The organism is Helicobacter pylori (assembly GCF_001653455.1).
Classification (GTDB): Bacteria; Campylobacterota; Campylobacteria; order Campylobacterales; family Helicobacteraceae; genus Helicobacter; species Helicobacter pylori_A.
In genome coordinates this window covers 980,418-1,441,790 of record NZ_CP011486.1, presented here as the reverse complement: position 1 = coordinate 1,441,790, position 461,373 = coordinate 980,418, and the positions used below count along the sequence as shown (strand labels likewise).

General features: G+C 38.9%; 433 protein-coding genes, 16 tRNA genes and 16 pseudogenes (2 of these 465 running past the window's edge). 273 read left to right on the top strand and 192 right to left on the bottom strand.

The genetic code is table 11. The features are described from left to right. Both AA977_RS06885 and AA977_RS06880 read right to left on the bottom strand, forming a co-directional pair. Positions 1–1,229, bottom strand: partial view of a site-specific DNA-methyltransferase gene (locus AA977_RS06885; protein ID WP_064435078.1) — the 5' portion only. Its footprint begins 622 nt before the window's first position; only the first 1,229 of its 1,851 coding nucleotides appear in the window; the start codon lies at positions 1,227–1,229; its stop codon lies off the left edge, out of view. Then, positions 1,223–3,748, bottom strand: a complete 2,526-nt coding sequence (locus AA977_RS06880) for a DEAD/DEAH box helicase family protein (protein ID WP_080472382.1) — start codon at positions 3,746–3,748, stop codon at positions 1,223–1,225. Before AA977_RS06880 ends, AA977_RS06885 begins: the two co-directional genes overlap by 7 nt. Positions 3,749–4,001: 253 nt before the next feature. On the opposite strand from AA977_RS06880, the gene AA977_RS06875 reads away from it, so the two are divergent. Continuing rightward, positions 4,002–4,850 carry a biotin synthase gene (locus AA977_RS06875; RefSeq protein ID WP_064435076.1) on the top strand — a complete coding sequence of 283 codons (849 nt, stop codon included), beginning with the start codon at positions 4,002–4,004 and terminating at the stop codon, positions 4,848–4,850. Further along, a complete protein-coding gene (locus AA977_RS06870; RefSeq protein ID WP_064435075.1) occupies positions 4,850–5,716 on the top strand; it encodes a YihY family inner membrane protein in 867 nt (288 codons plus the stop codon). Before AA977_RS06875 ends, AA977_RS06870 begins: the two co-directional genes overlap by 1 nt. Before the next feature lie 29 nt (positions 5,717–5,745). Here AA977_RS06870 and AA977_RS06865 read toward each other — a convergent pair. From AA977_RS06865 to AA977_RS06850, 4 genes and pseudogenes are all read right to left on the bottom strand, one after another. Beyond that, positions 5,746–6,476 (bottom strand): annotated as a pseudogene (locus AA977_RS06865) (type II restriction endonuclease). Continuing rightward, positions 6,469–7,365 carry a hypothetical protein gene (locus tag AA977_RS06860; protein WP_064435074.1) on the bottom strand — a complete coding sequence of 299 codons (897 nt, stop codon included), beginning with the start codon at positions 7,363–7,365 and terminating at the stop codon, positions 6,469–6,471. Before AA977_RS06860 ends, AA977_RS06865 begins: the two are co-directional and overlap by 8 nt. A 14-nt stretch (positions 7,366–7,379) precedes the next feature. After that, positions 7,380–7,583 (bottom strand): hypothetical protein, encoded by a 204-nt coding sequence (locus AA977_RS06855; RefSeq protein WP_033603970.1) that lies wholly within the window; start codon positions 7,581–7,583, stop codon positions 7,380–7,382. Continuing rightward, positions 7,573–8,454, bottom strand: coding sequence for a class 1 fructose-bisphosphatase (locus AA977_RS06850; RefSeq protein ID WP_064435073.1), 882 nt, complete (start codon positions 8,452–8,454; stop codon positions 7,573–7,575). Before AA977_RS06850 ends, AA977_RS06855 begins: the two co-directional genes overlap by 11 nt. 70 nt (positions 8,455–8,524) lie before the next feature. Between AA977_RS06850 and rpe the strand changes: the two genes are divergently transcribed. After that, positions 8,525–9,178 (top strand): ribulose-phosphate 3-epimerase, encoded by a 654-nt coding sequence (gene rpe, locus AA977_RS06845; protein WP_064435072.1) that lies wholly within the window; start codon positions 8,525–8,527, stop codon positions 9,176–9,178. Beyond that, positions 9,156–10,019 carry a 3'-5' exonuclease gene (locus AA977_RS06840; RefSeq protein ID WP_064435071.1) on the top strand — a complete coding sequence of 288 codons (864 nt, stop codon included), beginning with the start codon at positions 9,156–9,158 and terminating at the stop codon, positions 10,017–10,019. Before rpe ends, AA977_RS06840 begins: the two co-directional genes overlap by 23 nt. A 38-nt stretch (positions 10,020–10,057) precedes the next feature. Here AA977_RS06840 and hcpG read toward each other — a convergent pair whose 3' ends face one another. The 5 genes from hcpG to AA977_RS06815 form a co-directional block, all read right to left on the bottom strand. Beyond that, positions 10,058–11,035 (bottom strand): Sel1-like repeat protein HcpG, encoded by a 978-nt coding sequence (gene hcpG, locus AA977_RS06835; RefSeq protein ID WP_064435070.1) that lies wholly within the window; start codon positions 11,033–11,035, stop codon positions 10,058–10,060. Positions 11,036–11,166: 131 nt separating this feature from the next. Further along, a complete protein-coding gene (locus tag AA977_RS06830) occupies positions 11,167–11,463 on the bottom strand; it encodes a hypothetical protein (protein WP_064435069.1) in 297 nt (98 codons plus the stop codon). 19 nt (positions 11,464–11,482) lie between these two features. After that, positions 11,483–12,790, bottom strand: a complete 1,308-nt coding sequence (locus AA977_RS06825) for a putative RqcH family protein (RefSeq protein ID WP_064435068.1) — start codon at positions 12,788–12,790, stop codon at positions 11,483–11,485. Further along, complete coding sequence (locus AA977_RS06820) at positions 12,787–14,376, bottom strand: DNA repair protein RecN (protein WP_064435067.1); 1,590 nt, start codon at positions 14,374–14,376, stop codon at positions 12,787–12,789. Before AA977_RS06820 ends, AA977_RS06825 begins: the two co-directional genes overlap by 4 nt. A gap of 30 nt (positions 14,377–14,406) precedes the next feature. Next, a complete protein-coding gene (locus AA977_RS06815) occupies positions 14,407–15,288 on the bottom strand; it encodes an NAD(+)/NADH kinase (RefSeq protein ID WP_172796007.1) in 882 nt (293 codons plus the stop codon). A gap of 154 nt (positions 15,289–15,442) precedes the next feature. Between AA977_RS06815 and AA977_RS06810 the strand changes: the two genes are divergently transcribed. Continuing rightward, complete coding sequence (locus tag AA977_RS06810; RefSeq protein ID WP_064435065.1) at positions 15,443–16,171, top strand: outer membrane protein; 729 nt, start codon at positions 15,443–15,445, stop codon at positions 16,169–16,171. Between the two features lie 10 nt (positions 16,172–16,181). On the opposite strand, the gene AA977_RS06805 is transcribed toward AA977_RS06810, so the two are convergent. The 3 genes from AA977_RS06805 to AA977_RS06795 form a co-directional block, all read right to left on the bottom strand. After that, the gene (locus tag AA977_RS06805) at positions 16,182–17,879 is read right to left on the bottom strand and encodes a DUF262 domain-containing protein (RefSeq protein ID WP_064435064.1); all 1,698 of its coding nucleotides are present in this window, start codon (positions 17,877–17,879) and stop codon (positions 16,182–16,184) included. Between the two features lie 136 nt (positions 17,880–18,015). Continuing rightward, complete coding sequence (locus AA977_RS06800) at positions 18,016–19,113, bottom strand: NAD(P)-dependent alcohol dehydrogenase (RefSeq protein WP_064435063.1); 1,098 nt, start codon at positions 19,111–19,113, stop codon at positions 18,016–18,018. Positions 19,114–19,382: 269 nt separating this feature from the next. Next, positions 19,383–20,525, bottom strand: a complete 1,143-nt coding sequence (locus AA977_RS06795) for an alanine dehydrogenase (RefSeq protein ID WP_064435062.1) — start codon at positions 20,523–20,525, stop codon at positions 19,383–19,385. A 209-nt stretch (positions 20,526–20,734) separates the two neighbouring features. On the opposite strand from AA977_RS06795, the gene rocF reads away from it, so the two are divergent. Together rocF and AA977_RS06785 are read left to right on the top strand one after the other, a co-directional pair. Then, on the top strand, positions 20,735–21,703 hold the full coding sequence (gene rocF / locus AA977_RS06790) for an arginase (RefSeq protein ID WP_064435061.1): 969 nt from the start codon (positions 20,735–20,737) through the stop codon (positions 21,701–21,703). 556 nt (positions 21,704–22,259) lie between these two features. Further along, on the top strand, positions 22,260–24,785 hold the full coding sequence (locus AA977_RS06785; RefSeq protein ID WP_064435060.1) for a TonB-dependent receptor family protein: 2,526 nt from the start codon (positions 22,260–22,262) through the stop codon (positions 24,783–24,785). A 902-nt stretch (positions 24,786–25,687) separates the two neighbouring features. On the opposite strand, the gene AA977_RS06780 is transcribed toward AA977_RS06785, so the two are convergent. Continuing rightward, a complete protein-coding gene (locus tag AA977_RS06780; RefSeq protein ID WP_064435059.1) occupies positions 25,688–26,395 on the bottom strand; it encodes a M48 family metallopeptidase in 708 nt (235 codons plus the stop codon). Further along, the gene (locus AA977_RS06775) at positions 26,395–29,367 is read right to left on the bottom strand and encodes a type I restriction endonuclease subunit R (protein WP_064435058.1); all 2,973 of its coding nucleotides are present in this window, start codon (positions 29,365–29,367) and stop codon (positions 26,395–26,397) included. The genes AA977_RS06780 and AA977_RS06775 overlap by 1 nt, the downstream gene beginning before the upstream one ends. A 70-nt stretch (positions 29,368–29,437) precedes the next feature. Between AA977_RS06775 and AA977_RS06770 the strand changes: the two genes are divergently transcribed. The 3 genes from AA977_RS06770 to AA977_RS06760 all read left to right on the top strand — a co-directional run bounded on the left by AA977_RS06770 (position 29,438) and on the right by AA977_RS06760 (position 33,968). Further along, positions 29,438–31,891: a type I restriction-modification system subunit M gene (locus tag AA977_RS06770; protein WP_064435057.1), complete on the top strand. Its 2,454-nt coding sequence runs from the start codon at positions 29,438–29,440 to the stop codon at positions 31,889–31,891. A gap of 86 nt (positions 31,892–31,977) precedes the next feature. After that, positions 31,978–32,754 (top strand): hypothetical protein, encoded by a 777-nt coding sequence (locus AA977_RS06765; RefSeq protein WP_064435056.1) that lies wholly within the window; start codon positions 31,978–31,980, stop codon positions 32,752–32,754. After that, the gene (locus tag AA977_RS06760; RefSeq protein WP_080472380.1) at positions 32,742–33,968 is read left to right on the top strand and encodes a restriction endonuclease subunit S; all 1,227 of its coding nucleotides are present in this window, start codon (positions 32,742–32,744) and stop codon (positions 33,966–33,968) included. Before AA977_RS06765 ends, AA977_RS06760 begins: the two co-directional genes overlap by 13 nt. 1,073 nt (positions 33,969–35,041) lie before the next feature. On the opposite strand, the gene hpnL is transcribed toward AA977_RS06760, so the two are convergent. After that, positions 35,042–35,275 (bottom strand): nickel-binding protein HpnL, encoded by a 234-nt coding sequence (gene hpnL / locus AA977_RS08260; RefSeq protein WP_000930051.1) that lies wholly within the window; start codon positions 35,273–35,275, stop codon positions 35,042–35,044. A 248-nt stretch (positions 35,276–35,523) separates the two neighbouring features. Between hpnL and rsmA the strand changes: the two genes are divergently transcribed. The 7 genes and pseudogenes from rsmA (at position 35,524) to AA977_RS06720 (ending at position 42,243) form a co-directional block, all read left to right on the top strand. Continuing rightward, on the top strand, positions 35,524–36,339 hold the full coding sequence (gene rsmA, locus AA977_RS06750) for a 16S rRNA (adenine(1518)-N(6)/adenine(1519)-N(6))-dimethyltransferase RsmA (protein ID WP_064435054.1): 816 nt from the start codon (positions 35,524–35,526) through the stop codon (positions 36,337–36,339). A gap of 36 nt (positions 36,340–36,375) precedes the next feature. After that, entirely contained in the window at positions 36,376–38,454 is a 2,079-nt protein-coding gene (locus AA977_RS06745; protein WP_064435053.1) for a ribonuclease J, read from the top strand. Then, positions 38,438–39,427, top strand: a complete 990-nt coding sequence (locus tag AA977_RS06740; RefSeq protein WP_064435052.1) for a KpsF/GutQ family sugar-phosphate isomerase — start codon at positions 38,438–38,440, stop codon at positions 39,425–39,427. The genes AA977_RS06745 and AA977_RS06740 overlap by 17 nt, the downstream gene beginning before the upstream one ends. Further along, positions 39,424–40,497 (top strand): dual-specificity RNA methyltransferase RlmN, encoded by a 1,074-nt coding sequence (gene rlmN, locus AA977_RS06735; RefSeq protein ID WP_064435051.1) that lies wholly within the window; start codon positions 39,424–39,426, stop codon positions 40,495–40,497. Before AA977_RS06740 ends, rlmN begins: the two co-directional genes overlap by 4 nt. A 151-nt stretch (positions 40,498–40,648) precedes the next feature. After that, positions 40,649–40,768: pseudogene (locus tag AA977_RS08215) on the top strand (hypothetical protein); the annotation flags it as partial. 291 nt (positions 40,769–41,059) lie between these two features. After that, positions 41,060–41,618, top strand: a pseudogene (locus AA977_RS06725) (outer membrane beta-barrel protein); the annotation flags it as partial. 40 nt (positions 41,619–41,658) lie between these two features. Beyond that, positions 41,659–42,243, top strand: coding sequence for a restriction endonuclease subunit S (locus AA977_RS06720; protein WP_253764825.1), 585 nt, complete (start codon positions 41,659–41,661; stop codon positions 42,241–42,243). 337 nt (positions 42,244–42,580) lie between these two features. Here the strand turns inward: AA977_RS06720 and AA977_RS08130 are convergent, their stop codons facing one another. The 5 genes from AA977_RS08130 to AA977_RS06700 form a co-directional block, all read right to left on the bottom strand. Then, positions 42,581–42,763 carry a hypothetical protein gene (locus tag AA977_RS08130; protein WP_080472378.1) on the bottom strand — a complete coding sequence of 61 codons (183 nt, stop codon included), beginning with the start codon at positions 42,761–42,763 and terminating at the stop codon, positions 42,581–42,583. A 74-nt stretch (positions 42,764–42,837) separates the two neighbouring features. Further along, positions 42,838–43,464: an FAD-dependent thymidylate synthase gene (gene thyX, locus AA977_RS06715; protein ID WP_064435050.1), complete on the bottom strand. Its 627-nt coding sequence runs from the start codon at positions 43,462–43,464 to the stop codon at positions 42,838–42,840. 25 nt (positions 43,465–43,489) lie between these two features. Next, positions 43,490–45,283, bottom strand: coding sequence for a glutamine--fructose-6-phosphate transaminase (isomerizing) (gene glmS, locus AA977_RS06710; RefSeq protein WP_064435049.1), 1,794 nt, complete (start codon positions 45,281–45,283; stop codon positions 43,490–43,492). Further along, positions 45,284–45,523, bottom strand: a complete 240-nt coding sequence (locus tag AA977_RS06705) for a DUF2443 family protein (protein WP_000461849.1) — start codon at positions 45,521–45,523, stop codon at positions 45,284–45,286. It abuts the gene before it with no gap. Between the two features lie 34 nt (positions 45,524–45,557). Then, the gene (locus AA977_RS06700; protein WP_064435048.1) at positions 45,558–46,100 is read right to left on the bottom strand and encodes a nucleoside phosphorylase-I family protein; all 543 of its coding nucleotides are present in this window, start codon (positions 46,098–46,100) and stop codon (positions 45,558–45,560) included. Positions 46,101–46,253: 153 nt separating this feature from the next. On the opposite strand from AA977_RS06700, the gene dnaA reads away from it, so the two are divergent. Together dnaA and AA977_RS06690 are read left to right on the top strand one after the other, a co-directional pair. Then, on the top strand, positions 46,254–47,621 hold the full coding sequence (gene dnaA / locus AA977_RS06695) for a chromosomal replication initiator protein DnaA (protein ID WP_064435047.1): 1,368 nt from the start codon (positions 46,254–46,256) through the stop codon (positions 47,619–47,621). A 175-nt stretch (positions 47,622–47,796) separates the two neighbouring features. Beyond that, the gene (locus tag AA977_RS06690) at positions 47,797–49,239 is read left to right on the top strand and encodes a hypothetical protein (protein WP_064435046.1); all 1,443 of its coding nucleotides are present in this window, start codon (positions 47,797–47,799) and stop codon (positions 49,237–49,239) included. Between the two features lies 1 nt (position 49,240). Here AA977_RS06690 and AA977_RS06685 read toward each other — a convergent pair. Then, positions 49,241–49,316: transfer RNA gene (locus AA977_RS06685), tRNA-Phe, on the bottom strand. Positions 49,317–49,416: 100 nt separating this feature from the next. Between AA977_RS06685 and AA977_RS06680 the strand changes: the two genes are divergently transcribed. Further along, the gene (locus AA977_RS06680) at positions 49,417–50,169 is read left to right on the top strand and encodes an exodeoxyribonuclease III (RefSeq protein WP_064435045.1); all 753 of its coding nucleotides are present in this window, start codon (positions 49,417–49,419) and stop codon (positions 50,167–50,169) included. On the opposite strand, the gene AA977_RS06675 is transcribed toward AA977_RS06680, so the two are convergent. Next, positions 50,166–50,801 carry an outer membrane protein gene (locus AA977_RS06675; protein WP_064435044.1) on the bottom strand — a complete coding sequence of 212 codons (636 nt, stop codon included), beginning with the start codon at positions 50,799–50,801 and terminating at the stop codon, positions 50,166–50,168. The genes AA977_RS06680 and AA977_RS06675 overlap by 4 nt on opposite strands. Before the next feature lie 3 nt (positions 50,802–50,804). Beyond that, positions 50,805–51,152 carry a hypothetical protein gene (locus AA977_RS06670; protein WP_020973070.1) on the bottom strand — a complete coding sequence of 116 codons (348 nt, stop codon included), beginning with the start codon at positions 51,150–51,152 and terminating at the stop codon, positions 50,805–50,807. Positions 51,153–51,233: 81 nt separating this feature from the next. On the opposite strand from AA977_RS06670, the gene recG reads away from it, so the two are divergent. The 7 genes from recG (at position 51,234) to AA977_RS06635 (ending at position 63,540) form a co-directional block, all read left to right on the top strand. Further along, complete coding sequence (gene recG / locus AA977_RS06665) at positions 51,234–53,099, top strand: ATP-dependent DNA helicase RecG (protein ID WP_064435043.1); 1,866 nt, start codon at positions 51,234–51,236, stop codon at positions 53,097–53,099. A 57-nt stretch (positions 53,100–53,156) separates the two neighbouring features. Next, on the top strand, positions 53,157–54,536 hold the full coding sequence (locus AA977_RS06660) for a site-specific DNA-methyltransferase (protein ID WP_064435042.1): 1,380 nt from the start codon (positions 53,157–53,159) through the stop codon (positions 54,534–54,536). Continuing rightward, positions 54,533–55,123, top strand: coding sequence for a hypothetical protein (locus tag AA977_RS06655; RefSeq protein ID WP_064435041.1), 591 nt, complete (start codon positions 54,533–54,535; stop codon positions 55,121–55,123). Before AA977_RS06660 ends, AA977_RS06655 begins: the two co-directional genes overlap by 4 nt. Positions 55,124–55,125: 2 nt before the next feature. After that, positions 55,126–58,041 carry a type III restriction-modification system endonuclease gene (locus tag AA977_RS06650; protein WP_064435040.1) on the top strand — a complete coding sequence of 972 codons (2,916 nt, stop codon included), beginning with the start codon at positions 55,126–55,128 and terminating at the stop codon, positions 58,039–58,041. A 190-nt stretch (positions 58,042–58,231) separates the two neighbouring features. Then, the gene (locus AA977_RS06645; protein ID WP_064435039.1) at positions 58,232–61,807 is read left to right on the top strand and encodes a type IIG restriction enzyme/methyltransferase; all 3,576 of its coding nucleotides are present in this window, start codon (positions 58,232–58,234) and stop codon (positions 61,805–61,807) included. A 529-nt stretch (positions 61,808–62,336) separates the two neighbouring features. After that, positions 62,337–62,774, top strand: coding sequence for a Panacea domain-containing protein (locus AA977_RS06640; protein ID WP_064435038.1), 438 nt, complete (start codon positions 62,337–62,339; stop codon positions 62,772–62,774). Next, positions 62,764–63,540, top strand: coding sequence for a hypothetical protein (locus AA977_RS06635; protein ID WP_064435037.1), 777 nt, complete (start codon positions 62,764–62,766; stop codon positions 63,538–63,540). Before AA977_RS06640 ends, AA977_RS06635 begins: the two co-directional genes overlap by 11 nt. A gap of 207 nt (positions 63,541–63,747) precedes the next feature. Here the strand turns inward: AA977_RS06635 and nusA are convergent, their stop codons facing one another. The 6 genes from nusA to plsY form a co-directional block, all read right to left on the bottom strand. Further along, the gene (gene nusA / locus AA977_RS06630) at positions 63,748–64,935 is read right to left on the bottom strand and encodes a transcription termination factor NusA (protein WP_064435036.1); all 1,188 of its coding nucleotides are present in this window, start codon (positions 64,933–64,935) and stop codon (positions 63,748–63,750) included. A gap of 95 nt (positions 64,936–65,030) precedes the next feature. Continuing rightward, positions 65,031–66,209: an L-seryl-tRNA(Sec) selenium transferase gene (gene selA / locus AA977_RS06625; RefSeq protein WP_064435035.1), complete on the bottom strand. Its 1,179-nt coding sequence runs from the start codon at positions 66,207–66,209 to the stop codon at positions 65,031–65,033. Positions 66,210–66,422: 213 nt separating this feature from the next. Further along, the gene (locus AA977_RS06620) at positions 66,423–69,059 is read right to left on the bottom strand and encodes a TonB-dependent receptor (protein WP_064435034.1); all 2,637 of its coding nucleotides are present in this window, start codon (positions 69,057–69,059) and stop codon (positions 66,423–66,425) included. A gap of 152 nt (positions 69,060–69,211) precedes the next feature. Further along, entirely contained in the window at positions 69,212–69,538 is a 327-nt protein-coding gene (locus AA977_RS06615; RefSeq protein WP_064435033.1) for a hypothetical protein, read from the bottom strand. Further along, positions 69,522–69,875, bottom strand: coding sequence for a FolB domain-containing protein (locus tag AA977_RS06610; protein ID WP_064435032.1), 354 nt, complete (start codon positions 69,873–69,875; stop codon positions 69,522–69,524). The genes AA977_RS06615 and AA977_RS06610 overlap by 17 nt, the downstream gene beginning before the upstream one ends. Then, entirely contained in the window at positions 69,872–70,534 is a 663-nt protein-coding gene (gene plsY / locus AA977_RS06605) for a glycerol-3-phosphate 1-O-acyltransferase PlsY (RefSeq protein ID WP_064435031.1), read from the bottom strand. Before plsY ends, AA977_RS06610 begins: the two co-directional genes overlap by 4 nt. Positions 70,535–70,639: 105 nt before the next feature. Here plsY and ccoG point away from each other — a divergent pair, with 105 nt between their 5' ends. Next, positions 70,640–72,016 (top strand): cytochrome c oxidase accessory protein CcoG, encoded by a 1,377-nt coding sequence (gene ccoG, locus AA977_RS06600; protein ID WP_064435030.1) that lies wholly within the window; start codon positions 70,640–70,642, stop codon positions 72,014–72,016. A gap of 8 nt (positions 72,017–72,024) precedes the next feature. Here ccoG and AA977_RS06595 read toward each other — a convergent pair whose 3' ends face one another. After that, positions 72,025–73,224 carry a saccharopine dehydrogenase family protein gene (locus tag AA977_RS06595; protein ID WP_064435029.1) on the bottom strand — a complete coding sequence of 400 codons (1,200 nt, stop codon included), beginning with the start codon at positions 73,222–73,224 and terminating at the stop codon, positions 72,025–72,027. Between the two features lie 86 nt (positions 73,225–73,310). Between AA977_RS06595 and gltS the strand changes: the two genes are divergently transcribed. The 4 genes from gltS to AA977_RS06575 are packed head-to-tail and all read left to right on the top strand — an operon-like array spanning position 73,311 to position 78,615. After that, positions 73,311–74,537, top strand: coding sequence for a sodium/glutamate symporter (gene gltS / locus AA977_RS06590; protein WP_064435028.1), 1,227 nt, complete (start codon positions 73,311–73,313; stop codon positions 74,535–74,537). Then, the gene (locus AA977_RS06585) at positions 74,534–75,568 is read left to right on the top strand and encodes a bifunctional diaminohydroxyphosphoribosylaminopyrimidine deaminase/5-amino-6-(5-phosphoribosylamino)uracil reductase RibD (RefSeq protein WP_064435027.1); all 1,035 of its coding nucleotides are present in this window, start codon (positions 74,534–74,536) and stop codon (positions 75,566–75,568) included. Before gltS ends, AA977_RS06585 begins: the two co-directional genes overlap by 4 nt. Further along, entirely contained in the window at positions 75,550–76,266 is a 717-nt protein-coding gene (locus AA977_RS06580; RefSeq protein WP_064435026.1) for a tRNA1(Val) (adenine(37)-N6)-methyltransferase, read from the top strand. Before AA977_RS06585 ends, AA977_RS06580 begins: the two co-directional genes overlap by 19 nt. 9 nt (positions 76,267–76,275) lie before the next feature. Further along, positions 76,276–78,615, top strand: a complete 2,340-nt coding sequence (locus AA977_RS06575) for a heavy metal translocating P-type ATPase (protein ID WP_064435025.1) — start codon at positions 76,276–76,278, stop codon at positions 78,613–78,615. Here the strand turns inward: AA977_RS06575 and AA977_RS06570 are convergent. Beyond that, entirely contained in the window at positions 78,612–79,049 is a 438-nt protein-coding gene (locus tag AA977_RS06570; protein WP_064435024.1) for a CopD family copper resistance protein, read from the bottom strand. The genes AA977_RS06575 and AA977_RS06570 overlap by 4 nt on opposite strands. Positions 79,050–79,228: 179 nt before the next feature. Between AA977_RS06570 and AA977_RS06565 the strand changes: the two are divergent. Next, positions 79,229–80,394: pseudogene (locus tag AA977_RS06565) on the top strand (outer membrane protein). A gap of 47 nt (positions 80,395–80,441) precedes the next feature. Here AA977_RS06565 and AA977_RS06560 read toward each other — a convergent pair. The 10 genes from AA977_RS06560 to AA977_RS06515 are packed head-to-tail and all read right to left on the bottom strand — an operon-like array spanning position 80,442 to position 89,448. After that, entirely contained in the window at positions 80,442–82,058 is a 1,617-nt protein-coding gene (locus AA977_RS06560) for an AlwI family type II restriction endonuclease (protein ID WP_064435023.1), read from the bottom strand. A 6-nt stretch (positions 82,059–82,064) separates the two neighbouring features. Further along, entirely contained in the window at positions 82,065–82,910 is an 846-nt protein-coding gene (locus tag AA977_RS06555) for a Dam family site-specific DNA-(adenine-N6)-methyltransferase (RefSeq protein WP_064435220.1), read from the bottom strand. A 50-nt stretch (positions 82,911–82,960) separates the two neighbouring features. Next, positions 82,961–83,962 carry a DNA adenine methylase gene (locus AA977_RS06550; protein ID WP_064435022.1) on the bottom strand — a complete coding sequence of 334 codons (1,002 nt, stop codon included), beginning with the start codon at positions 83,960–83,962 and terminating at the stop codon, positions 82,961–82,963. Between the two features lie 56 nt (positions 83,963–84,018). Further along, a complete protein-coding gene (locus AA977_RS06545) occupies positions 84,019–85,086 on the bottom strand; it encodes an LptF/LptG family permease (protein WP_033620174.1) in 1,068 nt (355 codons plus the stop codon). Between the two features lie 9 nt (positions 85,087–85,095). After that, a complete protein-coding gene (pth, locus tag AA977_RS06540) occupies positions 85,096–85,656 on the bottom strand; it encodes an aminoacyl-tRNA hydrolase (RefSeq protein ID WP_064435021.1) in 561 nt (186 codons plus the stop codon). A 9-nt stretch (positions 85,657–85,665) separates the two neighbouring features. Then, positions 85,666–86,202: a 50S ribosomal protein L25/general stress protein Ctc gene (locus AA977_RS06535; RefSeq protein ID WP_064435020.1), complete on the bottom strand. Its 537-nt coding sequence runs from the start codon at positions 86,200–86,202 to the stop codon at positions 85,666–85,668. Between the two features lie 54 nt (positions 86,203–86,256). Further along, positions 86,257–87,207, bottom strand: coding sequence for a transaldolase (gene tal, locus AA977_RS06530; protein WP_064435019.1), 951 nt, complete (start codon positions 87,205–87,207; stop codon positions 86,257–86,259). 3 nt (positions 87,208–87,210) lie between these two features. Then, a complete protein-coding gene (locus tag AA977_RS06525; protein WP_064435018.1) occupies positions 87,211–88,554 on the bottom strand; it encodes a UDP-N-acetylmuramoyl-L-alanyl-D-glutamate--2,6-diaminopimelate ligase in 1,344 nt (447 codons plus the stop codon). A 2-nt stretch (positions 88,555–88,556) separates the two neighbouring features. Next, entirely contained in the window at positions 88,557–89,168 is a 612-nt protein-coding gene (locus AA977_RS06520; protein WP_064435017.1) for a hypothetical protein, read from the bottom strand. Between the two features lie 10 nt (positions 89,169–89,178). Continuing rightward, positions 89,179–89,448 (bottom strand): NifU family protein, encoded by a 270-nt coding sequence (locus AA977_RS06515; protein WP_033614056.1) that lies wholly within the window; start codon positions 89,446–89,448, stop codon positions 89,179–89,181. A gap of 136 nt (positions 89,449–89,584) precedes the next feature. Between AA977_RS06515 and AA977_RS06510 the strand changes: the two genes are divergently transcribed. The 25 genes from AA977_RS06510 (at position 89,585) to ilvE (ending at position 117,224) form a co-directional block, all read left to right on the top strand. Next, positions 89,585–91,186, top strand: coding sequence for an inorganic phosphate transporter (locus AA977_RS06510; RefSeq protein ID WP_064435016.1), 1,602 nt, complete (start codon positions 89,585–89,587; stop codon positions 91,184–91,186). Positions 91,187–91,288: 102 nt separating this feature from the next. After that, positions 91,289–92,620, top strand: a complete 1,332-nt coding sequence (locus AA977_RS06505) for a hemolysin family protein (protein WP_033602051.1) — start codon at positions 91,289–91,291, stop codon at positions 92,618–92,620. A 21-nt stretch (positions 92,621–92,641) separates the two neighbouring features. After that, positions 92,642–94,189: a TolC family protein gene (locus tag AA977_RS06500; protein ID WP_064435015.1), complete on the top strand. Its 1,548-nt coding sequence runs from the start codon at positions 92,642–92,644 to the stop codon at positions 94,187–94,189. A gap of 11 nt (positions 94,190–94,200) precedes the next feature. Next, the gene (locus AA977_RS06495; RefSeq protein ID WP_000071853.1) at positions 94,201–95,190 is read left to right on the top strand and encodes an HlyD family secretion protein; all 990 of its coding nucleotides are present in this window, start codon (positions 94,201–94,203) and stop codon (positions 95,188–95,190) included. 18 nt (positions 95,191–95,208) lie between these two features. Beyond that, positions 95,209–96,297, top strand: a complete 1,089-nt coding sequence (locus AA977_RS06490; RefSeq protein WP_064435219.1) for an ABC transporter permease — start codon at positions 95,209–95,211, stop codon at positions 96,295–96,297. Then, complete coding sequence (locus AA977_RS06485; protein ID WP_064435014.1) at positions 96,294–97,424, top strand: ABC transporter permease; 1,131 nt, start codon at positions 96,294–96,296, stop codon at positions 97,422–97,424. The genes AA977_RS06490 and AA977_RS06485 overlap by 4 nt, the downstream gene beginning before the upstream one ends. Continuing rightward, positions 97,411–97,983, top strand: a complete 573-nt coding sequence (locus AA977_RS06480) for a YigZ family protein (RefSeq protein WP_064435013.1) — start codon at positions 97,411–97,413, stop codon at positions 97,981–97,983. Before AA977_RS06485 ends, AA977_RS06480 begins: the two co-directional genes overlap by 14 nt. An 11-nt stretch (positions 97,984–97,994) precedes the next feature. Beyond that, positions 97,995–98,441, top strand: coding sequence for a protoporphyrinogen oxidase HemJ (gene hemJ, locus AA977_RS06475; protein WP_064435012.1), 447 nt, complete (start codon positions 97,995–97,997; stop codon positions 98,439–98,441). 9 nt (positions 98,442–98,450) lie between these two features. Then, positions 98,451–99,191: a bifunctional demethylmenaquinone methyltransferase/2-methoxy-6-polyprenyl-1,4-benzoquinol methylase UbiE gene (ubiE, locus tag AA977_RS06470; RefSeq protein ID WP_064435011.1), complete on the top strand. Its 741-nt coding sequence runs from the start codon at positions 98,451–98,453 to the stop codon at positions 99,189–99,191. A gap of 12 nt (positions 99,192–99,203) precedes the next feature. Then, positions 99,204–99,464: an exodeoxyribonuclease VII small subunit gene (locus AA977_RS06465; protein ID WP_064435010.1), complete on the top strand. Its 261-nt coding sequence runs from the start codon at positions 99,204–99,206 to the stop codon at positions 99,462–99,464. Between the two features lie 3 nt (positions 99,465–99,467). Continuing rightward, positions 99,468–100,268, top strand: a complete 801-nt coding sequence (locus AA977_RS06460) for a carbon-nitrogen hydrolase family protein (RefSeq protein ID WP_064435009.1) — start codon at positions 99,468–99,470, stop codon at positions 100,266–100,268. Then, complete coding sequence (serS, locus tag AA977_RS06455) at positions 100,261–101,508, top strand: serine--tRNA ligase (RefSeq protein ID WP_064435008.1); 1,248 nt, start codon at positions 100,261–100,263, stop codon at positions 101,506–101,508. The genes AA977_RS06460 and serS overlap by 8 nt, the downstream gene beginning before the upstream one ends. Before the next feature lie 9 nt (positions 101,509–101,517). Then, on the top strand, positions 101,518–104,067 hold the full coding sequence (locus AA977_RS06450) for a tetratricopeptide repeat protein (RefSeq protein WP_064435007.1): 2,550 nt from the start codon (positions 101,518–101,520) through the stop codon (positions 104,065–104,067). Further along, positions 104,067–106,112 (top strand): DNA helicase UvrD, encoded by a 2,046-nt coding sequence (gene uvrD / locus AA977_RS06445; RefSeq protein WP_064435006.1) that lies wholly within the window; start codon positions 104,067–104,069, stop codon positions 106,110–106,112. Before AA977_RS06450 ends, uvrD begins: the two co-directional genes overlap by 1 nt. Beyond that, positions 106,109–106,765 (top strand): flagellar basal body P-ring formation chaperone FlgA, encoded by a 657-nt coding sequence (flgA, locus tag AA977_RS06440; RefSeq protein ID WP_064435005.1) that lies wholly within the window; start codon positions 106,109–106,111, stop codon positions 106,763–106,765. The genes uvrD and flgA overlap by 4 nt, the downstream gene beginning before the upstream one ends. Before the next feature lie 9 nt (positions 106,766–106,774). Then, complete coding sequence (locus tag AA977_RS06435; protein WP_033618345.1) at positions 106,775–107,338, top strand: UbiX family flavin prenyltransferase; 564 nt, start codon at positions 106,775–106,777, stop codon at positions 107,336–107,338. Beyond that, complete coding sequence (gene coaD, locus AA977_RS06430) at positions 107,338–107,811, top strand: pantetheine-phosphate adenylyltransferase (RefSeq protein ID WP_064435004.1); 474 nt, start codon at positions 107,338–107,340, stop codon at positions 107,809–107,811. Before AA977_RS06435 ends, coaD begins: the two co-directional genes overlap by 1 nt. A gap of 1 nt (position 107,812) precedes the next feature. Continuing rightward, the gene (gene tmk, locus AA977_RS06425) at positions 107,813–108,388 is read left to right on the top strand and encodes a dTMP kinase (protein ID WP_064435003.1); all 576 of its coding nucleotides are present in this window, start codon (positions 107,813–107,815) and stop codon (positions 108,386–108,388) included. Beyond that, positions 108,376–108,951 (top strand): ComF family protein, encoded by a 576-nt coding sequence (locus tag AA977_RS06420; RefSeq protein ID WP_064435002.1) that lies wholly within the window; start codon positions 108,376–108,378, stop codon positions 108,949–108,951. The genes tmk and AA977_RS06420 overlap by 13 nt, the downstream gene beginning before the upstream one ends. A gap of 34 nt (positions 108,952–108,985) precedes the next feature. Continuing rightward, positions 108,986–111,028, top strand: coding sequence for an N-6 DNA methylase (locus AA977_RS06415; protein ID WP_064435001.1), 2,043 nt, complete (start codon positions 108,986–108,988; stop codon positions 111,026–111,028). Then, positions 111,025–111,669, top strand: a complete 645-nt coding sequence (locus tag AA977_RS06410) for a restriction endonuclease subunit S (RefSeq protein WP_064435000.1) — start codon at positions 111,025–111,027, stop codon at positions 111,667–111,669. The genes AA977_RS06415 and AA977_RS06410 overlap by 4 nt, the downstream gene beginning before the upstream one ends. 26 nt (positions 111,670–111,695) lie before the next feature. Continuing rightward, positions 111,696–112,274, top strand: a complete 579-nt coding sequence (locus AA977_RS06405; RefSeq protein WP_064434999.1) for a restriction endonuclease subunit S — start codon at positions 111,696–111,698, stop codon at positions 112,272–112,274. 69 nt (positions 112,275–112,343) lie between these two features. Continuing rightward, complete coding sequence (gene polA / locus AA977_RS06400; RefSeq protein ID WP_064434998.1) at positions 112,344–115,043, top strand: DNA polymerase I; 2,700 nt, start codon at positions 112,344–112,346, stop codon at positions 115,041–115,043. A 114-nt stretch (positions 115,044–115,157) separates the two neighbouring features. Beyond that, positions 115,158–115,904 (top strand): outer membrane protein, encoded by a 747-nt coding sequence (locus AA977_RS06395; RefSeq protein WP_064434997.1) that lies wholly within the window; start codon positions 115,158–115,160, stop codon positions 115,902–115,904. Between the two features lie 297 nt (positions 115,905–116,201). After that, positions 116,202–117,224: a branched-chain-amino-acid transaminase gene (gene ilvE / locus AA977_RS06390; RefSeq protein WP_064434996.1), complete on the top strand. Its 1,023-nt coding sequence runs from the start codon at positions 116,202–116,204 to the stop codon at positions 117,222–117,224. A 56-nt stretch (positions 117,225–117,280) separates the two neighbouring features. Here the strand turns inward: ilvE and AA977_RS06385 are convergent, their stop codons facing one another. After that, complete coding sequence (locus AA977_RS06385) at positions 117,281–117,976, bottom strand: outer membrane protein (RefSeq protein WP_064434995.1); 696 nt, start codon at positions 117,974–117,976, stop codon at positions 117,281–117,283. A gap of 133 nt (positions 117,977–118,109) precedes the next feature. Between AA977_RS06385 and AA977_RS06380 the strand changes: the two genes are divergently transcribed. The 5 genes from AA977_RS06380 to AA977_RS06360 are packed head-to-tail and all read left to right on the top strand — an operon-like array spanning position 118,110 to position 122,112. Next, on the top strand, positions 118,110–119,243 hold the full coding sequence (locus tag AA977_RS06380) for an ABC transporter permease (protein ID WP_064434994.1): 1,134 nt from the start codon (positions 118,110–118,112) through the stop codon (positions 119,241–119,243). Then, on the top strand, positions 119,243–120,028 hold the full coding sequence (locus AA977_RS06375) for an ABC transporter ATP-binding protein (protein ID WP_064435218.1): 786 nt from the start codon (positions 119,243–119,245) through the stop codon (positions 120,026–120,028). The genes AA977_RS06380 and AA977_RS06375 overlap by 1 nt, the downstream gene beginning before the upstream one ends. Then, positions 120,013–120,828, top strand: a complete 816-nt coding sequence (locus AA977_RS06370) for an MlaD family protein (protein WP_064434993.1) — start codon at positions 120,013–120,015, stop codon at positions 120,826–120,828. The genes AA977_RS06375 and AA977_RS06370 overlap by 16 nt, the downstream gene beginning before the upstream one ends. A gap of 2 nt (positions 120,829–120,830) precedes the next feature. After that, on the top strand, positions 120,831–121,508 hold the full coding sequence (locus AA977_RS06365; RefSeq protein WP_064434992.1) for a hypothetical protein: 678 nt from the start codon (positions 120,831–120,833) through the stop codon (positions 121,506–121,508). Positions 121,509–121,524: 16 nt separating this feature from the next. After that, complete coding sequence (locus AA977_RS06360; RefSeq protein WP_064434991.1) at positions 121,525–122,112, top strand: META domain-containing protein; 588 nt, start codon at positions 121,525–121,527, stop codon at positions 122,110–122,112. Positions 122,113–122,429: 317 nt separating this feature from the next. Here AA977_RS06360 and AA977_RS06355 read toward each other — a convergent pair whose 3' ends face one another. Then, positions 122,430–123,482: a cytochrome-c peroxidase gene (locus AA977_RS06355; protein ID WP_064434990.1), complete on the bottom strand. Its 1,053-nt coding sequence runs from the start codon at positions 123,480–123,482 to the stop codon at positions 122,430–122,432. A gap of 146 nt (positions 123,483–123,628) precedes the next feature. Between AA977_RS06355 and dnaE the strand changes: the two genes are divergently transcribed. The 8 genes and pseudogenes from dnaE to AA977_RS06315 form a co-directional block, all read left to right on the top strand. After that, positions 123,629–127,264 (top strand): DNA polymerase III subunit alpha, encoded by a 3,636-nt coding sequence (gene dnaE / locus AA977_RS06350; RefSeq protein WP_064434989.1) that lies wholly within the window; start codon positions 123,629–123,631, stop codon positions 127,262–127,264. Next, entirely contained in the window at positions 127,246–128,025 is a 780-nt protein-coding gene (locus AA977_RS06345; protein WP_154811950.1) for a pseudouridine synthase, read from the top strand. The genes dnaE and AA977_RS06345 overlap by 19 nt, the downstream gene beginning before the upstream one ends. A 57-nt stretch (positions 128,026–128,082) precedes the next feature. Next, positions 128,083–128,397 carry a thioredoxin family protein gene (locus tag AA977_RS06340; RefSeq protein WP_064434988.1) on the top strand — a complete coding sequence of 105 codons (315 nt, stop codon included), beginning with the start codon at positions 128,083–128,085 and terminating at the stop codon, positions 128,395–128,397. Between the two features lie 394 nt (positions 128,398–128,791). Continuing rightward, on the top strand, positions 128,792–129,424 hold the full coding sequence (gene lpoB, locus AA977_RS06335; protein ID WP_000243392.1) for a penicillin-binding protein activator LpoB: 633 nt from the start codon (positions 128,792–128,794) through the stop codon (positions 129,422–129,424). Between the two features lie 25 nt (positions 129,425–129,449). Continuing rightward, positions 129,450–129,977: an LPP20 family lipoprotein gene (locus AA977_RS06330; protein ID WP_064434987.1), complete on the top strand. Its 528-nt coding sequence runs from the start codon at positions 129,450–129,452 to the stop codon at positions 129,975–129,977. A gap of 7 nt (positions 129,978–129,984) precedes the next feature. Beyond that, positions 129,985–130,326, top strand: a complete 342-nt coding sequence (locus AA977_RS06325) for a hypothetical protein (RefSeq protein WP_064434986.1) — start codon at positions 129,985–129,987, stop codon at positions 130,324–130,326. Positions 130,327–130,335: 9 nt separating this feature from the next. Then, positions 130,336–131,247: an LPP20 family lipoprotein gene (locus tag AA977_RS06320; protein ID WP_064434985.1), complete on the top strand. Its 912-nt coding sequence runs from the start codon at positions 130,336–130,338 to the stop codon at positions 131,245–131,247. Positions 131,248–131,375: 128 nt separating this feature from the next. Next, positions 131,376–131,740, top strand: a pseudogene (locus AA977_RS06315) (AlwI family type II restriction endonuclease); the annotation flags it as partial. A gap of 270 nt (positions 131,741–132,010) precedes the next feature. Here the strand turns inward: AA977_RS06315 and AA977_RS06310 are convergent. From AA977_RS06310 to AA977_RS06250, 14 genes are all read right to left on the bottom strand, one after another. Further along, positions 132,011–132,535, bottom strand: coding sequence for a hypothetical protein (locus tag AA977_RS06310; RefSeq protein ID WP_064434983.1), 525 nt, complete (start codon positions 132,533–132,535; stop codon positions 132,011–132,013). A 307-nt stretch (positions 132,536–132,842) separates the two neighbouring features. Then, positions 132,843–135,089: an outer membrane beta-barrel protein gene (locus AA977_RS06305; protein ID WP_064434982.1), complete on the bottom strand. Its 2,247-nt coding sequence runs from the start codon at positions 135,087–135,089 to the stop codon at positions 132,843–132,845. 203 nt (positions 135,090–135,292) lie between these two features. Further along, positions 135,293–136,645, bottom strand: a complete 1,353-nt coding sequence (gene mnmE, locus AA977_RS06300) for a tRNA uridine-5-carboxymethylaminomethyl(34) synthesis GTPase MnmE (RefSeq protein ID WP_064434981.1) — start codon at positions 136,643–136,645, stop codon at positions 135,293–135,295. Then, the gene (locus tag AA977_RS06295; RefSeq protein WP_064434980.1) at positions 136,638–137,429 is read right to left on the bottom strand and encodes a Jag N-terminal domain-containing protein; all 792 of its coding nucleotides are present in this window, start codon (positions 137,427–137,429) and stop codon (positions 136,638–136,640) included. The genes mnmE and AA977_RS06295 overlap by 8 nt, the downstream gene beginning before the upstream one ends. Beyond that, complete coding sequence (gene yidC / locus AA977_RS06290; RefSeq protein ID WP_064434979.1) at positions 137,429–139,075, bottom strand: membrane protein insertase YidC; 1,647 nt, start codon at positions 139,073–139,075, stop codon at positions 137,429–137,431. The genes AA977_RS06295 and yidC overlap by 1 nt, the downstream gene beginning before the upstream one ends. Positions 139,076–139,080: 5 nt before the next feature. Next, entirely contained in the window at positions 139,081–139,422 is a 342-nt protein-coding gene (gene yidD, locus AA977_RS06285; protein WP_021435399.1) for a membrane protein insertion efficiency factor YidD, read from the bottom strand. After that, positions 139,409–139,894 (bottom strand): ribonuclease P protein component, encoded by a 486-nt coding sequence (rnpA, locus tag AA977_RS06280; protein WP_064434978.1) that lies wholly within the window; start codon positions 139,892–139,894, stop codon positions 139,409–139,411. The genes yidD and rnpA overlap by 14 nt, the downstream gene beginning before the upstream one ends. Further along, complete coding sequence (rpmH, locus tag AA977_RS07680) at positions 139,854–139,988, bottom strand: 50S ribosomal protein L34 (protein WP_001847286.1); 135 nt, start codon at positions 139,986–139,988, stop codon at positions 139,854–139,856. The genes rnpA and rpmH overlap by 41 nt, the downstream gene beginning before the upstream one ends. Positions 139,989–140,059: 71 nt before the next feature. Next, positions 140,060–140,461, bottom strand: coding sequence for an ExbD/TolR family protein (locus tag AA977_RS06275; protein ID WP_064434977.1), 402 nt, complete (start codon positions 140,459–140,461; stop codon positions 140,060–140,062). Positions 140,462–140,471: 10 nt separating this feature from the next. Further along, positions 140,472–140,924 (bottom strand): TonB-system energizer ExbB, encoded by a 453-nt coding sequence (gene exbB, locus AA977_RS06270; protein ID WP_000661839.1) that lies wholly within the window; start codon positions 140,922–140,924, stop codon positions 140,472–140,474. A gap of 2 nt (positions 140,925–140,926) precedes the next feature. Further along, positions 140,927–141,385 (bottom strand): SsrA-binding protein, encoded by a 459-nt coding sequence (gene smpB / locus AA977_RS06265; RefSeq protein WP_000766480.1) that lies wholly within the window; start codon positions 141,383–141,385, stop codon positions 140,927–140,929. Next, positions 141,382–142,188: a 4-(cytidine 5'-diphospho)-2-C-methyl-D-erythritol kinase gene (locus tag AA977_RS06260; RefSeq protein WP_154811948.1), complete on the bottom strand. Its 807-nt coding sequence runs from the start codon at positions 142,186–142,188 to the stop codon at positions 141,382–141,384. Before AA977_RS06260 ends, smpB begins: the two co-directional genes overlap by 4 nt. Further along, complete coding sequence (locus AA977_RS06255) at positions 142,185–142,415, bottom strand: carbon storage regulator (RefSeq protein WP_014534871.1); 231 nt, start codon at positions 142,413–142,415, stop codon at positions 142,185–142,187. The genes AA977_RS06260 and AA977_RS06255 overlap by 4 nt, the downstream gene beginning before the upstream one ends. Positions 142,416–142,427: 12 nt before the next feature. Next, positions 142,428–142,916 carry a peptidylprolyl isomerase gene (locus AA977_RS06250; RefSeq protein ID WP_064434976.1) on the bottom strand — a complete coding sequence of 163 codons (489 nt, stop codon included), beginning with the start codon at positions 142,914–142,916 and terminating at the stop codon, positions 142,428–142,430. A gap of 133 nt (positions 142,917–143,049) precedes the next feature. On the opposite strand from AA977_RS06250, the gene AA977_RS06245 reads away from it, so the two are divergent. Continuing rightward, positions 143,050–143,829, top strand: coding sequence for a hypothetical protein (locus tag AA977_RS06245; RefSeq protein ID WP_064434975.1), 780 nt, complete (start codon positions 143,050–143,052; stop codon positions 143,827–143,829). Between the two features lie 509 nt (positions 143,830–144,338). On the opposite strand, the gene AA977_RS06240 is transcribed toward AA977_RS06245, so the two are convergent. The 4 genes from AA977_RS06240 to AA977_RS06225 form a co-directional block, all read right to left on the bottom strand. Further along, a complete protein-coding gene (locus tag AA977_RS06240) occupies positions 144,339–144,767 on the bottom strand; it encodes a hypothetical protein (protein WP_064434974.1) in 429 nt (142 codons plus the stop codon). Positions 144,768–144,790: 23 nt separating this feature from the next. Next, entirely contained in the window at positions 144,791–145,276 is a 486-nt protein-coding gene (locus AA977_RS06235; RefSeq protein ID WP_064434973.1) for a hypothetical protein, read from the bottom strand. Positions 145,277–145,289: 13 nt separating this feature from the next. Next, positions 145,290–145,976 carry a toll/interleukin-1 receptor domain-containing protein gene (locus tag AA977_RS06230; RefSeq protein WP_064434972.1) on the bottom strand — a complete coding sequence of 229 codons (687 nt, stop codon included), beginning with the start codon at positions 145,974–145,976 and terminating at the stop codon, positions 145,290–145,292. A gap of 246 nt (positions 145,977–146,222) precedes the next feature. Further along, on the bottom strand, positions 146,223–146,462 hold the full coding sequence (locus AA977_RS06225) for a hypothetical protein (protein ID WP_064434971.1): 240 nt from the start codon (positions 146,460–146,462) through the stop codon (positions 146,223–146,225). Positions 146,463–146,532: 70 nt separating this feature from the next. Here AA977_RS06225 and sppA point away from each other — a divergent pair, with 70 nt between their 5' ends. Both sppA and purU read left to right on the top strand, forming a co-directional pair. After that, entirely contained in the window at positions 146,533–147,411 is an 879-nt protein-coding gene (gene sppA / locus AA977_RS06220) for a signal peptide peptidase SppA (protein ID WP_064434970.1), read from the top strand. 2 nt (positions 147,412–147,413) lie between these two features. Next, positions 147,414–148,295, top strand: a complete 882-nt coding sequence (gene purU, locus AA977_RS06215) for a formyltetrahydrofolate deformylase (RefSeq protein ID WP_064434969.1) — start codon at positions 147,414–147,416, stop codon at positions 148,293–148,295. Between the two features lie 86 nt (positions 148,296–148,381). Here purU and AA977_RS07870 read toward each other — a convergent pair whose 3' ends face one another. After that, positions 148,382–148,606 carry a hypothetical protein gene (locus tag AA977_RS07870; protein ID WP_154811947.1) on the bottom strand — a complete coding sequence of 75 codons (225 nt, stop codon included), beginning with the start codon at positions 148,604–148,606 and terminating at the stop codon, positions 148,382–148,384. Positions 148,607–148,738: 132 nt separating this feature from the next. On the opposite strand from AA977_RS07870, the gene cysE reads away from it, so the two are divergent. The 4 genes from cysE to AA977_RS07975 all read left to right on the top strand — a co-directional run bounded on the left by cysE (position 148,739) and on the right by AA977_RS07975 (position 151,241). Continuing rightward, positions 148,739–149,287 carry a serine O-acetyltransferase gene (cysE, locus tag AA977_RS06205; protein ID WP_436405043.1) on the top strand — a complete coding sequence of 183 codons (549 nt, stop codon included), beginning with the start codon at positions 148,739–148,741 and terminating at the stop codon, positions 149,285–149,287. Between the two features lie 86 nt (positions 149,288–149,373). Beyond that, the gene (locus tag AA977_RS06200; protein ID WP_064434967.1) at positions 149,374–150,060 is read left to right on the top strand and encodes an HNH endonuclease; all 687 of its coding nucleotides are present in this window, start codon (positions 149,374–149,376) and stop codon (positions 150,058–150,060) included. Between the two features lie 8 nt (positions 150,061–150,068). Then, complete coding sequence (locus AA977_RS06195; protein WP_064434966.1) at positions 150,069–151,058, top strand: DNA adenine methylase; 990 nt, start codon at positions 150,069–150,071, stop codon at positions 151,056–151,058. A 27-nt stretch (positions 151,059–151,085) separates the two neighbouring features. After that, positions 151,086–151,241, top strand: coding sequence for a hypothetical protein (locus tag AA977_RS07975; RefSeq protein WP_172796006.1), 156 nt, complete (start codon positions 151,086–151,088; stop codon positions 151,239–151,241). Between the two features lie 414 nt (positions 151,242–151,655). On the opposite strand, the gene sabA is transcribed toward AA977_RS07975, so the two are convergent. From sabA to exbB (AA977_RS06175), 4 genes are all read right to left on the bottom strand, one after another. Further along, a complete protein-coding gene (gene sabA / locus AA977_RS06190; protein ID WP_064434965.1) occupies positions 151,656–153,743 on the bottom strand; it encodes a Hop family adhesin SabA/HopD in 2,088 nt (695 codons plus the stop codon). A 180-nt stretch (positions 153,744–153,923) separates the two neighbouring features. Beyond that, positions 153,924–154,778 carry an energy transducer TonB family protein gene (locus AA977_RS06185; protein ID WP_064434964.1) on the bottom strand — a complete coding sequence of 285 codons (855 nt, stop codon included), beginning with the start codon at positions 154,776–154,778 and terminating at the stop codon, positions 153,924–153,926. After that, positions 154,744–155,133, bottom strand: coding sequence for a TonB system transport protein ExbD (exbD, locus tag AA977_RS06180; protein ID WP_000836359.1), 390 nt, complete (start codon positions 155,131–155,133; stop codon positions 154,744–154,746). The genes AA977_RS06185 and exbD overlap by 35 nt, the downstream gene beginning before the upstream one ends. Then, on the bottom strand, positions 155,130–155,567 hold the full coding sequence (exbB, locus tag AA977_RS06175; protein WP_042967110.1) for a TonB-system energizer ExbB: 438 nt from the start codon (positions 155,565–155,567) through the stop codon (positions 155,130–155,132). The genes exbD and exbB (AA977_RS06175) overlap by 4 nt, the downstream gene beginning before the upstream one ends. A gap of 334 nt (positions 155,568–155,901) precedes the next feature. Here exbB (AA977_RS06175) and nikR point away from each other — a divergent pair, with 334 nt between their 5' ends. Further along, positions 155,902–156,348: a nickel-responsive transcriptional regulator NikR gene (nikR, locus tag AA977_RS06170; protein ID WP_000379501.1), complete on the top strand. Its 447-nt coding sequence runs from the start codon at positions 155,902–155,904 to the stop codon at positions 156,346–156,348. Then, complete coding sequence (gene nadD / locus AA977_RS06165; RefSeq protein ID WP_064434963.1) at positions 156,341–156,856, top strand: nicotinate (nicotinamide) nucleotide adenylyltransferase; 516 nt, start codon at positions 156,341–156,343, stop codon at positions 156,854–156,856. The genes nikR and nadD overlap by 8 nt, the downstream gene beginning before the upstream one ends. Here the strand turns inward: nadD and AA977_RS06160 are convergent. Further along, complete coding sequence (locus tag AA977_RS06160; RefSeq protein WP_064434962.1) at positions 156,853–157,614, bottom strand: J domain-containing protein; 762 nt, start codon at positions 157,612–157,614, stop codon at positions 156,853–156,855. The genes nadD and AA977_RS06160 overlap by 4 nt on opposite strands. Before the next feature lie 139 nt (positions 157,615–157,753). On the opposite strand from AA977_RS06160, the gene mnmA reads away from it, so the two are divergent. After that, entirely contained in the window at positions 157,754–158,782 is a 1,029-nt protein-coding gene (gene mnmA, locus AA977_RS06155) for a tRNA 2-thiouridine(34) synthase MnmA (protein ID WP_064434961.1), read from the top strand. A gap of 46 nt (positions 158,783–158,828) precedes the next feature. Here the strand turns inward: mnmA and AA977_RS06150 are convergent, their stop codons facing one another. Then, on the bottom strand, positions 158,829–159,917 hold the full coding sequence (locus AA977_RS06150; RefSeq protein WP_253764824.1) for a coiled-coil domain-containing protein: 1,089 nt from the start codon (positions 159,915–159,917) through the stop codon (positions 158,829–158,831). A gap of 180 nt (positions 159,918–160,097) precedes the next feature. Here AA977_RS06150 and dnaJ point away from each other — a divergent pair, with 180 nt between their 5' ends. The 3 genes from dnaJ to AA977_RS06135 are packed head-to-tail and all read left to right on the top strand — an operon-like array spanning position 160,098 to position 162,239. Next, positions 160,098–161,207 carry a molecular chaperone DnaJ gene (gene dnaJ / locus AA977_RS06145; protein WP_064434959.1) on the top strand — a complete coding sequence of 370 codons (1,110 nt, stop codon included), beginning with the start codon at positions 160,098–160,100 and terminating at the stop codon, positions 161,205–161,207. 10 nt (positions 161,208–161,217) lie between these two features. Beyond that, complete coding sequence (gene azlC, locus AA977_RS06140) at positions 161,218–161,904, top strand: azaleucine resistance protein AzlC (RefSeq protein ID WP_064434958.1); 687 nt, start codon at positions 161,218–161,220, stop codon at positions 161,902–161,904. Further along, positions 161,898–162,239, top strand: coding sequence for a branched-chain amino acid transporter permease (locus tag AA977_RS06135; RefSeq protein WP_064434957.1), 342 nt, complete (start codon positions 161,898–161,900; stop codon positions 162,237–162,239). The genes azlC and AA977_RS06135 overlap by 7 nt, the downstream gene beginning before the upstream one ends. 46 nt (positions 162,240–162,285) lie before the next feature. On the opposite strand, the gene AA977_RS06130 is transcribed toward AA977_RS06135, so the two are convergent. The 4 genes from AA977_RS06130 to crdA are packed head-to-tail and all read right to left on the bottom strand — an operon-like array spanning position 162,286 to position 167,999. Continuing rightward, positions 162,286–165,384, bottom strand: coding sequence for an efflux RND transporter permease subunit (locus tag AA977_RS06130; RefSeq protein WP_064434956.1), 3,099 nt, complete (start codon positions 165,382–165,384; stop codon positions 162,286–162,288). 2 nt (positions 165,385–165,386) lie between these two features. Next, on the bottom strand, positions 165,387–166,382 hold the full coding sequence (locus AA977_RS06125) for an efflux RND transporter periplasmic adaptor subunit (protein WP_064434955.1): 996 nt from the start codon (positions 166,380–166,382) through the stop codon (positions 165,387–165,389). After that, complete coding sequence (gene crdB, locus AA977_RS06120) at positions 166,379–167,617, bottom strand: copper resistance outer membrane protein CrdB (protein ID WP_064434954.1); 1,239 nt, start codon at positions 167,615–167,617, stop codon at positions 166,379–166,381. The genes AA977_RS06125 and crdB overlap by 4 nt, the downstream gene beginning before the upstream one ends. Before the next feature lie 4 nt (positions 167,618–167,621). After that, entirely contained in the window at positions 167,622–167,999 is a 378-nt protein-coding gene (crdA, locus tag AA977_RS06115; protein WP_033604203.1) for a copper resistance determinant CrdA, read from the bottom strand. A 185-nt stretch (positions 168,000–168,184) separates the two neighbouring features. On the opposite strand from crdA, the gene fumC reads away from it, so the two are divergent. Genes fumC through AA977_RS06100 form a run of 3 tightly spaced genes read left to right on the top strand, consistent with a single transcriptional unit; the run spans position 168,185 to position 170,478 of the window. Further along, positions 168,185–169,576, top strand: a complete 1,392-nt coding sequence (fumC, locus tag AA977_RS06110; protein WP_064434953.1) for a class II fumarate hydratase — start codon at positions 168,185–168,187, stop codon at positions 169,574–169,576. A 22-nt stretch (positions 169,577–169,598) separates the two neighbouring features. After that, a complete protein-coding gene (locus tag AA977_RS06105) occupies positions 169,599–169,850 on the top strand; it encodes a hypothetical protein (RefSeq protein WP_064434952.1) in 252 nt (83 codons plus the stop codon). A 28-nt stretch (positions 169,851–169,878) separates the two neighbouring features. Further along, positions 169,879–170,478: a ribonuclease HII gene (locus AA977_RS06100; RefSeq protein ID WP_064435215.1), complete on the top strand. Its 600-nt coding sequence runs from the start codon at positions 169,879–169,881 to the stop codon at positions 170,476–170,478. Here AA977_RS06100 and AA977_RS06095 read toward each other — a convergent pair. Further along, positions 170,464–171,045: a hypothetical protein gene (locus AA977_RS06095; protein ID WP_064434951.1), complete on the bottom strand. Its 582-nt coding sequence runs from the start codon at positions 171,043–171,045 to the stop codon at positions 170,464–170,466. The two genes, AA977_RS06100 and AA977_RS06095, sit on opposite strands and share 15 nt — an antisense overlap. Before the next feature lie 220 nt (positions 171,046–171,265). Beyond that, positions 171,266–172,354 carry an ATP-binding protein gene (locus AA977_RS06090; RefSeq protein ID WP_064434950.1) on the bottom strand — a complete coding sequence of 363 codons (1,089 nt, stop codon included), beginning with the start codon at positions 172,352–172,354 and terminating at the stop codon, positions 171,266–171,268. A gap of 208 nt (positions 172,355–172,562) precedes the next feature. Between AA977_RS06090 and rpsJ the strand changes: the two genes are divergently transcribed. From rpsJ to AA977_RS05930, 32 genes are all read left to right on the top strand, one after another. Further along, positions 172,563–172,877 carry a 30S ribosomal protein S10 gene (rpsJ, locus tag AA977_RS06085; RefSeq protein ID WP_000411561.1) on the top strand — a complete coding sequence of 105 codons (315 nt, stop codon included), beginning with the start codon at positions 172,563–172,565 and terminating at the stop codon, positions 172,875–172,877. Between the two features lie 33 nt (positions 172,878–172,910). Then, positions 172,911–173,486 (top strand): 50S ribosomal protein L3, encoded by a 576-nt coding sequence (gene rplC, locus AA977_RS06080; protein ID WP_000395312.1) that lies wholly within the window; start codon positions 172,911–172,913, stop codon positions 173,484–173,486. A 33-nt stretch (positions 173,487–173,519) separates the two neighbouring features. Further along, positions 173,520–174,167: a 50S ribosomal protein L4 gene (gene rplD, locus AA977_RS06075; protein ID WP_064434949.1), complete on the top strand. Its 648-nt coding sequence runs from the start codon at positions 173,520–173,522 to the stop codon at positions 174,165–174,167. Between the two features lie 3 nt (positions 174,168–174,170). Next, positions 174,171–174,452 carry a 50S ribosomal protein L23 gene (locus tag AA977_RS06070; RefSeq protein ID WP_000763611.1) on the top strand — a complete coding sequence of 94 codons (282 nt, stop codon included), beginning with the start codon at positions 174,171–174,173 and terminating at the stop codon, positions 174,450–174,452. A gap of 15 nt (positions 174,453–174,467) precedes the next feature. Continuing rightward, positions 174,468–175,298, top strand: a complete 831-nt coding sequence (gene rplB / locus AA977_RS06065) for a 50S ribosomal protein L2 (protein WP_020972912.1) — start codon at positions 174,468–174,470, stop codon at positions 175,296–175,298. Positions 175,299–175,309: 11 nt separating this feature from the next. Then, positions 175,310–175,591 carry a 30S ribosomal protein S19 gene (gene rpsS, locus AA977_RS06060; protein WP_000091384.1) on the top strand — a complete coding sequence of 94 codons (282 nt, stop codon included), beginning with the start codon at positions 175,310–175,312 and terminating at the stop codon, positions 175,589–175,591. A gap of 9 nt (positions 175,592–175,600) precedes the next feature. Beyond that, complete coding sequence (gene rplV / locus AA977_RS06055; RefSeq protein ID WP_000030349.1) at positions 175,601–175,969, top strand: 50S ribosomal protein L22; 369 nt, start codon at positions 175,601–175,603, stop codon at positions 175,967–175,969. Between the two features lie 3 nt (positions 175,970–175,972). Further along, entirely contained in the window at positions 175,973–176,677 is a 705-nt protein-coding gene (gene rpsC, locus AA977_RS06050) for a 30S ribosomal protein S3 (RefSeq protein WP_020972911.1), read from the top strand. Between the two features lie 2 nt (positions 176,678–176,679). Further along, complete coding sequence (gene rplP, locus AA977_RS06045) at positions 176,680–177,105, top strand: 50S ribosomal protein L16 (protein WP_000928961.1); 426 nt, start codon at positions 176,680–176,682, stop codon at positions 177,103–177,105. Continuing rightward, positions 177,092–177,292: a 50S ribosomal protein L29 gene (gene rpmC / locus AA977_RS06040; protein WP_064434948.1), complete on the top strand. Its 201-nt coding sequence runs from the start codon at positions 177,092–177,094 to the stop codon at positions 177,290–177,292. The genes rplP and rpmC overlap by 14 nt, the downstream gene beginning before the upstream one ends. 14 nt (positions 177,293–177,306) lie before the next feature. Beyond that, complete coding sequence (gene rpsQ / locus AA977_RS06035) at positions 177,307–177,567, top strand: 30S ribosomal protein S17 (protein WP_033602315.1); 261 nt, start codon at positions 177,307–177,309, stop codon at positions 177,565–177,567. A gap of 2 nt (positions 177,568–177,569) precedes the next feature. Further along, positions 177,570–177,938 carry a 50S ribosomal protein L14 gene (gene rplN, locus AA977_RS06030; RefSeq protein ID WP_000616110.1) on the top strand — a complete coding sequence of 123 codons (369 nt, stop codon included), beginning with the start codon at positions 177,570–177,572 and terminating at the stop codon, positions 177,936–177,938. Beyond that, a complete protein-coding gene (rplX, locus tag AA977_RS06025) occupies positions 177,938–178,159 on the top strand; it encodes a 50S ribosomal protein L24 (protein WP_000834238.1) in 222 nt (73 codons plus the stop codon). Before rplN ends, rplX begins: the two co-directional genes overlap by 1 nt. A gap of 11 nt (positions 178,160–178,170) precedes the next feature. Continuing rightward, positions 178,171–178,716: a 50S ribosomal protein L5 gene (rplE, locus tag AA977_RS06020; RefSeq protein ID WP_021435478.1), complete on the top strand. Its 546-nt coding sequence runs from the start codon at positions 178,171–178,173 to the stop codon at positions 178,714–178,716. Between the two features lie 9 nt (positions 178,717–178,725). After that, entirely contained in the window at positions 178,726–178,911 is a 186-nt protein-coding gene (locus AA977_RS06015) for a type Z 30S ribosomal protein S14 (RefSeq protein ID WP_001085694.1), read from the top strand. Positions 178,912–178,920: 9 nt separating this feature from the next. Further along, entirely contained in the window at positions 178,921–179,316 is a 396-nt protein-coding gene (gene rpsH / locus AA977_RS06010; RefSeq protein WP_000245802.1) for a 30S ribosomal protein S8, read from the top strand. Positions 179,317–179,326: 10 nt separating this feature from the next. After that, a complete protein-coding gene (gene rplF / locus AA977_RS06005) occupies positions 179,327–179,863 on the top strand; it encodes a 50S ribosomal protein L6 (RefSeq protein ID WP_064434947.1) in 537 nt (178 codons plus the stop codon). A 13-nt stretch (positions 179,864–179,876) separates the two neighbouring features. Continuing rightward, positions 179,877–180,233 (top strand): 50S ribosomal protein L18, encoded by a 357-nt coding sequence (gene rplR / locus AA977_RS06000; RefSeq protein WP_000991851.1) that lies wholly within the window; start codon positions 179,877–179,879, stop codon positions 180,231–180,233. A gap of 14 nt (positions 180,234–180,247) precedes the next feature. Then, the gene (gene rpsE / locus AA977_RS05995) at positions 180,248–180,691 is read left to right on the top strand and encodes a 30S ribosomal protein S5 (protein WP_001860543.1); all 444 of its coding nucleotides are present in this window, start codon (positions 180,248–180,250) and stop codon (positions 180,689–180,691) included. Between the two features lie 17 nt (positions 180,692–180,708). Further along, complete coding sequence (gene rplO / locus AA977_RS05990) at positions 180,709–181,110, top strand: 50S ribosomal protein L15 (RefSeq protein WP_020972903.1); 402 nt, start codon at positions 180,709–180,711, stop codon at positions 181,108–181,110. Between the two features lie 42 nt (positions 181,111–181,152). Beyond that, a complete protein-coding gene (gene secY / locus AA977_RS05985) occupies positions 181,153–182,415 on the top strand; it encodes a preprotein translocase subunit SecY (RefSeq protein ID WP_001030183.1) in 1,263 nt (420 codons plus the stop codon). After that, on the top strand, positions 182,415–183,176 hold the full coding sequence (map, locus tag AA977_RS05980) for a type I methionyl aminopeptidase (protein WP_064434946.1): 762 nt from the start codon (positions 182,415–182,417) through the stop codon (positions 183,174–183,176). Before secY ends, map begins: the two co-directional genes overlap by 1 nt. Next, a complete protein-coding gene (infA, locus tag AA977_RS05975; RefSeq protein ID WP_000090248.1) occupies positions 183,176–183,394 on the top strand; it encodes a translation initiation factor IF-1 in 219 nt (72 codons plus the stop codon). Before map ends, infA begins: the two co-directional genes overlap by 1 nt. A 78-nt stretch (positions 183,395–183,472) precedes the next feature. Continuing rightward, positions 183,473–183,586 (top strand): 50S ribosomal protein L36, encoded by a 114-nt coding sequence (gene rpmJ / locus AA977_RS05970; RefSeq protein WP_000868339.1) that lies wholly within the window; start codon positions 183,473–183,475, stop codon positions 183,584–183,586. Between the two features lie 3 nt (positions 183,587–183,589). Then, positions 183,590–183,952 carry a 30S ribosomal protein S13 gene (rpsM, locus tag AA977_RS05965; protein WP_000090809.1) on the top strand — a complete coding sequence of 121 codons (363 nt, stop codon included), beginning with the start codon at positions 183,590–183,592 and terminating at the stop codon, positions 183,950–183,952. Between the two features lie 22 nt (positions 183,953–183,974). Continuing rightward, the gene (gene rpsK, locus AA977_RS05960; RefSeq protein WP_020972900.1) at positions 183,975–184,370 is read left to right on the top strand and encodes a 30S ribosomal protein S11; all 396 of its coding nucleotides are present in this window, start codon (positions 183,975–183,977) and stop codon (positions 184,368–184,370) included. A gap of 9 nt (positions 184,371–184,379) precedes the next feature. Next, positions 184,380–185,006, top strand: coding sequence for a 30S ribosomal protein S4 (gene rpsD, locus AA977_RS05955; RefSeq protein WP_000135247.1), 627 nt, complete (start codon positions 184,380–184,382; stop codon positions 185,004–185,006). 11 nt (positions 185,007–185,017) lie between these two features. After that, complete coding sequence (locus tag AA977_RS05950; protein ID WP_064434945.1) at positions 185,018–186,052, top strand: DNA-directed RNA polymerase subunit alpha; 1,035 nt, start codon at positions 185,018–185,020, stop codon at positions 186,050–186,052. Then, positions 186,052–186,402 (top strand): 50S ribosomal protein L17, encoded by a 351-nt coding sequence (gene rplQ, locus AA977_RS05945; protein WP_001216119.1) that lies wholly within the window; start codon positions 186,052–186,054, stop codon positions 186,400–186,402. Before AA977_RS05950 ends, rplQ begins: the two co-directional genes overlap by 1 nt. Before the next feature lie 315 nt (positions 186,403–186,717). After that, a complete protein-coding gene (locus AA977_RS05940; protein ID WP_064434944.1) occupies positions 186,718–188,184 on the top strand; it encodes a COG3014 family protein in 1,467 nt (488 codons plus the stop codon). Between the two features lie 132 nt (positions 188,185–188,316). Continuing rightward, complete coding sequence (locus AA977_RS05935; protein ID WP_064434943.1) at positions 188,317–188,628, top strand: hypothetical protein; 312 nt, start codon at positions 188,317–188,319, stop codon at positions 188,626–188,628. Positions 188,629–188,712: 84 nt separating this feature from the next. Then, positions 188,713–189,045, top strand: coding sequence for a hypothetical protein (locus AA977_RS05930; RefSeq protein WP_172795996.1), 333 nt, complete (start codon positions 188,713–188,715; stop codon positions 189,043–189,045). An 87-nt stretch (positions 189,046–189,132) separates the two neighbouring features. Here the strand turns inward: AA977_RS05930 and AA977_RS05925 are convergent, their stop codons facing one another. From AA977_RS05925 to AA977_RS05910, 4 genes are all read right to left on the bottom strand, one after another. Continuing rightward, a complete protein-coding gene (locus tag AA977_RS05925; RefSeq protein WP_064434941.1) occupies positions 189,133–189,747 on the bottom strand; it encodes a thiamine diphosphokinase in 615 nt (204 codons plus the stop codon). Next, entirely contained in the window at positions 189,735–190,397 is a 663-nt protein-coding gene (pnuC, locus tag AA977_RS05920) for a nicotinamide riboside transporter PnuC (protein ID WP_064434940.1), read from the bottom strand. The genes AA977_RS05925 and pnuC overlap by 13 nt, the downstream gene beginning before the upstream one ends. A 174-nt stretch (positions 190,398–190,571) precedes the next feature. Beyond that, positions 190,572–191,042, bottom strand: coding sequence for a hypothetical protein (locus AA977_RS05915; protein ID WP_064434939.1), 471 nt, complete (start codon positions 191,040–191,042; stop codon positions 190,572–190,574). Between the two features lie 23 nt (positions 191,043–191,065). After that, entirely contained in the window at positions 191,066–191,416 is a 351-nt protein-coding gene (locus AA977_RS05910) for a pantothenate kinase (RefSeq protein ID WP_080013582.1), read from the bottom strand. 711 nt (positions 191,417–192,127) lie between these two features. Between AA977_RS05910 and tenA the strand changes: the two genes are divergently transcribed. After that, positions 192,128–192,781, top strand: a complete 654-nt coding sequence (tenA, locus tag AA977_RS05905; RefSeq protein WP_064434938.1) for a thiaminase II — start codon at positions 192,128–192,130, stop codon at positions 192,779–192,781. A gap of 63 nt (positions 192,782–192,844) precedes the next feature. Here tenA and AA977_RS05900 read toward each other — a convergent pair whose 3' ends face one another. Beyond that, on the bottom strand, positions 192,845–193,393 hold the full coding sequence (locus AA977_RS05900) for a YceI family protein (protein WP_064434937.1): 549 nt from the start codon (positions 193,391–193,393) through the stop codon (positions 192,845–192,847). 124 nt (positions 193,394–193,517) lie between these two features. Here AA977_RS05900 and AA977_RS05895 point away from each other — a divergent pair, with 124 nt between their 5' ends. The 8 genes from AA977_RS05895 to trpA all read left to right on the top strand — a co-directional run bounded on the left by AA977_RS05895 (position 193,518) and on the right by trpA (position 202,028). Next, positions 193,518–194,255 (top strand): 5'-nucleotidase, lipoprotein e(P4) family, encoded by a 738-nt coding sequence (locus tag AA977_RS05895; protein ID WP_064434936.1) that lies wholly within the window; start codon positions 193,518–193,520, stop codon positions 194,253–194,255. A 65-nt stretch (positions 194,256–194,320) separates the two neighbouring features. After that, a complete protein-coding gene (locus AA977_RS05890; protein ID WP_064434935.1) occupies positions 194,321–195,409 on the top strand; it encodes a glycosyltransferase family 9 protein in 1,089 nt (362 codons plus the stop codon). Between the two features lie 212 nt (positions 195,410–195,621). Beyond that, on the top strand, positions 195,622–197,124 hold the full coding sequence (gene trpE, locus AA977_RS05885) for an anthranilate synthase component I (protein ID WP_064434934.1): 1,503 nt from the start codon (positions 195,622–195,624) through the stop codon (positions 197,122–197,124). Beyond that, positions 197,121–197,705 carry an aminodeoxychorismate/anthranilate synthase component II gene (locus AA977_RS05880; protein WP_064434933.1) on the top strand — a complete coding sequence of 195 codons (585 nt, stop codon included), beginning with the start codon at positions 197,121–197,123 and terminating at the stop codon, positions 197,703–197,705. The genes trpE and AA977_RS05880 overlap by 4 nt, the downstream gene beginning before the upstream one ends. After that, complete coding sequence (trpD, locus tag AA977_RS05875; RefSeq protein WP_064434932.1) at positions 197,702–198,709, top strand: anthranilate phosphoribosyltransferase; 1,008 nt, start codon at positions 197,702–197,704, stop codon at positions 198,707–198,709. The genes AA977_RS05880 and trpD overlap by 4 nt, the downstream gene beginning before the upstream one ends. Further along, entirely contained in the window at positions 198,702–200,060 is a 1,359-nt protein-coding gene (trpCF, locus tag AA977_RS05870) for a bifunctional indole-3-glycerol-phosphate synthase TrpC/phosphoribosylanthranilate isomerase TrpF (RefSeq protein WP_064434931.1), read from the top strand. Before trpD ends, trpCF begins: the two co-directional genes overlap by 8 nt. A gap of 1 nt (position 200,061) precedes the next feature. Further along, positions 200,062–201,243 (top strand): tryptophan synthase subunit beta, encoded by a 1,182-nt coding sequence (gene trpB / locus AA977_RS05865; protein WP_064434930.1) that lies wholly within the window; start codon positions 200,062–200,064, stop codon positions 201,241–201,243. Then, positions 201,240–202,028: a tryptophan synthase subunit alpha gene (gene trpA / locus AA977_RS05860; RefSeq protein WP_064434929.1), complete on the top strand. Its 789-nt coding sequence runs from the start codon at positions 201,240–201,242 to the stop codon at positions 202,026–202,028. Before trpB ends, trpA begins: the two co-directional genes overlap by 4 nt. Positions 202,029–202,184: 156 nt before the next feature. Here the strand turns inward: trpA and AA977_RS05855 are convergent, their stop codons facing one another. The 22 genes from AA977_RS05855 to secG all read right to left on the bottom strand — a co-directional run bounded on the left by AA977_RS05855 (position 202,185) and on the right by secG (position 224,092). Beyond that, positions 202,185–202,562: a hypothetical protein gene (locus AA977_RS05855; protein WP_064434928.1), complete on the bottom strand. Its 378-nt coding sequence runs from the start codon at positions 202,560–202,562 to the stop codon at positions 202,185–202,187. Positions 202,563–203,133: 571 nt separating this feature from the next. Continuing rightward, entirely contained in the window at positions 203,134–204,510 is a 1,377-nt protein-coding gene (locus AA977_RS05850; RefSeq protein WP_064434927.1) for a phosphomannomutase/phosphoglucomutase, read from the bottom strand. A 1-nt stretch (position 204,511) separates the two neighbouring features. Further along, entirely contained in the window at positions 204,512–206,923 is a 2,412-nt protein-coding gene (locus tag AA977_RS05845; RefSeq protein WP_064434926.1) for a DUF7494 domain-containing protein, read from the bottom strand. After that, the gene (nuoN, locus tag AA977_RS05840; RefSeq protein ID WP_064434925.1) at positions 206,913–208,391 is read right to left on the bottom strand and encodes an NADH-quinone oxidoreductase subunit NuoN; all 1,479 of its coding nucleotides are present in this window, start codon (positions 208,389–208,391) and stop codon (positions 206,913–206,915) included. The genes AA977_RS05845 and nuoN overlap by 11 nt, the downstream gene beginning before the upstream one ends. Then, complete coding sequence (locus tag AA977_RS05835; RefSeq protein WP_064434924.1) at positions 208,378–209,916, bottom strand: NADH-quinone oxidoreductase subunit M; 1,539 nt, start codon at positions 209,914–209,916, stop codon at positions 208,378–208,380. Before AA977_RS05835 ends, nuoN begins: the two co-directional genes overlap by 14 nt. Positions 209,917–209,919: 3 nt before the next feature. Then, on the bottom strand, positions 209,920–211,758 hold the full coding sequence (nuoL, locus tag AA977_RS05830; protein WP_064434923.1) for an NADH-quinone oxidoreductase subunit L: 1,839 nt from the start codon (positions 211,756–211,758) through the stop codon (positions 209,920–209,922). 2 nt (positions 211,759–211,760) lie between these two features. Beyond that, the gene (gene nuoK, locus AA977_RS05825) at positions 211,761–212,063 is read right to left on the bottom strand and encodes an NADH-quinone oxidoreductase subunit NuoK (RefSeq protein WP_000579756.1); all 303 of its coding nucleotides are present in this window, start codon (positions 212,061–212,063) and stop codon (positions 211,761–211,763) included. Continuing rightward, a complete protein-coding gene (locus tag AA977_RS05820; protein WP_021435508.1) occupies positions 212,060–212,608 on the bottom strand; it encodes an NADH-quinone oxidoreductase subunit J in 549 nt (182 codons plus the stop codon). The genes nuoK and AA977_RS05820 overlap by 4 nt, the downstream gene beginning before the upstream one ends. Continuing rightward, entirely contained in the window at positions 212,601–213,263 is a 663-nt protein-coding gene (gene nuoI, locus AA977_RS05815; RefSeq protein WP_033745873.1) for an NADH-quinone oxidoreductase subunit NuoI, read from the bottom strand. The genes AA977_RS05820 and nuoI overlap by 8 nt, the downstream gene beginning before the upstream one ends. A 9-nt stretch (positions 213,264–213,272) precedes the next feature. Beyond that, the gene (gene nuoH, locus AA977_RS05810) at positions 213,273–214,262 is read right to left on the bottom strand and encodes an NADH-quinone oxidoreductase subunit NuoH (RefSeq protein WP_020972874.1); all 990 of its coding nucleotides are present in this window, start codon (positions 214,260–214,262) and stop codon (positions 213,273–213,275) included. Continuing rightward, on the bottom strand, positions 214,259–216,838 hold the full coding sequence (locus tag AA977_RS05805; protein WP_064434922.1) for an NADH-quinone oxidoreductase subunit G: 2,580 nt from the start codon (positions 216,836–216,838) through the stop codon (positions 214,259–214,261). Before AA977_RS05805 ends, nuoH begins: the two co-directional genes overlap by 4 nt. Further along, entirely contained in the window at positions 216,835–217,821 is a 987-nt protein-coding gene (locus AA977_RS05800) for a hypothetical protein (protein WP_064434921.1), read from the bottom strand. Before AA977_RS05800 ends, AA977_RS05805 begins: the two co-directional genes overlap by 4 nt. A 2-nt stretch (positions 217,822–217,823) precedes the next feature. Continuing rightward, complete coding sequence (locus AA977_RS05795) at positions 217,824–218,054, bottom strand: NADH-ubiquinone oxidoreductase subunit E family protein (RefSeq protein WP_000819169.1); 231 nt, start codon at positions 218,052–218,054, stop codon at positions 217,824–217,826. Further along, the gene (nuoD, locus tag AA977_RS05790; protein WP_064434920.1) at positions 218,051–219,280 is read right to left on the bottom strand and encodes an NADH dehydrogenase (quinone) subunit D; all 1,230 of its coding nucleotides are present in this window, start codon (positions 219,278–219,280) and stop codon (positions 218,051–218,053) included. Before nuoD ends, AA977_RS05795 begins: the two co-directional genes overlap by 4 nt. Before the next feature lies 1 nt (position 219,281). Further along, the gene (locus AA977_RS05785; RefSeq protein ID WP_064434919.1) at positions 219,282–220,079 is read right to left on the bottom strand and encodes an NADH-quinone oxidoreductase subunit C; all 798 of its coding nucleotides are present in this window, start codon (positions 220,077–220,079) and stop codon (positions 219,282–219,284) included. Further along, positions 220,079–220,558: a NuoB/complex I 20 kDa subunit family protein gene (locus tag AA977_RS05780; protein ID WP_001183507.1), complete on the bottom strand. Its 480-nt coding sequence runs from the start codon at positions 220,556–220,558 to the stop codon at positions 220,079–220,081. The genes AA977_RS05785 and AA977_RS05780 overlap by 1 nt, the downstream gene beginning before the upstream one ends. Further along, a complete protein-coding gene (locus AA977_RS05775) occupies positions 220,558–220,959 on the bottom strand; it encodes an NAD(P)H-quinone oxidoreductase subunit 3 (protein WP_021435513.1) in 402 nt (133 codons plus the stop codon). Before AA977_RS05775 ends, AA977_RS05780 begins: the two co-directional genes overlap by 1 nt. Positions 220,960–221,224: 265 nt before the next feature. Further along, complete coding sequence (locus AA977_RS05770) at positions 221,225–221,914, bottom strand: SIR2 family NAD-dependent protein deacylase (protein WP_064434918.1); 690 nt, start codon at positions 221,912–221,914, stop codon at positions 221,225–221,227. Further along, positions 221,911–222,366 (bottom strand): RDD family protein, encoded by a 456-nt coding sequence (locus AA977_RS05765; RefSeq protein WP_064434917.1) that lies wholly within the window; start codon positions 222,364–222,366, stop codon positions 221,911–221,913. Before AA977_RS05765 ends, AA977_RS05770 begins: the two co-directional genes overlap by 4 nt. Then, a complete protein-coding gene (pyrE, locus tag AA977_RS05760) occupies positions 222,356–222,961 on the bottom strand; it encodes an orotate phosphoribosyltransferase (protein WP_064434916.1) in 606 nt (201 codons plus the stop codon). The genes AA977_RS05765 and pyrE overlap by 11 nt, the downstream gene beginning before the upstream one ends. Before the next feature lie 4 nt (positions 222,962–222,965). Further along, complete coding sequence (frr, locus tag AA977_RS05755; RefSeq protein WP_033746239.1) at positions 222,966–223,523, bottom strand: ribosome recycling factor; 558 nt, start codon at positions 223,521–223,523, stop codon at positions 222,966–222,968. Continuing rightward, positions 223,523–224,092: a preprotein translocase subunit SecG gene (gene secG / locus AA977_RS05750; RefSeq protein WP_064434915.1), complete on the bottom strand. Its 570-nt coding sequence runs from the start codon at positions 224,090–224,092 to the stop codon at positions 223,523–223,525. The genes frr and secG overlap by 1 nt, the downstream gene beginning before the upstream one ends. Before the next feature lie 113 nt (positions 224,093–224,205). Here secG and AA977_RS05745 point away from each other — a divergent pair, with 113 nt between their 5' ends. From AA977_RS05745 to rpsR, 11 genes are all read left to right on the top strand, one after another. After that, the gene (locus tag AA977_RS05745) at positions 224,206–224,931 is read left to right on the top strand and encodes a methyltransferase (protein WP_080472376.1); all 726 of its coding nucleotides are present in this window, start codon (positions 224,206–224,208) and stop codon (positions 224,929–224,931) included. 71 nt (positions 224,932–225,002) lie between these two features. Beyond that, positions 225,003–225,983: a tryptophan--tRNA ligase gene (gene trpS / locus AA977_RS05740; protein ID WP_064434913.1), complete on the top strand. Its 981-nt coding sequence runs from the start codon at positions 225,003–225,005 to the stop codon at positions 225,981–225,983. Further along, complete coding sequence (locus tag AA977_RS05735; protein ID WP_064434912.1) at positions 225,980–227,770, top strand: extracellular solute-binding protein; 1,791 nt, start codon at positions 225,980–225,982, stop codon at positions 227,768–227,770. The genes trpS and AA977_RS05735 overlap by 4 nt, the downstream gene beginning before the upstream one ends. Further along, entirely contained in the window at positions 227,767–228,813 is a 1,047-nt protein-coding gene (locus AA977_RS05730) for a microcin C ABC transporter permease YejB (protein ID WP_064434911.1), read from the top strand. Before AA977_RS05735 ends, AA977_RS05730 begins: the two co-directional genes overlap by 4 nt. A gap of 8 nt (positions 228,814–228,821) precedes the next feature. Next, complete coding sequence (locus tag AA977_RS05725) at positions 228,822–229,421, top strand: SH3 domain-containing protein (RefSeq protein ID WP_080472375.1); 600 nt, start codon at positions 228,822–228,824, stop codon at positions 229,419–229,421. 7 nt (positions 229,422–229,428) lie between these two features. Further along, a complete protein-coding gene (locus tag AA977_RS05720) occupies positions 229,429–230,235 on the top strand; it encodes a shikimate dehydrogenase (RefSeq protein WP_064434909.1) in 807 nt (268 codons plus the stop codon). Beyond that, positions 230,220–232,154: an RNB domain-containing ribonuclease gene (locus AA977_RS05715; RefSeq protein ID WP_064434908.1), complete on the top strand. Its 1,935-nt coding sequence runs from the start codon at positions 230,220–230,222 to the stop codon at positions 232,152–232,154. The genes AA977_RS05720 and AA977_RS05715 overlap by 16 nt, the downstream gene beginning before the upstream one ends. Next, on the top strand, positions 232,144–233,166 hold the full coding sequence (holA, locus tag AA977_RS05710; RefSeq protein WP_064434907.1) for a DNA polymerase III subunit delta: 1,023 nt from the start codon (positions 232,144–232,146) through the stop codon (positions 233,164–233,166). Before AA977_RS05715 ends, holA begins: the two co-directional genes overlap by 11 nt. Positions 233,167–233,318: 152 nt before the next feature. Beyond that, positions 233,319–233,747 carry a 30S ribosomal protein S6 gene (gene rpsF, locus AA977_RS05705; protein WP_033750972.1) on the top strand — a complete coding sequence of 143 codons (429 nt, stop codon included), beginning with the start codon at positions 233,319–233,321 and terminating at the stop codon, positions 233,745–233,747. A 16-nt stretch (positions 233,748–233,763) separates the two neighbouring features. Further along, positions 233,764–234,309: a single-stranded DNA-binding protein gene (locus AA977_RS05700; RefSeq protein WP_064434906.1), complete on the top strand. Its 546-nt coding sequence runs from the start codon at positions 233,764–233,766 to the stop codon at positions 234,307–234,309. A gap of 23 nt (positions 234,310–234,332) precedes the next feature. Beyond that, entirely contained in the window at positions 234,333–234,590 is a 258-nt protein-coding gene (gene rpsR / locus AA977_RS05695) for a 30S ribosomal protein S18 (protein ID WP_000440196.1), read from the top strand. Between the two features lie 946 nt (positions 234,591–235,536). Here the strand turns inward: rpsR and AA977_RS05690 are convergent. After that, positions 235,537–235,767 (bottom strand): HP1242/YdcH family protein, encoded by a 231-nt coding sequence (locus tag AA977_RS05690; protein ID WP_064434905.1) that lies wholly within the window; start codon positions 235,765–235,767, stop codon positions 235,537–235,539. A 118-nt stretch (positions 235,768–235,885) separates the two neighbouring features. Here AA977_RS05690 and alaS point away from each other — a divergent pair, with 118 nt between their 5' ends. Both alaS and maf read left to right on the top strand, forming a co-directional pair. Then, positions 235,886–238,429, top strand: a complete 2,544-nt coding sequence (gene alaS, locus AA977_RS05685) for an alanine--tRNA ligase (protein ID WP_064434904.1) — start codon at positions 235,886–235,888, stop codon at positions 238,427–238,429. Between the two features lies 1 nt (position 238,430). Continuing rightward, positions 238,431–238,994: a septum formation inhibitor Maf gene (gene maf, locus AA977_RS05680; RefSeq protein WP_064434903.1), complete on the top strand. Its 564-nt coding sequence runs from the start codon at positions 238,431–238,433 to the stop codon at positions 238,992–238,994. A 597-nt stretch (positions 238,995–239,591) separates the two neighbouring features. On the opposite strand, the gene AA977_RS05675 is transcribed toward maf, so the two are convergent. From AA977_RS05675 to AA977_RS05655, 5 genes are all read right to left on the bottom strand, one after another. After that, complete coding sequence (locus tag AA977_RS05675) at positions 239,592–240,596, bottom strand: formamidase (RefSeq protein WP_064434902.1); 1,005 nt, start codon at positions 240,594–240,596, stop codon at positions 239,592–239,594. Positions 240,597–240,761: 165 nt separating this feature from the next. Next, complete coding sequence (gene carA, locus AA977_RS05670; RefSeq protein WP_064434901.1) at positions 240,762–241,889, bottom strand: glutamine-hydrolyzing carbamoyl-phosphate synthase small subunit; 1,128 nt, start codon at positions 241,887–241,889, stop codon at positions 240,762–240,764. Beyond that, the gene (locus tag AA977_RS05665; RefSeq protein ID WP_064434900.1) at positions 241,889–242,440 is read right to left on the bottom strand and encodes a DUF507 family protein; all 552 of its coding nucleotides are present in this window, start codon (positions 242,438–242,440) and stop codon (positions 241,889–241,891) included. Before AA977_RS05665 ends, carA begins: the two co-directional genes overlap by 1 nt. A 77-nt stretch (positions 242,441–242,517) precedes the next feature. Next, complete coding sequence (locus AA977_RS05660; RefSeq protein WP_064434899.1) at positions 242,518–243,762, bottom strand: glycosyltransferase family 39 protein; 1,245 nt, start codon at positions 243,760–243,762, stop codon at positions 242,518–242,520. Next, positions 243,753–244,661 carry a DMT family transporter gene (locus AA977_RS05655; RefSeq protein ID WP_064434898.1) on the bottom strand — a complete coding sequence of 303 codons (909 nt, stop codon included), beginning with the start codon at positions 244,659–244,661 and terminating at the stop codon, positions 243,753–243,755. The genes AA977_RS05660 and AA977_RS05655 overlap by 10 nt, the downstream gene beginning before the upstream one ends. A gap of 406 nt (positions 244,662–245,067) precedes the next feature. On the opposite strand from AA977_RS05655, the gene AA977_RS05650 reads away from it, so the two are divergent. Further along, the gene (locus AA977_RS05650) at positions 245,068–245,529 is read left to right on the top strand and encodes an HP1233 family protein (protein ID WP_064434897.1); all 462 of its coding nucleotides are present in this window, start codon (positions 245,068–245,070) and stop codon (positions 245,527–245,529) included. 348 nt (positions 245,530–245,877) lie between these two features. Here AA977_RS05650 and folP read toward each other — a convergent pair whose 3' ends face one another. The 6 genes from folP to AA977_RS05620 form a co-directional block, all read right to left on the bottom strand. After that, a complete protein-coding gene (gene folP, locus AA977_RS05645; RefSeq protein WP_064434896.1) occupies positions 245,878–247,020 on the bottom strand; it encodes a dihydropteroate synthase in 1,143 nt (380 codons plus the stop codon). Then, a complete protein-coding gene (locus AA977_RS05640) occupies positions 247,017–247,673 on the bottom strand; it encodes a DNA polymerase III subunit delta' (RefSeq protein ID WP_064434895.1) in 657 nt (218 codons plus the stop codon). The genes folP and AA977_RS05640 overlap by 4 nt, the downstream gene beginning before the upstream one ends. After that, the gene (gene hobA / locus AA977_RS05635) at positions 247,670–248,212 is read right to left on the bottom strand and encodes a DNA replication regulator HobA (RefSeq protein ID WP_064434894.1); all 543 of its coding nucleotides are present in this window, start codon (positions 248,210–248,212) and stop codon (positions 247,670–247,672) included. Before hobA ends, AA977_RS05640 begins: the two co-directional genes overlap by 4 nt. After that, positions 248,209–249,426 carry an aspartate kinase gene (locus AA977_RS05630; RefSeq protein ID WP_064434893.1) on the bottom strand — a complete coding sequence of 406 codons (1,218 nt, stop codon included), beginning with the start codon at positions 249,424–249,426 and terminating at the stop codon, positions 248,209–248,211. Before AA977_RS05630 ends, hobA begins: the two co-directional genes overlap by 4 nt. Beyond that, positions 249,420–249,893: an RNA pyrophosphohydrolase gene (locus tag AA977_RS05625; RefSeq protein ID WP_033602403.1), complete on the bottom strand. Its 474-nt coding sequence runs from the start codon at positions 249,891–249,893 to the stop codon at positions 249,420–249,422. The genes AA977_RS05630 and AA977_RS05625 overlap by 7 nt, the downstream gene beginning before the upstream one ends. A 161-nt stretch (positions 249,894–250,054) precedes the next feature. Beyond that, positions 250,055–250,345: a c-type cytochrome gene (locus AA977_RS05620; RefSeq protein WP_064434892.1), complete on the bottom strand. Its 291-nt coding sequence runs from the start codon at positions 250,343–250,345 to the stop codon at positions 250,055–250,057. A gap of 93 nt (positions 250,346–250,438) precedes the next feature. Between AA977_RS05620 and hemW the strand changes: the two genes are divergently transcribed. Then, positions 250,439–251,476 (top strand): radical SAM family heme chaperone HemW, encoded by a 1,038-nt coding sequence (hemW, locus tag AA977_RS05615; RefSeq protein WP_172796005.1) that lies wholly within the window; start codon positions 250,439–250,441, stop codon positions 251,474–251,476. 59 nt (positions 251,477–251,535) lie between these two features. On the opposite strand, the gene crcB is transcribed toward hemW, so the two are convergent. The 3 genes from crcB to AA977_RS05600 are packed head-to-tail and all read right to left on the bottom strand — an operon-like array spanning position 251,536 to position 252,989. After that, positions 251,536–251,928: a fluoride efflux transporter CrcB gene (gene crcB, locus AA977_RS05610; protein ID WP_064434890.1), complete on the bottom strand. Its 393-nt coding sequence runs from the start codon at positions 251,926–251,928 to the stop codon at positions 251,536–251,538. Positions 251,929–251,973: 45 nt separating this feature from the next. After that, positions 251,974–252,648: a uroporphyrinogen-III synthase gene (locus tag AA977_RS05605; protein ID WP_064434889.1), complete on the bottom strand. Its 675-nt coding sequence runs from the start codon at positions 252,646–252,648 to the stop codon at positions 251,974–251,976. Between the two features lie 2 nt (positions 252,649–252,650). Beyond that, complete coding sequence (locus tag AA977_RS05600) at positions 252,651–252,989, bottom strand: rhodanese-like domain-containing protein (RefSeq protein ID WP_064434888.1); 339 nt, start codon at positions 252,987–252,989, stop codon at positions 252,651–252,653. A gap of 71 nt (positions 252,990–253,060) precedes the next feature. Here AA977_RS05600 and AA977_RS05595 point away from each other — a divergent pair, with 71 nt between their 5' ends. The 14 genes and pseudogenes from AA977_RS05595 to AA977_RS05530 all read left to right on the top strand — a co-directional run bounded on the left by AA977_RS05595 (position 253,061) and on the right by AA977_RS05530 (position 267,414). Next, a complete protein-coding gene (locus AA977_RS05595) occupies positions 253,061–255,901 on the top strand; it encodes an FAD-binding and (Fe-S)-binding domain-containing protein (RefSeq protein WP_064434887.1) in 2,841 nt (946 codons plus the stop codon). 72 nt (positions 255,902–255,973) lie between these two features. Beyond that, a complete protein-coding gene (locus tag AA977_RS05590; RefSeq protein ID WP_064435214.1) occupies positions 255,974–256,648 on the top strand; it encodes a di-trans,poly-cis-decaprenylcistransferase in 675 nt (224 codons plus the stop codon). Further along, complete coding sequence (locus tag AA977_RS05585; RefSeq protein ID WP_033619608.1) at positions 256,642–257,328, top strand: ABC transporter ATP-binding protein; 687 nt, start codon at positions 256,642–256,644, stop codon at positions 257,326–257,328. The genes AA977_RS05590 and AA977_RS05585 overlap by 7 nt, the downstream gene beginning before the upstream one ends. 423 nt (positions 257,329–257,751) lie before the next feature. Next, a pseudogene (locus AA977_RS05580) lies at positions 257,752–258,179 on the top strand (hypothetical protein). Between the two features lie 52 nt (positions 258,180–258,231). Then, a complete protein-coding gene (locus tag AA977_RS07970) occupies positions 258,232–258,576 on the top strand; it encodes a hypothetical protein (protein ID WP_064434885.1) in 345 nt (114 codons plus the stop codon). A gap of 369 nt (positions 258,577–258,945) precedes the next feature. Further along, the gene (purD, locus tag AA977_RS05570; protein WP_064434884.1) at positions 258,946–260,220 is read left to right on the top strand and encodes a phosphoribosylamine--glycine ligase; all 1,275 of its coding nucleotides are present in this window, start codon (positions 258,946–258,948) and stop codon (positions 260,218–260,220) included. Positions 260,221–260,259: 39 nt separating this feature from the next. After that, positions 260,260–260,739, top strand: a complete 480-nt coding sequence (locus AA977_RS05565; protein ID WP_033771997.1) for an RDD family protein — start codon at positions 260,260–260,262, stop codon at positions 260,737–260,739. A gap of 2 nt (positions 260,740–260,741) precedes the next feature. Beyond that, complete coding sequence (locus AA977_RS05560) at positions 260,742–263,018, top strand: LPS-assembly protein LptD (RefSeq protein ID WP_064434883.1); 2,277 nt, start codon at positions 260,742–260,744, stop codon at positions 263,016–263,018. 13 nt (positions 263,019–263,031) lie between these two features. Further along, positions 263,032–263,736, top strand: a complete 705-nt coding sequence (locus AA977_RS05555) for a phosphoribosyltransferase (RefSeq protein ID WP_021435561.1) — start codon at positions 263,032–263,034, stop codon at positions 263,734–263,736. A 2-nt stretch (positions 263,737–263,738) separates the two neighbouring features. Further along, positions 263,739–265,805 carry a polyribonucleotide nucleotidyltransferase gene (locus tag AA977_RS05550; RefSeq protein ID WP_064434882.1) on the top strand — a complete coding sequence of 689 codons (2,067 nt, stop codon included), beginning with the start codon at positions 263,739–263,741 and terminating at the stop codon, positions 265,803–265,805. 131 nt (positions 265,806–265,936) lie between these two features. Then, complete coding sequence (locus AA977_RS05545; RefSeq protein ID WP_064434881.1) at positions 265,937–266,254, top strand: F0F1 ATP synthase subunit C; 318 nt, start codon at positions 265,937–265,939, stop codon at positions 266,252–266,254. A gap of 72 nt (positions 266,255–266,326) precedes the next feature. Next, positions 266,327–266,413, top strand: a tRNA-Leu gene (locus AA977_RS05540). 48 nt (positions 266,414–266,461) lie between these two features. Then, positions 266,462–266,548 (top strand) — tRNA-Leu (locus AA977_RS05535). 197 nt (positions 266,549–266,745) lie between these two features. Further along, complete coding sequence (locus AA977_RS05530) at positions 266,746–267,414, top strand: HAD family hydrolase (protein WP_064434880.1); 669 nt, start codon at positions 266,746–266,748, stop codon at positions 267,412–267,414. 6 nt (positions 267,415–267,420) lie between these two features. On the opposite strand, the gene AA977_RS05525 is transcribed toward AA977_RS05530, so the two are convergent. Then, positions 267,421–269,157 carry an ABC transporter ATP-binding protein/permease gene (locus AA977_RS05525; protein WP_064434879.1) on the bottom strand — a complete coding sequence of 579 codons (1,737 nt, stop codon included), beginning with the start codon at positions 269,155–269,157 and terminating at the stop codon, positions 267,421–267,423. A 182-nt stretch (positions 269,158–269,339) separates the two neighbouring features. Here AA977_RS05525 and AA977_RS05520 point away from each other — a divergent pair. The 17 genes from AA977_RS05520 to fusA all read left to right on the top strand — a co-directional run bounded on the left by AA977_RS05520 (position 269,340) and on the right by fusA (position 286,424). Next, positions 269,340–269,415: transfer RNA gene (locus tag AA977_RS05520), tRNA-Thr, on the top strand. A 27-nt stretch (positions 269,416–269,442) separates the two neighbouring features. Then, positions 269,443–269,527: transfer RNA gene (locus AA977_RS05515), tRNA-Tyr, on the top strand. Between the two features lie 16 nt (positions 269,528–269,543). Beyond that, a tRNA-Gly gene (locus AA977_RS05510) sits at positions 269,544–269,620 on the top strand. 30 nt (positions 269,621–269,650) lie between these two features. After that, positions 269,651–269,725 (top strand) — tRNA-Thr (locus tag AA977_RS05505). Between the two features lie 126 nt (positions 269,726–269,851). After that, positions 269,852–271,051: an elongation factor Tu gene (tuf, locus tag AA977_RS05500; protein WP_001040580.1), complete on the top strand. Its 1,200-nt coding sequence runs from the start codon at positions 269,852–269,854 to the stop codon at positions 271,049–271,051. A gap of 56 nt (positions 271,052–271,107) precedes the next feature. After that, complete coding sequence (rpmG, locus tag AA977_RS05495; protein ID WP_000865159.1) at positions 271,108–271,266, top strand: 50S ribosomal protein L33; 159 nt, start codon at positions 271,108–271,110, stop codon at positions 271,264–271,266. A 40-nt stretch (positions 271,267–271,306) separates the two neighbouring features. After that, positions 271,307–271,382: transfer RNA gene (locus AA977_RS05490), tRNA-Trp, on the top strand. A gap of 140 nt (positions 271,383–271,522) precedes the next feature. Continuing rightward, a complete protein-coding gene (gene secE, locus AA977_RS05485) occupies positions 271,523–271,702 on the top strand; it encodes a preprotein translocase subunit SecE (protein WP_064434878.1) in 180 nt (59 codons plus the stop codon). Positions 271,703–271,731: 29 nt separating this feature from the next. Continuing rightward, complete coding sequence (nusG, locus tag AA977_RS05480) at positions 271,732–272,259, top strand: transcription termination/antitermination protein NusG (RefSeq protein WP_080472392.1); 528 nt, start codon at positions 271,732–271,734, stop codon at positions 272,257–272,259. Between the two features lie 16 nt (positions 272,260–272,275). After that, positions 272,276–272,701: a 50S ribosomal protein L11 gene (gene rplK / locus AA977_RS05475; RefSeq protein ID WP_033618546.1), complete on the top strand. Its 426-nt coding sequence runs from the start codon at positions 272,276–272,278 to the stop codon at positions 272,699–272,701. A 48-nt stretch (positions 272,702–272,749) separates the two neighbouring features. Next, entirely contained in the window at positions 272,750–273,454 is a 705-nt protein-coding gene (rplA, locus tag AA977_RS05470) for a 50S ribosomal protein L1 (RefSeq protein ID WP_001085859.1), read from the top strand. 107 nt (positions 273,455–273,561) lie between these two features. Next, positions 273,562–274,044 carry a 50S ribosomal protein L10 gene (gene rplJ / locus AA977_RS05465; protein WP_001171661.1) on the top strand — a complete coding sequence of 161 codons (483 nt, stop codon included), beginning with the start codon at positions 273,562–273,564 and terminating at the stop codon, positions 274,042–274,044. Positions 274,045–274,086: 42 nt separating this feature from the next. Then, positions 274,087–274,464: a 50S ribosomal protein L7/L12 gene (rplL, locus tag AA977_RS05460; protein ID WP_001018228.1), complete on the top strand. Its 378-nt coding sequence runs from the start codon at positions 274,087–274,089 to the stop codon at positions 274,462–274,464. Between the two features lie 219 nt (positions 274,465–274,683). Further along, on the top strand, positions 274,684–283,356 hold the full coding sequence (locus AA977_RS05455; RefSeq protein ID WP_064434876.1) for a DNA-directed RNA polymerase subunit beta/beta': 8,673 nt from the start codon (positions 274,684–274,686) through the stop codon (positions 283,354–283,356). Between the two features lie 87 nt (positions 283,357–283,443). Next, complete coding sequence (gene rpsL / locus AA977_RS05450) at positions 283,444–283,851, top strand: 30S ribosomal protein S12 (protein WP_001142322.1); 408 nt, start codon at positions 283,444–283,446, stop codon at positions 283,849–283,851. A gap of 15 nt (positions 283,852–283,866) precedes the next feature. Then, positions 283,867–284,334, top strand: coding sequence for a 30S ribosomal protein S7 (gene rpsG / locus AA977_RS05445; protein ID WP_001254357.1), 468 nt, complete (start codon positions 283,867–283,869; stop codon positions 284,332–284,334). Between the two features lie 11 nt (positions 284,335–284,345). Next, entirely contained in the window at positions 284,346–286,424 is a 2,079-nt protein-coding gene (gene fusA, locus AA977_RS05440; protein ID WP_064434875.1) for an elongation factor G, read from the top strand. A gap of 211 nt (positions 286,425–286,635) precedes the next feature. On the opposite strand, the gene AA977_RS07860 is transcribed toward fusA, so the two are convergent. Next, positions 286,636–286,788 carry a hypothetical protein gene (locus AA977_RS07860; protein WP_154811940.1) on the bottom strand — a complete coding sequence of 51 codons (153 nt, stop codon included), beginning with the start codon at positions 286,786–286,788 and terminating at the stop codon, positions 286,636–286,638. A gap of 119 nt (positions 286,789–286,907) precedes the next feature. Beyond that, positions 286,908–287,897 carry an aldo/keto reductase gene (locus tag AA977_RS05435; RefSeq protein WP_064434874.1) on the bottom strand — a complete coding sequence of 330 codons (990 nt, stop codon included), beginning with the start codon at positions 287,895–287,897 and terminating at the stop codon, positions 286,908–286,910. Positions 287,898–288,117: 220 nt separating this feature from the next. On the opposite strand from AA977_RS05435, the gene AA977_RS05430 reads away from it, so the two are divergent. Further along, positions 288,118–288,336 carry a hypothetical protein gene (locus tag AA977_RS05430; protein ID WP_000744170.1) on the top strand — a complete coding sequence of 73 codons (219 nt, stop codon included), beginning with the start codon at positions 288,118–288,120 and terminating at the stop codon, positions 288,334–288,336. Between the two features lie 170 nt (positions 288,337–288,506). On the opposite strand, the gene waaF is transcribed toward AA977_RS05430, so the two are convergent. Next, positions 288,507–289,556: a lipopolysaccharide heptosyltransferase II gene (waaF, locus tag AA977_RS05425; RefSeq protein ID WP_064434873.1), complete on the bottom strand. Its 1,050-nt coding sequence runs from the start codon at positions 289,554–289,556 to the stop codon at positions 288,507–288,509. 61 nt (positions 289,557–289,617) lie between these two features. On the opposite strand from waaF, the gene hisS reads away from it, so the two are divergent. Both hisS and asd read left to right on the top strand, forming a co-directional pair. Then, a complete protein-coding gene (gene hisS / locus AA977_RS05420; protein WP_064434872.1) occupies positions 289,618–290,946 on the top strand; it encodes a histidine--tRNA ligase in 1,329 nt (442 codons plus the stop codon). Continuing rightward, positions 290,933–291,973: an aspartate-semialdehyde dehydrogenase gene (gene asd, locus AA977_RS05415; protein WP_064434871.1), complete on the top strand. Its 1,041-nt coding sequence runs from the start codon at positions 290,933–290,935 to the stop codon at positions 291,971–291,973. Before hisS ends, asd begins: the two co-directional genes overlap by 14 nt. A gap of 185 nt (positions 291,974–292,158) precedes the next feature. On the opposite strand, the gene AA977_RS05410 is transcribed toward asd, so the two are convergent. Continuing rightward, a complete protein-coding gene (locus tag AA977_RS05410) occupies positions 292,159–293,982 on the bottom strand; it encodes a hypothetical protein (protein WP_064434870.1) in 1,824 nt (607 codons plus the stop codon). 106 nt (positions 293,983–294,088) lie between these two features. Further along, the gene (locus AA977_RS05405; RefSeq protein WP_064434869.1) at positions 294,089–294,832 is read right to left on the bottom strand and encodes a carbonic anhydrase; all 744 of its coding nucleotides are present in this window, start codon (positions 294,830–294,832) and stop codon (positions 294,089–294,091) included. 286 nt (positions 294,833–295,118) lie between these two features. Here AA977_RS05405 and AA977_RS05400 point away from each other — a divergent pair, with 286 nt between their 5' ends. The 3 genes from AA977_RS05400 (at position 295,119) to AA977_RS05390 (ending at position 299,010) form a co-directional block, all read left to right on the top strand. Next, positions 295,119–296,294: a sugar transporter gene (locus AA977_RS05400; protein ID WP_064434868.1), complete on the top strand. Its 1,176-nt coding sequence runs from the start codon at positions 295,119–295,121 to the stop codon at positions 296,292–296,294. A gap of 160 nt (positions 296,295–296,454) precedes the next feature. Beyond that, positions 296,455–297,834, top strand: a complete 1,380-nt coding sequence (locus tag AA977_RS05395) for an HP1184 family multidrug efflux MATE transporter (protein WP_064434867.1) — start codon at positions 296,455–296,457, stop codon at positions 297,832–297,834. Positions 297,835–297,858: 24 nt separating this feature from the next. Next, entirely contained in the window at positions 297,859–299,010 is a 1,152-nt protein-coding gene (locus AA977_RS05390; RefSeq protein WP_064434866.1) for a cation:proton antiporter, read from the top strand. Positions 299,011–299,018: 8 nt separating this feature from the next. Here AA977_RS05390 and AA977_RS05385 read toward each other — a convergent pair whose 3' ends face one another. Together AA977_RS05385 and AA977_RS05380 are read right to left on the bottom strand one after the other, a co-directional pair. Then, entirely contained in the window at positions 299,019–299,780 is a 762-nt protein-coding gene (locus tag AA977_RS05385; RefSeq protein WP_064434865.1) for a tRNA 2-thiocytidine biosynthesis TtcA family protein, read from the bottom strand. Positions 299,781–299,798: 18 nt separating this feature from the next. Next, a complete protein-coding gene (locus AA977_RS05380; protein ID WP_366648817.1) occupies positions 299,799–301,091 on the bottom strand; it encodes an MFS transporter in 1,293 nt (430 codons plus the stop codon). Between the two features lie 178 nt (positions 301,092–301,269). On the opposite strand from AA977_RS05380, the gene AA977_RS05375 reads away from it, so the two are divergent. The 8 genes and pseudogenes from AA977_RS05375 (at position 301,270) to AA977_RS05345 (ending at position 310,079) form a co-directional block, all read left to right on the top strand. After that, positions 301,270–301,347 (top strand) — tRNA-Met (locus AA977_RS05375). A gap of 101 nt (positions 301,348–301,448) precedes the next feature. Beyond that, the gene (locus AA977_RS05370) at positions 301,449–302,705 is read left to right on the top strand and encodes a NupC/NupG family nucleoside CNT transporter (RefSeq protein WP_064434863.1); all 1,257 of its coding nucleotides are present in this window, start codon (positions 301,449–301,451) and stop codon (positions 302,703–302,705) included. 11 nt (positions 302,706–302,716) lie between these two features. Then, entirely contained in the window at positions 302,717–303,958 is a 1,242-nt protein-coding gene (locus AA977_RS05365; RefSeq protein ID WP_064434862.1) for a phosphopentomutase, read from the top strand. Further along, positions 303,955–304,656 (top strand): purine-nucleoside phosphorylase, encoded by a 702-nt coding sequence (gene deoD, locus AA977_RS05360; RefSeq protein ID WP_064434861.1) that lies wholly within the window; start codon positions 303,955–303,957, stop codon positions 304,654–304,656. Before AA977_RS05365 ends, deoD begins: the two co-directional genes overlap by 4 nt. 471 nt (positions 304,657–305,127) lie before the next feature. Further along, on the top strand, positions 305,128–307,014 hold the full coding sequence (locus tag AA977_RS05355) for an outer membrane protein (protein ID WP_064434860.1): 1,887 nt from the start codon (positions 305,128–305,130) through the stop codon (positions 307,012–307,014). A gap of 14 nt (positions 307,015–307,028) precedes the next feature. Next, a pseudogene (locus AA977_RS08255) lies at positions 307,029–307,216 on the top strand (hypothetical protein); the annotation flags it as partial. Positions 307,217–307,418: 202 nt separating this feature from the next. Continuing rightward, positions 307,419–308,726 (top strand): NCS2 family permease, encoded by a 1,308-nt coding sequence (locus AA977_RS05350; RefSeq protein WP_064434859.1) that lies wholly within the window; start codon positions 307,419–307,421, stop codon positions 308,724–308,726. Positions 308,727–308,855: 129 nt separating this feature from the next. Next, positions 308,856–310,079 (top strand): sugar MFS transporter, encoded by a 1,224-nt coding sequence (locus tag AA977_RS05345; protein WP_064434858.1) that lies wholly within the window; start codon positions 308,856–308,858, stop codon positions 310,077–310,079. Positions 310,080–310,485: 406 nt separating this feature from the next. Here AA977_RS05345 and AA977_RS05340 read toward each other — a convergent pair whose 3' ends face one another. The 5 genes from AA977_RS05340 to AA977_RS05320 all read right to left on the bottom strand — a co-directional run bounded on the left by AA977_RS05340 (position 310,486) and on the right by AA977_RS05320 (position 314,112). Next, positions 310,486–311,040, bottom strand: coding sequence for a hypothetical protein (locus AA977_RS05340; RefSeq protein WP_064434857.1), 555 nt, complete (start codon positions 311,038–311,040; stop codon positions 310,486–310,488). Positions 311,041–311,155: 115 nt separating this feature from the next. Further along, a complete protein-coding gene (locus AA977_RS05335; RefSeq protein WP_064434856.1) occupies positions 311,156–311,989 on the bottom strand; it encodes a transporter substrate-binding domain-containing protein in 834 nt (277 codons plus the stop codon). Between the two features lie 48 nt (positions 311,990–312,037). Continuing rightward, entirely contained in the window at positions 312,038–312,784 is a 747-nt protein-coding gene (locus AA977_RS05330) for an amino acid ABC transporter ATP-binding protein (RefSeq protein ID WP_001274153.1), read from the bottom strand. A gap of 1 nt (position 312,785) precedes the next feature. After that, positions 312,786–313,457 (bottom strand): ABC transporter permease subunit, encoded by a 672-nt coding sequence (locus AA977_RS05325; RefSeq protein ID WP_064434855.1) that lies wholly within the window; start codon positions 313,455–313,457, stop codon positions 312,786–312,788. 1 nt (position 313,458) lies between these two features. Then, the gene (locus tag AA977_RS05320; RefSeq protein ID WP_064434854.1) at positions 313,459–314,112 is read right to left on the bottom strand and encodes an amino acid ABC transporter permease; all 654 of its coding nucleotides are present in this window, start codon (positions 314,110–314,112) and stop codon (positions 313,459–313,461) included. A 179-nt stretch (positions 314,113–314,291) separates the two neighbouring features. Between AA977_RS05320 and AA977_RS05315 the strand changes: the two genes are divergently transcribed. Continuing rightward, the gene (locus AA977_RS05315; protein WP_080472373.1) at positions 314,292–316,385 is read left to right on the top strand and encodes a carbon starvation CstA family protein; all 2,094 of its coding nucleotides are present in this window, start codon (positions 314,292–314,294) and stop codon (positions 316,383–316,385) included. A 645-nt stretch (positions 316,386–317,030) separates the two neighbouring features. Here the strand turns inward: AA977_RS05315 and AA977_RS05305 are convergent. After that, a pseudogene (locus tag AA977_RS05305) lies at positions 317,031–318,394 on the bottom strand (outer membrane family protein). 317 nt (positions 318,395–318,711) lie between these two features. Further along, positions 318,712–320,349 (bottom strand): glucose-6-phosphate isomerase, encoded by a 1,638-nt coding sequence (gene pgi, locus AA977_RS05300; protein ID WP_064434851.1) that lies wholly within the window; start codon positions 320,347–320,349, stop codon positions 318,712–318,714. Between the two features lie 64 nt (positions 320,350–320,413). Here pgi and AA977_RS05295 point away from each other — a divergent pair, with 64 nt between their 5' ends. Beyond that, positions 320,414–321,580, top strand: a complete 1,167-nt coding sequence (locus AA977_RS05295; protein ID WP_064434850.1) for an HP1165 family MFS efflux transporter — start codon at positions 320,414–320,416, stop codon at positions 321,578–321,580. Between the two features lie 210 nt (positions 321,581–321,790). Here the strand turns inward: AA977_RS05295 and AA977_RS05290 are convergent, their stop codons facing one another. Further along, on the bottom strand, positions 321,791–322,762 hold the full coding sequence (locus AA977_RS05290; RefSeq protein WP_064434849.1) for an NAD(P)-binding domain-containing protein: 972 nt from the start codon (positions 322,760–322,762) through the stop codon (positions 321,791–321,793). 17 nt (positions 322,763–322,779) lie between these two features. Beyond that, positions 322,780–322,971 carry a cbb3-type cytochrome oxidase assembly protein CcoS gene (ccoS, locus tag AA977_RS05285; RefSeq protein ID WP_064434848.1) on the bottom strand — a complete coding sequence of 64 codons (192 nt, stop codon included), beginning with the start codon at positions 322,969–322,971 and terminating at the stop codon, positions 322,780–322,782. Between the two features lie 120 nt (positions 322,972–323,091). Here ccoS and AA977_RS05280 point away from each other — a divergent pair, with 120 nt between their 5' ends. From AA977_RS05280 to ybeY, 3 genes are all read left to right on the top strand, one after another. Further along, a complete protein-coding gene (locus AA977_RS05280; RefSeq protein WP_064434847.1) occupies positions 323,092–323,673 on the top strand; it encodes a DedA family protein in 582 nt (193 codons plus the stop codon). A gap of 90 nt (positions 323,674–323,763) precedes the next feature. Beyond that, complete coding sequence (locus AA977_RS05275; protein ID WP_000516030.1) at positions 323,764–324,258, top strand: flavodoxin; 495 nt, start codon at positions 323,764–323,766, stop codon at positions 324,256–324,258. Positions 324,259–324,309: 51 nt separating this feature from the next. Continuing rightward, complete coding sequence (gene ybeY, locus AA977_RS05270; RefSeq protein WP_064434846.1) at positions 324,310–324,732, top strand: rRNA maturation RNase YbeY; 423 nt, start codon at positions 324,310–324,312, stop codon at positions 324,730–324,732. A gap of 352 nt (positions 324,733–325,084) precedes the next feature. Here the strand turns inward: ybeY and fic are convergent, their stop codons facing one another. From fic to fliW, 6 genes are all read right to left on the bottom strand, one after another. Continuing rightward, complete coding sequence (gene fic / locus AA977_RS05265) at positions 325,085–325,618, bottom strand: protein adenylyltransferase Fic (protein WP_064434845.1); 534 nt, start codon at positions 325,616–325,618, stop codon at positions 325,085–325,087. A gap of 29 nt (positions 325,619–325,647) precedes the next feature. Further along, the gene (gene proC, locus AA977_RS05260) at positions 325,648–326,421 is read right to left on the bottom strand and encodes a pyrroline-5-carboxylate reductase (protein WP_064434844.1); all 774 of its coding nucleotides are present in this window, start codon (positions 326,419–326,421) and stop codon (positions 325,648–325,650) included. A 21-nt stretch (positions 326,422–326,442) separates the two neighbouring features. Then, the gene (gene hopL / locus AA977_RS05255; RefSeq protein ID WP_064434843.1) at positions 326,443–330,108 is read right to left on the bottom strand and encodes a Hop family outer membrane protein HopL; all 3,666 of its coding nucleotides are present in this window, start codon (positions 330,106–330,108) and stop codon (positions 326,443–326,445) included. 23 nt (positions 330,109–330,131) lie between these two features. Continuing rightward, a complete protein-coding gene (hopI, locus tag AA977_RS05250) occupies positions 330,132–332,222 on the bottom strand; it encodes a Hop family outer membrane protein HopI (RefSeq protein ID WP_064434842.1) in 2,091 nt (696 codons plus the stop codon). Between the two features lie 107 nt (positions 332,223–332,329). Further along, complete coding sequence (murG, locus tag AA977_RS05245) at positions 332,330–333,391, bottom strand: undecaprenyldiphospho-muramoylpentapeptide beta-N-acetylglucosaminyltransferase (RefSeq protein ID WP_064434841.1); 1,062 nt, start codon at positions 333,389–333,391, stop codon at positions 332,330–332,332. Positions 333,392–333,400: 9 nt separating this feature from the next. Continuing rightward, the gene (gene fliW / locus AA977_RS05240) at positions 333,401–333,808 is read right to left on the bottom strand and encodes a flagellar assembly protein FliW (protein WP_020972764.1); all 408 of its coding nucleotides are present in this window, start codon (positions 333,806–333,808) and stop codon (positions 333,401–333,403) included. 124 nt (positions 333,809–333,932) lie between these two features. On the opposite strand from fliW, the gene valS reads away from it, so the two are divergent. The 9 genes from valS to AA977_RS07965 all read left to right on the top strand — a co-directional run bounded on the left by valS (position 333,933) and on the right by AA977_RS07965 (position 341,772). Continuing rightward, a complete protein-coding gene (valS, locus tag AA977_RS05235; protein ID WP_064434840.1) occupies positions 333,933–336,551 on the top strand; it encodes a valine--tRNA ligase in 2,619 nt (872 codons plus the stop codon). 14 nt (positions 336,552–336,565) lie between these two features. Next, positions 336,566–337,912 carry a signal recognition particle protein gene (gene ffh / locus AA977_RS05230; RefSeq protein WP_064434839.1) on the top strand — a complete coding sequence of 449 codons (1,347 nt, stop codon included), beginning with the start codon at positions 336,566–336,568 and terminating at the stop codon, positions 337,910–337,912. Positions 337,913–337,981: 69 nt separating this feature from the next. Beyond that, positions 337,982–338,212, top strand: coding sequence for a 30S ribosomal protein S16 (rpsP, locus tag AA977_RS05225; RefSeq protein ID WP_000216137.1), 231 nt, complete (start codon positions 337,982–337,984; stop codon positions 338,210–338,212). Positions 338,213–338,227: 15 nt separating this feature from the next. Continuing rightward, positions 338,228–338,581: a KH domain-containing protein gene (locus AA977_RS05220; protein WP_020972762.1), complete on the top strand. Its 354-nt coding sequence runs from the start codon at positions 338,228–338,230 to the stop codon at positions 338,579–338,581. An 8-nt stretch (positions 338,582–338,589) separates the two neighbouring features. Next, positions 338,590–339,132 carry a ribosome maturation factor RimM gene (gene rimM / locus AA977_RS05215; RefSeq protein WP_064435213.1) on the top strand — a complete coding sequence of 181 codons (543 nt, stop codon included), beginning with the start codon at positions 338,590–338,592 and terminating at the stop codon, positions 339,130–339,132. Then, positions 339,133–339,822: a tRNA (guanosine(37)-N1)-methyltransferase TrmD gene (gene trmD / locus AA977_RS05210; RefSeq protein WP_064434838.1), complete on the top strand. Its 690-nt coding sequence runs from the start codon at positions 339,133–339,135 to the stop codon at positions 339,820–339,822. It begins immediately after the preceding gene. A 21-nt stretch (positions 339,823–339,843) separates the two neighbouring features. After that, the gene (gene rplS, locus AA977_RS05205) at positions 339,844–340,200 is read left to right on the top strand and encodes a 50S ribosomal protein L19 (protein ID WP_000797712.1); all 357 of its coding nucleotides are present in this window, start codon (positions 339,844–339,846) and stop codon (positions 340,198–340,200) included. A 564-nt stretch (positions 340,201–340,764) separates the two neighbouring features. Then, the gene (locus tag AA977_RS05200) at positions 340,765–341,556 is read left to right on the top strand and encodes an NYN domain-containing protein (RefSeq protein WP_064435212.1); all 792 of its coding nucleotides are present in this window, start codon (positions 340,765–340,767) and stop codon (positions 341,554–341,556) included. 72 nt (positions 341,557–341,628) lie between these two features. Then, positions 341,629–341,772, top strand: coding sequence for a hypothetical protein (locus AA977_RS07965; protein WP_172795995.1), 144 nt, complete (start codon positions 341,629–341,631; stop codon positions 341,770–341,772). A gap of 657 nt (positions 341,773–342,429) precedes the next feature. On the opposite strand, the gene AA977_RS05195 is transcribed toward AA977_RS07965, so the two are convergent. Then, on the bottom strand, positions 342,430–342,942 hold the full coding sequence (locus tag AA977_RS05195; RefSeq protein WP_253764823.1) for a hypothetical protein: 513 nt from the start codon (positions 342,940–342,942) through the stop codon (positions 342,430–342,432). A gap of 153 nt (positions 342,943–343,095) precedes the next feature. Between AA977_RS05195 and AA977_RS05190 the strand changes: the two genes are divergently transcribed. The 29 genes and pseudogenes from AA977_RS05190 (at position 343,096) to uvrB (ending at position 370,701) form a co-directional block, all read left to right on the top strand. After that, complete coding sequence (locus tag AA977_RS05190; protein ID WP_064434837.1) at positions 343,096–344,385, top strand: DUF2130 domain-containing protein; 1,290 nt, start codon at positions 343,096–343,098, stop codon at positions 344,383–344,385. 53 nt (positions 344,386–344,438) lie between these two features. After that, positions 344,439–346,709: an ATP-binding protein gene (locus tag AA977_RS05185; protein WP_064434836.1), complete on the top strand. Its 2,271-nt coding sequence runs from the start codon at positions 344,439–344,441 to the stop codon at positions 346,707–346,709. 21 nt (positions 346,710–346,730) lie between these two features. Further along, positions 346,731–347,648 (top strand): methionyl-tRNA formyltransferase, encoded by a 918-nt coding sequence (gene fmt, locus AA977_RS05180; RefSeq protein WP_064434835.1) that lies wholly within the window; start codon positions 346,731–346,733, stop codon positions 347,646–347,648. Then, positions 347,645–348,283 carry a biotin--[acetyl-CoA-carboxylase] ligase gene (locus AA977_RS05175; protein ID WP_064434834.1) on the top strand — a complete coding sequence of 213 codons (639 nt, stop codon included), beginning with the start codon at positions 347,645–347,647 and terminating at the stop codon, positions 348,281–348,283. Before fmt ends, AA977_RS05175 begins: the two co-directional genes overlap by 4 nt. A gap of 5 nt (positions 348,284–348,288) precedes the next feature. After that, complete coding sequence (gene soj / locus AA977_RS05170; protein WP_064435210.1) at positions 348,289–349,086, top strand: chromosome partitioning ATPase Soj; 798 nt, start codon at positions 348,289–348,291, stop codon at positions 349,084–349,086. After that, complete coding sequence (locus AA977_RS05165; RefSeq protein ID WP_064435209.1) at positions 349,086–349,958, top strand: ParB/RepB/Spo0J family partition protein; 873 nt, start codon at positions 349,086–349,088, stop codon at positions 349,956–349,958. The genes soj and AA977_RS05165 overlap by 1 nt, the downstream gene beginning before the upstream one ends. 114 nt (positions 349,959–350,072) lie before the next feature. Next, positions 350,073–350,507: a FoF1 ATP synthase subunit B' gene (locus AA977_RS05160; RefSeq protein WP_080472372.1), complete on the top strand. Its 435-nt coding sequence runs from the start codon at positions 350,073–350,075 to the stop codon at positions 350,505–350,507. 3 nt (positions 350,508–350,510) lie between these two features. Then, the gene (locus AA977_RS05155) at positions 350,511–351,026 is read left to right on the top strand and encodes a F0F1 ATP synthase subunit B (RefSeq protein ID WP_064434833.1); all 516 of its coding nucleotides are present in this window, start codon (positions 350,511–350,513) and stop codon (positions 351,024–351,026) included. Then, positions 351,027–351,569, top strand: a complete 543-nt coding sequence (locus AA977_RS05150; protein ID WP_064434832.1) for a F0F1 ATP synthase subunit delta — start codon at positions 351,027–351,029, stop codon at positions 351,567–351,569. It begins immediately after the preceding gene. Between the two features lie 22 nt (positions 351,570–351,591). After that, positions 351,592–353,103 (top strand): F0F1 ATP synthase subunit alpha, encoded by a 1,512-nt coding sequence (gene atpA / locus AA977_RS05145; RefSeq protein ID WP_033618727.1) that lies wholly within the window; start codon positions 351,592–351,594, stop codon positions 353,101–353,103. A gap of 14 nt (positions 353,104–353,117) precedes the next feature. Next, entirely contained in the window at positions 353,118–354,023 is a 906-nt protein-coding gene (gene atpG, locus AA977_RS05140; protein WP_064434831.1) for an ATP synthase F1 subunit gamma, read from the top strand. Between the two features lie 27 nt (positions 354,024–354,050). Next, complete coding sequence (atpD, locus tag AA977_RS05135) at positions 354,051–355,451, top strand: F0F1 ATP synthase subunit beta (protein ID WP_020972743.1); 1,401 nt, start codon at positions 354,051–354,053, stop codon at positions 355,449–355,451. A 9-nt stretch (positions 355,452–355,460) separates the two neighbouring features. Further along, positions 355,461–355,832: an ATP synthase F1 subunit epsilon gene (atpC, locus tag AA977_RS05130; protein ID WP_020972742.1), complete on the top strand. Its 372-nt coding sequence runs from the start codon at positions 355,461–355,463 to the stop codon at positions 355,830–355,832. Between the two features lie 10 nt (positions 355,833–355,842). Further along, the gene (locus tag AA977_RS05125; RefSeq protein WP_064434830.1) at positions 355,843–356,421 is read left to right on the top strand and encodes a MotA/TolQ/ExbB proton channel family protein; all 579 of its coding nucleotides are present in this window, start codon (positions 355,843–355,845) and stop codon (positions 356,419–356,421) included. Positions 356,422–356,459: 38 nt separating this feature from the next. Next, on the top strand, positions 356,460–356,861 hold the full coding sequence (locus AA977_RS05120) for an ExbD/TolR family protein (protein ID WP_001105104.1): 402 nt from the start codon (positions 356,460–356,462) through the stop codon (positions 356,859–356,861). Between the two features lie 13 nt (positions 356,862–356,874). Further along, a complete protein-coding gene (locus AA977_RS05115) occupies positions 356,875–357,663 on the top strand; it encodes an energy transducer TonB (RefSeq protein ID WP_064434829.1) in 789 nt (262 codons plus the stop codon). Continuing rightward, positions 357,660–358,913, top strand: a complete 1,254-nt coding sequence (gene tolB, locus AA977_RS05110) for a Tol-Pal system protein TolB (RefSeq protein WP_064434828.1) — start codon at positions 357,660–357,662, stop codon at positions 358,911–358,913. Before AA977_RS05115 ends, tolB begins: the two co-directional genes overlap by 4 nt. Positions 358,914–358,978: 65 nt before the next feature. Continuing rightward, positions 358,979–359,527, top strand: a complete 549-nt coding sequence (locus tag AA977_RS05105; protein ID WP_033602546.1) for an outer membrane protein Omp18 — start codon at positions 358,979–358,981, stop codon at positions 359,525–359,527. A 7-nt stretch (positions 359,528–359,534) separates the two neighbouring features. Then, positions 359,535–360,584 (top strand): tetratricopeptide repeat protein, encoded by a 1,050-nt coding sequence (locus tag AA977_RS05100; RefSeq protein ID WP_064434827.1) that lies wholly within the window; start codon positions 359,535–359,537, stop codon positions 360,582–360,584. After that, positions 360,571–361,119, top strand: coding sequence for an FKBP-type peptidyl-prolyl cis-trans isomerase (locus AA977_RS05095; RefSeq protein ID WP_064434826.1), 549 nt, complete (start codon positions 360,571–360,573; stop codon positions 361,117–361,119). Before AA977_RS05100 ends, AA977_RS05095 begins: the two co-directional genes overlap by 14 nt. Before the next feature lie 41 nt (positions 361,120–361,160). Then, entirely contained in the window at positions 361,161–361,367 is a 207-nt protein-coding gene (locus AA977_RS05090) for a hypothetical protein (protein WP_001088955.1), read from the top strand. Between the two features lie 68 nt (positions 361,368–361,435). After that, positions 361,436–361,648 carry a flagellar biosynthesis anti-sigma factor FlgM gene (locus AA977_RS05085; RefSeq protein ID WP_064434825.1) on the top strand — a complete coding sequence of 71 codons (213 nt, stop codon included), beginning with the start codon at positions 361,436–361,438 and terminating at the stop codon, positions 361,646–361,648. A gap of 137 nt (positions 361,649–361,785) precedes the next feature. Then, the gene (locus AA977_RS05080) at positions 361,786–362,751 is read left to right on the top strand and encodes a DNA cytosine methyltransferase (RefSeq protein WP_064434824.1); all 966 of its coding nucleotides are present in this window, start codon (positions 361,786–361,788) and stop codon (positions 362,749–362,751) included. Positions 362,752–362,834: 83 nt separating this feature from the next. Continuing rightward, on the top strand, positions 362,835–363,269 hold the full coding sequence (locus AA977_RS05075; RefSeq protein ID WP_033615346.1) for a hypothetical protein: 435 nt from the start codon (positions 362,835–362,837) through the stop codon (positions 363,267–363,269). 1 nt (position 363,270) lies between these two features. Continuing rightward, complete coding sequence (gene flgK, locus AA977_RS05070) at positions 363,271–365,091, top strand: flagellar hook-associated protein FlgK (protein WP_064434823.1); 1,821 nt, start codon at positions 363,271–363,273, stop codon at positions 365,089–365,091. Between the two features lie 334 nt (positions 365,092–365,425). Continuing rightward, positions 365,426–367,129 (top strand): gamma-glutamyltransferase, encoded by a 1,704-nt coding sequence (ggt, locus tag AA977_RS05065; protein ID WP_033760739.1) that lies wholly within the window; start codon positions 365,426–365,428, stop codon positions 367,127–367,129. Between the two features lie 273 nt (positions 367,130–367,402). Beyond that, positions 367,403–368,179: a tetratricopeptide repeat protein gene (locus AA977_RS05060; protein WP_064434822.1), complete on the top strand. Its 777-nt coding sequence runs from the start codon at positions 367,403–367,405 to the stop codon at positions 368,177–368,179. 304 nt (positions 368,180–368,483) lie between these two features. Then, positions 368,484–368,684: pseudogene (locus tag AA977_RS08125) on the top strand (hypothetical protein); the annotation flags it as partial. 40 nt (positions 368,685–368,724) lie between these two features. After that, complete coding sequence (gene uvrB / locus AA977_RS05055) at positions 368,725–370,701, top strand: excinuclease ABC subunit UvrB (protein ID WP_064434821.1); 1,977 nt, start codon at positions 368,725–368,727, stop codon at positions 370,699–370,701. Between the two features lie 23 nt (positions 370,702–370,724). Here uvrB and AA977_RS05050 read toward each other — a convergent pair whose 3' ends face one another. From AA977_RS05050 to AA977_RS05025, 6 genes are all read right to left on the bottom strand, one after another. Beyond that, entirely contained in the window at positions 370,725–371,558 is an 834-nt protein-coding gene (locus AA977_RS05050) for an outer membrane protein (protein ID WP_064434820.1), read from the bottom strand. 101 nt (positions 371,559–371,659) lie between these two features. Then, on the bottom strand, positions 371,660–372,982 hold the full coding sequence (purB, locus tag AA977_RS05045; RefSeq protein WP_064434819.1) for an adenylosuccinate lyase: 1,323 nt from the start codon (positions 372,980–372,982) through the stop codon (positions 371,660–371,662). 92 nt (positions 372,983–373,074) lie between these two features. Next, on the bottom strand, positions 373,075–374,019 hold the full coding sequence (locus AA977_RS05040) for a thiamine pyrophosphate-dependent enzyme (protein WP_000238150.1): 945 nt from the start codon (positions 374,017–374,019) through the stop codon (positions 373,075–373,077). A 12-nt stretch (positions 374,020–374,031) separates the two neighbouring features. Beyond that, positions 374,032–375,255: a 2-oxoacid:ferredoxin oxidoreductase subunit alpha gene (locus tag AA977_RS05035; protein ID WP_064434818.1), complete on the bottom strand. Its 1,224-nt coding sequence runs from the start codon at positions 375,253–375,255 to the stop codon at positions 374,032–374,034. A gap of 9 nt (positions 375,256–375,264) precedes the next feature. Then, complete coding sequence (locus AA977_RS05030; protein WP_000656174.1) at positions 375,265–375,657, bottom strand: 4Fe-4S dicluster-binding protein; 393 nt, start codon at positions 375,655–375,657, stop codon at positions 375,265–375,267. 15 nt (positions 375,658–375,672) lie between these two features. After that, positions 375,673–376,233 (bottom strand): pyruvate flavodoxin oxidoreductase subunit gamma, encoded by a 561-nt coding sequence (locus tag AA977_RS05025; protein WP_000486459.1) that lies wholly within the window; start codon positions 376,231–376,233, stop codon positions 375,673–375,675. Between the two features lie 329 nt (positions 376,234–376,562). Between AA977_RS05025 and AA977_RS05020 the strand changes: the two genes are divergently transcribed. Further along, positions 376,563–377,216 carry an outer membrane protein gene (locus tag AA977_RS05020; protein WP_064434817.1) on the top strand — a complete coding sequence of 218 codons (654 nt, stop codon included), beginning with the start codon at positions 376,563–376,565 and terminating at the stop codon, positions 377,214–377,216. 6 nt (positions 377,217–377,222) lie between these two features. Here the strand turns inward: AA977_RS05020 and AA977_RS05015 are convergent, their stop codons facing one another. After that, positions 377,223–378,530, bottom strand: a complete 1,308-nt coding sequence (locus AA977_RS05015; protein ID WP_064435207.1) for a hypothetical protein — start codon at positions 378,528–378,530, stop codon at positions 377,223–377,225. Between the two features lie 173 nt (positions 378,531–378,703). On the opposite strand from AA977_RS05015, the gene AA977_RS08250 reads away from it, so the two are divergent. From AA977_RS08250 to AA977_RS04990, 6 genes and pseudogenes are all read left to right on the top strand, one after another. Continuing rightward, positions 378,704–378,808 (top strand): glycosyltransferase family 8 protein, encoded by a 105-nt coding sequence (locus tag AA977_RS08250; RefSeq protein WP_436405042.1) that lies wholly within the window; start codon positions 378,704–378,706, stop codon positions 378,806–378,808. Then, positions 378,786–379,523: pseudogene (locus tag AA977_RS05010) on the top strand (glycosyltransferase); the annotation flags it as partial. The gene AA977_RS08250 and the pseudogene AA977_RS05010, both read left to right, overlap by 23 nt. 130 nt (positions 379,524–379,653) lie before the next feature. Further along, a pseudogene (locus AA977_RS07855) lies at positions 379,654–379,749 on the top strand (glycosyltransferase family 8 protein); the annotation flags it as partial. Positions 379,750–380,327: 578 nt separating this feature from the next. Continuing rightward, positions 380,328–382,727, top strand: a complete 2,400-nt coding sequence (locus AA977_RS05000) for a DUF3519 domain-containing protein (protein ID WP_064434814.1) — start codon at positions 380,328–380,330, stop codon at positions 382,725–382,727. A 12-nt stretch (positions 382,728–382,739) separates the two neighbouring features. Next, positions 382,740–383,258, top strand: a pseudogene (locus tag AA977_RS04995) (hypothetical protein); the annotation flags it as partial. Further along, positions 383,254–383,958, top strand: a pseudogene (locus AA977_RS04990) (glycosyltransferase); the annotation flags it as partial. The pseudogenes AA977_RS04995 and AA977_RS04990, both read left to right, overlap by 5 nt. An 11-nt stretch (positions 383,959–383,969) precedes the next feature. On the opposite strand, the gene AA977_RS04985 reads toward AA977_RS04990, so the two are convergent. The 4 genes from AA977_RS04985 to AA977_RS04970 form a co-directional block, all read right to left on the bottom strand. Next, positions 383,970–385,022 (bottom strand): NAD(P)-dependent alcohol dehydrogenase, encoded by a 1,053-nt coding sequence (locus AA977_RS04985; protein ID WP_064434813.1) that lies wholly within the window; start codon positions 385,020–385,022, stop codon positions 383,970–383,972. 164 nt (positions 385,023–385,186) lie between these two features. Then, positions 385,187–386,197, bottom strand: a complete 1,011-nt coding sequence (locus AA977_RS04980; RefSeq protein WP_064434812.1) for a glucokinase — start codon at positions 386,195–386,197, stop codon at positions 385,187–385,189. Then, entirely contained in the window at positions 386,184–386,867 is a 684-nt protein-coding gene (gene pgl, locus AA977_RS04975; RefSeq protein ID WP_064434811.1) for a 6-phosphogluconolactonase, read from the bottom strand. The genes AA977_RS04980 and pgl overlap by 14 nt, the downstream gene beginning before the upstream one ends. A gap of 10 nt (positions 386,868–386,877) precedes the next feature. Beyond that, positions 386,878–388,155 carry a glucose-6-phosphate dehydrogenase gene (locus tag AA977_RS04970; RefSeq protein WP_064434810.1) on the bottom strand — a complete coding sequence of 426 codons (1,278 nt, stop codon included), beginning with the start codon at positions 388,153–388,155 and terminating at the stop codon, positions 386,878–386,880. Between the two features lie 65 nt (positions 388,156–388,220). Here AA977_RS04970 and edd point away from each other — a divergent pair, with 65 nt between their 5' ends. From edd to hcpC, 3 genes are all read left to right on the top strand, one after another. Next, positions 388,221–390,047, top strand: coding sequence for a phosphogluconate dehydratase (gene edd / locus AA977_RS04965; protein WP_064434809.1), 1,827 nt, complete (start codon positions 388,221–388,223; stop codon positions 390,045–390,047). 29 nt (positions 390,048–390,076) lie between these two features. Next, positions 390,077–390,697 (top strand): bifunctional 4-hydroxy-2-oxoglutarate aldolase/2-dehydro-3-deoxy-phosphogluconate aldolase, encoded by a 621-nt coding sequence (locus AA977_RS04960; RefSeq protein WP_064435206.1) that lies wholly within the window; start codon positions 390,077–390,079, stop codon positions 390,695–390,697. Positions 390,698–390,788: 91 nt separating this feature from the next. Next, positions 390,789–391,661 (top strand): Sel1-like repeat protein HcpC, encoded by an 873-nt coding sequence (hcpC, locus tag AA977_RS04955; RefSeq protein ID WP_064434808.1) that lies wholly within the window; start codon positions 390,789–390,791, stop codon positions 391,659–391,661. 215 nt (positions 391,662–391,876) lie between these two features. Here hcpC and AA977_RS04950 read toward each other — a convergent pair whose 3' ends face one another. Next, positions 391,877–392,629, bottom strand: a complete 753-nt coding sequence (locus AA977_RS04950) for an SDR family oxidoreductase (RefSeq protein WP_064434807.1) — start codon at positions 392,627–392,629, stop codon at positions 391,877–391,879. 21 nt (positions 392,630–392,650) lie between these two features. Then, entirely contained in the window at positions 392,651–394,186 is a 1,536-nt protein-coding gene (locus AA977_RS04945; protein WP_064434806.1) for a hypothetical protein, read from the bottom strand. 166 nt (positions 394,187–394,352) lie between these two features. Between AA977_RS04945 and AA977_RS04940 the strand changes: the two genes are divergently transcribed. Beyond that, the gene (locus AA977_RS04940; protein WP_080472369.1) at positions 394,353–394,709 is read left to right on the top strand and encodes a DUF3519 domain-containing protein; all 357 of its coding nucleotides are present in this window, start codon (positions 394,353–394,355) and stop codon (positions 394,707–394,709) included. Positions 394,710–394,819: 110 nt separating this feature from the next. On the opposite strand, the gene AA977_RS04935 is transcribed toward AA977_RS04940, so the two are convergent. Together AA977_RS04935 and AA977_RS04930 are read right to left on the bottom strand one after the other, a co-directional pair. Next, positions 394,820–394,895, bottom strand: a tRNA-Ala gene (locus tag AA977_RS04935). A 16-nt stretch (positions 394,896–394,911) separates the two neighbouring features. Further along, positions 394,912–394,988 (bottom strand) — tRNA-Ile (locus AA977_RS04930). 116 nt (positions 394,989–395,104) lie between these two features. Here AA977_RS04930 and galE point away from each other — a divergent pair. Beyond that, the gene (gene galE / locus AA977_RS04925) at positions 395,105–396,139 is read left to right on the top strand and encodes a UDP-glucose 4-epimerase GalE (protein ID WP_064434804.1); all 1,035 of its coding nucleotides are present in this window, start codon (positions 395,105–395,107) and stop codon (positions 396,137–396,139) included. Here the strand turns inward: galE and truA are convergent. From truA to AA977_RS04905, 4 genes are read right to left on the bottom strand one after another with little or no spacing between them, the layout of a single operon-like run. Beyond that, on the bottom strand, positions 396,133–396,861 hold the full coding sequence (gene truA / locus AA977_RS04920) for a tRNA pseudouridine(38-40) synthase TruA (RefSeq protein WP_064434803.1): 729 nt from the start codon (positions 396,859–396,861) through the stop codon (positions 396,133–396,135). The two genes, galE and truA, sit on opposite strands and share 7 nt — an antisense overlap. 1 nt (position 396,862) lies before the next feature. Continuing rightward, positions 396,863–397,900: an LptF/LptG family permease gene (locus AA977_RS04915; RefSeq protein ID WP_064435205.1), complete on the bottom strand. Its 1,038-nt coding sequence runs from the start codon at positions 397,898–397,900 to the stop codon at positions 396,863–396,865. A gap of 19 nt (positions 397,901–397,919) precedes the next feature. Then, positions 397,920–398,549 (bottom strand): protein-L-isoaspartate O-methyltransferase, encoded by a 630-nt coding sequence (pcm, locus tag AA977_RS04910; protein ID WP_064434802.1) that lies wholly within the window; start codon positions 398,547–398,549, stop codon positions 397,920–397,922. Positions 398,550–398,558: 9 nt separating this feature from the next. Then, positions 398,559–399,584, bottom strand: a complete 1,026-nt coding sequence (locus tag AA977_RS04905; protein ID WP_000453990.1) for a ribonucleotide-diphosphate reductase subunit beta — start codon at positions 399,582–399,584, stop codon at positions 398,559–398,561. Between the two features lie 190 nt (positions 399,585–399,774). Here AA977_RS04905 and AA977_RS04900 point away from each other — a divergent pair. Further along, a tRNA-Leu gene (locus AA977_RS04900) sits at positions 399,775–399,859 on the top strand. Between the two features lie 26 nt (positions 399,860–399,885). On the opposite strand, the gene pseC is transcribed toward AA977_RS04900, so the two are convergent. The 6 genes from pseC to accB all read right to left on the bottom strand — a co-directional run bounded on the left by pseC (position 399,886) and on the right by accB (position 405,171). Next, positions 399,886–401,016: a UDP-4-amino-4,6-dideoxy-N-acetyl-beta-L-altrosamine transaminase gene (gene pseC, locus AA977_RS04895; protein WP_064434801.1), complete on the bottom strand. Its 1,131-nt coding sequence runs from the start codon at positions 401,014–401,016 to the stop codon at positions 399,886–399,888. Further along, the gene (locus AA977_RS04890; protein ID WP_064435204.1) at positions 401,013–401,618 is read right to left on the bottom strand and encodes a hypothetical protein; all 606 of its coding nucleotides are present in this window, start codon (positions 401,616–401,618) and stop codon (positions 401,013–401,015) included. Before AA977_RS04890 ends, pseC begins: the two co-directional genes overlap by 4 nt. A 93-nt stretch (positions 401,619–401,711) precedes the next feature. After that, entirely contained in the window at positions 401,712–402,260 is a 549-nt protein-coding gene (locus AA977_RS04885) for a hypothetical protein (protein WP_064434800.1), read from the bottom strand. After that, on the bottom strand, positions 402,260–403,222 hold the full coding sequence (locus AA977_RS04880; RefSeq protein ID WP_064434799.1) for a hypothetical protein: 963 nt from the start codon (positions 403,220–403,222) through the stop codon (positions 402,260–402,262). Before AA977_RS04880 ends, AA977_RS04885 begins: the two co-directional genes overlap by 1 nt. 90 nt (positions 403,223–403,312) lie before the next feature. Next, positions 403,313–404,680: an acetyl-CoA carboxylase biotin carboxylase subunit gene (locus AA977_RS04875; RefSeq protein WP_064434798.1), complete on the bottom strand. Its 1,368-nt coding sequence runs from the start codon at positions 404,678–404,680 to the stop codon at positions 403,313–403,315. A 5-nt stretch (positions 404,681–404,685) separates the two neighbouring features. Next, positions 404,686–405,171 carry an acetyl-CoA carboxylase biotin carboxyl carrier protein gene (gene accB / locus AA977_RS04870; protein WP_064434797.1) on the bottom strand — a complete coding sequence of 162 codons (486 nt, stop codon included), beginning with the start codon at positions 405,169–405,171 and terminating at the stop codon, positions 404,686–404,688. A gap of 124 nt (positions 405,172–405,295) precedes the next feature. On the opposite strand from accB, the gene dcd reads away from it, so the two are divergent. Beyond that, a complete protein-coding gene (gene dcd / locus AA977_RS04865) occupies positions 405,296–405,862 on the top strand; it encodes a dCTP deaminase (RefSeq protein WP_000523107.1) in 567 nt (188 codons plus the stop codon). A gap of 150 nt (positions 405,863–406,012) precedes the next feature. Continuing rightward, a pseudogene (locus AA977_RS04860) lies at positions 406,013–406,447 on the top strand (hypothetical protein); the annotation flags it as partial. Positions 406,448–406,525: 78 nt separating this feature from the next. Here AA977_RS04860 and AA977_RS04855 read toward each other — a convergent pair. After that, positions 406,526–407,206, bottom strand: a complete 681-nt coding sequence (locus AA977_RS04855) for a 16S rRNA (uracil(1498)-N(3))-methyltransferase (RefSeq protein ID WP_064434795.1) — start codon at positions 407,204–407,206, stop codon at positions 406,526–406,528. Beyond that, positions 407,207–407,638, bottom strand: coding sequence for a hypothetical protein (locus AA977_RS04850; RefSeq protein WP_064434794.1), 432 nt, complete (start codon positions 407,636–407,638; stop codon positions 407,207–407,209). A 55-nt stretch (positions 407,639–407,693) separates the two neighbouring features. On the opposite strand from AA977_RS04850, the gene hemH reads away from it, so the two are divergent. The 4 genes from hemH to AA977_RS04830 all read left to right on the top strand — a co-directional run bounded on the left by hemH (position 407,694) and on the right by AA977_RS04830 (position 413,358). Then, positions 407,694–408,701 (top strand): ferrochelatase, encoded by a 1,008-nt coding sequence (gene hemH, locus AA977_RS04845; RefSeq protein ID WP_064435203.1) that lies wholly within the window; start codon positions 407,694–407,696, stop codon positions 408,699–408,701. A gap of 73 nt (positions 408,702–408,774) precedes the next feature. Further along, positions 408,775–409,440: a SoxW family protein gene (locus tag AA977_RS04840; protein WP_064434793.1), complete on the top strand. Its 666-nt coding sequence runs from the start codon at positions 408,775–408,777 to the stop codon at positions 409,438–409,440. A 9-nt stretch (positions 409,441–409,449) separates the two neighbouring features. Next, positions 409,450–412,260 (top strand): cytochrome c biogenesis protein CcsA, encoded by a 2,811-nt coding sequence (ccsA, locus tag AA977_RS04835; protein WP_064434792.1) that lies wholly within the window; start codon positions 409,450–409,452, stop codon positions 412,258–412,260. A gap of 69 nt (positions 412,261–412,329) precedes the next feature. After that, positions 412,330–413,358: a glycosyltransferase family 10 domain-containing protein gene (locus AA977_RS04830; RefSeq protein ID WP_253764847.1), complete on the top strand. Its 1,029-nt coding sequence runs from the start codon at positions 412,330–412,332 to the stop codon at positions 413,356–413,358. A gap of 13 nt (positions 413,359–413,371) precedes the next feature. Here AA977_RS04830 and gdhA read toward each other — a convergent pair whose 3' ends face one another. From gdhA to AA977_RS04815, 3 genes are read right to left on the bottom strand one after another with little or no spacing between them, the layout of a single operon-like run. Further along, entirely contained in the window at positions 413,372–414,718 is a 1,347-nt protein-coding gene (gene gdhA, locus AA977_RS04825) for an NADP-specific glutamate dehydrogenase (RefSeq protein WP_064434791.1), read from the bottom strand. A gap of 60 nt (positions 414,719–414,778) precedes the next feature. Next, on the bottom strand, positions 414,779–415,615 hold the full coding sequence (locus tag AA977_RS04820) for a peptide chain release factor N(5)-glutamine methyltransferase (RefSeq protein ID WP_064434790.1): 837 nt from the start codon (positions 415,613–415,615) through the stop codon (positions 414,779–414,781). Continuing rightward, the gene (locus tag AA977_RS04815) at positions 415,612–416,835 is read right to left on the bottom strand and encodes a M48 family metallopeptidase (RefSeq protein ID WP_064434789.1); all 1,224 of its coding nucleotides are present in this window, start codon (positions 416,833–416,835) and stop codon (positions 415,612–415,614) included. Before AA977_RS04815 ends, AA977_RS04820 begins: the two co-directional genes overlap by 4 nt. Before the next feature lie 179 nt (positions 416,836–417,014). Here AA977_RS04815 and AA977_RS04810 point away from each other — a divergent pair, with 179 nt between their 5' ends. Beyond that, positions 417,015–417,545 (top strand): hypothetical protein, encoded by a 531-nt coding sequence (locus AA977_RS04810; RefSeq protein ID WP_064434788.1) that lies wholly within the window; start codon positions 417,015–417,017, stop codon positions 417,543–417,545. 129 nt (positions 417,546–417,674) lie between these two features. Here the strand turns inward: AA977_RS04810 and AA977_RS04805 are convergent, their stop codons facing one another. After that, positions 417,675–418,427, bottom strand: a complete 753-nt coding sequence (locus AA977_RS04805) for an SPOR domain-containing protein (RefSeq protein ID WP_064434787.1) — start codon at positions 418,425–418,427, stop codon at positions 417,675–417,677. 196 nt (positions 418,428–418,623) lie between these two features. Between AA977_RS04805 and AA977_RS04800 the strand changes: the two genes are divergently transcribed. Genes AA977_RS04800 through AA977_RS04790 form a run of 3 tightly spaced genes read left to right on the top strand, consistent with a single transcriptional unit; the run spans position 418,624 to position 420,944 of the window. Next, positions 418,624–418,851: a cell division protein ZapB gene (locus AA977_RS04800; RefSeq protein ID WP_001191188.1), complete on the top strand. Its 228-nt coding sequence runs from the start codon at positions 418,624–418,626 to the stop codon at positions 418,849–418,851. 12 nt (positions 418,852–418,863) lie between these two features. After that, entirely contained in the window at positions 418,864–419,100 is a 237-nt protein-coding gene (locus tag AA977_RS04795; protein WP_064434786.1) for a hypothetical protein, read from the top strand. Then, positions 419,085–420,944, top strand: a complete 1,860-nt coding sequence (locus AA977_RS04790) for a primosomal protein N' (protein WP_064434785.1) — start codon at positions 419,085–419,087, stop codon at positions 420,942–420,944. The genes AA977_RS04795 and AA977_RS04790 overlap by 16 nt, the downstream gene beginning before the upstream one ends. Before the next feature lie 33 nt (positions 420,945–420,977). Here AA977_RS04790 and cmoA read toward each other — a convergent pair whose 3' ends face one another. Beyond that, positions 420,978–421,697, bottom strand: coding sequence for a carboxy-S-adenosyl-L-methionine synthase CmoA (gene cmoA / locus AA977_RS04785; protein WP_064434784.1), 720 nt, complete (start codon positions 421,695–421,697; stop codon positions 420,978–420,980). A gap of 50 nt (positions 421,698–421,747) precedes the next feature. Beyond that, positions 421,748–422,389: a superoxide dismutase [Fe] gene (sodB, locus tag AA977_RS04780; RefSeq protein WP_064434783.1), complete on the bottom strand. Its 642-nt coding sequence runs from the start codon at positions 422,387–422,389 to the stop codon at positions 421,748–421,750. Positions 422,390–422,613: 224 nt separating this feature from the next. Here sodB and tpx point away from each other — a divergent pair, with 224 nt between their 5' ends. After that, on the top strand, positions 422,614–423,114 hold the full coding sequence (gene tpx / locus AA977_RS04775; protein ID WP_020972654.1) for a thiol peroxidase: 501 nt from the start codon (positions 422,614–422,616) through the stop codon (positions 423,112–423,114). 264 nt (positions 423,115–423,378) lie between these two features. Here tpx and cheW read toward each other — a convergent pair whose 3' ends face one another. The 13 genes from cheW to pheS form a co-directional block, all read right to left on the bottom strand. Then, positions 423,379–423,876 (bottom strand): chemotaxis protein CheW, encoded by a 498-nt coding sequence (gene cheW, locus AA977_RS04770; RefSeq protein ID WP_020972653.1) that lies wholly within the window; start codon positions 423,874–423,876, stop codon positions 423,379–423,381. Then, the gene (cheAY2, locus tag AA977_RS04765) at positions 423,873–426,293 is read right to left on the bottom strand and encodes a chemotaxis histidine kinase/response regulator CheAY2 (protein ID WP_064434782.1); all 2,421 of its coding nucleotides are present in this window, start codon (positions 426,291–426,293) and stop codon (positions 423,873–423,875) included. The genes cheW and cheAY2 overlap by 4 nt, the downstream gene beginning before the upstream one ends. A gap of 56 nt (positions 426,294–426,349) precedes the next feature. Then, positions 426,350–427,288: a chemotaxis protein CheV3 gene (gene cheV3, locus AA977_RS04760; protein WP_064434781.1), complete on the bottom strand. Its 939-nt coding sequence runs from the start codon at positions 427,286–427,288 to the stop codon at positions 426,350–426,352. A 3-nt stretch (positions 427,289–427,291) separates the two neighbouring features. Next, positions 427,292–428,053: a UDP-2,3-diacylglucosamine diphosphatase gene (locus AA977_RS04755; RefSeq protein WP_064434780.1), complete on the bottom strand. Its 762-nt coding sequence runs from the start codon at positions 428,051–428,053 to the stop codon at positions 427,292–427,294. A 1-nt stretch (position 428,054) separates the two neighbouring features. Beyond that, positions 428,055–428,723, bottom strand: coding sequence for a YggS family pyridoxal phosphate-dependent enzyme (locus tag AA977_RS04750; RefSeq protein WP_033619903.1), 669 nt, complete (start codon positions 428,721–428,723; stop codon positions 428,055–428,057). Between the two features lie 22 nt (positions 428,724–428,745). Continuing rightward, positions 428,746–430,596, bottom strand: a complete 1,851-nt coding sequence (locus AA977_RS04745; protein WP_064434779.1) for a menaquinone biosynthesis decarboxylase — start codon at positions 430,594–430,596, stop codon at positions 428,746–428,748. 2 nt (positions 430,597–430,598) lie between these two features. Further along, the gene (serA, locus tag AA977_RS04740) at positions 430,599–432,173 is read right to left on the bottom strand and encodes a phosphoglycerate dehydrogenase (protein ID WP_064434778.1); all 1,575 of its coding nucleotides are present in this window, start codon (positions 432,171–432,173) and stop codon (positions 430,599–430,601) included. Between the two features lie 15 nt (positions 432,174–432,188). Then, complete coding sequence (locus AA977_RS04735; RefSeq protein ID WP_064434777.1) at positions 432,189–432,701, bottom strand: hypothetical protein; 513 nt, start codon at positions 432,699–432,701, stop codon at positions 432,189–432,191. Positions 432,702–432,729: 28 nt separating this feature from the next. After that, positions 432,730–434,391, bottom strand: a complete 1,662-nt coding sequence (locus AA977_RS04730) for a 30S ribosomal protein S1 (RefSeq protein WP_064434776.1) — start codon at positions 434,389–434,391, stop codon at positions 432,730–432,732. 120 nt (positions 434,392–434,511) lie between these two features. Continuing rightward, entirely contained in the window at positions 434,512–435,336 is an 825-nt protein-coding gene (locus tag AA977_RS04725; protein ID WP_064434775.1) for a 4-hydroxy-3-methylbut-2-enyl diphosphate reductase, read from the bottom strand. Next, positions 435,326–436,615 (bottom strand): 3-phosphoshikimate 1-carboxyvinyltransferase, encoded by a 1,290-nt coding sequence (gene aroA / locus AA977_RS04720; protein ID WP_064434774.1) that lies wholly within the window; start codon positions 436,613–436,615, stop codon positions 435,326–435,328. The genes AA977_RS04725 and aroA overlap by 11 nt, the downstream gene beginning before the upstream one ends. Positions 436,616–436,639: 24 nt before the next feature. Continuing rightward, the gene (pheT, locus tag AA977_RS04715) at positions 436,640–438,931 is read right to left on the bottom strand and encodes a phenylalanine--tRNA ligase subunit beta (protein WP_064434773.1); all 2,292 of its coding nucleotides are present in this window, start codon (positions 438,929–438,931) and stop codon (positions 436,640–436,642) included. Continuing rightward, positions 438,931–439,917, bottom strand: coding sequence for a phenylalanine--tRNA ligase subunit alpha (pheS, locus tag AA977_RS04710; RefSeq protein WP_064434772.1), 987 nt, complete (start codon positions 439,915–439,917; stop codon positions 438,931–438,933). Before pheS ends, pheT begins: the two co-directional genes overlap by 1 nt. An 80-nt stretch (positions 439,918–439,997) precedes the next feature. On the opposite strand from pheS, the gene AA977_RS04705 reads away from it, so the two are divergent. From AA977_RS04705 to AA977_RS04650, 12 genes are all read left to right on the top strand, one after another. Then, positions 439,998–440,312 (top strand): histidine triad nucleotide-binding protein, encoded by a 315-nt coding sequence (locus AA977_RS04705; protein ID WP_001100330.1) that lies wholly within the window; start codon positions 439,998–440,000, stop codon positions 440,310–440,312. An 18-nt stretch (positions 440,313–440,330) separates the two neighbouring features. Continuing rightward, positions 440,331–441,653: an aminotransferase class V-fold PLP-dependent enzyme gene (locus AA977_RS04700; protein WP_064434771.1), complete on the top strand. Its 1,323-nt coding sequence runs from the start codon at positions 440,331–440,333 to the stop codon at positions 441,651–441,653. A 25-nt stretch (positions 441,654–441,678) separates the two neighbouring features. After that, a complete protein-coding gene (locus tag AA977_RS04695; protein ID WP_064434770.1) occupies positions 441,679–442,269 on the top strand; it encodes a DUF3972 domain-containing protein in 591 nt (196 codons plus the stop codon). 100 nt (positions 442,270–442,369) lie between these two features. Continuing rightward, positions 442,370–444,760 (top strand): molybdopterin guanine dinucleotide-containing S/N-oxide reductase, encoded by a 2,391-nt coding sequence (locus AA977_RS04690; protein ID WP_064434769.1) that lies wholly within the window; start codon positions 442,370–442,372, stop codon positions 444,758–444,760. Between the two features lie 167 nt (positions 444,761–444,927). Further along, complete coding sequence (locus AA977_RS04685) at positions 444,928–445,413, top strand: hypothetical protein (protein ID WP_154811936.1); 486 nt, start codon at positions 444,928–444,930, stop codon at positions 445,411–445,413. Positions 445,414–445,423: 10 nt separating this feature from the next. Next, positions 445,424–446,950: a glutamine-hydrolyzing GMP synthase gene (guaA, locus tag AA977_RS04680; protein ID WP_064434768.1), complete on the top strand. Its 1,527-nt coding sequence runs from the start codon at positions 445,424–445,426 to the stop codon at positions 446,948–446,950. A gap of 76 nt (positions 446,951–447,026) precedes the next feature. Then, positions 447,027–447,776: an HpaA2 protein gene (hpaA2, locus tag AA977_RS04675; RefSeq protein ID WP_064435202.1), complete on the top strand. Its 750-nt coding sequence runs from the start codon at positions 447,027–447,029 to the stop codon at positions 447,774–447,776. Positions 447,777–447,949: 173 nt separating this feature from the next. Beyond that, positions 447,950–448,027, top strand: a tRNA-Pro gene (locus AA977_RS04670). A gap of 63 nt (positions 448,028–448,090) precedes the next feature. Continuing rightward, positions 448,091–448,167 (top strand) — tRNA-His (locus AA977_RS04665). A 59-nt stretch (positions 448,168–448,226) separates the two neighbouring features. Beyond that, positions 448,227–448,303 (top strand) — tRNA-Arg (locus tag AA977_RS04660). A 17-nt stretch (positions 448,304–448,320) separates the two neighbouring features. Beyond that, positions 448,321–448,397, top strand: a tRNA-Arg gene (locus tag AA977_RS04655). A gap of 1,021 nt (positions 448,398–449,418) precedes the next feature. Then, positions 449,419–451,287 carry a mechanosensitive ion channel family protein gene (locus tag AA977_RS04650; protein ID WP_064434767.1) on the top strand — a complete coding sequence of 623 codons (1,869 nt, stop codon included), beginning with the start codon at positions 449,419–449,421 and terminating at the stop codon, positions 451,285–451,287. Positions 451,288–451,289: 2 nt separating this feature from the next. On the opposite strand, the gene cfaS is transcribed toward AA977_RS04650, so the two are convergent. After that, positions 451,290–452,459 carry a cyclopropane fatty acid synthase gene (gene cfaS / locus AA977_RS04645; protein WP_064434766.1) on the bottom strand — a complete coding sequence of 390 codons (1,170 nt, stop codon included), beginning with the start codon at positions 452,457–452,459 and terminating at the stop codon, positions 451,290–451,292. 181 nt (positions 452,460–452,640) lie between these two features. Between cfaS and metG the strand changes: the two genes are divergently transcribed. From metG to speA, 6 genes are read left to right on the top strand one after another with little or no spacing between them, the layout of a single operon-like run. Next, a complete protein-coding gene (gene metG, locus AA977_RS04640) occupies positions 452,641–454,590 on the top strand; it encodes a methionine--tRNA ligase (protein ID WP_064434765.1) in 1,950 nt (649 codons plus the stop codon). Then, positions 454,591–455,598, top strand: coding sequence for a hypothetical protein (locus AA977_RS04635; protein ID WP_064434764.1), 1,008 nt, complete (start codon positions 454,591–454,593; stop codon positions 455,596–455,598). A gap of 3 nt (positions 455,599–455,601) precedes the next feature. Further along, positions 455,602–456,390, top strand: coding sequence for a tRNA 5-methoxyuridine(34)/uridine 5-oxyacetic acid(34) synthase CmoB (gene cmoB, locus AA977_RS04630; RefSeq protein WP_064434763.1), 789 nt, complete (start codon positions 455,602–455,604; stop codon positions 456,388–456,390). Between the two features lie 16 nt (positions 456,391–456,406). Continuing rightward, positions 456,407–456,835, top strand: coding sequence for a hotdog domain-containing protein (locus AA977_RS04625; protein ID WP_064434762.1), 429 nt, complete (start codon positions 456,407–456,409; stop codon positions 456,833–456,835). 4 nt (positions 456,836–456,839) lie between these two features. Then, on the top strand, positions 456,840–458,009 hold the full coding sequence (locus AA977_RS04620; RefSeq protein ID WP_064434761.1) for a glycosyltransferase family 4 protein: 1,170 nt from the start codon (positions 456,840–456,842) through the stop codon (positions 458,007–458,009). 14 nt (positions 458,010–458,023) lie between these two features. Beyond that, entirely contained in the window at positions 458,024–459,871 is a 1,848-nt protein-coding gene (gene speA / locus AA977_RS04615) for an arginine decarboxylase (protein WP_033604270.1), read from the top strand. A 75-nt stretch (positions 459,872–459,946) separates the two neighbouring features. On the opposite strand, the pseudogene AA977_RS07635 reads toward speA, so the two are convergent. The 3 genes and pseudogenes from AA977_RS07635 to AA977_RS04610 form a co-directional block, all read right to left on the bottom strand. Further along, positions 459,947–460,045: pseudogene (locus tag AA977_RS07635) on the bottom strand (type II toxin-antitoxin system HicA family toxin); the annotation flags it as partial. Further along, a pseudogene (locus tag AA977_RS08120) lies at positions 460,036–460,214 on the bottom strand (type II toxin-antitoxin system HicB family antitoxin). The pseudogenes AA977_RS07635 and AA977_RS08120, both read right to left, overlap by 10 nt. 444 nt (positions 460,215–460,658) lie before the next feature. Beyond that, positions 460,659–461,373: the 3' portion of a hypothetical protein gene (locus AA977_RS04610; RefSeq protein ID WP_064434760.1), read on the bottom strand. 167 nt of this gene lie beyond the right edge of the window; only the last 715 of its 882 coding nucleotides appear in the window; the start codon falls outside the window, past its right edge; its stop codon occupies positions 460,659–460,661.

The window sequence follows — 461,373 nt, the reverse complement described above, 5'->3', positions numbered from 1 at the left end:
ACCCCACATTCTGCGTTAAAAACATTGCTTGCCTTTACTTCCCTATCGCCTTTTCTAATATATCTCATAGAAAACTCATCGCTTTTTATCACAAAAGTTGTGCCTTCTTTTATTTCGTAATCCAGCTTGTCTTGTGTCCATTTAAATTTGGCGTTAATTCTTACCATGTTTGCATTTGTTTTATTTACTATTCTTAAATCATCAATTAATTCCATTTTATTAAATTTTGTAGGCTTAATCACTCCCTTAAAAGTTTTAAAATATATGGAATTTGGTGGAAATTGTAAAGTTCTCTTTACATTTACTTCATTTAAAATAGGAAAATCTTGTCCTTCTTCAGCCATATCTCCATTGAAAATAAGCCCAAATTTAGTTTGTTCATAGCACAAAATATACTCTGTTTTTATGCGTATTCTTGATAGGCTATTACTTGTCTTTTCCCACACAAAACAAGCAATAAAATTCTCTCTCCCAAAAATCTCATCCATTAAAACTTTTAAATAAGCCTGTTCGTTGTCGTCGCATTGCACAAAAATCACGCCATCATCGCTTAAAAACTCCCTAGCCGCTTCAAGCCTGTTTTTCATAAACACTAGCCATGAGCTGTGGTTAAAATTATCGTTGTAATTAAAGCTGTCGTTACCGGTATTATAAGGGGGGTCAATGTAGATGCATTTCACTTTTTTAGCGAATTTCTTTTTTAAAGAATGAAGGGCGATCAAGTTGTTGCCTTTGATAAGGTAGTTCGTGTTTTCATCTTTTAAAGCGTTTTCTAAATCACCTTGCCCATGCATTTCAAAACGGCACAACACTTTTTTTTGTAAAAGCGTGTCAATTTTGTTTTTATGCAATATTTCATGGTAAAAAAGCTCGTTAGATTTGGTGTTGTTGTCTTTAGCGTTGCCCAGTAAAACATTGTCTTTAAAGGGGAAATTCAAGACGACTAATTCGCTGGATTTGATAGGGTGTCCTTGCGAAAATAAGCCTATTTGATTTTTAAATCGTGTGAAAGAGTTTTCTAATTTTTTCGTTTCTAAACATTCTAATAACGCCTTTTCATTAAACACGAGCGAGTTAGCGATATTTTTAAAAAAAGCGTTTTTATAGCCGTTAGCGTTTTCATTCTCAAGCATGAAAATTAAAAGCCTTTCATCATGCTCTATGATTAAGGTTTCTAAGCGTTCTTTAGTGAAATGATTGATTAAAGTGTCTAGTAGGGTTTTTAACATTCTTGGTCCTTAAAAATTTGATTGAAAGCGGTTGTAAATTTTTCTTTTACTACGCTATTATGGAGCGTGAAAAAGGGTAAGCCTTTTAAATGGAGCTTTTTGTTGTGGCTTTTAAGCGTGGCGTTTTCTAGCATTTCTAAAAATTCTTCTTTCCAAGCGTTAAAATGCTCTAAATGCTCGCCCTTAACTTCCATGTAACAAGTGAATCCTAAAAATTCATCTTCATGCGTTTGAGCGAAAAGGATAAAATCCGGCTCAAAACCTTGCGCGTAAAAGGGGCTGTTTTCTATATTGCAAAAAACTTTTAATTCAGCGAAATGATCGTTCCTTAAAACGCACCACTCTTTGAATTTCTCGTCTAAAACCTCTTTATGGTCGTTGATAAAACCTAAAAACCTCCTTTCTAAATCGCTGTCTAATTTTCGCATGTCCTTAAAAAGCAGCCATTCATAAGTGTTTTTTTCCAATTCGCTAGCGCTAAGGCTTTTGTTGCGCGTTTCAAATTCTTTTAATTCTAGTGCGCTCACATCGTATTTATCTTGCTCTTTAAAAAGCGTGTCTTTTAGGTTTTTAATGATATACGCAGCGAGTTTTAAAAGCGTTTCGTTGTTATCAAACTTTTGGCTTTTATGGAAGTTTGTTTTTAATGGCGAAATATATTGCTCTATAAATCCCACTTTATTGTTGAAGGCATGCTTTTTAAAAGCCTTTTTAAGCCTTTTAAAATCCAGTTTTTTTAAATTCAGGGCTTTTAAAAAATAGTTTAGGGGGATTTTGTCTAAGGTGTGGGGTATAAAATAAGTTTTATCGCTTTTATCTTCTTCTTTAAAATCCACCTTTTTTTCACGCACGCCAGAACCAAATAAGGGGACATGCAAACTTGTGAGTTTGGCTTCAATGGGGTCTGTATAGTCTTTATTAAATAAGTTTTTATTTTTTTCTCTTTTGTTGCTCGCATAGTAGCATTTGAAACGCTTGGTGGGCGTTAAGGGGATAGAAGGGATAGTCTGTTTTTCATCCACAAATCCTTCTAAACCTGACTCTCGTAACTTTTTGTTTAATTGAGCGATAAACTCGCTGTCATAAATGGCATGGTAGTCTAACCTCTCTAACGCGCTTAAGGGATTGGCAAGATCAAATTTGCGTTGGTAAAACTCTATGTAATTTGGCTTGAAATCGTTATAACTAAAGGGGTAATACCTAGCTCCTCGCCCTATGAGTTGGGCGTCTTTAATGGTGTCTTTTTGATTCGCTTTATTTTTAAGCCTAACAATGTCAAACAAATTCAACACATCCCAACCCTCATTGAGCTTGTCCACGCTAAAAATCACTCTTTTAGGGTTATCTCTGTCTTCTAGGGAGTTCAATAAAAGCATGCTCTTTTCTAATTCTTTTTCGTTATTGGTGTTGATCTGAACGCTTTCTTTGAATTTATTTTGCAAGAATGCGGCAAGGTTAGGGGTGTGGTTTTTTCCATCAAAAAAGTTTTTAGCGTCTTTAAAAAAAGCGTTATGGCTGTATTTGAAAAAATCTTCCAAATCTAAAGGGCTTAGATTTTCTAAAAAGGCGTTGAAACGCTTTTGATTGTCTTTACTCTCTTCAATCCTTTCGCTTTTAAACAAAATGCATGGTTTAAAATGTTCAATATTGTGGTGTTGGGCTAGTAATTCTTTGTATAAACTTGAAATGCATACCCCTAAAAAGCGCGTTTCTAAGGCTTTATTTTCATAAGAAAGGGAGTAGATGTTTTTGCAAAATTTATCTTCGCTAAATTCTTTTAAGGGGTAAGTTACCACCTTTAAGTTTTCATATTTTTCTTTAACGCTTTTTTCTTTAGGGATAGTGGCGCTAAATTCCAGCAATAAATTGTCTTTGTTTTGTTCTAGGGCTAATTTCACGACGCTTTCCCAATTGCGTTTTTCACTAAACTCGCTATCATTCAATTTCTTTTTGGTTTCTGTGTTTAAATGGTGCGCTTCATCCGCTAAAAAAACTAATTTTTGATCTTTTAAATCCTCTATGGTGATAGCGTTTTCTTTAGCCTTAGTGAATAATGAAAACAAGCCTTGAATGGTGCTAAAATAGATATTGATAGCGTTATTGTGGCTCTCGTTTAAATTATTGATGCTTTTAATTTCTATGTTTTCACTTTCTGTGTTTTCATCATTGATATTGATACTGATGTTTTCACTAAAAAGGTATTTTGATGAGGCGCTGTCTGTAAAATTCAATTTCGTTTTTTCTAAAATGCTGGTGCTGTTTACAAAAAAGATAAAGTTTTGATAGCCTTGTTTGCAGCATTCTAAAATCAAACCCGCCATCACTAAAGTCTTACCGCTACCGGTCGCCATTTCAAACATGAAATGCTTTTGAGTTGGGTTGGATTTTCGTCTTTCTAAATAATTATATATCGCTTGCTTTTGATAATCTCTAAGCTCTTGTTTTAAATTGCTTGTGATGTGGGTGGGTAGCTCTATTTCTTTATGATTAGGCGCGTTACTTAGCGCGTGATCTTTTATGGCTGATTGGGGGGGGGGGGGGTAACTTTAAACGAATGGTCTTGCATCAAATCCCTTAATGAAAAAGTGGGGAAATTATAGCGTAAAGTTTTAAAATTAGTTTTAGGGGTGCGAGCTTGCGCTTAAATTTAAAATCAAATAAAGTTTTAGTTTTAAGATTTAATGAAAATAGAGCCTTTAGATTTAAAAGCGCTTCTTTTTCTTTGCTATAATCAGTCCAAAAAAACCAACTTTTTTAGAACAAAGGATTATTATGCAAGAGATTTTTTTATGCTCCATTTCTAATGTGCGCAGTGGGGATTGCAGGGAAGATTGCGCTTATTGCACGCAAAGTTCGCACCATCAAGGAGCGATCAAGCGCTATAAATTTAAAGAGGAAAAAGTGGTTTTGCAAGAGGCTAGAGCGTTAAGGGAATTAGGGGCTTTAGGGTTTTGTTTGGTTACTTCAGGGCGCGAATTAGACGATGAAAAATGCGAATACATCGCTAAATTAGCTAAAGCCATCAACCAAGAAGAATTAGGCTTGCATTTAATCGCATGCTGCGGGCGCGCGGATTTAGACCAATTAGAGTTTTTAAGAGACGCAGGCATTCATAGCTATAACCACAATTTAGAAACTTCGCAAAATTTCTTCCCTAAAATTTGCTCCACGCACACATGGGAAGAAAGGTTTATCACATGCGAAAACGCTTTAAGAGCAGGCTTGGGGCTGTGCAGTGGGGGGATTTTTGGGCTTAATGAGAGCTGGGAAGATCGGATTGAAATGCTTAGGGCACTAGCTTCGCTCTCCCCGCACACCACGCCGATTAATTTTTTCATTAAAAACCCGGTATTGCCCGTTGATGCAGAAACTTTAAGTGCAGATGAAGCCCTAGAATGCGTGCTTTTAGCCAAAGAGTTTTTGCCTAACGCTAGGCTTATGGTGGCTGGGGGGCGTGAGGTGGTGTTTAAAGATAACGATGAACAAGAAGCCAAGCTTTTTGAATACGGCATCAATGCGGTGGTGTTAGGGGATTATTTGACCACCAAGGGCAAAGCCCCTAAAAAAGATATAGAAAAACTGCTCTCTTATGGCTTGAAAATGGCGACAAGCTGTCATTAATGAGAGAACTTTTTAAAAGCGTTAGGGGGATTTTTTTCCTTTTTAAGATGATTTTCCCCACGCGCTTACAAAACGCCTTTTTAGGGTTAAGCGAGTTGTTTTACTACGCTTCAAGCTTGAGTTTTTATACGATTTTGTCCTTATCGCCCATTTTGTTGTTTGTGTTTAGTCTTTTTGTGTCTCATTACATGCAAGCGCACAGCGGTGAAATGGAAGCCTTGATTTTCCCTAACGCTCCTAAACTCATTGGCGCGATCAAGGATTTTTTAGAAAACTTTAAAAAAACGGACATGGCCTTAGGCACGCTTGAAGAGGTTTCTATTGTGGTGGCGTTGGTGTTGTTTTGTGAAAACTACCGCTCCATTGCATCAAAAATTTTTGACGCAAAGCCTAGGGATTATGTGCATTGTAAGGGCAAAGAAATCTTTTTGTTTTGGGGGTTTGGCACGACTTTAGTGTTTTTATTCGCTTTGCCTTTGGTGGTGTTTTTTGACATTAAGATCCAAGTATTTTTTGAAGATAAAGATTCAAGCCTGTTGCATGTTTTAAGATGGATAGGCACTTACGCGTTTTTTTTAATCCTTTTTACCATTCCCACGAATAAGGTGTTTAAGCATTATTTTTGGGTGTTTTTGTGGGTGTTTTTTACGAGCATCTCTTGGCATGTGTTAAAGTGGGCTTTCACTTATTATGTGTTGTATAACCGCACTTACCATGAGCTTTATGGGAGCGTTTCTATTTTATGGTTTTTGATGAGCTGGGTGTATGTGAGCTGGCTTGTGATCTTGATTGGCATGTATGGGTGCAAGGTGTGCGACACATACGATCCTAAAGAAGTGTTTAAGAAATTTTTAAGCTTTTTTTAAAAGGAACTTGATGAAAAAGTTTTCTTATGCTAATGATTGATCGTTTTTAAAAAGTGCAAAACGCTTTGTTCTCTTAAGGTGTGGTTGTGTGAAAAAAAGCTTTCAATCTGGTGGTGGTTAGAAAATTCTTTTTTATGCTCATAAGCTTTTCTAATGTAGGGGACAAAACCAAAAGGGTTTTCTAAATTTTTTAAGGCGTTTTTCAAACTTTCTTCATCTTTATCTAAATTGTCAAAATACTTGAGCAAAACTTCTCGGGTTTCACAACTCAAAATATCTGAGCCTTTAAAAAAAGTGATGTCTGCATTAGCGACTCCATATACATAAATTGCATTGGGTTTGGGCAAATTGGAATTCCACATGGGGCGAGAAGTTTGAAGATTTTTTTCACCCTTATCGTTTTTAGAAAACTTGATTTCAATCCCTACCACATAATCAAAAATAAAAACCAAAAAATCAGGGTCATTTTGCGAGCCAAAAGGTTGGTATAAAAAATGGCTTGTAAGGTTTGAAAAAGGGTTTTTAAGGGTGTGGGGGTGGTTTTTTCTAAAACTTGCTTTTTGAGTTGGTTGAAAGTGGTTTTGATTTCCTTATTAGGCTTTTCTTCAATATGGCTTAATTCTTCTATTAAATCGCCATTGATTTCGCTAAAGTGTTTTTTTAATTCATTCCTGAATTTGTTTTCAAATTGCTCCCCTGTGCTAGAGCTTGCAAAAAATTTTCTTTTATCAATCATTTCTTGAAACACTTTTTCAAGCATGCATTTCCTTTAATTTGCAATATTCTTCCACAAAATCATAAGTAGAAAACCCTAAAACTTGCGTGTTTTTATGAGCGAGTTTGTTGAAATCAACCTGATTGATAATGGCTAAAGCCTCTTTAGAGTGGGCTTTAATGAAAAAGTATTGTCGGTTTTTGATCAACAAATTTGCATTGGTGATCTTTTCGTTGTAGTCATAAAAGCCCTGCCTAACCACCGCAAAATCCCATTGGTATTTTTCTTTGTTGAAATACTTAAGGGTGTGTGGCGTGTTATTATGGATATAAGTGATGAAATCATTATGGCGGATTTTGGGAGGTGCAATGATGCGTTCGTCTTTAAGATTTAGGGCGATATTTTTATACATATAGATTTGAAAAACGCATTTCACATCATAGGGCCGTTCATTAAAAACAAAAGCGTTTTTTTCTAAAGGGGCGTTTAAAACCAATTTTGCACGCTTATCAATGTGTTTTTGAATGGAATAGCGCTTGAATAAATTAGGCAAGATAAACGCCACGATAGGCGCTTCGTTTAAAGATTTGTTTAAAAAATTTAGCGCCAATTTCCCCCTATGCCCAAAAGGAGGGTTGCCAATAACAACGCGCTTTTGGTTAAATTCAATCAATTCCAACAAATAATCTTTCTGGTGAATGCCTTGAGCTTTAGGGGCAATATCAAGGGCTAGGCAATTTTTGATCCCTAATTCTTTTAGGGCATAAACAAAGCTCCCGCTCCCTGCACTTGGCTCTAAAAAATGGAACGCTTTTAAATCTAGCCCTAGATTTTTAACGATGAGATCTTGCAATAAATCCAAACAAAATCGCGCGATTTTGGGGTGGGTGTAAAAAGCGTCTAAATCCTTTTGCAAGATAGTATCGCTAGCCATTTTTAATCCAGCTTTTAATTGAAATCAAACCCGCCCGCTTCGCCCAAACTCATGCTCTCATAAGCGGCATCCACATAGCTGTTGCGGATCTCGCAATTCAAAACCTTTTCGCATTTCAAACAACTTGCTACTCGCTTTTCTTCTTGGCATGCTTTTAATTTCAAAAGAGCGTCATTGAAACGCTCTTCATAGGCTAATTTTTTAGCGTTATTTTGCATCTTCTCCCTTTAAATATTTTTCTAAAATGTGAGCTTCATGCTGGCTAGCCAAATAGCATTCGCTTTTTTCATGGTAACTTTCTACGCCTTGATCTAACAAACGCTTTTTAACCCCCTTATCAAAATAAAACGCTTCCCCTTTAGCTTTTTCAATGATCAAGGCTAAAGGAAAGACTTCAAAAAGCTTTCGTAATTTCTTTTGCGGGTAAGAAAACACCCCACCCTTTTTAATCAGCACATGATGGACATCAGCCACCATAGACCCTGAGTATCGTAAGCGGTAATTTTCTGCAAAAAACCCTTCTAAAGCCTTTTTCAAGTCTAAAGAAAAATCCTTTTGATTGCCCCCACTAGCGATGATTTTACCCTTATTTTCTAAAGCGATGGTTTCTATAAAATGAAACTTGTTTTGATAAAAAGCGTAACGATAAACCTTATCTAAAGCCACCACTAATTCAATCTTATGCCCAAAAACCACATAAAGGCTTGCAACTAAATTATGAGCCTTGTAATCCTTTTCATAAATCCCTATAATCGTGCCTACTAAGAAATTCGCCTCCATGACTGAACTCCCGTCTAGCGGGTCATAAGCGATCAAATACGAGCCGTTTTCTTTAGTAACAGGTTTTTCTTTTTCTTCGCTAAAAACGCTTTTCACATTCTCTAAACTTAAAAAATTTTCTTCTAAAAATTTGTCTAGGGCTAAATCCGCTTTAATAGGCGTATCCCCACTGCTATTTTCTAATTTGGTGTAACTCCCAGCGTCCGGTTTTTCTAAAATCTCTTGAGCTTTTTTAACCCCTTTTTCTAAAAGACTGATAACTTCTATAACAATGTTTGCATGCGCGCCTTTAAAATGTTTGTAATCCATGAAAAACCCTTTTATGATTTGATTAAAGATGCTAATATTTTACTTGAAAACATTGAAATAGGGAAGTATTTTGAAAGTAGCCCCAAGCCTTTTGAGTGCTGATTTTATGCATTTAGCCAAAGAAATAGAAAGCGTGAGTAACGCTGATTTTTTGCATGTGGATGTGATGGATGGGCATTATGTGCCTAATTTAACCATGGGTCCTGTGATTTTAGAAAATGTTACCCAAATTAGCAAAGTGCCTTTAGATGTGCATTTAATGGTAGAAAATGCGAGTTTTTTTGTAGAGTTATTCGCTCCCTTAAAACCAGCAATCATTAGCGTTCATGCAGAAAATGAAAAACACCCCCACAGAGTGTTGCAACTCATTAAAAGTTTAGGCATCACGCCAGGAATAGTGTTAAACCCTCACACGCATGAAGAAAGTATTAAATACTTGCTAGAAAGCGTGGGCTTAGCGCTTTTAATGAGCGTGAATCCGGGCTTTGGCGGGCAGAAGTTCTTAGATTTGGTGCTAGAAAAATGCTTGAAAGTCAAAGAGTTGATCAAACGCTACAACCCTAGCTGCCTTTTAGAAGTGGATGGGGGCGTGAACGATCAAAATATCTTTGAACTCCAACAAGCGGGCGTGGATGTCGTGGTTTCAGGAAGTTATATTTTTAAATCTAAAGATCGTAAGCTGGCTATTGAAGGCTTACAGAATGCCAATAAACCTCTTGCATAAAGATATTCAAGCCCTAATCGCTCGCTTAAAAAACCAGGATTTAAGCTTATGCATGCTAGAAAAGTCGCTCTCTCGCCTTATCTATGATGAAATCAATTTGGAATATTTAAAAGCGTGCGGACTTAATTTCATAGAAACAAGCGAAAATTTAATCACGCTCAAAAATCTTAAAACCCCCCTTAAAGATGAAGTTTTTTCCTTTATTGATCTAGAGACTACCGGATCTTGCCCCATAAAGCATGAGATTTTAGAAATTGGGGCCGTGCAAGTGAGCGGTGGCAAAATCATTAATCGTTTTGAAACCCTTGTGAAAGTCAAAAGCGTTCCTGATTATATTTCTGATCTTACAGGCATTGCTTATGAAGACACCCTAAACGCCCCAAGCGTTTATGAAGCCTTGCAAGAATTGCGGCTTTTTTTGGGCAATAGCGTGTTTGTGGCCCATAACGCTAATTTTGATTACAATTTTTTAGGGCGTTATTTTGTGGAAAAATTGCATTGCCCTTTATTGAATTTAAAGCTTTGCACTTTGGATTTATCCAGGCGCGCGATTTTGTCCATGCGCTATTCTTTGAGCTTTTTAAAAGAGCTTTTAGGGTTTGGTATAGAAGTCAGCCACAGAGCCTATGCGGACGCTTTAGCGAGTTATAAGCTCTTTGAAATATGTTTATTAAACTTGCCTAATTATGTCAAAACCACGATGGATTTGATTGACTTTTCCAAATGCGCTAACGCTCTCATCAAAAGACCCCCAAGAGCCAGACACCAAGAGATCCCATCGCCGTTCCCTCTTTTTGAAAGGACAAAAGGCTTGTTAAATACCATCAAAGCAACCAGTTAAACAAAGCCGTTTAATGGGGTTTGACTAGGGCTAGGATTTTATTGTTTTTGTTCTTTGAGAATATCGCATGCTTCTTTTAATCCTAACTCGCAACTCTTTTTAAGGTTTTCTGTCGTTTGTTTTTCATCTTTTGCTACGCCTTTACCCTCATTATAAAACGCCGCTAGAGCGTAACACCCTTTAGCATCGTTCAATTCGCAAGCCTTAGCAGAATATTCAAAAGCTTTTTTAAGATCCTTTGTTACGCCTTCACCATCACGATAAAACTCTCCTACAAGCGTGCATGTCAGAGCATCGTTCAATTCGCAAGCCTTAGAGTAATATCCAAAAGCCTTTTTAAGATCTTGCGTTACGCTTTCACCAAAAAAATAATCCCCTCCTAATTTAGAACACCCTTCACCATTATTTAATTCGCAAGCTTTAGAGTAATATTTGAAAGCTTTTTTAAAATTTTGTGTTACGCCTTCACCATTATGATAAATATCCCCTAAAATTGCACAGCCATCGCCATAGTTTAATTCGCAAGCTTTAGAGTAATATTCTAAATCTTTTTTATCTTTTTTCAAACCCTTTATCATGTCGTTATAAAAGGTTGCTGACAGCATACACCCTTCAACATTATTTAACTTACAAGCTTTAGAGTAATATTCTAAAGCATTTTTAAGATCGTTTGCATTAAAATAAAACTCCGCTAAGTCCTTGCATTTTTCAGCGTCGTTGGATTTGCAAGCTTTAGCAGTGGTCGTGTGTTCAAGAGCTTTTTCAATACTTTCTCTTGCATTTTCACTCGCTATGGCTTTAGAATAAGCCTCTCCTAAGATCACGCAACCATCAGCATCGTTGGATTTACAAGCTTTTTCAAAGTATTCCTTAGCTCTAGTGAAATTTTTATCCGCATAAATAGTGATACCTGAAAGGATAAACTCTTTAGTGTTTGGCTCTGCCATTAACCCCCCTAAACACAACGCCCCCAAACCTAAAACCCTAAAAGCCGCTTGTTTGACACCCCTTAACATGACGCATTCCCTTTGGTTAAAAATATAAATTATAATTGATATTGATAGCTAAAATCTTTTAATGTTTAAAAAATGGGGATTTGATTATTTTGTTTTAAGCTCATAAAAGAATAGGGGCTATTTGCAACACCCTACCCCACAATATCCAACAAATGCTCTTCATGCCATAATTCAATCTCTTCTTCTTCTAACCCAAACGCCTTAGCCCTTTGGCTATTTGGATAGCGGTTTTTAGAGCCTTCTTTAGGATCTTTATCGCTAACGGCTTGCATGCTTTCTAACGCCCTTGTCTCTTGGGCTAATTCAAGCTTACTTTGAAAGCTTTGCGCTAAATCCAGCATATCACTTCTTGCACCCTGTTGGATAGCAGAATTTAAAGGAGCGTTTTGGTTGATATAAGTTACATTGCCTAAAGCGGAAACACCCATGCTAACCTCCTTAGAATGTTTAAGTGTCCTTTAGACTAATAGTTCGGTATTTTGAGTAAATAACATGAGCTCCTTTGACAATTTTGACAAATTTTCGTTGCGTGTAGTCAATTTCGTAACTATTAAACACATCTTTTTGCATTTTAATCAACATTTTGGCTAACTCCATGATGACCTCATCTTTGGGCGCGTTCTTTTGGCAAAAAACGATCAGATGCGATCCAGGAATGTCTCTCACATGCATCCATAAATCATTCGCCCTTGCGTCTTGCAAAAGCTTGATATTTTCTTTTTGGTTTTTCCCTAAACCGATTTTAAAATCCTTATAATACAGCACTTCATACCCGTTCATAGGGCGTTTGATTTTGGAATTTTTTACCGGCATAAACATTTCTAAAACGCTTTCTTCTGCCGCCCCTTTAATGTAATGGATTTGACTTTCTTTAAAAGCGATTTTTTCTTTTAGGTTTTCTTCTTCTAAATACAAGAATTGCGATTTTTGTTTCTTTTTCTTGCTAAGGGTGAATTTTTTGTTGATGAAAGCGTTTAAGGGCATGCTCTTATCAATTTCAATTGCGCATTCTTTATCTTCAAAATCTTTTAAGATCACGCAACTTTCATGCTTGTTAATTAAATGCTGATAAGTGAGCAATAAAGAGGCTTGAGTTTGCAATTCTTTCGCTTCTAGTTGCAAGTTTTTAGGGTTTTCTAAGTTGTCTAATTTTTCTTTCAAGCGTTCTTTTTGGGCGTTTAAGCGTTTGATGATTTGATTTTTTTTGTGTTCTAATTCTTTATGCTGATAAAATAAAAAATCTTTTTCTAAGATTTCTAACAAATCCTTAAAATCCAAATCCTTTTCTTGATGTTCGTAAGTATTAGGGGGCAATGCCCCTAAAATATCGTTTTTAGCGACCCTGTCATTGAAACGAAAGGCCTCTATCACGCATTTTTCTTGATCTAAAATCATGAGATTAGCTTTTTTAGGGATAAGCTCTAAGCGTAAAATAAAAGTCTCGCTCTTATAAGCTAGATCTTTAGCGCCTGTGATTTCTAAAATCCGATCGTTATCAATGATATTGGCTTGTAAAATTTTGGCGTTTTTAGTGAATTTATTCAAACAAAAATCTAGCGCCAGCGTGTTTTTTAAAACGCCCTCTAGGGGTTTTTGAGACAAACCAATATAAGGCACGCTCAAATCCACAATAAAGGCGTGTTTTTCTTTAGAAAAAGTTTCTAATAAAAAACTAGATGCATTCAAGCGCTTCAGGGTGAAATTTGTTTGAGCGTTTAAAAATTCGCTGAATTTCTTTAAAAGGAAAAATTTCATTCTTGCGCCTTTAATTTTTCTTTAGCGAAAGAAATCGCGCTCTCTATGTTTTCGCTCCCCCCTATCATGCGTGCGATCTCTAACACCCTTTCTTCGTTGTTAAGGGTTTTTGCAAGGCTTTTGTGGTTTTCTTTGAAAATAAGAATATGATTTTTAGCGACGGCTGGGATATGGACTTGGTGCGAAATGGCAAAGATTTGCGAATGGCTGCTCAAAGTTTCAAGGGCTTTAGAAACCGCTAAACTCTCTTCACCGCTCAAGTTAGAATCCATTTCATCTAACACCAACACGCCCTTAAAATCCTTTAAAAACTCCATTTCTAAAAGCATGAACGCCAACCTCAAACGGCTGTATTCTCCAGAGCTTAAAGTCTCTAATTGGGAATTTTGCAAATTCAAAATGAGTTTTTGAGCGCCTTTACTATTCATGGGGGCTTCTTCTAAAACCAAACTAGGGCTTTTTAAAAGCAAATCTTTCGCTTTAGCGCTTAAAAGAGCGTTAAACCCGGCTAAATGCTCTTTCCTAAAAACGCTTATTTCTTCGCATAATTTCAAACATTCGGCTTTTAATCGTTCTATTTCTTTGTGGTGGGTTTCGCAATGGTTGTCAATTTCTTCTAAATTGTGAAGCTCGTTTTTAATATGGTTCAAACGCTCTTTAGCATGCGTAATACTCCCATAATCCTTAATAATCCCGCTAATGATGCCCAATTTTTCTAACACCTTTTCAATATCCAAACGCTCGCACTCTTCTAATTTAGCCTGCTCTTTTTCTAACAGAGCGCTCGCTTCCATTAAAGCGCTTTTTAAAAATTCAGCGCTATGCCCCACACTCTCTAAAGCATGCGTGATTTTATGGGTATTTTCTAGCACATCTAAAGCGAGAGCGATTTTATCGTTCAATTTTTCCTTGCTGGAGAGTAATTTTTTCTGCTCTAAAAGGCGTTCGTATTCGCCTTCTTCTAAATCTAGCCTCTCTAATTTCATTTTTTCAAAATTCAAACGCTCTTCTAAATCCTTTTGAAAACGCTTTTTATCTTCTAATGATCGCATTTCTTTTTCTAGTCTTTCTAAATAGGTAAACTTCTTTTCAAGCGCATCCAAAAGGGGGCTAAACGCAATATTTTCATTTTGAATATAGCCATCCAGTAAGGAGAGCATTAAAATCTCATTGAGTTCATTCTGGCTGAATCTATCGTTAGACAAGCGTTTAATAAGCCCCTTTAATAACGCTTTAAGCGTGTTTTTAGACAGGCTTGTTTGGTTTAAAAAATAGCGCGTTTTTTCTTTTTTGATCACGCTAATGACTAAAGGCTCATGGTGATCTTCTCTAAAAATGCCGTATTCTTCAGTGTCTAAAAAAGGAGCGATCAATTCCACTTCAATGTTTAAAGCGTTGCTTTCTTTAAGCCCAAACGCCCCTAAAAGGCTTGCAATAAGAACGCTTTTCCCCACGCCGCTAGCCCCACTAATCGCGCTCAAGCCGTCTTTAAATTCCAAGTCTAGCTTTTCAAAGACAGCGTTTTGAAACACTCTTAAGCGCGTGATTTGAGCGTTATTGATTTGAGCGTTATTGAAATCTTGCATGCGTTTTACCCTTTTTGTATTTTTAGTTTTTTAGCTTTTTTTGCTAGGGCTTTCCCCCCATAGCAGCTTTTCTTTAAGCACTTTAAAATAATCCCTTGAGTTTTTTTGCAAGAGTTTGGTGGTCGTGGGGCTTTTTTGAATGTATAGTTTTTGCTTGGCTTTCAAATCATAAGTGGCTTGCCCATCAATGATGACAAGAGCGTCTTTATTCGCGCAAAAACTCAAGCAAAATTCCGCCCCTAGCACTAAAGGGCGTTGCGTTAAAGAAAAATCGCACAAAGGCGTTAAAATATAGCTTTGATTCAAGGCATGCACAATAGGTCCATGAGCGCTCAAATTGTAAGCGGTTGAGCCTAGGGGCGTGGCAATGATAAGCCCATCGCCTTTATAGGTGTTAAAAGGCGTATGGCCCGCGCACGCTTTGATGTCTAAAACCCCTAAAGCTTCTTTTTTGGTGATCACGATTTCATTGATCGCATAAAAAGAGGTTTCTCCAATACGCCCCTCTAAAGCCAAATGCTCTTCTAATTTGATTTTATTATGCTTGAGATCGTGTAAAAAATCTTTCAAGCCGCTCAGTTCAATAGCGGTCAAATACCCTAAATTCCCCATTCTCACCCCAAAACATGGCTTATTGCAAGGATGCATCATTCTTAAAGCCCCTAAAATCGTGCCATCGCCTCCTAAACACAAAAACGCATAAGCTTTTTTTATCAAGCGCTCATTTTTTAACCCGCTATCATCAACCATAAAGCTTTCAAACCCTTCATCGTTTAAAAGCTTTAAAACCCATTCTTTAGCTTGTGTCAGCTCGCTAAAAAGGGGGTTTTGGTGGTGGGTGGGCCGCACAAACACGCCGATAGTTTGGTGTGAATCTTTCATGCGTATATTGTAGCTTAAAGCTTGAAACAAAATTTTAAAAAATGGGGTTTTGGCTGTTTTTTATCATGTTGTGTGAAACTCATAAAAAGTTTTTATTGTTGTTAATGTTTCATTTTTTAAACTTTTTTAATTCTTTTTTGGGTATTCTTTTTAGGAATGTAAGCATTATGTTAAGGAATCACACATGAAAAAATTTTTTTCTAAAACTTTATTAGCCTTTATTATCTCTATGAATGCGGTATCAGCAATGGATGGTAATGGCGTTTTTTTAGGGGCGGGTTATTTGCAAGGGGAAGCCCAAATGCATGCGGATATTAATTCTCAAAAACAAGCCACTAACGCTACCATCAAAGGCTTTGATGCACTCTTAGGGTATCAATTTTTCTTTGAAAAACACTTTGGCTTGCGCCTTTATGGGTTTTTTGACTACGCCCATGCCAATTCTATTAAGCTTAAAAACCCTAACTACAACAGCGAAGCAGCGCAAATAGCGGGTCAAATTCTTGGGAAGCAAGAAATCAATCGTTTAACGAACATTGCCGATCCCAAAACCTTTGAGCCCAACATGCTCACTTATGGGGGGGCTATAGATTTGATGGTTAATGTCATTAATAACGGCATCATGAGTTTGGGGGCGTTTGGTGGGGTGCAATTGGCCGGCAATTCATGGCTTATGGCGACGCCCAGTTTTGAGGGCATTTTAGTGGAGCAAGCTCTGGTGAGCAAAAAAGCCACTTCGTTCCAGTTTTTATTCAATGTGGGGGCTCGTTTGAGGATCTTAAAACATTCTAGCATTGAAGCGGGCGTGAAATTCCCCATGTTAAAGAAAAACCCTTACATTACTGCAAAAAATTTGGATATAGGGTTTAGGCGCGTGTATTCGTGGTATGTGAATTATGTGTTCACTTTCTAGGGGTGCATCCCTAGAGCGTTAGAACGCTCTCAATGATTTGAATCAGCTCTTTTTTTCTTTCTTCTAGGCTTTTGGGCGTCCATTCTGTGTAGTGGAGTGCAATGTCTTTGGTCATATTATAACAAGTCATCACCTTAAAAGTTTTCTTATTGTCTAGCGTGATGGTTTTCCCCATATAGATTTCCTTTTTCTCTTTGAAATCTTGGTTTAAAACTTGGCTTAAAGCTTTGGTGTTTTTCTTGCCCCCTAAAAGCGTGAGATTGGCTAAAGAGTGCGTGTATAATCCTCTTTCTTCTTCGCTAAAGTCTTTCACCCACTGGCTTGAAGGATCAGGGTTTTCTGGCAAGATGCGTTCAACATGCAAATCCTTATCCATTTTAATATAAGCGGGGTTGGCGTTATCGCTCATGAAGTAATTGACTAAAATGAGAATGGGTTTGAGACATGAAAGTCTTTTATTGTAGAGTTTTTTATACAAGTTGTTATCTTCTAGGTTTTCCTTAAAGCGTTGTAATACATTATAGTCATCTAAATATTTTTCCACAATAGAAGTGATGTGATCCATGCTCTTCTTTTCTTTCAAGGCCTTAATGATGTTGCAACAAGTTTGGTTAATTTGAGGTTTTGTCCGCCCTGCAACCCAATCTTGATAATAAAACTTGACTAACAATCCCTTTAAAGCCTCTATGTCTTGATCGCCATAATGGTGCAACAAACTAGTGCACAAAATAACACGCCAAGAATCATCATCTTTGTAAGAAAGCAAGTAGGCGTATCTGTCTTGCATTTCTAATACCTTACAATAAGCGTTGTAAAAATCCTCTACGCCCTTAAGGTATTCTAAAGGGGGTTTGTTAAGCTTGTTAAACCAAGTAACGAGCCTTTTATCCGTTTTTTCTTTAGAAGTTACCGGATTGAGATAGGTTAAATACCAGCTGAATAAGGTTTCTATGGTTAAATCATTATCCGAGCATTTTTGGCTTAAATCATTCCAACGAGACACAAACTCTTCTTGCTCATTTTCTTTAGCGTGTTTTAACAACTCTCCCTTAAAAATATCGGTCGCATTCAAAGGCAAACCCCTAGCGTTTAAAACATTAAAAATCCTTAACGCCTTGTCTGCATCAGGGCAAGTGATGGTGATAAAGACGACCTTAAAATAAAGCCACTCAATAAAATCGTTAATGTCTTCAATTTCTTTTTTTCTAAGATAGTTTTTTAAGAAAATTGCATTTTTTAAGTAGTTGTTTTTGTTGTTACTTATTGGGGCGTCATTGAAAGAAGTTAAGGCGTATTGAAAATCTTTTTTAGAATTAAACCCTACGGCGTTAAAATTCAACCGATCTTTTTTTCCATACTTAGTAATCAAGCTCTCTTGCAAATAGTCTTTGCTTTCTTCAGTTAAACGCTCAGAATAAAGAGCGAGTAAAACTTTTGCAAGCAAAATAAAAGTGCTTAAGCGTTGTTGGCCATCTACAATATCATAGGTTTTGGCTTTAGAATCTTCGCTGATTGTAATTAAAACCAATGAGCCGCAAAAATAATCGCTTTCTCTATCATCTTCATAATTGAAAAACAAATCGTCTAAAAGCTTTTCGCAGTTCTCTTCTGTCCATTGATAAGGGCGTTGGTAGATAGGGATTTGGTAATAGAGTTCATCTTTTAAAATATTTCTTAAGCTGAGATCGTTGCTGTCAATTTTTGCCATAAAAACCCCTTGTATGATTTAGGGTAGTATAACATTAAAAAGTGTTTTTTTTTTTTTGAAATATTTCTAAATACCAAAACGCATGGTTTTTGTCAGAACAGACAGAAAAAACCCCTAATTTAGGGGTTTTAGGGGATTATTTCTTAAAATTTTCCATGGATTTTTTCATATCAATCACGTAGCGGAAATTCCCTTGCCCGTTTAAGAGTTTGTCCCAAGTCGCATCAATTTCTTGACCGGTAACCAGCTCAATTTCAGGGTAAATGCCATGTTTGACAGAAAAATCCATCATTTCTTGGGTTTCTTTCACGCCCCCAATCCAAGAGCCATAAACCTTATGATTGCCTGAAAACAGCACCAAATCGCCAAAATCCAAATTCCTTTGCGGATCTTTTGGGGGGATACCCACAATCGCTACTTCACCGCCATATTTCAATAATTTCGTGTAAGCGAGCAAATCATATTGCGTGGGAATGCTAGAAATGATTAGATCAAATTTTTCTTTGCATTCTCCTACGCTTGTATAAAAGCTGGTCGCGCCCAGTTTTTGAGCCATTTGCTTTTTCTTGTCATTCCTTGCAAACACGCTCACTTGCGCTCCCATAGCCACGGCGTATTTTAAAGCCATATGCCCCAACCCGCCAAAACCAGCGATGCCCACTTTAGAGCCTTTAGTAACTTTAGAAAACTTCAAAGGCGAATACACGGTAATGCCCGCGCAAAGCAAGGGGGCTGCTTTATCTAATGGGGCTTCTTTAGGGATGGAAATCGCAAAGTTTTCGCTCACCACGATATTGTTAGAATACCCGCCATAAGTAGGCTCATTGTTGTGGAAAGAATCTTCCCAGCTGTAAGTATAAACGGTTTTGTTGTTTTCACACCATTGTTCTTGGTGTTCATGCTTACAAGCATGACACTCGCCGCAAGAATTTACCATGCAACCCACTCCAGCATGATCGCCTACTTTGAACTTCGTTACTTTAGAGCCAACCGCGCTCACCACCCCAGCAATCTCATGCCCAGGCACCATAGGATAAATTCCAGGCAACCAATCGCTATGAGCGAAGTGAATGTCTGTATGACAAATTCCTGAAAAATGGGTGTCAATGACAACATCGTATTCACCCATGGCATGGCGGCTATGCTCCCATTCATGGAACTTCCCGTCTTTGCTGTCTATCGCAAAACCTTTAAAAGGCACTCGTTGGCTGTTGCAATTGCAAGTATTGCCCATAAAAACTCCTTAAAACATCAAAATAACATTCAGTCTTATTTGTAGTTTTAACAACAATGAAAAAAGGGATTTTTGTGTGTTTCTGTAACCGTCAAACAGGTTCAAAAGAAGAGTGTTTGTGTGTTTCTGTAACCGTCAAAAATTTAACAAAAACTATTAAAGGCTAAATGTGAAAGGATTTTAAGGGATTTATGCTTAAAGCTTTCTTAAGCTAAAAAACCTTTTCTCTAAAACAACCTTAAACCTTTGCTCTTTTTTAAAACTTGTTTTCAAAGCTCCTTTAAAATGTCTGAAGGCGATTTGAACGCCACGCCAAAAGCCTTAGCGATGCCTTCTTGGGTGATATAGCCGTTATAAGCGCTCAAGCCTCCAAGCGTGTTCGCCACGATTTTAGTGTTAGCTTTTAAAAAGCCCTTCAAGCCATGCTCTAAATAATACAATAAATACGGCACGCTCGCATGACTATAAGCCATAGAGCTTGTTTTAGCGACAATCCCTGGCATGTTCGGCACGCCATAATGCAACAAATCTTCTTCCACATACACCGGGTTAGAATGGCTTGTCTGGTGTATGGTCTCTATGCAACCCCCTAAATCGCAAGCCACATCAATGACCACCCCTTGTTTTTGCATATGCTTCAAATGCCTTCTTAAAACCACTTTAGGGGTTTGGCTCGCTGTAACTAGCACCGCACCCACTAGCCCCACCGCCCCCTTTAAAGCGTGGGTAATATTGGCTTCATTCACGCTCAAAACTTCCAAATCATACAAATGATAATAGGGGTGGTTTTGCAATTTGGCGTAGTCTAATTCCAAAATCGTTACTTTAGCCCCCATTTGGCTTAAGACTTTCGCGCTCTCCATGCCAACCACACCGCCTCCAATTACGATGATTTTAGCCCTTTGCGCCCCCGACAAACCCCCTAGCATGACCCCCTTACCCATAAACCCCTTAACATGCTCTAAAGCCAATAAATAGTGTTGGACTAAATGCGCGGCCAACCTCCCAGCCACCACGCTCATAGGCACTAAAATAGGGTAGTCGTTTTTAGGCCCGGCAATGGTTTCGGTGCAAATAGAAGTGATTTTTTTATCTATAAACATTTCGCACAAGCTTTTTTGATACGCTAAATCCAAGTAGCTAAACAGAGTCGCTTTTTCTTTCAACAAAGGGTATTCATGCTCTAAAGGCTCTTTGCATTTGACCACCAAATCCTGCCCCCACGCTGTTTTAGAATCCACGATTTTAGCCCCCACGCTTTCATACGCTTCATTACTATAGCCGCTATTAGCGCCGGCGTTATCTTCCACTAAAACCCCAACGCCCTTTTGAGTGAGTAACGCCACATCATCAGGCACCAAAGCCACTCGTGATTCTAAATCCATGCTCTCTTTGACTAGCCCAATATCCATTTTGTATCCTTTTAAAGAATAGTGTTAATTATGATTATAGCCGCTCAATGAGACTATTGTAGTGTCTTTCTTTTAAAACCTCAAACAATCTTACTCTTTTACACAATGAAATGATTTTTGTTTGTTATTTGTTTATTTATTGATAGTTAATTGTTAATCTAATTTTAGAATGGAGAAAATATGAGTTAGGACTTTAAAGGAGTAATCAAATGATTTTAGTAGGATTAGAAGCGGAGTTAGGAGCGTCAAAAAAAGGCACCGATACAGGCGTTAGGCGTTTGAGAGAGGCTTTAAGCCTAAAATATAATGATTTAGTGGAAAACATGCAAATGATCATTCAAGAGCGTTGCGTGCTTTATAAAGAATTTAGATACGCTAAAAATTTTGAAGACTATTATGTGTTTTGCAAAGAAAATCTGATCCCTTGCATGCAAGAAGTGTTTGAAAAAAAAGATTTTCCTCTAATCTTAAGCTCAGAGCATGCGAACATGTTTGGGATTTTCCAAGCGTTTAGGAGCGTTCATAAAGACAAAAAAATAGGGATTTTGTATTTGGACGCGCATGCGGATATTCACACGGCTTATGACAGCGATTCAAAACACATTCATGGCATGCCTTTAGGCATGGTTTTAAATCGTGTCCGTAGCGGGTTTAACCACATGAATGAAAGCGAAGAAAAGGCATGGCAAAAGCTTTGCTCTTTAGGGTTAGAAAAGGGGGGCTTAGAGGTTGATCCTAAATGTTTGGTGTATTTTGGGGTAAGAAGCGTTGAACAAAGCGAAAAAGATGTGATTAAAGAATTAGAAATCCCTTTATTCAGCGTGGATACGATAAGAGAAAACATACAAGAAGTGGTAAAAAAAACCAAAGAGTTATTGAAAGCGGTGGATATTATTTATCTTAGTTTGGATTTGGACATTATGGATGGCAAGCTTTTCACTTCTACCGGCGTGCGTGAAAACCATGGGTTAAGTTTTGATGAGTTAAGACAATTACTGGGCATGCTTTTAGAAAGCTTTAAAGACAAATTAGGAGCGGTTGAGGTTACCGAATACAACCCTACGGTGAGCGTGAAACACGCTAGTGAAGAAGAAAAACAGGTTTTAGAAATACTGGATCTCATCATCAATCGCTGTAAAATTAAAGATAAAAAGCGATCTTTCAGCATTAATCGCTGATCGTTTTTAAATAAACGATAGCGGCGAATGAAAATAACAAGTTAAAAAACTTGAAAAATGAGATCTAAAACAAGAGAAAAATTAGTGCAAAAACCCTTTTGATATTTTTTGATCGTTATTAGAATTTTAAGACTGAATGTTGTAATACACGCAAACACAAAAAAATAATAATAGCATTTTGGCTCTTTGAAAGAGTTTAAAATCAAAGCTTAGATGCTTATGGGTTTTGTTTGATAGGGGGCAGTGTTTAGACAACAAGTTGAGATCGTTCAAATATTAGGCATCAAAACACCTTGCATATTTTATGCACTTCAAACCGCATGCAAGCTAGTTTGAGCGTCAAGGGTGGGTATTTTTGCGATAAAACTAAACAAATCAAAAAAAAAAAAAAGATTTTCTTGCGATTAATAAAAATTTAAGAATTTTATGATAAAATTCCGTGCGTTATTAAGTTTCTTTAGTTTTTATTACCTACGACTGCTATTTGCGTTGGCGTAATTTTACTTAGGAAATTTAAACCATTTTTAAATCTCTCAAAACACATAAGGAGTTTGCGTTGCATAAAAAAGTTCTGTTGGCTTTAACTGCCAGCTTGATTTGCCAAGAGTCTTTGTTCGCTAAGGATAAAGACTACACTTTAGGCAAGGTTTCTACCGCTGGGAAAAAGGATAGATCCGATTATTCTGGTCAGGTCAATTTGGGTTATAGCGGGATTACCGCTCCTAAGAGTTGGCAAGATGAAGAAGTGAAAAAATACACAGGAAGCCGCACGGTGATCTCTAATAAAGCGCTCACCCAACAAGCCAACCAAAGCATTGAAGAAGCCTTACAGAATGTCCCGGGTCTGCAAATCAGGAATGCCACCGGTGTAGGGGCTATGCCCACTATCCAAATCCGTGGCTTTGGAGCGGGCGGTTCAGGGCATAGCGATGCAACGCTGATGCTGGTTAATGGTATTCCTGTGTATATGGCCCCCTACGCTCATATTGAGCTAGATATTTTCCCTGTTACCTTTCAAGCTATTGATCGCATTGATGTGATCAAAGGCGGAGGTAGCGTGCAATACGGGCCTAACACTTATGGAGGTATTGTCAATATCATCACTAAGCCTATCCCTAACCAATGGGAAAACCAAGCGGCTGAAAGGATCACTTATTGGGCTAAGGCTAGAAACGCCGGGTTTGCCGCTCCCCCTGATAAAACCGGCGATCCTTCTTTTATCAAGTCTTTAGGCAACAACCTCCTCTATAACACCTATGTGAGAAGCGGAGGGATGATCAATAAGCATGTGGGTATCCAAGCGCAAGCTAATTGGGTTAGAGGACAAGGCTTTAGGGACAATAGCCCCTCTAGTATTTCAAACTATTGGCTGGATGGGATCTATGACATCAATGAAAGCAATGGGATTAAAGCCTATTACCAATACTACGATTTTGCTATCGCCCAACCGGGATCACTCAGCGAGCAAGATTACAAAATAAACCGCTTTGCTAATTTACGCCCCTTAAACCAAAAAGGCGGGCGCTCACAACGCTTTGGGGCTGTGTATGAAAACCGCTTTGGGGATTTAGACAGAGTGGGCGGGACTTTTAGCTTCACTTACTACGGGCAATTGATGACTAGGGACTTCCAAGTAAGCTCTAGCTATAATAGCGCCAACATGGTTACTTGTTTTAGCGAAGCGGCATGCAGGGCGGCGGGACTTCCGGCAGGATACAACTTGGCTGTGCCTTATTATGCCACCAACTACAATGGCTGGGCAGAAGTAGAAAACCCTGTGCGTTCCATCAATAACGCTTTTGAACCTAAAGTGAATTTGATCGTTAATACCGGGAAAGTCAAGCAAACCTTTATCATGGGCTTGCGTTTCATGACCACCACCTTTTTGCAACGCCAATACTTAAACACCAATGAATGCGCTACCAAAACGAGCGGTGAAGGGGCAGGCTTCTTGTGTGAGGGCCCTAACGTGATGAGCGGTTGGCAGCCTCACATCAAGCATGGCGTCTATAGAAACTGGAATAACTGGCGTAACAATTACACAGCGGTTTATTTGAGCGATCGCATTGAAGCTTGGGACGGGCGCTTTTTCATCGTGCCTGGCTTGCGCTACGCTTTTGTGCAATACAACAACGAAAATGCGTCTGATTGGATGCAAATCCCTGAGAAAGATTTAAGAAAAATCAAGCACATGAACAATTGGATGCCCTCAACCAATATTGGCTTTATCCCTGTGCAAGGCGATCACAATGTGCTTACTTACTTTAACTACCAACGCTCTTTCGTCCCGCCTCAATTAGACGTTTTGAGCTATGGAGGAGCGGAGTATTTCACCCAACACTTTGACACGGTGGAAGCAGGAGCGCGCTACACCTATAAAGATAAATTTAGCTTTAATGCGGATTACTTTAGGATTTGGGCGCGCGATTTTGCCACTGGGCAGTATTCTATTTATACAAGTGGCCCTATGAAAGGCAATGTGCGCCCCATTAATGGTTATTCTCAAGGCGTGGAGCTTGAATTGTATTACAGACCCATTAGAGGGTTGCAATTCCATGCCGCTTTCAACTACATTGACACTCGTGTAACCAGCCATGGCCCTTTAACAGACTTGAATGGCGATGTGCTAAAAGGGACTAGCTACAACAAACATTTCCCTTTTGTAAGCCCTTACCAATTCATTCTTGACGCTCGTTACAATTGGCATAAAACCACCATTGGTATTTCTAGCTATTTTTATAGCCGCGCTTATAGCGGGATTAGCAACAGCGCAGCAGGAGGCTATTACGGGATGCAATACTATAGTGGGGGGAATAACTATGAAAGCGTTCTTAATAGCGGTTATCAGTGCGAAGCTTGGTGTATGACCCAACATGAAGGGCTTTTGCCTTGGTATTGGGTGTGGAATATCCAAGTGAGCCAAATTTTCTGGGAAAACGGGAGACACAGAGTTACAGGAAGTTTGCAAATCAATAATATCTTCAACATGAAGTATTATTTTACTGGGATTGGTTCTAGCCCTGCAGGCTTGCAACCTGCACCTGGAAGATCGGTTACAGCGTATTTAAACTACACTTTCTAAGGCTTAAAAAAAAAAGGGGGGGGGGTTATTTGCTATGATGAGTTACTAAAAAGTTTCTCTTTATAGTGGCTAAAATTATAGCGGCTAAAATTCCAACAAACCCACCGCAAAAACCCCTATCCTTTAGGTAAAATATAAGTGCATAGCCGTTTAGGTCATTCAAGTTAAGAAATTAATTTTTTAAGATAATATCCATGCAAACAAAGCCCTTCGTGTTAGCGTTTGTTAGAACGCTTGAGAAGATCCTTTTAAGATGTGCTTTTATCATAAATATTGATGATGAGAAACAATGCTATCACAAAAGAGCGGTGCATAAAATGATTCAAGAATAAACGAACTGCAGCAGAAAGGATTCAAAAAGGTTTTAAAAACGCATGTTTTAGCGTTTGATTTAAAGATTAAGGTTTTAAAAAAGAATATAGCGAACTTTTTAAGAAAGGATAAAGACAATTAGAATGATTGGGGTTTGAAAACGCTCGCAAGAGCGTTTGTGTTAGCCGTTTTAAAAAAAAACACGCTCGCACAAATCCACAAAGCGACAACTCCCAAGCGATAACCCCATGGGGTGGTTTAATCACTCCTTAACAGAAACCCCAATCGTCTTTAGCGGTTGGGATGAATGCTACCAATTCGTGGTATAATATCTCCATACATTCGTATTTAGCGCAGGAAGTGTGCAAAGTTACGCCTTTGGAGATATGATGTGTAAGAGGGAATGCGTTGGAGCTCAAACTCTGTAAAATCCCTATCGTTAGGGACATAGAGTGAGAACCACACTCTCCCTCAACATCAGCCTAGGAAGCCCAATCGTCTTTAGCGTTTGGGCGCTTCACTCTGTTAAGGATATAGAGCGTTTGAAGTGTCAGATTTAGCGATTTTTGCTGAGATGATGAAACCTTAATTTAACAGTGCTCCAAATAAGTTTCTTTGAGGCTGGCCTTAGCCCTTTGCCAATGGGGTAAATACAAACTCAGCAAATCTCTAAAATATTCGTTATGGTGGCGCGCTTTTAAATGCAATAACTCATGCACAACCACATATTCAATGCCTTCACTAGGCGCTTTAACCAATTCCAAATTAAAAAGTAAGGTGCGTTTAAGAGCGTTGCAACTCCCCCATATCCGTTTCATTTTTTGGATTTTAAAGCCCTGTATGCTTTCGTTTAAAGCTTTTTCGTATTGGTTGATGTAAGTTTGTATTTTTTCTCTTAAAACTTGTCGGTAATAGTTTTCTAGCGCTTTTAAGCGGTTTTCTAAACTTGTATTTTGACGGACATGCAAGATTAAATGCGTGGGGCTTTGGAGGACAAAGTGGTTTTTTTGAGTGTGTTCAATCTTTAACAAATAGCGTTTCCCAAAAAGGTAATGGCTTTCTCTTTCTAGCATTTCTCTTTGGCTTTGTCTGTTTTGGTTTAAAAAATTTCGTTGCTGTTCTTTTATCCAAGGGAGCCGTTTGATCAAAGAAAGCTTAAGGCCCTCATCATTTAAAGCTAGGGGGCAAGACACATGCACAGAGCCGTTGGGCGGGCAAACGCTAATGTGCAAATGTTTAATAGCCTTTTTTTCTATAACGATATGGGTATCGCTTAAAGTCAAATGATAAACATTCATTAATGATACTCATCTATGTGTTTGGCTAAATTAAAGATGTTTTCTAACAAAACCTCATCGCCTATGATTTTTCTCAAAGCGTTTTTAAGGCTTCTTTCTTTGACAGAATGCCCCACCCAATCAGCTTTTTTATGACCCCTTATACACTCATCTATTTTTAAGGCTAAATTTTCATTTTGCCCTGAATTATCATAGAGGGTTTTTAAAGCCTTAGTGTCAATGCTTATAGGGTAGTCTTTGTCTTCTTTATGAATAACTTGTTTGGCTAAATCTTGGATTTGTCGCAAGTATTCTAAATAGTTTAATTTCTTTGCCCTAAATTGTTCGATCAAGTCGTTTAAAAGCAAAGACAATTTTTCATAATGCTTGGGATCGCTCGCTTCTTTTTCTATAATGCGTTTTTTGATGTTGTTGGCGATGGCTTCTGCCATAGAGCTTTTATTTTTAAACGCTAAAGACAACCCGTCATTAAAATCATTGATGTCTATTTGGGTTAAAACTTCGCACAACCCTTGATCTTCTATTTGGAATAGCGTCTCGCTGTCCGTGGCTTTAATATAAGCGTCTAAGATCCTATGCATCTCTTCGCTATAACTTTTTAAATCCACGCTATCCCCACTGCTCAAGCCAATCGTTTTTTGCAACTTCCTATAAAACTCCGCTTCTTGTTTGATGGTTTGCATTTCTTCTTTAGAATAGATGGGCTTTTCTAAATTATTCAACTCCACAAACATTCTTAAAAACGCGCCAACAAGCTTATAAAATAATTGCCTTTTTTGAACGCTTTCTTCTGCATTATCCCCACAAAAATAAGCGATATAATCCTCTTCATCTTTTGGCTCTTTCACGCCTTCACAAAGCGTGTTTAATTGCTCTCTAGCTTCTTGTAATTTTTTCTTAATCTTTTGGGCTTTGTCAGAGATAAGCCCTTGAATGTCTTCTTTTTCATAGTTTTCAAACGCTTTATTGGTGTAATCGCTGTGCGCTTCTTGTAGGCTATGAAACAAATCTTTATAGTCTATGATACAGCCAAAATCCTTATCTTCGCTATCCAGCCTATTCACCCTGCACACCGCTTGAAAAAGCTTATGGTCTTGCATTTTTTGATCAATGTATAAATAAGTGAGGCTTGGTGCATCAAAACCGGTCAATAGCTTATCCACCACGATCAACAGCTTCATTCTAGAAGGCTCTTTAATAAAACGCTCTTTAACTTTTTCTTCAAACTCTTTATTTTTATTAAGGGCTTTTTGCGCGTCTTTTTCATCAAAAAAGTTTTGCAGCATTTTGCAATAAGTGCGGTATTTGTAACTCTCTTCATTCTCACCGCTCCCGCAATCTTTAAGATCAGCGATGGTTGGCTCATAGCTTGTGATCACAGCCACCTTATCCTTTAAGTCTGTTTCTAAAAAGAGTTCAAAATACTGGCATGCGTTATACACGCTTTCAGCCACCAGCATGGCATTCCCCTTTTCATTTTTTAATCGTGGGAGTTTTGCCATATCTAATACAATATCTTGCACAATACGAGCCAATCTGTCTTTAGTGGAAAAAACCTTTTGCAAATTAACCCATTTCTTTTTAAGCTCTGCTTTAGCCGCCTCATTCAAGCCTTGGGTTTTGCTGTCAAAATATTCGTCTAGCTTTTTGGGGCTACTGACATATTGATCCACGCTCCTGGCTTCATAGCATAAATCTAACACCACCTTATCGCTAACGGCTTCATTGAATTTATAGCAATGGATATAATTCCCAAACACTTCTTGGCTTGTCTTTTTATCATGCTTCAATAAAGGCGTGCCGCTAAAGGCTATAAAAATCGCATTAGGGAGCAGGCTTTTCATGGCTTTATTCAATTTACCGCTTTGGGTTCTGTGGCATTCATCCACTAAAACAACCCATTCTTTTAAAACGGGTTGTTTTTTCAAGTATTCTAAGTCATTGTCGTTAAACTTATGGACAAGCGAGCAAACCAAAAACTCCTTATTTTCAAACAACACGCTCAGTAAATCCTTCTTGCTGTCTGTGCGATAAATCTCTTCGTCTACCCTGCTAAACACGCCATGGATTTGAGCGTCTAATTCCGTTCTGTCTGTAACGATTAAAATCCTTGCTTGCTGGATATTGCTTCTTAACCATTGAGCGAGCCACACCATGGTAAGGCTCTTGCCACTGCCTTGCGTGTGCCAAATGATCCCCCCTTCTTTTCTTTTGATAAATTCTTGCGTTTTTTTAATTGCAAAATATTGATGGAATCTGGCGCATTTCTTTTGCCCCTTATCAAAAATCAAAAAATCATGGATAAATTCCAAAAACCTTTCTTTTTTTAAAAAGCACTCAATCGTCTCAAACAAATTGTTTTGAACGCCCTCTTCTTTCCAAGAAAGGTAGTATTTTTCCTTAGTCTCTATGACGCCATATCTTAGCCCTTGACTTTCATTACCGGCCATAACCAACTGGATCGTTTTAAAAAAATCTCTAATAAATTCTTTCTTTTGGTTGTCTAAATTTTGCCGGATACCGCTTTCTACGCTCACGCTGGATTTTTTCAATTCCAACACCCCTAAAGCGATCCCATTAACATAAAGCACCATATCCGGCCGCTTGATATTTGGCCCTTTAACGCTCACTTCTTCAGCCACGCTAAATTCATTTTTAGAAACATCTTTCCAATCAATGAGCCAAGTCGTTTGGGTGTTTTCATTCTGGCTTTTAGTTCTCACGCCATAAATCAAAAGGTTGTAGAATGCTTGATTCGCTTCGTATAAATCGTTTTTTAAAGCGTTGTTGATCTTCTGTTCAATTTGATGCCATCTTTCAGGCTCAATTTTTTGATTTTTAACCAACCATGTTTTTAAGGTTTCTCTATTAATGTTTTCATTATCGCTCTTTGTTAAATCCCCTAAATACGCATAGCCCATGCTTTTAAAAGTTTCTATAACTTGATTTTGAACTTCTCTTTCTGTTTTCATCACAAACCCCTTAAGAACGCTTTTTGTAACGCTTTATATTATAATCCTAAAAACAAAATAAGGCGGTTAAATGGCGATCAAAAAAAGCGAATTGTATAGCTCCTTATGGGCTGGGGCGGATAGTTTAAGGGGCGGAATGGATGCAAGCGAGTATAAAAACTATGTTTTGAACTTGCTTTTTTTAAAATACATCAGCGATAAGGCCAAAAACAATCCTGATAGCGACATCATCGTCCCACAAGGGTGTTTTTATGAAGACATTCTCGCTTTAGAGGGCGATAAAGAAATAGGCGACAAGCTCAATAAAATCATTGCAAAGATTGCAGAGCAAAACGATTTATTAGAAGGTGCAATTGACAGCGTGGATTTTAACGATAACACCAAGCTTGGCGAGGGTAAGGCGATGGTGGACACCCTTTCTAATTTGGTTAAAATCTTTGCTAATTTAAGCTTAGGCACGCATGGGGCTTTAGACGATGATTTATTAGGCGACGCTTACGAATATTTAATGCGCCATTTTGCCAGCGAATCCGGTAAATCTAAAGGGCAGTTTTACACCCCTAGCGAAGTTTCGCTACTATTATCCCTTTTGCTTGGCATTGATAAAAACACCAGGCAAGATAAAACCATCTATGACCCCGCTTGTGGGAGCGGTTCGTTGTTATTAAAAGCTTCTAGTTTGGCCGGTGAAAAAGGCTTGACTATCTATGGTCAAGAAAAAGACATTTCCACGACAGCCCTTTGTAAAATGAATATGGTTTTACACAATAACGCCACTGCTGATATTGCTAAAGGAGGTTCTAGCACCCTTTCTAACCCTTATTTTCTTGAAAACGGCATGCTAAAAACCTTTGATTATGTCGTGGCTAACCCCCCTTTTAGCTTGAAAAACTGGACTGACGGGCTAAGCATAGACCCTAAAAGCAAGCAAGTCATTGATGATAATTTCAATCGCTTTGAAGACGGCACGCCCCCTGAAAAAAATGGCGATTTTGCTTTTTTGCTCCATATCATCAAATCTTTAAAAAACACAGGCAAAGGGGCGGTGATTTTGCCTCATGGGGTGCTATTTAGGGGGAATGCTGAGGGGTTGATTAGAAAAAATATTTTAACCAAAGGCTACATTAAAGGCGTGATAGGGCTAGCCCCTAATCTTTTTTATGGCACTTCCATTCCTGCATGCGTGATCGTTTTAGACAAAGAAAACGCGCACGCCAGAAAGGGCGTTTTTATGATCGATGCGAGTAAGGATTTTAAAAAAGACGGCAATAAAAACCGCTTAAGAGAGCAAGATGTCCAAAAAATGATAGACACCTTTAAAGCGAAAAAAGAAATCCCTTATTATTCCAAAATGGTGAGCCTAGAAGAAATTAGCGCTAACGACTATAACTTGAATATCCCGCGCTACATTGTTGCTGAGCAAGAATTAGAAAAAGACTTGTTCGCTTTAATCAACAGCCACAAAGCCAACTATTTACCCAAAAACGAAATTGAAGCCTACGCCCCTTATTTTAAAGTGTTTAAAGAGCTTAAAAACACGCTTTTTAAAAAGAGCGATAAAGAGGGTTATTACGCTTTAAAAACAGAATGCGAAAACATTAAAGATTTGATCATTGAAAGTTTAGAATACCAAGCGTTCCACGCTTCTGTTTTAAACGCTTTTGACCGATTGGAACTATTGACAACTTTTAATGATTTAGAGCCAGGTTTTAACCCAAAAACCCTCATAGAAAGTGTTTGTTCAAAGGTTTTACAAGAATTTGAAAAAGTGGAAATTTTAGACCAATACGGCGTGTACCAACTCTTTAAAGATTACTACAATGAAGTCTTGCAAGACGATTGGTTTCTTATCTCACTCAATGGCTTTGAAAGCGCTAAAGGATTAAGAAAATTAATCCCCCTAAAAGACAAAAACAAAAAAGCCAATTATTTAGAAGAGCCGGATTTTGTCATTCAAAAAACCTACTATAAAAGCGATCTAATCCCTAAAAGTTTGATCAAACAACGCTTTTTTAAAGAAGAAAGCAATATGTTAGAAGAATTAGAAAACGCCCTTAATGAAAGCGTGGCCAACTATGAGGAATTCATAGAAGAGCATTCCAATGAAGAAGGGCTTTTTGATGAATTGAAAGTCAATGAAAGCGTTTTGAAAAAAGAGTTAAAAAACGCCACCGACCCAGAAGATGAACAAATCCTAAAAACCGCTTTAAGAATGCTAGAAGCGAAAAATAAAGCGCAAAAAGCGAAAAATAAAGCTGATGAGGCGCTGGAATTAAAAGCGTTCCACCAATACGAAAAGCTTGAAATAGAGGCAATTAAAGATCTCATCATCAAAGACAAATGGCTCAAGCGCTTGAAAAACGCCCTAGAAGATAAGATTTTAAAACGCATCAACGCTTTTTCTAGCGCCCTTAATGCAATCATTGCAAACTACTCCAACAGTTTGTTAGAATTAGACAAAGAAGTCAAAGAGAGCGAATCAAAAGTTTTAGAGCATTTGAAAGATTTAGGGTTAATGGGGTGATATTAAAAAGTTTGGAGTGCCTTTTGACTAGCGTATCCTCGCTATGAGACCCCCAAACTAAAAACGATTATAGCACAGGAAATTTAATGGAACTTGAAAATGAAGTTTTTAATCGTATTTTAAAGCATCTAGCCCTAAAAAACCCTCACGCTTTCAAAAATAAGGGTTTAGACAAATTGAAAAAATCTATTAGCGTGTTACACTACGACTACCTCATAGGCGCTAGCAAGGAATTAGGTATCGTGTTGCAAAAATACCCTAATAAAGAAAATGAAATCAACAACCTCTTTGATTTTTTAATGCACTTTTACAACAAACGAACCAAAACGCACCACATGCTTTTTTTATGGATACATTTTTTTGAAACGGCTTTGCGCTCTAAAATGGCGGTTATTTTGGCTCAAAAACACAGCAGTAAGGATATTGACGATTGGTTTTTATCTAAAAAGCTTAGCCATAAGATCGAGCGTTTAAAACACACCCACCATTTAAAAAGCTTAGAAGGATACAATGGCTTTCAAGTCTTAAACTTATTCACTCTTGGCGCTTTAGAAACCATTATTAAAATGCATTGGAGCGATTTTAAACCCTTATTTGCAGATTACAAAACATACAACGAACATGTTTTGCCAGCCTATGGCACTTGGGATCATTTTTTAAAAGCTTTCAGCTTGATACGAAAAGCTAGGAATGACTTATTCCACAACAACCCCTCTAAAATCAAAACAAGCTCGCTAGTTAAAAACATTGAAATTTTACTATTAAGGCTGGATTTTAACCCTAAAGATGCCTTTCATAACACCCTAAAATTAGATCAAACTATGGCTTTTAAGATGATTCAGGAGAACGCATGGACGCGCTAACAACGCCCTTAAATTGGGAAAAAATAAGGCTTGGGGATATATGCGAAATTGTCGGCGGAGGCACACCTAGCACTCAAATAACATCATTTTGGAATGGTAATATTAATTGGTTCACGCCTACAGAAATAGGCATAACAAAATATGTTTATAAAAGCCAGCGAACAATCACGCCATTAGGATTAAAAAAGTCAAGCGCCAAACTTTTACCTATAGGAACAATTTTATTAACAAGTCGTGCTAGTATTGGAGATTGTGCTATTCTTAAAGTGGTAGCTACAACAAATCAAGGTTTTCAATCGCTGATACCATTAGAAAAAATCAATAACGAATTTTTATATTATTTAACTCTAACACTAAAAAATAAATTATTAAAGTTGGCAAGCGGTAGCACTTTTTTAGAAGTTAGCCCCAACAAAATTAAAAATTTACTAATATCCCTACCCCCCCTAAACGAACAGATCGCTATCGCTAATGTTTTAAGCGGTGTGGATCGTTATCTTTATGCATTAGATTCCCTCATTCTCAAAAAAGAGAGCGTTAAAAAAGCTTTAAGCTTTGAATTATTGAGCCAAAGAAAACGCTTGAAAGGTTTCAATCAAGCTTGGGAAAGAGTAAGGCTTGGGGATATAGGAATAACCATAGGTGGATTAGTAGGAAAAACAAAGCAAGATTTTATCAATGGCAATGCTAAATATATTACATTTTTGAATGTTTTAAATAATATTATAATAGATACTTCTATACTAGAAAATGTAAAAATATACCCAAACGAAAAACAAAATTCCTTTAAAAAATATGATTTATTTTTTAATACTTCTTCAGAAACTCCAAAAGAAGTAGGCATGTGTGCCGTGCTTTTAGATGATATAGACCAAGTTTTCTTGAATAGTTTTTGTTTTGGTTTTAGAATATTTGACAAGGCAGTTGATAGCTTGTTTTTATCATACTTAATTAATAGCGAAATAGGCAGAAAAGCTTTTGAGAGTTTAGCGCAAGGTTCAACACGATACAATCTATCAAAGAGTGGTTTTAATAATATTTGTCTTTTTTTACCCCCCCTAAACGAACAGATCGCTATCGCTAATGTTTTAAGCGCTTTAGACAATGAAATCATTAGCCTTAAAAACAAAAAACGCCAATTTGAAAACATCAAAAAAGCTTTAAACCACGATTTAATGAGCGCTAAAATCAGAGTCTTAAAAAATAAAACCTAAAAAATGCTAACAGCATTTTTTACAATCAAATAATAAAGAGCTTGATTTTAATCAAGCGATAGCCTCTAAAAAAAGCGGTCTTGGGGGGTTAGGGGGATACTTAAGGGGGTTAAGGGGGGGTATTATCGCAAAATACCCCCCTATCCCCTTAAGAAATGAGTTTTACAACCAAACGACTAACGCCCCAAAGTCAAGGACAAACCCACTTGTAAAGGAAACCCTTAAGCTTGAAAGCTTAAGGGAACGCTCTTGAAAACTCAGCGTTTAATGCAAAACACCATTTTAAACCAAGAAATTGAAATTTCAAGGTATAATACTTTCCAAGAGCGTTTGCCACTTTTGCGTTTCATGGCATGCTCCTTTTGACATAGGATTTGCCCCATATCGCAACTATGGGGCGTGATAAAATTTTACAACAAACCCGCTTAAATTGTTTATCATTAAATATAAAAACAAGATTAAAAATTTGAATAAAAAAGGTATAACTAACGCCCCAAAGTCAAGGACAAACCCGCTTCACAAGGAAACCCTTAAGCTTGAAAGCTTAAGGGAACTTTGGCTAGCAATCACTTTTCTATAAAAAAGACTACTTTAAACCCCTTAAAAGAGATTTTAATGTATAATACTAGCCAAGAGTTTTTATCATGTTTGACTCGCATGATAAACCCTTCTTAAATTGGAGTTTGCCCCATATCGTAACTATGGGGCGTGATAAAATTTTACAACAAACCCGCTTAAAAACGCCCACAGATTAAACATGCATCATAACCATAACGATCAATTCGCCCCCCTAATTACGCCCTTTTAACAAAATTCCAAAATAACAGCGAGTTTAAAACAACGCTCTCATTTTTGTGCTTTCATTCTAAAAACCACATCATGACCATTCATCAATAAACTTATTTTCATGCGGTAGAAAACAAAGCCATTTGAGAATAAAAAATAATAAAAAGAGCAAGTTTAAAAGTTTGAAATTTAAAATTAGACAACGCTTTAAATTAAGGGATTTACTGGATTAAAAGAAAAGTTAAAAGCTAGGAGCAACCCTAAGGCCGCCCCCACAAACGCCCCAATTAATATTGTTGGTTTTGTTGTTGCGCTTTTTGTTGTTGCTGTTGGTGTGCTTGCTGTTGTTGTTGTTGTTGAGCTTGTTGCTCTGCTTGTTGCTCTGCATGTTGTTGCGCGTTGTGATGGTGGTGTTCACCGCCGTAATAATGATGGTGGTGCGCATGGTGATGGTGGTGGTGTTGGCTGTTAGCCTGTTGTTGCTGTTGTTGTGCTTGATGTTGTTGTTCATGGTGTGCCATGAGAACTCCTTTAATTGAAATTTAATTCTAGCTCACTAGCTAGGATTTTATTTTATAGTGTAAGATCTAACCAATTATTAACGAAAAAGATTTTAATACTAATTTTTAATACAAGCGCCAATTCAAGCGCTTCTATTGTCAAAACTACCAACATCTTTGAATGAAAAAAGCTATAATAAAGAAGTTGCATTAAAAAGGAAAGACAAATCCCTTTTTTAAGGTATAATATTAGGATTAAAAGCGTGCTCATGGTAGTAGCTAAAAAGTCTTTAGGGCAGCATTTTTTAACGGACGAGTCGTTTTTAGATCGCATTGTTAGCGCTTTGCCCCCCTTAAATTCGTTAAGATTGATTGAAATTGGCGTGGGGCTAGGGGATTTGACTCTTAAATTGTTGGATCGCTACCCTTTAAAGACTTATGAGATAGACAGCAGTTTGTGCGAGAAAATGCGAGAAAGGCTCAAAAAGCAAAAAAAGCCTTTTGAGTTGGAATTAGTGGAAAAAGACGCTCTTTTTTTAAAAGAAGAAGAGCCTTATTTTTTAATCTCTAATTTGCCCTATTATATCGCTACCAGGCTTGTTTTAAACGCGCTTAAAGACCCTAAATGCAGGGGCTTATTGGTGATGACGCAAAAGGAAGTAGCGTTCAAATTTGGCGCTAAAGATTCACAGAACGCTTTAAGCGTTTTGGCTCACGCCATAGGGAATGTTAGCCTTTTATTTGATGTGCCGCCCAGCGCATTTAGCCCGCCTCCAAAGGTGTTTTCTAGCGTGTTTGAAGTGATCAAAGAGCCGTTGAAAGAAAAAGCGTTAGCGTCATTAACCCCAACGCTATCTTTTGAAGAAGCCCTACAAAAAGGGTTTGAAATGTTAGAAGATTTTTTGAAAGCTTGTTTCTCATCTCCTAGGAAGACGCTTTCAAACAATCTTAAAAAAAGCGTTTCTTATAAAGAAAAGCTTGATAAGGTGTTAGATTTTTTAGCGTTAGAAAACCAACCAACAAGCGTGAGAGCGTCTGAGATACAAGATTACCTCAAGCTCTTAAAATACCTTTTAAAAGGCTAATACCTTTTAAAAAATTGAAATGAAGGAAAGAAAGTTATGAGTGATAACAACCAAAATAATGAAAACAACAGACACAACGAGCATAATGAAAATTCAAAAGCTGACGAGGCGCGAGCCGGGGCGTTTGAGCGATTCACCAACCGCAAAAAGCGTTTCCATAAAGAAAACGCGCAAAAAAATGAAGAATCTTCGCACCATGAAGCGTCTTTGCACCATAAAAAAGAGCACCATCCCAACAAAAAACCCCATAACCACCACAAACAAAAACACGCCAAAACACGAAATTACGCCAAAGAAGAATTGGATAACAATAAAGTGGAGGGCGTTACGGAGATTTTGCATGTGAATGAGAGAGGGACTTTGGGCTTTCACAAAGAGCTAAAAAAGGGCGTTGAAGTCAATAATAAGATTCAAGTGGAGCATTTAAACCCGCACTATAAGATGAATTTAAACTCTAAAGCGAGCGTTAAAATCACGCCTTTAGGGGGCTTGGGCGAAATTGGGGGGAATATGATGGTCATTGAAACCCCAAAAAGCGCGATCGTGATTGATGCGGGCATGAGCTTCCCTAAAGAAGGGCTCTTTGGCGTGGATATTTTAATCCCTGATTTTTCCTACTTGCACCAAATCAAGGACAAGATCGCCGGTATCATCATCACCCACGCCCATGAAGATCACATAGGAGCGACGCCTTATTTGTTTAAAGAGTTGCAATTCCCCCTTTATGGCACGCCTTTGAGTTTAGGGCTGATCGGGAGTAAGTTTGATGAACATGGTTTGAAAAAATACCGCTCGTATTTTAAAATCGTAGAAAAGCGTTGCCCCATTAGCGTGGGCGAATTTATCATTGAATGGATCCACATCACGCACTCTATCATTGACAGCAGCGCTTTAGCGATCCAAACTAAAGCTGGAACCATCATTCATACCGGCGATTTTAAGATCGATCACACCCCGGTGGATAATTTGCCCACTGATTTGTATCGTTTGGCGCACTATGGCGAAAAAGGGGTGATGCTTTTATTAAGCGATTCTACCAATTCCCATAAATCCGGGACTACGCCCAGTGAAAGCACCATAGCGCCGGCTTTTGATACCCTTTTTAAAGAAGCGCAAGGGAGGGTGATCATGAGTACTTTCTCTAGCAATATCCACCGGGTCTATCAAGCCATACAATACGGCATTAAATACAACCGCAAAATCGCTGTGATCGGGCGCTCTATGGAAAAAAACCTAGACATTGCCAGAGAATTAGGCTATATCCATTTGCCTTATCAATCTTTTATTGAAGCCAATGAAGTCGCCAAATACCCGGACAATGAAGTCTTAATCGTAACGACCGGCTCACAAGGCGAAACCATGAGCGCGCTTTATCGCATGGCGACAGATGAGCACCGCCACATTTCTATCAAACCCAACGATTTGGTCATTATTTCCGCTAAAGCTATTCCTGGTAATGAAGCGAGCGTTTCAGCGGTATTGAATTTTCTAATCAAAAAAGAAGCTAAAGTGGCTTATCAAGAATTTGACAATATCCATGTGAGTGGGCATGCCGCCCAAGAAGAGCAAAAGCTCATGTTAAGACTCATTAAGCCTAAGTTTTTCCTACCCGTGCATGGGGAATACAACCATGTTGCGCGCCACAAACAAACCGCTATTTCTTGCGGGGTGCCTGAAAAAAATATTTATTTAATGGAAGATGGCGATCAAGTGGAAGTTAGCCCCACATTTATCAAAAAAGTTGGCACGATTAAAAGCGGTAAAAGCTATGTGGATAACCAAAGCAATTTGAGTATTGACACTAGCATCGTCCAACAAAGAGAAGAAGTCGCTAGCGCAGGGGTGTTTGTGGCTACGATTTTTGTGAATAAAAACAAACAAGCGCTTTTAGAAAGCTCCCAATTTTCTAGTTTAGGGCTTGTGGGCTTTAAAGATGAAAAGCATTTGGTTAAAGAAATTCAAGGGGGCTTAGAAATGTTAATCAAATCTGCTAACGCTGAGATTTTGAATAACCCTAAAAAATTAGAAGATCACACTCGTAATTTCATCAGAAAAGCGCTCTTTAAAAAGTTTAGAAAATACCCGGCTATCATTTGTCATGCCCAATCTTTTTGATTGTAACGCTATCGCTTCACAAGTCTTGCAAGATGAAGCGAGCGCGCTTTTAGAGAGCGTTCAACAATTCCAAAAACCTAACGATTTAGAAGCGATTGTCAAGCTTATTTTAGAGAGCCAAGAAAAAGGGGGTAAGCTTGTGATCGTGGGCGTGGGTAAGAGCGCTTTAGTGGCGCAAAAAATCAGCGCTTCCATGCTAAGCACCGGTAACAGGAGCGCGTTTTTACACCCCACAGAAGCTATGCATGGGGATTTGGGCATGGTGGAAAAAAACGATGTGATTTTAATGATTAGTTATGGGGGCGAGTCTTTAGAATTATTGAATTTAGTGAGCCATTTAAAACGCTTGAGTCATAAAATCATCACTTTCACTAAAAGCCCTAATAGTTCGCTCTCTAAACTTGGCGATTATTATTTAAGCTTAAAAATTAAAAAAGAAGCTTGCCCCATTAACACCGCCCCAACGACTTCCACTACCCTAACTTTAGCTTTAGGCGATGTTTTAATGGCATGCTTGATGCGAGTGAAAAACTTTAGCCAAGAAGATTTTGCTTCTTTTCATCCGGGCGGGCTTTTGGGCAAAAAACTTTTTGTCAAGGTTAAAGATTTGTTGCAAACCACCAATCTCCCTTTAATCCCTCCTGACACAAGCTTTAAAGACGCGCTCATAGAAATGAGTGAAAAACGCCTAGGCAGCGCGATTTTAGTGAATGCTAATAACGAGCTTGTGGGGGTGTTGAGCGATGGCGATGTCCGTAGGGCGTTATTAAAAGGGGTTAGTTTGGAGAGCGAAGTGAAATATTTTGCCACTTTAGAACCTAAAAGCTTTAAGAATTTAGACGCCCTTCTTTTAGAAGCGTTAGAATTTTTAGAGCGCCATAAAATCCAGCTTTTAGTGTGCGTGGATTCTCAAAATAAGGTTTTAGGGGTCTTGCACTTGCACCAACTTTTAGAATTAGGGCTTAAAGCATGAAAGCGAGCATTTATGATTTCACTTTAAAGGAATTGAGCCAACTTTTAAAACCGAGTTTTAGGGCTAAACAACTCTATTTGTGGCTCTATGCGAAGTATAAAACGAGCTTTAAAGACATGCAAAATAATTTTTCAAAAGATTTTATCGCTTCTTTGGAGCAAGAATTTACTTTGCGCACGATAGAAATCACGCATGTGAGGGAGAGCGTTGATGGCTCTAAAAAATACCTTTTTAAATCTTTGAGGGATAACCACACTTTTGAAGCGGTGTTTTTGAAAATGAAAGATAAAAAGATTGATGGAGAGACTAACGCCATTTTAGAGGGGGAAAAATACACCGTGTGCGTGTCTTGTCAAATAGGCTGTCAAGTGGGTTGTTCGTTTTGTCTCACTCAAAAAGGCGGTTTTGTAAGGGATTTAAAAGCGAGCGAGATTGTCCAACAAGCTTTACTCATTAAAGAGGACAACAACCTCCCTATTGAAAAAGCGCTCAACATTGTTTTTATGGGAATGGGCGAGCCTTTGAACAATTTAGATGAGGTGTGCAAGGCGATTGAGATTTTTAATACCGGCATGCAAATTTCCCCTAAAAGAATCACCATTTCCACTAGCGGCGTAGCGGATAAGATCCCTATTTTAGCGAGTAAGAATTTGGGCGTGCAATTAGCCATATCCTTACACGCCGTAGATGACAAAACGCGCTCATCTTTAATGCCTTTGAATAAAAAATACAATATTGAATGTGTTTTGAATGAAGTGAAAAAATGGCCCCTAGAGCAGCGAAAAAGGGTGATGTTTGAATACCTTTTGATCAAAAACTTAAACGATAGCCTGGATTGCGCTAAAAAACTTTTAAAGCTTTTAAACGGCATTAAATCCAAAGTGAATTTGATCTTATTCAACCCGCATGAAGGCTCTAAGTTTGAACGCCCTAGCTTAGAGAGCGCTAGAATGTTTGCGGATTTTTTAAACGCCAAAGGCTTATTATGCACCATTAGAGAATCCAAAGCCTTGGATATTGAAGCGGCTTGCGGGCAGTTGAGGGAGAAAAAGCTCCAGCAGAAAATTTAAAATTCTTTGCAGTAGTTTTTCAAACATTGAGCGATATGGATTAAAAATTAGCGCTAAATTTTCTTTCATTAACAATTGATTGGATTTTATATTGTAGAATGAAATCCTAGCCGGTGAGCTAGAATTTAAATTTTTAATCAAAGGAGTCATCATGGCACACCATGAAGAACAACACGGCGGACACCACCACCACCACCATCACACACACCACCACCACTATCACGGCGGTGAACACCACCATCACCATCACAGCTCTCATCACGAAGGAGGTTGTTGCAGCTCTAGCAATAGCCATCATCAAGAAGAAGGTTGCTGCCACGGGCATCACGAGTAATATCGGTGTGGCTAGGGGCAGCTTAACTAGAGTTGTCTCTGGCTTTTGATTTTAAAATACAATCATTCAATTCTCACTAATCCTGATCAAGCCCATTAAATCCAATCAAACCCCCACACGCTTAATTTGATTTTTATAACGCTCATTAATGTTAAAAATACTCATTAATGCCTGTAAAAAGTCCTTTTTATCTAATCATATCGTTAAGACTTCTTCATTTAAGTTTCAATATTTTACAACATTCAAATTATTTTTAAATCAAGGAAAAATATGCAAGTTACCACCCCCCGTTTTTTTAAAAACCAAATTTTTATTTTTGGTTCTGTGTTCTGCACTAGGGTTTAGTCTTAGCCACGCCATAGATGAGAGCGAGCTTAATGAACTCGTTGGAAAGAAGGTTCAAGAAGCTTTAGCGAAAGAAAACGTTAAGGCAGAAAAAGCTAAGGCTAAGAATCAAAGAGTGGATAAAAGCGCTCTTTTTGTAGGTCTTGGGTATAGCGGAATGTTTTCATGGAATTTAACTTATAAAGATAGTTCTGTTTTTCTACCTCACTTCTTTAGTGGAAGACTCTTAGAAAGAAAAGATCCCAGCACCATTTTAAACGGCTTTAATTTTAAAGTGGGGTATCAGTATATCGCTCCTGTTAAGATTAAAAAAATGGGTTTTGGCGTTAGGGGAGGGTTCCAATACTCCTATAAAGCGGGTAATTACATGGAAAAAGATAAATACCAACAATTATTATTTAGAGTGATACCCATAGATATAATAAGCCCTATTTCTTTTTTTCAAAATTAGAATGTTAAACCAAATTCTTGCGTCCAATGGGGTGGAGTTTAAAAAAATTGGTGAAATATGCCTTATTAAAAGAGGAAGAGTTATCGCAAAAAAAGTTTTACAAGAAAATGGAGAATATCCTGTTTATTCATCACAAACCTTAAATAATGGAATTTTAGGTTTTATTGATACTTATGATTTTGATGGTGAGTTTTTAACTTGGACAACTGATGGGGCGTATGCTGGAAGCGTATTTTATAGGAATGGGCGTTTTAGTATTACCAATGTATGCGGGTTACTTCAACCTATTCAAGACAATATACTGCATAAATATTTATATTATATTTTACAAGTTATTGCTCCCCTACATGTAAATCCTGGAATGGGTAACCCAAAACTTATGAGTGTTGCCATGCAACAAATCAAAATCCCCCTACCCCCCCTAAACGAACAAACCGCTATTGCTAACGTTTTAAGCGCTTTAGACAATGAAATCATAAGCCTTAAAAACAAAAAACGCCAATTTGAAAACATCAAAAAAGCTTTAAACCACGATTTAATGAGCGCTAAAATCAGAGTTTTAAACAATAAAACGCCCCAAAGTCAAGGACAAACCCACTCACAAGGAAACCCCTAAGCTTGAAGCTTAAGGGAACGCTCTTAGAAGAATCAGCGTTTCATACAAAACACCATTTTAAACCAAGAAATTGAAATTTCAAGGTATAATACTTTCCAAGAGCGTTTGCCACTTTTGCGTTTCATGGCATGCTCCTTACTTGGATTTGCCCCATATTGCAACTATGGGGCGTAATGGAATTTTACAACAAACCCACTTAAAATTTTTATCATTAAAATATAAAAACAAGATTAAAATTTGAATAAAAAAGATATAATTAACGCCCCAAAGTCAAGGACAAACCCACTCATAAAGGAAACCCTTAAGCTTGAAGCTTAAGGGAACGCTCTTAGAAAAATCAGCGTTTCACAGAAACGACTACTTTAAGCCCCAAAAAAGCAAACTCAAAGTATAATGATCTCCAAGAGCGTTTGTTATGTGGCTTTGACATAACATGCTCCTTTAAAGGTAGTTTGCCCCATATTGCAACTATGGGGCGTGATAAAATTGTACAACAAACCCCCTTAAAAGTTTTATCCAATCAAACGCTAAAATAGGGCGTGTAAAAATCAGCAATAAAAAACTAACATAAAATCAAGCAATAATTTCTTATGCTTAATGTTTCAAACAATCCTCAAACAAATATTGATGCTCGCCAGGCAAAGCGTCAAACAAGGCTTTGGCTAAATCTTGCATTTCTTTTAAGGCTTTATTGCTGCTCCTTAAAGCCAATAAATTTTGCAAACTCCTAGCATTAATACTATAAGCTAAATGCGTTTTATAGCTTTCAGGCATGGCGTATTTGGCTAAATCGTTTTTAATGTTATGCTCGCTCAATAAAATCCTTAGATTTTCTAAAGCCAAAACGCTCATTGTATTCACTTGCTCATTATCCACAAAAACCAAAAACTCTTTCGCCCTCTCCAAATTCGTTTCATTAAGGGGTAAAAAGCTCTCCACTTCTTTCAATTCCCTTAAAGTGTAACGGCTTGATTTCACGCTCAAGCTCGCTATTCTATGCCGGCTCAATTCTTGCAACGCCCCCCTACTCAAACCCTTGATTTCAAAATTGTAATAAAGATGCTCCAAAGTGGAAGAATGCCTAAAGATATTCCCTACCCTGTGGATTAATTCCTTATCCTTACAACCTCCACCATCGCCGTATTCAAAACTCTGCCAGCAAGTGCGGATCGCTTGGCTTGCAATGTCTAAAGGGGTGTAATGCTTACAAATCACTTCCATTATTTGACTCCTATATGCTATTAGATCATTCCACGGTCACGCTTTTAGCCAGATTTCTTGGGTGATCCACATCGTGATTTAAACGCATAGCGATTTCTAAAGCTAAAAGTTGCATCGCTAAATTCATGCGGAAAAATTCTTCCATGTAGCTTTCACTCTCTTCTAATTGGATAAAATCATCAGCGATTTCTAAAATTTCAGAGCTTAACACGCAAATCGTAGAATCCCTAGCGCTCAATTCTTCAATATTGCTTTTGGTTTTATCAAACAATAAATGTTTAGACAATAGAGCAATGGTAAAAAGGTTAGAATCCACTAGCGCAATAGGCCCATGCTTCATCTCCGCGCTCGCATACCCTTCAGCGTGCAAGTAGCTGATCTCTTTGAGTTTCAACGCCCCCTCTAAAGCGAGCGGGTAAAACACATCGCGCCCAATATAAAAAAAGCCATGCCCATGCAAGTAGCGTTTGGATAGGCGCTTGATTTTTTCATGCAATTTAGGCTCTATTTTCATTGCATTCACGCTATCTAGCATGTTTTTAGCTTGGATCTTTTCTTCTTCTTTAGAGATCGTCCCTAATTGTTTGCCCACATACACGCTCAAAAGCCATAAAAGCATCACTTGCGAAGAAAACGCCTTAGTGGATGCCACGCTCCTTTCTACCCCCGCTCTAATCAACAAAGTGTGATCGCTAATGCGGCTCATCATGCTAAAAGGGGCGTTGCACAAACTAATGGTTTTAAGCCCTTGCGCTTTGGCTAATTTTAAAGCCTCTAAAGTGTCAGCGGTTTCCCCGCTTTGAGAAATCGCTATAAAAAGCTCGTTAGGGTTGCTTTTGAAATTGGCGTAGCGGTATTCGCTCGCTAAAATGGCCCTCGCTCTTATTTTGGCTAATCTTTCAAACAAATACACGCTCGCCAAACTCGCATGGTAACTGCTCCCGCAAGAACACAGCGTGATTTCGCTCACATTTTCTAAAAATTCAGGATCGATCTCACAATACACATTCAAGGCTTCCAAACGCCCCTCTAAACACTCTAACAAACTGCTATGCTGCTCATAAATCTCTTTTTCTAAATAATTCCTGAAATCCCCTTTAGAATAATCCTTATTGTCAAAGGCGTAATCTTTCATGTTTTCAATATTTTTTAAATCTTTAAAATTCTCTAAAGAAATCTGCCCCACGCTGTTTTCTTCTAAAATGACAAATTGCTCCACTTTAGGGGCTAACACGCTCAAACTGGACGCAAAAAACACCCCCTCTTTGCCCTTACCCACGATCAAAGGCGAAGAAGATTTAGCGTAAAACAAGCTCTCTTTAGCCCTTTTATGGAGCATTAAAATCGCATAACTCCCTTTTAGAAGGCTGATGCTTTTTTCAAAGGCTTTCAATAAATCATTCTCGCTTTTAAGCGTTTCTTCTAAAAGGTGCGCAATCACTTCCGTGTCCGTTTGGCTCAAAAACGCATGCCCTTTATTTTCCAATTCTTTTTTCAAGCTCGCGTAATTTTCAATGATCCCGTTATGCACTAAAGCTAAATTTTCTGTAAAATGCGGGTGGGCGTTCACGCTGCTTGGTTTCCCATGCGTTGCCCATCTGGTGTGAGCGATACTCACGCCAAAATTCAAAAACTCCTTATCTTTAAGCTCTGTTCTAAGGTTTTCTAATTTCCCTTGAGTTTTAAACACTTCCAAACGATCAGCGCTCAATATGGCTAAACCAGCGCTATCATAACCTCTGTATTCCAATTCTTTCAAGCCCTCTAAAAGAATGGATTTTTTCTCGCTATTCCCTATATAACCGACAATCCCGCACATTTAAAACACCAATAACCCTTTTTTGATCTTGTTTAAAGCGTTGATAAGCTCCTTTAGGCGCTCCACTTCTTCGCTTAATTGCGTAAAAAACGCTTCATTCACGCTCTTTGGCATGTCCATGCTCCCTCTTTTAATTTCAATAAAATCCCCCAAACTCAAATTCGCTAATTTTAAAAGCATTTCAATTTCATTTTGCGAATCTTCAATCTCCGCTAAAATCTTGCGTATTTTTTCAAACATTCAACCGCCTTTAATTTAGAATGCTCCATGATAGCTAAACTATTAAACTATCAATGATGTTTTCTAAAACTTGCTTGACTTTGGCATGATTTTCTTTAAATTCCTTATGCGCATCAAGCCCCACATGATTACTCACGCAAAAAATCCCTTTGGCTTTTAAAGAAAACGCCTTAGCCACGCTCAAAACGCTAAAAAACTCCATGTTTTCTAATAAAACGCCCTTTTGAACCATTTTTTTAGCAAACATTCCGTTGGTGTGGATGTAGTTACTGCTATTCACGCGCACCCTTTTAAAAAGCGCTTGTTCTTTGGTTTCTATGTGAATAAAATTATCCAAAGGCGTGTAGCTGTTTAAATGGCTAAAACTCTCTTCAATTTGATAGCCTTGAATGCTTTCAAACACGCTTAAAAGCTCAATTTCCGCACTATAACTCCCCGCGCTCCCTATAAAAATAAGGCTTTCTATACTAGGGTTTTTTAAACATATCCTCGTTAAATTGATCGCGCTTTCTATCAAGCCCACACCAACAGGCGTTGCCCCTTTTAAAGTTTCATTCCTTCCAGCGCAAAGCAGCATGAAAATCCTTTTTTCGCATCCATTCGCTTATGATTGAAGCAAGCATTATAGACAAACCCTTAAAAGAAACGCCTTAATTTTAAGGCTTCATTCACATTTCATTCACATGCCATTCCTTTTTCATTCACAACTTATTCACGCTATAATAACGCCATGGATACCAACAACAATATTGAAAAAGAAATCTTGGCGCTAGTCAAACAAAAAGTTAGCCCCATAGAGTATGAAAATTGCTTAAGCCAGCTCAAATACAACCCTAATGCGAGCAAGAGCGATATTGCCTTTTTTTACGCCCCTAACATGCTCTTATGCAATTGGATTACGGCTAAACACGGCGTATTACTCAAAGAAATTTTAAGCCAGAATAAAGTCGGCATGCATTTAGCCCATAGCGTGGACGTGCGTATTGAAGTGGCTCCTAAAATTCAGGCTAGCGATCATTCTAACATCAATTACAAAGCAGTAAAATCCAGCGTCAAAGACTCTTACACTTTTGAAAATTTTGTCGTAGGCTCATGCAATAACACCGTTTATGAAATCGCTAAAAAAGTCGCCCAAAGCGACACTCCCCCTTATAACCCAGTGCTTTTTTATGGTGGCACAGGGTTAGGCAAAACGCACATTTTAAACGCTATCGGCAACCATGCCCTAGAAAAGCATAAAAAAGTCGTGCTGGTTACTTCTGAAGACTTTTTGACAGACTTTTTAAAGCATTTAGACAATAAAACCATGGATTCTTTTAAAGCAAAATACCGCCATTGCGATTTTTTCCTACTAGATGACGCCCAATTTTTGCAAGGAAAACCCAAACTAGAAGAAGAGTTTTTCCACACTTTCAACGAATTGCACGCTAATAACAAACAAATCGTATTAATCTCAGACCGATCGCCTAAAAACATCGCCGGTTTAGAAGATCGCCTAAAATCGCGCTTTGAATGGGGGATAACCGCTAAAATCATGCCCCCTGATTTAGAAACCAAGCTTTCTATTGTCAAACAAAAATGCCAGCTCAATCAAATCATTTTACCCGAAGAAGTGATGGAATACATCGCCCAACACATCAGCGACAATATCCGCCAAATGGAAGGAGCGATCATTAAAATCAGCGTGAATGCAAACCTAATGAACGCCTCCATTAATTTAAACCTCGCTAAAACCGTTTTAGAAGATTTGCAAAAAGATCATGCTGAAGGCTCAAGCTTAGAAAATATCTTGCTCGCTGTCGCGCAAAGCCTGAACCTCAAATCCAGTGAAATCAAAAAATCTTCACGCCAAAAAAATGTCGCTTTAGCCAGAAAATTAGTCGTGTATTTTGCAAGGCTCTACACCCCAAACCCCACGCTCTCGCTCGCTCAATTTTTGGATTTAAAAGATCATTCAAGCATTTCTAAAATGTATTCTAGCGTTAAAAAAATGCTTGAAGAAGAAAAAAACCCTTTTATCTTAAGCCTTAGAGAAGAGATTAAAAACCGCTTGAATGAATTGAACGATAAAAAAACGGCGTTGAATTTGAGTGAATGAAAAAAGGCTTATCACAAAGCGTTTCATTCACTTTTTTTAAAATCTCACAACCCCCTTAAAAACCCTACTACTGTTACTAAATATTATTTTCTAAAATGTTACCTATCTATAACTTATTGATAACTTTTACTAAACCTTTTTTTAAGCTATAATCCAAATTAAAAAAGGAGTATGCATGAAAAAATCCCTATGTTTGTCTTTTTTCCTCGCTTTTTCTAACCCCCTTCAAGCTCTTGTCATCGAGCTTTTAGAAGAAATCAAAACTTCGCCGCATAAAGGCACATTTAAAGCTAAAGTCCTTGATTCTAAAGAGCCAAGACAGGTTTTAGGAGTTTATAATATCTCCCCACACAAAAAACTCACGCTCACTATCACTCATATATCCACTGCAATCGTCTATCAACCCCTTGATGAAAAACTTTCCTTAGAAACGACCTTAAACCCTGATCGCTCTATCATTCCTAGAAACACGCAAATTATCTTTTCTTCAGAATTGAAAGAACCACGCCCCAACCAAATACCCTCTTTAAACGCGCCCATGCAAAAACCGCAAAATAAACCCAGTTCATCGCAACAACTTCCTCAAAACTTTTCTTATCCAGAATCCAAACTAGGCCCTAAAAACTCTAAAAACAGCCTTTTACAGCCTTTAACAACCCCTAGCAAAATAAGCTCTGCTAATGAAACTAAAACGCCAACAAACGACACTAAACCCCCTTTAAAACATTCTTCAGAAGATCAAGAAAACAACCTTTTTATAACGCCGCCCACTGAAAAAACGCCCCCCAATAACAACGCTTCTCATGCTGATACTCATGAAAACAATGAAAGCAACGAAGATAGTAAGGATAATGCGGAAAAACAAGCCGTTAGAGATCCTAATGTCAAGGAATTTGCGTGCGGGAAGTGGGTTTATGATGATGAAAATTTGCAAGCCTATCGCCCAAGCATTTTAAAGCGCGTTGATGAAAACAAACAGACCACCACAGACATTACCCCTTGCGATTACAGCATGGCTGAAAATAAAAGCGGTAAAATCATTACCCCTTACACTAAAATCTCCGTTCAAAAAACAGAGCCTTTAGAAGAGCCTCAAACTTTTGAAGCTAAAAACAATTTCGCCATTCTTCAAGCCAGAAGCACCACAGAAAAATGCAAAAGGGCTAGAGCGCGAAAAGACGGCACCATTAGGCAATGCTATTTGATAGAAGAGCCTTTAAAACAAGCGTGGGAAAGTGAGTATGAAATCACCACGCAATTAGTCAAAGCCATTTATGAGCGCCCCAAACAAGACGACCAAGTAGAGCCGACTTTTTATGAAACCAGCGAATTGGCTTATTCTTCCACGCGAAAAAGCGAAATAACGCACAATGAGTTGAATTTGAATGAAAAGTTTATGGAATTTGTGGAAGTGTATGAGGGGCATTATTTAAACGATATAATCAAAGAAAGCAGTGAATACAAAGAATGGGTTAAAAACCATGTGCGGTTTAAAGAGGGGGTGTGTGTTGCTTTAGAAATAGAAGAGCAACCACGAGCCAAAAGCACGCCTTTAAGTATTGAAAACTCTCGTGTTGTTTGTGTCAAAAAAGGGAATTATTTATTCAATGAAGTTTGAATGGTGGCTTGAGGCGGAATCGAACCACCGACACGAAGATTTTCAGTCTTCTGCTCTACCGACTGAGCTATCAAGCCAAGCGAAAGTTAATTATTACATAAAAAAGGTAAAATAAAGCTTAATTTTTAAAAAAATGACTAAAAAGATAGAATTAACTCAAATTGAACAAGGATTAAAATGAAATTGATCTCATGGAATGTGAATGGCTTGAGGGCTTGCATGACTAAGGGCTTTATGGATTTTTTCAATAGCGTGGATGCGGATATTTTTTGCATTCAAGAATCTAAAATGCAACAAGAGCAAAACACCTTTGAATTTAAAGGGTATTTTGATTTTTGGAATTGCGCGATTAAAAAAGGCTATTCTGGGGTGGTAACTTTCACTAAAAAAGAGCCTTTGAGCGTGAGCTATGGTATCAATATTGAAGAGCATGATAAAGAGGGGCGTGTAGTAACTTGCGAGTTTGAATCGTTTTATTTAGTGAACGTTTATACCCCTAATTCCCAACAAGCCCTATCCAGGCTCAATTACCGCATGAGCTGGGAGGTGGAGTTTAGGAAATTTTTAAAAGCTTTAGAATTGAAAAAACCGGTCATTGTGTGCGGGGATTTGAATGTGGCCCACAATGAAATTGATTTAGAAAACCCTAAAACAAACCGAAAAAATGCAGGCTTTAGCGATGAAGAAAGGGAAAAATTCAACGAGCTTTTGAATGCCGGTTTCATTGACACTTTCCGTTATTTTTACCCTAACAAAGAAAAGGCTTACACCTGGTGGAGTTATATGCAACAAGCAAGGGACAAAGACATTGGTTGGCGCATTGATTATTTTCTATGCTCTAACCCTTTAAAAACGCGCTTAAAAGACGCTTTAATCTATAAAGATATTCTGGGGAGCGATCACTGCCCGGTGGGGTTGGAATTGGTTTAAAGGTAGAAAGTGTGCGAAATGAAGACAGAAAAAAGCCTTACAAAAGGCGAGTCGTATTCAAAAGCAAAGGGCCATTTGATCCCCACTTCAATACTAGCGTCATGGTGGAATAGCACGGTTTGGAATTTAAACCCCACCAAGCCCAGCATCCTAAAATTTGAAGTTTTGAGTGAAAACCCTTGAATGCTGCGCCAATCGTCAATAATGAAATTCGCGCTGTGTTTGGAAATCGTCCATGTGTTTTCAGCAACTTGCATGCCATAAAAAAGAGAAAAAACATACAAGGGGTTTTTATTGTATTCCACGATCAAATCCCCCCCAAAGCCGTAAGTGAACATGTTCGCTTGAGCGCCCGTTCTTTTATTGAGTATGACATTGCCATAGTCCATAAAAAAATAGTAGCGGGAATAAAACCAGTAATTAGTGGGGTTAATTTCCCAGCCTAAAGAAAAGCTCGCCCCTTCAATCGTGCGTTTGAGATCGTTGTATTTTTTCATGATCATTTTCCCCACCTGATACTGAGAAGCCACATAAAAACGGCTTTTGGCTTGCACAATAGTAGGGTTTAAAAAATAAACGCTTAAAAATAAAGGGGTTACTTTTTTGAATAAATCCTTTGAAAAAAATTTCACACTTTAATATTTCCTGTTGAGTGGGGAGTTGAGATTGTCTTGGTGGTTAGTGGCTCGTTGCAAAACATTGTTCGTTCTTTTTTGCGAAGGATCAGCGTTTTCTTCATTACTGATTTCATCAATTTTATTTTCGTTATTGATCAAGTCATTCACTTCTTTAGTGGCTTTTTCATCTTCTTCTTCATGTTCAATTTTTCTTATATCGTTATTGGCTTGATTGATTTGATTGTTTTTAGTGGTTTTAGTGTTGTTTTGGTGCGATTGGGACGATTTTTTAACTTCATCTTTGCACGCGCTAAACAGGCTTAAAACAAAAGAGATAGCGATAAAATGGGTGATTTTAGATTTCATCAATTAAATTTCCTTAAGTCAATGTATAATTTGATTATCTTATCATAAAAATGATTAAGGATTGGCTAGGGTAAGGATAAATTGCAAGAAATAAACCATCTATTAAAAACATTGAATGTGAAATCGCTTTTAGAGGCCTTGCTTAGCTATACGCCTAAAGGTTATAAAGATTTAAGCCTGTTAGAGCGTTTTGAAACGGGTTTGAGTGGCGTTTTAGAAGTGCATGTTTTAGATAAAAAAAACTACGCCAAAGTTTTAAAGATTTTTGCTTATTCCAAACGATTTTGCAAAAATTTAGAGCTTGTTTTTTTCAATTACAGCGCGTTTTATTACAACCAATTTAAAACCGGCGAGAGTTTATTTATTTATGGTAAATTAGAGCAAAGCTCTTTTAATCAAGCTTATATTATTAACACGCCTAAAATCCTTAAAGAATTTGGCGGCATTTCTTTACTTTTTAAAAAAGTTAAAAACCATAAAAAAATCCAAGAAAATTTGCAAAAACTCCTTTCTTTAGAAAGTCTAAAAAAGGAAGGCGTTAAAGAAAGTATCGCGCATTTATTATTAGAAATTTTTTTCCCCACGCCGCATTTTCTCAAGGATTTTGAAACGAATAAAACTTTCCCTTCACAGCATTTAAATGCATTAAAATACATTGAAATGCTTTTTTATATGAAAAATTTAGAGCGTAAAAAATTGCAATTTAGCGCTAAAATCGTATGCCCCAATAACAGCGAGCGCTTGAAAGCGTTCATCGCTTCTTTACCCTTTCAACTCACTAATGACCAACAAAACGCCATTAAAGAAATCCAAAACGATCTCACTAGCCCCATAGCGTGCAAGCGTTTGATCGTGGGCGATGTGGGGTGCGGGAAAACGATGGTGATTTTAGCGAGCATGATCTTAGCCTACCCCAATAAAACCCTTTTAATGGCGCCCACTTCCATTCTCGCTAAACAGCTTTATAACGAAGCCTTAAAATTTTTACCCTCTTATTTTGAAGTGGAATTACTGCTCGGCGGGAGCCATAAAAAAAATTATTTGTTTGAAAAAATCACGCATGTTGTTATCGGCACGCAAGCGTTGTTATTTGATAAGCGCGATTTGAATGAATTTGCTCTAGTGATCACTGATGAACAGCACCGATTTGGCACCAAACAGCGCTACCAATTAGAAAAAATGGCGAGCAGCAAGGGCAACAAACCTCATTCCTTGCAATTTTCCGCAACCCCCATTCCTCGCACTTTAGCTCTAGCCAAAAGCGCGTTTGTTCAAACGACCATGATTAGAGAAACCCCCTACCCGAAAGAGATTGAAACTCTAGTCTTGCATAAAAGAGATTTTAAAATAGTGATGGAGAAAATTAGCGAAGAAATCGCTAAAAACCATCAAGTCATTGTCGTCTACCCGCTTGTGAATGAGAGCGAAAAAATCCCTTATTTATCGCTGAGTGAGGGGGCAAGCTTTTGGCAAAAACGCTTTAAAAAGGTTTATACCACTTCAGGGCAAGATAAAAATAAAGAAGAGGTGATTGAAGAATTTAGAGAGTGTGGGAGCATTCTTTTAGCGACCACGCTCATTGAAGTGGGCATTTCTTTACCACGATTGAGCGTGATGGTGATCTTAGCGCCTGAAAGGTTAGGCTTAGCGACCTTGCACCAGTTAAGAGGGCGCGTTTCTCGTAACGGCTTGAAAGGCTATTGTTTTTTATGCACGATCCAAGAAGAAAACGAACGATTAGAAAAGTTTGCTGATGAATTGGACGGCTTTAAAATCGCTGAATTGGATTTAGAATACAGAAAAAGCGGGGATTTACTTCAGGGCGGAGAGCAGAGCGGGAATAGTTTTGAATACATTGACTTAGCCAGAGATGGAAGTATTATCGCTGAAGTGAAACAAGATTTTTTAAAAAACGCTAGCGTTTCACATGGAACATTTGAAAATTGAAAATTGAAAATTAAGGCAGAATTGGGTAATTTAAATCATTTAAAATAAAGGATAGAGATGCAAAATAAAGAAATTTGTGAAGAAAAAAGCGTTAATGAAAAAAAATTAGAAATTTTTAATCGCTATTTTCCCGGTTGCTTGAGCATGGAAAATGGTAATCAACTCACGCTAGACACAGAAAAATTAAAAGCGTTATTAGGGGATTTTAGCGGGATAAAAGAAGAGGGCTATGGGTTGAACTTTGTGGGTAAAAAAATCGCTTTAACTCAAGCTTTTAAGAAAAACGATAAGATTTTAAAACCCTTAAACAAATCCACTAGCAAGCACATTCTCATCAAGGGCGATAATTTGGACGCTCTCAAAATCTTAAGACAAAGTTATAGCGAAAAAATCAAAATGATTTACATTGACCCTCCTTACAACACCAAAAACGATGAATTTATTTATAGCGATGATTTTTCACAATCTAACGAAGCGCTTTTAAAACAATTGGACTATTCTAAAGAAAAATTGGATTATATCAACAATCTTTTTGGGTCAAAATGCCATAGCGGGTGGCTTAGCTTCATGTATCCTAGATTGTTGCTCGCTAAAGATTTGCTTAAAAAAGACGGCGTCATTTTCATTTCTATTGACGATAACGAAGCCGCCCAACTCAAACTTTTATGCGATGAAATTTTTGGGGAGGGGAATTTTGTGGCTGAAATGCCAAGATTAGTTAAAAGAGCAGGAAAATCCACTAATCAAATCGCTAAAAACCATGATTATGTTTTATGCTATCAAAAGAATAGTATCAGCTTTAAACAGATTGATATTGATGAAAACGATTACTCTTTTAAAGATGAATTTTACAATGAAAGAGGTGGGTATAGATTAAATCAAGCTCTTGACTCAAATACTCTAGGGTATGTCAAAAGTTTAGATTATATTATAGAAATTAATGGAAAAAAATATATAGCTGGAGGACTTACAGAAGAGCAAAGATTACAAAAAATCAATGGTAAATTGGCTGATAATTTTCGTTGGCGTTGGGGTAAGGCAAAATTTGACTTTGGATTGGCTAATGGTTTTGTAGAAGTTAAAAACAATAGAATTTATACAAAAACTTACACAAAGGCTAAAATATCCGATAGCAAGCCTTATAAAATAGAATATTTTAACCGCACTAAAAATATTTTAAGTGTAGATTTTATAGATCATAAATATTCTAACGATATGGCTACAAGAGGGTTACAAAAGCTTTTTAATGAAAGAAATATTTTTGATTATTCTAAACCTGTTGAATTGATAAGCTTTCTTATAGAGCAAACTACCGAAAAAGGCGACATCATCTTAGATTTTTTCGCTGGGAGCGGGACAACCGCGCATGCCGTGCTAGAGAGTAATAAGAGCGATTATCAAAAATTAAGTGAGGGGGGGGGTTATTTAATGGCTTGAACGCCGCATTTAAAGAAAGGCGCTTCATTCTCGTCCAGTTAGACGAAAAAATTGATCCCAAGAAAAACAAAAGCACGCATGATTTTTGTTTAAACACCCTAAAATCCACTTCCCCAAGTATTTTTGACATCACCGAAGAAAGGATTAAAAGGGCGGGGGCTAAAATCCAAGAAACTTGCCCGCATTTGGATACGCATTTTCAAGCGTTTGAAATTATTGATAATGAAATGAGCGTTATTTATCATAAAAATCTGGGCGAAGTGGGGCAAGAGGATTTATTCGCTTATTCTAACCCTAAAAAAAGAGAAACCCAAACGATTTTAATCAATCTTTTATGGTGCGAGGGTTTGGAGCTTACTACCCCTATAACTTGCTTGATTGAAAACGCCTTGTATCTGGCTGAAAATACGGCTTTCATTGTGGGGGATATAGAAATGAATGCAGTTTTAGAAAACTTGAAAGATAAGGGGGTAGAAAAAATTAGCATGTATATGCCCGCTATCAGTAACGATAATTTGTATTTGGAATTGAGCAGTAATTTGAATGAATTGCATTTAGAGATTAACGATTTAAAAAGTAGGGGGTAGAGGTGAAAATCAAATTCAAACGATTGAATTATCAAGAAAAATGCTTGCAACAAATTTTAGGGGTGTTTAAGGGGGTCTATTTTGAAAAGTCAGAAAAGGACATTCAAAGGATTTTTAACCCTTTTTTTGAAACAGAAAAAGTCAAAGATCTTTTATTAGAAAATATTCAAAATTTGCAATCAGAGCAAAAAATAACCCAGGGAAGCGTGGGGATTGAGAAGTCGTTAAATTGCGATATTTTAATGGAAACAGGCACAGGGAAAACCTTTTGCTTTTTGGAATGCATTTATGCCTTGCACAAAGAATATGGTTTGTCAAAATTTATCGTTTTAGCGCCAAGCAACGCCATTAAATTAGGGGTTTTAAAGAGTATTGAAATCACAAGAGAATTTTTTAAAAGCGAGTATTCTAACACGCATTTAGAAAGCTATGAAGATATTGAAAGCTTTATTTTAGCGAGCCATCACAAAGGCTGTGTGTTGGTGATGACTTTTTCTGCTTTCAATAAAGAGGGTAACATTATCAATAAATCATGTTTAGAAAACACGAATCTGTTCAATGGCGCAAAAAGTTACATGCAAGCTTTGGCCAGTATCCGCCCCATCGTCATCATGGACGAACCGCACCGATTTTTAGGCGATAAAACAAAGAATTATTTGGAAAAATTAAACGCTTTAGTCACGCTCAGGTTTGGGGCGACTTTTAGAGATGATTATAATAATTTGATTTATGCATTAGATAGCAAAAAAGCGTTTGATGACGGGCTAGTGAAAAGCATTAGCGTGGCGTCTGTGGGGGAGAGTGATGAGTATTTTTTAGAGCTTAAAGAGGTTAAAAAAATACAAAATGAATACGAAGCCATTATCAATTACACGAATTTAGAAAATAAAATCAAAAGCGTCAAAGTCAAAACGCATGATAATCTAGGGGAGCTAACCCGTATCAGCGCTTTAAAAGATTACATTGTAGAAAACATCGTTAAGAAGGAAGTGCGTTTTTTGAATGGCGTTAATTTATTATTGGATCAAAAAGAGCCATTTTCTCATCTTTTAGAGGGCGAGCAAGAAATAATGCTAAAAATAGCGATAGAAAGCCATTTTGAAAGAGAAGAAGAGCTTTATAAAAAAGGGGTTAAAGCCTTGTGCATGGTGTTTATTAGCGGGGTGAATAGCTATTTAAGCGAAAATGAACAGCCGGCTAAATTAGCCCTTTTGTTTGAAAAACTTTACCAACAAGAGCTTGAAAAAGTCTTAAAAAAGCCTTTAGATGAAAATTATAGGGCGTATTTAGAGCGCGCTAGAGAAGATATTAAAAAAGTGCATGGAGGGTATTTTGCTAAAAGCAATAAAGAGGGCGATGAAGCTAAAGCGATTGAACTCATTTTAAAAGAAAAAGAAAAATTGCTGAGCTTTGATTCCAATCTCAGGTTTATTTTTTCGCAATGGGCGTTGCAAGAGGGGTGGGATAACCCTAATGTGATGACGATTTGCAAATTAGCCCCTAGCCATTCCAATATCACTAAATTGCAACAAATTGGCAGAGGCTTAAGGCTCGCTGTGAATCAAAGGGGCGAACGCATCACTAAAGAGCATGCGGATTTTGATTGTGTCAATGAATTAGTCGTGATCGTGCCGCAAGTGGAGGGGGATTTTGTGGGAGCGATCCAGCAAGAGATAAGCGAACACAGCTTGATTAAAAAGGAATTTAGTGGGGGAGAATTGGAAGAAAAAAAAGTGATTAAAAAAGGGTTTTATGGGGCTTTATTTGTCAAATTAGAGGGTTTGGGTTTTGGGGAAATGACAGATGATGGGAATTTTAAACTCACCCTCAGTCAAAACGAATTTTTAGAAAAGGAAAAAGAATTAGAAAAATTAAAAAATGAAACATACTTGGATTTTGAAAAATTAAAAGATTTTTTAAAAGATCGTTTGATGGGCCATTCTAGGGTGAAAAATAAAAACGAGCGAAAAACTGAAAAAATCAAAATCAATCAAGAAAATTTTAAAAAATTTGAAGCCTTATGGGAGAGCTTGAACTATAAAGCCCGGATCACTTATGCTATGGATAGCGAGAGTTTGATTGAAGAGATTGTCAAAAAAATCAATTCTTCTTTTGAAGTCAGTTCAAAAAGCGTTGCGGTTACAAAATACAAAAAAGTAGAAACCATGGGAAATAACGCTACTACAGAGAGTTTTGAGCTAAAAAGCGCGTGTTCATGGAGCTTGCATGAATTTATCAGCGCCTTGTCTAATAAGGTAAAATTGAGTTTTAAAAGCGTGGCTAAAGTGTTAGAAAAAATGGATGAAAACAAGTTTAATGAAATTAAAAAAAACGAACAAGAGGGCTTAAGGCGTTTAGAAGGGCTGTTTTTGGAAATTATTTATCAAAATATTGAAGACAAAATTTCCTATCAAATGCGCGAAACGGCTGTTAAAAACAAGAAAAACGATGCGTTTTATGACGAAAAGGGAGAGGTTAGAGAATTTTTAGAGGGAAGTTTGGGGGCGAATAAATATGAAATTAAAAATGCAAGCACGCAAGAAAAATGCCTGTATGAAAATTTCATGCAAGTGGATAGTGAGATTGAAAAAGACACGATTGAAGAATCTAACGACACTAAAATCATTGTTTTTGGCAAGCTCCCTAAGGTTAAAATCCCGGTAGGGTTAAATCAAACTTATAGCCCTGATTTTGGGTATGTGGTTGAAAATAACGATAAAAAAGTGTTGTTAGTGGTGGAAACTAAGGGGGTTGATAAAAAAAGCGAATTGCGCCCTGAAGAAGAGCGGAAAATTTCAACCGCTAAGAAATTTTTTGAAGCTTTAAAAAAGCAAGTCGTGAATATTGAATACCAAACCAAGTTGAGTAATGATCAATTGAGCGCGTTGATCAATGAAGTTTTAAAACGTAAAAATTAGAGTTAATAAGTTCAATTACCCTAATGTTTCACATGAAACAATTTTGACTTTTTAACTTTATCTAAAATCCTATTTTATAGCTTGCGTTTGAATAATAAAAAGCGCGGTTTAAAGAAAAGCGTTTTCTTTGGATTTCACAGCCATTCTGCTATAATTTAATCGCATTTTTATTAGATCTCAAAGGCATTTTATGATTAATTTTAATTTCAAACCGCTTGAATATTTCATTAAAAAGTATAGTCCCCAAACACCCACGACAGAAACTATAGAAAACTTTGAAAAAGAAATAAACAGCTTATTAGAAAACACGCTAAGACAAGATGATGAAGAATTTCAAAAAAATGAAATTAATAAGTTTTTAAACAATGTCTATAACTATGAATGCAACACCAGTAAAAAAGTGGATAGCGCGATCTATGTGGGTGGGGAAGTTCAAGTGCTTATTGAAGTCAAAAGACTGAGCAATAAAAACGAATTCCCCAAAGACAAAGAAAACCCACTCAGTAAAGCCTTTTGTCAAATGGTTTTGTATTTTTTAGATAAAATAGAAAAAGAAAAAAACAATTCCCTAAAACACACCATTATTTGCAACGCGCATGAATATTTTCTTTTTGATTGCAAAGATTTGTTTTTTTTAAAAGACGATAAACAAATCAAAAAACTCTATGACCATTACGCTAAAAAAGCAGGCACAGACTCTTCAAAAAGAAAATTTTACGATGATTTGGAATCGCACTTGCAAGGAGATTTTCAGGGCGAACTCCCCTACACTTATTTTAATTTGAACGATTGGAATGATGAACAACTCCCTTGTATCTATCAAATTTTAAGCGAAGAAGTCCTTTTAAAACAAAAAAGAACCCTTGACGCTAACACGCTTAACAAAGATTTTTATGAAGAGCTTCTTTATATTTTAGGGTTAGAAGAGCAAAAAGAGCAAAAAGGGGGGAAAATTTTAATCAAGCCTAGCGATACCAAAAACTCCCTAAGTTATGCCCTAAAAGAGCAATACAACAATTTAGATGATGAAGAAGTCATGGCGTTACTGATTGCTTGGAATAACCGCATTTTGTTTTTACGGCTTTTAGAAAGCCTTTTAATTTCTTTCCAGCATTTTGAAAAACCTTTTTTAACCACAGAAAACTTTAAGGATTTCAACGTCCTAAACACCCTCTTTTTTGAAGTCCTAGCCAAGAAAAACAGCGAGCGCTCCCAAGCCATTAAAGAACACAAGATTTTCGGAAAAATCCCTTATTTGAACTCCAGTTTGTTTGATAAAACGCCTTTGGAATTGAATGGGCATGAAATCAAATTACTCAACAACAAGCCTTTAGAGATTTATCCCAAGTCCATTCTCAAAAAAGACAACCCAAAACAAGAGCCTTTGCCCTTGCTGGAATACCTTTTTGAATTTTTGCGCCTTTATAAATTCACCACTACTCCTGAAGACATTAAAAATAATACCGATACCAGCGAAAGCCGTTTGATTAACCCTAGCGTTTTGGGGCTTGTTTTTGAAAAACTCAACGGCTATAAAGAGGGGAGTTTTTATACCCCAAGCTTCATCACAAGCTACATGTGCAAAGAGAGCATCACGAAAATCGTGTTGGATAAATTCAACGCCATTTATCAGTGGGACTGCGAAAATCTAAAAGCGTTGCGAGAAAAAATAGACAGAAATTTTTCAAATGAAAAAGCTAAAGAATACTTGCAAGTCCTTCTCACTTTACGCATTTGCGATCCGGCGGTGGGGAGCGGGCATTTTTTAGTCTCTGCACTCAATGAAATGGTGCGGGTTGCTTACGATCTAGGGCTTATCGCTTCCTTGTATCGTTGCGATCTCATGTTGGAAAACGATGAAATCATCATTTACACGCCACCAAAAGATGAAGTCTTTAAATATACCATGACAGAGATTGAAAACGACCCCCACCACCAAATCCAAAAAGAACTTTTTAATCTTAAAAAATCCATCATTGAAAACTGCCTTTTTGGCGTGGACATTAACCCCAATTCTTGCGAAATCACCAAGCTCAGGCTATGGATAGAGCTTTTAAAATACAGCTATTATATTTTTGAAGAGGGCAAGAACACTCACGATCTTGAAACCCTCCCCAACATTGATATTAATATCAAGTGCGGTAATAGTTTGATTTCACGCTTTAATTTGAATGATGATCTCAAAAAGATTTCCAATATCAAGAAAAAAATCCAAGAATACAAAGATCTAGTCGCCCAATACAAAGACCCAAACCCTCTCTATTCCTTAAATAAAACTGATCTTATCAATAAAATCCAAGAGTTAAAAAACACTTTTTCCCTCACGCTCAAAGACCCTAAAACTAAAGCAGAGCTTGAAAAGGCTATTGAAAAACACATTAAAAATTACAATGATTTTGCCCTAGACGATAAGAGTTTGCTAGATGGTTTAAATTACTTTATCCCAAGCCTTTTTGGTACGCCCAAGCTAAGCCCTAAAGAAGAAGAGGAGGCTTTTGCTTCTTATGGGCGCATTAGAGCTTTGAGAAAAAAGCTTGATGACGCCTTAAGTGGTGGGGAGTATCAAAATGCGTTTGAATGGCGCTTTGAATTTCCTGAAGTGCTAGATGATGAAGGGAATTTTTTAGGCTTTGATTGCATTATAGGCAATCCGCCTTATATGCAAGTTAAAAAAGGATTGTATTCATCTATTTTTTATCCATTTAGTGAAGCGAAAGATGTTGGAAAACAAAATACCTACAAGGTTTTTATTGAGCTTGGTTTTAATCTAGTAAGACAAAAAGGGTTAATATCTCTTATCACACAAAGTTCAATCATGTGTGATAAATCTGCACAATTTACAAGAGAGTTATTGTTAAAATATTGCCAAATGCATTATTTTGTGGAGTTTAATAAAAAACAAAAATTATTCAGCAATGTGATTCAAGGGGTGTGTATATTAGAATTTTTAAAAAATGAACCCCATAAAGAACATGCCTTCAAAATTGCTATCAATAACACTCAAACCCAAATGAACCAAATTCAATATAAACAAATCAAACAAGATGAGATTTTAAAATTTTTCCCACTTTATGAAATACCGCTAATTAAAAGTGGGGAAATGGAAATTGTTAGAAAGATCAAAACAGACAAGATTTTATTTAGAGATTTATTGGAAAAATCTCTACAAGGCAACATTAATACTATACATTTAAAAGATATTCAAGATGAAAAAGAAACTAATGGTCGTATTTACAAGGGTGCAAATTGCCACAGGTATTTTTTAGACACACAATATTTATTCGCAAAAGATAATCAGATCACTCAACAAATTTTTGAAAAAAATTACTATCAAAATATCATCGTAACACAAAATATTACAGGGACTTCAGACGCTTATCGCATTCATGCCAATCTCATAGAGGTAAAGAATCAAAAAATGCTTTTTTTGGATACTTGTAACCTTTCATATTGTAAAGAGCGAGAGCATGCAAAATTTCTTGTTGGGTTGCTAAATTCTAGACTTCTTGATTGGTTATTTAGAAAAACAAGCACTAATAACCATGTTAATTTATATGAACTTGAAACTCTCCCCATTCCTAAAATCACCACTAAAAACCAAGAATTAGCCCAAAAAATCACCGATTGCGCAGAGCGGATCTTAAAAGCAAAAGAAAAAGACCCCAAAGCCAACACCCAAGAATTAGAACAAAAAATTGACGCTTTAGTCTATCAGCTCTATAACCTCACCGATGAAGAGATTAAAATCATTGAAGACGCACAATAAAAAGCTGATTTCCACTTAAGGATAACCCCCTAATTTAGGGGGCAACTCTTTTTAAGAATTAGCGTTTAACCACTAGATCAAACTTTAAACCCAAAAAACTGATTTTTAGGTATAATTCTCTGAGAAGAGTGTTTACTACGATGATTTTTCATAGTAAGCTCCTAAAAGTGGATTTTACCCCCTAATCTCTAGCAAAAAAACTAGGGGGTGAGCGTGATTTTATCCTAACTTCAAAAAAACGATTTTTAAAACTACAAATTACTAATTTAAAGTCGCATTAAAAAACTTTTCTTTCAAATTTTTGAAATTCCATTAAATATTTGTTCAACACTGCAAATTTTTAACTTAAAGCTTGTTTTTAGAGCTTAAGTTATTGACCTTACTTTTTCTTGACAAATATCTTTATTTTGTATATTCAAACTCCCCACAATCTCACAAATAAAGAGATCAAAATCATTGAAAAAGAAAATGGTTTGAAATATTTAGTTAAAATTAGGAAAAACTGAGAAAAACTAACTAGGAGGTATTAGTGGTCAATACTTTGGAACTAGCAAAATATATTCTTAAGCATTCAAACAAAGAATTAAGCAACTTAGAATTGCAAAAAACTTTGTATTTTACAGAGCTTGATTATATTAAAAAGTTTGACAAACACCTAGTTTCTGATGATTTTGAAGCTTGGAAATACGGGCCTGTTGCAAGAGAAGTGTATTATGAATACCGCAATTATGGTGCTAATTCTATTGATAAGCCTAAAGAAGAAACGCTCTCGCAAAATCTTAGAAAAGATGAACTTGAAACCATCAACCACTCTATTGAAAAATGCAATAAAAAGTCCTATTGGGATTTAGTGAAAGAGAGTCATAAAGAAGATGGTGCATGGCATAAAAGCTTCAAAGAAAATAGAAAAGAAATCATTAACAAAGATTGGATCAAACAAGAAGCCAAACAGATAGATGGAAACTAAAGAAAAAGAAAAAGATGAAAAGTTAGAAAAAATTATCGCATTGTTGTGTAAAGAGGGGGATTTGTCTAGCCAAAAAGATCGAATCATCAAAGAATTCAAAGAAATCTATCAAGGAGAGTATAGGCATAAATATTCAAAAATTACAACTATTATTTTAAGCTCCACAAGGGATAAAGAGCAAGCCTTTATGACGCTCACACAAAATATAAGAATACTTAAAGAAGCTAAAGATGATAAGGAAATTGAAGCCATTAAACCAAAACTAGAAAAGCTTTATGATCACATGAATTTAGAGTGTATCAGACTGCAAGATTTTGATGAGAAAATGAGTAGAGTTAAAGATGTTTCTAATAAGTTAGATGATCTAAATAAAAACTATAAAAAATTAAGCGAAGAATTGAATAAGCAACAAACACAATACATAACCATTTTAGGTATTTTTGCCTCTATTGTTTTAACATTTGTTGTGGGATTGGCGTTTTCCACTTCTGTATTATCAAATATTGACAAAGCGAACGCCTATCGCTTGGTTTTTGTTATGGCTTTTATAGCTCTATTTTTTGGGAATATTTTGTATCTGCTTTTTTCTTTTTTATCAAGAATATCCTTATCAAAAGAGAGAAAAGACACACAAGAAAATTTTTGCAAAAAATCTATGTTTTGTTTTAATCTAATAGTTATAATTCTGTTTGTGATTGGTTTTTGTGGAGAATTGCATATAATACAGAGATTAGTTTCTATCTATAATATAAAGCTTAGTTTCTAAATATCTTTAAATTCAATCCAACCCATTTTTTGCGTCATTCCAATAAAATTTGATGCAAATTTTTCTTAATTGAGTGTTTTTTTTGCAATTTTGAAAATTTCAATACTCATTAAAAAACCTAAACCATTTCTTTCAAATTTAGCCTTAAGAAATTCAATCACGCGCTCATTTAACAAGTTTTTCAACTTAAAACTCTTTTTAGAGTTTTTAATTTCTAAACAAAGACTCTAAAGCTTCTACCCCTACTTTTGTCGTTTCTTTTTCGCTTTCATTTTCTGTATTTTCTTTGACGCTAGGAATGGTTTCAAACTCTATGTGATAGCCTGTAAGCATGGACGCTAGGCACACATTCACCCCGCCCTTACCGATGGCCTTAGATTTTTCGGTGTCTAACAAACGCACTTTAGCCTTTTGCAAATGGTCATTGACAATAAAACGCTCTTGAATGGATTCTTTTTCTTCAGCACTCAATTCTTCTATGGGGATTTTTTTAATCTCAACGCTTAAAATTTTAGCTGGAGCGAGCGCTAAAGTGATATAAATTTCAGGAACATTAGAATATTCTATGCAATCAATGTTTTCTTTATTCAATTCATTACTTATCGCATTAATGCGCACGCCCTTAACCCCCACAGCCGCGCCTATAGGATCAATCCTAGCGTTATTAGAAAAAAAGCTCACTTTCGCTCTGTTACCTGGGATGCGCGCGCAATGGATGATTTCAATTTCTTTATCTTTAATCTCAGGGACTTCCAATTCCAACAAAGCTTCAAGCATTTTAGGGGTGGTGCGGCTCAGCTCTAATAGTAGGCCCTTTTTCGTGCGTTTGACTTGCGTTAAAACCGCCTTGATGCTATCGCCTATTTTAAAACTCTCGCCCTTAATGCGATGGCGCATGGAAAGAACGCCCTGGAATTGCTGCTCGATTTCAATAAAAGTGTTTTGATTGTGATCCACTAAAATCACTTGCCCCATTAAAACGCTGTTAAGGCGCTTTTGGAACGCTTCAAAATGGCTGTCTTCTAACGCCTTTTCTAGCTGGTATTGCAAATCTTTAAAAAGGCGGTTGATCGCTCCTTGTTTCATGCTCTCCAAACTCAAACTATAGGACAATTCGTCTTTAATCTTAACGCTTGGATCCATTTCTTTGGCTTTAGACAGACTGATGTATTTAGAAGGGTCGTTAACCAACCTTTCATCATCATCTTCTAAAACTTCTACCAACTGGATAAGCTGGAGCTGCTTGTTTTCTTCAACCACCGAGTAACACGCTAGGGGGTCCAATTCGTTTTGCGCCATTTTTAACAAACAGCCTTGAATCACTTTTGAAATCATCTCTTTAGGCAAATTTTTTTCATACGCAATGCATTCTATAAGGTCGCTGATTTTTTCCATTCTTGAGTTCCTTTAAATTGATGTTCTATCGTTTTCTATCATTCTCTATTGTGGGGGAGCGGCGCGTTTAAAAGAAATTTTATTATAGCGAATTTTTAAGCCTTGTTAAGGATTTCTTTTAAAACCAGAGCGATTTTTTCTAAATCTTCTCCATTCAAGCTAAAGACTTCAAGACACACAAATGCGCATGAGATTCTTGAAATAACGCCTTTTTGAAAAAGCTTTAAATAAAGTTTCTCACAATCTAAATTCTGGGTGTTTTTGGGCTGGATTTTCACGCAAAAGGATTCTAATTCTTTGTCGGTTAAATTCCCTATTTTAGAAAAGCTAGAGGCTATGCTCACATTTAATGTTAAAGGCTTTAAAAGGGCGTAGAGTTTCAAGGCTTTTTGCAACAATTCGTCTTTAGTTTGGCGGAGTAATTCATAAATTTTAACCTCTTCTTTATGGCTTACCCATGCTTTTAGGCTATGAAAAAGCAGAGTGAGCGTGATTTTATCCGCTCTCAAAGCTCTATAAAGGGGGTGGTTTTTTAGGTTTTCAATTAATTCTTTTTGCCCCATAATAATGCCGGCTTGAACGCCATTAAAAAGTTTATCTGCACTAAAGCTTAAAAGCGATGGTTTTAGGGCTAAAATTTCTTCCAAAGCCGTTTTATTGGATAGATCCACATCCCCTAAATTGTAATAATCTATCAAACCATGCTCTTTAGCTAGGGCTTGCAAATCTTTAAAAGGCGTGTCTTTTTTAAAAAGGGGGTTATGGATTTTAAGCAGCATTTTACTCTCTTCATTCAAGGCTAAGCGGTAATCCCTTAAATAAGCGCGGTTGGTATTCCCCACTAAATGCAACCTAGCCCCGCTGCTTAACAAAATGTCTTTAATCTTAAAATTCCCCCCTATGCCCACTAATTCGCCATAAGAAACAATGATTTCTTGTTGCAAGGCTAAAGCGTTAGCGGTGAGGAATAAAGCGCTAGTGTTGTTATTGACAATCAAAATTTCTTCAGCGTCAAAACACGCTTTAAAAAGCTTTTTTAAGGGGGTTAAGCGGTTCTTTTTTTTAGCGGTGTTGAGATCGCATTCTAAATCAATGGGGTGGGTTAAGATTTCTTTTAAATGAGGTTCAATCCTTTCATAAAATTTGGGGCTAAAAAACGATCGCCCATGGTTTTCATCAAAAACGCTCGCGCTCGCATTGATGATTTTTTGGTAAGGGTTTTTCAAAAGATCGGGAGTTATTTCGGGCATTTCTTTAGTTGCGATGTTAGCCATGATGAAAGCGCGTTTATTTTTCCTTTTTGAGTTAATCAAGCGTGATTTTAATCCAAACTCGCTAAATTTTTGATAAAACTACTTTTTTAAAATCCTTAAAAGCGTTTTAATGAGTCTGTTGAGCGAGCGGAATTTTTTCCATAGGGTTTGGTAATTTTTGTAAGGTTTTTTCATGTTCAACATTCAAAAAGAAATCCTGAGATTTCTTTCATTTTAGAATTGATAGGACACTTCAAAGCGCGCATTAAACCCAGGAGCCGGTAGCGCCATGCGCTTGCCTTTAGGGATCATATCGCTTGCTGGAGCGTCCGCGCTCGCTTGAAACACAGAAGTTTGATCCACATATTGCTTGTTTAAGATATTGTTAAACACGGCTGAAATCCTTAACCCTTGCCATTTTTTATAAGGCGGAGTCCAGTTGATAAAGATATTATGCACGCCATAGCCGGGTTTATGGATTTTGATCAAGCCGTATTGTGGGTAGTAAATAGAATAGCCCTCATAATACATGTTAGTTACAAAGCGCGAGAGCCAAGTCAAGGTGAGACCCCACCTGCGAACATCGTAATCGGCTTTTAAAATAAACACATTCCCGGTCGTTGCAGCTAAAGCGTAAGTATCGGCTAATAAATGCCCTCTAGCCGTCGGCCAAGAGCGAGCCACTGAGAAAGTCCCTAAGAAATTCTTATATCTCACATTCCCTGAAACTTCATAACCATAGATATTAATGGTTTCAGGTAAATTCCCTGACATGTTTTTTGCCGTCGCATTGCCCCCACCATTTTTAGAAGTGTCTTGCCCATAACTATTAATGAAGTTATTGATCACTTGATAGAACGCTGCCCCACGCACATTGAAATACTTGCTGTTATAATCCACATTAAATTCCACATTTTGACCGATCGCAGGGCGTAAATTCCTTTGATAAATCACCGTAGGATCGCGCATCAAAACGCCATCGCCCGGTAAAGCCCCCTTAGTTACATACGCATAGCTCACTTTCAAGCCGATGCTTTCAATGGGGTTATAAAGCACGGTTGCAGAAGGGGAAAAGCCAGAAGTTACATGCGTGCGGCCGTTTTTATCTAGCAAGGTGTAAATATCATAACGAGTTCCCGCACCCACGATCACATTGCTTAAAAGATTATAGTTCGCTTGCATAAACCCTCCGATGATATTGCCGATTGCATGCGAATTTTGGGGCATGTTACGATAGAGCGGGTTAGGCGTGTTCAAGTTTTGGGGGTATTGGGAGCTTTGATCGGTGTAGTAGTGGCGATAAGGCAAGCCCAAGCCATTAGGGTCGTTAGGATCAATATTGTTTTTATAATAGCCGTTTTTTCCTTTATCCAAGCCAGAGAAAACGCTCAAATTTTGATAGATCACGCCGTATTCAAACACATTCCCATAATCTTCGCTAATGGGGTGGGTGAATTTAAGATTAACGCCTGAGTTGATTAAAAAAATCCTTCTCGCTAAAGTCCCCTCAGCGTCCGCATTCCCTAAAGTCCAATCGTTTGCAGTAGGGTTTTGAGCGTTAGGGGGGGTCATGTCATAATCAGGGTTTTTAGGCACAAGCCCATGATAGACATTCGCGCTTGCAGAAAGCATGCTAGCATTAAGTTGCCCGTATCCTGCTTGAGCCCCTCCACTAGAATCGCTAGTCCCTTGCCAATGGATAGAGTTAGGCGCGCCATAGCCTATTTGATAGCCTCCATTATAAGGCCTGATAGCCCCTTGCGTGCATTGGCTGATATTGTCAGGGTTATTACACCAATCCTTAACTTCAGGGATGTAATCCGGGTTGGCTGGCTCATTAGAATTGTAAGCGAAAGGATTCACCACAGGGGTGTAATTCCCTCCCCTTACTCCTAAAAAGGCGGTCGATTCAATGCGTGGCTGGTTAAAATTAGTCCCGCCTTCATGCTTGTATTTCAAGCTCAAATTGTGGTTGAAGTTGATCGTATGGGATAATTCTTTCCCAAAGTCAATCACAAAAGGTGCCGGCTGGCTCCCTGGATCGTTGGCTTTAGAAAGAGCTGAGGTGGTGTTAGGGCGTAAAAGCCTTGTAGAATTGTCCCGTGTGAGGTTGTAGCTCACGCTAATGCTATCGGTTTCGTTGATATAGCCATTGATTTTAGCTAAAACGCTATTGGTTTCACTAGGAGTCCCTACGCTCATATCGCTATTGCTCGGATCTTGCAAGTCAAAATTAGGGTGGAAGAGATTCCTAAAAGCGTTGTTCCCATCTCTGTAATAGAAAATATTTTGGTGGTTGTAATACGCAAGAATGTCCCAATTTTTCCCCCGATAAGCCGCGGTAGCGTTCATGCGGTATCCAAAGTTAGTGTAAAAGGCTCCTTCTGCTTTAGCGCCATAAGTTTGATTTTTCCTTAAAAAGTCGTTAGCGTCAATCGTAGTGAAAGACAATTTACCAGCCACTGCACCCGGCCCCGCTGAAGCGTTCGCTGCACCTTTAATCACTTCCACTTCTTTAATCATGTTGGGATCGATCACGGTGTTAGCGTCATGGTGGAAAATATTACCATTTTGAGCGACGCCATCAATCGTTACCCTTAAAAGATGGCTTTCAATCCCCCTAACATAGATTTTTTGCGCCATCAAGCCCCCACTGGCCACATTCACATCGGCCCTAGTTCTAAAAATATCACGGATCTGGTTGCTTTGGCGTTGCTGGAGCTCTTTTCTGTCAATATACATTTTATTGTTATATTCAAAAGTCCTTTCACCCTTGGTGGTTACCTTACCCAAAGTATGTTCTTCCTTAGCTTGCAAACTGCTAGCGACAATACAAGAGACAAACACAATACGAAATTGATTTCTAAGCATTTCTTTTGCCTTTTTATTTACTTTTTTCTAAAAATTTAGTTAAGTTTTAAACCTAAGGTTATTATTACATTATTCTATTTAATAATACCTTAAATTTGTTTTAGGATTAAGAAAAAATGAAGAAAAGTATGATTAAAAAACGCTTTAGTATTTTACTGAGCGGCTGAATCAATCATTACTCGTGAAGAAGCGCTGCTAATGCCCCTTAAAAAAGTTTGAGAAGATACATTGATTTCAGCGTTTTGGTGGAAAATATCGCTTGGCTGGTTGCTTTGGCGTTCTTCTAAGTCATGGCGTTTGATAATAATGGTATTCCCCCATTGAAAGGGTTTATAAGATCGCTTTTTTTTGATGACAAAATGGGGTCTTAAATCCAAGAATTGCGTGTAACTTGGGAAATATAAAGGCTCTAGTAGGGGGTTTATGGGGTGCGCTTTTAAAACAATAAGGAGTAAAAAGAGGTTAAGGATTATTTTCATAGCTAATTCTCACGCTCGCCCCCACTTGAGAATTTTTAGAAACCTCTAACTTATTGATCTTTAAAAAAAGCTCAGTGATCTCATTATAGCGTGTTTTTAAGATGCGGCTCAAATCTTTAAGGGCGTCTTCAATGAGGAAGTATTGTTTTTCTTGCATCGTGTTTTGAATGATTTTTTGGATTTCCACATAATCTAAATAGACCTTGTTGGGTAATTTTGTGTAGAAAAGATCCAAATCCACGCTTATTTTTTGAGGTTTTAGGCGTTCAAACTCCAAAATCCCCAAAATCGTTTCAAACACCAAATGATGGATGTGAACGGCTTGCTTGATTTTCATAAGACTTTCTTTTCCTTACCAGCGAGCAAGTTAAAAATATTGCCCGCATGCTTGATAAGGGTAAAAATAAAGATTAACACCATCGGCGTTTGCGTGCCGACTTCTTTAAGGATATTGACGCTATCTGGGATGTGCATATAGGGGACAAAAAAGATAAGAATTGTCGCTGTGCCTACCCCTAGAATGCTAGCGAGTGAAGAGATTTTAAGCACCTTACCCACAAAAAACCACACCATTAAACCGATCAAGCTTTCAATAGGGATAAGCAACACCACAGATCCCATGATCGTAGAAACGCCCTTGCCTCCATTGAAATTTAAAAAAGGCGAATAACAATGCCCTAAAATGCTAGCGATAGCGACCATCCATTGCAAGCTATACTCTAGCCCAAACAATTTGCTTAAAAAAACAGCGAACATGCCTTTGAAGAGATCCAAGATTAAGACTAATAGCGCCATTTGTTTAGCGTTACTCACGCCCCTACTTTGCAAAGCGCGCAAGACATTCGTCGCGCCAATGCCCCCCGATCCAATCTTAGTAATATCCATGCCGTAAAAGATTTTCATTAACGCATAGCCAAAAGGAATCCCCCCAATAAGATAGCCCAAAAGGGTGAAAATAATATTGATATTGGTTAGGAAGTTTAAAACGCCATCCATGAAATACCCTTTCAAATAAAATAGCTGTCATTATAACATGTTGCTTTTTAAGTGAAAGCGTTAAGTTGTTAGGGTATAGTGGATTAAAAATTTTAGGATATGAGAATGCTTGAATCTTCTAGCCATTTTTTAAAATCGTTTCGCTTGAAGCGTTACATAGGGTTTGTATTGATTTCTTTAGCGCTATTAATCACGCCCTTTATCCGTATTGATGGGGCACATTTGTTTTTGATTTCTTTTGAGCATAAACAATTGCATTTTTTAGGCAAGATCTTTAGTGCTGAAGAATTGCAAATTTTGCCTTTTATGGTTATTTTGCTTTTTATAGGGATTTTTTTTATCACCACTAGCCTTGGGCGTGTGTGGTGCGGGTGGGCTTGCCCGCAAACCTTTTTAAGGGTGCTTTATAGAGATGTGATTGAAACCAAGATTTTCAAACTCCATAAAAAGATCAGCAACAAGCAAGAAAGCCCTAAAAACACCCCAAGCTATAAGATCCGTAAGGTATTGAGCGTTTTGTTATTCGCTCCTGTTGTGGCGGGGCTTATGATGTTGTTTTTCTTTTATTTCATCGCCCCAGAAGATTTTTTTTCCTATCTTAAAAACCCTAGCGAGCACCCTGTCGCTATGGGTTTTTGGCTTTTTAGCGCGGCTGTGGTGTTGTTTGATATAGTGGTGGTTGCGGAGCGTTTTTGCATCTATTTATGCCCTTATGCTAGGGTGCAATCGGTGTTGTATGACAATGATACCTTAAACCCCATTTACGATGAAAAGCGTGGCGGAGCGCTTTATGATAATCAAGGCAACCTTTACCCTCTATCCCCTAAAAAGCGCAGCGCGGAAAATGAATGCGTGAATTGTTTGCATTGCGTGCAGGTTTGCCCCACGCATATTGATATTAGAAAGGGCTTGCAATTAGAATGCATCAATTGTTTGGAATGCGTGGATGCATGCACCATCACCATGTCTAAATACAACCGCCCTTCACTCATCCAATGGTCTTCAACCAACGCCACAAACACGCGCCAAAAAGTGCGGTTAGTGCGTTTGAAAACGATCGCTTACATGGGGGTTATCGCTATCGTTATCGCGCTTTTAGTCATCACTTCGTTTAAAAAAGAACGCATGCTTTTAGACATTAACCGCAACAGCGATTTGTATGAAACGCGCCTGCAAGGGTATGTGGATAACGATTATGTGTTTTTATTCCACAACACGGACAATAAGGATCATGAGTTTTATTTCAAAATTTTAGGGCAAAAGGACATCCACATCAAAAAACCTTTAACCCCCATTATGGTTAAAGCCGGGCAAAAGATCAAAGCGGTAGTGATTTTAAGAAAACCTTTAAAGAATAACGCCACAGAATACAAACGCGCTAAAGACACTTTAACCCCCATTACAATACAAGCTTACAGCACAGATGATAAGAATATTATGGTAGAAAGAGAATCGGTATTTATCGCACCTAGTGAAGATTGAAGCCTAAACTAGCGCTCAATCACTTCATAAGGCAAGCCTTGTTTAATCAATTCTTCCATGAAAGGATCGGTGTTTAATTCTTCTATGTTAAACACGCCGGCTTTAAAATGCTCCACGCTCCAAGTGTCGTTGCAAATCATTTTAGCCGCGCACATCGCTGGCACGCCGGTGGTGTAGCTTATGGCTTGCGAGCCTACCTCTTCGTAGCATTTCTTGTGATCGCACACATTGTAAATGTAGAGCGTTTTGTCCTGGTTGTTTTTAATGCCGGTCATATAGCACCCAATGTTGGTTTTACCGGTAGTGTCTTTAGCTAAGGCCGCTGGATCAGGAAGTAAGGTTTTTAAAAATTGTATCGGCACGATTTTTACGCCTTGATGCTCTATTTCTTTAATGCCTAGCATGCCGACATTTTCCAAGCATTTCATGTGCGTTAAATAATTATGAGAGAAAGTCATAAAAAACCTCGCCCTCCTTAAACCTCTAATGTTTTTGACTAACGATTCCAATTCTTCATGGTATAAAAGATACGAATCCATTTCGCCAATTTGAGGGTAAGCCCACACTTGTTTGATTTCTAAGGGTTTGGTTTCAATCCATTTGCCATTTTCATAATAACGCCCTTTAGAGCTAACCTCTCTTAAGTTGATTTCAGGGTTAAAATTGGTAGCAAAAGGGCGTTTGTGATCCCCAGCGTTGCAATCTAAAATGTCTAAAGTGTGGATGGTGTCAAAATGGTGTTTTTGAGCGTGAGCGACATAAGCGTTCGTTACGCCCGGATCAAACCCCGATCCTAAAATCCCTAAAATCCCTGCTTCTTTGTAAGCTTTATCAAACGCCCATTGCTCTTTGTATTCAAACTTCGCTAAATCCGGATGCTCGTAATTAGCGGTATCAATGTAGTGCGTTTTAGTTTCTAAACATGCTTGCATGATGGTTAAATCTTGATAGGGTAAAGCCACATTAACAACGACTTTAGGCTTGTATTTTTGGATTAAAGTTATTAAGGCTTGCGTATCGTCAGCATCCACTTGTTCAACGCTAATTTCCCCCAAACCTTTTTTGAGCATGCTTTCTTTAATCGCATAGCATTTGTCCAAACTCCTGCTCGCTAAAACGATATTTTTAAACACATCTCTGTTCATGCCCATTTTGTGCGCTACGACACTGCCTACGCCACCAGCTCCAATTTGTAATACTGTATGCAAGGAACACCTACTTTCTAACTAATCTCGTTCTTTTAGGGGGGTATTATATTATAATAAGATAAATTTGATTAATTAAGGATGCAAGCTTGCAAGAAATTAAGTTAGATATTTATGCCACTTTGGTGTGCATGGTTTTAGTGTTACTCTTGGGGCGTTATGTGATTTCTAAAGTCAAGTTTTTACGAGATTATGATATTCCAGAGCCTGTTGTGGGTGGGGTTTTAGTCGCTTTTTCTATCATGTTGGCGCGCCAATTTTATAATTTTGGTTTGCAATTTGATTCTTCTTTAAAAGACCCTTTGATGCTGACTTTCTTTATCACCATTGGTTTGAGCGCGGATTTCAAATCTTTACAAAAAGGCGGGAAAATGCTTGCGGTTTTTTTGCTGGCTGTGGTGGGGTTTGTGGTGTGTCAAAATGTGGTAGGGATTTCTATCGCTAGTCTTTTAGGGGTCAATCCTTTAATGGGGCTTTTAGGCGGATCTATCGCTTTAGTGGGAGGGCATGGCACTAGCGCGGCATGGGCTAATTTTTTCACGCAACCTCCTTATAATTTTAGCTCTAGTTTGGAAGTGGGCATGGCGTGCGCGACTTTTGGCTTGGTGAGCGGGGGGATTATTGGAGGGCCTGTCGCTAAATATTTGATTTCTAAATACAAATTAGAGCCTAAAGACACTAAAGAAAAAGACGCCTTAGAGGGCGTGGTGTCTAAAGGTTTTGAAACCCCTAAAGAGCAGCGCCTAATCACTGCATCCAGTTTTGTAGAAACTTTAGCCTTAATTGCGATCGCTCTATTGGTGGGGACTTTTTTAGCGCATTTGATGCCTAAAAGTTTCACCTTGCCCACTTTTGTGTGGTGCTTGTTTGTAGGGGTTCTTTTAAGGAACGCTTTATCGTTTTTTAAAATCCATAGCGTGTTTGATAGGGAAGTTTCAGTCATTGGGAATGTGAGTTTGAGCTTGTTTTTGGCTTACGCTTTAATGAGTGTAAATTTGTTGGAATTGTTAAAACTCGCTGTGCCATTAGCGGTTATTTTGAGCGTTCAAGTGGTGGTTATGATCCTTTATGTGGTGTTTGTAACCTTTAGGATTTGCGGGAAAGATTATGATGCGGCGGTGTTGTGCGCGGGGCATTGCGGTTTTGGGCTTGGTGCGACCCCAACGGCTATGGTGAATATGCAAACCATCACCAACCACTATGGGCCATCGCATGTGGCGTTTATCGTCGTGCCTTTAGTGGGAGCGTTTTTTGTTGATATTATTAACGCTTTAGCGATTAAAGGCTTTTTGCTCTTGCCTTTTTTCCCATCATGAAGCTTTATGAAAGTTTATTAGAAATTTGTTTGAATAAGGCGTGGGAGTGTCAAACCCTAGCCTTAGAAAACCCAAGCGTGGCGTGCATGGTGTTAGACAAAAATCATGAGATCTTAAGCTTAGAAGTGCATAAAAAAGCCAAAACCCCGCATGCAGAAGTTTTAGCCGCTAAATCAGCCTTAAAGATTTTACGCCCTAATTTAAAAAGCGATTTAGACCAACTAGAAGATCCTAAAATTTTAAGCGGCTTTTTAAAAACACACCACAACAACGCCTTTAAAGACTGCGTTTTTTTAATCACCCTAGAGCCATGCAATTCTTATGGCAAAACCCCTGCATGCAGTGAATTATTAGAAATCTTAAAACCTAAAAGAGTGGTCATTGCTACAGAAGAAAATGAGGCTAAAAAAGGGGGTTTAGAAAGGCTCAAAAAAGCCCATGTTGAAGCGATCATTTGCCAAAATTTAGAAAACAAGGCTAAAGATTTGCTCTTGCCTTTTAGGATAATGGAAAAAAAGGGGCGTTTTAATTTGTTCAAACTCGCTTTAAGAATGAACGGGGATTATAAACATGGCAAGATCACCGGTCAAAAAAGCGCTATTTTCACGCACAACCAGCGAGCAACATGCGACACCCTTATTGTCTCTGGAAAAACCATAAGAACCGATGATCCCTTATTGGATGCACGCTTTTGCGATGGCTTTTATCAAAATAAAAACCCCAATATCGCTATTTTATCCAAGCGTTTAACCAACCCTAACTCAAGGGTTTTTTCTGCGCCTAATCGTTTGGTTAATACTTTCTGCAACCCTAAAGATTTGCCCCTAGAGAAGGGGTTTAATTTCATTGAAGGGGGGTGGGAATTGTTTGAGAGTTTGAGGGACAAAACAGACATGTTGCTTTTGCATGCCCATGCGTCTGTGATTGGCGAATCTTTTAATCCGTTCACTCTAAAAACCCCTTTTAAAGGGCGTTTGTTGCACACGCAAATCTTAGAAAATGAAGCCCTTTTATGGATAGAAAACTCTTAAGATTGTACCAGCCTTTAAACGCTTATGCTTACAATAGCGATTCGCTCTTTTTATACGATTTTTCACGCCCTTTTTTTAAAAATAGCGGCGCGATTTTAGACATAGGCTCAGGGTGTGGGATTTTAGGCTTGCTTTGCGCCAGAGACAACCCGCTAGCGAGCGTTCATTTAGTGGAAAAGGATAGCAAAATGGCGTTTTGCTCTCAAAAAAACGCCCTTAAATTCCCTAACGCTCAAGTGTTTGAAAGCGATTTTTTAGATTTCAACCCTCCGATTTTGTATGATGTGGTTGTGTGCAACCCTCCTTTTTATGCGTTAGGCTCTATTAAATCCAAACACAAAGGGCATGCGAGGCACCAGAGTGCATTGAATTTTCCCTCTTTGGTGGCTAAAGTGAAAAAATGCCTAAAGCCTAAAGGGTATTTTATTTTTTGCTATGAGGCTTTGTCGCTTTGCTTAGTCATAGAGAGTTTAAAAAGCGTTAAGCTCACGCTAGAGACTTTAAGGTTTGTCCAAAGTTTTAAAGACAAGAACGCCCATTTGATGCTTGGGGCGAGCAGGAATAATTCCAAAAGCGCTTTAAAAGTTCTGCCCCCTTTAATCACGCACAATTCCAAAAACCAAAGCGACAACACCAAGGAAGTTTTAAGTATCTATCAAACTTGTAACACTTATTCTATCAAAGCGCTTTTAGACTAAGGATTAAAAATGAAATGTGCGCATTGCCAATTAGAATTTAAAGAAAGCGAGCTTTTTAAAGAGACTATCAACCATAAAGAATTGCATTTTTGTTGCACAGGGTGCGCTAGGGTGTATGCGTTGTTATTGGATTTGAATTTAGAGAGCTTTTATGACAAATTAGGCGATTTTACTTTAGCCCCTGTAGTGCATCATAATCCAATGCATGCTTTGGAATTAGAACAAGCTCTTGAAGAAAACGATAAGGGCGAATTTATTCTTAATCTTTTGTTGGAAAAAACGCATTGCAACGCTTGCTTGTGGCTCAATCAAAAGGTTTTAGAGCGCTTAAAGGGGGTTAAAAAAGTGAGCGTGAATTTCACCACCCACCATTTGCAAATCGTGTTTGACAAATCCTTAAACCCAAAAGAAATCATTCAAAAAATTGAGAATTTGGGCTATGGGGCTAAAATCTATAACGCTAAAAATTACACCCTAAAAGCACAAAAAGAACAACGATCTTACTTGCTCACTTTAAGCGTGGGGTTTTTTGCCACCATGAATTTGATGTTTATTGCAATTGCAAAATACGCAAGCTATGGTGGTAATGGCATGGATAAGCTCATGCAAAGGAATTTGGATCTCGTATCGCTTTTTTTAAGCTTGTTGGTGTTGGTGGTTGTGGGGCGCTTTTTTATTAAGGGGGCGTTTTATGGGCTAAAAAACGGGGTTTTTGGCATGGATTTGAGCGTGTCTTTTGGGGCGTTGTCGGCGTTTGTTTATTCCGTTTATGCCATGTTGGTGTCTCAAGAGACTTATTTTGAAGCGAGCAGCACCATTTTAACGCTTGTTTTTGGATCTAAGTTTTTGGAATTGAAGGCCAGGCTGTTTGCGAATGAAAAATGTTTAGCCCTAGAATCGCATGAAATCCATAGCGTGATCGTTTTAGAAAATAACAAACAGGTGGAAAAACACCCCAAAGATGTGGCGATAGGCTCTATTATTTGGGTGCCAAGTGGGGCTAAAATCGCGCTAGATGGCGCGCTTTTAAATAGCGCGAGCGTGGATGCGTCTTTGATTAGCGGGGAGTTTAAACCTTTAGAATTGGGGGTTAATGATAAAATTTTAGGGGGTTATGTGAATGTGGGCGTGCCTTTTAGCTATCAAGTGAGCGCTGATTTTCAAAACTCACGCCTTTCTAGTTTGCTAGAAATCTTAAAAAAGAGTTTTTTAGAAAAGCCCTTAATTGAGAGCAGCGCGAACAAAATTGCAGATATTTTTTCTAAAGCGGTATTACTTTTAGCCTTTGTGAGCCTAATTTTATGGCAATTTGGTTTAGGGGCTCATTTTGAAAAAGCCTTAATGGTATGCATTAGCGTGTTAGTCATAAGCTGCCCTTGCGCGTTCGCTCTAGCTACGCCTATTGCATTAGTGATAGGGGTGTTTAAAAACCCTTTGATCGTGTTTAAAGAAGCGTTGTTTTTAGAAACTTTAGCCAAAGTGAAAAAAATCTTTATAGACAAAACCGGCACTCTCACGCAAAAAGAAGTCCTTTTAAAAGAAAAAATCGTTTATGAACATTTTGATGAAAGGCTTTTAAAGAGCCTTTTAAAAGCAAGAGAGCATTTAGCCCATAGCGCGATCCTTAAATCATTAGATGGCGATGAGGTTATTTTAGAAAAGATAGAATTTTTTGCTCATGGCTTGAAAGCGAGCTATCAAAATGAAACCTTGCTAGTGGGGAGTTTGAAATTTTTAAACGCTATGGGGGTTAGCACAGAAGTGAAAGAGAGCGCCAATATCATGGTAGGTTTTGCGAAAAATACAACTTTATGCGCGTTATTCATTTTAGAAGAGCGTTTGAAAAATAACGCTAAAGAAGTCATTCAAGCCTTACAACTTAAAGGCTTGGAATTAGAAATTTTAAGCGGGGATAATGAAAGCTCGGTTAAAGAGTGTGCGAAAAAATTAGGGATTTCTAAATATTCTGCGAATTTGACCCCTGAAGATAAGGCGCAAATCATTAGCTCTTATCAAGGCGTGTGCGCGATGATAGGCGATGGCAATAACGACGCGCTAGCCTTAAAACAAGCGAGCGTTTCTTTGGGGTTTGAAAAAAGCGCTTTGAGTAAAAGTGCATGCGATATTTTGCTTTTAGAAGAAGATTTGAGTTTGTTAGAAAAAGCGCTTCATAACGCTCAAAAAGTCTATCAAGTGGTGTTGCAAAACATTGCTTTGAGCTTGATTTATAACGCTATTTTAATCCCGGTCGCTATACTAGGCTACATTAACCCCTTAATAGCGAGTTTGAGCATGAGTGCTAGTTCTTTGTTGGTGGTCTTAAATTCTTTAAGGTTGAAACGCTCCTAAACAAACCACATTGTTTTGGCTAAAATGGCGATCAAAAAACCAAAAGTTAGAGCGATAGGGTGGATATAGTTACCAATAGGGTTTTTCTTCCCCAAAAACTTACACAATAAAGAAAAAAGCACTAAAAGAAAAACGCTTAACGCTAAGATCACCTTCACCATCAGTATTTTTTGAAAAGGGGTTTCACACCAGCCTTTATCGCCCCCCATATACCGACTAAGCATTATTCCCCCTGTTAAAACAAGCCCTAAAACGCATAAAGGCATGATTTTAACCGCTCTTTGAGTGATCCCTGTATTTGCTTTATTGGCAAAATCTTCGCCAAACATTTTCTTCACATTAGGGAAAATCACCCCATCAAAAAACAAGTAGCCAATAAAAATAATAGCGCACAATAAATGAACAACCAACGCATAAGGATAAATCGCATCCATTTAAAATCCTTTATTCATGGGAAAATTAAAGAGTTTCTAATCTACTATAAAAGGATTTTATTGTCAAGTATCCCACTATTATGGGAATTTTAAGGGTGGTTTTTGTTTGACTTTTAAGACTGCAATTAGCTATAATAAAATAATTAAAAAAGTAATACTTAAGCGGAGCACCCTAGAGAGTGGTGATCAATTTTATGACAAAGAAGAAAATAGAATGCAAGATTGCAAGATGGTTTGTAAAAATTTTAATCGTAAGGAATCTGTTTTGATAGCTCAATCTTTAAATATTTCTAAAAAAGGCTCGGTAGTTTTAGGCGCTCTTTTGAGTTCGTTATGGCTGACAAGCCCCTTAAACGCTTATGAAAAAAATGGTGCGTTTGTGGGGATTAGCTTGGAAGTGGGTAGGGCTGATCAAAAAACCAACGCTTATAAAAATGGCGAATTGTTTCAAGTGCCTTTTGGCGATGTTTCGGCTAATGATGATGGCAAAGTGCCTGATGGGCAGACCGGTGGCTGTCAGCCCGCTTCAGGGACACCAGGAACGCCAGGCTATACCAAGGCTAACTGCGTGGTCAATTGGACTTCTCGCACCATGCTTAGCACCAATAAAAACATTCCTGGCCGTAACCAGCCGATGTATGGGCTAGGCGTGATCACAGGCTATAAACATTTTATGGGTAAAAAAAGGTGGTTTGGGCTGCGCTATTATGGTTTCTTTGATTATGGGCATTCCAATTTTTCTAATTCTAGAGCCGCTAACGCCATATCGCCTTTTTATTTGAGCGATCAAAAAGCCGACATGTATACTTATGGTTTTGGCACAGACATGCTTTTTAATATTATAGATAAGCCTAAAGCCACGGCTGGGTTTTTTGTGGGCGTGAATTTTGCGGGTAACACTTGGACCAATAATCGTGTGGGGTATTTTAAGGATGGGTATGTTTATGGTGTCAACACTGACGCTGACGCTTACATGACTAACGCTGATGGCACGATCACATGCGGGGACACGACGCCGGCGAGTTGTAATGTGGGGATCAACTCTAACAGCGTCTATGCCACAGGAAAATTGAACGCTAAAGTGAATAACACGATTTTCCAATTTTTGGTGAATGTAGGCATTAGAACTAATATTTTTGAACACCATGGCATTGAGTTTGGTATCAAAATCCCCACGCTCCCTAACCATTTTTTCAAAGGCTCTACCACTATAAAAGCGAAAAAACAAGGTCCGCTAGAGAATGGGAATCCGACCACTATCACAGGAGCAGAAACCAATTTCAGCTTAACCCAAACCTTACGCCGTCAGTATTCCATGTATTTACGCTATGTCTATACTTTTTAAATTCAGTAGGGTTTTTAGGTAAGGCTTAGACATGAAAGTTTTGCGTTTCAAGCTTTCAAGCCATCATTGAGTTGCAACAACTCTGCGCTGTTTTCTACTTTTTTGATAAAATCATTGATAGCATAACAGCGTATATTAATATTGTCTTTGAAATGGGCAAATCCCGCATATTCTTTGGCGTCATCATGGATATTTGGAGCCACAAAAACACTAAATTTCTCTCTAATATCAGCGCTATTTTTAATCAATTCTTTTAAATGTCTGGCAATAGGTATCATTTCCAAGGCGCTCTGACTTCTATCTCTAATCAAGCTCACTTCTATATAACTTTGGGCTTTTGTGTCCATAGCTACAATATCAGGTTTATTACCGCTTGCTGTGTATACGGGCAAGCCTTCATCATCGCTTTTATAATTGGGCATCACGCTTAAATTTTCAAAATGTTGTTTCAAGAAAATAGCACTTAAAAATTCTAAGCGTAAAGGTTTATCAATGAGTCTTAAAAAATTATCTTTTGATTCTTGCTTGTTGCAAGTAATGAGTAATTCTTGCTTGATAAAATCTTTAGTATAAGTGGTTGCTAGTTCATTCAATTTACTTGATTTAACGCTCTCATTATCGCTGATTGGAGTAACGCTAACAAGAAAGCTATCCACGATCGCCATGTAGTTAAAAAAGGCGAGTCTGTTAGCTTGAGTGTCGTTTAAATAATCCTCTTTAAAAGCCTTATGGGTTTGTAAAATATAATCTATTTTATTACTTTCATTAGTATTAATATCAATAAACCTACCATTACCACGCAATGAAATAAGTCCTGTAATACGCATTTTTCTAATGTATTCATCAACGGCTTCGTTAGTGATTTGGCTCATTTTGAATCGTGTTTTATTAACACTTTCTAAAAGTTTTAGGCATTTTTCATAGATAAATTCATCTGAGTAGCTGAATTCTGTTTTATTGATAGTAACAATTTCTTGTCTTAAATGAATAATGTAGTCATAAAGCCCATTAGCGTTATCATCTTTCCAACAAAGTAAGATAGGGATTTCTTTGACAGAGAGAGGAGTTAGATGGGCATTTTTGAGCCGTTTTAAAAGCGAGAGCAATAATTTGAAAGGGTTGTTATGGTTTAAGTTCTTTTTGTAAGGGTTTCCCACTTCATATTTAGACAGAGCGTTTAAAAATATAGCCCCAACTACGCTTTCATCAACGCTTTCTTTAAAAGTATCGTTTTCTTTGTTATAGTAAGCAAGAATAAGCATTTTAGCGCTATCGCTGATGAGTATTTTCTCATCTTTTGCATAGTAGCAAAACCCAAACTCACACATAAGCTTATACCAAGTGTCAAACCGACTTTCCCATCCATGCTCAAAACCCATCTCTTTATGATTTTGTGGGGATATTTCTATAATGCGTTCTAACTCTTCATCGCTAAAGACATATTCATTGGAGTCAAATTTTTCTTTCAATTCTTTATTTTGATTGAGAGAAGTAGGTCTATAAAGCCTATGAGCCAAAACGGATTTGACAATTTGCATAATCGTTGAAGATTCAAGAATTTGATTTTCAAACTTTTCTAAAACAGCTAAAAATTGTCCTATTCTTTTAGGGTTTCGCATAGTGGTTGAAAAGCTTAAAATTTTTCGTGCCGGTTTTTTAGTCATAATCAATCACCTATAATTAGTTACAAAGATTTCTTTGCTATCTTTTTTAATGGTGTTGTCATTATAGCTGATATAGTTACTTTTGATATTAAAAATATAATATTTTTTAGCCCATTCTTTTAAAATAAAATTAGTCTCTCCCTTATGGTAAATAAGATTAGTTATACCAAATAAAACTCCCTTTTTATCTAAGCTATCTAAAATGCCATATAAGGCTATCTCATTATTGCTATCCCATAACTTGTTGTATTCACTATTGGAGATTAAATAAGGGGGGTCAAAATAAACATAATCATCTTTTAAATAAGTGGTGTGGTTAAGAAAATCAATATAATCATTATTATGAAAAATAATGGTGTTTTGTTGCACAAAATCTAGGTAGTTTTTTAGGGCATTATAAACATTTTCGTTAAAATCTACATTACCTACGGGTAAATTAAAAAGCCCTTTAGAATTAAATCTAATCATGTGATTAAACCCATAAATTAAAAGCAAATACAAATAAAGCATGTTGTTTTGATTGGAGTTAAAATCAGCCCTTAGTTTTTCATAAGCTATTTTATTGTATTTAGCGTAGTAAGTTTTTATATATTGTTTTTTTAATTCATCAGGAGCTGTAATCCCCTTAAAAGAGAAAGACAAGCCATAATGAATGATGATTTTAGACAATTCATCAAAAAGCTCATAAGCATTGAACTTGCTTAAAGTTTTATGTAAATTGATAATATTAGTATCTATGTCATTAGCTAAGTATCTTTTAGCCTTAGTGTTTAAAAACACGCTACCTCCACCCACAAAAGGCTCAATAAATTGATTAATGTTATTTGGGAATAGCTTATTGAGCTGTGGCATGAGTTTATATTTATCCCCTACATAGAAAAAGGGAGAACGAATACTTTTTTTCAAGGTTTCGCTTCCACTATAAATAAAAATTCTTTATGCTCTTTAAAATCAGTCTTTCCTGAATTAAAAAAACTATGAGCCTTTTCTTTAACGCTTAATTTTCCTTTTTGACTCAAAATTCCCACTAAATCTTTAAAGTCTATTTTATTTTGCGAAGAGCTAGACTTAGAATTATAGGTATTATTATAAGTTAAAGCAATCCTTTTACAATCTAGTTTTTCAATTAAATCGCTCAATTCTTTCTTGGCATTAGAGCGACAATATTCGCTCATGTTCTCGCATGATGGCTTTAAAGCTGTTCCATAGAGTTTGGGTTTTTTCCACTGCACTAAGTTTTCATAGAGATGATAAAACCGGCTGTATTGCCTTGAATTGTATGGAGGGTCAATAAAAACTAAGTCTATTTTTAAGGTTTTAGCCAATTCGTTAGCGTCTTTTCTCTCTATCATGATATTTTTATCATGCTTTATAGGGCTAATAAGTTCAAAAATAAATCTATCTTGCAAGATCTCTTTTTTCCTATAAGCTTCATAATGCCCCACCGTGTTAGCTATCTTATCCATTGAATAAATCAAGCTTGTTAATAAAATATCTTTATTTAATTTATCTAAATTCAAGCTTTCTATATGCTCTCTAATGCTACCGATTTTGACACAATCTTTATAGCTGAAAAATTTGCCGCTAAAATGTTGGCTAAAATAATTTTCTTCTAGCTTTAAAGCTTGAGTATAATATTCTTTCAGTTCTTCAAGCACCTTAAAATCAGCGTCTTGCCCCCTAAAAAAAGCATGATAAATGATTTCATTAGAAAATAAAATATCATTTATAATAATATTTTTAATGTTAGGAATAGTGGCAAATTGACCAGCCACTACCCCACTTCCGGCAAAAATATCGCACACGCTTTTGATATTATTTAATTTTAAATTCCCAAATACCCACTCTATGAGTTTGGTTTTTGAGCCGATATACCGGCGATTTTTTAGATTAAATCTTTCCACTAGCCACCTTTAAACTAAGAGGATAAAACCACTTAGTAACATATAAGATTAAAACCTCACAATCTCTTATTAAGCTTTTTAAAATACCAAAGACTGAGGGCTAAGAATACGAAAAAGGGTGAGAGCACGCCTATTTCAGGAATGAGTATCCCTGAAATGCTAAACTTCCCCAATGCAAAGAATAGCCCCCAAACAACGAGCGTGATAATGATGAATTTTAGCCCCAAAAGAGCCAGGTTTTCATAGCGCGCAAGGCTTGGCGAAAAATAAGCGATTAAAACGCTTAAAAACGGCACAAAAAAGGGCAAGATTGCAAAAACATATAAAAACGAGCGCACTTTTTTGGTGTCTGCGTTTTGGCGCACTAGAGCATGCAAGGAAAAAAGAGCGTCTGTGATAGAAACTGCAGGCTTATTTTGATAAATGGTGTCTAAAACTTTAGGGCGGAAATTTTTGAGCGTTTTAAAGGTTTCTAAACGCATCGCGCTCAAAGCGTTTGCGCCCAGTTCAAAATTTGAAGGCAGGCTATAAATGGTAGCGTCATGCAAGATCCAATGCTTGTCTTCAAAAAAGGCCTCATTGGCTTCAGCATAAGATTCTAAAGTCTTGTCTTTCAGGCGAAAAACCTTGATATTTTGGGCTTTTTGCAATAACGGATTGATCTTATCAAAATACACATAATCATCGTTGTATTTCACTAACAAATGCTCTGAGACGCTCAAAGAATTGTCTTTATAGATCAAATTTTGCGTTTTTTCTTCCATGTACACAAAAGGAGTCGCATTCAACCCCACATAAATCGCCGTGAAAAACAAACTGATGAAAAAAATGGGTTTTAAAATCTGGCGTTTAGAAAAGCCAATGGAGAGCAGGGCGGTGTATTGGTTGGATTTAATGAAGGTGATGTAAAATAAAACCATCGCTAAAAGCAAGGAAATAGGCAAGGTGTAATTGAGAGCGAATAAAATATCATAGGTGAAAAATAAGATAATCATGTTCGCAGAATCGGGCATTTTGTCGGCGTATTTCAGGCTGTCAATACCGACGAAAAACAATTCTAAAGCTAAAAGCACGATTAAAAAATATTTGAAATAATACCACCCTACAAATCTAAACAAACGCATTTTAACCCCTTAAGCCTCTATTGCTAAAGGTTTTTTAAGCGTGAAACGATTTTGTGTGGCGTTAAAATCATGGCTTTCTATAAAAAATTTTAGGGCGTTTTTGGCATGTTCAAACACGGCGTTTTTTAAAGGCTCTTCGTTTTTGTTAAATTGAGAAAGCACATGCTCAGTAACATTAACCCCTTTAGAAATCCCCACCCTCAAGCGATAATAAGCGTTAGAGCACAGAGCGTCAATGGACTTTAAGCCGTTATGCCCTCCATTCCCTCCGCCCTTTTTAAACTTCACAACGCCTAAAGGCAAATCCAAGTCGTCATGGACAATCAAGAGCTCTTTGGGTTTGTAAAAATTTTTAGTGCTCAAAACGCTTTCGCCGCTTAAATTCATGTAAGTTTGGGGTTTGAGCAAGATAAAATCTTTATAAATGCATAAATGAGCGTTGTGTTTGGGGGAAAAAGTGAAAGAAAGATCCAACTCGCCAACGAGCAAATCCAAAATATCAAAACCAGCGTTGTGTCTGGTGTGAGCGTAACGCAAAGTAGGGTTGCCTAAACCCACTAAAAGCGTCATAACTTCAAATCACTTCGCTTTAATCACACCGATCACAGCGATAGAATCATGATCTAAGATCTTCACATTTTCGTGTTTTTCTAAATCGCGCACCAAAATAGACTCATTCACGTCTAAAGGGGTTACATTCACTAAATAGTGGTTGGGCAAATGCTCTGGAGCGCATTCCACGCTAATACGCTTTTTAGAGAGCATCAAAATCCCTTTATTTTTCAAACCCACTGGAGTGCCTTGGTATTTAACAGGGACTTTAAATTTAGACTTCACGCCTTTAGTAACAGCGAGTAAATCCACATGGATAAGCTCGTTAGTGACAGGGTTTTTTTGGTATTCTTGAATCACGACTTCAAAAGTCTTATCCCCTAATTTCACCGGAAAAATCAAATGTTTTTTTTCCTTAAGGTATTTAATGAAAGGGTTTAATTTGAACGCGCAGCTCACATTCTCAACGCCCTTACCATAAACATTTGCGATTAGATAGCCATCTTTTTTTAAAGCTTTAGCATTAGCTTTAGTAATACTCTCTCTAATAACGCCTTCTAACATGTCAATCCTTTAAAATAAAATAAGGGCTTATTCTATCCAAAAAACCCTTAAAAATCAAAAACTCTTTAAAAGCTTTTCAAAGGATTGTTTGAAAGCGATCAAGCCTTCTTTAAGGAGTTTTTGAGCGGTGTTTTCTAAATCAATGTTGTGCGTTTTTAATTCTTTTTTAAACGCTTCAATTTCTGGGCTTTTTAAAGGGGTTTGGCATTCTGCGTTTGGATTGAGCAAATAAGCGTTTAAAGCGTCTATGGGGGCTGTGTTGATAGAGTTCTTAAAGCCTAGCGCTTTGATGTAGTAATCTTTAGCTAAAGCGTTAGATTTAACGCCTGTGGATGCAAAAAGGGTGCTTGTGAATTTGTTGGCATGCTTATTGATTTGATAGTAGCATTCTGTGGCGTTAATGATCCCGCTTTTAGCTTGCAAGTTTTGAGCCACTAAGGGGTCTATTTCTTTATCAAATCGTGAGACAAACACGCTAATGACCGCTCTTTTTTGCGCTTCTTTGGCTAGTATTTGAGCGATTTCACCGGCAATTTTAGGCGAAAAGACTAAAGTTACATTAATGGGAATAGAGGCTTTAGCCAAAGCGCTGATGACTTCAAACCCGCTTCCGCTCGCCGGGACTTTGATCATCACATTAGGGCGGTTTAATGTTTTAAATAACCGCTTGGCTTCATCAATGCTTTTAATTGCATCATCTTCTAAAAAAGGGTCAATTTCTAGGCTAATGTAGCCGTTGTTAGGGTCTTTTTCATATAAAGGCATTAACGCGCTAGAAGCTTGTAAAATATCCTTTAACGCCAGAATCTCATAAATTTCTTTAGCTTTTTTACCTTTGAGTTTAGCGATTTCATCTTTATAAAATGCGCTTTTGGTGATCGCTTCACAAAACAAGCTAGGGTTACTCGTCGCCCCACAAATAGCCCCCTTATTGATGAGCTTTAAAAAATCGTTTTCTAAAAAATCCCTTTCTATAAAATCGCACCACAAACTGAATTCTTGCATGTTTCATCCTTGTTTTAAATTGAGGTAATAATTTTTAACGATTTCTTGGTCGCTAAAAAAAATCGTTTTGTCTTTAAAGATTTGAGTGTTTTCATCGCCCTTGCCCAAAATCAATAACACCTCATCGTCTTTTAAATTTTCTAAAGCGTTCAAAATGGCTTTTTTTCGGTCTTTTTCTGTGATCACTTTAGAAAGATCGTTGATGCCTTTTAAAATATCCTTAATAATGTCTTCTTCGTTCTCGCTTCTAGGATTGTCTGAAGTTAAGATGATTTGATGAGCATAATAGCTCGCTACCTCTCCCATTTTAGGGCGCTTGGTCTTATCCCTATCGCCCCCTGCTCCAAAAAGAGCGGTGATTTTTTGATTTTTAAAGCTTTCAAAGACTTGTTGCATGCCGTCTGCTGTGTGCGCGAAATCCACAACCACTAAAGGTTTAGAATGCACGATTTCTAAACGCCCTTTCACCCCATAAAAGTTTTCTAATAACGGCGTGATTGTTTCTAGCGGTAATTGGGTGAGTAATTTGACCCCCAAAACGCCCGCTAAAATATTATAAAGATTGTAACGCCCTAAAAGGGGGGAATGCATGAGCGCGATTTCTTTAACATTAGGGTTTCTCAAATCTTGCTGGTAGCATAAAGATGCGCTAATGGAAGGGTTGAGCGAAAAGGCTTGAATGTTTAAATGCGCTTTTTTATCCAGGGCGTAAGTGTGCGCGTTAATGGGGTTAAAAAGGGCGTTTGTTTCATCTCTGTTAATGACTTTCAAGCCCTCATCTTTAAAAAAGCTGTTTTTAGCGTCTCTGTAATTTTCTAGGCTTTTGTGGAAATCCAAATGATCGCTTGTGATGTTGGTGAGAATTTTAAGAGCGAAATCAAGCCCGGCGATGCGCTCTTGGACAATCGCATGGGAGCTCACTTCCATGATAAAGTATTCGCATTCTAGACGCATCGCTTCTTCCAAATCGCCATAAAGCTCTAAAAGGGTGGGCGTGGTTAAGCCCTTTTCTTTAATGCGTTTATCGTTGATAAAAAAGCCTCTTGTGCCTAAAAGAGCGGCCTTTTTATTCAAATCCAAAAGTAAGGAATACATCAAGCTCGCCGTGGTCGTTTTACCATTAGTGCCAGTAATCCCTATGATCTTAATCTTAAAATCAAAATAGTTTTTAAGTTCGTTAAAATCCAAAATATCTAGGTTTTTTGCTTCCATTAAGGGGGCGTATTTTTCATTTAAAGGCGTTTTGACAAAAAGAATTTCTTCAGGGTTTTCTAAAACTTCGTTAGTGTTATCGCTTAAAAAAGAATAATGATGGTTGCGATAAGTCAGGGATTTTTTAAGTTTCATTTTTAAGCCTTATGGGATTTGAGGGCGTCTTCTAAAAGGGAACGCAAAAATTCATCGTAAATGAAAGACCCTTCATGCATGTTTTCAATGTAATTGATCGCTAATTCATAATAGCCATAATGGTTCAATTCTTTTAAAAATTCATAAAAATCCTCTTTGTTGTCAAAAATCACCCTAGAACTGAACATCAAATCTTCAAACGCTTCCTTAAAACCGCGCTCCAAACTCAAGCGTTTGAAATCCGCATACAAAATGCCATTCAATTCCTCGCCTTTTTGAGAAATTTGTGCATCAATCTTTTCAGCCATTTGGTTTAGCCCCTCATCAAAAGAAGCGATTAAAGTCATGATTTGATCTTCAGCTTGGTGTTTTTGGCTGCGTTTTTGCATAGCCATCAAGCTTTGATACAATTCATAAAAGCTGTGGGCTTCTTTAGGGAAATCTTTAGCTATATCGCTCAATAACGCTCCCACTTTGGCCTTTTGGTTGTCTTTATCCAAAAACAAAACTTCAGAAAAAAGGCGCAACGCTTCAGCGTAATGGGCTTGTTTGAACGCTAAAAATCCCTCTTTAATCAATGCGCGCTTTTTAAACTCATAATCAAACTTTTGCATGCCTAAACCCTTAAAGTTTGTGAAACTCCTTAGCGTTTTCTAAACACACTACTTCTAAATTAGGGTGAATATCCATTTTAAGCTGCCTTTCAATGACATTTTTTAGAGTGATTTTACTGCTAGAACAAGTCTTGCACGCCCCTTCTAAGACAACATAAATTTTCATGCTTTTCACCCCTAACACTTCAATGTTCCCGCCATCTCTGAGCAAGTAAGGGCGGATTTTTTCTATCACAATACGCACCGGTTTTTGCAAATCTTCATCGCTAAATTCTATCATTTTAAAACTCTCTTTGAAATTTTACTTTAAGATACCATATAATGAGCCATTTTTATCAAACAACGCTTTTTAAGAGTGGTTCAAGGGCTAATTGGATAGAATGCAACCATTATTAGAATAAGGTTTTGATGACGGTATGGAAATTAAAAACATCAAAGAATTTGAAAAAGCTTCCAAAAAACTCCAAAAAGACACTTTAAAGATCGCTCTCGCTCTTTTGTTCCTCATTGGCACTGCTTTGCTCGCTCTTATTTTTGGGCAAGCTAATTCTAAGGGCTTGTTGCTCATTTTTGCGGCTGTGATTGGGGGCTATATGGCGATGAACATTGGCGCTAATGATGTGTCTAATAATGTCGGCCCTGCTGTAGGCTCTAAAGCCATTAGCATGGGAGGGGCGATTTTGATCGCTGGGGTTTGTGAAATGCTTGGAGCGATTATTGCTGGGGGGGAAGTGGTTTCTACGATTAAGGGCCGTATCGTTTCGCCTGAATCTATTAATGATGCACACATTTTCATTAATGTCATGCTAGCAAGCCTTTTGAGTGGGGCGTTGTGGTTGCATGTGGCCACTTTAATTGGCGCGCCCGTTTCTACTTCACACTCTGTAGTGGGGGGGATTATGGGGGCTGGAATGGCAGCCGCTGGAATGTCTGCAATCAATTGGCATTTTTTATCAGGCATTGTGGCTAGTTGGGTGGTTTCGCCTTTAATGGGGGCTTTAATAGCCATGTTTTTTTTGATGCTCATTAAAAAGACTATCGCTTATAAAGAAGATAAAAAGAGCGCGGCTTTAAAGGTCGTGCCTTACTTGGTAGCGTTGATGAGCTTATCCTTTAGCTGGTATTTGATCGTTAAAGTTCTAAAACGCCTCTACACAGTGGGTTTTGAAATCCAATTGGCTTGCGGCTGTATCCTTGCGCTTTTAATCTTTATTCTTTTCAAAAGATTTGTATTGAAAAAAGCCCCAGAATTAGAAAATAGCCATGAAAGCATTAATGAGCTTTTTAATGTCCCGTTGATTTTCGCCGCTGCGCTTTTAAGCTTTGCGCATGGGGCTAATGATGTGGCTAATGCGATTGGCCCCTTAGCAGCGATCAGCCAAACTTTAGAAGAAGCGAGTAGCCCTATAGGAAACACTCTAAACTCTGTGCCGTTGTGGATTATGGTAGTGGGGGCGGCTGGGATTGCTTTGGGCTTGAGTTTGTATGGGCCAAAGCTCATTAAAACGGTGGGGTCTGAAATCACAGAGCTAGACAAAATGCAAGCTTTTTGCATCGCGCTCTCTGCGGTTATCACCGTGCTTTTAGCCTCTCAACTAGGCTTACCGGTAAGCTCTACGCACATCGTGGTGGGGGCGGTGTTTGGAGTGGGCTTTTTAAGGGAGCGTTTAAGAGAGCAATCAAGAAGGCGTTTTGCTAAGATTAGAGATAGCATCGTAGCGGCGCACTTTGGGGAAGATTTAGAAGAAATTGAAGGCTTTTTAGAGCGCTTTGATAAAGCCAGTCTGAAAGAAAAATCGCTCATGTTAGAGAGCTTGAAAAAGAGCAAGAACACCGCTATTGCTTTGGAATTGAAAAAGAAAGAAAAAAAGTCGCTCAAAAAAGTGTATAAAGAAGAAGTGATCAAGCGTTCCATTTTAAAAAAGATTGTTACCGCTTGGTTGGTAACGGTGCCGGTTTCTGCGTTGTTAGGGGCGCTTCTTTTTGTGGCTCTTGGCGTTGTAGAAAAGTATTTCTAGGGTTTTAAAGGCTTGATTGTTTAAAGTTAGGCTTAATCTTTTATGTTAAAATTCTAAGATTTTATCTTTATTATATTCATCGTTAGGTTTTAGGTTTAAATCATGGGGAGGAATCAAGGAGCTTATTTGGATCCGTCTGAATCAATTTTGATGTTGATGGTTGCTTTTTTATTGGTGTTGTTGAACGCTTTTTTTGTGCTTTCAGAGTTTGCCCTTGTGAAAGTGCGTAAAACCCGCTTAGAAGAGTTGGTTAAAATCGGTAATTCCAACGCTAAACTCGCTTTAGAGATGAGTCAAAGGCTAGACACTTATTTGAGTGCAACTCAGCTAGGCATAACCCTTTCTTCATTGGCTTTAGGCTGGGTGGGTGAGCCTGCTATCGCAAAGTTGTTAGCCGCATTGTTTGAGTCTATGGATTTAAAAGATAATCCTATTTTTATCCACTCAATGAGCGTGGTGATAGCGTTTTTAAGCATCACTTTTTTGCATGTCGTGCTAGGCGAAATTGTGCCAAAGTCTTTAGCGATCGCTAAATCTGAAAAAGCCGCTCTTTTTGCTGCACGCCCTTTGCATGTGTTTTGGGTGTTGTTTTACCCGGTGGTGCGCTTGTTTGATGTGATCGCTCATTTCTTTTTAAAAAAAGTGGGCATCAACCCTAAAGAGCATGATGGCACGCATTCTGAAGAAGAGTTAAAAATCATTGTGGGCGAGAGTTTGAGGGAGGGCATTATTGATTCAGTGGAGGGCGAAATCATTAAAAATGCGGTGGATTTTTCTGACACGAGCGCTAAAGAAATCATGACCCCACGAAAAGACATGGTGTGTTTGGATGAAGAAAACAGCTATGAAGAAAATATAGACATTGTTTTAAAAAGCCGCTTCACGCGCTACCCTTATTGCAAGGGGTCTAAAGACAATATTATCGGCATGGTGCATATTAGAGATTTGCTTTCTCGCTCCCTTTTTACCCCTAAAATGCATGATTTCAAGCAAATCGTCAGGAAAATGATCATTGTCCCAGAAAGCGCGTCTATTTCTCAAATCCTTATCAAAATGAAAAAAGAACAAATCCATACCGCTTTAGTGATTGATGAATACGGCGGCACAGCCGGGTTGCTCACTATGGAAGATATTATTGAAGAAATCATGGGGGAGATTAGCGATGAATACGATTTGAAACAAGAGGGCGTGAACAAGCTTGAAGAAGGCGTGTTTGAATTAGAGGGCATGTTGGATTTGGAGAGCGTAGAAGAAGTGCTTCATATCCAATTTGACAAAGAATGCGAGCAGGTAACGCTTGGGGGCTATGTCTTTAGTTTGTTAGAGCGCATGCCTATGGAAGGGGATACCATCATTTCGCATGGGTATGCATTTGAAGTCTTAAGCGTGGATGGCGCTAGGATAAAACGCTTGAGAGCCACCAAAGAAAATTAAGGATAGAATAAAGGAATGGACATGAAAAAAACAACCCTTTTTGTATTGAGCTTGTTGTTCAGTAGCTCTTTAAGTGCTATTGATGAAAACCCTCAAAATATCCAAGAAAAAACTAAGCCTTCTTCTTTGAGCTTGGCTGAAAATAACACGCCTTTTAACAACCCTAATATTCAAAAACTCTCTTTAAAAAACGCATGGGCTAGGGTGTTGTCTAGCCATGAGGGCTTGCATGCACAAGAATACGCTATTAAACGAGCGAGCAAAATGAAACTAGCGGCCAAGCTTTCTTTTTTGCCCCAAATTGATTTGAGCGCTTTTTACGTGTATCTTTCTAACCCTATTAAAATGGATTTCGCCAGCCAAAAACAACCGGGCGTTCAAAAAGCCACCAACCAGATCCATCAAGGCCTACAAAACATCCAGCAAAATATCCCCCCTCAAGTGCTAACCCCTCAAATCCAAGCGGGCATGCAAGGGGTGATGCAAGGTTTTGGGGCTTTGAGCAGCACTTTAGAAGCCCCCTTGTTGTTTTCTAAGCAAAATGTGGTGCTTGGGGCTTTGAGCATTATTTATCCCCTTTACATGGGCGGGGCGAGATTCACGATGGTGCGCATTGCGGATTTGATGCAAAAAGACGCTAACGAAGTGTATCGTTTGAAAAAGCTTTCCACTTTTCAAGAGCTTGTTAAAGTGTATTACGGCATGGTGTTAAACGCTGAAGTGGCTGAAACTTTAGAAGAAGTGGAAAAAGGTCATTACAAGCATTTCCAAAACGCTTTGAAAATGCAAAAAGTAGGGCAAATCGCTAGGGTAGAAACCTTGGGCGCTCAAGTGGCTTACGATAAGGCCCATATCGCTAGCATCAAGGCTAAAGACGTGTTAGAGATTTCGCAACTCTCGTTTAATTCTATTTTGTCTAGCAAAGACGATCTAGCGCCCTCTAATAAACTAGAGATCCACACGGAAAAAGATTTACCCGATTTGAGCTTTTTTGTTTCTTCTACGCTCAATTCTTACCCGGCTTTAAGGACTTTAGAAAATCAAGTTCAAATCTCCAAAGAAAACACGAAACTACAGATCGCTAAATTCTTACCCCAAGTGAGTTTTTTTGGCTCTTACATCATGAAGCAAAACAATTCGGTGTTTGAAGACATGATCCCTAGCTGGTTTGTGGGCGTGGCCGGACGCATGCCTATCCTTTCCCCCACAGGGCGCATCCAAAAATACCAAGCGAGCAAATTAGCCGAATTGCAAGTCAATAGCGAGCAAATCCAGGCTAAAAAAAACATGGAATTGTTGGTGAGCAAAACCTATAAAGAGACGCTTTCTTTTTTGAAAGAATACAAGAGTTTGATTTCTAGCGTGGAATTAGCTAAGGAAAACCTGAAACTCCAAGAGCAGGCTTTTTTACAAGGCTTAAGCACGAACGCACAAGTCATTGACGCTAGGAACACGCTTTCTTCTATTATCGTGGAGCAAAAGAGCGTGGCTTATAAATACATTGTTTCATTAGCGAATTTAATGGCGTTGAGCGATCACATTGATTTATTTTATGAATTTGTTTATTAAAGGAAAAAATCATGTCAAACAGCATGTTGGATAAAAATAAAGCGATTCTTACAGGGGGGGTGGCTTTATTACTAGGGCTAATCGTGCTTTTTTATTTGGCTTATCGCCCTAAGGCTGAAGTGTTGCAAGGGTTTTTGGAAGCGCGAGAATACAGCGTGAGCTCTAAAGTCCCTGGACGCATTGAAAAGGTGTTTGTTAAAAAAGGCGATCAAGTCAAAAAGGGCGATTTAGTTTTTAGCATTTCTAGCCCTGAATTAGAAGCCAAGCTCGCTCAAGCCGAAGCCGGGCATAAAGCCGCTAAAGCGCTTAGCGATGAGGTTAAAAGAGGCTCTAGAGATGAGACGATCAATTCGGCTAGAGATATTTGGCAAGCGGCAAAATCCCAAGCGACTCTAGCTAAAGAGACTTACAAGCGCGTTCAAGATTTATACGATAATGGCGTGGCGAGCTTGCAAAAGCGCGATGAAGCTTATGCGGCTTATGAAAGCACCAAATACAACGAAAGCGCGGCTTATCAAAAGTATAAAATGGCTTTAGGGGGAGCGAGCTCTGAAAGTAAGATTGCCGCTAAAGCCAAAGAGAGCGCGGCGTTAGGGCAGGTGAATGAAGTGGAGTCCTATTTAAAAGATGTCAAAGCGACAGCCCCTATTGATGGGGAAGTGAGCAATGTGCTTTTAAGCGGTGGCGAGCTTAGCCCTAAAGGTTTTCCTGTGGTGTTAATGATAGATTTAAAGGATAGTTGGCTAAAAATCAGCGTGCCTGAAAAGTATTTGAGCGATTTTAAAGTGGGCAAGGAATTTGAAGGCTATATCCCAGCGTTGAAAAAAAGCGCGAGATTTAGAGTGAAATATTTGAGCGTGATGGGGGATTTTGCGACATGGAAAGCGACGAATAATTCCAACACTTACGACATGAAAAGCTATGAAGTGGAGGCCATACCCTTAGAAAAGCTGGAAAATTTTAGGGTAGGAATGAGCGTGCTAGTTACCATTAAGCCTTAAAGGATTGTTTTGTTCAAATTGATAAGTGCATGGGTTTTGCAAGACAAGTTCTTGTTTACCGTGTGTTTTATATTGCCTTTTTTCTTAGGGGTTTTAGGCAAGCAAATCTTTGATCAAGAAATCCCAAGACAACTCCCTATCGTAGTGGTGGATTTGGATAAAACCACTACAAGCCATCAAGTGGCGTTTGAATTAGGCGCTACAAGTGCGGTTGAAATCAAACACCAAGTAACTAGTCTTTCAGAAGCCAAACGCTTTTTAAATTCCGCTGAAGTGTATGGGGCGTTGGTTTTACCTAAAGATTTAGAGAGAAAAATCAAAATGGGGCGAAAGATTGATCTGCCGTTTTATTATAATGCAGAATACGTTTTGGTGGGGAAAACGCTCAAAAACGCCTTTTTGCAAACCGCTTTGACCTTAGACGCTAAAACCTTAGCCACTAAAGCCTTAGTGCGAGATTCTAACTTGATTTCTGCTAAAGCCCAAGCGATGCCCATCATTCTCCAATTGCATGCCCTATACAATGAAGAAAACAATTACACGCAATACCTTTTAAGCGTGATGCTGCCTTGCATGTGGCTTATTTTTATTGCAATTGGCATGCTCAATTTCATTCAAAAAATCTCTAACATGCACGAGCTTTTCATAAGCATTATAGCGAATGTGTGTGTGTTTAGTTTTTGGGGAATGGGCATGGCGTTTTATTTTAATCTGATTGGCATGGAGGGGAATTATACGCATTTGCCATTAGTCTTTTTAGCGATAATTTTAATGGCGCTCATTATGAGCGGGTTTGTGGTGCTAGTTTATGGCATTTCAAAAAGCGCTATTGAAACCGCTGGCGCGATTGGGGTCTATACCGCTCCAAGCTTTGCATTTGCTGGGGTAACTTACCCTCAAAACAACATGGAAATTTTTGGGGATTTTTGGAGCCATTGCTTGCCTATTAGCCATTTTATGAAGTTCTTTTTGCAAGAGGCTTATTATAAAACGGATCTTACCGAGTCCTTGCATTCGTTAATGCCGCTTTTGTTTTTTTTAATTTTCTTAGCCTTAGGGCTTTTGATTTTTTATTTTTCTTTTAAAAAAGACAAGGTTAAAGCATGAATTTTTTTAAAATCCTTTTAATGGAATTAAAGGCTATTTTTTCTCATAAGGGCGTTTTATTGATCCTTATAGGCGCTCCTTTAATTTATGGCTTGTTATACCCTTTGCCTTATTTAAAAGATGTTGTCACGCAGCAGAAAATCGCCCTTGTGGATGAAGACAATTCCTTTCTTTCCAGGCAATTAGCTTTCATGGCGCAAAGCTCCAACGAATTAGAGATCGCTTTTTTTAGTCCCTCTATGCTAGAAGCCAAAAAGCTTTTGAAAGAAGAAAAAATTTATGGGATCTTGCACATCCCTTCGCATTTTGAAGCCAATATCCACAAACAAGTGCCTGTAACAATCGATTTTTATGCGAATTCCAATTATTTTTTGATTTATGGCGCATTAGCCAGCGCGATCGTGGAGAGCGTTAACGCTTTAAACGATGAAATCAGGTTTAAACGCAACGCCCAAATAGAAGAAGCCGAATTAGGGACAGACGGGATTAAGATCAAGCCCATTGCCTTGTATAACCCTAGTGAAGGGTATTTGAATTACGCCCTCTCTAGCGTGTTTATTTTCATTTTGCACCAGGTGATGCTCATTGCAAGCAGCATGTTTGCTAGCTCCAGGCGTTTGGAATTAATCTCTTTAGACAAAAAGCAAATCGCTTTGAGGCTGTGTGCAAGGCTCTTCATTTTTGCGGGAGCGTTTAGCGTTTTTATTTTATGGTATTTTGGGGTGCTGTTTTCTCTCCATGGGATCGAACGGCATGCGAGCGCGTTGGCGGTGTTTTTCAATAGCGTGGTTTTCATGCTTGCAACTTTGAGTTTAGGATCGTTTTTAGGCGCATGGATTAAAAATGAAGCCCACACCACGCAAATCGTTTTGATCTCTTCTTTGCCCTTGATCTTTATGATGGGTTTTGTGTGGCCTTTTGAATCCTTGCCCTCTTATTTGCAAGCTTTCGTTCAAATCGTGCCAGCCTACCATGGGATTAGTTTGTTAGGGCGCTTGAATCAAATGCATGCCGAATTTATAGATGTGTCTGTCCATTTTTACGCGCTTATGGTGATTTTTATCGTGAGTTTTATAGGGAGCGTGTTCAAATTCAGCTCTTTAAAGAAAGCTTGTGAAAACGCTTAAGAGTTTGATCACTTCCAAGCACCAGACTAAAGCGTCTCGTTTTTTAGGGTATCTCATGCCTTTTAATGATTTTGAAAAAACCCTTTTAGCGTTGAAAAAAGAGCATTTTAAGGCCGCGCATTTTGTAACGGCGTTCCGCTATTCTTTAGAGGGAAAAATCACGGAAGGTTTTAGCGATGATGGCGAGCCTAAGGGGAGTTCAGGCATGCCTGTGCTTAGCGTTTTGAGGCGAGAGGATTTGATCAATATAGGCTTAGTGAGCGTGCGCTATTTTGGAGGCACGCTTTTAGGGGTGGGGGGCTTGATGAAAGCTTATGCCACTAGTGTGCTATTGTGCGTAGAAAACGCTCAAAAAGAGGGTGCTTTTAAGGATTTTGTGGAGTTAGAGAGCTGGAGCGCTCATTATTCTTACAAAGAATTAGACCATCTTCAGCGTGAAATTAAGAAATTTAGCTTACAATTAAACAAAAAGAATTTTTCAAACCAAAGCGTGGAAGTGGAAATCACCGGCACAAGGGAAAATTTGCAAGCGTTTTTAAAACAAATTAAGGCTTATTAAGGAGAATATCAGTGGAATTTTTGAGCGGGTATTTTATGTGGATCAAGGCTTTTCATGTGATAGCGGTTATTTCGTGGATGGCAGCGTTGTTTTATTTGCCGCGCCTTTTTGTCTATCATGTAGAAAACGCCTATAAAAAAGAATTTGTGGAAGTGGTGAGAATCCAAGAAAAAAAGCTCTATTCGTTTATCGCTTCACCGGCAATGGGTTTTACGCTCATTACAGGGATTTTAATGCTATTAATCGCCCCTGAGATGTTTAAAAGTGGGGGGTGGTTGCATGCGAAATTATCCTTAGTGATCTTGCTTTTAGCCTATCATTTTTATTGCAAAAAATGCATGCGCGAGTTGGAAAAAGACCCTACAAGAAGAAACGCAAGGTTTTATCGTGTGTTTAATGAAATCCCCACGATTTTAATGATACTCATTGTGATTTTAGTGGTTGTCAAGCCTTTTTAAAGACCAGTTATGAAAAAAGAAAAGCACCTCAAGCAAGAAAAAATCATCAACATGTTTGATGATATAGCCAGCTCTTACGATCAGGCGAATCGCTTGATGAGTTTTGGCTTAGATGTTAAATGGCGCCAAAGGGCTTGCGAGCATGCGTTTTTGTTTTTAGAAAATAAAAAAGCTTTAAGGCTTGTGGATGTGGCATGCGGTACAGGGGATATGCTTATAGCTTGGCAAAAAAGCGCCCTTTATTGCAATATAGAGTTTAAGGAATGTTTGGGGATTGACCCATCAAACAACATGCTAGAATTAGCTATCAAAAAATGCGAAGAGCTTGAAAACAAAATTTCTTTTATCCAGGCTCAAGCCAAAGATTTGAAAGGCGTTGGGAGTAACAGCGTGGATATCCTCTCCATTGCGTATGGCTTGCGTAATATCGTGGAAAGACAAGAGGCTTTAAAAGAGTTTTTTAGGGTGTTAAAGCCTAGGGGCGTTTTAGTGATTTTGGAATTTTTAAAAAAAGACAACCCCACATGGTTGGATAAAATTTCAGGGTTTTACACGAATAAGGTTTTGCCTTTAGTGGGAGGGGCTATCAGTAAAAATTATGGTGCTTATTCTTATTTGCCGCAATCCATTGAAGGGTTTTTGAGTTTAGAGGGTTTGAAAAGCGAATTAAAAAACGCAGGGTTTGAGATTTTAAGGACCGAAGATTCTATCGCTCAAATTTCAACGACCATGCTTGTGAAAAAAAGCTAAAGGAATGCCCCCATGCAAGACGATTTATTTGAAGCTGAAAAAGCCCCCCCAAAAAATACTAAAAGTGCTAAAAACGCTCCTAAAAAAAGTTTTGAAGAGCATGTTCATTCTTTAGAGCAAGCCATAGAGCGCTTGAATGATCCTAGTTTGTCTTTAAAAGACGGGATGGATTTGTATAAAACGGCCATGCAAGAATTGTTTTTGGCGCAAAAACTTTTAGAAAACGCTTATTTAGAGTATGAAAAACTCCAAACGCCAGATAAAAAGGCTTAAAGCATGCAAGTGTTTGCCTTACAGCTAGAGTCTTTTAAAGAAACCCTCATGCAATCCTTATTTAACTCCATACCCAAGCAAAGCGTGGTCGTGTTGCCTGAATATGTGATCAACCCCTTTTTCCACCATAACATGGAATTGGATGTGAATGCAATCAGCGATCAATCCAAACGAGCGATTGACTTCCTTTCTCAAAAATGCCAAGAGTTAGACTTAATCATTTCAGCCCCGGTGCTTTTAGAAGAAAATTCTAAAATCTATAAAAAAATCGCCCTCATTTCTAAAGAAAACATTCAATATTACACGCAACAACGCCTGATCCCCTATCCTCACTGGGATGAAGAGAGCTTTTTTGACAATGAAAAAAGCGGTTTTAAAGAATTGCTAGTCTTTGAAAGAGACGGCTTGAAATTCGCCCCTTTGTTTGGCTTTGAAGTGCATTTTGATGAAATATGGGTTCAGGCTAAAAATCAGGGCGTGGATGTGGTGCTTTTGAGCAGCGTGGCGTCGTTTGAATCCAATGAAAGGTGGCGGCTTTTGTGCCAGATGCGCGCTTTTTGCGCTTCTTGTGTGGTGGTAAGGGCCAATAGGATCGGAGCGTATCGCCAAATCATTGTAGAAGAAGATCAAAAAAACGAATTTTTGTGGAAATTCTATGGGGATAGTTTTGCGGCCTTGCCTAATGGCGTTATTGAAAATTCTTTGGAGGGTAAAATGGGGGCTTTGAGCGTCCAAATTGATAAAAACGATATAGATGAATGGGTTAAATTGTGGCATTTTAGAACGAGAGGGTTGAATGATTGATAAAAAACTTTTATTGCAAGATTTTGATAAGGTGGCTCATTCTTTAAAAAAGCGTAACAGCGCGATGGATGATGGGTTGGAGCGTTTGCGCGAGATCATCACGCATTATAAAAAACAACTCATTGAATTAGAAAGCTTGCAAGCCTTCCAAAACAAGGTCTCTAAAGAATTTGGTATCAAAATGGCTCAAAAAGTGGGTGCAAGCGATCTCAAAAAAGAGCTAGAAAACAATAAAATCAAACTGAATGAGCTTTCCAAAAGCGTGAGCGAGTTGGAGCAAGAAATGGATTTAAAGCTTTCCATAATCCCTAATCTAGTGGATGAAAAAACCCCTTTAGGTGCAAGCGAAGAAGATAATGTAGAAATTAAAAAAATCTTAACCCCAAGAGTTTTCACTTTCACGCCTAAAGAGCATTTTGAACTCGCTCAAAAAAATGGCTGGATTGATTTTGAAAGTGGCGTGAAACTCGCTAAAAGCCGTTTTTCAGTCATTAAGGGTTTTGGGGCTAAAGTTTATCGCGCGCTCATTCATTTAATGCTGGATTTTAATGAAAAAAACGGCTTTGAAATCGTCTACACGCCGGCTTTAGTGAATGAAAAAATGCTTTTTGGGACCGGGCAATTACCCAAATTCAAAGAAGACGTTTTTAAAATAGAAAATGAAAACTTGTATTTGATCCCCACTTCTGAAGTAACGCTCACCAATCTATACAACGACACGATCATTAGCGTTGAAAAACTCCCCATTAAAATGACCGCGCACACGCCTTGTTTCAGGAGCGAAGCAGGGAGTGCGGGCAAGGACACAAGAGGAATGATAAGACAGCACCAATTTGATAAGGTGGAATTAGTGGCTATCACGCACCCTAAAGAAAGCGATGCCATGCAAGAATATATGCTAGAGAGCGCGAGCGCGATTTTAAAGGCGTTGGAATTGCCTCACCGGTTCGTGCAATTATGCAGTGGGGATTTGGGCTTTAGCGCGAGTAATACGATAGATATTGAAGTGTGGTTGCCCGGGCAAAATTGTTACAGAGAAATCAGCTCCGTGTCTAACACGAGGGATTTTCAAGCCAGGCGCGCCAAAATCCGCTTCAAGGAAAATCAAAAAAACCAATTAGCACACACCCTGAATGGCTCTTCTTTAGCGGTAGGCAGGACGATGGTCGCTTTAATGGAAAACCACCAGCAAGCGGATGGGAGCATTCATATTCCTAAGGCGTTAGAAAAATACCTTTAAGGCTAGTTTGTGCTGAATGAAGAGCAAAACCCTCAAAAATTAGAAGAATCAGAGCAAAAAGGGAGTGAAAACAAGACTGAAAAAGAAACCCCCCTAAAGGGCATTCATTCTAAAATCCCCTCTTTGAAGCAGGCTTTAGAACAAACCCTTAACAAAATCAAAGGCTCTAAAGGGTTTTTCAAACAACTTTTGCACCATAAAAAAAGGCTTTATATCGCGCTTGGGGTTTTAGTGTTACTCCTTGCGCTCATTGTAATTTTGAGCTTGTTGCTAGGGCATAAAAAAGAAACCCAACCCACTTCCTTGCAAGCCACTACCCCTAACGCCGTTAATGAAACGCCCAATAACACCAATAACGCTAACAATGCAGAAGCCGAGGGGCAAATAGAGAATTTGGATTTGCCTGATTTAATCGGTAAAGACTCCCTTAAAAGAAGCGATGAAAATCAAGTGGATGCGATGATACAAAAAGCGAGTATTTTGTATGAGCAAGGGCAAAAAGATGAAGCCTTGCATTTGTTTGATAAAATCGCTTCTTTTTCGCAAGGGATTGCAAGCCACAATCTAGGGGTGATCAAGTTTAAAGAAAAGGATTTTAACGGGGCGTTGGATTTGTTTGATTCCAGTATCGCTTCTAAAGAAAACGCGAGCGTGAGCGCGATTGATGCGTTAGTGAGCGCGTATTATTTGCAAGATGCGGATTTGTATTATCATTATTTAAAGATTGCCAGAGACACTTTGTATAAAGATTACAAAAAGTCCTTTTATTCCTACGCTTACGCACTCAAATCCTATTACGCTGAAGAGTATTTTGAAGCACTCTCGCCCTTAATGCACCCTAATTCCAACGCTTTTTTAAAGCCTAACGCGCGCTTAGCGTCTAAATTGTTTTTGATGTTTAAGGATGAAGCTAACGCTTATAAACAATTGCAAAAAAGCGCAGACATTCAAGATGAGCTTTCTTTAGGGCTTTTGCAGGCTCGTTTGGGCAATTACAAGCAGGCTTTGGAGCATTTGCAGCATTATTTGCACAACTACCCTAAAGATTTAAACGCTTTAATGGCTTTGGAGTTAGTGGGTTTGAAAATGGGCGATATTCTTAAAGCGAGCGAAGCCTTAAAACTAGCCAGCCACACCAAAGAAGATAGCGAATTAGCCAACTCTTTTTACCCCATCAAGCCTACCATCAACCCTATTTTTTTAGACAAAGAAAAAGCCAAAGAGCGTTTTTGGAACACGCAATATTTTGAAGGCAAAAGGGATTTTATCTATCGTTTGTTATTTTATTACGCCCCTTTTAAGGTTTTGGACTCTAAAGAAACCTTAGGCGTGATTGAAGAGGGGCTGTTTCTTTTGGATTCTGACACGCAAAAGGATTTAGAAGGGGCTAGCCTTGCTTTTAAAAGGGGGCGTTTGATGGCGATAGCGGATAAAAACGCGCTCAAAGGGTTGAAAGAATTAGAAAAGAAACGCTTAAAAAAAGCCCTTTCTTTTTTCAATTTATCTTTAAAAAATAGCCCCAATAACGCGCTGCTTCATTATAATGCGGGCTTGATTTATGCGCAATTAGAGGATTATCATAAGGCCTATTTCCATTTTTTAAGGGCTTTTCATTTGAATTCTGCGGATTATTTGAGCGCGATTTTTGCCATTTTGGCCTCGCATTTCACCCACGAAGACACCACGGAGTTTTTAAGAGAAATCACTGAGAGTTTTTATAGCCAGGATTTTTCTAGCCCCACGCAAAAAGCTTTACTATCTTCACTCATCGCTTATTTGAATTACCGCACGAATTGGGATATGGACTGGCTTAAAAACGCCCCTAAAAAACTCCCTTTTTATTACGCTCTAGAAGCGGTTTTTGCTAAAGAGAGCAAGGATAAAAAATTGATGGTCCAATCTTTTGGGAATTTAAAAAAAATGCTCCCTAAAGATCTCATCTCTAATATTTTTTATGAAATCGTCTCGTATTACGATGCGAGCATTCGGCACACCTTGAGTATTTACACCCTTTTAGATTCGCATAAAATCAGCTGGGATCAAACCATGTTAGGGCCTATTTTGGGGCGTAATTTCTACGCTTACATGGGGTTTATGGTCAATGATTTAGATCATCAAGAAAAATTACTGGAGCAAAAAATCGCCAGTTTAGAAGAGGGCGAAGCCCCTAACGATTGGCTGGACAATTTAGCACTAGTGAGTTTGTTTCAAGGCAAGTATGAAAAAGCGAGCGCGTTGTATCAAAATCTCATTGATGGGCTTAAGGATAATGAAGCACGTTTAAAAATCTTGGCTAGTTTAACTTATATCGCGCAAAAGAATTACGATAGCGCGGCTTTATGGCTAGAGCTTGGGAAGTTAGATGAGCCCAATAATGAAAATATCCGTTACGCTTTAGGGTTGTTGTATCAAAGAAAAGGGGATCTGAAATCAGCGTTAAACCATTTTCTAGCCATTAAAACCTCTGATTTTTTTTCGCCTTATTTTGATTTTGAAATTGATACCAACCTTTTAAAAGAGCGTTTGAACCAAGAACAAAAGAGCGAGTTTTTAGAATAATGGATTTTGCAAAAAGTGTTTTAGACCATTTGAACGAAGTGCAAAAAATCGCTGCATGCCACATTCAAGGGCCATTGTTGATTTTAGCGGGAGCTGGGAGCGGTAAGACTAAGACTTTAACGAGCCGTTTAGCGTATTTGATTGGGGTTTGTGGTGTGCCTAGCGAGAACACTTTGACGCTCACTTTCACCAATAAAGCGAGCAAGGAAATGCAAGAAAAGGCTTTGAAATTATTGAACAATCAAGCGTTTATCCCCCCTTTGCTTTGCACTTTCCATCGTTTTGGTTTGTTGTTTTTAAGACAACACATGAGCCTTTTAAAAAGGGCGTGCGATTTTTCGGTACTAGATAGCGATGAGGTGAAAACGCTGTGCAAACAGCTCAAAATTTCAGGTTTTAGAGCCAATATTTCTCAAATCAAAAACGGCATGATGGATTTAAACACGCAAGATAGCGAATGCTATAAAGCGTATGATCTCTATCAAAACGCTCTCAAAAAAGACAATTTAGTGGATTTTGACGATTTGCTTTTTTTAAGCCTTAAGATTTTGCAAGACAATGAAAAACTCGCCAAAGAGATCAGCGAGCGCTACCATTACATTATGGTAGATGAGTATCAAGACACCAACGCCTTGCAACTAGAGTTTTTAAAGAGATTGAGTTTCACGCACCATAATTTGTGCGTGGTGGGCGATGACGATCAGAGCATTTATGGTTTTAGGGGGGCGGATATTTCTAACATTTTAAATTTTTCCAAGCATTTCAAGGGGGCTAAAGTGGTGAAATTAGAAACCAACTACCGCTCTAGCGCTGAAATTTTAGCGTGCGCTAATTCCCTTATCAGCCATAACCAACACCGCCACAAAAAAACGCTCCAAAGTTTTAAAGGCCCGCATAAAAGCGTCGTTTGCAAAGAGTATTTGACGCAAAAAGAAGAGAGCTTAGATGTGGCTTATCAAATCAAAGCCCTTTTAAAGAAGGGCGAAAATTTAGAAAATATCGCTATTTTGTATCGCTTAAACGGGCTTAGCCGTAGCATTGAAGAGAGCTTAAACGCTTTGAATATCCCTTATAGGCTTATTGGGGCGGTGAGTTTCTATGAAAGAGCGGAGGTTAAAGACGCTTTGGCGTTCATGCATGCAGTGGCTAAAAAAGACGATCGCTTTTTTATTAGGCGCGTTTTAAACAAGCCCCCAAGAGGCCTTGGCAAGATCACTCAAGAATTGATTTTTTCTCTTTTAGATGAGGAGGATTTGAATCTAGAAGAAGCGCTAAAACTTGGGGTATTTAAAGACAAACTAAACCCTAAAAACGAATACGCTTTAAAGAAATTCATGGCCATGATAGAGCGATTGAGGGAGGCTTTTGGAATTTCAGTAGAGAAGTTTTGCGAGCGTTTTTTAGAAGAGACTAACCTGTTAAAAAGCTATGAAAAAGAAGACAATTACGAAGAAAGGGAGGGCTTTGTCAAAGAGCTTTTAAGTTTAATGAAAGAGCATTTTAAAACTAACCCCACGCATTCCTTACTGGATTTTTTGAATGAAAGCGTGCTGAATGTCCATAATACAGAAAACGCGCAAAAAGTGAGTTGCATGAGCGTGCATATGAGTAAGGGCTTGGAATTTAAGCATGTGTTTGTGATTGGTTTAGAAGAAGGGTTTTTCCCGCATAGGGGGTTTAATCAAGAAAGCGATCTAGAAGAAGAAAGGCGCTTGGCTTACGTGGCGATCACTAGGGCTAAAGAAGGATTGCAACTTTCTTATGTCAAAGAGCGTTCGTATTTTGGGAGGAAAATCGCCTGTTTGCCCTCTGTATTTTTAGAAGAAGCCAAGTTGCTCCAACAAAATAAACCCCCCAAACAAGATCACCCAAAAAACACGCCCATTAAAGTGGGGGATTTGATCAAGCATAAGATTTTTGGCACCGGGAGGGTTTTAAGCGTAGAAAAAGGCTTGAGCGGTTGGTGTTTTAAAATCAATTGCGGAGGGAATGTCTATGATAAAATTTCAGAAAAATTTGTAGAAAAAGTGGATAGCGGGTTTTGAAAATTTTCATTCTTTTTTTCATGGTTTTAAATGCGCTATTGGCCATGGATATTAATACGCTTAAAACAGAAATTAAAGCGATTTATCTTAAAGAATACAAAGATTTAAAACTAGAAATTGAAACAATTAATTTAGAAATCCCGGAGCGTTTTTCTCATTCTTTAATCATCAGCTATGAATTAAACCCCACTAACAAGCTTAAAAAAGATGGAGTCGTGTTTTTAAAATTGGAAAATGAGCCTAATTTACGCCTACCGGTGCGTTATAGCGTGATAGGCAGCATGCAAGCTTTTAAAAGCATTAGCGCGATTAAAAAAGATGAAAACATCACCGCTCACAACACTAAAAAAGAGCGCGTTGCTTTTGGCGCGCTTTCTAACCCCTTGTTAGAGGGCGCGATTGATAAAGTGAGCGCGAAAAATTTTATCCCCCCTGACACGCTTTTAAATGCGGACAAAACCCAAGATTTGATCATCGTGCGTAAAAACGACATCATCACCGGGGTGTATGAAGAGGGGCAAATCAGCATAGAAATAAGCCTAAAAGCCCTAGAAAATGGCTCGCTCAATCAAATCATTCAAGCCAAAAATGTAGAAAGCAATAAAATTTTAAAAGCCAAAGTGTTGAGCAGCTCTAAAGTGCAAATCTTATAAAGGATCATCATGAAATTAGTTTTAGGCATCAGCGGGGCGAGCGGGATCCCTCTAGCCTTGCGGTTTTTGGAAAAATTACCAAAAGAAATTGAAGCGTTTGTCGTGGCGTCTAAAAACGCGCACATCGTGGCTTTAGAAGAAACCAATATCAACCTTAAAAACGCCATGAAAGACTTACGGCCTGGCGCTACTTTTTTTAACGAGCAAGACATTCATGCAAGCATCGCCTCAGGGAGCTATGGTATCCATAAAATGGCGATCATTCCAGCGAGCATGGACATGGTGGCTAAGATCGCGCATGGCTTTGGGGGGGATTTGATTTCTAGGTGCGCGTCTGTGATGCTTAAAGAAAAGCGCCCCCTACTCATTGCCCCTAGAGAAATGCCTTTAAGCGATATTATGTTAGAAAACTTGCTCAAACTCGCGCGCTCTAATGCAATCATTGCACCGCCCATGATGACTTATTACACCCAAAGCAAGACTTTAGAAGCGATGCAAGATTTTTTAGTGGGGAAGTGGTTTGACAGCCTAGGGATAGACAATGACTTATACCCACGCTGGGGAATGAACTGATGCAAAAAATTGGCATTTACCCCGGCACTTTTGATCCGGTCACTAACGGGCATATAGACATTATCCACCGCTCTAGCGAATTGTTTGAAAAACTCATTGTCGCTGTGGCGCGCTCAAGCGCTAAAAACCCTATGTTCAGTTTAAAAGAGCGTTTAGAAATGATACAGCTCGCCACTAAAAGTTTTAAAAATGTAGAATGCATCGCCTTTGAAGGGCTATTAGCCAACTTGGCTAAAGAGCATCATTGTAAAGTGTTGGTTAGGGGTTTAAGGGTGGTGAGCGATTTTGAATACGAGTTGCAAATGGGCTATGCGAACAAATCCTTAAACCACGAATTAGAGACCTTGTATTTCATGCCCACTTTACAAAATGCATTCATCAGCTCTTCTATTGTGCGATCCATTATTGTGCATAAGGGCGATGCGAGCCATTTAGTGCCTAAAGAAATCTATCCTTTTATCTCAAAGGCTTGAAATGTATGTGGTGTTAGAAGGCGTTGATGGCGCGGGCAAAAGCACTCAAATAGAATTGTTAAAAGGCGCGTTTCAAAACGCCCTTTTTACCAAAGAGCCAGGGGGGACAACAATAGGCGAAACTTTAAGGCGTATCGCTTTAAATGAAAACATGAGCGAGTTAGCTAGAGCGTTTTTATTCTTAAGCGATAGGGCTGAGCATGCAGAAAGCGTGATCAAACCGGCTTTAAAGGAAAAGAGACTCATCATTAGCGATAGGAGTTTGATTTCTGGCATGGCTTATAGCCAATTTTCAAGTTTGGAATTAAACCTGCTTGCCACTCAAAACATCTTACCTGAAAAAATCATTCTTTTACTCATAGACAAAGAGGGCTTAAAAGAGCGCTTAAGCCTTAAAAGTTTGGACAAAATAGAAAACCAAGGTGCAGAAAAATTACTCCAAATCCAAAAAAAACTCAAAACGCATGCTTATATTTTAAAAGAAAAATTCGGGTGCGAGGTTTTGGAACTAAACGCTAAAGAAAACGCCAAAAATTTGCACGAGAAAATCACCGCCTTTATTGAATGCGTTGTTTAACTTGTTTAAGGCTTTCTTTCAAGCCTCTTTGTCAGCGCTGTTTGAACGATTTGCCCTTAAGCTTAAAAGTAAGGGTTTTAGAGGGCGTGAGCGTGTATAGTTTTTACGCTTATAGCGAAATAGAAGAACTCATTAAAAGCAAATACGCATTGATTGGCTCTCGCATTTTGCCCTTGCTTTCTCAAAAAGCGGGTGCAGAGTTTGTGAAAATCTTGCAAGAACAAGGCTTGAATATCCCCCTTTATGGCATCGCTATTGATGATAAAATCAAATCCTTTTACTCGCATTCAGCCGCGCTTTTAAAAGGCTTTTGTCAAGGCCATTTAAAGCCCACTTATGGGAATTTAAGGGCGACTAACGCTGTTTCGTATGCCGGGAAAAGTTTGGATTTTCGCATCAATAACCCACGAAATTTCACTTTCAAGGGCGATAAAAATTTAGATTATTTCTTGCTAGATGATATTATCACCACCGGCACCACCCTAAAAGAAGCCTTAAAATATCTTAAATCCTTAAACATTAAAGCGCATTTTGCGATCGCGCTTTGTGATGCGGATGAATGAGTTATAATTAACGCTTTAAAAAAAAAGGAAATTTATGAGTAAGACCAAAACCCCATCCATTGAACCCTTAATCGTTGAGAAATTCAATAACGAATTAAAAAGTTATCAACTAGACTATAAATTAGAGCAAGGAAGCTTGAATAGTGAAATTGATGAAGCTTTAAAAAATTACGCTTCTAAAAATGGGGGTTTAGGGGGTAACCGCCCTGATGTGAAACTCTTATTAAAGACACAAGATCCTAGCAGAAAGCTACCTATTTTAATAGAATACAAAGGGCTAAAAGACAAGCTCATTAAATTAGACAAAAACAAACTGGTAGAAAACTCTAAAAACCATGAGCCTCATTATAAAAACATTAGAGAATATGCCCTAAATGGGGCCCTACATTACGCTAATGCGATTTTACACCACACGAGCTACACTGAATGCATCGCCATAGGCATCACAGGCTATAAAGATGATAAGGGCGGTATACGCTCTCAAATCGCTGTCTATTATGTGAATAAAAGCAATTTAGGCATGGGGGTAGATGTTTCAAAAGGCGAGCAAGGTTATAGCGATCTCTCCTTTTTAAGCCCTAAACATTTTAATGACTTCGTTAAACGATTAGACACCCTCTCTTTAAGCGATGAAGATTTAGAGCGCATCAAAGAACAAAAAAACCAAGAAATAGAAGACTGCTTGACTCGTATCCACAACAATATTTATGAAAAAGAAAAGATTTATTTCGGCGAAAAAGATCGCATGTGCTTAGTTGTTGCGAGCATTATCGCTAATTTAGGCATCCCTAATTGTGTAACCCCCCTAAACAAAGAAGATTTAAAATCTAGCGATGAGATCCATCAAAGAGATGGCGACATCATGCTCACAAAAATCAAATCCTTTTTAGTGCATAAGCAGTTGTCTGAAGAAAAAAGGCAAAACATTATTTCTTTATTAGAGCCTTTATTAAGAAACGAAAACAACAACAAAGCCGTCAATGGCGAAAGCCGTTTGAAGCACTGTTTTAGTGAAATCGTGGATAGTTTGGGCTTTTATTATAAAATCGGTCTTAGTACGGATTTTACCGGTAAATTGTTCAATGAAATGTATCGCTGGCTACCTTTCTCACAAGACAAATTAAACGATGTGGTACTCACACCCCCTTATGTCGCCACGCTTTTAGCTAGACTTTCTAAAGTCAATAAGGATAGTTTCGTGTGGGATTTTGCTACCGGAAGCGCCGGGCTATTAGTCGCAAGCATGAATTTAATGATAGAAGACGCTAAAAAGTGTATCACTAGCCCAGAGGAATTAGAACAAAAAATCGCCCACATTAAAGCCAAGCAACTTTTAGGGATAGAAAGCTTACCGGAAATCCATATTTTAGCGGTGTTAAACATGATTTTAATGGGCGATGGGAGCAGTCAAATTTTAAACCAAAACAGCTTGAGCGATTTTGATGTCAAAGTCAATAACGAAGAATTTAAAGCCAACGCTTTTGTTTTAAACCCGCCTTATTCTGCTAGTGGTAATGGTATGGTGTTTGTGGAGCAGGCTTTAGCAAAAATGCAAAGCGGTTATGCAAGCGTGATCATCCAATCAAGTACAGGCAGTGGTCAAGCCAAAGAATACAATGTAAGGATTTTGGAAAAACACACGCTTTTAGCGAGCATTAAAATGCCCCTAGATTTATTCATCGGCAAGAGCAGCGTTCAAACCCATATTTATGTTTTTAGGGTCAATGAAAAGCATGACGCTAAGCAAAGGGTGAAATTCATCAATTTTAGTAACGACGGCTACGCTAGAGCAAATCGCAAAAAAGCCAAAGCCAGCCACAATTTAAAAGACATGCACAACGCCAAAGAGCGCTACAACGAAGTCGTGGATTTAGTCCATATTGGCAAATCGTGTTTGAAATTTTTAAGCGAGGATGACTATTATGAAAGCACTATAGACCCCAAAAACGGGAGCGATTGGAACCAAAACAAACCCACCGAGACCAAACCCGAATTAGAGGATTTTAAAAGAACGATAGCCGATTACCTTTCTTATGAAGTGGGCTTGATTTTAAAAAACCAAACGCCCCCAAAGTGATTGACCCCCTTAGTAGCCAACTCAACGCTATTAAGTGGGGCGAGTTTAGATTAGGGGATTTGTTTGAAGCGAGTAATGGCGATTTTGACATCCAAAAACGCCACATTAATCATAGGGGCGAATTTGTCATTACTGCAGGGCTTAGCAATAATGGCGTTTTAGGGCAAAGCGATATAAAAGCAAAAGTTTTTGAAAGCCATACCATTACTATAGACATGTTTGGTTGTGCATTTTATCGCAGTTTTCCTTATAAAATGGTAACACACGCTAGGGTATTTTCTCTCAAACCTAAATTTGAGATTAACCATAAAATCGGCTTGTTTTTATCCACGCTATTTTTTGGTTACCCTAAAAAATTCGGCTATGAAAACATGTGTTCATGGGCAAAAATTAAAAACGATAAAGTCATTCTACCCCTAAAACCCACCGCTAACACTCAAACCTTTGAGGATATAGATTTTGATTTCATGGAAAAATTCATAGCCGAACTTGAGCAGTGTCGGCTCGCCGAACTTGAGGCTTACTTAAAGGCTGCAGGGCTAGAAAACACCACCCTTTCTAGCGAAGAAGAAAACGCCCTTAACCTTTTCAATGACAACAATTCTGGGGGGGGGGGGGGGGTAATACCCCATGCGGCTTAAAATGGCAAAACTTCAAACTAGGGGATTTGTTTGAAAAAATTATTATAAAGCCATTACCTTATCAAACTGCACAATTACCAAAGGAAAAAACTCCAACGCACGAATTACCAGCCCTAACCGCAGGAATTTTAAATCAAGGGTTAAATAATTTTGTGCCAAAAGAAAATGCTACGATTTTAAAAAATGTTATTTCAATTTCTGCTAATGGGGCTAACACCGGTGCTACATTTTACCAACCCCATGAATTTTGCGTATTACAAGACGCTTACGCTATTGAATTTATTGGCGATAAAAAGCTTAACGATAAAGAATATTTATTTTTTGTATGTGCTATTTCAAAAGTTATTTATAATAATAGTAAATACGAATGGACCAATAAGGCGAGTTGGAATAAAGTTAAAAACGAGTTAATTTCTCTCCCCCTAAAACCCACCGCTAACACTCAAACCCTTGAGGATGTAGATTTTCATTTCATGCACACTCTCATCAACGCTTTAATGAAGCAAACCATTCAAGGCGTGGTTGAATACTGTAGCGCTAAAATTCAGGCCACAAAAAAAGCCATCAGCCAAGAAACGCCGATTCAAAAAGACTCGTTGTTTTAAAAGGGGTTTTAGGGGCGTTGCTTGTGTTACAATTGGGTTTAAAATTTGCTTGATTGAAGAAGGGGTTAAATGGAACAGCCAATCACTAAAGAAGGGACTTTAGCTTTAATTGACACTTTTGCGTATTTGTTTAGAAGCTATTACATGAGCGCTAAAAATAAGCCTTTAACCAACGATAAGGGCTTTCCTACAGGGCTTTTAACGGGGCTTGTGGGCATGGTTAAAAAATTTTATAAAGATAAAAAAAACATGCCTTTTATCGTGTTTGCCCTAGAAAGCCAGACTAAAACCAAAAGAGCTGAAAAACTAGGCGAATACAAACAAAATCGTAAAGACGCCCCTGAAGAAATGCTTTTGCAAATCCCTATCGCCTTAGAATGGTTGCAAAAAATGGGTTTTGTTTGCGTGGGAGTGAGCGGGTTTGAAGCCGATGATGTGATTGCAAGCCTGGCCACGCTAAGCCCTTACAAAACGCACATTTATTCTAAAGACAAGGATTTTAACCAGCTTTTGAGCGATAAAATCGCGCTTTTTGATGGCAAAACGGAGTTTTTAGCGAAGGATTGCGTGGAAAAATACGGGATTTTGCCGAGTCAATTCACGGATTATCAAGGCATTGTAGGGGATAGCAGCGATAATTATAAGGGGATTAAGGGTATTGGGAGCAAGAACGCTAAAGAATTGTTGCAACAATTAGGGAGTTTGGAAAAAATCTATAATCATTTAGAGTTGGCGAAAAATTTACTCAGCCCTAAAATGTATCAAGCTCTGATACACGATAAAGAGAGCGCGTTTTTAAGCAAAGAATTAGCCACTTTAGAGAGGGAATGCATTAAAGAATTTGATTTTTTAAGTTGCGCTTTTCCTAGCGAAAACCCTTTATTGAAAATCAAAGATGAATTGAAAGAATATGGTTTCATTTCCACTTTAAGGGATTTAGAAAACGCCCCTACGACTTTGATTTTAGAAAACGCCCCAATATTAGACAGCACGCCCATATTAGACAACGCCTCCGCATCAGACAACGCCCATACAAAATCAAGCATGATTGTTTTAGAAAATACTGCATCATTGAGCATGTTTTTAGAAAAATTAGAAAATCCTAATGCAAGGGTTTTTGTGCGTTTGGTGTTCAATAAAGAAAAAGAAATTCTAGCCCTAGCGTTTTTATTGCAAGATCAAGGCTATTTTTTACCTTTAGAAGAGGCGTTATTTTCGCCCTTTTCTTTGGAGTTTTTACAAAACGCTTTTTCTCAAATGTTACAGCATGCACGCATCATTGGGCATGATTTAAAACCCTTGTTAAGCTTTTTAAAAGCCAAATATCAGGTTTCTTTAGAAAACATTCGCATCCAAGACACTCAAATTTTAGCGTTTTTAAAAAATCCGGAAAAAGTGGGGTTTGATGAGGTTTTAAAGGAATATTTACAAGAAGATTTAATTTCGCATGAAAAAATCAAAGATTTTAAAACAAAAAACAAGGCGGAAAAATTAGAGCGTTTAAATTTGGAATTAAACGCTTTAAAGCGTTTGCACGAGTATTTTGAAAAAGGGGGGCTAGAAGAAAATTTGCTTGCTTTGGCTAGAGGAATTGAAATGCCGTTCATGAAAGTTTTAATCAATATGGAATTTCAAGGCTTTAAAATTGATGCGCCTTATTTCAAGCGTTTAGAACAGGAATTTAAAGATGAATTGAAAGTTTTAGAGCGCCAAATCTTGGATCTAATCGGCATGGATTTTAACCTCAATTCGCCCAAGCAACTTAGCGAAGTCTTGTATGAAAAATTAGGGCTTCCTAAAAATAAAAGCCATTCTACCGATGAAAAAAACTTGTTAAAAATCCTAGACAAGCACCCAAGCATCCCTTTGATTTTGGAATACAGGGAATTGAATAAGCTTTTTAACACTTACACCACCCCCTTGTTGCGCCTAAAAGACAAAGACGATAAAATCCATACCACTTTCATTCAAACCGGCACAGCTACCGGGCGTTTAAGCTCGCATTCGCCTAATTTGCAAAATATCCCGGTGCGATCGCCTAAAGGCTTACTCATTCGTAAGGGCTTTATTTCTAGCTCCAAAGAATATTGTTTGTTGGGGGTGGATTATTCGCAGATTGAATTGCGCTTGTTGGCTCATTTTAGCCAGGATAAGGATTTGATGGAAGCGTTTTTAAAGGGGCGAGACATCCATTTAGAAACTTCTAGGGCGTTGTTTGGCGAAGATTTAGCCAAAGAAAAACGATCGATCGCTAAAAGCATTAATTTTGGGCTGGTGTATGGCATGGGGAGTAAGAAATTGAGCGAAACTTTAAACATCCCTTTAAGTGAGGCTAAAAGCTATATAGAAGCGTATTTCAAACGATTCCCTAGCATCAAAGATTATTTAAACCGCATGCAAGAAGAGATTTTAAAGACTTCTAAAGCTTTCACTTTGCTTGGGCGTTATCGGGTGTTTGACTTTAACGGCGTTAATGATTATGTCAAGGGCAATTATTTGCGAGAGGGCGTGAATGCGATTTTTCAAGGGAGTGCAAGCGATTTATTGAAATTAGGCATGCTCAAAGTGAGCGAGCGCTTTAAAAATGATTCTTCAGTGAGGTTGCTTTTGCAAGTGCATGACGAATTGATTTTTGAAATTGAAGAAAAAAACGCCCTAAAGTTGCAACAAGAAATCCAGGGCATTCTCAATCATGAGGTTTATGCTTTAAGAGTGCCGCTAGAAACGAGCGCGTTTATTGCAAAGCGTTGGAATGAATTAAAAGGTTAGTTTTTAATTGAGTTTAAGAAAAAATATATTATTATTTCTTTATAAGTAATACTTAACCATGTTAAGCTAATATTAATGTCAAGCGATTATAAAAGAATAAAGGGAAAAGACTGAATGTTGAAAAGAATGATATTATTAGGGGCTTTGGGCGTTGTAGCAAATGCTGAAGAGAGCGCTACTTTTGTGGGAGTCAATTACCAGGTGAGCATGATACAAAACCAAACGAAAATGGTGAATGAAAATGGCCTTCAAAAGCCTTTGATAAAGTTCCCGCCTTATGCAGGAGCGGGCGTTGAAGTGGGTTACAAACAATTTTTGGGTAAGAAAAAATGGTTTGGCATGCGTTATTATGGGTTTTTTGACTACGCGCACAACCGCTTTGGCGTGATGAAAAAGGGTATTCCGGTGGGCGATAGCGGGTTTATTTACAATAGTTTTAGTTTTGGGGGGAATACTTTAACCGAAAGGGAGTCTTATCAAGGGCAATACTATATCAATTTATTCACTTATGGCGTAGCGTTGGATACGCTGTGGAATTTTGTGAATAAAGAAAACATGGTTTTTGGTTTTGTGGTGGGGATCCAATTAGCGGGGGATAGTTGGGCCACGAGCATCAGTAAAGAAATCGCTAGTTATGCAAAACACCATAGCAATTCCAGCTATAGCCCGGCTAATTTCCAGTTTTTATGGAAGTTTGGGGTCCGCACCCATATCGCTAAACACAATAGCTTAGAGTTAGGGATTAAAGTGCCTACGATCACGCACCAGCTTTTTTCTCTTACCAATGAAAAGGGAGACACCTTGCAAGCTAATATTCGCCGGGTGTATGCATTCCAAATCAGCTATTTAAGGGATTTTTAAGGGGCTTTATTTGCATGGAATGTTGATTGTAAAAATGCTTTTTAGCGTTTTTGACAATCTCATCACAAAAAGCTCACCTAAAGCGAGCGGTAATTTTTAGAAAAGCTTTAGGGGGTTTTAGAGGTTGAGAGAGGGATATTTCACAATGCCCCCTATTCTTTTAAGCGAATGGATTTAAAATGAGGCGACTAAAACCCCATTTTTAATTCAATGAAGTCTTTGAGCGTTAATCTTTGAGGGATTTTTAGCCCCTTTTAGATACAATCGCATCTAAACTACTAATTTAAAAGGTGCAAAATGGCAAATTTAGAAAATTTAGACTGGAAAAATCTAGGCTTTAGCTACATTAAAACGGATTTTCGCTTCATCGCTACTTATCAAAACGGCTCTTGGTCGCAAGGCGGATTGGTTAGCGAAAATGTGTTGCAACTCAGCGAAGGCTCACCGGTCTTGCATTATGGGCAGGCTTGTTTTGAAGGCTTGAAGGCTTACCGCTCTCAAAAGGGGAAGGCTTTACTCTTCCGCCCTTTAGAAAACGCCAAACGCTTGCAAACTTCATGCGAAAGACTGCTCATGCCCAAAGTGAGCGAAGAGCTGTTTTTAAGGGCATGCGCTGAAGTAGTCAAAGCGAATCAAAAATGGCTCGCTCCTTACAAAAGCGGGGCGAGTTTGTATTTGCGCCCTTTTGTCATAGGCGTAGGGGATAATTTGGGGGTAAAGCCGGCCAGTGAATACCTTTTTATCGTGTTTTGCGCGCCGGTGGGGGCGTATTTTAAGGGGGGTATAGAAAAAGGGGGGGCTAGGTTTATCACCACAGCGTTTGATAGAGCCGCGCCTAAAGGCACCGGTGGGGTGAAAGTGGGGGGGAATTATGCTGCAAGCCTGTTAGCCCACAAAATGGCCACAGAGCAAGGCTATGATGATTGCATTTATTTAGATCCTACCACGCACACTAAAATTGAAGAAGTGGGGGCAGCGAATTTTTTTGGTATCACGCATGAGAATGCTTTTATCACCCCGCATTCGCCAAGCATTCTGCCAAGCATTACCAGAAAAAGCCTGATGTTTTTGGCTGAAGAGTATTTGGGTTTGAAAGTGGAAGAGAAGGAAATCTCAGTAGATGAGTTGGGTGCATTTAAAGAAGCTGGAGCGTGCGGGACAGCCGCAATCATCACGCCCATTAAAGAAATCATGCATAATAACAAATCTTATTTTTTTGAAACGCCAGGCCATGTTACTAAACAACTCTATGATTTGCTTTTATCCATCCAGCAAGGCGAACAAAAAGCCCCCAAAGATTGGATTTTTGAAGTTGATTAAAATTAATCAAAAAGGTTTTTTTAGGGCTTTTTGAAACTTTTTAGCTCTTTTAAATATTAGAATTTATAGCTGTATGCCGCATAAAATAAGGGCGAAGTCTCAAAGCGTTTGGAGCTAGAAAGCAATCTTGCAGTGGGTAAGATTTTAAACCCCAATTCAATGCGGTGTCTTAAAAAAAGCGTGAGCATAACCCCTCCATTGATCGCTAAGCCCCCTGAAACCACAGATTTTTTAAAAAACTTGAAATTTTGCTTGTCTGTATAAACGACTAAAGCCCCCCTAGCCCCTCCAAACGCCCCTAAATAATGCTTATAACTCCCTAAAGGAAATTCCATGATCACATCCAAACCCACCGCAAGCATGGTAAAAAAAGAATTGGTAGGATCTTTATGGCTTTGGTAATTCACTTTTCCTGATCCAAGATCCCAAGCAAAAACCCCTCTAATCCCAATGTATTTTTTAAAAAAACTTTGCACGCCGGTTTTTAAATCAAGCGTGGCGATCCAATCTTTCATTTCCTTGCCTTGATAGTCTTTAGTGGCCTCTACAGCGCCAAACCCCCCTAAAAAATACCACCCGCTTTTGTGGCGTGTGAGTTTTTGGCGGTTAATGATGCTTCTATAGAGCTTTTCATGGGCTTCTTGGTAATTTTTTTTAGGGGTTTTATCGTGCAAAATAGGCATCGCATCAAGGGGTGAAACAGCAACCCCCCCTATCAAGAAAACACAAAAAAACATGATTTTTTTAAACATTTTAAAAATAGTTAATCCTTTATTCAATAGAATGCTGTTTAATTTTTTCGCTTATCATTGTGTTAAAATAGTCGCTTTAAAAAACAAAATTTTGTTAATAGATTTTATCTAATCTAAGAGAGAATATATTCTAATGAAGACAGAGAAACAAAAATTTTTAGAGATGCGTAAAGATGGATCGGACTCTGTGCTGATTTTAAGAGGGGATTGGGATTTTAAAACGAGCGTGTTTCGTTTAGATGAGTTGAAAAAAATCTTATTAGATCATCAAGGGTCTTTAAAAATGGATTTTTCAGGATGCCAAAAAGTGGATTTTGTTTTTGGCATGTTTTTATTTGATTTAGTTAAGGGGCGTTCTTTAAACATCGAATTGTGCAATGTGAGCGAGAATAACGCATGCGCTTTGAAAGTGGTTAAAGACTGGCTTGAAAAAGAAGAAGATTTAGAGTCTAAAAAAGCGCACAAAAAATACGAACTTCTGATCACTAAATTAGGCAAGAGTATCGTAGAAACTTACAACACCTTTTTAAACGCGTTCAATTTTTGCGGCATGATTTTGTTTTATTTTATTAAGAGCGTTTTTAACCCCAAACGCTTTTGCATCACCCCCTTGCTCTATCATATCAATGAATCCGGTTTTAAAGTTTTGCCGGTGAGTATTTTAACGGTGTTTATCGTGGGGTTTGCCGTTGCTTTGCAAGGGGCTTTGCAGTTGCAAGAAATGGGTGCGCCTTTAATGTCGGTTGAAATGACGGCCAAACTCGCTTTGAGAGAGATTGGCCCTTTTATTTTGACTCTTGTGGTGGCCGGGAGGAGCGCGAGCAGTTTTACCGCGCAAATTGGGGTGATGAAAATCACTGAAGAATTAGATGCGATGAAAACCATGGGCTTTAACCCTTTTGAATTTTTAGTGTTACCCAGGGTGTTAGCCTTAGTGATTGTGTTGCCTTTGTTGGTGTTTATTGCCGATGCGTTCGCTATTCTTGGGGGCATGTTTGCGATTAAATACCAATTGGATTTGGGCTTTCCAAGCTATATAGACAGATTGCATGACACAGTGGGTTGGAACCATTTTTTAGTAGGGATTGTCAAAGCCCCTTTTTGGGGGTTTGCGATTGCAATGGTGGGGTGCATGCGCGGATTTGAAGTCAAGGGGGATACCGAGAGCATTGGGCGCTTGACCACCATTAGCGTGGTGAACGCTTTGTTTTGGATCATTTTCTTAGACGCTATTTTTTCTATCGTCTTTTCTAAGTTGAATATATGATGAACGCTACCAACAACCAAGTCTTAATTGAAGTGAAAGATCTCCATAGCGCTTTTGGAAGCACCATTATCCACAGGGGCGTGAGTTTTAGCGTGCATAAGGGCGAAGTGATGGCGATTTTAGGGGGGTCAGGGAGCGGTAAAAGCACGCTTTTAAGGTGCATGATTTTACTCAATCGCCCCACAAAGGGGGAAGTGTTGCTTTTTGGGGAAAATATATGGAAACTCAAAGAAGAAGAACAGCAAAAGATTTTTAACCGCTGCGGCATTTGTTTCCAGTTTGGTGCGCTCTATAGCTCTTTAACGGTTTTAGAAAATGTGGGCATCATGCTAGAGCAATACGGCGCTTATTCCAAAAAAATTGTTGAAGAAATTTCTAAAATGTGGATTGAAAAAGTGGGTTTGCCTCCTAGGGCTTATCACCTTTACCCCTATGAATTGAGTGGGGGGATGAAAAAGCGCGTGGGTATCGCAAGGGCTATGGCGACTAATCCGGAGATTTTGTTTTTAGATGAGCCAACAAGCGGGCTAGATCCTTATAGTGCAGGTAAATTTGATGAATTGATTATGACGCTCAAAGAGAGCTTGCAGCTTACGGTGGTGATGATTACGCATGATTTGGATTCTGTGCATGATTGCGTGGATCGGTTTATCATGCTCAAAGACGGGTTATTAGATTTTAACGGGGATTTAAAAGATTTTATTAAAAAAGCCCAAACTCAAGGGCTAGATGAAGGCAATTTATTCAATTCAACACGAGGAGAGAAATTTTGGAAAGGCATGTGAATTACACTTTAATCGGCGGGCTCTTCTTTTTATGCTTAGTTTGCATGGTAGGTTTCATTTTATGGCTAGGCCATTTGGGTTTAGATGATGGGAAGTATTATGAATATGTGGTCTATACGGACAAAGACTTGGGAGGCATTGCAACCAACTCGCCCGTTAATTACAAAGGGATTCAAGTGGGCAATGTCATCAAGGTGGGCTTTGCAAAGGATAAAGTGGGGGTGGTCCGTTTGGATTTGATGATTAAATCCAGCGTTAAGATCCGTAAAGATTCTAAAGTGGCGGTTTCTTCTAGAGGGTTTATGGGGTTAAAATTTTTAGCCTTAGAGCAAAGCCACAATGAAGAATTTTATGGCAGTAGCGATAAAGGGGAGCGGGTTTTAATTTTTAAAGAAGGGCTTATGGATCGCTTGAGCGGAGACGCTAACCAAGTGATGCAAGAAGTGATGAAAGCGATTAAAAACGTGAACAGGATTTTAGACGATCAAAATGTAGAAAAATTCAAGCACATTCTCGCTTCAGTGGATGATCTCATCGCTAATTTGGATTCAAGAAAGACTCAATTTGATTCACTGATCAGCAACGCTAACCATCTCGTTTCTAATGTCAATAACGTGGCTTTAGATGTGGATAAGCGCCTAAAACAAGGGCAATACGACTTTAAGGCGATGTTCACCCCACTAATCATGCAAGCGCAATTGAGCTTAACAAACATTGATAATTTTGTGGAAAAAGGCTCTGCTTTGATAGACAAATTTGACGCCAACCCTTATAAAACGATTTTTGGAGAAAGGAAATAATCATGAGGGCTACAGCCATAAAAATCTTTTCACTCTCATCAGCGTTAGCCCTATTGCTTCAGGGTTGCTTGAGTATTAATTTAAAACAAATGCTCCCAGAAATTAGAACTTATGATTTGAACGCAAGCTCTTTTGAAATCACGCAATGCGCCAAACCTTTGACTGAAGTAAGGCTCATTAGCATTTTGAGCGCGGATTTATTCAACACTAAAGAAATCGTGTTTAAAGCCAAAGACGGGCAGATCACGCATGGGAAACACCAAAAATGGATAGACTTGCCTCGCAACATGCTCAAAACGATGTTCATGCAAGAAGCGCAAAAAGCGTGCTTGGGCGTGGCCTTGCCCCCTTATGGCGCAGGCGCACCCACTTATGCGGTTCGTTTTACGATTTTATCGTTTTCTCTTTTAGAAAAAGAAAATTCTACTTATAGGGCAGAATTTGCACTCGGGTATGACATTAGCGTGAAAGGCGCTTCGCATTCTGGAGTGATCATTAAGCATGAAAACATTTCTAGCTTAGAAAATAAAACGACTAAAACGAGCAAAAATGACAATCAAGATTTTCAAGAAAGCGCGATACAATCCCTCCAACATGTCAGCACACAAGCGATGCAAGAAGCGATTTCTTTGATTAAGAAAGCCATTGAAGCGCAAAGCGTAAGCCCGTTAAAAAATTAAAATAAGGAGGAACTATTTGAATTTACGATTGGCTGGAGCAAGCGTTTTAACGGCTTGCGTCTTTTCGGGGTGTTTTTTCTTAAAAATGTTTGATAAAAAACTTTCTAGCAACGATTGGCATATCCAAAAAGTAGAGATAAACCATCAAGTCTATGACATTGAAACCATGTTGGCCGATAGCGCTTTTAGAGAGCATGAAGAAGAGCAAGACGCTTCTTTAAATACCGCTCTACCTGAAGATAAAGCAGCGATTGAAGCCAAAGAGCAAGAGCGGAAAGAAAAAAGAAAACACTGGTATGAGCTTTTTAAAAAGAAACCCAAGCCTAAAAGCTCTATGGGGGAGTTTGTGTTTGACCAAAAAGAAAATCGTATTTATGGGAAAGGCTATTGCAACCGGTATTTTGCCAGCTATGCATGGCAGGGTGATAGGCACATTGAAATTGAAGACAGCGGGATTTCAAGGAAAGTGTGTAGAGATGAGCATTTGATGGCGTTTGAATTGGCGTTCATGGAGAATTTTAAGGGTAATTTTATGGTAACTAAAGGTAAGGACACGCTTATTTTAGACAACCAAAAAATGAAAATCTATTTGAAAACGCCTTGAGTGGGTTGTTGATTTCAAAACAGTCTAAAATCACTAAATTAGGGATTAAAAAGAAATTTTTAAGTGCTTTTTAAGAGATTACCGCTTGGCTTTTTGCAAGCTCTTTTATAAACTAACTTAAAGAATGTTTTGAATGTTTTTTATCATCAACAATAAAAGAGTTTGTCAAAATTAAAGAATATTAAGTTCAATAAGGCTTATTGGTATTTGATGCAAACAGAGCCAAAAAGTTTTTAAATCCTTTTAGCTTTTATTATTAGCACTTTTATCAATAATAGATCAAAAAACACCAATCCCCCTTAAAAGGGACTTTAAAGTTAAAAAGAGGGTTTAGGGGTTTTGTCTGTCATTATAGGGAGTTCTGGATAAATGATTTTAGGTTTTTTACCTTTTAAGGCTTCAAAGAAAGTTTCAATCTTTTTCGCTTCCTCATCGCTGATTTCAATACCTAACTGGATAGATCCCATTTCTTTGATCGCATCTTTGACATCCCAAAATTGCCCGTTATGGAAATAAGGCATCGTTTCGGTGATATTCCTTAAAGTAGGCACTTTCACAAGCCCGTTTTTATCGCCCTTGAAATCGCCCACATTAGCGAATTTATAAGGTTTGACTACCCCAAAAGGCTGCATTGTTCCACCAAGATTGATCCCATTATGGCAAGCCACACAGCCCTTAGAAATGAACAAATCCAGCCCTTCTTTTTCGGCTTTGCTGAGCGCTTTAGGATTGCCTCTTAAAAAATCATCATAGCGGCTTGGAGTAATGAGCGTGGCTTCAAACATAGCGATACTATCAGCGATCAATTTAAAATCAATTTTAACTTTAGAGCCATAAGCCTTTCTGAAGAGTTTGACATAGCCTGGCATGGAATTGATTTTTTCTACCACGACTTTTGGGTCAGCCCCCATTTCAAAAGAAGACTGGATTGGCCCTTGCGCCTGCTCGTTTAAATGCGTAACCCTACCATCCCAAAACTGCACATCGTTAAAGACGGAGTTATACACCGTTGGGGAGCTTAAAAGGTGGGGGTTTTTCTTCCATTGAGAGCCTACTGCACTTGGGACTAAATCCACCCCGCCTAAGCCTAGATTATGGCATGTGTTGCAAGACACAAGATAGGAAGTGGAAATCCTAGGATCAAAATAGAGCATTTTGCCTAATTCCACTTGAGCTGGGGTCATGATCTCGCTGTTTTTAGTGCCAATACCCACATCTCTGGTTTTTTTAATCTGGTATTCTTTGAGCGCTTTGCCTGTAGGCATGGGTTCTAATTGGCTTTCTCTGGCTTTTTTGATCAATTCTAAATCGTTCAAGGCATGAGCGCAAGAAAAAGCCAGGCAAGCACCTAATAAAATGGATTTTTTCATGATAAACTCCTAAAATAGCATTATAATAAGAAAAACTTTCTTATTATAACCACCATTTTAAAATAATTTACCACTAAACAATCCAATAAAGAGTTTTTTAAAGAGCTATTAGTATAATGGCATTAAATCCAAATAGGGGTTAGACAATGAAAGAAACTAAAGCTTTTACGCATTTGCACTTGCACACAGAATATTCGCTTTTAGATGGGGCCAATAAGATTAAGATTTTAGCCAAACGCATTAAAGAATTGGGCATGAAAAGCGTGAGCGTAACCGACCATGGGAACATGTTTGGGGCGATTGATTTTTACACGAGCATGAAAAAAGAAGGCATCAAGCCTATCATCGGCATGGAAGCGTATATCCATAATGACGACAATCTCGCTAGTAAAGAAACCAAACAACGCTTCCATTTGTGTTTGTTCGCTAAAAACCAAGAGGGCTATGAAAATTTGATGTATTTAAGCTCTATGGCGTATTTAGAGGGGTTTTATTATTTCCCGCGCATCAATAAAAAACTTTTAAGGGAGCATTCTAAAGGGATTATCGCCTCTAGCGCATGCTTGCAAGGGGAAGTCAATTACCATTTGAATACCAATAATGAGAGAAATCGCAGGTATGGGGCTAAGGGCTATGATGAAGCCAAAAGAGTCGCTTGCGAATACCAAGAGATTTTTGAAGACGATTTTTATTTAGAAATCATGCGCCATGGCATTTTAGATCAGCGCTTCATTGATGAGCAAGTCATTAAAATGTCTTTAGAAACGGGGTTAAAAATCATTGCCACAAACGACACCCACTACACCATGCCTAATGACGCTAAAGCCCAAGAAGTGGCGATGTGCGTAGCGATGGGTAAAACCCTAAACGATAAGGGGCGCTTGAAACACTCCGTGCATGAGTTTTACATCAAATCCCCTGAAGAAATGGCGAAGTTGTTTGCAGACATTCCAGAAGCGTTAGAAAACACCCAAGAAATTGCGGATAAATGCGTTTTAGAGATTGATTTAAAAGACGATAAAAAGAACCCCCCAACCCCCCCAAGCTTTAAATTCACCAAAGCTTACGCTCAAAACGAGGGGCTAGATTTTGAAGATGACGCTTCTTATTTTGCCCATAAGGCTAGAGAGGGTCTGAAAGAACGCTTGATTTTAGTGCCAAAAGAAAAGCATGATCAATACAAAGAGCGCTTAGAAAAAGAAATTGGAGTCATTACGAACATGAAATTCCCAGGTTACATGCTAATTGTGTGGGATTTTATCCGTTACGCTAAAGAAATGGGCATTCCTGTAGGGCCTGGTAGGGGGAGCGCGGCCGGGAGCTTGGTGGCTTTTGCGCTAAAGATCACGGATATTGACCCCTTGAAATACGATTTGCTTTTTGAAAGGTTTTTAAACCCTGAAAGAATCAGCATGCCTGATATTGATACGGATTTTTGTCAGCGCCGGCGCAAAGAAATCATAGAATACATGATTGAAAAATACGGCAAATACAATGTGGCTCAAGTCATCACTTTTAATAAAATGTTGGCTAAAGGCGTGATCAGAGATGTTGCAAGGGTTTTGGACATGCCTTATAAAGAGGCTGACGATTTTGCCAAACTCATTCCTAACCGCTTGGGCATCACGCTTAAAGGCTATGAAAAAAATGGCGAGTTCATAGAGGGGGCGTGGGAATTAGAGCCTAAAATCAAGGAATTAGTGGAAAGCAATGACATAGCCAGACAGGTGTGGGAGTATTCGCTCAATTTAGAGAATTTGAATCGCAACGCAGGCGTGCATGCCGCAGCGTTAGTGGTGGATAGCCAAAAAGAATTGTGGCACAAAACTCCTTTATTTGCCTCTGAAAAAACCGGCGGTATCGTTACGCAATATTCCATGAAATATTTAGAGCCGGTGGATTTGATCAAGTTTGACTTTTTGGGGCTTAAAACCTTGACCGTGATTGATGATGCACTCAAAATCATTAAAACCCAACACCAAATTAGCGTGGATTTTTTATCGTTAGATATGGACGATCCGAAAGTGTATAAAACGATCCAAAGCGGCGATACGGTGGGGATATTCCAGATTGAATCCGGGATGTTTCAAGGGCTTAACAAGCGCTTAAGGCCTTCAAGCTTTGAAGACATTATCGCTATCATTGCACTAGGGAGGCCAGGGCCCATGGAATCAGGCATGGTAGATGATTTTGTCAACAGAAAGCATGGCATTGAGCCTATCACTTATGCGTTTAAAGAATTAGAGCCGATTTTAAAGCCCACTTACGGCACGATCGTCTATCAAGAGCAAGTGATGCAAATCGTGCAAACTATCGGCGGGTTTAGTTTGGGCGAAGCGGATTTGATCCGCCGCGCGATGGGGAAAAAAGACGCTCAAATCATGGCGGACAATAAGGCTAAATTCGTAGAAGGGGCTAAAAATTTAGGGCATGATGGTCAAAAAGCGGCTAATTTGTGGGATTTGATCGTTAAATTTGCCGGCTATGGTTTCAACAAATCCCATTCCGCCGCCTATGCGATGATCACTTTCCAAACAGCGTATTTAAAAACTTACTACAAGCATGAGTTCATGGCAGCGATGCTCACTAGCGAATCCAATAAAATTGAATCCGTGGCGCGCTATATTGATGAGGTTAGGGCTTTAGAAATTGAAGTGATGCCTCCGCACATTAATTCTTCTATGCAAGATTTCAGCGTGGCGGAGTTTAAAAATCAAAAGGGCGAACTAGAAAAGAAAATCGTGTTCGGTTTGGGCGCGATTAAAGGGGTGGGGAGCGAGCCGATTAAAAACATCATTGAAGAAAGGACTAGAGGGGATTATAAGAATTTAGAAGATTTTATTTCACGAGTGGATTTTTCCAAACTCACTAAAAAATCTTTAGAGCCATTAGTGAAATCTGGGAGTTTGGACAATCTGGGCTACACCCGAAAAACCATGCTCGCTAACTTGGATTTGATTTGTGATGCAGGGCGCACTAAAGACAAGGCTAATGAAATGATGCAAGGGGGCAATTCTCTTTTTGGGGCCATGGAAAGCGAAACAAGAGAGCAGGTCGTTTTGGATATGGTTGATTTGGGCGAACATGACGCTAAGGTGCTTTTAGAATACGAGTATGAAACTCTAGGTATCCATGTTTCAGGCAACCCTTTAGATGAGTTTAAAGAAGAGGTTAAGGGCTTTAAAAATTTAGTCAAAAGCATTGACATTGAAGAGTTGGAAATCGGCTCGCAAGCTTACTTGCTGGGTAAAATCATGGAAGTTAAAAAGAAAATTGGCAAACGAAGCGGTAAGCCTTATGGCACAGCGGACATTTTGGACAGATACGGCAAGTTTGAACTCATGCTCTTTGAAAAGCAATTAAACGCTTTAGAAGAGTTGGATATTAACAAGCCTTTAGTGTTTAAATGCAAGATTGAAGAGCAAGAAGAGGTGGCGCGATTAAGGCTTTTTGAAATCTTGGATCTAGAAAGCGCTAGAGAGGTTAAAATCCCTAAAGCCCGCTATAAAGACCCTAACAAGCAAAAAGAAGATGTGCGCGAAATCCCCCCCATGGAAATGCTCGCTTCTAGTTCTTGCTCTTTGGCGATCGTGTTAGAAAACGACGTGAAAAAAGAGTTTTTAAGACAAATCAAAGAGAGCGCTTTAAAACACCAGGGCAAACGCCCCTTGTATTTGATCATCAAAGATAAGGGCAAGCAATGCAAAATCCAAAGCGCTCTATTGGTCAATGAAAAGATTAAGGACGATTTTAAAGAGTTGGAGTGGAGGGATTTAGCTTGAGGATCAACCAGTTTTTAGCCCATTACACCAAACACTCAAGAAGAGAGGCTGAAAAATTGGTTTTAGAGGGGCGCGTGAAAATCAACCATGAGCATGCCAAACTCGCTAGCGTGGTTAAAGAAAACGACAAGGTGTTTTTGGATAAACGGCTCATTAAGCCCTTAAAGAATAAAAAATTCAGCGTGCTGGTCTATCACAAGCCAAAGGGCGAGTTGGTGAGCAAAAACGATCCTTTAAAGCGGCGCGTGATTTATGAAAGCTTGGAAAAAAAATATGCGCATTTTGCACCGGTGGGCCGTTTGGATTTTGCGAGTGAAGGGGTGTTATTATTAAGCGATAGTAAGGCGGTGGTGAGCGCTTTGATGCATGCGAATTTGGAAAGAGAGTATCTGATTAAAATTCAAGGTTTTGTAACAAGAGAGATGGAAAACGCTATGCAAGAGGGCTTGAAATTAGAAAACGCCACTAAAGGAGCGCACCAAAAAACCCCAATTAAAAGCATGGAATTTGCCCCCTTTATTGGTTATGAAATCATCAAAAACCATGCCAAATACTCTAAACTGAGAGTCATTATCAATGAGGGGAAAAACAGAGAGTTGAGGCGTTTTTTTGCGTTTTTTAACGCTGGAGTGTTGGATTTAAGGCGCGTTCGTTATGGTTTTGTGAATTTGAACGCTTTGCCGGTAGGGAAAATGCGTTTTTTAAACCGCCAAGAATACAACGAGTTGCATGCGTTTATGGCCAATGTTAAAGGGGATTAGCTTGTGAGTTATGCTATACTTTAAGGGTTGGGGGAAATATAAAAATTAAGGATTATCATGTTAGAAGTGATTAACGGAAAAAATTATGCAGAAAAAATCGCTCACCAAGCGGTGGTGGTGAATATTGGGGCGAGTTGGTGTCCGGATTGCAGAAAAATTGAGCCGATTATGGACAATTTAGCCAAAACTTACAAAGGCAAGGTGCATTTTTTTAAGGTTTCTTTTGATGAGAGCCAGGATTTAAAAGAAAGTTTAGGCATCCGCAGAATCCCCACTTTGATTTTTTACAAAAACGCCAAAGAAGTGGGTGAAAGGCTTGTAGAGCCCGGCTCTCAAAAACCGATTGAAGACGCTATAAAAGCGTTATTGTAAGGGGTATTATAAGGGGTATTATTAAAGATCCTTATTGTAAAAATAAGGGCTTAAAAATCTTTTTTAACCCCCTTTTTAGTCTCTTTTCTATAATCCCTTTTTGGGGGGCTAACTTCAAAGAACTTTTATATGATTTCTTTATCTTAAAAAATCGTTTTTATCGTTTTTAATAAACATGTTTGCTAAAAAAGTTCCTCTAATTAAGCTAAAAATGAGCGAATGTGTGGTATTAATGCTTACATTGTGAAATTTGTAGGGCTAAAACTTGTAAAATGTGAAAAAAAAGACACATAAAATGCTAAAATCCGCAAAAACACTGTGTGTTTAGATTAGAAGTTTAAAATTAGAAACAGATGTATCTGTTTTAAATTTTGAATAGGGAGTTTCTATCATTATGGTATTGAAAACAAAATTAAAAATTATAAGCTCGGTGATTTTGAGTGCTTTATTGTGGGTGGGTTGCTCGAGCGAAATGGCAACTTATCAAAATGTGAATGATGCCACTAAAAATACAACTGCAAGCATTAATAGCACGGATTTATTGCTAACCGCTAATGCGATGCTAGATTCCATGTTTAGCGACCCTAATTTTGAGCAACTCAAGGGCAAGCATTTGATTGAAGTTTCAGATGTGATTAACGACACCACTCAACCCAATTTGGACATGAATCTTCTCACGACTGAAATCGCACGGCAATTGCGGTTGCGATCTAATGGGAGGTTCAATATCACAAGGGCGAGTGGAGGCAGTGGCATTGCAGCGGATAGCCGAATGGTGAAACAGCGCGAAAAAGAAAGAGAAAGCGAAGAGTATAATCAAGATACCACTGTAGAAAAAGGCACTTTAAAAGCCGCTGATTTATCTTTAAGTGGTAAAGTATCCAGTATCGCAGCCTCTATTAGTAGTTCTAGGCAACGCTTAGACTATGACTTCACCCTAAGCCTTACCAACAGGAAAACGGGTGAAGAGGTATGGAGCGATGTTAAGCCTATTGTGAAAAATGCTAGCAATAAGCGTATGTTTTGAATTTATATTTTTGAAAGGATGAGCGATGAAAAGTCAAGTTAAAAAAATTTTAGGAATGAGCGTGATAGCAACGATGGTGATCGTAGGTTGTAGCCATGCCCCAAAATCAGGAATCAGTAAAAGCAATAAGGCTTACAAAGAAGCGACTAAAGGCGCTCCTGATTGGGTTGTAGGGGATTTAGAAAAAGTGGCGAAGTATGAAAAATATTCAGGCGTGTTTTTAGGAAGGGCTGAAGATTTGATCACTAATAATGATGTGGATTATTCCACTAACCAAGCTACAGCGAAAGCTAGGGCTAATTTAGCGGCGAATTTAAAATCCACTTTACAAAAAGATTTGGAAAATGAAAAAACTAGGACTGTAGACGCTTCTGGTAAAAGGTCCATAACCGGCACTGACACGGAAAAAATTTCTCAATTAGTGGATAAAGAGTTGATCGCTTCTAAAATGCTTGCCCGTTATGTCGGTAAAGACAGGGTTTTTGTTTTAGTCGGTTTGGATAAGCAAATTGTGGATAAGGTACGCGAAGAACTAGGCATGGTTAAAAAGTAGGGCTTTAATGAAACGCCTTGCTATCGTGCTTATTTTGGTGTTGGGGGTTATGTGGGGGAAATCCTTGCCTAAATGGGCAAAAGATTGCTCAAAAGAGGTGCAGATTGAAAAGACCCAAACCAAAGATGAAAAAATTTTGGTGTGTGGGATGAGCGATATATTGCTTTCAGACATGGATTATAGCTTGTCCTCAGCTAGACAAAATGCCTTAGAGAAAGTGATGGAAGCTTTCAAGGGGGATAAGATAGAGATTAAGGCTAGTGAGCTAAAAGCCACTTTCATTGATACGGATAAAGTTTATGTGCTTCTAAGAATCACTAAGAAGCACATCGCTTTAATGAATGAGTAAGGATTAATGATGAAAAAGATTATTCTTGCATGCCTAGTGACTTTTTTAAGCGCAAATTTAAGTGCAGAGCCTAAGTGGTATAGCAAGGCTTATAACAAAACAAATACTCAAAAAGGCTATCTTTATGGGAGTGGTTCAGCCACCTCTAAAGAAGCTTCTAAGCAAAAAGCGTTGGCGGATTTGGTGGCGTCTATTAGCGTGGTGGTCAATTCACAAATCCATATTCAAAAAAGTCGTGTGGATAACAAGTTAAAATCCAGCGATTCACAAACGATTAACTTAAAAACCGATGACTTGGAATTGGATAATGTAGAAATTGTCAATCAAGAAGCGCAAAAAGGGATCTACTACACTAGAGTAAGGATTAATCAAAACTTGTTTTTGCAAGGCTTGAGCGATAAATATAACGCTCTTTATGGGCAATTCGCCACCTTGATGCCTAAAACTTGCAAAGGGGTTTTTTTACAACAATCCAAGAGCATGGGGGATTTACTAGCCAAAGCGATGCCTATGGAAAGGATTTTAAAAGCGTATTCTATTCCTGTGAGATCGCTAGAATCTTATGAAAAAATATATTACCAAAACGCTTTCAAACCTAAAGTGCAAATTGTTTTTAATGACAATAGCGATACAGAAATTAAAGACGCTCTCTTAGGCGCTTACGCTAGAGTATTGACCCCTAGCGATGAAGAAAAACTCTATCAAATCAAAAATGAAGTTTTCACAGAAAACAACAATGGCACCACACGCATTAGAGTGGTTGTTAGTGCAAGCGATTGTCAAGGCACGCCTGTATTGAATAGAAGCCTTGAAGTGGATGAAAAAAATAAGAATTTTGCTATTACGCGCTTGCAATCTTTGCTTTATAAAGAATTGAAAAATTACGCTAACAAGGAAGGGCAAGGCAATACAGGGCTATAAGTAGGATTTAATCCCGCTTTGTGCCTTGTTTTTATAGCGTGTTTTGTTGGATGTGGCATTTTTAAAATAATTCTCTAAAGATTTTTGGCTCTTGTTTCCTACCAAATAGACTAAACAAACTAAAACCTTTTAAATGTTTAAGCGTGATACCCCATTATAAAAGCGAAGGCTTGCCCGTATACACAGCAAGCGGTAATAAACCTTGTAGCTATAGACAGCCCAAAGTTATATAGAAGTGAGCTTGATCAGAGACAGAAGTCAAAGCAAAATGATACCCAAACATTTAAAAGAATTGATTAAAAATAGCACCGATATTAGGGAGAAATTCAGTGTTTTTGTAGCTCCAAATACCCATGATGATGCCAAAGAATATGCAAAATTCGCCCAATTCAAAGACAATATTAATATATGTTGTTATGCTATCAATGATTTTATCAAAAAAGTAGAAAACAGCGCAGAGTTGTTGCAACTCAATGACCATTGGAAAGCTTGAAACGCAAAGCTTTCAAATCTAAGCCTTGCCTAAAAACCCTACTGAATTTAAAAAGTATAGACATAAGGCGAATTAAATGAAAAACCCATTGAAGAATACCCCAAAGACACCGCGCTAAACAACGATCCAAGAGAAAGTCGCTAGAAGCTTTCAAACAAGATTTGGAAAAAGTCCCTGCATTAGAATGAAATAATATAAAGATAGACGCATTAAATCGCTCTTTAATGGTTAGCATTGTTGTTTTTGGTGCGCTTGATGCAAGCTCTTTTGTTAGTTCCTAAACAAAGCCTTTATTTTTCTTGCCAACCCCCCCATTAAAGTATAACTGAGTTCAATATTGTTTAAATTATAGGGGAGAAAGTTTTGTATCACAACCACGCTATCATTGCCATAACCTTCAAACTCGGCATTGTCTTTGTTGTATGCCATCACATACACAGGGTTTTGAGAATAAAAGGTTAAGCCGTTGCCATCAATATTAGCCGTGGTGAATAGTTCGGTCGCTTTTTCTAAAATGGTGCTTTGGAGTATGTAATACCTCCCATAGACGCTTTGTGGGGTGGCTGTATCGCCTTTGTCTTGCTCTTTAGTTTGTGGGTGGGTTAGGGGGTTTTCATAGGGATTTTGGGTGTTTTGGGTTATTGTTTGTTCTTTGGTTTGTGTGCCTTCTAATAGCCCGGTTTCAAACCCGGCTTCTATAAAAAAGCCGTCTTTTTGGTTTTTTTGAAAGGCTTCTAAAGGATTGAACAGGCCAATTAAAGACAAACAAATCGTTTTGCTAACGAGTTTTAGCATGATTTTCCTTGATTATTTTTAGTATTTTGTCATAAAATAAGATGATAACTTATGCAGACTGATATTTTTCATTATACTATCTTTTTTAAAATATTTAAATACTATTTGGGATAAATATCTAAACTTGTCATTTTATTCAAGCACTATTAAAACGCTCGCAGATAAAAGCCTTAAAAGTAGCGTTAAGAAAGGGATTTTAAACCACCATTGACGCTAAAATACATTAACGCTAAAATAAGACAAAAAGAGTTTGCACTAATTCATGCAATAACTTCTAAAAGCGTGGGTAGAAGCGGATCTTTAAAGTTTAAAAGATCCACCCGTAATTGAAAAACACTTTAAAATGACTGCCCCCTTCATTAAGGGTGATAGAATTGGTATAAGTGCCATCGCTAGAAACGACTCTGGATTTTAACTGGACCAAAGGAACGCTAATGCCTACAGAATATTTAGAATGCTTGTAGCGGTAATTCAACCCGCCGGTCACATTTAAATTACCGCTCCCTTTGTATTGGTTCAACAAATAATAGCTATTGTATAAGCCCCTTAACCCCCCAAACACCCCAAGAGATGAAGTGAAAACTTTTTTAGTGAGGTTGTTTTTAGGGTTCTTTTCGTTAGTGTAATTGGTGATGAAATCAAACAATACATCCATTCCCACCCCATAGCTTAATTGCTGGATTTTTTCGTTATTGGCTTGAGCGTAGTTGTATTTGATGATGCCATAAGAAGATAACCCTATATAGTCATTAAAATACTTTTGATAGCCCATTTTAAGATTAACGCCTAATAGGGGGGCTCCAAAGGGTCGTGAGGTTTTTGAAGTGCGGTAAGTAGTGGTGCTAGATCTAGAAGATGAAAGGCTTTGACTGATCGCGCTAAGCATAGTGGTAGCGAAATCTTGCGTGTTCAAACTAGCGTTTAAATAGTTGGGTTGACTGCTCAAATTCGTAAAATCCACCGGTAGGGCGTTTTGATCGATGAGCTGCTGCCAAACAGCGCTGGTAACGCCTATAAGTCCAGCGGGGACTTGAGAGCAATCAGTATAAATGGAGTTAGGATAGCTGCTAGGGAAAGCGGGCTGGCCTTGACCGCCAAAACGAGAGCACACATCATAAGTAGAGCCATCGGTGTCTCGCACTTCTTTCCCATTGTCAAACACTTGCACTTCTTGCCCGTTCACTTGCTCTATCTTCCCGCCTTCACACCGCTCCTCTGGCCCGCTCCCCTCTTGGCACATGCGCACCCTTTGATAGGTCATGTTCCCGTTATGCGTATAGCCTAAAGTGTGGCCGTATTCATGGATAATGTCTCTTAATTGCATGATGGCGACTTTATTCAATTCTTTACCAAACAATATTTCAGGGTCTAAGAAAGGAGACAAAATCCCTAAAGCGCCATAATTGGTGCCATCATCGCCCGGGCCATTGGGACCACCATATTCAGATCCTAGCCCCAAATCCCCTCCTCTTGGCGGCAAGAGATTCACATAAATATTATTCGTAACTCTATAACTATAGATAACATCTTGTGGCGTTAATATCACTGAGCCTACTTGCCCGTTTTCTATATTGTATTCACCTTGAGCGTATTTAGCGATCAATTTAGGATCAACAAGCCCATCGTTGTAAGGATTCACGCATTTAGCGTAATCAGAAAAACATGGCGCTGATAAGTTGTTGTCGCTAAACTGGAAAGGGGCGTTTTTAACGGCATCTTCCCACGATTTAGAATCAAACACCGCCATCATATTGAGCATTAAATTCGTCAAATTTTTAGCGTCTTGAGAGGTGAAAGGCGGCACTTTAGCCACACAATTTGCTTGGTTTTCGTATGCAGGGCATGGAGGTTTAGAACCAGTGCCGTTACCGCTAGAAAATTGGTTGTAATTGATATAAGTCATTTGAAGATTGGTTGTAACCTTACTGAGCTTATCAAACAAATTCTGCGTGCTGGCATCAGAAAATTGCGTAGTGGTGGTTTGGAGTTGTTGGAATCCATCAGCGTTAAGTTGCGGGTCGTTAAACAAGCTTGCCGGCAGAACGATTTGAGATTGTTTAGGGATCGTCTCTATCACGCCCAAACTGACTACATTGCCTTGATCGTCCGTATAGCTAAGCTCAATGTTGTTTAAATTATAAGGCAGGAAGTTTTGTATCATAATCAAACTGCTATCCCCATAGCCTGCTTCTTCAGCGCTTTCTTGATTATAGGCGGTTACATACACAGGGGTTAAAGAATAAAAGGTTAAGTTGGTGATATTATCCTCTGCAAATAACTCGGTCGCATTTTTTAAAATGGTGCTTTGGGAGATGTAGTATTTCCCATAAGTGCTTTGTGGGGTAATGGGTTTTGGTTTTGGTCTGGGTTTAGGCTGTTCTTTATTTGGGGTTTGGGCTATGGTTTGTTCTTGCGTTTGTGTGCCTTGCAACAGCCCGGTTTCAAACCCAGCTTCTATAAAAAAGCCGTCTTTTTGGTGTTTTGGGTAGGCTTCTAAAGCGGTGAATGAGCTGATTAGGGATAAACAAATCGTTTTACTAGCGAGTTTTAACATGCGGTCTCCTTATTGTCTTTTTTAACATTTTTACTCAAAAGTAGTTGATAGTGTGTATATATTTTAAACTAGCCTATTTTACCCCTTTTTGAAAAATTGCAGCATGGTTTTTTGTAAATGCAGGTATTAAACAGCGCTAATGGGTAAAAAAGTCTTAAAAAGTAGCGCTAAAGAGAGGTTTTTTAATCCCTTGTTAAAGCGTTTCATTTCCCCAAACAAAATTCGCTGAACATGCTATCAAGCATTTGGCTGGTTTCATAAGGGCGGGTGAGCAAGTTTAAATTTTCTATCGCGCTTAAAATGTGGTAAGAAAAAAGCTCTAAAGTTTCTAAATGGTTTTTAGCGTTTTGCAATTCAATAATGGCGTTTTCTAGGGCGTTTTTTTGGGCTAGGGAAGTGAGTAAAAGCTTGTTTTGAGTGTCTAATTTGGGGAAAAAAGCGCTGATTTGTTGGCTCAAATCTTTTAAGCAGGCTTTGGAATTTAGGGTGTTTGTCTCTAGTAAAGAATAAGGGATTTGAAGATGGGATTTTAAAATTTCAAGCTCTAGCTTGGGCGATAAATCGTTTTTATTCAAAACAACAATGCAAGGCTTTTTAGCGCGATTAAGGGCATCAATGATAGTAAAATCTTCTTTTTCTAAGGGTTTAGAAAGATCAAACACGCCTAAAATGATGTCGCAATTTTCTAAACTTTTAAGGCTTTTTTCAATCCCTAGCCGCTCTATTTTATCCATGCTCTCTCTAATACCGGCGGTGTCAATCAAGCGCACCTTATGCCCTTGTAGTTCGATGACTTCTTCTATGGTGTCTCTTGTCGTGCCTTTAATGTCGCTCACCAAAGCCCTTTCTTCTAAAAGCATGGCGTTTAATAGGGAGCTTTTGCCCGCATTAGGTTTGCCAATAATGCTTAAAGCATGCCCTTTGTTTTTTTGTTTTTGCATGTTAGAAAAATCCAATAAGTCTTTAAAAGAGGCGATTTGTTTTTCTAAATTTTGAGACACTTCGTTTAAAAAATCGCTAGGAATGTCCTCTTCGCTATAGTCAATCAAAACTTCTGAACTCGCTAGAAGCTTTAAAAGATTGTTTCTAGCTTCTTCAATAAAGATTTTCAATTCGCCTTTAAGTTGCCTGGCTAGGGCGTTTAAAACGCTTTCATCTTCACAAAGGATGAGCTGGACACTCGCTTCAATCTCGCTCAAATCCATTTTGTGGTTTAAAAAGGCTTTTTTACTAAATTCCCCGGCTTTAGCAAGCCTGGCTCCTAAATTCAAACAAGCTTGAAGGATGTTTTGGGTTAAAAGGGGGCTTCCGTGGCATTGGATTTCGCACACATCTTCACCGGTGAAACTATAAGGGGCTTTGAAATAAATGACTAACGCTTTGTCCAATAAAATGTTATTAGAAAAAATATCGCACACATAAGCGTATCTGGGGGTGAAATCTTGTTTTTGGGTGAGTTGTTTGAGGATGTTTAGGGCGTTATTGCCGCTGATTTTAACAATGCTAATCGCTCCTTTGCCTAAAGGGGTAGCGATAGATGCAATGGTGTCATTCATTGTTAAAGTCGTTGATGACGATGTATTTTTCATCGTTTAAGTTGGTTTTGATGGAGACATATTTGTTGGGGAACGCTTTTCGTAATTTTTTTAAAGCGATATAGGTTAAAACGCCATCAGGGGCTTTCATTTGCCCTTTGCCCACTTCATGCACGGTCATGATCACGCTTTGGAGTTGGGTGTCCATCACCTTTTCTTGGTTTTGCAAAAAAGTGGAGATTTCTAAGCGGATACTATAGCCATAAGCAGGGTGGATCCAATTAAAAAGCAAGTAAGAAAGGGCTTTGTAACGATAGCCTTTCTCGCCAATTAAAAGAGCGGAGTCTTCGCCATCAATATTAATCAATAACACCCCCGGCTCATAAAGGCTGACTTCCACTTTGTTGATTTTATAGGGCAAATGAGAGAAGAGTTCTTTTAACTCTTGCTTGATCGCATGGAGTTTGTCTTCATGATAAGGCTCTTCTTTAGGGGTTTTTTTAGGGGGTTTAGGGGTGATTTTTTCTTCTTGCGGTGTTTCTAATTGTTTTTTTTCTTCTATATTGTGATTTTGATTATGATTTTGATGATCTTCTTTAGCGCTGGTTTCTTTAAGGCTATTTTCTTTAGTTTCTTTAACGCCTACTAAAATGATGGCTTCTTTTTTACCGATATTTAAAAAACCTTTAGAGGGCATTTGAATGACTTCGTATTGCAAATTAATGATGGGGCAATTCAAGCTTATAGAAGCCTGGATAAGGGCTTCTTCTAAGGTTTTGGCTTTGATTTCAATAGGATTTTGCATCAATGTTCCTTTTTGTTTTGCACATGCGCTCGTTTTTTATTCTCTAAGACTTTATTGATGATGAGTTGTTGCAACACCGAAAGGATGTTGTTCGTGGTCCAATACAAGACTAATCCTGCAGGGAAAGTGATCAAAAAGATTGTGAATAATAGGGGTAAGAGTTTAAAAATCTTTGCTTGCATGGGATCAGTCATGGTGTTTGGCGTAACGCTTTGGTGCCAATACATAGACGCTCCCATAAGAAGCGGTAAAATAAAATACGGATCCATGATGGATAGATCGTGAATCCATAAAATCCACTCTGAGCTTTTCAATTCCACAGCGTTATAAAGCACTCTATAAATCGCAAAAAATACCGGGATTTGCAAGATCAAGGGCAGACAGCCGCCTAAGGGGTTAGCCCCATGTTTTTTGTAAAGCTGCATCATGTGGGCTTGCAACTTTTGGGGTTCGCCTTTGTATTTTTCTTGGAGTTCTTTCATTTTGGGGGCTAATTCTTTGAGCTTTTGCATGCTCACCATGCCCTTATAACTTAAAGGATAGAGGATAATGCGCACAATAATCGTTAAAAGAATGATAGCCCAACCCCAGTTGCCCACAAATTGATACAAATAATCCAGTAAAACAAACACGCCTTTAGCGAAGAAAGTGATCAAGCCATACTCTATCGCATCAGTGAGCATGGGTGAAATCGCTTTCAAAGAGCGGTAGTCTTTAGGGCCAATATAGCCATGCAAAGCCGCTTCGTTTTTAAGAGAAATGAATCCTAAGGGGTTTTTAGTACCGGTTTCTGGATTGATTAAGACTTCAAAACCTTGAGGGTCATCGGTAAAAAGCAAGGTGGTGAAATACCTATCCACGCTGGATAAAAAGAGGATATTAGAAAAGCGTTTGATTTCTTTAGCGTCTTTATCTTCAATTTTTTCAATTTTTTTGTCGTTGTTTTCTAAAAGCACGCCCGAAAAGGTGTAGCTGTCCAAATCAGCCACCGGTCTGTAACCATTGGTGATCACATAGCTAGGGATAATGTTGTTAGGCGATTTGAATGCAATTTGCAAATCATAATGCAAATCATCATAAAAAGTTAGAGTTTTAATGATAACCAGATCGCCTAAATCTTGGGTTAAAACAAGCTGTTCGTTAGGCCCAAGAGTGGTTTTTGAAGCGCTATAAGGGGTGTTGAACGCTTTATTATTGAGCGTAGGGTCTAAAAAGCGCACTTCTAAAGGCTTTAAATTATCGCCTAAAAGGGGGAGTTCTTTCAGGGGGGGTTGCGCGTTTTCTTTGGAGCTAAAAAGATGGCTCACATGCTCAAAAAAGCCCTTTTGTTTGGGGGTTAGGTATTTTTTATCTTTGAGATAAACCTGTTTGATACGCCCTAAAAAATCAATTTCAATCCTGGCATGTTCAAAAGAAATGGCGCTTAACAAATTCTCTTGGGGAATGGTTTGAGTAGCGCTAAAATTTTGGGTGGCGGTGGGTGCGTTGGGGTTTAAAGCTGTGTTGTTATGCGTTACTTCTTGCTTGGTGGTTTCGGTTGTTGTTTTGTTGGGTTTTTGGAAAAAATAGCTATAAAGAGTGATAAACAAAAAAGACAAAGCGACCGCTAAAATCAAGCGTAAATTAGTGTTATTGTTTTTATCCATTGTGATTAAACCTTAATGATGTAGTAAGTTGTGCGGCTTTTGGTGGGGATAAGCCAAAAAGTGATGGTTTTAAAATTCCTGTTAAATTGGAGCAAACTAGGGCGTTTCAAGCGAGTGGTAGGGTAAGCAATGCCCCCAGAGCAAAAAGGGTTGCATGAGAGTATCCTTAAAATGATCTTGCCCATAGCGATCAAAGGGTTTTCAAAAGAGAGCAACCATAGAGCGTAGTTGGAGCAAGTGGGGTAAAACCGGCAGCTTGAAAAAGTGAAAGCCGAAAAAAAACGCTGATAGCCCTTAACTAACGCTATAAAAATCGCATTCAAAAAAGGCGTTTTATGGTTTCGCATAGGTATGAGTCGTTCCTTTTTTCAAGTCTTTTAGGGCTTTGTTCATATAGCCTTTAATGGAAGTTAGCGTTTCTAAAAAATGTTTTTCTAAAGCCCAAAAATCCAAATGATAACAATCGCCTCTAGGCACAAACACCAAAGCAAGTCCTTGACAAAGAGCGGCATGCCTTGATGCAAGCGATCGCAAACGGCGTTTAATAAGGTTGCGTTTTGCGGCGTTACCGACTTTTTTGGACACGCTTAAACCTAACAAAAAAAGTGCTTCTTTGTCTTTAAGCCTACAAGAGAGCGGATCTTTAAGGCCCTCTTTTTCTTTTGGTGGCTCTTTTGATAAATCCAAAACAAAGAGTGAAAAAAAAGGGTTGTGTTTTTTAAAACCCTTTCTATAAACCCTATCAAACTCGCTCTTATTTTTTAAAGAGTCATAGGGTTTAGACGGAAAGCTTTTTTCTGCCCTTAGCTCGTCTGGCATTAATCACCTTGCGCCCGTTTTTGGTTTTCATTCTCACAAGAAAGCCATGGGTTCGCTTTCTTGGTGTGTTGTGTGGTTGGTAAGTGCGTTTCATTTAAAACTCCCTTGATAAAAATTAAACATAAGCTTATATTATAGCTAAAGAATGCTAAAAATTCACTAAAACTACTTGTTTTGATTCTTTTTATCTTCAACAAGAATGTAAAGTTGCTTCAGATCGTTAGTTTGCAACAAATCCACCACTTTGATAAAGTTGTCCAAATTGCTTTGCTTATCGCCTTGCAAGACAATAGGGGTATCTTTAGCCAGAGTGGAAACCTTGTGTTTTAAATTTTCAAAGCTGATTTCTTTATCGTCAAAATAAAAAGAACCCTTATTAGAAATAGCGATGGTTACTTGTTTTTTGTCCAACACATCTTTAGAATCAGTGCTGTCTTTATCCACTTGGGGAATGCTAATAGGGAGCTTTGAAGTTTGCACAAAAGATGCGGTTGTGAGCACAATCACCAACAAAACAAGCATGATGTCAATGAAAGGCACCACATTCATGGATTCTACTTTTTTCACCGCTTAATCCTTAGACCTTGTTATAAATCTCATGCGATTGCGTGTCAACCGGATGGTGGAAAATATCCCATTTGGTCACTAAAATCTCGCTTTTTCTCACGAGCAAGTTATAAATCACAATCGCAGGGATCGCAACCAATAACCCCATGCCAGTCGCTTTTAAAGCAAGGGCCAAATTAGTCATGATCGCCTTAGTGTCAATGCCAGAAGCGGAGCCTAAATCCATAAAGGTGAGCATGATCCCCATAACCGTTCCTAAAAGACCGATATAAGGGGCGTTTGAGCCAATCGTGGCCACTAGAGTCAAGCGTTTGTGCAAGGCTAGTTCTAACTTGCGCCTGTCTGTGTAGTCATCTACACGAAGAGTGGCAAAAAACCACAACCTTTCTATAGCGATCGCTATAACGATGACGGATAAGAAGATTAAAAACCCTATAATCCCATAATCTACCATTTCTTTCATTGTTATCCTTTAAAGTGGTGTTTTAAATCAGCAAGAATTTCTTTATTGAGCGCTTTTTCTTTGAGACTTTGTCTTTTGTCGTGCAATCTTTTTCCTTTCACTAAAGCAATTTGGATTTTAGCTCTATTCCTTTGGTTAAAATACAATTTCAATCCTACAATACTCAAGCGTTCTTTAGACGCTTCAATCTGCCATTTCAATAATTGCTTTTTATGTAAAAGCAACTTACGCTCTCGCCTTTCATTGGGCTTGTAATACGCATGGATTGTATCTAAATAGGATATATGAACACCAAATAAAAAAGCTTCTCCTTTGATTATTTTAACAAAATTATCTTTTAAATTCACCCTAGTTTGTCTCAAAGCCTTCACTTCAGAGCCTAAAAGCGCTAATCCTGCTTCTAAAGTCTCCAAAATTTCATAATCAAAATAGGCTTTTTTGTTGCTGGCAATGAGTTTCATGCAACCCCTTTTGGAGTGGGCTTTAGCCTAAAAAACGCACTCCCACTCCCGCTAAAAAACCATTCCTTACCTAATTGGCTTTCTGTATCCTTTAAGGCTTGGTTAGTGAGTAAGGCCGGCTTTAAAAGATCGTTTAGTTCGCTTCTATCATAAGTTTTTAAACATTCTAAACTCGGTTTTTTAAGCCATTCTTTAGCTTGAGAAAAACAAGTTTTGGGCTTATAAGCTTGATAAACGACTTTGGTGCTGCAAAAAACATTATCCGGCACATAGATTTCTAGGCGATTTTCTAAAGGCTCTTCTTCAAAATTTTCAATGACTTCGCCATAAGAAGTAGCGTTAGCGCTCTTGTGTTGCGAGATGAAAAAATTAGTGTCCGCGCCCACTAAAGAGCCGATAGTATAAAGCTCTTCTAAATTCAAGTGCAAATCAAAAATTTGATTTAAATGATGCAATAGCCCCCCAGCATCAGCACTCCCACCGCCTAACCCGGCTTGAGTGGGGATGTTTTTTTCCACTTCAACCGCTAGGGTGTCTAGGGATTTGATGATAGGATTTGGGGGATTTTTTGATTTTAAAAAATTTTTTAAAATTTGGAGGGCTTTAAAAAGCGAGTTTTCTTCTAAAGGGCAGTCAAAATTCCCTTTTAATGAGAAAGATGAGGCGTTTTTAACGCTAATAATGTCTTTGAGCTGGCCTTTGACTAAACACATGCGAGAAATGAGCTTGTGATAAGCCCCTTCTTTGTGAAGGATTTTTAAAAAAATATTGACTTTAGGATAAACTTCAAAAGCATGCGTCAAGGCTTAATAACCTTTTTGATGTTTTCTAACAAGCTTTCATCTACGGAAGCAGAAGCTTTTTGGTTTTCGCTCACAATGGCCTCTTTAAGCTCAGCGCGCAAGATAAGGGTTTTTTCAGGTGCTTCAAATCCTAAACGCACGCTCCCTCTATCTATGGAAATGACTTTAATATGAATGTGATCGTCAATGACAATCCCTTCATTAACTTTGCGGCTGAGTATGAGCATCTTTAATCTTTTTTACAGAGAAGCGCTAAATGCAACGCTCTCTATAATATCGCCTTGTTTGATTTTATCCAAAACGCTAAGGCCTTCTGCGTTAGCGATCTTGCCAAACACGGTATGCTCGCCATCTAAATGGGGCAAATCCACAAAACACAAGAAAAATTGACTCCCCCCTGTGTCTCTTCCGGCATGCGCCATAGAAATAGAGCCTCTTTGGTGCTTGTTGGGGTTATGAGCCACTTCGCATTTAATGCGATGCCCTGGTCCGCCTGTGCCTGTGCCATAAGGGCAACCTCCTTGAGCCACAAAGCCGGCAATCACACGATGGAAATTAAGCCCATCATAAAAACCCTTTTTAGCTAGAGCTACAAAATTACTCACCGCTTGGGGCGCGTCTTTGTAAAAAAGCTCTAGGGTGATATTGCCTTTACTGGTTTTAATCGTAGCGTAAGCGTTTTTTGCAAGCTCTTCCTCTTTAATTTCATAAGTTTTAATGGGATCCATGATAAACCTTTGCGATAAACTTTTGTTATTCAAATTTTTTATTATAGCAATAAATTAAAACAAATGGTATTTTAGCCGATGATACTTTGGGATAATTTTGAAATTTAAGCGGTAAGTTGATGCAAGTTTAGTCATGGCGTGTTGGTGTAAAAAATTGGCGGTTGGTTGTTGTATCTTTTTATTGTCATGCGTGATGAACGCTCATAATATTAAGCTTGTTAGAAACGATCCGCCCCTAGATCTAGAACTCCCCACATGGGTTTATTCTGTTGCGTTATTGAAAGTGTATTTTAGCGATGGGACTTATAAAGAAGGCTATGCGACTTTGTTAGAAAACGGGCGTTATATCGCTTCTTCTGAAACGCTCTATTCCAATGGTTTATACCCTAAAATGATTTTAGCCAAGATGCAAGACAGCAGCGCTAAAGAGTTGATTTGTATAGCCAGCTTGCACCTTGAAGCGATGGATAGGGATCAAGGGCTTTCGCTTTTAAAAACCGCCGATTTTAGAGACGATTATTGCCATAAAAGAGAAGAGAGCTACTATCATGCAAGGATTTACACCAAATACGCTCAAACTTTTTATTTAAGCTCTTACATAAATAAAAAAACACCCAATTCCGAGCTTTACTACCCTGCACTGAATGGTGAAAATTCTTTTTCTATACAGACGATGGACATTTCTGTGGCTGAACTTTTAAAGTCTAAAAAGTTTCTTTCGCTGGATAGCTCTTTTAAAAAAGGGAGCGTGTTGTGGGGAGGGAGGCCTTATTTTAGCGAGATGGGGGAGTTTATGGGAATGGCTAGCAACGCCTTAGGGGATCAAGAAAATCTGGTAATTATCCCTAGAGAAAAGATCGTGCAATTTTTGAACGCTCTAAAAAATCAAAACATTTTTCCAAACATTCCCTAGACACTTATTTTTAAATCTTTTTGCTTGTTTTTAATTTAAAGTTTTTTAATCTTGCTTGGTTTTAATTTGTTAAGTCTTATTTTTTCTTGTGTTTAGGTTTTAGTTTTGGTTGGGGTGGTCTGATCTGATTGTGATTGAATGCGTTTGGATTTTAGTTTTTTAAATCTTATATTTTGGTGATTTTGTTTTTTGTTTGTGCTTTGTTTTTCTTAAGTCTTATTTTATCTTATGTTGGCATTTCTTGTTTGTTTTGCTTCTTGTTTCTTAATGTTTAAGTTTTGCTTTTGGTGGTCTGATCTGATTGTGATTGAATGCGTTTGGATTTGAAAAAAGCTTTTTTCATCAAGTATTGATGCTTAAAGCCTTATTTTAAAGTTTTAAGTTTTATTTATAGTGAAACTTATAAGAAAACAGGGGATTATTTTACGATACCCTGATTCCATAACGCTTTAAAAATTATCGTTTGATTGAAATCAAGCTTTTTGTAACCAACGCTCAATAAAACAGAATTAAAAACAAAAACCATAGCCCACTAAGCAAAGAGCCAACGCCAGATAAGGGAAAAGGCTAACCGAAAACATGGCGGATAAGAGTTGCGTTAACTGGCAAGTCTTTTGAACAGGAAGCGCTTCAAACAGCCTTTCATCGGTTTTAAGCCTGTTTTTTATCAGCCATTGGTATTGCTCCCTAAATAGCCTTTCTTGTTTGAGGTAATACGCATCTAAGAACCAAAAACATAGAAGTAGCACCCCTAAAACGCATAACCCATAAAAATTAGAGATCGCTTCTATTTTAAGGGATAAAACCCCAACAGAAAGAGCGAGAGTCCATTTTTTGCATTCCAAAGAGTTTTGCGCCATTTGGTTGATAATGCCTTGCAAGATTTTAAGCTCTTCTACAAGGATTTTTGCTCTGTCTTTTGGGTTATGATTGTCCATGTTTATCTCCATATTCGCCTGATTTATCTGTTAAAATTAAAAGTCCAAGCACCTTTGTCGGTTTGTATTTCTGCTTCTATAATATCGCACCCTTGAGAAATACCCTCTATTTTTTCTCCAAACTTAAGGGTTTGAGATTCCATCATCACACCCTTTTGCTCTAATTGAGAAATTTTATTTTCTATGTTTGCCAACCTTTCCTTTTGATTATCTTCAAATGTCTTATAAACGCTTTCCATATCTTTAAAATCTTGTATAGAGATTGGAGTAACTTGACTTAAAACACCCATTTGAAGTGCCTCTCTTACTGGAACAAAATTGACAGCACAATTACCCCGATTAAGCTTCACGCCTTGAATAGTAACGCTATCCACTTTAGAGTTGATCTGAAACTCTCCTTTGCTATTCACGCTCATCTCAATTGGCGATTCACCGCTACCACTATTCCCACAGCCCACTAAATACAACGCCAAACAGCTTGCACTCAGTAATTTTTGATAAGTTTTCATTTTGTATCCTTTGTTATAGATTAGGAGAAATTTTTTTGCACAAACTATCAAGAGAGATAAGTTTAAACATCCTTAATAAGTTTGTGGCATCGTAAGAAACGTGCATGGCTTTAATGCGTGACTCTTTTAGAGTGGTGCTAGCTATAAGAGTGTTAGCGATTTTTAATTCTTCATAGATCCATGCGAAATAAGTGATTTGCGATAGCCCTTGATTAGAAACGCTGTTTTCGCTCTGTAAAAACACGAAATAAGGGCATTTTTCAATCATATCTTGTAAAGACTCCCTGAGAATGAGCGTGAAAGCGTCTTCAATCTCGCTTATATCATCGTATTTTTCCAATTCGTTTAAGACATCGTTTTTATAATCCCAAAAGAGAGAGTCTATAAACACTTTGCATTTTGTTTGGATTTCTAAATAGTTTTTAACCTCTAAAGCCTTATTTCTGTCTACATGCGAATGCGATAGGAACACTTGAGCGGTTTTTAGCTGCGGTTTGAACGGGCTAAAAAAGGCTTCTTTAATTTCATTGTGGTTTAAAATGATATTGTCGTTAGAATATTTGGCGTTTTTAATGAGTTCGTAAATTTTTCTAGCTACTTCACTAGCTTGATGGGTTTGGTTAGAAAGAGAATAGCGTGTGCTGGGTTTTAAAATGCTTTGATTTTCACTACTGCTTAAATCAACCTTAAAAGCTTTCATGATATAATATATTTTCCTTTAATATTTTTATCAAATTCTCAAATATAAATACAATTTAAGTTTCCCTTAAAATCTTTTGATTATAGTAGACTTAGACTTAGCTTAAGAGTGCCTAAATTTTGGGGTTATAGGGGAGTTTGGAGGTTAAAAAATCATCATGAATGAAAGCTTTTTGACACGCCAAAAGAGTGCGTTAAAACACTTAATAAGCAAAATTACCTTAAAGGTAAAAAACAATAAAAGTCATTAAAAAATCTCTTCGCATGCCTTTTTGTCTTTATGCAATAAGCATGCTTTTTGCAGCTCTATAAAACGCTTTTTCCTTTCTTCTTCGGCGCTAGGCTTTTGAACAGAATGCGGGGTTTTTGAAGTAGGGGTGAATTTGGGCACATACCCTAGCTTATTGGCTAAATAAAAACCCAAAGCCGCCACTAAAATAAAAATCCAATCCGTTTTCCTTATCTTAGGGCAAAATTTACACGCCATGATTTAATCCTTAAAACATTTAAAGTATAATACACTCTTATGGTCAAATTTTAAGTTCAGGAAAAATTGCATGTGGAGTTTCATTCAAAAAATCTTTAAGGCTTTAGTGATTATGCCTTTAGATTTTATCACGAAGTATTTCAAGTCGTTTGTGCTATTACTCATTGTGTTAGTCTTTTTTAGCGCTAAAGAAAGCGCGCCAAGCAACCCACCCAACCTCGCCAAACTCTATTTGAATGGGGCGATTTTTAGCGCAGAAGATTTTGACAAAGAAGTGGATAAGATTTTAAAAACCCCTAGCATTAAGGGCGTTTTATTGTTGATTGACTCTCCTGGTGGAGCTGTGTCAGCGAGCGTGGAATTGAGCGAAAAAATCGCTGATTTGAAGCAAAAAATGCCCGTTTTAGCGTATGCTAGGGGGGTTATGGCGAGCGGGAGTTATTATGCGGGCATGCAAGCGAGTGAAGTTTATGCCTCTAAAGCGAGCTTGATCGGCTCTATTGGGGTGATTTTTTCCGGCGCGAATGTGGAAGATTTGCTCAATAAAGTCGGCGTAGCCACTCAAGGCGTGCATGCGGGCGAGTATAAAGAAATAGGCACTTTCACTAGGGCGTGGAAACCGAACGAAAAGGATTTTTTGCAAAATTTAGTCAATGAGCAATACCAAATGTTTGTGAATGATGTCGCTAAGGCCAGAAAACTAGACGCTAAGGATTATAAAAATTTTGCTGAAGGGAAAGTTTTTAGCGCCCAAAACGCTCTAAAATTAAAGCTCATTGATAAAATCAGCACGATTAAGCAAGCCCAAAATCGTTTGATGGAATTGAGCAAGGTTAAAAAAGCTTATTGGCTAGAAAAAAGCCCTATGGAGCGTTTTATTGAAAAAGCCACGCAATCAGCGAGTCATATCATCACGCAAGCGCTTGGCTATCAATTATTAATGAGATAAAAATGTTAGAATTTATTTTAAAGATTCAAGCCAAAGACGCTAAAGGTCTGGTGAGTGCGATTAGTAGCGTTATCGCTAACAAGGGCTATAATATCGTTAAAAACGATGAATTTGTTGATCCTTTAAAACAACGCTTCTTCATGCGGCTAAAAATCCAAAAAGAAATTACACCCTTGAATGTTGGAATCAAAGAACAAGAAGAGCGATCCTTAAAAACCGCCCTTTTTAAAGCTTTAGAAAATTTTAAAGAGCTATCCATTGAAGTCATTTTAACGCGCAAAAAAAACATTGTTTTACTCGCTACTAAAGAGAGCCATTGTTTAGGGGATTTGCTTCTTAGAGTGTATGGGGGGGAATTAGACGCTCAAGTTTTAGGCGTTATCGCTAATTATGAGATTTTACGCCCTTTAGTGGAAAAATTTGACATCCCTTATTTTTATGCGCCTTGCACTAACCAAACTTTGCATGAAAAAAAAATTTTAGAAATCATCAAAGACTTGGAATTAAAGCATAAAGTCAGCGCAGACTTGCTCGTTTTAGCCAAATACATGCGCATTTTAAGCCATGATTTTACAAAGCGCTATGAAAACCAGATCCTAAATATCCATCATAGTTTCTTGCCCGCATTCATTGGGGCTAACCCTTACCAGCAAGCGTTTGAAAGGGGCGTGAAGGTCATTGGGGCCACGGCGCATTTTGTGAATGAAAGCCTTGATGCAGGGCCAATTATCATACAAGACACTCTGCCCATTAACCACAATTACAGCGTGGAAAAAATGCGCCTAGCGGGTAAGGATATAGAAAAACTGGTTTTGGCTAGGGCGTTAAAACTCGTTTTAGAAGACAGAGTCTTTGTGCATGAAAACAAAACGGTGGTGTTTTGAATGCTTCCATTAGCGTGCTTTAGGATTATTGGGAAGAATTCTCTTGATATTTTGTTTTAGTGGCGATAGGCTTTGGTTGGGTTGTTTTAGTTTTTAACTTTTTTTGGGTTTGGATTGGGTTGTTGTTGGGTTGTTGTTATGGGGGTTTGTGTTTTTTTAGCGATTTTATAGCGTGCATTGGTGTGTTTTATTGGTTCTTGTATCGTTATTTCTTGGTTTCTTTTATCTCTATAATAATTAGTGTAAGATACCAATACAATAAACAATTTGAAAGGATAGCCAATGTCTAGTGGTTTGAGAAATGTTTTCATCAGTGCCGATAACAATAAAAGCGCATATAACCAATTCTTGAACAATAATTTAGAAAGGATTGTTGATCTAATATTTTATTGGATGCAAAAATTCCTAGCAATCGCTGTTCTTTTTATGGGAGAGGAACTTAAATGAAGGGGAAAAATACACAAACAAACTCTATCATAAAGGATTTATCTTATAGCTTGGAGCGCGTTTTGCAAGAAGATCCGGCGGCTAGGAATAAGTGGGAGGTTTTCTTGCTTTATCCAGGTATTCATGCGCTGCTTTGCCACCGATTAGCGCATGCGTTGCACAAGCGTGGGTTTTATTTTATTGCACGCGCGCTTTCTCAGCTGGCGCGCTTGATTACTGGGATAGAAATCCATCCGGGTGCTAAGATTGGGCGAGGGCTTTTTATCGATCATGGCATGGGCGTGGTGATTGGCGAGACCACAGAGATTGGAGATGATGTTACCATTTATCATGGCGTAACTCTAGGGGGCACGGGAAAATTTAAGGGTAAGCGCCACCCTACTTTGGGTAATCGTGTGGTAGTGGGGGCGGGGGCTAAGGTTTTGGGCGCGATTTGTATAGGCGATGGCGCAAAGATTGGGGCTAATGCCGTGGTGCTTTCAGATTTGCCCACAGGCTCTACGGCTGTGAGCGCTAAAGCTAAAATCATTATAAAGGATTGTTAGGTTTTAGATAAGTAGTTGATCTCATTTGTGCTATGGTTGGTGGGTTATTTTGACCCTAAAATTTATAAAGAAGAGGTTTTTTAAAGATGAATAAAAGTAAAAAAGAGTTATTTTTAGAACTTGCTCAACCTGATAACAATGGGGTGAGTCGTTGGGTAAGCGTTACAGAATTTGTAGGAAAATATCAAGGATTACAGCTAGGTAATGGGGGGAGTTGGTGCAGAAAGAACTCATCTATAGCTAAAGAATTTAACTTAGAATTTGATAAGGAGCAAACTCTAGGAAATTCTATTGATAGAATGCGTTTGAATGGCTATAATACCGAATGTGTTTTTAACCAAAGTATCCGTCAAGACATTAAAAATTACTATAGCCAACAATGTTGTGCGATGTGCGGTGTGCGTGGCAACTCTGAAAACACTAAGATAGAGGTAGATCATAAAGATGGTTGCAAGGATGATCCAAGAGTTTCTAATTTAAGCATGCAGGCTTTTGATGATTTTCAAGCTTTATGTAAGGCTTGTAATGACAAGAAACGCCAAATTTGTAAAGAATGTAAAGAAACTGGCTATAGATTTGATGCAACAAAAATTCCTGGCAATCGTTATCCTTTCTACGAGGGGGAGGCTGAATATGATGGCTGTGTGGGTTGTTACCAGTATGACCCCATACAATACAAGAAAATTTGTAATGACAAGATATATAATGAAGGGTATCAAAAAGGCTATCATGAGGGGTATCAAATTGGATACCATCAAAAAACCACTCTATAGTTGTTGCAATGAACTACATCGGCTCTAAATACAAGCTCATTCCCTTTATTAAAGAAAATATCCATGCGGTTGTGGGCAATGATCTCTCTGGCGCGGTTTTTTGCGATCTATTCGCTGGGACAGGCATTGTGGGGCGCGCGTTTAAGGGCGTTGCAAAAAAGATTGTTTCTAATGATTTGGAGTATTATAGCTTTGTTTTGAATCAAAATTATATTGCAAACATTCAAGAGATCCCTAACAAACAAGAGCTTATTGATAGGCTCAATAGCGTTGCTTTAAAAAAGGGCTTTATTTATTCGCATTATTCTTTAGGGGGGAGTTCAAGGCAGTATTTTAGCGAAACAAACGCTCAAAAAATTGATGCGATGCGCTTGAAAATTGAAGAGCTTAAGCGTTCTCAAAATATTGATAGCCATGCGTATTATTTTTTGCTCGCATCGTTATTGGAGAGCGCGGACAAGGTGGCTAACACCGCTTCAGTGTATGGGGCTTTTTTAAAACACCTTAAAAAAAGCGCTCAAAAAGAACTCATCTTAGAAGGCGCTCATTTTGATTTGAGTTTAAACGCTAACGAAGTGTATCAGCAGGATTCTAGCGATTTGATTGAAAAGATTTCGGGGGATATTTTGTATTTAGACCCCCCTTACAATGCGAGACAATACGGGGCGAATTACCATTTGTTAAACACGATTGCTGCTTATACGCCCTTTATCCCAAAAGGTAAAACCGGCTTGCCCCATTACCAGAAATCATCGTTTTGCTCTCGTGCTAAAATCTTAAACGCCTTTGAAAACTTGATCAAAAAAGCACGATTCAAATACATTTTTTTAAGTTATAACAATGAAGGGCTTATGAATGAAATAGAGATTAGAAATATCTTAAAAAAATACGGCGCTTACTCTTTAGCCACCAAAACTTACATGCGTTTTAAAGCGGACAACGCGCGCGCCCACAAAGCCACGCACACCAAAGAATTTTTACATGTTTTGATTAAGTGATTTTAAAATAGTTGAATTTATAAGGGATTGTGTTTTGAAAAAGGGGGAATACAAAATATTGAAAAGATTTTGCAAAAAGACAGCGCACCCACAAAGGCATTAAACAAAGCTAAAATTCCCATTTTATCCCGACAGCACGAAAAACTCCGTCCTTTAGGGCGAGAAGATGCAAGTAGTGCATAGCCGTTAGGCTATATTTAAACTAAAAGATAGCAAAGTATCTCTAGTCTTTTTGGGGCAGGGAATGTCCATGCAGACTTTAAAGAACAAAGCCTTTCATGTTAGTGTCCGTTGGTTAGTGTCCGTTGGGACGCTTTAGTTAGGAAGCCTCTTGCTTTAGGAAGGGGCGGTTTCACAAAAACTAAGCCGACTAAAGACAAGAATAATATCCAATAAGTTGCCATGCTTGTAATAGAGAGAAAACTAAAGCCCCATTCTTTGTTTTGATGTGAGCATGCAGGTTTTGGCTATCTTTACAGGATTTCTTATTTTCTGTATTTTTCTTTAGCGAATGCCTTTGATCTTAATCAAATTGTTGGCTTTAGATTTAGTGTTGAACTATGTGTCAATTCTCTCTTAAAGAGAGAATTGCACCACCTAGTAAGCGAACACATAGTTTAAGAAAAGGCTATAGAGCCTTCTGTATTTGAGCTCAGCCCCCATGAAAGAATAGTAATTGGTGTTAATGGTAGGGATTTTCACGCCTAATTCAATGCCATGCTGAGCGCTATGATCGCTGTCTTTTTTCTTGGGTCTGGCGAGATTCATCCTCAAGCCCAAATTGAATAAAAATTGGAAATTAGCCACATTCATCTTAGCGCTATAGATATTACCCATCATGTTCAAATTCACATACTCAGAATTGAGCCACGAAGTCCCGGCTAACGCAAAGCCTCCAAAAAGCCCCACAGAAAGCTTGTTGTTCTTGCCTAAAAAGTTGGTGTTTTTGTCGTTGATGAAGTTATAAAGAGCGTCCATGCCCACGCCATAAGTCCACACATCAGAAGCGGAGTTGAAAAAGTTAGATTTGATAAAGGCGTGGTTGTAATCAAAAAAGCCGTAGTATCTTAACCCCCAATTCCTTTTTTTACCAAAGAATTGTTTGTAGCCCACTTGCACGCCAATGCCGTTCATCGCGCCGTTGTTGGTTTGAGAGCTGACGATGCCCACTTTCCTAAAGGGGTTTTTACCTAATTCTTGCCTAATGGTTTGGAGCTGGTCGTATTTGTTGGTATCCAAAGAATAAGTGAGCAAACCTTCTGGGGAATTAGGGTTTTGAACTGCATGCGTCATGTTTTGGAGAGACTTAGCGTTAGGCAAATGAGAGAGATTGCTGTTGATCGTTTTTGAGTCCTTGTTTAGAGCACTAAGGGCTTCTTTAAAATTCAAAATGGTTTGAGCCAAAGCTTTTTCTTGATTGACCTGGTTGCCATAATAAGCGGTGTGTTGCTCCAAAGAATTGAGAGTCTCTTTCACAAACGCGCAACCTGAACCATAAGTGTTGTCGTTAATCACGCCAGCCGATCCTGCGGTGCATTCTTCTAAATCGCCTTGGATAGGCCCTTGAATGCTGTGGAAATTGTTCGCTACTTGTTGGGCTAGGCTTAAAATCTCTGCTTGAGCGTTCGCTCTGTTGAGCATTTCTTGAGCGAATTGTGTGTCTTTAGAAGTGTAGGGGTTGAAATTATCTGGTTGCGTGATTTGGGTGTTTTCATTAGCGTTGAGTTGTTGGGTTTTTTCTAGGGCGGTTTGAGCGTTTTTAATCATCTCGTTAATAGCGTTAAAACTATCGCCAAAAATATCCATCACAGTCCCGGTCTTGCCGCCAAAACCCCATGCCCCACCGCCACCATTCACATGCGGGTTTTGAGTGGTAAGGACATTGATGATGGTAGCGGCTTGTTGCAAAAGGTTTTCAGCGTCATTGACACTGCTAATTCTTAGTTGAATTGGGATTGAAGATCCGCCTGAATAATAATTGCCGCTTCCATTTGCATAAGTGTATTCTGTTGTGGGGTTTCTTGTGAAAGTTTGATTGATGCTGACTACCATTTTTTTAGATCCGTTCAAGGCAGGCATACCGCCCCCTTGATTTTGGTTTAGAGCGGTTTGGATAGTTTGATAAGCGGTGTTGAGAACTTGGTATTCGCTGCTAGATAGAATGCCATTAGGCCCTACATTACTCGCTCCATTGCAATTGGTGGTGGTCGTCCCGCTACCGGTGTTGTAGCTGTAGTTTGGCGTGTTATCAAACGTTCGAACGCCTCCATTCTCTAAATGTTCTGGGCCAAGATTAGGGCCAGGGCCACAGCTAATGCCAAAGGCTATGACTTGCCACATGCCCACAGCGGCATTGAGCGCTAAAGCCACAGCTTGATAGGCCGGGGAAGTGGTGGTACCGCTAGTGAGATTAATGGCACTAGAGCTTAAATTGTTGATCGCACCGGTGATCGCGCTGGGCGTGCTGGCTAGATTGACTAAGGAGTTTAAGTAATTGTATTGGTTTAAAAGGTTGTTTAGTTGTTCAACTCTATTCTCAAGGCTTTGTATCGCTCCGGTGTTTTTAACCATTTGAGCGGCTTCACCGATTTGATAGCCCACGCTTGTATAAAAGCCATCGTCTTCAGCCCTTGATAGCGAAGCTATGAGAGAAAGGGAGAGTAAGAGAGCCTTTTTGATTTTCATGTTTTCTCCTTTTGATAGATTTTTCTTTTAAAAAAAGAAACTTTGTATTGTAAGCAATAAATGGAAATTTATGGCTAATTTTAGCTCTAAATTTTAGAGATTTTGTTTTTTTTTTTTTTTTTGTAAATTGCGGAAAATGGGGGGTTCTAAGGCTTCAATCGCCTTTAAAAGAAAGACTAATCAGTCTTCTTTCAAGCTATAAGCGATAGGGATTTTCAAATGCACGGTTTCTTCTGGTTTAGGGAATAAATGCGCCGCGCTTTTAATAGCTTCTAAAGCCGCATGGTTTAAAATGTCAGTCGTGTTGCTTTTGACAACCTTAATGTCTGTAACGCTCCCATCAGGATTGATGACAAAACTCACCAACACTTCGCCCTCAATGCCTCTAATCTGCGCCATTTTGGGGTAGCGGTTCTTAGAAGAAATAGCGGTTTGGATCTTCATTAAAAATTCGTTGCTCACCCCTGGGTTATAGGCTTGCGCTTCAGAAGTGGCCCCATCAGAAGTCTTGTTAGACTCTTCTTGTTTGTCTTTTTCTTTGACAATGTCTTTAGTCGTTACTTGCTTAGGAGCGCTTTTTTCTTTAGCTTCTTCCTTGGCTTCTTCTTTTTTGGGTTCTTCTTTTGGCTCTTCTTTCTTAACCTCTTCTATTTTAGGCTCAGGCTTAGGCTCGGGTTTTGGCTTAGGCTCAGGTTTGGGTTTCGGTTTTGGCTCAGGCTTTGGTTTGGGCTTGGGCTTGGGCTTGGGCTTAGGTTTAGGCTTTGCTACCTCTTTTTTAGGCTCTTCTTTTTTGGGTTCTTCTTTAGGCTCTTCTTTGGGTTTAGCCGATTCAGCGTTGGTTTTGGTTTTGGAATTGGTGTTAATGCTGGCTAAACTCATGGTAACCTTAGTGGTACCCGCTTGCGCTAAAGGCGCTGGGGCGTCTTCATGCAATAAAAAATAGCCAAACCCTAGAGCGTATAGAGTAAAAGAGATTAAAAAGCTAACGCTCGTTGAAACTTTACTGAGCTTGCGTGGAGATGGAGAAATTTTCATGATTATGCTCTTTTAAAATATCCATAATGCTGATAAAAGTTTCAAAACGAGAGCTTTTGTCGCTTTTTAGATCTATAAGGGTTTTAGGATCTGTTTGTTTGACTACAGCGCTCAAAGCTTCCAAATTCGTCGGTTTGTCATCTACGAAAATGTTGTCATGCTCATCTACAGAGATAACCACCACTTTTTGATCGTTTGACTGCGTTTTTTCGGCATTTTTAGCGTTAGGGAGACTGACCTTAATCTTACCTTGCGCGATAAAAGTAGAAATACTCAACACGATCGCTAGTAAAACGAGCATAATATCAATGAAAGGGACAACATTCAGCCCATCGCCTCTTCTAATGCTTTTCATTTTTTCATGATCCTAAATTTTTCACTCAAAACATCGGATTTTCTCAACAAGCTATTATAAGCGATCAAAGTAGGAATCGCCACAGCAAGCCCTAGAGCGGTCGCTTTTAAAGCCAAAGACAAACCTACCATGATCGTTTTAGCGTCCATCCCGCCGCTCACGCCCATGTCATAGAAAATCACCATGATCCCTAAAACCGTTCCTAACAAGCCCACATAAGGCGCGTTAGAATAAATCACATAAAGAATGGTCAAGTTCTTGGTTAAATCCAAATTTAGGGCGTCTATATCATCATAAGCCTTCAAATTGACTTTGGAATAAAAAATAATTCTTTCAATCACAAACCACAAAGCTAAAAAACTAGCCACGCCAAGCACCGCAAACACAAATATATCCACATAATCTTTCAACATCGCCATTGAAAAACCGCCCATAAAAACTCCTTGTTACGATAAAATAATCCCCTTAAACTAAAGCCGCATGCCATACAGCTACATTCTAAGAGCATGCACTCTTAAGAAGCGCTTTTTCGCATAAACGCTCCAAAATGATAAAGGAATATTGGATTGTTGATTATATTGTTTTAATAATAACAAGTCAATAATAATTAACCTAGTAATTGTAATCAAATTCAAACGCTAAAACTACCTTATAACCAACCATTCCAATACCAAGCGAGTTTATACTATAATCGTTAATTTTAAATTAACTCACAGATAGTAGCATGAGCGACTTCTAATAGACTCATGCCAAAAAGGATTTTCTCAAATGGATACACACAATAAAGACGATTCAATCATCCGCTTTTCGGTTTCTTTGCAACAAAATTTGTTGGACGAATTAGACAACCGCATCATTAAAAACGGCTATTCTTCTCGCTCAGAGTTGGTGCGCGACATGATCAGGGAAAAATTAGTAGAAGACAATTGGGCAGAAGATAACCCTAGCAATGAAAGCAAGATCGCCGTGTTGGTAGTGATTTATGACCACCACCAAAGGGAATTAAACCAGCGCATGATAGACATTCAGCATGCCAGTGGGACGCATGTTTTATGCACCACGCACATTCATATGGATGCACATAATTGCTTAGAGACGATTATTTTGCAAGGCAATTCGCATGAAATCCAACGCTTGCAATTAGAAATCGGGGGGCTTAGGGGGGTTAAATTCGCTAAATTGACTAAGGCGTCTAGCTTTGAATACAATGAATAGCGCATTAGAATGCCAAGAATTAGCGCTCTATGGAGGGAGTTTTGATCCCTTGCACAAGGCTCATTTAGCCATTATTGAGCAAACTTTAGAATTATTGCCATTCGCCGAGCTGATTGTCTTGCCCGCTTATCAAAACCCTTTCAAAAAGCCATGTTTTTTGGACGCACAAACCCGTTTTAAAGAATTAGAATTGGCTTTAAAAGGCATGCCTAGGGTGTTGTTGAGCGATTTTGAAATCAAGCAAGAAAAAGCCGTGCCTACGATAGAAAGCGTTTTGCATTTTCAAAAACTCTATGGCCCTAAAACGCTGTATTTAGTCATAGGGGCGGATTGTTTGAGGCATCTTTCTTCTTGGACAAACGCCACAGAGCTTTTAAAAAGGGTGGAATTAGTGGTTTTTGAAAGGATTGGCTATGAAGAGATCCAATTTAAGGGGCGTTATTTCCCTTTAAAAGGCATTGATGCACCGATTTCTTCTAGTGCGATTAGGGCTAGTTTAGGGATTTAAGCGTGTTTTTTGATGTGGCGGTAAGCCTCTTGAATGATCGCAAAACGCTTGGCATAAAGAGCCTTTTTTTCTTTGAGATCGCACAAATCAGGGTGGTAGGTTTTAGCCAATTCCAAATAGCGCTTTTTGACTTCGCTAAAATTTTCATGCTTGATAAACCCTAGCGTTTTATAGCATTCTCTTAATTTTCGTTCGGCTATGGTGGTGTAGCTGTTGTTATCAAAGCCATTAGGGTAGATGAAATCTAAGCATGCGTTATGGACGATCTTATTTTCATGGAGCGTTAAAATGAGTTCCCAAAAACGCTCTGAATCGCCCCTTATATGCAATTCATCTTGGGTTTCTAAAAACACATAGCCGTTAAATTTTTGGCGTAAAAAGCGCTTGGCGATGGGGTGCTTGGTGATAAAAAGCGCGTATTCTGCACTAAAGGTTAAAACTTTCACTTCTATTTTTTCTAAAAGCGTGTTTTGAGCCATGATTTTAATGCGTATGGGCAAGTGGCTTTTTTGCAAAATTTCTTCTAAAGAATGCACGCTAATATCCCTTTCATGCGTGCATTCAAGGGCATGATAAACCCAGTTAAGCAAGTAATTTTTTTTAAAACATTCCGTGTCGTTTAAGATGAGTAATGACGAAGAGAGCATGTGGCACTGGCTGAAATGCTTTTTAGCGTAGTTTAAAACTTTTTTCAATAAAGGGTGGCTGTTAGGGAGCGCGATTTGCGTGAATTTGGCTAACAATTCAATTTTGGCCATTACCCTTTATTCTCCGTGCGTTTTGATGCGATTTTAAAAATCTTAGGCGTATTTTAGCATGCCAATGGTTAAAAAAGGGCAGTTATGAATGGTTTTTGCGCTAGACTACGAACCATAATAATTGAATGAAAGAATAACAATGAAAATAGCGGTATTACTCAGTGGGGGGGTGGATAGTTCTTATAGTGCCTATAGCTTAAAAGAGCAAGGGCATGAATTAGTGGGGATTTATTTAAAGCTCCATGCGAGTGAAAAAAAACACGATTTATACATTAAAAACGCTCAAAAAGCGTGCGAGTTTTTAGGCATTCCTTTAGAGATTTTGGACTTTCAAAAGGATTTTAAAAGCGCAGTTTATGATGCATTCATTGCAGCGTATGAAGAAGGGCAAACCCCTAACCCATGCGCGTTGTGCAACCCTTTAATGAAGTTTGGGCTGGCTTTAGATCATGCTTTAAAATTAGGGTGTGAAAAAATCGCTACCGGGCATTATGCGAGGATTAAAGAAATTGATCAGGTGAGCTACATCAGAGAAGCTTTGGATAAAACTAAAGATCAGAGCTATTTTTTATACGCTTTAGAGCATGAAGTCATCGCTAAATTGGTGTTCCCTTTAGGGGATTTATTGAAAAAAGACATTAAGCCTTTAGCCTTGAATGCGATGCCTTTTTTAGGCACTTTAGAGACTTATAAGGAATCTCAAGAAATTTGCTTTGTGGAAAAAAGCTACATTGACACTTTAAAAAAACATGTTGAAGTGGAAAAAGAGGGCGTGGTGAAAAATTTACAAGGCGAAATCATTGGCACGCATAAGGGCTATATGCAATACACGATTGGCAAACGCAAAGGCTTTAGTGTTAAGGGAGCGTTAGAACCGCATTTTGTGGTTCAAATTGACGCTAAAAAGAACGAGCTAGTCGTGGGTAAAAAAGAAGATCTAGCCACACATTTTCTCAAAGCTCAAAACAAATCTTTGATGAAAGATTTTAAAAGCGGCGAATATTTCATCAAGGCCCGTTACAGAAGCGTTCCTACTAAAGCGTTTGTAAGCTTGAAAGATGGAATGATTGAAGTGGAGTTTAAAGAACCTTTTTATGGCGTGGCTAAAGGGCAAGCCTTGGTGGTCTATGAAGACGATATTGTGCTAGGTGGGGGCGTGATCGTTTAAGGCTTTTATGCTTGTATCCTATAAAAAGGTTTTAAAAACTTAAGCCCTATTCTTGCTTAAAATTTTTAAAGCTAGGGAATCCATGCGGATCTAAGCGGATATTTTTAATAAGGGCTTTTTCAGTGCCAGAATGCCCCTTAAAATCATTGTTAAAATTTAAGGATTTTTTAGTGTGCTGTTTGGCTAGAAGGGCTAAAACTTGGGCGTTTAATGCCATGGTTTCATTTAAAAACGCCATTTGTTTATTCAATTCGCTTAAAAATTCTATATTCAAGGTTTTTAAAGCATGCTCGTAATTGGCTAAAATCAAGGCTTGCTTTTCTTTATTGTTTTTAGCGTTTTTCAATTCCTTGTCCCGCTCTATTAAAGCGTTTTGGTAGCGTTGGTGCAATTGGTTAGCGCATGATTTGAGGTTTTCTTTATCGCATAAAAAATGCGTTTTTAAAGTTTCTAGGCGTTTTTCTAGGGGCAAAAAGGTTTTTAGGGCGTCTTCTTGGGCTTGGATTTGATTTTGAAGCTTGTTTTGGACTTTTTTCAAACGCATGGCTTTATAGGCTTGAAAGTCATGGTTGATGAGGGCGTTGTATTCTAAGGTTTTGTTATGGGCTTGTTGATCTTGGGCTTGGTTTTCTAAAACTTGATCGCACAAGGCGTTTAAAGCGCTCATCAAATCTAGTTTTGAGAACAAATGAGCGAGTTTAGGCTCTTTAAGTAAAAAAAGGGCGTTGTTTTGCTCTTGGACTTCTAAAGCGTTTGAAGCCTCTTCTAAATTCTTAACGCCGCTCAAATAAGGGCAATGCTCTTGCAAAAAAATCATTTGAGATTCTTTGATCAAGCGTTCTTGCTCCACGCTTTCTTTTAGGCTTTTCTCTAAAGCTTGCAATTTTTCTAATTCCAAAGCGCTTTGTTTCAATAACGCATCAGCGTCCATAAGGCGGATCTGACTGGCGTTTAAAAAACGCCTTTGACTATTTAGCGTGCTGTTAGCTTTTTTGATTTCTTTGAGTTGATCCTGGTTGTTAGAAAGCACATTTTGATAGATTTTTAAACTTTCATTGAGTTTATAGAGCATGTCAGCAAGTTGTTCGTTAGAGCGCGAAAGTTTGGCGTTGGTTTGAGAATCAAAGGTCATCATTATCTGCGCGTTTGAAAAAGTTAGAAAAAATACTAAAAAGCGAAAAAATCTCATAAGGTTATCTTTATTACTATAGTTTCATCGTGTTATTTTATCTAAGTTTTTTAGTGCATACAAAACACGCAAACTTATCGCTTTTAAGGTAAAATAAGCGTTTTTGATGCCATTTTTGGAGCGATCGTGGAATTAAGTTATTATGAAATTTTAGAAGTGGAAAAACACAGCAACCAAGAGACGATTAAAAAGTCTTACAGAAAGCTTGCGTTAAAATACCACCCAGACAGAAACGCCGGCGATAAAGAAGCTGAAGAAAAATTCAAGCTCATCAATGAAGCCTATGGGGTGTTAAGCGATGAAAAGAAACGGGCCTTATACGATAGGTATGGCAAGCAGGGCTTAAATCAAGCCGGCACAAGCCAAAGCGATTTTTCTGATTTTTTTGAAGATTTAGGCTCGTTTTTTGAAGACGCTTTTGGGTTTGGCGCTAGGGGGAATAAAAGGCAAAAAAGCGCTATTGCACCGGATTATTTGCAAACCATTAAATTGAGTTTTAAAGAAGCGGTTTTTGGCTGTAAAAAGACGATTAAAGTCCAATACCAAAGCGTTTGTGAAGTCTGCGATGGCACGGGCGCTAAAGATAAAGCCCTAGAAACTTGCAAGCAATGTAATGGGCAAGGGCAAGTGTTTATGCGTCAAGGTTTTATGAGTTTTGCACAAACTTGTGGGGCGTGTAAAGGCAAGGGCAAGATCATTAAAACCCCATGCCAAGCGTGTAAGGGTAAAACCTACATTCTTAAAGATGAAGAAATTGATGCAATAATCCCTGAAGGCATTGATGATCAAAACCGCATGGTGCTTAAAAACAAGGGTAATGAATACGAGAAGGGCAAAAGAGGGGATTTGTATTTAGAAGCGCAAGTCAAAGAAGATGAGCATTTCAAGCGCGAGGGCTGTGATTTATTCATTGAAGCGCCGGTATTTTTCACCACTATCGCTTTAGGGCATACGATCAAAGTGCCGTCTTTAAGAGGAGACGAATTGGAATTAAAAATCCCTAGAAACGCCAGAGACAAACAAACTTTTGTGTTTAGAAATGAGGGCGTGAAACACCCTGAAAGCTCTTATAGGGGGAGTTTGATCGTGGAATTGCAAGTGATTTATCCAAAAAGTTTGAACAAAGAACAGCAAGGGTTATTGGAAAAATTGCATGCGAGTTTTGGCTATGAAGGCGAACCGCATAAAAGCGTTTTAGAAACTTGCATTTCTAAAATTAAAGACTGGTTTAAATGAAAGGTTGTTGATGCATGAGTTTCTAAAAGCCTTTAAAGACGCTCTCCCTCACACCATTTCTATCTTTTTAGGGTATTTGCTTATGGGAATGACCTTTGGGGTGCTTTTAGTCCAGCATGGCTATGATTATAAAGTAGCCCTATTCATGTCGTTATTCATCTATGCTGGGGCGGTCCAATTTGTAGCGATCACGCTTTTAAGCACGCATGCGAGTTTGATGAATGTGCTTGTTGTGAGCTTGTTAGTGAATGCGAGACAGACTTGTTACGCACTCTCCATGCTAGATAGATTTAAAGACGCCAAATGGCGTTTGCCGTATTTAGCGCATGCACTCACGGATGAAACCTTTGCCTTATTGAATTTGTATGCCCCTAAAGAGGGGGTTAGTGAAAAAGACTTTATTTTTAGCATTTCCTTACTCAACCATTCTTATTGGATTTTTGGCTCGTTGGTGGGTTCGTTAGTGGGGTCGCATTTTTCTTTTGACACTCAAGGCATGGAATTTGTAATGACAGCGATTTTTATCGTGTTGTTTATGGAGCAATACAAACGAAACACGAATCATAAAAACGCATGGCTTGGGATCGTTATTGCGATTATTTGTTTAGCGCTTTTTGGGACTGAATACTTTTTGCTCATCGCTTTAGTTTTAATGGTGCTTGCCCTCATTGTTTTTAGGAAGCAGTTGGAATGTTAATGCATTCTATACTCATTATTTTAGTTATCATACTAACGACTTATTTCACGCGCGTTTGGCCTTTTATGGTGTTTAATGCGAAAAACCCGCCCAATGATTTTGTGCGCTATTTGGGCAGGGCTTTATCATGCTCAGTGATAGGCATGCTCGTGGTCTATTGTTTCAAAGACATTCACATTTTAAAACCCCCTTATGGGCTTAATGAAATCATCGCTTTTTTAGCCGTTATTTTTTTGCACCGGATTTTTAAGGCGTTTATTTTAAGCATCACGCTCCCTACCATTCTTTATATGGTTTTAGTCCAAAGCCATGCGCTAGAAAAGATTTTTTTTTAATACGATTGTTATTTGAGGTTAAACCCTAAAAAGATTAAGAATAATTTTAACCCTTAATTTTAGCGTTCTTGATCACAAAATACGCCGTAGGGATAATAAAAAGCGTCAATATAACGCTGCTTATCATGCCCCCTAGCATGGGTGCGGCAATGGATTTCATGATCTCGCTACCCGTGCCATGGCTATACATGATAGGAATGAGTGAAGCTAGAATGCTGAAAAAAGTCATAAGCTTGGGCCTTACCCTAAGCACCGCCCCATGCATGATGGCTTCTTTTAAAGCGGCGCTGTTTTGCTCTTTTAAAGGGGTTTTAATGAATTTTTGAAATGCATCTTCTAAATAGATGATCATCACAATAGCCGTTTCGCTCGCTACCCCTAAAAGGGCTAAAAAGCCCACTAACGCCGCTACGCTCATGTTAAAGCCCATGAGATTCATGAATATCAACCCTCCCAAAAACGCAAACGGCAGAGTGAAAAAGCATAGCAAGGAATTAGTGAAATTCTTTAAAGCAAAGACGATTAAAATAAAAATGATAAACACGCTCACCGGCACGATGTATTGTAAGGTTTTAAACGCCTCTTCTAAATAATGGCTTTCGCCGCTAAATTCATAATAATACCCGCTAGGCAATTGGATTTTTTCTAGCGCTTTTGTGGCGAGTTGTCTGTAAGTATCAGAACTTATACCATTTTGAGGCACAATATAAATAAAATTCACGTTCAAACCCTTTTCGCTTTTCAACACCGCCGGCGAATTGTCGTAATACGCATGGGCCAATTCTCTTAAGGGCAAGTAATTGTAAGCGGTTTTGATGTAGAGGTTTTTTAATTTTTCAATGCTATCTCTTTCTGTATCTTCTAAGCGTAAAGAGATAGGGTAGCTTTCTACGCCCTTAATCATGGTAGTGAGCGTGGCCCCGCCTAAAGCGAATTTAATCGTATCTAACACAGCGTTTTTATTGATGCCATAACGGGCTAGATTTTCATCATTCAAATCCAGCGTGATGTAGTAGCCATTATTAGAACGCTCTGCAAAAACGGACAAACTCTCTTTTAGGGTTTTGAGCTGTTGCTCCATAAGGATCGCTAATTCTTGCAATTTATCCGTATCATTGCCATAGAGCTTGATGCCTAAGGGCGTTCTAATGCCCGTTAAGAGCATGTCTGTCCTCCCACGAATGGGGTAAGTCCATGAGTTGGTCAAGCCTTTTAATTGCAAGGTTTTTTCTAATTTATCCCTAACTTCTTTGTAACTGAGCTTTTCTTTCCATTCGTTTTGTGGCTTTAATTCAATGTAGGTTTCTATCATGGCTAAACCGGCCGCATCGGTGCTGGTGTTAGCGCGCCCCACTTTACCAAAAACCTGTTTGACAAAATCCAATTGCTTGATAGCGCTATTGCTTTTTTTCAAATATTCTAAAGCGGTATCAATGCCCACGCCATTAAGCGTTACGGGCATATACATGATTACCCCTTCATTGATTTGGGGGATAAATTCCCAGTTAAGTTTTTGATACGATACATACAAGCCCCCTAAACCCACAACGCTCGCTATTAAAAAAGCGTATCTAAACTTAAGCACAACCTTCAAGCTCGCGCCATAAATTTTAATGAAAAAAGCGTTAATGGGGTTTTTAGACTCTTCTAAGATCCGCCCTTTAATGAGCCATACCATTAAAATAGGGACTATGGTGATAGAGAGTAGCGCTCCTACTAGCATGGCAAAGGTTTTGGTGTAAGCTAAAGGGGCAAAAAGCTTTTCTTCTTGACCGGTGAGTGCAAAAATTGGCAAGAAAGAAACCACGATAATCATTAAAGCAAAAAATATCGCCCCTCCCACATGCTTAACCCCTTCTATAATGCCATTAACCCTTTGAATATCGTCTTTCATGTCAATGTGTTGCAAATGCTTGTGAGCGTTTTCTACCATCACAATCGCTGCATCCACCATCGCCCCTATAGCGATCGCAATGCCCCCTAAACTCATGATGCTCGCTTCAATATTGAAATAACGCATGAGCAAGAAACTAATGCACACGCTTAAAGGCAGAGTGATAATGACCACTAACGCGCTCCTGAAATGCAACAAAAAAATCGCAATGATGACTAACACGATTGCACTTTCTTCTATGAGCGTGTGGATCAAATTGTCAATGCCTTTTTCAATCAATTCGCTCCTGTCATACACGCTTGTGATTTTCACATCAGGGTTGCTCGCTTGTAAGGTGGCGATTTTTTCTTTAATGGCTTTAAGGACTTTATAAGTGTCAGCGTGATAGCGCACCATCACAATCCCCCCCACCACTTCCTTATTGCCATTAAGATTAGCAGCTCCTCTGCGTGGTTTTGGAACTAGCCTAACGCTGGCTATATCTTTGATTTTTAAAGGGATAGCCCCTTCTTTTTTAAGCACAATTTCTTCTAGATCTTTCAAAGATTGGATATACCCATGCGATCGCACAATTTTTTCAAACCCGTTTTCTAAAATAATACCCCCACCGGTATCGTTATTGGAATTTTTAATCGCGTTAGCGACTTGCTCCAAACTCAAGTTATAGCGGATTAGAGAATCGTTGTTAAGCGTGATTTCATAATCTTTCACAAAGCCCCCCACGCTCGCAACCTCACTCACCCCATCAACCCCTAAAAGCGCATAGCGGTAATAAAAATCTTGCAAGACTTTCAAATCGCTTAAATTCTTGCTATCGCTAGACAGAGCGTATTGATACGCCCAACCAATAGAAGTGGAATCGCTCCCTATTTCCACTTTAGCGTCTTTGGGGAGGTTATTCACTCGGTTTAATTGTTCTAAAACCCTGTCTCTAGCCCAATACAAATTGACGCCGTCTTTAAAAATGATGTAAATCAAACCGCTTTCATAGCTAGAAATCCCCCTAACCGTGTCAATATCAGCGATACTCATAAAAGTAGAAACTAGCGGATAAGTAACCTGCTCTTGCACGATTTTAGGGCTTTGATTGGGGTAAGTGATTTGCACGACCACTTGAGCCGGGCTTAAATCCGGCAAAGCGTCCAAACGAACGCTTTTTATCGCCCACAAAGAGGCTAAAAAAATAAGCAGAGTGATTAAAGCGGTAATGAGCTTGTTTTTAACGCTTAAATCAATGATTTTTTCTATCATTTTTAATAATCCCCATTGTTTTGAGCGTCAGCGTCTAGCACGAATAAAGCGTTATTAGCGACTTCTTCACCCACCTCTAAACCCTCTAAAATTTCATAACTCCCATCGCTCAAGCGAACGGCTTTAATTTCTAGGGGGATTAAACCAAAATCATCTTTTTTAAACACGATAGCTTTCCCCCCCTTAATCAAAACCGCTTCTTTAGGTAAGATCTTCATTTTTTGGGGTTTTTGAAAGATTTCTACTTGAGCGAACATATTAGGGTAATAAAGCCATTTAAGATTAGGCACAGTGAAGCGCGCTTCTAGCATTTTGTCTTGGGGGTTTATGATAGGGTTAATGTTTTCAAGTGCGATTTCTTGCTTTCCTTTAATCCCTTCTACAAACAAGATCGCTTTATGCGTGTTTTTTAAAAACTCTAAATCTTCTTGATTGACTTTAGCCACCGCCCACAATTGGCTTAAATCTATGATCTGAAAAAGTTCCTGCCCTTTTTTAATAAAGCTCCCTTCATTTAAATCCGGGCTTTTTTTAAAAATAACGCCATTGAAACGAGAATGAATGTCTATGGTGTTTTGGACTTTATGGGCGCTGATGATTTTTTCAATGCTAGAGTTTTCTAACCCTAGTAGTTTTAATTTTTCTTTGATCGCTCCCACTTGTTGGTTGAATTTCAATGACGATAATAGCTCGCTTTGGACGCTCACTAATTCAGGGGAATACACGCTCAATAATCTATCGCCCTTTTTAATGGGGGTATAGGTTTTATTTGCATAAAGCTTTTCTACATAGCCATCAAAACGCAGGGTTTGAGAAAAAATCAGCGCTTCATTGGGCTCTAAAAGCGCATAATAGCGTCGGCTTTGAGCGAATTCTTTTTCTATGACTTTAGTGGTGGAAAAATGAAAACGGGTTTGGCTTTTAACTTCTTTTGTCTTTTGAGTATTAGCGCATAAGGGGCTAAAAAGAATCAATCCTAAAAATAAAAGCCGTTTCATTCCAATCCTTTAAGGTTTTGTAAGGACAAATAAGCGCTATTGAGAGCGCTTAAGGTTTCAAGTTGGGTGATTTGAATGTTGATTTTGTCGTTAAAGGCGTTGTAATAAGCGTTGTAATCGCCGCTAGATTTCAAATCAAGCGCATAAATTTGCGCGATTTTTTCATTTTGCCCTACAATTTTATTAAGGGCTTCTAGGTTTTTTTGCAAGGTTTCTAACTTTTTAAGGAGTTTTAGGGCCAGGTGGTGCGTTTTGTTTTTGGTGTTTTTTACTTCGCTTTTAAACGCTAAACTTTCTTTTTTCTTTTGTTCCACTAATTTGGCTTGCTTGCCATAAATAGGCAAGGGGATAGACAAAGCGATGCTAAACATGTCATAGTTATAATATTGTTTGGAGCGGAAATAATACACCCCAGTAACATTCACGTCTTCTAAAAAGCTTTTTTTGGCTAGGGTGATGTCTTTTTGCGATTTTTCTTCATCAAGCCTAGCGATTGCAATATCGTAATTGGTGGCGCTAATTTGATGGAGCTCTTGCTCTTTGTTTAATTCAACATTTTTTGGGGCAATGCTCAAAAGCTCGTTTTCTTTAAAAGTCAATTCACCCATAGAATAATGGCTGCTAGATAGGGCCTCTTCTAAATTGTTTTTTTTGATTTCTAATTGCGATTTTAAAATTTCTAATTTAGCGATCGCTATCAAGTTGGGTGAACTGGAATGGTTGGCTGTATAAAGGGTGTTTTCTAAATTTTTAATCGCTGCGTTTAAAAGCTCTATTTCTTTTTGATTTTTATAATTTTCAATGCCGCTTATCATTAAATTGATCGCTAATTGCTGCTTGGTTTTTTTAAGTTCTAAGATCTTTTTTTGTTTTTCTAAGTCAATCATTTTAGATTGCGTGAGTCTTTTACCATTTAAATCCACTTTTTGAGACAGGCCCAAGCTCATGTTTTGCATTAAGGTGCTATCCAGCCTGAAAAAGTCGCTCACATTAGCGTTGTTATAGCCTAAATACAAAATAGGGTTATCCCATTTGCTGACCACTTTAGCTTGAGAACTTAAAGCGTCAATTTGCTCTTGCAAGGCTTGTATTTTTTGATTTTTAGAAAGGTATTTAGCTACAAAAGATTGGATCTCTAAATCTTTAGCCAAACCCAAACCAACAAGCAGTAACAAAGCTGTTAAAAGGCGTATTGAAACGCCCCTTTTATAGAATGCACTTATAAAAGATAGCATGCCCTTATAAATCCAGGCTAGTTTTAGCGCGATAAACTTGACCCTCTTTAGATTTAATATCCACCCTAACCTGCCATGTCCCGTTCATAGAAAGATTGGTTTTGGCTTCATAAATGCCGTTTTTTTCATTCACTTGCGCCATTTCTTTCATCGCTGGCATGCCAGGCATTTCAGGCATCATAAACTGCACCCTAACGATAGCTTTTTCTAAAGCTTTACCCTTTAGGGTAGGGCTAAGAATAAAAGTATTATCGCCTTTAATGGGGTTACCCACGGATTTGATTTTCACTTCCAAATCATTGGCTTTTAGGGTTTGCTCCCATGCGTTTAAACTCATAACCCCCAACATGCCCGCTAACAATAAAGCGCCTAATTTTTTCATCGTTTTGACCTTTACAATAAGATAACAAGAAAATCCTTGTTGCGAAAGAATGATAACCCTCTTTTGTGTAAAAATTGTGGAAATGGTTTTTTTAAAGAAATGAAAAAATTAGCGTTTTTAAGTAGAAGGTATAGGAGTTTATGCTATTTTTTTAAGGTTTTAAAATCAAATTTCAAAGGATTAATATGCAATTTAGAATCGAACATGACACGATGGGCGAAATTCAAGTAGATGACAGCAAATACTGGGGGGCTCAAACGCAACGCAGTTTTGAAAACTTTAAAATCGGCACTGAAAAAATGCCTAAAGAACTCATTGGCGCGTTTGCAAAGCTTAAAAGAAGTTTAGCGGTTGTCAACCACAAGTTAGGGAAATTGAGCCTAGAAAAATCGCAAGCCATTATCAAGGCGTGCGATTGCATTTTAAAAGGCGAGTTGTGCGGTGAGTTTCCGTTGGCAATATGGCAAACAGGGAGCGGGACTCAAACAAACATGAACCTCAATGAAGTCATTGCCAATAAGGCCACCGAAATTTTAGGGGGCAATTTTAGAGAGAAAAAACTCATCCACCCTAACGATGATGTGAACATGTCTCAAAGCTCTAACGACACTTTCCCTACTGCAATGCACATTGTGAGCGCGTTAGAAATCACGCGCAAATTGCTCCCTAGTTTGGAAAATCTGTTAAAAACCTTTAAAGAAAAAAGCCAACAATTTAAAGAGATTGTCAAAATCGGGCGCACGCATTTGCAAGACGCCACGCCTTTAACTTTGGGGCAAGAATTTAGCGGCTATGCAAGCATGCTAGAGCATTCCAAACAACAAATTTTAGAGAGTTTGGAGCATTTAAGGGAATTAGCCATAGGCGGGACTGCCGTAGGCACCGGGCTAAACGCTCATAAAGAACTAGGCGAAAAAGTGGCTGAAGAATTGAGCCAGTTGAGTGGGGTGAAATTCATTTCTGCGCCTAATAAATTCCATGCACTCACTAGCCATGACGCTATCGCTTATGCGCATGGGGCTTTTAAAGCTTTAGCGGCGAATTTGATGAAAATCGCTAACGATATTAGATGGCTTGCGAGTGGGCCGCGCTGTGGTTTGGGCGAGCTGAATATCCCTGAAAACGAGCCGGGTAGTTCTATTATGCCCGGTAAAGTCAACCCCACGCAATGCGAAGCGATGACAATGGTAGCCGTGCAAGTGATGGGGAATGATACCGCTATTGGCATAGCGGCCAGTCAGGGTAATTTTGAATTGAATGTGTTCAAGCCGGTGATTATTTATAATTTCTTGCAAAGTTTAAGGCTGTTGAGCGATAGCATGGAAAGCTTTAATGCCCATTGCGCGAGCGGCATTGAACCCAACAGAGAAAAAATTGATTATTACTTGCACCATTCTTTAATGCTAGTAACCGCTCTCAACCCGCATGTAGGCTATGAAAACGCCGCTAAAATCGCTAAAAACGCCCACAAAAAAGGCATTTCTTTAAAAGAAAGCGCGGTGGAATTGAAGCTGTTGAGCGCTGAAGATTTTGACAAATTCGTAGTGCCTGAAAAAATGATTGGGCCTAAGGTTTGAAAACCTTGGGTGGGTGCGTGAGATGAATCCTGAAAAAGCCACTAACTGCAAAGAGATTCGTAAGATCTTAAAAGAGGCATTGCATGACAATAAAGATTTGAATCTTTATTTGGAATCTGGAGGTAAGCATGCCAAGCTAATTGGTAGGGGGTATTTTTTGACTATCCCCTCATCACCAAGCGATAGAAAAAGCGTGAAAAACTTTGAAAAAGAATTGACAGAGTTTATTAAGAAACTAAGAGAAAACAGGATAGTGCATGAGGCACATGGATAGAAATTTATATGGGTTTGATTGCGCATCAATGACTTTAGGCATTGATGAAGCGGGTAGGGGGTGTTTGGCCGGTTCGCTTTTTGTGGCTGGGGTGGTGTGTAATGAAAAAACAGCCTTAGATTTTCTAAAAATGGGCCTTAAGGATAGCAAAAAGCTCAGCCCAAATAAGCGTTTTTTCTTGGAAGATAAAATCAAATCGCATGGTGAGGTGGAATTTTGCATCATTAAAAAAAGCGCAGATACAATTGATCGCTTGAGCTTGGGGGTGTGTTTGAAACTCGCTGTGCAAGAAATTTTAGAAACGCTAAGCCCTTTAGCTAATGGAATAAAGATAGATGGCAACACGGCGTTTGGCTTCAACAAACGCTATCCTGATCTGCAAACGATCATTAAGGGCGATGAGAAAATCGCTCAAATCGCTATGGCGTCTGTTTTGGCAAAAACTTCCAAAGATAAAGAAATGCTAGGATTGCACGCCTTGTTTAAGGAATACGGCTGGGATAAGAATTGCGGGTACGGGACTAAAAAACACATGGAAGCGATTAACAAATTGGGGGCTACGCCCTTTCACAGGCATAGCTTCACGCTTAAAAACCGCTCGCTTTTTAAACCATTAGATATGGAATAACGCCTTGTTGAGAATGGCGCTGAGATTAGTGGCGCTCGTTGGAGTGAGATTAACATTTTTCCTTTTAAAGTAAGTGACCAATTCTTCAGGCTGAATGAAAGGGAATTGCACCATAACATACACACGATGGTTGATTTGATCCACATACCTTTTGGCTAAAATGGATTTAGACACTAAAAAATTAAGAAGCCTGAACAAATGGTTGATAGCGTTACTTTTAACTTGCATGGCTCTATAGATGCGTTTTCGCATTTTTTTATTGATGAGAACGCTTTCTAAAGTGCTGTAAGCGTTCATTTTAGCCCTTAAAAGAGCGATTTTTTCAGCGTTTTTTTCAGGGGGCAAGTTGTCATCGTAGAGGATGTAATTGGAGTAAAAATCGTTTTTTTCTTTGACGATAATAGCTGAACCAATGTATTGATTGAGGTAGTTATCATGCTTAAAAAGATTGATTTTAAGCCAACTAGGATAGTCTGCGATGTCTTGAAAACTCTCGGCATGCGCTGTTTGAGCGAAAAGGCTTAGGGACAAAAAGGCGCAGAAACTTAATTTCTTCAATGCGTTCATTATAGCTTCCTTTCTACAAAAGAATATTAAAAATGCCCTACGCTTTTAGGGTAGGTTGGTATTTCTCAAAAAAACGAAATACTAGGATAGCTTATAGTGGGTTAGCTTAAGAAAAAATAAAAAATATAATAATAATTCGCAAAAATGAGTAATAATAAGTATATAAGTATATAAGTATATAAGTATATAAGTATATAAGTATATAAGTATATAATAATTATTATACCAAAATAGATTGAATATCCAAAGAAAAATCAATAAAATTGAGGTGTTTGTAAGAAGAATTATCCGCTAAAATGGGGGCGTTGATGGAAACGACGATAATATTAAAAAACCCATGTTCATTGCACCATGAAAGCTGTTTTTCTAAAAAATGGGGCGTGGGGAAAGCGTGGGCGATGAGGGCGAACTGATTAGCGTTGTTTTTGTGCAAAATGAAAATCCCGTTATCATGAGAGTAAAGCTTGTGGTTGGGGAATTGCTTGTAAAGCTCTAAAAAAACCATGTTTTCAAAAATATTTAAAAGCGATGGGCTAGAAGTTAGGCTATAGGGCAAAGCGAAATCGCACAAATACAATTTGGTTTTATGGTTTTCAAAACTGGGGACTAAAAAAAGGACTCGTTGTTGCTCTAGCGTGTGTAAAAGTTTATAGAGGGTGTCTTTAGAAATTTTAAGCTCTTTTTTGAGTTGCGTATAAAGGTAAAAAACGCTCATGAATTTAGATTGATACGCGCAGATTTTAGCCATTAAAGGGGCGTAAGCTTGAAAGATCAATTTGATATTTTCTTGTTTTTTTAGGATTTTTTCTGGTTCATTTCCGATAAAAAGTGCATCTAAAGCGTTGCCCTCTTTTAAAAAGCGGTTAAACAGAGTGCTTTTAGGGGTGTTGGGCTTGAAAAAGCGGCTGTATTCTTTAAAACTCAACCCTAACGCATAGCACAGGCTAAAATCGGGCGGTATGATAGGGTTTAAAAGGCTAGGGATAAGAATGATTTGAGAAAGCTTTGGCAGGCTAAAATCCAAACGATCCACATTGTCTAAAATGAGTGAGTCCATTTTCTTTTCTAAATGCCATTTTAAAAGCCAAGAACTTAAGATATTTTTATTCAAACGCATGTCGTTGCAATTGATATACACAGGGTTTTTAAAATTTTTTGCTAGTTTGAGCGCGAAAGTGGTTTTACCGGATTTCATCGGGCCTAAAAGGCAGATTTTATCGCTTGAAGGGGGATCTAAAAGAGGGTTGTTTAAATCCGGTTTGTTAGGGGTTTCAAAAGGGCCAAAAGGGTGCAAGCAAGAAAGGGGCATGAACTTCCTTTTAAGGGAATGGAATGGGATAATCGTAGCGCATTTTCTTTATATTTCCTTATAAAAAGGAAGTAAAAATCCCTAAAAAGCGCCTAAAAAGGGTAAAATCTATTGACTAAAGGGTGCATTTTGAGTAGTATTTCAGTTTTTATTTTATTGTTTTATTCTGTTTTAGCAATGAATGAAACGAGTTCTTTTAGGAGAGTTTATGGAAAAAATCAGGTTGAAGCTCAAAGCTTATGACCATAGAGTGTTGGATCGCTCCGTTGTGGCTATCGTGGAAGCCGTGAAGCGTTCGGGTTCTGAAATTAGAGGGCCTATCCCTTTACCGACTAAGAATAAGCGTTACACCGTTTTACGCTCCCCGCATGTCAATAAGGATTCAAGAGAGCAGTTTGAAATTAGGGTTTATAGCCGATTGATTGATATTATTTCGGCCACCCCAGAAACTGTGGATAGCTTGATGAAGTTAGATTTAGCTCCTGAAGTGGATGTAGAAGTAACTTCTATGGAAACGAAGTAGTCCTAACGCAGATAAATAAATTAAGGGTTAGATATGGAATTTTTAGTTCAAAAGATAGGCATGAGCCGCACCATTGATGCTAACAGCACGCCTGTAACCTTGCTTAAAGTCTTGCAAGCGAAAGTGTGCCAGCTAGAAAATGGGAAAGCTTTAGTGGCCTATGCGATGCATAAAAAACACAATAAGGCGATTGAAGGCCAGCAAAAGAAATACCAACTCAGCAAAGAGTTTAACCATTTCGCTACTTTAAAAGCTTCCCAACAAAAAGAGCTTGGCGATTTGGATTTGAGCGCTTTAGAAACGCTTAAAAGGGTTAAAGCGAGCTTTAAAACTAAGGGAAGAGGCTTTGCGGGGGTGATGAAGCGTTGGAATTTCCAAGGCGGGCCTGCAGCTCATGGGAGCCGATTCCACCGCCGTCCTGGTTCTATTGGTAACAGAGAATGGCCAGGAAGGGTGCAAAAAGGTAGGAAAATGGCAGGGCATTATGGCAATGAGCTAGTTACTTGTCAAAACGAGGTGCTCTCTTTTGATAAAGAAAGTATGGTGTTAGTGCTAAAGGGTTCAGTAGCCGGTTTTTCTGGGGCTTATGGGCGCATTAGGGCGTTATAAAACCATCATTGAATATAATATAAAGGGTTTGATATGAGTAAGGCCATCGTTTTAGACAGCCATTTGAAAGAAAAGGGTAGCGTGGAGTTACCCAAAAGATATGAGGGCATTAACAGCCATAACCTCTATCTTTATGTGAAGCACTATTTATCTTCTGTGCGCGCTAATACCGCTAAGAGTAAAAACCGCGCTGAAGTGAGTGGGGGCGGTAGGAAGCCTTGGGCGCAAAAAGGGGGCGGAAGAGCCAGAGCAGGGAGCATCACTTCGCCTGTGTTTGTCGGTGGGGGTGTTTCTCATGGGGCTACGAACAACCGTAACTACAACCTTAAAATCAATAAAAAACAAAAACGCTTGGCTTTAGAATACGCTTTAGAAGAAAAAGCGCAAGCGAATAAGCTTTTTGTGGTGGAAAAAATCGCTATACAAGGCGTGGTTGAAGACAATAAAAGGAAGCATTTGACTAAAGAAGCCAACCAAATGTTCCAGGCTTTAGAGCAACGAGACACTTTGTTTGTGTGCATGAACATGGATGAATACACTGAGTTAGCCTTTAGCAACCTTAAAAAATGCCTTGTTATTGATGCGAGCGAATTGAACGCTTATCTTTTAGCGGCGTTTAGCTCTGTAGTGATGGAAGAAGCAGCGTTTCAGCATGTGGTGCAAGATAAGACAGAGGAGTAAAAAATGGCAGACATCATGGATATAAAGTCAATTCTTTACACTGAAAAGTCATTGGGATTGCAAGAAAAAGGCGTTTTAGTGGTCCAAACGGCTCAACATGTAACCAAAAACCAACTTAAAGAAGTGTTTAAAACTTACTTTGGCTTTGAGCCTTTGAAAATCAATTCTTTGAAACAAGAGGGTAAGGTGAAACGCTTTAGAGGGAAGCTTGGACAAAGAAAGTCGTTTAAGAAATTTTATGTGAAAGTTCCAGAGGGCGCTAGCATTGCCGCCCTTGGCGCGTAGAAAGGAGAAAGCGTTATGGCGATTAAAACTTATAAGCCCTACACCCCAAGCAGACGCTTCATGTCGGTGTTGGATTCTAAAGACATTACCGCAAAAAGCAGTGTCAAAGGCTTACTCACTAAGCTTAAAGCGACAGCAGGGAGGAACAATAATGGGCGCATCACCAGCCGCCACAAAGAAAGAGGGGCTAAAAAACTCTATCGTATTATTGATTTCAAACGCAATAAATACAATATTGAAGGGAAAGTGGCTGCGATTGAGTATGATCCTTACAGAAATGCGCGCATCGCTCTTATTGTCTATCCTGATGGGGATAAACGCTACATCTTACAGCCAAGCGGTTTGAAAGTAGGGGATAGCGTTATCGCTGCTGAAGGCGGGTTGGATATTAAAGCGGGCTTTGCGATGAAGTTGAAAAATATCCCCATAGGAACGGTGGTGCATAACATTGAAATGCATCCGGGGGCTGGCGGGCAATTAGCCAGAAGTGCAGGAATGAGTGCTCAAATCATGGGTAGGGAAAATAAATACACTATCCTTAGAATGCCAAGCTCTGAAATGCGCTACATTTTAAGCGAATGCATGGCGAGCATTGGCGTGGTAGGGAATGAGGATTTTATCAATGTCTCTATCGGTAAGGCAGGGCGTAACCGCCACAGAGGGATTCGCCCACAAACTCGTGGAAGCGCGATGAACCCAGTGGATCACCCGCATGGTGGGGGTGAGGGTAAAACAGGGACAAGCGGTCATCCTGTATCGCCTTGGGGTACTCCAGCTAAGGGCTATAAAACTAGAAAGAAAAAAGCTAGCGATAAGCTCATCATTTCCAGAAAGAAACACAAATAAAGGGTTAAAGAATGTCTAGGTCAATTAAAAAGGGTCCTTTTATAGACGACCACTTGATGAAGAAAACGCTCAAGGCAAAAGAGGGTAAGGATAACCGCCCCATTAAAACATGGTCTAGAAGAAGCACCATTTTGCCTGAAATGATTGGTTTTACTTATAATGTGCATAATGGGAGGGTTTTTATCCCTGTGTATATCACAGAAAACCATGTGGGTTATAAGTTGGGGGAATTCGCTCCTACAAGAACTTTTAAAGGGCACAAAGGCAGTGTCCAAAAAAAGATTGGTAAGTAAGGAGGCAGAATGAGCAAAGCGTTATTAAAATTTGTGCGGTTATCTCCTACTAAAGCCAGATTGATTGCAAGACAAATTCAAGGCATGAACGCTGAATTAGCGATCGCTAGTTTGGAATTTACGCCCAATAAAGCCGCTAGAGTGCTTTCAAAGGTCGTCGCTTCTGCAGTCGCTAATGGCTCTTTAGACGCTAAAAGCGCTCTGATTGTTTCTTGCAGAGTGGATGCTGGCCCTGTGCTTAGGCGCTCCATTCCAAGGGCTAAAGGTAGAGCCACAGCCATTAGAAAACCAACATCTCATGTATTCGTAGAAGTAGCAGAAGGGAAAGAAATGAAATCTTCTAAAAGCCATAAAAAAAATCAAGCAGAGGGTAAGTAGGGCATGGGACAAAAAGTTAATCCGGTAGGTTTAAGATTAGGTATTAATAGGAATTGGACTTCTAGATGGTTCCCTAGCGCTCGCACCGCTCCAAGCAATATTGATGAAGATAATAAGATCAGAAAGTTTCTTAAAAAAGAGCTTTATTATGCAGGCGTGAGCGAAATCGTGATTGAAAGAGCGGCTAAAAAACTGCGCGTTACGGTTGTAGCGGCTCGCCCAGGGCTTATCATTGGTAAGAAAGGCGTGGATATTGAAAAAGTCAAAGAAGGTCTAAAAACGCTCATCAAAAAAGAAGTTTCTATTAATATTAAAGAAGTCAAACGCCCCCAAGCTGACGCGCAATTAGCCGCAGAAAATGTAGCCACCCAACTAGAAAAAAGGGTCGCTTTCCGCCGCGCGATGAAAAAGGTCATGCAAGCGGCGTTAAAATCTGGTGCTAAAGGGGTTAAGGTGCGCGTTTCTGGCCGTTTAGCAGGGGCTGAAATCGCCCGCACTGAATGGTATATGGAAGGGCGCGTGCCTTTACACACTTTAAGGGCTAAGATTGATTATGGCTTTGCTGAAGCGATGACGGTCTATGGTATTATTGGCGTGAAAGTGTGGATTTTCAAAGGGGAAGTTTTGCAAAAAGGTATCCAATTTGAAAAGAAAGAAGAGGCTAAAGAAGAAAGAGAGCCTAGAAGAAGCAGAAGAGGGAGGCAATAATTATGTTAATGCCAAAAAGAACAAAATACAGAAAGCAAATGAAAGGGCGCAATCGTGGGAAAGCCCATCGTGGTAATTCCATTGCGTTTGGGGATATTGCGATTAAAGCCATAGAGCATGGGAGGATTGATTCACGCCAGATTGAATCCGCAAGGGTGGCTATGACAAGGCATATTAAAAGAGCGGGTAAGGTGTGGATTAGAGTGTTTCCGGATAAGCCTTTAACCGCTAAACCTTTAGAAACCAGGATGGGTAAAGGTAAAGGCTCTGTGGAAAAATGGGTGATGAATATCAAGCCTGGCAGGATCGTTTATGAAATGTTGGGCATTGAAGAAGGATTAGCAAGAGAGGCTTTAGCGCTAGCTCAAAGCAAACTTCCTTTTAAAACCAAAATTGTAACTTGTGAGAGCGAAAATGAAATATACTGAATTGAAAGATAAAAGTATCAAGGAATTAGAAGAGTTGTTGCATGCTAAAAAGGCGGAGCTTTTTGAGTTGCGCGTTAAATTAAAAGCCATGCAATTGAGTAATCCTAACGAGATTAAGAAAGCCAGAAGAAATATCGCTCGCATTAACACGGCCATTAACGCGCATCATTCTTCTAGCGTTGAATAAAAAAAGGGTAAGCAATGAATACGAAAGAGCCGCATAAAAGGGTGGTGCAAGGCAAGGTGATCAGCAAGTTTGCTGAAAAAAGTGCTGTGATTCTTGTGGAAAGAAAAGTGGTGCATGAAAAATACCGAAAGATTGTTAAAAAGTTTAAAAAATACACTATCCATGACCAAGACAATCAAGTGAAAGTAGGGGATTTTGTGAGCGCGATTGAGTGCAAGCCACTTTCTAAAACCAAGTCTTTCACGCTTAAAGAAATTTTAGTAGTGGGAGTATAAGCATGATACAGAGTTTTACAAGATTGAATGTCGCTGATAATAGTGGCGCTAAAGAAATCATGTGCATTAAGGTGTTAGGAGGCAGCCATAAACGCTACGCGAGCGTGGGTAGCGTGATCGTGGCTTCTGTGAAAAAGGCTATCCCTAATGGCAAGGTGAAACGAGGCCAGGTGGTGAAAGCCGTTGTGGTGCGAACGAAGAAAGAAATTCAAAGAAAAAATGGTTCTTTGGTGCGTTTTGATGACAATGCAGCGGTGATTTTGGACGCTAAAAAAGACCCTGTTGGCACAAGGATTTTTGGGCCAGTGAGCCGGGAAGTCCGTTACGCTAATTTTATGAAAATCATTTCTCTAGCGCCGGAGGTTGTATAATGAAAAGCGAAATCAAGAAAAATGACATGGTGAAAGTCATTGCAGGAGATGATAAGGGTAAAGTCGCTAAGGTTTTAGCGGTGTTGCCTAAGACTTCTCAAGTGGTTGTTGAAGGGTGCAAAGTGGTGAAAAAAGCGATTAAACCCACTGATGATAACCCTAAAGGGGGCTTTATCCATAAAGAAAAGCCCATGCACATTTCTAATGTGAAAAAAGCTTAAGGAGTTAGGTAGTGTTTGGTTTGAAACAATTTTATCAAAATGAAGTGAAAGCGAAACTCGCTCAAGAATTAGACATCAAAAACCCCATGCTTTTACCCAAGCTAGAAAAAATCGTTATCAGCGTGGGCGCTGGGGCTCATGCAAAAGACATGAAAATCATGCAAAATATCGCGCAAACGATTTCTTTGATCGCAGGGCAAAAAGCCGTTATCACTAAAGCGAAAAAATCCGTTGCAGGCTTTAAGATCAGAGAAGGCATGGCAGTGGGAGCGAAAGTTACTTTAAGAAATAAACGCATGTATAATTTCTTGGAAAAGTTGATTGTGATTTCATTACCCAGAGTGAAGGACTTTAGAGGGATTTCACGAAACGGGTTTGACGGGCGTGGGAATTACACCTTTGGTATCAATGAGCAGTTGATTTTCCCAGAAGTGGTTTATGATGATATTATGGTCAGTCATGGCATGAACATCACGATGGTAACTTCTACAAATAACGATAAAGAAGCGTTCAAGTTATTAGAATTGCTTGGATTGCCTTTTGCAAAAGTGAGATAAGGGGTTAATATGGCTAAAAAATCAATGATAGCAAAGGCTCAAAGGAAACCAAAATTCCAAGTAAGGGCTTATACCAGATGCCGCATTTGCGGGAGACCTCATTCGGTTTATAGGGATTTTGGACTTTGTAGGGTATGCCTTAGAAAAATGGGCAGTGAGGGACTCATCCCAGGCTTAAGAAAAGCTAGTTGGTAAGGATAAGATATGGTAAATGATATAATCGCAGATTCATTAACTCGTTTGAGAAACGCTTCCATGCGTCGCTTGGAATTCACGCAGCTCTATTATGCAAAGATTGTGGTTTCTATCTTGGAGATTTTTAAGGAAAAAGGTTTCATTAAAGATTTCAATATCAAAGATAAAGACAAAAAACAATCGGTTTATGTGCAATTGGCTTATGACGAAAAAGGGCATTCAAAAATCAGCGAAGTGAAGCGCTTAAGCAAGCCCGGTCGTCGTGTGTATAAGCAAAAAAACGAGTTGAAGCGCTTTAAAAATGGCTATGGCGTGATTGTGGTAAGCACTTCTAAAGGGGTGATCACTAACGAAGAAGCTTACAGACAAAATGTCGGTGGCGAAGTGCTTTGCAGCATTTGGTAAAGGATTAGAAATGTCAAGAATCGGGAAAAGAATCATTGAAATTCCAAACTCTGTGCAAGCGAGCGTTGAAGGGAGCAAGCTTCTTTTTAAAAACAATAAAGAAAAGCATGAGTTAGAAACTCACAACCGAGTGAAAATCACGCTTGAAAACAACCAATTGAGCTTCCAACCTGTGGGCGAAGATGCGCAGTCTAGGGCTTATTGGGGGACTTATGGGGCGTTAGCCAATAATATTGTGGTGGGGTTAAGCACCGGTTTTAGTAAGACTTTAGAAGTCAATGGCGTGGGCTATAAAGTGGCTTTAGGCAATAAGACTTTGGATTTGAGTTTGGGCTTTAGCCATCCGGTGAAATACCCCATTCCAGCAGGGATTGAAATGGTGGTGGAAAAAAATACGATCACTATCAAGGGGAGCGATAAGCAAAAAGTAGGGCAAGTCGCCGCTGAGATTAGAAGCTTCAGACCCCCAGAGCCATACAAAGGCAAGGGTGTGAAATACAGCGATGAAGTCATTATCAGAAAAGCTGGTAAAACGGCTAAAAAATAAATAAGGTGGATTGATGAACGCAAAAGCATTATACAAAAAGAAAGCCTTAAGAGATCGCAGGAAATTAAGGATTAAAAGCAAGCTCTTAGGCGATGCATTAAGGCCTAGGGTGAGCGTTTTTCGTTCCAACCGCTATTTCTATGCGCAAGCGATTGATGATGTGAAACAAAACACCATAACGCATATTGATGGCAGGAAAATGGGCTTTAAAAACACGCAAGAAGACGCTAAAAAATTAGGCGCTCTCTTTGCTGAAGAATTGAAAAAAGCAGGGATTGAGCGGGTGGTTTATGACAGGAATGGTTACCTCTATCATGGCGTGGTGGCAGCGTTTGCTGAAAGCTTGAGAGAGAACGGGATCGCTCTATGACAGAAAGGAAAGGTATGGAAGAGATTAACAGAGAAGAGTTTCAAGAAGTCGTTGTGAATATTGGTCGTGTAACCAAAGTGGTTAAGGGTGGTAGGCGCTTCCGCTTTAACGCTTTAGTGGTTGTGGGCAATAAAAATGGGCTTGTAGGCTTTGGTTTAGGCAAGGCTAAAGAAGTCCCTGATGCGATCAAAAAAGCGGTAGATGATGCGTTTAAAAATTTGATTCATGTAACGATTAAAGGCACGACTATCGCTCATGATATTGAGCATAAATACAATGCGAGTCGCATTTTATTGAAACCGGCAAGTGAGGGGACAGGAGTGATTGCTGGGGGTTCAACACGCCCTATCGTGGAATTGGCAGGCATTAAGGATATTTTAACCAAATCTTTAGGCTCTAATAACCCTTATAATGTGGTGCGCGCGACTTTTGACGCTTTAGCTAAAATCAAAGCGTAGTTGAAAAGGATATTACAATGGGATTAGAAAATTTAAAACCCGCTAAAGGTAGCGTTAAAAAAATCAAGCGAGTGGGTCGTGGTCAAGGCAGCGGCATGGGAAAGACGGCCACTAGAGGCGGTAAAGGCCAAACCGCAAGGACAGGTTATAAGGCTAAAAGAGGCTTTGAAGGAGGGCAACAACCCTTGCAACGCCGTTTGCCTAAAATAGGTTTTAGGACTAAAGATTCTCATATCTATTCTATCAATGTGGATAAAAATGAAGCGATCAAGCATTTAGAAGAAATCACTTTTTCAAGCTTGCGTTCTTTGCACCATTTCCCCCTTTATATTGAAGGCGTGAAATTGATCGGTAAAGACGCTAAAACTTTGGCTTCTAAAATTAAAGATGAGAGAATTAAAACAAGCGGGCAGAAATAATGCCTTTGTTTTATCAGCTTGATTGGAGAGGAATAAGTTATTATGAATAAAGCCATTGCTAGTAAGATACTCATCACTTTGGGTTTTTTATTTCTCTACAGAGTATTAGCTTATATCCCCATTCCTGGCGTGGATTTAGCAGCGATCAAGGCTTTTTTTGACAGCAATTCCAACAACGCTTTGGGTCTGTTTAACATGTTTAGTGGGAATGCGGTTTCTCGCTTGAGCATCATTTCTTTGGGTATCATGCCCTATATCACTTCTTCTATTATCATGGAGCTTTTGAGTGCGACTTTCCCTAACCTGGCTAAAATGAAAAAAGAGCGAGACGGCATGCAAAAATACATGCAAATCGTACGCTATTTGACTATTTTAATCACCCTGATCCAAGCGGTGAGCGTTTCAGTAGGGTTAAGGAGCATTAGCGGTGGAGCGAATGGGGCGATCATGATTGATATGCAAGTCTTTATGATCGTTTCGGCGTTTTCTATGCTTACAGGAACGATGCTGCTCATGTGGATAGGGGAGCAAATCACGCAAAGGGGCGTGGGGAATGGGATTAGCCTTATTATTTTTGCTGGGATTGTTTCAGGGATCCCATCGGCTATTTCAGGCACATTCAATTTAGTCAATACGGGCGTGATTAATATTTTAATGCTCATTGGTATTGTTTTGATTGTTTTGGCGACTATTTTTGCGATTATTTATGTGGAATTGGCCGAGCGCAGGATCCCTATTTCTTATGCGCGTAAAGTGGTGATGCAAAACCAAAACAAGCGCATCATGAATTACATTCCCATTAAGTTGAATTTGAGCGGGGTGATTCCGCCTATTTTCGCTTCAGCCTTGCTCGTATTCCCTTCCACGATCTTGCAGCAAGCCACAAGCAACAAAACCTTGCAAGCGATTGCGGATTTTTTAAGCCCGCAAGGGTATGCGTATAATATTTTGATGTTCTTGCTCATCATCTTCTTTGCCTATTTTTATTCTTCTATTGTGTTCAATTCTAAGGATATTGCAGACAATTTGAGGCGTAATGGCGGGTATATTCCAGGGCTTAGGCCTGGAGAGGGGACTTCATCGTTTTTAAATTCTGTAGCGAGCAAGCTCACTTTGTGGGGTTCGTTGTATTTAGCGCTCATTTCTACCGTGCCTTGGATTTTGGTTAAGGCTATGGGCGTGCCTTTTTATTTTGGAGGCACGGCGGTGCTGATTGTGGTTCAAGTCGCTATTGATACCATGAAAAAGATTGAAGCGCAGATTTATATGAGCAAGTATAAGACTTTAAGCGCGGTGGGCTTTTAATGGCGATCTCTATCAAAAGCCCGAAAGAAATCAAAGCGTTAAGAAAAGCTGGGGAAATGACGGCTCAAGCGTTAGCTCTTTTGGAGCGAGAAGTAAGACCTGGCATTTCACTTTTGGAGCTGGATAAAATGGCTGAAGACTTTATCCAATCTCTTGGGGCTAGGCCTGCTTTTAAGGGGCTTTATGGTTTCCCTAATTCTGTGTGCATGTCCTTAAATGAAGTGGTCATTCATGGCATTCCTACGGATTATGTTTTGCAAGAGGGGGATATTATAGGCTTGGATTTGGGGGTGGAGGCGGATGGCTATTATGGCGATTCGGCCCTCACGCTCCCTATAGGTGCGATAAGCCCGCAAGATGAAAAATTGCTCGCTTGCTCTAAAGAGAGTTTGATGCATGCTATTGATTCAATTAAAGTGGGCATGCATTTTAAAGAATTGAGCCAGATTTTAGAGAGTGCTATTACAGAAAGGGGCTTTGTGCCTTTGAAGGGATTTTGCGGGCATGGCATTGGTAAAAAACCCCATGAAGAACCAGAGATCCCCAACTACCTAGAAAAAGGCGTCAAAGCTAATAGCGGTCCTAAAATCAAAGAGGGCATGGTATTTTGTTTAGAGCCTATGGTGTGTCAAAAACAAGGCGAACCTAAAATACTAGCGGATAAGTGGAGCGTGGTTTCAGTGGATGGGCTTAACACAAGCCACCATGAGCATACTATCGCCATAGTTGGCAATAAAGCAGTGATTCTTACGGAGCGTTAATGGCAAGAGATGATGTTATAGAAGTGGATGGGAAAGTGATTGAGGCGTTGCCTAACGCTACCTTTAAGGTGGAGTTAGACAATAAGCATGTGGTGTTGTGCCGCATTTCTGGAAAGATGCGCATGCACTACATTAGGATTGCTTTAGGCGATAGGGTTAAGCTAGAGCTTACGCCCTATAGCTTAGACAAGGGTCGGATAACTTTTAGATACAAATGAATTTAAGGGTTATTTCAATAAAAATATGTTAGTATAAAAGTTTTTAGTAGTGCCTAATTTTTTCAAAGGAGAAAAATCATGAAAGTCAGGCCATCAGTGAAAAAGATGTGCGATAAGTGCAAGATTATTAAAAGAAGGGGCGTTATTAGAGTGATCTGTGCTACCCCTAAACACAAACAAAGACAAGGATAAAGCATGGCAAGGATTGCTGGTGTAGATTTACCAAAAAAGAAGAGAGTAGAGTATGCCCTTACCTATATTTATGGGATTGGGCTTAAGAGTTCTAGAGAGATTTTAGAAGCGGTGGGCATTTCTTTTGACAAGCGTGTGCATGAATTGAGCGAAGATGAAGTGTCTAGTATCGCTAAAAAAATCCAGCAAAGCTACTTAGTAGAGGGCGATTTGCGTAAAAAAGTTCAAATGGATATTAAATCCTTAATGGACTTAGGGAATTATCGTGGGATCAGGCATCGTAAGGGTCTTCCTGTAAGAGGCCAAACCACTAAAAATAACGCTAGGACTCGTAAGGGTAAGAAAAAAACCGTGGGTAGCAAGTAGCAAATAAGGAGATGATGATTTAATGGCTAAGAGAAATGCAGCGACTAAAAAGAAAGTAGTCAAAAAGAATATTGCTAGGGGGGTTGTTTATATTTCAGCGACTTTCAATAACACCAACATCACTATCACTGATGAAATGGGCAATGTGATTTGCTGGAGCACGGCGGGCGGTTTAGGGTTTAAAGGCTCTAAAAAATCCACCCCTTATGCAGCCCAACAAGCCGTAGAAAGCGCTTTAAGCAAGGCTAAAGAGCATGGCGTTAAAGAAGTGGGCATTAAGGTTCAAGGGCCAGGTAGTGGGCGTGAGACCGCTATTAAAAGCGTGGGTGCGACTGAGGGCGTTAAAGTGCTTTGGATTAAAGACATCACTCCGCTCCCTCATAATGGTTGCAGACCCCCTAAAAGAAGAAGAGTGTAAGGAGGCTTTATGGCAAGGTATAGAGGTGCAGTAGAAAGACTAGAAAGGCGTTTTGGGGTTTCTCTAGCTTTAAAGGGTGAAAGGCGATTGAGCGGTAAGAGCGCGCTAGATAAAAGGGCTTATGGGCCAGGTCAGCATGGGCAAAGGCGTGCTAAGACTTCTGATTACGGGTTGCAATTGAAAGAAAAGCAAAAAGCCAAAATGATGTATGGCATTTCTGAAAAGCAATTCAGGAGTATTTTTGTGGAGGCCAATCGTTTGGATGGCAATACGGGTGAAAACCTTATCCGCTTGATTGAAAGGAGATTGGATAATGTCGTTTATCGCATGGGGTTTGCGACCACTAGAAGTTCTGCTAGGCAATTAGTAACGCATGGGCATGTGCTTGTAGATGGTAAGCGTTTGGATATTCCCTCTTATTTCGTGCGTTCAGGGCAAAAAATTGAGATCAAAGAAAAAACTAAGAGCAACCCGCAAGTGGTGCGCGCGATGGAATTGACGGCTCAAACAGGGATTGTGCCATGGATTGATGTGGAAAAAGATAAAAAATACGGCATCTTCACCCGCTACCCTGAAAGAGAAGAAGTGGTTGTCCCTATTGAAGAAAGACTCATTGTAGAATTGTATTCTAAGTAAGGGGTTAGAGCATGAAAGTTATCAAAACAGCACCTTTGATCCCATCAGAAATCAAGGTGCTAGAGAAAGAGGGTAATCGGGTTAAGATTTCTCTGGCTCCATTTGAGTTTGGTTACGCTGTTACGCTCGCTCATCCTATTAGAAGGCTCTTGCTTTTAAGCTCGGTGGGGTATGCTCCTATAGGTTTAAAAATTGAAGGCGTTCATCATGAGTTTGATTCATTAAGAGGCGTTACTGAAGACGTGTCGCTTTTTATCATGAATTTAAAGAATATCCGTTTTATAGCCAAGGCGCTAGTGGGGCAGGATAGCTCTTTAGAAAACCAATCGGTTGTGGTGGATTATTCTTTTAAAGGGCCTATGGAGCTTAGGGCTAGGGATTTAAATTCTGAGCATATAGAAATCGTCAATCCTGAAATGCCCCTAGCCACGATCAACGAAGACGCTCAATTGAATTTTTCGCTCATCATTTATAAAGGAATGGGGTATGTCCCAAGCGAAATCACAAGAGAGTTGATGCCTGAGGGCTACATGCCGCTAGATGGCTCTTTCACGCCGATTAAGAATGTCGTTTATGAGATTGAAAATGTTTTGGTTGAGGGCGATCCTAACTATGAAAAAATCATTTTTGATATTGAAACAGACGGGCAAATTGACCCTTACAAAGCGTTTTTATCAGCGGTGAAAGTGATGAGCAAACAACTAGGCGTTTTTGGTGAAAAACCCATTGCTAACACGGAATATTCAGGCGATTACGCCCAAAGAGATGACGCTAAAGATTTGAGCGCTAAGATTGAAAGCATGAATTTGAGCGCCAGATGCTTTAATTGCTTGGATAAAATCGGCATCAAGTATGTGGGCGAACTCGTTTTAATGAGCGAAGAAGAGCTTAAGGGCGTGAAAAACATGGGTAAAAAATCCTATGATGAAATCGCTGAAAAATTGAATGATTTGGGCTATCCTGTAGGCACAGAATTAAGCCCTGAACAAAGAGAGAGTTTGAAAAAAAGATTAGAAAAATTAGAAGATAAAGGAGGTAATGACTGATGAGACACAAACACGGATACCGCAAGCTTGGGAGAACCAGCTCGCACAGGAAGGCATTATTAAAGAATTTAGCGATCGCTTTGATTGAGCATAACAAAATTGAAACAGGGATTTATAAAGCTAAGGAATTGCGCAGCTACATTGAGAAATTAACGACAGCGGCTCGTGTGGGCGATTTTAACGCGCACCGCCATGTTTTTGCGTATTTGCAAAACAAAGAAGCCACCCATAAGCTTGTTACTGAAATCGCACCCAAATACGCGCAAAGGAATGGTGGATACACTAGGATCCAGCGCACCACCTTTAGAAGAGGGGACGCTTCCACTCTAGCCACCATTGAATTTGTGTGAAATGCGATGAACCCATTGACTGAGTTTTATCTTGGTTGGTGGTTATCGCCTTTTATACCGCTTTAAAAATTGGCTAAACCGCCAACCATCAAAATTAAAACAACAATCCGATCACTGCTTGCAATTAAAACATCCTAACTGACAATCTTTACCACCATTTTTATGAATTTTTGCAACTCATGTTTAAATAGCTTTTATCTTTATTTATTTCAAAAAATCGTTTTTTTTTTTTTATAATTTTCAAATGATTAAGATGCGTTTTAATTTTGTTGTTATATGATCAAGCTCAAATTTTAATTTCAAGGAGTTTTTAGCATGAATTGGCTAAAAGGTTGTAGTGTGAGTGTGTGCGCGTTAATGCTTATTGTAGGGTGTGCGAATAATCCTAGTCATAGCGGATCTTCTGGGTCGTCTAAGGTAAAAGTTAAAAAAATTGAAGATGGTTTTAACAAGTTTGAGCAAGCTTACTATAATAAAGATTTTAAGAGCGCTTCTGAAATTTCACAAAATTTGATCGAGGCTGACAAGCACCAGCATGATACCCTTTTGTGGAAATTGCAAAATGGGGTGAATGCATTTACAATGAATGACTACAAGCAATCTATCACCAGTTTGACAGATGTGAATACGAGCTTTGATAATAAATTCAAAGAGGGGGCGACTGCGGGTGGCAAGGTATTGGCTTCTACGCTAGGCAATGAAAAGAATATCCCTTATAAGGGGAATGTGTATGAATGGGTGTTGGCCAACTACTATTTAGCGCTAGATTACGCGTTTTTAAATGACATGGATAAGGCTAGGGTGTTCTTTAATCAAACGGCTGAACGCCAAAGAAGAGCCAAAGACTATTTTGCTAAAGAGATCGCAAAAGAGCAAGAAAATATCAAAAAACAAGAAGAAGCTAAAGCTAAGTCTAAAGGCAAAAAGGAAGTTTCTGCTCAATTTTTAGGCTCTCTTAATAGTTTAACAGACAAATACAAAAGCTTGGAATTGATGCAAGGCTATGAGAATTTTTCTAACCCTTTAGTGAATTATGTTTCAGGGATATTCTATCTTTTAAACAATGACAAAGGTAAGGCTGAAGGGTATTTGAAAGAAGCCTTTGCGATAAGTCATGCTAAAGTCGTGGGCGAAGATTTAGCAGGCGTGAATAAAGCAAGGAATGCAAAAACCACTTGGGTGATCGTTGAAGATGGCGAACAGCCTCTATTAGAAGAAGTGGCTGATAAGGACTTGTATTTTGCGATGCCTTATTTAAAAGATGGAGGCAAGGGGACTGATTTCAAGCAAAAATATAGCCTTAATGGTAAAGATTTAGAAGTTTTGAGTAACTTTAATGAAGTCATCAAAGCCGAATTCAACCACAAGCTCCCTAGCATCACGGCGAGAGCGGTTAGTGCGGCTGTGACTAAAAACCTTTTATCAAGAGGGGTTGAAGCGGCAGGTAAGGCTACTGAGATGGCTTCAGGTAGCGCTGCAGGTCAGATGGTTGGCATGGGGTTAAAAATGTCTGGTAAAGCTATGAAAATGGTTAATGCTAGCACCACCCAAGCAGACACCAGAAGTTCAAGCGTGTTCCCTAATAAAATTTATGCCGCTAAATTAAAAGCGAGCGATTCTGGGGTCTTGAACGCTGATGGCATGAAATTATTGGATCTAAATCCTACAAAATGTGAAAAAACAGACGTGCAAAATGGTAAAATTTGCAGTAACACTAATAACATCGTGTTTATTAGGACTTTGAAAACAGGAATGAGCGTCTCTGTTTTAAATTTAAAGTAGGAGTTTTATTTTTTATTAAGAGACATGGGGTTAGTAGAGTTAGAAGCTAGAATTGGCAATAAGTATTATTTTTATACAGCCAAAATAACAGAGCAAAATAAGAATATCATTAACATTTTTTAAGGAGCAACAATGAAAATTAAAGCGGTAATGTTAGCGTTAGCAGTGAGTGGCTTACTAGGGTTTGCTAAAGCAGACTATATAAGCGATACAGAAAGTAAAATTGACAACATGGTAGTTAACACCGATGACCCAAAAAATCTAAAAGAAATACTGAAAGCAATGGTTAGGTTTGATTACCACCAAAAAGAAATAACAGCGCTATTGAATACGCACGATGATATTATAAAAAAATTAGCAAAGATGCTTATGGAACAAAAAGAAACCATAGAAAAACTAAAAAAAGAAGTTGCTACTGTGAAAGCAAAGATTAAAACAAAGTAGAAACAAAAAGCCCCTATTGACTAGGGATTATTTTGCTTTATTCTTTTATTTTTGTTATATAATCATAGTATGAGCATGAAAGATTTGACTACAGATGAAGTAAATGTAATACGAGAGTATAAAAAAATCTATGATGAATGCGAAGTCCAAGATAAAATAAAGATACTCGGCAACATACAAAAACACCAAATAGACATGTTAAAAATAAAGACCATGCTACAACTAGAACAGATAAGAGACAACGCTAAAAACTACATACAGACAGAGATAAACGATAAGGGCGAGGTGGTTGAAACAAGACAAAAACAGCCTAGCAAACTGCTTTGGATTTTAGCCGATGTGGGTAGTGGGTTGGTTTGGTGGCTTTGTGGTGGTTTTGTTAAAAGTATTATAGTTGAAACCTCCTATCTTGTTTAGCCATACAAGGTTCAATAAGATTTTTTACCCCTAACAAGACCGCACAAAGCAAGACTGAATCAATCTTTTTGCTCCAACAAAACCCACTCACAAAAACTTTTGATACACCAGCACCACAGACTTAGGAATAGAGCTAAGGCTAAAAAAATGATCGGTGGCTTCATTGAGCGATCCCGAAAAGAGCGTTTTTAAACGCAAGTCTTTTAAGGGGTATTTGAGGTTTTTAGAAGTGAATTGGGCTTCAAAATCCAGGCTAAAAAGCGAGATTTGCTCCCCTTTAAAACTCGGCAAAATAAAAGGGGTTTCTAGAACCCTAAAACAACCATAATCGCTTATAGCTTGGAGTTTTTGGCAAAACTTAAAATACTCAAACAATAAAAAAGTGTTCGCTAAAGCGTGGTCTTCTCGCTTGCCATTCAGCCCTAAAAAAATAAAATCATCATAGCCTTTATTTAAAGCGTAAAAAAAGGCTTTGGATAAATCGTTGCTGTTTTGCTCGCTCACGCATATGGGGCGATACAAGGCTTTCAAATGCGAATCAATGCTATCCAAGTCGCCTATAACCACGCTGGGTTTGAAATGGAATGCATGCAAAGATGCAACAGCCCCATCGCATGCGATTAAAAAGGGGGCGTTTTTTAAAAGATCTAAGCATCTTTTGGATTTAGGAAATTCCCCATTGGCTAAAATCACTGCTTGCATGACTGGTTCCAGCGGTTAAAATAATACAAGCCAATAAAAAGGTATAGAATTGTTGTGAAGAGTTGCACCAAACTCTCTGTGGAGATTTGAAAAATACAAAACCACACGACAATAGACACGATATTGCCTAAAGTTACCAGAATATAACTCTCCGTGTAGCGCAAAACCTGTAAAATAAAAGCAATAATAAAGATGACGAAATTAAAACTCTCTGCCCATAAAAAATTCGTTTTGATTTCTTTAAAAAACAAAGCGCTCACATAAGTTAAAACCCCTACGCCTAAAATGAGTATCAAACGCCACTTTTTAGAAAGCTTTTGAGCCTTGATAGCGCCGCTTTGCTGCTCTGTTTTTTTCCATGCAAACAGCCCATAAATCGTTACCGGCATATACAAAAAAAGGCATAAAATCACATCAGCGTTTAATCTCCATTGGTAAGCGACATAAGCGTAACTCAAATTATAAATAAAGCCAAACACAAAGCAAATAATTTGCCTCTCCCCAGCAAAAAACGCATACAAAACCCCGCTAAGCCCTGCTAGTAGGTTGATAAACGAGCCTTTGACAAGGATGTTAGTGATGGTTAAAAACACGCAAGCGAGAGCGAGTGTGAGATAAAATCGTTTGGATAATGGAGCGGATATTAACATGTTATTCCTTACGCAAGAATTACCTTGACAAGTTCTACGGGTTTGATCTCAGCCTTTTAAAAACTTGAGCGTTTTAAAAAGCACCCCTTAAATGCTCCTTATTGTAACACAAATCAGTGAGAATGCACTTTAAAGTTTTTATATTCCCCTCCATTTAATGCTATTTGAGTTAAATCACCACCCTAATTTAGCGCAAAGCCTAGAACAAATCCCAAAAACACACACAAAGCCAAGCATAACCAAACCCTCTATAAGGAGATTGCTAGGATGCCCACAATACGCCGAAATTTCATGGATAGCGGCAATAAAGGGCATCGTTAAAAGCATCACATAAAAATCCCTTAGTCTTGATCCTAACACAGCGTTATAAAACGCGCCAAAAAACCTAGCCTTAAAAATGGCTTTCAAAAACTTGGGGTATCCTACTTGTAAGGATTTATAACAATCCCTACCTCGAGGGTCAAACAAAAGGTTAGACAATAGAGCCGCTATTAAGATTGTTAGCCACGCGTAATAGCTGTCTTTAGGGTTAAAAAGTGGATCGACAGCGCCTTGGCTATAACGCAATGTGGATATACATCCCGCATAGACTATAGCCACTGCCCATTGATATTCCCAGTCGCTCAAACGCTTTTTGATATTCATGCTCTCTCCTTTCTCCCCCAAAACTACCTATCATACACGAAATGACGATCATAGGTGGGTTCTCTTGGAGCTTGCGGCTCTCTATCAACGCCACGGATATAATCTTCTACCCTATCGCCTATTTCACGACCAAATTCTCTCCCTATTTCATGACCAAAACTTCTACCTATGGCACTACCCACTGGACCTCCAGGAGCCCCAATTGCTCCGCCCATTACACCACCCATTGCACCCCCAAAAATTCCCCCTACAAATCTGCCTAATTCACCCCTTGCCTCTATTTTAGGACTAGCTATAGCTACATTAGCCATTGCACCGCATAAAACCACTACACAACTGAATGTTCTTAATCCACTCATAACAAATCCTTTCATAAATTGAGATTCAAGGCATGTTTAACACACCTTGATAAGAATATTTATACCACAACCCTATTAAAAGCGTTGTTACAAATCAGCCAAATATCACAAGAAGCTCAATAAGTGTTTTATTTCTATACAAATTACAGGATTAAGGTAAATGATTGGTTTTTAGCATTTTTTAAGCACTTTGGAATGCCAAGTTTCAAGCATCAAAGCCTTTGATAGCGTTTTTACACCAACCGCTTAAAAATTGAACGCCTATTTTGAATATATTAAACATTTTTCTATTTTGCTAAACTACTTTAGATTTCAGCCGATATGGCTTAATACAGAGATTAAACCAATCACAAACAATAAGGTTGATTCCATCTCGCTCTGTAATAGGTTTGAAACCATGCATCTGAGATTGACTCCTATCTTGTAAGTGCCATACTACAAGTTCCCATAATAAAACTTCTAAAAATCACAACCTACAGAGCGAGATGAAACCAACCTTTTTACTACCACAAACAATAGCCAGTCTCAAACAATGCAAGGATAATATAAGCCTTGCAATACCATTAATCGCTACTCAAAATTACAGATATTTTAATATAGCGTTCAATTTTTGAATATCGTTTTAAATATAGGGCTTTCTTGCAAATCTTTTCAAAACAAATTTTTATACCATGTTATGAGCTTTCGTGTTAAAATGTGCATGAAATTGAATTTAGGAGTGTAAAAATGCAAGTTTCGCAATATTTGTATAAAAGCGCGCAATCTATTTGGGGGGATTGCATCTCCCATCCGTTTGTTCAAGGCATAGGGCATGGGACTTTAGAAAAAGATAAATTTCGTTTTTATATCATTCAAGATTATTTGTTTCTTTTAGAATACGCTAAGGTGTTTGCTCTAGGCGTCATTAAAGCTTCTGATGAAATAGCGATGAGGGAGTTTTCTAACGCTATACAAGATATTTTGAATAATGAAATGAGTATCCATAACCATTACATTAAAGAACTTCAAATCACTCCAAAAGAATTAAAAACCGCGCGCCCCACTCTAGCTAACCAATCCTATACAAGCTACATGCTCGCTGAAGGGTTTAAAGGATCTGTCAAAGAAGTTACCGTGGCTGTTTTGGCTTGCGCTTGGAGCTATTTAGTGATCGCGCAAAATTTGAGCCAAATCCCAAACGCTTTAGAACATGCCTTTTATGGGCATTGGATTAAGGGCTATAGCTCCAAAGAATTTCAAGCGTGTGTAACTTGGAATATCAATTTGCTCGATTCCCTCACTCTCGCTTCTTCCAAACAAGAAATTGAAAAATTAAAGGATATTTTTACCACTACAAGCGAATACGAATACCTGTTTTGGGATATGGCGTATCAAAGTTAAATAAAAGTTTTTGTGCCGTTAGAAAAACGCAAGAGAAGAAAATATCTATCTCTTGCAAAACGATTATTGAGCGTAAGCTTCTAGTTTGATTTCAATCTTTACTTCATCCCCAACGACGGAATCACTATATGTCTTACCGATACCAAAATCCTTGCGGTTGATTTTGCCTTCAGCTTGCAACACCATGAATTCTTTTTTATTCATGGGGTTTTGTAAAGGGGCTTGGATTTTAGCTTCCAATACGACAGGCTTGGTTACGCCACGAAGAGTCAAATCCCCATAGATTTTACCATCTTCATATTTGGTCATTTTAAAGCTCCCTTTGGGGTATTTCATGGCATCAAAAAAATCCGCTGTCTTCAAGTGGTTATCTCTTTTTTTGTCCCTAGTATTGACGCTTTTAACATCAATATTACCTTCAAAAACACTGAGTGTTTTAGTACTAGGCTCTAGATCAATTTTGCCATCAAAATTATCAAACGCGCCTCTTGTTTCATTGAATGTGAAGTGCTTGACTTCAAACCACACACTAGAGTTTGCCTTATCAATCATATAAGGTTTTGCAAACATCAAACTAACACCAAAAAGGGTGAACGCTAACGCTTTTTTCATTATTTCCTCGCTTCATTTCAAATTAAAAACGCCAACTATACAACAATTCGGTTAATAATTAGAAAAATAATCTCAATCGCCTATTTTAAGATATAATTACAAAAATCTCTATTTAGGTGCTACTATGATAAAAAAGACCCTTGCATTAGTTTTATTAGGATTGAGTTTGATGAGTGTGTCAAATGCCAAAGAATGCGTTTCGCCCCTAACAATAAGCGCTAAGTATCACCAGCAAAGTGCTGAAATTAGGGCTTTGCAATTGCAAGCTTACAAAATGGCAAAAATGGCACTAGACAATAACCTTAAGCTCGTTAAAGACAAAAAGCCAGCCATCATTTTGGATTTAGATGAAACCGTTTTAAACACTTCTGATTATGCGGGGTATTTGATCAAAAATTGCATTAAATACACCCCAGAAACTTGGGATAAATTTGAAAAAGAAGGCTCTCTTTCACTCATTCCTGGAGCGTTAGACTTTTTAGAATACGCTAATTCTAAAGGCGTTAAGATTTTTTACATTTCTAACCGCACTCAAAAAAACAAGGCCTTCACCTTGAAAACGCTCAAAAGCTTTAAACTCCCCCAAGTGAGCGAAGAATCCGTTTTACTCAAAGAAAAAGGCAAGTCTAAAGCCGTAAGGCGGGAATTAGTCGCTAAAAATTATGAGATCATCTTGCAAGTGGGCGATACTTTGCATGATTTTGACGCCATTTTTGCTAAAGACGCTAAAAACACTAAAGAACAACGAACTAAAGTCTTGCAAAACGCTCAAAAATTTGGCACTGAGTGGATCATTTTGCCCAATTCTCTCTATGGCACATGGGAAGATGAACCTTTAAAAGCATGGCGCAATAAAAAATAATTTATCCATCGCATAAGAACAATTTTTGCTAACATGACAAAAAAATTGATCTCTTAGGCAAAACCATGGATTTTGTAGGGTTTGAAGATTTAAAATGTAAAGATAAAGAAAACTCTCAAAAAGTTTTTGTGATCCGTAACGATAAGTTAGGCGATTTTATTTTAGCGATTCCCGCTTTAATCGCCCTAAAGCGTGCTTTTTTAGAAAAGGGAAAAGAAGTGTATTTGGGCGTGGTTGTGCCTAACTATACCACCCCAATCGCTTTAGAATTCCCTTTCATTGATGAAGTCATCATAGAAGACAACCATTTAGCCACCACTCTCAAAAACCGTTCCATTGACGCTCTTATCTTTTTATTTTCTAATTTTAAAAACGCTACATTTGCCTTTAGTTTGAGGAAATCCATTCCTTACATCCTAGCCCCTAAGACCAAAATTTATTCTTGGTTCTATAAAAAGAGCGTGCGCCAAAACCGCTCTTTATGCCTAAAAACCGAATACGAATACAATTTGGATCTCATTCATGCGTTTTGTAAAGATCGCAATCTCCCTAACGCTCAACTTGAAAAAATCGCATGGAAGCTTAAAGATAAATCCAAAGAGCGCTCCCTCATCGCTTCAAAATTTAACGCTCACTTTGATTTATCATGGATTGGCGTGCATATGCATAGCGGGGGCAGCTCACCGGTATTGCCTGCCTCACATTTTATTGAATTGATTAAATTTTTACACAAAAATTTAAATTGTGAGATTATTCTTATTTGCGGGCCAGGCGAAAGGAATGCCACAGAAGAACTTCTCAAAGAAGTCCCTTTCGCCCACCTTTATGATACGAGCCATAGTTTAGTGGATTTAGCCAAATTGTGCGCGAATTTATCCGTCTATATCGGGAACGCTTCAGGCCCTTTGCATGTGAACGCTTTATTTGACAACCAATCTATTGGGTTTTATCCTAACGAACTCACCGCTTCTATCGCCAGGTGGCGGCCTTTTAACGAACGATTTTTAGGCATCACTCCGCCTGATAGTTCAAACGATATGAATTTGATTGACATTAAAAAAGAAAGCCAAAGAATCCTTGAATTTATCACGCCAAATCTTTTTTCTCACACGCAAGAAAAACAGCCGCAACAAACACCGCATAAACAACCTTAAAACGTGCAAAAACTTAAAATATGATTAAAGCGGTTTTTGCATTCTTATTAAAATTTCTAATTTTTCTAAAATTAGCCTTGAGGAATCCAACTTGATGAGAGTTTGAGTCATTGGCTTTTATGCCAACGAAACTTTATAATGGTCATTAATTTAATCGCTCATTTATCTATTTTCTTGTAGAATGCAAGTTTATTTTTAATTTAAAGCAAGCGATGATTAGTCTCATAGAAAAAGCCCCTTACATTCCCTACCCCTTAGCTCTTTATGAAAAATTAGAGCAACAGCACACCTTGCTTTTTGAAAGCGCTGAGATTGAGAGCAAAGCGCACACCAAATCCCTGCTAATGGCTAAAGCTTGTTTGAAGCTAATTTGCAACCACAATATCGTAACTATCACTAGCTTGACGCCTAATGGTGGGGCGTTTTTGCAAAAATTGAGTGCATTTTTTAAAACGCCCATACAAGACAATGCCCTAACTTTAATTTATGCGCAAGATAAAAAAGCCAAAGATGAGTTTTCTAAACTCTTTGAGCCTAGCCCTTTTGACGCTTTAAGGGGGCTTTTTAAAAGCGTTAAGATAAATTCTAAACACCCCTTTACGCTTTTAAGCGCGGGCGTGTTTTCTTTTGAAATGCTCAATTTCTTTGAAGATTTGCCCCATTTAAAAGCAAAAGACAACACAGCGCATGATTTTATTTTTTATGTCGCGCAAAATTTGATCATTATAGACCACAAAGAAAAAAGCGCTGAAATTTTGGGGGCGTGTTTTGATGAGCGTTTTAAAACAGAGGTAGTTAAAGAATTGCAAGATTTAAAAGAATTGGCTAAAAACATTCAAAGCGACTTTATCCCTAAAAAATCCAAGCAAAATAGAGAAGTTAGCGTTAGTTGTGATGATAGCGAGTTTGAAAAAAAGGTGTTATCCTTGCAAGAAAAAATTAAAAAGGGCGAGATCTTTCAAGCGGTATTGTCGCGCAGTTTTTATATGGAGTGCTTGGAGGGTTTGAGCGCGTATTATCATTTAAAACTCTCTAATCCTAGCCCCTATATGTTTTATATCAAAGACAGCGATTTTATCCTTTTTGGGGCAAGCCCTGAGAGCGCTTTAAAATACAACGCTTTAACCAATATGGCTGAAATTTACCCCATTGCTGGCACTCGTTTAAGGGGTAAGGATAAAGAAGGGAATATTGATTACGATTTAGATAGTAAAATGGAATTTGATTTGCAACACGACTTTAAAGAAAGGGCTGAACACATCATGCTAGTGGATTTAGCCAGAAACGACATGGCTAGAGTTTCAAAAAAACGCTATTGCGACAAGCTTTTAAAAGTGGATAAATATTCTAATGTCATGCATTTGGTTTCAAGGGTTGTGGGGGAATTGAAAAAAGGGTGCGATAGTTTGCATGCTTACAGGAGTTTCATGAACGCCGGCACGCTCAGCGGGGCGCCTAAAATCTCTGCAATCAAGCTCATTTACCAGTTAGAAAACCAAAGAAGAGGCTCTTATGGGGGGAGTGTGGGGTATTTAAATAGCGAAGGGTCTATGGATTCTTGCATCACTATCCGTTCATGTTTTGTCAAAAACAATCAAGCCGTGATCCAAGCAGGAGCCGGTATCGTTTTAGACAGCGTGCCACAAAACGAAGCGAATGAAACAAGAGCCAAAGCGCAAGCCCTTATTGATGCGATCAGGAAAACAAGCTTATGAAAATCTTCTTTATAGACAATTTTGATTCTTTCTCTTACAACTTGGTGTATGAATTGGAGTGCTTGGGCTATGAAGTGGCTGTTTATCAAAACGATATTGATCCGAGTTATCTTATGGGCTTAATGAATGAAGAATCAACAACGCCCTTATTGTTTATTTCGCCCGGGCCTGGTAACCCTAATAGTTCAGGCAATCTTTTAGAAATCATTGCAATGGCTAAAAAGAAATTCCCCATTTTGGGGGTTTGTTTGGGGTTGCAAGCTTTAGCACAAAGCTATGGGGCTAAAATCATAAGGAGTCAAGAAATCGTGCATGGCAAAGCCACGACCATCGCGCTCAAAAAGCATGCCGTTTTTAAAGGCTTGGGGGAGAGCATGGTGGTGGGGCGTTACCATTCTTTAATGGCGAGCGAGTTGCCTAAAAATTTAGAAGTGATCGCAGAATATGAGAATATCCCCATGGCTATTATTGATGAAAAGGATAAAATCTTAGCCTATCAATTCCACCCTGAAAGCATCATGACTTTGCAAGGGAGGGCGTTATTAGAGCAAAGCGTGGGGTTTTTAAAAGAGCTGTCATGAAAGAGATTTTAAACGCTTTGTATCATCAAAAAGACTTGAATGATAAAGAAGTCAAAAGATTATTCACTCTCATTATTAACGAAGAAGTAAGCCCCGTGCAACTTGGAGCGATTTTGTGCGCTTTGAAAATCAAGGGCGAGAGTTTTAATGAGATCAGCACCGCTGCAGCCACGCTTTTAGAGCATGCCCCTAAACCTTTTAGTAGCGGATTGGATTTGATAGACAATTGCGGCACAGGGGGCGATGGGCTAAAAACGATCAATATTAGCACCATTGCTGCGCTCATTGCCAGCTCTATGGGGTTATCTATGGCTAAACACGGATCAAGAAGCGTGTCCAGTCATAGCGGGAGCGCGGATTTGTTGGAAAATCTGGGCGTGAATATTGAAATGGATCGCGCGCAATTAGAAAATTGTCTCAAAGAATTGCATTTTGGGTTTTTATTTGCGCCCTTATACCACCAAAGTTTTAGAAAATCTGCCCCTTTAAGAAAGGAGCTTTTCGCTAAAACGATTTTTAATTGTTTGGGGCCTTTAATCAACCCTTTAAGACCAAAAATCCAGCTTTTAGGCGTGTATGACAAATCCTTGTGCAAGACTATGGCGCTAGCGTTGAAGGCTTTAGGCGTTAAAAGGGCGATGGTGGTTCATGGAGGGGGGACAGATGAAATCGTGTTGCATGCAATTACGCATGCGTGTGAATTGAAAAATAACGAGATTTTAGAGTATGACTTGAATGCTAAAGATTTTGATTTGCCCCCCTATGATTTGAAAGAATTGCAGATTGAAAGCACACAAGAAAGTGCTCAAGCGTGTTTGGATATTTTAGAAAATAAGGGAAAGGATTCGCACACGATGGTGGTTGTAGCGAATGTGGCGAGTTTGTTGTATTTGAGCAACAGGGCTAAAGATTTAAAAGAGGGCGTGAGCATGACTTTAGAGCATTTAAAAACCAAAGCGCCTTATACGCATTTGCAAAAAATCATAAGATTAAGCCATGCCTAGCGTGTTAGAAAATATCCTTAAAGACAAACTTTTAGAAGTTTCTGCACTCAAAAAAAACCACCCTTTGCCCGCAAACATAAACCCAAGCGATAGGGATTTTAAAAAAGCGTTACTGGAAAAAAAGACAAGCTTTATTTTAGAGTGCAAAAAAGCATCGCCCTCTAAAGGCTTGATCAGAAAAGATTTTGATCTGTTAAAAATAGCGAAGGTTTATGAAAAATTTGCCTCTTGCATTTCGGTTTTAGCCGATTCTAAATATTTTTTAGGCTCTTATGAAAACATTAAGATTGTCTCACAACATTCCACCAAGCCCATTCTGTGCAAAGATTTTATCCTTGATAGTTTCCAGGTCAAACTCGCTAGGGTTATGGGGGCTAATGCGGTGCTTTTAATGTTGAGCGCGCTAGATGACAAAAACTATTTAGAGCTTTTTGAACTCGCCAAGTCCTTAAACATGAGCGTGTTAACGGAAGTTTCTAACAAGCAAGAAATTGAGCGCTTGCTCAAACTCAAATACGACATTATAGGCATCAATAATAGGGATTTGCACACCTTAAAAACCGATACGCTCCACACGCTAGAATTACGGCCCTTATTGCCTAAAGACGCGCTCATCATCAGCGAGTCCGGTATCCATTCGCATGCGCAAATCAAAGCCCTAGCCCCTTATGTGAATGGTTTTTTAGTGGGAAGCTCTTTAATGAAAGAAAAGGATTTGAAAAAAGCGTGCATTAAATTGATTTTAGGCGAAAATAAAGTGTGCGGCCTTACAAGAATCAAAGACGCTAAAGCCGTCTATAAAAACCATTTTATTTATGGGGGTTTGATTTTTGAAAAATCTTCGCCTAGGTACATTAAACCCAAAGAAGCTCTAAAAATCACAAAAGCGGTTAAAAAATTGGATTTTGTGGGCGTGTTTGTGAAAGATAAAATTAAAAAAATCGCAAAAATCGCTCAAAAGCTTGATTTAAAAGCGGTGCAACTTTATAACTATTCGCCTAAAGAAATGGCTCAATTAAAAAAAGCGCTCCCTAAAACTTGCACGATCTGGCAAGTAGTGAATGTGATGAGCGCTAAAGATTTAACGCCCAAAACTAAAGAAGCCTCTTTAATCTTATACGACGCTAAAGGGGATAAAATGGGAGGCAATGGCGTGAGTTTTGATTGGGATATTTTAGAAAATGTCAAAACGCCTTTCATGTTAGCCGGTGGGCTTAATTTGAACAACGCTCAAAAAGCCTTGAATATTAAAGCGTTGGGTTTGGATTTCAATTCCGGTTTAGAAATAAGCCCTGGGATTAAAAATAAGGGTAAAATCAAGCGGTTAGCCCGCATTTTAAGAGAGTATTAAAATGAATAAAAAAGCGTATTTTGGGGAATTTGGGGGGAGTTTTGTTTCCGAATTGTTAGTGCCTGCGTTAAGGGAGTTAGAACAGGCGTTTGATGCGTGTTTGAAAGACAATCAATTCCAACAAGAGTATTTTAACCTTTTAAAGGATTTTGTGGGCCGTCCTAGCCCTTTAACTTTGTGTCAAAATATCGTTTCTAACCCTAAAGTTAAGCTTTATCTAAAACGAGAGGATTTAATCCATGGCGGGGCGCATAAGACTAACCAGGCGTTAGGGCAAGCCCTTTTGGCGAAAAAAATGGGGAAAACTAGGATCATTGCTGAAACGGGTGCTGGGCAGCATGGCGTTGCAACGGCTATCGCTTGCGCGTTATTGAATTTAAAATGCGTGATTTTTATGGGAGGCAAAGACATCAAGCGCCAAGAAATGAATGTTTTTAGAATGCGTTTGTTGGGCGCTGAAGTGAGAGAAGTCAATTCAGGGAGCGCGACGCTTAAAGACGCTGTGAATGAGGCCTTAAGAGATTGGGCGAGCAGCTACAAAGACACGCACTATTTGCTAGGCACAGCCGCTGGGCCGCACCCTTACCCCACAATGGTTAAAACCTTTCAGAAAATGATAGGCGATGAGGTCAAACAACAAATTTTAGAAAAAGAAAACCGCTTGCCTGATTGTGTTATTGCATGCGTTGGAGGAGGGTCTAACGCCATAGGGATATTCAGCGCGTTTTTAAACGATAAAGAAGTCAAACTCATAGGCGTAGAGCCGGCAGGCTTGGGGCTAGAAACCAATAAGCATGGAGCGACTTTGAATAAGGGGCGAGTGGGGATTTTGCATGGGAATAAAACCTATCTTTTGCAAGATGATGAGGGTCAAATTACAGAAAGTCATAGCATTAGCGCCGGGCTTGATTATCCGGGAGTGGGGCCAGAGCACAGCTTTTTAAAAGAAAGCGGGCGTGCGATTTATGAAAGTGCAAGCGATAATGAAGCGCTAGAAGCTTTCAGGTTGTTATGCCAAAAAGAAGGCATTATCCCGGCGTTAGAAAGCTCACACGCCTTAGCGTATGCTTTAAAACTCGCTCAAAAATGCACGCAAGAAAGCGTTATGGTAGTGAATTTGAGCGGTAGGGGGGATAAGGATTTAAATACCGTTTATAGCGCTTTAAAAGGGGGTTTAAAATGAGGTATCAAAACATGTTTGAAACTTTAAAAAAACAAGAAAAAATGGCGTTTATCCCGTTTGTAACCTTGGGCGATCCTGATTATGAACTGAGTTTTGAAATCATTAAAACTTTAATGGCTAGCGGTGCGAGCGCTTTAGAGTTAGGTTTTGCTTTCTCAGATCCTGTAGCGGATGGCACAACCATACAAGCGAGCCATTTAAGGGCGTTAAAACACGCTTCTATGGCTAAAAATTTCCAACTTTTAAAAAAAATTAGGGATTATAATCCTCATATCCCCATAGGGCTTTTAGCGTATGCGAATTTAATTTTTTCTTATGGCGTTGATGGCTTTTACGCTCAAGCTAAAGAATGCGGTATAGACAGCGTTTTAATAGCGGACATGCCCTTGATAGAAAAGGAATTAGTCATCAAATCCGCTCAAAAATACCAAATCAAGTCAATTTTTATCGCTAGCCCTAATGCGAGCGTTAAGGATTTAGAACAAGTCGCTATGCATTCGCAAGGCTATATTTACACTTTAGCCAGGAGTGGGGTTACTGGGGCGAGTCATGCTTTAGAAAATGATGCAAGCGCTATCATTAAAACCTTAAAAACTTTTAGCTCTACCCCTGCGTTACTGGGCTTTGGCATTTCTCAAAAAGAACACATCAAAAACGCTAAAGGCATGGGCGCTGATGGCGTGATTTGCGGCTCAGCACTAGTCAAAATCATAGAAGAAAATTTGAATAATGAAAACGCCATGCTAGAAAAAATTAAGAGGTTTGTAGGAGAAATGGTTTCTTGAAAGCTTTTTTAAAGCTTTTATCGCACCAAAAGGTTAAAAATCATCAAGCCTTACAACATGCGTTATGGCGTTATTGTAGAAAATACCGCCTAATAAACCTAACACAATAGCCTTGTAGCGTGGATAGTGGCTTAAAGTCGCAGAACTATTGATCGTTTAGTCCTTTTCGTCTTCGGGTTCTATGTCTATTGTGTCGCTATCATTAGGCAATTGTTGCATGTTTTTCAATTGGTGTCCCAACTCTTTCAATCTTTCCATAATTTGAATTTCTTTATCTCGCTCTTGTTGTTCTTCTTCCATAGCTTGCTTTTCTTTTTCCATATTTTGAATAATTGTTTTTTGGGCATCAATTCTCTTATTTTTTGCATTAATTACCCCTTGTTTTGCATTAGCTAACTTCCATAGTTCTTCTGTTACTATTGATAAAATGGGTTGTTCATTAGCTCTTTTGTTTGCTTCTGCAAGACCCCCATGTTCCTTTTTCATTTCGTGAGTGAGATGAGAAGCGTTTTTATTTTTATTATTTGTGTTCATAAAAATCCTTTACGATTAATTTAAAACTTTTCATTATAATAGGCTTAGGCTTAGCTTAAATAGTGTCCAATTTTAGATAACTAGGGGCTTACTCACAAATCTTTTAGAAGAATGAGTCTTTATATTAGCTTTAAATTATCTTGAATTTTTTAAAAATTAAAGCGTTTATTAAAGTTAAATAAAGTTTTAGTCATGTTTGATTAAAATAGAGCCATGATTTTTAACGATCCAGCCAAAAGACACTATGTAAGATTTTAAAAATGATATTACGATTATGTTATCCAAAGACAGATTTTATGGGTAAGGGGTAATGACAAGATAAAGCATTGAGCCTAATAAAATTGTCTTGTTTTTAGATGATTTGATTAAAAGCAATAAAGATTTGGAAAATTTAAGCAATTTGTAAAAAAAAGATGGGCTTCGGTTAGCCCATTGAATGTGAACGCATTATAACTCAAAAATTAAAATAAACCACCAAAACATTATGAAAGTCGGTTGCATTGGAATAAACCTTAATCCTAAAAGGACATTAAACTAAATAAGGTTTATTATGTTTGATTGGATTAGAGCCTTACTTCTCTAATAAATTGAGCAACGCCATTTTATATTCTAACGCCGTTTTTTCATCTTTGCCTTCAAAGCGAGTGACTAAATAGGGGGTGGTGTTGCTTGCACGAATAAGCCCAAAACCATGTTCAAAAACCACTCTCACGCCATCAATGTTAATCATTTCTTTGATTTTAGGGAAATGGCTTGGCGGGTTTTTAAGCGCTTCTTGCAAGTTATGAATGATTTCAAATTTTTCTTCTTCGCTCACGGCGATTTTTTCTTCAGGCGTGGTGTAGGAATAGGGGAGGTTTTTAATGGTGTTTTCCAAATCGCTTGGACTTTGTTCAAGCAATAATTCTAAAGCCCTTAAACATGCATAAAGAGCGTCATCATAGCCAAAATAGCGTTCTTTGAAAAAGATATGCCCACTCATCTCAGCCGCAAAATGTGCATTAGTTTCTTTGAGCTTGATTTTTAAATTGCTATGCCCGGTTTTATACATGAGCGTCTTACCAAAAGCGTTAATCGTGTTATACATCACTTGGGAGCATTTGACCTCGCCTATCACAAAAGGGGTGATGCCTTGAGCATGCAAGCGTTTAGCAAATAATATCGCTAATTCATCGCCCGCATAGTTGTGGTTAGAGCTTAGCATCGCAATCCTGTCTGCATCGCCATCAAAAGCGAAGCCTATAGGAATAGCGTTTTTTTGCATGTGTTTTTCTAAATCCTGTAAGTTTTTCGCTTCGCTAGGGTCTGGGTGGTGGTTAGGGAAATTGCCATCAGGATCGTTATAAAGGCTGCTAAATTCAATGTTTAAAGCCTTTAAAATCGGCTCTAGCCCTAACGCTCCCACGCCATTACCAAAATCTAAAGCGATCTTGTATTGAAGTTTTTCTAAATGCTTAAAATCCTTGATCAAGTAGCGCTGATACGCTTCTAGGGCATTGATTTTTTCTGGCGTTTCTTTTAGGGGTTGGATTTCGTGCTTAACGCTTAAAAGCGTGTCTTTTAAAGCTTGAATCTCCTTACCATAAAACGGGTTTTGATTGAGCGTGATTTTAAAGCCGTTGTATTCTTTGGGGTTGTGAGAGCCAGTGATCATGATAGAATTAGGGCATTGGATACCATTGATTGCATTAAAAGCCGCAAAATACGCTACCGGTGTGGGGATTAGCCCCAAATCATACACTTTCAAGTCGCTTGATTGCAGCCCCGCGCTCAAAGCTTCAAACAAAAAACGCCCATGCACCCTTGCATCATGCCCTACAAACACGCTTTTATCGTATTCTCGCATGATTTTCCCTAACTCCACGCCGATACTAAAGGCACTCTTTTCGTCTAAAGTGGTGGGGTAAATGCCTCTAATATCGTATTCTCTAAAAATGCTAATGTCCATGTCAAGACTCCTTGTTTTTGAATAAATTTAAACCCTGTTCGCATAGATTTTGCCATGCGTTTGTTGGGTTTTGTTTTAACTGAACGCATTTTTCTAAACTTTCTTTAGATTTTGCTTTTTGATTGGTTAAATCCAGTAGGCTGGATTGCAAATACAAGGCTTTTTGGTGATCTTCTAAAGAAAGCCTACGCCTTAAAAGCCTCTCTAGCACTTCTAAGGCTTGCGAGTAGTCTTTGGTGGTTTTGTAAGCGTCAATGAGGGCGAATTCACTAAAAGGCGTGTAAGAATAGTCCTTGTAAGCGTCTTGGAGTTTGAGCAAGCTTGTGGCATAAATTTTAACGCTTTTAGGATCTTTTTCATTCTCTAACAATTTAAAATAAACCAACGCCATGCGCCTATCGTTTTTGAAATGCTTTTCTAAAAATGCATACAAATTGAGCGCCAATTCCTTTTCATTATTTTGTATGTAATCTGAAAATAAAACAAAAGCAATGTCATAAAATTCTTTTTTATCCAAATTTTGAGCGAGGATCAAAGCGTCTTTAGAGGCCAGAGTGGAATTTTTAAAATCCCCTAAGCGGTAATAATTACGCCCTAAACGATAAAGCCATAGCATTTTTTCGCTAGGGGTTTTAGCCGCTTTTAAAGCGTTTAAAGCAATAGTTTGTGCTTTTTGATTGAGCGATGCGAAATACAAGCAATCAAAGGCCTGGATTTCTTCTTTCGGAGTGAATGCAAAGGCGGTGATTTTAGACAAGTATTTTAAGGCTTCTTCACAACGATGGTTTTCTAATGGGGTTTTAGCAAGGACATTGAGCGTTTTTTGGATCAAAGGAGAATCTTTGGGCAAATTTTTTTGCATGCTTAAAACTTCAGTGTAGCGCTTAGATTCAAACAATAGCTGGGCTTTCAATTCCAAAGCCTTCAAGGCTTCATTGGTGTTAGGGAAATTTTGAATGATTTTATCATAGTGGGCGATTTTTTCTTGCGTGTTCCCCTCCATGGAAAAAAGAGCCTCTTCATCGCGCGCTCTAACGACAGAAGCTCTATCCAATCCTGCATGATCTTGCAAATACTGCACATTATAAAAATGGGCGTTTTTAAAATCCTTAATCCTTGCATACAACGCCCCTAAATCATAGAGCGCTTGCTCTTTAGCTTTCAAATCATCATCTTGATTGAGGAGCAAGTGAGCGATTTGAATGGCGTTTTCATTCATCTGGGTTTTTTTCAATAACTTGAGCAAATCTAGGGCTAATGCGCTGTGTTGAGAAAGATAATTAGGGTTGGATTGGACCACCTTATCAATGAGGTACTTAGCGTTGTTAAAGTTTTGGTAGTTTATTTCTGCTTCAGCCCAATTGAGAGCGATTTCACTCGCGCTCTCTTTGTCTTTGGCGTTAGAAAAAGCTTCCTTAAAAAGCATGTTAGCGTTACTCAAATTAGAGGCCTCAGCCGCTTCAATGGCTAAATGCATTTGGGCTAAGGGAGCGTAGCGGGAGTTTTTGTATTCTAAAAGGATGCGTTTGTAAAAACGCATAGCTTGTTTGTAATTGTTGTTTTCGTTTAAAGCTTTGGCGACATAGTATAACGCTTCAGGGATATTGGGATCGGCTGGATAATTTTTAATCCACTTAGTGCCAATATCTATGAGTAAGGTTTTTTTAATGCCTAATTTGCCTAATGCGATAATTTCTAATAAATACAAATCCTTTTTAAAAATCGTTTGAGGGTAATTTTTAAACGCGCGGCTGATGGTGCGCAAAGCGTCAAAATAGGCTTGCGAATCCATTTGTTTTTTGGCTTCTAAATAAGCGTTTAAATCATAGCCCTTTGTGGTGAGTAGGGGTTTGTTATTGACATCTAATTCTTGAATGATAGGGGTTTGAGCGTCCTTAATGACAATGGGGAAATTCAAACCTTTTTGAGTGTTTTGGGACTTTTCACTCAAAAAAGGGATATTTTGATCATAGCCTATGATTTGCCACATTTTGGCTTTAGGATCGTTTTCCACAAAAAGGGGGGTCGCCTTTTTATAATCTCTATCAAAAGAAAAAAGGGTGAGTCTTCGCATCACTTTGGGTTTGATGTGCAAAATGAATTGTTGTTGGCGCATAGAATAGGTGATATTGAAAAAAGCGTTTTCTAAAGGGGTAAAGCCCTCTTTAGGGATGGAGTCTATCACGCATTCTATGGGGCGTTTAGCATGTATAATAGATAAAGACGCTTCAATCCCGCTCGGTGGTTTTTCATTAGTGTAAAAGCAAGAAAACGCCTTATTGTGCCGTAAGGTTAAAACCGAAAAATCCTCCCCCCCTTCTTTGCCTTGCGTGAGCGTCAAGCTTAAGGCATTAAGCGAATGCGCAAACAAACTCACGCCCACTAAAAGAAAGATTTTTGCTTTAAACCACAAACTCTAAAAGCCCTCGCATCATAAAAACAGAAAATAGGCACGCTAACGCCATAGCGATGATGACCGCATAAATGGGCATGGTAGCGTTTTGGGTGTAAATATCGTTTTGAGCGTAGCCTTGGGTTTGCAAGGGCTTATTGAAAAACATCGCCACAAGCCAGCGGAAATAATAAAATGCAGCCACCGCACTATTAGCTAACATCACCACCGCTAAAAGAATATGATTGCTCTCTAGCGCGCTTTCAACGGCTAAAAATTTCCCCCAAAACACGCTAAAAGGCGGGATTCCTGCAAGCCCAAAAACAAAAACAGCGCCTAAAATGGCCACTAAGGGGTGGGTTTTAATAAGGCCGTTGAATTTAGAATAGGGGTGATCGTAGCGTTCATCCCATGTTTTTTCACGACTTTTCAAAAGCCATAAAAGGCCAAAAGCCCCAATGTAAGTGAATGCAAACATGAACCAATAAACAAACATCGCTTGTTGGCTATCTTGAGTGTGGATAAACACGCACGCTAAAGCAAACCCAGAATGCGAAATGGAGCTATAAGCGAGCATTCTTTTGACATCTTCTTGCCATAAAGCGATCAAATTAGGAATGGTGATAGTCATAAGGATCAAAACATAAAAGATGTTTTCTACCCAAGCGATACGAGTGTCTATAAACGCTCCAAAAAGGCGAGTCGCTACCACAAAGCCAGCGATTTTAGGCACGATGGAAATATAGCTTGCAAAGACCGGGTTATTGCCCTCATACACATCAGGCATCCAGGTATGGAAAGGCACTAAAGAGACCTTAAAGCCGATCGCTCCAATCAAAAAGATAGCACCCATTGCAAAGAGCATGGGGTTTGTGATGCCTTCTGTGTGCAAGTATAGGGTGATGACTTCAAGATTCAAGCTCCCTGTAAGCAAATAAAAAGCCATCGCCCCCATAGCAAAAAACGCGCTCGCCATCGCCCCCATGGTGAAATACTTGATCCCTGCTTCTAAGCCGTAGCGTTTATCGCTCAACGCCATTAACACACAAAGAGGCAAGGACGCTGTCTCTAACCCAATAAGGATCAATAATAAATGGTTGCTTGAAACCATGAATTGAAAACCAGCGATAATAAACAAATAGAGAGAATAAAATTCAGCGGTTTGAAATTCGTTGAAGCGTTCTTTTGAAAGGGCTAAAAAAATGAGCAAAAAGGCTGAAATCAAAACAATGCTTTGAGAAACGAGCGAGAGTGCATCTAGGCTCAAAAACCCAAAAAAGGCGTTTTCTTGCTGTTCTAACCCTAAAACCACTAAAAAATCCAACACCAAAAAGAGCATGCATAAAAACACATTCAAATTGCGTGAAAACCTAGAAGTGAAAGCGTTGATTAAGAGCGTGAAAATCCCCCCACACACCAACACCAGCATGGGTAAAATGCTCTCAAAACTAAAACTATCAAAAGAGATATGGAGACTATCTATTAACATAAGAAACCTCTTTTCCATGAGTGTCCAATGAGCCTAAGAAAGGGAGCGAGCGGATTTCTATGATCTCTAAAAGCTGTTTAGAGCCTTGCTCAATCGGTTTTAAAAGGATTTTGGGGTAAATCCCTAAGGCTAAAATCAACGCTAAAATCACGCTTAAAACCCCTACCTCACGAGCGTTCAAGTCTTCAAACACGCTGATTTGATTGTTCCCGGATTTGAGATTACCAAAAAACACATTTTTATACGAAGTGAGCATGTAAATCGCTGATAAAATGATGCTTGTCCCGGCAATAATGGCGAAAAGAGGGTAGGTGGCAAAAAACCCTAACAAACTTAAAAACTCCCCTACAAAACCAATGCTTAAAGGCATGCCCACATTCGCCATTAAAACGATCATAAAAAAGGCTGCAAAAATAGGGGCACTTTTAGCGATGGATCCAAAGCGAGCGATTTCTAAACTGCTGGCGCGATCTTCTAAAATACCGGCAAGTAAGAATAATCCCATGACGATAATGCCATGCGCAAACATCATAAACACCGCTCCTGAAATCCCCTCAACATTGAAAGCAAAAATCCCAAGCACCACCACGCCCATGTGCGAGAGCGAGCTATAAGCGATGAGGGTTTTTAGATCTTTTTGAGTGTAAGCTAAAAAACCTCCATAAATGATCATGCACAGCGCTAAAACGGCTATGGGGGTTAAATAAATCTCTGAAAGATCAGGAAAAAGCGGGAGCAAGAAGCGTAATAAAGCGTAAGTCCCCATTTTAGAAAGCAAGGCTGAAAGCATGACAGAGCCTAAAGTAGGAGCGTTAGAATACGCATAAGGCAACCATGTGTGTAAAGGGAAGAGCGGGATTTTAACCGCAATCCCTATTAAGAAAGCCAAAAAGAGCCAGGTTTTAACCTCGCTAGAAAAGTTTAATTGATACCAATCTAAAATATCAAAACTCATCATGCCGTAATTGCTGGCGTAGTAATACCCAATGTATAAAATGCCTAAAAGCATGCACAATGACGCTAAAAAGGTGTAGAGAAAAAACTTCATGCCGGAATAGATTTTGTTATTGCGCCCAAAACGACCGATGAGGTATAACACCGGCAAGAGCGAGATTTCCCAAAAAGCATAGAAAAAGATCATGTTAAGAGAAGAAAACACGCCCATTAAGATCCCTTCTAACAATAAAAGGCAAATGGCGAAGTCCTTACGATGCTCTTTGACATAGATCACGGATAAAAGCACCACAATAGCGTTTAAGAGCAATAAAAAGAGCGTGATGCCATCAATACCCACATGGTAATTCACGCCTATTTGATAGACTAATTCCTTTATTTCTTCAAACTGCATGCCGGTAACTTGAGCGTCAAACCCATGCCATAACAACAAAACCAATAACAATTCAATCAAAGCGATAACAATCGCATACGCCCTGCTCGCTTGAGCACTCATAAAGAACGCCAATATCGCGCTTAACATGGGGAAAAAGATCACCACGCTTAAAAGATGTGCATGTAAATACTGCATTGTTTATCTCCAAAAAACAGCCACAAACGCTAATAAGATTAAAACCCCAGCCGCCATGAAGCGCAGCATGGAGGTTAAATTCCCATCTTGACTGGCTCTAAACACACGCCCTATAACAAAAACGCTTCTCCCTATGGTATCCACGATCGCATCAATGATTTTTAACTCCACGACTTGGTGCAAGAATGAAGCGATGGCGCTAAAAATTTTTGCAATCCCTTGATAAAGTTGCGGGATATAGTATTGGTTGAGTAAGAGCTTGTATAAAAAGCCTCCCTCTTTTTTGGAAGTGATACCATTTTTATATTTAAAGATAGCATAAGCAATGCTCAATAACACCACGATGGTGGTAACGCTGATCAAAAGAGCGAGCGGGACGGGATATTCTCCAACGCTTGGGATCACTTGAGAAATGAAATGGAAAAACGGCTCTTCAAAAAACCCGGCAATGACCGCTAAAATCCCCAAAGGCAGCATGCTTAAAAGCATGAAATTTTTAGCCTCATGGGGGTGGTTGATTTCGTGTTGTTTAGGGGCAAAGAATACTAACATGATTAACCTAAAGCTATAAAAAGCGGTAAAGATCGCCCCAATTAAAAGCGCAAACCATAAAATGTGGTGGTGCATCCCAAAAGCCGCTTCTAAAATTTTGTCTTTAGAAAAGTATCCAGCAAAAGGATAAATCCCGCACAAGGCGACTGAGCCTATAATCATAAAAATAGCCGTAACTTTCATAGGCTTGTATAAAGCGCCCATTTTAGTAATATCCAAATTGTCTTCCATTGCATGCATCACATTCCCTGAACCTAAGAAAAGGAGCGATTTGAAAAACGCATGCGTAAAGAGGTGGAAAAGCGCGATCGCATAAGCCCCAAGACCGGCCGCTACAAACATATAACCCAATTGAGAAAGCGTGGAATAGGCCACAATGCGCTTCAAGTCTTTATTGACTAAAGCCATGCTCGCTCCAAAAAGAGCCACAAACGCCCCTAAACATGCGATAAAATAACCCACTTCAAAAACCGCACTATACAAAGGGTTGGCTCTAATGACCAGATACACCCCAGCGGTTACCATCGTGGCTGCATGGATTAAGGCAGATACAGGGGTAGGCCCTTCCATAGCGTTGGCTAGCCATGTGTGCATAGGGAATTGAGCGCTCTTACCCATAGCGCCAATGAAAAGAAACACGCTGATGTAAAAGAGCATGGTGTAATCAGTGCTATTAAGAGCGCTAAAGACTTCCTTATATTGGAGCGTGCCAAAATTCCAATAAATCAAAATAATCCCCATGAGCATGCCTAAATCCGTGATCCGATTCATCACAAAGGCTTCAATGGAGGCGTTGTTCGCGCTTTCTTTATGATACCAAAAGCCAATGAGCAAGTAAGAGCATAGCCCCACCCCTTCCCAGCCAATGAAAAGCCCTAAGAAATTATCGCTCAACACCAACACCAGCATGGAAAACACAAAGCCGCTGAGATAAGAAAAATAGCGGTTAAACCCTTCATCATGTTCCATGTAACCTATGGAATACACATGCACTAAGAAAGAAACTAAAGTGACCACGACGATCATGACGGCATTGACATTATCCAGCATGAGAGAAAAGCCCGCTTTAAAATTCCCCACCACGATCCAATCAAATAAATATTTTTCATAGCTTTGATGATGCCATGCTTGAACAAAAAGGATCAGTGCGCCAATTAAAGAGACTAACACGCACAAAGAATTGAAAACACCTACATGCAACGCTTTCGCTTTAGCCCCAAACAACCCTGCATAAACCGCACCGATTAAAGGCAAAAACAACACCACAGACAGCCAAGAAGAATACTGCATGCTTAACCTTTCATAGCGTTTAAAGAATCAATATCTAGGCTTTTGAATTTCTTAAACCATAAAATCACCAAGCCCAAACCAATAGCCACCTCACTAGCGGCAATAGCGATAATAAAGAGCGCAAACATCTGCCCGTCCAAATTGTGCATGTATTTAGAAATCGCTACAAAACCGATATTGATCGCATTGAGCATGATTTCTGTAGAAAAAAAGAGCAAGAGAATGTTTTTGCGCTTCAGCATGCCCGCTAAACCGATGCAAAAGAGCAACCCTGAAACAATTAAATAGTGGTTTAACCCTATCATAGAGATTCCTTTATAAATTGTGCATGGCTTTTCCCATGGATTTTCTGAATCCCTGTAGCAATGCCTCCAACCATAGCGACTAAAAGCATTAGAGCTGCCGCTTCAAAAGGGATGAGATAATCTGTAAATAGCACATAGCCAATCGCTTTAATGTTAGGGATTTGCGCATCAATAGCGTTAGGATTGACTTGTTTAGAAAGGTTTTCGCCAATACTGGGTGCGCTTAAAATCAAAGTGAGCAATAGCGCGACTCCAAACGAAAGGATGCATAAGATTTTAGGGCTTTGTTTGCGTTCAACCACTTCTGCAGCAGAGTTGAAAAACATCATGCCAAAAGCATACATCACAATGACCGCGCCCACATACACCGTGATTTGCACCACGCCCAAAAACTCAGCGTCTAGTAAAAAGAAAAAAGCGGAAATAAAAACCATGCTGCTAGCGAGCGCAGTAATGGCGTAGAGGATATTCGTGGTCGTGATCACCACTAACGCCATGCTCAAAGTAAGGATCGCAAAGAAATAAAAGGCAATGGTTTCAAACATTTTCATCTCCCTTATTGGCCTTTGGGCTTGCTGGAGTTTCTTCTTGTGCTTCTTCTTTTGAAGGCTCTTGGACATAATCTAAAGGGGTGGCTTGCATGCGTTCGTTATAATTAGGGCTTACAGAGCCAAAACCTAAAAATTCGGCATGCGAGCAATCTTTAGCGTCTTGTTCGCTCGTTAAAAATTCGCTTTTAGATCCGTATTGGGAGCGTTGGGTGCTGGCGTTTTCAAAACGATTCCCCATCACGATCGCTAATTCAGGGCAAACTTCCGCGCACAACCCGCAATAAATGCAACGCCCCAAATTGATCGTGTAAGAATCGATCTTTTTGCGGTTGTCTTCGCCCTTATGCGTGATGATCCTTATGCAATTGCTCGTGCAAATCTTTTCGCACAACCCGCAACCAATACACCTTTCAGAGCCTGAGTCCAAAAGCCGTTGCAGATTATGCACTGCACGATAGCGTGGGCTTAAAGGGAGTTGCTCCATAGGGTAATGGATGGTTACGCTAGGGCTAAAAAATTCCTTGATCGTAAGGCCTAGCCCTTTGAATAGATCCAAACCCAAGCTTGTTTTAATGGTGTCTTTAAACTGCTCGGTTGCACTATGGATTTCGGCTCGTTTAGGAAGTTGCTTGTATTCTTGTTTGGCCATAAAACCTCCTTAAATTAAAATGATAACGCCTGTTAGCACGATATTCAATAGCGCTAAAGGCAGCATGATTTTCCAGCACATGTTCATCAATTGGTCTGGGCGCACATGCGGGTAAGTTGCTCTAACCCACATGGACAAAAAGACAAAAAAGCCCGCTTTAATCAAAATCGCTATGCCTCCAGGGATAAATCCCCATGCGTTAAACCCGCCAAAAAACACGATAGAAATCACAAAAGAAAAAGCGAATAAATGCGCGTATTCCGCTAAAAAGAACATGCCCCATTTCAAGCCGCTGTATTCGGTGCAATACCCGGCCACGATCTCGGCTTCATGCTCTAATAAGTCAAAGGGCGTCCGATTCAATTCGGCATAGCTTGCGATCAAAAACAAAATAAACGCTAAAGGTTGCTTGAAAACAAGCCAGTCTAAAAACCCGCCGCTTTGGTAATTGTTGATCTCTACTAAAGAAAGCGATCCCACCACCATTAAAGGGGCTAGAATGGTTAAGGTGCTTACCACTTCAAAGCTGAGCAGTTGGATCGTCGCTCTTGCAGAGCCAATTAAAGAGTATTTATTATTAGAAGCAAGCCCGGCTAAAATGGGCGCATAAATCCCTGCTGCACCCACGGCTAAGAAAAACAAAAAGCCAATGTTAATGTCAGAAATAAGGGGCTTGATCTCATAGCCAAACAGAGTGAAATTGGGAAAAAAGGGGATAGGCGCCATGGATACAAACGCGCTCACCATCGCAATAATGGGTGCTAGCGTGAAAATCAATTTATTTGCACCTTGGGGGATAATGTCTTCTTTAGTGAAAAGCTTAATGCCATCTGCTGCGACTTGCAAAAGCCCAAAAGGCCCCACATAAGAAGGCCCTAAACGGCGTTGGAAATAGGCTAACACTTTCCTTTCAATATAGGTGGCAAAACCCCCTAAAGCCGAAAAAACAGCGACTAAAATCAAAATTTTAATCAAAGTTTCAATGATATAAGCGCTCATGCTTGCTCCTTTAGATCCACGCTATCAAACACGCTCTCTTTAAAAAAGTTAGAACCATTGCCTAAAAGAGAGGGCGAAATGACAAACACCTCTTGATCCAAACTTTCATCAAGATACAAAATGCCCGCCAATTCCTCTTCTTCTTTAATTAAAGTGATATGTTGCCCCACTTCTTTATTCAATTTTTTTAAGAAAGCTTTAGACACATAAATACCGGTTTTTAATTGCAAATTCTCGCTTTTATGGGTAGCGCTATTGAATTGCGTTTCTGGGTATTTTAAATACGCATTGAAAGCGATCTTTTCTTTTAAAGGTTTGATCGGCTCGCATTCTGTTTCTTCGCATTCTTTAGCGCTCTTTTCAAAATGGCTTGTTTCTAGCTCATAGCCCCTGTGATTGGCCCTGTCGTTAGTGAAATAGTTGGTTAAACGATCAAACTCTATGGCTTTAAAACCCGCTTCTTTGGGGAGTTTGTGGGTGCATTCTATGAGATTTTCTTCCACAAAGCCAAAGCCTTGCATAATATCGCTCAAGTCATAGCCTTCAAATCTTAAAGCCGGTTTTAAGGGCAACACACGCCCTTCAATATTAGTGATCGTGCCTTCTAGCTGGTTGAGACTGGGCAGAATGAAATCCACTGCACTCACAGCGTCTTTTCCAAAAACCTTTTCATCGCTATTGATGGTGAAATCCCCTTGAGCGCGAATGCCTACGATTTTTTCATGTTCAAAAATTTCTTCATTCAATTCACAAAGCGAAACGATGCCTAAAGCGTTTGCGCTTGGGGGGATAAGAATAAGCTTAACCGCACTTTTTTGGGCTAATAAACGCAACATTTTAGCGATATTGCGGGCTTGTTGGTGGCGATAAATTTCTTCGCCTACAATCAACAAGGTGTTGTTTGATTTTTGCAAAAGAGCTAGGATTTTTTCATAAGTTTCTAAATTAATGCCTGCTTCTTCAAGCAGCAAGTAAGTGGTTTTGGTAGGGAGTTTTTCTGTATTTTCTGTTTTGTTTTCTTCTTTGCTTTCTGCATTCTCTGCTTTATTTTCTTCTTTTGGAGCGGCTGTTTTTACTTGATCCTCTTCTTTGTTTTCTGCTTTGTCTTCAGTGGCTGTTTCTTCATTTTCTGCCTTATTTTCTTCAAGACTGCACCCTTGATTGGCTTGTTCTAAAGCTTTTTTTCGTTCTTCTTCTAAAGCTTTAAGAGCCGCTTCATCCACAATATCTTGCTTGGAATCTTCTAAACTTTTTAGAGCCGCGCTTTCAATGTTAAGCATCTTTAAAAGCATGCCCAAAAGGATTTCTTCAGCCCCCACTTCATGGGTGATACAAAAAGAGCTTCGGCACAAATTCGCTAAAGCGATATCCTTGATAGGGTGCATAGCGATTAAAGAAGCTTTATTGAGTTTGAGGGCGTTATTGATGGCATAGCGCACGAGCGGGTTTTCTGTTTTGATAGAAGAGCCTATTGTGATGACTAAATTAGAAGTTTTAATTTCTTCAATGCTAGGGCGTTTAATTTCGCCCAATATCTTTAAAAATTGTTGGAAAGGGTATAAATCTTTATTATAGATTTTAAAATTCAATTCTTTCCTCAAACGCTCTATTAAAAACGCCTCTTCATTAGTAATATCTCCTCCTATTCGCACTGCATCGCATTCCTTGAGAGCGTTTTGGGCTTCTTTAAGATTAGCGCTGCCTTTAGGGCTAGAGCTCACATCAAAAGCGAAACGGCCTGCCCCACAAATAGGGTTATGGTAAAAATCATTAAGCACCCTAAAAATCTTAGATTCTTCGCCTAGAGTGTCAAAATGGCGCACATCATAAGAAATCAAACACCCAGCTGAACAATGCGAGCATGTAGAATGGATCTTTTTTAGTTCCCATGCATTAGCCGTGTAAGCGAAATCTTTGTAACTCAAAGCGCCCACAGGGCATACCGCAATGCATTCCCCACAATCATAACAAGGCACACTGCCCACAAAAGAAATAATGCCTTTTTGCTTACGGCTCCACACGCTAAAAGCGTCTTTAGACATGCTGTCTTTGAATTTATCCGGAGCGTGCAAGTCGGCTTTGGTGGCTTTCAGGTTGTTTTCCCCCACATTGTCCTTGCAAGTGGTTACACACCTTTCACACATGATGCACAAATTAGGGTCATACAAGGCCTTTGCCCATGAATCTAGGGCTTTAAAATCATCAGCCACTGCATAGGGTTGGTGTTCTACGCCGGTTAAATGCGTCATGTCTTGCAATTCGCATTCCCCACTCTTATCGCACACGCCGCATTCTAGGGGGTGGTTGACATCATAGGTTTGCATGATGCTTTTCCTTTCGTCCATGAGCGTGGGGGTGTTCGTAAGGATGACGGCGTTGTTTTTGGCTTTTGTGTTGCAACTATAAACGCGTTTGCCATCCATTTCAACCATGCACATTTTGCATGCGACCGTGGGCGAGCAACCGCTCAAATAACAAATGGTAGGGATGTAAATCCCGGCACTCCTAGCGGCTTCTAAAACGCTTTGTCCCTCTTGGCATTCAATTATTTTGCCATTGATATTCATTGTGATCATGAAATTCCTTGAGAGTGGGATAAAATAGGGATATAGGGGTAAGTGTCAAAAAACGCCCCTTCTAAAATCGCAACCAAGCCTTTCAAATAAGGGCTTTCTTCTAATTCGCATTCTATCGTTTTGCCTGAGATTTGAAAAGGGGCTTTGGAATGCTGGATCTTGTTAGCGATCTTAAATTGTTTGGAAAAATATAGTTTGGGGGTTTCAAGGCTTTTATTGGAAACATAGACAAACGAGCCGTTAGCTTCACTAACTTGTTCTAAAAGCTCTAAATCTTTTGATTGGAGTTGCGCCTTAAAAGGTGGAATGCCCTCTTTTAGGGCTGTTTCTAGCAACAATTCTTCATCTTTTGAATGGTAAAAAACAGGCGTTGCATTCAAATCATTGCAAGGAATGTGTAAAATTTCCAGGTAGTTTTGCAACCCACTTAAAAGGGTGTATAAAAACGCGCTATTTGCATGTTTAATGATTTCTCTATTGATCGCAAGCACCCCTTTTTTCGCTTTAACAATGAGCGCGATAAGCTCTTGCAATTCTTCTTCGCTCATGTTGGCTTCAGAGCTTAAATACCCCACATCAAGGTTTTCTAAAACATGCCCTTTTAATTGGGAAGTTTTTTCTAAAATACCCCTTAAAATTAAAGCCAAAACCGCCGCTTCCGTGTTGATTTCATAAGAAATAAAAAGGCAAGTTTCTTGCAAATCTCTTGTATCTTGTAAGGGTCTTAATAAGGCGTAAGGGAGTTTTGATGGGTTGATATTTTCTAAAATCAATCGTTCATTTGCATTCAAACAAGCGTTTGAAAACCCCCCAAACAAAACGCACAAATCGCTTTTTTTTAAAAGATTTAAATCGTTTTCAGTCATCTTGTAATTAATCTTAAACCCTTTTTTAAGGGATAATTTTCCCAAATAATAGGCCTCTTTCAAACTAAGAGAAGAGCTGATGATTAAGGGAGAATTTAAGGGGTTAAAGCCACTCAAAATCAAGCCTTTTTTCTCACGACAATCGTCCAATCCGCTTGATTGAAACGCAAAGAATTGAGGAGCTCATGCCCTTTAGTTTGGATAAATTCAGCGCTTTTAGGGATATTGGAAAAATCCCCCACTTCAAACATGAAAATAGCGACTTCATTAGGTTGCATTTCTTTTTCAATCAGTTCTTCTAAGCGTTCAAAAATACCCGCTTTTAAGGGGCGTAAATCAAAGCGTTTCATCTATCCACCTCGCCAAATACCGCATTGGTTGAGCCAATCACGGTTACTGCATCCGCTAAATACTGCCCCACTAAAATATCGCTTAAAGCCCCAATGTGATAAAAGCTAGGGGCTCTGATCTTTAATCTGTGAGGGTAAGGCTCGCCCTCTGAATGGATAAAAAACCCTAATTCCCCTTTAGGGCTTTCTGTGGGGGCATACACTTCCCCAATGGGCGGGCACATGCCTTGAGCGACCAAGACAAAATGCTGCATCAAGGCGTAGTTTTGCGTCATTATATCTTCTTTAGGGGCAGAAATGTAATGCGGGTTTTGAGCCATAATAGGCGTATCGGTTTTAGCATACATAGGAATGAGTTGCTCAATGATGCGAATGCTTTCATCAATTTCTAGCATATACAAACAATACCTGTCATAGCTATCGCCATAATTGCCCACCGGCACATCAAAATCAAGCTCTTTATAAAGCTCGTAAGGCTCTTCTTTTCTAATATCATAGGCGATCCCAGTCCCCCTTAACATGATACCGCTCAAGCCCCAACTTTGCGCCATTTTTGGCGTTACAACGCCCACATTTTCCAAACGCATCCGCCAGATGCGGTTTTTATCCAATAAGCCTTGAATGAGCTTTTTGCACTCCCTCATTTCGTTTAAGAATTTTTTCAAGCCTTCTAGCCAATTAGGGGGTAAATCCAAAGGCACACCCCCAATCCTTATAGCGTTATGCGTGAGCCTAGCCCCGCAATAATCCTCCATCAAATCCAGCCCGTATTCTCTCGTTTTAAACGCATACAAAAACACGCTCATCGCCCCCACATCTAAAGCATGCACGCTGATGAAAAAGATGTGTGAAATCATGCGGTTAAGCTCTAGTAAAATCGTGCGGATCACTTGCGCTCGGCGTGGGATTTCTAAATTGAGCAAGGTCTCTACCGCATAAGCGTAAGCGTAATTATTGCTGGTAGAAGAAGTGTAATCCAATCTGTCAGTAGTGGGCATGTATTCGTTATAGGTCATGTTTTCGCCCAACTTCTCACAACCCCTGTGCAAGTAGCCAATTTCAGGGGTAGCCTTAATGATTTTTTCGCCCTCTAATTCCAAGATCAAGCGCAATTGCCCATGGCTAGAGGGGTGCTGGGGGCCAAAGTTAAGCACCATTTGGTTATCGTCATGTTCAAAAATGATGTTTTCAAACTGGGGGTTGAGTTTCGTGAAATTTTGAGCCATTTTATAATCTCTTTTTTAGGATAGTGGGGGCCATTTTGTGCAAATCTTTGACAAAAGGGATTTTTTTAAACGCATGCTTTTCTTCTGTTTCTTTCAATTCTTCGCCCTTGCCCTGCTCATAGCCAATTTTTGCAAAATTGAAAGTGTCTTTTTCATCCACTCTCGCGCTGTCTCGTTGCTCTTTGCCCACCACTTCTCGGTATTCTTTACCAAAAATCTTATCCACTTCATACCACTGGGCAAATTCATCGCCCTTAAGCGGGTAAGAGCGCAACAAGGGGTGTCCTACCCAATCATGCGGCATGATAAGGCGTTTCAAATAGGGGTGTTTGTCAAACACAATGCCAAGCATATCATAGGCTTCCCTTTCGCTCCAATTGGCCGATCGGTATAAAAAACTCAAAGAATCCACGCTCTCATTAGGCAATAGAGTGCATTTCACGCGCACCCTACGGCGGTTTTTGCAACTATCGCTAAAACCCACAAATTGATAAAACAATTCAAAATGCCCTTTTTTAGCGCACAAATCTATCGCGCTCATCTCGCTCAAAGATTCATAGCCTAAATGCCGTAAAATCGTAGCGACAGAAAAAATATCTTCTTTTTTGATCCAAAACACAGCTGTGTTGGTTTCTATATATTTGTCTAAAATTTCATGCTTGTAGGAAAGGTGGTTATAGATGACTTCATAAGCGCTGCCCTCTAAATATTTTTTAGGGGTAGGCTCTATGATTTTATAGGGGTCATGTTGGCGCGATTGTTTTTGCACATCTTCATAAGGGGATTGTTTTCTTACCATCACACCAACCTTTTTGGGGCGTCTTGTTTGATCGCTTTAGAACGCCTGATTTTATCTTGCAAAACCATAAGAGCGTATTGCAAAGTCTCTGGGCGTGGCGCGCAACCGGGCAAATAAATATCCACAGGAATGATCCTATCGGCTCCTTGAACGGTCGCATAAGTGTTGAACATTCCACCCGTATTAGCGCAACTCCCCATAGAAATCACCCATTTAGGCTCAGGCATTTGATCATAAAGCCTGCGCATAAACTCGGCATGTTTTTTAGTGAGCGTGCCAGCGATGATCATCACATCAGACTGCCTGGGACTCGCTCTAAAAATCGTGCCAAACCTATCAAAATCAAACCTTGAACCCCCTGTTGCCATCATCTCAATCGCGCAACATGCCAAGCCATAGGTTAAGGGCCAAAGCGAATTAGAACGCCCCCAATTCAATAATTTATCCAAAGTGCTTAGAACAACCGGTGCTTGTTGCATTATTTCACCTCTAAATTTTGCCAACTCAAAGCGTTTCGCTTCAAAGCATAAATAAAACCAATCGTTAAAAAGAAAACAAAGCCTAGCATTTCAATTAGCCCAAACAAGCCTAACTTCTTAAAATCAATCGCCCAAGGGAACATGAAAACGATCTCTACGTCAAATAAAATAAAAAGCATGGCCATGATATAGAAATGGTGCGACACTCTATTAGGCTGCTTGAGAGCCACAGGCCCGCATTCATAGGGAGCGAGCTTGAGCTTTTCGCCCTTTTTTTGAGCCATTTTTCGGCTTAAAAACCTTTGGATCCTTAAGGTTAAGTTAAACACCCAAAAAGTGAACACCAACAAAACAAAAACGCCAAAATAGGGGTGATTCAATGCTTCTGTGGCTTGTTGCATCAAGGCTAAAACTCCTTTATTATTACTTTCAGCAAACGATGAAGTCAATTAAACCATGTTTTTGCTAATCGTTAGCTGAAAAAATAAAATTAGACGCTTAAAACCTTATTTTTAATCTTTTAAAAAATGGAGGTTGAATTGCTTTAGTTTTAAACCCATTCGCCTAAGAGAATAGGGGGGTATTTTGAAATCATTCCCCTACAACCCCCAAGCACCGCTTTTTAATAGAGTTTGCTTGATTAAAATCAAGCTCTTTGACTATTTATTAAGAGGCCATCTCTATGAGTTTAGGCATTAAATTGTGCATGGCATTCACCGCGCTTTCATTGATGCATTGGATATTTTGAGGCAAATGGGCGTTTTTAGCTTTAGGGTCAATGTAATAAATGAGGGCGTCTTTATGTGCATGCGTGTAGAGGCTAGCTGCTGGATAGACTTGCAAAGAAGTGCCAATGATGATTAAGAGGTGCGCTTGTTTGACTAAAGAAATCGCTTCTTCAAGCAAAGGCACAGCTTCGCCAAACCACACAATATCAGGCCGTAATTGCGCTTTATCTTGGGCTAAATCGCCTAAATGCAAATCCTTTTCCCACCTATAAACCAAATGAGGATCTTTCTCGCTGCGAACGCTCAACAATTCCCCATGCAAGTGCAAAATGCAAGAAGAGCCCGCCCTTTCATGCAAATCATCTACATTTTGGGTGATGATATTAACTTGGTAGTGTTTTTCCAATTCCGCTAGAGCCTTGTGGGCTTTGTTAGGATAGACTTCAAAAAGCTGTCGGCGCCTTTGATTGTAAAAATCCAACACTTTTTGTGGGTTCTTTTTCCAGCCATAAGGCGAAGCGACCTCCATGATGTCATGCCCTTCCCACAAGCCATTGGCGTCTCTAAAGGTTTTAATCCCGCTTTCTGCTGAAATGCCAGCCCCGCTCAAGATCACTAAATTTTTCATGTTTCCTCCTTGATGGTTTCAATATGAGTGCCGCTGAGTTTGTCATGCAAAAAAAACTTAAAAATAAAAGGCGCAACAAACCCCACGAGTAACCCCATGCTCAATACCCACAAAACAAAACGCCACAACGCCAGAAAAAAGCCCACTTCTTCGCCATTATTTTTAACCAATCTAAAACGGGCGTAACGCATGCCAGGGCTTTGGGATTTAAAAGCGATAAAAAAGCTGTGCGTTAGAGCGTAAAAAAGCAGACACAAAAAAATCGCGCTTTGATTTTCCCTAAAATCCTTCGCGCTCCCTAAAATCATGTAAGTCATGATATAAAGCATGGGGGTATAAATCATAAAAATATCGGTGATAAAGGCCTTTAAGCGTAAAGAGAGATGCAACCCTTTTAAGGGGCTTTTTAACGCTTGTTTTTTTTCTGGGGTTTTCTTTTTTTTAGTTGCCACGACTTCCTGGTTTGATAGCAGTGCTAGTGGCGCATAAAGGGCAAGAATTAGGCTCATGCATGTCAAAAACAAAATCTTCTAAAGCAAAAAGAGGCAGTTCGCTAGGCAAACACGCACCCTTTTGAGCCTTTAAAGGAGAATGGGCGCGTTTGCAAATGCCCCGATTCGCTAGAGCGGCAAAAGCCACGATGCGAGCATGCTTTTCTTCTAAAACTTTAGCGCATTCCATGGCGGATTTTCCTGTGGTGATAATGTCTTCACACACTAAAATTTTTTCGTTTGGCTTGACTTCAAAACCACGCCTTAACGCCATGACGCCATTCACTCTTTCGGTAAAAATAAAACGCACGCCCAAAGCCCTTGCAAGCTCATACCCGGCCAAAATCCCCCCAATAGCAGGCGAGCACACGCATTCAATGTTTAAACGGGCGTTTTGGATTTGTTTGGCTAACTCTAGCGCTAATTGTTCGGCTAGTTTAGGATCTTCTAAGACTTTAGCAGATTGCAAATAGTAGTTGGAATGAAACCCACTGCTGAGCAAGAAATGCCCCTCTAATAGCGCTTGAGCGTTTTGATAACATGCTTTAACATCCATTGTTTTAGACCTTTAAGATGGCGTCTTCTTTGTTTTTCACGCTCTCATCAATTTTTTTAATGGCTTCATCGGTGATTTTTTGGATCTGTTCTTGGGCTTTCTTGCTTTCATCTTCGCTGATTTCTTTGTCTTTTTCCAATTTTTTCACTTGATTGTTAGCGTCTTGGCGGATATTCCTCACAGCCACTTTAGCCTTTTCGCCCATCGCTTTGGCGTCTTTTGCGATGAGTTTTCTTTGCTCGGTTGTCATGGGCGGGAAAAAAAGCTTAATGGTTTCGCCATCGTTATTAGGATTGACGCCGATATTAGCTTCTTGAATGGCTCTTTCAATTTCTTTGAGCAGGTTTTTTTCCCAAGGGCTGATTTGAAGAGTGGTCGCATCCAAGCTCATCACGGAGCCGACTTGATTTAAAGCCGTGGGCGTGCCGTAATAATCCACTTTAATGTGATCTAAAATATTGACTGAAACTTTTGCACTCCTTAAAGTGGAAAACTCTCTGCTTAAAGCTTGAATACTCTTTTGCATCAAATCTTTGGTTTCGTTATAAATGGTTTGTAACATTATTTTTCATCCTTGCTTGGTTGTTTTTTATTGGTTTGAGCGGGTGGGGTCTTAGGCTTTTGGTGGGTGGTTGGGGGCGTTTTTGTATCTTCTTTGGCTTTTTCAACACCCTTTATATCATTTTTTTTAGTATCATTTTTTTCATTTTGTTTAGGGCTTTCAGCAGAAGGCGTATTGAATGGTTCTTTAGGGGCTTCTTTTGGCATTAAAGGGTTAGTGGGGGCTGGCTCTAAAGGGTTAAGCGTTGGGTTTAATGTGGGATTAAGCGTTGGGTTAAGCGTGCCGGCGGCTGGGACTAAGGGCGAAAGCTTAGTTTTAGTTTCATCTAAAATGCTTTTGCCGTATTCTTTGTTATAAAAATAGCCCAAAGCGATGGTGTTGGTGACAAATAAAAGGCCTAAAAACATGGTTAATTTCGCCATAAAGCTTGCCGGTCCTTTAGCGCCAAATAAAGATTCGTTGCTCCCGCTATAAGCCCCTAAACCGATGCTAGAACTTTTTTGCAACAAAACCACCACCACAATCAATACCGCTAAAACAATTTGTAAGCCTAACAGAACGCTTGTCATAAACACTGATTCCTTAAATCCCTAAAATTTAGAAAAAATTAGGCTTAATCTTATCTAAAATTTGCTAAGAATACACTAAAATTTAGTTTTAATTAGCGTGGCGCGTTAAGGCGGTGGTGTTGGACTCTTTATATTCAAACAAGCATGCATTCAACAGGCATGCAAAAACTTATCATCTTTTTGCCCATATCCAGCAACAAATCGCTATCTATCTCATGCAATTTTTAAAACAAAAATATTATGCTAAAGTGTTGGATTTAGGATCAGGGAGTGGGGCCGTTTTTAACGCTTTAGAGCAACAAAATATTGTTATTGAAGACTTTATCGCGCTAGATAATTCTGTTAACATGCTCAAATTGCACCCCACGCATTCTAATAACATTCAAAAAATCTCTCTAGAGCATGCGGATTTTGAAGAATATGTTTTCCAAACTTATGATTTGATACTATCTTCTTCATCGTTGCAATGGGCTAGGGATTTAAAAAGCGTTTTAGAAAAAATGGCTCTTTCCAGTAAGGAAGTCGCGCTAGCGATCCATACAGATTTTAGCTTGCATGAAGTGCATGAATTTTTAGGCACGCCTTCGCCTTTAAGGGATCTTAAAACGCTCAAATCCTTAATCAAAAACGCTTTTAAAAATTTTCAAATGGAATTGGAAAACAAGCGCTTCGTTCTTTATTTTAACCGCAAACAAGATTGCTTGAATTACCTTAAAAAATGCGGTCTTTTAGGGGGTTCAACGCTGAGTTTCAAGCAAAAAAAACATTTTTTTCAAAACATGGCGTTTGAAAAGTTGAGCTATGAAGTGTTGCTCTTTTCAGGGATTAGGCGCTCTTAAAAACTAAAATCCATTAAAATATTAAAATTAGGTGGTTACAATAAGCGCTAAACTAATGAGCGAGAAACAACATGCAAAAAAAACGAGTCTTTTCAGGCATCCAACCGACCGGGCAAATCCATTTGGGCAACTATCTAGGAGCGATCAAGCATTGGGTGGAAATGCAAGATGAATATGAAAATCTTTTTTGTGTCGTCAATTCGCATGCGATCACTCTGCCTATAGACCCTAAGTTTTTAAAATCTCAAAGCTATGAGTTGGTTAAATTGCTTTTAGCTTGCGGGATTAGTCCCAAGCAATCTGGGCTATTCATTCAAAGTGAAGTGGATGAGCACCCGGCTTTAGCATGGCTATTAGATTGTCAAGTGTCTATGGGGGAAATGCAAAGAATGACGCAATTTAAAGACAAGTCTTTAAAAAACCCTAAAAGCGTGAATGTGGGGCTTTTCAATTACCCTATTTTAATGGCGTCAGACATTCTATTATACCAGAGCGATTTAGTGCCGGTGGGCGAAGATCAAAAACAGCACTTAGAGCTCACACGAAATGTTGCAGAAAAATTTAACAGGGATTTTGGAGAGTGCTTTAAAATCCCTGAACCTTTGATCGCTAAAGTGGGGGCAAGGGTTATGGGGCTAGACGAACCGCAAGTGAAGATGAGTAAATCGCATAAAGGAGCTAACCATGCGATCTTTCTTTTAGATGAGCCGGATGTGATTGTAAGAAAAATCAAAAAAGCGACCACGGATTCCATAGGCACTATCCAATTTGATGCAACAAGAGAGGGGATTTTTAACCTTTTAAATATCTACATGCTTTTAAGCGGTGAAAGCCCAGAAAGCATAGAAGAGCGTTTTAAAAATAAGGGCTATGGGGATTTTAAAAAAGAATTGGCTGAAGTGATCATTCAGGCTTTAAAACCCATCCAAGAAAGATACAAAGAAATCAGCGGCGATGAAGTGAAAGCCACTTTAAATTATGGTGCAGAAAAAGCCAGGCCTTTAGCGAGGGCGACTTACCAAAAGGCTAAAGAATTGATGGGGTTAGTTTGAGCGTCTTTAAAATTTTAGGCTTATGGTTAGGGGTGTTTTGTTTTCTCAAGGCCACGCCTTATTTATACTTGGGCGAAGAGCCTAAATACAAAGACAATTTCACGCATTTTGAATACGCTAACCCTGATGCCAGAAAAGGCGGTGTTTTAAGAAATGATGCTATAGGGACTTTTGATAGCCTTAACCCTTTCGCGCTCAAAGGCACTAAAGCCGAAGGTTTGGATCTCATTTATGACACTTTAATGGTGCAAAGTTTAGACGAGCCTTATGCAGAATACCCCTTGATCGCTAAAGATGCACAAGTGGCTAAGGACAATAGCTATGTGGTTTTTACTTTAGACAAAAGAGCGAGGTTTAGCAATAACGCCCCCATTTTAGCGAGCGATGTGAAATTTAGTTTTGATACGATAATGAAATTAGGATCGCCCCTTTATCGGCAGTATTACCAAGATGTTAAAAAGGCGGTGGTTTTAGACAAACACCATGTTAAATTCATTTTCAAAACCACTGAAAATAAAGAATTACCTCTCATTTTAGGGCAGTTGCAAATCTTTTCTAAAAAAGCGTTCCAAAAGGATTATTTTGAAAAAAACCCTTTGCTCATTCCTGTTTCTAGCGGCCCTTATGTGATCGCTTCTTTTGATGTGGGGAAGAAAATCACCTACCAAAGAAACCCTAATTATTGGGCGAAGAATTTGCCTAGCAGGAAAGGGCAATTCAATTTTGATCAAGTTAAATTTGAATATTACAAAGATGAAACCGTCGCCTTGCAGGCTTTTTTGAGCGGGGCGTATGATTGGCGCATTGAAAGCACGGCTAAAGTTTGGGCTAGGGGCTATGTGGGGAAAGCCATAGACAATAAAAAAATCACTAAGTATTTAATCGCTCATAAAATGCCAAGCGGCATGCAAGGGTTTTTTTTCAACACACGAAGAGAAATTTTTAAGGATAAAAGGGTGCGTGAAGCCTTATTTTATGCGTTTGATTTTGAATGGGCGAATAAAAACTTATTCTTTTCGCAATACAAACGAACCACCAGTTTTTTTAGTAACTCTGTCTATGCGTCCCCTCCACTTCCAAGCCCTGAAGAAAAGGCTTTGTTAGCCCCTTATGAAAAGAGTTTAGATGAAAGGGTTTTTAAAGAGCCTTATGTCGTGCCTAGAACCGATGGGGCTGATGTTTTAGGCTATAATTTAAGGGAAAATCTAAAATACGCTCAAAAACTTCTGCAAAGCGCGGGCTTTTCTTATCAAAACATGCGTTTGGTGGATAAGAATAATAAGCCCTTTAGTTTCACTTTGCTTTTGAATAGCCCGGCGTTTGAAAGATTGGCTCTGGCTTTCGCTAAAAATTTAAGGGTGTTAGGGATTGACATGAAGATCCAAAGAGTGGATTTAAGCCAGTATGTCAATCGGGTAAAAAGCTATGATTTTGACATGATCGTAGGGGTGATAGGCCAATCGTCTTTCCCGGGCAATGAACAGCGCTTTTATTTTGGCTCTTTGAGCGCGAAAGAAAAAGGTGCAAGGAATTATGCAGGAATCTCTAGCAAGGTGGTAGATGATTTGATTGAAAAAATCATTAACGCTAAAGACTACAAGGAGCAATTAGCCGCAATCCAAGCGATGGATAGGGTGCTATTGTGGGGGTTTTATGTGATACCGCATTTTTATTTACCCAATTACAGGATCGCAGCGTATAATTACATCGGCATGCCTGAAATCAGCCCTAGTTATGGGTTTTCGCCGTATTTATGGTGGATCAAAAAAGAAAGGGGTCTTCAATGATCACTTATATCCTTAAACGCTTGCTTTTGATTATCCCTACTTTATTAGCCATCATGACGATCAATTTCTTTTTGATCCAATCTGCCCCTGGAGGGCCTATAGAGCAGATGATGGCTAAAATCAATAACACGCAATCCAAAGAAACCCAAGGCGTTCTTAAGGATCGCACCTATAAGGGGGCTCAAGGGCTAGAGAGCGATTTAGTGGAGAGTTTGAAAAAGCTCTATGGTTTTGATAAGCCTATAGGGGAGCGCTACCTTCTCATGCTCAAAAAATACTTGCAATTTGATTTTGGGGAGAGTTTTTATCGCCAGATTAAAGTGATAGACTTGATTAAGGAAAAATTGCCGGTATCCATTTCGTTAGGGCTTTTTAGCACGCTTTTGATTTACCTCATCTCCATCCCTTTAGGGATTTTTAAAGCCAAACGCAATAACGAGCCTTTAGATGTGTTAAGCAGTGTGGTGATTATCGTTGCTAACGCTATCCCGGCCTTTTTGTTTGCGGTGGTGCTGATCGTGTTTTTTGCCGGGGGGAATTATTGGCACTGGTTCCCTTTAAAGGGGTTGGTGAGCGATAATTTTGAAAGTTTGAGTGCATTAGGTAAAATCAAGGATTATTTATGGCATATCACTTTGCCCGTTCTTTGCATTTCTTTAGGAGGGTTTGCAAGCCTTACGCTTTTAGTGAAAAACTCTTTTTTAGATGAAATGGGTAAGCTTTATGTGCTGAGCGCTAAAGCTAAAGGCTGTTCAGTGGGGCGTATTTTTTATGCACATGTGTTTCGCAATGCGATTTTATTGGTGGTGGCGGGTTTTCCGCAAGCTTTTTTGGGCATGTTTTTTAGCTCAAGTTTATTGATAGAGATTGTTTTTAGCCTGGATGGGTTAGGGCTTTTAGGGTATGAAAGCATTGTGAGTAGGGATTATCCCGTTGTATTTGGATCGCTTTATATTTTCACGCTTTTAGGTTTGGTAGCGAGCTTGATAAGCGATTTGCTCTGCGTGGCGATTGATCCTAGGATTGATTTTGAAAAGCGTTGAGGGTAGGAATGAAAACTGAGATGAAATCTTCTTTAAAACTTTTTGTGCGGCCATCGTTGGTGGTTTTAGGGTTTATGTTGTTGTATGGTTTAGTGCATGCCGCGCTTGGCTTGTCTGTGAAAAAAAATCACATTGAAATGAGCCAAAATGCAGAAACAAGCGAGATAGAATACCAAAACAGCGCGACTTCGCATAAACAAGAAGCCGATGCCCCCACAACCATTACAGAAGAAAGCCCTACAAATAACACCCTTTTACCTTTAAAAACAGCTTCGCAAGAAAAAGAAGCCAAACAAGAAATTAAACAAGAGATCAATCAAGAGCAAGCAATCCAAAACGAGACTAAACAAAACAACGCGCCTTCCGTTCAAAAGAATCAAAAAAACCCCACAATCTCTACAATTGAAAAAAAACCTTTAGAGTATAAAGTCATCGTCAGTAGCGTGAATGTGCGAGCTTTTCCTAGCACAAAAGGTAAAATCATTGGCTCACTCACAAAAGATGCAAGCGTGAAAGTTTTAGAAATCCAAAAAGATTGGGCTAAAATTGAATTTTCTAAAGAAACAAAGGGCTATGTGTTTTTAAAACTTTTAAAAAAGGTTGAATGAAAGAATAATGAGTTTAAAATCTTTTGGGGTTTTGGGAAACCCTATCAAGCATTCCAAATCGCCCCTAATCCATAACGCTTGTTTTTTGACTTTTCAAAAGGAATTGGGGTTTTTGGGGCATTACCACCCCATATTACTCCCTTTAGAGAGCCATATCAAAAACGAGTTTTTAAATTTAGGGCTTAGTGGGGCTAATGTAACCTTGCCTTTTAAAGAAAAGGCGTTTCAAGTTTGCGATAAAATCAAGGGCATCGCGCTTGAATGCGGGGCGGTCAATACGCTTGTTTTAGAAAATGATGAGCTTGTGGGTTACAATACCGACGCTTTAGGGTTTTATCTTTCTTTAAAACGCCAAAACTATCAAAACGCTTTGATCTTAGGCTCTGGAGGGAGCGCTAAAGCCCTAGCGTGCGAGTTAAAAAAACGAGGCTTGAAAGTGAGCGTGTTGAACCGCTCCACTAGGGGCTTGGATTTTTTCCAAAACTTGGGTTGTGCATGTTTTACTAACGCTCCTAAGGCCGCTTTTGATTTAATCATTAACGCCACTTCAGCGAGTTTGAATCACGAATTGCCTTTGGATAGAGAGGTTTTGAAAGGGTATTTTAAAGAGGGTAAGCTCGCTTATGATTTGGCGTATGGGTTTTTAACGCCCTTTTTGGCTCTGGCTAAAGAATTAAAACTCCCCTTTCAAGACGGGAAAGACATGCTCATTTATCAAGCCTCTTTAAGTTTTGAAAAATTCAGCTCTTTTAAAATCTCTTATTCAAAAGCGTTTGAAATCATGCAAAGTGTTTTTGGATGCAAGGGTTTTTAAGAAGCCTGTTTTTTGGGGTTAAAAAGATCCCTAAACGATTCGCCCCCTTAATAGAAAAAGGCGTTTTAAAAGAAGCAATTGAGTTCAAAAAGGAACGCTATATTCTAAAAGAAGGCTTTGATATAGGCAGGATTGAACGGGTAAAAAATAAGGCGTTTTTGATTTCTTTAGCGAGGAATTACCCTAAAGACCCTTTAATCAAAAACTTACCCCCATCTTTTAAAACAGACGCGCTAATTTTATGTGAAATAGAATATTTTAAAAAACGCCCCACAGCCTTTTTTAAAGCCGCTTTTTTAAACGAAGACCATACGATAATCGCCTACTTGGCAAAAGAAAACAACCAAATTGTGGCTATCCCTTTTAAAGAGCCTTTTAAAAAAGCCCTTATCTTAAAACACAGCCAAAAATCCTTATTGGAATTGCCCAGGCATTGCGTAGTGAAAGTGGATCTTAAAAAGCGTGAGATCAGCGAGGTTTTAGGGGCTTTAGAAGATCCTTTGATAGATGAAAACCTTTCTTTAAGCCTTTTTGACAGAGTGAAAGAGTTTTCAAAAGATTGCTTGGATTTAGCCAAACGCTACGCGCAACTTAAAGCGAGCGATTTTAAAAATAGGGTGGATTATTCTCATATCCCTTTTATCACCATTGACCCCAAAGACGCTAAAGATTTTGACGATGCGATTTTTTATGATCCAGAAAAAAGGGTTTTGTTTGTGGCGGTTGCTGATGTGAGCGAATTGGTGCCGAAATATTCCAGTTTGGATAAAGAAGCTAGGCTTAGGGGCTTTAGCGTGTATTTCCCTAATAGCGTCTATCCCATGCTGCCTTTGAGTTTGTCTCAAGGGGCATGCTCATTAAAGGCGTTTGAAAAACGCTTGGCTTTGGTGTATGAAATCCCTTTAGACGATGTGAAAAACGCTCAATTATCTCAAGGCGTTATTGAAGTTAGGGCTAATTGCACTTATGAAGAGATCAATCATTTTTTAAGCGCTAATCAAAGCGCTTTAGATAAAGATTTGCAACAAAGCCTTTTAGGGTTTTTAGAAATGGCTTTGAAGTTAAAAAAGGAGCGTTTGAAAAAAGGGTTTAATTTCAATTCGTTTGAAAACAAGCTGTATTTAAACCAAGAAGGGCGTATAGAAAAGATTGAAACGCAACAAGAAAGCGATGCACACACCCTTATAGAAGAAGCCATGCTTTTAGCCAACCAGTCTAGCGCGAGATTATTAGATAAATACTTTCACAATAGGGGGATATACCGCACCCATAAAGAGCCAAGTTTAGAGCAGCAAAAACGCCTCTACGGCAAGCTTTTTGATTATGAAATCATGCGCCCTAAAGGCATGGGTTTTTTTCCTTTTTTAGAGCATGCCTTAAAAATAGCCCAAGAAAAGAATGCAGAAAGAGAAATTTCGCGCTTAATGATTAAATCTCAAAATTTAGCCCTTTATAGCCCCATGCAAGAAAGCCATTTTGGTTTGGGGTTTGCTAGCTATACGCATTTCACTTCGCCCATTAGACGATACAGCGATCTAGCCTTGCACAGGCTTTTAAAAGAATTGTTGTTTTATCAAGCTAAAGGCTGCTCGTATTTGTTAGAAGAAATGCCTGAATTATGCTCTGAGTTGAACGCTTTACAAAAAAAAGTTGCTTTGATTGAAAGGGATTTTGTCAAACGCAAATTCGCCCGCTTAGCCTTAGAGCATTTAGAAAAAGAGTTTTTGGGCGTTGTTTTAGAAATTAAAGATTGGGTGATCGTGGGGCTAAAAGAGTGGGTGGGGCTTAAGGTTTTAGTGAAAACGAACAAGATTTTTAAACCCTTAGAAAAGGTGCGCGTTAAAATCACGCATGCTAATTTGATTTTAGGGCAAGTTAGGGGCGAAATCACAGAAAGGATTAAAGAGCATGTATCGTAAAGATTTGGATCAGTATTTAAAACAACGTCTCCCTAAAGCGGTGTTTTTGTATGGGGAGTTTGATTTTTTCATCCATTATTACGCTCAAGCGATTGGCTCACTCATTAAACTCAATAACCCTAACATAGAAACTTCGCTTTTTTATGCGAGCGATTATGAAAAAAACCAGATTGCGACCCTTTTAGAGCAAAATTCTTTATTTGGCGAGAGCAGTTTGGTTGTTTTAAAACTAGACTTTGCATTGCATAAGAAATTTAAAGAAAATGATATTAATCTTTTTTTAAAAGCCCTAGAGCGGCCTAGCCATAACAGGCTTATCATAGGGCTTTATAACGCTAAAAGCGACACCACCAAATACAAATACAGCAGTGAAGCTATCGTTAAATTTTTCCAAAAAAGCCCCTTGAGAGATGAAGCGGTTTGCGCGCGCTTTTTTACCCCTAAAACTTGGGAGAGTTTGAAATTCTTGCAAGAAAGGGCTAATTTTTTACATTTAGACATCAGCAGCCATCTTTTAAACGCTCTTTTTGAAATCAATAACGAAGATTTAGGCGTTGCGTTTAACGATTTAGACAAACTAGCGATTTTAAATGCGCCCATCACTTTAGAAGACATTCAAGAACTAAGCTCCAATGCGGGGGATATGGATTTGCAAAAGCTCATTTTAGGGCTTTTTCTTAAAAAAAGCGTTCTTGATATTTATGATTATTTATTAAAAGAGGGCAAGAGGGATGCGGATATTTTAAGGGGTTTGGAAAGGTATTTTTACCAGCTTTTTTTATTTTTCGCTCGCATTAAAACGACCGGTTCAATGGACGCTAAAGAGGTTTTAGGCTACGCTCCCCCTAAAGAAATTGCTGAAAATTACGCTAAAAACGCCCTGCGTTTGAAAGAGGCCGGCTATAAAAGGGTTTTTGAAATTTTTAGATTGTGGCACATTCAAAGCATGCAAGGGCAAAAGGAACTAGGCTTTTTGTATTTGACCCAAATTCAAAAGATTATTAATCCTTGAAAATACTGAAAGGTGTTTTTAGATTTTAGGTTCAATATTTCAATAAAACCAAATTTAATCCAAAAACAAGCGAAAGAAAGGTATAATCAAAAGTTTTTTAGACCTTGCTCTTTTTTAGTAAAAAAAGGGCTATACAACCACAAGGAGAATGGATGAGGCATTATGAAACGATGTTTATTCTCAAACCTACTTTAGTAGAAGAAGAGATTAAATCAAAGATTGAGTTTTATAAAGAAGTGATCACTAAGCATCACGGCGTGATTGAAACGAGCCTGGATATGGGCATGCGTAATCTAGCTTATGAAATCAAAAAGCATAAAAGAGGCTATTATTATGTGATGTATTTCAAGGCAGAGCCGTCAATGATTTTGGAGCTTGAAAGATTGTATCGCATTAATGAAGATGTGTTGCGTTTCATTGTGATCAAATACGAAAGCAAGAAAGAAGTAGAGGCGTGGCATGCGTTAGTGGATAGGGCGAATAAAAAGCCATCACACGCTAAAGAAAAACACGAAAAAACCGAACACACGCACTCTCATCACACAGAGGAAGCAGGAAGTAAAGAATCTCATAGCGAGTGAAAAATAGGGGCTTATCATGTTTAATAAAGTGATTATGGTAGGGCGTTTGACTAGGAATGTGGAGTTGAAATATTTGCCTAGCGGTTCGGCTGCAGCTACAATAGGTTTAGCGACAAGCAGGCGTTTTAAAAAACAAGATGGCACGCTGGGCGAAGAAGTGTGCTTTATAGACGTGCGTCTGTTTGGGCGAACGGCTGAAATCGCTAACCAGTATTTGAGCAAGGGGTCAAGCGTTTTGATAGAAGGGCGTTTGACTTATGAGAGTTGGATGGATCAAACGGGCAAAAAAAATTCCCGCCACACTATCACAGCGGACTCGTTGCAATTTATGGATAAAAAGTCAGACAATCCCCAAGCGAACGCCATGCAAGATAGCATGATGCATGAGAATTCCAACAACGCTTATCCTACCAATTATAACGCTCCTAGCCAGGATCCTTTTAACCAAGCCCCTAGTTATCCACAAAACGCTTACGCTAAAGAGAATTTGCAGGCACAGCCGTCTAAATACCAAAACAGCGTGCCTGAAATCAACATTGATGAAGAAGAAATCCCCTTTTAAGGGTGAAAATTTAAGGAGACATTATGGAAAGAAAACGCTATTCAAAACGCTATTGCAAATACACTGAAGCTAAAATCAGCTTTATTGACTATAAAGATTTGGACATGCTCAAGCACACACTATCAGAGCGCTATAAAATCATGCCCAGGAGATTGACGGGTAATAGCAAAAAGTGGCAAGAAAGGGTGGAAGTAGCGATTAAAAGAGCCCGCCACATGGCCTTAATCCCCTACATTGTGGACAGGAAAAAAGTCGTGGATAGCCCTTTTAAACAGCATTAAGCGTTTGATTAGAACTAATAAGGGGGCATGCCCCCTTTGGTTTTAATCGTGTTTGGCTTTTGTTAAACATTAAATTATTAAAAAGCGTTAAAAATCATTTTTAAGGCAAGATCAAAAAGCTTGATTTTAGTCAAGCGGTAGTTTTCAACCCCACCGATGCCACCCCAACAAAAGCGCAAAAAACATAAAAAAGTGCAAAAATTCTAAAATTTTCTCCAAATTACAAAAAAAAAAAACGCTTTTACGCTATAATACACCCCATGCATGTCCAATGCATCAAATTTCAAACCCATTTTAAAAAGGAGAATGTTATGAAAAAAACCAGTTTCAAAATCCACCCTATTCTTTAAGAAAATAAGTTTTTCACTATTTTAAATAAAACTTAAGAAAATAAGTTTTACAACAAAATAAGATCTAAAACGATTGTTTTTTGCTCATAAAGTTTTTTCTCACTGACAAAGTTTTTATTTTTTTAAACTTTTTCTTTTACTAACAGAGCTTTTATCTTTCTAATTCTTTTTATTTTTTTGCAAAACAATGTTTTTATTTTCAAACGCTAATCACAAAAAACACTCAAAGGCGTTTTTTATAACCAACAATAAAAAGTTTGTGTAATCAAGCAACAATCTCTTTAAAAGCGCTCTTTTTAGGGGTTTTTGGTTGGGGTTTGTAGGGGGGAATGGTTTCAAAATACTCTCTATTCTTTAAGAAAATGCGTTTTTAAATATTTTAAATAAAACTTAAGAAAATGATTTTTACAACAAAATCAGATCTAAAACGATAAAACAAAATTTTAAAACCCATTTTTTAAAAATAGAAAAACATTGAAGTTAAAAGCAACTTAACGCTTTAATTTGAAATCAAGGGGTTAAGTTTAGCAGATCTAATAAAATCGCAAGCCAAACGCCTTCAAAAGCGTTTGAGCGTGTTTTAAAAAGATGAATGTTTAAGCATGCTCAAATTTTTGCTTTTCTCTATACTCTATGATCATGCTGTGGATTTCATCTTTTAGTTTCAATTTTTGTTTTTTCATGTGGCTGATTTCTGCATCGCTAGCGTTTTGTTGCTCGGCGGTTTTAATGTCATCATCAAGCTGGTTGTGTTTCTCAAAAATCTTATCAAAATGCGGATTATTCGCTTTTAACACGCTGATTTCGTCTCTAAATTCATGGAACATGGTTTTCTCCTTTATTTTGGATGTTTAAAGTATAATAAACTATCTTTTTAAAAAAACAACTTAAAAGCGCTATAAAATAGCCTTAAAAAGCGCGATAAAACGACAAAAAGGAATACCCATGGACATTCGCAACGAATTTTTACAATTTTTTCAAAATAAAGGGCATGCAATTTATCCTAGCATGCCTTTAGTGCCTAATGATGCTACCTTGCTTTTTACTAACGCTGGCATGGTGCAATTTAAAGATATTTTTACTGGGATTGTGCCACGCCCTAGCATTCCTAGAGCGACAAGCTCGCAACTATGCATGCGCGCAGGAGGCAAGCATAACGATTTAGAAAATGTCGGTTACACCGCAAGACACCACACGCTTTTTGAAATGTTAGGGAATTTCTCTTTTGGGGATTATTTCAAAGAAGAAGCGATTTTGTTTGCGTGGGAATTTGTAACCAAAAATTTGGGGTTTAAGCCTAAAGATTTGCATATCAGCGTGCATGAGAAAGACGATGAAGCCGTTAAATTGTGGGAAAAGTTTGTGCCTTTTGACAGGATTAAAAAAATGGGCGATAAAGATAATTTCTGGCAAATGGGCGATAGCGGGCCTTGTGGGCCTTGCAGTGAAATTTATATTGATCAAGGCGAAAAACACTTTAAGGGGAGTGAGGATTATTTTGGGGGCGAGGGCGATAGGTTTTTAGAAATTTGGAATTTAGTGTTCATGCAATACGAACGCTCTAATGATGGCGTTTTATCCCCCTTGCCAAAGCCTAGCATTGATACGGGCATGGGGTTAGAAAGGGTGCAAGCGCTTTTAGAACATAAGCTCAATAATTTTGATTCTTCATTATTTGCACCCTTAATGAAAGAAATCAGCGAGCTTACAAGCTTGGATTATGCGAGCGAATTTCAGCCAAGCTTTAGAGTGGTAGCCGATCATGCAAGGGCGGTGGCGTTTTTGCTCGCTCAAGGGGTGCATTTTAATAAGGAAGGCCGTGGCTATGTTTTAAGGCGTATTTTAAGGCGCGCTTTAAGGCATGGGTATTTAATGGGCTTGAAAGAAGCGTTTTTATACAAAGTCGTGGGCGTGGTGTGCGAACAATTTGCCAACACGCATGCGTATTTGAAAGAGTCTAAAGACATGGTGATGAAAGAGTGCTTTGAAGAAGAAGAGCGCTTTTTAGAGACTTTGGAATCTGGCATGGAATTATTCAATTTGTCTTTAAAGCATTTGAATGATAATAAAATCTTTGATGGCAAGATCGCTTTCAAGCTGTATGACACTTTTGGTTTCCCTTTGGATTTGACAAACGACATGCTAAGAAGCCATGGGGCGTGCGTGGATATGCAAGGTTTTGAAAGTTGCATGCAAGAGCAGGTGAAACGCTCTAAAGCCTCATGGAAAGGCAAGCAAAACAACGCCGATTTTAGCGCCATTTTAAACGCTTATGCACCTAATATCTTCGTGGGGTATGAAACGACAGAATGTTCTAGCCAAGCTTTAGGGTTTTTTGATAGCGATTTTAAAGAAATAACAGAAGCAAATCCTAATCAAGAAGTTTGGGTGTTGTTAGAAAAAACCCCTTTTTACGCAGAAGGTGGGGGGGCTATAGGCGATAGGGGCGCACTTTTAAAGGGCAATGAAGAAGCGGCTTTAGTGTTGGATACAAAAAACTTTTTTGGGCTTAATTTTTCGCTCCTTCAAATCAAAAAAGTGCTAAAAAAAGGCGAACAAGTGATCGCGCAAGTGAGCGATGAACGCTTAGAAATTGCCAAACACCATAGCGCGACGCATTTATTGCAAAGCGCCTTAAGAGAAGTGTTAGGCTCGCATGTGAGTCAAGCGGGGAGTTTGGTGGAGTCCAAACGATTGCGCTTTGACTTTTCGCATCCTAAAGCGCTCAATGATGAAGAGTTAGAACAAGTAGAAGATTTAGTCAACGCTCAAATTTTCAAGCATTTAAATAGCCAAGTGGAGCATATGCCTTTAAATCAAGCCAAAGATAAGGGGGCGTTAGCGTTGTTTAGTGAAAAATACGCTGAAAATGTGCGGGTGGTGAGCTTTAAGGAAGCGTCCATTGAATTGTGTGGGGGCATTCATGTGGAAAATACCGGGCTTATTGGGGGGTTTAGGATCCTTAAAGAAAGCGGAGTGAGCAGTGGGGTCAGGCGTATTGAAGCGGTGTGCGGGAAAGCCTTTTACCAACTGGCTAAAGAAGAGAATAAAGAGCTTAAAAACGCTAGGATTTTATTGAAAAATAACGATGTGATAGCCGGCATTAACAAGCTCAAAGAGAGCGTGAAAAACAGCCAAAAAACGCCCGCCCCTATGGATTTACCCATTGAAACCATTAATGGCACAAGCGTGGTGGTGGGCGTAGTGGATCAAGGCGATGTGAAAGAAATGATTGACCGGTTAAAAAACAAGCATGAAAAATTGCTCGCTATGGTGTTCAAACAAGAAAATGAACGCATCAGCCTAGCATGCGGGGTGAAAAATGCCCCTATAAAAGCGCATGCGTGGGCTAATGAAGTGGCGCAAATTTTAGGGGGTAAAGGGGGCGGAAGAGACGATTTTGCGAGCGCTGGAGGTAAGGATATTGAAAAATTGCAAGCCGCGCTTAATGCAGCGAAAAATACCGCTTTAAAAGCTTTAGAAAAATAGCATGGAATTGATTTTAGGCTCTCAGTCTAGCGCTAGATCCAATCTTTTAAAAGAGCATGGGATTTCATTCAAACAAAAAGCGCTAGATTTTGATGAAGAAAGCTTGAAAGTTGCAGATCCTAGGGAGTTTGTTTATTGGGCGTGCAAGGGGAAATTAGAAAAAGCTAAAACGCTAGTTGCCAATCATTGCGCTATCGTGGTCGCTGATAGCGTGGTGAGCGTGAATGGCCAAATGCAACGAAAAGCCAAAAACAAACAAGAAGCCCTTGAATTTTTAAAACTCCAAAATGGCAATGAAATAGAAATTTTAACCTGCTCTGCCTTGATTTCTCCTAAATTAGAATGGCTGGATTTATCGGTTTTTAGAGCGCGTTTAGGGGCGTTTGATTGGAGCGAAGTAGAAAGGTATTTAGAAAGCGGTTTGTGGCAAGAAAGCGCGGGCTGTGTGCGTTTGGAAGACTTTCATAAGCCCTATATTATAAGCTCAAGCAAGAATTTAAGCGTGGGGTTGGGGTTGAATGTGGAAGGCTTGTTAGGGGCGCTAAAATTAGGGGCTAAACTTTAATCATTATCAATACTATCATTTTATTCTATAAAACATTCAATCGTATTTTTTTTAACCACCACCCCTTGACAAACAAAAAAACGATACACTCCAACATTTGGCGTTTAAAGGGTTTGCTGCATGATTATTAAGTTTTTTAAATGGGTTGGAGGTTGTCTTGGTGCTGTGCTTTACATTGGGCTTTGTTTTGTTTTCCCTCCACTCATTATTCTTTTTCTTTTATATGTGATAGTGTCTATTTTTAGCGACGATGACGATGATGATGTTGATAGTTTTTTTAACTAACGATGATTTTTAGCGTTTGTTCCATGTTTTCAAATCGTATAAAATCGTATAAAAAAATGCATAAGGAATGCGTGAAATCGTTTTTCACTTCTTTGTTGGCAAATGTATGGATAGTTAGCATGTTAGATGACTGATAGTTGATTATAAAAATTCTTTTGGGATTGAAAAATAAGAGATGAGAATAATTTCTTATTGATTTGACTTTGCCTTTATCCAATAGGGATAAATCTTTTCAATATTCTCTCATTGTTTAAAAAATGGGGAAACTAGAACCTTTTAAGGTAGGTTCTAGCAAAAATATAAGGTTAGGGGTTATTTCCCAAAACGCCCACCGGTGGTAGGATAGCCATAGATAGAGCCGTCTTTGATTTTCATGTGATCTTCCCAAGGCAATTTGTATTTACCGGCGGCCAAGTCTTTGATGTAGGTTAAGCCTGCGTCATGTTCTCCGCCCGGTTTAGCCACATACCCTCTATGGCCTAAGTTGTAAATGTTGTTTTCTAATCCCCAGCTTAAGCGGGCGTTGTCTGCCATTCTAGGATAGATTTCCCCAGTTACAATTTCCCAAGGGTTGCGGTGCCCTTGAACAAGGGTCGTGCCATCAAAGTTACAGATTTGCCCTTCGCCAAAGTAATAAAAGACATTATCATAGCCGGCCAAATTCACGCTCACGGTATACATCAAATTGTGCCATGCGTTAGAGCGGTTAGTTAAAATCCATTGATCATTGACTTGAGTGCTATAGCCTGAAATGCGGATATACACATTGCACCCTTTATAAGCCGCTTCTCTAGCGAGCTCTGGAATCATGCCATCATGGCAAATGCACACGGCCAATTTTGATCCACCAGGCCCCTCGCACACAGGCATTCCTAAATCCCCAGGATACCATGGTTCAATAGGATTCCATGGGAATAGCTTGCGGTATTTTAGAATGATTTTACCTTGCGGATCAATGATGATGGCGGTGTTGTAGGGGTTTTTGTTAGAATCAGGATTGCGTTCCATGATTGAAAAAACACCATAAACTTTCGCCTCTTTACACGCTTGAGCGTATCGCTCTGTCTCTTTACCGGGGACATCTAGCAAAAATTCTTCGCTGAGCCACTTAGCGGTATTCAAACCTTGCGTGCTATACTCAGGGAAAATGATAAGCTCCACTCCCGGATACCCCGCCTTAGTCGCATGCAAGGTTCTAATAATGCTTTCAATGTTGTTTTCAATATCCTTACGGCTATTGACAATTGGCACAGGAAACTGAATGGCTGCCACTAAAAACCCTTCAATAGGTTTGCCCATACTACCGATACTTCCCATAATAACTCCTTCTAAAAAGTTTTGTCGCAATAACAATAATAATTATTGCGAGAGAATAGTATTGCATCAAAACCAATTTAGGGTAAATGCGAGATTTTTTAATAAAAAGATTTAAATCTATTTTTAAAGCGCTTTCAATCTCTATGGGCGTTGCTTTAAAAACCCTTAAAAACCCTCTAACAATTTCACAAATTCTTTAAAAATATAATGGCTTTCTTTAGGGCCGGGGCTGCTTTCTGGGTGGTGCTGGACGGAGATGATGGGGGCGTTTTTATAGCGCACGCCTTCAATGGTGTTGTCAAAAAGGTTTCGGTGCGTGATAATAGCGATGTTTTCAATGGCTTCAGGGACGCAGTAGTTGTGGTTTTGTGCGGTGATTTCAACGGCGTTTGTTTCTAGGTTTTTAACGGGGTGGTTGCTCCCATGGTGACCAAATTTGAGCTTATAGGTGGGGTAGCCTTGCGCGATAGAGAGCAATTGATGCCCCAAACAAATGCCAAACATAGGGATTTTAGCGCCAATGAGTTGTTTGATTTCTCCAATTTCTTGTTGCAAACTCAAAGGATCGCCTGGCCCGTTAGAGAGGAAAATCCCATGGATTTCTTTTTTTTCATAAGCTTTAATCAGCTCGTTAGCTTTGGTGTGGTGCGGGTAAATAAGGGCTTTTAACCCCACATTTTGAAGCTCATTTAAGATATTGCCCTTAGCCCCAAAGTCTAGCACAGCGATAGTTTTATGAGAGGTTTTTTTATCAAAAGGCTTGTAATCTAAGGTTTTGAAATCAAAAGTCGCGCGTTCGTGGGTTATTATTTTTTGTGTGGAAACGCTAGACACTAAGGGAGAGTGAGAAATTCTAGGGGCGTTTTTTAGAATCTCTTCAAGCGTGTTTTTATCATGCTCTATCGTGGAAGCCACCATCATCAAGCACCCATGATGGCGTAAAATTTTAATCAAACTCCTAGTATCAACCCCACAAATCCCTAAAACGCCGCGCTCTTTCAAGTAAGCGCTCAAGCTAAAATCCGCCCTTGAGTTAGAAAAAAATTCGTTGTAATGGCGCGCTAAAATCCCTACACATGAAAAAAAGGATTCATCGTCTTTAGAATTGGTGCCCACGACCCCAATTTCTGGCATGCTAAAAACCACAAATTGCCCCTTATAGCTAGGATCACTAATGACTTCTTGATAGCCGCTCATGGAAGTGTTAAAAACAAGCTCGCCCACTTGCGTGCCACTAGCCCCAAAACTTTGCGCTTGCAAAAAAAGCCCGTTTTCTAAATAGAGAGAGACCATTACAAAAAGCCTTTGCGTCTTAATTCTTCTTCATAGAGCCTTTCAAACACAAGCTCGTATTCATCGCTCCCTACGGGCAATTTGCGTTTGTAATGCTTGATTTTTTCATGCACTTCGTTTTCAATGCTTTCATACGCTTTAGAATAGGTGTCAATGGATTTGTAAATCAAGTTTCTTATCAAATTCTCCGACACGCTAAACATGATCAAATCTTCATCTAAGATTTTATTCAAAATCTGGTGCGATAAATCGTTGCACCTTTCTTCCCAGAACAAATGAAAGCCTTCTTTTTGAGCGATTTGTCTTTTAATCATCCAAAAAAGTTGCCTTTCGTCCATGCGCATGAATTCTATTTCGTCCGTGTTTTCTTCTAAAAGCTCTCTGGCTTGCTCATCTATGGCGTTTTCTTTTTTAACGCTTTTTTCCAAAATTTCTTCTATCAAGGTGCACAACAATTCCCTAGGGGCTTTTAATTCTAATAGTTTTGAATGGGTAAAGTCGTTGGCAATCTTATGGCTTATATGGTTTATATGGGTTAGTTTGAGTCTCATGATTTTTCTCGCGTATTTTATTTATTTTTAGAGTGTATTTTATCATTCTTTAGATAAAATGCTTTTTAAAGAATGGGTTAATGGTGCACCAAACTATAGGATTGTAGAATTTTATCAGCGTAGATGATTTTAATATCCGGGCGTTTTTTAGAAATCTTGGTGTTCATCAGTCTCAATCTCCCCCCTTCTTTAATGCCATAGAATTGAAGCCTTAAAGCGAGTTGTTTGTCATTGGTGCGGATTTGATGGATGCCTCTTAATTGCAAAGCTATAGCGACTTCTTTGGCTAAAAAATGCCGGTTTAATAATTTTTCATTAGCGCCAGAAATTTTACTCCCCCACAAAAAGAGCGTTTCAGTGAGCATTAAAAGATACAGGCTAAAAACGCGCAAATAATACTGCCCCCTAAATTCCTTCAAACGCACCCTAAGGCTATTTAAAGCGCTTTTAATGAATAAGGGCAAACCGATTAAAGCTAGGGGGGCGAAAGTTTTCAAATCTATTTCTTGGCGCATGCTCAAAAGCAAAGGGAAAAGCCAACCGCTCGTGCTCATAAACGCTAATAACGATGGCTTTTTATCAAAAAGGGCTTTATAGAGCGTATAAGGGTAGTAGAGAAAAAATAAGGGCGAATACAAAAGCATGAGTTCCAAGCAAGTGTCTATAAAATACCCACTGGGCAAGCCCTTAAAATTGTCATTGAAAAGAGCGGTGTTCACACCCAAACAAACCAAAGCAAAGATCGCGCTTTTAAAGTAGCGCCTTTTTAAAGCGTAGATAACAACCCCTAGTAAAAGGGGAACGAACGCACCGTCTAAAAACGAGCAAGCGCCAATGGCTAAATAGGGGATTTTTTGGGTTTTGACATGCAAATAGCTAATTAAAAGCCCAAGATTTAACACTAACACGCTTTTAGATAACAAGATTGCAAAGAGATTCACTCCAGGCAATAAAGCGTAAGTTAAGACCACATAAAGGGCGTCTTTAGGCTTTTTTAAAAGGTTTCGCCCTATGAGATAGAATAAAAACATGTTGGTGATGTGAGAGAGTAAAAAAGGCAATCTTAACGCTAAATCGTTTTGACCCAAGATTTCCGTGCTTTTTTGAGCGATTTGAACAAACCAAGCGTTGCTATAAAAAAAGTCTTTCGCTTCATTGTAACTGATAGAAATTTCTTCGCTCATCCATAACCCTAAAGCCAGGACTAAAAAAGCCATGACAATAAAAATCAAATCGTTTAAATCAAAGCTCCTTGTTTTTTTCGCCGGATAAATAAAGAAATTAAAATATAACAGCGCGCTTTGTAAGGGGTTCAGTTGCATGATTTATAATTTTTTAATTCTTTTAAAAGAGCGGGCAAGGCGATGAGTAAGCCTGAAAATAAAATCAAAGCCACCCCTAAAGAGCTTTTAAGATCCAAAAATTTATCGCCTAAATACAGCCCAAACAAAAGCCCCCAAACAATGCGGGTGTATTCAATGGGGGCAATGATCCCAGCAGGAGCGTTCATGTAAGCATAGGTTAAGAAATACTGCCCTAAAGTCCCGCTAATCCCTATTAAAGAAATCCACAAAATATCTTCTTTTCTGGGCATGTGAATGCCTGTGGATAAAAAAGGAATGTCAATGAACATGCCCGCTAACCCAAGAATACTCATGCCAAAGGCGAACGCTAAAATCACGGCTTGCTTGTCGTAATACTCTCTCAAATCCCTTAAAGTGATATACGCCAAAGACACAAAGACCCCACTCAATAGACCCATAATAATTTCAATTAGCCCTACATTTTCCACGCTAGGATCTGAAATGAGCACCACGCCCACTAGCCCAATGCATGCGGAAATTAATGCGCTTTTTTTGAGCTTTTCTTTCAAAAGCAAAGGAGAAAGAAGCACCGTATAAATAGGCGCGCATTGCGAGAAAGCCGTTGCGGTGGCGAGCGAAATTTTTTCAATATTATAAAAAAACGCTAGCATCGCTAAACCCCCCACAACAACCCTAAAAGCGAGTTTTTTAAAACCGCCTTGCTTGTAACTCCTTATGCGGTAGGGCTTGAAAGGATAGACGAGCAAAAGTAAAAGCGTCATGGTAATGGAGCGGTAAAACACATTTTCCATAGGGGAAAAATAATCCGCTGTGATTTTAACAAACGCGCTCATGATCCCAAAGCATAAATTCGCCAAGAGTATCATTGAAACGCCAAATAAAATGGTATTACGCATGCCTTTTACTCATCAATAAAGATTTTAGGGGTAGTTTAACCTAAAATCTCTAATTAAGACTTAAAGTTTTTCAGCTCTAAATGCATAAAAGTTGCATTAATTTATCAAATCATGTTATAACAATGTTCTAGGAGTTTTTGCCTTTGTTTTTATCTAGAATTTATTCTAGAAAGCTTCAGCATTTCAAGACTCCTTAATAGAAATATGAAAACATAAAAACACGAATCCTTTTTGAAAATAAACTCCTAGACCCTTTTTTAAGGGTTTAAACGCTGGAGACAATTAGAAAACTCTTTTAATCTGGCGCTTTTTAAGTCTTTTGTTGGAAAATATTTGCAGTAACTTCGTCTCATTATGGAATGGATTTTGCTTAAATCATCGTAAAATTCAATTCTAGGAAATTCGCATGGCCGTTTCTTCTATCAACCAATTTGATTCTAACCTCTATGGGCTTTTAAATTCAAAAAGCGCTCCTAAAGAGGATTTAGCCCCTGTTGAAGGCGTAGAAAAAGCAGAGCGAGAAAAAAAAGACGCTCTTACAGAAAACCTCCCCTTTAACCCTGACAAGCGAGAGACTTATGGCTTTTTGGTTTTAGAATTGATGAGCGATAGGGAGTATGAGGCTTTTTTAAGGGCGACGGCAGGAATGGATGAGAGCCAAAAACGCCTTGCGGCCCAATCGCTTTATAGCTTGACGGATTTTTATAACGGGAAATTCTCTAAAGAAGTGGAAAGCGCTCCCAAACAACCGGTGAATGGCTTGCACAAGAAAGCCCTACAAACTTTTAACGCTACCAACCATAACGATTTTTTGCAACGCTATCAAAACGCTTATAATAACGCTTCAACGATGGATGTGGTTCTTTAAACCACCCAAGCAGAAATCCCCAAACATCTTTAGTGTTTGGGTTTAAAAGATTAAAGATCTATCATCTTAAACATTAGGATTAAAAACAAAAATTAATCCGTTTCTGTTTTTAATTAAATATAGATAACTAGATTTTATTTTATGATAAAACTCTTAAGGGGATAGAGGGTATTTTAAAATAATTCTCCCCTTAATCCCCAACTAAAACCCGCCTAACCCTAAAAGATCGCTTTTTTAACGAGGCTATCGCTTGATTAAAATCAAGCTCTTTATTATTTAATCTTAAAAATACTTTTAGCATTTTTCATAATAACTAACATTCATTAAAATCAAAGCCAAAAATTTTATTTAATCCGTTTCTTCCAAGCTCTTAAACACTTTGATTAAATCAATATGCTCATCAATGTCATGCGCTCTTAAAACGCTCGCTCCATTTTGCAACGCCATTAAATGCAAGCTTAAAGTGCCAGCGAGTCGGTTTTGAACTTCACGCCCAGTGATAAGCCCGATGGTGTTTTTACGGCTCGCTCCCACCAGTAAGGGTTTTTTGAATTTGAGGAAGTGGCTTAAATGCTTGATTAAGGCCAAATTATGCTCTTTTAATTTAGCGAATCCAAACCCAATATCCAAAACAATATCTTGAAGCGCGTATTTTTCTAAAACCTCTAGCTTGTCTTTAAAAAAGCGATCCATTTCATCAAATAAATTATGGTAAAACACATTTTCTTGCATGTCTTTGGGGGTTTTTTGAGAGTGCATTAAAATGCAAGTAGGCTTGTAATCCCTTGCGACTTCTAGCATTTCAACGCTACTAAAACCGCTCACATCATTAAGGATGGAAAAATGATGCTCCAAAGCCATTCGGGCGGTTTTGGCATGGTAGGTGTCTATGCTAAAATGGGCACATTGGTAGAGTTTTTGGGATTTGATTTCTAGTAAAACTTCTTTCAAGCGCTCTTGCTCTATTTTTGGATCAATGATTTCACTCTGTGGTCTTGAACTGGCCGCGCCTATATCAATGAGCGTGATGCCTTTTTCCAATAATTGATAAATCTCTTCAAGCGCTTTTTTGCTATTAAAACGGCTCTTTTCGTAGAAACTATCCGGCGTGAGGTTTAAAATTGCCATGATCTGTGGGGCGTTAGGTTTAGGGGCTTTGAGGTGGCTTTTTAATTCTTGCGCTAAACGTTTAAGCCCAAAGGGTTGGGAATAACACTTCACAATCAAGCGCTCTAATTGGTTAGCGCTCACAATCAACACCCCATCATAAAAAGGCTCTTTAGCCAAAATGCAATCTTTTGGCGTGGCAAAATCGCCTCCAACGCTGATGGCTTCTTGCTTTAAAATCAATGCAGCGCTTAAGGGCAAATGCTGGATTTCAAAGATCAAGCTAACGCCTTTTTGGTGCATGCGATCTTTTGCGATCTTTTCTGGGCCTATTTTTTGGAGGGCGTTTTTTAACGCATCAGGGTTAAGGCGTTTTAAAGTCATGGCGATCTCTTTTTAGGCAAAAGGCTTAGAAGCAAGGGCAAAAGATTGTAGCTCAGCTTGTAATAAGAGCTATTAGCCTTGATCGCTAAATCAAAGGCTTGCAATTCTTGCTCGTTTAAACAGATTTGACATCTGTTGATGCTCTCTAACAGGCTTTCAATTTTTTCCCTTTGATTTTCTCTAGAATCAAAATTTTCTTTGTCTAATTCCTTTAAAAACGCATAAATATCTTTCAAATCCAACCTAGATAAATCCAAATTTAAAGGTTTTAGAGGGATTTTTTGGCGTCTGTCTTCTTTGATTAGGCGGGATTTAATGGTGGCTAAAACATGGTTTGGGCTTTTAGCAAACATGATAAAACAAACATTATTCGGAGGCTCTTCTAAGATTTTTAAGAGCGCGTTTTGGGCTTCTATCCCGTAACTAGGGGCAGCGATTAAAAAGGCGTTCAATGCGCTGTGTTTGAGGTGGGCCTTTGAAATCACTTCTTTGGCATGCTCTATTTTAAAATCCTTGTTAAAAGTTTTGATCACCTTTTTGTCTTTTTCAATAATCTCGGTGTAGAATTTAGTGTGGCGCTCAAAAAGGCTTGCAACTTCTTCTAAACTCTCTTCAAGATTGTCCGTATAAATAAGGCGGTTGGAATTTTTCACAAAGTAACCTTATTGTATAGCACGCTAAAAAGCGCGTTTTCAAAGAGTTTGAAGAGTTGCAATAATTTATAATCTAGCAAACTATCATGCTCTTTTAAAAGCAAGCAGTCTTCTTTAAGCTCTTCAAAAAGCCATAAAAAACTAGGGATTTTACTTAATAGTATTGTTTTTAAGCCTTCGTTTTCAATTTTGCCAACATGCCAAAACATGGGGCTTTGATAAGTGAGCTCTATGGTGGCTAGAGAAAGGTTTGCGTCATTTTTGGGGTAGAAAGAAGAAGCGTTGAAATCAATGACAGACAATAAAGGGCGCTCTTTTAAATCTTTAGGGTTGAGATTGGAAAGAATGTAGTTTAAAAACCAGTGTCTAGAAGAATCCACGCTCACTAACAGCGAACCGCCATTAAGCACATGCGAAATGGTTTGCGCGATGAGTTTTGCATAGCTTGAACGCTCTAATTCTAACCACCCGCTTTGTTGAGCGATAAACTCACCCTGATCGCGCACAAATTCCCTGATCCAATCATAGAAATTTTTCATTGATCTAATTGATACACCGCATGCAAAGTTCTAACGGCTAATTCCGCGTATTTAATATCAATCAAAACCGAAATTTTAATCTCGCTTGTAGAAATCATCATGATATTGATGTTGTCTTTGGCTAGGGCCTTAAAAGCGATGCTCGCCACCCCAGAATGCGATTTCATGCCCACGCCCACTATAGAAACTTTAGCGATATTTTCATCATAATCAATGGAATCCATTTGCGCTAAAAAAGGCTTTAAGGCTTGCTTGGTTTCTTCTATTTGGGTTTTAACGATCGTGAAATCCAAATCCGTTTTGCCGTCTCTGCCGATCGTTTGGACTATCATATCCACATTGATGCGATACTCCGCTAAAGCGCCAAAGATTTCAGCGGCAATGCCAGGCCGATCTTCCACGCCCTCCATGCTCACACGAGCTTGATTTTTATCCAATGCGATCCCGCTCACAATAGGGGTTTCCATGCGTTCTCCTTTAAAGTCTTTTTCAGCCACAATGAGCGTGCCTTCGCTATGATTAAACGAGTTGCGAGTTACCAATTTCACGCTGAGTTTTTTAGCCAATTCTACCGAGCGGTTTAACAACACTTTAGCCCCCATAGAGGCTAGTTCAAGCATTTCATCATAGCTGATTTGCGCGATTTTTTGAGCCTTTTCTTCAATGCGAGGATCGGTGGTATAAACGCCATCCACATCGGTATAAATTTCACACAAATCCGCCTTTAAAGCCCCGGCTAAAGCGACCGCACTCAAATCGCTCCCCCCACGCCCTAAAGTTGTCGTTTCGCCATGAATATCAGCGCCTTGAAACCCAGCGATCACCACAATGTAGTTTTTTTCTAAAAGATCTTTAATGCGTTTGTTGTCAATGGATTGGATCACAGCGTTTTGAAAATGCGAGCTGGTTAAAATACCCGCTTCTTTCCCGCTCAAGGAAATAGCCCTATGCCCATACCTCTCTAACGCCATGCTCAAAGCCGCGCTTGAAATCAATTCCCCCACGCTCACGATCCTATCCATTTCTCGCTTGTTAGGGTTATGGCTAAAATTCTTGCCAAATTCTAAAAGCCGATCCGTTTCGCCGCTCATCGCCGAAACCACCACCACGACTTGATGCCCTAATTTGACGCTTTCTAAAACCCTTTGGGCGACATTGTGGATCCTTTCTATACTACCCATGCTCGTGCCGCCGTATTTTTGAACGATTAACACCCCAAATACCCCTCTCTTCTAAAATAAGCGATGACTTGGCGGTACACTTGACGCTTAAAGGGAACGACTTTTTTAAGCAAATCCTTTAAATGAATGAATTGATAAGCCCTAAATTCTGGCGTGTGTTTGTTTAAATCAATGTTGTTCGCACGCTTTAGGCGCACTAAAAAATAGCGCTGTTTTTGCCCATCAAAGGAATAGAATTTATGTTCCATGTTGCTTGGGAAATCATAAGCGATCCATCTGGGGTATTGCGCTAAAATCTCTATCTCATTCGTGCCAATTTCTTCTAACAATTCCCTATGGAGCGCTTCTAAAGGGGTCTCGCCCTCATCAATGCCCCCTTGGGGGAATTGCCAAGCTCCTTCAATATCCACGCGCTCAGCGATAAAAATTTCGCATGTATTAGGGTAGTCTGGCGACACAATAATAGCCGCAACATTAGGACGATACTTTTTATGTGGCATAGGTCTTTATTCTAGCTCTTTCTTGTTTGATGTAAGATCGTATTATAGTGTATGCTGGCTTTAAATAGGGTTAAGAATGCCATTAAAATCAAAAATTAAGAAAAAAGGGTTTGAAACTAATCTTAATAGCGCCAAAATAGCACTATTAAGATTAAGAGAGTTTATTTGAGAGTGGGGATGTATTTAGCTAAAGCCTTGATGTCTTCATCGCTCAATTTCTTAGCTTGCGCGGTCATGACAGGATTTTTATTGGTGCCGTTTTTAAAATCCATAAGAGTTTTTTCAATTTCCGCTTCACTCATCATGTTAACGATTTTGCTTTTACCTAAGGCTTTCTTTTCAAACTTAACCCCATGGCAAGCGGCACAACTTTTAGCAAGCACTTTAACATCAGCTGCCATTAACGCGTTGGCGAACGCTAAAACGCCTAAAGCCACAATAACCTTTTTCATAGTTCATCTCCTTATTTATCAAAATGATCTTAAAATGATACAATTCCAAGTTTAAGCTTTGCTTAAAATAAAGTAAAAATGAGTGAAATAAATATGATTTTATATATTCATATCCCTTTTTGTGAAAATAAATGCGGTTATTGCGCTTTCAATTCCTATGAAAACAAGAGCGAATTGAAAGAAGAATACACGCAAGCGTTATGCTTGGATTTAAAACATGCCCTAAACCAAACCCATGAAAAAATTGAGAGTGTCTTTATTGGCGGCGGCACGCCCAACACTTTAAGCGTGGAGTCTTTTGAAAAGATTTTTGAAAGCATCCATCAAAATGCGAGTTTGAGTTTAGATTGCGAGATCACCACTGAAGCTAACCCTGAACTCATCTCTAAAAACTGGTGTCAAGGCTTAAAAGATTTAGGGGTCAACCGCTTGAGTTTAGGGGTGCAAAGTTTTAGGGAGGATAAATTATTGTTTTTAGAGCGCCAGCATTCCAAAAATATCGCTCCTGTGATAGAAACTATTTTTAAAAGCGGGATTGAAAATATCAGCATTGATTTGATTTATAACACCCCATTAGATAATGAAAACTCTTTAAAAGAAGAATTGAAACTCGCCAAAGAACTCCCCATCAACCATTTGAGTGCTTATTCTTTGAGTATTGAAAAAAACACGAATTTAGAAAAAAACGCTAAAAAACCCTCAAGCGTGGATTTTGACAATGTAGTGAAAGAAACTTTAGAGGGCTTTTCTTTCAAGCAATACGAAGTGTCCAATTACGCTAGGAATTACCAAGTCAAACACAATCTAGCTTACTGGGGGGCTAAAGATTATTTAGGGTGTGGGGCTGGCGCTGTGGGCTGCGTGGAAAATGAGCGTTTTTATGCAAAAAAACTCATAGAAAGTTATATTAAAGACCCCCTACAACGCCAAGTTGAGACGCTTAGCGAACAAGACAAGCGATTAGAAAAGCTGTTTTTGGGCTTAAGGTGCATTTTAGGGGTTGAGATTAACCTGTTAGATGCTCACAAAGTGGAGCTTTTAACTAAAGAAAATAAGGCTTTCATTAAAAACAACCGCTTGGTAGCGAGCGATTTTTTCATGGCCGATGAAATGGCTTTGTGGCTGCTATGATTTTTAGGCTTTGTTCTATAAAATATTAAGTCTAAAATTAAAAACACTAGAAAGCGTTTTTAATTAATGCCTACAAAATTTTTAGCCAAAAACCAGCCGATAGCCACCCCAACAAGCCCTAAAATATTAGTGCCTAAAACGTAAGAAAGGGCTTCCATGTATTGGGATTTTTGCAAGAGCTTTAAAGTGTCTAACCCGTAAGAAGAAAAGGTCGTAAAACCCCCTAAAACCCCGGTAACAAAAAAGATCCCAAAATCATCGCCAAAAACTTTTTTAACGGCCAAATGCCCCATAAAGCCGATGACAAAACACCCTATGAGATTCACGCTAAAAGTCCCTAAAGGAAAACTTTCAAACATTAAAAATTTGCTAGGCATCATTTTGCCCACAAAATACCTTAACGAACTCCCTATCGCTCCCCCTAAAGCGGCCCATAAAAAAACAAAATTCATGCATCATCCTTTAAAAATAATTGAAAGCATTATAATGAGATGTTTTTAATCAACTTTCAAACTTAAAGCTAAATTCAAACACGCCTCTAAAGAGGGTTTTTGAGCAACATAGCTTTGAATGCCTTGATCTTTTAAATAAGAAGCGGTCGTGTTGCCAATGCTGATGGCGGTGTAATTTTTTAAAAATTCAAAATAGTGCAAAAAGGCTTTTGCATGGCTTATGGCGGTAAAAATAAGAATGCTATTTTCTTGGGGTTTTAGGGCGTTTTGTTCGCTTAAAGTCAAATGTTTGAGCTTGTTTTCATAAATAACGGCTTGCTTAAGATTGATCCCATGCTCTAAAAGGATAGCGTCTAAAGAAGAAACAATGTCTTTTGCCCTGAGATACAAAACGCTTTTTTTTTCCAATAAAGGAATGATTTCTTTGGCAAACTCTTTGCCATGAGCTTTTTTCCCTATAAAGGCGGTTTTAAAATAATGATCTTGTAGGGTTTTGGCGGTGGGTTCGCTCAAAGCGTAAGCGGGGATATTTTGTAACATTTTGAGTTTAGGGCTATTGTTTAAAGTTTCTAGCAAGGAAAACACTGCATTTTTAGAGGTGAAAATCAGGGCGTTAAAAGGGGTTAAGTCTAATTCTAAAGGATAGTAGCATAATTCATTTAAGATGAGAGTTTTATAAGGGGCAATCCTTTGAGAATGCACCCATACAATCTCCCTCATGCCTAGTTTTTTTTACCGCTCAAAGAAGTGTCGTTATAGATCATTCTAAAGCCGTATTTTTCAAAGTCATAGACATTGCCCTCTAAATAATAGGGCGTATAGCCTAATGCATGCATGCTTTTAGCCGCATTTAAAGCCCTAGCCCCAGACCTGCAATGGAGCAATACTTTTTTATCTTTGTGTTGAGATAAAAAATCAGCGAGCTTTTCTTCATCATTGACGCTAATGAGCGTAGAATTAGGCAAATGCAATTCTTCATATTCGTCCAATTCGCGTACATCCACCACGATAAAATCATTAAAATTGACTTCTTCTAAACTGATTGCATAATCTTCAAGCATGTTTATCCTTAATTTTTAAAGTAAGGTTATGTTACAATGATTTGATAAATAGGAATGTTTAGGGAGCGGTTGTGGAAGAAAATTACCAAGCTTTTTTTAGGGAAGCGAGCAAATTTTTAAACGAGCGGGTTTTTAAGGATTACTTACGCCGTTTGGCTTATGGCATTGATGCGTCATGCTATCGTTATATCCCTAAAATAGTCGTTTGGGTGAAAAATGAAGAAGAAGTTCAAAAGCTTTGCATTTTAGCTCAAAAACACAGCGTTTCATTGACTTTTAGAGCGGCTGGGAGTTCCTTATCAGGGCAGGCGAGTTGCGATGGGGTGCTGGTTATGGCTACGCATTTTTTTAAAGACGCTCGCGTTTTAGATAACGCTCAAAGCATCAAGCTTGCATGCGGAGTCATAGGGAGTCATGCGAACGCTTTATTAAAACCTTACCATAAGAAAATAGGCCCGGATCCCGCTACGATAAACACCGCTATGATAGGGGGGATTGTTGCTAATAACGCTAGCGGGATGTGTTGCGGGGTGGAACAAAATAGCTATAAAACCTTAAAATCCTTAAGAGTCATTTTAGCTGATGGCACGCTTTTAGACACAGCCAATCAAGAGAGCGTTGAGAGTTTTAAAAACATGCGCAAAGATTTGATTGAAGGGGTTTTAAACTTAAGAAACGAAATTTTAAAAGACCAAGCGTTGCACGCTCTCATTAAGAAAAAATACGAGATCAAAAACACCACCGGCTATAGCTTGAACGCTCTCATTGATTTTGAAGATCCTATGGAAATCATTAGCCATTTATTCATAGGTTCTGAGGGGACTTTGGGCTTTATTTCAAGCGTGGAATTAGAATGCGTGAAAGACTACGCTTATAAAACTTGCGCGTTATTGTTTTATGAAAATTTAGAACAATGCGCCAAAGCCGCTCAAATCTTAGCCGCCTTAAAAGCCAAATATCCTGAAATGATTTCTTCAGCAGAGCTTATGGATTATGCGTCCTTAAAAAGCGTGAAAAATTTAGAGGGCATGCCTAGCGTGATCTTAGAAATCAAAGAGCCTAACGCATGCTTACTCATTCAAAGCGAAAGCGATGAAAGAGCCATTTTAGAAAACAACATGCAAACGATTTTAGACGCTTTGAATGCGATACCGGTCGTTTTAGACACTCAAATCAGCAGCGATCCTAGTATCTATCAATCGTGGTGGAAAATCAGAAAAGGCATTTTCCCTATCGCAGCGTCAAAAAGAAAAAGCCAAAGCTCTGTGATCATTGAAGACGTGTGCTTTAGTAAAGAGGATTTTGTAGAAGGGGCAAAAGCGATTGAAGGGCTTTTAAAAAAACATGGCTTTAAGGATGATAGCATTATTTTTGGGCATGCGTTAAGCGGGAATTTGCATTTTGTCGTAACGCCGATTTTAGAAAATGAAGCTGAAAGGAAGGCGTTTGAAAATCTGGCTTATGAGATGTTTTTAATGGTGAGTAAAAGTTCTGGCTCTATCAAAGCCGAACATGGCACAGGCAGGATGGTAGCCCCTTTTGTGGAAATGGAGTGGGGAGAAAAAGCTTATCAAATCCACAAGCAAATCAAAGCGTTGTTTGATCCTAACGGCCTTTTAAACCCTGATGTGATCATCACTGATGATAAAGAAATCCACACTAAAAATTTAAAAAGCATTTACCCTATTGAAGAATATTTGGACATGTGCATGGAATGCGGGTTTTGTGAAAGGATTTGCCCAAGTAAAGACTTGTCTTTAACGCCACGACAACGCATCGTCATTCACAGAGAAATAGAGCGCTTGAAAGAAAGGGTAAGTCATGGTCATAATGAAGATCAGGTTTTATTAGATGAGCTTTTAAAAGAGTCTGAATATTTAGCGCACGCTACTTGCGCGGTGTGCCACATGTGCTCTACTTTATGCCCTTTAGAAATTGATACTGGGAGCATCGCCCTAAATCATTACCAAACAAACCCTAAAGGCAAAAAGTTCGCTTCAAAAATCCTTAATAATATGCAAACAACCACAAGCATGGCTCGTTTTTCTTTAAAAAGCGCTGTCGTGGTTCAAAACCTCATAGGCTCTAACAATTTAGTGAGCCTGACTAAAAAGATTAAAAAATTCATCAAGCCTTTCCCTAAAGCCTTCCATTACATGCCTAAAAACAACGCCTATGCTTTAGAAAATAAAATACTCAAGAGTGAAGAAAAAGTCATTTATTTCAGCACTTGCATCAACCGCTCGTTTTCTCCATCAACAAAAATGGCAGATAGAAGAAGCGTTCAAGAAGCGTTTGAATCCTTATGCCAAAAAGCCAAGGTTTCTGTAATGTATCCTGATGGATTGAATGCGCTTTGTTGCGGGAAAGCCTTTATCAATTACACCGACTTAACCAAACAAAACAACGAAAAAAACCATGCGATTTTTTTAAAATTAAGCGATAATGGCAAAATACCGATCGTCTTAGACCATAGTGCATGTTCGACGCATTTTTTCAAACAAATGAAAGCTTATAAGGATTTGAAAGTCTATGATTTGAGCGTCTATATTGAAGAGATTTTAAGCCCAAAATTAAAATTTAACCCCATTAACGAAGACATAGGCTTATACACGATGTGCGCTTTGAAATTAGAAAATAAAGAAGAGGTGTTATTGAATCTGGCTAAAAAATGCACTTTGGGTGAGATTGTTATCCATAAAGAGACGGGTTGTTGCGGCTTTGCAGGGAATAAGGGCTTTTTTACCCCTGAATTAAACGAGAGTGCTTTGGATGGCTTTCAAACATTTTATCAATCTTATAATCTTAAAAGGGGCTTTTCCACTTCTAGCACTTGCGAGATTGGCTTGAGTGAAAAAACCCGATTTTCTTGGCAGCATATCGCTTATTTAGTGGATGCTTGCACGCTTTAATGGTGTATAATTAAAGACTTTCTTTAAAGGGTAAAGGCATTGGATAACACTCTCAAACATCTTGCCATTATTATGGATGGTAATGGCAGGTGGGCTAGATTAAAGAATAAAGCTAGGGCTTATGGGCATAAAAAGGGTGTGAAAACCCTTAAAGACATTACAATATGGTGCGCTAACCATCAATTAGAATGCTTGACTCTTTACGCTTTTTCTACGGAAAATTGGAAACGCCCTAAAAGTGAAGTGGATTTTTTAATGAAAATGCTTAAAAAATACCTTAAAGATGAGCGATCCACTTATTTGAATAATCACATACGCTTCAGGGCGATAGGGGATTTAGAGGGCTTTTCTAAAGAACTGAGGGACACGATTTTACGGCTTGAAAACGATACCAGGCATTTTAAGGATTTTACGCAAGTTTTAGCCCTTAATTACGGATCTAAAAACGAGCTTTCAAGGGCTTTTAAAAGTTTGTTAGAGAACCCGCCCAATAATAATATAGAGCTTTTAGAAAACCTAGAAAATGAAATCTCCAATCGTTTGGACACGCATGATTTACCGGAAGTGGATTTATTGTTACGAACGGGGGGGGAAATGCGCTTGTCTAATTTTTTGTTGTGGCAGTCTAGCTATGCGGAATTGTTTTTCACGCCGATTTTATGGCCTGATTTCACCCCTAAAGATTTAGAAAACATCATCAACGATTTTTATAAAAGAGTGCGCAAATTCGGGGAATTAAAATGCTAGTAGAAATAGAGAATTTGACTAAAACTTATGGGAGCTTGAAAGCGTTAGACAATATCCATTTGAAACTGCCCAAACAGCAATTTATAGGGCTTTTAGGCCCTAATGGAGCCGGCAAAACCACTTTATTAAAAATTTTAGCCGGATTGAATTTAAACTATCAGGGAAAAGTGAAAATTTTAGGGAAAAATATTGGCATAGAGACGAAAAAAAGCGTGGCGTTTTTAAGCGATGGCGATTTTTTAGACCCTAAAATAACGCCCTTAAAAGCGATCGCTTTTTACAAGGATTTTTTTAGCGATTTTGACGAGTTAAAAGCGTTGAATTTGCTAAAACGCTTCAGCGTGCCTTTAAAAAGAGAATTCAAAGCCCTTTCAAAAGGCATGAGGGAAAAGTTACAGCTGATTTTAACCCTATCACGAAACGCCTCTTTGTATCTTTTTGATGAGCCGGTGGCTGGGATTGACCCTATTGCAAGAGAAGAAATTTTTGAATTAATCGCTAAGGAATTTAGCCAAAACGCAAGCTTGTTAGTCTCTACGCATTTGGTGGTGGATGTGGAAAAGTATTTAGATAGCGCGATTTTTTTAAAAGAAGCCAAAGTGGTGGCTTTTGGGAATGTGGGGGAATTAAAAAAAGGGTATAGCAGTTTGGAAGCGGCGTATAAAGAAAAATTGAAATAAATGAGTAAGGATTTTCCTATTGAGCGGTAACATTTTTAAGAAATGCTAAAAGTATTTTTTATCATAAAAGAGTTTGACGCTAGTTAAAGGATAACTTCTTAAAAAGCGCTCTTTAGGGTTAGGGGGTTTTTGGTTGGGGGAATTATTCCAAAATACCCCAATTCCTTTAAGAAAATGAGTTTTACTATCATCTAAAACCATGTCTAATCATGACAGATGGCTTGATTGCTAAAGATTGTATTGTTGCAGATGAAGCCTAAGATTTTAATTGCGGGTTATCGCTTTGTTGGTGGTGAGAACTTTAGAAAAAATTTTTTGGGAAATGTTTATGTTGAGTTTAATTGGGTATTAAAATTATAAATGGCTATAATTTTTGTCTTATTGTTTGGATAGAATACAATCAATTTTTTCAAGGAGTTGCATATGAGTAACGCTGATATTTGGTTTCAGTATAAAATTGGCAAGCAACTGAGTGAATTAGAAATGGAAGACTCTTTATGTCTTTCTTTGTTTAAATCTCTTAAAAATTGTATTAAATTTAAAAAATTTAGTGGTATTGGATTAAAAGAAGCAGAAGTTAAAAGAGACGCTGAAATCTCAAGGTGGCATACAGAAATTTTAAGAGAAAACAATCTTAAAGAAGAGTGCAGGCAAAAAGAAGAGCAAGAAAAAAATTTCAAGAAAATTTTCAAAAGTTTTTAGAATTTTGCAAACAACAAAATCGTGTTCTTAAAAAATTTGATAATACCAATTTTTTGTTTGAGTGCGATGAGCCAGCTACAAAAAAGCCATTAGAAAACTCTACAAATAACAACATTCTTAACTCCAATCATCAAAATACACAGCCATAAAACAATACTAAAATGTTTGATTATTTTGATAATCCTGTGTTTAGGTATTGAAGTGAAAAAAGCATTAGTCATAGCTCGCAAAATAACTCTTTGGTTATTGGCGCTTCTAGGTGTTTATGCTTTAGCGATCTTTGTTGCACTTAAAACCTATCTTAAAGATAAAGGCTATAGGATTTTAACATTTGGAGTAACTATAATGACAGAAGAAACCTATGAAGCCTATCTTGATACGGATATTAAACAATTGGAAGAGATAAGAAATCAAAAGTTTAACAAAGCATTGGAATTGTGCAAACAATCAGGTCTTGTCCTTAGAGCGTTTGACGGCAAAAATTTTTCATTTAAATGCGATAAAACCAATCGCTCCAATAACCCTAATGAAAAGATAAATCCTTAGAATTTGAATTTTATCTAAAAGATCAAGATCAAAAAATTAGAAATTTGAACGCAATTGAAACCTTAACGCTCATAACTCCTTTCATTGCCTGTCTCTTGATTGTGTTTTTTATGCTGTATCGTTTTGCATGGAATTTCTTTAAAATTTAAGTATAATTGTTAAACATCGCCTGGATGATTCGTGTTTCTTATTGATGGCAAGTTCGTTGAAAAAATAAGTTAGGCTAAGGTAGTGGTTTTTGTGTGATGGCATTTTTTAAATCTGCCCCTAAGAGAATCCTCCTAGCCTTATTAGTGTAGGTTATTGAACTTATGCACATGTAAAAGTAGCGGTCATCTGGGTTTAAAACAACCACATTTTAGGAAAGACATGAAAGATAACAACAGCTATAATGTTTTAATTGTGGGGAATAAGGGGCGAGAGTATGCTTTGGCTCAAAGGCTTCAGCAAGACGAACGAGTGAATGCTTTGTATTTTTGTTTGGGTAATGGTGGCACTCAAGATTTAGGCGAGAATCTGGAATGCGAACATTACGAGCATATCGTGGAATTAGCTCTTAAAAAACAAATCCATCTAGCCATCATTTCAGAAGAAGAGCTTTTAGCTTTAGGGCTTACAGAAATGCTAGAAAAAGCGGGCATTTTAGTGTTTGGGGCTTCTAAAGAAGCGGCTAAATTAGAGACTTCTAAAAGCTATATGAAAGGTTTTGTTAAAGAGTGCGGCATTAAAAGCGTGTCTTACTTTGAAACAAACGATCTCAAAGAAGCTTTGAATTATCTCCAAAACGCTTCTTTCCCCTTAGTGATTAAAGCGTTGAATAAAAATACAAGCATTGTCCACCATCAAGAAGAAGCGCTAAAAATCCTTGAAGACGCTTTCAAACACAGCAATGAATCTGTGATCATAGAGCCTTTTTTAGAAGGCTTTGAGCTTTCTGTTACAGCGCTCATAGCTAATGATGATTTTATCTTGTTGCCCTTTTGCCAAAACTACAAGCGCTTATTAGAGGGGGATCATGGGGTTAATACAGGGGGTATGGGGGCCATTGCTCCTGCAAACTTTTTCTCTAATGAATTGGAAGAGAAAATAAAAAATCACATCTTCAAACCCACTTTAGAGAAACTTCAAGCTAATAACACGCCTTTTAAAGGGGTTTTATTGGCTGAAATTGTGGTTATAGAAGAAAAGGGCGTTTTAGAGCCGTATTTATTGGATTTTGGCGTGCGTTTTAAAGATATTGAATGCCAGACGATTTTACCCCTTTTAGAAAGCTCGCTTTTGGATCTATGTTTGGCTACAGCCAAAGGGGAATTAAACTCTCTTGAATTGGTGTTTTCTAAAGAATTTGTGATGAGTGTCGCGCTTGTTTCTAGGAATTACCCCACTAGCTCTTCGCCCAAACAAACCCTTTATATTGATCCGGTTGATGAAAAAAAGGGCCATTTGATTTTAGGGGAAGTGGAACAGGATAATGGCGTGTTTGAAAGCAGTGGGGGGAGGGTGATCTTTGCCATTGGTAAAGGGAAATCCTTACTGGAAGCCAGAAATAATGCCTATGAAATCGCTCAAAAAGTGCATTTTGAAGGCATGTTTTATCGCAAGGATATTGGTTTTAAGGCGTTGGATTTAAAAGAATATTCTTAAAAGTTTAAGACAAATGAAAATTTGTCTTGTTTGTTTTGAATGCGATCCCCAAATTTAGAAAAAGAAGAAACAGAAATCATAGAAACACTCCTTATGCATGAAAAAATGCGTCTATGCCCCTTTTATTGGCGCATCTTAGCGTTTTTAACCGATAGTTTGTTAGTGGCGTTTTTATTGAGCGATCTTTTAAGCGCGTGCGATTTTTTGCATTCTTTGTATTGGCTGACTAACCCTATTTATTACGGCGTGTTTGTGGCACTTGGTTTTATTATCTTGTATGGCGTTTATGAAATCTTTTTTGTGTGTTTGTGCAAGATGAGCTTGGCTAAACTGGTTTTTAGGATTAAAATCATTGATATTTATTTGGCGGATTGCCCTAGTAGGGCCATGTTATGCAAGCGTTTAGGGTTAAAAATCGTGGTTTTTTTATGCCCTTTTTTATGGTTTGTGGTGTTTAAAAATCCCTATCATAGGGCATGGCATGAAGAAAAAAGCAAAAGTCTTTTGGTGTTGTTTTAATCATGATTCGTTTGTTTTGTATTCGTTGGTTTTATGCGGTGGTGTTTTTTTTATTGAGCGTTTTAGAGGCTAAAGAAATCGCTATGCAACGATTTGACAAACAAAACCATAAGATTTTTGAAATCCTTGCGGATAAAGTGAGCGCTAAAGACAATGTGATAACCGCTTCAGGGAATGCGATCTTATTGAATTATGATGTGTATATTTTAGCGGACAAGGTGAGCTATGACACTAAGACTAAAGAAGCGTTGTTAGAGGGCAATATTAGGGTTTATAGGGGCGAGGGTTTGCTCGTTAAAACCGATTATGTGAAATTGAGCTTGAATGAAAAATATGAAATCATTTTCCCCTTTTATGTTCAAGATAGCGTGAGCGGGATTTGGGTGAGCGCGGATATTGCTAGCGGGAAGGATCAAAAATATAAGGTTAAAAACATGAGCGCTTCAGGGTGTAGCATTGATAACCCTATTTGGCATGTCAATGCGACTTCTGGCTCATTCAACATGCAAAAATCGCATCTGTCTATGTGGAACCCTAAAATTTATGTCGGCGATATTCCTATATTGTATTTGCCTTATATTTTCATGTCCACGAGCAATAAAAGAACTACCGGGTTTTTATACCCTGAGTTTGGCACTTCCAACTTGGACGGGTTTATTTATTTGCAACCCTTTTATTTAGCCCCCAAAAACTCATGGGATATGACCTTTACCCCACAAATCCGCTATAAAAGGGGTTTTGGCTTGAACTTTGAAGCGCGCTACATTAACTCTAAAGACGATAGGTTTTTATTCAACGCTCGTTATTTTAGGAATTACACTTCATATGTCAAACGCTACGATTTGAGGAATCAAAACATCTATGGTTTTGAATTTTTAAGCTCTAGTAGGGACACTTTACAGAAATATTTTCATCTTAAGTCTAATATTGACAACGGGCATTACATTGACTTTTTATACATGAACGATTTGGACTATGTGCGTTTTGAAAAGGTCAATAAGCGTATCACTGACGCCACGCACATGTCTAGGGCGAATTATTATTTGCAAACAGAAAACAATTACTACGGCTTGAATATCAAGTATTTTTTAAACTTAAACAAAATCAACAACAACCGCACTTTCCAATCTGTCCCTAATTTGCAATACCATAAATATTTAAATTCTTTGTATTTTAGAAATTTATTGTATTCAGTGGATTATCAATTTAGAAACACCGCAAGAGAGATTGGCTATGGCTATGTGCAAAACGCTTTGAATGTCCCGGTGGGTTTGCAATTTTCTTTGTTTAAAAAGTATTTGTCCTTAGGGCTTTGGAATGATCTCCAATTGTCTAATGTGGCTTTAATGCAATCTAAAAGATCTTATGTGCCAAGCATTCCTAATGAATCAAGGGAATTTGGGAATTTTGTGTCGTCAAATTTTTCCATGTATGTCAATACGGATTTGGCTAGAGAATACAACAAACTTTTCCACACGATCCAATTGGAAGCGATTTTTAACATCCCTTACTACACTTTTAAAAATGGCTTATTTTCTCAAGACATGTATGCTTTGAGCGCGCAAGCCTTAAACAGCTACACTTCGCCTTTATTAAGGGATTATGATTATCAAGGGCGTTTGTATGACTCCGTGTGGAATCCTAACAGCATTTTACCTATCAATGCGAGCAATAAGACAGTGGATTTAACCCTAACGCAATACCTTTATGGTTTAGGGGGGCAGGAGTTGTTGTATTTTAAAATATCGCAACTCATCAATCTTGATGATAAAGTTTCGCCCTTTAGAATGCCTTTAGAAAGCAAGATCGGGTTTTCGCCCTTAACAGGATTGAATATCTTTGGGAATGTCTTTTATTCATTTTATCAAAACCGCTTAGAAGAAATCTCTGTGAACGCTAATTACCAACGCAAATTTTTAAGCTTTAACCTCTCTTATTTTTTAAAAAACAATTTTAGCAGTGGGATTAATAGCATCGTAGAAAATCCTGCGGATTATTTGAAAGCGGGTTTTAGCAACGACTTTGGTTATTTTTCCATGAGTGCAGATGTGGGTTATGATATTAGAAATAATGTGGTGTTAAACTGGAATGTAGGGATTTACAAAAAAATCCGTTGTTTTGGGATTGGCTTTAAATTTGTCAACCAACGACGCCCTATTCTCACCGGCGATCCTAACCAACCTATAAGAGTGTTTGAAAATAACTATGTTAAGCTAGAATTAGATTTTTCACCGATCACTAAAACCAATGTAACTTACCGCTCCTTACAGCGTAAGTAAAAAAGGAATAGATTTGAATACGGATTTTAGCCATATCACTGATATTGAAAGCATGCATTTTATCAATGAAGAAGACGCTTTGAACAAATTGATCAATGAAATCCACACGCGCCACATTGATTTAAAAGACTCTATCATGCTCGCTTTGAGTTTTAACGCTTTGTATTTAGCCCACGCTTTGGCGCAAAAATTTGGAGCGACTTATGATATACTTTTTTTAGAACCTATCCTAGCTCCCTTAAACTCAAAATGCGAGATCGCTTTAGTGAGTGAAAGCATGGATATAGTGATGAATGAAAGTTTGATTAATTCCTTTGACATCACTTTAGACTATGTTTATGGGGAAGCCAAGCGGGCTTATGAAGAAGATATTTTGTCTCACATTTACCAGTATCGCAAAGGCAATGCGATTAAAAGCTTAAAAGATAAAAATATTTTTATCGTAGATAGGGGGATTGAAACCGGGTTTAGAGCAGGGTTAGGCGTGCAAACTTGCTTGAAAAAAGAATGCCAAGACATTTATATTTTAACCCCCATTCTTGCGCAAAATGTCGCTCAAGGCTTAGAAAGTTTGTGCGATGGGGTGATTAGCGTGTATCGCCCTGAATGTTTTGTCTCTGTGGAGCATCATTATAAAGAACTCAAGCGATTGAGCAATGAAGAAATTGAAAAATACTTGGGCGCTAACAATGCGCCCAATTTAAAAAAGGAACATTAAATATGGATTTTATCACCATCAATTCTGTTAACAAAACCGAAGAATTCGCCCTCAAACAAGTGGCCAAGCAAGCCACTAGCTCTCTTTTATACCGCTTAGGAAAAACCATCATTTTAGCGAGCGTGTGTGTAGAGAGAGAGCCTGTGAGCGAAGATTTTTTGCCTTTAGTGGTGCAGTTTTTAGAAAAATCTTATGCGGCCGGTAAGATTCCTGGCGGTTTTGTCAAACGAGAAGGCAGAGCGCAAGATTTTGAAATCTTAACTTCTAGGATCATAGATAGGACTTTACGCCCTTTATTCCCTAAAGACTACCGCTACCCTACGCAAATCACTTTAATGGTTTTAAGCCATGATATTGAAAATGATTTGCAAGTTTCTGCCTTGAACGCCGCTTCAGCCGCTCTTTTTTTATCCCATGTGGCTTCTTTTAAAAGCGTGAGCGCTTGCAGGATCGCTAGGGTTGATAACGCATTTATCATTAACCCTAGTGCAAGCCTTTTGAATCAATCCAGTTTGGATTTGTTCGTGTCCGGCACTAAAGAGAGTTTGAACATGATAGAAATGCGCTCTTTGGGGCAACAATTAAACGCTTTAGAAGAGCCTCTAATGTTGGAAGCTTTAGAATTAGCCCAAAAAAGTTTGAAAGAAACTTGCACGCTTTATGAAGAAACTTTTACGCCTTATCAAAACGAACTCCTTTTTAAAGAGAGTCAAGGGATAGTTTTTAATGAAAGGCTGTTAGATTTATTAAAAAATCAGTATTTTAATGAAATCATTAAAGGCATTGAAAGCTCTGCTTTGAGCGAGCGAGAAAATGTTTTCAATGAAATTGCCAGAAAAATCAGTGAAGCCCACTCAGAATTTGGTTTAGAAGAAATTGAATGGTCTTTAGAAAAAGTGAAAAAAACTGAGATCAGGCGCATGATCATTAAGGATAAAATCCGCCCGGACAAGCGCGCGTTAGAAGAAGTGCGACCCATTTCTATAGAGAGTGATTTGCTCCCTATGGCGCATAGCTCTATTTTATTCACTAGGGGGCAAACTCAAAGCCTGGTCGTGGGGGTTTTAGGCACGGATAATGACGCTCAAACCCATGAAAGTTTGGAGCATAAAACCCCTATAAAAGAACGATTCATGTTCCATTACAATTTCCCTCCTTTTTGCGTGGGCGAAGCGAATTCTATTGGCGCGACTTCAAGGCGTGAATTAGGGCATGGGAATTTAGCCAAAAGAGCCTTAGAAACAAGCATTAAAAATAAAGAGCAGGTGATACGATTGGTTTCTGAGATTTTAGAAAGCAATGGTTCAAGCTCAATGGCGAGCGTGTGCGCAGGCTCTTTAGCCCTTTATGCAAGCGGTGTGGAGATCTATGGTTTAGTCGCTGGGGTGGCTATGGGCATGGTGAGTGAAGGGCAAGATCACGCCATTTTAAGCGATATTAGCGGTTTAGAAGACGCAGAAGGCGATATGGACTTTAAGATTGCTGGGAATTTAGAAGGCATTACGGCCATGCAAATGGATACCAAAATGAGCGGTATCCAATTAGAAATCTTATACCAGGCCTTACTCCAAGCCAAAAGAGCGCGAGAACATATTTTAAAAATCATGCATGAAGCGAAAGAAAAGATTGTGATCAATTTTTCTCATTTGCCCATGACTGAAACTTTTAATGTCGCGCCGGATAAAATTATAGAAATTATTGGTCAAGGGGGGCGTGTGATTAGAGAGATAGTGGAAAAGTTTGAAGTTAAAATTGATTTGAATAAACCGAGCGGTGAAGTGAAAATCATGGGGAATAAAGAGCGCGTTTTAAAAACTAAAGAATTTATTTTAAATTATTTGCATTCTTTAGATCAAGAATTGGAGCAATACGCTATTGATGAGGTGTTAGAGGCTCAAGTGAAACGAATCGTGGATTTTGGGGCGTTTTTAAGCTTGCCTAAGGGGGGTGAAGGCTTGTTAAGAAAGCAACACATGGAGAGGTGCCAAGTGGCTTTAAAAGAAGGCGATAGCATTCGGTGCAGGGTCATTAGCTTCAATAAGGGTAAAATCGCCTTGGATTTGGCTTAAAATTTAAAAGAGCGTTTTTAAAAGAGATTTTAAGCTAGTTTGTATTAAAATAAGTCCTTGCTTGTGTTTTTGAAAGTAGAGGAACGATTCGAAATAAAAATCAAGCTTAATCTTTGAAACGGAGTGCGAAAATGAAATTTTTAGCGTTATTTTTTCTGGCTTTAGTGGGCGTTGCTTTCGCTCATGATGGTGGAATGGGTGGGATAAGTATGGTTCAATCTTATTCTATCTTAGGAGCGATGATCGGTCTAGGGATTGCCGCTTTTGGTGGGGCGATCGGTATGGGGAATGCAGCCGCAGCGACCATTACAGGCACAGCGAGAAACCCAGGAGTGGGCGGTAAATTGCTCACAACCATGTTCGTGGCTATGGCGATGATTGAAGCGCAAGTGATTTATACTCTAGTGTTTGCTATTATCGCTATTTATAGTAACCCGTTCTTGAGTTAAGGGTTTTGGTGGGCTAAATCATTGCTTAAAAAGCATGATTTAGCTATAATATTGTCTTATTTTGAATTTTTAGCACTGGTGGTGGAATTGGTAGACACGCCATCTTGAGGGGGTGGTGGGAGCAATCTCGTGCGAGTTCGAGTCTCGCCCAGTGCACCATTAAGTTTTTTTAAGGAATAAGTAGGTATAATCCCAACTTTATGATACGCCGAAGTGGTGGAATTGGTAGACACGCTAGACTCAAAATCTGGTGGGAGCAATCTCGTGTCGGTTCGAGTCCGACCTTCGGCACCATTACCGATAATCTTTTTTAATCCGCTTCTTCTTTTTTTTAAGTTTTGTTCCAATAGAGTGTTATCAAATTTAAAATACCTTTGATCATTTTTTATTACCTATATCCAAAACCAATCCAAACACTCCAACGATGATAAAAATAATCGCTTAAATAAGGTAAAATGAAACCAAATAAACCTATAAGAAAGGGGAAGTCAATGGCGCTTGAAGTGGTTCTATGGGATTTTGATGGCGTGATTTTTGATAGCATGCATTTAAAAAGTGAAGGGTTTAAGGCGTTGTTCCAAAAGCATGGAAACGACAATAAAGAGAGTTTGAATCAATTTGAAGTTTATCATTATCAAAGCGGAGGGATTTCAAGGAATGAAAAGATCCAATACTTTTATAACGAGATTTTAAAAACCCCCATCGCTCAAGAAGAAGTGGAGCGATTGGCTTTGGAGTTTGGCACTATTATAGAGCAAAAGCTTTTTGATAGGGGGCATTTGAATAGTGAAGTGATGGCATTTATTGATAAACATTATCAAAATCATGCTTTTCATATCGCTTCAGCGGCCTTGCATAGCGAATTGCAAGTGTTGTGCGAGTTTTTAGGGATCGTCAAGTATTTTAAGAGCGTTGAAGGGAGCCCGCCCAATAAACCTAAAATCATTGCTAATATCATTCAAAAATACGCCTATAACCCAAGCCGCATGCTAATGATAGGCGATAGCATCAATGACTATGAAAGCGCTAAAGCTAATGAAGTAGCGTTTTTAGGCTATAACAGCGAGGTTTTGAAAAATTTAGTGGGTCAAAACGGCTACCAAGGGAAGTATTTAGAGAGCTTTAAGGGGTTTGATTTGCAAAGCTTTACTAAAGAGTGAAGCCAATCAGCCGAGTCGCTCTTTGTGTTTGCTCATATCAATGATGACTTCACAGCGTTCAATCGTGCTTAAGCGGTGGGCGATGACGATTAGGGTTTTATTTTTGGCGATTTGATAGATTTCATCCATGATTTTACGCTCAGTTTCATTGTCTAGGGCCGAAGTGGCTTCATCTAAAACCAGAATTTCAGGGTTATCGTATAAGGCTCTTGCGATGCCTATGCGTTGTTTTTGACCGCCGCTAAGCTTAGCACCCCCTTCGCCCACTTGGGTTTTAAGCCCCTCATGCTCGCATAAAAAATCATAAATGTGGGCCATTTTACACACTTTAATCAAGCGTTTTTCATCTATAGCACTCCCAAAAGCGATATTATCCCCCACAGTGCCATCAAAAAGGTAAATATTTTGGGGGATATAGCCTATTTTTTTACGCCATGATCGTATATTTTCTTTGGTTAAAAGGGTGTTGTCAATGAAAATTTCCCCACTTTTAGGGTAGGTAAGCCCCATAATAATATCCGCTAGCGTGGATTTCCCGCACCCGCTATGGCCTATAAGAGCGACTTTTTGGCCTTTTTGAATGGTGAGGTTAAAACCCTCTAAAACCGGGTGTTTTGATTTGTAAGCGAAAGAAATGTTTTTAAGAGTGATTTTTTTATGAAAGTCTAAAGGGGCTAAATCCTCTTGCTCAATGGTTTTAGAAAGGCTTTTAAAAACAATGTTGGTCGCAAGCTGGTTGTAAGCGATTTCATTGTATTGATTCAAAACGCCAGTTACAGAAGGGAGCGTGCGATAAAGCGCTAGAGCATACATAGAAATGGTAGGAAGCACCATTTTAGCTTCGCCGTATTTAAACAAAATGTAAGCGACCGCTAAAATCAACAAGCTAAAACCCACCGTTTCTAATGAATACCTAGGAACTACTTGCAAAGTGGAATAAATGATCTCAGTGTCATGGGCTTTACGGCTATTTTCGCCAAAGAGCTTGTGGGCTTCTTCGTGGTTGTCTTTGAGTTTAGTGATTTTGAAATTGCTGAAAAATTTGGAAAAAACTTTAAGCGTTTGCGCTCTAGATTTTGCCGCTATTTCACCCTTTTTTTGGATAAGAACGGTGATTTTTTTAGTGATAATAAAAATTTGTATAGAGATGATTAGAGTGAATACAAGCGTTAGCTTCCAGTTAGTGATTAATAGCGTGGAATAGAAAAAAACGATCACGGTCAATTCAGTGAGTAAATTCAAAAAAGCGTTAAAGCTCGCAAACATGCTTTCTGCTTTATTGTTGATAATGTCTCTTAAAGAGTCTAAATTATGGTTAAGGTGGGAGAGGTAGTTGCTTTTGATGTGCTGTAAAAAAAGTTGTTGCTTGATGCGATAAGCTTTTTTGTGTGAAAAACGCCCTTTTAAATAGGTGAAAGACACCCCATAAAACATCCTGAACAAATAAATCCCCACCAAGCAAAAACTAAAGAAATACATCAGACGAACGGGAGATGAAAAATGGAAAAAATCATAGACCATTTTCCAATCTTTATCATCTAAAGCCCTGTTAGGATCAGAAGCGAGAGTGATAAAAGGCATAAGGAGCGTAAGGGACATCACTTCCACAAAAGAAGAGAAAACGGCCATCAACACAAGCAGGAAAAAAACCATTTTTTCCTTGAAAGTGATGAGCATATAGATTTGCTTTAAAGAACGCAAAAAATATTTTAAAGTAGGAATTTTATGTTTTTTTCTTGCCATAATTTAAGTGTCCGTAAATTCTAATAAGCTTGAGCTATGTTAAGCCAAATTGAGCTAGATTATAGCTAAAATTTAACCATGCTCTAGCGTTGTGTGAGAGTGATTGAGCCTTTTAGTGCTATTTCTTGACAAGTTAAGCATAAAACTGCTATAATCCCAAGTCTTTGATTTATTTAATTTGTGCTGGCTTAGCTCAGTTGGTAGAGCAGCTGCCTTGTAAGCAGCAGGTCGGGGGTTCAAGTCCCTTAGCCAGCTCCAGTTAAAATGTTATTTTGCAAAATTTTTGGTGAGATACTCAAGTGGCCAACGAGGGCAGACTGTAAATCTGCTGACTATGTCTTCCGTGGTTCGAATCCACGTCTCACCACCATGTTTGTTTTATAGATGCGGGAATAGCTCAGTTGGCTAGAGCATCAGCCTTCCAAGCTGAGGGTCGCGGGTTCGAGTCCCGTTTCCCGCTCCATTTTTAGGATAATATTTTAGTTTTTGAGACGCCTATATAGCTCAGAGGCAGAGCACTTCCTTGGTAAGGAAGAGGTCGGCGGTTCAATTCCGCTTATAGGCTCCAGTTTATAATCTCTTGAATGGCGATAAGACAGAAATGTCTTAAATTTTGTGGTAGCATTTAGGAATACTTAGGGTTTTGTTTAGTATAATTCAAAAATCCATTTCAAAAAATTAAGGAGAAATACAAATGGCAAAAGAAAAGTTTAATAGAACTAAGCCGCATGTTAATATTGGAACCATTGGGCATGTAGACCATGGTAAAACGACTTTGAGTGCAGCGATTTCAGCGGTGCTTTCTTTGAAAGGTCTTGCAGAAATGAAAGACTATGACAATATTGATAACGCCCCTGAAGAAAAAGAAAGAGGGATCACTATCGCTACTTCTCACATTGAATATGAGACTGAAAACAGACACTATGCGCATGTGGATTGCCCAGGACACGCTGACTATGTGAAAAACATGATCACCGGTGCAGCGCAAATGGACGGAGCAATTTTGGTTGTTTCTGCAGCTGATGGCCCTATGCCTCAAACCAGAGAGCATATCTTATTGTCTCGTCAAGTGGGCGTGCCTCACATCGTTGTTTTCTTAAACAAACAAGACATGGTAGATGACCAAGAGTTGTTAGAGCTTGTGGAAATGGAAGTGCGCGAGTTGTTGAGCGCGTATGAATTCCCTGGTGATGACACTCCTATCGTGGCCGGTTCAGCTTTAAGAGCTTTAGAAGAAGCAAAAGCTGGCAATGTGGGTGAATGGGGTGAAAAAGTGCTTAAACTCATGGCTGAAGTGGATGGTTATATCCCTACTCCAAAAAGAGACACTGAAAAAACTTTCTTAATGCCGGTTGAAGATGTGTTCTCCATTGCGGGTAGGGGAACTGTGGTAACAGGCAGGATTGAAAGAGGCGTGGTGAAAGTGGGCGATGAAGTGGAAATCGTTGGTATCAGAGCTACGCAAAAAACCACTGTAACTGGTGTAGAAATGTTTAGAAAAGAGCTAGAAAAAGGTGAAGCCGGCGATAATGTGGGCGTGCTTTTGAGAGGAACTAAAAAAGAAGAAGTAGAGCGCGGTATGGTTTTGTGTAAGCCAGGTTCTATCACTCCGCACAAGAAATTTGAGGGAGAAATTTATGTGCTTTCTAAAGAAGAAGGCGGGAGACACACCCCATTCTTCACTAACTATCGCCCGCAATTCTATGTGCGCACGACTGATGTGACCGGCTCTATCACTCTTCCTGAAGGCGTAGAAATGGTTATGCCTGGCGATAATGTGAAAATCACTGTAGAGTTGATTAGCCCTGTCGCATTAGAGTTAGGGACAAAATTTGCGATCCGTGAAGGCGGTAGGACTGTTGGTGCTGGCGTTGTGAGCAATATTATTGAATAATATTGCTCAATAGAAGTAAAAGAGTTACCATAAAAGGTCGCTAATAAAGGGTCATTATGAAAGTTAAAATAGGGTTGAAGTGTTCTGATTGTGAAGATATCAATTACAGCACAACCAAGAACGCTAAAACTAACACTGAAAAACTGGAGCTTAAGAAGTTCTGCCCAAGAGAAAATAAGCACACTCTTCATAAAGAAATCAAATTGAAGAGTTAGCTCTTTCTTGGGTGTTGCGATTTTAAAAGGAGGGGAGGTTAGGTCAGTAGCTCCAATGGTAGAGCGTCGGTCTCCAAAACCGGTTGTTGGGGGTTCGAGTCCCTCCTGACCTGCCATCTGCTTTTATTCTATCAATTTTTATTTCAATTGGATTGTTTTTGAATTTTTTAATTTTAGTTTAAGCTATTTTGGATAGAATTGAAAATTCTTTTAATGTATAAATGTATTAAGTTTAAGTGAGGGCGAAAAAGAAACTATGGATAAATGGTTCATACAATATAAATTGGCTAGAGAAGAGCTTTCTAAAGTGATATTTCCTATTAAAGAGCAGATACGCAATGCGCTTATTTCTGTTTTAGTGGTGGTGAGCGCTATCACGCTATTTTTAGCTTTGTTGGATTTTTCTCTAGGGGCTTTTGTCTCTAGTGTTCTGTAGGTTGGTGGCTTTAAATAAGGAGAATGATGATGGATTGGTATGCCATACAAACTTATTCAGGGAGCGAGCAGTCCGTTAAGAAAGCGATTGAAAATTTAGCAAGCGACCACGATCTAAAAGATAGGATACAAGAGATTATTGTGCCTACTGAAGATATTATAGAAGTTTCTAAAAAAAGCAAGACAAAGGTAACGGAACGCAGTCTTTATCCTGGGTATGTTTTTATTAAAGTGGATTTAGATACGGTTTTGTGGCATAAGATACAATCTTTGCCAAGAGTGAGCCGTTTTATTGGAGAAAACAAAAAGCCAACCCCATTGAGTGAAGCAGACATTGGGCATATTTTAGAAAAAATGAACAACCGTGCAGCCCCCAAGCCAAAAATCTTTTTTGAGCAAGGGGAAGTGGTGCGCGTGGTGGAAGGTCCTTTTGCGAACTTCACCGCTACAGTGGAAGAGTATGATGTGGAGCACCGCAAGCTCAAACTCAATGTTTCTATTTTTGGTAGGAACACTCCAATAGAGATTTTGCATTCGCAAGTAGAAAAAATTATATAACTTTTAAGGAGACAATATGGCTAAAAAAGTAGTCGGAGAAATCAAACTTCAAATCCCTGCCGGTAAGGCAAACCCTTCACCTCCCGTAGGGCCAGCACTAGGTCAAAGAGGGGTTAATATCATGGAATTTTGCAAGGCTTTCAATGAAAGAACTAAAGACATGGGGAGCTTTAATATTCCGGTGATTATCACGGTTTATCAGGATAAGAGTTTCACTTTTATCACTAAAAAACCTCCTGTAACGGATTTGATCAAAAAAGCTTCTGGGGTTGAAAAAGGTTCTGACAACCCGCTTAAAAATAAGATTGCAAAGCTCACCCACAAGCAAGTGGAAGAAATCGCGCAATTAAAAATGGAAGATTTAAACACAAACACCATGGAAGCGGCTAAAAAAATCGTTATGGGTAGCGCTAGGAGCATGGGCGTAGAGGTTGTGGATTAATCTGATTGGTTTTATGAGGATTGAAAGAAATTTTTAAGGATTAAAATCGTGGCAAAAAAAGTATTTAAAAGATTGGAAAAGCTTTTTTCCAAAATCCAAAACGATAAAGTGTATGGCGTAGAGCATGGTGTAGAGGTGGTTAAATCCCTTGCTTCAGCGAAATTTGATGAAACCGTTGAAGTGGCGTTAAGACTAGGGGTTGATCCAAGGCATGCGGATCAAATGGTGCGCGGTGCGGTGGTGCTTCCTCATGGGACTGGGAAAAAAGTGAGAGTGGCTGTTTTTGCAAAAGACATTAAGCAAGATGAAGCCAAAAACGCCGGGGCTGATGTCGTTGGCGGAGACGATTTGGCTGAAGAAATCAAAAACGGCCGCATTGATTTTGACATGGTGATTGCAACGCCGGATATGATGGCGGTTGTTGGTAAAGTGGGTAGGATTTTAGGCCCTAAAGGTTTGATGCCAAACCCCAAAACCGGAACCGTTACGATGGATATTGCTAAAGCGGTTACTAACGCTAAAAGCGGTCAAGTGAATTTTAGGGTGGATAAAAAAGGCAATGTCCATGCCCCTATTGGCAAGGCGAGTTTTCCTGAAGAAAAAATCAAAGAAAACATGCTTGAGTTGGTAAAAACGATCAACCGCCTAAAACCCAGTAGCGCGAAAGGCAAGTATATTAGAAACGCCGCTCTTTCACTCACCATGTCGCCTTCAGTGAGTTTGGACGCTCAGGAACTGATGGATATTAAATAGCTTTAGGAGTTTTAATCTTAGGCTGAAGATCGTAAGAGCTAAAAGGCTTAAAATTTCTTTTTTAAAAAGATAATCTTGCAGAGGTCTAGTCTAGAAAGGAGGAAAAGATGCAAAAACAGCATAAAGTAGAGCTAGTCGCTAGCTTGAAATCGCAATTTGATGGTGCTAAAGCCCTTTTAATTTGCGATTATAAAGGTCTTAGCGTGAGCAAGTTAGAAGCTTTAAGGAATAAGGCTCGCACTCAAGGCATTAAGGTGCAAGTGATTAAAAACACGCTCGCTCATATTGCAATGAAAGAAGCGGGCTATTCTGATTTGGATTTGAAAGAAACCAATGTGTTTTTGTGGGGCGATGATCAAATCGCTCTTTCTAAGCTCGTGTTTGACTTCCAAAAAGAACATAAAGATCACTTTGTGTTAAAAGCGGGCTTGTTTGACAAAGAAAGCGTTAGCGTAGCTCATGTGGAAGCGGTTTCAAAACTCCCGAGCAAAGAAGAGCTTATGGGAATGTTGCTTTCTGTTTGGACGGCTCCGGCACGCTATTTTGTGACCGGTTTAGACAATTTGCGTAAAGCAAAAGAAGAAAACTAAAAGCCTTTCGTGGCTTTAATTAAAAAATTGAAGGATTGAATTATGGCAATTTCAAAAGAAGAAGTGTTAGAGTATATTGGTTCATTGAGCGTTTTAGAGCTTTCTGAATTGGTTAAAATGTTTGAGGAAAAATTTGGCGTGAGCGCGACTCCAACGGTTGTAGCTGGTGCGGCTGTAGCCGGTGGTGCAGCGGCTGAGAGCGAAGAAAAAACCGAATTTAATGTGATCTTGGCTGATAGCGGCGCTGAAAAAATTAAGGTGATTAAAGTGGTTCGTGAAATCACTGGACTTGGTTTGAAAGAAGCTAAAGACGCTACCGAAAAAACCCCTCATGTGCTTAAAGAGGGCGTGAATAAAGAAGAAGCTGAAACCATCAAGAAAAAACTTGAAGAAGTAGGCGCTAAGGTTGAAGTCAAGTAAGACTTAACAATAGAAAGGCTTTTATGCCTTTCTTTGCCTTGGTATGGCAGATTTTGCTCCATGATTTTGTTTGTGAGCGTGTGGCCTAGAGTGGTTAGTATTGCAGGTGGTTTTTAGTATTTTTATCATGGATAGTTATAAAGTTTAAAGATCCTTTTGCAATGCTTACTTGAATTAATGCATTAAATAACTCAAAATTTTTGATCAAAGGCTTGAAATATGTCAAAAAAAATTCCCCTAAAAAACCGCTTGAGAGCTGATTTTACAAAAACCCCAACAGATTTAGAAGTTCCTAATTTATTATTATTGCAACGAGACAGCTACGATTCTTTCTTGTATTCCAAAGATGGCAAAGAAAGTGGGATTGAAAAGGTGTTTAAATCCATTTTTCCTATCCAAGATGAGCATAACCGCATCACTTTAGAGTATGCAGGTTGCGAGTTTGGCAAGTCTAAATACACCGTTAGAGAAGCGATGGAGAGAGGCATTACCTACTCTATCCCGCTCAAAATTAAAGTGCGCTTGATTTTGTGGGAAAAAGACACTAAGAGCGGCGAAAAGAACGGCATTAAGGACATTAAAGAACAAAGCATCTTTATCCGTGAAATCCCTTTAATGACAGAACGCACTTCATTTATTATTAATGGAGTGGAGCGCGTGGTGGTCAATCAGCTCCACAGAAGTCCCGGTGTGATTTTTAAAGAAGAAGAATCCAGCACTTCTTCAAACAAACTCATTTACACAGGGCAAATCATTCCTGATAGGGGTTCGTGGCTGTATTTTGAATACGATTCTAAAGATGTTTTATACGCTCGTATCAACAAACGCCGTAAAGTGCCTGTTACCATTTTGTTTAGAGCGATGGATTATCAAAAACAAGACATTATCAAAATGTTCTACCCGCTTGTCAAAGTGCGTTATGAAAACGATAAATATTTGATCCCGTTCGCTTCATTAGACGCCAATCAAAGGATGGAATTTGACTTGAAAGATCCTCAAGGCAAGGTTATCCTTTTAGCGGGTAAAAAGCTCACTTCAAGAAAGATCAAAGAGCTTAAAGAAAACCATTTAGAATGGGTGGAATACCCCATAGATATTTTGCTCAATCGTCATTTGGCTGAGCCTGTTATGGTGGGAGAAGAAGTCTTATTGGACATGCTCGCCCAGCTAGATAAGAATAAATTAGAAAAAATCCACGATTTAGGCGTGCAAGAATTTGTGATCATCAATGATTTGGCTTTAGGCCATGACGCTTCCATTATCCATTCTTTCACAGCCGATTATGAGTCTTTGAAATTGCTCAAGCAAACTGAAAAAATTGATGATGAAAACGCCCTAGCGGCGATTCGTATCCATAAGGTTATGAAGCCAGGCGATCCCGTTACGACTGAAGTGGCTAAGCAGTTTGTCAAAAAACTCTTCTTTGATCCAGAGCGCTATGATTTGACCATGGTAGGCCGCATGAAAATGAATCATAAATTAGGCTTGCATGTGCCTGATTACATCACGACTTTAACGCATGAAGATATTATCACCACCGTTAAATACCTTATGAAGATTAAAAACAATCAGGGCAAGATTGATGACAGGGATCACTTAGGCAATCGTAGGATCAGAGCCGTTGGGGAATTGTTGGCTAATGAATTGCATTCAGGTTTAGTGAAAATGCAAAAAACCATTAAGGACAAGCTCACTACCATGAGCGGGGCTTTTGATTCGCTCATGCCCCATGACTTGGTCAATTCTAAAATGATCACTAGCACGATCATGGAATTTTTCATGGGCGGTCAGCTTTCACAATTCATGGATCAAACTAACCCCTTGAGTGAAGTTACGCACAAGCGCCGCCTTTCAGCACTCGGTGAAGGGGGGTTAGTCAAAGACAGGGTAGGGTTTGAAGCCAGAGATGTGCACCCCACGCATTATGGCAGAATTTGCCCTATTGAAACCCCAGAAGGTCAAAATATCGGTTTGATCAACACCCTTTCCACTTTCACAAGAGTGAATGATCTAGGCTTTATTGAAGCCCCTTATAAAAAGGTTGTAGATGGCAAAGTGATGGGCGAGACGATTTATTTAACGGCTATTCAAGAAGACAGCCATGTGATCGCTCCTGCAAGCACCCCCATTGATGAAGAAGGCAATATTTTAGGCGATTTGATTGAAACGCGCGTAGAAGGCGAGATCGTTTTAAACGAAAAAAGTAAAGTAACCTTAATGGATTTAAGCTCCAGCATGCTAGTAGGGGTGGCCGCATCGCTCATTCCTTTCTTAGAGCATGATGACGCCAACCGCGCTTTGATGGGGACTAACATGCAACGCCAAGCCGTGCCTTTGTTAAGAAGCGACGCTCCCATTGTAGGCACAGGGATTGAAAAAATCATCGCTAGGGATTCTTGGGGAGCGATCAAAGCCAATCGTGCAGGTGTCGTAGAAAAAATTGATGCTAAAAATATTTATATTTTAGGCGAAGGCAAAGAAGAAGCCTATATTGATGCGTATTCTTTGCAAAAAAACTTGCGCACCAACCAAAACACGAGCTTCAATCAAGTCCCTATCGTTAAAGTGGGCGATAAAGTAGAAGCCGGGCAAATCATCGCTGATGGCCCTAGCATGGATAGGGGCGAGTTAGCGTTAGGGAAAAATGTGCGCGTGGCGTTCATGCCTTGGAATGGCTATAACTTTGAAGACGCGATCGTGGTGAGTGAGCGCATCACTAAAGACGATATTTTCACTTCCACGCACATTTATGAAAAAGAAGTGGATGCCAGAGAGCTTAAGCATGGCGTAGAAGAATTTACCGCTGATATTCCTGATGTGAAAGAAGAAGCGCTCGCGCATCTTGATGAAAGCGGGATCGTTAAAGTAGGCACTTATGTGAGCGCTGGCATGATTTTAGTGGGCAAGACTTCCCCTAAAGGCGAGATCAAAAGCACGCCTGAAGAAAGACTTTTAAGGGCTATTTTTGGGGATAAAGCCGGGCATGTGGTCAATAAGAGCTTGTATTGCCCCCCTAGTTTGGAAGGCACGGTGATTGATGTGAAAGTCTTCACTAAAAAAGGCTATGAAAAAGATGCGCGAGTTTTGAGCGCGTATGAAGAAGAAAAAGCCAAGCTTGACATGGAGCATTTTGACCGCTTGACCATGCTCAATAGAGAAGAATTGTTGCGCGTCAGCTCGCTCCTTTCTCAAGCGATTTTAGAAGAGCCTTTCAGCCATAATGGTAAGGATTATAAAGAAGGTGATCAAATCCCTAAAGAAGAGATCGCTTCAATCAACCGCTTCGCTCTGGCTAGTTTGGTGAAAAAATATTCTAAAGAAGTGCAAAACCAGTATGAAATCACTAAAAACAATTTCTTAGAGCAAAAGAAAGTCTTGGGTGAAGAGCATGAAGAAAAACTTTCTATTTTAGAAAAAGACGATATTTTGCCTAATGGCGTGATCAAAAAAGTCAAGCTCTATATCGCTACAAAACGAAAGCTTAAAGTGGGCGATAAAATGGCAGGAAGGCATGGGAATAAAGGCATTGTGTCTAATATCGTGCCGGTTGCGGACATGCCTTATACCGCTGATGGCGAGCCTGTGGATATTGTCTTAAACCCTTTAGGCGTGCCAAGCCGTATGAATATTGGGCAGATTTTAGAAATGCATTTAGGTTTAGTGGGTAAAGAGTTTGGCAAACAAATCGCTAGCATGCTAGAAAATCAAACCAAGGATTTTGTCAAAGCATTGCGTGCTAAAATGCTAGAAATCGCTAACGCTATCAATGAAAAAGATCCCTTAACTATCCATGCGCTTGAAAGCTGTTCTGATGAAGAGCTTTTGGAATACGCAAAAGATTGGAGTAAAGGCGTTAAGCTCGCTATCCCTGTGTTTGAAGGCATTTCGCAAGAAAAATTTTATAAGCTGTTTGAATTAGCCAAAATTGCTATGGATGGCAAAATGGATTTGTATGATGGGCGCACAGGCGAAAAGATGAGGGAGCGCGTGAATGTGGGCTATATGTATATGATCAAACTCCACCACTTGGTGGATGAAAAAGTCCATGCCCGAAGCACAGGCCCTTATAGTTTAGTCACACACCAGCCCGTAGGCGGTAAAGCGCTCTTTGGAGGCCAAAGGTTTGGGGAAATGGAAGTGTGGGCGTTGGAAGCTTATGGTGCAGCGCACACTCTAAAAGAAATGCTCACCATTAAATCCGATGATATTAGGGGTAGGGAGAACGCTTATAGGGCTATCGCTAAAGGCGAGCAAGTGGGTGAGAGCGAAATCCCTGAGACTTTCTATGTTTTGACTAAAGAATTGCAATCGCTCGCTTTAGACATTAATATCTTTGGAGATGAAATGGATGAAGACGGGATGCCTAAACCTATTGTCATTAAAGAAGATGACAGGCCTAAAGACTTTAGCGCTTTCCAGCTCACTCTAGCCAGCCCTGAAAAAATCCATTCGTGGAGCTATGGGGAAGTTAAAAAACCAGAAACGATCAATTATCGCACCCTAAAACCCGAACGAGACGGCTTGTTTTGCATGAAAATCTTTGGCCCTACTAAAGATTATGAATGCTTGTGCGGTAAATACAAAAAGCCTCGCTTCAAAGATATTGGCACATGCGAAAAATGCGGTGTAGCGATCACGCATTCTAAAGTTAGGCGTTTTAGAATGGGGCATATTGAATTGGCCACTCCTATAGCGCATATCTGGTATGTTAATTCCTTGCCTAGCCGTATCGGCACGCTTTTAGGCGTTAAAATGAAAGACTTGGAGCGCGTGCTTTATTATGAAGCTTATATCGTTAAAGAGCCAGGCGAAGCCGCTTATGACAATGAAGGCGCTAAACTTGTAATGAAGTATGATATTTTGAACGAAGAGCAGTATCAAAATATCTCACGAAGATACGAAGACAGGGGCTTTGTGGCACAAATGGGCGGCGAAGCGATCAAGGATTTACTAGAAGAAATTGATTTGATCGCTTTATTGCAAAGTTTGAAAGAAGAAGTGAAAGACACTAATTCGGACGCCAAAAAGAAAAAACTCATCAAGCGTTTGAAAGTGGTAGAAAGCTTTTTGAATTCTGGTAACAGACCTGAATGGATGATGCTCACGGTTTTACCGGTATTGCCACCGGATTTAAGGCCGTTAGTCGCGCTAGATGGGGGGAAATTTGCAGTCAGCGATGTGAATGAATTGTATCGTCGTGTCATCAATCGCAACCAACGCTTGAAACGCTTGATGGAGCTTGGGGCGCCAGAAATCATTGTGCGCAATGAAAAAAGGATGTTGCAAGAAGCCGTGGATGTGCTTTTTGATAACGGCCGCAGCACCAATGCGGTTAAAGGAGCTAACAAACGCCCTTTAAAATCGCTCAGCGAGATCATTAAAGGCAAGCAAGGGCGTTTCAGGCAAAACCTTTTAGGTAAGCGCGTGGATTTTTCAGGCAGGAGCGTGATTGTCGTTGGGCCTAATCTTAAAATGGATGAATGCGGGTTGCCTAAAAACATGGCGTTGGAACTCTTCAAACCGCATTTGTTATCCAAGCTTGAAGAAAGAGGCTATGCCACCACGCTCAAGCAGGCTAAACGCATGATTGAGCAAAAAAGCAATGAAGTGTGGGAGTGTTTGCAAGAAATCACAGAGGGGTATCCGGTGTTGCTCAACCGCGCGCCCACTTTGCACAAGCAATCCATTCAAGCGTTCCACCCAAAACTCATTGACGGCAAAGCGATCCAATTGCACCCGTTGGTGTGTTCAGCGTTTAATGCGGATTTTGACGGGGATCAAATGGCGGTGCATGTGCCTTTAAGCCAGGAAGCGATCGCTGAATGCAAGGTGCTCATGCTAAGCTCTATGAATATCCTTCTACCCGCTAGCGGTAAAGCCGTAGCCATTCCTAGCCAGGATATGGTTTTAGGGCTATATTACCTTTCTTTAGAAAAGAGTGGGGTCAAGGGCGAGCATAAGCTTTTCTCTAGCGTGAATGAAATCATTACCGCTATTGACACCAAAGAATTAGACATCCATGCAAAGATTAGGGTTTTGGATAAAGGCAATATTATCGCTACGAGCGCGGGGCGCATGATCATTAAATCCATTTTGCCTGATTTTATCCCTACGGATTTGTGGAATAAACCCATGAAGAAAAAAGATATTGGCGTGCTTGTGGATTATGTGCATAAAGTCGGCGGTATCGGCATTACTGCAACCTTTTTGGATAATTTAAAAACGCTTGGCTTTAGGTATGCTACTAAGGCTGGTATTTCTATCTCTATGGAAGATATTATCACGCCCAAAGACAAGCAAAAAATGGTGGAAAAAGCCAAAGTAGAGGTGAAAAAAATCCAACAACAATACGATCAAGGGTTGCTCACTGACCAAGAGCGTTACAATAAAATCATTGACACTTGGACTGAAGTCAATGACAAAATGAGTAAAGAAATGATGATCGCTATCGCGCAAGATAAAGAGGGCTTTAACTCCATTTATATGATGGCAGATAGCGGTGCAAGGGGAAGCGCGGCGCAAATCCGTCAGCTTTCAGCGATGAGAGGTCTTATGACTAAACCAGATGGCAGTATCATTGAAACGCCCATTATTTCTAACTTCAAAGAGGGGTTGAATGTTTTAGAATACTTTAACTCCACGCATGGCGCTAGAAAGGGCTTAGCGGATACGGCGCTAAAAACCGCCAATGCGGGGTATTTGACAAGAAAACTCATTGATGTTTCCCAAAATGTCAAGGTGGTGTCTGATGATTGTGGCACACATGAAGGGATTGAAATCACGGATATTGCGGTGGGGAGTGAGTTGATTGAGCCTTTAGAAGAGCGTATTTTTGGGCGCGTTTTATTAGAAGATGTGATCGATCCCATTACCAATGAAATCTTGCTTTATGCGGACACTTTGATTGATGAAGAGGGCGCTAAAAAGGTGGTGGAAGCCGGGATTAAATCCATTACGATCCGCACCCCAGTAACTTGTAAAGCGCCAAAGGGCGTGTGCGCGAAATGCTATGGCTTGAATTTAGGCGAAGGCAAGATGAGCTATCCTGGGGAAGCGGTAGGCGTGGTAGCTGCACAATCTATCGGAGAGCCTGGAACGCAACTCACTTTAAGGACTTTCCATGTGGGTGGGACAGCGAGCAGGAGCCAAGATGAGCGTGAAATTGTAGCGAGCAAAGAAGGTTTTGTGCGTTTCTACAACCTCAGAACTTACACGAATAAAGAGGGTAAAAACATTATCGCTAACCGCCGTAACGCTTCTATTTTAGTGGTAGAACCTAAGATTAAAGCGCCTTTTGATGGGGAATTAAGCATTGAAACGGTCTATGAAGAAGTGGTTGTGAGCGTGAAAAATGGCGAGCAAGAAGCTAAATTTGTTTTAAGAAGAAGCGACATCGTTAAACCAAGCGAATTGGCTGGCGTTGGCGGCAAGATTGAAGGCAAGGTGTATTTGCCTTATGCTAATGGGCATAAGGTGCATAAAGGGGGGAGCATCGCTGATATTATCCAAGAGGGCTGGAATGTGCCTAATCGCATCCCTTATGCGAGCGAATTGTTGGTTAAGGATAATGACCCCATCACTCAAGATGTGTATGCGAAAGAAAAAGGCACAATCAAATACTATGTTTTAGAGGCCAACCATTTAGAGCGCACCCATGGGATCAAAAAGGGCGATATGGTGAGCGAAAAAGGCTTGTTTGCGGTTATCGCTGATGATAATGGTAGGGAAGCCGCTCGCCATTATATCGCTAGAGGTTCTGAAATCTTAATTGATGATAATAGCGAAGTGAGCGCGAATAGCCTTATTTCTAAGCCCACTACAAACGCATTAAGCACGATTGCGACATGGGATCCTTACAATACCCCCATTATTGCAGACTTTAAGGGTAAAGTGAGTTTTGTGGATATTATTGCAGGGGTTACGGTCGCTGAAAAAGAGGACGAAAATACCGGTATCACCAGTTTGGTGGTGAATGATTACATTCCAAGCGGGTACAAACCAAGCTTGTTTTTAGAGGGGGTTAATGGCGAAGAAGTGCGTTATTTCTTAGAGCCAAAAACTTCTATCGCTATTAGCGATGGCTCTAGCGTGGAGCAGGCTGAAGTGTTAGCGAAGATCCCTAAAGCGACCGTTAAGTCTAAAGACATTACCGGAGGTCTCCCAAGGGTTTCAGAGTTGTTTGAAGCGCGAAAACCCAAACCTAAAGATGTGGCGATCCTTTCTGAGGTTGATGGGATTGTCAGCTTTGGTAAAGCGATCCGCAATAAAGAACACATCATTGTAACCTCTAAAGATGGCCGCTCCATGGATTATTTTGTGGATAAAGGCAAGCAAATTTTAGTGCATGCAGACGAGTTTGTGCATGCAGGGGAAGCGATGACGGATGGGGTAATCTCAAGCCATGATATTTTAAGGATCAGCGGCGAAAAAGAGCTTTACAAATACATTGTGAGCGAAGTTCAGCAAGTGTATCGCAGGCAGGGGGTAAGCATTGCGGACAAACACATTGAAATCATTGTGTCTCAAATGTTAAGGCAAGTGCGCATCTTAGACAGCGGGGATAGCAAGTTTATTGAAGGGGATTTGGTTAGTAAAAAACTCTTCAAAGAAGAAAACGCTCGTGTGATCGCTTTAAAAGGCGAGCCAGCGATTGCTGAACCGGTGCTTTTAGGGATCACTAGAGCGGCTATTGGGAGCGATAGCATCATTTCAGCGGCCTCTTTCCAAGAAACGACTAAAGTTTTAACAGAAGCCAGTATCGCTATGAAAAAAGACTTTTTGGAAGACTTGAAAGAAAATGTGGTGTTAGGGAGGATGATCCCTGTGGGAACGGGTATGTATAAGAACAAGAAAATCGTGTTAAGAACGCTTGAAGAGGACCCTAAAAATTGACAAAAAAATCGGTTAAGATTTTTAAAAGAAAAATTAGGGTAAAATGGAAAGACTTATAGTTTTAAATTTTTAGAATAAGGAAAAATAGTGCCTACTATCAATCAGTTGATTAGAAAAGAAAGGAAAAAGGTGGTTAAAAAAACCAAATCACCTGCATTAGTGGAATGCCCTCAAAGGAGAGGGGTTTGTACTAGGGTTTATACAACTACCCCTAAAAAGCCTAACTCGGCTTTAAGAAAGGTTGCTAAGGTTCGTTTGACCAGCAAATTTGAAGTGATCAGTTATATCCCTGGTGAGGGGCATAACTTGCAAGAGCACTCCATTGTGTTAGTGCGTGGGGGTAGGGTTAAGGACTTACCCGGTGTGAAATACCATATTGTTCGTGGTGCTTTAGACACTGCAGGGGTGAATAAAAGAACGGTTTCACGCTCTAAATATGGGACTAAAAAAGCTAAAGCAACCGACAAGAAAGCAACAGACAGCAAGAAAAAATAAGAGGAAAACAAACACATGAGAAGAAGAAAAGCACCCGTTAGGGAGGTTTTAGGCGATCCCGTTTATGGGAATAAGGTGGTTACCAAGTTTATCAATAAGATGATGTTCGATGGCAAGAAAAGCGTAGCGGAAAAAATCATCTACAAAGCTTTTAATAAGATTGAAGAAAAAAGCGGTGAAAAGGGCATTGAAGTGTTTGAAAAAGCCCTAGAGAGGGTGCGTCCTTTAGTGGAAGTGCGCAGCAGAAGAGTGGGCGGGGCCACTTATCAAGTGCCGGTAGAAGTGCGAGCGAGCCGCCAGCAGTCGCTATCAATCCGTTGGATTTTAGAAGCCACCAGAAAGCGCAACGAAAGAATGATGGTGGATAGATTGGCTAATGAACTTATGGATGCAGCTAGCGATAAAGGTGCAGCGTTTAAGAAAAAAGAAGATGTGCATAAAATGGCAGAAGCGAATAAAGCGTTCGCGCATTACCGCTGGTAATTGGAGTTAGAATGGCTAGAAAAACCCCATTAAACAGGATCAGAAATATCGGTATCGCCGCTCACATTGATGCCGGGAAAACCACCACTTCTGAAAGGATTTTATTCTATACAGGCGTGAGCCATAAGATTGGCGAAGTGCATGATGGCGCAGCGACAATGGACTGGATGGAGCAAGAAAAAGAAAGAGGGATCACCATCACTTCTGCGGCAACGACTTGCTTTTGGAAGGATCACCAAATCAATTTGATTGACACTCCAGGGCATGTGGATTTTACCATTGAAGTGGAACGATCCATGCGCGTGCTAGATGGCGCGGTTTCGGTGTTTTGCTCGGTGGGGGGCGTGCAACCTCAAAGCGAGACCGTGTGGCGTCAAGCGAATAAATACGGCGTGCCTAGGATTGTTTTTGTCAATAAAATGGATAGGATTGGGGCGAATTTCTACAATGTAGAAAATCAGATCAAACAACGCTTGAAAGCGAATCCTGTGCCTATCAATATCCCTATTGGGGCTGAAGACACTTTTATTGGCGTGATTGATTTAGTCCAAATGAAAGCGATCGTTTGGAATAATGAAACCATGGGAGCCAAATACGATGTGGAAGAAATCCCTAGCGACTTATTAGAAAGGGCTAAAGAATACCGAGAAAAGCTTGTAGAAGCTGTAGCTGAGCAAGATGAAGCCTTGATGGAAAAGTATTTGGGCGGTGAAGAATTGAGCGTTGAAGAGATCAAAAAAGGCATTAAAACAGGGTGTTTGAACATGAGCCTTGTCCCTATGCTTTGTGGTTCGTCTTTTAAAAATAAAGGCGTGCAGACTTTATTGGATGCGGTGATTGATTACTTGCCAGCACCTACAGAGGTGGTGGATATTAAGGGGATTGATCCAAAAACTGAAGAAGAAGTTTTTGTGAAGTCTAGCGATGATGGCGAATTTGCCGGCTTGGCGTTTAAAATCATGACGGATCCTTTTGTGGGCCAGCTCACTTTTGTGCGCGTGTATCGTGGCAAGCTAGAGTCCGGTAGCTATGTGTATAACTCCACCAAAGACAAAAAAGAGCGCGTGGGAAGGCTTCTTAAAATGCACTCTAACAAGAGGGAAGACATTAAAGAAGTTTATGCGGGCGAGATTTGCGCGTTTGTGGGCTTAAAAGACACGCTAACTGGGGACACGCTTTGCGATGAAAAAAATGCAGTCGTTTTAGAGAGAATGGAATTCCCTGAGCCGGTCATTCACATCGCTGTAGAGCCTAAAACCAAAGCAGACCAGGAAAAAATGGGCGTAGCGTTAGGCAAGCTTGCTGAAGAAGATCCAAGCTTTAGGGTGATGACTCAAGAAGAAACCGGGCAGACTCTCATTGGTGGTATGGGTGAATTGCACCTAGAGATCATCGTGGATAGGCTAAAAAGAGAGTTTAAGGTGGAAGCTGAGATTGGTCAGCCCCAAGTTGCCTTTAGAGAGACTATCCGTTCAAGCGTGAGCAAAGAGCATAAATACGCCAAACAAAGCGGTGGTCGTGGGCAATACGGGCATGTGTTTATCAAGCTTGAGCCTAAAGAGCCAGGCAGTGGGTATGAATTTGTGAATGAAATTTCTGGCGGTGTGATCCCTAAAGAGTATATCCCTGCGGTGGATAAGGGTATCCAAGAAGCGATGCAAAATGGCGTTTTGGCAGGCTATCCGGTGGTGGATTTTAAAGTTACCCTTTATGATGGGAGCTACCATGATGTGGATTCTTCGGAAATGGCGTTTAAAATCGCAGGTTCTATGGCGTTTAAAGAAGCGAGCCGTGCGGCTAACCCGGTTTTACTAGAGCCTATGATGAAAGTGGAAGTGGAAGTCCCTGAAGAATACATGGGCGATGTGATTGGCGATCTCAATAGAAGAAGAGGGCAAATCAATTCTATGGACGACCGATTAGGCTTGAAAATCGTGAATGCCTTTGTGCCACTAGTGGAAATGTTTGGTTATTCTACAGATTTGCGTTCAGCTACCCAAGGGCGTGGGACTTACTCTATGGAGTTTGACCATTATGGCGAAGTGCCTAGCAATATCGCCAAGGAAATTGTAGAAAAACGCAAAGGCTGATTTGATTATAACACTCTCTTAAAAAAGGGTGTTGTGCTATTTAAACTTTCTCCTTTTTAAAAAGGCTTTTTATGGGTTATCCTTTAATGAGTCTTTCTTTTAATTTGTTTGTAAAATTGCTTTTTGGCTTTGTTTTCATCAAGTAGGGGTAATTAAAACTTTTTTAATTTTTTAAAAATGGGGTTTTTGGTTTAATCGTTTAGATTTTATTTCATGATAAAACTCGTTTTCTTAAAGGGTAGGGGGTGTTTTTGCGGCAATGCCCTTTAAAAATCCCCCTAACCCATAGACTGCCTACAAGAAATTCCGCTTGATGAGCGACAAAATCTTTTGTATTTAAAAAACGCTTTTTGGCATTTTTCACAAACAAAGCCTTGCTAAAATGCCTTAAAAAGTTTGTTAGAGAAAAAACACACTAACAAACAGAAAAGAACGCTTCAATCTCTTTTGAAAGATCCAACGCAATGTAAATACTCAATACTTTTATTGATCCACCATTTTATTGATTCTTTCAGGGTAGCGAGCTCCCTCTATTTTGATTGCAGCCAATTCTTTTTGGAAAACCTCCAATTCTTTTTGACTCCAAGAAACTTGCAAAGCCCCTACATTTTCTATGAGCCTAGATTCTTTGGTGGTGCCAAAGAGAGGGACAATGATTTTTTGGGTGTGCAAAATCCATGAAAGGGCCAGTTGGGCTGGTGTAACGCCTTTAGCATGTGCATGATCTTGGATCAATTCCACTAAAGCGTAATTTTTGGCTAGATTTTCTTGATTAAATCTGGGAGAAACGCTTCTAAAATCTTCACTGGCAAAGGTGGCATTTTTTTCAAATTTCGCGCCTAAAAACCCCTTACCCAAAGGCGAAAAGGCGACAAAGCCAATTTTTTCTTTTTCTAAAAATCCTAAGATCTCTTTTTCAGGTTCGCGCCACCACAAGGAATATTCGCTTTGCAACGCGCTTAAAGGACAAATTTGATGGGCTTTTTGGATGCTAGATAACCCTGCTTCACTCATCCCCCAAGCCTTAATTTTTCCCTCTTTAATAAGAGCTTGCATAACTTCTGCCACTTCTTCTATAGGCGTGTTAGTATCCACACGGTGCTGGTAGTATAAATCAATGCATTCTACTTTTAAGCGTTTCAAACTCCCTTCAATAGCGCTCTTAATACGGCTAGGACTGGAATCTAAAAACATAGTTGCGTATTTGTCATTAGGATTTGCGTAGTAAATCCCAAACTTGCTCGCTACCACAACCTTGTCTCTAAAAGGCTTGATCGCTTCGCCTAAAAGTTCTTCATTATCTTCCCCATAAGCCTCTGCAGTGTCAAAAAAGTTGATACCCAATTCCAAAGCCTTATGGATAAGTTTAACCATCTGCTTTTTATCATGGACTTCCCCATACCCATAAGTCATGCCCATGCACCCTAAAGCTAGAGCACTCACTTTTAAAGGGCCTAAATGACGCTGTTGCATACAAACTCCTTGATTTCATATTGGTTTTTCAGTATAACCGCAATCTTAATTTTTGTCAAATTTTCTAAAACCAGAGATAATTATATCAAGTTTCTTTAATTGTTGTATTTTTTAAGGTAGCAAAACCACCAAATCAATCAAAAATTTGATTGGTTTCTATTCATTTACTTTTGAAAAATATAATTCTCTCGCTTTTAAAATCATCACAAGGAGTTTTCGTATGAAAAAGCAAATCTTGACAGGCGTTTTGTTATCAGTTTTAGCGGTGAGTTCTGCATACGCTCACAAAGACAAAAAAGACGCTAAAAAACCTGAGTTAAGCTCTCAATTAGTGGCTCACAAAGACAAAAAAGACGCTAAAAAACCTGAGTTAAGCTCTCAATTAGTGGCTCACAAAGACAAAAAAGACGCTAAAAAACCTAAAAACTCAGTAGCTTAAGGGCTTTAGCCTTAAAGGGGGCGTTTAAAAACGCTTTCTTTAAACCCACTCTATCCATTCTATCAATTTTTATCACTTTTTACCACTTTTTAAATTTTTGCATACAGACTTTTCAATTTTTGTCAATATGGTCGTGTTTTTAAAAACATTAAAAAATAGATAAAGGGCGTTTAACCCTCTTCTAAAAGCGTGGAAGCGGCTTGAAGGACTTCAAGGGGCGTGATGGATTTCATGCACAAATGGTTTCTTTCATTCTTTAAGGGGCAGACTCGTTTTTTGCAAGGCGAACAGCTTAAATGATGGTTTAATACAATGGCTTTTTGGGCTTTATAGGGGCTAGTTTCTTTTTCATCAGTGGGGCCAAAAAGAGCGATTAAGGGGGTTTGTGTGCCAGCAGCCACATGCATAGGACCGCTATCGTTAGTGATGAATAGATCTAAAATAGCGATGCGCTCTATCAATTCTTCAATGCTGGTTTTTCCGCACAGATTATAAGCGTTATGGAATAATAAGGGGTTTTTCAACAAGCCTTTAACGGATTTTAAAATTCCTTCAGAAACGATAGCGTCTTCTTTAGCCCCAAAAAAATAAATTTCATACCCTTTTTCTAACAAAGTAGTGGCGACTTCAGCGTAATAAGAAGCCAACCACCTTTTAGCGCTCCCATAGCTTGCACTAGGGTTAAAGCCGATTTTTTTAGGGGTGTTTGGGGTGTGAGCGGGGAGGTTAAAGGCTAGTTTTAAGGGTAAAACGCTTTTTTGATCCAATTCTTTTTTTAAAAATTGCGAAAACAAAAAGCAATATTTTTCCACTTGATGATACTCTTTGGGGGCAGCAGTTATTGCGTGGCTAAGGAAAAAAGAGCGAAAAAATTGAGCAAAACCGATGCGAACGGGCGTTTTTGTTGCATAGAGCAAAAAAGCGGAATAAAAATGGTTGTTTAAAGCGATAGCCATATCGCAACGCCCTATTTTTTGAGCGAGCTTGTAAGTGGCTAGCAGCCTGAAAAAGGATTTTTTGGTGTCATCTATGAAAACGGCTTCTATTTTTTCATCTTTTTTGAAAAGTTCGCAAGTAATGGTTGGGCCCACTAAGATAAAATACGCGTTAGGGTAGTGGTTTTTAAGGGTGTAAAAAAGCGAGCTTGCCATCACCCCATCGCCTAGCCAATTAGGCAAACGCAATAAAATACGCATGCGTTTGGGCGCATTTACGCTCATCAATAGCCCTTTTTTAAAGATTTTAAGCTAAAATTTTAGCATACAAATACAAGGAAATGGAATGATTACCCCTAAAGTGTTGAGCGGGTTTAAAGACCGCTTGCCTAAAGATGCGATACAAAAAGCCCAGTTGCTCGCTAAAGTTTCAGTTGTTTTTCAAAGTTTTGGTTTTGTGCCGATTGAAACCCCCCATTTGGAATACGCTGAAACGCTACTGCCTGATGCGAGCAGTGATATTCAAAAAGAGATTTATCGTTTTAAAGATCATGGAGATAGAGATGTGGCGTTAAGGTTTGATTTGACCGTGCCATTAGCGCGCTTTGTTTCTTTGCACCACCAAACGCTAGGCATGCCCTTTAAACGCTACGCTATAGGCAATGTCTTTAGGGGTGAAAGGGCGCAAAAAGGGCGTTATAGGGAATTTACGCAATGCGATTTTGATTTTATAGGGAGCGAGAGCTTGGTGTGCGATGCTGAGATCATTCAAGTGATCATCGCTTCTTTAAAAGCTTTGGATTTAGAAGATTTTTGCGTCTCTATTAATCATAGGAAAATTTTGAACGGAATATGCGAATATTTTGGGATTTCTCAAGTGAATGCGGTGCTGCGCATTGTGGATAAATTAGAAAAGATTGGCTTAAATGGGGTTGAAGAAGAATTAAAAAAAGAGTGCGATCTAAATCTAAACACCATTAAAGAGCTTTTAGAAATGGTTCAAATCAAACAAAACGATTCAAGCCATGCGGAATTTTTTGAAAAAATTGCTTATTTGAAAGACTATAATGAAAATCTAAAACAGGGCATAAAGGATTTAGAAAAGCTATACCAGTGGCTAGGGGATTTGCAAATTTCTCAAAACCTGTATAAGATTGATTTTTCTATCGCTAGGGGCTTGGGGTATTATACAGGGATTGTGTATGAAACCACGCTCAATGACATGAAATCTTTAGGGAGCGTGTGTTCAGGGGGTCGTTACGATCATTTGACTAAAAATTTTTCTAAAGAAAATTTGCAAGGGGTGGGGGCTTCTATTGGGATTGACCGATTGATTGTGGCTTTAAGTGAAATGCAATTATTAGATGAGCGCTCCACCCAGGCTAAAGTGCTAATCGCTTGCATGCATGAAGAATATTTTTCTTATGCAAACCGCTTGGCCGAGTCTTTAAGGCAAAGCGGGATTTTTAGCGAAGTCTATCCAGAAGCCCAAAAAATCAAAAAACCCTTTTCTTACGCCAACCATAAAGGGCATGAGTTTGTGGCTATCATTGGCGAAGAAGAATTTAAAAGCGAAACTTTAAGCTTGAAAAACATGCATTCAGGCATGCAACTGAATTGTTTGAGCTTTTTAAAAGCCCTTGAAATCATTGGAGAAAACGATGAAGACTTATAATGTCGCCATTGTTGGGGCTAGTGGGGCGGTAGGGCAAGAGTTGATTAAGGGTTTAGAACATTCTTCTTTCCCTATTAAAAAGTTTGTCCCGCTCGCTAGCGTTAGAAGCGCCGGTAAAAAGATCAAAGCGTTCAATAAAGATCATGAAATTTTAGAAACCACGCATGAGGTTTTTGAAAAAGAAAAGATAGACATCGCCTTTTTTAGCGCTGGGGGGAGCGTGAGCGAAGAGTTCGCTACAAGCGCTTCAAAAACTTCTTTAGTGATTGATAACACGAGTTTTTTTAGACTGGATAAAAAAGTGCCTTTAGTCGTGCCTGAAATCAACGCCAAAGAAATTTTTAACGCTCCCTTAAACATTATCGCTAACCCCAATTGTTCTACCATTCAAATGACGCAAATCTTAAACCCTTTACACCTTTATTTTAAGATAAAAAGCGTGGTGGTTAGCACCTATCAAGCCGTAAGCGGGGCAGGGAATAAGGGGATAGAGAGCTTGAAAAGAGAATTAAAAACCGCTTTAGAATGCTTGGAAAAAGACCCTAATACTGATCTAAACCAAGTCTTGCAAGCGGGGGCTTTCGCTTACCCGATCGCTTTCAATGCGATCGCTCATATTGATGTTTTTAAGGAGAATGGCTACACGAAAGAAGAGCTAAAAATGGTGCATGAAACCCATAAGATCATGGGTGTGGATTTCCCTATTAGCGCAACTTGCGTGCGCGTGCCGGTATTAAGGAGTCATAGCGAGAGTTTGAGTATCGCTTTTGAAAAAGAATTCGATCTCAAAGAAGTCTATGAAGTCTTAAAAAACGCCCCTAGCGTGGTTGTTTGCGATGATTTTAGCCACAATCTTTACCCCACGCCCCTAAAAGCGAGCCACACTGATAATACTTATATAGGGCGCTTGAGGAAGGATTTGTTTGACAAGAAAACTTTGCACGGCTTTTGCGTGGCGGATCAATTAAGAGTGGGGGCAGCCACCAACGCGCTCAAAATCGCTTTGCATTACATTAAAAACGCTTGAGTTTGATTGAGCGATCATTCTTAAAAAAGCGTTATGGTTAAAGGGGATTGTTTCAAAACCCCCTTTTCTTAAAAAAAGCTGCATTAAAAAGCAAAATAGTCTTAACGCTGATAAATAAAAAAGCGTGTTTTTAGAAATAGCATTAGTTGCTATTTCTATTGAAATAATGAAATCGCGCTATCGTCTTATTCCAACATGTCCAATAATTCGGGTGATGTCTGGTATTGGTATTTATAGTCATCGCCTCTAAAATGGTAAGCCCCATCAAAGATTTGAGCGGTCAATACATTTTTAACTTGTGGTAACTTCACATTTTTTAGTGCTTCTTTGGGGACTTCAATTACTAGTTGATTAAACGATTGGTCGCTTAAGGGGTTATCAATATCAAAAATGAAATTTAAGATATTGTGGAGCGAGTTATACGAAATCTTGTCAATCAAAGCGTAAGTTAGTCTTACTCCCTCTGCTTGGTCAATAGCGGTAACGATGCTTTTAGATAGTCTAGGGCTGATACTATCAAGCTGTGTCGCTAAATCTGTCGGTGAGATGAAACAATAACCTGCATCGGTGTCGGTGGTGTTAGCAAGGACGCTCGCTATTAGTCTTTTACTCGCTTTTCTGCCTTGCTTCATCGCTTTGACAAGGTTATTGACCTTAATGTTGTGGTTGTAACTTTGTCTGTAATCATCGCTTACCGCACATTTTTGTCCCTCTATGTATTTAATCGCTTTTAGCTCTTTTTCTTTCATTGCTTCCATAGTGAAAACTTTAGGGTGTCCATACGCACGAGTGAGTTGCTGTTGTGCTTTAATATTGCTTCTAATATGCTCCGCAATAGTCCTTATACCTAATGTGGAGTAATCAATAGGCATATAAGTCGCTTTTAACTTTGTCTTAACGATTTTAGCAATACTGATACCTTTACTCCTAGAGAGAAAAGTATAAACGCTGTCTTGTATGCGTGTGAGAGCTTGTGGTAAGTCGCTTGGTGTAGAAAATTTAATCCCTGTGAAGCTAGTCCATACCTTGCCAAAAGTATTAGGTTCTGTGCTTATCAAATCTATCCTATAAGTCTTATTCTTATTTACCATAACTTGTGAGCCATAGCAAATCGCTTGTTGGTTGAATTGTTCGCCCCATAATAGTAAGTGGTTTTTTAAATCAAATGTGCTACTAGGTTCGTTTGTGAATACAAAAAAGCTAGTCTCTTTATCGGGTAAAACATTGTCTTTAGGGTTGTCTTTCCAATACCCCAACACTTGAATATAACCGATGAAATCTCGCTTTTGGTCTAGGAGAGATTTTAATTCTCTTGTCCTTTGCATATTGTCTTTTTGAGTGTAGCGGTATTTTTTAAGAAATTTAGGACTAGACATAAAGTCTCTCATTGTGGCTTTGCCGTCTATGAACTTATCCACAAAAGACCTACCTAATGCTCTACAAAGTGTGAGATAAATTTTATCAATCATCTCTTTATAGTCTTTAAATTTTTTATCAGTCGCCTTTTTACCTTTTTCAGGTTGTGGGTTAAAGAAGTCGCTAACTTTTATAGGATTGAATGCGTAGCCACCAACTAAATGGTCTAACCAATATTTAGTTATCTTGTCCGCATCTTTAGGGTCAAAACCGCTTTTGTAAGCATAGATTAGTGCTTTTCGTTCCTCTTCTGTAAATTCCTCTTCAAAGGAAGGTCTAAAAGGTCTAAACGCCGAAATAGTCCCAAAAGGTAGCCCGCTCGCAATCTTTTTATAAATACTGATAAGATTAGAGCTTTCAATTGTAGAGCCTTTAATAGTCTTGTGGCTTGTGTCGTATTTAAGTCGTGAGAGTTCATCGCCAACCGCATCTAAAAACTTGCTTAAGGGCATACTTTTATCCAACACCCTAAATTCAGGTTTAGTCGCTTTCATTAGACTTTTGTTTTCCATAGCCTTGTCAATCGCCTCTGTCAAAGAGAGTGTCTTTCTAGGCTCATCAACCATTTCTAAAAAATCGTAATTCAACATAATTGTCCTTTTCGTTTTAAATTGATTTTAAACGCTTGTGCAGTTACAATTTTAGCGTTTTAGAAAGAATGATTTTAACCTCTCTCTTTAAAAAGAGAGGGTTTTAAATTTAGCGGGTTTCAGCTGAGCTTTTGATGATTACGGTGTTGTAGTCAGGCTGGACGGGGCGTTGGTTGGGCGAATTTTTCATGCGTTTTTTGATTTCAGCTAATTGTTTGGCAGAGACTTCCAGAGGCTCTTCTATCACAAACCATGCCACTCCTTCTGTGCAAGGGGGAGCGGTGAGAGAGCCGTTAAAATGGTAGTAATTGATGGTTTTAGGCAAGAAAGCTTCTAAAGCCACGGCTTTAAGATCCTGTTTCTTTTGAATGCCTTCTAAAATCGGATCAAGGTTTGGGTTTTCTTTCCCTTCTTCAAAACCAATCGCTAACACTAACAAACGCCCTTTAGCGTCTTTATGCACGAAATGCGCGCTCAAAGGCCTGGTTTTACCATTAATTAAAAACTCCATAGGGGCGTGGAAATGCACATTATCCAGCACATAGTCATGCTCTCTATAATTGATATGATTAGTCGGCTCAAACGAAGCTTTTAAGGTATGATGAGTGAAAAAGACCGCTTTAGGTTTGGAAGCGGCGTATTTGAATTGCAAATCGGCTTTATCTTGCGTGTGGTAATAATGCTCAATGTTGATAGGAGACTGGCTCTTACCGCTTTTGCACACTTCAAAATCTTTGTGCAATTTGTCCCAGCGGTGCGGGCCATTTTCTTTATTTTTATAATCCCAATGGGTTTTTTCAGCGCCTATAAGAGAAGTTGCAAGCGTTAAAGCGATCAAAAAAGTTTTTTTCATTTTAATTATCCTTTGTTTTAAAATTCTAAAATATTAAAAAGCAATGATCTAATTTTAGCGCTTAATCAATAACGATTGCAGTTATAAAAAATAGATTGGTTAAAAGTTGAAAATGATTTTAAATTTTGTTTTACATGGTAACAATTCTATGAAATTAATGCGCCTACAATAGCGAATATAAAATATTAGCTTCCATTAGCCCACAATTTACAAGCGATTAAAATTTTTGTCTTATACTCCAAGCTTCCAAATTGAATGAAAAATTTAACCCCTTATTAAGATTTAAATGATGATGACTAAACAATCGTATCAAAGATTCGCTTTAATGCGGGTTTTTGTGTTTTCGCTTTCGGCGTTTATTTTTAACACCACGGAGTTTGTCCCTGTCGCATTGTTATCAGATATTGCGAAAAGTTTTGAAATGGAGAGCGCAACAGTGGGGCTTATGATCACTGCTTATGCATGGGTGGTATCTCTTGGATCATTGCCCTTGATGCTGCTTAGTGCTAAAGTTGAAAGGAAACGCTTACTGCTCTTTCTTTTTGCCCTTTTTATTCTCAGCCATATCCTTTCAGCGCTAGCGTGGAATTTTTGGGTGTTACTCATTTCTCGTATGGGTATCGCTTTTGCCCACTCTATTTTTTGGTCCATTACGGCTTCTTTAGTCATTCGTGTCGCGCCAAGAAATAAAAAACAACAAGCTTTAGGCTTATTAGCGCTAGGGAGTTCGTTAGCGATGATTTTGGGGTTACCGCTTGGGAGGATCATCGGGCAAATCCTGGATTGGCGCTCCACTTTTGGCGTGATTGGGGGCGTTGCTTTGTTGATCATGCTGCTTATGTGGAGGCTGCTCCCGTCTTTACCGAGCAGGAACGCCGGCACGCTCGCAAGTGTCCCTATACTAATGAAACGCCCGCTTTTAGTGGGGATTTATTTGCTTGTGATCATGGTTATTTCTGGGCATTTCACCACTTATAGCTATATTGAGCCTTTTATCATTCAAATCAGCCAATTTTCTCCTGACATTACGACGCTAATGCTGTTTGTTTTTGGGTTAGCAGGCGTGGCAGGGAGTTTTTTATTCGGCCGTTTGTATGCGAAAAATTCAAGAAAATTTATCGCTTTTGCAATGGTTTTAGTCATTTGCCCGCAACTCTTGCTGTTTGTGTTTAAAAACTTAGAATGGGTGGTCTTTTTACAGATTTTTTTATGGGGGGTGGGGATCACTTCGCTCACTATTGCGTTACAAATGAGGGTGTTGCAATTAGCGCCTGATGCTACGGATGTTGCTAGCGCGATTTTTTCAGGGAGTTATAATGTGGGGATTGGGGCTGGAGCGTTGTTTGGCAGTATTGTGATCCACCAATTAGGGCTAGGGTATATTGGCTTTGTGGGTGGGGCGTTAGGTTTGTTGGCGCTCTTTTGGCTTAGGTTTATTACGATAAAGTTTAAAAAAACATGAAAGGCGGATTGGCTAGAAAAAATCCTTTTTTGCGTTAAAAGATAATTTTTAAAATTTAACGATGCTGCTTAAAGCCAAATGTGCAAGCCGATAAATTGTCTCTTTCTTTATGTTAAAATAACAAAATTTGTCTCAAATTTTTAAGCGGTGTGTGGTTTAAATGCTCAAAAAAAAGATTGATTTGCATAAAGATTCTATCAGGAAGCTCTTTTTTTATTACTTTATCCCTTTAGCTTTTTCTATGATTTCACTTTCCACTTATTCTATGATAGACGGCATGTTTGTGGGCAAGAAACTGGGTAAAGAAGCTATTGCAGCAGTCAATATCGCATGGCCTATTTTCCCGGCTTTAATAGCGTATGAATTGCTTTTTGGTTTTGGGGCAACGAGCATTGTGGGGTATTTTTTAGGCCAAAATAAAACCCATAGAGCCAGGCTTGTGTTTAGCAGCGTGTTTTATTTTGTCGCTATAAGCGCCTTTATTTTGAGCATGGCGTTATTGCCTTTTAGTGAAAATATTGCGCGCTTTTTTGGGAGCAATGACGCTTTATTAGGCATGTCCAAACGCTACATTGAAATCATTTTAATGGGTGCGGTTTTTATGGTCTTACACCCTTTAGCGGATGTTTTTGTGGTGAATGACAAACGGCCCATTTTAGCGATGGTGGCGATGTTGGTTGGCTCGTTAGCGAATATCTTTTTCAATTACTTGTTTATTTTTGTTTTGGAAATGGGGGTTCAAGGCAGCGCAATAGCCACGGTGATAGGGCATGCGATAGGGGTTTTAGTTTTGATGCAGCACTTTTGGTTTAAAAAAGGGCAGTTGTATTTCATCAAACGATTTTCTTTGTCTTCGGTCATTTCTTCAGCTAAAAGCGGTGTGCCTCAAAGCACGGCAGAATTTAGCGCCTCTATTATGATTTTATTGTTTAATACTGCTATCATGCACACGGCAGGGGAAAGGTTTGTGAGCATGTATGGGATCGTTATGTATAATGCGATTATCTTTTTTACGACTTTGTTTGCGATTTCCCAAGGCATCCAACCCATTGCGAGCTTTAGCTATGGGGCTAAGAGTTTAAAGCGCGTCAAAGAGGTGTTTGTTTTTGGCTTGAAGGTGGCGTTTTGCGTGGGGGTTTTTTTCTATGGCGTTTATTATTTTTTAGATGAATTTTTAATCAAGCTTTATTTGCAGCCAAGCGAACAAGACGCGCTCTTTATGCAAGAGACTAAAAGAGCGATGAATATTTATTATGTGGGCTATGTTTTTTTGGGCATGACTTTATTGTGTGCGGTGTTTTTCCAATCTATCCAGCGCACTAGAAGTTCGTTTATCATCACCCTTTCGCACACGCTAGGGTTTATCGTTGTTTTATTACCGATTTTAAACCATTTCTATGGGATTAATGGCATTTGGGTAACTTACCCTATCGCACAATTTTTAGCGTTTTTAGTAGCGTTAGGGGTAACTTATTATGAAATCAAAAAAGGGGTTTTCATTACTTACAAAGAGAAAAACCCTATCGCTGTGAAAACTTAACCAATATTAGGGTAAAATTAAGCCATGCATGCAGAATTTTTCACTTTTGCGCTCATCATGCTTTTAATCGTGATGGCCCCCTATATGTCCAGAATCTCTCGTTTGCCCATCACGGTCGTGGAGATTTTATTTGGGTCTATTGGGGCGTATGTGGGTTTTATTGAGCCTACTAAGGGCTTTGAAATCATGTCCGAAATTGGCTTTTTATTTTTAATGTTTTTGTGCGGTTTGGAAGTAGAGATTTATTTGTTTAAAAAATTAGGGGTTTCTCTTTTAAAACGCATTTTTGCTTATTTATTGATTTTATACACGCTTTCGTTCATCCTTACTTTTAGCCTTAATTTAGAGCCTATTTTTATGGTGATTTTCCCTATTATCAGTTTGGGCATGATCATGACTTTAGTCAAGGATTATCGCAAAGAAATTTTGTGGCTTGATCTGGTTTTAAAAGTGGGCGTTATTGGGGAATTATTAAGCATTTTTGGTTTAGTGGTAGTAGATGGGGTGTATTCGCATGGTTTGGGCATGGAATTGGTTAAAGATTTAGGCATTCTTATTGTCTTTTTAATCTTAATCATCGTGGCGTTTCAAATCTTTAAGACTTTGTTCTGGTGGTTCCCGCATTTAAGGCTTTTTGTGATGCCTAAGAGCAGTCAGTTTAACCAAGATGTGCGCTTTTCGCTCATGCTCTTTTTTTCATTAGTGGCGATCGTGGTGTGGCTCAAAATAGAAATGGTTTTAGGGGCGTTTTTAGCGGGGTTAGTCGTTTCTACTTTTTTCCCCCATAAATCAGAGTTATTCCATAAGCTTAATGATGTGGGTTTTGGGTTTTTTGTGCCTTTGTTTTTCATCCATGTAGGCTCTACTTTAGACTTAAAATTAGTGTTTTTAAACCCGCATTTGATTCTTCAAGGGATATTGATCGTCATAGCCATGTTAAGTTTGCATTTAATCACTTCAACTTTATTGTGGCGCAAATATTTTAAAGAAGCTAAGCATTTATTTTCATTTGCATTAGGGGCTTCTATGCCTTTAACTTTTTTAGTTACCACGGCTGCAGTCGGTTTAAAAGCGCAAGCGATCTCGCAAAACACCTACTACGCACTGCTCATGGCAGCTATCTTTGAAGGGGTGCTATTCACGATTGCGATTAAAATCCTCAACAAAAAAGCTTAGATAAAAGCTTAAGCGTCTAAATATCTAGCGTCGCTAAAACTGCTCGCTTGGACATTACTGAACGCATTTTCTAAGCTGTCAAAGAAGCGAGGGTGTAAGTTTTGCATTTCTTTTAAGAAATTTTTGGTGGCTAATCGCGCGATAGGGGGTTTATCAGAGGTGGGCTGTTTGGCTGGGCAATTGCAATCAGGGGCGACAGGGATATTTTGAGAAGTAACAAAATGAATACTGCTAGCTTCGCGCACTTTAATCAAAGGGCGGATCACCAACAAGCCGTTTTCAGCCCTATAAATAGGGGGCATGCTCCTTAAACTCCCGTTATAAGTGAAATTCATAAAAAAGCTTTCCACCGCATCGTCTAAATGGTGCGCGATAGCGACTTTATTATAGCCTTCTTCTAAAGCCTTAGAATACAAAGTCCCTCTTCTCAAACGGGAGCAAAACGAACAAAACGAGCTTTTTTCACGGCGTTTTTCATTGATAGTGGCAGCGATTTGTGTGTAAATGATCTCATGCTCAATGCCTTGCTCTTTACACAAATCGCTCAACCATTTCAAATCTTCGCCCAAACCATAATGCACGGTAACCGCTTTAAAGTCAAATTTGAAAGGGGCATGTTTTTGCATTCTGGCTAAAATGCAAGCGAGCATGATAGAATCTTTGCCCCCACTCAATCCTAATAGGATTTTATCGCCTTCTTCTATGAGTTTGTAGGTGGCGTTTGTCTTGCCCACAATGTGCAAGACTTTTTTAGAAATTTCATAGGTCATTTTTGATCCTTGATGGTTTTATTTTCTAAAGTTTTGCGCTAAGTGAATGATTTCTTCTTCGCTAATGTGATCGGAATTATATTTCACAATAATGATTTCTTCGCTAATATTGACATACCATTCAATAATTTTATCCCCTAAAGTTTCAAATTGTTCCTCATTGTAGGCGTCTAAGGGGAAATAAACATTTTTTTGCTTGGAAGGGTTATGGAGCAAAAAGAGCGATAAACCCCAAATAAGCCCTAAAGCTACAACGATTAAACTTGTGTTAGAAACGCCTAAACGATGGTAGCTCAACCCCCCGCTCACGCCCCCAACAAAGCTCCCTAAATAGCCAAAAGTAGTGAATTGCCCTAAAACCTTGCCTTTTTCATGCACTTTAGCGAACTTAGACGCTAAAGATTGCATGATAGGCTCTAAGGTGGCAAAGCCAATAAAGAAAAACGCCACCCCAACAATAAAAAGCCATAAATATTTACCCAAAAAGCTAGAGTCCGCTAAAAACAAACACAAATAACTCACAATAAACAACAATACGCCAGAAAGCATCACCCCCTTAGGCTTATTGTATTTTTCAGCCATAACGCTCGCTACTCCCATGCTTAAAACCCCTAGCAAGGCTCCAGGCACATACACCAAGATTAAAAAGCTTTCATCTTTATGGAATTCATTCACTAAGGCTAAAGGGATCAGCACAAAAATAAGCGTCATGAACGCTTTTTCAAAAAAAGAGCTTAGATACAAGAGATACAAGGCTTTGGAGTTGGGTTGGTAAGCTGTTTTATTGTTGATTTGATAAGAAATTTTAGGGGCGTCTTTGACTTTTAAAAGCATCAATAAACTCAATAGAGTTAAGATCGCTGTGAGCAAAAAGAGCCATTTCGCGTCCCCAAAAAACGCCACAACTCCCGGACCAATCGCCATGCTTATGGTAAAGCTAATGAAAATAAACGCCCCCATGATGGCCATGGCTTTGGTGCGCTCTTCTTCTTTCACTTCATCAGCCACCATCGCGCTAACGACCCCCCCTAAAGCCCCCATGCCTTGAATGAAGCGCCCGATAACGAGCCAAACAATATCGTTCGCTATAAAGCACACTAATGAGCCTATTAAAAACAATAACAAGCACACCACCACCACCACTTTACGGCCTATCTTATCGCTAAGAATGCCCATGGGGGTTTGAAAGATAATCTGCGTAAGATACGCTCCGCCCACCGCTAAACCCACGAGTAGGGGACTGCTTGAATGGAAACTATCCGCATACAAGCTAATAACAGGCAAGACAATAAAAAGCCCTAAAAACCGCAACGACGACACTAACGCCAATGGAAAAATTTTCTTAAACATGTGCAGTATTTTACAAGAAAATATCCAATTTTTATTATTAATTTAGGAAAGTAGGATTAATAATAAAATTTTAATGGATTTTTAAGAAAATTTTTTGTATAATCTATTCTTTATTTTTTATCATTTTATATTTGCTTGTGTCAAGGTAGCTCAGCTGGTTTAGAGCGCTGGTCTCATAAGCCGGAGGTCGGGGGTTCAAGTCCCCCTCTTGACACCATGATTTTGATTTAATATTCGTTTAAACTCCATTTAATCTTTTTTTTAGAAAATCTAAACTACAATAGCGTTGCATCTTTTAAATTTCTTAGGGATTTGACGATGATTTCTAGCTCTCTTTTTAGTGTTGTAGGGATGGCGGTGCTTTTTCTTATTGCTTGGGTTTTTTCTGGCAATAAAAGGGCTATTAATTATCGCACGATTATCATTGCGTTTGTGATCCAGGTGGCTTTAGGAGCGTTTGCTTTATATGTGCCTTTAGGTAGGGAAATACTCCAAAGTTTAGCTAGTGGCATACAAAGCGTAATTTCTTACGGCTATGAGGGGGTGCGCTTCTTATTTGGCAATCTCGCTCCAAACGCCAAAGGCGATCAAGGGATAGGGGGGTTTATTTTTGCGATCAATGTTTTAGCGATAATTATCTTTTTTGCTAGCTTGATTTCGCTTTTATATTATTTAAAAATCATGCCTTTAGTGATCAATCTCATTGGTGGGGCGTTGCGAAAATGTTTAGGCACTTCTAAAGCAGAAAGCATGAGTGCAGCGGCTAATATTTTTGTCGCGCACACCGAAGCACCCCTAGTCATTAAGCCTTATTTGAAAAGCATGAGCGATTCAGAGATTTTTGCGGTCATGTGCGTGGGCATGGCGAGCGTTGCAGGGCCTGTGTTGGCCGGGTATGCGAGCATGGGCATTCCTTTGCCTTATTTGATCGCTGCTTCATTTATGTCCGCTCCCGGGGGTTTGTTGTTCGCTAAAATCATCTATCCGCAAAATGAAAAAATCTCTAACCGCATGGATGTTTCCGTAGAAAAGCATGTCAATGCTATAGAAGCTATCGCTAATGGGGCAAGCACAGGGCTTCATTTAGCCTTGCATGTGGGAGCGATGCTTTTAGCCTTTGTGGGAATGCTTGCACTCATTAACGGGCTTTTAGGGGTTGTAGGGGGATTTTTAGGCATGGAGAATTTGTCTTTAGGATTAATTTTAGGCGCTCTTTTAAAGCCTTTAGCCTTTATGTTAGGCATTCCTTGGAGTCAAGCCGGGATTGCCGGGGAAATCATAGGCATTAAAATCGCTCTCAATGAATTTGTGGGCTATATGCAATTATTGCCTTATTTGGGCGATAACCCTCCTTTAATTTTAAGCGAAAAAACTAAAGCGATCATCACTTTTGCGTTGTGCGGTTTTGCGAATTTAAGTTCAGTCGCTATGCTCATTGGTGGGCTTGGTAATTTAGTGCCTAATAAGAAAGATCTCATTGCAAGGCTCGCTTTAAAAGCGGTGCTTGCAGGCACGCTTTCTAATTTCATGAGTGCGACTATCGCCGGGCTATTCATAGGGCTAAACGCTCATTAAAAGGACAAGAGATGCAAAAAAGAGTGGTGGTTTTATTACTGGATTCTTTTGGTATAGGGGCTAGTGAAGACGCTAAAGATTTTGGCGATTTGGGGGCGAACACTTTAGGCAATATCGCTAAGGCTTGTTTTAACAACTTGGCTGATTCTAATGATCGCAAGGGGGCTTTGAAACTGCCTAACTTAGAGGGTTTGGGTTTAGGCTTGAGCGCTTTAAAAGCTGCACATGAATTGCCTTTGGGTTTTGATTCCCAACCCAAATTAATAGGGGCTTACGCTTACGCCAAAGAACTCTCTAGCGCCAAGGATACGATTTCTGGGCATTGGGAGATGATGGGCGCGCCCGTTCTTTTTGAATGGGGGTATTTTAAAGACAAAAACAATTCTTTCCCTAAAGAAATTTTAGATGAAATCATGAATAAAACCAAGATTAAGGGTTATTTAGGGAATTGCCATGCATCAGGGACTGAAATCATTAAAGACTTAGGCGAAAAGCATTTAGAAACTTTATACCCCATTTTTTACACTTCAGCGGATTCAGTGTTTCAAATCGCTGCACATGAAGAAAAGTTTGGGCTTGATAATTTATACAAGCTTTGTGAAGAAGTGTTTGAAATTTTAGAGCCTTTAAAGATCGCTAGAGTGATCGCACGCCCCTTTATTGGTGCAAATAAAGACAATTTCAAACGCACTGCTAACCGCAAAGACTATGCAATAAAGCCTCATAAAAAATTGCTTTTTGAAACATTCATTGAAGAAAAGCAAGGCGAAGTCATTAGCATTGGAAAAATCGCTGACATTTACGCTCATGTGGGGATCACTCAAAAATTCAAAGCCGGTAGTTTGATGGAGTTGTGCGATGTAACTTTAGAGCAGGTTAAAAACGCCCCAGACAATAGCCTGATTTTTACGAATTTTGTGCATTTTGATAGCGATTATGGGCATAGGCGCGATGTGAGTGGGTATGCTAGCGCTTTAGAATATTTTGATGCGCGTTTAAAAGAGATTTTAGAAAATTTAAAAGAAAATGACTTGCTCATTCTTTGCGCCGATCATGGGTGCGATCCCAGCTTTAAAGGCACCGATCACACACGAGAATACATTCCTGTTTTGTTCTATCACAAAGATTTGCAACCCGCCTTTTTAGGCAAGAGCGAGACTTTTGCGGATATTGGGCAGAGTATCGCTTATTTTTTGGGATTAAGCCCCCTAGATTATGGCAAAAATTTATTGAACTTTAAAGGACAATCATGACCCCTCACATTAACGCCAAAATCGGCGACTTTCACCCCCAATGCATTTTATGCGGCGATCCTTTAAGGGTGAGCTATATTGCAAAAAATTTTTTACAAGACGCTAGAGAGATCACCAATGTGCGCAACATGCTAGGGTTTAGCGGGAAGTATAAGGGGAAGGGAATTTCTTTAATGGGGCATGGCATGGGCATTGCGTCATGCACGATTTATGTTACAGAATTGATTAAAACCTATCAAGTTAAAGAGCTTTTAAGGATTGGCACTTGCGGGGCGATCAGCCCAAGAGTCGGCTTGAGAGACATTATCATGGCTACTGGAGCTTCAACGGATTCTAAAACCAATCGGGTGCGTTTCTTAAACCACGATTTGAGCGCAACGCCTGATTTTGAATTGAGCTTAAGGGCGTATCAAACGGCAAAGCGTTTGGGTATTGATTTGAAAGTGGGTAATATTTTTACGAGCGATTTTTTCTATTCTTTTGAAACGCATGCCTTTGATTTGTTAGCCCAATACAACCACTTGGCCATTGAAATGGAAGCGGCAGGGTTATACGCCACGGCGATGGAGCTAAACGCTAAAGCTTTATGCTTATGCTCTGTGTCTGATCACTTGATCACTAAAGAAGCCTTAAGCCCTAAAGAAAGGATAGAAAGTTTTAATAACATGATCATTTTGGCTTTAGAGATGATGGGCTAACGATCTTTAAGCTTTATTTTTTGCCCCCATAAGTTAAGGATAAACTTTTAAGGAAAACCCTTAAAGCTAAAGCCTTAAGGGAACTCTTAAAAAACTAAAAGCTATCGTTTTACAGAAACTTCGTTTTACAAAACTATCGCTTCAATAAAACAACAACTTTACACCCCAAAAACGAAATTTCAAGGTATAATGTTCTCCAAGAGTTTTTGCCATGTTTGGTAGCCATGACAAACTCCTTATGGAAATTTATCCCCATAATTGCACTTATGGGGGTGTTTATTTTACAACAATCTCTCTAAAAACTAAATCCTATTAAGTTAAAAACACTCTTAAAAGCTTGATTGAGTGCATCAAAACACCCTAGAACTTTTTTTGAAATCCAACAAATTTATAGTAAAATTAAACGCATTGTAAATATATTATCATTTTAGAATATTTTTGCAACAAAAAAATTACTTTAAGGAACATTTTATGAAAAAACACAAAAAAACGATTCTACTTTCTCTAACTCTTGCAGCGTCATTGCTCCGTGCTGAGGACAACGGCGTTTTTTTAAGCGTGGGCTATCAAATCGGTGAAGCGGTTCAAAAAGTGAAAAATGCCGACAAGGTACAAAAACTTTCAGACGCTTATGAAAACTTAAACAAGCTTTTGACTAATCATAATAACTCCAATCAAGAAGCGATTAATGTAAACAGCGCTTCGGCCATTAATCAAGCGATTGACCATTTAAATAAAAGCGCGCAAAATTTAGTTGATACAACAACCAATTCCCCTGCCTATCAAGCCACGCTTTTAGCACTCCAATCCACGATAGGGCTATGGAATAGCATAGGCTATGCAATCGTGTGCGGAGGCTATACGGATAAACCCAATCACAACATCACAGAAACTTTTTACAACCAGCCAGGACAAAATTCAAATTCAATCACTTGCGGTAGTAATGGTTTAGGGACTCTTCCAGCGGGCAAAAATTCTCATCTATCCATTGAACAATTCGCAGCGATCAATAAAGCGTATCAAATTATCCAAACCGCTTTGAAAGAAGGTCTCCCTACCTTAAACAATACGACAAAAACAATGGAAGTAACCATCAAAACAGGAACCAACGCTAAAAACATCAATGTTGATAATGACAATAATAATGCTGCTGATACTACAATTAGTGTTACTAATACCGTTATTAATGATGCACAAAATCTTTTGACTCAAGCGCAAACAATCATTAACACCCTTCAAGACAATTGCCCGATGTTGAAAGGGAAAAGTAGTGATGGCAATAACGCAAACACCCCTTCGTGGCAAACAAGCGCTAACCAAAACTCATGCAGCGTTTTTGGCACGGAGTTTAGCGCTATTTCAGAGATGGTTGATAACGCGCAAAAAATTGTAAAAGAAACCCAACAACTTAATACCATAAAAAATATCGTGCAACCCAACAACTTCAACCTTAACTCCCCTGATAGCATTGCTTTGGCTCAAAGCATGCTCAAAAACGCTCAATCCCAAACAGAGGTTTTAAAACTGGCCAATCAAGTTGGGAGCGATTTTAATAAAATTTCTACAGGATCGCTTAAAAACTCTTTAGAAGAATGCAGCGCGAATGCTTCAAGCGAAAGCGTTTCTAGTAACACTTGGGGGAAAGGTTGTGCGGGCGTGAAAAACACTCTAGCTTCGCTAGAAAGCAGCACTACTTCTTTTTCTAGCCAAACGCCTCAAATCAATCAAGCTGAAACCCTCGCTAACACTATTGTTCAAGAACTGGGCAACAACCCTTTCAAACGAGTGGGCATTATTGGCTCTCAAACCAACAACGGCGCGATGAACGGCCTTGGCGTGCAAGTGGGCTATAAGCAATTTTTTGGGGAAAAGAAAAGGTGGGGGCTAAGGTATTATGGCTTCTTTGATTACAACCATGCTTATATCAAATCCAGCTTTTTTAACTCGGCTTCTGATGTTTGGACTTATGGGGTGGGGACAGATGTCCTTTATAATTTCATCAACGACAAAAACACCAACTTTTTAGGCAAAAACAACAAGCTTTCTTTCGGGCTTTTTGGAGGTATTGCGTTAGCGGGGACTTCATGGCTTAATTCTCAATTCGTGAATTTAAAAACCATCAGTAATGTTTATAACGCTAAAGTGAATACGGCTAATTTCCAATTTTTATTCAATTTAGGCTTAAGAACCAATCTCGCTAGACCTAAGAAAAAAGATGGTCATCATGCAGCCCAACATGGCATGGAATTAGGCGTGAAAATCCCTACCATTAACACCAATTACTATTCTTTTTTAGGCACTAAACTAGAATACCGAAGGCTTTATAGCGTGTATCTCAATTATGTGTTTGCGTATTAGACGCTCTCTTAGGAGGGGGTTTAAATCTAAGAAAACCTCTAAAACTAAAGGTTTTCAAAAACAACAACTTAAAAACGAAATTTTAAGGTATAATGCATTCGCTTTTGCCATTTTTAGTTTCCATGGCAAGCTCCTTTTTAAAATTTATCCCCATAAATTCCACTTATGGGGGTTTTGCAACGATCTCTTTTTAAGCCAATAAAAATCCATCTAAAAAATTATTACTCAAAAACACTTTTAAAAGAATCGTTAAAGTTTTTTAAAAAAAGGATTTTTTACTCACTCCTCTTAATTTAAACAAAACAAATAAATACCTTAAGGCAATTTAAAATAAAGTAGTGGTAAGATAACCCCAAAGCCCCTTATTAAATTAATCTATACCAAATAGTAAGGAGTTATCTAACATGGGGTTTTTCAAGCTTAAAGAACACAACACGAACATTGCCACCGAGTTTAGAGCGGGTTTAACGACTTTTATCACCATGATTTACATCGTGCCACTAAACGCTCTTATCCTTTCTCACGCCAACATGCCTTATGAAGCCCTTTTAAGTGCAACAGCCATTATCACTATCTTAGCGAGTATTTTTAACGGATTGTGGGCGAACACCCCCATCGCCATGAGCGTGGGCTTAGGGTTGTCAGCTTATTTTAGCTTTGGGCTAGTTCAAGGGCTAAAACTCCCTTGGCAGAGTGCTTTAGGCATCGTAGCGCTCTCTGGAGTGATTTTTGTAATCTTGTCTTTCACTAAGTTTAGAAGTTGGGTCATGCGAAGCATTCCTAGCGATTTAAGGCGTGCGGTGAGTGCAGGGATAGGTGCATTTATTGCATTTATTGGCCTTAAAGAAATGCATATTGTCGTTACCCATAAAGCCACGCTTGTAACCTTAGGTGACTTTAGCGATCCGCATGTGTTATTAGGGGTTTTTGGGATCATTATAACTTTTGCGCTCTACACGCTCAAAATCAAGGGTTCTTTTATCCTAGCGGTCTTAATCACTTCCATTCTCGCATGGGTTTTTAAGCTAGCCCCTTACCCTAGCGAATTCTTTTCCATGCCCGCAAGTATTAGCCCTATCGCTTTTCAACTAGACTTTAAAGGCATTTTTTTTGACGCGAGCGGGGCTTTCACTTTGGCGTTAGTGCCGGTTATCATCACTTTTTTTGTAACCGATTTGTTTGATTCTTTAGGCACGCTTGCAGGGATTGGCCACAAGACTGATTTTTTTGATGATGAAGAAAAAAACAAGGAATTAGAAAGGACTTTAGAAGCGGATGCGGTGGCTTCTTTAGGGAGTGCGGTGGTGGGCGTTTCTACCACGACAGCTTTTATAGAAAGCGCAAGCGGGGTTGAAGAGGGTGGGCGTACAGGGCTTACGGCGGTTTTTACCGGGCTATTTTTTGTTTTAACGCTCTTTTGCTTACCCCTTTTAAAAGCCATTCCTGGCAATGCGATTTATCCGGTGCTAGTGATAGTGGGGGTTTTGATGTTTAGCGTGTTAGAGGGGGTGAATTTTAAGGACATGGCCATTAGCGTTTCCACTTTTTTAACCGTGGTGATGATGCCTTTAACTTTTTCCATTACCGACGGCTTGGCCTTTGGCTTTTTATCTTATGGTATTATCAAATTAGTCCAAAAAGACTTCAAAGCCATCAATTCCGGCATTATCATTCTCTGCATCATTTCTGTTTCTGTATTTATCTTTCGTTAAGCTCTTTTTAAAGAGCTTGGCATTTTTTACCCATTTTGTGGCTCTTTTCCTTGATTTGAATCGTTTATTATCTCAAAACAATTACAATAACATTATTATTATTGTATCAATTCAATAAAAGGAAATGGTATGCAAAAAACTTCTAACACTTTGGCGCTGGGGAGTTTAACAGCGTTATTCTTCTTAATGGGTTTCATCACGGTTTTAAACGACATTTTAATCCCGCATTTAAAACCCATTTTTGACTTGACTTATTTTGAAGCTTCTCTCATTCAATTTTGCTTTTTTGGGGCGTATTTCATCATGGGAGGAGTTTTTGGGAATGTGATCAGTAAAATCGGCTACCCTTTTGGCGTGGTGCTTGGCTTTGTGATCACAGCGAGCGGGTGCGCGTTGTTTTATCCAGCGGCGCATTTTGGTTCTTACGGGTTTTTTTTAGGAGCGTTGTTTGTTTTAGCGAGTGGGATCGTGTGCTTGCAAACCGCCGGTAACCCTTTTGTAACCTTGCTTTCAAAGGGTAAAGAAGCCAGAAACTTGGTTTTAGTCCAGGCGTTCAATTCGCTTGGCACGACTTTAGGGCCTATTTTTGGGAGCTTGTTTATTTTTAGCACGACTAAAATGGGCGATAATTTAAGTTTGGTGGATAAATTAGCGGACGCTAAAAGCGTTCAAATGCCTTATTTGGGCTTGGCGGCGTTTTCGCTCCTTTTAGCGTTCATCATGTATCTTTTGAAATTGCCTGATGTGGAAAAAGAAATGCCCAAAGAAACGACGCAAAAAAGCCTCTTTTCGCACAAACACTTTGTTTTTGGGGCTTTAGGGATCTTTTTCTATGTGGGAGGCGAGGTTGCAATTGGTTCATTCTTGGTGTTAAGCTTTGAAAAACTTTTGAATTTAGACCATCAAGCAAGCGCGCATTACCTGGTGTATTATTGGGGAGGCGCGATGGTAGGGCGCTTTTTAGGCAGTGCGTTGATGAATAAAATCGCTCCTAATAAATATTTGGCTTTCAACGCCTTAAGCTCTATTATTCTCATCGCTTTAGCCATTCTCATTGGAGGCAAGATCGCTCTATTCGCTTTGACTTTTGTAGGCTTTTTCAACTCTATCATGTTCCCTACCATCTTTTCTTTGGCCACGCTCAATTTAGGGCATCTCACTTCTAAGGCTTCTGGAGTGATTAGCATGGCGATTGTGGGAGGAGCGTTAATCCCCCCCATTCAAGGCGTGGTTACAGACATGCTAACAGCAACCGAATCAAATTTGCTCTACGCTTATATCGTGCCGTTGTTGTGCTATTTTTATATCCTCTTCTTTGCTCTTAAAGGGTATAAACAAGAAGAAAACTCCTAAAAAAAGGGAGGGGGGGTTCTTTTATTTTCTTTGCTTATTTTTGAAAAATTCCCTATAAGATAACTTAGCGCTGATAATTATTTAGAGAGAACGATCGTAAAATACCCCCTATATCCTTATGGGTTTTACAGCACCATAAAATCTCAAACAATACAATAAGGTTAAAAACCCCATTTTTTAAAAATTAAAGAATATTAAGTTTTATTTGCCAGCATTTGATGGAAATAGAAATTTTTAACGCTTGAGACAAAAGCGCAAACAAGGTTTTTAAAAATTTTAAGACATGCTCACAAATGCCACTAATAAATAAGAAAAACCTCCTAACCACAAAAAGCTAAGAGATCTATAAAACAGCCCATCGTAAAAAGACGAGTGGGATTTTGCTATAGAAGTTTAAAAATAAAGACTAATAAATGGGTTTAGCGTCTTTGAATTTATACTCTGTGAGAAACCCGGTGCCATCAAAATTACCCACTAAAGAGATCTTTGCAATATCGCCCACTTGGCAATCTGTTTCTAAAATAAGATAAGGCACTTCATCTTTTCCGATTAAAGTGATCACTTGACCCTTTTTCTCACGGCTTTGCTTAGGGAATTCTTTAGGATCAAGGCCTGTGGTGTCGCCGGTTTGGAGCATTCTAAAAGCATAGCACATGCCGTCATTGATTTGAGCGCTATAAATTTTGCCTTTTTTAACTTCTTTTTTAACCCCCGGCTTAAGCGCGATGCGTATTTCTGAATGGATTTCAGCTTCTTGCATTTTGCCTTTATAATTGCGCACTTGCACCTTATGGACGCCGTTAGGGTCTCCTTTTTTGAGCAAAGAATCTTCATAGCTGAATTTTTGAATGTCTAAATCCCCATCAATAAAGCTCCTAGCGTTAAGCTGAGCGTTCAAAAACCCCATGCCCAATAACCCCACTAACGAAAACTTCAAACAACGCTTATAAAAATAATTCATTAACAATCCTTTCAAATAAAATCAAACAAATGTATCTCAAAATTAAAAACAAAAAGATGACCAAAGCGTTAATTTAGCAACAAAAACGCATTTCTGTCAAGCAAAGCCTGAAAAATCATTCAAAAATGATTTCTTCCGGTTTGATTTCATCCCCATAAATGGGCGCTAAAGTCTCTTGATAAGCTTCTTTTAAAAAGTCGCTAGAAATGAGGGAATCAATTTCATTGTTCAACCATTCTAAAAGCTTAGGGTTGCCTTTTTTAATCGCTGGAGCGATCACATCCTTATCGCCAAGGCTTGTAATGCCTAATTTAAACTCAGGGTGTTGTTTCGCCCAAGCGAGTAAGAGGGTGTTATCATGGGATAATGCGATAGCCTTGTTGTTTAAAAGGGCTAGAAAAGTCTCTGTGTTTTGTTCAAATTTTAAAAGTTTGATATTAGGGTAATTTTTAGTGAAATAAAAATCCGCTGTCGTGCCTTTATTCACAATCAGTTCTTTATCTTTCAACTCTTTTATATTTTTAATCACCCCATCTTTAGAGATCACCCCTAAAGCGACTTTCATATACGGCTTAGCGAAATCCACAACCGCTTCTCTTTCTTTAGTGCGCGTGAAATTAGCCATGATAATATCCACTTTATTGGCCTTTAAAAATTCCACCCTAGCTGAAGCTTCTACAGGAATAAATTCAATCTTATTTTCATCGCCCAATAAATCAAGAGCCATGCGTTTAGCGATGACCACATCATAACCCTGATATTGCCCTTTAGAATCCACAGAGCCAAAAGGAGGTTTATCGCTAAAAACCCCCACTTTTAAAACCCCCCTTTGTTTAATGACTTCTAAAGCGTCCTTTTTTTCTTTATGGCTATCAGAGCATGCATTAAAGACTAAAGCGATCAAAACTAAAAATAGCCCCCATGCCTTAAAAAGCTTATTGTTTTTCATGAAACCACCTTTTTTTGAAATTAAAATTATCCTTTTATCAAAACTTATTTAACAACTCCCTAAAAAATGGAAAGTTTCTAAAAATTTTTGCGCTCTTTGGGATTTAGGGTGGTTAAAAAATTCTTTAGCGCTGTTTTCTTCAGCGATCTTACCGCTATCAAAAAACACGATCTTGCTAGCGATTTTTTGGGCGAATTTCATTTCATGCGTTACAATCACCATGCTCATGCCCGTTTTGGCTAATTCCAAAATCACTTCTAACACTTCTTTAACCATTTCAGGGTCTAAAGAGGCGGTTACTTCATCAAAAAGCATGATTTTGGGCTGCATGCATAAAGAACGCACAATGGCTACTCGCTGTTTTTGCCCGCCGCTCAACTCTTTAGGGTAAGCTTTTTGTTTATGCTCCAAACCCACTCGTTTTAAAAGCTCTATGGCTTGAGAAATGACCTCATCTTTGGATCGTTTTTGCACTTTTAAAGGAGCGAGCAAGATATTATCCAGCACGTTTAAATGCGGGAACAATTCATAATTTTGAAACACCATGCCTATTTTTTGGCGCATTTGATTCCAGTTAGTGCTTGGCGCATTAAGGTTAGTGTTTTCAAAAAGGATTTCACCTTCATCAATCTTTTCAAGCCCATTTAGGCATTTTAAAAAAGTGCTTTTCCCGCACCCGCTAGGCCCTAAAATCACTGCCACTTCACCCTTATTCAAAGTGAAATTGATGCCGTCTAAAACCAAATGGTTTTGATAGGTTTTTTTTAACCCTTTGGTTTCTAAAATCGCGCTCATTTTACCCTCTAATGTGTTGGAATTTTTTTTCTAAATAGGAACTATACAGGCTCAAACTATAACATAAACTAAAATAAAACATTAAGATGACGCCATAAACCACAAAGCTTGCATTAGGCATGCGCAAGAGGTTAAGCTCTATGATTTGTTGGCCCACTTTTAGTAAATCAATCGCTCCAATGAGAGAGACTAAGGCCGTGGTTTTAATCATGCGCGTGAATAAATTAAGGCTTGAGGGCAATAAAGACAAAAAGCTTTGAGGGAAAATAATATTAAAAATCACCTTTTTTGAATCTAAGCCTAAGGCTAGAGCGCTTTCTACTTGGTGTTTGCTCACGGAAGTTAAAACCCCTCTAGTCAAATCCATCATTTCAGCGCCCCCCCACAAGCTAAAAACAATAATGCTCGCTAAAACAGTGCTGATATGCAAATCAAACCAGCTCGCTAACCCAAAATACACGATAAAAAGCCATGCTAAAAGCGGGATGATGCGAACGCTTTCTAAATACACACGACACGCCAAAACCATTATTTTAGAGCCAAACGCCATCAAACTCCCCAAAAGCATTCCAACAACGATTGAAATAACCGCAGAGCTAAGAGCGATCAAAAGGGTGATCTCAAACCCTTCTAACAAACGCTTAAGGTTGTCTAACTCTAGTAAAACTCCCATTTTAAGCCCCTTTCTTTTTAAAGGAACGCTCTAAAATCACAAACAAAACGCTCAAAGGGAGTAAAGCGATCAAATAAGTGAGGCTTAACATCAAAAGGCTTTCAGTCGTTTTGTAATAAATGCCAATAAAATCTTTCGCCACAAACATAATATCGGTTAGGGCTATCGCGCCCACCACCGAAGTTTCTTTGAGTAAAAAAATCACATTCGCCCCTATGGAAGGCATGGAAACGCTTAAACTTTGAGGCAGAATAATATAATACATCATTTTCAAAGGGCTAAACCCTAAACTCAAAGCGCTTTCTCTTTGAATGGAAGCTAGGCTCTTAAACCCAAGCAAAAAACTTTGACTCATATACCCCCCACCCAAAAACCCTAACGCTAAAATCGCGCATTCTAAAGCGCTCAAACCGATTTCATTCAACCCGTAATACAAAAAGAAAAGCTGGATGAGTAGGGGCGTGTTCCTAGCGATTTCGCCATAGATATAGGCAACAGGAGAGAGAAAACGCGTTTTAAAATACAAAATGATCGCGCACAAAAACCCCACCAAAAGAGAGAGCAAAATCCCCAAGAAAGAAATATAAAGCGTGAGTTCTAATCCCTTCAAAAACGCAGGGATGGAGTGAAACATAAAATCCCAATCTAATGCCATAACGCTAAACCTTAAAATTAATGACACCTTAAAGCATCATGTTTAAAAACGGCTCTTATTTACCCCAATTGTTAGAAGTTTGGAAACCCAAGCCTTTATGCGGGAAGTTTATGAGCTATTTTGCCACTATTCAAAGAAAATTTGGATTATAATAAAAAAACTGGCTGAAATTAACAACAATGATTAAACAATCATTAAATGGAGAGGACATGCAAAAAAGTTTAGTTTCTTTGGCTTGGGTTTTTGTCGCTATTTTAGGGGCGATCTGTTTAGGGGTGTTAGCCTTACACAAGGGCGAGAGCATTAACACGCTATGGCTTGTAGTAGCGAGCGCTTGCATTTATAGCATAGGCTATCGTTTTTATAGCCATTTTATCGCTTATCGGGTGTTAAAGCTAGACGACAGCAGAGCCACGCCCGCATGCGTAAGGAATGACGGAAAGGATTTTGTGCCTACGGATAAAGCGATCACCTTTGGGCATCATTTCGCCGCTATTGCTGGGGCTGGCCCTTTAGTAGGCCCAATACTAGCCGCTCAAATGGGTTACTTGCCCTCTATTCTATGGATTTTGATAGGCTCGGTTTTAGGGGGTTGCGTGCATGATTTTGTGGTGCTTTTTGCTTCCATTAGGCGCGATGGCAAGTCTTTAGGCGAAATGATCAAGCTTGAAATGGGTAAATTTGTAGGTATGATCGCAAGTCTTGGCATTTTAGGGATCATGCTCATTATCATTGCGATTTTGGCGATGGTGGTGGTGAAGGCTTTAGCGCATTCGCCTTGGGGCTTTTTTACGATCGCTATGACCATTCCCATTGCGATTCTTATGGGGCTTTACATGCGGTTTTTCAGGCTGCATAAGATTTTAGAAGTTTCTGTTATTGGCTTTGCGCTGTTGCTTGTAGCGATTTATGCGGGTAAATATGTTTCTTTAGATCCCAAATTAGCGTCAATCTTCACTTTTGAGGCCAGCTCTTTAGCGTGGATGATCATGGGCTATGGTTTTGTGGCTTCTATTTTGCCGGTATGGTTTTTACTCGCTCCACGAGATTATTTAAGCACTTTTTTAAAAATTGGCGTTATAGGGGTGTTGGTGGTGGCGATTATTTTTGTCGCTCCGCCTTTACAAATCCCTAAAATCACTTCTTTTGTAGATGGCAGCGGGCCTGTGTTTGCAGGGAGCGTGTTCCCTTTCTTGTTTATCACGGTGGCTTGCGGGACGATTAGCGGCTTTCATGCTTTAATTTCTTCAGGCACAACCCCTAAAATACTCGCTAAAGAAAGCGATGCAAGGCTAGTGGGCTATGGCTCTATGGTGATGGAAAGCATTGTGGCTCTTATGGCGTTGGTGTGTGCAGGGATTTTACACCCTGGACTTTATTTCGCTATCAATTCGCCAGAAGTGAGCATTGGTAAAGATATAGCTGATGCGGCTTCGGTGATTAGCTCATGGGGTTTTAGTATCAGCGCTGAAGAAATCAATGAGATGACCAAAAACATCGGCGAAAGCTCCATTTTGAGCCGCACCGGTGGGGCGCCCACTTTTGCAATTGGTTTAGCGATGATCGTGTATCACATTTTAGGGGATCCAAGCGTGATGGCGTTTTGGTATCATTTTGCGATTTTGTTTGAAGCTCTGTTTATTTTAACCGCTGTGGATGCAGGCACACGAACCGCTCGCTTTATGATCCAAGATTTGCTCGGTAATGTTTATAAGCCTTTGGGCGATCTTAGCTCTTATAAGGCTGGGATTTTTGCTACTCTTTTGTGCGTGGCAGGGTGGGGGTATTTCTTGTATCAAGGCACGATTGACCCTAAAGGGGGGATTTATACGCTATGGCCTTTATTTGGCGTGAGCAATCAGATGTTAGCGGGCATGGCGTTGTTGTTGGTTACGGTGGTGTTGTTTAAAATGGGGCGTTTTAAAGGGGCGATGATAAGTGCTTTGCCGGCAGTTTTGATTCTAGCGATCACTTTTTATAGCGGTGTGTTAAAAGTGATGCCAAAGAGCGATGATAGCGTGCTTAATAATGTTTCTCATGTGGCTCAAATGCAAATCATTAAAGAAAAAATCGCGCTCACTACCGATGAAAAAGCGCTCAAAACGCTCCAAAAATCCTTTTTTAACCACATGATTGATGCGATTTTGTGCGTGTTTTTCATGTTTGTGGCGTTGTTGGTTTTAATCGTGAGCGTTAGGATTTGCTCAAACGCTTATTTTAAAAATAAAATCTACCCGCCGCTGGCTGAAACCCCTTACATTAAAGCTGCTTGAATAAAGGGGGCTTAAACCCCCTTATTGCAAACCCATAAAATCCTATAATAGGATAAAAAAAGTGAGAGGATAAAAAAGACTAGTGCTAGAGCTTGATTGGGGGAAAGTAAAAGCAACTTAAGACCTTAAAATTTTTCAAAAAAAAAAACAGAGAGAAAAACAATCATCAAAAATTGAACCCCAATCAGTAGCAAAGGTGTTATGGCATCGCCTAAACCATCAAAATGAACAAAATTACAGAGAACTATACAATCATTTAAACTTATATTTGTAACCTTTTATGTAAAACCCTTAAGGGGATAGGGGGTTTTTGAAATCATTCTCTCCTTAACCCCTTAAGATCTCGCTAATCAAAGATCGCTTTTTAAAGAGGCTATCGCTTGGTTAAAATCAAGCTTTATTAGATTATAAAAATGCTAAAAACATGTGATTTTAAAGATGATGGATTTTTGTTTGCACGATTTACAAAAAGAATTTTTGCTTGAGTTTTGCAGGATAGAGGTTAGAGAGATAGCGTTAAAAACGCCCACCACAGAGATAAGCGTTAAAAAGACCATGCCATATTTTGTTATCGTAGCATCTAAAAGACGCTTACCATATTTTCATAGCATCTTAAAAAGACGCTTACCATATTTTCATAGCATCTTAAAAAGACGCTATTAAGGCTGTGTATAAAGCACTCCTGTCAGAATAAAGGGCGGGGAAGTTTTTAGGCACAGGCCCGTTTTCACCCGGTTTAAAGCCTTTGTTGGTATGCACCCCATAATATGAAAGATCAATGCTGCCGCTCAAATATTCAGAGAATTTATACCCTAAAGAAAGCATCGCTCTCGCTTCCCAAGAGACCACAGAGGCGGAATATTGCGTGGCGAATTTCCATGTGAATTTTTTAGCAAAATGAGTGCCGCCGCAAGAAAGGAAAATAGTAGCGGCATCTCTTTTAAGGGCTGTGCCTGTGAAACCGGCATACACGCTGTTACCTGACATCATCACACCGCTTGGATTCCCCATGTTGCCTATCCAACCATTAGCGTTTTGAAAGACTTTATAAAAGGCGATTGAAACATTGTAATTATTGATGTCAAAGCGTTGGCGGATAATGAGATTTTGCCCGTTTTGAGTGGCTGGCGTGTCGTATTTATAGACTGGGCTTCCATTGGATTTAACGATCATCCAAGGGTAGTAAATGGGGAAAAACCCTATGATAGCCGTATCCGAGCGAAAGCCTGTGCCGCTGAAATTAGGGTTGGAATCCCAGCCAATCTTAACGCCTGGAGCGTTGAAAATTTGCGGCGAAAGGTAATAAAGCCTTCTATGAGAAAACGATGAGGTTTATAGGTGAGCTGCACCGCATGCGTGCCATAAAGCACCTTATGCCCATGGCTATCATAACCCCCTTTATCGTTTTTGGTAAAGCCCCCGCTATAAGTGGTCCTAGCGGCAAACCAATCCATCAAAAACGAGCCGTAAGCGAACGCCCTCCCAAAAGAGCTAAACCAAGTCAAGCGTGCATGCTTGTATTGCCCAGAAACTTGAAAACCTTGTGTTTGACCGCTTCTAAAAGGCATGGTGGAGAGATAACGCCCGCCTTTTATTTCAAAATAATTCTTATAAGCATATTCTAAATACGCATCGCTAAAGACATAATCACGAACATTTTTATTGTGTTTCATGTTTTGTGTTTCAAGGCTATCGGTTTGTAAGATATTCGTATAGCCCCCCATAAACCCATCGTAATAACCAAAGAGGTTGTAAGCCACAGAGCCGTCTTCAAATTTCTTTGTGCCGTCATAGAAAATAGACCCTACCATGCCTCCTATTTTGCCTTTTAGAACATGATCTGAAACCTTTTTGGGGAGTAGGTTAAAACCAAGCCCTAAATAGCCTGCAATCGTTGCGAATTGCTGCATAGGGTAGATGCCTCTTTCTTTGTTGATTTTATGTTGGTTAAAACCGATAGTGCTGGATTGATTCACAAAGCCATCGAGCTTGGCTTCAAAACCTTGCAAAGAAGAGCTTAAAAATGCTCCAAAGAATAAAACCTGACTTGCCTTTTTCTAAAATAAGATTAGTAAATGCAAATATTTTTAAAGATAAATCTATTCTTTGATTTTTATTATTCTTAGCTTTGAAGTAATTATAATATGTAAAATAATGCATATGATGAGAAAATCAAGCTTTTAAAAGCTAAAAACGATCAATTTGTAGAAATTTTACTCTCTTTAAATTCAAATAGCTAACACATGGCGCTAAAATCCGTTATTCTTAACGGATCATTATGGAAAGATCCATTAAAAATGAGATTATATTCTGTCGTAAAACAAACCTATTGGTTATAATTTTTATACAATTCTATTAAATGCTTGGTGGAGCTGTCAAAAAAAGCGTTGCTTTTATGCCCTTCTAATTCTTGCAAAATCGGCACGGCTAATTCTTTCCCAAGCTCCACGCCCCATTGATCAAAGCTGTTAATATCCCAAATAACCCCTTGCACAAAGACTTTATGTTCATAAAGAGCCACCAACGCCCCCATATTGCTTGGCGAAATCTTTTCTAATAAAAGGATATTAGAGGGGCGGTTGCCAAAAAACACCCTGTGGTGGGCTAAATCTTTGGCTTCATCTTTGTCTAAGCCTTTAGAAAGCAGTTCGCCAAACGCTTCTTCATAACTTTTGCCTTTCATGAAAGCTTGCGCTTGCGCTAAAACATTGCTGAATAAAATCTCATGATGGCCTTTAGCGTTAGGCTTTTTGTCTAAAGAGGCGATAAAATCAATGGGGATTAAATGCGTGCCTTGATGCAAGAGCTGGAAAAAAGCGTGCTGAGCGTTAATGCCCATATCGCCCCAAACAACAGGGCAGGTGTCATAGGGGATTGTTTCGCCTTTTTTGCTGATGCGTTTGCCATTACTTTCCATGTCCAATTGCTGGATGAATTTAGGGAAATGCCTTAGATATTGATCATAAGGAGCGATCAAGTGGCTTTTGGATTGGAAAAAATTGATATACCACACGCCAATCAATCCCATTAAAACGGGCAAATTGCTTTCAAAAGGGGCGTTCCTAAAATGCTCATCCATCAAATACGCTCCTTTCAAAAGAGCGTTAAAATTTTTCTTCCCTAAATAGATCATAATGGATAAACCAATGGCTGACCACAAGCTATAACGCCCCCCTACAAAATCCCAAAATTCAAACATGTTATGCTCATCAATGCCAAACTGTTGCACCGCTTCTTTATTGGTGGATACCGCTACAAAATGCTTAGCGATATGTTTTTCATCGCCGCTCCTTTCTACAAACCATTTTCTAGCGGTTAGGGCGTTAGTTAAGGTTTCTTGAGTGGAAAAAGTCTTAGAAGCCACGATAAAAAGCGTGCTGGCTGGATTGAGTTTTTCTAAAACATCTAAAATCTGTGTGCCATCCACATTAGACACAAAATGCATTTTTAATCTCGGGTGGGCGTAGCGTTTTAGAGCCGTGCAAACCATTAAAGCGCCCAAATCTGACCCCCCAATACCAATATTGACAATGTCGGTGATCACTTGGTTGGTATAGCCTAGTCTTTTACCGCTCCTCACGCTATCGCTAAAGGCTCGCATGCGTTTTAAGACGCTCCGAACGCTTTTTAACACTTCCATGTTGTCTAGTAAAATTTCAGTGTCGTTCAAGCTCCTTAAAGCGGTGTGTAAAACGGCTCTTTTTTCGGTGGTGTTGATCTTTTCGCCTTTAAACATCGCTTCAATCTTTTCTTTCAAAGAGCAATCCTTCGCCAATTCAAAAAGGAGTTTTAAAGTGGTGTCATTCAAGCGGTTTTTGGAATAATCCAAGCTCAAGCTTTCAAATTGCACAAAATAACGGCTCGCTCGCTCTTTGTCTTTAGAAAACCAGTCGCGCATGTGCATTTCTTTAATTTCTTCATAATGTTTGAGTAATTTTGGATAAGTTTTTAATTGGGTTAGCATCAATACCCCTTCAATTAAAAGATATAACGCTCTATTATAAGATAGTTTTAATTACAATTTTCAAATGGAAACTTTAAGAAAAAACATTTTAGCTTACTATGGGGCGAACTTTCTCTTAATGATTGCGCAAAGTTTGCCCCATGCGATTTTGACCCCCTTGTTGCTTTCTAAAGGGCTTAGTTTGAGCGAAATCTTGCTCGTGCAAACCTTTTTTAGCTTTTGCGTGCTGGTGGCTGAATACCCAAGCGGTGTTTTAGCGGATTTGATGAGTAGGAAAAATTTATTCCTTGTTTCTAATGCCTTTTTAATCGCTAGTTTTTCATTTGTGCTTTTTTTTGATAGCTTTATTTTCATGCTTTTAGCATGGGGGTTGTATGGTTTGTATAGCGCATGCTCTAGCGGCACGATTGAAGCTTCGCTGATTACAGACATTAAAGAAAATAAAAAAGATTTGTCTAAATTTTTAGCCAGAAACAATCAAATCGCTTATTTGAGCATGATTATAGGGAGTTCTTTAGGATCGTTTTTATACACAAAAATCCATGCGATGCTGTATATCGTGGGGATTTTTTTAATCATGCTCTGCACGCTAACGATCATTTTTTATTTTAAAGAAAAAGAAGGGGATTTTAAAAGCCAAAAAAGTTTGAAACTCCTTAAAGAGCAAGTCAAGGGCAGTCTTAAAGAGCTTAAAGACAACCCTAAGCTTAAAATCTTGTTAGTGGGGCATTTGATTGTGCCCATCTTTTTTATGAGCCATTTTCAAATGTGGCAAGCGTATTTTTTGAATCAAGGCATTAAAGAGCAATACCTTTTTATATTTTATATCGCTTTTCAAGTGATTTCTATCCTCATTCATTTTTTAAAAGCCTCCAGTTACAGCCAAAAAATCGCCTTGAGTTTGCTTGCGGTGTTGCTAGGCGTTAGCCCACTATTACTTACGAATATCCCTTATTGTTTCATAGGGGTGTATGCACTCATGGTGGCGTTTTTCACTTACATGAGCTATTGTTTGGGGTATCAATTTTCCAAATTTGTTTCTAAAAACAACATTTCATCGCTTTCATCGCTTTCATCAAGCTGTGTGCGTGTGGTTTCTGTGCTGGTTCTATCCTTAAGCAGTTTGGAATTGCACTATTTTTCGCCCTTGAGTGTTATCACCATGCATTTTGCCCTTACGCTTATCATTCTCTTTTTCTTTTTGTATAAGTCTAAGCCGTTTGATGCATGATGAATGCAGAATTTTAAAAAATGCTTTTAGCGTTTTTACAATTTAATACCAAAGCTTGATTTTAATCAAGCGGTCTTCTCGGGTTAGGGGGTTTTAGTTGGGGGTTAAGGGAGAGTTATTTCAAAATACCCCCTATCCCCTTAAGGGAATGAGTTTTATTTCAAAATAAGTTTTACAGCAAAATGAAACCCAAAACCTTAAAACAAAGTTTTAAGACTGCAACCTTTTAGCGATTTCTACAGCGACATCATAGCCATGATTTAATGCAGTAGCGATGCTCGCCCCTGATTTGAATAAAATATCGCCCACGATGAACAAATTAGGGATATTGTTGCTCTCTAAATTTGCTTTCACCACAGGGATATTGGTGCTAGGATCTAATTCTAAAGAACAGCGTTTGAAAAACTCTAAAGGGGTGGATCCGCCAATTGCATACAGCAAGCGATCAAAACTCTCGCTCGTGTTGTCAGTGAAATTGACCTTAATTTGAGCACCATCTTCTTCTAGGCTTTCAATATCCACCCCAAGCTTGCTTTTAAGCGTGTTGTTATCCAAGACTTCTTGCAAGCTTTTAGCGTTATCTTCATTGATGCGGCTGAATTCTTTTTTGCGGTAATTGAGGGTGGTGGGGGTGGTTTTGCACAAAGCAATAGCGTATTCCACCGCTGAATTGCCTCCTCCGATCACAAGGGTTTTTTCATTTTCCTTGCAATCATTGATGCTAAAAACCACTTGTTTGGAGAGTGCAACAGGGATTTTATAAGTAGGGCGGTTTGGCTGGCCCATTTTCCCAATCGCAACCACCACGAATTTAGCTTGATAGGTTGTATTAGAAGTGGTGGTGATTTTAAACAGATCGCCTTCTTTTTTCACGCTTTCAATATCGGTTTTATAACTTGGTGCAATATGATGTTCTTTTAAAAGATTGGTGAAATTCTCTAAAGTCTCTTCTTTAAAGCTGTCTTTAAAAGGGATATGCCCTTTAAGCTCTACGATTTGTTTTTTATAGTCTTTATCAATCTTTTTACCGGCTTTGTAAAACTTTTCCATCATGCCTGAATGGCTTTCGGTTTTTTCGCATAAAAGCGCTTTTTTAACGCCGGCTATTTCGCATTCTACGGCTGTGGCAATGCCTCCAGGCCCTGCACCCACAATCAACACATCTAAAATTTCTTGGTTCATTCTCTATCCTTTTTATTTTAATCCTTTTGGCGTTTTTCTTGCAAAATGGCTTCGTTCAAATCGCTTGCACTATCATACAACACGCTTTCAAGCATGCGTTTTTCATCGTCAAACTGACCGCTTTTAACCCCCCATAAAAACGCTATTAGGCCTATCAATCCCATAAGCACTGAGACAACTAACATGATGGTTAAAATTTCTGTATTCATCTCTATATCTTTTAGATTATTAGGATCACTTTGCCATTATACTAAAAGATAGCGTTTAAATCACCAATAGGTTGAATAAGTTTGGATAACATGAAAATAAAAACTAAAAAGAGAGTTTGGATGCAAGAAGCGTTGCTGCGTTTTCAAGAGGGTTTTAAAGAGTGGGGTTATCTTATTTTGTTTTTGTATTCTTTAGGGGGTGGGTTTGTAGGCATTGTCATCGCTTCTATTTTGAGTGCTACCACGCATGCTTTGGATATAAAAATAACGATTGTGGTCGCTTTTTTAGGAAACATGGTAGGGAGTGGGGCTCTTGTGGTCTTTGCCCGCTATCAAAAAAGAGAGTTTTTAAAGTATTTTCATAAGCACAGAAGAAAGCTTGCTTTGGCGAGTGTGTGGGTGAAACGCTACGCTTTTTTAATGATTTTTGTCAATAAATATTTGTATGGGATTAAAAGCGTTGTGCCTTTGGCGATCGGCTTTAGCAAGTACCCTTTAAAAAAGTTTTTATGGCTTAATGTTTTATCCAGTTTTTTGTGGGCGTTAATCGTGGGGGGCGTTTCTTTTAAAGCGAGCGATTGGGTGAAAACGATGTATGAAAGGCTTTCTCATTACACTTCGTTTTTTGTGATAGGTTTTGCTCTTATAGCGTTTTTAATATGGTTTTTATTGAAACGATATTCGCGCAAAATGGGTTTTTAAGCAAGATTTTTAATTAAACATGCTAGACTACGCTCACAAGCATTCGCATAAAGTGGGTGCGTTAATATCTTAAAAATAAGGATTGAGAACATGGGAAAAATTGGTATCTTTTTTGGGACAGATAGTGGGAACGCTGAAGCTATCGCTGAAAAAATCAGTGGCGTTATTGGTAATGCGGAAGTGATTGATGTGGCTAAAGCTTCTAAAGAGCAATTCAATGGCTTTAAAAATGTTATTCTAGTCGCTCCAACAGCCGGTGCGGGCGATTTGCAAACAGATTGGGAAGACTTTTTAGGCACGCTAGAAGCGAGCGATTTTGCGAATAAAACCATTGGGCTTGTAGGCTTGGGCGATCAAGACACTTACAGCGAAACTTTTGCAGAAGGCATTTTCCACATTTATGAAAAAGCTAAAGCCGGAAAAGTAGTAGGACACACTTCCACTGATGGCTATCATTTTGAAGCGTCTAAAGCGGTAGAAGGCGGTAAATTCGTGGGTCTAGTGATTGATGAAGACAATCAAGACGATTTGACTGATGGGAGGATTGCAAAATGGGTAGAACAAATTAAAGGTTCTTTCGCTTAATCTTTTAAGCCCTAAATTTTAGGGCTTTTTAACTTCTTTTATATCTTATTGATGCTAGAAATAGACAACCAAACCCCGCTTAAATTAGACTTTTTGTTGTTAGGAAAAATTGCAGATTTTTTAGCCCCCATTCAAATGGTTGAACTTGTTTTAGTGAGCAATGAAACCATGCGAGGAATCAACAGGGATTTAAGGAATTGCGATTACGCCACTGATGTTTTGAGCTTCCCTTTAGAAGCGATCCCTCACACCCCTTTAGGGAGCGTGGTGATTAATGCGCCGCTAGCCCAAGCCAACGCTCTAAAATTAGGGCATAGTTTAGAAAACGAGATCGCTTTATTATTCATTCATGGAATGTTGCATTTACTAGGCTATGACCATGAAAAAGACCAAGGCGAGCAACGCCAAAAGGAGAGCGAACTCATCAAAGCTTTTAACCTGCCTTTGAGTTTGATTGAGCGGGTGCAAGATTGATTTTTAGCTTTGTTCCATCAAATGCTGATAAATAAAGCTTTTAATTTCTTTTAAAATGGGGTTTTAATTACTTTGTTTTATATTTTAACCCTAATGCCCTCTAAAGGCGCTTCTTGATACAAATCGCTAGATTTTTTGCTTTTACCGGAAAAACCAAAATGTTTGGTGATTTCATTGAGCATGACTTTGTTTTTTAAATTTTATTTTATGGTAAAGGGGGGATAGGAGGTAAAACATTTCCTCTTGCAACCCCCCAACGAAATCCCGTTAACCCCCTAAGATTGCATTATAAAAAACTATCCTAGCGTCAAGCTCTTTTGTGTTGGATTATAAAAAATGATTTTAGTATTTTTTAAAGCCCCTCATAATAATAGGACTGCGTGATGCCTTTAATGAAAGTTAAAGGATCGTTGATGTTAGAACTCAAATGCTTTTTTAAAAGCGTTTTGATTTCCAAATCATTCACAGGGCTTCTCTCCATCGCGCTCAAATAAGCGGCTTTATCAATCCTATCCCAAAGAACGATTTTTTTCAATTCCTTTTTAAGCAACAAATCAAGCCATATCCTTGTGGCTCTGCCATTACCCTCTAAAAAAGGGTGGGCGATATTCATTTCCACATATTTTTCTATGATTTGATTGAAATTACTTTGCGGCATGCTCTCAATTCTGGGTAAAATCAAATCCAAATACAAGCAATTAGCGAACCTGAAATTCCCTTTAGAGATATTTTTATCCCTGATTTTCCCGGCAAATTCATACAGCCCTTCAAACAAACAACGATGGATTTCTTGCAAGCCTTTGATCGTGCCTACTTCTATGGTGTCAATATAACCGCTTTGGACTAAATGCTTGGCTTTTTCTAAACTTTTTCTGTCTAAATGCATATCGCGCTTCTTTTAAAGAGTGTAATTCTTTAGGGGCGCATTTTTTTCACGCTTTCATGGCATGCTTCTATAAACGCTCCCCTAACCCCCCTTTTTTCTAAAACGCTCAAGCCTTCAATCGTTACGCCTTTAGGGGTGCAAATTTGCTCTGTAATCATCTCAGGGCGTTCTTGTTCTAAAAGCTTGGCAAAGCCTTTAAAACTCATTTTCACTAATTCTAAAGAATCTCTAGCGTTCAAGCCCTCTCTAATGCCGGCGTCTTTCAAACTGCTCGCTACTAAGCTTAAAAAAGCGAGCGCGCTCCCATTGGTGGCGACGCTAGAATCCACCTGCTCTTCACTGCCCACTCGCACGCAACTCCCAAAGCTTTCAATGATACTCAAAGCCTTTTGGCTTATCAAAGGTGCAACTGATTTTTCGCACACCGCCGTAGAAGAAAGGGCGAATTTGCTTGCAATATTGGGCATGCATTTGAGGTAATGTGAAGAATCAATCGCGTCCTTTAAGGCTTCAAAATTCACCCCGGCTAATGCGCTCAAAACGCTTTTGGCTTGCCCTTGATAGTTAAAATCCTTAAGGTTATAAGGCTTAAAAAGTAAAAATACGAATTTTTCATGCACATTAATAGCGTTTTTGTAATGCACAATTTGAGCTTGAATGTTTTTTTCTTGTAAAAAGGGGGCGATTTTTTCAGGGTTTCTCCCGGTGATTTCTAAAATAAAACGCTTGGACAAAATTTCATGCGAGCCTTCTAAAATCGCTTGAGCCATATTCCCATAGCCAATGAATTGCAAAGTTTCCATGACGCCCCTTTTTTGAAATTTTTAAAACCCCATGATGTAATTGATATAAAAGGTATAAAGCCTTCTGTAGCTCACATCAGCCCCAGCGCTGCTCAAATACGCTTGATTGATGAGAGGCACTTTAATCCCAAATTCCACGCTCTTTTGGCTGATAACCCCTTGATTGTGGAATTTTTGAGCAAAACGCTTAAACTCCGCAAAGTTGGTGCGCACCCCAAAATTCAGCATCACTTGAAAATTCGTTGAATGGATGTCATTAGCGTTCCCCCAATTGTCAATGATTTGTTGCTTTAAAGAGCTAAGCCATGTCGTGCCGCCTAGTTGGACCCCAGCAAATAGCCCAAAATTCAACGCTTTCGTGTTGTAAGTCCTCCTGAATAAATTCCATAAAAAATCCGTGCCTACCCCATAAGCAAAGATATTCGCTTTCACGCTTTGATTAGCCACGCCGATCTCACTAAAGCCGTAATCAAAGAAAAAATAATGCCTAAGACCCAATTTCCTAGCCTTACCAAAGAAGTATTTATAGCCTATGCCAACCCCTAAGCCATTACTCATGCCATGTTGGGTGCTTTTAGCGGGTGCATACTGGCTTAAAATGGGTTGAGCGCCGTAGCTATTGGCTTGATTTTGCGCGTTTTGAACCTGATTCCTGGCGTTAATCATCGCATCAATGAGTTTTTGTTGCACCATAAAGAAGGTTTTATCCCCTAAAAGCTGCCGTAAGGTTTGAGAGAATGACTGAATGGTGGTCGTGTTAGAAGTGATTTCTTGAAGCAAGGTTAAAATCGCATTAGGGCTAATGTCGTTTTGTAAGGCTTGAAACCCTTGAGAAACGGCGCTCGTAATGGCTTGAAAAGCGCTTTTAAGGCTCTCATTACTAGCGTTATTGTCATTATTTTGGATAAACCCGGCGGTTTTAATAAATTCGGTGAGCAAATTAATTAAATTATTCGTATCGCTCACCCCGTTCGTTGGGATTGCCCCTAAAAGGTTGATAAGCCCACCGGAGCAACTGCCACTATTACCACCGCTACCATTACCGCACAAACTGCTGAGGCTGTTGCTATTGCTTTTTAGCGCTTCAAAGAATTGTTTTAAGCCGTTTTCAACGCCCTTGTTATTCCCTGAACTGGCGATGATGTTGGCTATTTTTTGAGCGTCGCTATAGACTTTTTGCAAGCTGCTGTCGGTTGTGGTTGCGGTAGTTGCTGTGGCGCTTTGTTGTTTGTTGGGTTCATAACAATTGCTCTTATTCGTTCCATTCGTGCATGTTTGATAAGCGTTATTAGTATAAGTCCCTAATTTCCCATCGCTGGCGTCTGTGAGCATTTGATAAGCTGTAGTGATTTGATTAGTGCCATTTCCACTGCTTCCACCACTCGCACCATTGCCCCCATTAACGCCCTTAAGATTTGTGATGATTTGATTGAGCAACCCACCGCTAGTGAGCGTGATTTGTTGGACATTGTAGGTGATGCTGTTCCCACCGTTGCTCCCGCTTTGAGTTGTTGCTTGTGTTTGATACCCTAAAGCGCTTTGCAACCCGCTGTAATAAGCCTTAGAATCGGACCATTGCTGATAGCACCAGTTAGCGTTTCCATTCGTTCCATTCGCGCATGTGCTGTTATTGGTTGTTGCACCACTTGTTTGTTGGTTTTGCTGGCTTTGAGCGATTAAAGCGTTCATGTCTGTAGGCACTTGCTGGTTAATCGTATTGATGAGCTGGTAGAAATTCGCCCTTAATTGGATGCGTAAATCTTGGTTATTAGTGGTCATATCTTGCGATTGATTCCCGGTAGTGTTGTAAATCGCATTCGCCCAAGCTTGGATATTATTGTCTTGGTTTTGAAAAGCGCTTTGAACGCTTTGTTGGAAATTGCTGACATTTTGCAACACGGTGTTTAAAGCCCCCATTACCGTGCTGTTAGGGGATTGTGTGGTTGCCCCACTGCTTTGAGCTAAGTTAGTCGTTTTAGTTTCTTCTTCATTGTTCACAACCACCATCGCTTTTAGTTTAGAAGCGTTGCTTTTAGTTTGAGTGCTAGCACTAGTCCCATTAGAGCTTAAAATATTTTGCAATTGGGAGTTCCCGCTGAGACTCAAACCACTAGAAGAGCTGGTATTATTGCATGAGCTTGTCCCGGATTGCGTCCCATTGTTGCATAATATTTTGGCGTTGTTTTGCAAATTTTGTTCTGAAGTTTTTAAAGAGTTATAAACGCTCCACACTTGAGAAACAAGGTTGAAAGAATTCACGCCGATTTGCTCTTTGCCATTAATGGTTTGGACTTTGGAGGTAGCGACTAAAGAATTGTCAAAGCTATTTGCGTTACTTGTGGAGCTTGTTGCTGAGCATGAAATCCCGTTAGAAGCATTGCTAGAAAGACTTCCGGTGGCAGTCATGCAATCATACGCGCTGATATTTTGCCCTTGAGCGTTGGTAACGGTGCCAATTTGGTAATTATTAGAAGTGTTTTTGAGCAGGTTTTTAGGCTCACTAAAACTGATCCAATTAATTTGTTTTAAAGCGTTGTTGTATTGTTCTATCGTGCTTTCATAGGCTTGAAAATTCAAGGCGTTGTGCAAATTGTTTAAATTGTAAGTGGTGTTATTGATCGCATTGTTGTCTAAAGTGTTGATAGCGACGCTTTGGAGTTTTTGGGCAATGGCTTGGACTTGCTGGTTAGCTTGGTTGTTTGAAGTGGGGGTTGCGGCTAAAGGGGCTAATTCTTGGATAAATTGTTCTAAACATTGGACTTGGCTAGTGCAACCGTTATTTTGGGATCCGTTTGCACTATTACTCAATGTCCCTTGTAAAGTGTTCATTAAAAGGGTGTTGTTGTATTGTTGTTGGTTGTTGCTGTTTGAAGAAGTAGAGCCTAAAATGGAATTGGTTGGATAGAACACGACTTGTCCTGGCGGGTTTAACACCACATGCGTTGTGGTCGTGGTGGGGAAATATCCTACCCCTAAAGTGGTTAGAGCGTTGATAAGAGCGCTCACATAAGCGGTATTGTCGCTGGAAGCGTTCACTGCACTGGTTAGGTTGGTGATTAAGGATTGCACATAAGTGGTGGTCGTGGTTTTAGTGATGCTGTTTTCAATTTCTTGCAACAATTCTGTCATGGATTGCGCGGTGTTTTGGAGCTGGGCTTTGACTTCTTGGGTGTTATTGCTAGGATTAAGGCTATTCACAGAGCTAATGATGCTAGAGCTTAGTGCAATGCCTTCGTTAAAAGCGCCTTGAGTGTTGGAAAGGAGTTTGGCTGTGATTTGTGAAGAGTGGGCTTTTAAGGGGTCAGAGCTTCCTTTAAGCCCTATGATTTGTTGGGAAATGTTAGAGATTTGACGGCTAGAATAAAAATCTTTTCTTTTGCCAATTTGGTTTAAGATATTAGAAATGCCTTCTAGTTGGTTGCCTACGGTATTGCTCACCCCATAGCCTAAGGCGTCAATGACGCTTTGAGAGCTTAAAGTAATCAAACCGGTGGTAGGGCCTGCAACATTAATCGCGCTTTGAGTAACGCTATTGATGATGCTTTCATTTTCTAAGAGTTGTTTGTTATTGATAAATTGCTGCGTGCCACCGATTTGATAGCCTACAGACATATACCAGCCATTATCTTCAGCTAAGAGGGAGCTGATTAAAAGGAGCGGTATGAGTTTTTTAGCTTTTTTTATCATCTATTTTCCCTTATTGTATTCAATTAAAAACCTATGTTGTAGCCCACATAAAAACTAAAAGCTCTTCTATACTTCGCTGTAACGCCTTCTGATTGGTAATAGGTGTGATAAAGTACCGGTATTTTAAGGCCAAATTCCACCCCTTGAGAAAAACGAGACCTTCTTTGCTTGGCGATCTTGGAAAAATTAGTCCTTATACCTAGATCAAAAAGGAGTTGGAAAGAAGTGTCTTTAGGCTTGAGGTGGTTGCCATCCACTTGATCTAAAAAATTCGTTTTCCAGGTTTGCCCTGCAAATTGAATGCCGGCAAAAAAACCTATATCTATCGCTTCAGTCCCCCTTTTTCGGGTGAAAACATTATAAAGGAAGTCCGTGCCTGCACCATAGCTAGAGAGCGTGGCTTTCACTAAAGAGGGGTTTGAGCCAAATTGCGCGTAACCAAAATCATAAAAGCCATAATACCTAAGCCCAAACATGCGCTTTTTGCCAAAGAATTGCTTATAGCCCATTTTCACGCCAAAGCCGTTCATGTTGTTAGAATTAGAATTATGCTCTAAGAAATTCCTAGCAAAGCCCATTTGATAAACTTGATTCACTTTAGTTTGCATTTCATTAATCACCCCACCAATCACCTCTTTAGAGCGATAAAGCCCATAAGCCATTAAAGTTTTTGCTGTGGGGGAATAGGGGTTGGCTAAGATCTTGTCAATTTGCGCGGTGGTTGGGGCGTTTGTGGCTTGCTCTAGTTGGTTTATGATCACTTTTTGTTCTTGTTGGGCTTGTTGTGGGGTTAAACTATTTTGTGGGGTTGAATTATTGTTATTAACTTTCCCTCCATAGCTAGGTAAAAAATTCAAACCCTTGTTGTTCAAATCCAAGTAGGGAGCGACCCAATTGGTGATGAAATTCCCATACGCTTGGGTGTTATTGAGCAAGCTTTCCCCATAGTTGATAGCGTCTTGCATTTGCTTATAATCTGAAGTGCCTGTGAGTTTAGCGGCCTTGTTGGCAAAAACTTGCATGCCTGAAAAAATCATAGAAGCGGTGATGCCATTAGCGATGATGCTATCAGCTAAATAATAGACTGCAGAGCTAGGGTGGTAGGTGTATTGGCCATTGCCTGATCCTACCGTCGCTCCAGCGGGCAAGGTTTTTAAGGGGGCTTGGTTGCCGTTATTGCCGTTTTTGGTGTAATAGCCCGGACCGCTAAAACTTTGATAGCCTTGTTGGGAATCGCTGCCATTAGGGGCTTTGTTGTAAGTGAAGCCAAATTGCTTTTCATTCGCTAAGCCCCCTAAAATCCCTGCTTGCATCAAAGCTTGGAAGATGTTTTGGGCGTTTTGGGCGATGGATTTGGCTTCGTTAGTAGCGGTGCATTGGTTTTGGCTGCTGCAGATGTTTTGACCATTATTTGCGGTGGCTAAGCCGTCTTGCAAAAGGTGTTGCAACACTTCAGGGCTAAAATTCACTGAACCATTGCTATTAAAAGATTTATTCGTTAGAGTTTGGTTATACCAAAGCGTGGTTAAAGCGGTGGTAATGTCATTGTTTAAAGCGTCCATGACAGTGGCTAAACCTTCAGGTAAAGCAATAACGGTGCTTTGATTGCCAAATTTGACATTAAAAACTTTGGTGTTAGCAAGATTTTCAGGGTTACGGATTAAAGTCTCGCCGATGAGTTGGGTGAGTTTGTCTAAATTATTGACTAAAGATTGCATATCAAAAGTAGCATTGACATTGCCTCTGGGGGGGTTGTTGCCTGTATCGCCATTTTGGGCGTTTGGTTGATAACCCCCCGCATAAAGCAAACATCTTTTGGAAGGATCAGGGCAGAGCATTTGCATTAAAACTCTCGTTTGTTGGCCCATCGCTTCTAAATAATAGGCTAAAGGCACCGCCGCAGATTCTAGAGCGATAGCGTTTTGGCGGATATAAGTGGATGCGTCTTGACTGGCTTTAAGTCCTGAGTTATCCACCCTTTGAACGGCTAAAGAAGTTTGATAACTCACCCCCATAAAAAACCCATCATCTTCTGCCGCTAAAGGGTTAAGAAAAAATAAGGGGAGTAGGCTAGAAGAGATAAGCCATTTTTTATTAAAGATAAAGTTTTGCAAAGGGTTATCCTTTTTTGTTTTTAAAAGATTTGAGTTATCCTAGTTTTATTTTATTTATCATTTAGTTTAGTGATTAGTCGCTTAATTATTGATTAAAATGGGCTGTTTTAAGCGCTTAAAATCTTTTCAATAATGGTTTTGGCGCCATCTTTGGCGATTTTTTGTTGCAATTTGTCGCTGATAAGGGTTAGGTTTTTCTTGTCTTGATCGTCTTTTTGGTTGAGTTTTCTAATGACTTCAAAGAGTTTTCTGGGCAATAGTTCGTTTTGAGGCACAATATAGCACAGGTTTTCTTTTTCAAATTCTAAGACATTGTAGTATTGGTGGTTGTTGCTCGCAAAAGGATAAGGGATAAAAATCGTGGGTAAGCCATTAGCGCACAATTCCCACACGCTGCTCGCACCCGCTCTGCTCACGCACAAATCCGCTTTTTGCATGACTTCTATAATATTATTATGGAATGCAAAGAGCGCTATCTTATCTAATAGCCCTAATTCTTGGTAGTAGATACGCATTCTTTCATAAGAGTTTGATCCGCAAATATGCGTGATTTTAATCCCTTGTTTGGTGAGTTTAGGAGCGTTAAGCAGTGCAAATTCATTGATCGCTCTTGCCCCTTGCGAACCGCCTAAAAATAAAATATGCTTGATTTCAGTGCGAGTCCTAGCGTGATCAAAAAAAACATTTTGCACGGGATAGGAGGTTACAACATGATTACCCTTATCTTTAAACGCATAGCTTGAAAACACGGCTTTAGCTTTAGGGGAAAGGTAGCGATTGAGAGAGCCTTTGATCGCATTTTGCTCATGGATATAAAGGGGTATTTTATTGAGTAAGCTTGCAAAACTCGCAGGCCCCGCACTAAACCCCCCCACGCTAATGGTGTGCGTGATCTGGTGTTTTTTTAAAATTTCTTTGGCTTTGAAAGTGGCTTTAGCTTGCAAGAACAAAGAGCCTATTTTTTTAAAAAAGCTTTTATTGACCACGCCTTGCGTGTTGAAAAAATAGCGTTCACTAAACAGGGGGCTATTTTCAAACCATTCTTTATCCTGCCCGTAAGTTGAGCCTAGATAAATCGCTTCTATGCCTTGTTTTTCTAATTCTATGGCTAAGGCTTTAGCGATAGAGAGATGTCCGCCTGTGCCTCCCCCTGTAAGAGCGACTTTCATGCTTAAACCTTAAGCTCGTTCTTTTTCTTTAATCACAAAGCTTTTTAAAGGATCTCTAAAGCCAAAATCCGGATAATCCATCATAGAAAGCGCCACTTGAGCGCCAAAGCCATTTTTGGAATTAAACACTAACGGGGCTAAGAAATTAACCATAGAATCTTCTAAATTTTTTTGCAACACGACCACACAATACACCTCTACTTTAGAATGAGAATCTAATTCTAGCAGTAATTCTATGTATTTGGGTATCACAAAACTATATTCTCTCAAACAATAAGGATTCACTAAGACCATATCCAACGCCATGGGGGAGTTTGTTTGACTGACTAACCGGCTAAAGAGGGAGTCAATCTTTTCCAAACGCACTTCGCTGATATGCTCAAATCCTAAAATGGGGGCTTTTAAAAAGTAATTCACTAGACTATCCTTTTTAATTTAATGCTTTGTTGTATAATTTTAAAAAAATACGCAACAATTAAAAGCGTAAAAGCAAAAGGCGTTCCAAAATTAAGGATCGTTTTATTTTAGGATAAAAATAATAATGAAACAAGAACCCACCACTTACCAACCCCAAGAGATAGAAAAAAAGATTTATGAAATTTGCTCTCATAGGGGGTATTTTGAAATTGATGGCAATGAAGAAATCCAAGAAAAAGGCAAACGATTTTGCTTGATGATGCCTCCTCCTAATGTGACCGGTGTCTTGCATATTGGGCATGCTTTGACTTTAAGCTTGCAAGACATTTTAGCGCGTTATAAACGCATGGACGGGTATAAGACTTTGTATCAGCCAGGGTTGGATCACGCTGGGATTGCTACGCAAAATGTTGTAGAAAAGCAACTTTTAAGTCAAGGGATTAAAAAAGAAGATTTAGGGCGCGAAGAGTTTATTCAAAAAGTGTGGGAGTGGAAAGAAAAAAGCGGGGGAGCGATTTTAGAGCAAATGAAGCATTTAGGCGTGAGCGCGGCTTTTTCTAGGACTCGTTTCACGATGGATAAGGGCTTGCAAAGAGCGGTTAAATTGGCGTTTTTAAAATGGTATGAGCAAGGCTTGATCGTTCAAGACCATTACATGGTGAATTGGTGCACGAAAGACGGGGCGTTGAGCGATATTGAAGTGGAGTATGAAGAGCGTAAGGGGGCGTTGTATTATATTAGATATTATTTGGAAAATCAAAAAGATTATTTGGTGGTGGCTACCACGCGTCCTGAAACTTTGTTTGGCGATAGCGCGCTGATGGTCAATCCTAATGATGAAAGATACCAGCATTTAGTGGGGCAAAAAGTGATCTTGCCTTTAATCAATCGCACAATCCCTATCATCGCTGATTTGCAGGTGGAAATGGAGTTTGGCACAGGGTGTGTGAAAGTAACCCCTGGGCATGATTTTAACGATTATGAAGTGGGGAAACGCCACCATTTGGAAATGATTAAAATCTTTGATGAAAAGGGGATTTTAAACGCGCATTGCGGGGAGTTTGAAAATTTGGAGCGTTTAGAAGCCAGAGACAAGGTCGTAGAAAAATTAAAAGAAAACGCCTTATTAGAAAAGATAGAAGAGCATGTGCATCAAGTGGGGCATTGCTATCGTTGCCATAATGTGGTAGAGCCTTATGTGTCTAAGCAATGGTTTGTGAAGCCTGAAATCGCTCAAAATTCCATTGAAAAAATCCAACAAGGTTTAGCGCAATTCTACCCCCCTAATTGGATCAATAATTATAACGCTTGGATGAGGGAATTACGCCCTTGGTGCATCAGCAGGCAATTGTTTTGGGGGCATCAAATACCGGTGTTTACTTGCGAAAATAACCACCAATTCGCAAGCCTAGATACCCCCTTAAATTGCCCTACTTGCAAGAGTGAAAAACTAGAGCAAGATAAAGATGTGCTAGACACTTGGTTTAGTTCAGGGCTGTGGGCGTTTTCCACGCTAGGGTGGGGGCAAGAAAAAAGCGATTTGTTTAATGAAAACGATTTGAAAGATTTCTACCCGAACACCACGCTCATTACCGGGTTTGACATCCTCTTTTTTTGGGTGGCTAGAATGCTTTTTTGCAGCGAGTCGCTTTTGGGCGAATTGCCTTTTAAAGACATTTACTTGCACGCCTTGGTTAGGGACGAAAAGGGCGAAAAAATGAGCAAATCTAAAGGCAATGCGATAGATCCTTTAGAGGTGATAGAAAAATACGGCGCGGATAGTTTGCGTTTCACTTTAGCCAATTTGTGCGCCACAGGCAGAGACATTAAGCTTTCTACCACGCATTTAGAAAACAACAAGAATTTCGCTAACAAGCTTTTTAACGCAGTGAGTTATTTGAAACTCAAACAAGAATCTTTTAAAGACAAAGAGCGCTTGAGTGAATACCAAACGCCTTTAGGGCGTTATGCGAAATCGCGCTTAAATTTAGCAACTAAAGAGGTGCGCAACGCTTTGGATAATTATCGTTTTAACGATGCGACGACTTTACTATACCGCTTTTTGTGGGGGGAATTTTGCGATTGGTTCATTGAATTTTCTAAAGTGGAAAATGAAGCGATAGACGAATTGGGGAGCGTGTTAAAAGAGGCTTTAAAACTCTTGCACCCTTTCATGCCCTTTATTAGCGAGTCTTTATACCACAAGCTCAGCAACACAGAGCTAGAAAATGCACGCTCTATTATGGTGATGCCTTACCCTAAAGAAATGGTGCGAGATGAAAAATTAGAGCATGAATTTGAAGTGATTAAGGATAGCATTGTGTCTTTAAGGCGTTTAAAGATCATGCTAGAAACCCCACCGATTGTTTTAAAAGAAGCGAGCGTGGGATTGAGAGAAGCCATAGAAAACACAGAGCGTTTGCAAACTTACGCTCAAAAATTAGCGAAATTAGAAAAAGTCAGTATGACCGCTTCTAAGCCTTTAAAAAGCGCAAGCGATGTGGGGGAATTTTGCCAAACTTATGCGAATTTAGAAAATCTTGACATTAGCCCCTTGGTTATGCGCCTAAAAAAGCAGTTAGAAAAACTGGAAAAAGAAAAACTAAAACTCAATTTGCACAATGAAAATTTTGTCAAAAACGCTCCTAAAAGCGTGCTAGAAAAAGCGCAAGAGAATTTAAAAACGCTTTTAGAAAAAGAGAGTAAAATCCAGCAAGAATTGGACTTATTAGAACAACCATAATCAAAGGATAGAACATGTTTCAAGCATTAAGCGATGGGTTTAAAAACGCGCTCAATAAAATCCGCTTTCAAGATGATGAAAAGGCGTTAGACAGGGCGTTAGATGAATTGAAAAAAACGCTTTTAAAAAACGATGTGCATCATAAGGTCGCTAGAGAATTGTTAAAAAAAGTGGAAACGCAAACTAAAGCGAATGGCATTGGCAAGCAACAATTTTTAGACGCTTTAGAAAAGAGTCTGTTAGAAATTTTAAGCGCTAAAGGGAGCAGTGGTTTTACTTTCGCTCAAACGCCCCCAACCGTGGTGTTAATGGCAGGTTTGCAAGGGAGCGGGAAGACAACCACCACCGCTAAACTCGCCCACTATTTAAAAACCAAAAATAAAAAAGTGCTTTTATGTGCATGCGATTTGCAACGCTTAGCGGCGGTGGAGCAATTAAAGGTTTTGGGCGAACAAGTGGGCGTGGAAGTCTTTCATGAAGAAAATAAAAGCGTGCAAGAAATCGCTAATAACGCTTTAAAAAGAGCCAAAGAAGCGCAATTTGATGTGTTGATCGTGGATAGCGCAGGGCGTTTAGCGATTGATAAAGAGCTTATGAAAGAATTAAAAGAAGTTAAAGCAATCTTAAACCCCCATGAAGTGCTGTATGTCGCAGACGCGTTGAGCGGGCAAGATGGGGTCAAAAGCGCGAACACCTTTAATGAAGAAATAGGCGTGAGCGGGGTGGTGTTAAGCAAATTTGATAGCGATTCTAAAGGGGGTATCGCTTTAGGCATCACTTATCAATTGGGCTTACCCTTGCGTTTTATTGGGAGCGGGGAAAAAATCCCTGATTTAGACATGTTTGTGCCTGAAAGGATTGTGGGGCGTTTGATGGGGGCTGGAGATATTATCTCGCTCGCTGAAAAAACCGCCAGCGTTTTAAACCCTAATGAAGCCAAAGATTTAAGCAAAAAGCTCAAAAAAGGGCAATTCACTTTCAACGATTTTTTAAACCAAATTGAAAAGGTGAAAAAATTAGGCTCTATGAGTTCTCTAATTTCTATGATTCCAGGTTTAGGGAATATGGCAAGCGCCTTAAAAGACACGGATTTAGAAAATTCTTTGGAAGTGAAAAAAATCAAGGCCATGGTCAATTCCATGACCAAAAAAGAGCAAGAAAACCCCGAGATTTTAAACGGCAGCCGAAGAAAAAGGATCGCATTAGGGAGCGGTTTAGAAGTGTCTGAAATCAATCGCATCATCAAACGCTTTGATCAAGCGAGCAAAATGGCCAAACGCTTAACCAATAAAAAGGGCATTAGCGATTTGATGAATTTAATGAGTCAGGCTAAAAATCAAACACCCCCTAAAATGCGTTAAATTTAAGCATTTTTTGGGTGCTTTTGTTGTATAATCCCAAATTTAATATGAATATTTTAGGAGATTTTTATGACAGTCATTAGACTCACTCGTGTTGGCAGAAAGAAAAAGCCTTTTTACAGAGTGGTGGTAACCGATTCTAGGAAAAGAAGAGATGGGGGTTGGATTGAATCCATTGGGTATTACAATCCCTTAAGCGAGCCTAAAGATATTAAGATTGATAAAGAGCGCTTGAATTATTGGAAAGGCGTGGGGGCTAAAATGAGCGAGAGAGTGGAAAAACTTTCTCAAAAAGCTTAAGGTTTTACGGGCTAAATGCACGAATTGGATTCTTTGGACACGCCTTTTTCTCAAGATGAATGTAAGGACTATTCGCATTGCGTGGCGACTTTTTTAGAGAAATATTTGAAAAAGGTTGTGTCTTTCCCGCAAGCTTTGAGCGTAGAGTACACGCTTTTAGAAGATAAAATCAAGCAAATCACGATCTATACCCACCCATCAGACATGGGGCATGTGATTGGTAAAGAGGGCAAGATGGTGAGCGCGATTAAGGCGTTTGTTTCAGGCGTGAAAGCCAAAGACGGGTTTTCTTATAAAATTGTTGTTTTTGCTAATAACGATAAAAATAGCGATAAAAATCCCCATGTTTTAGGCGATAAAACGCCTTGAATTTTTCCATGCTTTTAGTGGGTAGAATTGGTAAAAGCGTGGGGCTTAATGGGGGCTTAAAGCTTCATTTAGAGAGCGATTTTCCGGAGTGCTTAAAAAAAGGGGTTAAGGTGAGCGTCGCTCCGATAAATGCTTTCTCTCACGCTTCGTTTAAAGACTATGTGATCCATTCTTATGAACATGCCAAAAACTTGTTATTTTTAGAAACTATCCACACGCCTGAAAGGGCTAGAGAGCTGACTAATTTAGGGCTTTTTATGAGCGAAACAGAGAGTAAAAAACTCTGCGTTTTAAAAGAAGGGGAGTTTTTTTATTGCGATTTAATAGGGCTTAGCGTGGTGGAAGAAAACGAGATTTTAGGTAAAATTATAGAGATCCAAAGGATTTCTCACACAGATTATTTCATGGTTGAAACCACGCCGAGCTTGGTTGAAAAAGGTTTGGCTAAGATTTTTTTAATCCCTTACAGGGATTTTTATGTTAAAGAAATCCTTTTGCAAGATAAAAAAATTACCACCAACAACGCTAAAACGCTTTTAGAGAATAGTTGAGTGAAATTCAGCGTTTTAACCCTTTTTCCGCAACTCGTATGGCCTTATTTTCAAGATTCCATTTTAAAAAGAGCGTTAGAAAAAAATCTTTTTGCATTAGAGGTGTTAAACCTTAGGGATTTTAGCGCCAATAAATATCAAAAAGCGGATCACACGCTCATTGGTGGGGGTGCAGGGCAAATTTTAGACCCTGAGATGATAGAAAATGCGCTCCAATCTATCAAAAACCCTAAACACACGATTTTTTTAAGCGCGGTGGGCAAGCCTTTCAAACAAATAGATGCGATGCGTTTGGCTCAAAAAAAGCATGTCGTTTTGGTGTGCGGTCGTTATGAGGGCTTTGATGAACGCTCTATTGAATTGAGTGCTGATGAGGTTTTTTGTATAGGCGATTTTATTTTGACAGGGGGCGAGCTTGGGGCGTTGTGCTTGATAGATAGCATCGCTCGCCACATTCAAGGGGTTTTAGGTAACGCCCAATCTTTAGAAAATGAGAGCTTTGAAAATGAATATTTGGAAGCCCCTAATTTCGCTAACGCTGTTTTTAAATCCAAAGAAATCAATAAAATCCCTGCACCTTTAGAATATTCTAAAGGAAATCATGCTAAAATCAAGCAACTAAAATTTGATTTGTCAAAATTAAGGACAAAATTTTACCGCCTTGATTTATTCAAGCAACACAAATCATGAAATTGACATTAAGGAAAACACATGAAAAACCGCTATATTCAGCAATTTGAAGACGCTCAATTAAAAGATAAGACCATGCCGCAATTTAAAGCTGGCGATACTTTAAGATTGGGTATTACCATTAAAGAAGGCGAAAAAACACGAACGCAGTATTTTGAAGGCGTGTGCATTGCAATTAGAGGCAATGGCGTGGATAAGACTTTTTGCGTGCGCAAAATGGGGGCTAACAACATCGGCGTGGAGAAAATTTTCCCTTTTTATAGCGAAAGTTTGGCGAGCGTTGAAGTGTTGCGCGTGGGTAGGGTACGCCGCGCGAAGCTCTACTATTTGCGCGATAGGAGAGGTAAGGCAGCAAGGATTAAAGAAATCCGCCATTAATTTTTTAAGGCTCTTTTTTAAAAGATTGACTAGAAAAACATTTCTAGTTTTTAAGGGTTAGAATAGGTTTTTAATCCTTTTTAAGAATAGTTTTTCTTTTAAGTCCTACTACCAAACTTTTAAAGCTTTCCTTGAGGTTTCAGCATTCTCAAGGTAGGGTTTTATCATTTCTTTTCTGGCTTGCTATCTGTTAAACTGAATTTTTGGCTCTGTTTTTAGTGGATCGTTGGTTGTCACATTTTAAAAAGATCAAAAGCGTTTTTTACCATCAAAATGCAAAAAGCTTGACGCAAGTTGGATAATAACTCCTTGAAAAAGCGATCAAGTTAGGGGGTTTTAAGGATTTGAGGGAAGATTAAAGTGCAAAATATCCCCCTTTATTCTCAATTATAAAGCAAAGTTTTTAAAAAATGAAAGAAATTAATTAAGGCTTTGAGTGTCTGTATTTGATGAGAACAGAACCTTTATTTTTTTTAAAAACAAGGCGCTTGTTTGGATTACCATGCTACACTTATTTTTAATGAGAAGCGCTTATTGTGGCAAAATTCATATTTTAGGAAAAACATGGAAAAAACAGAAACCACGATTTTTGTGGATTGGGAAAATCTATTATCCGACTTAGTGGCAATCCAAAGACTCCCTAATATGGATTTTATACCGTCTCATTTTGATTACAACAACCATGAGCAGCTCTTAGTGCTAATCCGTTCGTTTTTAGAGTCTGAAGAGGAATTGACCCGGATCTACTTTTATGTGTCTGAACCTTTCACAGAAAACGATCCCAGAATCACCGGCAAAGACAAGAAAAACTTAGAGAATTTTAAAACGCAGTTTCCCCAAGAATATGAGAAAAAATTGCGCAATTCAAGCAAGCGCCAAACCTTCAATAACGAAATCGCCCAACAAAATCAAGTGAAATTACGAGTCGGGCGGGTAATGGTTAGGTTTGAATATGTGTTTGAAGACGAAAGAGTCTGTGGCGTGGAAGCCAAAACTTCCCGACCGCGCTTAGAGTTTCGTCAAAAACAAGTTGATGTGCTGTTGGCACACGATATTACCAAGCTATGCTACACCAAATTACCAGGGTGTATTTTGCTGTTCAGTAAGGATACCGATTTTGTGCCTGTGATAAAAACCGCTGATGATAAAGACTTCAAAGTCTTCATCGCCAACATTAAAGAAAGCCCCACTCTTGTCCCTTCAGACTTGAAGAAGTCTTGCGATGTGAGAGAGCGTAGTGTTGCTGAAATTGTAGCCAAGCTGCCAAAAAGTCAGCACACCCCCAAGAAAAAGAACTATCACTCCAACGAACCTTTTAACAACCCGTTTAAAGACCAACTCTCTAAGAAGAACTAATGCGCTTTTCCCACCAAGGGGACAAAAAGCACCCAATTTAAAAGGGTTAGCTTAGGCGTATTTTTCTAATCCATGGTTTCACTTTTTGCTCTTTATTATGGAGCGATTTTTGAAAACGGAGGCAAATTAGCGCTTAGGTTTTATGGAGAATGCATGCATGTTTTGGCGGTGGCGGTGGTGGCGGTATTGAAATTTTTCAAAACCCAATTGTTTTAAAATTTTAACCTACTTAGTCAAAAACTTTTAGCCGCTTTTAATCTTATTTTAGTTTTGGTTGTTTGTTTTTTTAATCTTGCTTGCTTTTGTTTAAAGTTTTTAAGTCTTATTTTTTCTTGTGTTTGGGTTTTTGTTTTGTTTGGAGTGGTTGGTGGATAAGGTGGTTGTTTTATTCTTTAATTCCCTATATCCCTAAAGCTTTAAGCACTCAAGAATTTGGGTTTTAATTTCTTTTGGATTTGTTTTATTTGAGTTTTAGTTTTTTTAATCTTGCTTGTTTAATGTTTTTAAAGTTTTAATTTTGTGTTTTCATTGTTAGTTACCGGTTTGGTTTCTTGCTTTTAAATTTTTTCTTATTCCTTGTATTTATCTTATTATTTAGGTTTTTAGTTTTGATGGTTTTGTTGTTGCTTGTTGTAGTTTTTCTTACTTCCTACTTCTTGCTTGTTTTTTAATTCTTGCTTCTTACTTTGTGTTTGTTGTTCCTTAATGTTTTTAAAGTTTTGGTTTTGTTTGGGGTGGTTGGTGGATAAGGTGGTTGTTTTATTCTCTAATTCCCTATATCCCTAAAGCTTTAAGCGCTCAAGAATTTGGGTTTTAATTTCTTTTGGATTTAATTGAACAGATTGTTGGCGTTCAAAATTGCACGTTTGAAAATCAATGCAATAGCTCAAAAATAATAGAATTGTTTTTATAGGGGGCAACCAAGCACATGCTAGAATTATGAAATTGAGTGCAAGAGAGTGCAATAAATGCGTTATAAGGTTTTAATAGGGGATTTTTATTGTGTGGATTGAATTTAATAACATTTCCAAAAACAATAGATTTTTTATATTGTTGTTTTTTATAAGATTGGCTTTGTAAAATAACTTGTTCTAAAAAATGATTGATAAGAGCGTTTCTATGCACTGATACGAGTTTAGGGATAGATGCCTTTTGTAATGCGATGCTGAGACTTGTTTCCATTATATTGCCTTTTAAAGCTTGTGTTTTTGAAATAACTTGCAATTGATCGATCATTATTTCAATCTTTTCATCATCATTTATAGTGTAGTTTTTGTGCGAAGGATATTCTTTGCCTTGTTTATCTTTTGTTGTTTGTGGGAACGCTAAGAAAAAGTCCTTGCTCTCATAGATGACAAAGTAGGGGGCGTCTTTTTTGCTGTTCATGCCCTTTACTATATTTGTTTTGATAATGGATAGTCATGTTAATATCTCCTTATAAAAGCCCCATTTTACTGAACTTATTAGGAAAAATCTGCTTAAGTTAAATTGATTTCATTTTATTATAAAATACAAAAAACCAAATCTTAAAGGAAAATCATGCAAGAAAATTCCATTCAATGCCCCAAGTGTCAAACGCCCATCAATGTGAGCGATGCGTTATACAAACAGGTTGAATCAGAAAATCACAATAAGTTTTTAGCCCAGCAAAAAGAGTTTGAAAAAGAAGTGAATGAAAAAAGAGCGCAGTATCAAAGCCATTTTAAAATTTTAGAGCAAAAAGAAGAGGCTCTAAAACAGCAAGAAAAAGAGCAAAAAGCTAGGTTTGATGATGCAGTCAAACAAGCGAGTGCATTAGCTTTGCAAGATGAAAGGGCTAAAATCATTGAAGAAGCTAGAAAAAACGCTTTTTTAGAGCAGCAAAAGGGCTTGGAATTGTTGCAAAAAGAATTAGACGAGAAGTCTAAACAAGTCCAAGAGTTGCACCAAAAAGAAGCGGAAATTGAAAGGCTAAAAAGAGAAAATAACGAAGTGGAGAGCAAATTAAAGGCTGAAAATGAAAAAAAGCTGAATGAAAAATTGGTTTTAGAAAGGGAAAAAATAGAAAAAGCCTTGCATGAAAAAAACGAATTGAAATTCAAGCAGCAAGAAGAGCAGTTAGAAATATTAAGAAATGAGTTGAAAAACGCTCAAAGAAAGGCTGAATTAGGCTCGCAACAACTCCAAGGCGAGGTGCAAGAATTGGCGATTGAAGAGTTTTTGACCCAAAAATTCCCCCTAGATTGCATTGAAGAAATCAAAAAAGGGCAAAGAGGGGGCGATTGGATTCAAGTGGTGCACACTAGGGAGTTTCAAAATTGCGGGAAAATCTATTATGAGAGCAAACGCACTAAAGAATTTCAAAAAGCTTGGGTGGAAAAGCTTAAAAGCGACATGCGAGAGGTTGGGGCTGATGTGGGGGTCATTGTGAGTGAGGCATTGCCTAAAGAGATGGAAAGGATGGGGCTATTTGAGGGGGTGTGGGTGTGTTCGTTTGAAGAGTTTAAGGGGTTGAGTGCGGCGTTAAGAGAGGGGGTTATTCAAGTGAGTTTGGCTAAAAGAAGTCAAGAAAATAAGGGCGATAAAATGGGTTTGCTCTATCATTATTTGACAAGCTCTGAATTTTCTATGCAAGTGAATGCGATTATAGAGGCGTTTAGGCAGCTCAAAGCGGATTTGGAAAGCGAAAAACGCGCGATGGCTAGGATTTGGAAAAGCAGGGAAAAACAAATTGACAAAGTGTTTGAGGGCACGGTTAACATGTATGGCTCTATCAAGGGCATTGCAGGTAATGCGATAGGGCAAGTGAAAGCGTTAGAGCTTGGGTATGATGGGGATTTAGAAGATTAGTTTTAGTCTTTGTGGCATGCTTTTAGGGTGGATATTATCAATTAGGAGAAAATGTGGATAAGAATAACCAACAGCAGAATATAAGTAGTGGGATTTCTCAAATCATATTAAAAAATGTGGCAACTTTTGATGAAAATGGGGCGAGTTTTGAAAATTTAAAGTCTATCAACTTTATTTATGGGGCTAATGGGAGTGGCAAGACAACCACTTCTAGTTTTTTAAAAAATCTAGCTGAAAATGGGAGTGAAGACAAAGAAAGCAAGTTTGCTGACAGCAGGATAGAGTGGTATCACAATAAAAATTTAAAGATTGAAGTTTATAATAAGCAATTTAAAGAAGAACAATTTAGAAACTCTCAAGTTAAGGGCATTTTTACGCTCGGTAAAAAAACAAATGAGAATTTAGAAAAAATTAAAAGCAATAAAGAATTAATAAAGGAAAAAGAGGAAAAAAATAAAAAAATTGAAACAAGCTTGCAAAAATTGAAACAAGACAAGGAAAAGGAAGAAGAAAGTTTTACTGATCGTTGTTGGGAAAAACTTTATAAGAAATTTGAAAATGATTTTAATTTTAAAGAGACGCTAGAGCATTTTAAGAAAAAGGAGAAGTTTAAAACAACAATTCTTGAAAAATTTAAACACAATAAAAGTGAAATAGTTGGGCTAGGAAAATTAAAGGAAAGAATTGGGATTGTTTTTGGTAAAAATAAGACAGAATTGGAACGACTAGAATTAAATTTAACAGATTTTAATTCTATTGAAAACCATTCTATTTGGGAACAAAAAATTGTGGGGCGTAGTGATGTAGCCATTGCAGATTTAATAGAAAAATTGAATAATGGGGATTGGGTCTCTCAAGGTAGAGAATATCTTTCAAAAGATAATAGTGTATGCCCTTTCTGTCAAGAAAAAACCATTACTGAAAAGTTTAGAAAACAATTAGAATCTTATTTTGATACAAGTTATCAAGAATCTACCTACACAATCAAAAAAGAGATAGAAAACTACAAAAATCTAACCACTGAAGCGTTAGATCAGCTTGGTAAAATTATTGAAACAGAGCAGAATAATCAGCAAACTAAACTAGATATAGAAAATTTGAAAAAAAATATTGAAACATTGAAAAGTAAAATCAATGGAAATCAGCTAACAATGTCTGATAAGAGTAAAGAAATGAGCAGGAGTTTTGAGCTTGTTGGCACTAAACAAGAAATAGATGCGATTAAAGATTTGATTGAAAAGGCTAATAAAGAAATAACTAATCATAACGAGATAATAAAGGATATTAAAAAACAGCGAGAGATTTGTAAGGAACAAATTTGGAAATTTCTAGTCAATGATTTTGAAAGCACTATAAAAGAATATAACAAAAAGTCTAGCGGTTTGGAGAGAGAGATAAACAACTTAAAGAAAAAAATTAGTGAAAATCAAAAAGACATAGAGAGTTTAGAAAATGAAATTGAGGAATTAGAAAAAAGCATGGTAAGCATAAAGCCCATTGTTAATAAAATCAATACGCTTTTAAAAAAATATGGATTTACGAATTTTGGTTTTGCATGCACTGAAGATGAAAAATCTTATTGTATTCAAAGAGAAGATGGTCAATTAGTAGGAGAAACACTGAGTGAGGGTGAAGTTACTTTTATTACTTTTTTATATTATTATCATTTGACAAAAGGCTCTTTGAATGAGAATGATATATCAAAAGATAAGGTTTTAGTGATTGATGATCCCATTTCAAGCTTGGATAGTAATATATTGTTTATGGTGAGTGTTTTAATTAAGAACCTTGTGAAAGAAGCCATGGAAGGAAAAACAAACATCAAGCAAGTTATTATATTAACCCACAACACATATTTTTACAAGGAAATTACATTAGAATACGATTTAAAATGTTATAAGAAAAAATATTCTTTTTGGATAATTAAAAAGGACAAAAATGTTTCAGAAATTAAAAGTTATGAAGAAAATCCCATTAAAAATTCCTATGAATTATTATGGCAAGAAGTAAAACAAGCAAAAGAGAATAATATTTCTTGGGCGTCTTTACAAAATGTCATGCGAAGAATTGTTGAGTATTACTTTAGGATTTTAGGCGGTTTTAAACATAATAGTGATTTGAGTGAACGTTTTGAAAATATTGAAGAGCGACAAGTGTGCGATTCTTTTATTTTGTGGTTTAATGATGGTTCTCATGAGATTTCAGATGATTTGTTTGTGCAAAATCAAAATACAAGTATCGAGATATATTTAAAAGTCTTTGAAAGAATATTTGAAATAACCGGTCATGAAGCTCATTATAAGATGATGATGGGGATAAAATAGCTGGATTAAACAAGGAATAACATGCGCATCGTATTTATGGGAACGCCTGGTTTTGCTGAAGTGATCTTAAAAGCATTAATAGAAAATAAAGATAATGATATGGAAGTGGTGGGGCTATTCACTCAAAAAGACAAACCTTTTGGGCGTAAAAAAGAATTGAAAGCCCCAGAGACTAAAACATACATTTTAGAAAACCATTCAAATATCCCCATTTTCCAGCCGCAAAGTTTGAAAGAACCTGAAGTTCAAATTTTAAAAGGTTTAAAGCCTGATTTTATCGTGGTGGTGGCTTATGGTAAGATTTTGCCCAAAGAGGTTTTAAAAATCGCTCCTTGCATCAATGTGCATGCGTCGTTATTGCCCAAATACAGGGGGGCTTCGCCCATTCATGAGATGATACTCAATGACGATAGGATTTATGGTATAAGCACGATGCTTATGGATTTGGAATTGGATAGCGGAGATATTTTAGAAAGCGCTTCTTTTTTAAGAGAAAGTTATTTGGATTTAGAAACTTTAAGCTTGAAATTAGCGCACATGGGGGCAACTTTACTCCTTTCAACGCTCAAAAATTTCCATTCCATCACAAGAAAACCTCAAGATCACACGAGCGCGACTTTTTGTAAAAAAATCACTAAAGCTGATGGTTTAGTGGGTTTTAAAGACGCTAAAAGCTTGTTTTTAAAATCGCTTGCGTTTAAAAGTTGGCCAGAAATCTTTTTAGAAAATAACCTCAAGCTTTTAGAAGTGGAATTAGTGGAAAATGAAAAAAGCCATAAAGAGGGCGAGATTTTAAAAATTGATGAAAAAGGCGTTCTTGTGGGTTGCTTAAAAGGTAGCGTGCGTATAGAAGGGTTGCAAGCGGTGGGTAAAAAGCCCTTAAAAGCGAAAGATTATTTGAATGGCAAGCGTTTGAAAGCGGGCGATATTTTGGCATGAGAAAATGTGAAAAAAGGGTTTTTGAAAGCTTGCCTTCTACGCAAACCTATCTTTTAGAAAAACTTAAAAACGATGAACTTAAAGCCCCTATTTTAGTTGTGGCTAAAAACCAAAGCGCTGCGATAGGCAGTAGGGGGAATATGTGGGAGAGCGTAAAAAGCGCTTTGACTTTTTCACTCGCTTTAAATGCAAGCGATTTGCCTAAAGATTTACCCATGCAAGCGAACGCTTTGTATTTGGGGTTTTTATTCAAAGAAGTTTTAAAAGAGCTAGGCTCTCAAACCTGGCTCAAATGGCCTAATGATTTGTATTTAGGGAATCAAAAAATAGGGGGCGTGCTGGTTAATGTTTATAAAAACATGCGGGTGTGCGGCATTGGAGTGAATAGGGTTTCTGCAAAATGGGCATGTTTAGATATTGGCGCGAGCGATGATTTGATTATGGAGGGCTTTTTAAAAAAAATAGAAGAAAATCTTTTTTGGGGGGAAGTTTTAAGTAAGTATGCGTTAGAATTTCACAGAAACGACTCTTTTAGTTTCCATAATGATTGGGGCGAATTGGTGAGTTTGAAAGATGCGCAATTGTTAGAAGACGGTCGCATTTTGATTGAAGATAAGATCTATAATAGGATATGAATATGATGAATGAAATCATTGCAGTGGCTAATCAAAAAGGGGGCGTGGGCAAAACAACAACAGCGGTTAATTTAGCGGCTTCCTTAGCGGTGCTTGAAAAAAAAATCTTGTTGATTGACTTTGACCCTCAAGCTAACGCCACTTCAAGTTTGGGTTTTAGGCGCGATAAAATTGATTACGATATTTATCATGTGTTGATTGGTCGTAAGCAAATTTCTCAAGTGATCTTAAAAACCCAAATGCCTTTTTTGGATTTAGTGCCTTCTAATTTGGGTTTAGCCGGGTTTGAAAAGACTTTTTATGATAGCGTTCAAGATGAGAATAAACGAGGCGAACTCATGCTTAAAAACGCTTTAGAGAGCGTGGTAAAGCTTTATGATTACATCATTATTGACTCCCCGCCAGCTCTAGGGCCTCTCACGATCAATTCGCTTTCAGCCGCACATTCGGTGATCATTCCTATCCAGTGTGAGTTTTTTGCCCTTGAAGGCACTAAATTATTGCTCAACACCATTAGAATGCTGCAAAAAAGCACTAACCCTAAGCTCAAAATCAGGGGGTTTTTACCCACAATGCATGTCCCCCAACTCAATTTGACAAAAGGGGTTTTAGCGGAATTGTTTAAGTATTTTGACTCAGAATTTTTTAGAGATTCTATTACAGGAGAATATATTATGATCCCTAAAAGCGTGAAATTGGCGGAATCGCCTAGCTTTGGTAAGCCCATTTTGCTTTATGATATTAAATCTAATGGCAGTATCGCTTATCAAAAATTGGCTCAAAGCATTCTTCAGGGGCAATGATGGCAAAAAATAAAGTGTTGGGTAGGGGTTTAGCGGATATTTTCCCTGAAATCAATGAGGTGTATGAGCAGGGGCTGTATGAAAGAGCCAATCGGGTTGTAGAGCTTGGTATTGATGAGGTGATGCCTAATCCTTACCAACCCAGGAAAGTCTTTAGCGAAGATTCTTTAGAAGAATTGGCACAATCCATCAAAGAACATGGTTTGTTGCAGCCGGTTTTAGTGGTGAGCGAGAACGGGCGTTACCACTTGATTGCAGGCGAAAGGCGCTTAAGAGCGAGCAAATTGGCCAAAATGCAAACGATTAAAGCGATTGTTGTGGATATTGAGCAAGAAAAAATGCGCGAAGTCGCCTTGATTGAAAACATCCAGCGAGAGGATTTGAACCCTTTGGAGTTGGCTAAATCGTATAGAGAATTGCTGGAAAGCTATCAAATGACCCAAGAAGAGCTTTCTAAAATCGTTAAAAAATCTAGAGCCCATGTGGCCAATATCATGCGTTTATTAACCCTTTCTTCTAAAGTGCAAAACGCTCTTTTAGAAGAAAAAATCACTTCAGGGCATGCAAAAGTCTTGGTGGGTTTAGATGAAGAAAAACAAGAATTGATTCTAAATTCAATCATAGGGCAAAAACTCAGCGTGCGCCAGACAGAAGATTTGGCGCGTGATTTTAAAACAAACACAAACCTTGAAAATAAAAAACCTAATTTTAAAGAAACTCAAGCGCTCATTACTGAAGATGAATTGAAACGCTTCAATCAAAGTTTGTGGGAGCATTACAAGCTTAAAGCGGCTTTGAAAGGGAATAAAATAGTTTTACGATGTTATAAAAATTCTCTTTTAGAGGCTTTTATGAAAAAAATGATGTCTTAATGCTTAGATATTCTCAATTTTTAAGCGATTTTTTGTTAAGATAGAGTTAATGTTTTTACAACAAATGCGAGTTTTCAAATATTTATTTTTAGGATTTTAGGAAAGAAATAGATCATGAATATATCGGTTAACCCCTATTTAATGGCGGTCGTTTTTATAGTATTTGTGTTATTGTTGTGGGCGATGAATGTTTGGGTGTATAGGCCTTTATTGGCTTTTATGGATAACAGACAGGCAGAGATAAAGGATAGCTTGGCTAAAATTAAAACGGATAACACCCAAAGCGTGGAGATTGGCCATCAAATTGAGACTCTCCTTAAAGAAGCCGCTGAAAAGCGTAGGGAAATACTAGCAGAGGCGATTCAAAAAGCTACAGAGTCTTATGATGCGGTGATCAAGCAAAAAGAGAATGAACTCAATCAAGAATTTGATGCATTTGCAAAACAATTGCAAAATGAAAAACAAGTCTTAAAAGAGCAGTTGCAAGCGCAAATGCCGGTATTTGAAGACGAGTTGAACAAGCGTGTGGCGATGGGTTTAGGGAGTTGATAGATGGTGTTAGTTAAAATGGCGTTAGGGTTTTTGATCCTTTTAAGCCCTTTGGGCGCTACTGGATTGGATATTTCACAAACAGATATTATAGAGCGTTCTTTAAACTTCCTCTTGTTTGTGGGGATTTTGTGGTATTTTCTAGCTAAAAAATTGCGTTCATTCTTGCACGCTAAAAGCCTTGAAATTTCTAAACGATTAGAAGAGATCCAAGCCCAACTCAAAGTGAGTAAAGAGAATAAGAAAAAACTCTTAAAAGAATTAGAGCAAGCCAAAGAAAAGGCTGAATCGATCGTTTCTGATGCGAATAAAGAAGCCTACACGATCACGCAAAAATACGAATTGCAAACCAAAATGGATGTGGAAAATTTGATCAAAAATTCTAAGGCGTTGATGGATTTAGAAGTTAAAAAGATCAAAAGAGAGTTGGTTGAAAGCGTTTTTAAAGATTTAAGAGAGAGTAAAAAAGTCTCTTTCAGTTCGCAAGATTGCGTGAATATTTTGAAACAAAGGCTTTAAATGCAAGATTTAAAAGTGATCTCTAAGCATTATGTCAAGGCGTTGAAAAACCACACTAAAGATGATTTAGCGTTATTAGAAGAAATCGTTGTGGGGCTTAAACATTTAGCAGAAGCGATAAAATTGCACAAACTCAATCAAGTGTTAATGCATGTTTCTTGGAAAGTGAAAAAAGAGATTGTGTTTGAAATATTGGAAAAAACAACTCCAAAAAAAGCATGCTCGGTTTTAAAACCTGTAATGGAAATCGTGTTAAAAAATAACCGGCTTGAGATATTGGAATCAATCGCTGAAGAGCTTTCTTGTGATTCTAAAAAAACTTTAGAAGCTACGCTTTTAGTCCCGCAAAAGCTTGAAAGTAAGGAGCTAGAAGAAGTGCAACAAAAATTGCAAGTGCGTTTTAACGCTTCTGTAGAAATCGCTCAAGACACCTGGTCTAAAAAAGGGGTTTCTTTAAGCGTTTCAAGCTTGGATTTAGAAATAGGCTTTTCTAAAGAAGAGATTTTAAAGAAAATAGAAAAACAGGTTATTCAATCTATTTAATCAATCTAAGGAGATAAAGATAATGTCCCAACTAAAATTGGAAGAAATCAGCTCGGTTATTGAAGAAAAGATCAAGAATTTTGAACTTGATTGCGACATGGCTGAAGTCGGCAAGGTCGTTTCATACGCTGATGGTGTGGCTAAGGTTTATGGCTTAAATGGTGTGATGTCGTATGAAGTGCTAGAGTTTGAAACAGGAGATAAAGGCGTTGCGGCTAACTTAGAAGAAGATAGCGTTGGCGTGATTGTGTTTGGTTTTGGCAACAATATTAAAGAAGGGACTAGCGTTAAACGCACAAAGAGTTTGATGAAAGTCCCTGTTGGCGATGCGGTTGTAGGGCGCGTGTTGAACGCTTTAGGTGAGCCTATTGATGGCAAGGGCGAGATAGAAACGAATGAATTTAGCCTTATAGAGCAAAAGGCTCCGGGCATTATGGACAGAAAATCCGTGCATGAGCCTTTGCAAACCGGGATTAAAGCCATTGATGCGTTAGTGCCTATTGGGCGCGGGCAAAGGGAATTGATCATTGGGGATAAACAAACCGGTAAAACCACTGTAGCCATAGATACCATTATCAACCAAAAAGGGCAAAATGTGATCTGCATTTATGTGGCTATTGGTCAAAAAGAATCCACTGTCGCGCAAGTGGTCCGCAAACTAGAAGAATACGGAGCGATGGAATACAGCGTTGTGATCAACGCTTCGGCTTCTGATTCGGCTGCGATGCAATATTTAGCCCCTTATGCGGGTGTGGCTATGGGGGAATACTTTAGAGATCATGCCCGCCATGCCCTAATCATTTATGATGATTTGAGTAAGCATGCCGTCGCTTATAGGGAGATTTCTTTGATTTTAAGAAGGCCTCCAGGTAGGGAGGCTTTTCCTGGCGATGTGTTTTATATCCACTCACGGCTTTTAGAAAGAGCGGCTAAAGTTTGCGATGAAAAAGGTGCAGGATCTCTGACTGCGCTCCCTATTGTGGAAACTCAAGCGGGCGATGTGTCAGCTTATATCCCTACGAATATTATTTCCATTACCGACGGGCAAATTTTCTTAGAAACGGATTTGTTTTATTCAGGGATCCGCCCTGCTATTAATGTGGGCTTGTCGGTTTCAAGGGTTGGAGGGGCCGCTCAAATCAAAGCCACTAAGCAAGTTTCAGGGACTTTGCGCTTAGATTTAGCGCAATACAGAGAGTTGCAAGCCTTCACGCAATTCGCTTCTGATTTGGATGAAGCGAGTAAAAAGCAACTAGAAAGAGGCCAACGCATGGTAGAAGTGCTTAAGCAAGCCCCTTATTCGCCCTTGCCTATTGAAAAGCAAGTGGTCATTATTTACGCTGGAGCTAAAGGCTTTTTGGATAGCGTGAGCGTGAAAAAAGTCGTGGATTTTGAAGAGCAATTGCACCCTTTCTTGGAAGCAAAATACCCTCAAGTGTTAGAAGAAATCCACACTAAGAAAGCCCTAGATAAGGATTTAGAAGCCATGCTAAGGAAAGTCTTAGAGGAATTCAAGCTCACTTATAGCGAGTAGGAGACGGCTAGAATATGGCGAATTTAAGAGACATTAGAAAGAAAATTGGAAGCGTTAAAAACACGCAAAAGATTACGCATGCGATGAAGCTCGTTTCCACTTCCAAGCTGAGAAAAGCCGAAGAAGTTGCAAGAAATTCTAGAGCGTATGCATTGAAATTAGACGCCGTGTTTGATGATGTGCTATCCAAAATGAAAAATCAAGGGATTGAAGATATTCAAAGCAAGTATTTTAGGGAATTAGAAAGACTTGAAATCAAAAAAGTGGATATTATTTTTATCACAGCCGATAAAGGGCTTTGTGGGGGCTTTAACACCAATACCATTAAAAAAGTTTTAGCATGCACGAATGAATACAAAGAAAAAGACATTAAAGTACGTTTGCGCGGTATTGGTAAAAAGGGTAATGAGTATTTTAGCTTTAATGGGATAGAGGTTTTAGACAAGATCAATAATTTAAGCTCTATGCCCAATTATGAACGAGCGCAAGAATTCATGCAAAAAGTGGTAGAAGACTATTTGAACGGGAAAACCGATAAGGTGATTATCATTCACAATGGCTTTAAAAACATGATCAGCCAAGAAATAAGAGTGAAAACGATTCTGCCTATTGGGTATCACATTATCCATCAAAACTCTCAGCCTAGCGAGACGCAAGAGACCATTATGAGCGAGCCTAGCGGGAGCGAAGATGAAATTTTAGACTCTTTAGCAAAAAAATATGTAGAGTATAGTTTATACTATGCTTTGATTGATTCTTTAGCCGCAGAGCATAGCGCTAGAATGCAAGCGATGGATACAGCGACAAATAACGCTAAAGATTTGGTTAAAACTTTAACCATTTCTTATAATAAAGCCAGACAAGAGGCGATTACGACCGAGCTAGTAGAAATCAATGCCGGCGTAGAAGCCTTAAAATAAAAATTACATTAATCAAGGAGCAAAGCGATGGAAGGTAAAATCATTCAGGTTCTAGGCCCTGTGGTAGATGTGGAATTTGAATCCTATCTACCGGCGATTTTTGAAGCGTTGGATATTAACTTTGAAGTTAATGGCGTTCAAAAATCTTTAGTTTTAGAGGTAGCGGCCCATTTGGGCGGTAATCGTGTGCGAGCGATTGCGATGGATATGACAGAAGGTTTGGTGCGTAACCAAGTGGTGAAGGCTCGTGGCAAGATGATTGAAGTGCCTGTGGGCGAAGAAGTGTTGGGGCGTATTTTTAATGTCGTGGGCGAGAGCATTGATAATTTAGAGCCTATTAAGCCGTCCTTAACTTGGCCTATTCACAGAAAAGCCCCTAGTTTTGAACAACAAAGCACTAAAACAGAAATGTTTGAAACCGGCATTAAAGTCATTGACTTGCTTGCGCCTTATTCTAAAGGCGGTAAAGTGGGCTTGTTTGGTGGGGCTGGCGTAGGCAAAACGGTGATCATTATGGAGCTTATCCACAATGTGGCTTACAAGCATAACGGGTATTCAGTGTTTGCGGGCGTGGGCGAACGCACTAGAGAGGGGAATGATCTGTATTTTGAGATGAAAGAAGGGGGCGTTTTAGACAAAGTCGCGCTGTGCTATGGGCAAATGAATGAGCCACCGGGCGCTAGGAATCGCATTGCATTCACCGGTTTGACGATGGCGGAGTATTTTCGTGATGAAAAGGGCTTAGATGTGTTGATGTTTATTGACAACATTTTTAGATACGCTCAAAGCGGCGCGGAAATGAGCGCGCTATTAGGCCGTATCCCTTCAGCGGTGGGGTATCAGCCCACGCTAGCTGGGGAAATGGGGAAACTTCAAGAACGCATCGCTTCCACTAAAAATGGCTCTATCACTTCCGTTCAAGCGGTGTATGTGCCAGCCGATGACTTGACTGACCCAGCCCCTGCTTCGGTGTTTGCGCATTTAGATGCGACGACGGTATTGAACAGAAAGATCGCTGAAAAAGGGATTTATCCAGCGGTTGATCCCCTAGATTCCACTTCAAGGATCTTAAGCCCTCAAATGATAGGTGAGAAACACTATGAAATCGCTACCGGTATCCAACAAGTTTTGCAAAAATACAAGGATTTGCAAGACATTATTGCGATTTTAGGTTTAGACGAATTGAGCGAAGAAGATAAAAAAACGGTTGAAAGGGCTAGAAAAATTGAGAAATTTTTATCCCAGCCGTTTTTTGTGGCTGAAGTGTTTACAGGAAGTCCGGGTAAATATGTAACTCTTCAAGAGACTTTAGAGGGCTTTGGGGGGATTTTAGAGGGTAAATACGATCATATCCCTGAAAATGCATTTTACATGGTGGGCAGCATTCAAGAGGTTTTAGAAAAAGCTAAAAACATGAAAAATTCCTAAGGGTTTGTCATGGCTTTATTGAAAATTAGTGTGGTCGTTCCTGAGGGGGAAGTTTATACAGGAGAGGTTAAAAGCGTTGTGTTGCCAGGAGTGGAAGGGGAATTTGGGGTGCTTTATGGGCATAGCAACATGATCACTTTGCTCCAAGCGGGAGTGATTGAGATTGAAACCGAGAGCCAAAAAGAACACATTGCGATTAGTTGGGGTTATGCAGAAGTAACTGGTGAGCATGTGGATATTTTAGCCGATGGGGCGGTCTTTATCAAAAAAGAATCAGATGACAGAGACGATGCGATTTCTAGGGCTAAAAGGCTTTTAGAGGACGCAAGCTCTGACAGGTTAGCGGTTTCTAGCGTGCTGGCTAAGATTGAGTCTCTTTAAGGGGATAGTCATGTTCGATTCAATCATTTATTTTTTTAATAAGAGTGGGTTTATTACGGCGCTGGTTTTAGTTTGGATTTCACTTTATTTGGTGATGACCTTATGGGTTTTTTTGTATAAAAGCATTGTGTTAAAAATTTATCTCAGGCGTGAGATGCAATCTTTGTCTAACATTCTTAATGGGGCTCAAGACGCTCCAGAGCATTTTATGTTTAATAAAAAAAGAAATAATGAGACCAAAAAGTATTCTAAAGAATTGTTGCAGGCTTGGAAACATCAAGTTCTTAAGCAAAGCACGACCGGTTTAGTGGTATTAAGCATTATCTCTTCTACAGCCCCTTTTATTGGCTTGTTTGGCACGGTGGTTGAGATTTTAGAAGCGTTTAACAATTTGGGTGCGTTAGGTCAAGCGTCTTTTGGGGTGATCGCACCCATTATTTCTAAGGCTCTTATCGCTACTGCTGCAGGGATTTTAGCGGCCATTCCAGCCTATTCTTTTTACTTGATTTTAAAACGCAAGGTGTATGACTTGTCCGTTTATGTGCAGATGCAAGTGGATATTTTATCTTCTAAAGAAGAAAACTCTTAAGAGGGATTTTATAAATATCTTAAATAGGGAGAGGTTTTATGAATTATGATAACTATTGGGACGAAGACAAACCAGAACTCAATATCACGCCTTTAGTGGATGTGATGCTTGTTTTATTGGCTATTCTTATGGTAACTACGCCCACTCTCACTTATAAAGAAGAGATCGCTTTGCCTTCTGGTTCAAAAACTGCTAGAGCCACTCAAGATAAAATGATTGAGATCCGCATGGATAAAGACGCAAAAATCTATATAGACAGCCAAACCTATGAATACAATTCTTTTCCGGATACTTTTAACTTGCTTTCTAAAAAATACGATAAAGACACTAAGGTGAGTATCCGTGCGGACAAACGATTGACCTATGATAAAGTGATTTATTTGTTAAAAACGATTAAAGAAGCGGGGTTTTTAAAAGTTTCTTTGATCACAAACCCTTGAGTAGGGCTAGTGCATGAGTAAGAATGCGCTCTTAGTCCTTTCTGGTTTTTTAGCGTTCTTGCTCTATGCTTTATTATTGTATGGTTTGTTGTTAGAAAGGCATAATGAAGAAGCAGAGAAAATCCTTTTGGATTTGGGTAAAAAAGACGAACAAGTCATTGATTTGAATTTAGAAGATTTGCCTAGCGATGATAGAAAAGAAGAAAAAGTAGTTGAAAAAAATACAACTGATAAAGAAGGCGATTTGATTGATCCTAAAGAACAAGAAGAAAGCCTTGAAAATATTTTTTCTTCACTCAACGATTTTCAAGAAAAGACAGACAAAAACGCTCAAAAAGAAGAGCAAAAAAATGAGCAAGAAGAAGAGCAAAGGCGTTTAAAAGAACAGCAACGCTTGAGAAAAAATCAAAAAAATCAAGAGATGTTGAAAGGTTTGCAACAAAATTTAGACCAATTTGCACAAAAACTAGAGAGCGTTAAAAATAAGACTTTAGATTTGCAAGTCCCTAAACAAGATGGGGTTGATGACAAGGCTTATCAAGAATGGTATGCTCAAATCTATCAAATGTTATATAAGGGTTGGAGAGGCGTTTTTTATCACAAGGCTTCAGTGAGCGCGCTGATTATGATCACTAAAGATGGAGAATTTGATTACACCATTCTTAGTTACTCCGATTTTAAGGACTATAACAACAGCGTGATAACCCTTCTAAATGATTTAAAGAAAGTGGATTTCCCTCCATACCCAGGAGGAAACATGATTTCTATTAAAGTTAATTTCACCACTAAGGAAGAACAATGAGGTATTTATGGCTTTTTCTAATACACACTATAGGGCTTTTTGCGACAGATAAAACACTAGATATTATTAAAACCATTCAAAAACTTCCTAAAATTGAAGTGCGCTACTCTATGGACAACGATGCCAATTACGCTTTAAAATTGCATGAAGTCTTAGCGAATGATTTAAAGACCAGCCAGCATTTTGATGTTTCTCCAAACAAGGAGCAAGGCACTATCAATTACGCAGAACTCAAAGATAAAAAATTCGAACTTGTAGCGCTTGTGAGCGTGGCGGTAGAAAATGGCAATAAAATTTCACGATTAAAACTTTATGATGTCAATACAAGCGCTCTTGTTAAAACTTTTGACTACCCCATTTTAAGCGCTGATCTATACCCTTTTGCAGCGCACAACATGGCTATTGTGGTGAATGATCATTTAAAAGCCCCTTCTATCGCTTGGATGAAGCGCCTTATTGTTTTTTCTAAATATATTGGACCAGGAATCACAAACATTGCTTTAGCGGATTACACAATGCGCTATCAAAAAGAAATCATCAAAAACAACCGACTCAATATTTTCCCTAGATGGGCGAACGCTGAGCAAACAGAGTTTTATTACACGCAATATGGCGAAAGAAAGCCCATGATTTTAAAATACAACATTCAAAAAGCCACCCATGAGAAGATCACTAGCTCTCAAGGAATGGCGGTGGTTTCTAGCGTGAGTTCTGATGGCTCTAAAATTTTAATGTCTTTAGCCCCTGATGGCCAACCGGATGTTTATTTATACGATACGCATAAAAAAACAAGCACTAAAATAACGCGCTACCCGGGGATAGATGTTTCAGGAGTGTTTTTAGAAGATGACAAGTCCATGGCTTTTGTTTCGGATAGATCAGGTTATCCTAACATCTATATGAAGAAATTAGGGCTAAAAGAGAGTGCAGAGCAGCTTCTTTATGAAGGGAGGAGCAATGAATCCATTGACGCCTATAAAGATAGTATTGTGTATGTGAGCAGGGAAAATCTTAACGAATTTGGCAAAACGGTGTTTAATTTGAATTTGATCACTTTAAATAGCAAGTATATCCGCAGGCTTACCGTGAATGGCTCTAATCAAATGCCTCGTTTTTCTATGGATGGGAAGAATATCATGTATATCAAAAAGACACCCCAAGAATACGCTATGGGGCTTATTTTGCTAGACTATAATCAAAGTTTTTTATTCCCTTTAAAAAATGTGAAAATACAGGCCTTTGATTGGTAAGGTTAAATTAAGCGAATATGAGTTAATATTTACACTTATTAAAATTTTATTCTTGGAGAATGATGATGAAGAGATTTTCTGTATTTAGCTTCGTGGTAGCTTTTTTATTAATAGCTGGTTGTAAACACAACATGGACAAAGAAACTGTGGCTGGCGATGTGAGCGCTAAAACGGTTCAGACTGCACCCGTTACTACAGAACCCGCTCCAGAGAAAGAAGAGCCTAAAGAAGAGCCAGCCCCGGTGGTTGAAGAAAAGCCAGCTAAACCAGCTATTGAAAGCGGGACTATTATCGCTTCTATCTATTTTGATTTTGACAAGTATGAAATCAAAGACTCCGATCAAGAAACTTTAGATGAAATCGTGCAAAAAGCTAAAGAAAATCACATGCAAGTGCTTTTAGAAGGCAATACCGATGAATTTGGTTCTAGCGAGTACAACCAAGCGCTTGGCGTTAAAAGGACTTTGAGCGTGAAAAACGCTTTAGTCATTAAAGGGGTAGAAAAAGACATGATTAAAACCATTAGTTTTGGTGAAGCCAAACCCAAATGCACCCAAAAAACTAGGGAATGTTACAAAGAAAACAGGAGAGTGGATGTCAAATTAGTGAAGTAACTTGGGAATGAAGAGGCTTTTTATCCCTTTTATCGCTCCCTTTTTTCTCAATGGGGAGCCTTCAGCGTTTGATTTGCAAAGCGGAGCGACCAAAAAAGAACTCAAGCAGTTGCAGATCAATAGCAAGAACTTTTCTAATATTTTGACCAAAATCCATTCGCAAGTGGAATCCAACACTCAAGCTCAAGAGGGCTTGAAGAGCGTTTACGAAGGGCAATCTAACAAGATCAAACACCTTAATGACGCTATCCTTTCTCAAGAAGAATCCTTACGAGCCTTAAAAGCCTCTCAAGAAGTGCATGCTAACACGCTCAAGCAGCAATCAGAAATTTTAGAGGATTTAAGGAATGAGATTCGCGCTAACCAGCAAGCTATCCAACAGCTAGACAAACAAAATAAAGAGATGAGCGAGTTATTGACCAAGTTAAGCCAGGATTTGGTTGCACAAATCGCCTTAATCCAAAAAACGCTCAAAGAACAAGAAAAACAAGAAAAAGCTGAAAAACAATACAAACAAAGCGTTCCAACCAATGAAAAATCCAAGCAGTCTTTAGCAACAGACGCACTAGAACAAGATAAAGAAAACCAACCAAAACACCAACAGTTGCCTAAAGAAGAAAAAAATCAAGAAAAAGAAAAAACGCCAAAAGTTAAGTTTCATAAAGATTTATCCAAACAAAAGGAGATTTTTGAAGAAGCTCTGTCTTTTTTTAGAAATAAATCCTATGCAGAAGCTAAAGAGCGTTTGTTGTGGTTAGAAGCCAATAGTTACAGACTCTCTTATGTGCGTTATGTTCTTGGGGAAGTGGCTTATGGAGAAAAAAAGTATAGAGAAGCGATCAAGTATTACAAAGAGAGCGCTCTTTTAAATAAAAAAGCGTCTTATATGCCTGTTCTTTTGTGGCATACGGCATGGTCGTTTAAAAAAATCAAAGACGATCAAAACTATTATAAATTTTTAAACACTTTGCAACACTTGTATCCTTCAAGCGAACAAGCTAAAATGGCAAAAAAAATCTTAGAAAACAAGGAGAAACACCAACATGCAAAACCATGATTTAGAACCAACCAAACAAGCCGCTTTGATTGAATATGAAGTGAGAGAGCATGGCTCTAGCGAAGTTTTAGATAGCAATATCGCTAAAGAGCCTTTAGAGTTTATCATAGGCGCTCATCAAATTATAGCAGGGTTAGAAAAAGCGGTATTGAAGGCTCAAATTGGCGAGTGGGAAGATGTCGTTATCGCCCCAGAGGAAGCTTATGGGGTTTATGAGAGTGGCTATTTGCAAGAAGTCCCTAGAGAGCAATTTGAAGGCATTGAATTAGAAAAAGGCATGAGCGTTTTTGGGCAAACCGAAGATAATCAAACCATTCAAGCCACCATCAAAGACTTTAGCGACACGCATGTGATGGTGGATTACAACCACCCTTTAGCCGGAAAAACTTTAGCGTTTCGTTTCAAGGTTTTAGGGTTTAGGGAAGTGAGCGAAGAAGAAATTTTAGCTTCACACCATGGCGGTGGAGGAGGCTGTTGTGGCGGTCATGGCGGAAATAAAAATGGAGGCTGTGGTTGTTCATGTTCGCATGGGTAATGAGATAGGGTAAATAGGGGAATGTTTAAAAGGGCAAAGCCATGAATAGTTCTAACCTTAAAAATTGGCTATTCCCCACCATTTGCTTTTTTTTGTTTTGTTATATTTTAATTTTTTTAATGTTTTTTATGTTTAAAAGTTTGCAATCGCAATCTTTTGGTTCTGTCGCAGAAACCGGAAAAAAACCCATCACCACCACGAAGAAATTTGGTAAGGAATTGCAAAAACAGATTTCAAAAATCCATTAACTTTTTTTCTTTTTTGCCGATACTTGTTGTAATCAAATAAATTAAATATCAAATCAAAGGATTTTAAGATGATTAATGCCGTTTCTTCTCTCACTCCGGTGCAATCTTTGGGGAATTACAAGCGTGTGGAAAAAGTGGAAAAAAATGAAGAAGTCCAAAACAATGAAGCCGCCCTTGATAAAGCGGCTCAAATCAAGCATGCTATTGAAAATAACCAGTATAAAATCAGCTTGCGTGAAACTTCTCATAAAATGGCACAGGATTTGTTGGGGATAAGCTAGGGGGTTTAAGGGCTTCATTTCTAAGGAGGGTTTTTTCTTGCTGTCATTTTTCATTAAATTTTAGTTTCTTGTGTTTTGAATGCGTTTGCTATTCTTTTAATGGGGCGTGTTTTTATTTGCGCATTAGGGATAATTGATTGGGAATTTTAACTTTTATGGATTTTTGCTCTGGTATTGGCGGAGGCCGTTTGGGCTTGGAGCGATGCCATTTAAAATGCGTAGGGCATGCAGAAATCAATGATGAAGCCCTTAGAACTTATGAATTATTTTTTAAAGATACTCATAATTTTGGGGATTTGATGCGAATCAACCCTAATGATTTACCCGATTTTGATGTCTTAATTAGCGGGTTTCCTTGTCAATCCTTTTCTATCAATGGTAAAAGAAAGGGGCTTGATGATGAAAGGGGGACGATTATTTATGGGCTTGTTCATATTTTAAAAATCAAGCAACCCAAATGTTTCTTGCTTGAAAATGTTAAGGGCTTAATCCATCATAAGCAACAAGAAACTTTTAAAATCATCATTAAAGCCTTGCAAGAAGTGGGCTATACAACTTATCATCAAATTTTAAATAGCGCTGATTTCCAATTAGCTCAAAAAAGGGAGCGCCTTTATATCGTGGGGTTTAGAAAGGATTTAAAACGCCCGTTTCATTTTCCTTTGGGTTTAGCCAATGATTATTGTTTTAAGGATTTTTTAGATGCGGATAATGAATGCTATTTAGATGTGAGTAACGCTGCATTTCAAAGATACTTGCACAACCCATACAACCATAACCGGGTCTTTTTAGAGGATATTTTAACTTTAGAAAACGCTGTTTTAGATACAAGACAATCTGATTTAAGATTGTATTTTAATGTTTTTCCTACTTTAAGGACTTCTCGGCATGGTTTGTTTTATATCCAAAAAGGTAAAATCAAAAGATTAAACGCTGTTGAAAGCCTGCTTTTGCAAGGGTTTCCTAGAGATTTGATCGCTACAATTAAAGACAATCCTCATTTTAAAGAAAGCCATTTGTTATCCCAAGCAGGGAATGCCATGAGCGTGAATGTGATTGCTGCTATCGCTAAGCAAATGTTAAAGGCGATCAATAATGAATAATCATACAAGCCCTTTTGGTTCGTTTAAAAAAATGGCATAGTATTTGCTTGATTACGGCTGAAACAAGAGCCAAAGGATTTGTCATGGTCGTTTTACATTCTCATTTAGAAAACGCACTAAAGCAATTAAAAGAATTGATTGATTTAACCGAGTGCGATATAAGAGACATCAAGCTCGCTAAACACACCGAAATTTTTGAAAGAAACACCCAAAAACAATTGGTGATTCAAGCTTTTGAAAACGAAAAAGCGGGTATAGATGCGCAAATGTTATCCTTAAAAAAACAATTCCCTAATAAGGAGATGAGTGAATTATTGGACGAAAAAACAAGCGATTTTTTAAACCAAATGCGAGAATCCTTGCTTTTTTTAAAAGAACAAAACTTGATTTATTCGCGCATGGCGTTTGCAGTTTCGGAGTTTTATTCTTCACTCATTCAGCAAATCATTCCCCATGACACTTGCGATTATAAAGGCTCTAGGCATGTGGGGAGCCATTTTTTAAGAGTGCAGGCATAAAATGGGCGGAATCTTATCTTCACTCAACACTTCTTACACCGGCTTGCAAGCCCACCAAAGCATGGTGGATGTTACCGGGAATAATATTTCTAACGCCAGCGATGAATTTTATAGCCGCCAGCGCGTGATTGCAAAGCCCCAAGCGGCTTACATGTATGGCACTAAAAATGTCAATATGGGCGTGGATGTAGAAGCCATTGAAAGGGTGCATGATGAGTTTGTTTTTTCTCGCTACACGAAGGCTAATTACGAAAACACTTATTACGATACCGAGTTTTCGCATTTAAAAGAAGCGAGCGCGTATTTTCCGGATATTGATGAAGCGAGCCTTTTTACGGATTTGCAAGATTATTTTAACTCATGGAAAGAATTGTCTAAAAACGCCAAAGACTCCGCTCAAAAACAAGCCCTCGCTCAAAAAACAGAAGCTTTAACGCACAACATTAAAGACACCAGAGAAAGATTAACGACCTTACAGCATAAAGCGAGCGAAGAATTAAAAAGCGTTATTAAAGAAGTCAATAGCTTGGGTTCTCAAATCGCTGATATCAACAAGCGCATCAAAGAAGTGGAAAACAACAAAAGTTTAAAGCATGCCAATGAATCAAGGGATAAGCGAGACGAATTGGAATTTCATTTGCGAGAGCTTTTAGGGGGGAATGTTTTTAAAAGCAGTATTAAAACCCATTCGCTTACAGATAAAGACTCAGCGGACTTTGATGAAAGCTATAATCTTAATATCGGGCATGGGTTCAATATCATTGATGGTTCTATTTTCCACCCTTTAGTGGTTAAAGAATCCGAAAATAAAGGAGGGTTGAATCAAATTTATTTCCAAAGCGATGATTTTAAAGTAATTAATATTACTGACAAGCTCAATCAGGGAAAAGTGGGAGCGTTATTGAATGTGTATAATGATGGCTCTAACGGGACTTTAAAAGGCAAGTTGCAAGATTATATTGATTTATTGGATTCTTTTGCTAGGGGTTTGATAGAATCCACTAATGCGATTTACGCTCAAAGCGCGAGTCATCATATTGAGGGCGAGCCTGTGGAGTTTAATAGCGATGAAGCCTTTAAAGACACGAACTACAATATCAAAAACGGCTCGTTTGATTTAATCGCTTACAACACCGATGGTAAAGAAATCGCCAGAAAAACCATTGCCATCACGCCTATTACAACCATGAACGATATTATCCAAGCGGTTAACGCTAATACCGATGACAATAAAGACAATAATACCGAAAACGATTTTGATGATTATTTCACAGCGAGTTTTAATAATGAGACTAAAAAGTTTGTTATCCAGCCTAAAAACGCTTCGCAAGGGTTGTTTGTCTCTATGAAAGATAACGGCACGAATTTTATGGGAGCGTTAAAACTCAACCCTTTTTTTCAAGGCGATGACGCTTCCAATATTAGCTTGAATAAAGAATACAAAAAAGAGCCAACCACCATTCGCCCATGGCTTGCCCCCATTAATGGGAATTTTGATGTGGCTAACATGATGCAACAATTGCAATACGATAGCGTGGATTTCTATAACGATAAGTTTGACATCAAACCCATGAAAATCAGCGAGTTTTATCAATTTTTAACCGGTAAAATCAACACGGACGCTGAAAAATCCGGGCGCATTTTGGACACTAAAAAGAGCATGTTAGAAACCATTAAAAAAGAGCAACTCTCTATTTCGCAAGTGAGCGTGGATGAAGAAATGGTGAATTTGATCAAATTTCAAAGTGGCTATGCGGCTAACGCTAAAGTCATCACTGCAATTGATCGGATGATAGACACTTTGTTGGGGATTAAGCAATAGGGTTTCTACCAATAGCGTTTTGATCGAATAAGCCTTTTAACTTATTTTTTAAACTCTATTGATTTTAAAATTCATTTTTTAAGGGGATAGGGGGGTATTTTAAAATAATTCCCCCCTTAAACCCCTAACCCAAGAAGACCTCTTTAAGGAATTATCACTTGATTGGCGTCAAGCTCTTTATATGATTTATTTTAAAAATATTATTGAGTGTTTTTTAACCAACACTCAAACAATAATCGTTCATAACATTAAGCTACAAGCGAGAGAGCGTTTTATAAAGCTTGTGTTATAATAACAAAGAAATTTTAAGCGTAACTGATTGAAAGGAAAAGAGATGAGACGGAGTTTTTTGAAAACGATTGGCTTGGGCGTGATAGCGCTCTCTTTGGGTTTGTTAAACCCTTTGAGTTCAGCGAGCTACCCGCCTATTAAAAACACTAAAGTAGGGTTAGCCCTTTCTAGCCACCCCTTGGCTAGTGAGATCGGGCAAAAGGTTTTAGAAGAGGGAGGCAATGCGATTGATGCGGCTGTAGCGATGGGATTTGCTTTAGCGGTTGTCCATCCTGCAGCAGGCAATATTGGTGGTGGGGGTTTTGCGGTTATCCATTTGGCTAATGGTGAAAATGTTGCTTTGGATTTTAGAGAGAAAGCCCCTTTAAAAGCCACTAGAGATATGTTTTTAGACAAGCAAGGCAATGTAGTCCCTAAACTCAGCGAAGATGGCTATTTGGCGGCTGGAGTCCCTGGAACGGTGGCGGGCATGGAAGCGATGTTGAAAAAATACGGCACCAAAAAACTATCGCAACTCATTGATCCTGCCATTAAATTGGCTGAAAATGGTTATGTGATTTCACAAAGACAAGCAGAAACTTTAAAAGAAGCAAGGGAGCGGTTTTTAAAATACAGCTCTAGCAAAAAGTATTTTTTTAAAAAAGGGCATCTTGATTATCAAGAAGGGGATTTGTTTGTCCAAAAAGATCTAGCCAAAACTTTAACTCAAATCAAAACGCTAGGCGCTAAAGGCTTTTATCAAGGGCAAGTCGCTGAGCTTATTGAGAAAGACATGAAAAAAAATGGGGGGATTATCACTAAAGAAGATTTAGCCAGTTACAATGTGAAATGGCGCAAACCCGTGATGGGGAGTTATCGTGGGTATAAGATCATTTCCATGTCGCCACCAAGTTCAGGAGGCACGCATTTGATTCAAATTCTCAATGTCATGGAGAATGCGGATTTGAGTGCTCTTGGGTATGGGGCTTCTAAAAATATCCATATCGCTGCAGAAGCGATGCGTCAAGCTTATGCGGACCGATCGGTTTATATGGGAGACGCTGATTTTGTTGCAGTACCGGTGGATAAACTCATCAATAAAGCGTATGCCAAAAAGATTTTTGATGCTATCCAACCGGATACGGTTACGCCAAGCTCTCAAATCAAACCAGGAATGGGGCAGTTGCATGAGGGGAGTAATACCACGCATTATTCTGTAGCGGATAGGTGGGGGAATGCGGTGAGCGTTACTTACACCATTAACGCTTCTTATGGGAGCGCTGCTAGCATTGATGGGGCAGGGTTTTTGTTGAATAATGAAATGGATGATTTTTCCATTAAGCCAGGCAACCCTAATCTCTATGGTTTAGTAGGGGGCGATGCGAATGCGATTGAAGCCAATAAGCGCCCTTTAAGCTCCATGTCGCCTACAATCGTGTTGAAAAACAATAAGGTTTTCTTGGTGGTGGGGAGTCCTGGAGGTTCTAGGATTATCACTACCGTGTTGCAAGTGATTTCTAATGTCATTGATTACAACATGAATATTTCTGAAGCGGTTTCAGCCCCTAGGTTTCACATGCAATGGCTTCCTGATGAATTAAGGATTGAAAAATTTGGCATGCCCGCTGATGTGAAAGACAACCTCACTAAAATGGGCTATCAAATTGTTACTAAGCCAGTGATGGGCGATGTGAATGCGATCCATATTTTACCTAAAGCTAAGGGGAGCGTCTTTTATGGGGCAACGGATCCAAGGAAAGAATTTTAATTCTTTGTGGTATGCGGGGTGATATACAAACTTTTAATCCCATTTAGCCCTATTTTTTGGGGTGGGGGGATTTTTTAATGAGAAAATCTTAAATTTAATTTTAAAATCCATAAAAATAGTGTAAAATTTCTCATTACAAGAGATGATATTAGATCCAATTGTGTATGCAGAATATGGGTTTGAGAATGTTTGAATTAAACGCATGCAATTTCTTTTTGAGATTGGTAGTTATTGGCATTGTGTTTGATTCTTATTAAGAGTAGAGGAGTAGCGATGAGGAGCACGAGCAAATTGGCTTTGAAGATTTGTTTGGTAGGTTTGTGTTTATTTAGCACCCTTGGTGCAGAAGACCTTGAACAAAAAAGGAATTATATTTATATTTATAAAGGGAAGGAGGCCTATAACAATAAGGAGTATGAGCGAGCGGCTTCTTTCTATAAGAGCGCGATTAAAAATGGCGAGCCGCTTGCTTATGTTCTTTTGGGGATCATGTATGAAAATGGTAGGGGCGTTCCTAAAGATTACAAGAAAGCGGTGGAGTATTTTCAAAAAGCTGTTAATAATGATATACCTAGAGGGTATAACAATTTGGGCGTGATGTATAAAGAGGGTAGGGGCGTTCCTAAAGATGAAAAAAAAGCGGTGGAGTATTTTCAAATAGCTGCAGATAAAGGCTATACTAACGCCTATATCAACCTAGGTATCATGTATATGGAAGGCAGGGGCGTTCCTAGCAACTATGCGAAAGCGACAGAGTTTTTTAGAAAAGCGATGCATAAGGGTAATGTGGAAGCTTATATTCTCCTAGGGGATATTTATTATAGCGGGAATGATCAATTGGGTATTGAGCCAGACAAAGATAAGGCTATTGTGTATTATAAAATGGCGGCTGATGTGAGTTCTTCTAGAGCTTATGAGGGATTAGCAGAGTCTTATCGGTATGGGTTAGGTGTAGAAAAAGATAAACACAAGGCTGAAGAATACATGCAAAAAGCATGCGATTTTGACATTGATAAGAATTGCAGGAAAAAGAACACTTCAAGCCGATAACCTTTAGGGTTTGCTTCAAGGATTTTTTGTTTTTATGCCAAGTGGCATTCTTTAAACAATTGGTTTGAAGCAATAGATTAAGAATATTGCGTTTTTCATGGCTAAGTGGTCTCATGCAAAAACTTTAGCCTACCGCTTGCTCTAATTTTTTAGCTGCAGTAAAACACCGCTTTTAAACTCGTTTAATTGATTCAAAAAATGCACACCATCAAATACCTTTAAAACTTTCATCTTGCTGTTGCATGCTGTTGCATTATAATAAATACTCCCCCTATCTAAAACAAACCTTTAAATTTACAAACCCCAAACAATAGCGAAGAATACGCAAGCCAAAGAGAACGCTACAACGCAAATAAATGCTAATAAGACCGAAAGCCTTGAAGCCATCACGCAAGAAAAAGCTAACGCTACAACGCAAATAAGCAACAATAAGCAAGAAGTTTTAAACAATAAAACAATTATTATCAAAACATTGATTTTTTTGAGTTTGAATAAGGCGTGTTAAAAACCACTATAATACCCCTAAAAAATGCGAGTTTAAAAAGATGCCCTTATTTGATTTAAAAAGCCCTTATCCACCAGCTGGTGATCAGCCCCAAGCCATAGACGCCTTAACGAAGAGCTTGAAAAATAACAACCATTACCAAACTCTAGTGGGCGTTACAGGGAGTGGTAAGACCTACACGATGGCTAATATCATCGCTAAAACCAATAAACCCACTTTGATCATGAGCCATAATAAAACCTTATGCGCGCAGCTTTATAGCGAGTTTAAGGCGTTTTTCCCGCACAATAGAGTGGAGTATTTTATCTCCCACTTTGATTACTATCAGCCTGAGAGCTATATCCCTAGAAGGGATTTATTCATTGAAAAAGACAGCTCTATTAATGACGATTTGGAGCGTTTGAGATTGAGCGCGACCACTTCACTTTTAGGTTATGATGATGTGATCGTGATAGCGAGCGTTTCGGCTAATTATGGTTTGGGTAACCCTGAAGAATATTTAAAAGTCATGGAAAAAATCAAAGCGGGCGAGAAGCGTGCTTACAAGAATTTTTTACTCAAGCTAGTAGAAATGGGGTATAGCCGTAATGAAGTGGTGTTTGATAGGGGGAGCTTTAGAGCGACGGGCGAGTGCGTGGATATTTTCCCCGCTTATAATGATGCTGAATTTATTAGGATTGAATTTTTTGGCGATGAGATAGAAAGGATTGCGGTTTTTGACGCTTTAGAAAAAAATGAAATCAAGCGCTTAGATTCTGTCATGCTTTATGCGGCCAGTCAATTTGCCGTAGGGAGTGAGAGGTTGAATTTAGCCATTAAAAGCATTGAAGATGAGCTTGCTTTAAGATTGAATTTTTTTAAAGAGCAGGACAAAATGCTTGAATACAACCGTCTCAAACAACGCACCGAGCATGATTTAGAAATGATTAGTGCTACCGGTGTGTGCAAGGGCATTGAAAATTACGCGCGCCATTTTACCGGTAAAGCCCCTAACGAAACGCCTTTTTGTTTGTTTGATTATTTGGGGATATTTGAGCGGGAGTTTTTAGTCATTGTAGATGAAAGCCATGTGAGTTTGCCGCAATTTGGGGGGATGTATGCAGGGGATATGAGTAGGAAAAGCGTTTTAGTGGAATATGGCTTTAGACTGCCTAGCGCTTTAGACAACCGCCCTTTAAAATTTGATGAATTTATCCATAAAAATTGCCAATTCCTTTTTGTGTCCGCTACGCCTAACAAGTTAGAATTAGAGCTTTCTCAAAAGAATGTCGCTGAGCAAATCATTCGCCCAACTGGGCTTTTAGACCCTAAATTTGAAGTGCGAGACAGCGATAAACAAGTCCAAGATTTGTTTGATGAAATCAAGTTAGTGGTGGCTAGAGATGAAAGGGTGCTAATCACCACGCTCACTAAAAAAATGGCAGAAGAATTGTGCAAATACTATGCTGAATGGGGCTTGAAGGTGCGTTACATGCATAGCGAAATTGATGCGATTGAAAGAAACCACATTATCCGCTCTTTAAGGCTTAAAGAATTTGATGTTTTAATAGGGATCAACCTTTTAAGAGAAGGGTTGGATTTGCCTGAAGTGTCTTTAGTAGCGATCATGGATGCGGATAAAGAAGGGTTTTTAAGGAGTGAAACAAGCCTCATTCAAACCATGGGGCGGGTCGCTAGAAACGCTAACGGGAAGGTTTTGTTATACGCTAAAAAAATCACTCAAAGCATGCAAAAAGCCTTTGAGACTACGACTTACAGACGTGCCAAGCAAGAAGAATTCAACAAACTCCATAATATCACCCCTAAAACCGTTACACGCGCTTTAGAAGAGGAATTGAAATTAAGAGATGATGAGGCTAAAATCGCTAAAGCTTTAAAAAAGGACAAAATCCCTAAAAGCGAAAGAGAAAAAATCATTAAAGAGTTGGATAAAAAAATGCGAGAATGCGCGAAAAATTTGGATTTTGAAGAAGCGATGCGTTTGAGAGATGAGATTGCCAAATTAAGAACGCTCTAAAAACTACCGCTTCAAAACTGCACTTAAAAACTATAAGTGTAGTTGAAATAAATTGCATAATTGCGTCTGAAATCAACCCGATACAGCACGCTATTGATCCCGTATTCTAAAAATCGTAAAACCTTTAAGACATCTTCATTATTATTACTAATGTTATTCATAGAATAATAATGGTTAAAATAATAAGTGGGGATTTTAATCCCAAAACCAAACTGGTTGTGTTTATTCCCTAAACGAACCCCTAGATTCACTAAAAACTGGAAGCCATTTGGATTTACTTTCCCGCCAAAAGTGTCTAAAAGAAGCGCTTGATACAATAATGCATCACTCACTCTGTCATACACCCCAGCAAATGCAATCCCCAGATTGAATCCGGCAAAAAACTTATCCCCATTATAAGCGTTGAGCAATAAATCCGTATAAGTGCCGTAAGTGGAAATGATAATGGACTGCGATTCTTTAGAGCCATAAAGAGAAGCGCTCAAGTCATAAAATAGCCCCCACCTAAAGCCAAACCACTTCGTTTCTTCATGCTTACCCACCCATTTATAGCCTACCTGGACGCCAAGACCATTAGACACATACGAATTTTTAAAAACAGGGCTTAGACTATCGCTAAAAATGATCTGACTCTTGTTAAATTGCTGGAATAAATTCAAATTGCTAGAGTTGTGCTGAACGCTCCCCAATTGATACCCAAGCCCCAAATAAAACGCCGATTGATCCGCATAGCGTTTGATGGGTGAGATCACTTTTTTATTGCCAAAAATATAATCCCCTTTAGTCAAAACATCTTTAAAACTATCCGCATGCAAGGAACAAGAAAGTCCCAAAATCAAACACAATACTCGCTTCAAAAATCCCCTTTGCCCCCTTTGATTGAAATTTTAATTTTAAAAAATAGATTTAAACTTTATCGCTCAATGAATAAAGCCAAAATTTTTTATAAAATTGCACCTTATTCAAACACTCTTTTAAAAATCGCCCCCACATTTTTAGTGTAGTAGCTATAATCAAAACACGCTTTGATTTCATCCTCGCTCAAATATTTTTTCAATCGTTCATCATCAAGCAAGGCGTTTAAAAACAAATTCCCATCAGCGCTTTTAAAAGTGCCTTGTTGCAAAACTTCCCATACTTTCATCGCATTTTCTTGCACGATTTTATAGCTTTCTTCTCTACTCAAACCTTTTTTAGGCAATTCCAATAACACCCGTTGGGAAAAAACTAACCCTCCGCTCAAAGCTAAATTTTTAAGCATGTTTTTAGGATAGATTACTAAATTTTCAACCACGCCATTCAAGCGGCTGAGCATGAAATCGCTGGTGATAAACAGATCGGGTAAGGCGAAACGCTCCACAGAGCTATGACTCATGTCTCTTTCATGCCATAGGGCGACATTTTCTAGCATAGGGGTAACAAAAGAGCGAATCACCCTGCAAAGCCCGGTGATATTCTCGCTCAATATGGGGTTTCTTTTATGAGGCATCGCAGAGCTTCCTTTTTGCCCTGTTGAAAAGTATTCTTCCACTTCATAAACTTCACTGCGTTGCAAATGGCGGATATTGATAGCGATTTTTTCACAACTGCTCGCTAAAAGAGCCAAATCGCATGCAAGCCTGGCGTAGCGATCCCTTTGAATGACTTGATTGCTGATATTGGCGGTTTTTAAGCCTAAAAAGTTGCACGCTAATTCTTCTAATTCTAAGGGGGCGTGCGCGAAATTCCCCATAGCCCCACTGATCGCCCCCACGCTGATAAATTCCATCGTCAAATCCAGGGCTTTTAAATGCCGTTTGATTTCATCAGCAAAAAGGGCTAAAACCAAGCCAAAAGTGATGGGTTCGCCAAACACCCCATGGCTTCTGCCCACCATTAGCGTGTCTTTATGCTCTAAAGCCCTGTTTTTAAGCGTTTCATAGAGGTTTTTAACGCCTTTTTGAATGAGCTTTAAACTTTTTGTCATCAATAACGCCATAGCCGTGTCAATGCAATCGCTAGAAGTGATGCCGTAATGAAAAAAGCGGGATTCTTCGCCCAAGCTTTCAGCCACGCAAGTAGTGAAAGCGATTAAATCATGTTTAGTGGTTTTTTCAATTTCTTTGATGCGTTTTAGGTTAAACTGCGCTTGAGAGCAGATCTTTTCACAATCGCTGTCATTGATTTGCCCAAGCTTATTCCACGCCCTAACGACAGCTTTTTCCACTTCTAAATAGGTTTCAAACTTGGTTTGTTCATTCCATAGGGCTTTCATTTCTTCATTCGCATAGCGTTCTAGCACCAACAATCCTTAAAATCTAGAATTTATTCAAAAGGGGTAAAATCAAGGGGATAAAAGATGCACCTAAAAAGCCCCTTGACTTGATTAGAGGGTTATACTTTAGCTTCTTCTCTGCGTTGCAAGTATTCCCAACGCTCATTCACATCTTTTTGCAATTCTTCAATAACATGCTCGTTTTCCTTTTTGAAAAGGTGTTTGAAGCGTTTTTGCGCCCCTAAATAATCCCTTACAGGAATGATATTTCTTGGGCGGTAAGTGATTTTTAATTCTCTGCCATTAAAAATTTCAAATAAGGGGAACATCAAGCTATCCACAGCCATATCCGCTAATTCAATGGTTTTATTGGATTCAAATTTCCATTCAGTCGTGCATGGGCTAAGAGCGTTGATAAAGCAAGGCCCTTCAGTGTCTAGCGCGGTTTTAATTTTTTTGTTCATGTCTTTCCATTTGTTAGGCGAGAGTTGTGCCACATAAGGAACCCCATGGCTTGCCATGATATTGACAATGTCTTTTTTCTTTTCTTTTTTACCAAAGCTAACTGAACCTGCTGGCGTGGTGGAAGTGCTTGCCCCTAATGGTGTGGAGCCGCTTCTTTGGCCACCGGTATTGGCGTAGTTTTCATTATCCAAGCAAATATAAGTCATGTCATGCCCTCTCTCCATGCAACCGCTGATAAATTGAAAACCAATATCATAACTGGCCCCATCGCCTCCAAACGCCACGAATTTGGGCTTTTGACCTTGATAACGACCCTTATTCACTAGCGCCTTATACATAGCCTCCACCCCTGAAATCGCCGTAGAGCCATTTTCAAAACCAATGTGGATCCAAGGCACATCCCATGAAGTGTGCGGATACACCGCCGAACATACCTCTAAACAACCGGTAGAATTACCTAAAACGATAGGCCCATCTACAGCGTTTAGAACTTCACGCACGATAATGCCATGCCCACAACCTGGGCAAAGCAAGTGCGAGCCTTGGAATTTTTCAGCGCTTTGACTAAAACCTTTGAGTGTTTTGACTTCTTTTACCATGATATTTCCTTTTTAAAAAAAGCTCATTTTAGGACCGCGCAAGCCTACGAATTGTTGGGTAGGGTGCGTGAGCGTGCCTTTAAGAGCGTCTTCATTGATTTCTTCAAAAATCTCGCATAAATGCGCGATCGTCATATCCCTTTCGCCTAAACCATAGATATAGTTAGACACTACCGGGTGTTTAGTCCCTTGGGTTTGATACACCGCGCTTGTAACTTCATTAAACATCGCCCCCATAGCACCGGCTGGAGAGCTTTTATCTAAAATCGCTAAAGCTTTAAGATTTTTCAAATCCTGCCCTAATTTTTCATAAGGGAAAGGGCGCAAAGAATGGATGGTCGCCACGCCGGCCTTAATGCCTTTTTTACGCATTTCTTTAGCCGCTACGATAGCGGATTCATAAGTAGTCCCTAACGCAAAAATAGCGATTTCAGCGTCTTCTAGCTGGAAAGTTTTGGTTAAATGGTATTGCCTACCTGTCAGTTTAGCGAAATCATTAAACACTTCTTCAATCACAGAAGGCGCATTCATGATCGCATGGTGGAGTTGGGCTTTATGCTCATAATGCCATTCTTCTTCAGCTTGTGCGCCATAGCTTACCGGTTTATCAAAATCCAAAAGGGAATGTTTGGTTTGGTATTCGCCCACGAATTGATAAGCCACTGCATCGCTCAAAGGGCGGACATTTTGCACGGTGTGTGAGCATAAAAAACCATCTTGATTGACAATAGTAGGCACACGCACCTTTTGATGCTCTGCGATCCTGAACGCCATTAAAGTGAAATCATAGGCTTCTTGAGGGTTGCATGTGCATAAACTTATCCAGCCAGAATCCCTACTCAAATACATATCAGAATGATCGCCATGGATATTTAAAGGGGCTGCTAAAGCGCGATTGACTAAGTTTAAAACAATAGGTAAACGCATGCCAGAGGCTTGGTATAAAACTTCTACCATTAACGCCAAACCTTGAGAGCTAGTCGCAGTGCTGACCCTCCCACCTGCAGCCGCCGCTCCTACGCACGCGCTCATAGCGGCATGCTCAGATTCCACTAAAACAAATTCGCCATCAATATAGCCATTGTCTTTAAACGAGCCATAATTTTGCACAATGGGCGTTGATGGGGTGATAGGATAAGCTGCGATGACATCAATTTGAGCCTGTCTTAAAGCGTTAGAGCTAGCGGTATTGCCATCCCACACTTCTATTTCTTGCAATTCAATACTTCTTGCCATATTTTTTCCTTATGATTTTTTCTTTTCTTGTTTTTGCGGCCATTGAGTGAGTGCGGTGGCAGGTTCAATTTGCTCTTCAAACATCCATAGCGATTTAGGGTTGGTGGGGCAGACATCCACGCACACGCCACAGCCCTTACAATGAGAATAATCCACGCCCTTTAACTTGCCCTCTCTTGAAAGAATAGCCGCATCTGGGCAATAAACCCAACAATTAAAGCAATTGATGCAAATGTTATTGTTATGCACAGGCTTAGCCACACGCCAATGAGCCACCGAAGTGGTGAAGTAGCTCTGCTCAGTGTAATGGCGCTCATCGTTGTGTTTTTCCATTTCGCTTTGCGCGTTTTTTTCAAAAGGGAAGAGCACCGCTCCCATTTCAAATTCATTCCAATCTTTCATCTTTATTCCTTAATGTTATTGAACTTCTTCATAAGCTCTTTGGATAGCGAGCATGTTAGCGTCAATGACTTCTTGAGTGAGTTTTTTGCCTAAAACTTTCTTAAAAGCTTCTTTAAAAGCCCCAATTTCAAGCATGCCAGACACTTTCATCAACGCCCCTAACATAGGCGTGTTAGGGATGGGGCGTTTCAAGGTTTCCATAGAGATTTTTAAACAATCTACCAAAAACACCTTACGGGTTTTTAATTCAGGTTTTTTTTCAAACAACTCTTCTTTGCTGAGGTAACTGGTGATAATGTAAGTGGTGTCTTCTTTTTCATTAGCGAAAATATTTTCAATGAAAACCAAACCGGGGTCAATCACTAGCACATAATCAGGCTGCATGAAGCGCTCATGGTTTAAAATCGGCTCATCATCAATGCGGTTATAAGCCATCATAGCCGCCCCCCTTTTGGCTGAACCATAGGAAGCGAACGCTTGCACTTCCTTACCTGTTTTTGAAATCACATCAGCTAGCCCTTTAGCGCCGGTGATAGCACCCTGACCAGCTCGTGCATGCCATCTAATTTGAAACATGGTAATATGTCTCCTTAATATCGTATAAAATAAATTGAATTTAGCTTGGATTATACAAGAAAAACTATTAATATGTCTTATAACAACACTTTTTTAAGAATTTTACTAAAAAAATGGGGGCATACCCACAAGAATGGAGGCTATTTTTATGGGTATTTGGTGGGATATTTTATTTATTTATGGCTATTTTATAGCTATTTATTCTAAAAAGACAGGCGTTCTTAATCAAAATCACTAATATTTATTTTAAACTTTGTTATTATTTAGGGTGTGATTTGATCTTAATATATGGGGTGAGTGTGGGGCAGGATAACAAAAGGAATTGGGTTATGGATAAAACAATGATTAAAGTATTGATGAGCGTGGCGTTATTATCATCGCTTCAAGCCGAAGAGCTTGATGAAACAAAAAAACCTAAATTTGCGGACAGGAATGCGTTTTATTTAGGGGTTGGGTATCAGCTTAGCGCGATTAACACATCTTTTAGCACCAGTTCTATAGATAAATCGTATTTCATGACCGGCAATGGTTTTGGTGTGGTGTTAGGAGGGAAATTTGTGGCTAAAACGCAAGCTGTAGAGCATGTGGGTTTTCGTTATGGGTTGTTTTACGATCAGACCTTTTCTTCTCACAAATCCTATATTTCTACTTATGGTTTGGAGTTTAGCGGCTTGTGGGACGCTTTCAATTCGCCAAAAATGTTTCTAGGGTTAGAGTTTGGCTTAGGCATTGCTGGGGCGACTTACATGCCAGGAGGGGCTATGCATGGGATTATCGCTCAAAATTTAGGCAAGGAAAATTCGCTTTTCCAATTGCTTGTGAAAGTGGGTTTTCGTTATGGTTTTTTCCACAATGAAATCACTTTTGGGTTGAAATTCCCTGTCATTCCTAACAAAAAAACAGAAATCGTTGATGGCTTGAGTGCAACCACTTTATGGCAACGCTTACCGGTCGCTTATTTCAATTATATCTATAATTTTTAGATATAGTTATTTAGATGTTTTGGATTTGACAAAATCAATCAGCTCTCGTGTGTCTATGGTTAGGGTTAAGAATTGCTGATAGGTGGTGATCCACTTACCCCCCTTGCCATACAAATGATACCCATCGCCTCCACCTAAAAAGTTAAAAAACGCATCCACTTGCACGCTCACCCATTTATTTTTATAAACATAATAAAGCCCTATCATGTCAAAATTAGGGGCTCTATACCATGGCAACCCGGCATAAAGGGATTGGCCATAAGTGGCATAAAAGTGCATTTGGGGTTTGTTGGAAAAATAATATCTGTTAAAGATTCCAAAGCCTTTGTATTGTGCTTGGGCGTAAAATTCCCCCCCAAAGCTGTTATAAAATTGAGCGTTTTTACACTCGCTAGCGTAACGCACGCAATAATGGGTTTGAGACGATTGCGTGCCAAAAGTCATAAAAATATTATCCATATAAGGCATGAGGTTTTTAAAATCCGCTTTAAGATAAGCGTGGTAATAAACCCTATCCAAAATGGTAGGGTTAGAGTATTTCCCTATTTCGCCGCCCTGTGGGTTGTTTTTTTGACTGAAATAAGGGTAGCCATTAGGCCATTGTGGGGTTGCATCGCCCGGTTTAAAGTAGGAATTCCCGCCATAAGGGTAATTATCTCCCATGCTATGAGAACTAGCGTTATGAAAGATCACAAGTTGTCCCCCTAAACCTAAATACCCTTTAAAAAACTGAAATTCTGAAGAAACAAAATACAAAAACTGGCTGAAGTCGTAATTTTTCTTTTTGGGCTGGTTATTCCAATTACGCCCCCCATACCAATCAACAACGCCCTCAAACCACCCATTCCACCAGCGATTAGGATCATAAGCCGGTTTGAATTGGAACGCTCCTCCCCTAAAAGTAGGATCAATAAACCAAAAAAGTTTTTTAAAAGCGCTCAAAGGGTAATGCCCTATTTGATAGCTTCGTGGCACAATCCCTAAAAAAAATCTCAAATTTTTCCCTATGTATTGGTAATACATCGTAACCCCCCAAGAATAAGGGAAGTAGCTATAATGCGTGTGCAAGTTTTGAATGAACCACGCTCCAAACATTAAAGCCTGTCTTTTGTCTAACTGGACGCCAATTTGAGGCATGAGGCGCGCTTGCATTTTGGTTAGGCTATTCCAATAAGGGTTGTTGTTTGGGGCAACCAAGTTGAAATTAAAGCTCATGAACTTCAAGTCATAGACAAAACTAGCCGCTTTCATTAAAGGCACTATTAAAAAACTTGAAAACAACAATGCGCCAAGAGATTTTTTTAAGAAAATCAAGTTAAACACAGCCCCTTTCATCATCTTTTAAAATTGTAGCATTTAAAGATAAAATGCAAAGAGTGAATTTTAGATTAATTTCCATTAAATGGCATAAAAATAAGAGCTAGAGCCTTTCAAATGCGGTTTTTTTTTGGATAAAATAGCTTCAAAAAAGGGGTGTTTCATTTTCCATGACTTCAGATTCAAATCATTCTTTTAAAGAACAAGATTTTCATATTCCTATCGCTTTTGCATTTGATAAAAATTACCTCATTCCTGCGGGCGCGGGAAGTTGAAAAGAACCACTTGATGGAAGGGTTTTTGTTTTGCAATTTAGATTACCAACGCAAGAAAGATTTTACCTTAAAAATGCATGGGCTTTTAAAGGGGAATAAGGCTAAAGAGGAATTGGATTTTACGAAATGGTGTTGGCCTAACATGAAAGCTTTAGGGATTGAGTATTGCGTTTTCCCTTGGTATTACACGATTAAAGATTTTTCTAATGCATACTTGAACGAGAATTATAAAAAAACCATTTTAGAGGCGCGAAAGAACCCTGTCATTATCCACTATGACGCTTGGTGGGGGGCGGTGAAGCCTTGGGATTACCCTTTTGGTTTGAAAGCGGATTTATGGCTGAACGCTTTGGCTAAAACCCCTTTTATGAGCGATTACACCAAACAAATACATATTAATGAGAGCTTTTACACCACAAAAATGGCCCAACAACATTATTTTTCTCCAACAAAGTCTTCAAAAGACATTCTGTTTAAAACGCCGTATTTGTTTTTCAAATCGTATCTGTTTGTTGTGTTTAAGGAAAGAAAAATCCATCTAAGGATTTTTAATGTAACCTGTGGTTTAGTGAAAAGATCTTTCAAAAAGCTTATTTATTGGGTGTTTTTGATGCCTAAAGCGTTAGCTAAAAGGGTGGTTAGCAAGATCCTTAGGATTTTAGGGCTTCATGGGATTGTGAAAAAAATCTTAATCAAGCTTTTTAAAAAGGGCTAGGATAAAAGATTTAACATCTTTTTTTAAATTAATTTCCATTAAAAACAACATAAAAACCAAAAACAAAACCCTTTCAAATGCGGTTTTTTTTTGGATAAAATAGCTTCAAAAAAGGGGTGTTTCATTTTCCATGACTTCAGATTCAAATCATTCTTTTAAAGAACAAGATTTTCATATTCCTATCGCTTTTGCATTTGATAAAAATTACCTCATTCCTGCGGGTGCAAAAGCTAAAGAATACATTGACATAGCGAGCGGGTTTCATAAGCTTTTTAAAAACGATGCAAAGATCGCGCAAAGCCTAAAGCCCGCCATTACAAAGAACTTAAGCCAAGGGTTAGCGACCTCGTTAAGCGGGGCGTTAAAATACCAATGGACTAAATTCACTTTAGGGACTTTATACAGGAATGCACCCGATCGCATTTTAGGGATCAAGTTACCGAAAGCCTTGAACGAAGCGACCGCAGGAGCGGCTTTAAAGTATCACATTAAAAGAGCGTTAGAGAGAAGCCACACTATAAGCGATTTTAGCAAGCGATTAGAATTAAGCGCTAAAAAATCCTACTTTAGCAACAACACGCTTAAACTCATTGAAGAGCTTAATAACGGCGTGAAAGAAGCGAGCGAAGAGATCTTACAAAAAACAAAAGATTTTGCAAACGCTTTTACCCCCTTAAAAGAGTTTGGGAAGAATTACCCCGAGTTTGCACTAAAGCCTAAGGAAGCGTTAGAGAAGCTACTACAAGAGCGAAACGGGAAAGTCGCTGGTGCAGTGTATAGGGACGATTTAGGGGGATCGATTTTGTGTGGGGCAATAAAGATTACGGGTTAGAACACATTTTAAAACGCCGAGAAGATCAAGCCATAGGTAAAGGTTTAAACGAAGCAGAAGCTAAAGAAAGGACTGATGAACTACTTAAGGAAATCCCTAACATTCTACAAAAAGGCTTTAAAGAAGAAGACAGGCCAGGTTATGCGGCTATTATTTTAAATAATTCAAAAGTTATTTTAAGTAAGTTTAGGGGAGATAACGAACTAAAAAATCATTATATGATTATAAGTTTTGAAGTAGATGATAAGATTTTAAGGGAGTTAGAAACCATTGCACCACTTTCTAACGATTACAGAGATGGCGGTAGCATCTCAAACCTTAATGAAAATATACTATCTCAAAAAGATTTAACAAGTCAAGGGGATTTATTAAAAAATACAGAAAATTTAAACGAAACCACACCAGAAGCTAAAATTTTATCCCCCCTAGAGCAAGCGAACGCTGAAAAGCTTGCGAAAATAGAAAGCGAAAGAATAGCGAGCGAACAAGAATTTTTAAAAGCTAAAGAGCAAGAAACAAAGCGTAAAGAAGCGTTAAAAAGAAAATTAGAACACGAGAGGGGTAATGCGGGCAATATTGAAAGCAACACTAAAATAGAAGTAGGATCTGATATACCCACTCAAATACAAGAGCATTTACCCAAGAGCCGAGTGAGGTTGAACGAACGAGAGATTTACGATCTAGATTACGCGATCGTGAATGCAAAAGACTTGAAACCGAGCTTTACGACTGGAGGCACACAGAAACGAACGGACATGAACCAAGAGCAGATTAAAAGCATTGCTGAGAATTTTGACCCTAAAAAGATTTTTGGGAGCGGAGGGTTTGAATATTTACCCATCATCTTGCACGACGGGCAAGTGATCGCAGGCAATCATAGGATACAAGGCATGCTGAATTTCACGCCTAAAAGCAGAGAAACTTACGAGAAAGCGATAAAAGAATACTATAACATAGACTTGAAACCTAACGAGCTTTTAGTAAGAGTCCCGCATGAACGATTGAATAATACCGAGATCAACAATTTAGCGGCTGGGAGCAATCAAGGGCGCTTTAATAGCGAAAGCGATAAGGCGATCGCCGTTTTAAGCCATTACGAACCGAAATTAAAAGAATTAGACAAGAAATTAGACGCTGATAGCGTTTATCAATTAAAAAGCGTTGTGGCTAAAAACCTTAATTTTGATAAAGCCACTCACCATAATATAGGGGATAGTAATTTAGCGCTTTTAATGTTTAACATGCCAAGGACTAAAACGCAAGGGATAGAGTTACTCAATCGTTGGCAGAAAGAATTTTTTAACGATATTAAAAGCTATGAAAAAGTTAAAAAAATGTTTGTAGATAATGCAGGGAGCTTTCACAATTTAATCCATGACATGAATTTTCCTAATGTGAGCCTGAACGCTTATTTAAGCGATATTATGGATCGCAGTTTTGCGAATTTAAAGAATTATCCAACTACAACGGACAGCTTAAGGGATTTGAGCGAGAAATTTTATAAGACGAGTTCTTTAGATATGTTTGAAAAGAGCGATCAAATCACGAGCGATATAAGCGAAATTTTAGGGGCAAGCGTAGCAAGATTTGCGAGGTTTGATGATCCCAGTAAGGCGTTATTTGAAGCTTTAAAGAGCGATAATATTAAAAAAGGTTTGAAAGAGTTTAAGATCGCAGATATTACTAAGGACATGTTCGATCCTAAAAGCAAGGAATTTAAGGATATTGATATTTACGATTTCACGCGTTACCTTTTAATGGTGGATAGAGTGCCAAGCGAGCATAACCCTACCTTAAACCGCTTGATAGAAGCCGTAAAAGACATGCAAAAAGAAAGCGAGAAAGGGGTAAAACAAAAATTTGACACGCCTAGCGAATGGGGGCATAATTATAGCGAGTTTAAGGGCGATGGCTTAGGAGCGATTAACAAGCTATTAGAAACTAAAAAAGGTTTTGTAGAGGGAGCGTTTTATAAAGAAGGTTTAGGGGATATTGATTTAGTTTGGGGTAATAAAGATTATGGGTTAGAACACATTTTAAAACGCCGAGAGAAGCAAGCAAAAAATCAAGGACTAAACGAACAACAAGCGAAAGAATACGCCCTAAATATAGCTAAAACGATACCGGAAGCTATAGAGAAAGGTAATGCTATAACAGATAATTACGGCAGAATGGCTATTGAATATAAAAATATAAGAGTAGGACTTAATGATGATTGGTATAGCGAAAAGCTACCTAATAAGTGGGTAATAAGCAGTTATGAAATCTATAATAGCGAGAATGAGCCACCGAGTCTCCTTATGGCTCAATTACAAGGGGTAGGTTTGGGAACCCCTAAACTCACCGAACCTAATTCTACCACAAAAAAATAAATAAGGAATAAAATGAACTACCCTAACTTACCTAATAGTCATTTAGAGATAAGCGAGCAACCACAAGTCAAAGAAATCACTAACGAGTTATTAAAAACCTTACAAAACGCTTTAAAGGGTAATGCGCTTTTTACGGAGCAAGTGGAACTAAGCCTTAAAGGGATCGTTAGGATTTTAGAGGTGCTTTTAAGTTTGGATTTTTTTAAGAACGCTAACGAGATCGATAGCAGTTTAAGGAATTCTATTGAATGGCTTACTAACGCAGGCGAGCGCTTGAAAGCGAAAATGAAAGAATACGAGGGCTTTTTTAGCGAGTTTAATGCGAGCATGCACGCTAATGAGCAAGAGGTAACCGATACCTTAAACGCTAACGCTGAAACCATTAAGAGCGAGATTAAAAAGCTAGAAAATCAACTTATAGAAACCGCTACGAGGTTATTAACGAGCTATCAAATCTTTTTGAACCGAGCTAAAGAGAACGCTAACAATGAAATCACTACCAATAAGACCGAAAGCCTTAAAGCGATTACATGACAAAATATATCCCTATGAAGGCTTTTTTTATTGCAACTTAACTTGCCAGCGAAAAAATCAATTTTGTAAAAAAATATTAGAAATCATACGCGCGCAAAAGATCAATAAAGAACCGCAATTAACAGAATTTTGTCGATCAAAGATCGCGCCATTAAAAATAGAGTATTGCATTTTCCCACACTACTATAGTCTTTCTGAAGAGCATTTAAAGGGTGTGGTCAATGAGATCTATCACAACACCATTAAACAAGCCCTAAGAGAACCTATCGTTATACAATATGACTCTCATCCTTATTTTCAAATAAAACCTTGGACATATCCTTTTGGTTTGAAAGCGGATTTATGGCTGAACGCTTTGGCTAAAACCCCTTTTATGAGCGATTGGTCTTATTTGATCACAGGGGGTGGGGAGATAGGCGGAGAAAAATGGCACTACTACCATAGCGTTGTTGCCTACCATTACTACTTCCCTTTGTGGAAAGTAGAAGAGCAGATTGCCCACGACGCTCTTAAAACATTTTTAAAACATTATTTTTTGCACATTCATGAGATTCCTAAAAACGCAAAGCGAAGACTATTCAAATATTGTATTTCAATACCACTCAAGAGCCTTATTAGTAAAACCCTCAAAATTCTAAAACTCCATGCACTAGCAAAAAATACCCTAATCAAGCTCAAGCTCTTAAAAAAGAGCTAAAATAAAAGCCTTTAATCAAACGATTTTTTCATATCAATCACATAGCGGAATTTCGCTTTCCCATGGGTTAGGTTATGATAAGCCGTATCAATATCCTTGCCTAAAATCAAATCTATTTCAGGGTAAATATTGTGTTTAATGGAGAAATCCATCATCTCTTGGGTTTCTTTAATGCCCCCAATCAATGAGCCATAAACCTTGCGGTTACCCAAACTGATAAAATCAAAAACGCTAAGCACTGGAGCGACTTCTATAGGGGGGAGTCCCACAAGGGCTAGATCGCCATTATAAGTTAAGAGCTTGAGATAGTCTTTTAAATCGTAGTGGGTAGGAATGGTTGAAATGATAAAATCCAATTCTTCCTTACAATTTTTAGGGTCCGTGTAGAAATGTTTAGCCCCCATGTTTAAAGCGTCTTGTTTTTTGTGTTCGTTTCTTGCAAAAACGCTCACTTCAGCCCCCATAGCCGCAGCGTATTTAACCGCCATGCTTCCTAGTCCGCCAAACCCAGCGACGCCGACTTTTGTGCCTTTAGTAACCTTAGAAAATTTTAAGGGCGAATAAGTGGTGATGCCTGCACAAAGCAAGGGGGCTACTTTTTCTAAAGGAGCGTTTTTATCCACGCTAATCACATAATTTTCATCCACCACAATGTTATTAGAGTACCCGCCCATGTGGGGTTCATTGTCATGGAAATAATCCAAACAATCATAAGTGAATACCGTTTTATGGTTAGCGCAAAATTGCTCTTGGTGTTCTTTGCATGGCTTACAGGTTTTGCATGAATTGACAAAACAGCCAACCCCCACCACATCACCCACTTTAAATTTTTTAACTTCCTTACCTATTTCTTTGATGACCCCAGCAATCTCATGCCCAGGGATCATAGGGTAGATGCCTTCTTTCCATTCGCTATAAGCGCTATGAATGTCGCTATGACAAATCCCTGCATAAAGAATGTCAATCAACACATCTTTAGGGCCTACGGCATGGCGGCTAAAATCATGGGGCTTGAAATGCCCATCTTTAGAAAAAATAGCAAAACCTTTAGATGGAACTCTCATAAAAACTCCTTGTTTCATTAAAATACAGCTATTGTATCGTTTTTATGGTTTGCTTATGTTTCTATAGATTTAACTATTTTTATGATTATTGGTTATATGGTATCGTTGTTTGGTGGGATTAAAAGAAGCACCCCCTATGCCCAGTCTTTTTCATTTGAACGGCACTATATTTTATCATGCAGTAAATAATTCTCTAACGCAATGCCTGCCCCATCAAGCCCGGGAGTTTTTTTCAACACGACATGCACAGGGATGGAAGCGAGAAACGCTCCCATGCGCCCTTTTGTTTCAAAACGCACTCTAAAGGGTGAGGTTTTAAAATAATCAATGAATCGTGGGATAATCCCCCCACACAAATACACCCCACCTCTAGCGCCCAAAGTGAGAGCCACATCAGCAGCGAGCGTGCCAAGCATGGAACAAAAAGTGTCCAAAGTCAATCGGCATATAGGGTAATCCCCATTCAAAGCGCGTTCGCTAATGATTTGTGGGGTCAATTCAGCCTTGCTCAATTTCGCCACTTTTTCTAAGCCTTTTCGTTTGGATAAAGCTTCATAAATCAGCACCAAGCCACTCCCACTCAAAAACCTTTCCGCGCTCACATGGTTGAATTTAGAGCGGGCGTATTGCCACACTAAAATTTCTAAATCATCAAAAGGGGCAAAACTCACATGCCCCCCTTCGCCGGGCAAGACTTTCAAAGAGCCATCGCTGTTTTGGATAAGAGTGCTTACCCCAAGCCCGGTTCCTGGCCCTAAAATCGCTTTAGGGGCGTTAATTTCGCACTTGATCCCGCCTACTTGAGCCAGATCGTTTTCTTGCATCGCGCTAATGGCATAGGCTTGCGCGACAAAATCATTGATGACAAGCAACCTCTCTAATCCCAAACATTGCCGTGTCGTTTCAATAGAAAAAGTCCAATGGTTGTTCGTCATTTGGACAAAATCCCCCATGATGGGCGTAGCCACAGCAAAAGAGCCGTAAATAGGGCGTAATTTAAGGCTTTCTTTGCATTTAGAAAGATAAAACCGCACCGCATCGCTCAAGCTTTCAAAATCTTTACATGGTAAAACTTCAATGCATTCAATTTGTCGTGGGGCGACTTCCAAACCAAAGCGCGCGTTTGTGCCGCCAATATCGGCTAAGAGTCTTGGGTAAGTTTCAGTTTTTGGCATAAAAAACCTCCGTGGTAACTTTTTTAGAGTGTAAAATCCGAGCAATCGGCAGAGAATAGGGGGCGTTTTCTTTCAAAGCTTTTTCTAAAACCTCCCTTTTTTGCTCTCCGCTAACGCTTAAAAAAAGTTTTTCGCAATTTTCTAAGGCGTGAATAGACATGCTTAAGCGTTCATACGGAGCGTTAACGGGTTTAGTGAAAACGATATTTTCCTTTTCTTCGTTTAAAAAAGCGCTCGTTTCAGGAAAAAGGCTAGCCGTATGCCCATCAGTCCCCATGCCCAGAATGGCTAAATGGGGCTGTTTGAAATGCTGGTTAGCAAATTTTAAAAGCGCGTTTTGATTGCAAGAAACCTCTTTGGGTAAAAGCGGAATGAAAGAAGCTTTTAGGGCGTTATTTTGCAACAAATAATCGTGCAATAATTTGGTGTTGCTATCCTTATGGCTTGTATCTATAATGCGTTCATCTACTAAACTGACTGCACATTCATGCCATGCGAGATCTAAAACGCTCAATTTTTGCAACAAGCTAATGGGCGAACGGCCCCCAGAAAAAGCGATAGAAACTTGATGGCGCTTTTTTAAGGCAGCGTTAAAAAATTCTTTAAAACGCTCTGTTAAAGCCTTATTGCAATCTTCTAAACTTTCAAACTCAAACAATTGATAACCCATGAAATTCCTTTTATTGGTAGAGTGGTTTTAAAAATTCTAACTCGTTTAGGTTATGGCTTTCATAGAAATGTAAGGGCGTAGCGTTATTGATAAAACCCTCTATCAGCGTGTCAATAAACACCCATGACGCTTCCAATTCCAGCTGGTGGGCGAAATTATTGTGGTTATTTTCTATCGCATCATAGAGCAATTTAGCGTAGGGTTGTAAAAATTCTTGTTGGTTGTGGCTTTCTAAAATAAGGGGGGTTTGATTGTCTTTTAGGGTGAGGGTGATTTTGTCTTGTGAAAGGAAAAATTCTAGCGTGTTAACCGAATTAAAATGGATTTTCACGCTCGCTTGATTGTGGGGCATTTTTTTAGCGTGCTTAATATAGAAAGGCACGCCTTTGAATTTAGGTGCATCTAAAAAGGCTTTAATAGCGACAAAAGTCTCTGTCTGGCTTTCTTTATGAACCTTATTTTCATTCCTATAACCTTGATATTGGGCGCGAATAACCTGTTTTTTAAAATCTTTAGGGGGTTGTAAGGTTTTTAAAACTTTGATTTTTTCTTGCCTCAAATCTTTCAAATCGTTGGGTAAATCTGTAGCGATAAGGGATAAAACTTGCAAGAGATGGTTTTGAACCATATCCCTTAAAGCCCCGATTTTATCGTAAAATTCGCCCCTTTCTTCCACCCCCAAGGTCTCATACACGCAGATTTCAACCGTGCTGATTTGCTCCCATAGGGTGTTTAAAATAGGGTTATTTAGGCGTAATTCAAGGATATTTTGAACGCCTTTTTTCCCCAAATAATGATCGATTCTAAAAATTTGTTCTTCTTTAAAAAAAGCGCTGATGCTTTGGAAAATCTCTTTACAAGTCTTTAAATCATGCCCTAAAGGTTTTTCTAAAATCAAGCGGGTGTTGGCGTGATTGAGCGCGTTTTTGGCTAAATTTTGAGCGGTCGTTGCAAAAAAACTAGGGGAGATAGAAAAGTAGAAAATCAAGGGCTTGTTTTTTGTAGCGATTTTACTCAATTCTTCAAAGTCTTTAGGGTTATCCAAACGGACGCACAAATAACTGATATGGGCTAAAAATTCCTTACCCTTTTCTCTTGAGTGCAGTTGTGTTTTCTCGCAAAGAAGCGTTAAAAACTCTTCATTAGATAGTTCTTTACGCCCCGATGCGATAATCTTAGAACCCTCTTTAAAACCATAATGGATATAAATTTCATAGAGCGAAATGAAGAGCTTTCGCATGGCTAAATCCCCAGTCGCGCCAAAAAGAACCAGATCAAAATCTAACATCAATAACCCTTTTAGAGTGTTTTTGAGCTATTATTATAATCAATCTTAATTAAAAAGGAGTGTGCATGCCTAAGCATTCTTTAGAACAAATCAAAGAAAAAATTACAGAGCGTAGCAAAAAAACCAGAGAGCTTTATTTAGAAAATATCTTTAACCCTAAAAACCAGCCCAAGATTGAGAGTTTGGGTTGCGCGAATATCGCGCATGTTACTGCGAGCATGCCAGAGCATTTAAAAATGCCTTTAGGTTCGCATAAAAGAAAGCATTTTGCCATTATCACCGCTTATAATGACATGCTTTCAGCCCACCAGCCTTTTAAAAATTACCCTGACTGGATTAAAAAGGAGTTGCAAGAGCATAACGCCTATGCGAGCGTCGCTAGCGGGGTGCCAGCGATGTGTGATGGTATCACGCAAGGTTATGAGGGCATGGAATTGAGCCTGTTTAGTAGAGATGTGATCGCATTAAGCACCGCCGTAGGGTTAAGTCATAATGTTTTTGATGGGGCGTTTTTTTTAGGCGTGTGCGATAAAATTGTGCCGGGCTTACTCATAGGAGCGTTAAGCTTTGGGAATTTAGCGAGCGTGTTTGTGCCAAGCGGGCCTATGGTGAGCGGGATAGAAAACTTTAAAAAAGCCAAAGCGCGCCAAGATTTTGCAATGGGAAAAATCAACAGAGAAGAGCTTTTAAAAGTGGAAATGCAAAGCTATCATGATGTGGGGACTTGCACTTTTTATGGCACGGCTAATTCCAATCAAATGATGATGGAATTTATGGGATTGCATGTGGCTAATTCTAGTTTTATCAACCCTAACAACCCCTTACGAAAGGTTTTAGTAGAAGAGAGTGCCAAAAGATTAGCGAGCGGGAAAGTTTTGCCTTTAGCCAAACTCATTGATGAAAAAAGCATTCTTAATGCGCTTATAGGCTTGATGGCAACAGGGGGTTCTACTAATCATACTTTGCATTTGATCGCTATCGCTAGATCTTGTGGGGTCATTCTCAATTGGGATGATTTTGACGCAATTTCTAACCTCATACCCCTTTTAGCTAAAGTCTATCCTAACGGATCGGCTGATGTGAACGCTTTTGAAGCGTGTGGGGGGTTAGCGTTTGTGATCAAGGAATTGTTAAAAGAGGGGCTTTTATTTGAAGACACTCATACGATCATGGATACCGAAACGCAAAAAGGCATGCAAAATTACACCAAAACCCCCTTTTTAGAAAACAACCAATTGGTATATAAAGACGCTGTCAATCATAGCCTGAATACTGATATTCTACGGCCCGTGAGCGAGCCTTTTGCCGCTAATGGGGGGCTTAAAATCTTAAAGGGTAATTTGGGGCGAGCGGTGATTAAAATCTCAGCCATTAAAGATGAGCACAGGAAAGTTAAGGCTAGAGCGATTGTTTTTAAAACCCAAAGCGAATTTTTAGAGCGCTTTAAAAATAAAGAATTAGAAAGGGATTTTGTGGCGGTTTTACCTTTCCAAGGGCCTAAGTCTAATGGCATGCCTGAATTGCACAAACTCACCACGAATTTAGGGGCTTTGCAAGATATGGGTTATAAGGTTGCACTCGTTACAGATGGGCGCATGAGCGGGGCGAGCGGGAAAGTGCCTAGCGCGATCCATTTAAGCCCTGAGGGGGCGTTGAATGGGGCGATCATTAAGATTAAAGACGGCGATTTGATAGAATTAGACGCTCCTAATAACGCTTTAAATGTGCTTGAAAAGGATTTTGAAAATAGGGAAATCAACCCCTTGTTTTTAGAAATCTTAAAAGATTTAGAAAAGCCGAGTTTTGGGCTGGGTAGGGAATTATTCACGAGTTTAAGGTTGAATGCCAATACCGCTGAAGAGGGTGCCATGAGTTTTGGCATAAAAATATAAAAAGATAAAGGAAAAAAATGCAAAATAAAATACAAGATAAAGTCCTAGAGGTTTTACAAATTAGCCCCATTGTCCCTGTGGTGGTGGTTGAAGATTTAAAAGACGCTGTGCCTTTAGCGCAAAGCCTAGTAGAGGGGGGTATTCCAATCATAGAGGTAACTCTTCGTTCAAACTGCGCTTTAGAAGCCATAGAGCTTATCGCTAAAAATGTGCCAAAAATGCGCGTGGGTGCTGGTACGATTTTAAACTCCAATCAATTAGAGCAAGCTCAAAACAGGGGGGCTGAGTTTTTGATTAGCCCGGGCCTTACGCCTAGCCTTTTAGAATATGCAAAGAAAAAAGACATGCCCTTAATACCCGGGGTTTCTAGCAGCAGTGAAGTCATGCAAGCTTTAGAGTTGGGCTATAACGCTTTAAAATTTTTCCCAGCAGAATATTGCGGAGGCGCTAAACTTTTAAACGCTTTTAATGGCCCTTTTAAAGGGGTGAAATTTTGCCCCACCGGGGGCATTAGCGTGGATAACATGCATGTTTATTTGAAATTAGAAAATGTTTTGTGCGTGGGAGGGAGCTGGCTTACCCCTAAAAATTTAGTGCAAAATAAAGAATGGGATAAAATCGTAGAAATTTGCAAACGAGTGCTAGCTTAGGTTTAAGATAACAATAAGACAACAAAGAGATCATGGCATTTTGTATTTGCTTAATAATACTATAATAAAATTTTTAATAAGGAGATACTTTATGTTAGGAAATGTCAAAAAAGCCTTTTTTGGAGTTTTGTGTTTGGGCGCGTTGTGTTTAGGGGGCTTGATGGCAGAGCAAGATCCTAAAGAGCTTGTGGGTTTGGGGGCAAAGAGTTATAAGGAGCAAGATTTTTCTCAAGCCAAGAAATATTTTGAAAAAGCTTGCGATTTGAAAGAAAGTAGCGGGTGTTTTAATTTAGGGGTGCTTTATTATCAAGGGCAGGGGGTGGAAAAAAACTTGAAAAAAGCCGCTTCATTTTACACGAAAGCTTGCGATTTAAATTACAGCAATGGGTGCCATTTGCTAGGCAATTTGTATTATAGCGGGCAAGGCGTATCCCAAAATACCAATAAAGCCTTGCAATACTACTCTAAAGCGTGCGATTTGAAATACGCTGAAGGGTGCGCGAGTTTAGGGGGGATTTATCATGATGGTAAAGTGGTTACTAGGGATTTTACAAAATCGGTGGAGTATTTCACGAAAGCGTGCGATTTAAACGATGGCGATGGTTGCACGATATTAGGAAGTCTGTATGATGCAGGCAGAGGCGCACCTAAAGATTTGAAAAAAGCGCTCGCTTCGTATAATAAGGCTTGCGATTTAAAAGACAGCCCAGGGTGCTTTAACGCAGGGAATATGTATCATCATGGCGATGGCGTGGCGAAGAATTTTAAAGAGGCTCTCGCTCGTTATTCTAAGGCATGCGAGTTGGAAAATGGCGGAGGGTGTTTTAATTTAGGGGCGATGCAATACAATGGCGAAGGCGCAGCAAGGAATGAAAAGCAAGCCATAGAAAACTTTAAAAAGGGTTGTAAATTGGGCGCTAAAGGGGCATGCGATATTCTCAAACAGCTCAAAATCAAAGTTTAGTTTGAAGAAAGCTTGATTGAACGGCTTTCGTTTGATTGGCTTTAATTTTTCTTGTTATTTTATTGTTTTAGGTTTCATTCTAAAATAAAACTTAAAGAGATGATCGCTTATTCTTCAAGCTCTTTTATTGTTTGTTAAAAACGCTTTTTAGCATTTTTTAGATTTTAGGATCGATGTTTAATAAAAAACAAAAAGCCCTTATTTTTAAAAACCCTTTAAGAGTTTTTATGGGTGAATAGGGGGGCGAAAGTTTGGCTTGTGGGCATGATTTCTATGCGGTTGATATTGACATGCAAGGGTTGTTCATAAATCCATAGCACGATGTTAGCAATATCTTGTGGTTTAAGGTAAGTGGTGTTTTCATAAACGGATTGGGCTTTGATTTTATCGCCCTTAAAACGCACCATACTGAATTCTGTTTCGCCACACAAACCAGGCTCAACATTGCTCACTCTAATGTTAGTGCCAGCCAAATCCGCTCGCAAATTTAAAGAAAATTGTTTCACAAACGCCTTGCTCGCTCCATAAACATTCCCTCCAGGATAGGCGTAAGTGCCAGCGATAGAGCCAAGGTTGATGATAGTCCCTCGGTTATGCTCTATCATAGAGGGCAAGATCAAACGAGTGAGGTATAATAACCCCCTGATATTCGTGTCTATCATGATCTCCCAATCGCCCCACTCGCATTCATAAGCCTTGTTTAAGCCTAGAGCCAAACCGGCGTTATTGATTAAAGCGTCAATACGATCCGTCATGGAAAAAATAGTCTCTACCGCTTGCTTAGTTTCAAGCTTGTTTTTAAGATCAAAACACAGGGGAATGAAACGCTTAGGGTAAGCAAGCTGTAATTCTTGCAAATTCTTTTGCCGCCTCCCTGTGCCAAAAACCACATGGTTTTTTTGTAAAAACGCCTTAGCGATTTCTAGTCCAAACCCTGAAGTCGCCCCGCTAACTAAAATGTGCGCCATAGCCATTCCTTAAAAACAAGTTTAAAAAAGCCCCTTAAGCCCTTTTTCAAGCTTTTCTTTGAGCTTATCGTCTTTAAGCAAATGGTCTAAACCTTTTTTAAGGGTGTCGTTTTTTAAGATTTCTTTCAAGCCTTGTTGCAGGTTTTGTTGGATAGCTTTTTCATTCAAAATGAGGGAAAATTTAGGCTGGTGTATGTTGCCTTGAAGCTTCATTTTAAAAATAAATTTAGCAATTTCTACATCCATGAGCATGTCCATGCGCTTGGTGTTTAAATCCAACAAACCATTATGGATTTTTAATTGGGTTGAAGGGCTTTTTAAGTTCAAATCAGAGAGCAGGCGTTGCTGATTGATTTGGCTTGTCAGGCTGACATCGTTATAGATTTCTTTAGTAATATCAAATTTGGAAATGGAATAGAGGAAATCGCTGAATGCATTTTTGAGGAATTTTGCATTTTTTAAGTGGGCTTTCAATACGCCTTGCTTGGTGATAAGGTCATAATCTAAGTTAGCGTCTGCACTGGATTGGAAAAACTTAGGATATTGGAGTAAATCTAAGGCTTTTAAGGTGGAAATATTGGAAAAACGAGCTTTCAAATCTTTATTTAAAAGCGTGAAATCCAGTGCGCCGTCTAGTAAATTTGAATGGCCGCTGACTTTTAAAAGTTTAGGGCTTTGCTCTATATCGCCCTTTAAAGTCAAACTCCCTTTTAAGGGGTGGTTGGTAATGTTTTGGAGCTTGGCTAGATTAGGGATTTCTAAAGTGTAGGGGGCGTTGAGTTTTAAAGTGGGAAAAGAATATTCGCTTTTTAGGGCTTTGAAATTAACTAAAGGGCTAGTGATGGTGGTGTCGCTGATGGCTTGTTGGCCTTTAAAATCGCTTGAATGCGAGAGGTTGAAAACAAGCGTGTCTTTAAGGTTTAAATCAAAAATTTGATTGATTAGGGCGTTATTGATTAAAGCGTTATTGGTTGTTAGCGCTAAATGCCCTTCTAAAGGCTTTAGAGAGTTGAAATCCGCTTGCAAGGACACTTTTGCGTTCGCATAAGCGGGGCGGTTGAATAAATAAAGCAAATCTTTTAAATTGGCGTCTTGTGCGTTCAAATTCAAGCGAGAGAGTTTGAAATCATTTAAAAGGGCGTTGTAGGAAGTGTTAGATTGAGCCACATGAGAGACGCCTTGAATCACAAGGGCTTTTCTATGCCCCTTAATGCTCCCAGAAGTAGCGATAGCCCCCCTTAAAGAATAGCGCATCAAGTCCTTAAAAGAGCGTAAATCCTTAATGTCTATATGGTAATTCAAATCCACGCTTTGCTTTAAAAGCGAGAAATTCCCCTTAAGAATGATCGTAGAATTATCGTTGGCTTGGGCTTTAAAATCTAAAGAGTTGAATCTTAAGGTGAAAGCTTTAACGCTCAAGTAGCGCTCGTTCGGGTTGATTTTTTTCTCTATGTATGAAGCGATGATTTTATTCCCCCATTCTGTAAAAAGAATGAGATAGGCCGCTAAAAAAATGATTGAAAAAAGCGCGAGTAGGGTAGAAAGGAGTTTTTTCATGTTGGTTTGTCCTTGAAGTGAATTGAATAGAATATATTAGCTTGTTTTGTAAGGGTTTCTAATGTTTTTTGATGCATTCTAAGACTTGATTACCCCGAGTTTGCCCTAAAGCCTAAGGAAGCGTTAGAGAAGTTATTACAAGAGAGGAACGGATCATTTAGGGTGCGTGTTTGTGGATTATGGCAATAAGAGAGTAGGGTTACATAACGAGTGGGAAAATGAAAAGTTAGGTAATCACTGGGTAGTAAGTGGCTATGAATTAAAGAATACAACAGAGAAGCCAACGATTTTTTCTACTCCGCAAGCAATCACAAAAGAAAAGGACATTCATTCTTTAAACTCCGTAGGACCTAATCCTACCACAAACGCGCTTAAAACGCAAGAGCTTTTATCCCCCCTAGAGCAAGCGAACGCTGAAAAGCTTCTTAAGTTAGAAAGCGAAAGGTTAGCGAGCGAACAAGAATTTTTAAAAGCTAAAGAGCAAGAAAGCAAAAAACTCAATTTAATCTTTGAATTAATTTAAAAGATTATAGTGTGGAACAAGGGGATCGGATCGCTTAAGAATTTTTCAATCAAACATGATTAAACATGATTGATAAAAAGAGTCACACCAAAAAATTCAAGGAGAAAACATGGTGGAGAATAGCGGGATCGAACCGCTGACCTCCTGCGTGCAAAGCAGGCGCTCTCCCAGCTGAGCTAATTCCCCACAGATTGTGAAAGAATGGTGGGCTTAGGAGGAGTTGAACCTCCGACCTCACCCTTATCAGGGGTGCGCTCTAACCACCTGAGCTATAAGCCCTTAATAATCAAAACTAAAGACAAAATTATAGATTAAACTTCCTTAAAAAATCCTTAAAAAATAAATGAGATTAAAATGTTATAATACTAGTTATTTTTTCATTTTAAAGGGGTTTTATGGCGTTATTATTCACAGGGGCATGCGGATACATAGGCTCGCATACCGCAAGGGCGTTTTTAGAAAATACCACAGAAAACATCGTTATTGTAGATGATTTAAGCACCGGTTTTTTAGCGCATGTCAAAACACTAGAGCATTACTACCCTAATAGGGTCATGTTTATTCAAGCGAATTTGAATGAAACGCAAAAATTAGACGCATTTTTGGATAAGCAACAACTAAAAGACCCTATTAATGCTATCTTGCACTTTGGGGCTAAAATCTCTGTAGAAGAATCAACGCGCTTGCCGTTAGAATACTACACCAACAACACGCTCAACACTTTAGAGCTTGTCAAACTTTGCTTGAAACACCACATCAAGCGTTTTATTTTTTCTTCCACAGCCGTGGTTTATGGCGAGTCTGATTCAAGCCTGAATGAAGAAAGCCCCCTAAACCCTATTAATCCTTATGGAGCGTCTAAAATGATGAGTGAAAGGATTTTATTAGACGCTTCTAAAGTGGCGGATTTTAACTGCGTTATTTTGCGCTATTTCAATGTGGCTGGGGCATGCATGCACAATGATTATACCACGCCCTACACTTTGGGTCAGCGCACCCTAAACGCCACGCATTTGATCAAAATTGCATGCGAATGCGCGGTGGGGAAAAGGAAAAAAATGGGGATTTTTGGCACCGATTACCCCACAAGGGATGGCACATGCATTAGGGATTATATCCATGTAGATGATTTGGCTAACGCGCATTTAGCGAGCTATCAAACCCTTTTAGAACAAAATAAGAGCGAAATTTATAATGTCGGCTACAATCAAGGCCATAGCGTGAAAGAAGTGATTAACAAGGTTAAAGAGATCTCAAACAACGATTTTTTAGTGGAAATTTTAGACAAACGACAGGGCGATCCAGCAAGCCTTATTGCCAATAACGCTAAAATCTTGCAAAACACCCCTTTCAAACCCCTTTATAACAACCTAGACACCATCATCAAAAGCGCTCTATCTTGGGAAGAACACCTTTTAAAATTTCAATAATACACCCTGTGCAAATACAAGCCATTAGCCATTATGGGCGTTCTTATGGTGGCTTGAATGTTATGGATTTGCATTTCAATTGCAGCGAGCGTGATTTTTTCTAGTGAATATTGAACGCATGCTTGAATGATCAAGCGCACGCTAGAGCGTAAAAATGCATCGCCAACGATGTTAAACACCACGCACTCATGCCCCATGATAGAAGCTTTATAAGCAAAAGCGTTAAAAATAGTGCGTTTAGGATTAGTTGCCGCCCCACCTTCTTTTTTAAACATGGAAAAATCATGCTTGCCTATAAATTGCTTTAAAGCGGTGTTTAACAAATCTAATGATCCAAAATCCTCGCAAGCGATATAAGGCGCTAAAAAAGGCGTTTTTAAACTTTTAGTCAAAAGGTAGCGATACGCTCTTTTTTGAGCGTCAAAACGAGCATGGAAATTTTTTTCTTCTAATTTTTTTAAGACAATATGCGGGGCGAGTTTAGGGGCTAGATAAGAGAATAACCTATCAGCATTCCAGTGTTTTGGAGCGTGAAAAGACAGCACTTGATTGTTCGCATGCACGCCTTTATCCGTGCACCCGGCCGCAACCACTGCACTTTTAATCCCTAGCAAATTGAGAGCGCTTTCAATTTTATCTTGCACGCCGAGTTTGTTAGGCTGTTTGGCATAGCCTGAAAAATACGCCCCATCATAAGCGATAGTAGCCTTAAAACAACGCATTTTAATAACGCTTTAAAATGAATTTTCTAAACAATAAATAAGAGGCAAACGCCCAAATAAAAGGGAAGAAAAAGGTCATCAAAAACAAATCCGTAGAAATCACATGCACCATTAAAAAATAAATCCCAACCGCCCCAAGGACATAGAAATAACTCCAATTCGTTTTGAATCGTGGGTTAGCGATACCAAATAAAGGGATTAAAAACACGCTCGCTAAAGGGAATAAGGAAACCAAAATCGCTTGAGAAAAACGGCGTTTTTGATTTTTATTAGCATTTTTGCCAAAGGCTTTTTCCCAATAGCCTAAATAATCCGTGCCTTGCAAATAAGCCGCATCATTAGAATTGAAAGATTTGAGCTTGTTGCGCAAATGCAATTCTTCAAAATCAATTTTACGCATTTTATCGCCTTGAGTGAAATACGCATGGCCGCTGTATAAATTCAATTCAAACACGCCGTTTTTATTGTTGATGTTGCCTTTTTGAGCCAGAATAAAGCTTTCTTGAGAGAGGCTTTTATTGGAAAAAAGCACTAAGTTATCATAAGAATTGTTTTCAGCTTTATCCACATACACGAGCCAATCGCCTAATTTTTGCCCAAATTCACCGGCTCTTATGTTAATATCAATCTTGTCTTTTTTTTGACGCAAAAACCCGTAATAAGCGCTCTTGGAAGTGGGGATTAAAATGAGCGAAAATACCAATAAAATCGCGCTCACCAAAATACTCAATGGCACAAACGCTTTAGCCATTTTTTTAGGCGAAACCCCTAAAGAAAAAAAGACTAATAGTTCATGATCATAGCTAAGCCTTGAAAGCCCCAAAGCGCAAGCCGCAAAAAAAGTGATCGGCAAAATAAAAAAAATCGTTCCTGGCAAAGAATACAAAAAGAGTTGCACTAAATCCAAAAAGCTCACTTTAATCACGAGCGTTACGCTTGCAATACTGATTAAAAGCACGATAGAAGAGATGAAAAACAGCACTAAAAAGAAAGAAAAAAAGACTTGCGAAACCGCCATGAAAAGATAGTGCTTAACCATTTTAATCTTTTCCCACTCTTTATTGCACCCCATCTACAACAGGCACAAATGAGCATTTTTCTAGCACTTTTTGGATGCGCAAGGCGTTATTTTGCTTCACAAAGCGTTTGATCACTTGCTCGTTATTTTCTTGAATGGGCGCAACTAAAATCCCGCCTTCTTCAAGCTGATCAACAAGCGCTTGCGGGATATTTTTAGCGCAAGCAGAGAATAAAATCCTATCATAGGGGGCGTATTGCTCCCAGCCCTTGTTCCCGTCAGCAAATTTGACATGAACATTATCTAAACCTAACGCTTTAAGGCGCGAACGCGCTTCTATATATAGGCTTTCAATCCTTTCAACGCTAAAAACGCGCCTAAAGATTTGAGAAAGCACCGCCGCTTGATAGCCGCTCCCGCAGCCAATTTCTAGCACGCTATCCACATGATCAATTTCTAAATATTGCGTCATTTTGGCCACGGTTAGGGGCGAAGAAATGTATTGTTGCGCTTGCATGGAAAGGGCGTTCAAAGTGTAGGCAAAATGCTTGAAAGGGGCTGGCACAAAAACCTCTCTTTCAATGTTCTCCATGGCCTCTCTCACTTTGGGGTGCAAATGAAAACGCTTATTGATTTCTTCGCACATCAAATGGTTTTTGATACTATTCAAACAAACCCCTTAAAAATCATCAAAACTCACGCTCCCTTTAGCGTAATTGCTCACCCTAGCTTCAAAGAAATTGGATCGTTGCTCATTGAAACTTGAAAAGCTCTCTACCCATTTAATGGGGTGTTGGACGCCATAAATTTTAGCGATACCCACCTTACTCAAACGGCTATCCGCTAAAAACTGGATGTATTGCTCAATCAAGCTTGAAGTAAGCCCTAAAATCTTGCCTTGCGTGATATAATCCCCCCATGAGGCTTCAATTTCTACCGCTTTTTTAAACATTTCTATGACTTCATCAATCAATTGCGGCGTGAATAAATCCGCTCTTTCATTCCTTAAAGCGTTGATCATGTTTTGGAATAAAATCAAGTGCGTTACCTCATCTCTTTGGATAAAACGAATCATTTGCGCCGATCCGAGCATTTTACCGCTCCTAGCTAAAGTGTAAAAATAGCTAAACCCGCTATAAAAATAAATCCCCTCTAAAATTTGATTTGCAAAAAGCGCTTTGAGGATGTTTTTTTCTGTGGGGTTTTTGGCTAATTCCATATACACCTGCGCGATATAATCGTTCTTGCTTTTTAATTGCATGTCATTACGCCACATGTCATAAATCTCTTCGGTATTAGCGCTTATGCTTTCTACCATCACCGCATACGCATGGCTGTGCAAGGCTTCTTCATAAGCTTGACGCACCAAACACAAATTGATTTCGGGACTGGTGATAAAGGGATTGACATTGTCAATTAAATTATTGGTTTGCAAGCTATCCATAAAGATGAGTTGCGCTAAAGCTCTGTCATAGCCGATCTTTTCTTCTGCGCTTAATTTTAAATAATCCCTTTTATCATCATTCATGCTCACTTCTTCAGCAAACCAAGTGTTAGCGAGCATCGTTTTCCATAAATGATCCGCCCATTGATATTTGATCTTGTTCAAATCAAACATGCTTGTAGGATTGCCCCCAAAAATCTTTCTTTCATTCACACTTTCTGTAGAATCGGGGTTGTAAATTTTCTTGCGTGAAACTTCCATTTGGTTCCTTAATTTTCCTTAAAACTATCTAATGATATAGTCTCGTTAGAATACCTTAAAAGAATTTAAAACTCCCTAAAGCCGGCAAAAACTCCAAATTTTAAAAAACTCCAATTTTTTCAGTATTTTTAAAGGATTAAAAGACTAGAATATCGCTTCTTTATTGTCTGTTCTTGCATGTAATGGTTGCGCGGAAGTGGCGAAATTGGTAGACGCACTAGACTTAGGATCTAGCGCCGCAAGGCATGAAGGTTCGATTCCTTTCTTCCGCACCATTATTATCTGCTGTTTTATTGCTTATTTAATCTGGTTTATTAAAACCCTCAAATGTCTTTAAAACGCCATGAGCGATGTTTTTTGCGTTCTCTAAATTTAAATTCGCATGGCAAGGCAAGGAAATTTCAGCGCCATAAAAATCCTCTGCACTTTTTAAAGGAGCGGTGTTAAAAAGCTGTTGGTATAACTGGTATTGATAAATGGGCTTGTAATGCACTTGGGCTAAAATACCAAGCTTGTGCAAATGTTCTAAAATGGCTCTTTTATTGGTAAAAAATTTTTGATGGATTAAAATAGGATAAAGGTGGTTGGAGCTTTTATGTTTTAAAGAAAGGTGCAAGGGGGTGAAATAAGGGTTGTCTTTAAAAATCCTGTCATAAACTAGAGCGATTTCTTCTCTTTTTTGCATCAAAAGAGAGGCTTTTTTAAGCTGGCTCAAACCCAAAGCGCTCTGGATTTCATTCAAACGGAAATTATACCCCACGCTCTTGACTTCGCCTTCAAAAAAATCTTTTTTAAGCATGCCATGAGAGCGAAACAATTTCATTTTTTCATATAATTCGCTATCGTTAGTAACGACCGCTCCCCCTTCAGCCGTGGTGATAGGCTTAATGGCATGGAAACTAAACACGCTCGCTAACGCAAAATTCCCTACTTTTTTATTGCAATACTCGCTCCCTAAAGCATGCGAGCTGTCAGAAAGGAAACTCAAAGAATGCTTTTTGCAAAGTTTTTGAATGCTTTCTACTTCCACGCTTTTACCGGCATAATCCACGCTCACAATGGCTTTAGTTTTTTTAGTGATAAGCTTTTCTAAAGCCATTTCATCTATATTGCCATCGTTTTTGACTCCAGCAAATATAGGTGTATAACCGCTCTCTAAAAGCATGTTCGCCGTCGCTACAAAGCTTATAGGGGTGGTGATTATTTCATTATAGTCAGCACTAAAATCGCTAAAATTCCTATAAAGAGCTAAAAGGGCTGAAGTCGCGCTATTAAACGCTAACGCATGCCTAACGCCCAAAAACTCGCACAAAGCCTCTTCAAATAAAAGAGAATACTTGCCTTGCGTGAGCTGCTTAGAATTTAGAACTTCTAAAACAGCCTTTTTATCTTCTTCATCTAAACAAGGCTCGCTATAAGCAAATGGTTTCAAGCGAGCAAATCTTGCAAGCGAGATGGCGTGATCTTGCTTGTGTCATGGACATCTTGGAATTTTTGAGCGTTCAATCTTGTCCTGTCTAGGGTGTTGTATTCCTTGTTCAAGTGGTTGGTTTCAGCGAGCTGTTTTTTCCACTGGTGCAAAGAATTTTGGATGTTTTCTTTCTCACTTTCTAACGATTTTGAAAATTTTTCCAAAGCCTTAGGGTCGTCAATATCAATATTGCTAGGGAGTTTCAAGCTGGCCGCATCATTGCCTAAATTTTGATTGAAAGCATCAATCGCCTTATCCAAACGATTTTTAAAATGCTTGAAATCGTTTTGATCTTTTTCATTGTTATGAGCGTAAGCCTTAGAAATACTCATCAGTTCTTTAGCGTCTTTATCCATGCTTTTTAAGCTTTTAAGACGGCTTTCTAAATTCCCTATAGCTAGGTTGTCCTGCTTAGCTTGTTTGGCTAATTTGATTTTTTCATCATTCTCTGAAAGGTTTTGAATTTCCTTATTTTCTTCTTTTCTTGTGTGCGAACTAACCCTTTGGGTATGGTAATCTTTCATCATCAAAGACGGGTTATAATTATTTGAAATCTTAGGCATCCTATCCTCCACTTCATTTGATTTTCTTAAAGATAAGACAAGCAAACTCTATTCCTATAAACATTATAATTTACTTAATCTTATCTAAAAATATTAATCTAACTCTAAAATCCTTTCTAATTCTTTGATGAGATTTGCAATTTCTTCCAATTCTTTAAGATGGAGAGTGAGCTTATAATTGACTTGATTATCAGGATTCATTGACACTAATTGCTTTTTAAATTCATTTTGTTTCATGAAGTATTTTCTTTCTTTATGAATGTAATGGATTTCATCTTTTTTAAAAACTCTATAAAGCAATTTGTTCTCGCACACTCCTAAGCCAATCAAAAAATCATAATTGTATCGTGGGTTTATGCCATTGAATTGAAAAGTGTTGTTAGCTCTGCCTTTTCGTGCGGTTTTAACTTCAAAAGACACGCCGCTTTTTGTCGTAATATCGTATTCATCATGAATAATGCCATCATTGATCACTTCGTCTATAGCGTTAAGCACGCTTTTTAAAAATTCTTCGCCAATCTGCCCTATAGCGTTGGCTTCAAAATCTCTAATTTTTGAAAAAATAGCGTTGTAATCTTGCCCTAAATTCAATTCTTTATGTTTTTTTTCAATAATTTTTAAAAAAGTTTGTTCTAAGTCCATCAATTATCCTTTAAATTATCCAAATGATCGTGTAGGGCTTGAAAAATATGGCTTTTGCCTAAATGATAGCAAGAATTAGTCGCTAAACTCGCGTATTTTGTCCAATCAATTTCTTGGAATAGTTTTTTTAACTTAGCGTTTAAAATCTCGTTAGCGCTAGTAAATACCACAGCAATACCAGATTGATACTTAACTTCTTCAAAGTTCTCTACAATTTGCGTGCTTTTATAAAAAGTTGATGAAATGTAAAAAGACGCTTTTTGATTAAAAATCCACTCTTTACCGCATTCTCTGTTTTTAGCCAATGAAACCGTGAAAACTTTGATATATTCGCTAAAGGGTTCTTTATGGCGATTCTTATACCAAGAAAATTCACTTTTTTTATTTTGATATTTTTTGCTCCAAATTTGAAACACGCAATGCACATCCACTTCTTTATTTTTAAAATCTATAAATGCATTTTTTTCTAAGCGTTCGCTATAAAGCAGATTCAAGCTTTTCACACGATACTTAATAGAGCCTTTTCCTTGACTTTCAAAAAACATGGGCAGGATAAAACACACAAAATCACAATTTCTAGCATGGTTGATAAATTCTAATGCCATAACCCCACGATGCCCAAAAGGAGGGTTGCCCAAGCAAATTATTTTTTGATGCGCGGGCAATTCATAATTTAAAAAATCGCATTGAATAAATCCATCTCTTTTAGGTTCAATATCTATACCAATGCGTCTATTTTTAGGGAACAAGTCATAAAACACCCCATCGCCTGCACTGGGCTCTAGAAAAATAAAGTCATCTAGCTTTTCGTATTTTTTAATAACTTCACAAGCTTTTTGAAAGCATTTTGAAGCCACGCTAGGTTTGGTGAAATATTGATCTAGAACATTGCTAGAATTTTCTTTCATTTCATTGCCATTGGCATAGCGTTTAGGGGTAATTTCTTTAAACAAGGTTTGCATGAAAAAATTTTACTACAAAACTACAAAACTTAACGCCGATTTTCTGATCGTTTAAAACCCTCAAACCATGCTTAAGAAAATCCTTAAAACTTAAAAATTTTCTTCTAAATACTTCGTGTGGATTTTTGCTTGCCTGAAATCTGCATTTTCAAGCATTTCAATATGAAAAGGAATGGTCGTTTTAATGCCTTCTACTTTAAATTCTTTCAAAGCCCTTTTCATTTTAGCGATCGCTCTTTCTCTGTTTTCACCCCACACAATGAGCTTGCCAATCATAGAATCATAATGCGTAGGCACGACATAATTGGCATGAGCATGCGAATCAAGGCGCACATTCACCCCACCAGGAGCGATCCATTCAGTGATTTTACCCGGGCTTGGGTAGAATTTTTTAGGATCTTCTGCAGTGATGCGGCATTCTATCGCATGCCCTTTGAGAGAAAAGCTTTCTTGCTTGGGCAATTCTTCGCCTTGAGCGATTCTAATCATCCACTCAATGAGGTTTAACCCGCTCACCATTTCACTAATGGTGTGTTCCACTTGCAAGCGGGTGTTCATCTCCATGAAATAAAAATCTTTCATGTTAGAATCAAGCAAAAATTCAAAAGTCCCAGCCCCCACATAGCCGATGTGTTTAGCGGCCTTGATCGCTGTTTCTAGCAAACGCTTACGGACGCTTTCTTCTAAAACCACCGCCGGGGTTTCTTCAATGAGCTTTTGTTGGCGTCTTTGCACGGAGCAATCCCTTTCACCCACATGAATGACATTGCCATGCTTATCGGCTAAAATTTGGACTTCAATGTGCTTGGGCTTGTTGATGAATTTTTCTAAATACACGCTCCCATCGCCAAATGCGCTCAAAGCTTCTGTTTCTGCGGCCAAATAGAGATTTTTTAACTTGGATTTATTTTCCACGACACGCATGCCTCTCCCACCCCCACCAGCGGCTGCTTTAATGATGACAGGATAGCCGATTTTATCAGCGATTTCTTCGGCTTCTTGATAGCTTTTAAGCAGCCCATCACTGCCCTCAATCACAGGCATGCCGGCTTCTTTCATCACGCTTTTGGCTTTAGATTTATCGCTCATTAAAGCCATCACTTTTGCGCTCGGGCCAATAAATTCCAAAGAATGGTGCGAGCAAATCTCTACAAAATTCTGATTTTCACTCAAAAACCCATACCCAGGGAAAATCGCATCCGCTTCAAACAATTCCGCCGCGCTAATAATGGCCGGGATATTCAAATAACTTTCACTGGATTTTGCCCCCCCTATGCACACTTTAGCGTTAGCCGTATTGAGATAGTGGGCGTCCTTATCAGCGATTGAATAAATCGCTATGGATTCTTTCCCCATTTCTTGAATGGTTTGGATCGCTCTTAAAGCGATCTCGCCTCTGTTAGCGATCAAAATGCGTGAAAGCTCTTTTTTTTCCACCTTTTTATGTTCTTTAGCCATGGATTTTAAAGCTTTTCTACTTTGATGAGTTTTGTGCCGTATTCTACCGGCTGAGCGTCTCCCACTTCAACAGAAACGACCTTGCAAGGGTATTCCACTTCAATTTCATTCATGATTTTCATCGCTTCTACAATGCCCACAACCTGCCCTTTTTTGAGCGTATCGCCCGCCTTGACATAAGGCTCAGCCCCAGGAGAGGGTGCATGGTAAAAAGTACCTACCATAGGCGAAAGCACAAAATCTTCTTTTTTATCCATAATAGGGGTGCATACCATAGGCACAGGGGCTTGAGCACTTGGCATGCTCGCTTCTACCATAATGGGGGTTGGAATGGGGGCTGAAGAATGAGTGGGATTTAGCGCGTTTTTATGTTTCACATAAGCGGATTCTTTATCTAAAACCAATTCAAAATGCTCTTGCTTTAATTTCAAATGCCCTAAATCAGAAGCTTTAAATTCTTTGATCAGTTCTTCAATTTCAGAAAGGTTCATAACAATTTATTCCTTATTTTAAAATACGCCACAAACACATAATCTTACCAACTATAAGCGTTTTTAGCAAAAAATTATTGTTATAATAACATAATTATTAACAAACTTTAAAGGCTTTATGCGTATGGGATTGAAAGCGGATTCTTGGATTAAAAAAATGAGTTTAGAGCATGGCATGATTAGCCCTTTTTGCGAAAAACAAGTCGGTAAAAATGTGATTAGCTATGGTTTGAGCAGTTATGGGTATGATATTAGAGTGGGGAGTGAGTTCATGCTCTTTGACAATAAAAACGCTTTGATTGACCCTAAAAACTTTGATCCTAACAATGCAACTAAAATTGATGCGAGCAAAGAAGGTTATTTTATTTTACCGGCTAACGCGTTCGCCCTAGCCCATACGATAGAGTATTTTAAAATGCCTAAAGACACTTTAGCGATTTGTTTAGGGAAAAGCACTTACGCCAGATGCGGAATTATTGTGAATGTTACGCCTTTTGAGCCAGAATTTGAAGGCTATATCACGATTGAAATTTCTAACACCACCAATTTACCCGCTAAAGTCTATGCAAATGAAGGGATCGCACAAGTGGTGTTTTTGCAAGGCGATGAGGTGTGCGAGCAAAGTTATAAGGACAGAGGCGGTAAGTATCAAGGGCAAGTGGGTATCACTTTGCCTAAGATCTTAAAGTGATTTTAAAAAAAGATGAAAGCCTTTACCCGTTGGCGTTTTTGCTTTTGATATAAACGATACTGCAATTTCTCAAAAATGTATTATAATAAGAAAATTCAGTCTTTATTAAGTTACAGACTCTTTTAGAGTAAAACACTAAAGGAAAATATTATGCTAAAACTCGTTAGTAAAACGATTTGTTTGTCTTTAATTGGCCTATTCAATCCTTTAGAAGCCTTTCAAAAAAATCAAAAAGACGGCTTTTTTATAGAAGCCGGGTTTGAAACCGGGCTATTAGAAGGCACACAAACCAAAGAACAAACAATAACCCAAAACACCCAAAATCCCTATGAAAGCCCCCTAACCCACCCACAAACTAAAGAGCAAACTAAAGGCGATACAGCCACCCCACAAAGCGCTTACGGAAAATACTACATACCCCAAAGCACGATTTTAAAAAACGCCACGGCTCTATTCACCACGGACAATATAGAAAATGGCTTAACTTTTTATTCTCAAAACCCTGTGTATGCGAATATGGTTAATGGGAGCGTAACTATACAAAACTTTCTGCCTTACAATTTAAACAATGTTGAACTGAGTTTTAATTAGTGGGGGGGTTATAGCAAAAGGTTAGGATCTTAAGGTTTTAAAATCTTGTTTTTAAAACTTTTGCGATACCCCCTAAACTTGCGCGATGCTCGCTACAAACACGCATGCACTCTCAGATTTTAGCACCATATCTAACGGGATACGATAAATTTCACGCTCTTTAAATTGCTCTCTTTCTGGCTCGCTAAAGCCCCCTTCAGGCCCTATGATAACGCCCTTTTCAGCATTAAAATTGGTTTGTAATGTTTTGCCGTTAAAATCCAAAACGCTCGCTTTAGGGTAGGCTTTTAGCATTTCTTTGGTGTTGGAAAACACTTCCAATTCCATTAAAGCGCTACGGCCGCATTGCTCGCAAGAATTGATCAAAATCTTTTGAAAGTGCTCTAACTTGGCGCTGTCTATTTTTTCATTACGCTGGCTAAAATCCGCATAAAATAAACTCAATTTACTCACGCCTAATTGGTTAAGAAAGGGCAACATTTTTTCAATGCTTTTGATTTCAATCACGCTTAAAATCAAATGCGTTTTTTTGCTAGCCATGACTTCTAATTCTTGTTGGCTCACTAACCTTAAAAGGGCGTGTTTTTTAGTGATTTCTGTATGCTCATAGGTGTATAAAAAATTGTCGTTTAAGTTTCTTAAATCCAAACCACTCGCGCTTTTGATGCGCCTTGATCGGTATAAATGCGTATAACTTTCGCCCTCTATTTTTAAAGCAGGCTCTTTGGCTAAAGGATGATAGACAAAACGCATTCAAAGACCCATTAACACGATGATCAGAATTGTTTCTAAAAAATACAGGATTTTAGCTTTTTTGATATACGCTTCCATCCGCTCTTTTTTAGTGATGGCGAATTTCACGCTTTTATGGCGTTTGATTTCTGCTATCAGCATTAACAATAACCCCAAAAGCATGACAACAGCGCTAAAAGAAAATTCAAATTGCTGCATCGCCCAAATAAAAATCCCGCTCAAAAGAGCGATGCTTAAAAGGATGTAAATTGCGGGCATGACAAGATAGATTTTTCGGTTTAATTGGATAAAATTCTTTTCTTTAAAAAGGGTGTAAAGATTGATCATAAAGGCTAGGGCGAGCATGGCTGCAAAAAAAGCATGGATAAGCAAGGATTGAGCCATCACAGAAGAATCTTGTGTATTTAATGCCTGCAAACTCATCTCCAACATTAACTTCTTTCTAATGATTTATTTTTTATTAATCGTTTTATTCTATCATGTGCTAATGGATTTAGTAGATGAAAAGCTTAATAATTTAGAAAATAACGCTGTAAAATTCCCTAAAGAAGCAGTTATTCTTTTGAATATGGGAGGGCCTAACAGCCTTTATGAAGTGGGGGTGTTTTTAAAAAACATGTTTGATGACCCCCTTATCCTTACCATTAAAAATAATTTCATGCGTAAAATGGTGGGTAAAATGATCGTCAATAGCCGCATAGAAAAATCCAAAAAGATCTATGAAAAATTAGGAGGCAAATCCCCTTTAACGCCTATCACATTCGCCCTTACAGAGCGTTTGAACCAATTAGATCCTTCTCGTTTTTACACTTATGCAATGCGTTATACCCCCCCTTATGCGTCCATGGTGTTGCAAGATTTAGCTTTAAAAGAGGTAGAAAGCCTGGTGTTTTTTTCCATGTATCCTCAATATTCTAGCACCACCACGCTTTCTAGTTTCAATGACGCTTTTAACGCCCTAAAATCTTTAGAAACTTTCCGCCCTAAAGTGCGAGTGATAGAGCGCTTTTATGCGAGCGAAAAACTTAATGAAATCATTTTAAACACGATTCTAAGCGCCCTAAACAACCACAAAAGCCAGGATTTTGTCCTAATTTTTTCCGTCCATGGCTTGCCTAAAAGCATTATTGATGCCGGCGATACTTACCAACAAGAATGCGAGCATCATGTGAGTTTGTTAAAAGATTTGATGCAACAAAAAAATATCCCTTTTAAAGAGGTTTTACTCTCTTACCAATCCAAGCTAGGGCCTATGAAATGGCTAGAGCCAAGCACTGAGGAATTGATAGAAAAGCACCGCAAGTCTAACATCATCATCTACCCTTTGGCTTTCACGATTGACAATTCTGAAACGCTCTATGAATTAGAAATACAATACCGCTTGATGGCAGAGCGCTTAGCGATTAAAGAGTATTTAGTTTGCCCGTGTTTAAACGATTCTATAGAGTTTGCAAAGTTCATTATTGAACGGGTTAAAAACCTCAAAGACGGATAAAATATGCATCAAAAAGCGATTATTGTAGTAAGATACTGAGTTTTCAAACCCATTAAAAGATAAAGGTTATTGCATGTTTTCATTCTCTTATGTTTCCAAGAAATTTTTAAGCGTTTTGCTATTGATTTCGCTAGTTTTAAGCGCTTGCAAGTCCAACAACAAGGACAAATTAGACGAAAATCTTTTAAGCTCTGGCTCTCAAAGCTCCAAAGAATTAAACGATGAGCGAGACAATATAGACAAAAAGAGTTACGCCGGTTTAGAAGATGTTTTTCTAAACAATAAGTCCATTAGCCCTAATAATAAATACATGCTGTTAGTTTTTGGCCGTAATGGTTGCGCTTATTGTGAAAGGCTGAAAAACGATCTTAAAAATGTCAAAGAATTGCGCGACTATATTAAAGAGCGTTTTAGCGCTTACTATGTCAATATCAGCTACTCTAAAGAGCATAATTTTAAGGTCGGCGATAAAAGTAATGAAAAAGAAATCAAAATGTCTACTGAAGAATTAGAGCAAATTTATGCCGTCCAATCCACCCCTACGATTGTTTTATCTGACAAAACCGGTAAAACCATCTATGAATTGCCCGGTTACATGCCCTCTACACAATTTTTAGCCGTGCTAGAATTTATCGGCGATGGGAAGTATCAAGACACGAAAAACGATGAGGATCTCACTAAAAAATTAAAGGCTTACATCAAGTATAAAACCAACCTTTCTAAAAGCAAGTCTAACTAGGAAAGTCTAATGAAAAATCTCAAAAGCCTGCTTTCTTTTTTGCTGGCTTCTTTTTGGGTCGCTATCCCTTTAATCGCTCTTTACGCTTTGGCATGCGCGATAGCCACTTTTATAGAAAACGACTACGGCACGAGCGCGAGTAAGGCTATTGTGTATAACACCCCATGGTTTAATTTTTTGCATGGGTATTTGCTGGTGGTTTTAATAGGCGCATTCATCAAATCTAAAGCTTTGGAGCGCAAAAGGTATGCGAGCCTTTTTTTCCACAGCTCCTTGATTTTAATCATTTTAGGGGCAGCGATCACGCGTTTTTTTGGCGTGGAAGGTCTTATGCATGTGCGAGAAAATAGCGTTCAAAGCTCTTTTGAAAGCGCAGACACTTACCTTAATATCGCTTTGAATGACACCACTAAACTTTCTTTAAAAACGCCTTTAACTTTTTATCATTCCAAACGATTAAGGCCCATTCATGCCACTTTAGATCACAAGCCTTTAATTCTAGAACCTTTAGAGATCTATAAGCAAAACGCCATTAAAAAAGATGACGCTACTATTTTAGTGCTAAAAGCGACTTATAATGGCGTGAGCCGCAAATTCAACCTCATTAAAACCAACAGGAATGAAGGCATAGAAGAGAGCGAAATGTTTAAAGACGACAAGCTTTCTTTAAGTTTTGGATCGGCTGATATTGAATTGCCTTTCCAAATCAAATTGAAGCGTTTTGAATTAGAACGCTACGCTGGCTCTATGAGCCCTTCATCTTACGCTTCAGAAGTGGAAGTTTTGAAATTGGATAATACCTTAATCAAACCTTATAGGATTTTTATGAACCATGTCTTAGACTATGAAGGCTATCGCTTTTTCCAATCTTCCTATGACATGGATGAAAAAGGCACGATCCTTTCTGTCAATAAAGACCCGGGTAAAATCCCCACTTATTTAGGGTATGCGATGCTTATTTTAGGGGCTTTGTGGTTGCTTTTGGATAAAAACGGGCGTTTTTTAAAGCTTTCACGCTTTTTAAAATCCCAACAAATGGCTAGTTTCTTACTCGCTTTTATTATGATCAGCCCCTTAACCCATTCATTCGCCAATGAGAGCCAAATTGATATGCATGGGGGCAAAAGCGCTTCAATTGAGCGACAAAGCGTAGAAAATTCCGCTAACAAAGAAGATTCTAAAAGCGTTATTTTAGAGCGTTTGAAGCATTTGAGAGAGTATTCCAAAGACCATTTGAAAGCCTTTCAAAGGCTTCAAGTCCAGGATTTTGACGGGCGTATCAAGCCCCTTGACACCATTAGCATTGAATATATTCATAAAATTTTAAGAAAAGATGATTTTCAAGGGCTAAACGCTATGCAAGTGCTTTTAGGGATCATGTTTTTCCCTGATGATTGGCGCAGCGTTAAGATGATTTACACTTCCACTAAAGCCTTAAGAAAACTTATTGGCACGCCTTTAGATGAAAGCCGTATCGCTTTTAGAGATGTGTTTGATAGCCGTGGGTATAAATTGAAAAATTTAGTTGAAGAAGTCAATCAAAAATCCCCCAACGAGCGCAACGAGTTGGATAAAGATGTCTTAAAAGTGGATGAACGCATCAACTTAGTTTATACGCTTTTTAGCGCCCAATTTTTACGCATTTTCCCTAGCGATAAAACCAGCGCTTGGCTCTCGCCCATTGAAGCGATCAACAGCCCTAACAAAGAAATTTCAAGCGTGGCGCAAGATTTTTTAAAAAATATGTTTAGCGGGTTTGATGACGCTTTAAAAGCCAATCAATGGGATAAAGTAGAAAAAACCCTACAAGATTTAAGCGCCTATCAGCAAGAGCATGCCAAAAACCTCTATTTGCCCTCTTCTAAAGTTGATTCTGAAATTTTCTTAAACCACACGAATTTTTTTAACAGCCTGACCTTGCCTTATATTTTTCTTGGGCTGTTGCTTTTCATCGTTGTGATCAGTTCCCTCATTAAAAACACCCCCCCTAATATTTGGCTTATTAGAATCCTTTATACCGCTATCTTGCTTTGCACTCTCGCTCATTCTATGGGGCTATTTTTGCGCTGGTATGTGAGCGGGCATTCGCCTTGGAGTAACGCTTATGAATCCATGCTCTATATCGCATGGGCTTCTGTGATCGCAGGGTTTATTTTACGCTCCAAACTCGCCTTATCCGCTTCTAGTTTTCTAGCCGGTATCGCGCTCTTTGTGGCTCATTTAGGCTTTATGGACCCGCAAATTGGTCATTTAGTGCCGGTGTTAAAATCTTATTGGCTCAATATCCATGTTTCTGTCATTACCGCTAGTTATGGCTTTTTAGGCTTGTGTTTTGTGCTAGGGATTTTGAGTTTGGTTTTGTTTATTTTGCGCAAACAAGGGCGTTCCAATTTGGATAAAACCATTCTTTCCATTAGCGCTATCAATGAAATGAGCATGATTTTAGGCCTGTTCATGCTCACGGCCGGGAATTTTTTAGGCGGAGTATGGGCGAATGAATCTTGGGGGCGCTATTGGGGGTGGGACCCTAAAGAAACTTGGGCGTTGATTTCTATTTGCGTCTATGCTTTGATCTTGCATTTGCGTTTTTTAGGCTCTCAAAATTGGCCCTTTATGTTAGCGAGCAGCAGCGTGCTAGGGTTTTACTCGGTTTTGATGACTTATTTTGGCGTGAATTACTACCTTTCTGGCTTGCACAGCTATGCCGCAGGCGATCCCTTGCCGATCCCTACTTTCTTGTATTTTTTGGTAGCGATACCTTTTATGCTCGTGGTTTTGGCGTATTTCAAACGCCATTTGAGTTTGCCGAAATTGGTTTAAGGGATAAAATGTTCCAACCTTTATTAGATGCTTTTGTAGAAAGCGCTTCAATTAAAAAAAAAATTGCATATAAGTTCCCCCCCCCTAAAAATCGCTGTGGCGAATTGGTGGGGAGGCGCTAAAGAATTTAAAAAGAGCGTTCTTTATTTTATTCTCAGTCGGTGCTATAAAATCGCTATTCATGAAAACCCCAACAAACCCGCAGACCTAGTCTTTGGCAGTCCTGTTGGGGAGGCTAGAAAAATCCTCTCCTACCAAAACGCTAAACGAGTGTTTTATACGGGTGAAAATGAAGTCCCTAATTTCAACCTCTTTGATTACGCCATAGGCTTTGATGAATTGGATTTTAAAGAGCGTTATTTGAGAATGCCTTTATATTATGCAAGTTTGCATTATAAGGCTCAAAGCGTGAATGACACCACCGCACCCTACAAACTCAAATCTGATAGCCTTTATACTTTAAAAAAGCCCTCCCATAAATTTAAAGAAAACCACCCCAATTTATGCGCTGTAGTGAAAGGCGAGAGCGATCCTTTCAAAAGAGGGTTTGCAAGTTTTGTCGCCAGCAATCCTAACGCCCCTAAAAGGAACGCTTTCTATGAGGCTTTAAACGCTATTGAGCCGGTCACTGGGGGAGGAGCAGTGAAAAACACTTTAGGCTATCATGTCAAAAACAAGAGCGAGTTTTTAAGCCAATACAAGTTCAATCTGTGTTTTGAAAACACTTTAGGCTATGGCTATGTTACTGAAAAAATCATTGACGCTTATTTCAGCCACACTATCCCTATTTATTGGGGGAGTCCTAGCGTGGCAAAAGATTTTAACCCTAAAAGTTTTGTGAATGTGCATGATTTTAAAGATTTTGATGAAGCGATTGATTATATAAGATACTTGCACACGCACCCAAACGCTTATTTAGACATGCTTTATGAAAACCCTTTAAATGAAATTGATGGGAAAGCTTATTTTTACCAAAATTTGAGTTTTAAAAAAATCTTAGATTTTTTTAAAACCATTTTAGAAAACGACACGATTTATCATAATAACCCTTTCACTCTTTATCGTGATTTGCATGAGCCGCTAATATCCATTGAGTAAAATTGGGGGTAAATCAAACCCCTTGGGCTATCATCGCAGATGCTACCTTTCTAAACCCAGCGATATTAGCCCCTAAAACGAAATTAGTAGGGTCTTTAAACTCTTTAGCGGTTTGAGAGACATTTTTATAAATCTCTTTCATAATATGGTGCAATTTCGCATCCACCACTTCAAAACTCCACGGGTGCATGCTCGCATTTTGCGCCATTTCCAAACCGCTCACGCTCACCCCTCCAGCATTAGCTGCCTTGCCCAAACCATAAGAAATTTTAGCCTGCAAAAACAATTCAACCGCTTCATTGCTTGAGGGCATGTTCGCCCCTTCAACCACGCATTTACACCCGTTAGAAAGGAGAATTTTGGCGTCTAAAACGCTCAATTCATTTTCTGTCGCGCTAGGAAAAGCCGCAAAACAAGGCACATGCCATATCGCATTCCCCCCTTTGGGGTAGTTTTCTGTGGGCGTGTATTTCGCGCTCTTTTTTTCTAAAGCGTATTCTTCAATCCTCCCACGACGAACCTCTTTAATCTCTTTTAAAAGATCTAAATCAATGCCCTCTTTATCATAAATCATGCCATTAGAATCGCTTGCAGTTACCGGTTTAGCGCCTATTTGAAGCAATTTTTCAATGGTATAAATAGCGACATTACCGCTCCCAGAAACGCTGCAAACCTTACCCTCTAAAGAGCTGTTTCTTTCTTGCAACATTTCTTCAGCAAAATACACGCACCCATAACCGGTAGCTTCTTTTCGGCACAAACTCCCCCCATAAGTAAGCCCCTTACCGGTCAATACGCCCTCAAAACGATTGACTAATTTTTTGTATTGCCCAAACAAATAGCCAATCTCTCTTTCACCCACTCCAATATCCCCAGCTGGCACATCGGTTGTGGCTCCAATATGGCGGTATAATTCATTCATGAACGCCTGGCAAAAACGCATGATCTCATGCTCGCTCTTCCCTTTAGGGTCAAAATCGCTCCCCCCCTTAGCGCCCCCCATAGCCAAAGTGGTGAGCGAATTTTTCAACACTTGCTCAAAGCCTAAGAATTTGATCACGCTTTCATTCACGCTAGGGTGGAACCTCAATCCCCCTTTATAAGGGCCAATAGCCGAATTGAATTCAACTCTACACCCCCGATTGACTTGGATTTGATTGTTGTCATCTAGCCAACACACCCTAAAAAAAATCTCTCTTTCAGGCTCAACCAAACGCTCTAAAATCGCATGCTTTTCATAACTTTTATCGCTGTCTAAAAGGGGTTTTAACGAAGTGATAGCCTCATAGACAGCCTGGTGGAACTCTTTTTGATAAGGGTATTTTTTTTGTAAAGACTGGAGGATTTTTTCAATATACATGAGCGACATCCTTTATTGTTTTTAGTGTTTTTATTGTAACACTAAAAGGGTAATTAAGTTTTAATTTGATCTTAAAAAACTTTTTAAAATGCCCACAAACCCTCTATCAAAGTCGCTCAAATCCTTGTAAAACTCTGCATCATAACCGCAAAATTCCAAGCATTCTTTCAAGCTTTCCAACTGATCATGCCCCATTTCACAAACCAAAAAAGGGATTTTTAATCCAGCGGCTAAAAAAATGATTTCTTTTAAGATTTCATCGCCTTTAACCCCCCCAAAAAGGGCTTTGTGCGGTTCTTTTAAAACGGATTTATCCAAAGGATAATTTTTAGCGATATAGGGCGGGTTAGAAACAAGCATGGGTGTTGTTGGCATGTGATCCCAAAGATGCGTTTGTTTTAAAAAAATACGCTCCTTTAAATCAAAGCGTTCAATATTTTTTGACGCCACTTCTAAAGCGTTGGGTGAAATATCGCTCGCATGAATAGAGAGATTAGGGTTTTCTAAAGCCAAACTCACCGAAACACAAGCGCTCCCTATGCCGATTTCGCCCACCTCTTTTAAATGGTATTGAGCGATAATATCCAACGCTTTTTGGACTAAAATCTCCGTTTCAGGCCGTGGGATTAAAACATGCTCATTCACAAAAAAAGAACGCCCATAAAAATCACAGCTTTCTAATAAATACTCTATGGGGTAGTCGTTCAAGCACTTTTCCACCAATTCAAAAAAGCGCATTTCTTCTTTGTGGCTTAATTCCAAATAGGCATGCGTGTGCAAAAAAACCCTTTCTTTTTGCAAAACAAAGCCCAGTAAAATTTCAGACTCTAACCCCCCCCTAAAACCTTTTTGGGATAATTCTTTTTTGGCTTTGTTTAGGGCTTGTGAAAGGGTCATTCAATTTCGTAATCCAAAGCTTTCAAGCGTTCTAAAAGCGGTGGGTGCGTGAAATGCAAGAAAACATAAAAGGGGTGCGAATAGGGGAAAGCCTTATTTTCATTGACAATGGACACTAAAGCTTTAGCTAGAGTCTCTTTAGAGCTTAAGCTCGCCCCAAATTTGTCGGCGTTGTATTCATTTTTGCGGCTAAAAAACCCGATCAAAGGCATGGCGTAAAAGGAAAATACCGGCAAAAACAAGAGTAAAATCGCAATCAAACTCGCTGGCGTTTGCGAGACATTAAAGCCTTCAAAAACCAATGGCGGCAAATGAGCGATCAGAGCAAAAACCAAAGCGAGCAAGCCCCCCATAATCCCTAAACTTTTTAACAAATCGTTATTTTTAAAATGCCCCAACTCATGCCCTAAAATCGCTAAAAGCCCCTCTGTCCCAACTTTAGAAAGCAAAGTGTCAAACAACACCACTCGTTTATTCTTGCCCAAGCCCCCAAAATACGCATTCAAACGCCCATCTCTCTTGCTAGCGTCCATCACAAAAATGCCTTCGGATTTAAAACCCACTTTATCCATCATGCTTTCAATTTGCTTTTCTAAATCCCTATTGTTTAAGGGGGTGAATTGGTTGAAAAGCTGCGCGATTTTAGGGTAAAAAAGGTTAGCCAAAATCATGAAAACAAACACGACAAAAAACGAGCTGATCTCCCAATGCTCTACATGTTCAATGATCATAATGAGGGTGTAAATCAACAACAACCCCACGCCTAAAGTGAGTAAAAAGCCTTTGAAAAAATCCTTAAAAAACAACGACAAGCTCACCTTAGAAAAGCCAAATTCCTTATCCAAATGCATGGTGGTGTAGTAATTAATGGGCAAGGATAAAACGCTTTGAATCGCTAAAAACAACAACGCAAACACCAAGTAACCGAGCGTTTCAGGAAGATTCAAATAATGCATTAAATCTTCTAAATGCGTCAAGCCAAAAAAGACCCAGCCAGCAAAGATGATGCCGTCTAAAATTTGAGAAATGATGGATAATTGCATTTTCCTAATCGCATAATGACCCGCTTCTTCATAATCCTTTTGAGAAAGTAAAATAGGCCTCTCGCAGAGCTTTTGGCGGATGCATTTCAATTGCAAAATATCGCCCACAATGTAAGGAGTCGTAAAAAAGAGCAAGTAGAAAATACAAATTATCATATCTATCCATACATCAAGCATGTTCTAAACTCCTTTTTCATTAAATTTACCAATAAAAGTGCAGGAATTATAACAATTTTTCAAAAATTTGCTATAAAATTAAATAAATATGGTAAAAAAAAGGGGGTACTTTTGAGTGTTTTTAATTCAAGTGGATAGTAAAAAGCCGTGTTATCCAACCCACTATAAAAAGGTTTGTCATGCCCTATGCTTTTAAAAAGCGTTTTTTGATGGTTTATCTTTTTTCTACCTTGCTTTTAGTGGGGGTTTTGTTAGCGTCATTTTTCTTTTATGCAAAAAACAACCTCTTAGAAAACACCCAAATACGCATGCAATACACCGCTGATGTTATCGCTAAAAGCCTTTTAGAACTCAATAATACCTCTTCTTTAGAGCCTTTAAAAATCCTAGAAGAGCGATTCAAAAACACCCCCTTTGTCTTATTGGATACAGACAATAAGGTCAAGTTTTCCAATGTTGGGGCGTTTGTGATTTCTTTTAAAAAGGAAGCCTTAATCAAAACCCCCTATTTTGTGCTTAAAAAACAGGGTTTTTACCTCATAGATGACGCTCCAAATAACCGCTTAGGGGTTTCTAAAATCATTATTATAGAAGAAGAAATTCAAAAAACCTTTATCCCCCTTTATAAAATGATAGGCTATGCGTTTTTGGGTGCGAGTTTGTTTGTCGCATTGATAGCCAGATGGCTTTATCAAATGAAAATCCAATAAGATCGCTTTTTAAGAGATGATCGCTTGATTAAAACAAGCTCTTTGACTATTTAAAAAATGCTTTTGAGTTTTATTTTTTATCGCCAATGCTCCGTTAAAAAAAGCTATTAAGAATTGGAATTAAAACAATCATTTTTCCACCAACACAGGCTTATTTTTAAAGCTTTTAGCCGCATTTTCAAGCTGTTTTAGGGCTTCTTCTTTGATTTTGTAAGGGCCAATAAAATAATGCGTGAGGGAGTCTTTTTTCTCTATTTTATAAGGGAAATTTTTGAGCGTTTGCAAAAAATCCTTACTGGGCGCGTTCAAAAAAGCCCCCACTTGCAAGTAATACCCTTTAGGGATACTCGCATCTGTTAAGCTCGGTTTTGTCAAGTTTTTTTGACGCTCATTTTTAGGCGGTTCTTTTTTTGCGGATTGGGATTGATTGGTAGCAACCTCTTGCTTACGGGCTTTTTTGATCTTTCTTTTCACCTTTTTGCTCTCTATATAAAAATCATATAAATCATGGATTCTTTGCTTCACATAAGCTTCATAGCAATTTTTATAAATGGGGCTATGTTCAATAGAAGCTTTTGGGCTTACTAACATGACTAACGCTATGCATTCTTCATGGGCGACTTTGAGCCATTCTTCTTCGCTTTGCTCTAGGATTTCTTTAATTTTAGGGAACTCATACTGCGTGCTTTTTCCCATGTTGTCTAACATTTTAATAAGATCTTCATGGGCTTGATCAAGCTTTAATTGGATGGGGGGTAAATTTTTAGGCGTATTTTGAGGGCTTTTGGGCTGGGTAGTCGCTTCTTTATCCTCTAAACCAACAGCGTTTCCTAAAAAGAGAAAAACCAACAACAGCGTCATTTTTAATATATTCTTTTGCATTTATCATTCCCAAGTAAGGCTCTCTATTTTGTTATGGTAATCAAAAATACCCAACACCACCATAAGAATTGTTTAAAAATGGGGTTTTAGTTACCTTATTTTATGATAAAAGTCGTTACCTTAATAAAATAGGGGTATTTTGCGATAATCAAATAGCTTTGATATAATAACTTTTAAAAACCATGAAAGGCTTATTATGCAATCTCTAAGTTTGTTAAACCAGTTGGGCGCTAAAATTGATGAGTTGATTGAAAAAATCAAAAAACAAGAAGAAGAATTAAACGCTTTACGCCAAGCAAACACCACGCTAAATGCGCAAAATGAAGAAAAAGACATTCAAATCGCTATTTTATACGATGAATTGAGTGCTAAAGATAAGGGCATTCAAGGTCTTTATGACAAAATCTCTGATTTATTGTCATAAACCATTAAAAACATGTCTTTAGAAAACGATAGCTTAGAAATCACTTATTTAGGCAAACGCTATAAAATCTCTCTCAATAACACCTTTAGCGATGAGATGAAACGCACCCTAAAGGAGCGTTTCCACAACCAAGAATTAAACGCTTTAGAGCTTTTAAAGGATTATTTGCATGAAAGTTGCCAGAACGAGTATTTGCACAATGAACTCAAAAAGCTTTTAGAAAAAATCTCATCATGTTCTACTACTTAATCGCTCCCTTAAAAAATAAAACCCCCCCTTTAACCTATTTTTCTAACGAACAACACCCAAAAGGAGCGTTAGTCAATATTAATTTAAGGAATAAAACGCTTTTAGGCGTCGTTCTTGAAGAAGTTTCAAAACCCTCTTTTGAATGCCTAGAACTGGAAAAAACCCCTTATTTTTTACTCCCCTTTCAAATAGAGCTTGCTGAATTTATCGCTCAATATTACTCGGCTAGTCCCTCTTTAGTTTTAAGCCTTTTTACCCCCTTTAAAAAATGCGATATTGCAAAATTAGAAAAAATCAAGTCCGATCTTAGCGCGTTAAGCCAAACGCAAACCAACGCCTTAAACGCATTGCAAAAACATTCAATAAGCTTGCTCTTTGGCGATACGGGTAGCGGTAAAACCGAAATTTATATGCATTTAATCGCTCAAATGTTAGAGCAAAAAAAAAGCGCTTTATTATTGGTGCCAGAAATCGCCCTCACCCCTCAAATGCAACAACGCCTTAAAAAAGTCTTTAAAGAAAATCTAGGCTTATGGCATAGCAAACTCTCTCAAAATCAAAAAAAACAATTTTTAGAAAAGCTTTATTCACAAGAAATAAGGCTAGTGGTAGGCACACGAAGCGCGTTATTCTTGCCCCTTAAAGAGCTGGGCTTAGTTATTGTAGATGAAGAGCATGACTTTTCTTATAAATCCCAGCAAAGCCCCATGTATAACGCTAGGGATTTATGCTTGTATTTATCCCATAAATTCTCTATTCAAGTGGTTTTAGGCTCTGCTACGCCAAGCTTGAGTAGTTACAAGCGCTTTAAAAATAAGGCTTTAGTGCGCCTAAAGGGGCGCTACACCCCCACGCAAAAAAACATTATTTTTGAAAAAACTCCAAATTTTATCACGCCCAAACTCCTAGAAGCGCTAAAACAAGTTATAGACAAAAACGAGCAAGCCATTATTTTTGTGCCTACAAGGGCTAATTTCAAAACCTTGTTGTGTCAAAATTGTTACAAAAGCGTTCAATGCCCCTTTTGTAGCGTGAATATGAGTTTGCACTTAAAAACCAACAAACTCATGTGCCATTATTGCCATTATTCAAGCCCTATCCCTAAAATTTGCAGCGCGTGTCAAAGCGAAGTCTTAGTGGGTAAAAGGATAGGCACTATGCAAGTGTTAAAGGAATTAGAAAGCCTTTTAAAGGGGGCTAAAATAGCGATTTTAGACAAAGATCACACCAGCACGCCAAAAAAACTCCATAGTATTTTGAATGATTTCAACGCCCAAAAAACTAATATTTTAATCGGCACGCAAATGATAAGCAAAGGGCATGATTACGCTAAAGTGAGTTTGGCGGTTGTTTTAGGCATAGACAATATCATTAAATCCAATAGTTATAGGGCTTTAGAAGAAGGCGTATCGTTATTGCATCAAATCGCCGGAAGGAGTGCAAGACAAATTTCTGGCCAAGTGTTCATTCAAAGCACCGAAACAGATCTATTAAAAAATTTTTTAGAAGATTATGAAGATTTTTTACAATACGAATTGCAAGAACGATGCGAACTCTACCCGCCTTTTTCAAGGCTGTGTTTGTTGGAATTTAAGCATAAAAACGAAGAAAAAGCCCAACAATTAAGCCTAAAAGCCGCTCAAATCCTTTCTTTGTGCTTGGAAAAGGGCGTAACGCTCTCTAGCTTTAAAGCCCCCATTGAAAAAATCGCTTCCTCTTATCGCTACCTTATTTTATTGCGTTCTAAAAACCCTTTAAGCCTAGTCAAAAGCGTGCATGCGTTTTTAAAAGCCGCCCAAAATATCCCTTGCAGCGTGAATATGGATCCTGTGGATATTTTTTAAAAATTTCAGTTTTTCTATATTTTTAAAAAATAATCAGGTTTTCCTAGCGACTAACAGCGTGAAATTCACCCATTTAAACAGCGCTTCCACATGCTTAAACCCCACGCTTTCTAAAAGAGCGATATTTTCTTTCAAGCTATAAGGCACAAGCACATTTTCTAACGCTTCTCTTTTGAAAGCGATTTCATTGTGGCTATAACCTTGATTTTGTTTATAAAGGTAGTATAGCTCTATCATTTGCTTGTCTAATATCCTGTCTTCACTCATGATCTTTTCGCCCACCAATAAAACCCCATTCAACGCAAGGCTATTATAAATCTTTTTGAGCAGCACTTCTCTTTGCATAGGGCGGACAAATTGCAACACAAAAAGCAATGAAAACGCATTCGCTTCTTTAAAGTCAACCTCTAAAAAATCCATGCATTCAAAACGGGTATTTTTAAAATCTTTTAATTTTTCTTGCGCTTTTTTGAGCATGGGCATGGAATTGTCAATCCCTACAAGCTCAATATCTTGTTGGATTTGTTGGTTGAGTGCGATAAAAAAGTTTCCGGTAGAACAACCCAAATCATAGATCAAGGGTTTAGGATTGATGCTTTCTTTCAAATTTTGAGCGATAAAATACGCCCCTAAATTTAACATTTCATGGTAATAAGGGATAGAACGCTTTAGCATGTCATCAAAAACATGAGCGACTTTTTCATCAAAACAAAAGCGTTTGTTTAAGGCTTTGTTAAAAAGAGTGTCTTTCATCAACAAAAAGCGTGGTTTAAAAGCTTTAAACCACCCTATTAAAATAACGCTTAAGCCTTTTTATGCACCAATTCATTGATGTAGTAATCCACTGAGCCTAAGCCTTCTTTTTTCGCCCATTCATAGCATTGAGAGACAAAATGCCAATTAATATGCCCATAGAATTTTTCCAAATACACAGGGCGCGCGTTTTTATGGTCAATATAATAAGCATGCTCCCACACATCCACCACTAAAAGCGGCACTTTTTTATCCGTTACTGGGGTTTGAGCGTTGCTCGTTTGAATGATTTCAATTTTTTGAGTGTCTGAATTATACGCCGCCCAATTCCAACCAGAGCCAAACAAAGTGGTCGCGCTCTTAATAAATTCTTCTTTAAATTTCTCTAGTGAGCCAAAATCTTTTTCTAAAGCCCCTTTCAATTCATCGCTCAATGCAGTCGCTTTAGGGCTTAAGCAATCCCAATAAAAATCGTGGTTATAGATTTGAGCGGCGTTATTGAACACGCCTCCGCTAGACTTCGTCAAAATGGTGTATAGGCAACTTTCTTCAAACTCCGTGCCTTTGATTAAATTATTCAAATTATTCACATAAGTTTGGTGGTGTTTTCCATAGTGGAAATCAAACGCTACAGGGCTTAAAAAATCTCCCATGCTGTCTTTAGCAAAAGGTAATTCTCGTAATGTAAACATGTTTTCTCCTTGTGATTAGATAGCCGTATTGTAATCATTTTTTAATACTTTTTGGTAAATCTTTTCTTAAAAATGGATCGTTATGCAAATTTTGTGGATTTTATGGGGTTTTTAAAAAATTAAAACGATTTTTTTAACAAATCTTTCTTAAATTTTTTAATAGTTAATCTTAATAGACTATTATTCTAACGCAATATAGCAATTCAATGAGAAAGGATTTAACAATGCAAAAAGTTACTTTTAAAGAAGAAACATACCAATTAGAAGGGAAAACCCTAAAAGTGGGCGATAAAGCTCCTGATGTGAAATTAGTGAATGGCGATTTGCAAGAAGTCAATTTATTAAAACAAGGCGTGCGTTTTCAAGTCATTAGCGCGCTCCCTAGTTTAACCGGATCGGTTTGCTTGCTCCAAGCCAAACATTTCAACGAACAAGCCGGCAAACTGCCTTCTGTGAGTTTTAGCGTTATTTCTATGGACTTGCCTTTTTCTCAAGGACAAATTTGCGGCACTGAAGGCATTAAGGATCTAAGAATTTTAAGCGATTTTAGGTATAAGGCTTTTGGGGAAAATTACGGCGTGCTGTTGGGCAAAGGCTCTTTGCAAGGCTTACTCGCTCGATCCGTGTTTGTTTTGGACGCTCAAGGGGTACTCATCTATAAAGAAATCGTTCAAAACATTTTAGAAGAGCCCAATTATGAAGCGCTTTTAAAAGTGTTGAAATAAAAATCCCTAAAAGGAGGGGGCTATAATCTAATAAATCTCAACGCAAAAACTTCGTTTATTAAAATATTGGCAACAAAAATAAAAAGTTCTTGTGAAATCCGTTTGAAAAATTTCACGCTATTTTAAAAAAATATTAAAAAGAAAATATTAAAAAGGCTTTGTTTTGAACCAAACGCTAACATGAGATTATCGCTTGATCAAGCTTTTTAATGGGATAAGCCTTAAGCCCATGATAGGGGGCTTATTTTGATAAGTTAAAAAGTTTTAAAAGTCTTTTTTTAGGATTTCTTCCACCCTTAAAATGGTTACCAACCGATCGTTTTGCTTCCCAATGCCATAAGTTAGATTATTGTTATCGCTCAAAGTCTCTGGCACCGGATCAATATCCGTTTGTTTGATGCGAATGGCTTCAGTCAAGCGATCTATGAAAAACCCAGCGATCTGGTCGTTATGGCGCACCACTAGATAACGAGTGTCTTTATTTTGTTTTTCCGCTTTCAAGCCAAATTTCAAGCGCAAGCTAATCAAAGGGAAGACATTACCCCTTAAATTGAACACGCCAAGCACATAGTTGGGCGTCTCAGGGACTCGTGTGTAGCCGATGGGTTTGACGATCTCTAAAATATTCAAAATGGGAATGGCATACTCTTCATCGCCGATAATAAAGCCAATGAATTGCAAAATTTCTTCACTATCTTCTGGTTTAGAACCCGCATTGGCTTCTTTTTGTTTTTCAAATAAATCTTTTAATTGGTTACTCATGACTCACTTCCTTCTAATTTAATACTGCGCTTCACTACGGTAGCTAAATACTCACCGCTATAAGGTTTGGTGATGTATTCGGTCATGCCGGATTCAACGCCGCGCATCCTGTCGGTTTTAGTCACCCGACTAGTGACTGCAATCAAAGGCAAGTTTTTGAACTTATTGTATTTACGCACTTCAGAAGCGAAAGTGTAGCCGTCCATTTTAGGCATTTCAATATCCACTAAAATAGCGTCTGGGATTTTATCGCCATTTTTAAGCATTTCTAAGCCCTCCAACCCATTAGTGGCCTCTAAAAGCGTGATGCCTAATGGTTTTAAACATTTGCGGATAATCGCCCTATCTGTGCTGCTGTCATCAATCGCTAAAACAATATAATCGCTAGGAGAACTTTTGCTTTTCGTGTTTTCTGATTCATTCATCAAATTAGTGATATTGACCTTGATGCTTTTTGCCATATCCATCATCGCTCCCACATCCACAATGAGAGTGATTTTCCCATCGCCTCTCACCGTAGCCCCAGCAATGCCTCTAGTGTTTTTAAGGTAATAGCCTAAAGATTTGATGACCACTTCTTCTTGACCGATCAAATAATCCACGATCACGCCAATTTTTTGATCAGCCAAGCCAATGATGACCACATACACATCAGAGTTGGATTCTAAAATAGCATCCACTTTAAAAATATCAGAAAGGCGCACCAAAGAAAGCACCTCATCTCTCAAACGCAACACGCTCTTGCCATCAACGGTGTAAATTTCATCATGGCTGATGCGCACGGTTTCTAAAACCGAAGAAAGCGGGATAGCGTAATATTCTTCTTGAACGCCCACGAGTAAAGCTTGAATGATGGCCAGAGTGAGAGGGATTTTAAGCTTTTGAGTCGTGCCTACCCCCACTTCTGAATCAATTTCAATGATCCCGTTAAGCTTTTCAATATTGGTTTTCACCACATCCATGCCCACGCCTCTGCCTGAGACATTAGAAACGGTTTTTGCGGTAGAAAAACCTGGCTTGAAAATAAGGTTAAACGCTTCCCTATCGCTCATGCTTTCAGCGTCTCTTTCGCTAATCACCCCTTTTTCAACGGCTTTTTCTTTAAGCATTGCAGGATCTAAGCCCTTACCATCATCAGAGATTTTAATCACAATGTGGTTACCCTCATTATACGCGCTCAATTGCACTTTACCGGTTTCAGGTTTGTTAAGCCTTTTTCTTTCTTCCAACGGCTCAATCCCATGATCGCATGAGTTGCGGATAATGTGGATGAGCGGATCGCCAATTTCTTCCACAATGGATTTGTCTAGTTCGGTTTCTTCGCCTTCAATGATCAATTCAATGCTCTTGCCTAACTCTCGGCTCAAATCCCTTACCATGCGAGGGAATTTGTTAAACACCTTGCCCACCGGTTGCATTCGGGTTTTCATCACCGCAAGCTGCAAGTCTGTCGTTACCGCTGAAATAGAAGAAACCACCTGGTTTAATTCCTCTAAAAATTTCTCCCCATCATAGCGTTCTTCCACATCGCTATAAATCCTAATCAAGCGGTTTTTGCCTAAAACAAGCTCACCGATTAAATTCATCAAGTGATCCAAGCGGCGTACATCCACCCTAACGGTTTGCTCCACGCCAATAGAGGGGGCTTTATTTTCTTCGCTATCGGTTTTGGCTTTGGCTTTAGTTTCTGTTTTTGGGGCTTTGGGAGTTTCTGTTTTTTGGGGTTCTTTTGTGGGTGCAACTTCTGGTTTAGCTTCTTGTTTTTTTTGGGCTCTTCGTTCTTTATCGGCCTCTTGGCGCTTGTTCAGCAATCGTTCAATTTCGGCTTCCACTTCTTCAGCGCTCATGTTAGTATAATCCAAATCCGGCTCATCGGCCAGCGGATTATCGCTTGCTAGGTTTTGTGCAGTAGGGGCTTTATTTTCTTTGGTTTCTTCTTTAGCTTCTTGTTTAATTTCTTGCTTATTTTCTTGTTGGGGAGTTTCTTTAGCCCCTGAAGTTTCTTGAACGCCCTCTAAATTCTGGCTCGTAATGGCTTGAAGTTGTTTGACCGCTTCTTCAATTTCATTTTCTTTGCCGTTATTAGTATCAGAGCCGGTATCTCTAATCGTTACGAGCAAGGTCTTCATCAAATCAATGGAGCGCAACACGACATCCATAATATCAGGCGTGATCTTGATTTCGCCTTTTCTGGCGCGATTTAAGACATCTTCCATGTTGTGCGTGAGGTGCGTGAGAATGTTAAGATTCAAAAACGAGCTAGAGCCTTTAATGGTGTGAGCGACTCTAAAAATGCGATTGAGCAAGTCTAAATCTTCAGGATTATGCTCTAATTCCACCAGATCCTGATCCAACTGCTCGTTCATTTCAAAGGCTTCAATCAAGAAGTCTTCCATTATTTCTTGCAAATCATCCATTTAAACCCCTTTTTAGCGTTTGAGATAAGAGTATTTTACAATTTTATCAATAAAAATTACGCATTCTTGTCTAAAATCTTAGAAATTTCTTCGGTGAATTTTTCTGCGTCAAACTTGACTAAATACGCCACAGCCCCCATTTCTTTAGCCCTTTCAGCGCTATAATTATCGCAAATAGAAGAATTAAAAATCACCGGGATATAAGCAAACCTTGGGTCTTTTTGGAGCTTGAATAAGAAATGATAGCCATCCATTTTAGGCATTTCAACATCTGAAATAATGAATTTCAAATGCTTCCTCAAATCGTCCCCGTATTTTTTGAATAGCATTTCTAATTTGTTCAGTCCGTCTTCCCCATCCACAGCTTCCGTGATGCTAAAACCCAATTTGCTCAAATGGTTTTTTAAGGTTTTTCTTGCGGTCTTGCTATCGTCTAAAAACAACACTTCGCCCTCAAAACGCTCTTTAGGGGTGTCTTCCTTAGCGCTTTTAGCGTCTTCATTAAGCTTTAAATCGTCTAAAATGCTTTCTAAATCCAAAATGAGCAGGGTTTTGTCGTTTTCAATGCGCGTGGTGCCGGTGATATTTTCTTTATGGATATTATTGGATGCGCTAAAGGACGCAGGCTCCACATCTTTCCAACTAATGCGCCTGATACGCCTAGCGGAATGGACTAAAAAGCCCATTTTAACGTTGTTAAATTCAGTGATGATGACGATTCTTTCATTTTCCTTGCTTTTATCCGGGACAATCCCTATCCATTTGGCCAAGTCTATAAGCGGAATGATCGTGGAGCGCAAATCAAACACGCCGATGATGTAGTCCAAATTTGTGGGGTATTCAAAAAGGGTAGGCATGGGGATGATTTCTTGGACTTTAGCTACATTAATGCCATAAATCCCCTCATAAGGGACACTCTCTTGCATGCCATAAATACGAAAATCCACGAGTTCTATTTCGCTTAACTTTAAAGCGTTAGCCATTTTTTCTGCCATGATTTAGGCGTCCTTATTGTGAGATGATTCTAAAATGTTTGATGATACCTTAAAAAGGCTTTGTTCGTAATAAAAAGAGGGGAGTGGGCAATAAATGGGTGCATTCAAGGGGGTTTTTATAGCGCTTTTGAGATGGAAATGCCCCTCTATAATGCCGTCAATGCCATCAATCCCTTTAAGGTTTTTAATATAGTTTTGATAGGCTTTTAAGCGCTTTTCAATAAAGGCTTTTAATTCTTTTGATTCTAATTCCCAAAGGCGGACGGGTTTTTGATAGATGAGTTTTTTAAAAAGGGGGTATAAGGTTTTAAAACTCATTAGATTTAAAAAAGTTAGAAAAAATCTCGCCCAAGTGGAAGTGAGTTGCGTGATGTAAAATTCATACGCTCTAGTGGTGAATAAATCCCCATGTGCTAGTAAAAAGCGTTTGTTATGGTATTGGAATAATGCGGGCTGGTTGTGGCGCTCAAAAATGACCACTTTAGGGCTGAGGACAAAACGCATGGAAAAATCATGGTTGCCTTCAAAGTAAAAAACTTGCACAATTTCGCTTAAAGCGTTGATGAGATCAACGATGGTTTGTTGCTCTTCATCTAAAGGCAAATAGCCCACAAGGACATGGAAAATATCGCCCATGAAAAAAACTTGTGGGGGTTTAATGCATAAAAGTTCTTTAAGCGTATTGATTAAATAGGGGCTTTTAGGTAAAAAATGCGCATCAGAGATAAAAACAGCCCCATTCTCAAGCGTAAAAGTTTCTAGCATCTCACTCTTTAAACAAAAAAGAGCCAATCCTTAAAAGATTCGCCCCGCAAGCAATCGCTAATTCAAAATCATAACTCATGCCCATTGAAAGGATGCTCGCATTTTTTAGTTGATCAAAAAGTTTTTTCGTGGTAATAAAGGATTTTTCAATTTTTGTTTCATCATCGGTGTGTGCTCCTATACACATAAGCCCTTTAAGTTGGATGCGTTTGCAAGTTTCACTGATTTGAGAATAAATTTCTAGCGTTTCTTCAGGTTTCACCCCACTTTTACTTTTTTCATACGCGCTATTAACCTGTAAAAGAGCGTTTAAATTGACGCCCAAAGTTTCGCAACGCTTTTCTATTTTTAAAGCGAGTTCTAAAGAGTCTAAAGAATGCAAAAGGGCGGGTTTTAAACTTAAAAGCGTATTGATCTTATTTTCTTGCAAAGAGCCTACCATGTGCCATTCAAGGGGTAAATGCTCTAAAGAGTGCATTTTAGTTTTTAAATCTTGAACTTTATTTTCTCCAAAAGCCCTTTGAGAGCAGTTGTAGTAATGCTGGATGGCTTCTAGGGAAGCGTTTTTTGAGATAGCCACGATTTTTACAATATGGTGTCTTGAATAGGCGATGCGCGCTTTTTCTATTTTTGCAATGAGGGAATCAATTTTTTGGCGATAATCTATCATAGTTATTCTTTATAGCTCTTCTTCATAGATCTTCTTTGTGGGTGCTAAAAGAATGCGTGAGATGGAATTTTTGATTCAACTTTTCAAAATCTTTTAAAAACCCTTTCTTTCTTAAATTCTCTATGACTTCCATGGAGCAATTCGTTTCTGCGGGCCATTCTCTAAAATGTTTGTCCATGACGCCCTTATTGGTAGCGTCTATAAAAAAGCAATGTTTAGAGGTGAGAATATCGCGCTGCGCGTCAATATTATTGACAACGCGCCACAATAGCATGTAGGGGTTGTTCAAATCGTTGCTGGTATGCTCTACAAACACCACAATGCGTAAATACTCTTCAAAACCCAACAAATTTTTCGCCGATTCAATGATGCTTTTATCTTTCTTTTCCACGCTAATCACACAAATAGGGTTACGAGTGTGTGGGTAGTATTGCTTCAAAAGAATGATATTTTGCATTTTATCTTGTAAAAGCGCTAATAGGGCGTTATCGTCTAAAAGCGTGGGGTAGGGGGTATTGCTTTTAGAGGTCGCATCAATACCGAGTTTCCCCCCCATAGCGTATTCAGGGCTTGCATGATCTAATGCGTCGCACACGCCTTGAGAAATGAGCGCGCTTTCTTTAGAAAAATTTTCTAATATATATTCAATGATAGCGTTAGTGTCCCTCAAACTAGGAGCGTCTTCATTGACAAAAATCGCATGTTTGACAAAACTCATTTGCCCCACACCCCAAAAAGCATGCATGACTTGCTTGGCATGAGCGTTGTAGCGCGTGTGTATTTGGGCTAAAATCAAATTGTGAAACACCCCATTTTCTGGCATGCAATAGTCTATAAGATTGGGGGCGTTGGTTTTTAGCAAGGGCAAGAATAAGCGTTCAGTCAAATACCCCATGTATTTGTCTTCTAAAGGGGGTTTACCCACCACAGTGGCTAAATAAATGGAATCTTTTTTGTAGCTAATGGTTTTGACTTCCAAAACAGGGTAAGGCTCAATGGGGGTATAATAGCCAGTATGATCCCCAAAAGGCCCTTCAAGCTCTAGCTTTTCGCAATCCACAAACCCCTCTATCACAATATCGCAATCTTTTGGCACGCTCAAAGGGTTACTCAAGCAAGGCATCACTTGCACTTTTTTCCCTCTTATAAACCCATAAAGCATGAGCTCATAAATCCCATAAGGTAGGGGGGCAGTAGCGCACCATGTATAGAGCAAGTCCCCACCAATCGCAATGCTTACAGGCATTTTGACTTTAGCTTTAGCGTATTCGTGGAAAAAAAGTTGGGAGTCTTTATGGATTTGCCAGTGCAAGCCTAAATGGTTTTTATCATAAACTTGCAAACGATACATGCCTAAATTCTTTTTTTTATGATCCAGGCTTTGGGTATAGACTTGCCCCATAGTGATGAAAGCCCCGCCATCTTTTTCCCAAGTTTTTAAAACGGGTAGATCCCATAGATTAACCTCTTCGTTTTGCTTAATGATGAGGTTTTTAGGGCGAGCGGTTTTTTTAGGGAAAATGTGTCTTAAAGCCCATAAATCCTTTAAGACTTTCAAACTTTCAGCGAAATTTTTAGGAGCGTTAAAGTGCAAGAAAGTTTGCATGCGTTGTTGCAAAACCTCTATGGGGGTTTTTAATAAAAGATCTAAGCGTTTGAATGAGCCAAAAGCGTTCATTAAAACAGGCATGTCAAAGGTTTTGACTTGATTATTCTCTTTTCTTATGGGGCGCGTGAATAAGAGGGCTTTGCCTCCATTAGGTTTTTTCGCTTCTATATAGGCTAAATGAGCGATTTCTAAATCCACTTCAAGGGGAGCGTCAATGATTTCTAATTCACCATGCTCTTTTAAAAGCTTTACAAAATCTCGCATGTTTAAATAACCACATAATGGACGCTTAAACACGCAGGAATGCTTTTAAGCTCTTCTAAAACTTCCAAAGAAACCTCTTCATCTACAATAATGAGCGCTAGGGCTTCTTTTTGCGTGTTGCGCCCCAAACGAAAATCTGCGATATTAATGCCATGCCTAGCAAAAACATTCCCCACGCTCCCGATAACGCCTGGAATATCCGTATTCCTGAATAAAAGCATTTTGCCCTTTGGCTCTATATCGATATGAAACCCATCAATCTCAGTGAGTTTTAAAATATCTTCTTCAAACACCGTGCCGCTCACGCTGATTGCACCATTAGTTGCATTTAGGGTTAAAGAGAGCATGTTTTTATAAGGCAAAGCGCTTTCTTTAAGGCTAACCTTGATTTCAATGCCCCTTTCTTTAGCCACAAAGGGGGCGTTAATGTAATTGATTTTATCCCCTACAACGGGTTTTAACACCCCCACTAGCATGAAAGCGACAAGAGCGTCTTTAAATTGGTTGATCTCCCCGCAAAGACTAAACTCAATTTTTTGGCACACGCCCTTATGGATTTGACTGGAAAAATAACCCAATTTTTGCGCTAAATTCAAGTAGGCTTTGGTGCTGGCATCAAAAGCTTGCATGGGTAAATTTAGGGCATGCGGGTGGCTTGAACCTCTTAAAGACTCCATAACCCCTTGAGCGGCTTGTTTGGAAATTTCTTCTTGGGACTCTAAGGTGTTTGCGCCAATATGGGGGGTCGCATAAACATTAGGCAAGTCTAAAAGCTTGTTATGAATGCCTGGCTCTTTAGAAAAAACATCAATGCCAAGCCAACGCACTTTTTTGGTTTCTAAAGCTTCATAAAGGGCGTCTTCATTATAAAGCCCTCCTCTAGCGCAATTGATCAAAATAACCCCTTTTTTCATGCGTTCAATCTCTTTAGCGCCTATCATGTTAATGGTTTCTTTATTTTTAGGGGTGTGGATAGTGATCATGTCGCATTGCAAAATATCTTCAAAATTTTTGGTGTAAATGACCCCTAAATCAGTGGCTTTTGAAGAAGGGATATAAGGGTCATAGGCTAGAACTTCCATTTCAAAAGCTTTTGCCCTAATGCCCACCCTAGAGCCAATATTCCCAAAACCAATAATGCCTAGCTTTTTATTTTTCAATTCCGTGCCATACCAATCTTCTCTCTTCCATAGTCTTTGGTGTTTGATCTGATCGTTCGCACAAGGAAACGATCGCACTGCATTGATCAAATGCGCCATGGTCAATTCCACAGCAGCGATCGTGTTAGCGGTAGGGATATTCATCACTACAATGCCTTTTTGAGAGCAACTTTCTAAATCAATATTATCCACTCCCACACCTGCTCTTACAATGGATTTTAAATGGGTTAGGGGCTTTAAAAAATCGCTTGTGATAGGGGTCATGCTGCGAGTGATGAGCGCATCCATAGGAATGAGTTTTTCTAAAAGCTCATTTTTGGGGCATTTGGAATAATCATGCAAGATAATATCTTTTTGAGCTTCTAAAATTTGGATGCCTTTGGCATGAATGGGGTCGCAAATGGCTACTTGATACATTTTTATCCTTTGAATTTAAAAAACAGCATGATAGCGTATTTTATAGTAGTCTAAATCAGCTAAAAAGCGTTCTTTTTTATTTTCATCTAAATAGATGATGAGATTAGATTGGTTGTTGGTGTTGTCATAAGCGTAATCAATTTGTTCTTTTTTGAGGATTTCTTTCAAGCACAAGAATTGATAACCCTTTAAATCTTTAATGATAAGCTTTGAATATTCCCTTTTTTTCTCTTCAAAAGCAACTTCAAAATGATGCTCTATGACAGGGTAATTGATGGAATCTTGTGCATCAAGGTTTTGAGAAAGGGTGTTGTTATGGGTTTCTTCGTTAGGGGGGTTGTTAGCGCTTTCATTAGGGTTATTAGGGCTTTCTTCTAGGTTAATGTCATGGCTTTTTTCTGTTTGAGATGGGTTTTGATGGGTAAAAGAGACAGCAGGGATTTCTTTTTTAACGCTCAAAAACAAATAGGCTAAAACGCCAAGAGCGACAGCTAAAGAGATAAAAGCAACAACACTCTTAAATCTCATGCCATTCTCGTGTTTTTAAATCAAACTTTTAGAGTTTTTCTTTAAGAATATCCCCTAAAGTCATTTTGTCATCGCTCGTGTTAAAGGCTTGCAATTCTTCTTTTTCTTTTTTACGCTCTAGCCTATGCACGGAAGCGCGCACTTTGTTGTTGGACTTTTCAATTGCAACAACCACGCAAGTGATTTCTTGCCCCATTTTAATTTCATCTTTTTTTAAGGGGTTTAAATCTTCATTTTTGATCAACACATCAATGCCATCAGCATGGATAAAGACGCCAAAATCCTTGATGCTCACCACTTTACCTTGGATCACGCTGTCTATCTTATGCTTTTGAGCGAATTCTTCTGTAGGGGAAGCAACCAAGTGTTTCGCACTCAAAGAAATCTTTTTATCTTTTTTGTTGATTTTAAGGATTTTCACTTTGATCGCATCGCCAATTTTATAGTGGTCTTTGCATTTTTTATCTTTATCCCAAAAAGCGTCGTGGTTGTGGAGCAAACCATCCACCCCACCCAGATTTAAAAACGCCCCAAAATCCGTTAGAGTCGCTACCTTGCCCTCTATAACATCGCCCACTTGGTATTTAGTCTCAAAAACATCAAAGGGTCTGTTGGTGAGTTGTTTTAAAGAAACTCTCAAGCGGCGGTTTTTAGGATCAATATCAATGATTTTGACATCAATCTCTTGCCCCACTTTCAAGTAGTTGCTAGGGTGGCTGACATTCTTATCCCAAGAGATTTCAGAAACATGCAAAAAGCCTTCAATATCATTCCCAATATCCACAAACACCCCATAATTTTCAATATTGCTCACCACGACCTTAATGGCGTATCCGGGTTTTAATTTGTCTTGAATCTCTTCCCATGGGTCTTCTATGGTCGCTTTTATGGAGAGTGAAAGACGCCTTTTTTCCTCATCATAAGCGATAGCTTTGACATAGACTTCATCGCCCTCTTTGTAGTATTTCTCAGGATTGACCGGACCCTTATGGCTGATTTCAGAATAATGGACTAAGCCCTCAATCCCTTTAACTTCTACAAAAATACCAAATGGGGTGATCTGGCGCACAACCCCTAACACCGGCTCTGTAGCTTCTAATAACTCTTTAGAAATCTCAAGCTGTCGTTTGTCATTGACTTCAAAGAATCGTTTGCGAGAAATATTGATAGAGTGGTTTTCTTTATCCACACGAATGATGCATGCTTTAATGCGTTTGCCGATGTGGTTTGCGTCATTCTTTAAAGAAGAGTGCGAGCGGGAGAGAAAATACTCCACGCCTTGGGACTCCACGATATAACCCCCTTTATTCTTGCCTACAATCTTGCCCTCAATAATGGCGTTTTCGTAATTTTCGCCTAATTCTTCAATTTTGGCTTGAACTTTTTGTTGGGAGATGGCCTTTTTATAAGAAACGCTAGGGCGTTCGCCTTTTTCAGAGACATGCACCTTAATAAAATCATTTTTGTGATACAACAACTGCCCTTTTTCATCTTTGATTTCGCTCAAAGCCAAACGGCCTTCTGTCTTACCGCCCACGCTCACCATGGCATAACCCTCATCTTCATTGATGGAAACGATTAACCCTTCTTTGATAGTGCCTTTTTCTAGGGCTTCTTCTTCTTTTTCTAAAAGTTTTGCGAAGTCTTCCTCCTCGTCATTAAAGTTCTGATGATCTGTTACCTTACTCATTGACTGCCTTACTATAAAATAAATATAAAATCCTTAAGGGCATTGTATCCTTTTTTAGCTTACAAAATCGTTTAAAAACTAATAATAAGCGGTTTTTTTAAAGAAAATTTTCAAAATGTGTTAAATCGTGCTAATTTTTTGCTTGACATTTTCTATAATCCAATCCGGCGTGGAAGCCCCAGCGGTAATCCCGCACAATTTTTTATCCTTAAACCACGCTATTTCCAATTCGTTTTCATCTTCCACTAGGTAGCTGTCCTTGCAATGCTGTTTGGCGATGCTTAAGAGCTGTTTGGTGTTTGAAGAAGTTTTACCGCCTACGACTATCATAATATCCACTTCCTTACTCAAATCCAAAGCGGCTTTTTGGTTGTAGGAGGTGGCGTTGCAAATCGTGTTAAAAATACGCACTTCAGTGCATCTTTCAATCAAATAAGAAGCGATCTGCAAGAGTTTGGGGGTTTGTTTGGTGGTTTGAGAGACTAGCGCCACTTTTCGTTGGAGCTTTTTTTCTTGCAATTCTTCTAAAGAATTGATCACTAAAGCCTGGTTAGTCGCATAGCTGATCACGCCCTTGACTTCAGGGTGGTTAATGTCCCCAAAAAGCACGATTTGATACCCTTCTTTACTCATGGATTCTACGATTTGTTGGGGTTTGATCACATACGGGCAAGTCGCATCAGTGATTTTGACCCCCTTATTTTTCAAATATTCTAAATCTTGTTTGGGAATGCCATGGGTTCTTATGATCACGCTCTTGTCTTTAGGGATTTTTTTGGGATCTTCTTCAATTTTCACATTGAAGTTTTTTTCCAAACGATTGATTTCTTTAGCGTTATGGATGAGCGATCCAAAAATCAAGCTGTTTTGATTTTTTTCAGCGATTTGTATCGCTCTTTTGACGCCAAAACAAAAACCATAATCCTTAGCCATTTTAATTTCCATGAAAACTCCCTTTTTTGAATAGGTTAAGTAAATGTTTGAATTGCGGAAAAGAAATGTTTGCGCATTCTAAATTATCAATTTCTAAAGGCAACATTAAAGTTAAAATAGCAAAACTCATGGCGATCCTGTGGTCATTAAAGCTTTTGATAATAGGGGGTTTTTTTTGAGAAAAGCGTTGTTTTAACTGGCTTATATCTTCTAAACCCTCTATATAGAACCCGTCTTCAAACTCTTCGCATTCAATTTCTAAAGCTTTCAAGTTAGAAATAAGCGCTTTGATCCTATCGCTTTCTTTAGATCGTAAATCTTTAGCGTTTTTAACCATGCTTTGACCTTTTGCAAAAAGCATAGCGATACCTAAAGCAGGGATTTCATCAATAAGGCTGGCGATATTTTGATCAATAGTGATCGCTTTTAAAGGGGCATGTTCTATATAAATATCGCCTGTAATTTCTAAATCTTTGGATTGGATAACATACTCTATATGAGCGCCCATTTTTTTTAAAACTTCAAAAGCTTCTATGCGAGTGGGGTTGAGCAGGACATTTTTTAAAAGAAGGCGGCTTTTTGGCACAATAGTGCAAGCGAGAGCGAAAAAAAACGCGCTAGACGGGTCATTGGCTATCGTAAAATCAAAAGCTTCTAGGGGTTTTTCTAGGGGCGAAATTTTTAAAATGCCGTCTTGATCTTTAATATTAGCCCCCAAACTTTTAAGCATGATTTCTGTGTGGTTACGGCTAAGCTCGCTTTCTTTATAGGTGCTTATACCTTGAGCTTGTAAGGCGCTTAAAATAAAAGCGCTTTTGACTTGGGCTGAAGCGATAGGGCTTTCATAGTTGCAAGCTTTTAAAGGGCTCCCTAAGATCGCTAAAGGGGCGAAATGGTTATCCTCTCTCCCTAAAATCTTTGCCCCAAAAGCCTTTAAAGGCTCAATGATTCTTTTCATGGGGCGTGCGTTTAAGGAATTGTCCCCGCTTAAAACAAAAAGCCCTTTTTGAGCGCTTAAAAGCCCGCTGTATAAACGCATGCTGGTGCCAGAATTGTTGCAATTTAAAATCTTGTTAGGCTCTTTTAAAGCCGGTGGGGGCGTGATTTTAAAAGAATTTTTGGCGGTATTTTCCACTCTAGCCCCTAAATTTTGAGCGATTTCTAAAGAACTTAAGCAATCTTCTCCCATTAAAAAATTCCGCACAACACAAGGCTTTTTAGCGAGCAGGCTAAAAATGACGGCTCTGTGCGAGAGCGATTTGTCGCTAGCGTTAATATCAAGTTCTATCAAATGCTATCCTTTATCTTATCCTTATTATCCTTTGAGGCGGGCGTTAAAATTTTTTTCTAAAATTTCTAGCGCTCTTTGCACGGCCAAATTGACTTCTTCATCATTTAGGGTTTTTTCTAAAGAATGGATCACGCAACGCACGCTTAAAGCTATGGCGTTATTGTTTTCTTTAAAAATATCAAGGGGTAAAATTTCGCTTAAATTAAGGATTTGAGCGTCTTTTAGAGCTTTTTTAATCTCGCTAAAAGCGGTATTCTCATCAATGATTAAAGTTAAATCCCTAACACTGCTAGGGTAAATGCTAAAGGGCTTTAATAACATGGTAGGGCGCTTGAGTTTAGAAGCGTCTATTTCAGCATAATAGCTTTCAAACAGATCCATTTCTTGGATCACTTTAGGGTGGATTTTGGCGATTACGCCTATAATTTCATTATTTTGAATGATTTTAGCGCTCTGGTAAGGGTGGTTAATGGGGGTTTTGGTGTCTAGTTTTTCCAAGCTAAAATCCCCTATAATTTTTGAAACGCATTCGGCAAAAGAGTAAAAATCCCACGCCTTGCCTTTAGCGTAAGGGTAGCTTTCTTTAGTTTGCAAGCCACTCGCTAAAAAGCCTAATTTTTGGATTTCGTCTCTTTTAGAGTTATACACGCTTCCTTTTTCATACAAAGCTATGCTTTTAAACCCTAAATTTTTATTCCTTAAGCTTGCGTCTAAAAGCCCGCAAACAAGGCTTGTTCTAAGGGTGTTGAGATCCGTTGTGATAGGGTTTTGCAATTCTAGGGGATCTTCTAAAACTTCAAAGCCCAGTTTTTGTTGTTTTTCTTTAGAATAGAACACATAATGGACTACTTCTTTAAATCCGCAAGCGAGAGCCTTGTGTTTAAGGTTTTCAAAAAAGCGGTGCGTTTCGTAATGGGGGTTTGAATTTTTACTGCTGACACAATGAAGGGGTTTAGAAATCAAATGATCAATCCCTAAAAAGCGTAAGATTTCTTCAGCAATATCTTGGATCGTTTTAATATCATGCCTGAAGTTGGGCGTTATAACTTCTATATTTGACCCTTTGATGGTAACTTCAAAGCCTAAATTTTTTAAAATGTTTTGAATTTTTTCTGCCTCTACAACAAGCCCTAAAATTTCGGTAATATCTTCAACTGTGAATGTGAGGGCGTGGTTTTTTAAAGGGTGCTGGGTTTGTTTGCTTTCTAAAATAGCAGCTTTTAAACGGACGCTTAAAAAATTCAAGCCGTCTAATAAATTAGGGTTGCTCCCCCTAGCGCTTCTATAAACAAGGGCGTTGTCTTTTTGGAGCGTTTTGTCTTTTAGGGCGTGCAATTTTAAAGACAAGCTGATAGGATCGGTATAACTCGCTTCTAAAAGCAAATACTCGCTTAAATGGTTTTGATTTTGATGCTTGATAGCGATAGTGGAGAGTTTTTGTTGGTTAATATACACGCTTTCAAGGTGATTTTCATCGTTTTTGACGCTTAAATCAATAGGGGTATTTAGGCTATAAGCGTTCAAATGATAAGCGTTCATTATCACCCCACTAAAATGCATGCCAAATTCTATGAAATTGTTTAGATCGTTCTCGCTTAAGGCGTTATTGTGAGCGAGTGAAAGCTTGATGCTTAAAGGGGTTTTTAAAGAATGGTTGCAAATCAAATAATAAGCCAAATGCGACTGGATATTTTTATCAATATCAAGCGCAATTGAATCGCTTTTTGGCGTAAAATTTAAAGCTTTAATCGGTTTTAGGGGCGTGTTGTAAAATGCACTAATTTCTCTAGCAACGCCTAAAACGCTCAAACAATCCCCACGATTGGGGGTCAATGAAATTTCTAAAACATGCGTGTTAAAAAGGGTGTATTCATTCAATTCTTTCCCTAAAACTAACTCCCCAACGCTCTCATCTAATTCCAAAATACCATCATTGATTTTAGGAAAGCCTAATTCAGTGCTAGAACAAATCATCCCATAGCTTTCAACCCCCCTAAGCTCAGTTTTAGCGATTGTTGTTGAGCCTATTATCGCCCCTTTCAAAGCGACCGGCACGAATTGATCTTTTACAACATTTTTAGCCCCGCACACGATTTGCAACACTTCCTTACCAATATCCACTTGACACACGCTGAGTTTTTCGGCGTTTTTATGGGGGGCTTTTTCTAAAACCTTGCCCACAACCACATTTTTAGGAGCGGCACAAAAAACACAACTTTCCACTTCTAAACCCAAGCAACTCAAATTTTCACAGAGTTTGGCTATATCTTTAGGCGTATTGACAAAAACATTCAAATCATTAACGCTTAACTTCATTAAAAACCCTCCAACACTCTCAAATCCGTTTCAAAGAAACTGCGCAAATCATTGATTTGACAAGTCAGCATGGCTAACCTTTCAATCCCCATGCCAAAGGCAAACCCGCTCACGCCTTTATACCCTATGGCTTCAAACACCGCATTATTGACCATGCCACAGCCTAACACTTCCAGCCAGCCTGTATGCGAGCAAACCCTACAGCCTTCTTGCTTGCAAAACACGCAACTAATATCCACTTCAGCGCTAGGCTCTGTGAAAGGGAAAAAGCTAGAGCGCCACCTTAATTTCACGCCGCCAAAGAAATAATGCAAAAAGTCTTCTATCACGCCCTTTAAATGCGTGAAATGGATATTCCCTTTTTGATCCACGACAAGCCCTTCAATTTGATGGAACATGGGCGTGTGGGTCAAATCATAATCGCGCCTAAAGGTTTCGCCCAAACAAATCATTTTAATGGGGGGGGTTTGTTCTTGCATGGTGTGGATTTGCACAGGCGAAGTGTGAGTCCTTAAAAGTTTGTGATCTTTAAAGTAGAAAGTGTCTTGCATATCTCTTGCTGGATGGTAAGGGGGCAAGTTTAAAGCGCTGAAATTATGGAAATCATCTTCCACTAAAGAGCCGATTTCAAGCTTGTATCCTAAAGGGGTAAAAAATTCAATGATTTTATTTTTAGTGTAGTTTAAAGGGTGAGAAGAGCTTGTTTTAATAGCGTTAAACAAACTCACATCAATTTTTTCTTTTTTCAAGCGTTCTTCTAATTCAAGCTCTACAATGGCCTTTTTTTTCAATTCAAAGGCTTTTTCAAACGCTTGTTTATAATGGTGGATTTCTTTAGCAAAGGCGTTTTTTTCTTCGCCGATTAGATTTTTGAGCTGGTTGAATTTATCCGCAAAAACCCCTTTTTTACCCAAAGCGTTCAAGCGCATTTCTTCTAATTCTTTGCTATTAGTAACCTTTTTTAATCGCTCTATTAAGGTGTGCAATCCCTATCCTTATATTTTATTTTAAAAAGCTATAATACAACTTTAATAAAAGAAAAACCTTAAAAGGGAGCAAAAAGAGCATGAATGTGTTTGAAAAGATAATTAAGGGCGAAATCCCTTGTTCTAAAATTTTAGAAAACGAGCATTTTTTGTCCTTTTATGACATCAACCCTAAAGCCAAAGTGCATGCATTAGTGATCCCTAAAAAAAGCATTCAAGATTTTAATGGCATCACTCCAGAGCTTATGGCGCAAATGACGAGTTTTATTTTTGAAGTGGTGGAAAAATTGGGCATCAAAGAGAATGGTTACAAGCTTTTAACGAATGTGGGTAAAAACGCAGGGCAAGAGGTGATGCATTTGCATTTTCATATCTTAAGCGGAGATAAACATTAAAAGCGTTGGTGGTATTTCGTGCAAGCGTTTTTAAATAGGAGTTTCGCTCCCTTACTCAACCCTAACGAAAGCCCTTTAGAGCAGGTTAAATCCAGTATTATTTTAAAAAAAGGGGTGTCTTATTTTGACTGGGGGGCTTCAGGTTTAGCGAGTGCTTTAGTGGAAAAGCGCGTGAAATCTTTACTGCCTTATTATGCGAACGCTCATTCTATCGCTTCTAAACATGCGATTTTAATGGGCATGCTTTTAAAGGAATGTCAAGAAAAGTTAAAACGCTCTTTAAATTTAAGCGAAAATCATTGCGTTTTGAGTGCAGGGTATGGGGCGAGTTCAGCGATTAAGAAGTTTCAAGAAATTTTAGGGGTGTGCATCCCTTCAAAAACGAAGAAAAATTTAGAGCCGTATTTGAAAGATATGGCTTTGAAGCGTGTGATTGTAGGGCCTTATGAGCATCATTCTAATGAAATTAGCTGGCGTGAGGGTTTGTGTGAGGTGGTGCGTATCCCTTTAAATGAGCATGGCTTATTGGATTTAGAAATTTTAGAGCAGCATTTAAAAAAATCTCCTGATAGTTTGGTTTCTATAAGCGCGGCTTCTAATGTAACGGGGCTTCTTACGCCCTTAAAAGAAGTTTCATCATTGTGCAAGAAATATCAGGCCACTTTGGCTTTGGATTTAGCGAATTTTAGCGCGCATGCTAACCCTAAAGATTGCGAATACCAAACCGGTTTTTATGCCCCCCATAAGCTTTTAGGGGGTGTTGGAGGGTGCGGTCTTTTGGGGATTTCTAAAGATTTGATTGACACTCAAATCGCCCCAAGTTTTAGTGCAGGGGGCGTGATTAAATACGCTAACCACACAAGGCATGAATTTATTGATGAATTGCCTTTGAGGGAAGAGTTTGGCACGCCAGGGTTGTTGCAATTTTATAGGAGCGCTTTGGCGTATCAATTGAGAGATGAATGCGGTTTGGATTTTATCCATAAGAAAGAAAACAACCTTTTAAGAGTGCTTATGCATGGCTTAAAAGATTTGCCCGCCATTAATATTTATGGGAATTTAACAGCACATCGTGTGGGGGTGGTGGCTTTTAATATTGGAGGGATTTCGCCTTATGATTTAGCGAGAGTCTTAAGCTATGAATACGCTATTGAAACTCGGGCAGGTTGCTCTTGTGCGGGGCCTTATGGGCATGATTTATTGAATCTTAACGCTCAAAAGTCAAGCGATTTTAACGCTAAACCCGGATGGCTTAGAGTGAGCTTGCACTTCACGCATTCCATAAATGATATTGATTATTTGCTAGACAGCTTGAAAAAAGCGGTTAAAAAATTGCGTTAAGCTAAAACTATTTTTAAGGAAAAATTTGGATATTTTAGATTTAAACAAAGCGCAAGCGGCACAACAAAATAAGCAAGAGATAGAAATTAAAGAAAAAGAGTCTCAAGAGCCGGTGGTTTTAGAAGATTTGAGCGCTTTAGCGTGGCTTGAATTAGAGGAGTTTAGCCATCTTTCAGGGCTTCCTAAAGAAAGGATCTTAGAGCTAGTGAATATTGGCAAAATTAAAAGCAAAATCAGCAACAACAAGCTTTTGATTGATGCGAGCAGCGGGACAAACGCTTTGATTAAAAAAGTGGAAAACAATTTGATTTCTATGGACATGAACGGGCGTTCTTTAGAGCCTGTGTTTGTAGAAAAGACCATTAACACGATTTTAAATTTGCATGATAAAGTCATTAGCGCTAAAGATGAAACGATTTCAGCCTTTAAAAATGAAAACATGTTTTTAAAAGACGCTCTAATCTCTATGCAAGAAGTCTATGAAGAAGATAAAAAGACTATTGATGTCATGCGAGATGAACTCAATAAAGCCAGGGAAGAAATTGAATTTATGAAAAGGAAATACCGCTTGATGTGGGGGAAAGTCGCTGACATGAGCAGCGTGAATAAAAAGTAGTAAATCAATATTAGCCATGAGATTTTATTAACGATAATTTTCAATGAATACATGTTAGAATTTTAGGCGTTTTGACAGAATGCAAGCTTGAAGGAGAATCATGTCCATTTCACGCAGAAGTATCCTAAAAGGAGTCCCAGTCGCGCTAGCTAGCGCTAATCCTTTAAAAGCTGTTGGTGTTTTTGAAAAAGTGGAATCCATTCCGCATGCAACGCATTTTGGCCCTTTTATTGCAAAGGTTCAAAATGGAGTGATTAAGGATATTGTCCCCCAAAAGAGCGATTATAACCCTACCATGATGTTAAAAGCGATGGCAGATAGGGTGTATTCAGATAGCAGAGTGAAGTATCCTTGTGTGCGTAAGAGTTTCTTAGAAAACAAAAAAAACCATAAAGAATTGCGCGGGAGGGAAGAATTTGTGCGCGTGAGTTGGGATGTGGCTTTGGAATTAGTGGCTAAAAAGCTTAAAGAAATCCCTAAAGAAAATATCTATAACGCTAGTTATGGTGGCTGGGGGCATGCGGGTAGCTTGCATCGTTGCAATCATTTAGCGAGGCGTTTTTTTAACATGGCTTTAGGGGGGGTTATTGACACTGATGGGGGGTATAGCAATGGTGCAGCCGCAAGGATAAACCCTATGATTGTGGGGGATATGGAAGTTTATTCGCAACAAACCACGCATGAAGAGATGATTAAAAATTGTAAGGTGTATGTCATGTGGGGGGCGGATTTATTCAAATGCAACCGCATTGATTATTTTGTGTCAAACCATGTCAATGACAGCTACTACCCTAAATATAAAAGAGCTGGTATTAAATTCATTAGTATTGATCCTATTTATACCGAAACCGCTCAAGCCTTTGATGCTGAATGGATACCCATTCGCCCTAACACTGATGTAGCGTTAATGTTAGGCATGATGTATTATCTTTATACAAGCAATCAATACGATAAAGAGTTTATCGCTAAATACACCGATGGTTTTGATAAATTTTTACCTTATTTGCTAGGGGAGGGCGATAATATACCTAAGACTTTAGAATGGGCGTCTCAAATCACTGGAGTGAATGCAGAAAAAATCAAAGAATTAGCGGATCTGTTTGTTTCTAAACGCACTTTTTTAGCGGGTAATTGGGCCATGCAAAGAGCTCAATATGGCGAGCAACCGGATTGGGCGTTAATTGTTTTGGCTAGCATGATTGGTCAAGTGGGCTTATCGGGTGGGGGCTTTGGCTTTTCTATGCATTATGGAGGGAACGCTCAAGCGAGTTCAGGAGCGAGAATTGTTCCTATGATTTCACAAGGGGATAATCCTATAAAAAGCGCTATTCCAGCATCGAGAGTTTCTGAAGCGATTTTAAATCCGGGTAAAGAAATTGACTTTATGGGTAAAAAACTCCAATTGCCTAAAATCAAAATGATCTATAGTTGTGGGGCGAATTTATTAGGGCATGAAGCTAACACAAACGAACTCATTAACGCTTTAAGAACCTTAGATTGTGTGATCGTGCATGAGCCTTGGTGGACGCCTACAGCAAAATTCGCTGATATTGTCCTTGCTTCTACTAGCACTATGGAGAGGGATGATATTACTTTTGGGGGGAGTTACTCTAAGAATGTGATTTATGCCATGCGTAAGGTGATAGAGCCTGTTTATGAATCTAAAGATGATTATGAGATTTTCAGGCAGCTTGCTTTGCGTATTGGGGGCAATGAAACAGAGCAACGATTCACTGAATCTAAGAGTTACATGGAATGGATTAAGGGCTTTTATGAAAAAAGCGATGGCCCTACTTTGAAATCGTTTGATCAATTTTGGAGGGATGGCTTTGTGGAGTTTGAAATCCCTGAAAATGCAAGAAAGTTTGTGCGCCATGCGAAATTCAGACAAGACCCTATCGCTAACAAGCTTGATACAGAGAGTGGGAAAATTCAAATTTTTTCTCAAAAATGCGCGGATTTTAAACTGGCTGATTTTAAAGGGCATCCTACTTGGTTTGAGCCAGCTGAGTGGCTAGGTTCTAAAATGGCTGAGACTTATCCGTTCCATTTAATTTCCCCACACCCAAAATACCGTGTCAATTCACAGCTTGATAACACTTGGGTTAGGAATGTGTATAAGATTCAAGGCAGAGAGCCTGTGATGATTAACGAACTAGACGCTAACAGATTAGGCATTAGGCATGGTGAAATCGTAGAAGTGTTTAACGCTAGAGGGAGGTTGTTAGCAGGGGCGTTTGTAACTAAGAATATCCGTCAAGGGGTTTTGAGTATCCAAGAAGGGGCGTGGTATGATCCAGAAGAAATGAGAGCTAGAAACCCACGGTGCAATGCAGGGCATGTGAACGCGCTCACTTCTTCGCGTCCTACTAGCAGCATGACGCAAGCGACTTCAGTCAATACCGCTTTAGTCAATATTAGAAGACTTAGAAGGTATGAATTAGTCAAGTCCTATCATTCCATTTCAACCCCAAGCATCATTGGAGCTTAAAAAGGAATGAAAACAGATACCGCTATGAAAGCGTCTTTGTTTAAGAAAGATTTGACAACTCGCCACACTAAAGCGTGGGCTAATTCTCAATCTTTATATTATAATACTTTCTTAATGCGTCATGCAGTCTGTAATGATATATTGATAATGAGTAAGGATGATAAAAAATGAGTGTGTTTCAAACGAGCTTGTGTGTGGGATTGCTTTTTTTTGGAGGGGTGTTATTGGGGGGTTCGTCCAAAGATTTTAAGGTTAAAGTGGATAAAAGTTTGGGCATGCCATTTTTAAATGTGCTTTCATTGGCTTTTAAACAAGACATGAAAGAAGAAATTGTTTTTGTGATCACCAAAAGCAACAAATTGAGTAAAAAAGCACTTTGTGGGTTTGACGCTTTTTTATCATCGGAGTCTTCAATGAATAGCTTGCCCGCAAAAGCGCTCTTTCATAAAGAGTTTTTATTCCAATCTAAAGAAAATAAAACGCTCTATGTTTTTTCGCTGATTGATTCTCAGTATTGCTCAAAAGGTGGGAATTCTTACAAGCACAAATTAGAAAGATTGGAGCGTTGGTTTGTCCAAAAAGTGCCTGAGTTGGCTGAAAGCCATAGAGTGGATTATAAAAGCCAGTATGATAAAACGCAAAAACAAAAATAAAGAATGAGAGATGATTGTAGTATTAGATTTTGGGAGCCAATACACACAGCTGATTGCTAGAAGATTGAGAGAGAGCGGGATTTATACTGAAATAGTCCCCTTTTTTGAAAGCGCAGAAAACATTCAAAAAAAAGCCCCTAAAGGCTTGATTTTGAGCGGGGGGCCAGCGAGCGTGTACGCTAAAGACGCTTACAAGCCCAGTGAAAAGATCTTTGATTTGAATCTACCGATTTTAGGGATTTGCTATGGCATGCAGTATTTGGTGGATTTTTTTGGGGGGGTAGTGGCCGCTGCAAATGAGCAAGAATTTGGCAAGGCTACTTTAGAGATCATTCACGATTCTGTGATTTTTAAAGGCGTGAAAGCAAAAAGCCTTGTGTGGATGAGCCATATGGATAAGGTCATAACATTGCCAAAAGGTTTCACTACCATTGCAAAAAGCCCTAATTCGCCCCATTGCGCGATTGAAAGCGCAAAGGTTTTTGGCTTGCAATTCCACCCAGAAGTCATTCAAAGCGAAGAGGGGGGGAAGATTTTAGAAAATTTCGCCCTTTTGGTTTGCGGTTGCGAAAAAACTTGGGGGATGCAACATTTCGCTCAAAAAGAGATCGCACGATTGAAAGAAAAAATTTCTAACGCTAAGGTTTTGTGTGCGGTGAGTGGGGGCGTGGATTCTACGGTGGTCGCTACGCTATTACACAGAGCCATTAAGGATAATCTGATCGCTGTTTTTGTGGATCATGGCTTGTTGCGTAAAAATGAAAAAGAAAGAGTCCAAGCGATGTTTAAGGATTTGCAAATCCCTTTAAACACCATAGACGCTAAAGAAATCTTTTTGTCTAAATTAAAGGGCGTGAGCGAGCCTGAATTGAAGCGGAAAATCATCGGCGAGACTTTTATTGAAGCGTTTGAAAAAGAAGCCAAAAAGCACCATTTGAAAGGCAAAATTGAATTTTTAGCCCAAGGCACTTTATACCCTGATGTGATTGAATCCGTGAGCGTTAAAGGGCCTTCAAAAGTGATAAAAACCCACCATAATGTGGGCGGACTGCCTGAATGGATGGACTTTAAACTCATAGAGCCTTTAAGGGAGTTGTTTAAAGATGAGGTGCGATCGTTAGGTAAAGAACTAGGCGTTAGCCAAGATTTTTTAATGCGCCACCCTTTCCCTGGGCCTGGACTTGCGGTAAGGATTTTAGGCGAGGTTAGCGAGAGTAAAATCAAACGCTTGCAAGAGGCGGATTTTATTTTTATAGAAGAGCTTAAAAAAGCGAATTTGTATGACAAGGTTTGGCAAGCCTTTTGCGTGCTATTGAATGTCCATTCTGTGGGGGTGATGGGGGATAATCGCACTTATGAAAACGCCATTTGCTTAAGAGCGGTGAATGCGAGCGATGGCATGACGGCGAGCTTTTCATTTTTAGAGCATTCTTTTTTAGAAAAAGTTTCTAACCGCATCACTAATGAAGTGAGCGGAATCAATAGGGTGGTGTATGATATTACCTCTAAACCACCAGGAACGATTGAATGGGAATGATTATCTTAAAAATAGCGCTAAAAGTGGGATTTTTTGGGTAAGATTAGAATTTGATTTTAAAAAAGAAAGGAAGTTAATGAAAAAAGGTAGTTTAGCAGTAGTTTTAGGATCGTTATTAGTGAGTGGGGCGTTTTATACGGCTCTAGCTGATGGAATGCCCGCAAAGCAACAGCACAACAATATGGGCGAGTCTGTGGATTTGCATTTCCACTATCCTATTAAAGGCAAGCAAGAGCCTAAAAATAACCATCTAGTTGTCTTAATTGATCCTAAGATAGAGGCCAATAAGGTTATCCCTGAAAATTATCAAAAAGAGTTTGAGAAGTCTTTATTCCTCCAATTGAGTAGTTTCTTAGAGAGGAAGGGCTATAGCGTTTCGCAGTATAAAGATGCTAGCGAAATCCCTCAAGACATTAAAGAAAAAGCGTTGCTCGTTTTGAACATGGATGGGAATGTGGCTATCTTGGAAGATATTGTAGAAGAAAGCGATGCACTTAGTGAAGAAAGAGTGATAGACATGTCTTCAGGGTCTTTGAAATTGAATTTCGTTGAACCCAAAAGTGAAGATATTATCCATAGCTTTGTTATTGATGTTTCAAAGATTAAGGCTGTGATTGAAAGGGTGGAGTTGCGACGCACCAATTCTGGAGGTTTTGTCCCCAAAACTTTTGTGCATAGGATTAAAGAAACCGATCATGATCAAGCCATTAGAAAAATCATGAATCAAGCCTACCACAAAGTGATGGTGCATATCACCAAAGAGTTAAGCAAAAAACACATGGATCACTATGAAAAAGTTTCTAGTGAAATGAAAAAACGAAAGTAGTTTTTAAGAAAAAGCTTAAAAACATTTAGAGCCGCTTTTGAATGGTGGCTTTTTAAAAGGGTGGGGGAGTTGGATTATTTTTTGAGCGTTGTTTTTGGTTTTAGCGGCATTTTTGAAAAATTACGCTCAAAAATCAAAAAATTTAGTTATAATAACGCTTCATGTGAAAATTTCGGGGCGTAGCGCAGTCTGGTTAGCGCACTTGGTTTGGGACCAAGGGGTCGAAGGTTCGAATCCTTTCGCCCCGACCACTTTTTTACATAATTTGTTGTTCTGTTTAAAATTCTTTGGTAAAATATCGCTTCCTTTCAATGGTGGGAGTAGCTCAGTTGGTTAGAGCATCAGATTGTGGTCCTGAGGGTCGTGGGTTCAATTCCCATCTTCCACCCCATCTTATTAAATAAGTGTTTTGCCAAGTTTATATTAGTCGTTTCTTTATTTGAATTGTAAGCGTTCGTAGCTCAATTGGATAGAGCACCAGACTTCGGATCTGGGGGTTAGGGGTTCGACTCCCTTCGGGCGTACCACCTAACGCTAGTATCATGCGCTTGTAGCTCAGCTGGATAGAGCAACAGCCTTCTAAGCCGTAGGTCGCAGGTTCGAGTCCTGCCAAGCGCACCACTTTTAACATTCTTTAAAGAGGAATTATGGATTCTTTAGAGTGGGGATTGCTCATTTTTTTAATTCTTGTTTTTCTTGTAGGCATAGGATACTATGTTTTTATGGTTTTTTCTTCCAAAGATTGATGATAAATCCCTTTTAATATTTTTTAAGCCTTTTGAAGCCTAAAAGCGTTTTAAAAACGATTAGTTAGACAATACAAAGTGAGAACGGGCCACCATTTTCGCCCTATAGCCCAATTACAAGAGATAGGGTTGGAACTCTCTAAACTCACCATTTAAATCTTACACGAAGAACATTAACAAAAGCGATTATGAGAATTTAAAAATGAGAAACGCACAAGAATAAAAGATATGCACATTATCCGTGACTTTATTGCACCGGACAGGGAAAGCTTTTTGACTACGACCTATCCTTGAAATCCTACTATAAAAAGATGAATCAAGCAAGAGTGTTTTAAAATCAAGGCTTTGTTTTCATTGGGTTTTAATCGTAAAATTTAAAAATACTCAAAGCTATAATGATACAGCGATCTAAAAAGAGCCTTTATTAAAACAGCACGAAAAACTCTGCACTTTAAAGTTGCAAGATGCAAGTGCATAGCCGTTAGACTATATTTAAACTAAAAGACAGCAAAATACCTCTAGCCTTTTTGGGGCAGGGAATGTCCATGCAGACTTTAAAGAACAAAGCCTTTCATGTTAGTGTCCGTTGGTTAGTGTCCGTTGGGACGCTTTAGTTAGGAAGTCCCTTGCTTTAGAAAGGGGTGGGTTCACTAAAACACACTAACAGAGAAAACCACACCATAAAATTAAACTTTAAGCCCTTGACCAACAACATTAAATTCCATTTAAAAAAGGCTTGCAAACATTTAGGATAAGATCTAATCCTTAGGGCTAGAATTAGAGATAAAAAGCGTTTTTTGGATTATGGTTTTAGGGGGTAAAAGCGTTTCTAAATTTTGGTATAATTGAAAAGAATAATGAGAGGAATTTTATCTTGTTTTTAGTGGGGTTTTTGCATGCGTTTATTATTGTGGTGGGTATTGGTATTATCATTGTTTTTGAATCCTTTGAGGGCCGAAGAGCACGAGACAGATGCGGTGGATTTGTTTTTGATTTTCAATCAAATCAACCAACTCAATCAAGTCATTGAAACTTACAAGAAAAACCCTGAAAGGAGCGCTGAGATTTCTCTATACAACACCCAAAAGAATGACTTGATTAAAAGTTTGACTTCTAAAGTGTTGAATGAAAGGGATAAGATAGGGATTGATATTAATAAAAATCTAAAAGAGCAAGAGAAAATCAAAAAGCGTTTGTCTAGAAGCATTAAGGGCGATGATTTCTACACTTTCATGAAAGACCGGTTGTCTTTAGATATTTTGTTGATAGATGAAATTTTATATCGTTTTATAGATAAGATTAGGAGCAGTATTGATATTTTTAGCGAACAAAAAGATGTGGAAAGTATCAGCGATTCTTTCCTTTTGCGTTTAGGGCAATTCAAACTCTACACTTTCCCCAAAAATTTAGACAATGTCAAAATGCATGAATTAGAGCAGATGTTTAGCGATTATGAATTGCGTTTGAACACCTATACCGAAGTCTTGCGCTACATTAAAAACCACCCTAAAGAAGTGCTTCCTAAAAACTTGATCATGGAAGTGAATATGGATTTTGTGTTAAACAAAATCAGCAGTGTTTTACCTTTCACCAACCATAGCTTGCAAGTGAGTAAAGTTGCGCTTTCTTTAACGATTTTAGCCGCATTGCTAGGTTTAAGGAAACTAATCACCTGGCTTTTAGCCTTATTATTGGATCGTATTTTTGAAATCATGCAGCGCAATAAAAAAATGCATGTCAATGTCCAAAGCAGCATTGTTTTGCCGGTTTCTGTCTTTTTAGCCCTATTTAGTTGCGATGTGGCTTTAGATATTTTTTACTACCCTAACGCATCGCCCCCTAAAGTTTCTATGTGGGTGGGTGCGGTGTATATCATGCTTTTAGCATGGTTAGTGATAGCGCTTTTTAAAGGCTATGGGGAAGCGTTAGTTACGAATATGGCTACCAAAAGCACGCACAATTTTAGAAAAGAAGTGATCAACTTGATTTTAAAAGTCGTGTATTTTTTGATTTTTATTGTTGCGCTTTTAGGGGTTTTGAAACAATTAGGGTTTAATGTTTCAGCCATCATCGCTTCTTTAGGGATTGGTGGGTTAGCGGTGGCTTTAGCGGTTAAAGATGTGTTGGCGAATTTTTTTGCTTCTGTCATTTTGTTGCTAGACAATTCGTTTTCTCAAGGGGATTGGATCGTGTGCGGTGAAGTGGAAGGCACGGTGGTGGAAATGGGGCTAAGACGCACCACGATCAGAGCCTTTGATAACGCTCTTTTGTCCGTGCCTAACTCAGAATTAGCCGGAAAACCCATCAGAAATTGGAGCCGTCGTAAAGTGGGAAGGCGTATTAAAATGGAAATAGGCTTAACCTATAGCTCCAGTCAAAGCGCTTTACAACTTTGCGTGAAAGACATTAGAGAAATGTTAGAAAACCACCCTAAAATCGCTAATGGAGGCGATAGCGCTTTGCAAAATGTGAGCGATTACCGCTACATGTTTAAAAAAGATATTGTTTCTATTGACGATTTTTTAGGGTATAAAAACAATTTGTTCGTCTTTTTGGATCAATTTGCGGACAGCTCCATTAATATTTTGGTGTATTGCTTTTCTAAAACGGTGATTTGGGAAGAGTGGCTAGAAGTCAAAGAAGATGTGATGTTAAAAATCATGGGGATTGTAGAAAAGCACCATTTGAGTTTTGCTTTCCCATCACAGAGTTTGTATGTGGAGAGTTTTCCAGAAGTTAGCCTGAAAGAAGGGGCTAAAATCTAAAATTATTGATAAATATATTCTTTGGTTAAAGGGAAGGTGTTATCCACGCTGTTAGTTAAAAGCAGTTGGAATAAATCCGCACTCCCTACCCTAAAGGCGGATGCACAAGTCCTTAAATACAAATCCCACATGCGGATAAACCTTTCATCATAGCCAAGTCTTTTCACCTTGTCTAAATTGTGGTTAAAGTTGTCCCGCCAAATGTCTAGAGTTTTAGCGTAATGGATGCGTAAGCTTTCAGCCATGAGCAAGTGGAAATCGCATTCGCTCATCACGCTCATCACTTCTCTTAAAGAGGGCAAGTAGCCGCCCGGGAAAATGTATTTATCCACCCATGCGTTAGTCTTGCCTTCAAAACAGCATAAAATGGAGTGGAGCAAAAACATTCCGCCCGTTTTTAACACTTCTTTAACTTTTTTGAAATAAAAAGGTAGATTATCCTTACCCACATGCTCAAACATGCCCACGCTCACCACCTTATCAAAGCGATACAACCGTCCGTCTAAATCCTGGTAATTCAATAATTTGATCGTTACTCTATCTTCTAAACCTAATTCTTGGACTCGTTTGTTAGCCTGTTTGTATTGCTCGTTAGAAATGGTGATCCCCATCACTTCTGCCCCATATTCTTGCGCGGCTTTGATAGAGAGATAGCCCCAGCCACAGCCTATATCCAGTAGTTTTTCGCCTTGTTTTAAATGGAGCTTTTTTAAAGTGTGATCTAATTTTTGGAGTTGAGCGGTATGGAGAGCGTCATCGTCCTTTTTAAAATAAGCACATGAATAGCTTAAGGTTTCATCTAGCCAGATAGAATAAAAGTCATTCCCTAAATCGTAGTGTTTAGAAATGTTAGAGCTTTCTTTAAGGGGTTTTTGAATGGCTTTAGCGCCATCATGTTTATGCAAATGCTCGTAATTGGTTTGCAAATACAGAGAATGCATCACCTCATCCATAGAGCCTTCAATATCAATCACGCCGTCCATATAAGCTTCAGCAATCGTTAAAGACATGTCTTTTTTAATGTCGCTAAATTTCAGGGGGCGATGGATTTTAAGGGTGAATTTAGGCGAATGCTCGCCATTCCTATAAACGCTATTGTCCCAAAAAACGACTTGATAATCGCCGTTTTTCCACTGCTTAAACATGCTTTTGAGCAAAAATTTTGAAATCATGGGTGTGTTCCTTAATTCTAATTCTTCAATTTTTTAAGCGTTAATTATAATGCATTTTAAGCCAAAAACACCCTAAAAACATTCTATGAGTGAGCATAAATTCAACCTCTATTCTCTAATTTTTTAAAAGCATGTTAAAATTAAGAGATTTAAACAAATTTAAGGTTATACGATTATAAAAATGCAAAAATCACTGATCACAACCCCCATTTACTATGTGAATGATATTCCCCATATTGGTCATGCTTATACGACTTTGATTGCGGATACTTTAAAGAAGTATTACACGCTTCAAGGCGAAGAAGTCTTTTTTTTAACCGGCACCGATGAGCATGGGCAAAAGATTGAACAAAGCGCGAGACTAAGGAATCAAAGCCCTAAAGCTTACGCTGATAGCATTAGCGCAATTTTTAAAAGCCAATGGGATTTTTTCAATTTAGATTATGATGGTTTTATCCGCACCACAGACAACGAGCATCAAAAATGCGTGCAAAACGCCTTTGAAATCATGTTTGAAAAAGGGGATATTTATAAAGGCACTTATAGCGGGTATTATTGCGTGAGCTGTGAGAGTTATTGCGCGATTTCTAAAACGGATAATACAGAAGGTAAAGTCTTATGCCCTGATTGCTTGAGAGAGACCACGCTTTTAGAAGAAGAGAGTTATTTTTTTAGATTGAGTGCGTATGAAAAACCTTTATTAGAGTTTTATGCCAAAAACCCTGAAGCGATCTTGCCTATTTATCGTAAAAATGAGGTTACTTCTTTCATTGAACAAGGCTTATTGGATCTATCCATCACGCGCACGAGCTTTGAATGGGGCATTCCTTTACCTAAAAAAATGAATGATCCTAAGCATGTGGTGTATGTTTGGCTAGACGCTTTATTGAATTACGCGAGCGCGTTAGGGTATTTGAATGGTTTGGAAAATAAAATGGCGCATTTTGAGCGCGCTAGGCATATTGTGGGTAAGGATATTTTGCGTTTCCATGCCATTTATTGGCCAGCCTTTTTGATGAGTTTGAATCTGCCCTTATTCAAACAGCTTTGCGTGCATGGGTGGTGGACGATAGAGGGCGTGAAAATGAGTAAAAGCTTGGGTAATGTTTTAGACGCTCAAAAGCTCGCTATGGAGTATGGGGTTGAAGAATTGCGCTATTTTTTGTTGCGTGAAGTGCCTTTTGGGCAAGATGGGGATTTTTCTAAAAAAGCGTTAGTAGAAAGGATCAACGCGAATTTGAACAACGATTTGGGGAATTTGTTGAATCGTTTGTTGGGCATGGCTAAAAAATATTTTAACCATTCTTTAAAAAGTGCAAAAATCACTGCGTATTATCCTAAAGAGCTAGAAAAAGTGCATCAAATTTTAGATAATGCTAACTCTTTTGTGCCTAAAATGCAATTGCATAAAGCGTTAGAGGAATTGTTTAGCGTTTATGATTTTTTAAACAAACTCATCGCTAAAGAAGAGCCATGGGTTTTATATAAAAATAATGAATTGGAAAAATTAGAAGCCTTATTGAGTTTGATTGCAAACGCGCTGTTGCAATCAAGCTTTTTGCTTTATGCGTTCATGCCAAAGAGCGCTATGAAATTAGCGAGCGCTTTTAAGACAGAAATCACGCCCAATCATTACGAACGCTTTTTTAAGTCTAAAAATTTACAAGACATGATCTTGCAAGACACCGAGCCTTTATTTTCCAAAATGGAGAAAATTGAAAAGACTGAAAAAGTGGAGGAAACAACCTCAGCTAAAAAAGAAGAAGAAAAAAAGCTAGAAGAAAAAATCTCGCAAAAGCAAGAAAACTATATCAGTATTGAGGATTTCAAAAAGATAGAAATTAAAGTAGGGCTTATCAAAGAAGCCCAAAGGGTTGAAAAATCCAATAAATTACTGCGCTTAAAAGTGGATTTAGGCGAAAATCGTTTGAGGCAGATTATTTCAGGGATCGCTTTGGATTATGAGCCTGAAAATTTAATCGGTCAAATGGTGTGCGTGGTGGCCAATTTAAAACCTGCAAAGCTCATGGGCGAAATGAGTGAGGGCATGATTTTAGCGGTGCGAGATAGCGATAATCTGGCTTTAATTAGCCCCACCAAAGAAAAAATCGCAGGAAGTTTGATCAGCTAAATGCGATTAGGGGTGAATGAAGCCGTAGAATTGAGTTTGGGCGAATTGCAAAACACGCCCTCAATCAGCTATTTTAATTCTATTGTTTTGTCTTTAAACAAGGTGCAAAAAGGCTCTTTGTTTGTGGCTAAAGATCATGCGTTCATTCCTAAAGCTTTAGAGTTGGGGGCTTATGGGATTTTATACGCAGGAGAGTATCCTTTAAGCGATAGAGATGTGGCATGGATCAAACTTAAAGATATAGAGCATTCTTTGAACCATTTGTTTAAATTTTGTTTGTTGAATGAGCGCGTGGTCGGGGCACTGTTAAGCCCCATAGAATTAGAGATCGCTTCTAAAATCATAGTGAGCGAATTTGCGTGGTGCTTGAAAGAGAGTCTTGAAGATTTATTCATTTTAGAGGGGTGTAAAATAGCGTTTTTTGATAAATTGGAGTGGCTCCATTTGTTTTATAAGCAGGAGCGTTTAGAAGAAAACTTGAAAGAAAGCGATTTGATCATTCTCAACCAATCCTTTTTTTGCAGCGCTTTAGTCTATGGAAAACAAGAGCATGAATTAAAAATGCCATGCATCTTTTTAGAGCCTTTAAAAAGGGTGATCCAATTGTGCGAGAAATTAAAAATTGAATTTGACTTGAATCTTTTAGCTAAAAAAGAATATTCTTTAGATCATTGCAAACCCTTTTTTGTGAATAAAAATTTAGAAATCGCTCCTTATGGGACAACAGCAAGGGTGGTTGTCGCTGAGGGTTCAAAAGAATTGTTTGAAAGGCTGCTTCAAAAAGCCCTTGAAACTTTATCGTGGGGGAAAATTGTCGTGTTTTATCGTAAAAACAGCGTGGTTTTTTTTGAAAAAGCCAACAATTATTTTTACACCACTCAAAACAATTTGAAAGAGCAATTAAAAAATTTAGCGTTTAATTTCGCTTTTATTCATGGGATTAGCTCCCATCATTTAGAATCCCTTCTAAACCCCCCTCTTTTTAAAAAAACCCCCACGCTATGGTAAATCATGCTCATTTGTAACGAGAATCTCAATCAAAAAACCCTTTTAGAAGAAATCATGGCGTTAAGGCCATGGCGCAAAGGCCCTTTTGAAATTTCTAAAATTAAGATTGAGAGCGAGTGGGATAGCTCTATTAAATGGGATTTAGTTAAAAACGCCGCTGTTTTAAAAGACAAAATCGTCGCTGATGTGGGTTGCAATAATGGCTATTATTTGTTTAAGATGCTAGAGTTTGAGCCTAAAAGTTTGGTGGGGTTTGATCCGGGCGTTTTAGTCAAAAAACAATTTGAATTTTTAGCCCCCTTTTTTGATAAAGAAAAAAAGATCGTTTATGAGTCTTTAGGGGTAGAGGATTTGCCTGAAAAATACCCTAACGCTTTTGATGTGATTTTTTGTTTAGGGGTGCTATACCACAGAAAAAGCCCGCTAGAAACTTTAAAAGCCTTGTATCATGCTTTAAAAATAGGGGGGGAGTTGGTGCTAGACACGCTCATTATTGACTCACCCCTAGACATTGCCCTTTGCCCTAAAAAAACTTATGCTAAAATGAAAAATGTTTATTTTATCCCTAGTATTAGCGCACTAAAAGGGTGGTGCGAAAGGGTAGGGTTTGGAGGTTTTGAGATCATTAGCGTTTTAAAGACCACGCCTAAAGAACAGCGTAAAACGGATTTTATTTTGGGGCAAAGTTTGGAAGATTTTTTGGATAAAACAGATCATTCTAAAACTTTAGAGGGGTATGACGCTCCTTTGAGGGGGTATTTTAAAATGCTTAAATTATCAAACAAGCGTTAAATAAAGGATTAAGATCATGCAAGAAATAATCGCTCATGTGGATTATGACTCTTTACAAACTTGTAAGAATTTCCATTCAAGCGTGAGTGGGGAATTGATTGTTTTAGAAAAAGATATAGCCCATGTGCGTTTTAAAGGTAATGAAAGCATGGTGTATGAAGAAAATTTTGTGCATGCCGGCTTTGTGCTAACTGCATGCAATTATGCGGCCTTGTGCGCATTGAATAAAAAATACAGCGTGGTGGTTTCTAATAACATCAATTTTTATGCCCCCCTAGAATTGAATCAAGAAGCGCTCATTAAAGCGCAAGTGGTTCAAGATGGCGTGAAAAAAGCGGAAATAAGAATAGAGGCGTTTGTGTTAGACATTCAGGTTTTAGAGGGAATGATAGAAGTGGTGGTGTTTGATAAAAAGCCTTTTAAATTTAATTTTAAAGAAGAGTAGTTGAATGGTTATTGTGTTAGTTGTGGACAGCTTTAAAGATACCAGTAATGGCACTTCTATGACAGCGTTTCGTTTTTTTGAAGCGTTGAAAAAAAGAGGGCATGCAATGAGAGTGGTCGCCCCTCATGTGGATAATTTAGGGAGTGAAGAAGAGGGGTATTACAACCTTAAAGAGCGCTACATTCCTTTAGTTACAGAAGTTTCACACAGACAGCACATTCTTTTTGCCAAACCGGATGAAAAAATTCTAAGAAAGGCTTTTAAAGGAGCGGATATGATCCACACTTATTTGCCTTTTTTGTTAGAAAAAACAGCCGTAAAAATCGCGCGAGAAATGCAAGTGCCTTACATTGGCTCTTTCCATTTGCAGCCAGAGCATATTTCTTATAACATGAAATTAGGGCAATTTTCTTGGATCAATAAAACGCTTTTTTCGTGGTTTAAGTCTTCGCATTACCGCTATATCCACCACATCCATTGCCCCTCAAAATTCATTGTAGAAGAATTAGAAAGATACAATTATGGAGGGAAAAAATACGCTATCTCTAACGGCTTTGATCCCATGTTTAAATGCGAACACCCGCAAAAAAGCCTTTTTGACACCACACCCTTTAAAATCGCTATGGTAGGGCGCTATTCTAGTGAAAAAAATCAAAGCGTTTTAATCAAAGCGATCGCTTTAAGCCGATACAAACAAGATATTGTATTGTTACTCAAAGGCAAAGGGCCTGATGAGAAAAAAATCAAACTCCTAGCCCAAAGATTAGGCGTAAAAACGGAATTTGGGTTTGTCAATTCTAATGAGTTATTAGAGATTTTAAAAACTTGCACCCTTTATGTGCATACCGCCAATGTGGAAAGCGAAGCGATTGCATGTTTAGAGGCTATTAGCGTGGGGATTGTGCCTGTTATTGCTAATAGCCCTTTAAGCGCGACCAGGCAATTTGCGCTAGATGAGCGATCGTTATTTGAGCCTAACAACGCTAAAGATTTGAGCGCTAAAATAGACTGGTGGCTAGAAAACAAGCTTGAAAGAGAAACAATGCAAAACGAATACGCTAAAAGCGCTTTAAACTACACTTTAGAAAATTCAGTCATTCAAATTGAAAAAGTTTATGAAGAAGCGATCAGAGATTTTAAAAACAACCCCAACCTCTTTAAAACTCTAGCGTGATAAAAGGATAAAAGATGCAAGAAGTCCATGATTATGGGATTGAATTTTGGAGCAATAACGAATTTAAGATAGAAAAAGGGCTAGTCAAGGTTTGTCATGGCAAAAACCCTGCACTTTTAGAAATCGTTCAAAGCGTGCGCGATAAGGGCTATAGAGGGCCTTTATTGGTGCGCTTCCCCCATTTGGTGCAAAAACAAATCAAAAGCTTGTTTGATGCGTTTTCTTTGGCGATTAAAGAGTATCAATACAGCGGGGCCTTTAAGGCGGTTTTCCCTTTAAAGGTCAATCAAATGCCCTCGTTTGTTTTGCCTTTAGTGCAAGGGGCTAAAGGTTTAAACTATGGCTTAGAAGCCGGGAGTAAATCCGAACTCATCATTGCGATGAGTTATACTAACCCTAAAGCCCCCATTACCGTGAATGGCTTTAAAGACAAAGAAATGATTGAGCTTGGCTTTATCGCTAAAAGCATGCAGCATGAGATCACTTTAACGATTGAAGGCTTGAATGAACTAAAAACCATTATCGCCGTGGCTAAACAAAACGAGTTTTTAGCCTGCCCTAAAATTGGCATTCGCATCCGTTTGCACAGCACCGGTACTGGCGTTTGGGCAAAGAGCGGGGGGATCAATTCTAAATTTGGGCTTAGCAGTACAGAAGTGTTAGAAGCGATGCGCCTTTTAGAAGAAAATGATTTGTTAGAGCATTTCCACATGATCCATTTCCACATAGGCTCTCAAATCAGCGACATTTCGCCCTTAAAAAAGGCTTTAAGAGAGGCGGGTAACTTGTATGCAGAGTTGCGTAAAATGGGCGCTAAAAACCTTAATAGCGTGAATATTGGAGGGGGGTTAGCCGTAGAATACACCCAACACAAGCACCATCAAGATAAAAACTACACTTTAGAGGAATTTAGCGCTGATGTGGTGTTTTTACTAAGGGAAATTGTGAAAAATAAGCAAGAAATAGAGCCGGATATTTTCATTGAATCAGGCCGTTATATTTCGGCTAACCACGCCGTTTTAGTGGCCCCGGTTTTAGAATTGTTTTCGCATGAATACAATGAAAAATCCCTAAAAATCAAAGAAAGCAATAACCCCCCCTTGATTGATGAAATGTTAGACTTGCTCGCCAATATCAACGAAAAAAACGCCATTGAATACTTGCATGATAGCTTTGATCACACCGAGTCGTTATTCACGCTTTTTGATTTGGGCTATATTGATTTGATTGACAGGAGCAATACCGAAGTTTTAGCCCATTTGATCGTGAAAAAAGCGGTGCAATTGCTTTATTTTAAAGATCACAATGATATTTTACGCATTCAAGAGCAAGTCCAAGAGCGCTATTTATTGAATTGTTCGTTTTTCCAAAGCTTGCCGGATTATTGGGGTTTGAGGCAGAGTTTCCCGGTCATGCCCTTGAACAAATTAGATGAAAAGCCCACCAGGAGCGCGAGCTTGTGGGATATTACTTGCGATAGCGATGGGGAAATCGCTTTTGACTCCACCAAACCCTTGTTTTTGCATGACATAGATGTAGATGAGGAAGAATACTTTTTGGCGTTCTTTTTAGTGGGAGCGTATCAAGAAGTTTTGGGCATGAAACACAATTTATTCACGCACCCTACGGAATTGAGCGTGGTTTTTGATGAAAAAGGCGATTATGAAGTGGAAGACATTTGCGAAGCCCAAACGATTTTAGATGTGCTAGACGATTTAGACTATGACACCAAAGAGATTGAACGCCTTTTAAAACAAAAAATTGAAGACAACAACAATTTAGACATGGAAGAAAAGAAAGAAATCATGGGGCGCTTGTATGTCATGCTGAGTGAAAACGGGTATTTGCGCACGATTTCTTAAACGCACAAACCCACTCAAAACGCTTTTATTGGGTTTTATATTATTTAAGATTTTTAAGACTTCTTGGAGAGTTCGTTTAAGGGCATTTTCCATGATTTCTTTCACTATTTTAGGGTGCAAGATTGCGCCAGAATGAAAAGGCAAAACCTGCCTGATTTTATCTTTCACATAAATTCTATGGCTGCCTTTCTGTCTAGAAAAGCTAACTCATCGGCTTCTAAAGCTTCCAAATAAAGCTCTATGGCTTCTTTAAACTTTTCCTTTGCGATATACAGCCTTTTAGAATAAGGACAAAAGCAAAATACCCATTCTCATCTTTTTCTATGACAGCGTTTATCAGCATGGCATTACCTTTGCTTAAATTTCTTATGATTATACACAAATTAAATGGACAGCATAAAGGGCAGTTGAAAAGAGAAAAATAAGAGATTAAAAAAGAGAGATTAAAAAAGAGAGATTAAAAAAGAGAGATTAAAAAAGAGAGATTAAAAAAGAGAGATTAAAAAAGGAGACCCCACCCCCTTGCTTATTTTTTGATTTAAACGACTTTACTTCGCTAATCAATAGAAACCATTACCTAACGATTAAAAACGCTTATAAGCTAAAATAACGATTAAAAAACGCTATAAATCAAAAATAACGATTAAAAAACGCTAATCAATAGAAAACCTTACCTACTGATTAAAAAACGCTATAAATCAAAAATAACGATACAAGAAAAGAGATTTAAAGAATGAGACAAAAAAAACCGCCCCCAAAGAATAGGGAGCGGTTAGGGGCGGTTAGGTTAGTTTTGAGAATTTTCAGCCTCCTCGTTTTCTAAAATCTCATCAATCTCACCAGCGGTCATCAATCCAATGTTAGGGATAATGTCTTTTAACAAATTATCGCCAAGACCCGCACATGAGAGATTATACTTATTAATACCGCCATCGCATAAGAGTTGCGCTATAAACAAAGCCTCCTCCTCGTTAGTAGGTAACATCTCCGCCCAAACACCATTCAAGTCTTGAGACCTCTCCTCGCCTTTAGAATACAATTCTATCAATTGGCAGAAAAGAGTAAGACCGCTTAAATCCATATTATCAAAAGTGTCGTAATAACAATTTTCAAGGTTACGACTTTTAATCATATTATACCACTCCGCATCGCTATGCTTATTCAAATCTTTAGCACAAGATAAAGCAGTAAGAATGATAGCGGACGCTTGATTACCTTTACCCCCATAAAACATGGGAGTGATTAAAGCACCGAGCCTACTTTTTCTCTCACTCATAAAATAATCTTTAGCGACAACCGAGAAGCTAGTCTCACTTTTTTCTTTAAATCCAAAAGAGAGTTTATACTTATCCTCTTTTTCTTTAGGAGTAGCAGTCCTTTGTTTCACAGAAGGTCCGCTAGTTACGATTTTAATCCCTTTCAACAAATCATCGGCATCATCTTGCTTATTTTCAGCGTTAGTTTTAAGCGCCTCTGTTAAGGGAACTTTATTGAACCATTTT

Bases quoted from the DNA above. Each gene is read 5' to 3' on its own strand.
- yidC (WP_064434979.1), bottom strand. From the start codon at position 139,075: ATGGATAAAAACAATAACACTAATTTACGCTTGATTTTAGCGGTCGCT.
- AA977_RS06105 (WP_064434952.1), top strand. From the start codon at position 169,599: ATGAATCCTGAAAAAGCCACTAACTGCAAAGAGATTCGTAAGATCTTA.
- rplR (WP_000991851.1), top strand. From the start codon at position 179,877: ATGAACGCAAAAGCATTATACAAAAAGAAAGCCTTAAGAGATCGCAGG.
- AA977_RS07965 (WP_172795995.1), top strand. From the start codon at position 341,629: ATGGTTTCACTTTTTGCTCTTTATTATGGAGCGATTTTTGAAAACGGA.
- rimM (WP_064435213.1), top strand. From the start codon at position 338,590: ATGCTTTTAGTGGGTAGAATTGGTAAAAGCGTGGGGCTTAATGGGGGC.
- trpB (WP_064434930.1), top strand. From the start codon at position 200,062: ATGAATAAAAAAGCGTATTTTGGGGAATTTGGGGGGAGTTTTGTTTCC.
- AA977_RS05820 (WP_021435508.1), bottom strand. From the start codon at position 212,608: ATGTTTGAAACCATTGCCTTTTATTTCTTTGCGATCCTTACTTTGAGC.
- AA977_RS05590 (WP_064435214.1), top strand. From the start codon at position 255,974: ATGGATGGTAATGGCAGGTGGGCTAGATTAAAGAATAAAGCTAGGGCT.
- AA977_RS05585 (WP_033619608.1), top strand. From the start codon at position 256,642: ATGCTAGTAGAAATAGAGAATTTGACTAAAACTTATGGGAGCTTGAAA.
- ccsA (WP_064434792.1), top strand. From the start codon at position 409,450: ATGAAAAATCTCAAAAGCCTGCTTTCTTTTTTGCTGGCTTCTTTTTGG.
- AA977_RS06015 (WP_001085694.1), top strand. From the start codon at position 178,726: ATGGCTAAAAAATCAATGATAGCAAAGGCTCAAAGGAAACCAAAATTC.
- hemW (WP_172796005.1), top strand. From the start codon at position 250,439: ATGATTTTATATATTCATATCCCTTTTTGTGAAAATAAATGCGGTTAT.
- AA977_RS05770 (WP_064434918.1), bottom strand. From the start codon at position 221,914: ATGAAAAATTTAGTGATCTTGAGCGGGGCTGGCATTTCAGCAGAAAGC.
- dnaA (WP_064435047.1), top strand. From the start codon at position 46,254: ATGGATACCAACAACAATATTGAAAAAGAAATCTTGGCGCTAGTCAAA.
- nuoK (WP_000579756.1), bottom strand. From the start codon at position 212,063: ATGATAGGGTTAAACCACTATTTAATTGTTTCAGGGTTGCTCTTTTGC.
- AA977_RS05095 (WP_064434826.1), top strand. From the start codon at position 360,571: ATGCAAAACCATGATTTAGAACCAACCAAACAAGCCGCTTTGATTGAA.
- polA (WP_064434998.1), top strand. From the start codon at position 112,344: ATGGAACAGCCAATCACTAAAGAAGGGACTTTAGCTTTAATTGACACT.
- nuoI (WP_033745873.1), bottom strand. From the start codon at position 213,263: ATGGCCAAACAAGAATACAAGCAACTTCCTAAACGAGCCGAAATCCAT.
- trpA (WP_064434929.1), top strand. From the start codon at position 201,240: ATGAGGTATCAAAACATGTTTGAAACTTTAAAAAAACAAGAAAAAATG.
- ggt (WP_033760739.1), top strand. From the start codon at position 365,426: ATGAGACGGAGTTTTTTGAAAACGATTGGCTTGGGCGTGATAGCGCTC.
- AA977_RS06770 (WP_064435057.1), top strand. From the start codon at position 29,438: ATGGCGATCAAAAAAAGCGAATTGTATAGCTCCTTATGGGCTGGGGCG.
- AA977_RS06660 (WP_064435042.1), top strand. From the start codon at position 53,157: ATGCAAAATAAAGAAATTTGTGAAGAAAAAAGCGTTAATGAAAAAAAA.
- metG (WP_064434765.1), top strand. From the start codon at position 452,641: ATGCAAAAATCACTGATCACAACCCCCATTTACTATGTGAATGATATT.
- gdhA (WP_064434791.1), bottom strand. From the start codon at position 414,718: ATGTATATTGAAAAAATCCTCCAGTCTTTACAAAAAAAATACCCTTAT.
- AA977_RS06780 (WP_064435059.1), bottom strand. From the start codon at position 26,395: ATGAATGTTTATCATTTGACTTTAAGCGATACCCATATCGTTATAGAA.
- AA977_RS04750 (WP_033619903.1), bottom strand. From the start codon at position 428,723: ATGATAGATTATCGCCAAAAAATTGATTCCCTCATTGCAAAAATAGAA.
- AA977_RS06545 (WP_033620174.1), bottom strand. From the start codon at position 85,086: ATGCGTTTGTTTAGATTTGTAGGGTGGTATTATTTCAAATATTTTTTA.
- AA977_RS05795 (WP_000819169.1), bottom strand. From the start codon at position 218,054: ATGAAACGCTTTGATTTACGCCCCTTAAAAGCGGGTATTTTTGAACGC.
- AA977_RS05805 (WP_064434922.1), bottom strand. From the start codon at position 216,838: ATGATCACAATGAATATCAATGGCAAAATAATTGAATGCCAAGAGGGA.
- AA977_RS05280 (WP_064434847.1), top strand. From the start codon at position 323,092: ATGCAAGAAGCGTTGCTGCGTTTTCAAGAGGGTTTTAAAGAGTGGGGT.
- rpsK (WP_020972900.1), top strand. From the start codon at position 183,975: ATGGCTAAGAGAAATGCAGCGACTAAAAAGAAAGTAGTCAAAAAGAAT.
- AA977_RS06820 (WP_064435067.1), bottom strand. From the start codon at position 14,376: ATGCAAGATTTCAATAACGCTCAAATCAATAACGCTCAAATCACGCGC.
- AA977_RS06505 (WP_033602051.1), top strand. From the start codon at position 91,289: ATGGGGAGGAATCAAGGAGCTTATTTGGATCCGTCTGAATCAATTTTG.
- AA977_RS06700 (WP_064435048.1), bottom strand. From the start codon at position 46,100: ATGCTGCTTTGCGCTGGAAGGAATGAAACTTTAAAAGGGGCAACGCCT.
- AA977_RS04985 (WP_064434813.1), bottom strand. From the start codon at position 385,022: ATGAGAGTTCCATCTAAAGGTTTTGCTATTTTTTCTAAAGATGGGCAT.
- AA977_RS05890 (WP_064434935.1), top strand. From the start codon at position 194,321: ATGGATTTTGTAGGGTTTGAAGATTTAAAATGTAAAGATAAAGAAAAC.
- AA977_RS06850 (WP_064435073.1), bottom strand. From the start codon at position 8,454: ATGGATTACAAACATTTTAAAGGCGCGCATGCAAACATTGTTATAGAA.
- AA977_RS05325 (WP_064434855.1), bottom strand. From the start codon at position 313,457: ATGGGAGTTTTACTAGAGTTAGACAACCTTAAGCGTTTGTTAGAAGGG.
- cfaS (WP_064434766.1), bottom strand. From the start codon at position 452,459: ATGATTTCAAAATTTTTGCTCAAAAGCATGTTTAAGCAGTGGAAAAAC.
- trpCF (WP_064434931.1), top strand. From the start codon at position 198,702: ATGCCTAGCGTGTTAGAAAATATCCTTAAAGACAAACTTTTAGAAGTT.
- rpsF (WP_033750972.1), top strand. From the start codon at position 233,319: ATGAGGCATTATGAAACGATGTTTATTCTCAAACCTACTTTAGTAGAA.
- selA (WP_064435035.1), bottom strand. From the start codon at position 66,209: ATGGCTAACATCGCAACTAAAGAAATGCCCGAAATAACTCCCGATCTT.
- rplK (WP_033618546.1), top strand. From the start codon at position 272,276: ATGGCTAAAAAAGTAGTCGGAGAAATCAAACTTCAAATCCCTGCCGGT.
- AA977_RS04690 (WP_064434769.1), top strand. From the start codon at position 442,370: ATGTCCATTTCACGCAGAAGTATCCTAAAAGGAGTCCCAGTCGCGCTA.
- rplL (WP_001018228.1), top strand. From the start codon at position 274,087: ATGGCAATTTCAAAAGAAGAAGTGTTAGAGTATATTGGTTCATTGAGC.
- AA977_RS06635 (WP_064435037.1), top strand. From the start codon at position 62,764: ATGGAAACTAAAGAAAAAGAAAAAGATGAAAAGTTAGAAAAAATTATC.
- AA977_RS06560 (WP_064435023.1), bottom strand. From the start codon at position 82,058: ATGACTAAAAAACCGGCACGAAAAATTTTAAGCTTTTCAACCACTATG.
- AA977_RS06235 (WP_064434973.1), bottom strand. From the start codon at position 145,276: ATGAAAACTTATCAAAAATTACTGAGTGCAAGCTGTTTGGCGTTGTAT.
- AA977_RS05320 (WP_064434854.1), bottom strand. From the start codon at position 314,112: ATGGCATTAGATTGGGATTTTATGTTTCACTCCATCCCTGCGTTTTTG.
- rpmH (WP_001847286.1), bottom strand. From the start codon at position 139,988: ATGAAACGCACTTACCAACCACACAACACACCAAGAAAGCGAACCCAT.
- AA977_RS06100 (WP_064435215.1), top strand. From the start codon at position 169,879: ATGACTTTAGGCATTGATGAAGCGGGTAGGGGGTGTTTGGCCGGTTCG.
- pgl (WP_064434811.1), bottom strand. From the start codon at position 386,867: ATGGGTTATCAATTGTTTGAGTTTGAAAGTTTAGAAGATTGCAATAAG.
- AA977_RS06670 (WP_020973070.1), bottom strand. From the start codon at position 51,152: ATGAAATCTAAAATCACCCATTTTATCGCTATCTCTTTTGTTTTAAGC.
- hcpC (WP_064434808.1), top strand. From the start codon at position 390,789: ATGTTAGGAAATGTCAAAAAAGCCTTTTTTGGAGTTTTGTGTTTGGGC.
- AA977_RS06825 (WP_064435068.1), bottom strand. From the start codon at position 12,790: ATGAAATTTTTCCTTTTAAAGAAATTCAGCGAATTTTTAAACGCTCAA.
- AA977_RS05085 (WP_064434825.1), top strand. From the start codon at position 361,436: ATGATTAATGCCGTTTCTTCTCTCACTCCGGTGCAATCTTTGGGGAAT.
- AA977_RS05915 (WP_064434939.1), bottom strand. From the start codon at position 191,042: ATGAATATCAAAAAGCGTTTGAGCGACTGGGAATATCAATGGGCAGTG.
- AA977_RS06225 (WP_064434971.1), bottom strand. From the start codon at position 146,462: ATGGCGTGTAAATTTTGCCCTAAGATAAGGAAAACGGATTGGATTTTT.
- AA977_RS05020 (WP_064434817.1), top strand. From the start codon at position 376,563: ATGGATAAAACAATGATTAAAGTATTGATGAGCGTGGCGTTATTATCA.
- flgK (WP_064434823.1), top strand. From the start codon at position 363,271: ATGGGCGGAATCTTATCTTCACTCAACACTTCTTACACCGGCTTGCAA.
- AA977_RS05525 (WP_064434879.1), bottom strand. From the start codon at position 269,157: ATGGCAAGAAAAAAACATAAAATTCCTACTTTAAAATATTTTTTGCGT.
- AA977_RS06160 (WP_064434962.1), bottom strand. From the start codon at position 157,614: ATGGCCAAAATTGAATTGTTAGCCAAATTCACGCAAATCGCGCTCCCT.
- exbB (WP_042967110.1), bottom strand. From the start codon at position 155,567: ATGGGCGGTTTTTCAATGGCGATGTTGAAAGATTATGTGGATATATTT.
- AA977_RS05715 (WP_064434908.1), top strand. From the start codon at position 230,220: ATGCAAGGGTTTTTAAGAAGCCTGTTTTTTGGGGTTAAAAAGATCCCT.
- AA977_RS04795 (WP_064434786.1), top strand. From the start codon at position 418,864: ATGTCTTTAGAAAACGATAGCTTAGAAATCACTTATTTAGGCAAACGC.
- AA977_RS06195 (WP_064434966.1), top strand. From the start codon at position 150,069: ATGAACTACATCGGCTCTAAATACAAGCTCATTCCCTTTATTAAAGAA.
- AA977_RS04950 (WP_064434807.1), bottom strand. From the start codon at position 392,629: ATGGCGCACATTTTAGTTAGCGGGGCGACTTCAGGGTTTGGACTAGAA.
- AA977_RS06745 (WP_064435053.1), top strand. From the start codon at position 36,376: ATGAGTGATAACAACCAAAATAATGAAAACAACAGACACAACGAGCAT.
- serS (WP_064435008.1), top strand. From the start codon at position 100,261: ATGATTGATAAAAAACTTTTATTGCAAGATTTTGATAAGGTGGCTCAT.
- rpmJ (WP_000868339.1), top strand. From the start codon at position 183,473: ATGAAAGTCAGGCCATCAGTGAAAAAGATGTGCGATAAGTGCAAGATT.
- AA977_RS06070 (WP_000763611.1), top strand. From the start codon at position 174,171: ATGGCAGACATCATGGATATAAAGTCAATTCTTTACACTGAAAAGTCA.
- AA977_RS05690 (WP_064434905.1), bottom strand. From the start codon at position 235,767: ATGTTCCATGAATTTAGAGACGAAATCAGCGTGTTAAAAGCGAATAAT.
- AA977_RS04755 (WP_064434780.1), bottom strand. From the start codon at position 428,053: ATGCTAGAAACTTTTACGCTTGAGAATGGGGCTGTTTTTATCTCTGAT.
- AA977_RS05390 (WP_064434866.1), top strand. From the start codon at position 297,859: ATGCATGCAGAATTTTTCACTTTTGCGCTCATCATGCTTTTAATCGTG.
- AA977_RS05530 (WP_064434880.1), top strand. From the start codon at position 266,746: ATGGCGCTTGAAGTGGTTCTATGGGATTTTGATGGCGTGATTTTTGAT.
- AA977_RS04970 (WP_064434810.1), bottom strand. From the start codon at position 388,155: ATGTTAGATTTTGATCTGGTTCTTTTTGGCGCGACTGGGGATTTAGCC.
- AA977_RS04915 (WP_064435205.1), bottom strand. From the start codon at position 397,900: ATGGTTAAGCACTATCTTTTCATGGCGGTTTCGCAAGTCTTTTTTTCT.
- AA977_RS05850 (WP_064434927.1), bottom strand. From the start codon at position 204,510: ATGGACATTAGCATTTTTAGAGAATACGATATTAGAGGCATTTACCCC.
- AA977_RS05275 (WP_000516030.1), top strand. From the start codon at position 323,764: ATGGGAAAAATTGGTATCTTTTTTGGGACAGATAGTGGGAACGCTGAA.
- AA977_RS06150 (WP_253764824.1), bottom strand. From the start codon at position 159,917: ATGATGACCTTTGATTCTCAAACCAACGCCAAACTTTCGCGCTCTAAC.
- AA977_RS05780 (WP_001183507.1), bottom strand. From the start codon at position 220,558: ATGCAACAAGCACCGGTTGTTCTAAGCACTTTGGATAAATTATTGAAT.
- AA977_RS05350 (WP_064434859.1), top strand. From the start codon at position 307,419: ATGGGGTTTTTCAAGCTTAAAGAACACAACACGAACATTGCCACCGAG.
- trpS (WP_064434913.1), top strand. From the start codon at position 225,003: ATGCAAAAAAAACGAGTCTTTTCAGGCATCCAACCGACCGGGCAAATC.
- AA977_RS06250 (WP_064434976.1), bottom strand. From the start codon at position 142,916: ATGGATCCCATTAAAACTTATGAAATTAAAGAGGAAGAGCTTGCAAAA.
- crdB (WP_064434954.1), bottom strand. From the start codon at position 167,617: ATGCTATCTTTTATAAGTGCATTCTATAAAAGGGGCGTTTCAATACGC.
- nusA (WP_064435036.1), bottom strand. From the start codon at position 64,935: ATGGAAAAAATCAGCGACCTTATAGAATGCATTGCGTATGAAAAAAAT.
- rpsP (WP_000216137.1), top strand. From the start codon at position 337,982: ATGACAGTCATTAGACTCACTCGTGTTGGCAGAAAGAAAAAGCCTTTT.
- AA977_RS05880 (WP_064434933.1), top strand. From the start codon at position 197,121: ATGAAAATCTTCTTTATAGACAATTTTGATTCTTTCTCTTACAACTTG.
- trpE (WP_064434934.1), top strand. From the start codon at position 195,622: ATGATTAGTCTCATAGAAAAAGCCCCTTACATTCCCTACCCCTTAGCT.
- AA977_RS06570 (WP_064435024.1), bottom strand. From the start codon at position 79,049: ATGGATGCGATTTATCCTTATGCGTTGGTTGTTCATTTATTGTGCGCT.
- AA977_RS06130 (WP_064434956.1), bottom strand. From the start codon at position 165,384: ATGATAGAAAAAATCATTGATTTAAGCGTTAAAAACAAGCTCATTACC.
- fumC (WP_064434953.1), top strand. From the start codon at position 168,185: ATGCAATTTAGAATCGAACATGACACGATGGGCGAAATTCAAGTAGAT.
- pgi (WP_064434851.1), bottom strand. From the start codon at position 320,349: ATGCTAACCCAATTAAAAACTTATCCAAAATTACTCAAACATTATGAA.
- AA977_RS06805 (WP_064435064.1), bottom strand. From the start codon at position 17,879: ATGGCAAAAATTGACAGCAACGATCTCAGCTTAAGAAATATTTTAAAA.
- AA977_RS05105 (WP_033602546.1), top strand. From the start codon at position 358,979: ATGAAGAGATTTTCTGTATTTAGCTTCGTGGTAGCTTTTTTATTAATA.
- AA977_RS05125 (WP_064434830.1), top strand. From the start codon at position 355,843: ATGTTCGATTCAATCATTTATTTTTTTAATAAGAGTGGGTTTATTACG.
- AA977_RS05895 (WP_064434936.1), top strand. From the start codon at position 193,518: ATGATAAAAAAGACCCTTGCATTAGTTTTATTAGGATTGAGTTTGATG.
- AA977_RS06500 (WP_064435015.1), top strand. From the start codon at position 92,642: ATGAAAAAAACAACCCTTTTTGTATTGAGCTTGTTGTTCAGTAGCTCT.
- AA977_RS05925 (WP_064434941.1), bottom strand. From the start codon at position 189,747: ATGCAAGCAGTGATTTTAGCCAATGGGGAATTTCCTAAATCCAAAAGA.
- AA977_RS05370 (WP_064434863.1), top strand. From the start codon at position 301,449: ATGATTTCTAGCTCTCTTTTTAGTGTTGTAGGGATGGCGGTGCTTTTT.
- AA977_RS06580 (WP_064435026.1), top strand. From the start codon at position 75,550: ATGGATAGAAAACTCTTAAGATTGTACCAGCCTTTAAACGCTTATGCT.
- tenA (WP_064434938.1), top strand. From the start codon at position 192,128: ATGCAAGTTTCGCAATATTTGTATAAAAGCGCGCAATCTATTTGGGGG.
- AA977_RS05165 (WP_064435209.1), top strand. From the start codon at position 349,086: ATGGCAAAAAATAAAGTGTTGGGTAGGGGTTTAGCGGATATTTTCCCT.
- AA977_RS05355 (WP_064434860.1), top strand. From the start codon at position 305,128: ATGAAAAAACACAAAAAAACGATTCTACTTTCTCTAACTCTTGCAGCG.
- tal (WP_064435019.1), bottom strand. From the start codon at position 87,207: ATGCAAGAATTCAGTTTGTGGTGCGATTTTATAGAAAGGGATTTTTTA.
- rlmN (WP_064435051.1), top strand. From the start codon at position 39,424: ATGAAAGCGAGCATTTATGATTTCACTTTAAAGGAATTGAGCCAACTT.
- AA977_RS06305 (WP_064434982.1), bottom strand. From the start codon at position 135,089: ATGTTAAAACTCGCTAGTAAAACGATTTGTTTATCCCTAATCAGCTCA.
- waaF (WP_064434873.1), bottom strand. From the start codon at position 289,556: ATGAGCGTAAATGCGCCCAAACGCATGCGTATTTTATTGCGTTTGCCT.
- atpG (WP_064434831.1), top strand. From the start codon at position 353,118: ATGGCGAATTTAAGAGACATTAGAAAGAAAATTGGAAGCGTTAAAAAC.
- nusG (WP_080472392.1), top strand. From the start codon at position 271,732: ATGGATTGGTATGCCATACAAACTTATTCAGGGAGCGAGCAGTCCGTT.
- AA977_RS06415 (WP_064435001.1), top strand. From the start codon at position 108,986: ATGAGTAAGACCAAAACCCCATCCATTGAACCCTTAATCGTTGAGAAA.
- AA977_RS05720 (WP_064434909.1), top strand. From the start codon at position 229,429: ATGAGTTTAAAATCTTTTGGGGTTTTGGGAAACCCTATCAAGCATTCC.
- AA977_RS06520 (WP_064435017.1), bottom strand. From the start codon at position 89,168: ATGCAAAAGTTTGATTATGAGTTTAAAAAGCGCGCATTGATTAAAGAG.
- AA977_RS06620 (WP_064435034.1), bottom strand. From the start codon at position 69,059: ATGCTTAGAAATCAATTTCGTATTGTGTTTGTCTCTTGTATTGTCGCT.
- AA977_RS06460 (WP_064435009.1), top strand. From the start codon at position 99,468: ATGCAAGTGTTTGCCTTACAGCTAGAGTCTTTTAAAGAAACCCTCATG.
- AA977_RS04885 (WP_064434800.1), bottom strand. From the start codon at position 402,260: ATGGACTTAGAACAAACTTTTTTAAAAATTATTGAAAAAAAACATAAA.
- AA977_RS06760 (WP_080472380.1), top strand. From the start codon at position 32,742: ATGGACGCGCTAACAACGCCCTTAAATTGGGAAAAAATAAGGCTTGGG.
- carA (WP_064434901.1), bottom strand. From the start codon at position 241,889: ATGGTCTCTCTCTATTTAGAAAACGGGCTTTTTTTGCAAGCGCAAAGT.
- AA977_RS06765 (WP_064435056.1), top strand. From the start codon at position 31,978: ATGGAACTTGAAAATGAAGTTTTTAATCGTATTTTAAAGCATCTAGCC.
- AA977_RS04725 (WP_064434775.1), bottom strand. From the start codon at position 435,336: ATGGAAATTAAAATGGCTAAGGATTATGGTTTTTGTTTTGGCGTCAAA.
- hpnL (WP_000930051.1), bottom strand. From the start codon at position 35,275: ATGGCACACCATGAACAACAACATCAAGCACAACAACAGCAACAACAG.
- rpsG (WP_001254357.1), top strand. From the start codon at position 283,867: ATGAGAAGAAGAAAAGCACCCGTTAGGGAGGTTTTAGGCGATCCCGTT.
- AA977_RS05430 (WP_000744170.1), top strand. From the start codon at position 288,118: ATGAAAAAGCAAATCTTGACAGGCGTTTTGTTATCAGTTTTAGCGGTG.
- ybeY (WP_064434846.1), top strand. From the start codon at position 324,310: ATGCTAGAAATAGACAACCAAACCCCGCTTAAATTAGACTTTTTGTTG.
- thyX (WP_064435050.1), bottom strand. From the start codon at position 43,464: ATGGAAGTGATTTGTAAGCATTACACCCCTTTAGACATTGCAAGCCAA.
- AA977_RS05150 (WP_064434832.1), top strand. From the start codon at position 351,027: ATGCAAGATTTAAAAGTGATCTCTAAGCATTATGTCAAGGCGTTGAAA.
- AA977_RS05950 (WP_064434945.1), top strand. From the start codon at position 185,018: ATGAAAGTTATCAAAACAGCACCTTTGATCCCATCAGAAATCAAGGTG.
- purD (WP_064434884.1), top strand. From the start codon at position 258,946: ATGAAAGATAACAACAGCTATAATGTTTTAATTGTGGGGAATAAGGGG.
- rplD (WP_064434949.1), top strand. From the start codon at position 173,520: ATGAGTAAGGCCATCGTTTTAGACAGCCATTTGAAAGAAAAGGGTAGC.
- nuoH (WP_020972874.1), bottom strand. From the start codon at position 214,262: ATGAGCGCTTATATCATTGAAACTTTGATTAAAATTTTGATTTTAGTC.
- tuf (WP_001040580.1), top strand. From the start codon at position 269,852: ATGGCAAAAGAAAAGTTTAATAGAACTAAGCCGCATGTTAATATTGGA.
- secE (WP_064434878.1), top strand. From the start codon at position 271,523: ATGGATAAATGGTTCATACAATATAAATTGGCTAGAGAAGAGCTTTCT.
- hpaA2 (WP_064435202.1), top strand. From the start codon at position 447,027: ATGAAAAAAGGTAGTTTAGCAGTAGTTTTAGGATCGTTATTAGTGAGT.
- AA977_RS05910 (WP_080013582.1), bottom strand. From the start codon at position 191,416: ATGAAAGGATTTGTTATGAGTGGATTAAGAACATTCAGTTGTGTAGTG.
- AA977_RS05290 (WP_064434849.1), bottom strand. From the start codon at position 322,762: ATGAACCAAGAAATTTTAGATGTGTTGATTGTGGGTGCAGGGCCTGGA.
- fic (WP_064434845.1), bottom strand. From the start codon at position 325,618: ATGCATTTAGACAGAAAAAGTTTAGAAAAAGCCAAGCATTTAGTCCAA.
- AA977_RS05405 (WP_064434869.1), bottom strand. From the start codon at position 294,832: ATGAAAAAAACTTTTTTGATCGCTTTAACGCTTGCAACTTCTCTTATA.
- rpsQ (WP_033602315.1), top strand. From the start codon at position 177,307: ATGAATACGAAAGAGCCGCATAAAAGGGTGGTGCAAGGCAAGGTGATC.
- AA977_RS05675 (WP_064434902.1), bottom strand. From the start codon at position 240,596: ATGGGAAGTATCGGTAGTATGGGCAAACCTATTGAAGGGTTTTTAGTG.
- speA (WP_033604270.1), top strand. From the start codon at position 458,024: ATGCAAGAAGTCCATGATTATGGGATTGAATTTTGGAGCAATAACGAA.
- AA977_RS06325 (WP_064434986.1), top strand. From the start codon at position 129,985: ATGAAACGCCTTGCTATCGTGCTTATTTTGGTGTTGGGGGTTATGTGG.
- rpsH (WP_000245802.1), top strand. From the start codon at position 178,921: ATGGTAAATGATATAATCGCAGATTCATTAACTCGTTTGAGAAACGCT.
- AA977_RS04735 (WP_064434777.1), bottom strand. From the start codon at position 432,701: ATGAGATTTAAGAGTGTTGTTGCTTTTATCTCTTTAGCTGTCGCTCTT.
- AA977_RS04620 (WP_064434761.1), top strand. From the start codon at position 456,840: ATGGTTATTGTGTTAGTTGTGGACAGCTTTAAAGATACCAGTAATGGC.
- AA977_RS05625 (WP_033602403.1), bottom strand. From the start codon at position 249,893: ATGCCACATAAAAAGTATCGTCCTAATGTTGCGGCTATTATTGTGTCG.
- fmt (WP_064434835.1), top strand. From the start codon at position 346,731: ATGCGCATCGTATTTATGGGAACGCCTGGTTTTGCTGAAGTGATCTTA.
- AA977_RS06330 (WP_064434987.1), top strand. From the start codon at position 129,450: ATGAAAAGTCAAGTTAAAAAAATTTTAGGAATGAGCGTGATAGCAACG.
- guaA (WP_064434768.1), top strand. From the start codon at position 445,424: ATGATTGTAGTATTAGATTTTGGGAGCCAATACACACAGCTGATTGCT.
- AA977_RS05120 (WP_001105104.1), top strand. From the start codon at position 356,460: ATGAATTATGATAACTATTGGGACGAAGACAAACCAGAACTCAATATC.
- alaS (WP_064434904.1), top strand. From the start codon at position 235,886: ATGGACATTCGCAACGAATTTTTACAATTTTTTCAAAATAAAGGGCAT.
- AA977_RS05385 (WP_064434865.1), bottom strand. From the start codon at position 299,780: ATGACCTATGAAATTTCTAAAAAAGTCTTGCACATTGTGGGCAAGACA.
- AA977_RS05155 (WP_064434833.1), top strand. From the start codon at position 350,511: ATGGTGTTAGTTAAAATGGCGTTAGGGTTTTTGATCCTTTTAAGCCCT.
- AA977_RS06680 (WP_064435045.1), top strand. From the start codon at position 49,417: ATGAAATTGATCTCATGGAATGTGAATGGCTTGAGGGCTTGCATGACT.
- AA977_RS06365 (WP_064434992.1), top strand. From the start codon at position 120,831: ATGAGGGCTACAGCCATAAAAATCTTTTCACTCTCATCAGCGTTAGCC.
- AA977_RS05100 (WP_064434827.1), top strand. From the start codon at position 359,535: ATGAAGAGGCTTTTTATCCCTTTTATCGCTCCCTTTTTTCTCAATGGG.
- AA977_RS06125 (WP_064434955.1), bottom strand. From the start codon at position 166,382: ATGAAACGGCTTTTATTTTTAGGATTGATTCTTTTTAGCCCCTTATGC.
- nuoD (WP_064434920.1), bottom strand. From the start codon at position 219,280: ATGGCTCAAAATTTCACGAAACTCAACCCCCAGTTTGAAAACATCATT.
- AA977_RS05560 (WP_064434883.1), top strand. From the start codon at position 260,742: ATGATTCGTTTGTTTTGTATTCGTTGGTTTTATGCGGTGGTGTTTTTT.
- AA977_RS06310 (WP_064434983.1), bottom strand. From the start codon at position 132,535: ATGCTAAAACTCGTTAGCAAAACGATTTGTTTGTCTTTAATTGGCCTG.
- tmk (WP_064435003.1), top strand. From the start codon at position 107,813: ATGTATGTGGTGTTAGAAGGCGTTGATGGCGCGGGCAAAAGCACTCAA.
- AA977_RS06340 (WP_064434988.1), top strand. From the start codon at position 128,083: ATGTTAGAAGTGATTAACGGAAAAAATTATGCAGAAAAAATCGCTCAC.
- AA977_RS05655 (WP_064434898.1), bottom strand. From the start codon at position 244,661: ATGCGTAATACCATTTTATTTGGCGTTTCAATGATACTCTTGGCGAAT.
- AA977_RS06230 (WP_064434972.1), bottom strand. From the start codon at position 145,976: ATGAAAGCTTTTAAGGTTGATTTAAGCAGTAGTGAAAATCAAAGCATT.
- AA977_RS06830 (WP_064435069.1), bottom strand. From the start codon at position 11,463: ATGGGTGTTTCCGCTTTAGGCAATGTAACTTATATCAACCAAAACGCT.
- AA977_RS04890 (WP_064435204.1), bottom strand. From the start codon at position 401,618: ATGCCTAAGATTTCAAATAATTATAACCCGTCTTTGATGATGAAAGAT.
- AA977_RS06870 (WP_064435075.1), top strand. From the start codon at position 4,850: ATGAGAGAACTTTTTAAAAGCGTTAGGGGGATTTTTTTCCTTTTTAAG.
- cysE (WP_436405043.1), top strand. From the start codon at position 148,739: ATGAAGGGGAAAAATACACAAACAAACTCTATCATAAAGGATTTATCT.
- AA977_RS05395 (WP_064434867.1), top strand. From the start codon at position 296,455: ATGCTCAAAAAAAAGATTGATTTGCATAAAGATTCTATCAGGAAGCTC.
- sabA (WP_064434965.1), bottom strand. From the start codon at position 153,743: ATGAAAATCAAAAAGGCTCTCTTACTCTCCCTTTCTCTCATAGCTTCG.
- rpsR (WP_000440196.1), top strand. From the start codon at position 234,333: ATGGAAAGAAAACGCTATTCAAAACGCTATTGCAAATACACTGAAGCT.
- AA977_RS06800 (WP_064435063.1), bottom strand. From the start codon at position 19,113: ATGGGCAATACTTGCAATTGCAACAGCCAACGAGTGCCTTTTAAAGGT.
- AA977_RS04840 (WP_064434793.1), top strand. From the start codon at position 408,775: ATGTTTTCATTCTCTTATGTTTCCAAGAAATTTTTAAGCGTTTTGCTA.
- AA977_RS05835 (WP_064434924.1), bottom strand. From the start codon at position 209,916: ATGCAGTATTTACATGCACATCTTTTAAGCGTGGTGATCTTTTTCCCC.
- nadD (WP_064434963.1), top strand. From the start codon at position 156,341: ATGAATAGCGCATTAGAATGCCAAGAATTAGCGCTCTATGGAGGGAGT.
- rplO (WP_020972903.1), top strand. From the start codon at position 180,709: ATGGGATTAGAAAATTTAAAACCCGCTAAAGGTAGCGTTAAAAAAATC.
- galE (WP_064434804.1), top strand. From the start codon at position 395,105: ATGGCGTTATTATTCACAGGGGCATGCGGATACATAGGCTCGCATACC.
- AA977_RS05665 (WP_064434900.1), bottom strand. From the start codon at position 242,440: ATGAGACTCAAACTAACCCATATAAACCATATAAGCCATAAGATTGCC.
- uvrB (WP_064434821.1), top strand. From the start codon at position 368,725: ATGCCCTTATTTGATTTAAAAAGCCCTTATCCACCAGCTGGTGATCAG.
- crdA (WP_033604203.1), bottom strand. From the start codon at position 167,999: ATGAAAAAATTAGGCGCTTTATTGTTAGCGGGCATGTTGGGGGTTATG.
- rplB (WP_020972912.1), top strand. From the start codon at position 174,468: ATGGCGATTAAAACTTATAAGCCCTACACCCCAAGCAGACGCTTCATG.
- AA977_RS06575 (WP_064435025.1), top strand. From the start codon at position 76,276: ATGAAATGTGCGCATTGCCAATTAGAATTTAAAGAAAGCGAGCTTTTT.
- pheT (WP_064434773.1), bottom strand. From the start codon at position 438,931: ATGAAGTTAAGCGTTAATGATTTGAATGTTTTTGTCAATACGCCTAAA.
- AA977_RS05660 (WP_064434899.1), bottom strand. From the start codon at position 243,762: ATGCAACTGAACCCCTTACAAAGCGCGCTGTTATATTTTAATTTCTTT.
- coaD (WP_064435004.1), top strand. From the start codon at position 107,338: ATGCAAAAAATTGGCATTTACCCCGGCACTTTTGATCCGGTCACTAAC.
- rplC (WP_000395312.1), top strand. From the start codon at position 172,911: ATGGAATTTTTAGTTCAAAAGATAGGCATGAGCCGCACCATTGATGCT.
- ccoG (WP_064435030.1), top strand. From the start codon at position 70,640: ATGCTTGAATCTTCTAGCCATTTTTTAAAATCGTTTCGCTTGAAGCGT.
- AA977_RS04800 (WP_001191188.1), top strand. From the start codon at position 418,624: ATGCAATCTCTAAGTTTGTTAAACCAGTTGGGCGCTAAAATTGATGAG.
- rsmA (WP_064435054.1), top strand. From the start codon at position 35,524: ATGGTAGTAGCTAAAAAGTCTTTAGGGCAGCATTTTTTAACGGACGAG.
- AA977_RS06485 (WP_064435014.1), top strand. From the start codon at position 96,294: ATGAATTTTTTTAAAATCCTTTTAATGGAATTAAAGGCTATTTTTTCT.
- AA977_RS06515 (WP_033614056.1), bottom strand. From the start codon at position 89,448: ATGATAGAATTTAGCGATGAAGATTTGCAAAAACCGGTGCGTATTGTG.
- AA977_RS05175 (WP_064434834.1), top strand. From the start codon at position 347,645: ATGAGAAAATGTGAAAAAAGGGTTTTTGAAAGCTTGCCTTCTACGCAA.
- rnpA (WP_064434978.1), bottom strand. From the start codon at position 139,894: ATGCCAGACGAGCTAAGGGCAGAAAAAAGCTTTCCGTCTAAACCCTAT.
- rpmG (WP_000865159.1), top strand. From the start codon at position 271,108: ATGAAAGTTAAAATAGGGTTGAAGTGTTCTGATTGTGAAGATATCAAT.
- sppA (WP_064434970.1), top strand. From the start codon at position 146,533: ATGTGGAGTTTCATTCAAAAAATCTTTAAGGCTTTAGTGATTATGCCT.
- AA977_RS05605 (WP_064434889.1), bottom strand. From the start codon at position 252,648: ATGAGGGAGATTGTATGGGTGCATTCTCAAAGGATTGCCCCTTATAAA.
- AA977_RS04810 (WP_064434788.1), top strand. From the start codon at position 417,015: ATGCCCTATGCTTTTAAAAAGCGTTTTTTGATGGTTTATCTTTTTTCT.
- AA977_RS05025 (WP_000486459.1), bottom strand. From the start codon at position 376,233: ATGTTTCAAATTAGATGGCATGCACGAGCTGGTCAGGGTGCTATCACC.
- AA977_RS06795 (WP_064435062.1), bottom strand. From the start codon at position 20,525: ATGGATATTGGGCTAGTCAAAGAGAGCATGGATTTAGAATCACGAGTG.
- AA977_RS04815 (WP_064434789.1), bottom strand. From the start codon at position 416,835: ATGCTTGATGTATGGATAGATATGATAATTTGTATTTTCTACTTGCTC.
- truA (WP_064434803.1), bottom strand. From the start codon at position 396,861: ATGCGTTGTTTTAAGGCTACTATCGCTTATGATGGGGCGTATTTTTCA.
- AA977_RS05650 (WP_064434897.1), top strand. From the start codon at position 245,068: ATGGCCGTTTCTTCTATCAACCAATTTGATTCTAACCTCTATGGGCTT.
- AA977_RS05295 (WP_064434850.1), top strand. From the start codon at position 320,414: ATGGAAACTTTAAGAAAAAACATTTTAGCTTACTATGGGGCGAACTTT.
- azlC (WP_064434958.1), top strand. From the start codon at position 161,218: ATGCATGAGTTTCTAAAAGCCTTTAAAGACGCTCTCCCTCACACCATT.
- AA977_RS06525 (WP_064435018.1), bottom strand. From the start codon at position 88,554: ATGAAACTTAAAAAATCCCTGACTTATCGCAACCATCATTATTCTTTT.
- secG (WP_064434915.1), bottom strand. From the start codon at position 224,092: ATGACAAGCGTTCTGTTAGGCTTACAAATTGTTTTAGCGGTATTGATT.
- AA977_RS07870 (WP_154811947.1), bottom strand. From the start codon at position 148,606: ATGAAAACATTTCTCAAACCACTAGACATTGGCTATCCTTTCAAATTG.
- infA (WP_000090248.1), top strand. From the start codon at position 183,176: ATGGCAAGAGATGATGTTATAGAAGTGGATGGGAAAGTGATTGAGGCG.
- AA977_RS06810 (WP_064435065.1), top strand. From the start codon at position 15,443: ATGAAAAAATTTTTTTCTAAAACTTTATTAGCCTTTATTATCTCTATG.
- AA977_RS05775 (WP_021435513.1), bottom strand. From the start codon at position 220,959: ATGCAACAAGCCACAGAAGCATTGAATCACCCCTATTTTGGCGTTTTT.
- yidD (WP_021435399.1), bottom strand. From the start codon at position 139,422: ATGCGAAACCATAAAACGCCTTTTTTGAATGCGATTTTTATAGCGTTA.
- AA977_RS06435 (WP_033618345.1), top strand. From the start codon at position 106,775: ATGAAATTAGTTTTAGGCATCAGCGGGGCGAGCGGGATCCCTCTAGCC.
- rocF (WP_064435061.1), top strand. From the start codon at position 20,735: ATGATTTTAGTAGGATTAGAAGCGGAGTTAGGAGCGTCAAAAAAAGGC.
- AA977_RS06690 (WP_064435046.1), top strand. From the start codon at position 47,797: ATGAAAAAATCCCTATGTTTGTCTTTTTTCCTCGCTTTTTCTAACCCC.
- hcpG (WP_064435070.1), bottom strand. From the start codon at position 11,035: ATGTTAAGGGGTGTCAAACAAGCGGCTTTTAGGGTTTTAGGTTTGGGG.
- pth (WP_064435021.1), bottom strand. From the start codon at position 85,656: ATGACGCTTTTAGTGGGTTTAGGCAACCCTACTTTGCGTTACGCTCAC.
- AA977_RS06875 (WP_064435076.1), top strand. From the start codon at position 4,002: ATGCAAGAGATTTTTTTATGCTCCATTTCTAATGTGCGCAGTGGGGAT.
- AA977_RS06610 (WP_064435032.1), bottom strand. From the start codon at position 69,875: ATGAAAATCAAGCAAGCCGTTCACATCCATCATTTGGTGTTTGAAACG.
- soj (WP_064435210.1), top strand. From the start codon at position 348,289: ATGAATGAAATCATTGCAGTGGCTAATCAAAAAGGGGGCGTGGGCAAA.
- dnaE (WP_064434989.1), top strand. From the start codon at position 123,629: ATGAAAGAAACTAAAGCTTTTACGCATTTGCACTTGCACACAGAATAT.
- map (WP_064434946.1), top strand. From the start codon at position 182,415: ATGGCGATCTCTATCAAAAGCCCGAAAGAAATCAAAGCGTTAAGAAAA.
- folP (WP_064434896.1), bottom strand. From the start codon at position 247,020: ATGACTTTAAAACGCCTTAACCCTGATGCGTTAAAAAACGCCCTCCAA.
- AA977_RS05725 (WP_080472375.1), top strand. From the start codon at position 228,822: ATGAAAACTGAGATGAAATCTTCTTTAAAACTTTTTGTGCGGCCATCG.
- AA977_RS05900 (WP_064434937.1), bottom strand. From the start codon at position 193,393: ATGAAAAAAGCGTTAGCGTTCACCCTTTTTGGTGTTAGTTTGATGTTT.
- exbB (WP_000661839.1), bottom strand. From the start codon at position 140,924: ATGAAAGAAATGGTAGATTATGGGATTATAGGGTTTTTAATCTTCTTA.
- rplP (WP_000928961.1), top strand. From the start codon at position 176,680: ATGTTAATGCCAAAAAGAACAAAATACAGAAAGCAAATGAAAGGGCGC.
- AA977_RS06095 (WP_064434951.1), bottom strand. From the start codon at position 171,045: ATGAACGCATTGAAGAAATTAAGTTTCTGCGCCTTTTTGTCCCTAAGC.
- AA977_RS05035 (WP_064434818.1), bottom strand. From the start codon at position 375,255: ATGGCAAGAAGTATTGAATTGCAAGAAATAGAAGTGTGGGATGGCAAT.
- AA977_RS06135 (WP_064434957.1), top strand. From the start codon at position 161,898: ATGTTAATGCATTCTATACTCATTATTTTAGTTATCATACTAACGACT.
- AA977_RS06375 (WP_064435218.1), top strand. From the start codon at position 119,243: ATGAACGCTACCAACAACCAAGTCTTAATTGAAGTGAAAGATCTCCAT.
- AA977_RS06585 (WP_064435027.1), top strand. From the start codon at position 74,534: ATGAAGCTTTATGAAAGTTTATTAGAAATTTGTTTGAATAAGGCGTGG.
- AA977_RS06320 (WP_064434985.1), top strand. From the start codon at position 130,336: ATGAAAAAGATTATTCTTGCATGCCTAGTGACTTTTTTAAGCGCAAAT.
- cmoA (WP_064434784.1), bottom strand. From the start codon at position 421,697: ATGAAAGACACTCTTTTTAACAAAGCCTTAAACAAACGCTTTTGTTTT.
- AA977_RS05730 (WP_064434911.1), top strand. From the start codon at position 227,767: ATGATCACTTATATCCTTAAACGCTTGCTTTTGATTATCCCTACTTTA.
- AA977_RS05855 (WP_064434928.1), bottom strand. From the start codon at position 202,562: ATGAACACAAATAATAAAAATAAAAACGCTTCTCATCTCACTCACGAA.
- rplX (WP_000834238.1), top strand. From the start codon at position 177,938: ATGAAAAGCGAAATCAAGAAAAATGACATGGTGAAAGTCATTGCAGGA.
- ffh (WP_064434839.1), top strand. From the start codon at position 336,566: ATGTTTCAAGCATTAAGCGATGGGTTTAAAAACGCGCTCAATAAAATC.
- AA977_RS06510 (WP_064435016.1), top strand. From the start codon at position 89,585: ATGGAAATTAAAAACATCAAAGAATTTGAAAAAGCTTCCAAAAAACTC.
- proC (WP_064434844.1), bottom strand. From the start codon at position 326,421: ATGGAAACTTTGCAATTCATTGGCTATGGGAATATGGCTCAAGCGATT.
- murG (WP_064434841.1), bottom strand. From the start codon at position 333,391: ATGAAAGTCGCTCTTACAGGGGGAGGCACAGGCGGACATCTCTCTATC.
- AA977_RS05090 (WP_001088955.1), top strand. From the start codon at position 361,161: ATGAATAGTTCTAACCTTAAAAATTGGCTATTCCCCACCATTTGCTTT.
- cheW (WP_020972653.1), bottom strand. From the start codon at position 423,876: ATGAGTAACCAATTAAAAGATTTATTTGAAAAACAAAAAGAAGCCAAT.
- AA977_RS08250 (WP_436405042.1), top strand. From the start codon at position 378,704: ATGACTTCAGATTCAAATCATTCTTTTAAAGAACAAGATTTTCATATT.
- AA977_RS06255 (WP_014534871.1), bottom strand. From the start codon at position 142,415: ATGCTCATACTCAGCCGCAAAGTTAATGAAGGGATTGTCATTGACGAT.
- AA977_RS05160 (WP_080472372.1), top strand. From the start codon at position 350,073: ATGAATATATCGGTTAACCCCTATTTAATGGCGGTCGTTTTTATAGTA.
- AA977_RS06465 (WP_064435010.1), top strand. From the start codon at position 99,204: ATGCAAGACGATTTATTTGAAGCTGAAAAAGCCCCCCCAAAAAATACT.
- rplN (WP_000616110.1), top strand. From the start codon at position 177,570: ATGATACAGAGTTTTACAAGATTGAATGTCGCTGATAATAGTGGCGCT.
- exbD (WP_000836359.1), bottom strand. From the start codon at position 155,133: ATGAAAAGCATTAGAAGAGGCGATGGGCTGAATGTTGTCCCTTTCATT.
- cheV3 (WP_064434781.1), bottom strand. From the start codon at position 427,288: ATGGCAGAAAAAATGGCTAACGCTTTAAAGTTAAGCGAAATAGAACTC.
- cmoB (WP_064434763.1), top strand. From the start codon at position 455,602: ATGCTCATTTGTAACGAGAATCTCAATCAAAAAACCCTTTTAGAAGAA.
- AA977_RS06840 (WP_064435071.1), top strand. From the start codon at position 9,156: ATGCCAATAAACCTCTTGCATAAAGATATTCAAGCCCTAATCGCTCGC.
- AA977_RS06185 (WP_064434964.1), bottom strand. From the start codon at position 154,778: ATGAAAATTTCTCCATCTCCACGCAAGCTCAGTAAAGTTTCAACGAGC.
- AA977_RS06615 (WP_064435033.1), bottom strand. From the start codon at position 69,538: ATGAAAATAATCCTTAACCTCTTTTTACTCCTTATTGTTTTAAAAGCG.
- AA977_RS04625 (WP_064434762.1), top strand. From the start codon at position 456,407: ATGCAAGAAATAATCGCTCATGTGGATTATGACTCTTTACAAACTTGT.
- AA977_RS04880 (WP_064434799.1), bottom strand. From the start codon at position 403,222: ATGCAAACCTTGTTTAAAGAAATTACCCCTAAACGCTATGCCAATGGC.
- AA977_RS05075 (WP_033615346.1), top strand. From the start codon at position 362,835: ATGGTCGTTTTACATTCTCATTTAGAAAACGCACTAAAGCAATTAAAA.
- smpB (WP_000766480.1), bottom strand. From the start codon at position 141,385: ATGAAACTCATTGCCAGCAACAAAAAAGCCTATTTTGATTATGAAATT.
- plsY (WP_064435031.1), bottom strand. From the start codon at position 70,534: ATGGATGGCGTTTTAAACTTCCTAACCAATATCAATATTATTTTCACC.
- AA977_RS04905 (WP_000453990.1), bottom strand. From the start codon at position 399,584: ATGGAAGTTTCACGCAAGAAAATTTACAACCCCGATTCTACAGAAAGT.
- AA977_RS05200 (WP_064435212.1), top strand. From the start codon at position 340,765: ATGGAAAAAACAGAAACCACGATTTTTGTGGATTGGGAAAATCTATTA.
- AA977_RS06090 (WP_064434950.1), bottom strand. From the start codon at position 172,354: ATGCCCCTTTCTTGCTTGCACCCTTTTGGCCCTTTTGAAACCCCTAAC.
- deoD (WP_064434861.1), top strand. From the start codon at position 303,955: ATGACCCCTCACATTAACGCCAAAATCGGCGACTTTCACCCCCAATGC.
- AA977_RS04875 (WP_064434798.1), bottom strand. From the start codon at position 404,680: ATGGCTAAAGAACATAAAAAGGTGGAAAAAAAAGAGCTTTCACGCATT.
- AA977_RS06740 (WP_064435052.1), top strand. From the start codon at position 38,438: ATGCCCAATCTTTTTGATTGTAACGCTATCGCTTCACAAGTCTTGCAA.
- AA977_RS04855 (WP_064434795.1), bottom strand. From the start codon at position 407,206: ATGCGTTTTGTCTATCATCCTTTAGCCAAAGAGCCTGCTTTAAAAATA.
- AA977_RS04850 (WP_064434794.1), bottom strand. From the start codon at position 407,638: ATGTTGGAGATGAGTTTGCAGGCATTAAATACACAAGATTCTTCTGTG.
- nuoN (WP_064434925.1), bottom strand. From the start codon at position 208,391: ATGTTAATAGATAGTCTCCATATCTCTTTTGATAGTTTTAGTTTTGAG.
- fusA (WP_064434875.1), top strand. From the start codon at position 284,346: ATGGCTAGAAAAACCCCATTAAACAGGATCAGAAATATCGGTATCGCC.
- AA977_RS05565 (WP_033771997.1), top strand. From the start codon at position 260,260: ATGCGATCCCCAAATTTAGAAAAAGAAGAAACAGAAATCATAGAAACA.
- AA977_RS05400 (WP_064434868.1), top strand. From the start codon at position 295,119: ATGATGATGACTAAACAATCGTATCAAAGATTCGCTTTAATGCGGGTT.
- AA977_RS05340 (WP_064434857.1), bottom strand. From the start codon at position 311,040: ATGAATTATTTTTATAAGCGTTGTTTGAAGTTTTCGTTAGTGGGGTTA.
- rpsM (WP_000090809.1), top strand. From the start codon at position 183,590: ATGGCAAGGATTGCTGGTGTAGATTTACCAAAAAAGAAGAGAGTAGAG.
- cheAY2 (WP_064434782.1), bottom strand. From the start codon at position 426,293: ATGGATGATTTGCAAGAAATAATGGAAGACTTCTTGATTGAAGCCTTT.
- AA977_RS05600 (WP_064434888.1), bottom strand. From the start codon at position 252,989: ATGCTTGAAGATTATGCAATCAGTTTAGAAGAAGTCAATTTTAATGAT.
- AA977_RS05785 (WP_064434919.1), bottom strand. From the start codon at position 220,079: ATGGTAAGAAAACAATCCCCTTATGAAGATGTGCAAAAACAATCGCGC.
- frr (WP_033746239.1), bottom strand. From the start codon at position 223,523: ATGTTACAAACCATTTATAACGAAACCAAAGATTTGATGCAAAAGAGT.
- AA977_RS06555 (WP_064435220.1), bottom strand. From the start codon at position 82,910: ATGCCACAGCTCAATAAGCTATTCCCAAATAACATTAATCAATTTATT.
- rpsS (WP_000091384.1), top strand. From the start codon at position 175,310: ATGTCTAGGTCAATTAAAAAGGGTCCTTTTATAGACGACCACTTGATG.
- AA977_RS06240 (WP_064434974.1), bottom strand. From the start codon at position 144,767: ATGGACAATCATAACCCAAAAGACAGAGCAAAAATCCTTGTAGAAGAG.
- rplV (WP_000030349.1), top strand. From the start codon at position 175,601: ATGAGCAAAGCGTTATTAAAATTTGTGCGGTTATCTCCTACTAAAGCC.
- hobA (WP_064434894.1), bottom strand. From the start codon at position 248,212: ATGAAAAATTTCTATGATTGGATCAGGGAATTTGTGCGCGATCAGGGT.
- rplJ (WP_001171661.1), top strand. From the start codon at position 273,562: ATGCAAAAACAGCATAAAGTAGAGCTAGTCGCTAGCTTGAAATCGCAA.
- rplS (WP_000797712.1), top strand. From the start codon at position 339,844: ATGAAAAACCGCTATATTCAGCAATTTGAAGACGCTCAATTAAAAGAT.
- AA977_RS05335 (WP_064434856.1), bottom strand. From the start codon at position 311,989: ATGAAAAACAATAAGCTTTTTAAGGCATGGGGGCTATTTTTAGTTTTG.
- AA977_RS05550 (WP_064434882.1), top strand. From the start codon at position 263,739: ATGGATTTTATCACCATCAATTCTGTTAACAAAACCGAAGAATTCGCC.
- AA977_RS06395 (WP_064434997.1), top strand. From the start codon at position 115,158: ATGTTGAAAAGAATGATATTATTAGGGGCTTTGGGCGTTGTAGCAAAT.
- serA (WP_064434778.1), bottom strand. From the start codon at position 432,173: ATGTATCAAGTAGCCATTTGCGACCCCATTCATGCCAAAGGCATCCAA.
- AA977_RS04805 (WP_064434787.1), bottom strand. From the start codon at position 418,427: ATGCAAAAGAATATATTAAAAATGACGCTGTTGTTGGTTTTTCTCTTT.
- AA977_RS05115 (WP_064434829.1), top strand. From the start codon at position 356,875: ATGAGTAAGAATGCGCTCTTAGTCCTTTCTGGTTTTTTAGCGTTCTTG.
- uvrD (WP_064435006.1), top strand. From the start codon at position 104,067: ATGGATTTTGCAAAAAGTGTTTTAGACCATTTGAACGAAGTGCAAAAA.
- AA977_RS05330 (WP_001274153.1), bottom strand. From the start codon at position 312,784: ATGAGCGCGATTTTAGAAACCAAAGGGTTAAAAAAAACCTATCAAAAC.
- tpx (WP_020972654.1), top strand. From the start codon at position 422,614: ATGCAAAAAGTTACTTTTAAAGAAGAAACATACCAATTAGAAGGGAAA.
- AA977_RS06495 (WP_000071853.1), top strand. From the start codon at position 94,201: ATGTCAAACAGCATGTTGGATAAAAATAAAGCGATTCTTACAGGGGGG.
- holA (WP_064434907.1), top strand. From the start codon at position 232,144: ATGTATCGTAAAGATTTGGATCAGTATTTAAAACAACGTCTCCCTAAA.
- atpD (WP_020972743.1), top strand. From the start codon at position 354,051: ATGGAAGGTAAAATCATTCAGGTTCTAGGCCCTGTGGTAGATGTGGAA.
- AA977_RS06380 (WP_064434994.1), top strand. From the start codon at position 118,110: ATGAAGACAGAGAAACAAAAATTTTTAGAGATGCGTAAAGATGGATCG.
- dcd (WP_000523107.1), top strand. From the start codon at position 405,296: ATGGGATTGAAAGCGGATTCTTGGATTAAAAAAATGAGTTTAGAGCAT.
- mnmA (WP_064434961.1), top strand. From the start codon at position 157,754: ATGAAAATAGCGGTATTACTCAGTGGGGGGGTGGATAGTTCTTATAGT.
- AA977_RS04945 (WP_064434806.1), bottom strand. From the start codon at position 394,186: ATGAAAAAACTCCTTTCTACCCTACTCGCGCTTTTTTCAATCATTTTT.
- AA977_RS05700 (WP_064434906.1), top strand. From the start codon at position 233,764: ATGTTTAATAAAGTGATTATGGTAGGGCGTTTGACTAGGAATGTGGAG.
- secY (WP_001030183.1), top strand. From the start codon at position 181,153: ATGAATAAAGCCATTGCTAGTAAGATACTCATCACTTTGGGTTTTTTA.
- rplF (WP_064434947.1), top strand. From the start codon at position 179,327: ATGTCAAGAATCGGGAAAAGAATCATTGAAATTCCAAACTCTGTGCAA.
- AA977_RS04730 (WP_064434776.1), bottom strand. From the start codon at position 434,391: ATGAGTAAGGTAACAGATCATCAGAACTTTAATGACGAGGAGGAAGAC.
- AA977_RS06645 (WP_064435039.1), top strand. From the start codon at position 58,232: ATGATTAATTTTAATTTCAAACCGCTTGAATATTTCATTAAAAAGTAT.
- atpA (WP_033618727.1), top strand. From the start codon at position 351,592: ATGTCCCAACTAAAATTGGAAGAAATCAGCTCGGTTATTGAAGAAAAG.
- AA977_RS05040 (WP_000238150.1), bottom strand. From the start codon at position 374,019: ATGGTAAAAGAAGTCAAAACACTCAAAGGTTTTAGTCAAAGCGCTGAA.
- purU (WP_064434969.1), top strand. From the start codon at position 147,414: ATGTTAGAATTTATTTTAAAGATTCAAGCCAAAGACGCTAAAGGTCTG.
- trpD (WP_064434932.1), top strand. From the start codon at position 197,702: ATGAAAGAGATTTTAAACGCTTTGTATCATCAAAAAGACTTGAATGAT.
- AA977_RS04705 (WP_001100330.1), top strand. From the start codon at position 439,998: ATGAATGTGTTTGAAAAGATAATTAAGGGCGAAATCCCTTGTTCTAAA.
- rpmC (WP_064434948.1), top strand. From the start codon at position 177,092: ATGAAATATACTGAATTGAAAGATAAAAGTATCAAGGAATTAGAAGAG.
- AA977_RS04790 (WP_064434785.1), top strand. From the start codon at position 419,085: ATGTTCTACTACTTAATCGCTCCCTTAAAAAATAAAACCCCCCCTTTA.
- lpoB (WP_000243392.1), top strand. From the start codon at position 128,792: ATGGTATTGAAAACAAAATTAAAAATTATAAGCTCGGTGATTTTGAGT.
- valS (WP_064434840.1), top strand. From the start codon at position 333,933: ATGAAACAAGAACCCACCACTTACCAACCCCAAGAGATAGAAAAAAAG.
- AA977_RS06200 (WP_064434967.1), top strand. From the start codon at position 149,374: ATGAATAAAAGTAAAAAAGAGTTATTTTTAGAACTTGCTCAACCTGAT.
- nikR (WP_000379501.1), top strand. From the start codon at position 155,902: ATGGATACACACAATAAAGACGATTCAATCATCCGCTTTTCGGTTTCT.
- AA977_RS05195 (WP_253764823.1), bottom strand. From the start codon at position 342,942: ATGAACAGCAAAAAAGACGCCCCCTACTTTGTCATCTATGAGAGCAAG.
- AA977_RS05620 (WP_064434892.1), bottom strand. From the start codon at position 250,345: ATGAAAAAGGTTATTGTGGCTTTAGGCGTTTTAGCGTTCGCCAACGCG.
- rpsD (WP_000135247.1), top strand. From the start codon at position 184,380: ATGGCAAGGTATAGAGGTGCAGTAGAAAGACTAGAAAGGCGTTTTGGG.
- AA977_RS06705 (WP_000461849.1), bottom strand. From the start codon at position 45,523: ATGTTTGAAAAAATACGCAAGATTTTAGCGGAGATTGAAGATTCGCAA.
- AA977_RS04650 (WP_064434767.1), top strand. From the start codon at position 449,419: ATGCGTTTATTATTGTGGTGGGTATTGGTATTATCATTGTTTTTGAAT.
- AA977_RS05935 (WP_064434943.1), top strand. From the start codon at position 188,317: ATGAAAATTAAAGCGGTAATGTTAGCGTTAGCAGTGAGTGGCTTACTA.
- AA977_RS05545 (WP_064434881.1), top strand. From the start codon at position 265,937: ATGAAATTTTTAGCGTTATTTTTTCTGGCTTTAGTGGGCGTTGCTTTC.
- hemH (WP_064435203.1), top strand. From the start codon at position 407,694: ATGGATTTAGTAGATGAAAAGCTTAATAATTTAGAAAATAACGCTGTA.
- tolB (WP_064434828.1), top strand. From the start codon at position 357,660: ATGAGGTATTTATGGCTTTTTCTAATACACACTATAGGGCTTTTTGCG.
- AA977_RS05940 (WP_064434944.1), top strand. From the start codon at position 186,718: ATGAATTGGCTAAAAGGTTGTAGTGTGAGTGTGTGCGCGTTAATGCTT.
- accB (WP_064434797.1), bottom strand. From the start codon at position 405,171: ATGAACCTTTCTGAAATTGAAGAACTGATCAAAGAATTTAAAGCTTCT.
- glmS (WP_064435049.1), bottom strand. From the start codon at position 45,283: ATGTGCGGGATTGTCGGTTATATAGGGAATAGCGAGAAAAAATCCATT.
- nuoL (WP_064434923.1), bottom strand. From the start codon at position 211,758: ATGCAGTATTCTTCTTGGCTGTCTGTGGTGTTGTTTTTGCCTTTAATC.
- pyrE (WP_064434916.1), bottom strand. From the start codon at position 222,961: ATGGATGTTAAAGCATGTTATCAAAACGCTCAAGCGCTATTAGAGGGG.
- AA977_RS05315 (WP_080472373.1), top strand. From the start codon at position 314,292: ATGATTAAACAATCATTAAATGGAGAGGACATGCAAAAAAGTTTAGTT.
- AA977_RS04745 (WP_064434779.1), bottom strand. From the start codon at position 430,596: ATGCGAGATTTTGTAAAGCTTTTAAAAGAGCATGGTGAATTAGAAATC.
- rpsJ (WP_000411561.1), top strand. From the start codon at position 172,563: ATGGAAAAAATCAGGTTGAAGCTCAAAGCTTATGACCATAGAGTGTTG.
- rpsC (WP_020972911.1), top strand. From the start codon at position 175,973: ATGGGACAAAAAGTTAATCCGGTAGGTTTAAGATTAGGTATTAATAGG.
- mnmE (WP_064434981.1), bottom strand. From the start codon at position 136,645: ATGAATGACACCATTGCATCTATCGCTACCCCTTTAGGCAAAGGAGCG.
- AA977_RS05060 (WP_064434822.1), top strand. From the start codon at position 367,403: ATGAGGAGCACGAGCAAATTGGCTTTGAAGATTTGTTTGGTAGGTTTG.
- AA977_RS06855 (WP_033603970.1), bottom strand. From the start codon at position 7,583: ATGCAAAATAACGCTAAAAAATTAGCCTATGAAGAGCGTTTCAATGAC.
- rplQ (WP_001216119.1), top strand. From the start codon at position 186,052: ATGAGACACAAACACGGATACCGCAAGCTTGGGAGAACCAGCTCGCAC.
- AA977_RS06775 (WP_064435058.1), bottom strand. From the start codon at position 29,367: ATGAAAACAGAAAGAGAAGTTCAAAATCAAGTTATAGAAACTTTTAAA.
- AA977_RS06295 (WP_064434980.1), bottom strand. From the start codon at position 137,429: ATGCAAAATCCTATTGAAATCAAAGCCAAAACCTTAGAAGAAGCCCTT.
- pnuC (WP_064434940.1), bottom strand. From the start codon at position 190,397: ATGTTAATATCCGCTCCATTATCCAAACGATTTTATCTCACACTCGCT.
- hisS (WP_064434872.1), top strand. From the start codon at position 289,618: ATGATTACCCCTAAAGTGTTGAGCGGGTTTAAAGACCGCTTGCCTAAA.
- AA977_RS06420 (WP_064435002.1), top strand. From the start codon at position 108,376: ATGCGTTGTTTAACTTGTTTAAGGCTTTCTTTCAAGCCTCTTTGTCAG.
- atpC (WP_020972742.1), top strand. From the start codon at position 355,461: ATGGCTTTATTGAAAATTAGTGTGGTCGTTCCTGAGGGGGAAGTTTAT.
- ccoS (WP_064434848.1), bottom strand. From the start codon at position 322,971: ATGAATACAGAAATTTTAACCATCATGTTAGTTGTCTCAGTGCTTATG.
- AA977_RS06860 (WP_064435074.1), bottom strand. From the start codon at position 7,365: ATGGCTAGCGATACTATCTTGCAAAAGGATTTAGACGCTTTTTACACC.
- AA977_RS05345 (WP_064434858.1), top strand. From the start codon at position 308,856: ATGCAAAAAACTTCTAACACTTTGGCGCTGGGGAGTTTAACAGCGTTA.
- AA977_RS04980 (WP_064434812.1), bottom strand. From the start codon at position 386,197: ATGCCAAAAACTGAAACTTACCCAAGACTCTTAGCCGATATTGGCGGC.
- ilvE (WP_064434996.1), top strand. From the start codon at position 116,202: ATGGCAAATTTAGAAAATTTAGACTGGAAAAATCTAGGCTTTAGCTAC.
- hopL (WP_064434843.1), bottom strand. From the start codon at position 330,108: ATGATAAAAAAAGCTAAAAAACTCATACCGCTCCTTTTAATCAGCTCC.
- AA977_RS04820 (WP_064434790.1), bottom strand. From the start codon at position 415,615: ATGACCCTTTCACAAGCCCTAAACAAAGCCAAAAAAGAATTATCCCAA.
- AA977_RS06355 (WP_064434990.1), bottom strand. From the start codon at position 123,482: ATGAAAAAATCCATTTTATTAGGTGCTTGCCTGGCTTTTTCTTGCGCT.
- AA977_RS06535 (WP_064435020.1), bottom strand. From the start codon at position 86,202: ATGTTAGAAGGCGTTATTAGAGAGAGTATTACTAAAGCTAATGCTAAA.
- rpsE (WP_001860543.1), top strand. From the start codon at position 180,248: ATGGAAGAGATTAACAGAGAAGAGTTTCAAGAAGTCGTTGTGAATATT.
- AA977_RS05435 (WP_064434874.1), bottom strand. From the start codon at position 287,897: ATGCAACAGCGTCATTTAGGCCCTTTAAAAGTGAGTGCTCTAGCTTTA.
- crcB (WP_064434890.1), bottom strand. From the start codon at position 251,928: ATGAATTTTGTTTTTTTATGGGCCGCTTTAGGGGGAGCGATAGGGAGT.
- edd (WP_064434809.1), top strand. From the start codon at position 388,221: ATGCCTAAGCATTCTTTAGAACAAATCAAAGAAAAAATTACAGAGCGT.
- AA977_RS05365 (WP_064434862.1), top strand. From the start codon at position 302,717: ATGCAAAAAAGAGTGGTGGTTTTATTACTGGATTCTTTTGGTATAGGG.
- AA977_RS05190 (WP_064434837.1), top strand. From the start codon at position 343,096: ATGCAAGAAAATTCCATTCAATGCCCCAAGTGTCAAACGCCCATCAAT.
- sodB (WP_064434783.1), bottom strand. From the start codon at position 422,389: ATGTTTACATTACGAGAATTACCTTTTGCTAAAGACAGCATGGGAGAT.
- AA977_RS05220 (WP_020972762.1), top strand. From the start codon at position 338,228: ATGCACGAATTGGATTCTTTGGACACGCCTTTTTCTCAAGATGAATGT.
- AA977_RS05455 (WP_064434876.1), top strand. From the start codon at position 274,684: ATGTCAAAAAAAATTCCCCTAAAAAACCGCTTGAGAGCTGATTTTACA.
- AA977_RS05030 (WP_000656174.1), bottom strand. From the start codon at position 375,657: ATGAAAGATTGGAATGAATTTGAAATGGGAGCGGTGCTCTTCCCTTTT.
- AA977_RS04635 (WP_064434764.1), top strand. From the start codon at position 454,591: ATGCGATTAGGGGTGAATGAAGCCGTAGAATTGAGTTTGGGCGAATTG.
- AA977_RS04685 (WP_154811936.1), top strand. From the start codon at position 444,928: ATGAGTGTGTTTCAAACGAGCTTGTGTGTGGGATTGCTTTTTTTTGGA.
- maf (WP_064434903.1), top strand. From the start codon at position 238,431: ATGGAATTGATTTTAGGCTCTCAGTCTAGCGCTAGATCCAATCTTTTA.
- ubiE (WP_064435011.1), top strand. From the start codon at position 98,451: ATGAAAAAAGAAAAGCACCTCAAGCAAGAAAAAATCATCAACATGTTT.
- AA977_RS06385 (WP_064434995.1), bottom strand. From the start codon at position 117,976: ATGTTTAAAAAAATCATGTTTTTTTGTGTTTTCTTGATAGGGGGGGTT.
- AA977_RS06245 (WP_064434975.1), top strand. From the start codon at position 143,050: ATGGCGTGTTGGTGTAAAAAATTGGCGGTTGGTTGTTGTATCTTTTTA.
- asd (WP_064434871.1), top strand. From the start codon at position 290,933: ATGAAGACTTATAATGTCGCCATTGTTGGGGCTAGTGGGGCGGTAGGG.